The organism is Streptomyces sp. NPDC101227 (assembly GCF_044767545.1).
In the GTDB taxonomy this organism is placed as follows: Bacteria; Actinomycetota; Actinomycetes; order Streptomycetales; family Streptomycetaceae; genus Streptomyces.
The window spans coordinates 1-340,545 of sequence record NZ_JBIWOD010000002.1 but is presented as its reverse complement, the minus strand read 5'-3'; the positions used below and the strand labels follow the sequence as shown (position 1 = coordinate 340,545).

Here is a 340,545-nt window from a genome sequence, read left to right as displayed (position 1 = left end):
TACACCCTGATCCCGTATCTTTTTTTTTTTTTTTTGTGTTTTTTTTTTTTTTTTTTTTTTTTTTGGGGGGGGGGGGGGGGGGGGGGGCGGGGCGGGGGGGGGGGGGGGGGGGGGGGGGGGGGGGCCGGGGGGCCCCCCCCCCCCGCCCCTCCCCCGTTGCCGGCGGGTTGCTCATGCGCTCGCTCTCCTCGGTCACTTGGCGGATCACTCGGGTGGGCGCGTGGCCCGTTGCTCGGTCGCTCATTTCGGCGTCAGGCTGCTCGGGTACGGGACGGGCTCCTGGAGCAGGTACTGCGCGGCGCTGCCGGAGCGGCGCATGCGGTGCCACTTCAGCCGGGTGCCGAGCAGGGCGGTGACCACCGACTGGATGACCACGAGATACAGCAGCTGCCGGTAGAAGAACAGCTGGAGCGGCAGCGCCCACAGCGCCCGGAGCTTTTCGCGGTCCAGCCGCAGCGCGTACCCGGCGGTGACGAGCTGTACGGCGAGGAAGCCGAGCCACACCCCGACGGCTTGCGCCGTGTCGCCGAAGCACACCCCGTACAGGGCGAAGACGTCGACGACCGGTGCGAACAGCGGCATGACGATCTGGAACAGGGCGAGGTAGGTGAGTCCCCGGCGGCCGAAGCGCCCGGCCGGGCCGAATTCCACCACGGCGTGCCGGTGCTTCCACATCGACTGGAGCGTTCCGTAGCACCAGCGGTAGCGCTGGCGCCACAACTGGCCGAAGGTGTCGGGGACTTCGGTCCAGGCTATGGCCGTCTCCTCGTAGACCACGCGGCGGCCGACCCGCCACAGCGCCATGGTGAGATCGGTGTCCTCGGCGAGGGTGTCGTCACTGATCCCGCCGATGGCCGTCAGCGCGTCCCGGCGGAAGGCCCCGATGGCACCGGGGACCGTCGGCATGCACTCGAGCACCTCGAACATCCGCCGGTCCAGGTTGAACCCGAGGACGTACTCCAGGTGTTGCCATCTGCCCAGCAGCCGGCGCCTGTTGCCCACCTTGGTGTTGCCGCTGACCGCGCCGATCGTCGGGTCGGCCAGCGGCTGGATGAGCCGGTGGAGGGCGTCCGGCTCGAAGACCGTATCCGCGTCGATCATGACGATGATCTCGCAACGCGCGTAGCGCAAGCCCGTGCCGAGCGCCCCGGGCTTACCGGAGTTGGGCTGCTGCACCACGGTCACCCGCGGGTCGGCGATTCCGCGGGCGAGCTCCGCGGTCCGGTCCGTGGATCCGTCATCGATGACGATGATCTGCAGCTCCCGGTGCGTGGAAGCCAGGAGTGAGCGCACCGTGGCCTCGATGCCGGCCGCTTCGTTGTACGCGGGAACCAGCACCGTCACCGGCTCGGTCACCTCGCCCAGCCGGGCCGTGCCGGAACGGTGTCTGTGCCGTCGTCGCACATGGACGCGGGCGAGGAAGGCGAGCAGCACCAGCCGGAGAACTCCCAGCCCGCCCGCGATCCCCAGTGCCCAGGTCATCGAGCGCGCGAAGCGGTGCCCGAGGGACTGCGTCCAGATCAGCGCCTCGCCCTGGGCCCGCTCGGGCAAGGACGCGGGCGTGGTGAGCGAGGGCCGCCCGAGTCCGCCGGTGACGGTGGTGAACCGTCCCACGTCCGGGTCGGCCAGCAGCTTGCTCGCTTCCTGGTACCCCAGGGCGGTCTGGCTGTACTGCCGCACCACGCCCTGCGGGGGCTTACGGGAATGGTGGGTGGCGGCGACGAGCAGGTACCCCTGGTCGGAGGCGCGCCGTGCGGCGGTCCATTCGGCACCGCACATCGTGTCGGCGGTGGTGGTGTGCGGCAGTCGCAGCAATCGGCTGTTGATGTCCGCCGCCCCTGCCAGGGCGGTTTGCGTGAGCGAGAGTTCCAGTTGGGAGCGGACGGCGGAGGCGCTGCCCAAATCGCCGCCGGTGTAGGTGTAGGAGCCGATCTCATGGCCCCCGTCGCGGATGCGCCGCACCAGGTCGGGATGGCGGGCCGCCTGGGTTCCGTAGAGGAAGAAGGTCGCCTGCGCATGGTGGTCACGCAGCAGGTCGAGCAGCCGCGGCGTCCACACCGGGTCCGGCCCTCCGTCGAAGGTGAGCGCGGCGGTCCGGTACGGCATCTGTGCGGTCTCGGCGGTGCCGCTGGTGACGCGTAGCACCGGGTCTCCGTTGTCCGCGGACTTCGGTATGGGGCTCGTACACGCACGTCTGGTCCGGGCGCCGTCGACCTCGTGCGTGGTCCAGCCCTCGAAGAGCAACGACGTAGCGACGATGGGGAGGATCAGCAGCAGCAATAACCAGTGCCAGCGTGGGGGGCGGCTGAGCGCGTGCCGCCCCTGCCCTGACAACGCCACAATGGGCCCTTTCTGTCGAGGAGACATGCCACGTGCGAGGCGCGCGCCCGCGCAGGCACGCCATGGCGGCGAGCGCGGGCGAACACGCCTCGGGGCGGTACCGGAAAGGCTTCACACCCAGCGGGTGGAGCCCACCGGTTCGGCATGTCTCACGGGGCAGGGGCGGTGTCGGCGTGGGCCCGGGACCGGTGATGGTCAAGGGGGACGGCCGGTCCGGGGACACCGGAACGCGCCGGCTGGCGGGCGCCGTTCGGGGCGCCGGGCTCATGGTGTGCGGTGTGCTCCGGGAGCGGATCGGCCTTTCCGGGCGCCGGATTTCCGGCCGGTTGCAGGAGGCCGCCGAACACGACGGCCAGGAGCACGAGATATCCGGTGCATATGCACCCTACGGTCAACGCTGCGTGTCCCATGAACCGTCGACGCCTGCCTGAGGCATCGACAAATACGGGACGATTCCGTTGCTTACCGGGGCGACTGCTGTGGGGGGAAGCGGTTCGCATGGAGCGTGAGTGTAACCAGAGACCCGCAAGAGAGAATAGGAAAGATCTTGCCGCTGGCTTCGCCATGCGATGACGAGGACAAAGGGAGCGGAACGAGGGCCGAACTCCTACCCCCGCAATTGCACTCTCACTCGCCAACATATCTATTCACGCGGCTCAGTGGCCTGCGCCGACCCTCCGCCGGCCCCGTCCGGCCCCTCTCCGAGGCCTCTGGAGGCCCTCTTCAGACCCCCCGCAAGACCTTTACGGTCCTCCCGCCGACCGATGCGTACTGTGAAGTAACTCACGTCTGCCGTCGAGGTTCGCAGGACGCACTCCCGGCGCAACTCCCCTCCGTGAGCACGGTGGACGATTCCTCCCCTATGACGCGAGGGCGCCAGGAACGCTCTGCTTTGCTCGACCTTGCTCGGCCTTGTTCGATCTTGGTCGGCATTCATTCCCCCTCGCTTTCCGACCACTTGTACCGCCGCTTTCCCGGTTTCCGACAGCCTTTCCGGATAACTCCGCCTCAGCCAGGCCAACCAGAGAAACCGCCCATACTGACGCAGCGTCAGAGAGAGCTCGGCGGAGTGTGCGTGGAATGATTCCGGTAAGGCGACTCAGGCGTCATCGGCGAGAACGCTCTCGCCCGGAGCGCGCGAAGGGGCGCTGGTCAGAGGCCACCCGGCGCTCGATGACGGGGCTTTCGCGGCTGGTTCGCGGGAAAGGGAGGCCGGCGGCCGGGGCCCCACCCGCTGGGGTTTTTCCGGCCCCTCGGGGAGTTGCACGGCAAAGGGCGGGCGGCCGCCGAGCAACCCCACGACGCGGAATTCCCCACGATTTCTCAGTCCCCCGCCACTCTCCTGCCTCACCACAATCTCGCCGGCAACGGAACGAGTGGCTGAACGGGCCCGCTCGAGCAGCGGTGGCAGCACCGTGACCCGCGCAACCGGGTGCCGCGCCCACCGCATGGACGCGGCACCCACCACGCGCGCTCCCTGGCCGAATGTCAGCCGGCGATGATGCTGCCGAACTGCGGTGCGCCCGCGGTCGAGATGCCGGCCGCGGAGGCCGCGACGAAGCGGGAGCCGGTGGTGGTCAGGCGGGAGCCGTCCGAGGGGAGCGTGACGATCGCGCCGTCGCCGCCGTCCTCGTAATTGGCTCCGACCGTCAGATCGGCCTTCTTGTCGCCGTTGAGGTCCGAGAAGAACACCTCGCCCCCGAACAGGTCCCGCTCCTCGTCGCTGCCCGGGACGCCCGGAGAGTTCTGGTGGAAGTACTGGACGTTGTGCGTGGTGTCGATACCGGACGGCGACCCGCGCAGCACGGTCACCGCGCCCGCCTCGCGCACCCCGTCAATGCTCTCGGACGCGACGCCGATGGCCAGATCCTGCATGCCGTCGCCGTTGATGTCGCCCAGGGAGACCTCGTAGCCGAACTTGTCCCCCTTCTCGGAACTGCCCGGCACCGCGCCGGACTCCTGGGTGATGGTGTCGATGAGGTCCACCCGCGGGCCGCTCGCCGAGCCGTGGATGACGTTGACCTTGCCGCCCTTGGTGGCGCCCGGGACCCGATCGTCGAAGTGCATGCCGGTGACCAGATCGCCGAAACCGTCGCCGTTGACGTCGCCGATGGCCGTGATGTAGCCGCCGGGCAGCCGCATGGCGCGGGCGCCCGACAGGCCGGTATCCGTGCCGGGCAGGTAGTAATTGACGCTGGGGTGCGGGGCGGTCTTGTCGTACGCGCTGACGACGAGGTCGGCGTAACCCTGGTCGGTGACCTCGCCCGACGTCAGCTGGAGGATGCCGTTGCCCTCCCCGAGGACGGGCAGAGCGATGGCCGAGCGCGCCGCCGATTTCCCTGCGCGGCTGAAACCTCCCTTGAAGACGTGCAGCGTCGAGGAGGAAGCGCCGACCGCCAGGTCCGCCGTGCCGTCGCGGTCGAAGTCGCCCGCGGCCAGCGCCGAGCCGAGGAGGTCGTGCTGCGACGGCGCGGGATCGGCGAGCGTGGCGCTGCCCTTCCCGGAGAGGCCACCCGCCGCGCCCCAGAGGATCTGTACCGTTCCGCCATCGACGTCACCGGAGACGTCTTCGTTCGGGGCCGACACGGCGAGATCGGCGAAGCCGTCGGAGTCGAAGTCGCCGACGGCGAGGGCGGCGCCGAAGAGGTCGCCGGCCTCGGCCGCGCCCGGGACCCCCGGGGAGTTCTGGCTCAGCGTGGTCCGTCGTGCGGCGTCCACGCCCCGCGGCGAACCGTAGAGCACGGTGACGGCGCCGGCGCCCTTCTTGCCGTCGACGGTGGCGACGGGCGCGGCGACGACAAGGTCGCGGTATCCATCGCCGTTGAAGTCTCCCTGCCGGCCGTTGCCGGCCGCCGCGGCGCTGTCCGCGGCCGAGGCGAATCCGGTGGCGGCCGTCAGCAGCCCGGCCGCCAGCACGGTGGCTGTCGCGGTGGCCAGGGTCGTACGGAGGTACTTGGGCATGCGTGCTCTCCTGCTGCCTGTGGGATGCGGGCATCCAAGGCCGAATGAGGTGCGGAATACTGCGTCCGGGCAGGCCTTCTCCCTTTGCCCGGACGGTAGTTGGCGAACAGGAGACCCTCAGGAGAGCGCGATGGTTGTAGCGAATTCGTGAAGTCGCGGTGATGGGGAGGTGGCGGCGCCGCGTCCGGCCGGGCGGGATAGGGTCGGCGCATGCTGATCCGGTTACGGCGCCCGTGGCGCGCCAGACTGGCCGTTACCTGCACCGTCCTGCTGCTCGCGACGGCCGGGGCGACGCTGCTGCTGCGGGACATCGCGCCACCCCCGTACAAGCCGCCGCCACGCCTGCCCCGGACTTCCAGCGTGACGCTGCAGGTCGCCTACGGGAGCGAGCTGGATCGCGACGCCCCGCCCGGACCGGCCACCATCACCGGAGCCGTCATGCTGGCGGTCGCCGGGGGACTGGGCGTCGGGGGCTGTCTGATCTGCCGACGGCGCTAGGAGCCGCCGCCACCCGGTCTCGGTTCATCCGACGGCCTCGGCCTTGGCCGTCTGCGGTGCGCTGCGGTAGTGGTCGAGCTGCGTGACACCGTTGTAGCCGTAGCTTTCCGGGTGGAGTTCGTACAGTGCGACTCCGGCGACCGGCGGCAGCACGCCCAGTGTCTCCCGCAGCAGTGCGTAGGCCCCGGAGATGAACCGCGCCCTCTCGTCGGCACTGTTGGTGCCCGCGGTGATGCTCACCTCCACATGCGCGCCGGTGGCGTCCAGGACCGGGCGGCCGGCGATGAAGAAGTGCTCGGCCGGAACCGGGTTCACATGGACCGTCGTGCGGGCGGCGGACTTCCCGAGCGCCGAGACGGCCAGGTCCGTCAGGCCTTCGGCGAGCGCCTGCCGACGGGCGGGAGACAGGTCCGGGTCGGAGACGGTGACGCGGATGAACGGCATGGGGCGACGCCTTTCCAGGAGGGGGAGTGGATGCTCATCACCCTTTCCGATCAGGCAAGATGAGTCCAACACAGATCGTCGATGGGCCCATGAGGGGGCCTCATCGGAGGGCCTCATGAGGAGTCCCATGAGGAGTCTCATCAGCGGGCTCGTCAGCGGTTCATAAGGGGCCTCACCACACTGGGGCGAGGAGGCATCGTGGCGCTGAACCTGCCGCAATTGCGCGCGCTCGTCGCGGTCGTCGACGCGGGCGGCTTCGGTACGGCCGCGACGGAACTGGGCCTGAGCCAGTCGGCGGTCTCGCACGCCGTCGCCTCGCTGGAGCGCACCCTCGCCGCCCCGCTGGTCGTCCGCTCAACTCCCGTACGCACCACCGCACTTGGTGAGGTGATCCTGCCGCACGCCCGCTCGGCCCTCGCCGCGGCGGACGCGATCTTCGACGCGGCGGACCGGCACGGTGCGACGACGGGCGGCACGGTGCGCCTCGCCGCCACGCCCACGGTCTGCCAGGGCCTGCTGCCCTCGCTGCTGCGCGACTGGTCCGAGCGTCTGCCGGCCATCCGTATCCGCGTCTTCGAAGGCAGCAGCGAGGAGACCGCGGCCTGGCTCGCGAGCGCGGCGGCGGACGCGGCCATCGTGGTCGACCCTCCCCCGGCCTCCGACGAGGCGGAACCTCATGCCGGCAGTGGCGCGCTGCTGGTGACCGACCCCTTCCTCGCCCTGCTCCCGCAGGACCACCCCTTGGCGGGCGAGGAAACCGTCCACGTCGCCGACCTGGCGGACGACCCGCTGGTCCTCTCCCCGAACGGCTGCGAGCGGCACATCCGCACCATCCACCGACTGGCGGGGGAGGATTACACCCCCGCTCATCGCGTACGGGACCTCGGAACGCTCATCAGCATGGTCCAGGCCGGCCTCGGTATCTCGATCCTGCCGGAGGTCTCCCGCCCGCTGGTCCCGGACGACCTCGTCCTGGTGCGGATCACCCCGCACCACAGCAGGCGCCTCGTGCTGTGCGGCCCGCGGGAACGCCCTTGGTCACCAGCGGTACGTGCCCTCGTGGATTCCGTGGCGCAGCTGCCGACGGGCGCGATCGGCGCCGTGTGACGCCGGGCCCGCCCGCTCCGCCGCCTCCTGGGTCCCGGACAATGCCGGTATGACGAAGAAGAAGCTGCTGCTCATAGTTGCCGCTTGCGCGGCGGTCTGTGCCGTCGCCGTGCCGGTGCTGAAGAGCCACAACGACAACCTTCCGGACGCGTTCAACGACCACGTCCTCCATGAGCGCATCAAGACCTTCGCGACCGCGAGCAGCGCCCCGAAGTCCGGCGACGGCGAGCTGCTCTTCATCCTCCCCGGCTGGGTCCCCAAGGACGCCACGGACGTGACGGAGAAGGTCCAGACCGACGGCAACGCCAAGCTGATCCGGTTCACCCTCGCCGCCACCCCGCTGAAACTGAACGGGAAGAGCTGCACCGACGGCGCGTTCAACGACGGCCCGGCGCTCGACGCGAGCTGGTGGCCGCAGAACGTGGGCGAGGGCGCCGGGCGGCCGGATTGCTCCGAGGAGTACCAGTTCCGGGTCGCGGTCAACGGCAACCACGTCTACGCCTGGACCAATGGCGATCGGGCGCATGAGTGACGGGGAGCCACGGCAAGCCCGTGCCTCCCCGTCGGTGTGGCCCGGCGGGGTCAGCCCGCCAGCTCCCCCAGGAGGGCCCAGGTGCGGCGCCGGTCGGCGTCCCCGGCGACCTCCGTCCCTGAGAACACGACCTCCGTTGCACCGGCGTCCCGGTAGCGCCGCACCTCTTCGGCGACCGCCCGCTCGTCGCCGATCACGGCCACATCGGCGGCTCGCTTACCGCCGGAGAGTTCGATGACGCGCGCGTAGGACGGTATCTGCTCGTAAAACGCGAGCTGTTCGGTGACCGTCTCGCGCACCGAGTCGACGTCGTCGGTCACCACACCGTGTACGAGAGCGACGATCCGGGGCGCGGGACGTCCGGCCGCCTCCGCCGCCGCGGTGACGGCCGGAACGATGTGTTCGGCCAGGGCGCGGGGCCCGGCGAGGTAGGGCAGAATCCCGTCCGCCAGCTCACCGCTGGCCCGCAGCGCCTGCGGCCCCATCGCGGCGACGAGCAGGGGCACGCCGGCCTCGGCACCCGGGACGCGCGCGGGGATCGGCGTCGTCGCGGTGAGCAGCTCGCCATGGAAGTCGGCCGCGCCGGTCTCGGTCAGCCGGCGGAGCGCCGTCAGGAATTCCCGCAGCCGCGCGATGGGCCGCTCGAACGGTATGCCGAAGCCCGCCTCGGTCAGGAGCTTGGTGCCGAGGGCGAGTCCGAGGTGATAGCGGCCGTGGGTGGCCGCCTGGGCGGTCAGGGCCTGGCTGGAGACGAGCAACGGGTGGCGTCCGAAGACGGGAATCGCGGACGTGCCCACCTGTATGTCCGGTACTTCGCGCCCGACGATCGCCGCGAGCTGAGGCGAGTCGGCACCGAAGGTCTGTCCGAACCACGCGGACCGCAGCCCCGCGGCCGCCGCCTCCGCGGCGAGCCGCACGGAGGCGTCGATCTGATTACCGGCATCGGTCGCGTTGAGCGCTACTCCCACAGTCATGTCAGCTTGAACCGAGGGCGGTTGGCCGTCTATTCCGACAACTCGAGGAACTGGCGAATCGACGGACCTGACGGACCTGACGGGAAGGGTGGCACCGGCGGCGTCCAGGAAAGCCCTATTCCGGATCGCGGGGCGTGACCTCGCCCATCAGCCCCCAGCCGTCCATACCGGGAATCTCGGTGCTGACGATCTTCGGCTGGTCGGCCACCGCGTACGACATGGCCTCCATCGCGGCCTTGAAGTGCTCGGACTCCACATGCTCCTTGCCCGCTTCGCCGTCACGGAACGCCTCGACGAGCACGAACTGGTGCGGGTCGTCGACGCTGCGGGACCACTCGAAGAACAGGTTGCCGGGCTCGCGGCGGGTGGCCTGGGTGAAACCGTCAACGAGGTCGAGCCAGTCGTCGCTGCGCTCGGGGCGGACGGTGAATTTCACGGTGATGAAGATCATGACAGCGGTCTTTCCAAGAATGCGGGGATGGGTGTTGTGCCTGGTCGGCGCGACGGCATGCATGACGGGCCATGCGGCGAGCCGGTACGACCGAGGCTACCCGTCCAGGCCCACCCGGCGGCGCAGCGGATGCGCCACGACCACTCATGGCGGATCCCTCAAATATCGAGCGCCCCCTGAACCGGCCACGGCCGACCTCCGGGCTGGAGTACGGTCAACGCCGGCTTCCTGCTTTCCTGCCTGCCTGAATAGCTGCATAGCTGCCTACGCATTGGCGTAAGACGAAGGAGTTCTCATGGCTTCGGAGAAATTCTCCCCAACAGATGCCCAGGGCGTTCCCACGAACCCCGAAGAGGCATTGGAGTCGGTACGCGGGAAATACAGCCGGCCTCGCTCCTTCGACGGGACCCTCGCGCCCATGCACGTCCAGGAATTCGACCTGGGTTATCTGGTGTACGCGACGTTCGCCCAGCCCGTCGACGAGAACGGCCAACCGGTCCCCGCGCCGCCGGGCGGCAGCAGCTTCGTGGTGGCGAAGGACACCGGCAACATCACGACCGTCCCCAACTTCCCGCCCGACCAGGCCATCGCGCTCTACCGCAAGCAGCGCCGAGAGGCGGAGGCCTCCAGTTAAAGGTTCGAGAACGAGGTCAGGTCGCTCACGCGGACCAGGCTGAGCTCGCTGGGTTCGATCTCGGCGCCGGACAGGACCACTTCAGTGGTCTCGACGCATCCCCGCGCGACCCAGGAACGGTTGCTGCTGTTGCGCCAGAGTTCGAACGTCGCGGGCTTCCCGGCTGTGGTGATGGTGACGGATTCGGAGGCCGGCAGGCCGGCCGGGGGTTCCTCGCCGGGGTGGTGGTAGATCTCGAAAGCCCGCTCCAGGGCCTCGCCGGCCTCTGCATTGCCGGAGGAGCCGCTGAAGACCGTGACGTGCTCGACCTGGGGGTCGAAGTACGGAGAGCCGAACCACAAGTACGCATGGCTGTCGCCGGTGGCTCGGTTGTAGCCATGACCCGTGACCTGCCGTGATTCCGGCCATTCGGCGTCGACAGCGAAGATGCTGAAGCCTTCTGCCCAGCCAGGGGCGCCTTGATCGTTCATGGGGTCTCCCCTTGTGCTCGTCCGTGATCAGGCATCCTGCCACCGCAAGAGAACCGGCGGGAAGTGGGATCGGCATCCACCGAGGGCTCATATTGATGTGTGTGGAAACAACACGGTTTCCCGGCAACAGGCGTACCCACACCGCGAGATGAGCAACAGAGTCCCCTGCTATGGTGCGCCGATGTCATCGATCAAGAAGTTCCAAGTCACCTTTGACTGCGCTGAACCTGAGCGCGTCGCTCGCTTTTGGTGCGAGGTGCTGGGGTACGTCGCACCGCCGCCACCGGAGGGGTTCGCCACTTGGGACGAATTCAACCGCTCCCTGCCTTCTGAGGAGCAGGACTCGTGGTTCGCATGCAGTGATCCCTCAGGTGTGGGCCCGCGACTGTACTTTCAGCGCGTTCCCGAAGGGAAGGTCGCCAAGAATCGGGTGCACCTTGACGTGCGGGCGGGTACCGGGCTCGCGGGTGACGAGCGCCTGGCCGCGCTTGAGGCCGAATGCGCACGACTGGTCGCGCTCGGCGCGGTCCACTTGCAAACACTCGTTGCCGATGAGGAAAACGAGTCGTGCATCAATATGCAGGACATCGAGGGCAACGAGTTCTGTCTCGACTGAGCCTCCTCCGAGACGGCGAGACGACGAGACGGCGAGGCGGCAAGGCGGGGAGCCGTCTCCCTGGGCTTCCCTTCAGACGGGAACGCCCCCGCCCGCCGGCCCCACGCCGCGAAGCGCCCTGGTCATGGCCGGCAGATCCCAGTGCTCATCGCGGGAGTTGGTGACCACGGACGCCAGCAGCTCGGGCGTCAGCCGGTACCGTTCGGCCGCGTCCAGGAGGATCTCGGCGCTGTGGCCGGCGGCCGCGCCGTAGTCGTTGCCGTCCAGCAGGCCCAGGGCCTCACCCTTGTCGACGAAGCGGCTCATGCCGCAGTCGAGGCCGTCGTCGTCCAGGCCGTCGGGGTAGGGGGCGCGGGCCCAGGACCCGTTCTCGTACCAGTAGATGCAGCCCAGTTCGTAGCCTTCGAGCAGGTCGTGCAGCGTCTCGTACGGGAGCCAGTCCGGGGCGCCCGCCAGCATGTCGATCGGCGGCTGGTGCCACTTGACGTCGCTCGACTCGTCCTCGCCGTAGAGCACGAACCGGCCGCCGTCCATCCTCGCCAGCGTCCACCGCGTGCAACCGCAGTCGTCGAGGTGGAGCCCCTCGTCGTCGATCCAGCAGCCCGTGCGGCTCCCCCGGCTCCGCTCCGCCGCGGTGGTCGCTTGCAGTACGGCAACCAGCGCCCACCGCGCCCAGAGCACCTCCGGCCGCGGCAAGTCCCCCGGCAGGCCCGGTCGGTGAATCGTCATGCCGTCCTCCGGCTGGTCGTCACGGTGTCGTTCGCGGAAGGACCCACCTCGCACTGTGCGGAAGTGGGTCGTACGGCAGGCCGTCAGCTCACCGGACAATGCCCATGAACAGCGAGCATGTCGAGTTTCCAGGTCCTGTTTCCGCGGCTGCCGGGAGGCTTCCCGGCGCTGCCCAGGTGGTGCAGCGTAGCGGGTCCTCTGTGATGCGCATGCCACAGCTGCGCGCCCCGCTCCGCGAGGATGGCAAGAACTCCCACGGGTCAGGTTTTCTCCTGCCCGCCGTCGGATGAGCGGAGGGTTGCCAGGCGCCGTCGGTACTCCTCGTCCTCGATCTCACCGCGTGCGTAGCGCTCGGCGAGGATCCGTTCGGGGGTGGGGACGCCGGGCGGGCGCTCGCCGCGCCAGCCGGCGTGTTCGCCGCCGGGCGGTGCCGTACGGGCGAGGGCGCGGTAGAGCAGTACGCCGGCCGTGACGACCAGTGCCCAGAACAGGACCATGCCGACCGACATCGCAAACCAGCTCCAGCCACCTGCGCCGCGGTCGTACCAGAACAGCATCGCGCTTCACTTCCCAGCTCAGGCGAGGTGCGGGCCGGGTGCTCGCAGGTGATCTCCTCTCCATTCTCGCTCCCCGGTCGGCGTCGCGGCGGGTGACGGACGGGGCGCGAGCGGGGGTCGGCGATCCGCCGGGGTCACCTCTGCCGGGTCCCGTTCGCCGGTCTTCACAATGGTCGCGGGTTGTCGCCTGTCATTGCAGGTCGTCGCGGGTCGCCGTACGTCGCCCCAAGCCGGCGTGGGTCGTTTCGGGTCGTGGCGAGCCGGCACGGGTCGCGGCCCGTCGGCAGATGAAACAGGATGAAATATCCGGCCGAAGGAGGTATCCCGTGTCCGCCCCAGACATCCCGTCCCGGGCCCCCGCAGCCGCCGTTCTCCCGGAGCGCGGCCCCGACCCGGTGAAGATCACCCTGTCGGTCAATGGCGCCGAGCGTACGTGTGAGATCGAGCCGCGGGTCAGCCTCCTGGATGCATTGCGTGAGCGCCTGGATCTGACGGGTGCGAAGAAGGGCTGTGACCAGGGCACATGTGGTGCCTGCACGGTGTGGGTCGATGGGCGGCGGGTGCTGGCCTGCCTCACGTTGGCGATCGCCTGTGAGGGGCACGAGGTGACCACCATCGAGGGTCTGGCGGAGGGGGACGAGCTGCACGCGATGCAGAGCGCCTTCATCGAGCAGGACGCCTTCCAGTGCGGCTACTGCACCCCGGGCCAGATCATGTCCGCGGTGGGCCTGCTCAACGAGGGCCATGCCTCGGACGACGCCGAGATCCGGGAGTGGATGAGCGGCAACATCTGCCGCTGCGCCGCCTACCCCCACATCCGGGCCGCCATCCGCGCGGTCCGCGACCAAGCCTGAGGAGGCCTGCCGTGCGGCCCATCAGTTACTCCCGCGCCGGTGCCGTGGCCGACGCGGTCGCCACCGTCGCCGCCGACCCCACCAGCGACTTCCTGGCCGGGGGCACCACCGAGATCGACCTGCTGCGGCAGAACGTCCTGCTGCCGCGCCGGCTCGTGGACATCAACGAGCTGCCCCTGGGCCAGATCGAGGACCGGCCCGACGGCGGCCTGTACATCGGCGCCCTGGCCCGTATGAGCGAGGTGGCCGAGGCACCGGCCGTACGGGAGCGGTACCCCATGGTCGCCCAGGCGCTCGTCCTCGGTGCCTCCGCGCAGCTCCGCCACATGGCCAGCATGGGGGGCAACATGATGCAGCGGGTGCGCTGCGCCTACTTCCGCGATGCGACGTCACCGTGCAACAAGCGCGATCCGGGCAGCGGATGCAGCGCCCTGGAGGGCTTCCACCGCGGCCACGCCGTCCTCGGCGTCAGCGATCACTGCATCGCCACCCATCCGTCGGACGTCGCCGTACCGCTGATGGCGCTGGACGCCCGCATTCATACGGAAGGCCCGCACGGCCGGCAGGTTTACCCGATCGACGACTTCTTTCTGCTGCCCGGCGACACCCCGCATCTGGAGCACCCGCTGGAGCACGGTGAGCTGGTGGTGGGCATCGAGGTCCCGGGCCTGGCCACGGCCCGCACCTCCCTCTATCTGAAGGTCCGCGACCGCGAATCGTACGAGTTCGCCCTGGCTTCCGCGGCCGCCGCGGTGACCGTGGAGGACGGCGTCATCAGCGACGTACGGCTGGCCCTGGGCGGGGTGGCGACCAAGCCCTGGCGAGCGCGCCGCGCGGAGGAGATGCTGCGCGGGGCACCCGCCGACGCCGAGACCTTCCGGTGGGCCGCGCGCGAGGAGCTCGTCCCCGCCCGCACCACGCCGCTCAACGCCTTCAAGGCCGAGCTGGCCCAGCGGACCCTGGTCCGGGCTCTGGAGACCCTCACCCACCGGGAGAGCCAGTCATGACCACGACGACCATCGCGATCGGACAGCCCCTCGACCGGGTCGACGGCCGCCACAAGGTCACCGGCGGCGCGCACTACTCCTCGGACGTCTTCCTCGGCAACGTGTCCTATGCCGTCCTGGTCGGCGCCCGTGTACCCAGCGGCCGGATCACCCACATCGACACGGACGAGGCGTGGGAGGCCGGCGGGGTGCTCGCCGTCCTCACCCACGAGAACCTGCCCAAGGCCGCCGCACAGCCCCCGCTGATTCCCTCGCTCGCGGGGATGCCCGCGCCGGGACAGACCTTCTTCCCCCTCCAGGACGACGTCGTGCACTACACGGGCCAGCCCGTCGCCCTCGTGGTCGCCGACACCCTGGAGCGCGCCCAGCACGCGGCCGCGCTGATCCGTATCGCCTACCAGGAGACGCCCTCGGTCACCACCCTCGACCAGGGGCGCGACGCGGCCTACGAGCCCGAGGCGATCTTTGCGGGGTTCGTCCCCGGCCGGACCGAGCGAGGCGATGTCGAAGCCGGGCTGGCACGCGCCGACGTACGGATCGATGCCACCTATACGTTCGCGGCCAACAACCACAACCCCATCGAGCCCTCGGCCACCACCGCGGCCTGGGACGATGACCAGCTCACCCTCTACGACGCCACGCAGGGGGTGGCGGCCACCCAGCTGACCGTCGCGGCGCTGCTCGGCCTGACCCCCTCGAAGGTGCGCGTCGTCTCCCACTACGTCGGCGGCAGCTTCGGCTGCAAGGCCATGATCTGGGCGCACCCGGCGCTGGCCGCACTCGCCGCCCGCGAGGTCGGACGGCCCGTCAAACTCACCCTCACCCGGGAGCAGATGTTCACCTCCGTCGGCCACCGGGAGGAACAGGAACAGCGCATCGCGCTGGGCGCGGACAAGGAAGGCCGCCTCACCGCGCTGCGGCACCACAAGCTCTCGCCCACCTCGCACTTCGACGACTGGGCCGAGCCGTCCCTCGGTGTCGCCTCCCAGATCTACGCCTGCGCCGACTACGAAGGCGTCTACCGGCTGATCCGCGCCAACACCATGACGCCCACCTTCATGCGGGCGCCCGGCGAGGCGTCCGGCATGTTCGCCCTCGAATGCACGATGGACGACCTGGCCCACCGGCTCGGCATCGATCCGCTGGAGCTCCGCCTGCGCAACCGCACCGACACCGACCCCAGCACCGGCCGTCCCTGGTCCAGCAACGGGATCGAGGAGTGCTACGCGCGCGGCGCCGAGCGTTTCGGCTGGCATCGGCGCAATCCCGAGCCCCGGTCCCACCGCGACGGCAACTGGCTGATCGGCTACGGCATGGCGGCTTCCGGCTATCCCGTCTACGGCCCGAACAATCCGCAACGCGCGCGGGCCCGCCTGTACGCCGACGGCACCGCCGTGGTCCAGGCCGCCACGCCCGACTTCGGCACCGGGGTGGCGACCGTGATGACGCAGGTGGCCGCCGATGCGCTCGGCCTCCCCTTCGCGCGTTGCCGCTTCGAGGGTGGTGACACCACGCTGCCGACCATCGCCGCCGCGGTCGGCTCCTCGGGGTCCGGCATGATCAGCGCGGCCGTGCACACCGCGGCAACCAATCTGCGCGACCAGCTGGTGGCACAGGCCGTCGCGGACAGCCAGTCGCCGCTGCACGGCGCCGATCCCGGGGCCATCACCGTGCGGGACGGCCGCATGATGCTGCGCGACGCCCCCGAAACCGGGGAGAGCTACGGCGATCTGCTCCACCGCAACTTCCTCCCCGACGTCGAGGCGGCCGGCTCCTGGTCCCCTTCGCCGCAGAGCAACCGCTTCGGGATGATGACGTTCGGCGCTCAGTTCGCCGAAGTGGCCGTCGATCCCGACCTCGGTCTCGCCCGGGTCCGCCGTATGGTCGGCGCCTTCGCCCCCGGCCGGGTCCTCAACTCCAAGACGGCCCGCAGCCAGCTGATGGGCGGGATGCTGTGGGGGCTGGGCCAGGCCCTCCTGGAGGCCAACCACATGGATCCGCGGCGCGGTCGTTGGGTGGCTTCGAGCCTGGGCGACTACCTCGTGCCGGTCAATGCCGACGCACCTGAGGTGGCGGTCGAACTCATCGAGGTGGCGGACGACGTGGTGAATCCGCTCGGCGTCAAGGGCGTGGGAGAGGTCGGCCAGGTCGGCGCCGCCGCGGCCATCGCCAACGCCATCCATCACGCCACGGGACGCCGGATCCGTAAGCTGCCCATCGCCATTGAAGATCTGCTCTGAGCGGCTCAGCGCGGTGCGGCGGGGGTGTCGCCGAGGACGGCGTGCAGATAGAGGGCGAGGGTGTCGCGTGTGAAGTACGAGCTGTAGGAGACGTCGGGGAAGTCGCCGCCCGTGTGGTAGCCGCCGATCACTCCGATGAGGGCGTAGCCGGCGAAGTCCCTTATCAGGAAGGGTCCGCCGGAGGTGCCGCCGATGTATCCGGCGCAGGCGATCTCCAGGAAGGTGCCCGGGGCCGCCGGATCGGTGCTGGTGTACCGGTGCGTGGAGGAGGCACAGTCCAGCGGCTTGGGGTGGGTGGTGTCGCTGTTGCCGGGGTAGCCGATGAGCCGCACCTCGCGGTGCCGGTAGCCCGGGTAGGGAAGAAGGTCGAAGCCGCCGGTCGCCTCCTCGGCCTCGGTCCCGTCCTCGCGCGCGGCGAGGCGTACGACCGCGTAGTCCCAGCGGGCGCCCGCGTCCGTGCCGAGGTCGTAGTACCGCTGGTCGATGTAGATGTGGTCGACGGGGAAGATCCCGTACGGCTTGATTCCGTCGTGGTACTGGGGCACGAACGACAGATGGCGCTTCGGGTTCGGGGACCGGAGGCAGTGCGCGGCGGTGACCACGAGGTCGCGGTGTGGGCTGCGGACCACCGTTCCGCCGCAGAACCGGCCGGTGTTGCTGCCGTCCGTCCAGAAGAACGTCCCTACTTGGGGGATGCCGTCGAAGGGGTGGCTCGGCGGAGCGGGGTCGGCGGCCGGGCGCGGGGCCGACAGGCTCCGGCTGACGGAGGCCGGGCGGGCGGCCCGCATCCGCTGCGGGGTCCAGTAGGTGTCGTCCGAGGCGGCCGGGCGCCCGGGGCCGCCCGCGGCGTGCGCGAGCGGTCCGGGCAGGGCGAGGAGCGGCAGGCCGACCAGCGGGGTGGCGAACAGCAGGGCGGCGAGGGCGCGTACGGCAAAGGGTCTGCGCATGGACGGGGTCCTTTCGCGGGCACGGCGTACGGCGGGAACGGGACGGGTGCGAGACGCGTGGACATGGTCGTACGCGCGGGGGGCGTGTGGCGAGGGGGCCGCGCCGGATTGCCTCGGCGGACCGCCCGCCGGGGCCGCCTCCCCGTCAACCCCCGCGGGTGTACGGGCCGTTCGGCGGGGTGCGTCGCGGCGCACAGCGGCGAGCCGGGCTGTCTGCTCGGGCGGCCAGGGTGCGGCGGGCCGCGTGGCGCGCACCCGCGGTCGGGCTCAAGGCGCCTCGGCGCGGCTCGCTGCGGTTGTCATCGGTGCGGACCGGTACGACAGTGGAAGGGGGACGTTCATGAGGAGAACGGAGAACACAGTGATTGTTCTCGGAATCATCCTTCTGGTCATCGGCTTCCTGGCGAGCATTTCCATCTTGTGGACCATCGGAATCGTGCTCGTCGTCGTCGGGGTAATCTTGTGGATCCTCGGCTCGCTGGGGCATGCGGTCGCCGGTCGAAAGCATTACTGGTAGCTGCCTGATGCGCTACTGGCAGGTACGGAACGGCTACGCAATGGCCTCGCGCCCTCGTATCAGGGCTTCTCCCGGAAGTCCCGCGCCTCCCGGGAATTCAGGAACTCCAGCATCAGGCGGTTGAGCGCGGCGGAGTGCTGGAAGGGCATGCCGTGGTGTGAGAGGCCGGGAAGTACGGCGGTCTCGGCATGGGGCAGATACCGGCGCGCGGCCGCCTCGACGCGCCGGCTGTCATGCGCCCGGCTGTCCGCGGCGAGCAGCACCAGGGCGGGTACGGTCGCGCCGCGCAGCTGGTGGGGCCGCGGGCGTTTGCCCACGACGGTTTCGGCGTTCGGGAACTCCGCGGCAAGACCGTACAGTTCCCGCCACGCAGGGTCGGCCGCCGCGTCGCGGGTCTCCCAGGCGAGGAAGGCGTGGGCCCGCCGCGCCGTGGGCCTGAGGAGCATCGGAAGGGCACGCAGCAGGTACCCGGGCCGGTAGCCGGCGAAGCACTGGGTGGGGTCGAGGAGGACGAGGCTGCGGACGCGCTGCGGGGCGCGGAGCGCGTAGGTGAGGGCGATCCAGCCGCCGTACGAGTGTCCGCAGAGGTCAGCGCTCCCCAGGCCCGGGCCCAGTCCGTCGAGTACGCCGTCCAGCCAGTCGTGCAGATCGTCGACGGACCGGATCGGGCGGTCACCGCGCAGGCTCCGTCCCGCCTCGCCGATCCGGTCGATGGCGTACACGCGCCTCGTACGGGCCAGGTCGGCCACGTTGGCGTACCAGACCGTCGAAGTGGCGCCGCCGCCGTGCAGCAGCACCAGCGGCTCTCCGTCCTCGGGGCCGCACGCGGTGACCCGGGTCGTGCCGTACGCCGATGTCAGGTCCATCCGGTCGACGGGCACGGGCCAGCGGGCGAGGACGGCGTCGTACGCCGCGAGGAAACGCGTCAGGTCTTCGGTCACCGGAATCCCCCCAGGGCAGCTGTGTCGCCAAGACGGTATCCCGTTGGGGGAGTTGCTCTTCGTTCCGGTGCGGGCAGCGACGAACACCGGGCTCGTGGCGGCGCCGGAGTGGTCACCTCGGGCGCCGCCACGTTGGGCTGCCGTCGCCCCGGTGCGCGGCGGCGGCGCCGACGTCACGCGGCGTCAGCGTCGTACGGTCAGCGGGGGGGTGCGGTCAGTGCTTGAGGGTGTCCCGGGCCCGTTCCACTGCGTGCTTCACCTTGCCCATGATTTTTTCGGCCTTGCCCTTCATCTCCAGGCTTTCGTTACCGAGGGCCTTCCCGGTGTTTTCCTTGGTTTTTCCCTCGGCGATTTCGCCGATGTTCTTGGACTTCTTCCCGATGCCCATGGCGTGCTCCTTCAGCGGCTCGATCGAGCCGGTGGGATGCATTTCGGTCGGTTTTCCGGGCGCAGCTCCCGGCCCATCCGTCCTCCGTTGAATTATCTCACTTCACGCGAAAACGCTCAGTCCGAGGGCGGCAGCAGCGTCCCCAGAGGGCCGAGATCCAGGTTGAGGTCTTGCAGGGAAAGGTCGTATTGGGCGCAGAGTTCGATCATGCGGTCGTGGAGGATCATGAGCGTTGCGCCCAGGCGTTCCTCCTGCTCTTCGGTGAGGTCTCCGGCGTCGACCCGGTGGAGGGCCTGGCGTTCCATGAGCTGGCGCACGAGCTCGACGAGGGTGAGGACGAGTTTGACGAGGTCCCTCTCCACCGTGTCGGGGGTGGTGTTGATGCGCTGCGCCGTGCTGCGCGCTTCCGCGTATGCCGGGGGCGCGGCCTCCCGCGACAGGGCGGGCAGGCGGCGATAGGCGCGGGCGGCGGCGTCGGCGACGTCGTCGAAGCGGTGGGCGGGGCGGTCGCCGTCAGCGGTCATGGTCCGGGCCGTCCCGTGGCAGGGGTGACGCTGCGGGCGTGACCTGGCCGGACCACGGCGAGGGGGTCTGTTCGCTGATGGAGGCGACGAGCGCACGCAAGGAGATCCGTACGAGGTCGATGTCGGCGATGGACAGGACGACATCGCCGGTGAGGACCACACCCCCGGCGAGCAGTCGGTCCAGCAGGTCGATCAGCGCTATCTGCCGGTCCGGCAGCGCCCGCTCCCCCGCCGGCGGCCGCTCTCCCGCGCTCATGGCGTGGCTCTCTTCGACGGCTCGGCTTGGGTGGTGGCGATGAAGGAGTACGGGGCCCAGGGGCCGGTGACCTCCACGCGTACGCCGGGCAGCCCCTCCGCGGCCCGTATGACGTCGGCGCGGAAGCTCTCCGCGTGCCGCAGCGGTACGAGGTAGGCGTCGTTGACGACGTTTTCGCCGGGCCCGCGGGCGAGTTCGCCCTGCTGCGGCCGGTGCTGTACCCGGTCGACGGCGTGGGCGCGCGCGGCGGCCTCGACGCGCTCGGCGGCCTTTTCGGCGTCCCGGTAGGTGTCGTCGCGCGCATGGCGCTGCGCCCTGCGCGCGCTGAGGTAGGCCCGTCCGGGGCTCAGCGCCGGGTCCGTGGCCGACTCCGTGGCCGCACCCGATTCGGGCCGGCTCTCCGACGGCGGGGGCGCTTCGGCGTAGATCTTGACGCCCCACTCCTCGTGCCCGGCCAGGTCGGACAGGCGCTCGGCGAACGCCTGCCGGCGGGCCTCGAGCATGATCCGTACCCGGTCGTCGTCGAGGTAGACCGTCGCCAGGCGGAGCGGCAGTACGGTGGTGCGGGCGGCCAGCGCCTCGATCACGCGGTGGTGCGCGCGGGCGACCGTCTCCAGCCAGTCCAGGTCCTCCAGGTGCGCTTTCAGCGCGTCCTCCTGGAAGTCCTGCGCGGGCACCGGGCTCACGGCGACCACCACCTCGTCGCCGTCCCCCACGCGAACCAGGTGCACCGGCGCGTCCGCCACTCCCCGCAGTCCGGGCAGCGCCTCCGCCAGCCCGCCGGCGTCCCGCGCCACGCCGTACGCGTAGGTGATGGAGCCGGTCATTCCTCATCCCGCCTCTTGCCGCGGGCCCTCGGCTCCGTCCGTTCGGTACGCGGGGTGCGTGCCTTGCGTGCGGTGCGCCGGGTGTCGGCGGGGCGGCTTTCCTCGTCCTCGGCCGACGGGAGTTCCCCTTCGCCGCGTTCGCGCAGGTCGGCGATCTCGGCGCGGAGCCGTTTGTTCTCCTCCGCGAGCTCGTGGTGGCCGTCGGCGCGCGAGGACAGCGCGGGGTCGCGCTCCCACCAGTCGATTCCCATTTCCTTCGCCTTGTCCACCGAAGCGATCACCAAGCGCAGCTTGATGGTGAGCAGTTCGATGTCGAGGAGGTTGATCTGGATATCGCCGGCGATGACGATGCCCTTGTCGAGGACGCGCTCCAGGATGTCGGCGAGATTCGCCGACGAGCCCTGGCCGTATGGCGGGGCGGCCCTGGACGGGTAGTCGCCCATCCTCCGGGCGACGGGTTCGGTCACGGCCCTTCCACCTCAATTCCCGGCGTGCCGATGCGTGGCGTCGCGGTCAGGGGTCGAAGCCCTGGGCATGGGCCCGGATCTCCTCCAGCCGGTCCAGCAGTTCGTCCTCGCGCCGGTCGAATGTGTCCTCGCTGATCTCCCCGGCCAGCAGCGCCCGCTCGAGTTCGACCAGTTCCCGCTCGATCGGCGCCGGGTCGTAGTACTCCTGCTCCGCGGCCTCGAGCACGCGCTCCACGACCCAGGAAACGCCGCGAACCGGCGCCAGCGGAAAGGTGGCGATGTGTGCGAGCAGGCCCATGACGTACTCCTTGGACTCCTCAGACGAAGCTGTAGGGCGGCAGCGGGCCGCGGAGCCGGAGGTCGAAGTCCTCGCCCAGCTCGTCGGCGAGCCCCTGCTCGGAGGAGAGGAACGGCTTTTCGTTGTCCCGGTCCACCAGGAAGGACACATTCAGGAAGTCGTCGCCGGTGGCCTGCGACAGTCGCTCGTCCCGGGCGAATTCGCGTAGTACGTCGACGACCGCGGCGGCCCGTTGGTCGTGGCGTACCTCGACTTCCTGGGCGACCAGTTCGCCAAGGGCGAGCGGCAGCTCCGGGCTGTTACGGCCGCTCCTGATCTCTTCGTTGAGCCTGCGCGCCTCGTCCGACTCCCGCAGGATCTCGCGCAGCAGCGCCTCCTCCTGCTGGGCCGCCTTGAGGTGGTATTCGGCGCAGCCCTCCAACGCCCGCAATCGCTCGGTGAACAGCTCCGCGCGCTCCCCCAGCACCGCCTTCACGGCATCGTCGTCGGAGGTGACGAAGCCGAACTGAAGCGGCAGGACCGTGCCGTCGGCCATCAGCCTCTCCTGGACGCTCTGGTGCGCGGCGAGGTCCCGTCGTTTGGGCCGCAGGTCCTCCGGTGCGTCGCTGACGACCGCGGACAGCTTCCCGTTGTGCACCGTACGAAGGTCGGCGGGCGGGTCTCCTACCCCGTCGACGCCGTCCAGGCGCTGTGGGTGGCCCGCCGCGACCACCGAGTAGACGTACACGGCCATGGCTCACTCCTTCCGGCGCCGGGCCGGCCGCCTTGCCGGCCGCTCCCGTTTCTCCGCGTGCTCCCTGTGCCGGCCCGCGTGCTCCTCCTCGTCCTCCTCGTTCTCCTCATCCGCTTCGTCCTCGTGTCCGCCCTTGAGGACATCGGACAACGTCTCGGCGGCTCCCTGCAGGGCTCCCTTCGTCTTGCCCTGGGCTCCGCCCTCGGTGACCTCACCGACGATGTCGGGCAACGTGGCGGGCGCCTTGTCACCGGACTCCAGGTCGAGGCGATTGCAGGCCTCGGCGAAGCGCAGGTAGGTGTCGACGCTCGCCACCACGATGCGGGCGTCGATCTTGAGAATCTCGATGCCCACCAACGACACCCGCACAAAGACGTCGATGACCAGGCCGCGGTCCAGAATCAGATCGAGAATGTCGTAGAGATTTCCGGAGCCGGCCCCGCCGCCTCTGGAGATGGTTCCTCCGCCTTGCGGCACCACAGTCACGGTGCCTCCCTTCTCCGGCTCGCCCCCGCCTCTATGGGGCGGCCGTCTCGTTCGCCCAGCGAACGGTGCTTCACTGCTTCGCTGATTTCCTTCCGCTGTTTTCCCTTCGCTGACTTCCCGGAGCCCTCAGGTACGTCGGTCGATCTGCCCTCGGGTGTAGCGGCGGGTGCGCTCGTACGCGACCAGTTCGCCCTCCTCGTCCAGCGTCACCCGATAGCTCGCCATGACGCTGGTGGTCTCGGGGACGCGCGCCAGCTCCAGGACTTCCACGTCCGCCTGCCAGCCGTCAGCCGTGGGCTTCACCGCGGAGACGGACTCGGGCGCTCGCCCCAACAACTCCTGGAGCTGCTCGGCCGCGTACCGCATGGCCCGCGGCGCCGAAACGCGACGGGTCACGCCCTTCGCCCCACTCTCGCTCTGTCTGCCGCCGGATCGAACGGCGCTGGTCTTCTCGGCCGTCGTCCTGGTGGTTTTCTTGGCGGTTTTCTCGCCAGTTTTTTCGGCGGTCTTCTGGGCGGTCTTCTTGACGGACTTCTTGCTGGACGGACGCCGGACTCGCGCTGTCTCGTCCTCTTCACCTGCAGCCATGTTCTCTCTCCGGCATCGGAGACGACATGCTGACCGCGCCACCTTCAAGAGGCGCCATTACATGATATACGGCATGAGAAGTGAACACCTTCGGTCATCTCGGGGATACCCGGTCGAAACGGGTGACCTTCCGGGTTCGGCGCCGCCTGGTCGGACCTGTGTAGCCCCGAGTCGGCACACCTCACCCCCGGTCGCCGTCCGCGCGCGGCCGTTCGCCGCAGCGCGCCACGTCCGGTCAACGGGCGAACACATGGCGTCGCGGATCACCACGCGGCGTCGCCGCCCGGACGCACCCGCTCCGCGGTCAACCGGCGGCGACCGCAGCGCGGACCGGCCGATGCCCGGCACGCCGCACTGCGCGCTCGACGGCGCGCTCTGGCACGGCGGGGCAGTGGTCCGGTCCGCGGTAGCGAGTGGCCAACGCGTTTCCCCCGGGGCCTCGTTGACGAGTTCCGGTAGCCGAGCGAAAGCGTCATTCTTCTTCGTCTTCCTCTTCGCCTTCCTCAACTTCCTCGTCCTCGTCGCCTTCTTCTCCTTCTTCGCCATAGCGCTCGTCGTCGGCCCCCTCCCAGTCACCGTCTTCTTCCTCTCCCTCCTCGTCGTACTCCTCGTCATCCTCGTCGTACTCCTCGCGGCCGCCACGCTCGGATTCTTCGTCCTCGGCCTCTTCTTCTTCGGCCTCTTCCTCCTCGACGGCTTCTTCGTGGGTCTGTACGACCTCGCCGTCACGGATTTCCCCACGCCAGCCTTCCGGCTCTTCGTTGACGAGGGAGACATAGCGCTGGAAGTGTTTGAAATCCAGCCGCAGTCGGCGTCCCTGAGCTCTCCACAGATTCCCGGTCTTCTCGAAGAAGCCGGAGGCGTAGTACTCGACCACCAGGACGATACGCGTGAGACTGGGCGCCAGTTCATGGAAACTCACTGCACCCCGCGTCGTGCCCTTGGCGCCCTCGGACGTCCAGACGATGCGCTCATCGGGCACCTGTTCCTGGACGGTCGCTTTCCAGCTCCTGGTTGAGGGACCGACCTTGGCCTTCCAGTCACTGGTCGAGTCATCGCTTTGCGACACGCTGCGTACGCCTTTGGTGAAGCTGCTGAACTTCTCGTACTGAGTCCAGTGATCGTAGGCGTAACGTAGCGGCACGCCGACATCGATGACCTCGATGATGTTGGTGACCTTTGTGGTTCCCGACTTGCCGCGCTTACCGCCGCCCAGGGCCTCCTTGGCCTTCCCCACGACGTTGTCCTTGACGTCCTTCATCTTCCCGGTGATCGCGGCCTTGATCGGTGAGTCACCTTGGAGAAGGTTGGCACCGATTTTGCCCAACGACCCGCCGCCTTCGACGACGTCGGAAAGCTGGTCCGTCACATCCACCAGCTTGTCGCCGGCCTTTTCGGCCAGATTCCCCACCCAGGCACTGACATAGTTCCCGAGTTCGTCACGCAGGCGGTCGACACCCGAGTCCCCTGCACCGTTTTCCCGTCCCGTCTTGGCCATGACCGGCTACCTCCGGCGCTCGGCGCGCGATGATGTCTTCTTGGCAGCCTTCTTTGCCGAGGCTGTCGTCTTCTTGGTCGACGCCGCTTTCTTCTGTGCGGCCGTCTTCTTGCCTGCGGCCTTCTTGCCCGGGGCCTTCTTGGCTGGAGTCTTCTTGGCCGCCGCCTTCTTGGCAGGGGCCTTCTTGGCAGGCGCCTTCTTCGCCGGAGCCTTCTTGGCGGTGGTCTTCTTCGCCGCGGTCTTCTTCGCCGCGGCCTTCTTCGCCGTGGTTTTCCTGGCAGGGGCCGACTTCTCCGCGGAGGCCTTCTTCGCCGGAGCCTTCTTGGCTGCCGTCTTCTTCGCCGTCTTCTTGGCCGCCGTCTTCTTGGCGGGAGCCCGCCCCTTGGGAGCGGCCCTCTTCGCTGCTGACTTCCTCGCCGGGGCCGACTTCTTCGCTGCCTTCTCGCGGGAAGCGGTCTTCTTTGCCGCTGATTCCCTTCCCGCCCGCTTCGTCGGGGCCGCTTTCGCAGATTCACGCGCGGTACGACGGCGGGGGCGCTCCCTCGGCTCTTCCTCTTCTTCCTCTTCCGGCTCTTCCTCTTCCTCTTCTTCTTCCTCTTCGGGCTCCTCCTCTTCCTCTTCCTCCTCCGGCTCCTCTTCGTATTCCTCTTCTTCCTCTTCTTCCTCCTCTTCCGGCTCCTCGCCCTCCTCGTACGCCTCTTCGCCCTCTTCGCCCTCGCCCTCCTCCGACTCTTCCTCACCGCTCTCGAGCTGGAGGGTGCGGTCACGAAGCGTGTCGGCCAGCGTCGTCAACTGGCGATTGGCGGCGGCCGCGACAGCCTGTCGGCCGACGTCCAGCACTTCTCCACGCAGCTGGTCAGCCAGCTCTGTGACCTGCGGTATCTCAGCGAGTCTGCGGATCCCTTCGGCGGCAAGCTGGCGCGGCTGGAGCCCGAACTGACGCCCTGCGAGGTAGGACACCGCGGAAAGGGCGAACCGGGCCTTTTTAGTGCGGCCCAGAACGTAGCCGCCGGCCAGGGCAGCGGCGAGCAGGACCTTGGTGCCGTCATTCATACGTGCATCACCTCTTCATCGGGATGCGGCCGGTCGGCGCCGGCGCAATGGTCGAGCGGCTGTTGCTGGTCATGCCGTAACGCCGCCGCCGAGTTGTCTGCCGCGAATACTTGGCACGCGAAGCGATCCGGGCGTCTGATCAGGCTCTTTGTCAGTTCGACGACATGCCGTGCCGCCGCCCCGGCGCCATATTCCGCGGTCGTTGAACTCCTTCGGGTGGCGGACAACGAGGCCCGGCTACGCCCTCGGGATTGCTCTCCCATATTTCAAGAGTGATCCGGCTCCTGGCCTTCGCATCCTGAGCGGACCAGGGGTGACGCTGGGGAAGCGGGCGATGCTGCTGCGTGGTGGGTCGAGCCGGGACCGGGATCGGGCGCGAGGACGGGGCTACCATCCACTGATGGTTCGCAACAGCAGGAAGCCCCGGCGTCTCGTCGTCGACGAGGAGACTTTCCTCTGGTCGGTGGGACATCGGCACCACGTCGAACGGGGCCGATATCAGGAATGCCGCGAATTCCTCACCATCCGCCGCCTCGGAGCGCGCGGGCGGCTCCTGATCTTCTTCCAAGAAGGCGACGGCCGGCTGGTCCCCGATGGCTTTCTTCACTCCGGCGCCGTCGGCACCGGCCAGGGAAATTGGCTGAACCTCCACGAACCGGGCACGGTCCGAGCCCTGCTCGACGAGGCCCTGGCCGGTGGGTGGCAGCCGGACAATCCGCCAACTGAGGAGATCGACGGCTGGGGCCTCTTCGAGAGGGTGGCCGCTCTCCGCGCCATGACTCCGCCTGCCTGAGGGCCGATACGCCTCCGTCAGCGAATCGCCGGTAATTTCCCTTCAGATCACAGCCATTGGACATTCCCGGAAGCGATGGAAGCCCTTGTAGGGACTGAATCCGGCCTTCCCGATCACACACCGCTTCCTCGGGCCGACACCAGCACGCACGCTCCCGCGGGCATCACGGACCGGTGCGGATGGTGGTGGCGAGTGGCGTGCTGGAATCATGCGGGATGAGGGCTTTCACCCGTGGACGTCCAAGCACGCCCATGGGCGTCCAATCGCCTTCACCAGTGGGTACTTTCGAGGCTTTGCTTCCGGCCGCGTCACCGTCACCGAAGGAGCCGCCCGCCATGACCGCCCCGCGCGCGCACCGCACCGAAGTTCCTCGTTCGCTTCGAACCGATGGACCGGATCCAGATCATGCGGCATCCCACTACGCATCAGCATTCGCACTACCGGATCCGGACGCGATGTCCCGGACGCCCGAGCAATGGGCACGGGCCGCATTCGAAGGCGCGCCGGTTCTCCTCCGATGGTTTCTGGTCATGGGCTGGACTCTCGTCCTGGGCCTTCGAATGGGCCCGAGGCCGTCGCCGGACCACGTCCTGGGGTGGCCGGTCTCGGATTCCGGTCGCGCCTCGCTCACCCTCGCATCCCGCTCCGGCCTGGTAACCGCGCACAACATTGTGACGGTAGACAATTCGGCCGTTATATGGGTCACTTTCGTGCGCTTCCATCGACGAATCGCTCGCCCGGTGTGGGCCGCGGTGGCGCCGATCCACCACCTGGCGATCCCTTATCTCCTCAGGCGCGCATCTCGCTCTCGTCCCCACCAATAGGGAATGGGGATGAGGGCGGGGCCGGGGAACATCACCGACGTAGCCCCGCCCCCTCCATCCCCTGTCCGGTCAGCGGAGGACCGACGTAACAGACCCGGACCTGAAAGCCGCCGTCCAGTCCACGATCTGCACCGCCGCCCCGGCGGCCTCCCGCCCCCGGCAACGGGCGTGATGACGGCGGGCGATGCCGTCCAGATCGAGGTGGGCACCGAAGGCGGGAAGGGCTGCCAGACGGCGGGCATACGACCACAGCCGCCGGTGACCGGCGATACGGTGCACGGCTGCGGCGTCCAGATGCCAGCGGTGCACGGTGTCGAGTTGTACGAGCGTCACCCACAACTGGACGTCGGCGGCGGTGAGTTCGGTGCCCAGAACGTAATCCCGATCGGACAGCCGGCGTTCCAGGGAGTCCAGCGCTTCGAGCAGGGTGCCCAGCGCGGTCCCGTACTCCGAGCTGTCGGCGCCGAGCCGGCCGGCGCTCTGTGCGGCCTCATTGACCTCGTGTTCGCAGAGCCGTCCGATCGCGTCGATGTCGTTCCGGGCGTGGTCCGGGTACAGGACGGGCCCCGCGCCGCCGAATCGCTCGGCCAGGTCGCGCAGGATCTCGGGGGTGTGCGTGCTGACGATCCGCCCGGTCCATCCGTCGCTGAGCGCCGGCGCCGCGGCCGGTCCGGGGTGCTGGTGCGAACTGGCCTCGTACAGCGGGCGCAGCGAGGAGTACTCACCGCCCGGACCGTCGGGGACGGCGGGCAACAGCGACACCGGGAGCGTGCCACCGAGGTTCAGCAGGCTGTGGGTGATGGCGATTCTCAGACAGAGCGGACAGGAAAGCGAGAGGTGCAGGCGGTAGCGGTGCGGCACCGCGTAGTGGCCGCTGCGCGCATCGCAGCCGATCCTGCCCCGGAGGGACGGCACCGCGGTCCGGGACATGGGCGAGGCGGGAGTCGTGGAAGATGCGCCGGACGTGGGTGATGCGGGAGACATGGAGGTCGCGGCAGGCGTAGCGGTCATGCTGACTCCCTGGGGCTGGGGGCGGTTTCGCGGGCATACGACGGCGGGGGCGGACAAGTGGCGGTACGGGTCCGCGTGCGGTCGATATGCGCCGTGCGGGCTTACACGTGCGGAGCGCGCCGTGGCGGGCGGGGGCGCCGTCGGCGCAAGCCCGGGTACGAGGGGGCTTCGGCGCGGGACGGCGTGCGGCGGGACGGGGGACGAGCCGCCGCGTATCGCCTCAGTACAGGGAACTCGCCGCGCTGCAGACGCGCAGGAGGTCGATGTGCCGGCGTGAGGTCAGAAGGGGAAGCGGCTGGGCCGCGCGGACCGCGCGGTCATTGTCCAGCGCTGTATGCCCCATCGATTCCCACCCGTTCACTAGGGTTCCCGCTCTTGAGTGTCGAGCCACCGGTCAGCCGCGTCAAGGGTGGTGCGGCGTGCTGGTCCCCGGGCCCGGTCACGCCGGAGAGGGACCGCGCCCGGCCCGAAGAGGCCCGACCTCTCCCGCTACGGGATAATGCCCCCATGCGGATTTCAGCCAGAGCGGACTATGCGGTGCGCGCCGCCCTGCAACTCGCTGATGCCCGGGATGCGGGGCCGCTCAAGGCGGAGGCCATCGCCGACGCCCAGGACATTCCACACAAGTTCCTCGAAGGCATCCTCAACGACATGCGCCGGGGCGGACTCGTCCTCAGTCAGCGCGGCGGCAACGGCGGCTATCGGCTGGCCAAGGCGGCGGAGGCCATCAGCATCGCGGATGTCATCCGCGTCGTGGACGGGCCGCTGGTGTCGGTACGCGGCGTGCGTCCGCCGGAGTTGTCGTACACCGGCCCCGCCGAGTCGCTGCTGCCGCTGTGGGTGGCACTGCGGGCCAACGTCCGTCAGATCCTCGACGGCGTGTCACTGGCCGATGTCGCGTCGGCCGAGTTGCCCGGCAGGGTGTCCGCGCTGGCCGAGGATCCCGACTCCTGGACCAACCCCTAAGGGCTACGGACGACACTCAGCAGACGGCTGCCGGCGGGACCCCCAGCGAGCAGCACCGCCCGTCGTCCGCCCCCGCCGGGATGTCCAAATTCGAACGCTCGGCTGTCCACCCCTCGAACACCCCTTGCCCGGCCCGGAGTCCGGAAGCCATTCTTTCCCTACTAATCCAGTGGGAATACTAGGGAAGCGAGAGGTGCCGGCGGTGTGGAGAACGCTGATCCGTACCACCGCCCCGCCGCATCACCTCCCGGCCAACGCTCACCGGCCCACCCCACCCGACAGGACGGCGACCGGCGCCATGCCAAAGAAGTCCGCAACCGGCCCTTCCTCTCCGGCCCCGGAGCCCAACCACGCGACGGAGGAACGGAGATGGCCGCGCGTCACGCGTGAGCTCGCGGACGATCTCGCCTTCGACGCGCTCACCCGCGACCGCGCGGGCAAGCCTCCCGTCGACGAGGCCGCGCGGCTGCGCGAAGCGGGCCTGCCGGCCCTGCTGATGCCGCCCGGCCCGCTGGGCAGGGGCAGTGACTGGCGTACCGCCTGCGCGGTCATCCGGGAGATCGCGGCGGCCGACGGTTCCATCGGCGAACTGCTCGCCCGTCACTACGTCCTGTCGTGGAGCCCTCGGTTCTTCGGCGCTCCGCAGAGCGCAGAGGGTCTCGAGTTGCCGGCGGCCGAGGAACAGTGGCTCTGGGGCGGCAGTACCGATATCCCGGGAACGGAGGCGGAGTCGGCCACGGACCCCGAGCTCACCCTCACACCGGTCCCGGGTGGGTACGTCCTCAACGGGCGCAAGGCCTTCGCCGCGGGCGTGGGCGTCGCCGACCGGCTGGTACTGGGGGCGCTCGGTACCGATACCGGCGAATCGCTGATCGTGCTCGTGGACCCGGCCCACCCTGCCGTGACGAGCACCCCGGAACACGACCGTCTCGGACAGCGCCTGACGGGGGCCGGCAGCATCGGATTCGACGGCGTCCCGGTGCGCCCCGGTGACATTCTCGGCGTCGTTCCGCGCGATGAGCACGACCTCTCGCCCTTCGCCGCGCTCGCGCCCCTGGCGCTCCGGCTCGCCCTCGCCCATGTCGCCCTGGGCATCGCCGAAGGAGCGCTGGCCGAGGCGCGGGACGTCAGCCGTGCCACACCGCGCGGCTGGCCGGCCGCCGACCCGGACGACGGCGCCTACGCGGACCGCCCGGGCAGGGATCCGTATCTCCTTCTCGCTTACGGGGAACTGGTGGCCGCCGCCCACACCGCCGCGGCGGTCGTCGAACCGGCGACGGAAGCCCTGGCGAGAGGGCTCCTGCTGGAGCAGGACCTCGGTGTGGACGAGCGCGCCGATATCGCCGTCCTCGTCGCCGCGGCCGAGGCCGTCACCAGCAGATCCGCCATGCTCATCACCACCCGCATCATGGAACTCACGGATGGCGCCGACTCCCCCGCCGATGGCCCGGGTTTCGACCGGTTCTGGCGCAATGCGCGCGTGCTGACAGCGCAGGGCTCCCCCACTCACAGCCTCCGCGATATCGGCGATCACTATCTGAACGGGACGCATCCGGCCCTGAGTTTGCGCATCTGAGGATGGCGGACCCGGCTCGAAGGTGGGCCGGGTTGCGACCACCGTCAGGGCGCGGACCCATAAAGTTTCCGCCGATCACCCTTGCGCGGAATTCCGTGCACGCACGGCTGACGGCCTCCTTTTCGGCCGCGCCCCATGCGCCCGGTCCGATCACTGGCTGCCCAATACTCCCGAGAATCGGGAGGCGTGGGGCGGCCGAATTTCGCCCGGATTCCCCTTCGGAGGCGTGTCCCAGTGCGCGCAGGAACGCCCCGTCAGGAACGCCCCATCAGACGCACGACAAGACAAGGACAACCGAAATCCCGATAACTCCGACGATCGCAATTTCCCCCAGGGGCTCGGCTGTCCCGATAGGCCCATTCGACAGCCGTCACTGATAGTGCGTCACCGCACGGCCTCTCCGCCCGAACCGGCTTCGCGCTACTGCAACCTGCAACCACCGGGGCGTCGACGCCTCCGTAATGACGCCCCCTGGACACGAGGTACGTCGACCGCACGCTCCCGGACCCGTCCACCACTCAGCGGCAGCGGCTTTCCGGCCTCTGCCGGCGTGACCGTCCGGCCGGGGGCAGGGAAGCCCGGTGAGAAGCTCCGCACACTCAAGCGCCCTATAGCCGTACGCGTAATCGAGCGTAATAGGCCGCACTCCACGCTCCCCACACTTCAAGCCATCGAGAACGCCATATGGCTTTGTAGGATTAATCATCGATCCGGCCATTCCTCCTGCCTTCCTTGACGCCGAATGGCCATCTCCCCCGAAATGGACCCGGGCGCCGTTTCAGGAGATCGGTGAACGGCGCATGTCGGTAGCGACAGTTCGAGAAAGGGGAAGGGGAACCGCCATGATCGAAGAGGAAGAGCTGTTCGAGGAGATGTCGGTTTCGGAGGCGGAGACGGCATTCGCGGGTCACAGCTGTCTCTGCTGGGTCGCCGAGTACGACGCCGAGCAGGCCGAGTAGCGACGTCGAGCGCCTCCTGGCCTGGCCATTTTGGCCGGGAGGCGCTTTCGTCGTTGCGGAATGGCTTTCGTCGACCGCGCTTTTGTGTTGCGTTGCGTGCGCCCATAGCCCCTGCGCATGCCCTTTCGTATTGCGTTCATGCATCACCCCCGCGCAGTGGTTTTGTGAATGACTTTCGTGACCGGCCCCTGCTCTTCGAAGGCGGAATGAATTGGATACGAGCCCGGACCCGTCGGCCGCCGCACGCTCCGCTTCCCTGACTCCCCGGCGTGACGTACGGCTCGTCACCCGCGGCGAGCATCTCTATGTGTGCGCGAGCACGGGCACCCTTCGCGTCCCGGCCCGGTTGCCGGCCACCGGGGAAGGGGCGGATGAGGCCGAGGGCGGCCTTGTCGCGCTCGATGCCGTGCCGGAGCGCGTGGTCAAGGGGCTGCGCGCCCGCGATCTGGCCCATCCCGGGGACGGGCAGCGGCCGCATCCGCTCTACGGTGAGGGCCGCGAGCGGAGCGGGCTCAGGGTCGCCCTGCCCGGGGAAGGGCACCTGAGTTCCGAGGTCGCGGCCCTGCTGACCAGGGCGGGGACCCAGGTGGTGGCCGGCGACCGGGCCGCCGACACGCATGCCGTCGTACTGCCGCTGGGGCTGCCGGAGGATGAACTCCGGCACTGGACCGGCAGGGCGCTCGAGGGCGCCACGCCCCTGGTGACGTATCTGAGCACGCCGACGCGGCTGCTCCATGCCACCCTCACCCCGCCCCGTACGGCATGCCCGGTCTGTCTCGTGCGGCGTTTCCGCGCCAACCACATCTGGCAGCCGGTGGCCGATCTGCCGCTGGACATGCTGCTGGGCGCGGCCGAGAGCGAGGCATGGCCGACCACCGCCATCGCCGCGGGCGTCCTCGCACACGAGGTCCTCACCGCCCTCGCCCCGGGGCGCCGTCCGGAGGCCTCGGCCCTGACCGAGCTCGACCACGCCTCGCTGGAGCGCACCCGCCACAACCTCTTCCACACCCCCCATTGCCCGGCCTGCGCGCACGCCGCCACCGCGCCGAAGCGCGGCGAGGTGAGCAAGGTCGACGCGCGGGCGAGCTGGGAGCTCATGCGCGGCGCGGTCGATCCGCTGACGGGGCTGGTGCCCGAGCTGCGGGTGGACGAGGACGACGGCCGTGCGGGTGGGACCACGTACGCGCGCACCGCGGGGATGACCACGACGACCTGGTTCTCCCCGGTGGCTGCCGAGGCGCGCGGGGGCGCGGTCAAGAGCGATCCCACCGCGGCGCGGGTCTGCGCGGTGGGCGAGACCATGGAGCGGTATGCGGCCGGGGTTTATGACGCGGGCCGGCTGGTGCGCGCCACGCTTGCCGAGCTCGGCGACTCGGCGGTCGATCCGCGTGAACTGCCGCTGGGCTCCGCCAAGGAGTACGCCGAGCAGACCCGCTACTCCCCCTTCGATCCCGGTGTGGAGATCGACTGGGTGGCGGGCCGGTCGCTGACCACCGGCCGGACGCGGTACGTACCGGCTTGTGCGGTCTACCTCCCGTACCGTTTCCCGCGTGGCCACAAGCCGTGGTTCGACCCCATTTCCACCGGGCTCGCCGCCGGCGGCAGCTATCACCACGCCTTGCTGGGCGGGCTGTTGGAGATCGTCGAGCGCGACGCGACGATCGTCTTCTGGGAAAACCGGCTCACGCTGCCCCGCCTCGATCTCGCGTCCCTCCCGGACGGCCGGGCCCGGCGGATCGTCGACCGCATCACCGCCGAGGGGGCGACGGTCACCTGCAAGGATCTGACCACCGACCTGGGCATCCCGGCCGTCGCCGTCCGCTTCGCCGAGGGCACCGCCGAGCGGCCCGTCGTCATCCACGCCGCCCGCGCCGACCTCGATCCGCATGCCGCGCTCCTCGGCGCACTGGAAGAGGCGTGCCTGTGCCGCACCGGCGCCGGCATCTGGCTCGACGAGGAGGAAATCCCGCCGGAGGATGCCGCGTTGAGCAGCCTCAGCGAATTCTGTCTCTATTACTGCGCCCCCGAGCGCCGGCACCACCTCGCTTTCTGGGACGAGGGACCGCTGCGTCCGGTGCCCGGCGCCCGGCCGGCCGCCGCGCTCCAGGACGATGTCGCCGAGGCGGTACGGCGGCTGTCCGCCCGCGGGTACGAGGCCATCACCGTCGACATCACCCCCATTGACGTCGCCGAATGCGGCGTCTCGGTGGTCAGGACGGTGATTCCGGGCCTGTGCCCGCTCACCCTGCGCAGCGACTTCCACCGGCGCGGCGGACCCCGCGTCTTCCGGGCCCCGGTCGACATGGGCGTGCGCGCGGCCCCGCTCGCGGAGGAGGATCTCAACCCCCTTCCGCTGCCCTTTCTTTGACCGCTGCCCCCGGGTCCCGTCGCGCCCCTGCCCTCCACTTTCTCTGCGGCGTCCGGCTTCTCAGGCGTCGTTGGCCGACGTCTCTCATCGGCGTCGGCCGGCGGCGAGCGCCTTTCTCCGACGTCCTTCTTCGATGTCCCTGACGTCTTTCACCGACGTCTTTCTTTGGCCACAGCGATCCGACGAGAGGCGGCGCCAACGGCATGGACGGCCACCAGTACCTCTACCGACGTAACCCCGACGTGCTACTGGAGTGGGGGGAGGGAGGCGGCCCGGTGCTCGTCGACTGCCGCCGGTGGCGGAAGTTCTCCGCCAAGCCCGCGCTCGTAGGGCTCCTCCATCAGCTCGACCGCCCGCAGACGGCCGATGAGCTGCACGGTCGTTGGGGCGGGGCGGATCACGCCGATGAGGTGCACAAGATCCTGGAACGGCTGGCCGCGGCCGGGATCGTCCACCGCAGCGCACCGGACGGCGACGGCCGGGCGGACGGCGGCGGGGAGACGGAGAACGGGCCCGGCGGCGACGGGTGGACACCGTACGAACTCGCCGTGCACGCACAGGCCGGAAGGGGCCCCGTCCCGCACGCCCGGCGCGGCACACCGCCGCCCGCCCGCTTCCACCACCCCGAGGCCGGCGACGCGATCGCGCTCCCCGACGGCGATGACGTCCCCAGCCGCCCGCTGGCCCGGGTCCTGGCGGAGCGCCGCAGCGTCCGGGCCTTCGCCCCGGCACCGGTGCCGCTGCCGCTCATCGGTGCGTTCCTGGACCGCACCGCCCGGGTGCGCGGCCACTTCCCGCCGCGTGCGTACGAGCAGACCCAGCGCCCGGCGCCGTCCGGAGGCGGGCGGCACAGTCTCGAGGTCTATCTGCTGGCCCGCGAGGTGGCGGGGCTGGCGCCGGGGGCCTACCACTACGACCCGTTCCAGCACACGCTGCACCGGCTCTGTCCCTGGACCGATGGCCTCGCGGCCCTCCAGCAGCGAACCGTCACCGATCTCGCGCTCATGGACTCCCCGCCCCCCGCCGGGCTCTATCTCGCCTCCTGCACCGGACGCACCAGCTGGAAGTACGAGGGAATGGCGCTCAGCCTGATCTACCGCGACACCGGATGCCTGATGCAGACGATGAGCCTGGCCGCGACCGATCTCGGGCTGGCGTCCTGCCTGGTCGGCATGATGGAGACACCCCTGACGGCGCCGTTCCTGGCCCCGTACCGGGACCGGCTGATCCATGTGGGCAGCATGGCTCTTGGTCTGCCGACGGATCCGCTCGCGGCCCCCGCCGTCGAACCGCTCGGCGGCTGATCCGGGAGACGGCACGGCACACGGCGGGTGGTGAGCGGAGGGGCGGCGGACGGTGAGCAGTGAGAGGTGAGCGGCGGACGCCGACGCATCGCGCCCCCGTCCGCCGCCCAGGTCGGCCCGGATCGGCCGGGGTCAACCACCATCAGCCCCGACGAGCCACCATCAGCCCCGACCAGCCCCCTCAGCCCGACTTCTTGACGAATTCCGTGGTGTAGGTCTTCTTCAGGTCCACCGAGGCGTTCTTGAGGTTGGGGTTGAAGGCCTTGAGTACGCGCTCGACGGTGGCGGGCCCGTCGGCCGGCATCACGCCGTCCTTGGTGAACATCGGCAGGGTGTCCTTGATCGCCTGGGCGTAGAGCTCCTTGCCGCCCTGGGCGTAGTCGGACGGCATCTTCGCGGCGATCTGCTCCGCGGTGTGGGTGGACATCCACTTGAGGGTCTTCACAAAGGCGTTGGCCAGCTTCTGGACCGTCTCCTTATGGCTGTTCACCCAGTCGGTGTTCATGTAGAGACTGGAGGAGGGGTACGGGCCGCCGAGCGCCCGCTGCGAACCCTCGGGGGTGCGCATGTCGACGAGCACCTTGCCGAGTTTCTTGTTGACGATCTGGGCGACGGTCGGGTCGGTCGTCATTCCGCCCTGGATCGAGCCCTGCTGGAGGGCGGAGATGAAGGTCTGGCCGGCGCCGACGGCCACCGGCGTGAACTCATTGGTGGCCACGCCGTTCTTGACCGCGAGGTATTTGGTCAGGAAGTCGGTGGACGAGCCGAGGCCGGTGACACCGAGCTTCTTACCCTTGAAGTCCTTGGGGGAAGTGAGGCCGCCCGCCGCCTTGTTGGCGACCACCTCGACCTCGCCGGGGGCGTGGGCGAGCTGGACCACCGACTCCACCTGCTTGCCCTTGACCTGGAGATCGAGGGTGTGGTCGTAGAAGCCGACGACGCCCTGCACATCGCCGGAGACGAGGGAGGTGGTGGCCTGTACGCCGGCCGGTTCGGTGAGCAGGGTGACGTCGAGGCCCTCGGCCTTGAAGTAGCCGAGCTGCTGGGTGAGTCTCGCGGGAAGGTAGATGACCTTGTCCAGGCCGCCCACCATGATCTTGATGCTGCCGTCCTTGGCGTCGGAGCCGGCGGCCGCGGAGCCACCGCCTCCGCAGGCAGTGAGGGTGACGAGGGCGAGGGCGGCGGCCGACAGCTTGAGTGGGATGCGCATGATCACGTCCTTGGGATGAAGGGGCTCGGGTGGTTCAGCGGTCGGCGGAGGTGTCGGCCGGCTTCCAGCGGAAGAGCCGCTTTTCGAGGAAGGCCAGCAGTCCCTCGGCGAGCAGGGCGACGACGGCGAGGATCACCATGGCCGCGTAGACGCCGGCGGCGTTGAAGGTGCCCTGCGAGGCGGAGACCAGCAGGCCAAGCCCCTTGGTCGCGCCGATGTACTCGCCGACGATCGCGCCGATGAGGGCGAAGCCGAAGCTGACATGCAGGCTGGTGAAGATCCAGGAGGTGGCGGAGGGGATCACGACCTGGAGGGTGACCTGACGGTTGCTGGCGCCCAGGATGCGGGAGTTGGCGACCAGGTTGCGGTCGACCTCCCGGGCGCCCTGGAAGGCGTTGAAGAAGACCGGGAAGAAGACCAGGACGACGGCGGAGGCCACCTTGGAGGCCGGGCCGAGGCCGAACCAGATGAGGAAGATGGGCGCCAGCACGATCCGCGGCAGGGCGTTGAGCACCTTGATGTACGGGCCGAGCACATCGGCGAGGAAGCGGATCCTGCCGAGCGCGATGCCCAGCACCACGCCGCCGATCACGCCGATGACCCAGCCGAGGAGCGCCTCGTAGAGCGTGTACCAGATCTGCTCCCACAGCGTGCCCTGCGGGGTGCCGTGCAGCGCCCACTGGCTGATCTGGTCCCAGATCTTCGACGGCATCGAGAAGTTGAAGGGGTCGATGACGGCGGCGCGGGCCAGCCCTTCCCAGAGTCCGATCAGGCCGATCAGGAGCAGCACCCGGGTGCCGTGGACGAGGAGTTTGTGGTTGCGGGCGGCGCGCGCCCTGGCCTGCGTACGGTCCGTACGGCCGGCCCCGGTGGCGGACTTGGACAGGGCCACGGTCTCAGGCGGCATCTGCGGCGCCCCTCTCGCGGGTGATGCGTACCTCTTCGCCGAGCGAGGACCATATCTCCCGGTAGATCTCGATGAACCGCGGCTCCAGCCGTACCGATTCGACCCGGCGGGGGCGCGGCAGGTCGATGGCGAAGACCTCCTTGACGGTCGCCGGGCCGGCGGTCATCACCACCACCTTGTCGGCGAGGGCGATGGACTCCTCCAGGTCGTGCGTCACGAAGACGACGGAGGCGCCGGTGCCCGACCACAGGTCGAGGAGTTCGTCCGACATCAGGGCGCGGGTCTGTACGTCCAGGGCGGAGAACGGCTCGTCCATCAGCAGGAGTTCGGGGTCGTTGACGAAGGTCGCGGCGAGGGCGACGCGTTTGCGCTGGCCGCCGGAGAGCTGGTGCGGATAGCGGTCCTCGAAGGCGGCCAGCCCGACCCTGGCGAGCCATTCGCGCGCCCGCTCCTTCGCCTCGGGCTTCGCCATGCCACGGAATCGGGGGCCGGCCATCACGTTCGACAGCACGGTGCGCCAGGGGAAGACCGCGTCCTGCTGGAAGACGAAGCCGATCTTGTCGCCGATGCCGGTGACCGGCTCGCCGGCGACCAGTACGTCACCGACCGTGGGCTCCTCCAGCCCGCTGATCAGCGTCAGCGTGGTGGATTTGCCGCATCCGGTGGGCCCGACCACGGCGACGAATTCGCCGCGTTCGACGACCAGGTCCAGATCCCGGACGGCGGTGTGCAGTGCGCCGGACGGGGTCCGGAAGGTCTTGCTCGTTCCCCGCAGTTCGATCGCGGGGCTGGGATGGCTGCTCATGGCCCGGGAGGCTAGGAGCGGTCGGGGCCGGCGCGGCAGTCTTGTGGGCGCAAGCCGCCTTTCTGCGCGCAATCCCTGTTGTGCTCGTTTTGCTCACGCTAGAACGACGAAAGCGATACCGGGGGGTGGGCAGGCGCTCACCCACGGCTTACGGTGCGGTCATCGCGACGCCATGCGGAAGATTCGCTTCCGCGACGCGGCGGCGGGCCGGGACACGGGAACGACACGGGAGACAAGGGGGTGCACCGGATGCGGATCCACTGGCCCCGGCGGATCTTCGCGCAGGTCCTGACCGCGCAGGTGACCATCACCACGGGCGTCATGGTGCTCGCCACGGGTCTGTTCCTCGCCCCGCTCGGCTCGGAGCTCGACGACCAGGCGATGCGGCGGGCGCTGTCCATCGCCCAGACCACGGCGGCCGATCCGGACCTCGCGCGGGAGCTGGTCGCCACGAGGCCGGATCCGCGCGGCCCGGTCCAGGCGGACGCGGAGCGGATCCGTACGGCGACGGGGGCGCTGTACATCGTGGTGATGGACACCCGCGGGGTGCGCTGGTCGCACACCAATGCCGCCGAGATCGGCCGGCATGTGTCCACGGATCCGAGCCGTCCCCTTGCCGGGCGGGAGGTGCGGGGGATCGACACCGGCACGCTGGGGCGGTCGGCCCGCGCCAAGGTGCCGTTGCGCGACGCCGACGGCCGGATCGTGGGCGCCGTGTCGGTCGGTATCGCCTACGACAGCGTCCGGGGCCGACTGCTCGGCACCATTCCCGGGCTGCTGCGGTACGCGGGCGCGGCGCTGGCCGTCGGCGTGCTGGCCGCGGTCGTCGCCTCGCGCCGGCTGCGGCGCCGTACGCACGGTGTCGCGTTCGCCGATATCTCCGCGCTGCTCGACGAGCGGGAGGCGATGCTGCACGGCATCCGGGAGGGCGTGGTGGCCTGCGACCGGTACGGGCGGATCCGGCTGGTCAACGACGAGGCGGGGCGGCTGCTCGGTCTGGACGCGTCGGCGGCCGGACGGGCGCCGGCCGAGGTGCTGCCGCCGGGCCGGACGACGGATGTGCTGAGCGGGCGGGTGACCGGGGCGGATCTGCTGGCCGTCAGCGGCGGGCGGGTGCTGATCGCCAACCGGGTGGCGACGCGGGACGGCGGGGCGGTGGTGACGCTTCGCGACCGTACCGAACTGGAGCTGCTGGGCCGCGAACTGGACAGCACCCAGGGGCTGTTGGACGCGCTGCGCGCCCAGGACCACGAGCACGCCAACCAGCTGCACACGCTGCGCGGGCTGCTGGAACTCGGGCGGCACGAGAAGGCGGTGGAGTTCGTCACCGAGGTGGCCAGCGCCCACCGGGCGTCGGCGGAACAGATCGCGGAGCGGGTGCACGAGCCGCTGCTGGCCGCTCTGCTCGTCGGCAAGGCGGCCATCGCGGCCGAACGCGGGGTGTCGCTACGGGTGTCGGCCGCGACGCTGCTGCCCGATGCGGTGGTCGATCCGCGCGACCTGGTGACCGTACTGGGCAATCTCCTCGACAACGCGCTGGACGCCACCGCCGAACGCCGCCGGGCCGAACCGTTCGTGGAGGTGGAGCTGCGCGCCGAAGGCACCACGGCGGTGCTGCGGGTCTCGGACACCGGGCCCGGGGTGCCGCCCGCGCTGCGCGGGGAGATCTTCACCGACGGCTGGTCCACCAAGCTCGCCCCCGCGGCGGCCGCCCCTCGCGGCCGGGGCATCGGCCTGGCCCTGGTGCGCCGGCTCGCGGAACGGTACGGCGGGATGGCGCGGGTGACCGCCCGCGCGGGTGGCGGCGCGGTCTTCACCGTCGTACTGCCCGAGGCGCTCGCCCGTGAGGACGGCGCGCCGGTCGCCCCCAGCGCCCCGCTCCCCACCCCGAGCACCCCGAGCACTCCGCTCACGGCCGCCGGAGAGCCGCGATGACCGATGGAGAATCACCATGATCGACGTCCTTGTCGTCGACGACGACTTTCACGTCGCCGAGATCAACGCCGCCTATGTGGCCCAGGTCCCCGGCTTCCGCGTCATCGGTCGCGCCCACACCGCCGCGCAGGCGCTGGCGACCCTGGAGCGCACCCCTGTCGACCTGGTGCTGCTCGACCACTATCTGCCGGACGAGACCGGCCTGTCCCTGGTGCGGCGGCTGCGCCAGCTCGGCCACCGCGCCGACGTGATCATGGTGACGGCGGCCCGTGATGTGGCCACCGTCCAGGACGCGATGCGCTGCGGGGCGCTGCAATACCTCGTCAAGCCGTTCGGCTTCTCCGGCCTGCGCGGCAAGCTGGAGGGCTATGCGGCGCTGCGCCGCACGGTCGCGGGTGTCGGCGGGCGCGGCGAGGCCGGCCAGGAACAGGTGGACCGGATCTTCGGCGCGTTCCGTACCGCCGACTCCCCGCACGCCGAGCTCCCCAAAGGCCACTCGGCGGCGACCGTCGACCTCATCCGGCAGGTACTGGGCACGGCCGGGGACCCGCTCTCCGCCCACGAGGTGGCCGAGCGCGCCGGCGTCAGCCGCTCCACCGCCCAGCGCTACCTCAAGCATCTCGAACGCAGCGGCCACGTCACCCTGACCCTCAAATACGGCGACACCGGGCGGCCGGAACACCGCTACAGATGGGCGAGCGGTCGGTAACCGCGCGGCGGGAGGTTGGGGACCGGCGGCCGGACCCTGCCGGCGTCGCCGTGCCGGTTGGGTGTCCGCCCGCCGTCGCGCACCGGTCCAATTCCCCGTGATTGGACCAGGAGTGCGGGCCGTCACCGGTCTAGCGTCTGGGGAACCGAGACTCGATCACCACCCCTGCGAACGGAGCCCGTATGCACCCGCGCCTCGCCGCCGATCTAGCCGCTCTGCCGGAGCTGTTGGAGGCCACCCGGCGCCATGCCGCGGCTTTTCTCGACGGCCTCGCGGAGGCCCCGGTCGTACCGGCTGTGCCGGCTCGGCAGCCGGTACCGCTGCCCGCGGAGGCCGTCGGACTGTCCGGCGCGCTGCGGGAGTTCGCCGCCCGCTGGGAACCGGGCCTGTCGGCGAGCGCCGGTCCGCGCTACCTCGGGTTCGTCACCGGCGGCGTGACCCCCGCCGCGCTGGCCGGCGACTGGCTGACCGCGACCGTGGACCAGAACGCGATGTCGTCACTGGACGCCACCGGTCAGCTTCTCGAACGGGAGACGGTGGGCTGGCTGCGTGAGCTCTTCGGCCTGTCCGAGTGCCACGAAGGGACCCTGGTCAGCGGCGCCACCATGTCCAACACGGTGGGTCTGGCGACCGCCCGCGAATGGCTCGGTGAACGGCGCGGCGTCTCGCCCGCCGAGGCCGGGGTGGCCGCCCTCGGCGCCGTACGCGTCCTGTCGGGCAGCCCGCATTCCAGCGTGGCCAAGGGCCTGTCGCTGCTCGGCCTGGGCCGTGCCGCCCTGCGGACGGTGGCCACGCTTCCGGGGCGGGAGGCGGTCGACCCGGCGGCGCTGGAAGCGGCGCTGCGGGAGGAGGACGGGCCGTGCATCGTCGTGGCCAATGCCGGCACGGTCAACACCGTCGACTTCGACGATCTGCGCGCCCTCGCCGCGCTGCGCGACCGCTACGGCTGCTGGCTGCACGTCGACGCCGCCTTCGGTGCCTTCGCCGCCCTCTCGGCGGACCACGCCCATCTGGTCGACGGCCTCGACCTGGCCGACTCGCTCTGCGTCGACCTGCACAAATGGCTCAATGTGCCGTACGACAGCGCGGTGCAGTTCACCCGCCGGCAGGATCTGCAGGCCCGGGTGTTCCAGAACGCGGCCGCCTATCTCGGCCCGCTGGGCGCGGACCCCGACCTCGTCCATCTCACTCCGGAGAACTCCCGCCGGCTGCGCGCGCTCGCGGCCTGGTTCACGCTGCGCGCGTACGGGCGCGACGGCCACCGCGAGATCGTCGAACGCTGCGTGACCTGCGCCCGCGTCCTCGGCGCCGCCGTCGAGAACATCCCGGGCCTCCGCCTGCTCGCGCCGGTCCGGCTGAACGTCGTCTGCTTCACCCTGACCGACTCCCCCACCCCCGCGCGGCTCGCCGCACTCGCCGACGCGCTGGCCCCCGAGGCCTTCCTGACCCCGACCGTGTACGCCGGGCAGCCCGCGCTACGGGCCGCGTTCAGCAATTGGCGCACGACGGACGGGGATGTGGAGCGGCTCGCCCGGGCGCTGGAGCGCGTCGTAGCGACCCTCTGAAGGGTGTTCGGCACGACGGAAGCCGAGCATCAAGCCCATTTGCCACGATTTCGGTGCATCTTGACAGGTATGTGGGCACGATTTATGCAGAGGGTGTAGGTGGCTTGCTCTCCGTACCAGCGGGTGAGAGTGCCGCTTCAGCGGACCGTACGGGGCAGTCATCGCTGCCCCGAGTCGGCGACCGCACCGGGAGCGGGCGGGCCGCAAGGTGAGGAGAGGACCATGGCACGCGCAGTCGGTATTGACCTCGGTACGACGAACTCGGTGGTCAGCGTGATGGAGGGCGGTGAGCCCACCGTGATCACCAACGCCGAGGGAGCCCGGACCACACCGTCGGTGGTCGGGTTCGCCAAGGGCGGCGATGTGCTGGTCGGTGAGATCGCCAAGCGGCAGGCCGTGACCAACGTGGAGCGCACCGCGCGGTCGGTCAAGCGGCACATGGGCGATGCCCAGTGGCGTTTCCCGGACAGCGGCGATATCGACGGCAAGCGCTACACCGCGCAGGAGATCTCCGCGCGGGTGCTCCAGAAGCTCAAGCGCGACGCCGAGCAGTACCTGGGCGAGGACGTGACGGATGCCGTCGTGACCGTACCGGCCTATTTCAATGACTCGCAGCGCACCGCGACGAAGGAGGCCGGCGAGATCGCGGGCCTGAAGGTGCTGCGGATCGTCAATGAGCCGACCGCGGCGGCGCTGGCCTACGGCCTGGACAAGGAGAACGACCAGACGATCCTGGTCTTCGACCTCGGCGGCGGCACCTTCGACGTCTCGCTGCTGGAGATCGGCGACGGCGTCGTCGAGGTGAAGGCCACCAACGGTGACACCCACCTCGGTGGCGACGACTGGGACCAGCGGATCGTCGACCATCTGGCCAGTCAGTTCAAGAACGCGTACGGGATCGATCTCAAGCAGGACAAGATGGCCACCCAGCGGCTGCGCGAGGCCGCCGAGAAGGCGAAGATCGAGCTGTCGGCGGCGACCGAGACCACCATCAACCTGCCCTATCTGAGTGCGTCGCCGGACGGTCCGCTGCATATGGACGAAAAGCTGACGCGCGCCCAGTTCGAGCAGCTGACCGCGGACCTTCTGGACCGGTGCAAGGCGCCGTTCCACAACGCGGTCAAGGACGCGGGGATCAAGGTCTCCGACATCAACGATGTGATTCTGGTCGGCGGCTCCACCCGGATGCCGGCGGTGACCGAGCTGGTCAAGGAGCTGACCGGCAAGGACCCGCACAAGGGCGTCAACCCGGACGAGGTCGTCGCCATCGGGGCCACGCTTCAGGCCGGCGTCCTCAAGGGCGAGGTCAAGGACGTCCTGCTGCTCGACGTCACCCCGCTGTCCCTCGGTATCGAGACCAAGGGCGGCATCATGACCAAGCTGATCGAGCGGAACACCACCATTCCGACCAAGCGGTCCGAGATCTTCACGACGGCCGAGGACAACCAGCCGTCGGTGCAGATCCAGGTGTTCCAGGGCGAGCGCGAGATCGCGGCGTACAACAAGAAGCTCGGGATGTTCGAGCTGACCGGTCTGCCGCCGGCCCCGCGGGGGCTGCCGCAGATCGAGGTGTCCTTCGACATCGACGCCAACGGCATCATGCACGTGACCGCCAAGGACCTGGGCACGGGCAAGGAACAGAAGATGACCGTCACCGGCGGCTCCTCGCTGCCGAAGGACGACATCGACCGGATGGTCCGCGAGGCCGAGAAGCACGCCGAGGAGGACCGCCGCCGGCGCGAGTCCGCCGAGACCCGCAACCAGGCCGAGCAGCTCGTCTACCAGACCGAGAAGTTCCTCAAGGACAACGAGGACAAGGTCCCCGCCGAGACGAAGACCGAGGTCGAGACCGCCGTCGGCGAGCTGAAGGAGAAACTCAAGGGCGGGTCCGCCGACGGCGACAACACGGCCGAGATCCGCACCGCCACCGAGAAGGTTGCGGCCGTCTCGCAGAAGCTGGGCCAGGCCATGTACGCCGACGCCCAGGCCGCGCAGGCCGCCGCGGGCGGCGAGGGCGCCCCCGCCGGTGAGCAGGCCGAGGCCGCCGACGACGTCGTGGACGCCGAGATCGTCGACGACGACAAGCAGGAGGGCAGCGCGCGATGAACCGCCCGACCGACGTCCGTGGCCCCCGCCACCCGCCACTGACCGTCGTCCGGGACCACCCGGACGACAGCCCCGCCGTGCTCCCGCCCCGCGCCGTCCAGGGGAGCGGGGCCGCCGATACGGACCGCGGGGCGCCGTCCGGCCGGACCCCCGCCGCCGCGCAGCCCGCGCCACCGGAGACAGCGATCCGCGCCGAACTGCGTGAGCGCACGGCCGATCTGCAACGCCTGAAGGCGGAGTACGACAACTACCGCAAGCGGGTCCGCCGCGACCGCCGGGCGGTCGGCGAGATCGCCGTGGGCAATGTGCTGAACCGTTTGGTCCCGGTGCTCGATGCCATTGCCGAGGCCGCCGAGCAGGGCGAGCTGACCGGCGGCTTCCGGCGCGTCGCCGAGGCGCTGGAAGCCGAGCTGGCGGCGCTGGGCCTGCAGTCCTTCGGCACGCCGGGTGCCCCCTTCGACCCCACCCGCCATGAGGCCGTTACCTACACACCCGCCGACGTCCCTCCCGGCAGCCCTTCCGGCCAGGTCGAACGCGCCGTCTGCGGGGCAATCCTCCGGCCCGGATACCGGGTCGGCGACCGGCTGCTGCGGCCCGCCCAGGTAGCCGTCAGGGGCGTGGCGCCTGCCGGGCGGTGATGCCCCGCTGCGCCTCGCCTCCCCGGCCGCTGTCGTGCCCGGCCGCTGTCGTGTGTGTCGGTACCCGCCATCACCGCCCCGGAGCACCCAGGTCACTCTGCTCGTGTCGCTGTGCTCATGCCACTTGTCGCTGTGCTCGTGTCACTCCGCTCGGCTAACGGGAACTAGCCGTCGGCGTTCACCGTTGGCGTCACCGCTTGTGTTCCATCAACTCCTTGAACTGCTGGAGATCGCTCCGCAGCCCGCGCTCGATCGCGGCGGCCTGGGCAAACCCCTTCGGCCCGCCGAAATCGTCCTTGATGGTGCCCGGGTCGTATTCGAACCGCGCCTGGACGCGGGTGTGCTCGCGGTCGATCGGCAGCAGCGAGACGGTGCCCGCCAGGTCGGGACCGGTCGTGGTCTGCCAGGTCAGCACCTTTTCCTTGCTGCGGTCGCTGATCTCCAGTTCCAGCTCCCGGGACCGGCCTCCCGCCTCGAGATCGAGATGCGTCCGCCGGCCCTCCAGATGGGCCTCGCGGACGCCGTCCACAAACTTTGGATAGCTCTCCACCTGATGCAGGGCATCCCATGCCTTGTCGAGGGGGGCGCCAATGTCGATGTGCTCTTCGAGAGTGCTCATGGGGCACCTCACAGCTCAGTTCACGGCTGACGGGTTACGTCTCCAGGGTGCTCCGGGCGGACAGCGGAAGCGACCCGAGTCGGGCGCCGCGCCCGCGCCGGAGCCGGCCGGTCACTCCCCGGCAGCGGGGCGCGTGGCCTGGGCCCGGGTCTGTGCCTGGGCCTGGGCCTGCCAGGCGTCGCCCCGGCGGGACAGGGCGCCGCGCGCGGCGAGCCGGGGGCCGTCACAGGGGTCCGTCAGGGCCTGGGCGAGCGTGGCTTCATCGGCGGGCCCCGGGCGGCGGCCGAGCGCGATGACGGCCGCCCGGCGCACCCCGGCATCGACGTCGCCGACGGCGGCGGCGCGCAGCGCCGATGCGGCGGCCGGTGGCAGCGTGGGGTAGCGGCCCAATGTCCAGGCGGCCGCGTCCCGTTGGGCCGGGTCCGGTGCCTCGCGCAGGAGCGAGGTCAGTGTGGGTACGTCATACGGGAGGGACACGTCGAAGCCCGACCGGTCCAGTCCGTTGGCGGTCTCGTCCAGCCATCTTTCGTACCAGGCCAGGAAGTCGCTGTCGTGGCAGAAGGCGGGCGGCCCGAGATCGAGGTCGACGTTGACGATGCGCCCCCGGGCGGGGCCGCTGACCACGAGGAGCGTGGCGAGCGAGCAGCCCCGCTGGGCGAGGGTGAGGGCGCCGGGGAAGGGCTCGGGGTCGTCGCCGTCCAGCGCTTCGTACCAGTCCGGGCCCGGTGCGGGGCCGGTCGGCGAGAGGGGGAAGGGGGTGGCCAGATGGCCGGGCCGGGGGATGTCGAGGACGGCGTGGTACCAGTCGTCCAGGGACTCCAGGCCGTAGTGCGGGCCGGTGCCGGTATGGCCGATCGTGGTCAGAAAGCTCCGGTAGCACTGCGGTAGCCGGATGCCGTGCTCGGTCTCGAACGCCGTCACCCGGGACTCCGGCAGGGGCGGGCCGAGACGGAAGCGGTGTTTCTCTTCCCCGAAGGAGTAGGCGCGTCCGGGGAGGCCGCGGACGAGCGCCAGCTTGGCGGCGATTCTTCGCAGGCGTGCGTCCATACCGGATCAACTCCTGGTGGTCCTAGCGGAGTTCCCGCGCCCGCAAGAGGTGAGCGGGCGGGCGCGGGACGGCCGCTCAGCCGACGTGGACGCGGGGCCGGCGGTCGCGGTCGGGTTCGGCCTCGCGCAGCACCTCGCGGGTGACCGGGGCGACTTCGCCCTGGCCGAAGAGGAAGAACCGCAGGAACTGCGCGAAGGGGTTGCCTTCGGTCCACTCGAAGTAGATGTGCGGCCGCTGCCCCGTCATGTCCCGTACGTGCAGCAACAGGGCGGCGAGCGCGTTGGAGATGGTGGAGCTGTCGAGGCAGAGCACGCGGTAGCGGCCGTGCAGCACCTCGCCGCGGACCCGCAGCTCGCTCTCGAATTCGGAGGGGTCGACGACGGTGACCTCGACGAAGATGACGTCGTCCGCGGTCGGGATGTCGTTGTCGGTGCGGATCTGCAGGAGCTTGTCGCGGTACTCGGCCACGTCCCGCTGGTCGGGCTCGTTCGCGATGAAGCGGATGCCGTGCTGGGCGGCGTCGCGGATGAACTTCTCGGCGGTGTCGTCGAAGACCACGCTGGTCACCCGGAGCTCGAAGGCACGGGCGACGCGGGAGAGGAACGACAGCAGGATGATGCCGGCGATGAAGCAGGCGCCGATCTTCACACCGTCGGGCCGCTCGATGACGTTCACCACGGTGGTGTAGAGGAACACCAGGGAGATCACGGCGAAGCCGATGGTCCAGCCCCGCTGGCGGGCGCGCCGTGCCGCGATGGTCACGGCGATCGCGGCGGAGCTGATCAGGACGAGGACACCGGTGGCGTAGGCGCCGCCCTGGGCGTCCACGTCCGCGTCGAAGATCCAGGTCACCAGGAAGGCGACGAGGGTGAAGACCAGCACCATGGGGCGGACCGCGCGGGCCCAGTGGGGCGCCATGCCGTAGCGGGGCAGGTACTGCGGCATGAGGTTGAGCAGACCGGCCATGGCCGAGGCGCCGGCGAACCAGAGGATGGCGATGGTGGAGACGTCGTAGACGGTGCCGAAGGCGGATCCCAGGTACTCGTGGGCCAGGTAGGCGAGGGCACGGCCGTTCGCCTGGCCGCCCGGCTTGAACTCGTTCTCCGGGATGAGCAGGGTCGTGATGAAGCTGGTGAGGATCAGGAAGCAGCTCATGATCACGGCGGAGGTGGTGAGCAGCTTCTTCGCGCCCCGGATCCGTCCTTCGGGCTTCTCTTCGGTGTCGTTGGCGTCCCCTTCGACGTGCGGCATGACCGCGACGCCGGTCTCGAAGCCCGACAGGCCCAGCGCCAGCTTGGGGAAGACCAACAGGGCCACGCCGACCATCGCCAGGACGTTTCCGTGCTCGGTGGTCAGCGCATGGGACCAGTCGGTGACCACATGTCCCGCTGTGGCCACATGCCACAGCCCGACGACGACCACGGCCACGTTGAGCGCGAGGTAGAGGCCCACCAGGGCGACCGCTACCCCGATCGCTTCGAGGAAGCCTTTGAGGAACACCGCGCCCAACAGGGCGACCAGGACCAGGGTGATGACCATCTGCTGGTTGTGCAGGACGCTGTTGACATGGGGGTTTTCCACCAGGTGGGTGGAGGCGTCGGCGGCCGACAGGGTGATCGTGATGAGGAAGTCGGTGGCGGCGAAGCCCAGCAGGGTCAGGACGAACAGCTTGCCCTTCCAGAAGGACAGCAGCCTCTCCAGCATCGCGATCGAGCCCTGCCCGCGCGGGCTCTCCTCGGCCACCCGCCGGTAGACCGGCAGCGCGCCGGCGAGGGTCACTATGACCAGGACGATGGTGGCGATCGGCGACAGCAGGCCCGCGGCGAGGGCCGCGATGCCCGGCTGATATCCGAGGGTGGAGAAGTAGTCCACGCCCGTCAGACACATCACCCGCCACCACCGTTGCCCGCGGTGGGCGGGCTCCGGCTGGGCCTGTCCGCCTTGTTGGTGCTTGGCCATATCGGCCAGGCCTTCCAGCATCCACGCCCGTAGGCGATGGCGTACCGAGGCGCCGGCATCCGGGCCGGCGGGGGCGGGGGCGGTCATGCGGGTACTCCTGTCGTACGACGAAAGCTTTCGGCCATCGACGAGACGGCCAGGTCAGCGTACGCAACCGGCCCGGCGTGCCCGCGTCGGCATGCCGCTTTGCGCAACAGGCGTCTGCGGGGGCCCAGGGCGGGCCGCCCGCGTCGCCCGCCATACTGCTTACGATCTTCGTCCCCGGCTCGAAGGGAAACCCTCGACGTGTCGTCGCCCTCGCCCGCCCGCACCCGCACTTCCGTCGCCATCGTCGGCGCCGGCCCCGCCGGGCTCACCCTGGCGAATCTGCTGCGCGCCGCCGGGGTCGACTGCGTGGTACTGGAGGCGGAGAGCAGGGAATTCATCGAGCGGCGGCCGCGCGCCGGGTTCATGGAGGAGTGGGCGGTGCGCGCACTGGACCGGCACGGGCTCGCCGGCCGGCTGCTGGAACGGGCCGAAACCCAGGCGGAGTTCGAGTTCCGGTTCGACGGGGCGCGGCATGTGCTGCGGACCGCGGAGCTGTCGGGGAGCCGTCATTTCGTCTATCCGCAGCCGCTGCTGGTCACCGATCTCGTCGCGTCCTTCGCGGACGAGCGCGGCGGCGATGTCCGGTTCGGGGTACGGGATGTGCGGCTGCACGACGTGGCGGGCGACCGGCCCGCGGTGACCTACGCCGATCCGGTCACCGGCGTGCGGCACCTGATCGACTGCGACTTCATCGCGGGCTGCGACGGCGCGCGGGGGGTGAGCCGGGCGGCGATACCCGCCGACCGGATGGTCATGACGCGTCACGACCACGGTGTCGCCTGGCTCGCCCTGCTCGCCGAGGCGCCGCCGTCCGCGGACGGGGTGGTCTTCGGCATCCACGAGAGCGGTCTCGGCGCCCATATGGCCCGCAGCCCTGAGGTCACCCGCTACTACCTTCAGGTCGCGCCCGGCGAAATCGCCGAGAACTGGTCGTATGAGCGGATATGGGACGCGCTGCACACCCGCCTCGCCGCGGCGGGGGCCCGGCCGCTGACGGAGGGACCGCTGGCCGAGAAGGTGGTCCTGGACATGCACAACTACGTGGTGGAGCCGATGGCCTACGGCCGCCTCTACCTGGCGGGGGACTCGGCGCACCTCGTCGCGCCGATCGCCGCGAAGGGCATGAACCTCGCGATCAACGATGCGCTGCTGCTCGCCGATGCGCTGATCGCGCACTACCGGGGCGACGACGGCGGCCTCGCCGGCTATTCGGCGGCGTGCCTGCGGCGCGTATGGCAGTACCTGGAGTTTTCGCAGTGGCTGTCGGACGTCCTGCACGGCGCCTCGTCGGGCGACCGGTTCCGCGCGGGCACGGCCTCGGCCAGGCTGCGGCGGCTGCTGGGGTCGCCGTCCGCGGCGCAGTCGTTCGCTGGGCTCTACATCGGCGAGGAAGCGGACCTGTGAGGGCTCGGCACCCCCGCCCGCCCCGTTAGGCGGCGTTTGCCCACTCCCTCGGGTGGCGCCACGCTGGAGGCATGGCATCGCGATCCGGTCGGGGCACCGCGGAGGTGCTGTGCGGCTGGGTGGTCGAACGGCCCGGTCCGGTGGCGTCCGGGCCGTTGGCGGCGGTGCGGCGGGACGTGCCCGAGCCGGGGCCCGGAGAGCTGTTGCTGAGGGTGGAGGCGTGCGGTGTGTGCCGTACGGATCTGCATCTGGCGGAAGGGGACCTGGCGCCGCACCGGCCGTCGACCGTGCCGGGGCACGAGATCGTCGGGCGGGTGGTCGCGGCCGGTGCGGGCGTGAGGCGCTTCGGGGTCGGTGACCGGGCCGGCGGGGCCTGGCTGCGGGGCACCTGCGGAGTCTGCGCGTACTGCCGTACGGGGCGGGAGAATCTCTGTCCGGCGTCCCGGTACACCGGCTGGGACGCGGACGGCGGGTTCGCCGAGGCGGCCCTCGTTCCCGCGGCGTACGCCTATCCGCTCCCGGACGACCGGAGCGCCGCGCAGCTGGCGCCGCTGCTGTGCGCCGGGATCATCGGCTACCGGGCGCTGCGCCGCAGCGCGCTGCCGTCCGGCGGCCGGCTGGGGATCTACGGGTTCGGCGCTTCGGCGCATCTGGCCGCGCAGGTCGCGCTGGCCGAGGGAGCCACCGTCCATGTCCTGACGCGGTCCGCACGGGCGCGCGAACTCGCCCTCGAGCTGGGCGCGTCCTCGGCCGGCGACGCCTACGGCCAGCCGCCCGAACCGCTGGATTCGGCGATCCTCTTCGCGCCGGTCGGCGACCTCGTACCGGTGGCCCTGGAAGCGCTGGACCGGTCGGGGACCCTCGCCGTCGCCGGTATTCACCTCACCGATGTCCCCGCGCTCAACTATCAGCGCCATCTTTTCCACGAGCGGAACCTGCGCAGCGTGACCTCCAATACCCGGCGGGACGGGCGCGAGTTCCTTCAGACGGCGGCGCGGATCGGCATCCGGGTCACGGTCAGCCCCTATCCGCTGAGCCGCGCACCGGAGGCGCTGGCGGATCTGGCGGCCGACCGGGTGCAGGGGGCCGCGGTACTGGTGCCGGACGACTGAGCCGGCGACCGGGTGCCGGCCACCCTCTTCGCATCCGAACTCCCTTACGGAGAAGGGCATTTGGGAGGTTTCCCGCGGACGAGCGGCGGAGCCTCCACCCGTGACGAGTACGTATACGTATACGCGTACCGCCGACGGCCGCGGAGCCGCGGCGGACGGTGGGCGGCGGGCCGCGGGCGGTGGCGGCCCAGGCGTCCCGGGCCCTCCCCCGGGCCCGCGGCCGCCCCGCTCGGGCGGAGCGTCGGCTCGCTTCGCCTCGTTCCCGGTCCGGCCTCGACTAGCTCCCCTCTCCCTGGATGCCGCACCATGGAGGAGAGGCGGTAAATGGCGAAATGTCCGATGAGGTGGGGCCGGGGTGCACGCCCCGGCCCCGAGGGCGGATACGGCGACCGTGGCTTACGACGACGGCTTCCCGCGTACGGAGGCGGTGCAGGCAGTGACCGCGCGGGTCCTTGGGTCTTCCGGCGCTGAGCTGACCGCCGTCTATGTGCCGGCCGAAGGGGACGGCGATCTTCAGCTGGCCGAGGCGGTCGGAGGCTCCGGTGCCCCCTACGGGCTGCCGGAGCGCTGTGCGCTGTCCGGCGACTCCCCGGTCGCCACGGCCTTCCGGACGGGGCTTGCGCAGTGGCTGGGACCCGACGCCTTCGCGGCCCAGGGTTCGGTGGGCGTGCTGCCGCTGGGCGATGACACCAAGCGGCTGGGCTGCCTGGTGATCGTCGACAAGGGCGCGGACGCCTTCGGCGCCGACCGGCGCAGTCTGCTGGAGCTGCATGCCGACCAGGTGGCGGCGGGGCTGGAGGCGGTGGCGGCGCGGGTCATCGGACGGACCGGGAGCCCGGTGGCGCGGCGGCCGGAGGGCCGGGCGCTGCTGGGGCCGGGGCTGGACACGCTCCGGGGCGGCGCGTTCACGCTGGGGCTGAGCACCGGGCAGATGGACACGGACGCCCAGGTGCTGGAGCTGTTCGGCATCGCGCCGCAGGAGTTCGACGGGCGGGTGGAGACGCTGCTGGCGCGTACCGTCCCGGACGATGTGCCCGCGCTGATGGCGATCGTGGAACCGGGCCGGGTGTCCGCAGGGAGCCAGCAGCTGTCGTTCCGTATCCGTCGGCCGAACGGCGAACTGCGCTGGCTGAGCCTGCGCTGCCGGGTGCTGGCCGGCGCCGACGGCGCGCCGGACCGGATGCTGGGCGTGGTCGCCGACGCCGCGTATCTGCGGCCCAGCGCCGACGAAGTCGCCATGGTGCAGCGGCTGTCCGCGGCGCTGGCCGCCGCGACGACCATCCGGGACGTCAGCAAGGTGGTCGCCGCGGCCCTGCGGGCGCCGCTGGGTGCCGCCCGGGTGGCGGTCGCCGAGATCGAGGCGGACCGGTTCGTGGTGACCGTCCTCGATCCCCCGGAGCCCGACGCCTGGCCCTCGGCATGGCGCTCGGAGTGGCGTTCCGAATGGCCCGATGCCTCCTGCCACCAGCTGCCCACCCTGGAGGCCGCGCTGCGCGCCGGTCAGGTGGCCCTGTGGCCCCCGGGGGCCACGCTCGAACCCGCCCTCGAAGGCGTCGCGCCCGGCGGGCTCGCCGTGCTGCCGCTCCCCGCGGAGGGCCGGATGGTCGGGGTGTGCCTGGTCGGCTGGGACGAGGAGCACCGGTTCGGCCCGGAGGAGCGGTCGCTGCTGACCGCGACCGCCGGTCTGGCGGGGCAGGCCCTGGTCCGCGCGCATGCGCTCGATGCCCGGCACGAGCTGACCACGATGCTCCAGCGCAGCCTGTTGCCCCGCAAGCTGCCGAGGCTGGCCGGCGGAGTGGCCGCCGCCCGCTATCTGCCCGCCACCGTGGGGCTCGACGTCGGCGGCGACTGGTTCGACGTCATCCCGCTTTCCGACGGTCATGTCGCGCTCGTCATCGGCGATGTGCAGGGGCACAGCGCCGGAGCCGCGACGATCATGGGCCAGATGCGCACGGCCATCAGGGCCTACGCGGTGGAGGGCCACCCGCCCGACGTGGTGGTCGCCCATACCAACCGCCTGCTCGTCGGCATGGAGACGGACCTGTTCGCCACCTGCTGTTACGTCGATCTGGACATGGAGGAGGGCATCGCCTGGTTCGTACGGGCCGGGCATCTGCCGCCGCTGCTGCGGTACCCCGACGGCAGCACCGAGGAGATGGGCATCGAGGGCGGCCCCCCGCTGGGAGTGATCGCGGACGGCGAGTTCCCGCTGACCGAGGTCGGGCTGGCCCCCGGCACCGTACTGGCCCTGCTCACCGACGGTCTGGCCGAGTCGGCGAGCCTCCCCCTGGAGGACGGGCTGCGCAAGGCGCGCGAGGCGCTCGGCGCGGCGGATCCGGCCGATGTCGGACGGGTGGCCGAGGAGCTGATCGGCAGCGCCGAGCGGCGCGACGACGATGTGGCGGTGCTGGTCCTGCGGTACGACGGGATGCGCAGCCGCCCGACGCGGGCCCGCTGGACGGTATGGCGGCTCCCCGACGCCGTCATGCACGCCCGTCGCTTCACCGCGCGCACGCTGCGCTCGTGGCAGGTGACGCAGGAGATGGATGTGGCCCTGCTGGTGGTGTCCGAGCTGGTCACCAACGCCATTGCGCATACGCAGGGCGAGGTGCGGCTGGATCTGACGCTGGCCGCGGACCGGCTGCGGATCGCGGTGAACGATGCCTCGCCGCGGGCGCCCGTCAAGCCGGTGAGCGTGGACTGGGAGGCGACCGGCGGCCGCGGGCTGCTGCTCGTCGAGGCGATGTCGGTGTCCTGGGGTTCGGTGCCGCTCAGCGGCGGCAAGCAGGTGTGGAGCGAGGTCGCGCTGTCGCCGCGCGAGCGGCTGAGCTGCGGCGACATGGAGGAGGCCGGCTGAGATGACCGCCCGAGCACGGGGGACCGCCCTCCTCCTGGCCGGGCTGTGCCTGGCGGCCGGCGCGTCCGCCTGCGGACCCGCCCGCGAGGTGGCCCGGTCCGGCGCGTCCGCCTCGGCCGGCGGCATGACGATCGGCCTGCTGCTCCCCGACTACACCTCCCGTATGCAGCAGTTCGACAAGCCCCTGATCGAGCGGAGGATCCATCAGCTGTGCCCCGCCTGCCGGGTGGAATTCGCCAGTGCGCAGCACGATGTGGCCACGCAGCAGCAACAGGTGGACGCGATGATCACCAAGCGGGTCAAGGTGCTGATCCTGGATGCCGTCGACTCCAGGTCGATGCGCTCCGCCATCGAGAACGCCCGCCGGGCGGGCATCGCGGTCGTCTCCTACGACCGCCTCGCGGAGGGGCCGGTCTCGGGCTATGTCTCCTTCGACGGCGACCGGGTCGGCAGGCTCCAGGGCCAGGCGCTGCTCAACGCGATGGGCGACAAGGCCCGCGACGGCCAGATCGTCATGATGAACGGCGCCGCGACGGACCCCAATTCCGCCTGGTTCGAGAAGGGCGCACTGGCCGTCCTCCAGGGCAAGGTGAAGATCGGCAAGGCGTACGAGACCGCCGGCTGGCGGCCGGAGAACGCCAATATCAATATGTCCGGCGCGATCTCGGCCCTCGGCGCCGACCACATCGACGGCGTCTACTCCGCCAACGACAGCCTGGCCGCCGGAATCATCGCCGCCATGAAGGCCGCCAAGATGGATCCGCTGCCGCCGGTCACCGGGCAGGACGCCGAACTCTCCGCCCTGCAGCGCATCGTCAAGGGCGAGCAGTACATGACGGTCTACAAGCCGTTCGCCCCCGAAGCCGGCGCCGCCGCCGAAATGGCCGTCGCCCTGACCCGCGGCGAGCCGCTCGACAAGATCACCACGCACACGGTCGACAGCCCCACGACGCGCGACATCCCGACCGTACTGCTCAGGCCGATCGCGGTGACCGCCCACAACATCAAGAGCACCGTCGTCAAGGACGGCATGTACACGGTCCACCAGATCTGCACCCCCCAGCTCGTGGCCGCCTGTGCCAAGGCGGGACTCACCAGGTAAGGCGGGTACCCATGTCCGCACCGCCGCTGCTCTCCCTGCGCGGGATCTTCAAACGGTTCGGCGCCGTGCAGGCACTCGCCGATGTCGAGCTGGACATCCACGCGGGACAGGTCGTCGCGCTGGTGGGCGACAACGGCGCGGGCAAGTCCACACTGGTCAAGGTGATCGCGGGCGTCGACCCCGCCGACGAGGGCGCCATCGCGTGGGACGGCCGTACGGTCCAGATCGCCCGCCCGCACGACGCCCGGAACATGGGCATCGCCACCGTCTACCAGGACCTCGCGCTGTGCGACAACCTCGACGTCGTCGGCAATCTCTTCCTCGGCCGCGAGATCCACCGGGCCGGTGTCCTCGACGAGGTGGAGATGGAGCGGCTCACCCTGGAACTGCTCGACACCCTCGCCATCCGGATGCCCGATGTGCGCCGGCCCGTCGCCTCCCTCTCCGGCGGCCAGCGGCAGACCGTGGCGATCTCCCGCTCGCTGCTGGGCGACCCCCGCATGGTCCTGCTCGACGAGCCCACGGCGGCGCTGGGCATCGAGCAGACGGCACAGGTCCTCGATCTGGTCGAGCAGCTTCGCGAACGCGGTCTCGGGGTGCTCCTGGTCAGCCACAACATGGGCGATGTCAAGGCCGTCGCGGACTGGGTCGCCGTGCTGCGACTCGGCCGGAACAACGGGTTCTTCGACGTGACGAGCACCTCCCACGAACAGATCATCTCCTCCATCACAGGGGCCACGGACAACGCCGTCACCCGCCGTAAGACCCTCGGGTGGGAGGTGGAGCCGTGAGCCGCACCTGGACGCTCAGAAAGCACAAACCGTCCGGTACGCGGGGCCGGGGCGCCGAGGGCCATGTCGCGGGGAGGCCGTCCCCCGCCGCCGAACGGCGCCGGGGCGGGCCGCCCGAACACGGCGAACAGGGGGCCTTCGCCTCGTTCGCCCGCCGCTTCCGCAGCGGCGAACTCGGCTCGGTCCCCGTCGTGCTCGGTCTCGTCGTCGTATGGATCATCTTCGAGACGCTCAACAAGAACTTCCTCTCCCCGCGGAATCTGTCCAACCTCAGCGTGGACATCGTCGGCACCGGCCTGATCGCGATCGGCATCGTCTTCGTGCTGCTGCTCGGCGAAATCGATCTCTCGGTCGGCTCGGTGAGCGGCCTGGCGGCCGCCGCGTTCGCGGTGCTGAACGTCAACCAGGGCATGTCCGAGGGGCTCGCGGTGCTCGTGGCAGTACTGGCGGGTACGGCCATCGGAGCCGTACAGGGATTCTTCTTCGCCAAGGCCGGGGTGCCCGCCTTCGTGGTCACCCTTGCGGGCCTGCTGGGCTGGAACGGTCTGATGCTCTACATCCTGGGCACCAGCGGCACCATCAACCTCGACGACAAGGGCCTGGTCGCCATGCTGACCGGCCACTACTTCACCGATATCGCCGCCGCCTACGGCCTGGCGGCGCTCGGCACCGCCGGGTACTTCCTCGCCTCGTACCGGGACACCAGGCGCCGCAGGGCCGCCGGCGTACCGGCCCGCCCGCTGCGCGAGACCCTGATACGGACGGCCGTCCTCGCCGCGATCACCCTCGGTGCGGCGTACGTCCTCAACCAGTTCCAGGGCCTGCCGCTGGCCCTGCTGATCTTCCTGATTTTCCTGGTGGGCCTCGACTACGTGCTCCGCCGCACACCCTACGGGCGGATGATCTTCGCCCTCGGCGGCAGCGTCGAGGCCGCCCGCCGCACCGGCCTCAATGTCGGCCTGGTGCGGATCTCGGTGTTCATGATCTCCGGGACGATGGCCGCGATCGGCGGCCTGTTCCTGGCCTCCCGGGTCACCTCCGCCAGCCAGTCCTCGGGCTCGGGCAACCTCCTGATGGACGCCATCGCCGCGGCGGTCATCGGCGGCACCAGCATGTTCGGCGGCCGCGGCAGAACCTGGTCCGCCCTGCTCGGTGTCCTGGTCATCCAGTCGATCGCCTCCGGCGTGGCCCTGATGGGCATCCAGACCGCCGTCCAGTTCATGATCACCGGCGGGGTACTGCTCATCGCCGTGGTCATCGACTCGCTGTCCCGCCGCGCCCAGAAGGCCCACGGCCGGGTGTGACCGGGCAGCGCCTGACCGGCGAGTGAGACGGCCTGTACGCCCGCCTCATCGGCGCAGCAGAGCGGCGCGGCACCGACCGCGAACGTCGCCCCGGCACCCGCCTGGTGCATCCCCCGGCGGCTGAATTCCGCTTACCTTGCTCTTCTCCGCATTCCAGCAGGTTAGGGGAATCCCGGCGGCCAGGAGCCTGGGTGCGGTTGCGGATACCGGCCCGGGCGCGAAGCATGGAGGGATATGTGCCGACGGGTGAAGTCCCCGAAGTCTGCGGCAAGAGACCCGTTCCGGCATTGCTGGCCGTATTACTGGCCGCGCCAGTTCCCCCAGCCCTTCTCGAACACCTCTGCTCGAAGGGACGGCAACTTCATGGCCATGGAATACGGACAGCAATGGAGTTTCGCCGCCGAATCCGGTGGCCTCGGCGCGGCGGTCACCGATGCCATGCGAGCCGTGGGCGCCATGAACGACACGGACGAATACGCCGCGGAGGGATATCAGCAGGCGCTCGACGAGCTGAACGGATACCCCGCCGAGGACGTCACCGCGGTGCTGCGACGCGGCTGGGAGACCTTGCCGGAGTTCGCCTATCCCGACCGGTGGGGAATCGTCCAATTGCTCACCGATCTCCGTATGACATCCGCCACGGACGTATTCGAGACCATATTGACCACCCCCATCCCGCCGGAACGCACCCCCGAATTCGGACACCCCTATTCCACCGTCGGGGAAGAAATCACCATCAGGACCACCGCCGTCGAGGGGCTGACGCGACTGGCCGCCGAGGACGATCCCGGCGCCGTCGAGCTGCTCATCCGGCATGTGACGGATGAACACCGCAGCATCCAGGTCGCGTGTGTGATGGCGCTGCGGGATCTCGGCGCGGACGCCGGGGTCGATGTCTCCATCCTGGTCCCGGAAAAGGACCAGGAGTTGCTCCGTATGCGTCGTGACAGCTGGTAGAAGGCCCGCAGAGGCGGGATCCCCCGCTACGCCCTAGCGTGAAGAGGTGGACGAAGTCTTGCTCCCGATGGAGCAAGAAGTCTTGCTGTCTTGCTCCATCGCGAGCAAAGGGGTGATGTGCCATGGCCGACATCAAGGAGCGCGGTCCGGGGACCGCCCAGCGGGCTCTTCCCGCCCGGGAGCGCGGGAAGACGACCATCGCGGACGGTGTGGTCGCGAAGATCGCCTACCTGGCCGCCGAGGACGTACCCGGCGTCCATGCACTGGGCAGCGGAATCTCCCGGTCCGTCGGGGCCCTGCGCAAACGCGTGCCGGGAGGGCCGACCACGACCGTCCACGGCGTCAAGGTCGAGGTCGGCGAGAAACAGGCGGCGGTCGACCTGGACATCATCGTCGAGTACGGCGAAATCATTCCCGAGGTCGCCGGCGCCGTACGGGAAAGCGTGATTTCCGCGGTGGAGCGGATGACCGGCTTCGAGGTCGTGGAAGTGAACACCGCGGTGAGCGATGTGAAGTTGCCCGAAGAGGCGGAAGAGGAAGCGGCGTCCACGGAACGCGTGCTGTAGCAGCGCACCGGCGGCGCGCGCCGGGTCAGCCGGTCACCAGGCCGTGCCGGTCCAACAGCGGTCCGACCTCCGGATCCCGTCCGACCACCGCGCGGAACGCCGCCATGGAATCGACGCCGTTGCCCTGGCCCAGCAGCTCCCGGCGGAAGATCTCACCGCTTTCGCGCACGGTCTTGCCGTTCTCGCGGAACCACCGCACGGTGTCCGCGTCCAGCACCTCGGCCCATCGGTAGCCGTAGTACCCGGCCGCGTAGCTGCCGCCGAAGATGTGCGCGAAATAGCCGGTGCGGTAGCGCGGCGGGACGGCGCTCAGGGCGAGTCCGTAGCGCTCCAGTGCGGCGGCCTCGAACGCCTCGGCGCCGGCCGCGTCCGGCAGGTCCCCGTCGGCGGGGAGGGTGTGCCAGGCCCAGTCGATCACCGCGGCGGCGAGGTGTTCCACCATCCGGAAGCCGACGCCGAAGTCCTCCGCCTCGCGCAGCCGGTCCGGCAGTTCGGGCGGCATGGGCTCGCCGGTGCGGTGGTGCTTGGCGTAATGCGCCAGCACCTCGGGCCAGTCGGCCCACATCTCGTTGACCTGGGAGGGGAACTCCACGAAGTCACGCGGCACTTGAGTGCCGGCCAGCAGCGGATAGCGCACATCGGAGAACAGGCCGTGCAGCGCGTGCCCGAACTCATGGAAGAGCGTGTTGACCTCGCGCCAGGTCAGCAGCACGGGCTCGCCGGGCGGGGGCTTGGCGATGTTCAGGTTGTTGACCACCACCGGGCGGTGGCCCAGCAGGTGCGACTGGGTCACCAGTTCCTTCTCCCAGGCACCGCCGCGCTTGGACGCACGGGCGTGGAAGTCGCCGATGTAGAGGCCGAGCGGGCTGCCGTCGGACTCGTGCACCTCGAAGACGCGGGCGTCCGGATGGTAGGCCACCAGGTCGGGGCGTTCGGTGAAGGTGATCCCGTAGACCAGCCCGGCCGCGTGGAAGACGCCGTCGCGCAGCACGCTCTCCAGCTCCAGGTACGGGCGCAGCGCCGCCGCGTCGAGGCCGCACCGCTCCTTGCGGATCCGCTCCGCGTAGTACTGCCAGTCGGCCGGGCCGATCTCGGCGACGCCCGCCGCCTCGGCCAGCGCCGCGCCCTCGCGCTCGGCGTTGGCGACGGCAGGGGGGATGAGGCGGTGGAAGAGGCTTTCGACCGCGTCCGTGGTGCCGGCGGTCTGATCGGCGACCTGCCAGTCGGCGTGGCTCCGGTGGCCGAGCAGGGCGGCGCGCTCGGCGCGCAGCGTGGCGAGGGTGACGGCGAGCGGGCCGTTGGTGTCGCTGCCCCGGCCGAGCGAGGCGGCGAGCAGGCGCTCGCGCAGCGCCGGGTCGTCGAGCGAACCGAGCTGCGTCTGGTTGCTGAAGTTCTTCATGCCGAGGACGAACTTGCCGTCGTGACCCAGGGCGTTGGCGTGCTCCGCGGCGGCCGCGATCTCGTCCTCGGGCAGGCCCGCCAGCTGCTCGGCGCGGTCCAGTACCAGCGCGGCGTCGGCGGTGGCCGCGCGCAGGTTCCGGCGGAATGCGGCGCAGCGTACGGCGATTTCGGCGTTCAGCTCGCGCAGCCGGCGCTGCTGCTCCGGTCCGAGCCGGGCCCCCGCCCGGACGCGGGCGGTGTGGTGCCGTTCCAGCACCCTCAGCCGGTCGCCTTCCAGGCCGATGCCGTGCCGTTGCCCGTGGAGCGCGTCCAGCCGGGCGAACAGGGCGGGATCGAGCAGCAGCGCGTCCTCGTGGGCGGCCAGCCGGGGCGCGATCTCCGCCTCCAGCGCCTGGAGATCGTCGTCCGTGTCCGAGGCCGTCTTGTTGAAGAACACCCGGCGCACCCGGCCCAGCACGGCACCGCTGCGCTCCAGCGCCTCGACGGTGTTCTCGAAGGTCACGGGCTCGGCGCAGGCGCCGATCGCCGCCACCTCGGCCAGCTGCTCGGTCATACCGCGTTCGAAGGCCGGCAGATAGTGCTCGTGCCGGATCCGCGCGAACGGCGGTAGCTCGTAGGGCAGTTCACTCGGCTGGAAAAAGGGGTTCGCGGTCACGGAATCCGACCCTACGCCCGCCGGCCGCCTCCGGTACGACGGTTGTGCACCGCGGCGGCCGGAGGGTTTCGTTCCGGCCGCCGCGGGCCGTTACGCCCCGTTGTTCCCCGCGCCGTCCTTCTCCCAGCCCCACCGCGGCGTCGGTCCCGGGTCGCCCAGATCGGCGTCGGCCGGCTGCCTGGAGACGTCCTGGGCGATGCGGGTGCCCCAGTCGAAGTAGTCCATGACGCGCCGCCGCAGCGCCGGGTCCGGCGGCAGTTCCTTGTCCACGGCCCGGGACATCAGCTCCAGCCAGCGGGAGCGCTGCGCGTCGGTGATGGTGAGGCCCAAGTGGCCGCGCAGCAGCCCCTGATGGCCGCCGAGTTCGGCGGTGAAGTCCGCCGGTCCGCCGAAGACCTCGGCGAGCCAGACGGCGACGTGGTCGCGGTGCTCGGGGGTGAACCGCGCGAAGACGGGAGCCAGGACGGGGTCGGCGAGGACCGTCTCGTAGAAGGTGTCGCTGAGGCGGCGCAGGGCCGGGGCGCCTCCGACGGCCTCGTACAGCGTCGCGGCCCGTCGCGCGGACGCCACCGGGGTGCGCGCGTAGTGCTTCATCTCCTCGATGTCGTCGATGTACGGCCGTACGGAGGCCAGGAACGGTCCGAAGAGCGGGCCGCCGCGGAAGCCCTGGAGGTGGTCCTCGACCGATGTCCACTCGATGCGGAGGATGTAGCGGTCGGGCTCCTCGACGCCGTGCGCCAGGTCGTAGCCCAGACACTGCGGCGCCGCGTCGAGCTGTTCGGCGGCGGCCGTGTACGCCTTCTCGAAGGCGGCGCGCCGCTCCGGGTCGGCGATGCGGTAGCGGATGTACTCGATGGTCATGCGGGGCGCTCCTGGGAAGTCGTCGGCGTGGCACGCAGCGCCACGGCGTGTTCGGTGAGAAATGCGGTGAGGGAACGGGCCGGGCGGCCGAGCAGGCGGGGAATGCCGTCGGTGACCGCGGCCGCCTCGCCCGCCGCGTACATTCCGTGCAGCTCGACCAGTCCGCTCGCCCGCCATGCGTCCAGGCCGGCGTCGAGCAGGGCGGTGCGGGCCTGGTCGGGGGTGCGGTCGCGGTAGACGACCTCGCGGCCGAGCGTGGCGCCGATGAGTCCGGCGATCTCCTCGTGCGTCAGGGCTTCCGGGCCGGTCAACTCGTGGATCGCGCCCTCGTGTCCCTCGGTGGTGAGCACCTCGGCGGCGGCCTCGCCGACGTCGCGTGCGTCCACGTAGGAGACCGCGGCCGCGCCCGCGGGCAGCGCCAGGGTCCCCGCGCGCAGGGAGGCCGCCGACCCCAGGAAGTTCTGCTGGAAGCCGTTGGGGGCGAGCACCGTCCAGGGCAGTCCCGCGGCCTTGACGTGGTCGAGCGCCGCGGCGTGCGCCGCGAAGAACCGCACCGGGCTCGTCCGCCGCCCCACGCCGATCGCCGCCTGGAGGACGACCCGGGGCCGGCCGGCCTTCGCCGCGGCGTCGATCACATGGCGCGCCTGCCGGGCGGCGTCCGGGTCGACCGGCGTGAGGAGGTAGACGGCGTCGACGCCGTCGGCGGCCGGGACCAACGACCCGGCGTCGTTGAGGTCCGCGACCACCGCCTCCACGCCGTCGTCCCATTCGGCGGGCACGCTGCCCGCGTCCCGTACCAGCGCCCGGACCGTCGCGCCTCGGTCGCGCAGGGCGCGCACCAGCGGCCTTCCGACGGTGCCGGTCGCACCCGTCACCAGAATCATCAGTCCCCCAGGGGCAGTTGAAGTGCCGGAAGGGCGCCCGAGCCGTTGCGGACGCGTCCGGTCTCTCGCGTGATGTACATGCGTTTTCAGCCACTCCCACGCTACGAGCGGCCCCGCTGATCAACAAGCGCAGCTTGTTGTCGATCAACAAGCCGTGCTTGTCGACGGCAGCGTTGGCGGGCCCTACGATGCGGTCGTATGGAACCCGAACTGCGGCAGATGCGGTACTTCGTGGCGGTGGCCGAGCGGCGCAGTTTCACCCGCGCAGCGGAGGACGTCTTCGTCGCCCAGCAGGCGCTCAGCCAGCAGATCAAGGCGCTCGAAGACATCCTGGGCGTACGGCTGTTGGAGCGGACCTCGCGCCGGGTCGAGCTGACGCCGGCGGGTACGGCGTATCTGGCCGACTGCCGGCGGATCCTCGCCGCTTCGGGGCGCGCGGCGCAGCATGCGCGGGCCGTGGCGGCCGGGGAGGTGGGCCGGCTGCGGGTGGCCTATACCGTCAGCGCGGTGTACGAGACGCTCCCGGCGCTGAGCGCGCTGCTCGCGCAGGAGTTTCCGCGGCTGAAGGTGGAGACCCGGGAGATCTTCGCGGCGGACGTCTGCCGGACGCTGCGGGAGGAGCGGTGCGATGTCGCCCTGGCGCCGCGCACCGCGTATCCGAAGGGGATCGCCCAGCGGACCGTCCGGCGCGAGGAGTTGATGCTCGCGGTCGCCGACGGCCATCCGCTCGCCGGTCTGCCGGCCGTGGATCTGGTACGGCTCAGGGACGAGACCTTCCAGCTGTGGCCGCGCGAGATGGCGCCCGGCTATTACGACGCCGTGGTCGGGGCCTGCCGGGGCGCGGGCTTCGAGCCGGCGTTGGACGACACCGCCTCGGGCTCCAATGCCTGGGCGGGTATCGCCGCCGGGCGCGGGGTCAACCTCGTCGTGGCGTCGCTCGCCCACCAGCTCCCGCGCGGCATCACGCTGGTGCCGCTGGCGGAGCCCCGGCCCGGCCTGCGCCTCGACGCCGTCTGGCGGGCGGATCACCCGCATCCGGCCGTCCCCCGTTTCCTCGGCGCATGCGCCGAACTCGCCCGCCGCCGAGCGTGGCCCGCCGACGAGTGACGGGCCGCTCACCAAGGGCGACCCTTCGAAGTGCCGGGAGTCGCGGAGCCTGGTTGGCTGAGGTATGGCGACTTTCCGCCTGCGACGAAGGAGTGATCATGGGCGCCAAGGACGAGGCGCAACAGCGCCTCCAGCAGATGCGTGAGAAGGCCCAGGAGCTGACCGAGGCCGCCGCGCAGGCCAAGGATCCCAAGGAGCGGCAGCGCCTCCAGGAGAAGGCGCGCAAGCTGAAGAGCCAGACCGAGCAGGAGAGCAGCATGGGCGGCGGAGACATCCTGCCTCCCCTGTGACGCGCTCCGCCGCACCGCACCGGCCGGTGTCCCCCAGCCTGCGGACGTCCCCACGGACGGCCCGTACGGCCCGGCGGCCACCGGCCGCTCGATGACCGCACCGGGGGCGAGCGCGTAGCGCACCCCAGGGCCCCGTTCCCCTACCGCCGCACGGCGCGTACGGGAACGGGGCCCGCTGCCGTGCGGCGCGCCGTCGGGGGAACGGGGGCCACAACTCGCCGCGCGCCTCTTGCCAAGCCGAGATAGTACGTGTTCGGATTATCTCCGTCGGGTGCTCCACACCAGGGGCATCACCGCAGATCAGAGTGTGTCCGCAGGCCATTTCACCGGCTCCGCTCCAGCGCCGGGCCGGCCCTTCGTCCCGTCCGCGGCAATCCCCTCTCACCTCACCGAGCCCGCCCACACCTCCTTGGAGGTCACCGTGTTCGATCTTTCCGCCGTCGATCTGCTCGACGCGTTCACCCGTCAGCTCCGCCTCTGCAAGCTGCGCGAGGAAGAGCATGTCGTCGTCCTCGCCGAGCCGGACAGCCGCGGCGACTATGTGGCGGCCGCCTTCGGCGCGGCCAAGGCATGCGGCGCGCATGTCATCGCGGCCACGGTGCCCGGCGGCACCCCGGCGCCGATGCCCAGCACACACACGGGGGCCGGCCCCGGCCTGACCTCCGTACTGCGCGACACCGCCGCCCAGAACCTGCTCAAGTCCGCGGATCTGGTGGTCGATCTGACCCGCGAGGGCTTCATCCACGCCCCGGTCCAGCAGGAGATCCTGCGGGCGGGCACCCGCATCATCTTCGTCTGCGACGCCCCCGAGGTCCTCATCCGCAACCTCCCCGAGGAGTCGGACAAGGACGAGGTGCTGCGCGGCGTCGAGCTGCTCAAGAGGTCGTCGGTGATGCGGGTCGGCTCCGCCGCCGGGACCGATCTGACCGTCCAACTCAGCGGCTCCAAGCCGGAGTTCCAGTGCGGCTTCGCCGACGACCCGGGCCGCTGGGACCACTGGCCGAGCACCATGGTGCTGTGCTGGCCGGAGGTCTCCGACGGGCAGATCGTGCTCGCGCCGGGCGACATCCTGCTGCCGTTCAAGGAGTACGTGCGCGAGCCGGTGACCCTCCAGATCGCGGGCGGTCACATCGAGAAGGTCAGCGGCGGCGCCGAGGCCGATCTGCTGAACACCTTCTTCGACGACTCGCAGGACGCCTGGGCCCGCAGCCTCTCCCACATGGGCTGGGGGCTGATGCGCAGCGCCGACTGGTTCGCCACCGCCATGTACGGCAAGGACGAGCTGATGGGCATGGACGCCCGGGCCTTCGCGGGCAATTTCCTGTGGTCGACCGGGCCGCATCCGGTGCTGGGCCGGGAGTCGTACGCGCACCTCGACATCGCGATGCGCGGCTGTTCGGTGTCGGTCGACGGCACGGACGTGGTCACGGACGGCCTGCCGGCCGACGACCGGTGACAGATGACCGGTGGTCGCCGGTCGGCGCACACCCCGCCGTTGCCTGCCTCTCCCAACCCCTCGCAGCCTCGCACGACATCCTGGAGGAAGAGTGGTGTCCAGCCAGTCGTATGAAGTCACCATCGCCGGCGGCGGCCTGGGCGGTCTGACCGCCGCGCTGGCGCTGCGTCAGCGCGGTCTGCGGGTCACCGTACTGGAGCAGGCGGACCGGCTGGGCGAGGTCGGAGCGGGGATCCAGACCGCGCCGAACGCCAGCCGGGTGCTGCTCGGTCTCGGGCTGCGACGGCAGCTCGAGGCGATCCACACCGAGCCGCTCGACCAGGTCAGGCGGCGCTGGAAGGACGGCAGCGTCATCGGGCTCACCTCGCTCGGCCAGTTCTGCAAGGACCGCTTCAACGCCCCCTACTGGCACTACCACCGCGCCGATCTGCACCGCGTGATCATGGACGCCTGTCTGGATCCGGCGGGCCCCGGCCCGGTGGTCGAGATGCACACCGCGAGCCGGGTGGCCGCGCTGGACCGCACCCGCCCCGAGCGGCCGGTGGCCGTCACCGAGGACGGGCGGCGCTTCGCGTGCGACGCGCTGATCGGGGCGGACGGGGTCCGCTCACAGGTACGCGAGTCGATGGGCGCGCCCGACACCCTGCTGTTCTCCGGCGAGATGGCGTTCCGGGCGCTGATCCCTGGCGATCTGATCGCCGCCGATCCGGCCACGCGCTGGCTGGTCGACCGCTTCCAGAGCACCATCTGGTACGGGCCACAGCGGCATCTGGTGCACTACATGATCCGCGGCGGCGAGTATCTGAACGTCGTGGCGTGCGTGCCCTGCACGGATGAGGTCGCCGAGAAGTGGACCGTGAGCTCGACCGCGCAGGACCTGGTGGACGCGTTCCCCGGCTGGGACGACCGGGTGCCGGCGATGCTGTCGAAGGCCAAGGAGAACGTCAGCTGCTTCGCGCTCCACCACCGGCGGCGCGACCCGGTGTGGATGGACGGGCGCGTCGCGCTGCTCGGCGACGCCTGCCACGCCATGCTCCCCTATCAGGCGCAGGGCGCCTCGCAGGCGATGGAGGACGCGGCGGTGCTGGCCGAGGAGCTGGGCGCGGTCACCGCCTCGGACGTCGAGGGTGCGCTGCGCCGTTATGTCGACCGGCGGGCCAAGCACGCCGGGATGGTGCAGGACGCGTCCTTGCAGAACAAGACCTTCTATCACTTCCCCGACGGCCCCGAGCAGCGGGCCCGGGACGAGAAACTGCGGCGCTTCGACGGCGAGTCCGACCTGTCCTACGACTGGCTGTGGCGCGGCACGCCCCTTCACGACCCCGATCTGGGGGCGTTCTCCTACCAGTTCGCCCGCTGAGCCCTGGAGTTCATGTGGAAACCGGCGACGTGAAAACCGGCGATCGGATCGTTCAGGACCTCCCCTGGAGATGGGGCGTCCAAGGCAGAATTTTCCTCATCGGTGGCCTCGGCTACCTCTTCGACGCGTACGACATCGCCCTCAACGGCTTTCTGATGCCGCTGCTGGGCGAGCACTTCCACCTCTCGCTCGCCGGCCGGGGGCTGGTGGCCACCGCGAACCTGGTGGGGATGGCCGTCGGCGCGGTGGCCTGGGGCGCGGTCGCGGACCGTATCGGCCGGAAGAAGGCGTTCAGCGTCACGCTGCTGATCTTCGCGCTGTTCTCGGTGCTGGGGGCGTGCGCACCGGCGTACCCGGTCTTCCTCGTGCTGCGGTTCCTGGCGGGCGTGGGGCTGGGCGGCTGTATCCCCGTCGACTACGCCCTGGTGGGCGAGTTCTCGCCGCGGAAGTACCGGGGGCGGGTGCTGACCGCGCTGGATGTGTGGTGGCCCGTCGGGGTGACGCTGTGCGGCCTGGTGTCGACGGCCATGGTGACGCTGGACGACGGCTGGCGGTGGATGCTCACGGTGATGAGCCTGCCGGCGGTGCTGTTGTTCTGGGTGCGGCGCGGCGTCCCCGAGTCGCCGGTGTATCTCACGAAGAAGGGCCGGGAGGCGGAGGCGCGGGCGGTCATCGACGATCTGGTGGCCCGTACGGGAGCGGCGCCGGAGCCGTATGTGATTCCGGTACCGGAGGCCGCACCGCGGTCCCGGGGTCCGCGCGCGGTCGCCGAACAGCTGGGCCGGATCTGGTCGTTCAGCCCCCGGATCACCTCGGCCGCCTGGCTGCTGTTCGTCACGGTCATGCTCGTCTATTACGCGGCGCTCAGCTGGATGCCGTCGATCCTCAAGGAGCAGGGCCTGGCCGATACGGCGGCGTTCATGGGCACCACCGTGATGAGCGGCGTCGGGATCGTCGGGGTGCTGGTCTCCACGGCCCTGGTGGATCTGATCGGGCGCAAATGGCTGATCGGCGTCACGGCGCCGCTCGCCTCTCTCGCGCTGGTGGTGTTCGCGCTGGTGATGGAGATGCCCACCGGGTCCGTCGTGGCCATCGGGGCGTTCGGCTTTCTGATGCAGCTGGCCATCCCCGCGCTGTACGCGTACGTGGCGGAGCTGTACCCGACGCGGCTGCGGGCCGGCGGCTTCGGCTGGGCCTCGTCCGTCAGCCGGGCGGTCACCGGGTTCGCGCCGCTGCTGTTCGGCACGGTGATGTGGCCGGTGCTGGGGCTGCCGCTCACGTTCGGGGTGCTGGGACTGGCCGTGGTGCTGGCGGTGGGCTGGATGGCGGTCGCGGCGCCGGAGACGAAGGGGCGGGCGCTGGACGAGGAGGGCGCCGATCCGGGGCACCCGCCGTCGCTGCCGCACCCCGCGCCGCCGGTACGTCCGTCCGCCCGTGCGACGGGAGCGCCATGAAACCCGCCCCCTTCCGCTACCACCGGGCCCGCGATGTCGAGGGCGCCACGGCGCTGCTGGCCGAGCTCGGCCCCGACGCCAAGGTCATCGCCGGCGGCCAGAGCCTGGTCGCGATGATGAACTTCCGGCTGGCCCGGCCCCGGCACCTGGTCGACATCGGCGGGCTGCGCGCCCTCGACCACCTGGGCACCGGTGCCGACGGCGCCCTGCACATCGGGGCGCTCACCACGCATCACACGGTGGAGACGGCGTCGGACGCGCGGCTGGGCACGGGCTTCGCCGTGCTGCGTGCGGCCATGGGCTGGATCGGCCATCTGCCGATCCGCACCCGGGGCACGGTCGGCGGCAGCATCGCGCACGCCGACGCCACCGCCGAATGGTGTCTGCTGGCGGTCGCGCTGGACGCCGAGTTCGTGGCCCACGGCCCGCGCGGTGAGCGCCGCATCCCGGCCGCCGACTTCTTCCTCGGCCCGTACATCAGCGCCCTCGACCACGACGAGGTCCTCGTCGAGATCGTCTTCCCGCGGCCCGCGCCGTATGCCGCGCTCACCGAGTTCGCCGAGCGCCGGGGCGACTTCGCGATCGTGTCGGCCGCGGTCGATCTGGACGTCGAGGGCACGTCGGTCCGGGGCGGCCGGGTGGTGCTGGGCGGGGTGGCGCCGGTGCCGGTCCGGGTCCCGGAAGCGGCGGAGGTGCTGGCCGGGGGCGGGTCCTTCGCCGACTGCGCCGAGGCGGCCGCCGCCGCGGTCGATCCGCCCGACGACGCAAATGGCTCCGCGTCGTATCGACAGCACCTGGTGCGGACCCTGGTCCGGCGTGCCTGCGAGGAGGCGATGGTCCGATGAAGCCCACGGCGCAGGAGAACGGGCCGCTGATCGGACGCTCCGTGACGCGCCGCGAGGATCCCCGGCTGCTGAGCGGGCGCGGCCGGTTCGTCGACGACATCGCGCTGCCGGGCATGCTGCACGCCCAGTTCGTGCGCAGCACCGTCGCGCACGGCGAGCTCACCGCCGTCGATCTCACGGCCGTACGGTCCGTGCCGGGCGTGGTCGCCGCCTTCACAGCCGACGACCTCGGCCTCGGTGACATCACCGCTCAACTGGGCCGCCCGCGCGAGGAGTTCGTCCCCACCGCGATGCCGGTGCTGGCCCGCGACCGGGTCCGCTACGTCGGCGAGCCGGTCGCGATCGTGATCGCCCGCGATGCCTACGCCGCCGAGGACGGCCTGGAGGCGGCGCGGGTCAGCTATGCCGTACGCACGCCGGTGACCAGCGAGGAAGCGGCGCTGGCGGACGGGGCGCCGCTGATCCACGCCGAGGCCCCGCGCAACACCCTGGTCGATGTCTCGCTGTTCGCCACCGACGGCATCGACGAGATCTTCGCGGCCGCCGACTGCGTCGTACGGGTCCGTACCCGCACCGGCCGGCAGAACGCGCTGCCGCTGGAGACGCGGGGCGTGGTGGCCCACTGGGACGACCGCGAGGAACAGCTGGTGATGCAGACCTGCACCCAGGTCCCGCACCAGGTAAGGACGGTGGCGGCGCGCTGTCTGCGGCTGGACGAGCGCGCGGTGCGCGTCCGGGTGCCGGACATGGGCGGCGGGTTCGGCCTGAAGTGCGTGGTGGGCCGGGAGGAGATCGCCGCCGCGGCCGCCGCACGGCGGCTGGGTCGGCCGGTGAAGTGGATCGAGGACCGCAAGGACGCGCTCACCGCGTCCTTCCTCGCCCGCGAGCAGCGCTACGACGTCCGCGCGGCGTTCTCCGCCGACGGCAGGATCCTGGGCCTGGACGCGGAGGTGGTGTGCGATATGGGCGCCTACTCCTGCTATCCGTTCACCGCCGGCATCGAGCCGCTGATGGCGTCCGCCGAGATGCCGGGCGTCTATACGGTCCCCGCCTACCGGGTACGCGGCCGGGCGGTCACCACCAACAAGGCGCCCACCGCGCCGTACCGGGGCGTCAGCCGGCCGCAGTACGTGATGGTCGTGGAGCGGCTCTTCGAGCGCGCGGCCCGGGAGCTGGGCCTGGACCCGGTGGAGATCCGCCGCCGCAATGTCATCACCGAATTCCCCTACACCGGCGTCAACGGCATCACCTACGACCCGGGCTCGTATCTGGAGTCGCTGAATCTGTGCGAGCGCACCTTGCGGGACGAGGGCTGGTACGGGCACCGGAGTGCCGCGGCCGCCGAGGGACGCCATCTCGGCATCGGCTACGCCTGCTTCAGCGAGCGCACGGGCTACGGATCCGCCGCTTTCGCGCAGCGCAAGATGGAGGTGGTGCCGGGCTTCGACATCTCCGAGGTCCGGATGGACACCAGCGGCGCGGTGACCGTCACCACCGGCACCATGAGCCACGGCCAGAGTCATGAGACGACCATGGCGCAGATCGTCGCCGACGAACTCGGACTGGACCTCGCCAAGGTGCGGATCCATCAGGGCGACACGGACCGCATCACCTACGGCTGGGGGACCTTCGCCAGCCGGTCGATCACGGTCGGCGGCAGCGCCGTACGGCTGGCCGCGGGCAAGCTCGGCGAGAAGCTGCGGCGGCTGGCCGCGGCGCGCTGGGACATCCCCTGGGAGGAGACCGAGCTGGGGCGGGGCGAGGTCCGCCGTCGAGGGGCACCGTCGGTGGCGCTCCCGTACACGGAGCTCGCCGACCTCGCCTATCTCCGGGCCCATCTGCTGCCCAAGGACCTGGAACCGGGGCTCACCGCGACCGCCACCTTCGACGTCTTCAACGACGGGACGTTCTCCAACGCCACCCACGGCGTCGTGGTCGAACTCCACGAGGGCACCGGCCGGGTGGAGATCCTGCGCTATGTGTGCGTCGAGGACTGCGGGGTGGCCATCAACCCCCAGGTCGTGGAGGGCCAGTGCCGGGGCGGGATCGCCCAGGGCATCGCGGGCGCGCTCTTCGAGCGGGTGACGTACGACGCGCAGGGCGAGCCGTCGGCCACCAGCTTCATGGACTACAAGGTGCCCACCGCCCAGGAGATCCCGGACGTGGCGATCCACCACCTCGAGACGCCCTGCGCGTTCACCGGGACCGGCGCCAAGGGCGCGGGCGAGGGCGGCACGATCGGCGCCCCCGCGGCCGTACTGAACGCCGTCAACGACGCCCTGCGCCCCACCGGCATCGAGCTCGACGACACCCCCATCACCCCCGAGGCGGTGCTCACCGCACTGCGGCGGACCCCGCCCCCGGCACACACGGAGCGCGACCGATGACCGAACCGGACACCACCGCCGCGGCGGAGCCGGATCTCCAGCTGATGACCCTGGACGTGAACGGCGAGCAGCACGAAGTGATCACCGAGGCGCGCCGCACGCTGGTCGACGTCCTGCGCCACGAGCTGCGGCTCACCGGCACCCACGTCGGCTGCGAACACGGCATCTGCGGCGCCTGCACGGTCCTCGTCGACGACCGTCCGGTACGGGCCTGCCTGATGTTCGCGGCGCAGGCCGAGGGCACCCGGATCCGTACCGTCGAATCGCTGGCCGAGGAAACCGGCGACGACGGCCCGCAGTCGCGCCAACTCAGCGATCTGCAAAGGGCATTCAGCGACCACCACGGCCTTCAGTGCGGCTTTTGCACGCCCGGATTCCTGATGCTCGCCGAGGGTTTTCTCGCCGAGCGGCCGGGGGCGACCAAGGAGGAGATCCGCGAGGTCGTGGCGGCCAACCTGTGCCGGTGTACCGGCTACCAGTCCATCGTCGAGGCGATCGACGGCTGCGCCACGGCCCGGCGCGCCGCTAAGGAGCGATGAGGATGCAACTGACCCACACGGTGCCGGTGAAGGCCGCGCCGGACGAGGTGTTCGCCCTGATGAACGACGTCCGGCGGGTGGCGTCCTGCATGCCGGGCGCGACGCTGGACGGTCAGGACGGCGACTCCTGGCAGGGCAGGGTCACAGTGCGGGTCGGCCCGGTCACCGCCGCCTACGCCGGCCGCGTCCGTTTCCTGGAGGCCGATGCCGGCACGCGGCGGCTGCGGGTACAGGCCCGCGGCGCCGATACCCACGGCAGCGGCGACGCGGAGGCGGAGGTGACGCTGACGGTGGCCGAGGCGCCGGAAGGCGCGCGGCTGGAGCTGTCGACGGACCTGGTCATCCGGGGCAAGCTCGCGCAGTTCGGCAAGGGCGCGATCGCCACGGTGTCGCATCGGATTCTGGAGCAGTTCGCGCAGAACCTGGGCGGGTTGCTGGGTGCGGAGCAGCGGGCCGGGGACGCGGCGGCTCCGGAGGCGGCCACACCCGCCGCTGCCGCCGTCGCCCTCTCCCCCGCCCCGGAACTCAACGGCCTCTCGCTCCTCGCCGGTCCCGCCCTGGCCAAGTACGGCCCGCTCGCCGCCGCCTTCGCCTTCGGCGTGTTCGAGGGCTGGCTGCTCGGCCGGCTCCAGGGACTGAACCGGCAGGTCAAGGAGGCCCGGCGCGCATGAGCACCAGCCAGTACGGCGCGGCCACCGACCGCACCTACGCCCGCGCCGGCTTCGGCGCCCCGGTCCGCCGCGGCCGCCGCCCCGCGCTCGTCGTCGTCGACCTCACCCGCGGCTTCACCGAGGACCGCTTCCCGTCCGGCGCGGACCTCACCGAAGTCGTCGCCGCCACGGCCGAGTTGGCGACGGCAGCCAGGGGCGCCGGCGTCCCGGTCCTCTTCACCGCCATCGCCTACACCCCGGCGGAGGCGTCCGGTGACCGCCTCGCCTGGCTGCGCAAGGCGCCGGGCCTGCGCGCCCTGGTGGAAGGCAGCGAGGCGGTCGCCCTGGACCCGCGGCTGCCGTACCACCCGGCGAGGGACCGGCTGGTGATCAAGAAGGGCGCCTCGGCGTTCTTCGGCACCTCGCTCGCCGCCACCCTGACCGGTCTCGGCTGCGATACGGCGGTGATCTGCGGGGCGACCACCAGCGGCTGCGTACGGGCCACCGCGGTCGACGCCGTACAGTCCGGCTTCCCCGTCCTCGTCCCCCGCGCCTGCGTCGGCGACCGCGCGCGGGGACCGCACGATGCGGCCCTCTTCGACATCCAGGCGAAGTACGGCGACGTCATCGATCAGGCCGACGCCCTCGGCTACCTCGCCGCGTCCACGCCCCACCCCGCCTGACCGGCTCCCCCTCACCCCTTCAGGAGGTTTCCGTGCCGCACGCACCGCGGGCCGTACCGCAGTCCGCCCTCGCCGATCTGGCCGACATCCCGGCCACCGGCCGCTGGGTCCGCTCCGGCACCGCCCGGCTGCACGTCCTGGACTACGGCGGCCCCGGCCCCGCCCTGGTGATCCTGCCGGGCATCACCAGTCCGGCCGTCACCATGGACTTCGTCGCCCGTGAACTCACCGATCTGGTCCGCCCGTTGGTGGTAGACATCCGCGGCCGCGGGCTCTCGGACGGCGGTGGCGCCTACAGCCTGGAGGAGTACGCCGAGGACACCGAGGCCGTCGTGAACGGGCTCGGCCTGCGCCGGCCCCTCCTCTTCGGGCATTCCATGGGCGCGCGGATCGCCGCCGTGGTCGCGGCCCGCGGCAAGGCGGCCATCGGCGGCAGCGTGCTCGCGGACCCGCCGATGAGCGGCCCCGGCCGCGGGCCGTATCCGACCTCCCTGGAGGCCTTCCTCGGCCAGCTCGCGCAGGCGGAGCGCGGTACGGACGCCGATGAGGTGGCGGTTTCCTGGCCGCGATGGCCGCGCCGGGAACAGGAGTTGCGGGCCCGCTGGCTGTCCAGCTGCGAGCGGCGGGCGATCGCCGCCAGCCACCGCGGCTTCGAGACCGAGGACTTCTTCGCCTGGTGGCCGTCGGTCCCCGGCCCTGCGGCCCTGCTGTACGGCGCGGACAGCCCGGTGGTGACGGCGGCCGGCGTGGCGCGGGCGCGTGCCCTGCTGCCCGCCGCCTCGTTCGCCGCCGTTCCGGACGCCGGGCACATGATTTTCTGGGACAACCCACCCGCGGCACTGTCAGCCCTACGAGAGGCGCTGCGCCCGATGCTTGGGTGATCGTCCGGACCGTGGCGAAGCCGTCCGCGCCGCTCCGGCGCACCGTGATTGAGTTGCCCCATGGCTGATGAGAGCGCTTCCCCCGACTTCGCGCCGGCGATTCCGCAGGCCCTGACCGCCGCGCCCGGCTATCAGGTGCGCCGTCTCTATCAGGCGTATCTCGCCATATGGGTGCGCGCGGTGGACGCCACGCTCACCGGGCCGCAGTTCGCGGTGCTGACGGCGGTGGACGCGGCACCGGGGCGCGATCAGCGGTCGATGGCGTCGGCGGTGGCACTGGACACCTCCACGATGGCGGACGTCGCCCGTCGGCTGGAGAACCGCGGCCTGCTGGAACGGCGTGGCGACGCCGCCGACGGCCGCCGCAAGCTGCTGTACCTGACCGACGAGGGCGAGCGGACCCTCCGCGACGCCCACGACCGTGCCCGCCGCCTGGACGAGCGGCTCCTGCAGCCGTACGACGACGACCGGCGCGCGGACCTGATGCATCTGCTCACCTCTCTGGCCGACCACTGGGAGGGCCTGGCCGGGGACCACTGACCGCACCCGTCGTCCGCGCGGGTGCCTCGCTCCCCCTTCCCGAGGAGAACCCGTGACAGACCGCCACAACGACCACCACATCGGCCTGATAGTCCCCAGCTCCAACCTCACGATGGAGACCGAGCTGCCCCGCATGCTGTACGCGCGGGAGCGCGAGTACCCCCAGGACCGCTTCCTCTTCCACAGCAGCCGGATGCGGATGCAGCACGTCACTCCCGAGCAGCTGCGCGGCATGAACGCCCAGACCGAGCGGGCGGCCCTGGAACTGGCCGACGCCCGCCCGGGGGTCGTCGCCTCCGCCTGCCTGGTCGCCATCATGGCGCAGGGCCCCGGCCACCACTGCACCGCCGAGGCCGATATCGCCGCCGCGCTCCGCAGCCAGGGCGCGCAGGCCCCGGTGGTCTCCAGCGCGGGCGCGCTGCTGGAGGGCGTCGCCGCGCTCGGCGCCCGTCGCATCGCCGTCGTCACGCCGTACATGAAGGAGCTGACCGCGCTGGTCGTCGACTACATCGAGGACGCGGGGGTGGAGGTGGTCGACGCGCTGAGCCTGGAGGTCCCGGACAACCTGGCGGTCGCCCGCCTCGACCCCGCGGGCCTCCGCGAGCACTGGCAGCGGCTCGACCTGCGCCGGGCCGATGCGCTGGTCCTCTCGGCCTGCGTCCAGATGCCCTCGCTCGCCGCGATCCAGCCGGTCGAGGACGCCGCGGGGCTGCCGGTGCTGTCTGCGGCCACCGCCACGACCTACCGCATCCTCCAGGAACTCGGCCTGGAGCCCCGCGTTCCGGGGGCGGGGCGGTTGCTGAGCGGCCGGCTTCCGGTCCCGGCCGGCGGGCGCTGATCGCCCGCGGGGTGAAGGAGTTCCGCGGCGGCGGCGCGGTCGTACGCCGGGGCATGGGTGAACTGGCCACCAGCCGGGCCGGGTTGGCTCGCGACGCGCCCGGGGGCGGCAATTCCTCGGAGCCCTGAGTGAGGCTCTGCGGAACGCCGTGCGCGAGAATTCGTCACCCGCTCCTGGCATATTCGTGAGACGGAAACCGTCATACGCGGCGGGCGGGCCACACTCACGCCGAAAGCCGTTGGCGCATTACCGTCCAACACTCCGGGTGGCGGTTTCTCGCCCTCCCTCCGGGGACTTTCCCGGCCATAGCATTTTCTCCGGCTCGGGGACATCGCGCTCCGAGCGGCCGTCGTTGCATTGGCCTAAGGAGGCCTCCCTTGCACGTCCGCACCATCCGCAAGCTCATCGCCACCACCGCTCTGGCCGCGGTCGCGCTCGCCGCACCCGCGCAGGCCGCGGCCGCACCGGCCGTCAAGGCGGTCCCCGTCGGGCAGCCGGTGCTGGCCGTCAGTCAGGTCACCGGCAACTACCTGCTCCCGGACGACACAAAGGGGAATGTGGGCACATACCTTCAGGTTTATCCGAGCGAACAGCCGGCGTGGAACAACGCATGGCAGTTCGATGTGGTCGCCACCTCCGACGGCCGGCCCGTGTATCAGCTCAAGAGTTCTCCCGGCGGGGCCTGCGCGACGGACGAAAAAGGCGCCGACAGCATTTCGTATCTGCGGGCCTGCAACCGGGGAAACAAAGACCAGTGGTGGCTGCTCACGCCCGTCCCGGGAACGGATCCCCAGAACCCGGATTACGGGATCGTGTCCTATGTGCACGAGGATCTGGCCCTGACCGCCCGCAGTGAGGGCGACAACTACGTCGACCTGAAGAAGATGTGGGGCGGACGCCCTTCGGCGCGGCAGGGGTGGCACTTCTACCCCGCGTAGCCGCCCCGGTCCCCTTCCCTTCGCCCCGCCGGCCCGCGCCGACGGGGCGAAGCGCTGTCGGTAACGGCCCGACGGGGCGGCGCCGCAGCGGGGCCTCTCCGCGCGGGCGCGCCCCGGGCGGGAAGTCGTGGTGCCATGGAGAGAAGGCCCGGACCGGAGCCCGGTGAGGAGCCCCCACGAAGGGATGCGTCATCATGAGCGGCGCGCCGTCCCTGGCCGCGAGCCTGCGTGCGCTGCGGGCCGTGGTCTTCGACACCGACGGGGTGATCACCGACTCCGTCCCGGTGCACACGGCGGCCTGGCAGGGCGCCTTCGACGCCTGCCTGACGGCCGTCGGCGGGCAGCGCCCGTTCGACCCGGTGGACGAGTACCTGCGCTACGTCGACGGACGTTCCCGGCAGGACGGGGCGGCCGCGTTCCTCGCGTCCCGGGGAGTGCGGCTGCCGCTCGGGGAGCCGGACGACGCACCGGGTACGGAGACCGTGTGGGCGGTCGCGGCCCGTAAGGACGAGCTGTTCCGGGCGGGTCTGCGGGCGGCGGATGTCGTCGCCTGGCCCGGCACGGTGCGGCTGTTGCGGGTGCTGCGGCGGGAGCGGTTCGCGTGTGCCGCCGTCTCCGCCTCCCGGCATGCGTACGAGGTGTTGTCGGCGGCGGACGTGCTCGGACTCCTGGAGGTGGTGGTGGACGGGAACGAGGCGCAGCGGCTGGGGCTGCCGGGCAAGCCGGACCCGGCGCTGTTCGCGGAGGCGGCCCGGCGGCTGGGCGTCCCGCCGCGGGAGAGCGCCGTGGTGGAGGACGCGCCGGCCGGTGTCGCAGCCGGCCGGCGCGGCGGCTTCGGCCTCGTGGTGGGCGTGGACCGGACGGGCGACCCGTCCCACGCGGCCGGCCTGCGTCGCGGCGGCGCGGATCTGGTCGTGGCCGACCCCGGCGAACTGCTGACCTCCGGGGAGGACTGATGGAATCGGGTTGGACCTGGTCGTATCAGGGCTACGACCCGCAGACGGAGCGGCTGCGCGAAACGCTGTGCGCGCTCGGCAACGGCTACTTCGTCACGCGGGGCGCAGCGGCCGAGGTGTCCGCGGGCCCGCTGCACTATCCGGGCACGTACGCGGCGGGCTGCTACAACCGGCTGACCTCCACGGTGGCGGGGCGACAGGTCGAGAACGAGGACATGGTCAACCTGCCCAACTGGCTTCCGCTGCGCTACCGCATCTGCCCCTCCGACGCGCCCCCGGGGCCATGGCTCTCCCCCGACCATCCGCAGCTGACGGAGCATCGCCAGACGCTGGATCTGCGGCACGGCACGCTGACGCGCTGGTCGACGTACGAGGACGGGGACGGACGGCGGCTGCGGGTGAAACAGACCCGCCTCGTCCACATGGGAGACCCCCATCTGGCCGCGCTGCGCGCGTTGTTCACCGCCGACGGCTGGTCCGGCGAGGTCGAGGTGGCGACGGGCATCGACGGCGACGTACGCAACGGCGGTGTGACCCGCTACCAGGACCTGGCCAGCCGGCATCTCTGCGGATGGGACAGCGGATCCGAGCCCGACGACGGGGTCAGATCCGACGGTGGAACCGCGCCCGGCGGGGGATCCGGGCAGGCGGACACGGTGTGGCTGAGCTGCCGCACCCTCGACTCGGACGTCCGGGTCGCGCTGGCGGCACGGATCCGGGTGGGCCCGGGGCGGGGCGCGCCCCCGCGGGCGACCGAGCGCACGGCGCGGCGGGTCTGCCAGCGGCTGCGGCTGCCCATTCTGGGGACCGGGTCGACCGTGGTCGTCGACAAGACCGTGGCGCTGCACACCTCGCGCGACCCGGCGATCGGCAGCCCGGTGCACGCGGCCGTGGAGGGGGCGCTGACGGCCCCGGACTTCCCCCAACTGCTGGCCTCGCACCGCGCCGCCTGGGAACACCTGTGGCAGCGGGCGGATCTGGAAGTGCCCGGGGAGGCGGGCGAGATCCTGCGGCTGCATCTCTTCCATGTGCTGCAGACGCTCTCCCCGCACACCGCCGAGCTGGACGTCGGCGTACCGGCGCGCGGGCTGCACGGTGAGGCGTACCGCGGTCACGTCTTCTGGGACGAGCTGTTCGTGCTGCCGTTCCTGAACCTGCATCTCCCCGAGGTCTCCCGGGCGCTGCTCGACTACCGTCACCGCCGGCTGCCCGCGGCCTGCCGGGCGGCGCAGGAAGCGGGGCGGGCGGGCGCGATGTACCCGTGGCAGAGCGGCAGCGACGGCCGCGAGGAGACCCAGCAGCTGCATCTCAACCCGCGCTCGGGGCACTGGCTGCCCGATCATTCGCGGCTGCAGCACCATGTCGGCTCGGCGGTCGCGTACAACGTCTGGCAGTACTGCCAGGCCAGCGGCGACACGGAGTTCCTGTACGGCCATGGCGCGGAGATGGTGCTGGGGATCGCCCGGTTCTGGGCGGACAGCGCGGTCTGGGACCCGGGCATCGGCCGGTACCGCATCCGTGGGGTCGTCGGGCCGGACGAGTACCACGACGGCTATCCCGGCGCCGCGGAACCGGGGTTGGACGACAACGCGTACACCAATGTCACCGCCGCGTGGGTGCTGATGCGGGCGCTCGATCTCTGCCGCGCGCTCCCCGAGACGTGCCACTGGGAACTGGGCGACGAGGAGATGGCGCGCTGGGACGACATCGCGCACCGGCTGTATGTGCCGTACCACCAGGGCGTGATCAGCCAGTTCGCGGGGTACCCGGAACTGGCGGAGCTCGACTGGGCGGAGTACCGCAGGCGGTACGGCGACATCCGTCGGCTGGACCGGATCCTGGAGGCGGAGGGCGACACGGTCAACCGCTACCAGGCCTCCAAGCAGGCCGATGTGCTGATGCTCGGCTACCTCTTCTCGCCGAACGAACTCTCCGAGGTCTTCCGGCAGCTCGGCTACGCCCTCGACGACGACATCTGGCGCCGCACCGTCGAGTACTACCTCGCCCGGACGAGCCATGGCTCGACGCTGAGCGCCCTGGTCCACGCCTGGGTGCTGGCGCGGGTCCGGCACGACGACGCCTGGTCGTACTGCGAGGAGGCGCTGACCGGCGATGTCGCGGACCTCCAGGGCGGCACCACCACCGAGGGCATCCATCTCGGGGCGATGGCGGGCACCTTGGACCTCGTCCAGCGCGGCATGACCGGCCTGGAGACCCGCGACGACGCGCTGTGGCTGGCACCGGCGCCGCTCCCGCAGCTCTCGAAGTTCGCGGTACGGATCCGCTACCGGCGGCACTGGGACATCGGCCTGGCGCTGCGGGCGGAGCGGGTGCGGGTCGCCGTACCGGACGGCGGGAACGGGCCGGTACGGGTGCGGCTCGGCGGACGGACGTTCACGGTCGTCCCCGGGGCGACCCGGTGGCTCGGGCTGCCGGCCACCCACCCCGATGACACGGGCCCATGAGACCCCGGCCCCAAGACCCCCCGATCCCCGAAGAAAGGAGCCCCGCCATGAGCGCCGGCACGGACCTCCTCATCGATGCCTTCGGACGCATCCAGGAAACCGTCGACGACGTGCTCGCCGGACTCGGCACCAGCGAACTCAGCGCCCGGCTCGACGAGGACGCCAATTCCATCGGCTGGCTCGTCTGGCACCTCACCCGGATCCAGGACGACCACATCGCGGACGCGGCCGGTACCGACCAGATATGGACCTCACAGGGGTGGTACGAGCGGTTCGCCCTGCCGTTCGCGGACGCCGACACCGGGTTCGGCCACTCCTCCGAGGACGTCGCGGCGGTACGGGACGTGAGCCGCCAGCTGCTGAACGGCTACCACGGGGCCGTGCACGACAACACGGTCCGGTACCTCAAGGACCTGCACGTCAAGGACCTGGAGCACGTGGTCGACGAGGGCTGGGCGCCACCGGTCACCCTGGGCGTGCGGCTGGTGAGCGTGATCGCCGATGACCTCCAGCATGCGGGGCAGGCCGCGTTCATCCGCGGGGTGCTCAGGCGCGGGTAGGCGCCGGGGACCGCGCCCGCGATCAGCGGGCCGCGCCCTGCCGCGGCGTGCTGGAGGCGCGGACCACCAGCTCGGGTGCGAGCCGTACCGCCCGCCGCGATCCGGTTCCGCCGGGCGGGCGGACGAGCAACCGGGTGGCCTCGGCGGCCAGTTCGCCGACGGGCTGGCGGACGGTGGTCAGGGCCGGATCCGCGAGGCCGGCCGGCGGGATGTCGTCGAAGCCGGTGACGGCGACCTGTCCGGGGACGTCCGCGCCGAGCTGGCGCAGCCGTTGCAGCGCGCCGACGGCGATGAGGTCGTTGGCGCAGACGAGGGCGTCGGGGCGGGCGGGCCAGATGCGGTCGACGGCGGCGCGGCCCCACTCGACCGAGAAGTCGCCGAGCTCGACGCGCCCGGGGGCCTGCGGGTCCAGCGCCGCGGCCCCGCTCTCGTACGCCACCCGGCGCTCGACGGCCGCCGATGCGGTCCCGGCCGCGCCCACGAAGCAGGGGCGGCGGCGGCCCGTGGCGGCCAGGTGCTCCAGGACGAGGGCCATGCCGGCGGCGTTGTCGACGGCGACCGAGTCGGCGACGCCGGGGCCGCAGCCGCGGTCCAGCAGCACCAGCGGCACCCGGGTCGCCGCGTCCGCCACCGCGTCCCGGCTGCGGCGCTCGTCGACCGGTATCAGCAGCAGGGCGTCGACCTGCCGGTCCAGGAGGGCGTCGATCCGGGCCGCTTCGGTCAGCGGGTCGTCGTCGCAGTCGGCGAGCAGTACGGCGCGGCCCTCGGCGTGCAGGGCGTGCTCCAACTCCCGTACCAGGGACGGGAAGAAGGGGTTGGTGATCTGCGGCAGGACGAGGCCGACGGTGCCGGTGGAACGGCTGCGCAGGGCGCGGGCGACCTGGTTGGGGCGGTAGCCGAGGCGTTCGGCGGCCTCCCGTACCGTGCGGGCGGTCTCGGCGCCGACCGGGCGGGTGCCGGCCAGGACCCGGGAGACGGTGGCGATGGAGCAGCCCGACGCACGCGCGACGTCTCGCAGGGTGACTTCGGGCACGTGACGCCCTTCCGTTGGGGGGCGCGGGCAGCTGCGTCCCAGAGATTTGGCGGCAAACGTTATCACCGCCCCGCCTCCGCCCCCTTACCAGGGAGTAGGAGGTCACATGCCTCACACTTCGTTGACATCGACACGCGCGATGAGCGACATTCCCGGAGAACGTTTTCCCGAGGTAGCAGCCTCCTGCGGGCGCACCCCAGAGATCGAGTTCATCCGCATCGCGGTGTTCCACCGCGGCCGTTCCGCAGAGCAAAGGGGCTCTTCCGTTGGCCAGAAAGATCATCCTCGACTGCGATCCGGGGCACGACGACGCGGTCGCCATGCTCCTGGCGCACGGCAATCCCGACGTCGAACTGGTCGCGGTGACGACCGTGGTCGGCAACCAGACGCTGGAGAAGGTCACCCGCAACGCCCTGTCCGTGGCGCGGATCGCCGGAATCACCGGTGTGCCGTTCGCGGCCGGCTGCCCGCGGCCGCTGGTTCGGGCCGTCGAGACGGCCCCGGACATCCACGGCGAGACCGGTCTGGACGGGCCCGAACTGCCCGAGCCGGCCATAGAGCTGGACCGCCGGCACGCCGTCGACCTGATCATCGACACCGTGATGGCGCACGAGCCGGGCGAGATCACCATCGTTCCGACCGCCGGGCTGACCAACATCGCGATGGCCGTGCGCAAGGAGCCGCGGATCGCGGAGCGGGTGCGTGAGGTCGTGCTGATGGGCGGCGGCTACCACGAGGGCAACTGGAGCGCGGTCGCCGAGTTCAACATCAAGATCGACCCCGAGGCCGCCCATATCGTCTTCAACGAGAAGTGGCCGGTCACCATGGTCGGCCTGGACCTCACCCACCAGGCGCTGGCCACCCCCGAGGTCGAGGCGAAGATCGCCGCCGTCGGCACCGGGCCCGCCCGTTTCGTCCTGGAGCTGCTGGACTTCTTCCGCGAGGCCTACCGGGAGAACCAGGGCTTCGACCACCCGCCGGTGCACGACCCCTGCGCGGTCGCCTATGTCATCGACCCGGGCGTGATGACCGTCCGCAAGGCTCCGGTCGACATCGAGCTGCGCGGCGAGCTCACCCTCGGCATGACCGTGGCGGACTTCCGCGCGCCCGCCCCCGCGGACTGCACCACCCAGGTTGCGGTCAAGCTCGACCACGAGCGGTTCTGGAACCTCGTGGTGGACGCGCTCGAGCGGATCGGCGACGTAGCGGCATGAGCACCACCAGCACCACAGAGATACGTCCGTCCGCCGCGCCGCAGGGATCCGGTGTCCGCATCGGCGTCCTGGTCACGGCGCTGCTGGTGGCCTGCTTCGCCTTCCAGCTCAATGCGAGCATGCTCAGCCCCGCGCTCAAGAGCATCGAGGACACCCTCGGCGCAAGCTCCGCGGAGATCGGCCTCACCCAGACCGCGTTCTTCACCTCAGCCGCGCTGTTCTCCCTCTTCCTTCCCCGGCTGGGCGATGTCATCGGCCGCCGCAAGGTGCTGGCCGGCATGCTCGGCCTGATGGTCGTCGGCTGTGTGGTCGCGGCGCTCGCGACCAGCGTGCCGATGCTCTTCGTCGGCCGCATCATCCAGGGCGTGTCCGGCCCGGTCGTCCCGCTGTGTCTGATCATGCTGCGGGTCGAGGTGAAGGAGCCGAAGCGGTACGGCACCCTGCTGGGCGTGATCACCGCCGTCAACGGCGGCATCGCCGGTGTCGACTCCCTCGCCGGCGGCTACCTCGCCGACCGGCACGGTTTCCAGTCGGTCTTCTGGGCGATGGCGGTGGTCGCGGCCGTGGCCACGGTCCTGATCGCCACCCTCACCCCCGAGACCAAGGCCCCCGCCGCGACCCGTATGGACTGGCCCGGCGTCGCCTTCCTCGTCGTCTCCATCGGCGCCCTGCTCATCGCGCTGAACGAGGCCGGCAAGCTCGCCGCCGCCGACTGGTCGCTGGTCGCCGTACTCGTCGTGATCGCCGTGGCCGCCTTCGCCGCCTTCTGGCGCACCGAGAACAGCAGCGGCCACCCGCTGGTCGCCACCCGGCACCTCAAGCAGCGCGCCACCTGGGCGACCCTGCTGACCACCGTGCTCACCATGACCGGTGTCTTCGCCGTCATGAACGGCCTGATCCCGGCGTTCGCCCAGGACGCCCAGGCCGGACTGGGCATGAGCGCCGAACAGTCCGCCTGGTGGACGCTGACCCCCTACGCCCTCGCCGGCCTCGCCATGGGCCCGGTCGCCGGGCGCCTCGCCGCGACCTTCGGCTACGGCCGGATCCTGCGGCTCGGCCTCGTCGGCGCGGTGGCGACCGTCGTCCTGATGTTCCTCACCCTCGGCAGCCACTCGCACATCCTGCTGCTGGCGGCTTCGCTCCTGGTGGGCATCACCTACGCGGGCGTCGCGAACATCGTCCTCAACGGGCTCGGCATCGTCCTCTCCCCCAGCGAGAACCCGGGGTTCCTGCCCGGCCTCAACGCGGGCGCCTTCAACCTCGGCGCGGGACTCAGCTTCGCCCTGCTGTACGCGGTCATGACCGCGTGTGCGCCCGCGGACCCCACCTCGCACGCGGGGTACACGGCCGGCATGATCGCCGGCGTCGTCATCCTGGCCCTCGCCATCGCGACGTCGTTCCTGATCCCGAAGCCGGTCGCGGCGGAGGCACAGAACTGAGCCGGGCCGCCGCCGCGCTCCGGCGCGGCGGCGGCCCCTGAAGCTCTCCGGTCAGTCGGTACCGGACTCCATCGCCGCACGGTCGAGGGCCTCGTCCTCGCCGGAGACCTCACCACGGGAGGCGATGGCCTCGGCGCCGCCCTCGGGCAGGGTGCCGATGAGGCCGGTGGCGGCTGCCTGCGCGGCACCGACCGCCGAACCGCCGGAGCCGAGCAGGCCAAGGCCCGCGTACTGCTCCAGCTTGGCGCGGGAGTCGGCGATGTCCAGGTTGCGCATGGTCAGCTGGCCGATCCGGTCGACCGGGCCGAACGCCGAGTCCTCGGTGCGCTCCATGGACAGCTTGTCCGGGTGGTAGCTGAACGCCGGGCCGGTCGTGTCGAGGATCGAGTAGTCCTCGCCGCGCCGCAGCCGCAGGGTGACCTCACCGGTGACGGCGGCGCCGACCCAGCGCTGGAGCGACTCGCGGATCATCAGGGCCTGCGGGTCCAGCCAGCGGCCCTCGTACATCAGACGGCCCAGACGCCGGCCCTCCGCGTGGTACTGGGCGAGGGTGTCCTCGTTGTGGATCGCGTTCACGAGACGCTCGTACGCGGCGTGCAGCAGGGCCATACCGGGGGCTTCGTAAATACCCCGGCTCTTGGCCTCGATGATCCGGTTCTCGATCTGATCGGACATGCCGAGGCCGTGCCGGCCGCCGATGGCATTGACCTCCATCACCAGGTCAACAGCCGAAGCGAACTCCTTGCCGTTGATGGTGACCGGGCGGCCCTGCTCGAAGCCGATGGTGACGTCCTCGGTGGGGATCTCCACCGAGGGGTCCCAGAACTTGACGCCCATGATCGGCTCGACGGTCTCGAGCGACACGTCCAGGTGCTCCAGGGTCTTGGCCTCGTGCGTGGCGCCCCAGATGTTGGCGTCGGTGGAGTAGGCCTTCTCGGTGGAGTCCCGATAGGGCAAGTCATGGGCGAGCAGCCACTCCGACATCTCCTTGCGGCCGCCGAGCTCGGAGACGAAGTCCGCGTCGAGCCACGGCTTGTAGATCCGCAGGTGCGGGTTGGCGAGCAGGCCGTAGCGGTAGAACCGCTCGATGTCATTGCCCTTGAACGTCGAGCCGTCGCCCCAGATCTGCACGTCGTCCTCGAGCATCGCCCGGACCAGCAGGGTCCCGGTGACGGCGCGGCCGAGCGGCGTCGTGTTGAAGTAGGACCGCCCGCCCGAGCGGATGTGGAACGCGCCGCACGTGAGCGCGGCCAGGCCCTCCTCGACCAGCGCCGCACGGCAGTCGACCAGGCGCGCGATCTCGGCGCCGTACGCCGACGCACGGCCGGGCACCGACGCGATGTCGGGCTCGTCGTACTGGCCGATGTCGGCGGTGTAGGTGCACGGGACGGCGCCCTTGTCGCGCATCCACGCGACCGCGACGGAGGTGTCGAGGCCGCCGGAGAAGGCGATGCCGACGCGCTCGCCGGTGGGCAGGGAGGTAAGAACCTTAGACATAGGAAGAGTATGCGCCATAACGCATGATCATGCAACGCCAGACGCGCACGCCCCCCCGACGCCTCCCCTACCGGCCTCACCGGAGCGTCGACCGCCGCGACAGAAGCCGGCGTCCGGTCACACCGGCCAGCAGCAGTCCACCGAGCAGGGCGATCAGGGACAGGCCGGGACCGGACACCCAGTGGACCTCCGGGGCGCGGACGCCCAGCACCACGCCCGCGGCGATCGCGACGCCCGGGAGGGCAAGGAGCGCCGGACGGAGCCGCCCCAGGTCGTCCTCGACCAGCGCACCCAGCACACCCACGCCGAGCGCGACGCCCCACACGCCAAGCGCCTGCGCGTCGGGACGACTGACGCTCCAGGGGACGAAGCCGGCCCAGAAGCCCGGGAGCGCCAGCAGCCCCGCTCCGATGCCCAGCCACGCCGATCCGAGAACGGCCAGGAACGGCTTCGACCAACCCGGCAACGGGGCGCCCAACTCCCCGAGCGGCAGGGCGGGCTTCCGGTACTGCCAGCCGACGCAGACCACCGCACACACGGCGAGCAGGCCGAGAACGGCGACCCAGCCGAGGCTGAACAGGACGAGAACCAGCGAACCCCCCTCAGCCGCCTGAAGCCGCCCGCCGTTGAGCACACTCACAACGAACAACCCAACAAGCACGATGACCAGCGGCAGGACAAGCGTCCGCACCTCTTCCCACACCTGCGCCCGGCCGATCGTGAACAGGCCGGGCGCTACGCCGACCATGGCCGCACCGACCACTCCGGAACTCAGCGGCGTGGGCGAGACCCAAGCACTCAATACATGACCGCTGAGGCTTACCACCGCCAGAAGCCCACCGACCAGAACGCTGACCACCGCCACCGCACCGGCCAACATCGTGACCGCCGGAGCCACCTCACGACCACCCGAGCCCGCGGCAGACGGTCCGGCCCCGGGAACCATGACTTCGCCGCCACCCGCCCCACTCGATTCCCTGATCATCCGCCCTCCGCTTCCACGACGTTCCCTGAGGTAATCCGAAAGCCCGCACAGCGCTGCCGGCCAACAGCCGGCCCGCGCCAAGAGGCGCCAGTCATCGGTACGGCGCAACGGCCGCCCGCACCCTCGGCCGGAGGGGACGCCCCTGCCATATGGCGACCGCCATCGTCATCGGTACGGCGCAACGGCCGCCCGCGTCACCGGCCGGAGGGGATGTCCCGTAACCCGCCCGCAGGGACCGGAGCGAACGCCGGGGTTCCCTTGTCCAGGACCAGAAGCGCCCGGCCCGAGGACGGGTTGCGGGGCGTCCCCTCCGGCCCCACCCACCGAGCAGCGGCAAACCGTCCCACCACAGCTAGGCGACCGGCGACGGATCCCGCCGCAAGCCCCGGGCGGCGGCCGGCCCCTCCCGCTTGACCCGCTCGCGGCCGTGCAGGACGCGCAGGCTGACCACCGTGGTCGCCGCGAACGCCAACACGCCGCAGCCGATGGTCACTCCCGCGGTCAGCGCCGTATGCCGGTCCAGCCCCGCATACCGCTCGAACAGCAGCCCGGCACCGGCCGACAGCACGGGAGCCAGGCACAGGGCGGCCAGGTGCAGCCGCCACTCCTCGCGCGCCCAGCTCCGCCCCTCCCGGCCCGCCCGCCGCTGACGGACGAGCATGACCGCGTAAGCCAGGACGTACGGAATCAGATAGGCCAACAACAGCCGCCGCCCTCCCGCACCCCACCCCAGGTACGACCTGCCGATCCACACCAGGGCAACCGCACCGACGAGATGCGCCACCGCAAGCACCGGCATCGGCACCCACGTCCCCGAAACCCCGGAAACACTCACACGCTTGTCCATCGCCCGCGAGGCGACCAACGCACCGAACGCGACCACCGACCCGAGGTGCATGATGGCAACGCGGTTGATGTCCTCCATGGACAGCCCGGGAAGGATCAACGGGAGCGCGCCCCACTCAAGTCGCAGCAGCGGAGCGGTCATCAGGAACCCGTAGCACAGCAGCATCCACCGCTGATGCAGGTCGGGGAGCCTCCCGACGGCGGCGAAGATCCCGTACGTCACGCTCAGCACGGTGCCGACCAGGATGGTGGCGAGCACGATCCAGAACGCCGCCCCGCTGAACGCATCACCCGGCGCGGTGCGCACCAGATAGACCGCGGCGCCCGCCATCGAGACATACACCGTCACCGCGAACACCACCCCCAGCACACGGTGCAGCCGGATGCGCCGCCGCACCGCCGAGAGCAGCTGGAGCGGCCCGAGCAGCATCAGCGCACCCCCCAGAACCGAATGCACGATCATCGCCGCCAGGCTGCGCCCGTACGGCCCGACACGGGTCGCAAGGGCGTCCGCGACATAGCGCGGCGATACCGCGCGGCCGAGGATCCACTCCCCGAACGCCGGTGCGCCGCGGTGCGCATACGGCCACAGCTCGGTCATCGCGATCGGCGCGTAGCCCACACAGACGACCACCACGGAGATCGCGGCCACGCGGCGCCAGACGACCCTCCTCGGACTCTGACGGTTCATGGCGACTCCCTAGACCGCGGCCCCATGGCCCCCCGGCCCTCGATAGTCCTTTCTGGACTATCGAGAAGGTAAGGGGGAACCGTCGCCTTGGTCAACGGTCACCGCGGCGGCATCACGCGTCGCGCCGCTCCACCCACTGCCAGAAATCGACCATCATCCGCTCATAGCGGATCCCGAACTCCAGCGCCTCGCGCTGCCCCCGCGTCAGCAAGTCGCCGACGCTCTCCGCGAGTTCCTCGTAGCCGGCGAGCGTGCCGTGGTGCTCGGCGAGCTGTACCGGCGCGAGCACCTCCGGCCGGGCCCCGAACCACAGTTTCAGGATGCCCCGCTCGCGCGCCTCGACCGGTACGAAGGCCGGGTCGGACAGCCATTCCTCCAGGGCCGTCCTGCCCTCCGCGGTCAGTGTCATCAACCGCCGGTTCCGCCCGCCCGTCTGCCGGACCTCCGACAACAGGCCCGCCGCCAGGAGGCGGTCGCACTGCGCGTACACCTGCGCGTGCGGCATCGACCAGAACGGCGCCACCGTGCGGGCGGCCTCGACCTTCACGTCGTAGGGACTGGCCTCACCCAGCTTGTCGATGATGCCGAGCACGAGGAACGAGGGGGTGGTCAACCGGGAGTCAGCCATGCCGCGACCGTATCGCGACCACCGGAACGGGTCCCCACCTGCGCCGATCTCAGCCCAGGTGCTCGGTGACCCAGCGGTGGAAGGCCCCGATGTGGTGCTCGCTGGGGACGAGCACGCCGCCGTCCCGGTAGGCACGGGAGTCCATGGCCGGCTGGGTGCGCTCACAGGCGTCGAAGTCCTGGGTGTTGACCCGGTGGAAGAGTTCGACGGAGCGGGAGACATCCGCCCCGGATCCGACGACCTCGGGCAGGTACAGCCAGTCGCATTCGACGACGGTGCGGTCGGCGGCCATCGGGAACATCCGGTGGACGATGACATGGTCCGGAACGAGATTGACGAACACCTGCGGCCGGACGGTGATCGCGTAGTAACGGCGGTCCTGCCCGTCCTCGATGCCGGGCAGCCGGCCGAACCCCGCGCCGCCGTCCACCGTGAACCCCTGCGCCTCCGCCGCGAACTCGGCACCGTGGCCGACGTAGTACTGCGCGGCGAAGCCGTCCGCGAACTCCGGCAGGACATCCGTCAGTTCGGGATGGATGGTCGCGCAGTGGTAGCACTCCATGAAGTTCTCGACGATGAGCTTCCAGTTGGCGCGGACGTCGTACGTCAGGCGCTTGCCCAGGGCGAGCCCTTCGGTGCGGTAGCGGTCGATGGCGGCCGGGTCGCCCAGCCGCTCGACGGCCGCGTCGATCACCGTCTCCTCGAAGGACGGGGGCTCGTCGGCCAGGCACACCCAGGCATAGCCGAGCCATTCGCGGAGCGGGACGGTGACCAGGCCGCGCTCGCCACGGTCGATGTCCGGCATCTTCTGCAGATTGGGGGCGGCCACCAGACGGCCGTCCAGGTCGTAGGTCCAGGCGTGGTAGGGGCATTGCAGGTTGCGGCGGACCTCGCCCGACTCCTCGGTGCACAGCTGCGCACCGCGGTGCCGGCAGATGTTGAGGAAGGCGCGCAGCTCGCCGGCGCGGTTACGGGTGATCAGGACGCTCTCCCGGCCGACGCGTACGGTACGGAACGCCCCGGGCTTGTCCAGGTCGGCGCCGCGCACCGCGCAGAACCACAGCCGCTCGAAGATCTTCTCCTGTTCCTGGCGGAAGATCTCGGGGTCGGTGTAGTAGTGGCCGGCGAGGGTGGCGATCAGGCTCGGGGCGGCGGCAGGGGGGCCGGCCGGGGGCGCGGCCGGGGGCGCGGCCGGGGTGCTCGTGACGGCGGTGGTCGTCGTGGACGGGGTCATCATGGTGCCCTCCTCAAACGGCCGCTGCGGCGGGCCGGCCGGGGGTCTCCCCGGCGAAGCGCGGGGAGGGGGTGAAGTGCTCGATGTCGAACGGGGGCCAGAGGACGACGCCGCTAGGACGTGTCCGGACGCGCCCTAGCGGCGGATACGGGTCATCTTCGGGTCGAAGAGCGGCTCGTCGGCGACGGTCGCCGGGACCTTCCGGCCGAAGTACTCGATGTCCACGCCGGTGCCGGTGCCGAGCGGCGGCAGCCAGGCGTAGGCGATGCACCGGCCCAGGGTGTAGCCGTAGGCGGCGCTGGTCACATAGCCGGCCGGGGCTCCGTCGACATGCACGGGCTCCTTGCCGAGGACGTGCGCGGCGGGGTCGTCGAGGAGGAGCGCGGTGAGCTTGCGGGCGGGGGTTCCGTGTTCTTCCAGCGCGGCCCGGCCGACGAAGTCCTTGTCCCGGCGGACGGCGAAGCCGACCCCCGCCTCGTACGGGTGGTGCTCGGCGGTCATGTCGGTGCCCCAGGCCCGGTAGCCCTTCTCCAGGCGCAGGCTGTTGAAGGCGCTGCGGCCGGCCGCTATCACGCCGTGCGCGCGGCCCGCCTCCCACAGCGTGTCCCAGAGCCGAAGTCCCAGGTCGGCGGTGGTGTACAGCTCCCAGCCCAGCTCACCGACGTAACTCAGCCGCATCGCCGTCACCGGCACATGGCCGAGGTAGGTGTGCTTCGCGCGGAAGTAGCCGAAGCCCTCGTGCGAGAAGTCGTCGCGGGTCAGCGGCTGGACGAGGTCGCGGGCGAGCGGCCCCCAGACGCCGATGCAGCAGGTGCCGGAGGTGATGTCCTTGAGGTGGACTCCTCCCCCGCTCTCGGCTCCTCCCCCGGGCGCGTGCCGCAGCAACCAGTCGAGGTCTGCCGGGGAGTTGGCGCCGACCTGGAAGCGGTCGGGGGCCAGGCGGGCGACGGTGAGATCGGAGCGGATGCCGCCGGTCTCGTCCAGGAGCAGGGTGTAGGTGACCGCGCCGGGCTTCTTGCGCAGGTTGTTGGTGGTCATACGGTCCAGGAAGTCCAGCGCTCCCGGGCCCGTGACCTCCAGCCTGCGCAGCGGGGTCATGTCGTACAGGGCGACCTTTTCGCGGGTGGCCCGGGCCTCGGCCGCGGCGATCGGTGACCAGTAGCGGGCGGACCAGGCGTCCCGCTCGGGCAGTTGGAGCCCCTCGGCGAGCGGGGCGTTGGCCTCGTACCAGTGCGGGCGCTCCCAGCCGCCGGCCTCCAGGAAGTACGCGCCCAGCTCCTGCTGGCGGGCGTAGAAGGGACTGGTGCGCAGCGGCCTGGGCCGCTCCATCGGCTGGAGCGGGTGGATGACGTCGTACACCTCGACGAAGTTCTGTGCGCCGCGCTCGGCGATGTACGCGGGTGAGCGCTGGGCGTCCTCGAAGCGGGCGAGGTCGCACTCGTGGATGTCGGTGGCGGGGCGGCCGTCCGTCATCCATTCGGCGACGGCCTTGGCGACGCCCGCGGAGTGGGTGACCCAGACCGCCTCGGCCAGCCAGAATCCGCGCAGTTCGCGGGATTCGCCGAGGACCGGCATGCCGTCGGGGGTGAAGGAGAAGACGCCGTTGAAGCCCTCGGCCACCCGGGACTCGCCCAGGGCGGGGAGCAGCCCGATGCTGTCCTGCCAGCTCGGGGCGAAGTCGTCCTCGGTGAAGGGCAGGGAGGACGGCATGACGGGCGCGTCGTCGAAGGCGGGCACGGCGCGGGGGTCGACGGGCATCGGGCGGTGGGCGTAGGAGCCGATCCCCAGGCGGCTCCCGGCGGTGTCGGTGTGCTCGCGGAAGTAGAGGTCGCGGTCCTGGAAGCGCAGGATCGGCCTGCCCGCCCGGGCACGGGGATCGTTGGCGTCGGCGAGTGCGGGCAGCGGCTCGGTCTTGGCGTACTGGTGGGCGAGCGGCAGCAGGGGTACGTCGACTCCGGCCAGCGCGCCGATCACCGGGCCCCAGAAGCCGGCGGCCGTCACGACATGGTCGGCGGGGAAGGTGCCCCGGTCGGTGACGACTCCGGTGACGCGGCCGTCCGCCCGCTCGATGCCGGTGACGGTGTGCCGCTCCAGGAAGCGGGCGCCGCGGCCCTCGGCCCGGGCCATTTGCGCGCGGCAGGCGGGCAGGGCGCGGGCCAGGCCGTCGTCCGGGGTGTGGAGGCCGCCGTGGAGCCTGGTCTCGTCCAGCATCGGCCACAGCTGCTTGCACTGCCGCGGGGTGAGCAGTTCGCCGCGTACGCCCCAGGAGGCGGCGAGCCCGGCCTTGCGGTGCAGATCGGCCCAGCGGGCTTCGGTGGTGGCGATTTCCAGGCCGCCGACCTGATCGAAGCAGGACTGTCCGTCCACCTGGAGGGAGCCGAACTTCCGGACGGTGTAGGCGGCGAACTCGGTCATGGTCTTGGACGGGCTGGTCTGGAAGACCAGGCCGGGGGCGTGTGAGGTGGAGCCGCCGGGCGCCGGGAGCGGGCCCTGTTCGAGGACGGTGACATCGGTCCAGCCACGGGCGGTCAGCTCGTCGGCGAGCGAGCAGCCGACGATGCCGGCGCCGATGACCACCACACGGGAACTCTTTGCGGGCGTACGGGACATGGCCCTCCTCCTGCCGGCCCAGTGTTGCGCTGTGCACGACTGGTTGCGCGATGAGAGACATCGTGGGAGTGCCGCCTCGGCAGCGTCAAGAGGTCCGGTCCGACTCTTCGTCATCGGCTGGTCACGGCCGCGGACGCGGATGCGGGGCCGGTTCGTCCGCTCCGGCCCCGCATCCACATCGGCAACCCCCGTCACCCGATCACCACGCGCATCCCAGCCGCCGCGACAGCTCCCGGGCGGCGGCGACGGTGCGTTTGATCACCTCCGCGAGCCGCTCCTCGGCCAGCCGGTACGCGGGCGCCGACACGCTGATCGCCCCGACGACCGCGCCGTCGCGCGCCCGTACCGGCGCGGCCACCGCCCGCAGTCCGCGCTCGAGCTCCTCGATCGCCACCGCGAATCCCCGCTCGGCCACCTCCGCCAGCTCGCGGCGCACCGCGGCCGGCGAGATGATCGTCCGCTCGGTGAACCGGGTCAATTCCCTTGCCAGTACGGCCTGTTGGACCGATTCCGGCTGGTGGGCGAGGAGCGCCTTGCCGCTGGAGGTGGCGTGCAGCGGCGTGCGCCGGCCGAGCCAGTTCTGTGCGGTGACCGAGGCCGGGCCGCGCGCCTGCATGATGTTGACGGCGGCGTTGTTGTCGAGCACCGCGATATTGACCGTCTCGCCCAGCTCGTCGGCGAGGCTCCGGCAGACCGCCGCGCCCTCCCGCGAGATGTCCAGCCGCACGGCCGCCGCGCCGGCCAGCCGCAACACCCCCGCGCCGAGGTAGTACTTGCCGCGCTCCTGCTCCTGCGTCACCAGCCCCCGGTTCTCCAGCACCCCGAGCAGCCGGAACGCGGTCGATTTGTGCACGCCCAGCTCGTCGGCGACCTCGGTCACCCCGGCCTCGCCGTGCCGGGCGAGGATCTCCAGGACGGTGACCGCCCGGTCCACCGACCGTACCGCGCTGACCGGCCCTTTCGGCGGCTTCTCCGTGGCCCGCCGGGCCGTTGCCGCCTCCGCCGCCGGATCCGTGGCACCGTGCACCGTGGATACCCCGGCCGTGCCCGCCGCCGTGCCCACTGCCGCGGCCGCCGTCGTGTCCGCCGTCATGTCCGTCATCCGGCCGGATCCACCGCCCGGCGCCCCGGTCCCTGGGCGGCGTTGGCGGAGAGCCCTTGACGCGCCTCTCCCCCACCGGGATTCTGTTGCGCATAACGCTCCACCGTGCGCACTGCGAAACGCTTCTTCGCCGAACAGGCCGATCGGCCCGAACAGGCCGAACAGCAACTGGGGGGCCGTGTGATTTCCGTCTGCCGCATCGATTTCGCTCCTCCGATCGACGTCTGCCACGCCGACGGAGAGCCGTACGCCATCGACGACACCCGTCCCCACCAGGACGCCGCACGCTCCGGCGGCCGGCTGAAGGGGTGTCTGGTCGGCTGCCCGCTGCGCGCCGCTTCATTCGATCTCCGTGCCGGAGCCCCGGCCCGGCCGCCCGCCCCTCGGGCCGGGCACCGCCCTCCCCCGCCCCTCGCGGACCGCACGGCGCACCCCCGCGTCCCCGTCCCTCGCACCGCCGGGAAAGGAATCGCCGCATGAAGTCGATCGCCGTCATCGGTGCCTCGCTGGCGGGGCTGTACGCGGCGCGGGCGCTGCGCGCCCAGGGCTTCGACGGCCGCCTGGTCATCGTGGGGGACGAGCCCCACCACCCCTACGACCGCCCGCCGCTGTCCAAGGACTTCCTCACCGGCGCCACCGCCAACCACGGCCAACTGGCCCTGGCCGACGCCGAAGAGACCACCGAACTCGACGCCGAGTGGCTGCTCGGCACGCGCGCCACCGGCCTCGACACCGGCGCGCGCACGGTGCTCCTCGACGGCGGCCGGTCCCTGGTCACCGACGGCGTGGTCATCGCCACCGGAGCCACCCCGCGACGCCTCCCCGGCCCGGCCCCCGCCGGAACCCACACCCTGCGCACCCTCGACGACGCCCAGGCGCTGCGCGCGGACCTGACCCGCGGCGCGGCCGACGTCGTGGTGATCGGCGGCGGCTTCATCGGCGCCGAGGTCGCCTCGTCCTGCGCCGCTCTCGGCCACCACGTCACCGTCGTCGAGGCCGCCCCGCTCCCCCTCGTCCCCCAACTCGGCGCCGAAATGGCCCGGTTCTGCGCTTCCCTGCACGCGGACCACGATGTCCGGCTGCTCACCGGCACCGGCGTCGCCCACCTGCGCTGCGACGGGCCCGGCAACCGGGTCACCGGAGTCGAGCTGACCGACGGGCGGCTGCTGCCCGCCTCCGTGGTCGTCGTCGGCATCGGCGTACGCCCCCGCACCGACTGGCTCGCGGGCTCCGGGCTGCCGCTCGACGACGGGGTGCGCTGCGACGCGGGCTGCGTCACCCCGCTTCCCACCGTCGTGGCCGTCGGCGACGTGGCCACAGTGGACGGCACCCGCGCCGAACACTGGACCAGCGCCACCGAACAGGCCACCGTCGCCGTACGCAACCTCCTTGCCGGCCGCACCGTCGCCACCCATCGCGCGGTGCCCTACTTCTGGTCCGACCAATACGGGGTACGCCTCCAGTTCGCCGGCCACCGCCGGGCCGCCGACACGCCCCGCGTCCTCGAGGGCTCCCCCGACGACCGCAGCTTCCTGGCCTGCTACGAACGCGAGGGCCGCACCACGGCCGTCCTCGCCGTCAACCGCCCCCGCCCCTTCCAGCGCCTGCGCCGCGAACTCGCCCGCACGACCCAGCCGACGGGCGCGTAGGCGGCACACCCCCGCTCGCCGCGGGCACCGGCGCCGACCGCCCCGCTCGTCCCGCGCCGGTGCGTTGTCCGGTCGCGGTGTCCACCGGTGCCGCATCGGTCCAATAGACATCGAGCATGGTGCGCAGCGGCGTCGGCTCGCTGTCCGGGCCTATCGGCACCATGATCCGGTCCAGGGCCCGCCACAGCTCATGGTCCGGCCGCTCCGCGATGCGCCCGGCGCGGGCGTGCGCGGCCTGGTGCCGCTGCACCGCGAGGGCCAGCCTGCGCAGACATTCGCGGTGCTCCTGGGCCACGCTGTGGTTCGCGGTGCGGTTGAGGTCGCGCTTGGCGCGGTTGACGTCGGCGAGGGCGTTCTGGACGGTACGGGCGAAATTCGCGGCGCGGTGCCGCCATTCCTCGTAATCGTTCCGCGTATCGAACCAGTCCTTTTTCCCGGCCGGTCCCCGGGCGAAGCACGCGGCCTGGAATGCCTCGCGCTCGGCCTTTCGTTTCCGCAGGGCGGAGACATTGCGCTGCACCAGGCCGGACAGCGTGTCGCGGGTGCGGTCGATCAAGGTGGGGCTGATGAGTAATTCCCAGGTCTCCCCGTCACGTGCCGGAGGGTGGGCATTGTCGAGGACAAGCCGTACATAGGCGTCGTCGGAGAGCTGGGTGAGGGTGGTGACGTCCATCGGGCGGCCTCCGAGCCGGTCGCGGGCGCTGCTGTGCCCATGCTGGCGGCCGGGTCCGGCATATGGACAGGGCGCACGGCTGCACGCGAAAGCGCTCTCGCCGCCCCCACCCGGCGCCCACCGCGGGGCGGTTGCCCCCTGTGCCCCCGCCCCTCGCCGCCCGCCACGCCGTGCGCTCCGCCGAACGAGCACCGGCACACCCCTTGACACCCCGCCCTCAGGCGGCCGACTATCCCGGGGTGAACCTGTCAGACAGCCAGACAGCTGGCGAGATGCCCAGGCGCGTCAGCGCCATGGAAGCCGTGCTGAGCCATCTCCGCGGTGCCATCGAGCGCGGTGATTACGCGGTCGGGGACAAGCTGCCGTCGGAGGCGGAGCTGTGCCGACGGCTGGAGGTGAGCAGACCCGTGCTCCGGGAGGCGCTGCGGGCGCTGCAGACGATGGGCCTCACGGTCTCGCGCACCGGCAAGGGCACCTTCGTCATCTCGGCCGGTGCGGACGAGGATCCGCGGTTCGGTGACTACGCGGCCAGCGACCTGCTCGAGGTGCGGCGGCATGTGGAGATCCCGGTGGCCGGGTACGCGGCCGTGCGCCGGACGCCCGAGGACCTCGATCACCTCATGCGCCTGCTGGAGCGGATGGAGCGGGAAACCGACACCACCGCCTGGGTGGCGATGGACACCCTCTTCCATCTGGCCGTCGCCGAGGCCGCGCGGAATCCGGTCTTCCGGCGGGTCATCGAGGAGATCCGCGATGCGCTGGCCCGGCAGTCGACCTTCCTCAACGAGCTCGGCGGGCGGCGCGAGCAGTCGAACCGCGAGCACCGGGCGATCGTGGAGGCGCTGGTCGACCGCTCCGAGCATGACGCGGTGGAAGCCATGACCCACCACCTCGCCCGCGTCGAGTCGACGCTGAGCACCATCGTGCGGCCGACGCGCCGTACGCCCACCCCCTCCCCCGACGAAGAGGATCAGGCGTGAGCGAGCAATCCCTCCAGCAGGAAGAACGGCAGCGGGACCTGCGGACGCAGGAGCACTCCGGCGGCGGGCATGTCGACGCGGGCGATGCCGGGTACCAGAAGTCCTTGAAATCCCGGCATGTGAACATGATCGCCATCGGTGGGGCCATCGGCACCGGGCTGTTCCTCGGCGCGGGCGGCCGGCTCGCGGCCGCCGGGCCGTCGCTGGCGGTGGCGTACGCGGTCTGCGGAATCTTCGCGTTCCTCGTCGTACGGGCCCTGGGCGAGCTGGTGCTGCACCGGCCGTCGTCGGGGGCCTTCGTCTCGTACGCCCGGGAATTCCTCGGCGAAAAGGGGGCGTTCGTCGCGGGCTGGATGTATTTCCTGAACTGGGCGACGACCGGAATCGCCGATATCACGGCGGTGGCGACCTATACGCACTACTGGGGAATGTTCTCCGACATTCCCCAGTGGGTGATCGCGCTGATCGCGCTCGCGGTCGTGCTGACCGTGAATCTCATCTCCGTGAAGATCTTCGGTGAACTGGAATTCTGGTTCTCGATCGTCAAGGTCGGTGCGCTGGTCGTCTTCATGCTGATCGGCATCTTCCTGCTGGTCACCCAGCATCCGGTCGCCGGCCACACCCCCGGGCCCTCGCTGATCACCGACAACGGCGGCGTCTTCCCGACCGGGACGCTGGCGATGCTGCTGGTGGTCCAGGGCGTCGTCTTCGCCTATGCCTCGGTCGAGCTGGTCGGCGTCACTGCCGGGGAGACCGCGGAGCCGGAGAAGATCATGCCCAGGGCGATCAACTCCATCATGTGGCGGGTGGCGCTGTTCTACGTCGGCTCGGTGGTCCTGCTGGCGATGCTGCTGCCCTGGAACGCGTACTCGGCCGGCGAGTCGCCCTTCGTGACCGTGCTGTCCCGGGTGGGGGTGCCCGCGGCGGGCGGGGTGATGAACCTGGTGGTCCTCACCGCCGCGATGTCCAGCCTCAACTCCGGCCTCTACTCGACCGGCCGCATTCTGCGCTCCATGGCGATGTCCGGATCCGCCCCGCGGTTCACCGGCGTGATGAGCCGCAGCCGGGTCCCGTACGGCGGGATCCTCCTCACCTCCGGGATCTGTGTGCTGGGCGTGGGCCTCAACTACCTGGTGCCGAGCGAGGCGTTCGAGATCGTGCTGAACTTCGCGGCGATCGGCATCCTGAGCACCTGGGCCATGATCATGGTCTGTCATCTGCTCTTCTGGCGAAAGGCCCGCGCCGGGCTGGCCGTCCGCCCCGGCTACCGCCTCCCCGGCTCCCCGTGGACCGAGATCGTGACGCTGGTCTTCCTGGCATCGGTGCTGGTGCTGATGTGGGCGGACGGCGGGCCCGGCCGGACGACCGTGCTGTGCCTGCCGGCGATCGCGGCCGCGCTGGCCGGCGGCTGGTTCCTGGTACGGCGCCGGGTCGGGACCCTGCGGGACGCGGCCGCGCTCGACCGCGCCGACAACACCAAGTAAGCGAAGAACACCGGAAGTTGATGATGACGCACACCACCCTGCCGCCCCGTCGCACACCCGGCGCACCGCCCGACGCCCGGGAGCCGGCGCATGTTCCCGTCGCCCATGTGGTGCGCGGGGGCCTGGTCGAAGGCGTCCACCACGGCTCGGTCGTGGTGCTGGCGGCGGACGGCAGCGTGGAGTTCCAGGCGGGCGACGTCGAGGCCGCGTTCTATCCGCGCTCGGCGCTGAAGCCGGTCCAGGCGGTCGGCCTGCTGCGTGCGGGCCTGCCGCCGCTGGATGCCGCGTCGCTGGCGCTCACCGCGGCCAGCCACTCCGGCGAGGAACGCCATCTGGCCACGGCCCTGCGCATGCTGCACTCGGCCGGGCTGAGCGAGGACGATCTGCGCAATGTCCCGGATCTGCCGTACGGAGCCCCGGAACGCGACGACTGGCTGCGGCGGGGCCTGGGACCTTCCCGGCTCGCGCAGAACTGCTCGGGCAAGCACGCCGCGATGCTGATCACGGCCCGCGCACGGGGCTTTCGCCTGGAGGACTACCTCGACCCCGGGCATCCGCTCCAGTGGGAGATCGCCGCGACGGTCGAGGACCTGACCGGGCAGGGCATCGCCCGGGTCACGTTCGACGGCTGCGGGGCGCCGCTGTTCTCCGTATCGCTGCACGGCCTCACCAGGGCCGTGGCACGGCTGGCGACCGCCGCACCCGAGACGGAAGAGGGGCGGGTCGCCGACGCCATGCGCGCGCATCCGGAGATGGTCGCCGGCGGGGGCCGGGACGTCACCCGGCTGATGCGCGCGATCCCCGGGCTGATCGCCAAGGACGGGTTCGAGGGGGTGGGGATCGCGGCGCTGCCGGACGGCCGGGCGGTCGGCGTCAAGATCGCCGACGGCGCGGACCGCGCGCGGATGCCGGTGACGGCCGCGGCCCTCGAGCGCTGCGGCGTCGATCCCCGGACCCTTGCCGCGTTCGCCACCGCGCCGGTCATCGGGGGCGGCAAGAGCGTCGGCGCGCTGCGGGCGGCGGGCGCGCTGGCGCCCGTCTCCGTCCCGTAACCCCCTCCCCCGTGACCCCGTAACTCCCGTCTCCCCTCACCTCGTTAGTCGCACCCTTCCCTCCCTCACAAAGGACCACCTGCGCCATGACTGCCACCGCCGGCCACCGCCGCGAACACGACCTCCTCGGTGACCGCGACATACCCGCCGACGCCTACTGGGGCGTCCACACCCTGCGCGCCGTGGAGAACTTCCCGATCACCGGCACGGCGATCTCCGCCTACCCGCATCTGATCGACGCCCTCGCCGCCGTCAAGGAGGCCGCCGCGCGGGCCAACGAGGACCTCGGGCTGCTCGCCCCGAAGAAGGCCGACGCCATCGCGGCCGCCTGCCGGGACATCCGCGAAACGGGGCTGCTGCACGACCAGTTCGTCGTCGACGTCATCCAGGGCGGCGCCGGCACGTCGACGAACATGAACGCCAACGAGGTCATCGCGAACCGGGCGCTGGAGATCCTGGGCCACGCCAAGGGCGACTACCGGCATCTGCATCCCAACGAGGACGTCAACCTCGGCCAGTCCACCAACGACGTCTATCCCACCGCGGTGAAGGTGGCCACGATCATCGCCGTCCACGAGCTGCTCGAGACGATGACGGTGCTGCGTGAGGCATTCGCCGCGAAGGCGACGGAGTTCCGCGACGTTCTGAAGATGGGGCGTACCCAGCTGCAGGACGCCGTGCCGATGACGCTGGGGCAGGAGTTCTCCGCGTACGCCGTGATGCTGGAGGAGGACCAGAGCAGGCTGGCCGAGGCCGCCCTGCTCATCCATGAGATCAACCTCGGTGCCACCGCCATCGGCACCGGCCTCAACGCTCCCGAGGGCTACGCGGAGGCGGCCCGCCGCCATCTCGCCGCGATCACCGGGTTGCCGCTGGTCACCGCGGCGAATCTGGTGGAGGCCACCCAGGACTGCGGGGCCTTTGTGCATCTGTCGGGCGTTCTGAAGCGGATCGCCGTGAAGCTCTCCAAGAGCTGCAACGATCTGCGGCTGCTCTCCTCCGGGCCGCGGGCCGGGCTCGCGGAGATCAATCTGCCGTCGGTGCAGGCGGGCTCGAGCATCATGCCCGGGAAGGTCAACCCGGTGATCCCCGAGGTCGTCAATCAGGTGGCCTTCGAGGTGATCGGCAATGACGTCACCATCACCATGGCCGCCGAGGCGGGGCAGCTGCAGCTCAACGCGTTCGAGCCGGTCATCCTGCACTCGCTGTCGGAGAGCATCACCCATCTGCGGGCCGCCTGCCGCACCCTCGCCGAGCGTTGCGTGTCCGGCATCACGGCCAACACCGAGGCGCTGCGCGCGACCGTGGAGAACTCCGTCGGCCTGGTCACGGCGCTCAATCCGCACATCGGCTACACCGCCGCGACCGCCATCGCGAAGGAGGCGCTGGCCTCGGGGCGCGGGGTGGCGGAACTGGTGCTGGAGCGGGGGCTGCTGCCGGCCGACCGGCTCGCGGCGCTGCTGCGGCCGGAGGTGCTGGCGGGGCAGCAGTAGGGACACGAGCGGGCCCGGCACGGGAGGGACAGGGCGGAAAAAACGTGCCCGATTTGGCGAACGTCACATTTCGATGACGCCGACAAATTTGGACATTTCGCCCTGTTCCTTCGAGGTGGTCCCTACCGGCCCCCGTATCGTCACCGTCGCCCATGAACGGAAGTGAGCGCCGCACCCCGCACCGGGCGGCCGGAACGGAATTCCTTATGCACGCATCGCGCATCTCTCGCTGCGCACGCCGCGGGCTGGTCGCGGTGGTGGCCGGCGGATCGCTGCTGGCGGCCCTCAACACTGCGAGCCCGGCCGCGGCGAGCACCGCCAGCGCCCCGGCCGGCGGCTCGAAGGTCGTGTGCACCTCGGAGAAGTCCGGCCTGGCGCCCAAGCTGTCCCAGGACATCGCCGCCGCCCTCGACGGGCGCAAGGGCAGCTCGGCACTGGCCGTCTACGACCGGCCCACCGGGACCGTCTGCCGGTACCAGGCCGGTACGCACTTCGACTCCGCGAGCGTGGTCAAGGTCACCGTGCTCGGGGCGCTGCTCCGCCAGGCCGGGGAGGCGCACCGCCACCTCACGCCGCAGGAGGCCCACTGGGCCACCGCCATGATCACCAAGTCGGACAACGCCTCGACCGACGCCCTCTGGCACCGGATCGGCACGGCCGGCTTCCAGCGGTTCCTGGACCTGGCGAAGATGCACGACACCGTGCCGGGCAAGGGCGGGTCATGGGGGCTCACCCAGATCACCGCGGGCGACGAGCTGACGCTGATGCGGCTGCTCACCTCGGAGAACGCCGTGCTCTCCGCCTCGGACCGGGCCTATGCCCTCGACCTGATGCACCGGGTCGAACGGGACCAGCAGTGGGGCGTGCCCGCCGGAGCGCCCGCCTCGGCCACGGTGCACGTCAAGAACGGCTGGCTGCCGCGGGCGACCCACGGCTGGCGGGTGCACAGCGTCGGCGCCTTCACCGGCAACGGCCACGACTACGGGATGGCCGTCCTCTCCCACGGCAACCGCACCATGAAGGACGGCGTGGCCGCCATCGAGGGTGCCGCGCGGGTCATCCAGCGCGATCTGGCCGAGACGGGGCAGTAGCCGCCGGGGGCGCCGGGCGCGCTACCGGGGCCGGGCGATGAGTACGGCGACGTCGTCGTGGTCGTCCGGATCGCGCAGGGCGTCGAGGAGCCGGTCGCAGGTGTCCTCCAGAGGCCGGTCGGGGCCGTCCAGCAGATGGAGGAGGAGGGCCAGGCGCTCGTCGATGGCGTGGTGGCGGGTCTCGACCAGGCCGTCGGTGTAGAGGACCAGCTGGTCGCCGGGGCGCAGGCCGAAGCTGGTGTCTTCGAAGGCGATGCCGCCGACGCCGAGGGGTACGCCGGTGGGCAGGTCGAGCAGCTCGGGGGGTCGGCCCGCGCGCACCAGCACCGGGGGCAGATGTCCGGCCACGGCGATGTGGCAGCGGGCGTGGTGCGGGTCGTAGACGGCGTAGGCGCAGGTGGCGTACTGGTTCAGACCGCTGGTGATCTTGTCGATGTGCCGCAGCACATCGGCCGGTGGGATGTCCAGGTCGGCCAGGGTGGAGGTGGCGGTGCGCAGGCGTCCCATGGTGGTGGCGGCGTTGATGCCGCTGCCCATCACATCGCCCACGACGAGCGCGGTCTTCTCGCCCACGAGGGGGATGACGTCGAACCAGTCGCCGCCGACCTCGATGGTGGTTCCGGCGGGCTGGTAGCGGGTGGCGATCTCCAGGCCCCTCTGCTGGGGCGGGCGGTCCGGAAGCAGGCTGCGCTGGAGGGTGACGGCGGCGTCGCGCAGGCTCTGGTACAGGCGGGCGTTGTCGATGCACACCGCGGCGCGGTCGGCCAGTTCACCGGCGAGGGTGAGGTCGTCCTCGTCGAAGGGCAGCGGATTGCGGGCGCGGGTGAGGCCGAGCGCGCCGAGCACCCCGCCGCGGGCGATCAGCGGCGTCGTCAGGTAGGTGTGGACGCCGGCACGGGCCAGGAGGGCGGCGGCCTCGGGGTCACGGGCGATGCGGGCGAGGTCCCGCTCCTCGACGTGACGTATCAGGATGGGGCGACCGGTGCGCACGCACTGGGTGACCAGCCGGTCGGCTCCGTAGCTGGCGAGGTGGCCGGGAGGGTCGGCGGCGTCGACGGCCGCGTTGGGGTACGCGGCCTTCACCGCGAGGGCCCGGAAGAGGGCCGGGCGGGCGCCGGGTGCCGTGGGCGGGCGGTCCTCCAGTACGGAATCCAGGATGTCCACCGCCGCCACGTCGGCGACCTCGGGCACGGCGACGTCCGCCAGCTCGCGGGCGGTCCGTTCCACCTCCAAGGTGGTGCCGATACGGGCCGAGCCGTCGGCCAGCAGGGCCAGGCGCCGCCGGGCGCGGGCCGCCTCGGTGGCGGCGCGGTGCCGGTCGGTGACATCCACCAGCAGGCCGGCCACCCCGAGGACCCGCCCGCCGGGATCCTCGAGCCGGTAGTAGGAGACCGACCAGGCGTGATCGTGGTCGGGGTCGGCGGGGGTGCGCCCCACCGTGTACTCGTCGACCAGGGGGCGTCCGGTCTGCAGGACCTGCCGCAGCGCGGCCTCGATCTCCGCCACCTCCAGGAACGGCAGCACCTCGCGGACCGACCGGCCCAGATGCTCCTCGGCGGGGACGCCGTTCATCCGCTCCAGCGCCGGATTGACGGCCAGGTAGCGCAGGTCGGTGTCCAGGACGGCCAGCCCGATCGGGGACTGGGACACCAGCCGTGTGGACAGCGCCACGTCCCGTTCCGCCTGGCGCAGGGTCGCCTCGTCGGTGGCGATGCCCAGCGCGTAGAAGTCACCGCGGTCGTCCAGCAGCCGCATATTGCGGAACTCCACCAGCCGGGTGCTGCCGTCCTTGCGCCGGACGGGAAAGGCTCCCGCCCAGCTCTGGCCCGTCCCCATCACCTCGGTGAACAACTTGACCACCAGGTCCAGGTGCTGCTCGTGCACCAGCAGCCGCCCCGCGAACTGGCCCAGCGCCTCCTGCGCGGTGTAGCCGAAGAGCGACTCGGCCTGCGGGCTCCACAGCGCGATCCGTCCCTCGGCGTCCAGGACCACCGCCGCGACACCGAGCAGATCCAGCAGCCCGCTGCGCTGCGGCGCCCCGGAGTCCGGCCCGTCGGCCGCGGAACCGAAGGGGACCGCTGTACTCATCCCGGGCACTCCCTCCGCCCATGAACGCGACGCGCGGCGCCCCGTCGGCTCCTGGCTCCGGCGGCGTCGCCCGCACCCCGCGGTGCTTCCATGGTCCCCCCGGACCCCGGCGGCCGCTCAGCACGGGACCGGCGGGCCGGTGAAGGCGGGCCGCGGCGCGGTCCGCGCCCGGCGATCCGGGTCCCACTCCCGAAGCCCCGAGACCCCGCACCCCGCGACGAATCAGGCTGACGTGAGGGAGCCCGCCGCCCGGTCCTCGACCGCGGCGCCGCACGGTGGGCCCGCCCCTGCGGAGCGGGGCCATCGCGGCACGGGGGACGCGAGGCCCGGGATCAGGGAACGGGCGGCCCCTGCTCGATGCGCCGCAACACCGGTGGGAGCCGGTCGAGTTGCTCGCTCTCGATGGGCTGCCGTTCGTCCCACCACGTGGCACCGGCATCGGCCAGGGGCCCGATCAGATCGCGGGCCTTGGCGGGCGCCCCCGGGGTCGCGCCGCCGATCACGATGTCGAAGGGTCCGCGCTGATCGGGGTCGCGGTGCCGGTGGACGTACGTGACCAGGTCGCGGACCTGATCGACGGGTGGCAGGTGGCCGTGCGTGGCGGCGGTGAACAACGGAACCGCGCCGTCCCATTGGGCCGCGCGGCGCATGGGACGGCGGTGCGGCCAGAAGCCCGCCACCCAGACCGGCGGGCGCGGGCGCTGCACCGTGGCGGGCAACAGGGTCACCTCGTCGGCCCGGAAGTGCCGGCCGCGGTGGGTCACCGGCTCTCCGGACCAGTAGCGACCGAGGAGGCCCAGCCCCTCGTCCAGTCGCTCGGCGAGTACGACGGGGTCGGTCGGCTCGCCGAAGCTGCCGTACTCGTCGTCGATCGGCCCGCCCAGGCCCGCGCCGAAGATCACCCTGCCGCCGCTGAGGACGTCCAGCGTGGCCACCTGCCGGGCAAGCTGCTGCGGGCGCCGCCGGGCGACCGGCGTGACGAGCGTGCCCAGCTTGATCCTGGAGGTGGCCAGTGCCGCGGCGGTCAGCAGCATCCAGGGGTCCCCGAACATCCGGCGAAGACGCTTGTGGTGCACCACGTGGTCCCAGACGAAGAGCGCGTCCCAGCCCGCCCGTTCCGCCGCGAGGGCCACCGTCGCGACCGTCCTGGGGTCGGCGAAGTCGCCGAAGTTCGGGATGTTGATCGAACAGCGCATCGTTCCATAGTGAGCCGACGCGGCGGGCGGAGCAATCCCCCGAGAACATCGCCAACTGCCCGCTCGCCACTGGGTGTTATCCGGAAACCCCGGGCCGAGTGCCGGCCCGCGAACGGGCGGCGCCGCTCGTAGCGGCGCCGCCCGCGTCCGTGAAGGAACCCCGGTCAGGCCCCGTCCCCCTCCTGGGCCTCGACGATCGCGGCCAGGGCGGCGGCGACGGTGGCCTCGGCCACCTTCTTGTCGATGCCGAGTCCGGCGAGGACACCCGTACCGGCCTCGCGTTCCAGCAGGGCGAGCAGGATGTGCTCGGTGCCGATGTAGTTGTGGCCCAGGCGCAGGGCCTCCCGGTAGGTGAGCTCCAGCGCCTTCTTCGCCTGCGCGTCGAACGGGATGAGTGCCGGCAGCTCGTCGACCGCGGGCGGCAGGGCCGCGGTGAGGGCCTCCCGTGCGGCTTCCACGGACACGCCCTGTGCGACGATCGCCCGCGCGCCGAGTCCCTCCGGCTCGGTCAGGAGTCCCAGTGCCAGGTGCTCGGCGCGGATCTCGTTGTGGGACGCCGCGCGGGCGGCTTCCTGCGAGGCGACGACGACCTTGCGGGCCCGCTGCGTGTACCGGCTGAAGCCCTGCTGGGGGTCGAGGTCCGAGAGCTCGCCGGAGCCCTTCGCCACGAAGCGCTTCTGCGCCGCCTGCTTGGTGACCCCCATGCTCGTGCCGATGTCCGTCCAGGAGGCGCCCGAGCGCCGGGCCTGGTCCACGAAGTGGCCGATCAGGTGGTCGGCCACATCACCGAGGTGCTCCGCGGCGAGGACCGCATCGGAAAGTTGCCCCAGCGCGTCGGAGTGTCCCTTTTTGATGGCCTCGATCAGGTCGTCGAGGCGAACCGTATGCGTGGTGCGAGGTGAATTCTCCATGCGTCAACCATAGGTTGACGATCGACTGACCGTCAACCCTTAGTTGACGATTACGGGGTGCATATCCGGCGAGGAGTGGCAAGACATGCCTGCTTGGCACGGTCTGCCATCGACCGCGTACCGTTGGACCTTCATCCATACGGTTGACCCCGCACCCCATGGGCACGGGCAGCACAGCAGAGGTGGCAACAGCAGTGCGTCGACGGCACTTTCTTTCTCGTACGGCGGGTATGGCGGGTGCGGCGGCGTGGGGCCTCACAGGCTGCGGCTCGGGCGACGCCGCCAAGGACGTGACCTTGACGCTGATGGCGGCGAGTTACGGCAAGAGCGTGGGCTCCTCCCTCGTCGACCGGTGGCACGAGACCATCGCCGCCTTCGAGAAGCAGCACCCGAAGATCAAGATCGACCTGGAACTCGTCCCCATCGGTCAGATCGACAAGACGCTCGCCCGCCGCGTCGCGAGCGGACGGGCTCCCGACATCGCGCAGTCGTACGTCTTCGCCGACTACGCCGAGGCCCAGCAGCTCTACAAGGTCGACGACCTCTTCGACCTCCCCCTCCAGGCCGACTTCATCGCCTCCTTCGCACAGGCCGGGGAGATCGGCTACATCCAGTACGGGATTCCGTTCCTCGCCAGCACACCGCGCCTCTTCTACAACAAGAGCCTCTTCGCTCGCGCAGGCATCAGCGGCCCGCCGTCGTCCTGGGCCGAGCTGCGCGCCGCCGCCCTGGCGCTCAAGACGGCCGGGGTCAAAACTCCGTACGGACTCCAGCTCGGCCCGGAAGCGGCCGAGGACGAGGCGCTGGCGTGGATGCTGGCGGCCGACGGCGGCTACGCGGGCCCGGCCGGCTACGACTTCACGAAGAAGGAGAACGTCGAGGCGCTGACCTGGCTGAAGACCGAGCTGGTGGCGCCGGGGCTGGCCGGCGCCGATCCGGCGCAGTTCAGCCGGACGCCCGCCTACGCCGCCTTCCTCAAGGGCGAGGTCGGCATGATGCTGGCCCACCCGGTGCTGGTCAAGGCGGCCGAGCAGGCCCGGATTCCGTACGGAGACGCGGACTTCCCGACGCGGCACAACGGCGCCGCGGCGCCGGTCGGGCTGAGCGACTGGCTGATGGCGTTCCGGCGCAACGGACACCGCAAGGAGTGCGGCGCCTTCCTCAGCTACCTGTTCGGCGAAAGGTCAGCCGTCCGCTTCGCGGCGGGCCAGGGGACCCTGCCGGTGACGGTTTCCGGTGCGGAGGCGCTGCGTGGGCAGCCGGCCCAGCGGCCCCTGCGGAAGTTCATCGACCAGATGCCGAAGGCCCAGTTCCATCCGGTCAACCGGAGTTCGTGGCCCAAGGTCCGCGACGCGGTACGGGACCGGATCGGCGATGCGGTCATGGCGCGCGGCAATCCGCTCTCCACCCTCGAATCGCTCCAGCTGACGGCGCACATGGCCGAGGACCGGGCCGCCCGCCGCAGCTGACGCCCCATCCGCCGCCACCGGCCCCTCCCGTCGGTCCGGTGAGGGCGGAATGCGACGATAGGGCCGTCATGGATGCGGGGCACGTTCTCAGGGGGCTACGCGCCGCGGTGTTCGCGGCGGTCTGTGTGCTGCTCGCCGCCCTGGGGCATACCGCGATGTCGGATGCCGCGGTGCCCGGCTGGATGCTGCTCGCGGCCGGCGCGGCAACCGCGGCCGGCGCCTGGTGCCTGGCCGGACGCGAACGCGGGCCGCTGCTCGTGGGGTTGCTGACGGTGGGCACACAGGCCGCCCTGCACAGCGCGTTCTCCCTGGGACAGGCGGTCGCCGGCACCGGCGGTGAACGGGCCTCCCTGGCGCGCCAATGGGCGAGCACCTGGCTGTGTGGCGCTCAGGGGATGTCCCTCGCGGACATCGATGCCGCGCGGCGGATGCAGCAGCAGATGCCGCACGGAATGCCCGGGATGCACGGGATGCAGGACGGCATGGCGGGGATGGGCGCCCCGCCGGGGGTGCCCGGCATGACCGGCGCGCACGCCATGGGCGGCGGCGCGGCCGGCATGCTCGCCGTCCACCTGCTCATCGCCCTGTTGAGCGCGTGGTGGCTGTGGGGCGGCGAGCGCGCGGCGTTCCGGCTCGTCCGGACCGTATCGGCGCGGGTGTTCGCGCCGCTGGTGCTCGTCCTTCGCGTCGTACCGCCCGATGCGCCGGCCGCCGTGCGGGCCGCCCGGCAGGAGCCGCGGCGTGCGGTGCAGAAGCTGCTGCTGGCCCATGTCATGTCCTTGCGGGGTCCGCCGCGTGAGCCGGCTGTCCGCTGACAGCACGGTCGAATTCCCGGGCCGCACGGGCCATCCGCCGACGGCGGTCCCGGGCTCCACTTCACCGGTCGCCGCGCGCGGCGACCGGATCACGCCAAGGACTCCAAGGACTCCAGATGATGATTCCTGTCCGGACCGGGCGCTCCCGCGTCCCCTCAGCCGGGGGCGGACCCCGGCCGCAAGCGTGCCAGCAGCGCGTCGACGGACGCCGTGTCGCCCTCGCCGGGCGCCGCGGCGCGGCCGATGCCGGCGGCCAGCGCCCGTGCCCGCGCCTGCCACTCGCGGCAGTCCGCGCAGCCCGAAAGATGCTCCTCGAGCCGGCGGCCGGTGAGGCCGGGCGGCAGTTCCTCGCCGTCGAGGCGGGCGGAGAGTGCCGTACGGATGCGCGCGCAGTGCATGGGCCCATCCTCCCCGACGCGGCGGCGCGCGACGAGGGGCGGTCACGGAATGCGCGATGACGAGGCGGTGACCGGGTGGGCGCTGGCCGCCCGCGGCGGTGACGAACGGGCCGTCGAGCAGTTCGTGCGGGCCACCCAGCTCCATGTCCGGCGCTATGTGACGCATCTCAGCGGCGATCCCCAGGCCGCCGATGACCTGGTGCAGGACACCTATGTACGGGCGCTGCGCAGCCTGCCGGGGTTCGAGGGCCGGTCGTCGGCGCGGACCTGGCTGCTGACCATCGCCCGGCGCGTGGTGGCGGACCGGATCCGTTCGCAGGCGGTACGGCCCCGGCTGGCGGCGACCGACGACTGGCAGTCGGCGGCGGAGCGGATGCAGCCGCGCGGGGTGCCGGGATTCGACGAGGGCGTCGCCCTGGCGGAGCTGCTGTCGGCCCTGGGCCCGGAGCGACGGGAGGCGTTCGTGCTGACGCAGCTGCTGGGCCTGCCGTACGCGGCGGCCGCCGGGGTGATGGGCTGCCCCGTGGGGACGGTCAGATCGCGGGTGGCGCGGGCGCGGGAGACGCTGATCGCGCGGCTGGCGGAGGCGGAGGGGGCCTGGCGGCCCGCCCCGGGACCCGCGTCGCGCGATCTCGCCGGCGCCGTTGCCTGACGATATGTCAGGTTCGCTGACGCGGTAGGTACGGGCCGGCCCCCGCACCGGCATCGGTCCGGTGCGGGGGCCGGCGTGTTCACCCTCCGCCGAGGGTCGCCGTCGCCCGCGCCCGGACCGTGAGCGGCGGGCCGTCGCGGAAGTGGAGGGTGAAGGTGAGCCGGTCTCCCGGGGCGAGCCGGGGCGGCGGGGTGACCATGATGTCCAGGCCGGTCGCCGTCATCCGCAGCGTGCCGCCCGCCGGGACGGTGGCGGCGCGGACCATTTCCATCCGCCGTGCGTTGCGTCCGATGTCGGCGGTGCGGCTGAGCATGGCGCGGTGGCCGGGCGGGCCGGTGACGCCGGTGAGCGTGGCGTCCGCGGTGCCGGTGTTGCGGAGGGTGAAGAACGCCGCGGTGGACTCCGTCCCGTAGGGGATCAGCACGCGCCCCTCGGCGACGGTCAGACGCGCCGGCGTCCCGGCATTGCCGGTGGCGGTCCAGGCGGTGAGGGCGCCCAGCGTCGCCAGGCATACGAGCAGGGGTACGGCGGCCGCCGCGCGCAGTGGCTTCATGAGGTCTCCCAAGGGGCGTGCGTACGGGGGTGTCGGGTCCGCCGGGGCCGCTCGGCCGCCTGCGCCGGCCGCCAGGCCCGCAGGCGCAGGCTGTTGCCGACCACCAGCAGCGAGCTGGCGGACATCGCGGCGGCCGCGAGCATCGGGGTGAGCAGGCCGACGGCGGCGAGCGGCACGGTGAGGAGGTTGTAGCCGAAGGCCCAGATGAGGTTGGCGCGGATGGTGCCAAGGGTGCGGCGGGCCAGCCGTACCGCGTCGGCGATGGCCTGGAGGTCCTCGCGGACCAGGGTGACGTCCGCGGCGCCGATCGCGGCGTCGGTGCCGCTGCCCATGGCGATGCCCAGGTCGGCGAGCGCAAGGGCCGCGGCGTCGTTGACGCCGTCGCCCACGACGGCGACCCGGCCGCCCTGTTCCTTGAGGGTGGTGACGAGGGCGGCCTTGTCCTCCGGGGTGACCCCCGCGTGGATCTCGGTGACGGCCAGATGTCCGGCCACGGCACGGGCGGTGGCCGCGCGGTCCCCGGTGGCCAGCACGGGCCGCAGGCCCAGGCGCCGCAGATGGTCGATGGCCCGGTAGGCGTCGGGGCGGAGCGCGTCGCCGACCGCGAGGACGGCCTCGGGGGTGTCGTCGACGGTGACCAGGACCGCGGTGTGACCGGCGGTTTCGGCGACGCGTACGGCTTCCGGGAGGGGATCCGGCAGGCCGGTGGAGTCGGCGGGCGGCCGGACGACGGTCACCCGGCGGCCGTCCACCGTGCCGCTCACTCCGCATCCGGGCGTGGCCGTGAAGTCGCTTACAGGAGCCCCGAGTTGCTCCTTTCGGGCGGCGTGGGCGGTGACGGCGCGGGCCAGGGGGTGCTCGGAGCCCCGCTCGACGGCGGCGGCCAGCCGGAGCGCCTCGGCCGGGTCGAGGCCGTCGGCGCGCGGCGTCAGGTCCGTCACGCTCATCCTGCCGGTGGTGAGGGTGCCGGTCTTGTCCAGGACGATGGTGTCGATGCGGCGCAGCCGCTCCAGCGCCCGCGGCCCGCTGACGAGGATCCCGAGCTGGGCGCCGCGCCCGGTGGCGGCCAGCAGCGCGGTCGGAGTGGCGAGCCCCAGGGCGCAGGGGCAGGCGACGACCAGGACCGCGACGGCGGCGGTGATCGCGGCCTGGGGGTCGGCTCCGGCGCCGAGCCAGAAGCCCAGGACGGTGACCGAGACGGTCAGTACGGCGGGGACGAAGACGGCCGCCACCGCGTCGGCGAGCCGTTGCGCCGCGGTCTTGCCGGTCTGGGCGTCCTCCACCAGCCGGGTGATCCGGGCGAGTTGGGTGTCCGCACCGACCGCGTCGGCCCGGACCACCAGCAGTCCGCCGGAGTTGACCGCGCCCCCGACCACCGCCGAGCCCGGTCCGGCCTCGACCGGCCGGCTCTCGCCGCTGATCAGCGAGAGGTCCAGCGCTGAACTGCCCTCGGTGACGGTGCCGTCGGTGGCGACCCGCTCCCCCGGCCGTACGAGGAAGAGGTCACCCACGCGCAGCTGGTCCAGCGGGATGCGCCTGCCCCACTCGGCGTCTCCCGCGCTCTCGGCGCCCGTGGTGCCGTCGCGGCGTACGACGACGTCCTTGGCGGCGAGTTCGGCCAGCGAGCGCAGCGCGGAGCCGGTACCGCGCCGGGCTCTGGCCTCCATCAGGCGTCCGGCCAGCACGAACAGCGGTACGCCGACGGCGGCTTCCAGATAGAGGTGCGCGGTGCCGTCGCCGGCCGTGGGCAGCAGGGTGAAGGGCATGGTCATGCCGGGCGCACCGGCGCCGCCGAGGAACAGCGCGTACGCGGACCAGCCGAAGGAGGCGGCGACGCCCAGCGATACCAGGGTGTCCATGGTCGCGGCGCCGTGCCGCAGGCCGCGCAGCGCACGGGTGTGGAAGGGGGCCGCGCCCCAGACGGCCACCGGAGCGGCGAGCGCGAAGCACAGCCACTGCCAGTGCCGGAACTGCCAGGCGGGGACCATGGAGAGGGCCAGGACGGGGACGGAGAGCAGGGCGGTCAGCAGCAGGCGCCGGAGTTCCGCGTGGCCGGTGTCGGTGGCCTCCTGAGGGGCGGGGCGCGCGTCGTGCGGCTCGGCGGCGGGCTCGGGGAGCCGGGCCGTGAATCCGGCGGCCTCCACGGTGGCGATGAGCTCGTCGACCGGCAGCGCCGCGGGGTGGCTGATCCGGGCCCGGCCGGTGGCCAGGTTCACCGAGGCCGATACGCCGTCGAGCCGCCCGAGTTTCTTCTCCACCCGGCCCACACAGGCGGCGCAGGTCATCCCGCCGACCGTGAGGGTGGTGGTGCGGGGCGGGGACGGGAGGGCGGTGGCGTCGCGCGGGGCCGTGGCCGTCATCGCATGCCGCCCATCCCGTGCATGCCGCCCATGTCGCCGTCGCGGGCGGGTCCGGGCTCCGGGGTACGGGCGTCGCCCGCGGGGTGCAGCCCCGGCGCGACCGGTCCGGCGGCGGCGCCGGCCCCGTAGGACAGCGCGAAGAGCACCGCCAGCAGGGCGACGAAGCCGATGACCGGCCGGGCGGGCAGCAGCCGTCGGACCGCCGGGAGGAGAAGGGGCCGCTTGCGGTCGTCCGGCGCGACCGAAGAGGCCGAAGGGCCCGAAGAGGCCGAATTGGCCAAAGGGGCCGAGGGGGCCGACGCGGCCGAGGGGTGGGACATCGCCGCTCCAGTGGTGGCGTTGGGGAGGTTGCGCAGAGGTAGTCGGCGCAACCGGCGCCCGGGTTCCGCCGATTGCCGATCTCCGTCCCCGGACCGACGGTCGCCGTCCCCCGCGCCGCCGAATTCCCCGCCGAGGGAACTCCCCTCCCCCGTCGTCCGACTTCTCACAAGCCGTGCCGCCCCGGCACGCCGTGGAGAAGACCGAGGAGATCACCACCATGTCCGCAGCGCCGGAACCCGTAGAGCTGTACGGGACGGACTACAAGCGCGACCCCTACCCGCTGTACGCCGAGCTGCGTGCCCGCGGGCCGGTCCACCGGGTCCGCTTCCCCAGCGGAGTGTGCGCCTGGCTCGTCACCGGCTACGACGCCGCCCACCAGGCGCTGACCGATCCCCGGCTGGGCAAGCATCATTCGCGGGGGAACGCCGCCTGGCGGGCCCGCGCCTCGATCATGCCGGAGCCCCAGCACTCCCAGCTCCAGGTGCATCTGCTGCACCAGGACCCGCCGAAGCACACCGAGATGCGCCGCCTGATCACCGATGCCTTCGCCCCGCAGCGCGTCGAGGAACTCCGCCCGCGCTTCCAGGAGATGGCCGACGCCCTGCTCGACGCGCTCCCGGGCACCGGCCGCGCCGACCTCGTCGACGCCTTCGCCGCCCGCTTCCCCTTCCAGGTGCTGGCCGAAGTCATCGGCCTGTCACCGGAGTTCGCGGACCGCTTCGACCGCGACTGGGGGAAGGTCGTGGCGCCCGTCGGCCCCGAGGACCCGGGCCGCCCCGCGTACGAGGCACGGCTGCGCGGGCTCCAGCAGTACATCGCCGACCTGGTGGACCACAAGCGGCGCGAGCGTGGCGAGGATCTGCTCTCGCGTCTGGTGGCGGCCCGGGACGCCGGACGGCTCCGGAAGGAGGAGCTCGATTCCATGATCTTCCAGCTGCTGGTCGCCGGACAGGAGCCGGTCACCAACCAGATCACCACCGCCCTGGTCGCCCTGCTGCGGCATCCCGAGCAGCTGGCGGCGCTGGCCGGCCGTCCCGAGCTGCTGCCGCGGGCCGTCGAGGAACTGCTGCGCCATGACAGCGCCTTCGAGCTGACGACCTGGCGCTTCTTCGCCGAGGACGCCGATCTGCACGGGCGGCGGATCCCGGCGGGCGACTCCGTGATCGTCTCACTGTGTGCCGCCAACCGGGACCCGCGCCGGTTCGCCGACGCCGACACCCTCGACCTCGACCGCTCCCCCAACCCGCATCTCGCCTTCGGCCACGGCCTCCACTTCTGCCCCGGCGCGGCGCTGGCCCGCATCGAACTCCAGGTCGCCCTGGGCACGCTGCTGCGTCGGCTGCCGGGCCTGCGGCTTGCCGGACCGGACGCCGAACTGTCGTGGACCGCCGCGGTACTTGCCCGTGGTGTCGACCGGCTGCCGGTGGCGTACGGGCCCGGCCCGGAGGGACCGGCGGCCGCCCGCTGCCCCGTCGGACGGGACGCGGACACCACATGCTGACCCATCCGGCACCCCCGCACCCCGGCACGGCCGCCGGCCATCAGGCGACCGCCGAAGCGGTACTGGCCCTGCTCCTCCCCCACCGCCGCACGCCGGACGGCCCGCACGACGCCGCCCCCGACGCGTTCCGCCCCCAGCTCCGCCAGCTCGTCCCGGCCATCGCGGCCGGCGAACCGATTCGGTTCACCCTGCCCGGCTTCCCCTGCAAATCCCCCAATCCGGCCAAGGTCCTGGGCCACCTCCCCGACGAGGGCGAACGGCTCGCCCTGCGCTTCCTCGACGGCCTGTGCGGCCGGATCGCCGCCGTCCACCCGCCCGGGGCGCGGGTCGTCATCTGCTCCGACGGCCATCTCTTCAGCGACCTCATCCAGGTCCCCGACCCGCATATCGACGCATACGGCGACGCCCTGCGCGCGCTGATCGCGGACGCCGGCCTCACCCGTCTCCGCCTCTTCGACCTGCGCGAGGTCTACGGCGATCTGCCCTACGACGACAAGCGCGCCCGGGTCCACGCACGGTATGCGCCGTCCCTGGAGTCGCTGCGGTCACTGACGCGCGGCGGCGACGAAGAGACGCTACGGCTGTACCAGGGCATCACCCGCTTCCTCTTCGAGGACACCGTGTCCTTCACCGGTACCCGGTCGGCGCTCCAGCGCGCGTGCCGGACCCGCGCCTACGGCGTGATCCAGCGCAGCCGCGCCTGGGGCGAGCTGATCGCCGGGCACCATCCGGGGGCGGTCCGGCTGTCCATTCATCCGCAGCCGCGCGGCTCGGCCAAGTTCGGCATACGGCTGCTCGATGCGCCGGATGTGTGGATGACGCCGTGGCATGCCTGCGTGCTCCAACATCACGACGGCAGACGGGAGTTGATGCGCCGGGCGGATGCCGAGCGGCTCGGCCGCCTGGTGCTGCGCCAGGGGCGGCCGAGCCATTTCGAGGCGCCGTAGCGCGTCCGCCCGGGCTGCCGGGGCTCTCAGAGGAGGGCCCGGTGGTCGCCCTCGTCCTGGGGGTGCGCCGCCTGACGGTGGTCGAAGGCGATCAACGGATCCCCGGTGAGCGGGTGTTCGGTCACCGCGGCGCGCACCCCGAAGACGTCGGCCAGCAGCTGGGGGGTGAGCACCGCGCGCGGCGTACCGGACGCCACCACCCGCCCCTGGTGCAGCACATGCAGCCGGTCGCACAGGGACGCCGCGGCGTTCAGGTCGTGCAGCGAGATCAGCGTGGTGCGGCGCTGCGCGCGCAGCAGGCCGAGCAGCTCCACCTGGTGCCGTACGTCGAGGTGGTTGGTCGGCTCGTCCAGCACCAGCACCTGCGGTTCCTGGGCGAAGGCCCGTGCCAGCAGGACGCGTTGGCGCTCGCCGCCCGACAGCGCGGAGAACCGGCGCGCCGCGTGCCCGGTCATGCCGACGGCGGCCAGCGACCGGGCCACGATCTCCCGGTCGCCGTCGTCGTCCCCGGCGAAGGCCCGCTTGTACGGCGTCCGCCCCATCACCACGACCTCGCGCACGGTCAGCTCGAAGTCGCTGCCGCGTTCCTGCGGGAGCGCGGCGACCTGCCGGGCGGCCTGCCCCGGGCGCAGCGCGCGGACATCGGCTCCGGCCAGGAGCACCCGCCCGGCGGTGGGCCGCAGATGGCGGTAGACGGTGCGCAGCACGGTGGACTTTCCGCTGCCGTTGGGGCCGACCAGCCCGGCGATCTCGCCCTCGGCCGCCACGAGGCGCACCCCCGCGACCACGTCCCGGCCCGCGTAGCCGACGTGCAGATCCTCGATCTCGACCTTCATCGGCCCGCCTCCATCCGCCGGTCCAGGATGAACAGCAGGGCGGGCGCCCCGATCATCGCCGTCACCACGCCCACCGGCAGCTCCTGGGTGTCCATCGCCGTGCGGCACACCACGTCGACGACCACCAGCAGCAGCGCCCCGGTGAGCGCGCAGAGCGGCAGCAGGCGGCGGTGATCGCCGCCGACGACCAGTCGGCAGAGATGGGGGACCATCAGGCCCACGAAGGCGATGGCCCCGGAGACGGAGACCAGCACACCGGTCAGCAGGCTGGTCACCACGAACAGCTCGCGCCGCAGCCGGGTGACGTCCACTCCCACGCCGGCCGCGGTCTCATCGCCCATGAGCAGGGCGTTCATGGCACGGGCGCGGGCCTGGAGGACGAACAGTCCGGCGGCGACGGCGAGCGCCGGCAGCCACAGCACGCTCCATGTCGCCCCGCTCAGGCTTCCCATCAGCCAGAACAGCACGCTGCGGGTCTGCTGTTCGTCCCCGGCCTGGAGCACCAGATAGCTGGTGAACCCGGACAGGAACTGCCCGATCCCCACGCCCGCCAACACCAACCGCAGCGGCGAGAACCCCCCACCGCGCCGGGCCATGCACCACACCAGCGCGAACGAGCCGAGCGCGCCCGCGAAGGCGGCCCCGGACAGCCCCAGGCCCAGCAGACCGCCGGTGCCCGCGCCCAGCACGATGGCGGCGACCGCGCCGAGCGAGGCGCCGTTGGAGATGCCCAGCAGATACGGGTCCGCCAGCGGATTGCGGACCAGCGCCTGGGTCGCCGCGCCCACCAGGCCCAGACCGGCGCCGACCAGCGCCGCCAACAGGGCCCTGGGCAGCCGGAGTTGCCAGACGATCAGGTCGCTGGTGCCGGGCCGCAGGGCCGCGCCGCCCAGCCGGCGGAACACCACGGACCACACCTCGCCGGGGGCGATGTCCGTGGAGCCGAACGCCACGGCGGCGGTCAGCGCCACCGCCAGCGCGATGCCCATCCCCGCGGCGAGCGGCACGGGGCGCACCGTGCGCCGTGCACCGTCGGTGACCGCCGCCACTACCGGGCCGCCGGGAACCGGTCCGGGTGGATCGTGCGCGCGATCCGCTCCACCGTCTCCGCGTTGCCGACCCCGGCGATCGTCGTGTGCTCCGACCCGATCCGCAGGAACTTCCCGTCCTTGACCGCGCGCAGCCCCTTGGTGGCAGGGAAGCTCTTCAGGAACGCCTCGGCCTGGTCGTACGCCTTCGCCGTGGCCGCCGCATCGCCCCGGTTGCGTACCCCGAGCTGGATCCAGTCCGGGTCCTTGGCGACCACGTCCTCCCACGAGACGGGCTTGAAGTCGCCGTCACACCCGGCGAAGACATTGCGGGCCCCGGCCTGGCTGATCACGGCGTTGGCGACCTGTTTGCCGCACACCGCCATCGGCTGCCTGGTCCCCGCGTCGAAGTCGAAGAAGAAATAGCCGGGGCGTTTGCGCTCCGGTACCTCGCCGAGGGCCTTGTGCACCGCGGCGACCTTCGCCCGCATCCCGGCCACGATCTCCCGCGCCCGCTGCGACGTCCCCGTCACCGCGCCCAGCCGGACGATGTCCCCCTCCACGCCGGACAGATCCCGCTGCGGCCCCTTGGCCATCGACGCGCACGCGGTGGACGCGAGATAGACGTGCTTGATTCCCGCCGCGGTGAACTCCTCCGGGGTCGGCGCGCTGCCCGCGCCGCCCATGTTCCCCATCGAGGAGAAGGTGTCGACATAGAGATCGGCGCCCGACCCGAGCAGCTTCTCCTTGGCGATGACGGACTTCCCCAGCACCGGGACCCGGTCCGCCTGCGCGCCGAGCTTGCCGGGCAGGGCGCCCTTGCCGGGCGGGAATCCGGTGCCGATGACCCGGTCGCCCACGCCCAGCCGCAGCAGCATCTCCAGGCTTGCGGCATTGCTCGTCACGATCTTGCGGGGCGCGGAGTCGAACGTGGTGCGGGCGCCCCGGCAGTCGGCCACCTTCACCGGAAACCCGTCGGCCGCGCGCCCCGCGGCGCCCTTGTCCGTCCCCGTACCACCGCTGCCGCCTCCGCACGCGGTCGCGGCCAGCGCGACGACCACCGCCATCCCGCACATCCGCCAAGGACGCATGGACTTCTCCCCTACGACTCACTACGACTCACTCACCGACGGCCGCGGATGCGGCCCGGCACAGGTAGTCGGCGGGGTGGCGGTTACGGTTCCCGCGGGTCGGCGGCGGGCTCGTCGACCGGGCCGGCCGTTCCGGCGGGAGCTCAGGGTTCTTCGAGGCCGCTGCCCTGGGGGCCGTAGAGGTCGAGCAGCCGGGTGCGGGTGCCGTGCAGCCGGTCGGAGAGCGTTTCGGCGACGTAGCGGTACATCGCCCGGCCGAGGACCGGGTCGGACTCGCACAGGGCGCGGACGGTCGCGGCGTCGAACTCCACCGCCTCCACCGGGCCGACGGTCGCCGCGCCCAGGTGCCAGAGGTACGGCGGGAAGAGCCAGGACCAGCCGAGCAGTTCGTCGCGGCCGAGGGTCTCCACGATCGCCGCCTGCCGGCCGGGAACGCGCTGGTCGAGCGCGACCCGTCCGCTGCGGATGATCCAGAACCGGTCGGCCCGGCGGCCCTCCTCGAAGAGGCGGGTGGCGCGGGGCAGCGACACCTCGCGGGCGATCTCGGTCAGCCGCCGGCGCTGGTCGGCCGGCATCGCATCGAACAGGTCCCTCGCTGTGGCCATCTCATCCTCCGTCCGCTGTCCTGCACGATATGCGGTGTTTCACGGGGATGTGGGATGCGGGGATGCCTGGACCGGCCGTCCGGGTCAGGTGCGGCCGGGTCAGGTCAGGTCAGGTCAGGTCAGGTCAGGTCAGCTGGCGGCGTACCAGTTCGTGGAGGTGGCCGCCGGTGTTGGCGAGCAGGTCGGCGGGGGCGCCCTGCTCGACGACGCGGCCGTCCGCCATGACGATGACGCGGTCGGCGTCCATGACGGTGGACAGGCGGTGGGCGATCACGAGGCGGCTGGCGCTGAGTCTGCGGGTGCTTTCGATGACGATGCGCTGGGTCTCGTTGTCCAGGGCGCTGGTGGCCTCGTCGAAGAAGAGGATGCGCGGCCGGCGGATCAGCGCCTGGGCGATCATCAGGCGCTGGCGCTGACCGCCGGAGATCGCGCCGCCGCCGGCGATCATGGTGTGCAGGCCCATCGGCATCCGCTTGATGTCCTCGGCCAGGCCCGCCATCTCGGCCGCCTCCCAGGCCTCTTCCTGGGTGAACGCCTCGGCGCCGCAGATGCAGTCCAGGATGGAGCCGGTGAGCGGCTGGGCGTTCTGGAGCACCACCCCGCACTGGCGTCGCACCGCCGCCTGGTCGAGGGCGCCCAGGTCCTGGCCGTCGTAGAGCACGCTGCCGGAGGTCGGCTTGTCGAAGCCGATGAGAAGCCGCAGCAGCGTCGACTTGCCGCAGCCGCTGGGGCCGACGACGGCCACGAACTCGCCCGGCTTGACCTGGAGGGAGATGTCGTCGAGGACCAGGGGCCCGTCGTCGGTGTAGCGGAAGGAGAGCTTCTTGGCCTCGATGCCGCCGGAGAGGGTGCCGGGCTGCGCGCTGGCGCCGCGGACCTCGGGCGACTCGTCCAGGACCGGCTTGATCTGCTCGAACATCGGCAGCGCGGCGGCCGCGGAGACGAAGGCGCCGGTGATCTGGGTGACCGAGGTCAGCAGCATGGTCATGGCCGTGTTGAAGGTCAGGAACGACCCCGCCGACATGCTGCCGCGGGCCGGCCCGGCCAGCAGAAGGAACATGGTGAGCGAGCAGACCGGCAGATAGACGGCGTTGAGGACGGTGGTCAGATTCTTGATCCGGCCGGCCTTCTGCTGGAGTTCGCGCGAGCGGGCGAACTCGCGGGCCCAGGCGGCGTAGGCGAAGCTCTCGGCCGCGGCGACGCGCAGCTTGGGCAGTCCGCGCAGGGTCTGGAAGGCCTGGTTGTTGAGCTTGTTGCTGAGTTTGATCAGCCGCCGCTGCCAGCGCAGCTCCCACATGCCCATGGCGAGGAACACCGCGCCGATGACGACGAGCATGCCGATCGCCGCCAGCGCCAGCGGCACGCTGTAGAGGAGCAGCAGGACGAGGTTCATCGCGCCGACCGTGACGGACTGGACCGCCACCGGGCCGACGCCGGACAGCACGCGCCGGATGGCGCTGATGCCCATGGCCGCGCTGGCCAGCTCTCCGGTGGAGCGTTCGGTGAAGAATTTCGTCGGCAGTCGCAGCAGCCGGTCCCACACCGCCGGCTGGAGGGCGCTCTCGATCCGGCCCTCCATCCGCAGCACGGTGAGGTTCTGGAGCAGCATGAAGGCGGCGGTGACGATGCTGGTGATGATGACGGCGAGGGAGACCTGGACGATCAGGCTCCGCTCGGCGGCCGGGACGTACACGCCGAGGACCTTGCCGGTGGCGATCGGGACCAGCGCGCCGAGGCCGACCGTCACCAGTCCGCTGACGGCGAGGTGGCGGACGTCCATACGGGTGCCGCGCAGGCTGAAGCGCATCAGCCGCCACATGGTCATGGGCCGCTCGGGCAGCGGGCGGTAGAACATGACGGCGCGCGGCTCGAACTCGTCGGCGTTGTCCTTGCCGATGCGGATACGCAGCCCGGAGGCCGGGTTGACCGCCTCGTAGCGGCCGCGGCGCCACAGCAGCGCGACCGGGGCGCCGGACTTGGCGCGATGGCCCACCAGGGGACCGGTGTCCGTCCGCCACCAGCGGTCGCCGAGCCGGACGGCGCGGGTGCGGATGCGGGAGCTGACGGCGATCCGCTCGACGGGGCTGATGCGGTCGTTGACGGCGCCTCCCTTCGGGGGCTCGGTCAGGGTGATCCCGGCGGCCTCGGCGACCGTGCGGCAGACCGCGAAGGTGGCGTCGTCGGTGGCCCGGTCCGTGCGGGTGCCGCGGCCGCCGCGGTCCTGGCGGCCGATGGAGGCCAGCAGCGCCTGGTCGGCCCGCTCGCGGACCGCCTCGCCCGCCTTGATGCCGGCCGCCGTGCGGTCCTCGTGCGCCCGCTCGAGCTGCTCGATCCAACGGTCCACCGCGGACAGCAACCGGTACTGCTGGTTGACCATCTGCTGCCACATCGCGGGGTCGACCAGCAGATCGCCCGCGGCCTCCGCGCTGTAGGTGGCGCCGTACTGCACGCTGCCGGGCGGCACCGGCATCCACAGGATGTCGTCGTCGGCCACCGCCTCGTCGCCGGGCCGGCCGTCCAGCGGGGCCTCGAACAGCACGCCGAGGCTGCGGGCCGTGCCGAGCGCGAAGGCGTGCTCCAGAGGGGTCGGGCCGCCGTCCTGGCCCGCGTAGGTGTCGCCGTAGCCGTTCTCGTACGTCCCGTACGTCCCGTACTCGCCGCCATATTCGCCGCCGTAATCGGGGCGGGCCAGCTCGCGCAGCGGGATGCGGCGCAGCGCGCAGTCCTGCGAGGGGCGGCCCAGCAGGGTGTGCTGCGGGCCCTGGACCGGGCCCAGCAGCAGGGTTCCGGCCTCCAGCCGGCCGAGGAAGTGCCAGTGGCCCTCCTGGGCGGCGTCGACCGCGAAGAGATCGAGGGAGCCGCCGGTGACCAGCCACAGGACGTGCGGGCCTTCGAGGGGGACGCTGCGCAGTCCGGTGCAGTCGACGGCCGTGCCGAGGCCGCCCATCGCCTGCGTCACCGCGTCGGCCTCGCCCGGCCCCACCACCGCGGAGGGATGCATGGATGACACGTCAGTGCTCCTTGACCAGCTCGGCGTACGCGCCCTGGGCCGCGACCAGGTCCTCGTGCCGGCCGCGTTCGACGACCGCACCATGGTCGAGGACCACGATCTCGTCGCTGTCGCGGACCGTGCTCAGCCGGTGGGCGATGACCACGCAGGCGCAGCCGCGCCGCCGCAGGTTGTCGATGATGGTCTGTTCGGTCTGGGCGTCCAGGGCGCTGGTGACCTCGTCGAGGACGAGGATGCTGGGCCGCCGGACCAGTGCGCGGGCGATCTCCAGGCGCTGGCGCTGGCCGCCGGAGAAGTTACGGCCGTCCTGCTCGACGCGGCTGTGGATGCCGTCGGGGCGCCGGGCGATGACGTCGTCGTAGAGGGCGGCGTCGCGCAGGGCGGCGATGACGGCGTCGTCCGGGATCGAGGGGTCCCAGAGCGCCACGTTGTCCCGCACGGTGCCTTCGAAGAGAAAGATGTCCTGGTCGACGAAGGAGACGGAGGCGGCCAGCGCGCTGCGGGAGATGTCCTCCAGGCGCTGCCCGTCGATGCGGATCGTGCCTTCCCAGGGGGTGTAGAGGCCGGATATCAGCCTCGAGACGGTGGACTTGCCGCTGCCCGAGCCGCCGACGAGGGCCACCTGGCGGCCGGGGCCGACGGCGAGGGAGAAGCCGGTGAGCAGCGGTTTGTCGAGCGGGCTGTAGCCGAAGGTGATGTTCTCCAGCGTCACATGGCCCTTGAGCCGGCGGGTGCCGCCGTCCGCCCCGGGGCGCGAGTAGACGGTGTCGGCGGGGAAGCTCTCGACGTCCTTGAGGCGGGCGACGTCGGCGGCGAAGTCCTGGATCCGGCCGGCCACGCCGTTGAGCCGGGTGATGGGTGCGGTGAAGCGGGTCACCAGCGCCTGGAAGGCGACGAGCAGGCCGATGGAGATATGGCCTTCGACGGCCCGCAGTCCGCCGATCCAAAGGATCAGGGCGCTGTTGAGCGTGGCGAGGGTGGGCGCGACGACGGCCAGCCAGGCGCTGGGGACGCCGAGCCGCTGCTGTTCCTCGAGCGTGGCCGCGTGCTGGCCCGCCCAGCGGCGGAAGTAGCCGTTCTCGCCGCCGGTGGCCTTCATCGTCTCGATGAGCTGGAGGCCGGTGTAGGAGGTGTTGGTCAGCCGGGCGCTGTCCGCGCGCAGTTTCTGGGTGTGGGTGGCGCGGATGCGTACCACGATGCGCATCGCGACGACATTGAGCAGCGCGATGCCCACGCCGATGACGGTCAGCTGGGGGTCGTAGGTCCACAGCAGGAAGGCGTAGAGGATGACGACGATGCCGTCCACCCCGGCCGCGGCGAGGTCGCGGGCCAGGGTTTCGGCGACCGCGTCGTTGGACTGGAGCCGCTGGACGAGGTCGGCGGGGCTGCGCTGGGCGAAGAAGGTGACCGGGAGTCTGAGCAGATGGCGCAGGAAGCGGGCGCTGCTGAGGGTGGAGGAGATGATGCGGCCGCGCAGCAGGTTCGCCTGTTGGAGGCCGGTGAGTACGGCGGTGAGCGCGACCATCGCGGCCATCGACGCGAAGAGCGGCCCCAGCAGCGAGGTCTGGTTGCCGATCAGGAACATGTCGATGTACGTGCGGCTCAGCGCGGGCACCGCGGCGCCGACCGCGACCAGCAGCAGGCTGGCGAGCAGGGCGGCCAGCAGGGTGCCCTTGGTGCCGCGCAGGCGCGCGGGCACGGCGCCCAGGATGCCGGGCTTGCGCCCGCCCTTCTCGAACGACTCGGACGGCTCGAAGACGAGCGCGACACCGGTGAAGCTGGTGTCGAAGTCCTCCGTCGCCACGAAGCGACGGCCCTTGTCGGGGTCGTTGATGTAGACACCCTTGCGGCCGAGCTTGCGGCCCATGCCGTCGTAGACGACGTAGTGGTTGAACTCCCAGAAGAGGATGGCGGGCGCCTGGACCTCGGCGAGCGCGGCCGGTTCCATCTGCATACCCTTGGCCGTCAGGCCGTAACTGCGGGCGGCCTTGAGGAGATTGCTGGCCCGGGAGCCGTCGCGGGAGACGCCGCAGGCGATCCGCAGCTCCTCCAGCGGCACATGCTTGCCGTAGTGCGCGAGGACCATGGCCAGCGAGGCGGCGCCGCATTCCACGGCCTCCATCTGGAGGACGGTGGGGGTGCGCACCGACCGGGCTTTTTTGCTGTTCCCGGTCTTCGGGGGTGCGGCGCGGCGGGCACCCCGGCGGCCGCTGGGCGCGGGTTCCGGGCGGTGCCGGCGGCGGCCCGGTGGCGGCAGCTGCTGCTGGGGGGCACCGGTCTGGGCGGCGTCGTTCGGGGCGGTCACGGAAGCAGCCAATCGATCGGATGCTGCTCGGCCAGGTGGACGGCGCCGCCGGCCATGGTCATCGAGTCGACGGCGAAGGGCGGTCCGTCGGAGGTGGACCAGGCGTAGCCGGACTTGTTACGGGGCGCGCGGTCGAGCTTCACCAGGACGGCGACGGGCTGGCCGTGCTGCGAGAACTGCTCGCCGAGCTGGCTGCTGCCCAGGTAGGCGCCGATCCGCTGGCGGGTCTGGGCGGTCCGGCCGACCGCCTGCACCCGGCCGCGCAGCACGCCGTACTGCTGGGCCGGCACGGACTGGACCGTGAGGTCGACCGAGGCGCCCACAGGGACCGTCGCGGCGCTGTCGGCGGGGACGTACAGCGTCGCGGTCAGGGGATCGGCGGAGCGCGCGACGCGTTCCACGGAAGCGATATCCGCGCCGGTGGTGACGACGGAGCCGATGGTGGCGACCATGGTGGTCAGCCGGCCCGCGGCGATCGCGCGGACGACGGTGGTGCCCTGTGCGGTACGGACCTTGAGCACGGGGGTGTTGGCGGCGACCCGCTTGCCCTCTTCGGCGAGTACGGCGGTCACCTGGCCCGCGACGGGGCTCTGGAGGATGTAGCTGCCCTGGCCGTGGGTGAGGATGCCGGGCGCGTTGAGCGTGGAGGAGACGGTGCCGGTCACGGCCCATATGGAGGCCCCGATCAGCACGGCGACCGTGATGATCAGTACGAGCCAGCCCTGGGGCCGGGCGAAGCGCACCGGGAGATCGATTTCCTCCGGCGACTGCAGCTTGGAAAGGGCCTGTTGGCGAAACTGCACGACACTCTTCCCTCAACTGCAATCGATCTGTCTGGCACGCCTCGGACACGTCGGACAAGGCGGCTCGGCCCGGCCGATGCCGCTGTGGAGCCGAGCGTACGGGGGTGTGTCCGGGGGCGGACGGCCGGGTGCCCCGGAACCCGGCGAAAGCCTGGCGGTTCCGGGGCAGCCGGACCGGCATGTCGGCAAGGAGGGGACGCCGACCTGCCGTTGGGTCTCAGAGACCGGCGACGAGGCCCGTCACGCCAGCGGTGTTGACACCGGCGGTCTGCTCGACCAGACCGGTGGCGGTGTTCACCAGGCCCGAAACCGGGGCGACCGAGTCGGCGGTGTTGGTGACGGTGCCGACCAGGCCACCGACGAGGCCACCGGCCACGTTGTCCAGCTCGCTGTCAGCGATTTCCTGGGTCTGAATCTCGCGCATGATGATTCCTTTCGGATGCATATATCAAATAGCTGCGGCCGAGCCGTCCTGCAGGGCGGTACGGCCGCGGCGGCGGTTGTCGGGTCTCGAAACCGAGAACCCTTGTGCGACTTCCGCGGTGCGAAGGATCAAAGCATGCAGGCGCGTTGGTCTGCTAATCCGACGAGCGCGGATCCGGACTCCAAGCCTCCATCGAATTACCTGACGTGGACACATGTTCATGACTTGGTAGCAGCTTCTTCACATGTCCCGCCGCTTCGATCTTGGCGACTTGGCGCCCCCTTTACCCCGAACTGGACATTCCCGCCGGAAAGCGCTGATGCGCAGGTCAGGACGTAGATGACCGACGAGACGGCGTGTGCCGCCTGCGCATTCGATGTGCAGATTTTCTGAAGGCGGCCAATTTTCGCCGCGCCCGACCACGGCCCATCAGAGGAACCGCCACGGTTGCCTCCGGCATCTACCGAGAGGTGTTGCGCGGGCATTGCCAGAACATGCACCACCCCGCTTTTCCGGGTGATATTGCCCGTAATGCAGACCGTAATTGACGCGCCATCACGACAGAAACGGATCGGCCATCCAGAGATCGGACATAGCCACATAATGACGCTACGCGGGATGCGAGCGGAATGAGCGATTTCCCGTCCGCGCCCCGCTTCGGCGCGGAATGGCCCCGCGCGATGGCTCCCCGTATACCGGGTGATGGCGGCATATACCGGCCGAAGGCGTTTCCCGGCCGCCCCTTCACGAGCCGCCGGTGGCAGCCGTTCCCCCGGTGCGGCACCGTAGAAGGGGGACTGTGCGGCACGCCGGGAAGGAGCCGCAGGTGGAGCCGGTCGAGGCGCTGGAGCGGATCGCCTTCCTGCTGGAGCGGCAAGGGGCGGTGACCTACCGCGTACAGGCGTTCCGCAAGGCGTCGGCGGTGATCGGCGGGCTGTCCCCCGACGAGGTGCGCAAGCGCGCGGCGAACGGTTCGCTGGCCCGGCTCAAGGGGCTGGGCCCCAAGACGGTCCACGTGGTCGAAGAGGCGCTGTCGGGCGAGGTGCCCGGATATCTGGCGCGGCTGACGGAGGAAGCGGGCGGGCCGCTGGTCGAGGGGGAGCAAGGGCAGCGGCTGCGGCGGGCGCTGCGCGGCGACTGCCATCTGCACTCGGACTGGTCCGACGGCGGCAGCCCCGTCGAGGCGATGGCCGCGACCGCCCGCGACCTCGGGCACAACTGGTGCGTGCTGACCGACCACTCCCCCCGTCTCACGGTCGCCCGCGGACTGAGCCCGGAGCGGCTCCGCGCGCAGCTGTCGCTGGTGGCGGAGGTGAACGAACGGCTGGCGCCGTTCCGGCTGCTGACCGGGATCGAGTGCGACATCCTCGACAACGGCGAGCTGGACCAGGAGCCGGAGCTGCTGGCGGAACTCGATGTGGTGGTGGCCTCGGTCCACTCCAAACTACGGATGGAGTCCGCGCCGATGACCCGTCGGCTCCTGGCCGCGGTCGCCAACCCGCTGGTCGACGTGCTGGGCCACTGCACCGGCCGGCAGATCACCGGCAAGCTGCGGCCGGAGTCGCAGTTCGACGCCGCCGAGGTGTTCGCGGCCTGCGCGGCACACCGTACGGCCGTGGAGATCAACTGCCGCCCCGACCGTTTCGATCCCCCGCGCCGGCTGCTCCGTCAGGCGCTGGACGCCGGGACGCTGTTCGCCATCGACACCGATGCGCATGCGCCGGGGCAGCTGGACTGGCAGATATATGGGTGCGCCCGCGCGGAGGAGTGCGGGGTGCCGGCGGAGCGGGTCATCACCACCTGGACGGAGCGGCAGCTGACCACCTGGACGGAGACGGGGCGGACGCCGCGGCGTTAGAACTGCCCGAGGGCCGGCGTACAGCCGCCGCGGGGAACGTCGGTGCGGCCTCCGCTCCGCAACGCCGTGTGGCGTACCTATCATTCGCCGATCGACCGGACAACCTCTCCTTTTCATGGCGTGGCTGGTTATGATCGGCATCCCTCATGCCCCACCGCGGCCGGACCGGCGTCCGCCCGTCCCCCTCCCCAGGCACACGCGCACCCGGCCGCCGGTTCTCCTACTGCTCTCCCCGCCCTCGAGGACTGATGTCTCCCATAGAACCCGAAGGCCCACCGCAGGCATCGCGCATGCGCCGGCGGCGCACCGTGCGCCTGCGGACCCTGCTTATTTGGCTGGCGATCGTCCCCACCGTCGCCATGGGTACCCAAGTCGCCGTGACCGTCAACCGCTTGCTCGAGCAGTCGCAGCACCTGCGCGACGACGTGGCGGACGGCGAGCGGGTCGGCGCATCCGTACACGGTCTGATGGCCGCGATGCAGGCGGAACGGACGATGACGGCCGCGCGGTGGGCGGATTCTCCGGTGTCCGTCATCGATCTGCGCAACCGGCGTGCGGCCACGGACCGGGCGGCGGCGGAGTTCCGCCGGGCGGTCGCCGCCGCTCCTTCGGAAACCGGGGAGGAGGGCCGTCTCCTCCGGGAGTTGACGAACGGTCTCGACGACCTGGACGCCTACCGCGAGCGGGCGGACGCCCGAAGCGGCGACGCCGACACCACGATCGGCTACTACACGTCCGCCATCACCCAAATGATCGGCCTCTACCAGGAGGAGTTCAACCGCATCGAGGACACCGAGCTCGCTCAGGAGAGCCGGCCGGTCGTCGCGATGTTCTCGGCGTCGGAGATGCTGGCGCGCGAGGACACGGTGCTCTCGTTGGCCGGGCCGTCCAGAAAGCTGACCGCCGCCCGGTTCGCCGTGTTCGTCGACGCCGTCGGCGCCCACCGGTACCTGTACGGCACCTGGATCGCGCCGTATCTGCCGGCCAAGGACAAGGAGCTGTACCGGCGGATCGCCGGCTCGCAGGCATGGGCGAGCAAGACCCGTATCGAGAACGCGGTGGTCTCCGGCCACCAGGACATCGTCTCCGGCGTGCGGCTGCCGCGCGACGTCGGCGACTGGCGGTCCGCCCAGCGGAGGTTCGCGGCACAGCTGGACACGCTCAACCTCCAGCGGTCGCGAGAGGTGATCGCGGACGCCAACGCCAAGGCGTCCGGCCTCGAGGCGGACGTCGCCTGGCTGATCGCGGGAAGCGGCGGTGCGCTGCTGGCCGTCGCGGCCATCGTCGTCCTCATCACCCGCTCGGCGCTTCGGCGCCTGCACCGTCTGCACGAGCGCACGGTCACCATCGCCGAGAAGACACTGCCGGACGTCGTGGACCGGCTGCAGCGCGGACAGACCGTCGACGACGGGGCGCTGCCCAGGAACACCGGGGACCAGGACGAGGTCGGACGTATCCGCGACGCGTTCGCCCGGGTCGTCGCCGTATCCGTCGAGGGTCACCGGCAGCTCGCGGAGGAGCGTCAGGGCTTCGGGATGTTCGCCGCGGGCATCGCCTCACGTACCGGAAACCTGGTCAGCCGTCAGCTGAGCCTCACCGAAGACCTTCAGGACACCTTCGGTCACGACGAGGCGCTGCTGGCCCAGCTGATGCGCTCCGACCAGCTGACGGTGGGCATGCGCCGGCAGATCGAGAACCTGCTCATCCTGTCGGGCGGCGAGATCCCCGACCCGCACACCGAACCCATGCGCCTCGCCGACCTGCTGCGCGAGGCCGCCGCGGAGGTCGAGGACTTCCGCCGGATCGAACGGCAGGCGCTGGACGAGCTCAGCGTGGAGCCGCGGGTGATCAGCCAGATCAGCCATCTGCTGGCGGAGCTGCTGGACAACGCCACCCGGTTCTCCCCGCCGAGGTCGAAGGTCGTCATCCGGGCCGAGTCGGTGGCTGACGGGCTGTCGGTCGAGATCGAGGACCGCGGTCCCCGGGTGGCGCCCGCGCGCTACGAGGAGATGAACGGGCGGCTGCACTCGGCCCCGCCGTACGCCGTCCTGGCGAAGAACGCGCACCGGCTGGGTCTCTTCGTGGTCGGCCACCTCGCCGACCAGCTCGGGATCAGGGTCACGCTGCGCCGCTCGGTGTACGGCGGGACGTCGGCCGTGGTCATCGTTCCCCAGGAGCTGCTCGTACCGACCGAGGGGGAACCGGCGCACGCGCCGGCGCCATCCGCCCCCGCGCCCTCCGCCGTCGCACCGTCCGCCCCCGCACGCCCCGTCCCCGCTCCGCGCCGCCCCGAGGAAGGCAAGCCCGAGCTGGTGCTGCATGTGGGGTCCGGGCTGCCCACCCGTCGGACGCAGCCGCAGGAGGGCGCGCTGCCGGTACGGCCGGTGGGCGCGGGGAGCGGCGACGCGCGTCCGGCCCTGCCCGAGCGCGTCCCGCAGACGCATATCGCCGAGCAACTGCGCGAGCCGAGCGCACCGCAAGCAGCCGTCAACCAGGACACGGCGACGCCCGAAGAGGTGGCCGACGCCTGGGCGGACTACGAGGACGGGACCCAGAAAGTGGAAGAAGAGCTCCGACAGGATCAGCCATGACGACAACAGCGAACGACATGATCTACAGCATCCTGGACAACAACCTGAGCAGGATCGCCGGCATCCAGGGAGCCGTGCTCCTGTCCAACGACGGCATCAAGCTCAGCGCCTACCTGCTGGAGCGGCCCCAGGCGGAGCGCATAGCCGCGGCGTCCTCCGGAATCGCGGCCACGATGAAGGCGATATCCAGGGAGGTCGACGGCGGCCGGGTGATCCGTCAGCTGGTCGAGATGGACGACCGGTACCTGTGCATCGTCGGGTGCGGCGAGGGCAGCACCCTCATCGTCGCGACCTCCCGCAAGGCACGCCTCGGGGAGCTGGGCGGCGAGGCGGTGCGCACCGCGCAGGCGCTCGGTGAGTGGCTGGGCACGCCCGAACGCACCCAGGCGCCCACCTCGTAATGGGGGACGATCCGCAGCACGGAGGCCGCCGCCGGACGCGGCTGTACGCCCTGACCGATGGCCGTACCGCCGCTCCGCACACCGTCCTGACCATGGACACCACCATCACGGCGGCGGTCCCCGCGGATGCCCGGGGCGGGCTGCCCACCGAGTGGCAGACCATCCTCGCCATGTGCCCGGCGCCGGACGGGCGAGCGGTCGCCGAGATCGCCGCCCGCATGGGCATGCGTCTGACGCCGATGTCGGTCCTTCTCGGCGAACTCGCGGACCGCGGGCTGATCGACCACCGGCCGCCCCTGGCGGCAGCCGAGACCACCAACGTCCACCTGCTCATGAAAATCAGGGACAGCCTTGCCCGGATATGACTCCCCCGCCCAGGAGGCGGCCCCCGTCAAGATCCTCATCGCCGGGGGATTCGGCGTCGGCAAGACGACGCTGGTCGAGACGGTCTCCGAGATCGAACCGCTGCGTACCGAGGAGCGGCTGACGGCCGCGGGTATCGGCGTCGACGACCTCGACGGCATCGAGTCCAAGACGGTGACCACCGTCGCGATGGACTTCGGCCGGATCACCCTCACCGACGCCGGGATCGTCCTCTACCTGTTCGGTACGCCGGGACAGGAGCGCTTCTGGTTCATGTGGGACGACCTGCTGAACGGGGCTCTCGGGGCGATCGTGCTGGTCGACACCCGCCGCCTGGACCGCAGCTTCCCGGCCGTCGACTTCTTCGAGAGCCGGGGGCTTCCGTTCGTGGTCGGCGCGAACTGCTTCCACGGCGAGCAGCCCTACACCGCCGAGGAGATCCGGGCCGCGCTGCATCTGCGGGACCCCTCGACCCCCGTCCTCATGCTCGACGCCCGCTCCCGTGACGACGTACGCGACACCCTGCTCTCGCTTCTCGACCTGCTCATCGCCAACGCGGGGACGGCGTTGCCCGTGTGACGCGGCCTCGGCACCGGCTCCGGACCGGCTCCTAGGGTCTGTCCGATGGGTCAGACCCTAAGCCGCTGCGCCGGTCCGGGGCGCCGGCGTCAGGCGGGCCGTCACGACGTACGCGACCACCACCGCCACGATCACCAGGGGCATGACGGTGAGCCCGGAGCGGCCCAGCAGCAGGGTCGCCAGCAGTACGGCGGTCATCGGGAGCCGGAACATCGCGACCGTCATCGCACCGATGCCCATGGCGAAGCCTGCGGTGTCCGTCAGGCCGGGGAGATGGGCCAGGGCGATGCCGCCCGCCGCGCCGATGAACATCGCGGGGAAGATCGGACCGCCCCGGAAGCAGCTCAGCGACGCGCAGTACGCCAGGCCCTTGCCGACGACGAGGAGCACCAGTGCCGCCGCCGAATAGCCGGTGGTGGCGCCGAAGAGGGAGCCCAGCGCCGACTGCCCGGAATACAGCAGCTCGGAGGCCGGTTTTCCGGTGGCCTCGGCGAAGCCGATCGCCAGGGCGCCCACCACGAGGGCCAGCGCCACCGTGGCCGGGAGCCGGTGACGGGCGACGCGGTCCTTGAGGAAGCGCGAGAGCCGGTGCACGCCGAACCCGGTGAGGGCGCAGAGCACGCCGATGGCGAGCGCCCAGCCGAATTCCGGGAGGGCCGGGTCGGCGGCCTTGGGGACGTGCTGGACGGTGAGCGAGTACGTACCGAGTCCGGTCCAGTCCCCGAGGCCCGTGAAGATGAGCGCGCCGATCCCGGCCGCGAGCAGTCCGGGCACCAGCATCACTCCCAGCAGCGGGCCGCCCAGCCCCGAGGCCTCCATCAGCAAGAATGCCCCCAGCAGCGGGGAGCCGAGCAGCGCGCTGACCGCGGCGAAGCTGCCGGCGGCGCCCACCACGGCGACGGCCTGGTCCGTCAGATCCCGGTGCAGCAGGCGTACGGCGGCGACGGCCAGCCCGCCGCCGAGCGCGATGAGCGGCGCCTCGGGGCCGAGCACCGCGCCGCAGCCGAGGGTGGCCAGCGCGGCCAGCGCGATGCCCGGGAGCGCGGAGAGGGCGGGAGCGCCGCCGAGCGCGAAGCCGTCGGCCGGTTCATGGCCGCCGTTGCCCGGGAGGTGGCGGATGATCAGCGCGACCAGCACGCCGCCGACCGCGAGCATCGGCAGCGGCCACCACACCGGGGTGCCGGCGAAGCCCAGCGCCTGCGGCAGGTCCTGGTAGACCAGCGGTTGCAGTTCGTGGGCCAGCGCGAGAAAGCCGAACGCCACGGCGCAGACCGGTACGCCGAGCAGCCCGGCCTGCACCAGGAGCTTGAGATAGCCGCTGCTGCGCAGCAGCGCGAACGGGTCCTGCGGCGCCGTGGCCGGTGCTCCGCCGACCGGTCCGGTCCGGCCGACCGACATCGCCTCGCCTCCTCGGAGCCGGTACTGCGTCCGGCGCCACCCTGGCCACCGCGGTGCCGAGCCTGCCACGCGGGCTGCGGGACGGTGCGGAGACGCGGCCGGGCAACGGTGTGCTCGGGCCCGTCCGCGCTCAGCCCTGCGGTTCCGCCGCCTCCTGGAGGGCCGCCAGCACCGGGCGCAGCAGCGGATGTTCCTCGGCCCCGCGGCGTACGGCGGCGAACACCCGCCGGGTGGGCGCCACGCCGTCGACCGGCCGGACCACCACCCCCGCCAGGTCCCCGTCGCCCAGCGCGGAGCGCGGGACGAGCGCCACCCCCGCGGCGGCCGACGCCAGCGCGACCACCGCGCGAAAGTCGTCGGAGGAATGCTCCAGCCGCGGCTCGAATCCGGCGTACTCGCAGGCCAGGACGACCACGTCATGGCAGGGGTTGCCGGGGTAGGGGCCGATCCACGGGTCCTGGGCGAGGTCGGCGACCGAGACGCGCGCCGCGTCGGCGAGGCGATGGCCGACCGGGAGGACCGCGTCGAACGGCTCGGCGTACAGGGGGACGCGGGTCAGCCGCGGGTCGTCCGCGCGCGGCGCGCCCCGGTACTCGACGGCGACGGCCACATCGACCTGCCGGTCGAGGACCATCACCAGGCTGGCGTCGCCCTCGGCGTCCCGGACGCGGACCCGGATGCCGGGCGAGGAGGCGGCGAGCTCGGTGATCGCGGGCGCCACGACCAAGGAGATGCCGGTGGCGAAGGCCGCGACGGTCACCACGCCGGCCTCGCCGGAGCCGTATGCGGCGAGTTCCGATTCGGCGCGCTCGAGCTGGGCCAGTACGGCGTTGGCGTGGAGGAGCAGGATCTCGCCCGCGGCGGTCAGCGTGACGCCGCGGGCGCTGCGTTCCACCAGGCGGTGGCCGGTCTCCGCCTCCAGGGCGGCCAGCTGCTGGGAGACCGCGGAGGGGGTGAGATAGAGCGCGGCGGCCGCGGCGGTGACCGTACGGTGGTCGGCCACCGCGCGCAGGATGTGCAGCCGCCGTGCTTCGATCATGTTTCCAGTTTCGCAGGACGCGGTCGCGGCGGCGGGGTCACTCCCCCGGAGCGGAGCTCGCTTCGGCCGTCATCACGGCCTTCGCCGCCACGAAGGCGTCCACCGCGCGGTGGACGTCGGCGGTCGAGTGCGCGGCCGACAGCTGTACCCGGATCCGCGCCTGGCCCTGCGGGACGACCGGGTAGGAGAAGCCGATGACGTACACGCCGCGCTCCAGCAGCAGCTCCGCCATCCGGGCCGCCTCGGCCGCGTCGCCGATCATGACGGGGGCGATGGCGTGCTCGCCGGGGAGGATGTCGAAGCCCTCCTCGGTCATCCGGGAGCGGAACAGCGCGGTGTTGGCGGCCAGCCGTTCGCGCAGTTCGCCGGCCGATTCCAGCAGGTCGAGCACCTTCAGCGAGGCGGCGGCGATCACCGGGGCGAGCGAGTTGGAGAAGAGGTAGGGGCGCGAGCGCTGACGCAGCAGGGCGACGATCTCGGCGCGGGCGGCGACATAGCCGCCGGAGGCGCCGCCGAGGGCCTTGCCGAGGGTGCCGGTGATGATGTCGACGCGGTCCATGACGCCGTGGAGTTCGGGGGTGCCACGGCCGCCGGGACCGACGAAGCCGACGGCGTGCGAGTCGTCGACCATGACCATGGCGCCGTAGCGGTCGGCCAGGTCGCAGATCTCGCCCAGCGGCGCGAGGTAGCCGTCCATGGAGAACACGCCGTCGGTGACGATCAGCGTGCGGCCGGCGCCTCCTTCGGCGGCCTCCTTCAACTGCCTTTCCAGGTCCGCCATATCGCGGTTGGCGTAGCGCAGGCGGCGGGCCTTGGAGAGCCGGATGCCGTCGATGATGGAGGCGTGGTTGAGGGCGTCGGAGATGACCGCGTCGTCCGGTCCGAGGAGGGTCTCGAAGACGCCGCCGTTGGCGTCGAAGCAGGAGGAGTAGAGGATGGTGTCCTCCTGGCCGAGGAAGCCGGAGATCCGCCGCTCCAGTTCCTTGTGCACCTCCTGCGTGCCGCAGATGAAGCGGACCGAGGCCATGCCGTAGCCCCAGCGGTCGAGGGCTTCGTGGGCGGCGGCGATGACCTCGGGGTGGTCGGCGAGGCCGAGGTAGTTGTTGGCGCAGAAGTTGAGGACCTCGCCGGGGCGGCCTCCGGCGGTGACGCCGACGGCGGCGGACTGCGGGGTGCCGATCACCCGCTCGGGCTTGTGCAGTCCGGCGGCGCGGATCTCGTCGAGGGTGCCGCGGAGTTCGTCGCGTACGGAGTCATACATGAGGGTGCTCCTTGGGGTGCAGTGGGCGAGTGAGCCAAAGGGGCGCGCCGGTGTCGAGAGGACTTGGGGGTACCTCCCTGCTCGAACGCAGTTGAGAGCTTGGGGGAGCGCGGAGGCCCGACGAAGGGGGGTTGAGCACGGTCGGTCTCTCGACACCGGCTTTTGTGCCCCGGAGGCGAACCGAGCCAAAAAATCAGGCAGTCCAGTCGAGGATGACCTTGCCGCCGCGGCCGCCGGCGGCGTCGTCGAAGGCGGCGTCGAATTCCTGGTACGGGTAGCGGCCGGTGATCACGGGCGCGAGGTCGAGGCCGCCTTCGAGGAGGACGGACATCGCGTACCAGGTCTCGAACATCTCCCGGCCGTAGATGCCCTTGATCGTGATCATGGAGGTGACGATCCGGGACCAGTCGACGGGGAACTCCTGGGACGGCAGGCCCAGGATGGCGATCCGCCCGCCGTGCGTCATGTTGTCGATCATGTCGCGCAGCGCCTCCGGCCGGCCGGACATCTCCAGGCCGATGTCGAAGCCCTCGCGCAGGCCCAGCTCGCGCTGGCCGTCGGCGATCGTGGTCTCGGCGACATTGAGCGCGAGGCTCGCGCCGACCTTCCTCGCCAGCTCCAGGCGCGGCCCGCTGACGTCCGTGATCACGACATTGCGGGCGCCCGCGTGCCGGGCGACGGCGGCGGCCATGATGCCGATCGGCCCGGCGCCGGTGATCAGTACGTCCTCGCCGACCAGCGGAAACGATAGAGCGGTGTGCACGGCGTTGCCGAACGGGTCGAAGACCGCGGCGATATCGAGGTCGACCGGGATCCGGTGCACCCACACGTTGCCCGCGGGCAGCGCCACATACTCGGCGAACGCGCCGTCCCGGCCGACGCCGAGGCCGACCGTGGCGCGGCACAGATGGCGGCGGCCGGCCAGACAGTTGCGGCACTTGCCGCAGACGAGATGCCCCTCGCCGCTGACCAGATCGCCGGGCTTGATGTCGGCCACATCGCGCCCGGTCTCCACGACCTCGCCGACGAATTCATGGCCGACGGTCAGCGGCGCGCTGATGGACTGCTGAGCCCAGCCGTCCCAGGACCGGATGTGCAGATCGGTGCCGCAGATGCCGGTGCGCAGCACCTTGATCAGTACGTCCCCCGCGCCGACGGCCGGCTCCGGCACGTCCGTGAGCCACAATCCGGGCTCCGCCTTCTCCTTGACCAGTGCCTTCACCGCAACGGCTCCCGTACGCGCAGATGACCTGCCGGGGGCACATTTCGGCCGCCCGATCTCCGTCAGGAAATCTTCCCTACGACGGCCGCCTGGTCCATCGAGGTTTTCTTAAGCGCGGCCACAGCTGCCCTTTACGCCCCGCGGGGACCGGCCTTCGCGGGCGCCGGGCGGGGGCCGGTCGTGCCCACGGGCACGGTTGCAACGAACCCGGGGGAGAAGACCCAGCAGGGCACGCGAGAGAGCCTCACCCCCGACTGCGCAGGGGGTGAGGCTCTGCCGTGGTACCAAATCGCCCGCGTCGCGCCTAGCCGGCGGTTTCCTGCTTACGGCGGCGCGTCCACCAGGTGAGTGCTGCACCAGCGGCGGCGAGTGCCGCGGCGATGCCTGCGATCAGGCCGACGGGGGTGTGGGATCCGGTGTCCGCGAGGTCGCCGTCCGGGTTCTTGCCGGCCGGCGGCCTACCGTGGTCTCCGCCGCCCGGGGTGGACGGGTCAGGTGCCGGAGTGGTCGGCTGCTCGGTGGGGTCGTCCGTGGGGGGCTGCGTCGGGGTGGGCCCATCCCCATCCCCGCCGCCCTTGTTGACGGAGTTGCCTCCCAGCAGGAGCTTCTTGTCGTTGTCGAGGTCGTTCGTCATCGCCTGCACGCCGGTCTTGGTCGACTTGGGCAGGTTGGGATGCTGAACGTTGAAGCGGGCGCGGGTGATGTTTCGCTTGGGCGCCTTGGAAAAGTCGACCCCACCCATGGACAGAATCCACACCTTGCCGCCGTAGGTCCGCTTGAACTTGTAGTCGCCGTTCTTGAAGGAGTGGACGTACTTGTCGAAGACGGTCTTCTTGTCCCAACCCTTGTTCACTCCGCGCAGCGGCCACCGCTTCACATCATTGCTGTTGATGATCTTGCGGTAGTCGCTGGGCTTGGCGGCGTCCTGGCGGCGGATGTACTCCGCCGCGACACGGGAGGTATAGACGCGGCGCAGGTCGGCGTAGGAGGCGTCCTCGTTCACCCGGCGTTCCAGTTCGGGCAGGATCATCGTCTTGATGAGCCGTTCGGCCTGCTTGGTCTGCGTCTCACTTATCTTGCAGGTATTGGGCGGAACGTCAGGGCCGGTGGGGACCTCCATGTTGACCTTCAGCGGGGCGTCAAGGATGTAGATCCCGCCGTCCTGCTCACGCACCTGCGCGGTCTTGGGGGTGATCCACTGCCGGATGATCGGCAGGCACGGCTGGCCTTCGGCCGTACGTGGCACCGTGCGCCAGAAGGTCTCCCCTCGTTGGTACTTGTCGGGGTTCATGGCATCGGCGTAGTCGTGCTTGAGGGTCAGGTCCGATTCCAGCAGCACGCGGCCGGCGTCGGTCTTGGCGAACTCCTTGTCCATGACCACGTCGGGGCGGACCGGGTTCAGGTTGACCCAGAACTTGTCCGGCGTCAGTGCGAGCCAGGTGAAGAAGGCGTCCGAGATGAGGTTGGCCTTCGCCTCACCGCCGTATCCGGGGTTCTTGACCGGGTCGGCGGCCTTGTCGGCGGAGAAGGCGTAGTCCAGGCCCTTGCCCTTGACCGGGGTGCCGACGTAGCGAAGGTCGAGGGTGGAGAAGTCGATGCCGCCCGGAGTGCGAACGCCGGAGCCGTTCATGTTGCGGCGCATCGCGGCTTCCTGCTGGCGGCGTGCGGTCTCCGGAGTCGGCGCGGAGCGCTGGACCACTTTCGAGCCCGGGTTGTTGTTGGGCTGCGGCGTGGCGTTGAAGAAGGTCGACTTCTGGGAGTAGATGGAGCGGCGCCACTGCTCCTTGGGGGTGGTGCGGTGCTCGATGGTGGAGACACGGCGGGAAGTGTCGGTGCCGCCGACGTCCTTGTTGAGCTTGCTCAGCGCGCGGCGGGTGGCGTCTTCCTGCTCGCCGCCCAAGACGTAGCGCAGGCTGTGTCCCTTGTAGTCCTTGTGGTTGAGGATCTTCTGATCTTTGGGGACCTGTTTGGCTGCGTGCTCGCCGCCGGCCTTGAACTCCAGGAATTGCTTGGTGTCCTTGTTATAGGCGTCGTAGATGCGGCGGATCTTCCGCTTGCCGGTGGGGTCGTCAGGGTCGGGGATCTCCACGGTGACCTGGCACAGCCACTCGGGTCCGACGAGGTTGTAGTCCTTGGCAACCTTGCGTTCGAAGGCGTCTCCACGGGTGCGGCGTTCAGCCATGTCGACGTAGTCGTTGACCAGCCAGTCCCGGAACTCGGTGTTGGATCCCGCGGGGCGGTTTCCCAAGTACCGCTTGTAGGAAGCGAAGACCTTCTTCGGGTCGCCCTCCTCGTACTTCTTCGGATCGTTCCCGACGCCCTTGAGATAGTCGTCGGGGTCCTTGGGCAGGTTCAGGCCGTCCATCGCACGCCGGTCATTTTCGAACGGCATGACGTCCTGCTCGACGTCCGGACGAACCCAGTCATGGGGGAGATCTCCGGGCTTACGGCCTCCGGGCTTGGACGGCAGGCCGTACTTCTTGTCGCACCGCTTGCCGCCCTTGATGTCGGCGTGAGCTTCGCCGACCAGCGGCAGGCCGGGCAGGCCGGTGAAAGTCACCGCGCCCGCGCAGGCCAGCGCGACGGTCAGTCGGGCCCATAAGCGTCCCCGGCGGAGGGATGCGGGTATCGAACGATTCACTGAGATTCCCTCATAGGGGCCCAGAGGGTCAGACCGATCTCTGCGCGGGTGACGCCAGGGGCCCCCGTGGTCGTTGGCGCCACCCAACGCCACACCCTAGGCGTCCAACTCCCTTGTGCCGCAGTAAAGTTACGGCGTGTCGCAGGCCAACTCGCCTGCTGTGTCGATTCGTTGTCTGCTCGTCGCCGTGTACGCCTAGGCTCAAGGCCATGGAATACGAGGTAGAAGGCGGCCGGTTCCTCGACCACGGAGAGGAGGTCCGCCTGTGGTACCAGCAGGTTCAGGCATGCCGCGAGTACTGCACCTTCCCCGAAGAAGGCCCCGAAGGCTTCACCGTCGCATCTCTGGCCGCCGGCGAGACGCAGCTCCTCCAGGGCCTGCGGGGCCGGGAACGCGACTACCCGCGCTATCTGGGCGGCGCGAACGAGGACGTGATCTGGCTCGGCGAAGTACTGCTGTCGATCACCGGCGGCCAGTGGAACTGGCACCAGGGCAAGGAAGGCCGCGGTGAGCCGGTCATCGTCCCCGATCCGGCACTGCGGATCGCGGGAATCTCCCCCCGCGCCCTGATCAACCACGCCGTGCGTACCGCAAGCGGGCAGATGTTCCAGGAAGTCTCCGCGAGGCTGGGTGAGGCCGTCGCCCAGTACCGGGGCCTTCATCCTTCCTGGGAGCCCCGTCTGATCCCTCTACCGGACTGGGCGGACAACCCGCGCTTGCACACCTGGCTCGCCGACCGCAGGGAAGGATTCCCGTCGTGGGCGCAGTCCACCGGCGAGGCGGCATCGTGGGACTTCTCCGCCGCGTCACTGGACCGTCTTCAGGAGATTTTCCTGAACTTGTTCCGCACGCGCGGAGAGGTGGACGAGCAGAAAGGTGATCCGTTCCTGGAAGGCTGCGTGTGGTACTTGGGCGAGGTGCAGTGCAGGAACGACAGCTGGGCGTGGAACATGAGTCCACACCCGCTCGCGGAGGGCGGCGACGACCCGTACGTCACAGAGCCGGACCAGGACGAGGAGGACGAAGAGGAATATGAAGGCGGCCCCCGCGTCCTTGCGCCTCTCGCCGCCCTGCGCACCCTGATCACCAGCGCGCCGGGAACCTCACTCCGCGACCTCCTCTAGGAAGAGTCGTCAAGGTGTCACGCCCACATCCGGAGCGACCCCTGGGCGACAACTGACCCCCAGGACAGCGGCCGTCTCATAGCGGGTGGCGGTGCCTCTCCGTTACTTGAGTCGATTGAAGCACCGTTCCACGGGGTTGCGCCGCTGGTCGATCTGCTTGCCGAAGGCCACTCGTCCGACCGCCCGTCCGACCCTGCCCGCGTTGACACGCTCCACTCTGCACAGCGCTTCCCATGAGGGGGCTACCCCCACCCCCAAGTGGTGGCTCGCCGGATGGGCAGCGGCGGCTGCCTGAGGCGATGGTGTCGTCACGGACTTTCCGTTCGACGGGCGGCGACGGGCACGGGGCATGCGGTGCCGGGGATCGCCCGCCGTGTCGGACGTTCCGGAGGGTCATGTGAAGGATCACGGAGGGGGAAAAGTGAAGCGTCCCATGGAGCATGGTCTCGCGCGCCGCACGCTGCTCGTCGGTGCGGCGGCAGCCGGTGCGGGGATGGTGTGGGGAGTTGCGGGGAAGGCCGCCGCCGACGGGCGGGGCGGGCCGGTGGCGCAAGGGGCGGTGGATGCCGAGGTGGCGCGCCTGGAGCGCGGGCTGATCGCGCTGCGGCGGGACATCCACCGGCACCCCGAGACACCGGGGCAGGAGCGGCGCACCGCCGCGCTGGTGGCGAGGGAGCTGCGGGCGGCCGGGCTGAGCGTCACCACCGGGGTGGGCGGGCACGGCGTCGTCGGGGTTCTGCGGGGCTCGCGTCCAGGCCGGACCGTCGCCTATCGGGCGGACATGGATGCGGTGCCGCCCAAGGACATCGTCGGTGGCGGCGCGGCGCCGGCCCATGTCTGCGGGCACGACCTCCACACCACGGTGGCCCTCGGCGTCGCACGGGTCCTGGCGCGGCTGCGGCGGCAGCTGAGCGGAACCGTGGTGTTCCTCTTCCAGCCCGCCGAGGAGGCCCTGGCCGGGGCCCGCGCGCTGATCGACGCGGGCGTGCTGGAGCGCACCGGCGTCGAGGAGATCCATGCGCTGCACTGCGGGCCGTTCCCGGTGGGGCAGTTCGCCGTGACTCCGGGCTACGGGCTGCCGGGCCAGGACCGCGCGGAGGTGACCCTCTCGGGTCCGGACGCGCCCGATTCCGCGCGGCGACTGGCCGCCGAGATCGGCGCGCTCGCCACGGTGGCTCCCCCGCAGACGCCCGCGGACCTGGAGCGGATGGTCGCCGATGTCCAGACGCCGGGCGGGCCGCTGGCCCGGTTCGTGGCCGTCCGGGCCAGGGCGCAGGAGGCCACGGTGAGCGTGTCCTACCGCTGCTGGCCGCAGGAGCGGTACGTGGAGGTGCGCGAGGACGTCCGCCGGCTGGCCACGTCGTACGCGGGCGCCGGGGTGAGCTTCCCCGCCGAGCCGTTCCCCGCCATGGTCTGCCCGGAACGCGATGCCCGCACGCTCGCCCGCCATCTGCGCCGCGCCCTCGGCCGGAACGCGGTCACCGAGCTCCACGCCGCCTTCCCCTTCAACGGCGAGGACTTCGCCCTCTATTTGGACCGCGTCCCCGGCACCTACACCTTCCTCGGCGTACGTGCTCCGGGCGCCCCCATCACCAGCAGCTACCCGCACTACCCCGACTTCGCCCCGGACGAGCGCGCCATCGGCATGGGCGTACGGGCGATGGGGGGCTGGATCGCGGCGCGCACCCACGCTTCGGGCCCGCCCATGGCGTCGCGGGAGCGGCCCGCTTTCTGAGCGCGGCGGCGCGTACGGCGGCGGTCCGCAACTGCGGGGCGAGGCGGGGCGAGACGGCAGGCCTGTGGCTGTCTGCCGCCCGGCGGCTGCCGGGTACCGACTGCCGGTTGTCGGTACCCAGTTGCCGGCTGCCGCTAGCCGGCTGCCGATCCGCGGTCACGGTCCGGGCGGTGCCCTGCCGCCTGAACCGTGAGCCGCCCTGAGCACCGGACCACGACCGTCGCCGTCGATGGCCACGCCCGCAGCGGACCGCCGAGACGGCGCAGCGGCCCTCGATGCCTTCGCCCGGCGCCTCAGCGCCCGGCCCACGCCTCGGCGAACATCTCATGCAGGGGGCGGGGCGGCAGCAGCCGGATGAGCGGGCCCTCCATTTCGCGCTTCTCGGTGACGGCGGCCAGGTGGGTGTCGAGCTTGGCGGTCTCCAGCGGCAGATGGGGCGCCTTGAGATCGGTCCAGCCGCCGGGGAGGAATGCGGTACGGCCCGCACGGGAGCGCTTTTCGGTCAGCACGGCGCCGGTGGCGGTGAGTTCGGCCGCCGCGGCGCGGTGGCGGGCGGGGGTCCAGCCGTTCCAGCGGCGTATGTTGCGGTCCGTGGGGCGGGCCAGCGTGAGCAGCTGGAGGTAGAGCGCTGCGGCGTCCCGGCCGACGCCCAGCGCCGCGGCGGCCTCATCGACCAGTTCCGGCACGCTCAGCTGCGGATTCGCCTCGTAACCGCCGGGCGGTACGGGGGTGTCGGCGGCCCGGGCGGCGAGCGCCGTGATGCCGTCGCGCAGCACCCGTATCCGTTCGATCTCGGTGACCAGCTCGGTCATGCCCAGGTCCGTGCAGAGCCGCGTCATCGCTTCGTGCTTCCCGCGTCGGCCGAAACCCGCGGGGCGCAGGAACACCGCACTCCAGCCGCCGGCCGACTCGACGAGGAGCAGGCCCTGGTCGTAGTACAGCGGCGGGCGTGCCCGGTCGCTGATGGGTGGCTCGACGGCCGCCACCGGATACAGCTCCGGGCCGAACAGGGCGGCCATCTGCTCCTGGTCGAGCGGAAAGCGGTGGCGCCGCAGCCGGATGAGCAAGTCCGGAGCGTCGAGGCGCTCGGCCAGGCGCGCGCGAAGGGCCGCCACCCCGGCGGTGGCGGGATCGCCGACGGGGCGTTCGGTCAGCGCCCAGGACAGGGCGGACGCGATGTCGCGGTACGGGGTGTCGTAGCTCGGCCGGTCGCCCGGTGAGCCGTCGGCCGTCACCGGGTGGACATGGAGCGAGCCGTATTTGTTGGCGACGATGACCCGCCGCAGGTCCTCGGTCAGCAGGCCGCCGCCCCGGGGATCGCCGAGCGCCGCCGCGGTGAGCTCGCCGAGGCCCAGCTCCTTCTCCAGCTCTTCGGTCAACTCCTCGTCCACCGGTGTCCGTTGGCCGAGGATCGCGGTCCATTCCGCCGCCATCCGTTCGGCGGCCGCCACCAGGCCGGGGGCCGTCCACAGCTCCCCGGGGTCGCCGGGCAGCCCCGCCGCCAGCACGCGCATCCGGCCCGCCGTGCCGAGGCGGTGGGCCAGCGACTCGGCTTCGCTCGCGACCGTCGGCGTGGCCTGGAACGGCTTGGCCCGCAGCATCCGTCCCGTTTCGCCGAAGCCCGGCTTCGTGCGGAGTCCGGCGAGGGCGTGCACGGCCACGGCCCGGCGCACCCCGCTGCGGGCGACGAACGCCGCGATGGCGTCCGGGCCGAGGCGCAACGGGCCGTGCTCGGCGAGCAGTTCCAGCAGACGCGTGAACCGGGTCGCATCGTCTCGGGTGATCGTGACCGTACGGACCTCGATGGCGCCCTCGGGCGCGGGGGCCGACTCGGGCTGGACGAAGCGGTAGGTGCCGGTGGGCTTGAGGGCCTCGGTGGGCTCCGGGGCGACGCCCTGGCTGCCGTCGCCCATCCCGGTGGCCACCGCCCGGCCGTTCTCGCACAGCGGGGCCAGCGCCTCGCCCGAGGCGCGGCCGAGCCGCCAGGTGCCGGGCTCGGCGAACGGGGAAGCGGCCCAGGTGGCCAGCAGGGCGCCCAGCGCGGCCCGGTCCTCCTCCGTCGTGGTCTCGGTGACGCACCGCCAGGCGGCGGCCTCGATTCCGCCGCCGAGCAGCACCGCCCAGTCGCGCGGCCGGGCCGGCGGGCTGATCCGCCGGGCGGCGTCGTCGATCCGGCCGCGCAGGAACTCGCCGTCGGCGGCGATCGCGCTGACGGTGGCGGGCTGAGCGGCGGTCCTGGGGGCGTTGTAGGCGACCGACACCTCTACGAGCCCGCGCAGGGCTGCGACCAGCGCGGTGTCGGTGGTTTCGCCGGCGGGGCGGACCTGAGCGCCGGAGACGATCAGCGCCGCCCGTGCGGAGATGGCGCGGCGCCGGTCCACGATGCGCGCGGCGGTGCGTACGGCACGTACGACGCCGTCCAGGACGCCGGGGTCCGTCAAGCCGGGCAGCACCTCGGCGGCCTCGGTACGGACCGCCGCGTCGCCGCCGTCGGCGCGGGCCGCCGCCAGCAGGGCCTTGGCAGCCGCCTCGTCGGTCGTCCGCAGCGCCTTGGACGACCCGGCATCCCTCGGGGTGAGGAAGTGCCAGAAGGCGGGCGGGGGGAAGAGGGGCGCGCCCTCGTCGGCGGCACGTCGCGCGGCCGACCGCCTGCCGTGCGGGAAGCCGTCCGCCTGCCACAGCAGGGAGTTGTCGTCGGCGGCGTAGCAGCGGATCGGGCCGTGGTCGGTCAGGACGGCATCGGCGCCGCCTTCCGGCAGCCGGATGATGCCCCAGGGGTCTTCCCCGGGATGGGTGACGCGGAATTCGGCGCGTCGTCCGTCGTTGCCCTCCAGCAGATAGCGCACCGGGGCATGGCTGGCGTCGTGGCCCCAGTGCATGACCCGGCAGCCGGAGAGGCCGTCCGCCTGGCCCAGCGGGGAATCGGGGGCGCCGGGCGGCAGCGGGGCGAGGGTCAGCATGTCGTGGGTACGGGACAGGCCCTTGGGCAGGTCGGCGGCGAGGAAGGGCGGCAGGGTGGTGCGGTCGGTGCGCTCCCCCGTCGTCGGGTCGGTCTCCCGCCAGATGCCGTCCTGGCTGCCGTACTTGCTGCCGAACAGTCGGGAACTCCACAGCCGGGAACCGTCGCCGAGCTGTTGCTCGTAGGAGGCGATCCCTTCGCGGCCGCCGGGTCGCAGCACCCGGACGCCGTCATAGCGGCCGCCGCCGTCGGGGCTGGCGAACTGATAGCCGAGCGCGCCGTCCGTGCTGCCTCCGTAGGGGACCAGGCCGAGCACGTCCTCGGGTACGAACGTGTCCTCGGGGCGGTCGGCCCAGAACGCGTGCTCCGCGAGCCGGCTGTGTCGGCCGGCGCCGCTCCAGCCGACCAGGAAGCTGCCGCCGACGAAGAACACCGAGGGGGCCGCGGCATCTTCGGGGAGCGCGAAGGTGCAGGAGCCGCGTTCGCCGGTGTGGTCCACGGCGAGGGCCCGGTCCCGGGTGAAGACGGTCAGCACCGGCCAGGTGCAGGTGACTCCGGCGACCTCCGCGCGGCCGCCCAGGCGCCGTACGGCCTCCTCCAGCGCGGGCCAGGCCAGCTCTTCCGGAAGACCCGCGCGCAGCGTGCGCAGCAGGGGGCCGACGCCGTCGAGGGCCTCCAGCGCGGTGTCGATGCCGTCGAGCGCGGCGATCTTCGGCGGGTCGAGGAGGGTGTCCAGCTTGGCCACGGCCTCTTCCGCCGCGGCCAGTCCGCCGTCCGCGACGGCATCCAGCAGTCCGGTCGCCCGCTCGTGCAGGGCGGCGTCGGCCCCGTCGCCGAGCGGCAGCCGTGGGGCGCCGGCGCGCGGACCGCGGGGTGCGTACGCCGTGCCGGCCAGGCGCACCCCGAGCACCGGGTCGGCGGCCAGGGCCCGGTAGTCGCGCCGGGACTTCTCGCCCAGGAACGCCAGCTTCACCCGCGGTCCGGGGTCCGTCACCGCGATGGCGTTCGCCAGGCACAGGTCGACGAGATCGGCGTCGAAGAGGGTGTGCCGGAAACGTGAGGCATGCAGGCTGACCGGGGTGTTCTCAGCCCTGATCCGCGGTGCGAGCCGCGGCACCAGGGCGTAGAGCTCGTCGGGCATCGGCTGCTGCCGGACGCCGGAGTTGGAGCCTCGGTAGGAGTAGTGGAACGTGAACCGGCCGAGCCACTCGCTCAGCCCGCCGGCCGGGAGGATCCGGCCCTGCGCCATGGCGTCGTCGACTCCGGTGGCCGCCAGCAGCCGCAGCCACGCCCCGCCGTCGGTGACCGAGGTCGGGAACAGCTCCGCCAGCGCCTGGCGCACCGGCGCCGGGGGCGGCACCTGGGCGAAGACCGGTGCCAGGCCCTCCAGGAGGCCGTCGGGCAGCGGCCGGCCCTTCGACGCCACGACGATGTCACCGAGCGCCTGTGCGCTCTGCTCGATACCGAGCCCCGCCGCCTTGGCCGACGCCTGCACCCTGCGGTGCAGATCCTTGGCGGGCGTGCCGCCGCCGGCGGCGAAGGCGAGCAGGAACCGTATGAACTCCTGGTGGGCGGCGGCCGCTTCGAGCGTGCCGTGCAGCCGCCGCTGGTGTACCGCGGTTTCCTTGGCGGGCAGCGCGCCGAGGCGGGCGTAGAGCAGGACGTTCGCGCGGTGGTACGCCTCGTCGACCGGCAGGCCGTGCTGCTCCTCCGCCTGGCGGGCCAGCCCGTAGGCGGTGCCGGCGTGGCGGGGCATCCAGGGGCCCATGCGGTGGCCGACGGTGTCCCAGAACCATGGCAGGTGCGCCGCCGGGAGCTTGGCGGCACGGTACTTCAACTCGTCGAGAAACCGGCCCGGTTTGTTCAGCGCACGCCCCAGCCCGTCCGTCACCGTCGCGATGAGGCCGTGTGCGTCGTCCTCCGCGTCGGGAGCGTGCAGACGCGCCCACTCCAGGTAGACGGTCGAATTCTTCGGATCGGCGGGCGGCATCACGGGCAGTGCAGACATGTAGCGAATCTTGGCATGCGGCACTGACAACCGGCCGGTGAGCGGGCAGTGGCCGGGAGTGTAGGGGGCCCGGAGCCGGACCCGGCGGAATTCATCGCACCTTGAGTGGCGGTGAGACCGCGATGGACCGGCTGCGTAGGACTGGGTGGCAACAGTGCACCCCAGCTGGAGGTCAGTGAATGAGTCCCCGACAAGTCAGCCATCGGCCGGCGGGCCGTCGACAGAACGGCCGTGGGCAGGCGGGCCATCGCCATGTGAACAAGCGGACCGGTGCCATCGCGGGAGCCTCCGTGGCCGCCATCGCGGCGGCGGCGATCCTGCTCCCCAACGCCCATGCCAGTACGGACCGGCCGCCCGCCCTGAAGACCCTCTCCGCGCCGTCGGCCGCCCGGCTCGCGGCGTCCCTGAAGGCAGACCTCGGGGACAAGTCGGCGGGCTGGTATCTGGACGGTAAGACCGGTCATCTGGTGATGAATGTGCTGGCGCAGGAGGATGCCGAGCGCGTCACGTCCCAGGGCGCGGTCGCCAAGGTCGTGGACCACAGCATGGCCGCGCTGAAGGCGGGCACGCAGACGTTGCGCTCCACGGCGTCGGTCCCGGGCACGGCCTGGTCGATCGATCCGAAGACGAACAGAATCGTGGTCCTCGCCGACCGGACGGTGACCGGCCAGAAGATGGCCACCCTGGCCAAGGCCACCGGGGCCATGGGCGGCATGGTGACCGTCAAGCGGTCGGCCGGAGAGTTCAAGCGGTACGACGGCGGGGGCATGGGGGAAGGGCAGCAGGGCGCCGGCGGGATGGGCGGTGACGCCGGGTCGGGCGGGGACGGCGGTGCCGGAGCGGATGGCGGTGCCGGGGCCGACGGCGGCGCCGGGGCCGACGGCGGCGCGGCGGACGGCGGCGCGGCGGCAGCCGGTGGCGCCGGAACGGACGGTGGCGCCGGCGCAGTTGGCGGCGCGGGCGAGGCGGCCGGTGGTGCCGGAGACGACGGGGGCGCGGGCGGCGCGGCCGGTGGCGCGGGAGACGGCGGCGCGGCCGCCGCACCGGTGGGCGGCAGCGCCATCTTCGGCGGCAACGCCCGCTGCTCCCTGGGCTTCAACGTCACCGTGCAGGGCGCCCCGGCCTTTCTCACCGCGGGCCACTGCGGCAACGACTCCAAGACCTGGTCCGCCGATCAGGGCGGCCAGTCGCTGGGGACCGTGAAGGACTCCCAGTTCCCCAAGACCGACTTCGCGCTGGTCACCTACGACGATCCGGGCGCCCAGCCGCAGAGCGCGGTCGACCTCGGCAACGGCAAGACCCAGCCGATCACCAAGGCCGCGGAGGCCGCCGTGGGGATGAAGGTGCAGCGCTCGGGCAGCACCACCGGGGTCCACGACGGGACCGTCACCGGCCTTGACGCCACCGTGAACTACGGCAACGGCGACATCGTCAACGGCCTCATACAGACGGACGTGTGCGCGGAGCCGGGCGACAGCGGCGGCTCGATGTTCTCGGGTGACGCGGCCGTCGGGCTGACCTCGGGCGGCAGCGGTGACTGCACCCAGGGCGGCGAGACCTTCTTCCAGCCGGTCACCGCCGCGCTCCAGGCCACGGGCGCCGAGATCGGGGCCGGTGGGGGCACCGGTGGAAACGCCGGTGGCGATGCCGGTGGAGACGCCGGTGGAGATGCCGGTGCCGCGGGCGGAGGTGATGCCGTGAACTGACCTCACGCCGATCCCGGGTCGAGGGCCCCGCACCGCAGCACGCGCGGTGCGGGGCCCTTCCCGTGGTGCCTCAGTGCGCGATGCCGTCGATCAGCTCGCGCGCGCCCTGCCGCAGCAGGGCGACGGCCACGGACGTGCCGAGCGTCTCGGGATTGAGCGGCCCGGCCCACTCGTGGGCGTTGAGGACGGTCTTGCCGTCCGGGGTGAACACACAGGCGCGCAAGGCGAGTTCGCCGCGCCGGTCGGTCGTCGCATAGCCCGCGATCGGGCTGTTGCAGTGGCCCTGGAGCACGTGCAGCAGCATCCGCTCGGCGGTGGTCTCGCGGAAGGCCGCGGGGTCGCCGAGGCCGCTGACGGCGTCGATGGTGACGGTGTCGTCCTCGCGGCACTGGAGGGCCAGCACACCCGCGCCGATCGGCGGGCACATCTCGTCCACGGAGAGGATCTGGGTGATCACATCCGTACGGCCGATGCGCTCGAGCCCGGAGACCGCCAGCAGCAGCGCATCCGCCTCGCCCGCGGCCAGCTTCTCCATCCGGCGGTTGGCGTTGCCGCGCATCGGAACGCACGTCAGCTGCGGGTGGGAGGCGGCGAGCTGGGCGATGCGCCGTACGGAGGAGGTGCCGATCCGGGTCCCGGCGGGGAGTTCGTCGAGGGTGAGCCCGCCGGGATGGATCAGCGCGTCGCGGACGTCGTCGCGCTTGAGGAACGCCGCGAAGACCGTACCGGCGGGCAGCGGCCGGTCACCGGGAATGTCCTTGACGCAGTGCACCGCGAGGTCCGCCTCGCCCGCGAGCAGGGCGGCGTCGACCTCCTTGGTGAACGCGCCCTTCCCCTCGACCTGGGAGAGGGCGCCCATCCACCGGTCGCCGGTGGTCTTGACCGGGATGACCTCGGTGGCGATGCCGGGGTGCAGCGCGCGCAGTTCGGCGCGGACGCGCTCCACCTGGGCCAGGGCCATGGGCGAGTCACGGGAGACGATACGGATCAGCTCTGGGGCGGACATGCGGCCACGATAGACCGTCCGACGGGGGGATCTTCGGTGGGCCGGCACCCGTGGCGCAGAGCCTTCCGGCGTCCGGTGGTGAGGTGTCAGAATGTCCGCCCTGCTCCAGGCCGTCCCACGGGGGGACCCATGGCGTCGAACGAGCTCGATTCCCATATACCGGTGTTCCGCGGAGCCGGACACCTGCTGCGCCTGATAGCCGATCTGGTCCGCCGGCCGCGGCGTCGCGAGTGTCCCGAACCGGTGCGGCACCGGGGCGTGGCGCAGGGACGGGAAGGCCTGCCCGTGCTGTGTCTGGTCGGCGGCGGCGACCACACCCAACTCGCCAAGGGCATCAGCTACTTCCTCAGCCACGCCGATCCCCGCCGGGTCCCGCACGTACTGCACGATCTCAAGGGCGAGAGCACGCCCGCGGACCCGGAGTCGGTCGAGGCGGTGCGGCACACCCTGGAGCGGCTGGCGCAGGGCTTCGCCCTCAGTGTCAACGGCAACGACGGCCGGGTCCGCTTCCGCCGGTTCGGCCTGGTCAACTGGCTGATGCAGACCGGTGCGGGCGGCGGACCGCACTATCCGGGCGGGCTGGAGGGCAATGACCACTCCCTGTTACAGGGGCTGCGCGAACGGGAGTTCCGGCGCCGGCGGCTGTTCGGGCTGCTGCGGTCCCCGGAGACCGAGCTGACGGTGGACGGCAATGTGCCGTGGTGGGTGTGGCTGTTCGCGGTGCATGTCTTTCCGCTCGCGTGGTTCCGGGTGCGCCGCGGGCTGGGCCGCGAATACCGGTGGCTGCTCAACCAGCCCTATCTCGCGCCGCGCGACCCGGGCACCTTCATCGGGTTCGCCGAGCGGCTGACCGCACCGCACCACCAGGTGGAGGACCCCGAGCAGTTGCGCAAGCTGATGGTCAACGCCTTTCTGGAGGACCTGCGGGGGGCGTTCCGGCGGCGCATCTGGCGGCCGCGGACGGCCCGGCGCACCGCGTACTGCGTGGCGCTGCTCGACGGTACGGCCGCCGGGAACTGCGGCTATGCGCTGATGCAGGCGGTCATCGACGTACGCAACGAGACCGGCGCCTTCGATCCGCTGCTGGTCATCGGCTGCGGCGCCGAGCCGCCCGCGGCCGGCTCGCAGGTCCGCGCGGACTGGGGCCACAGCTCGCTGTGGGAGCTCAACGACCGGCTCTACGGCGGCTGGCGGGACACCTTCCTGCACACCGGCCGGGCCCGCAACCGCGCGCCCTGGTATCTGCCGGTGACCGTCCCTGAGCTGATGCCGCCGTCCCAGGAGGAGTACGAGCTGACGCGGCGGCTGGAGGTCGGCCAGGACGCCCGGCTGCGGATCCCCGAACCTCCGCTGTGGGCGCGCCGGGCGGTGTCCGTGGCGGTGGCGTGCGGTGTGACCGTGGCGCTGCTGGGGGCGGGCGGGCTGGTGCTGCGGGGCGAGGCCGCGTACCGGCAGGCGCACTGCGGGCTGAGCCGGTTCGCGGACGACGCCGGCACCCTGCGGACCGCGGAGACCGGCGAGTGCATCGGAGTCTCCCGGCACGGATTCACGTTCCACTCCCCCGACCCGGCGCTCAACGAGACCCTCGCGAAGATCTCCGAGCAGAACGGCCGCGCCGACGCGGCACACCGGGCGGCGCCGGAGCGCCCCTTCATCACGCTGATCCATCTGTCCGCGCTGCTGAGCAGTACGGGCAAGAGCAGCGCGCAGCTCGCCTATGGGCGCGAGGCGCTGCAGGGCGCGGCGAGCGCCCAGTCCCGGCAGCTGCGCAGCACCGGGAGTTCGGAGCCGATCCTGCGGATCTTTCCCGCGAACGCCGGGTCCGGGATGCGCTTCGGCACCCGGGTGGTGGAGATGCTGGAGGTGCTCAAGCGGCAGGATCCCTCGATCGTCGGGGTCACCGGGCTGGACCAGAGCCGGCAGGCGACCAACCGGACGATACGGAAGCTGACCGAGGTGGGGCTGCCGATGGTGGCCACCACCCTGTCCGCGGATTCCCTGGTGCGGCAGTCCCCGATGTACTTCCAGGTGTCGCCGCAGAACTCCCGCGAGGCGGAGGTGGCGGCCGCGTACGCCGCCCATGTCACCGAGACCACGGGCAAGAACAAGAAGAAGCAGGTGCGGGTGATCGGCTCCGCCGACCCGAGTGACACCTACAGCAAGACGCTCAGCGCCGATGTCGCCACGCGGTTCCGGGCCCGCGGGTTCACGGTCGAGATGGTCTCGTACACACCGCCCCCGGCTCCGGGCGTCGACCCGGTCTCGGACGCGCCCGGCGCGGGGGCGGTGGGCCAGCGGACCTGCTCCTACTCCGGGCTGGTGTTCTTCGCCGGGCGCTCGGAGGACTTCGAGACGCTGCTCAGCGGGATCAACGAATCCTGCAATTCGGCACCGCCGCTGCTCATCGGCGGCGACGACGTGGCCCGGCTCGCCGCCGACGCGGAGCGCCGTACGCACTATCCCGGCATCCCGTACGACTTCCTGGACTTCACCCTCGGTTCGGCGCGCTGCGACGGCACCAGCGAGCTGTACGCGGAGATGAGCCGGCTGTTCCCGGAGGAATGCGCGAAGGTGCCGAGCTCCTCGCTCGACGGTCATGCGGCGCTCGGCTTCGATGCGGTCAAGCTCTACATCAACGCGGTCAAGCAGCTGCGGGAGGAGGCCGCGGGGATGCCGCTGACGCCGCCCGCGGTGTGGCATGCGATCAGCGGGGTGCACGGGGACGAGGCGCTGGACGGGGCGAGCGGGATCATCAGCTTCGGCGGCGATGTGGACCGCCAGGTGCCGCTGGACAAGCTGCTGTCGGTACAGCACATCGACGCGCGGGGCCGGCCCACGCAGGCCGGCTTCTGCGGGCGGGTCGGCGGACGGCAGCAGGCGGCGTGGTGCCCGAAGTGGGAGCCGGAGAAGGGCGGGTGACGGCCGTCGCCCCGGCCCGTGTGCTCATGGTGCCGTGACGGTGAACAGGCCGCCGTCGGGGTCGCGTATGACGGACTGGACGCCCCTGCCGTCGGGGTTCGGGGTGATGGGGGTGACGGTGCCGCCCGCGGCGACCGCGGCCGCCGTCACCGCCTCGATGTCGCGGACCGGGAAGTAGACGTGCCACCGGGGGCGTACCCGCGGATCGGGGGCCGCCTCGACGCCGCCGCCGCGCAGGGCGGCGACCATGTGGGTGCCGTCGCTCACGATCACCTGGTCGTGCTCGTAGGTGACGTCGCAGCCGCCCGGCTCCTTGGAGGCCCAGTCGAAGACCTCCGCGTAGAAGATGGCGGCCTCGAAGGCGTCGCGGGTGCGCAGCTCCAGGCAGGCCGGGGCGCTGCCGTGGCCGACCGACCAGGCCATCGTCTGGCCTTCCCAGAAGCCGAAGGTCGCGCCGTCGCGGTCGGCGGCGTGGGCGGCGCGGCCGGGGCCGAGTTTCAGCGGGCCGACGGCGACCGTCGCGCCGCGTTCGCGGATCCGGGCCGCCGTGTCGTCCGCGTCGGCCACCGCGAAGTACGAGGTCCAGGCGACGGCTACCTGGAAGCTGGGGGCCAGCGCGCCGATGCCGGCCACGGGCTCGCCGTCGGACAGCGCGACGGAGAACTCGTCCCCGAGGCTGGCCGGGCGGAACCGCCAGCCGAGGACCGCCGAGTAGAACTCCTGCGCCGCCTTGAGGTCGCGGGCCATCAGGCTGACCCAGCACGGGGCGCCGCGCACGGGAACGACGGGCTCATGGGGGGACATGAGAATCTGCCTCCTCGTACTCACCGCCCTTCCCCCACTCTGCCAGCGACCCGCCGTACGGGCGACCGCGCGCCCGTTCCCCCACCCGGCGCAACCACCAACGGCTCCCGCCCCACCCCTCACCCGCCGGACCCCAGAGCACACCCCGCAAACACCCCCCACCCAGCGCAACCACCAACGGCCCCCGCCCGGGCCCGCCACGATGCGGGGCGCCAGAGCGGTCCCCCACAAAACACCCCCCACCCAACGCAACCACCAACGGCTCCTCCCCGGGCCCACCACGACGCGGGGCGCCAGAGCCGTCCCCCACAAAACACCCCCCACCCAGCGCAACCACCAACGGCTCCTGCCCGGGCCCACCACGATGCGGGGCGCCAGAGCGGTTGTGCCCATGTTGATCAGGCTCGATCCTGTAGGTACTGAACCGGGCTGGGTTGATGCCATGAACGCATGGAATGCGGTGGAGAGCGCCGACTTCCGTGGTCCCCTCGACGTCACCAGGGCGGCCACAGCGGTGCTCGACGCCCACAACCTGGTCGTCGGGTGGAGCCCGGCGGCCGAGCGGCTCCTCGGGTACCGGGCGGACGAGATCGTCGGGCGGCCCCTGGAGACCCTGCTGCCGTCCGGGCCCGGCTCCGCCGGGCAATCGCCGGCGCAGACGCTGGGCGACGTCTCCCGTACCGCGCGGCACCGCGACGGGCGGCTGCTGTCGGTGGCGACCGCGATCTGTCCGCTGGCCGACACCGGCGGCGGTACCGGCGGCGAGCCCGCCCGCGTCCTGGTGGCGGCCGAGCTGGACGGGCTGCGGGCCTGGGAGTCGCAGCAGGCCATGCTGCACGGTCTGGCCACCCAGTCGCCGGTGGGCCTGGCGATCTACGACACAGAGCTGCGGCTGACCTGGTTCAACGCCACGTACGGGCGGGAGATCGGGCTGCCGCTGCGGGACTTCCTGGGCAAGCGGGCCGATGACCTCTATCCGCGGGGCGTGTTCGTCACGGAGGGGTATCCGAGGAACACCCAGGGGGTGATGGGGCAGGTCCTGGAGTCCGGCGAACCGGTCGTCGATCTGCACTTCGTCGGGCAGCTGCCCACCGACCCGGGGACCGACCATGTGTGGTCGTGCTCCTACTACCGGCTGCAGGACGCCGACGGCCGGGTGCTGGGGGTGTGTGAGGACGCCTTCGACATCACCGACCGCTATCAGGCCCAGCGGCGGCTGAACCTCCTCGTGGACGCGGGCGGCCGGATCGGCACCACGCTCGACATGGCCGTCACCGCCCGGGAGGTCGCCGAGGTGGCGGTGCCGAAGTTCGCCGCCGCCGTCACCGTCGATCTGGTGCAGTCCATCCTGGAGGGCGAGGAGCCGGGGCACGGTGTCGGACTGCCCACCCTCGTACGGGTCGCGGCACGGTCGGGCGTGGAGACGACCGGCGGGGTGCCCGGCAGCGCCCACCAGGTCGTCTATCCGCCGGGCTCGCCGCAGTACCGCAGCCTGTCCTCCGGCGGGATGGTGCTGGTGGAAAGCACCCTGGTCGTGCCGCTGCGGGCCGGCGGCACCCCGCTGGGCCTGGTCACGTTCGTACGCGGCGAGCACCCCTCCGTCTTCGACAGCGGCGAGATCGAGCTGGCCGACGAGCTGGTCACCCGTACGGCGGTCTGGCTCGACAACGCCCGCCGCTTCAACCGCGAGCACTCCGCCGCGCTCACCCTCCAGCGCAATCTGCTGCCGCAGCATCTGGCCCCGCAGTCCGCGGTCGATCTGGCGTACCGCTATCTGCCCAGCGACAACCGTGCCGGGGTGGGCGGCGACTGGTTCGACGTCATCGGGCTGTCCGGCACCCGGGTGGGGCTGGTGGTCGGGGATGTGGTCGGCCACGGCCTGGCCGCGGCGGCCACGATGGGGCGGATGCGGACGACCGTACGGGCGCTGGCCCGGATGGATCTGGCCCCCGACGAGCTGCTGGGGCGGCTGGACGACCTGGTGGGACAGACCGCGGACGACCGGACGAGCACGCCGGGCTCCGACACCGACGACGATATGGCCACCGGCGTGACCTGCCTGTACGCCATCTACGACCCGGTCTCGCGGCGCTGCACCATGGCGCGGGCCGGGCATCTGCCGCCGGCCGTCGTGACCCCTGACGGCAGGCTGTCGTTTCCGGATCTGCCGGCGGGCCCGCCGCTGGGGCTGGGGGGCCTGCCGTTCGAGTCGCTGGAGGTCGAGCTGCCGGAGGGCAGCCTGCTGGCGCTGTTCACCGACGGGCTGGTCGAGGGGCGCGACCGGGACATCGAGGCGGGTCTGGACACTTTGGGCCGGGTGCTGCTGGATCACCGCCGGCCGCTGGACGAGCTGTGCGACCGCGCGGTCGCCGAGCTGCTGCCCACCGGGACGGCCACCGACGACTCGGCGCTGCTGCTGGTGCGGACCCGCGAGCTGGACATGGGGCAGGTGGCCGCCTGGGAGCTGCCCGCCGAGCCGGAGGCCGTGGGCCGGGCCCGCGAGCTGGCCACCAGGCAGCTTGCGGGCTGGGGCCTGGAGGAGCTGTCGTACGCCACCGAGCTCGTGGTCAGCGAACTGGTCACCAATGCCGTACGGCACGCCTCGGGGCCGCTGCATCTGCGGCTGCTGCGCGATCTGACGCTGCTCACCGAGGTCTCGGACACCGGGCACACCTCACCCCACCTGCGGCACAGCGCGAGCGACGACGAAGGCGGCCGGGGGCTGTTCATCGTCGCCCAGCTGGTCCAGCGCTGGGGGACCCGCTACACGCCGTACGGCAAGACGATCTGGACCGAGCAGGCCTTCCCGGCGGACTATCCGGGGGCGCCGCGCCCGGTGGGCTGAGGTCCCGGCCGGTCGTCGCCGGCGGTACGCCGTGCGGGTGCCCGTCGGCGGGCCGATGATGGAGTCAAGCGGCCGCCCAGGGACTCGGCGGGCGCGGAAAAAGGAGGACCTGTGACGAGCAACGGGAGCCAGAACGCGGCCGAGCACCGGCCGACGCAGCTGTACACGGGTGGCGAGCGGCCCTTCGACCCGGAGGACCTGGTGAAAGCGTCCGGACGCGAGCCGACGCCCGCGAGCCTGGAGTGGGCGAAGCGGCTGATCGATGAGGAGGGACCGGCCGCCATCGAGCGGTATCTGCCGTGATGTCCTGATCGTCACGCCGCGGAGGCATGCGCAGACCGTGCGTATGCCTGCGCGGCTCCGCGCGCGTCACGAGGCGGGTGCGCCCCGCCGGGCCGCGAGTGAACCCAGGGCGGCCGGCTCATCCACTTCCGCGGGGACGGCCGGAGCCCGGCCGCCACGCTGCGCGCGAGGGCGAAAGGCGGCCCCGAGCCGATCATGACGCGTTTCGCACCCTGTTCATCTCTCAACTATTGGTAAATGTCGGCCAATTCGACGCGAATTTTCAGCCACGCCGAGTGTTGCGCTAGGTGAGCACCAACAGCGCGGCGACGCCTCGTTCCGGCCACTTCCCCCGCCCGAGCTCGCCACTTTCCCCGCACCCGTGACGCGCTCCTGACGTATCCCTGATGCATCGCCGATACGTTCCCTAGATGTTCACGCAAAAGTCACTGTCCGTACACCAAAAGGACACACCTTGCGGCTATCTGACGGCCCGCCAGATCAGCGTGAAAACGTCCAAAGACCAACTGCGATTAGCGGACGCTACTTTCCGGAAGCGTGTGATCACATGTAGCGTTCGACTGGACCTGAGCCGTGGCTTTGCAACACGTCACGGCTGACCACGGGCCTGGGCGCGCGCATGCTTCCGGCACGGACGGAGCTATGGCCCCGCTGACCACACCCGCATCACAAGTGCCGGTTGGCCAATCCGCATCGGTACCGCATCGCGCTCGCCCTCCAGTGCCCCCGAAAATCGAACGTCGAGCACCGCCATGTCTCTGTCCGTACACGCCTGCTTTGCAAGAGGAATGGGCCCAGATCATGTTTATGAACTCCTCGACGACCCTTGTCTTGCGACCAGAGTCAGAGTTCGGCCTCCCGGCCGACGCCGCCCCCGACGACGGGCCTCCCCTGGCGGTCGACCGGCTTCCCGACGGCAAGTGGCAACTCACCCTGCACGACCTCGAACCCGTTTCGGTTCACCGGCTTCCGGACGAGGTGCACATCATCCTGGCGCCGGCCTGCGAAGAACCGCCGCTGCCCACCTCCGCGCAAGCCCCCGCGCGGCCCACGGCGCCACCACCGGATCCGATCACGATCGATACCGCGGCCCGCACCGTATCCGTTGAAGGCCGCCAACTCAGCCTCCCCCGGCTGGAATTCGACCTGCTTTCCCACCTGGTGCTGCACCCACAGCGCGCCTTCACCCGGCAGCAGCTGATGGACGCCCTCTGGCCCACCTGCCAGTCCAGCGCCCGCACCGTCGATGTCCACATCGCCCGACTGCGACGACGCCTGGGACCGGGCCTCCGCGATTCCATCAGCACCGTGTTCGGCATCGGCTACAAGTACCTGCCCACGCCGTAGACGGCGGATTCTGCGACAGGACGACAGGCACGGCCGCTTTTCGGCCCCGCGCCCTTGCACCGGCGCCCCCTTTTCGCCGGTGCAGGGGCCGCGGCGAGCCCTCACTCGGCCGTGCCCGCCGCCGCAAGATGCGCCGGCGTTCCGGTCCCGGGCTCCTTGCGCACGAAGGCGCGCCGCAGGGCGTGGTACGGCTGGTCGGGCTCGAAGAAGTTGGCGTGCATCCGGGCCAGTTCATGAGACCGGTAGGCGGCGAGCGGCCGATGCGCCTCGTCCCGTTCCCGTTGTGCCTTCTTGGCGGCGATCCGCGGCTGGCAGGCGGGCGCCGAGGCGAGACGGGTGGCGAGATGCGCGGTCTCCGCGGCGAAGTCCTGTGGGGCGCAGTCGATGACGCGGTCCACCAGGCCGAGGCGCTGTCCCGTGGCGGCGGTGACCGGCAGCGCCCGTTCCATGAGCCGCGCGGCCGCCTCGGGACCTGCCCGGCCCGGCAGGGTGTAGGTCCAGTACTCGGATCCGTACAACCCCATCAGCCGGTAGTGGGGGTTGAGCACCACGGCCGAGCGGCACCAGACCTCGTCGGCCGCGAGGGCCAGCATCGCGCCGCCGGCCGCGGCGTTGCCGCCGAGCGCCGCGACCACCAGCCGGTCGGTGGTGGTCAGGACGCCATGGACGAGGTCGTCCATGGCGTTGATGTTGGCCCAGGACTCCTCGGCGGGGTCCGGGGCGGCCTCGATGACGTTGAGGTGGATGCCGTTGGAGAAGAAGTCGCGGCAGCCGCCGAGGACCAGCACGGAGGTCGGCCGGGTGCAGGCGTGCCGGTAGGCGGCGAGCAGCCGGCGGCAGTGGTCGGTGCTCATCGCCCCGCCGGGGAACGAGAAGCGCAGGAATCCGACGGCGCCGTCCTCGCGGTAGCGGATATCGGCCCAGGTGCGGGGGCGGCCGGGTCCCGTACGGGATCCGTCGCCCGGCTCCAGCGGCGCCGGGATCTCCAGGAGGGGCGGCAGCCGGTCGCCCAGGGCGAGGGTCGCGGGCAGCTTGACGGGGGCGGGCCCGTCCGGGGTGCGTGGCAGGCGCAGTTCGGGGATCCAGACCGCGCCGTCGGCCGTCGCCCGGCAGAGCGCCCCGCACCGGGTGGCGAGCAGCTCGCCCGGCTCGCCGGTGAGGACGTCCTCGGGGTGGCCGCCGTGCAGGAACCAGGTGCCGCCGAGCAGTTCGTCCCGTACTCCCGGCTGTGAGTCGGCGGCGCGCAGCTTCCGCACGACGGTCTCGGTCGGGTCGGCGCGCCAGTCGATACGGCGCGTGTCCTGGCGCAGGGGCGGCCGTACGCGGCCCGGTTTTTCGGCGGCGGGCAGCGAGTGCTGCGGGCGCGGCCGGTAGGTGCCGGAGGCGAACCGGTCGACGGCGGTGCGGACCGCCGCCAGGGCCGCGTCCGCGATCTCGTTGCGGTACAGATCGCTCTTGCCGGCCTCGGGAACGGGGCAGTCGGCGGTGGCCCACACATCGCCGGCGTCCATCTCGTCATTGGCCTGGAGCACCGTGACGCCCCAGCGGTCCGCGCCCAGGTGCACCGCCCAGTCCACGGAGGACGGCCCGCGGTCACCGAGGGGACCGGGGTGCACGATCAGGCACGTGTACGCGGACCACACCTCCCGTGGGACGGCCGTCTTGAGCATCGGCGCGATGACCAGGTCCGGGGCGTGCCCGCGCACCATTTCGAGCAGCGGCGTCCGCCGGGTGACGAGTTCCACGCTCACCTGGTGTCCGCCGTCGGTGAGTTCGGCGAAGACCCGCTGCGTCAGGCTGTTGAACGCGCCGGCGATGAGCAGAATGCGCACGGCAGACTCCCCTGGGACTGGAACCGATGACTGATCGTGATCGTTCCGCAGGAGCGGTGGCGGGCCGCCGGACCCGCGCGGCGGGTCATCCGATCGATGGACGCCGGGCGGCGCAGTGACCGGCAGCGCTTACCCTTGATTGACATCGACTTGGTGATTCTTTTACGTTCGGAGACCCGGGAGGCGCGCCCCCGACGGCCGGGCACCCGCGGCGCACGACCAGCGAAACACGACGTCATTTCCCGTTATCACAGCGGAAACCTGATGGGTGCAGTCTGAGTGCACCTGTATCGGGACGGAGGGCGATGATGCGGAAGGGAACCGGCATATCCAGCACCACCGGCATATCCGATGTGCCCGGCATCCGGCTCCGCCGCCTCTGCCGTATCCCGCTCGCCATCGTCGTCGCGGTCCTCGCGTGCGTACTGGCCGCCGCCACGGCCGCACCCGATACCCCGACGCTTGCCCTGCCGGCCACTCTGGCGCTCAAGTCCGCCGGTAGCGCCCCGGTCATCGGCGACGTCGACGACCGCAGCGGGGAATGCGCCGAGTCCGGGGGCGAACGCGGCCGGTCACGCCGCGCCGCGCGCACTTCGGCCGGCATTCCGCAGCACACCGGCCGGCCGCTCCCGCCCTGCCGCACCGACCCGACCTCCGCGCCCGCCGTAGCCTCCGGCCCCCCGCAGGGCCGGGGCCCGACGCCGGCCGCCGCCCACTCCAGACCCCGCCAACTCCCCGTACTGCACTGCATCTCCCGCTGCTGAGCGAGGCCGTGGTGGCCCGCCCACCACTCGCGCACCGCACATTCACGCCACCGCGCGGTGGCACCACTCATCAGCAGGAGACCTCCTCATGGAGACCTTCATCCAGCATGCCCGCGGCCGGACAGCCCGGATCGCCGAACGGAGCGAGGAGCGGGAGGCCTACGGCCGGCTCGCCGAGGGGCAGTCCCCGCTCGCCCTGTTCATCACCTGTTCCGACTCCCGGGTCGTGCCGTCCCTGATCACCGGAGCGCGGCCCGGCGAACTCTTCGAACTCCGCACGGCGGGCAACGCCGTGCCCGTCCACCAGGAGGGCATGGCGGCCAGTTCGGAGGCCGCCACCATCGAGTACGCGATGCGTGTCCTGGCCGTCGCCGACATCGTGGTCTGCGGTCACTCGCACTGCGGAGCGGTCGGCGCGAAGGCCCGCAACGAGGACCTCACGGCGGCGCCCGCCGTACGGGACTGGCTCACGCAGCAGCTGTCCGACGAACTGCCCGGCGACGCGGAGCCGATGGTCACCGCCGCGGTCCAGCACCATGTCCGCGAACAGCTCGAGCGGCTGCGCGGGTACCCCTGCGTACGGGAACGCCTGACGGCCGGCGAGGTCCGGCTGCACGGCTGGTTCTACGAGGTGCACACCGGCCGGGTGTCGGCGCACGACCCGGCCGCCGACGCGTTCCTCCCGCTGTGAAGGCGGGTTGGAACATGAGGCGGCAACTCGGCGAACTCACCGCCTTCCGGGCGGACCTCACGGCGTCCGTCGTCGTCTTCCTGGTGGCCGTGCCGCTGTGTGTCGGGGTCGCGGTCGCCTCCGGCGTCCCGGCCGAACTGGGCCTGGTCACCGGCGTCGTCGGCGGGCTGCTCACCGGGCTGCTGCCCGGCAGCAGCCTCCAGGTCAGCGGGCCGGCCGCCGGGCTGACCGTGCTGGTCTTCGAAGCGGTCAAGGAATACGGCATCGGGGCGCTGGGCGCGCTGGTGCTGGCGGCCGGTGCCCTGCAGCTGGCCATGGGCGCGCTCCGGCTCGGGCGCTGGTTCCGGGCCATCTCGGTCGCCGTGGTCCAGGGCATGCTCGCCGGCATCGGCCTGGTCCTGATCGCCGGGCAGCTCTACGCCCTCACGGACGCCAAGGCACCGGGCAGCGGCCTCGCCAACCTCGGCGCGCTGCCCGGCCTGGTCGCCGCCACCGCGGGGTCCGGCCCCGCGCTGACCGCCCTCGCCATCGGTGCCACCACCATCGCCGTCCTGGTGCTGTGGCCCCGCTGGAAGCGCGCCGCGCGGATCCTGCCCGCGCCGCTGGCCGCCGTGGCACTGGCCACCGCCGCGGTGTGGGCGCTGGATCTGCCCGTGGCGCGCGTCGAGGTCAGCGGTCTGCTGGAGGCGATCCAGCCGCCCGGCCTCGCCGACCTAGGCCGGCTCACCGAGATCGGCGTGATCGGCACGGTCCTGGCCTTCGCGCTGATCGCGTCGGCGGAGTCGCTGTTCAGCGCCGCCGCGGTGGACCGGCTGCACGACGGTCCCCGGACGGACTACGACAAGGAGCTGATGGCGCAGGGCGCGGGCAATGCGGTGTGCGGGCTGCTGGGCGCGCTGCCGATGACCGCGGTGATCGTCCGCAGCGCCGCCAACGTCCAGGCGGGGGCCCGGACCAAGGTCTCCCGCGTGCTGCACGGCGGCTGGCTGCTGCTCTTCGCGGCGGCGTTCCCGGCGGCGCTGGGCGTGGTGCCGGTGGCCGCGCTGGCCGGCGTACTGGTCCACGCGGGCTGGAAGCTGCTCCCGCTGCGCGATCTGCGCCCCCTGTGGCGCGAGCACCGCGGCGAGGCCGTTGTCCTGCTGGTCACCGCGCTCGCCATCGTCACGGTCAATATGTTCGAGGGGGTGCTCATCGGTCTTCTGATGGCCGTCGCCAAGACCGCTTGGGAGACCTCGCACGTCCACCTCGAGATTGACGATCCGCAGGGCGCGGGACCGGTCGTCGTACGGGTCCTGGGCAATGCCACCTTCCTGCGGCTGCCCAGGCTCCTCGACCAGCTGGAGGCGCTCCCCCGGGACCGGGACGTCGATCTCGACCTGAGCGGCCTGCGCCATCTCGACCATGCGTGCGGCGCCGCGCTGTCCAACTGGGCCGAGCAGCACCGTCGCAGCCGCGACCGTTCGGCGGAGCTGGTCCCCTGACCCCTCTTCTGGCTCCCTGAGGGTCCCGGAGAGGGAAACGGACACACCGTCAATCTCCCGGTCCGCCATGGCCGATGATTCCGTTGGCCGTGGGCGGGCCGGGAGGTTGCGTTTCGGGGCCCGGCCCGGACCCGACACGACGGCGCGGACGGGAATGATTGCGCGGCCGCGGTTGTTGGGCCAGGGTCGTGGCTGCCGTGCGCGGCGCGGTCGGCCACGCGGCCGATGTCGCGATTCTTCGAGGATGGGACGGACAGCATGCCTCTTGAGGGTGAGTACGAGCCGAGCCCCGCGCAGTGGGTGCGTGATCAGGTCGAGTTGTATGAGAGCTCGGGCGGCACGGAAGGGACCACGATGCGCGGGATGCCCGTCGTCGTGCTGACGACCCGGGGCGCGAAGAGCGGGAAGATCCGCAAGAGTCCGCTGATGCGGGTGGCGCACGACGGCGTCTATGCGGTGGTGGCCTCCATGGGCGGCGCCCCCAAACACCCGGTCTGGTACCACAACCTGGTCGCCGACCCCCGGGTGGAGCTCCAGGACGGGCCGGTGCGCCAGGACATGACGGCCCGTGAGGTCACCGGGGAGGAGAAGGACGTGTGGTGGGCCCGCGCGGTCGAGGCCTTCCCCGACTACGCCGACTACCAGGAGAAGACGGAGCGCCGGATCCCGGTGTTCGTGCTGGAGCCGGCGACGTCCAAGCACTGACCGCCGGGCGCCGGGCGGGCGGCCGCACTGTCAGTGCGGAGCGGCCGCCTACAGGCCGACGAGCGTGACCTCCGTGGCCTTGACGCTGGTCCAGATGGCGGCGCCGTCGGCCAGGCCGAGCGCGAGGGCAGCCTGCGGGGTCACCTCGGCCACCAGGTCGGGGGCCGCCGGCGAGGTGACCAGGAGGCGCAGCCGGCTGCCCGCGGAGGTGATTTCGGCGACCGTTCCGGGCCAGACGTTGCGGGGGCTGCCCTCGGGTTTGCCGATGTGGACGGCGACCGCCTCGGGGGCGATGATCGCCAGGGCCGGGACGCCGTCGGCGAGGTGGTCGGCGGTGATGAGCTGACCGCCTCCGGCGAGGGCGAGGCCGTCGGCGCTGGCGGTGCCGGGCCAGGCGTTACGGCCCAGCATCCGGGCGACCCAGGGGGAGCGGGGGTGCCGGGTGACCTCGGCGGGCGGGGCGTCCTGGAGGGTGCGGCCCTCGTCCAGTACGAGGACCCGGTCGGCCAGCGAGACCGCTTCGACGGGGTCGTGAGTGACGATCAGACAGACCCCGCCGAAGCCCGCCAGGTGGCGGCGCAGGGTGTGCCGTACGTGCGCGCGGGTGGTCTGGTCGAGGGCGGCGAGCGGCTCGTCCAGCAGCAGCAGTCGCGGCCGGGCGGCCAACGCCCTTGCCAGGGCGATGCGTTGGGCCTGACCGCCGGAGAGCTGGGCGGGTTTGCGGTGGGCGAGATGGCCGACGCCGAGCCGGTCCAGCCACTGCTGGGCGGCGCGTCGGGCCTCGGCGCGCGGGGTGCCATGGGCGCGCAGCCCGTACGCGGTGTTGGTCAGGGCACTCAGATGCGGGAAGAGCGCGCCGTCCTGCGGCACCCAGGCGACGCCGCGGCGGTGCGGGGGCAGCGCGCTGACGTCGGTGTCGCCGAGGCGCAGCGTGGCGTGGGCGCGCGGGGTCAGGCCGAGGAGGGCGCGCAGCAGGGTGGTCTTGCCGGCGCCGTTGGGGCCGACGACGGCGATGGTGGTGCCCGGATCGGCGTCCAGGGTGAGCTGGTTGAAGCCGGTGACGTCGGCGTGCAGCGGCCAGCGCTCCTGGTGGGCCTCGGCCGTGGTGGCGGGCTCCCCGGGTGCGGCGGGCAACGCAGGTGTCGAAGGGGACTCGGTGTCATCGGTGCGTACGGCGCGGGCCGGGCGGTCGGTGCTGCCGGCGGTCCAGCGGCCGCGCAGGGCCACCAGGACGGCCATGGCGATGACGAGCAGCAGCAGGGAGACGGAGGTGGCTGCTTCCGGGGAGTCCTGGAGCAGCAGATAGACCTGGAGCGGGAGGGTCTGGGTGGTGCCGGGGAGGTTGCCGGCGAAGGTGATGGTGGCGCCGAACTCCCCCAGGGCGCGGGCCCAGGTCAGCGCGGCACCGGCGGCGAGGCCGGGGGCGACCATGGGGAGGGTGACGGTGCAGAAGACCCGTACCGGCGAGGCGCCGAGGGAGGCCGCGGTCTCCTCGTAGCGGGGGCGGAGTCCGGCGAGGGTGCCCTCCAGGCTGATGACCAGGAAGGGCATCGCGACGAAGGTGGCCGCGACCACGGCGCCCGAGGTGTGGAACGGCAGGGTGATGCCGAAGGTGTCCTCCAGCCAGGGCCCGAGCAGGCCGCGGCGGCCGAAGCCGAGCAGGAGGGCGACACCGCCGACGGTCGGCGGCAGCACCATCGGCAGCAGGACGAGCGAACGCACCAGCGCCTTGCCGGGAAAGCTGACCCGGGCCAGCAGCCAGGCCAGCGGCACCCCGAGAAGCAGGGAGAGCCCCAGCGCCCAGAAGGAGACCAGCAGCGAGAGGCGGAGCGCTTCGGTGACGCCGGGGCTGGTCAGATGCGTGCCGAGGTCGCTCCAGGTGGTCCTGGCGAGAATGCCGAGCAGCGGCATCAGCAGGAAGGCGACGGCGAGCAGCGCGGGCACGCCCAGCGCGAGGGGGGTACGGGTGCCGGGCGTGCGCGAGGGTCTCATCGGGATTCCAGGAGAGATGGGCGGGCCGGCGGCGTACTGCGCGGGCGCCGCACGGGCCCGTCCGCTCCCCCGAGCCGGACGGACCCATGCGGCGCACGGGGACGGTTACGGCTTCTGGAAGCCCGCGTCCCGGAGGATCTTCTGCGCCTCGGGGCTGCTCAGCCACTTCACGAACGCGGTGGCGGCCTTGCCGTGCTCGGAGTAGTTCAGGGCCGCGGCCGGGTAGGAGGCGACGGCGTTCTGCGCGTCGGGGATGTCGATCGCGTCGACCTTCTTGGGCGCGGTGGCGGCATCCGTCTTGTAGACGAGACCGGCGTCGGCCTCGCCCATCGCCACCTTGCTGAGCACGGCGCGGACGTTGGGCTCCTGCGAAACGGCCTTGACCGTGAGCTTCTGGGCGTCCAGGACCTGCTTGCTGTAGCGGCCGACCGGCACCTCGGGCGCGGCGAGGACGACCTTCAGCTTGCTGTCGGCGAGGTTCTTCAGGCCCGCGATCTTCTTCGGGTTGCCCTCGCCGGTGGCAATGACCAGGCGGTTCTTGGCGATGACGGTCGGCTTGCCGGTGTCGGGCTTGAGGCCGTCCATGGTCTTGGTGTCGGCGGTGACCACGGCGTCAGCCGGTGCGCCCTCCTTGACCTGGGCGGCCAGTTCCTGCGAGCCGGCGAAGGAGAACTTCACCTTGGTGCCCGGGTGCTCCTTCTCGTAGACCGCGCCGGCCTTGGCGAAGACATCGGTCAGCGACGAGGCGGCGAGCACGGTCAGATGCGCCTTCGGGACGTCGGACTTGTCGGCGGCGGCGTCCTTCTTGGCGTCGTCCTTGCCGCAGGCGGCGAGCGGAACGAGCAGGGCGGCGGTGACCAGCGCGGCAGCGGTACGGCGTCGGGTGACGACACGGGACATGGGCGGGACTCCTTGTGACGCGGGCGGCGGGTGCCGTCCGAGCGGATGGGGAAAAGCCGCGCCGGGGACGGCGACGCCGCTGGGGAGGGCAGCCGACCGGTGGGGACGGTGGGTGCGGGTGCGGTTGAGCGGATGGGGATGCCGCGGTGGCTCAGGAGCGGGGTGTCACGCGGCGGTTCAGGTGCGGTCGATGTGCACGCTGGTGGACTTCACACGGGCGGTGGCCTGCATGCCGACCTCCAGTCCCAGTTCCTCCACCGCTTCCCGGGTCAGCAGGGACACAAGGCGGTGCGGTCCCGCCTGGATTTCGACCTGTGCCGCCACATCGCCGAGCTTGATGGCGGTGACGATGCCCGGGAAGGCGTTACGGGCCGAGGTGTAGGAGGCGTCGTCCTCACCGGTGGCGGCCTGTGCGACCTCGATGGAGAACGCAGCCAGGTCCCGGCCGTCGATCAGGCGGCGGCCGCCGTCGTCGCGATGGGTGGCGACCTTGCCGGCGTCCGCCCAGCGACGGGCGGTGTCCGGGCTGACGCCCAGCAGTCGCGCTGCCTGGCCGATTGTGTAGGACTGCATGTGCGACAAGATATGCAGCATTGGCTGGCATTTGCAATTCTTTTGGCGAATGTATATAGCAGCCGCCAGGGGCATTGGAGGAAATGCCAAGGCGACTTCTCGCCACCCCTTGCCTCCCGCCTGCGTTTTGCCAGGTGAATTCCCCCTCACCCTTGCACCTGCAATGTGTGCCCGGACGACTGCGCAGAGTGTAGTTAGAGTGCAAGGGGCGGCGACATTGCGGGAAAAACCCCGGCATTCGACTCCGCTCCCCTTTCCGCATCCGATTCCGTACATGAGGCGCCCACCATGAGCCTGAGCATTCGCAATCACCTCCCCGGCATCGTCACCTCCGTCACCACCGGCGAGGTCATGGCAACCGTCAAGGTCCGCCTGGACGGCGGTCAGGACATCACCGCCGCGATCACCCGGGAGGCGGCCACGGAGCTGGGCCTCGCGGCGGGGTCGGCGGTCCGCACGCTGATCAAGTCCACCGAGGTCGCACTCTCCGTCGGGTCGGTCGACGGCCTGAGCATCCGTAACCAGATCCCCGGCACCGTCGAGGGCGTCGCCACCGGTGGCGCGATGGCCGGGGTGAAGATCAGCGTCGCGGGCGGCGAGCTGACCGCCGCGATCACCAAGGAGGCCGTCAACGACCTGGAGCTGACGCCCGGTTCGCCGGTCACCGCGCTGATCAAATCCACCGAGATCTCCCTCGCCACCGCCTGAGCCCGGCGCACTCACCCTTCCGGTACGGCGCAGGTGCCGACCCAGATCCCGGTGATGGCGCTGATGTACCGCGCCCCGCAGCGGTCCGAGGGCACCACGAGCTGGCTGCCCGCCTCGTCCAGCGCGCGCCCGTCCATGGCCGTGGCCAGCAGGACCGGCGCATCGCCGAAGTCGGCGTCCAGCTCCGCCCAGGAGAGCACCGCGTGGTGGCCGTCCCCGCCGGTGACGGCGAGCAGGAAGCGGGAGCGGTCCTTGCGCCGCCGGGCGTCGAAGGCCGGCCCCGCCGCGTCGAGGACCTCCCTCAGCAGCGGCCCGTCGAAGGTGTGGTGCTGCGGCCCGTTGGTGGCGCAGTCGAAGACCACCTCGGCGCGCCGCTGCGCCCATCGCTCCCGGAGGTCCCCGACAGTCAGCGCGAGCGGACGGTGCAGCTGACCGCGGATCACCAGGCGCCGGGGGCCGGAAGCTGTGCCGTCCGGCGGCGTCGGGTGTACGGCGATGGGGCGGGGCGGCGGGCTGAGTCGGCTCATTCGAGTCCCCCTTGAGGCTGTTCGCGTGGCGACTGCCTCCCTGTGATGCCCGACCGAACCGCATCCGAACCACGGATGCCACCCTGGTATGCATTTTTACCTCGCGTGTGTGAGGTGAAATGGACCATGAGGGCGGCATGTCCGGTGTTGCGATCCGGCCAACCGCGCCGCGCCGGCCTCCGGGTGTCTCACACCGACCCTTCGCGCGACGGGTGCGCCCTGGCCGGCCGCCCCTCCCCCGCGCCCCCGGCCCGGTGCTCCTCGAGCGCCAGCCACACCTTGTCGCGCAGCAGCGGCACCTCCGTGAACCGCACCCCGGTGGCATCCCGCAGCGCATTGGCGAAGGCGGGCGCCACCGGGTTGAACGGGCTCTCGCTCATCGACTTGGCGCCCAGCGGCCCGATCGAGTCCGAGGTCTCCATGAAGTGCACCTCGGTGCGCGGTACGTCGGCGTAGGCGGGCAGCCGGTAGCGGCGGAACGCGGGGGTGACCACCTTGCCGCCCCCGTCGACGAGGACCTGCTCGAAGAGGGTCGCGCCGAGCGCCTGGGCGACGCCGCCCTCGACCTGGCCGCGGCACTGCATGGGATTCATGACCTTGCCCGCGTCGGCGGAGTGCACGCTGCGCAGGATCTTCATCTCCCCGGTTCCGGGGTCGACGGCGATCCGGAACCACTGGGCGTTGAACGCCACCGAGCGGGGCGAGCCGCCCCAGTGCCCGGCCGCCGACAGTTCCACGCTCTTGCTGTGCGCGGCCTCGTGGAGCTCCTTGAGCGACACCAGCCGCCCGTCGCACTCGACCGAGTCCGCCATCAGCCGGCACAGGCTCCGCGGCACCCGGACATGCTCCGCGGCGAACGTCAGGATCCGCTCGGCGAGGCCGTTGGCCGCCTTCATCACGGCCTTGCCCGCGACGACCGTCCCGGCCGAGCCGAATGCGCCGGTGTCATGCCGTACGACGTCGGTGTCGGACTGCCGGATGGCGATCCGGTCCACCGTGGTGCCCAGCGCCCCCGCGGTGATCTGCTTGTGCACGGTGGTGGTTCCGTTGCCGAACTCCGCCGTGCCCACCGCGATGTCGTACGTGCCGTCCTCGAGCAGCGTCACCGTGGCGTCGGCGAAGTGCCCGCCGGGCGGGCCGGTGGCGATCATCGACATGGCCGTGCCCTGCCCGACCAGCCAGCCCTCGGGCGCGTCGGCGGCGCTGGTGTCCTCCGCGATGGCGTCCCGGACGACCTTCAGGCACTGGTCGAGGCCGTAGCTGGCGATATGCAGGTCCTCTTCCTCGCCACCGGGGCTGATCATGTGCTCGCCGGGACCGATGATGTTGCGCTCCCGGAAGACCAGGGGATCGATGCCCAGCCGGCGGGCCATCTCGTCCATCGCCGACTCCACGGCGAAGGTGACCTGCCCCAGCCCGTAGCCGCGGAAGGCCCCGGCGGGGACGCAGTTGGTGTAGACGGAGTACGCATTGACCTTCTTGTGCGGCGCGCGGTAGACGGCCATCGACTCGCCCACGCTGTGGAACATCACGGCCGGGCCGTGGTTGCCGTACGCGCCGGTGTTGGAAACCACCCGGAGCTGGAGCGCGGTCAGCGTGCCGTCCTTCTTCGCCCCGGCCTTGATCCGGATGCGGAAGGGGTGCCGGGTGGTCGCGCCGAAGAACTGCTCGGCCCGGGTGAACTCCAGCTTCACCGGCCGCCTCAGCCGCAGCGCGGCCAGCACGACGATGTCCTCGGTGAGCATCTCCTGCTTGCCGCCGAACCCGCCGCCGACCCGGCCCGCGACCACCCGGACCTTGTCCTCGGGCAGGTCGTAGAGCGCGCAGAGGGCGCGGCGGGTCAGAAACGGGACCTGGGTGCTGGAGCGGACCACGATCCGCTCGCCGCCGTCCGCCCGGCTCCCGCCGGTCTCCCGGGTCTCCCCGGTCTCCTCCTTGTCACCGGCCGCCCCGTGCTCCTCGGCCTCCTCGGCCTCCTCGAAGTAGGCGACACAGCCGTGCGTCTCCAGGCTGGCGTGCTGCACCCGCTGGGTGCGGAAGCTCTCCTCGTAGACGAGGTCGGCCTCGGCGAAGCCCTCCTCGACGCTGCCGATCTCGCCGTGCACCTCGCCGACGACGTTGTTCTCCGCCCGGGCGATCCGGGTCTCGGAGCCCTTGGCGTGGATCACCGGGGCACCGGGCCGCATCGCCTCCTCCGGGTCGATGACATACGGCAGTTCCTCGTATTCCACGACGATCCGGCGGCAGCCCTCCTCGGCGGCCCCTTCGGTGTCGGCGACCACGGCCGCCACCCGCTGCCCCACGAACCGGACCACATCGTCCAGCACCCGGGTGTCGTCGGGATCCTCGGTGGGGTGCTCGTGCCGGGCCGAGGAGTACAGCCGCTCGGGCGCGTCGTGGTGGGTGAGGACGGTGTGCACGCCGGGGACCCGCAGCGCGGCCGAGGTGTCGATGGAGACGATCCGGGCGTGCGGGTGCGGGGAGCGCAGCAGCTTCATATGGAGCAGGCCGGGGACGTCGATGTCGAAGGTGTAGCGGGCCGTGCCGGTGACCACCTGCGGCCCGGCCGGGGCGCCCAGGTTGCGGCCGACCGCCTGCCCCGCGCACGGCTCCTCGACGTTCTTGACCCCGCGTACGGCGTCCTCGATCGCCCGGTAGCCGGTGCAGCGGCACAGGTTGCCCTTGAGGGCGCGCGGCAGATCGGCCAGCTTCCCGTCGTCGTGCGCGCCGCCCTGCTCCGCGACCAGCGCCGACGTCGTCATCAGGAATCCGGCCGTGCAGAAGCCGCACTGGAAACCTTGGGCGTCCAGGAACTTCTGCTGTACGGGGTGGAGTTCGCCGTCGGCCGGGGCGAGTCCCTCGACGGTGGTGACGCGGCGCCCTTCGGCACGCACGGCCGGGTAGATGCAGCTGTGTACGGGCTCACCGTCGACATGGACGGTGCAGGCCCCGCAGTCGCCGGCGTCGCAGCCCTTCTTCACCCCGAACCAGCCGCGGTCGCGGAGGTAGGTGCGCAGGCACTGGCCGGGCCGCGGCTCCGCGTCGAACGGCCGCTCATTGACGTGTATCCCAAAGCTCATCGCCCGGCCTCCCGGCCCAGTTCCCGGCGGATCTCCTCGGAGAGCCGCAGCGCCATGTGCCGGCGCCAGACCGGCAGTCCGTGGATGTCGTCGAACCAGTCGCCCTCGCCGACGGTCCACTCGATCGCCTCGCGCAGCTCCCTGGCGTCCGGCGCCGTCGGGAACCACAGGCGGAACGGCCGCACGGTGGCGGCCGTGAGGCTCACGGCCAGCGAGCCGTCCAGCGGGTCGAGGGCGCCGATGACCAGCGCGCCGGAGCGGCCGAGCCCGTACAGGGAAGCCTGGCGGAACGCCGTACGGGAGAGCAGGGCCCGGGCGGGCAGGGTGACCGAGCGCAGCAGTTCACCCTCGGCGAGGTCCTTGCGGCCGGCGCCGGTGATGAAGTCCGCGACCTTGGTGCGGCGCAGCGTGCCGTCCTGCGCCTGGAGCAGGGCCTCGCCGTCGAGGGCGGCGGTCAGCGAGATCATCGGGCCGGCGGGCAGGCCGTTGCAGAGGTTGCCGCCTACGGTTGCCATGTTCCAGATCTTGAACGAGGCCAGGAAGGCGCGGCAGCACTGCTCGAACAGCGGCGCCGCCGGGGCGTCGTAGGTGCGGGCGAAGCGGGAGAGCTGGGCGATGGTGCAGGTCGCCGCGACCTCCAGCGAGCCGTCCGGGAGCCGGCGTAGGGGCTCCCAGCCCATCCGGCTCAGGTCCACCAGACGCCGGAGGTGCGGCTGCGGTTCGGAGAAGAGGTAGGTGCCGCCGCCCAGCCAGGCGTCGCCGCTGCGCCAGGGGGCGCGCTGCCGGGCGTCTCGCACCTCCAGCACGGTGTTGAGGTCCATACCGCGAGTGAAGCAACGCCGCGGCGCCCGGCACGACTGGTGCGCAGCACGGAAAAACACCGTGGCAGCGGCCCGGAACTGGATGATCAACCAACAGCTATATCGGCGAGAACGGCTTGCATTTACGATGAGGCCACTCGCATTCGCCTCGTGAATGTGAGATGCCGGGCCCCTCTCCGTCCGTCCTACACCCCGGCAGCCGCCCAAGGAGCCAGCACATGCACGTCGAAGAACTCCTCCAGCTCGATTCGCTCGACCTGAACCTGCTGTGGGGCGAGAGCGCCCTGCTCACCCGGGAAGTCAGCGGGGTGACCGCCACGGATCTGGAGGACCCGGCCCGGTTTCTGCAGCCGGGTGAGCTGGTGCTCAGCGGGCTGGTGTGGTGGCGGCCCGGGGAGAGCCGCGCGAAGGTCGACCGCTTTGTCTCCGCACTGCATTCGGCCGGGGCGGCGGCGCTGCTGGCGGGCGAGGAGACCCATGGCTCGGTGCCCGAGGACCTCGTCGAATCCTGCCGCGAACATCGCATCGCGCTTGTCGCCGTCCCTGCGCACACCACCTTCCGGGCCATCACGGAAGCGGTGTACCTGCGCCAGTGGGGCGATCTGAGCCGGCGCCCCACCGACCACTACGCGCTGCCGGAGAACGTCCGCACGGAACTGGCCCGCCTGCTCGCCGAGGACGCCGCGCCGGACGCACTGCTGGACCGGGCGTTCGCCCACCTCGGCGGGCCGGCCTGCTATCTGCTGACGGCGACCGGGCGGGTGATGGCCCGCACCCCGTCGGCGCCGTTCCTGCCCGCGCAGCAGGCCGCCCGCGATCTGGCCGGCGCGGTCGGCACCAGCCTGCGGATCGACGGGGACTTCGGCCCGTACGACAGCTGGCATCTGCATCTGCGCGGCGCGACCGACGCCCCGCCGCGCGTACTGCACGAAATCGCCGATGTCATCGCCCAGTACCGCCATCACCTCGTCCGCAGGCAGGAGGCCGGTCTCCGCGCCGCCGACGAGCTGATGGCGCTGATCGACGCCGCCCCGGCCGACGGCGCCGCGCTGGACTCCGCGGTGCACGCCGCCGGCCTGCCGGCTTCGGGTCCGTACCGCGTGGTGGTGGCCTCTCTGGGGGGCGGCGAGGGCGAGGGGGCCGTCGGCGCGCTGACGGAGGCGCTACGGCACTCCCCCGCCGAGCCGTTCGTCGTCGGCCGGCTCCCGGGCGGCGATGCCGTCGCGGTCGTCCACGCCGCCCCGGACTCCGACGCGGGCTCCGGCGGCGGGGTGCACTCCGCGCTGCGCGATCTGTGGCCGACCCTCCACGCCTGCCACCCCCAGACCCCGCTGCACGCCGGCGTCAGCGGCCTCGCGACCACCCCTGGTGGCCTCAACTCCGCGCTCTCGCAGGCCCGTTACGCCCTGGCCGCGGCCCGCGCCGACGCCCCGAAGGCCGCCCTGGTGACCTCCGTCGAGGACCTCACCACGCTCGGCACCCTCCTCGCCGGGGTCCCCGCCGACGTCCGTACGGCCTTCAGCACCCAGGTGCTCGGTCCCCTGGCGGCCGGCAGCAGCACCTCGCACCGCATGCTCCTGGAGACCCTGGAGGTCTTCCTCGCCCAGCACGGCTCCTGGGCCCGTACGGCCGAAACGCTGCATCTGCACGTCAACACGGTCCACTACCGCATCCAGCGCATAGAGTCGCTCACCGGCCGCGATCTGTCCCGGCTCGATCACAAACTGGACCTGCATGCGGCGCTGTTGTGCCGCTGACCTCGCGGTGGCCGCCGGAGCGCCGGGCCCTGCGAGCGTGCGGCCGTCACTGATTCCCGCGGTCCTCCGGCCGGTCGACGTGCACATTGGTCGACTTGACCCGGGCGGTGGCGGTGACGCCCACCTCGATGCCCAGTTCCTCGACCGCCTCGCGGCTGACCATCGACACCAGCCGATGCGGTCCGGACTGGATCTCCACCTGGGCGACGACATCGTCCAGGGCGACCGCGGTGACGATCCCGGCGAAGGAGTTCCGTACCGAGGTGCGGACCTCGCCGGGCACCGGATGCAGCCCGGCGGCGCGGTCCTTGGCGAACGCCGCGAGGCTCACCCCGTCGATCACGCGGTTCCCCGAACCGTCCCGGTCCATCCGCAGCTGACCCCCGTCGGCCCAGCGGCGGACGGTCTCCGAACTCACTGCCAGCAGCCGGGCTGCCTGGCCAATGCTGTACGACGGCACCCCCGCACTCTAGAGCAGCGGCCGCCCGCGCCGATCACCGCCTCGGCGGCCCGCCCGGGGCGGCTGTCCGGGGGCGGGGCGCTGGGCGCGCTCGGCGAGCTCTTCCAGCGCCGGGAGCGCGTCGCACAGCAGGCGCCGGTGGTCGGCCGCCAGCCCCGCTATCTCGGCGGCGAGGAGGCCGGTGGTCTCGCGCCGTACGGCGCACAGCAGCCGCTGCCCGTCGTCGTTGAGGCTGATCAGACTCGCGCGCTGGTCCTCGGGGTCGGGGCGGCGGGCGAGCCAGCCGCAGCCGTCGAGGAGGTCGACCATCCGGGAGGCGGTGGACAGCGCGATGTTCATCCGCGCGGCGAAGTCGCTGATCCGCAGCGGGCCGTGGGCGGAAAGGACGGCGAGGGCGGTCAGCCGGCTGGGGGTCAGATCGCCGTGCACGCTCTGGCGGCGGAGCAGCGGCAGCAGATGCTGGATCACCGCGCGCAGCCGGCCCGCCAGCTCCGCGTCCTGATCCGGCGCGGGCGGCGCGCCGGGGGCGCTGTCGGGCGTGGTCATCGGGGGCTCCCCGGGGGGCTCGACGGCGGCGGGGCCGGATCCGCTTCGGGGGCGGGCGGCGGGGCCGGATCCGCTTCGGGGGCGGGCGGCGGGGCCGTATCCGCTTCGGGGGCGGGCGCCGGGGCCGGGGCGTCGGAGGGCGGTCCGCCGGGGCCCGTTTCGTGCCGGACGGCTTCCCGGCGGACCCGCTCGCCGGTGCGCCCCCGGCCGCCGCCTTGCTCCCCGTACACATAGCGCCCGCCCCGCAGCAGCGAGGCGACGGCCGCGACGAGGCAGGCCGCGATGGCGAAGTCGAAGGCGACGGCCAGCCCGTCGGCGAACGGCGGGGAGATCAGCCGGGGGAAGAACTCCCGGCCGGTGAGATAGGCGGCGTGGCCGGCGGGGAGCTGGGCGAGGACGTGCGGGCCGAGCAGGGTCTGTACCGGGTTGTAGCCCAGGAGGGAGGCGAAGAGGACGCCCACCGGGGGCAGCGCGGCGACCTTGGCCGCGTCGGCGGCCGGGACCCCCTGCGCGGTCAGTCCGCTGGTGAGGGCGCCGGGCAGCGCTCCGGCCAGGCCCGCGACCATCAGGGAGAAGAAGATGCCGATGGACAGCACCATGGCGGAGTTCTGGAAGGTGGTGCTGATTCCGGCGCCGACGCCGCGGCGGTCGGGCGGCAGGCTGTTCATGACGGCGGCGCGGTTGGGCGAGGCGAACAGGCCCATGCCGATGCCGTTGAGCAGCAGGATCAGCGCGAAGGCGGGGTAGGAGAAGTCGACCGGCAGCGCCTGGAGGGCGACGAACGTCCCGGCCGCGAGCAGCATGCCGCCGGTGGCGAAGGTCCGGGCCCCGAAGCGGTCGGACGCCCATCCGGAGACGGGTCCGGCCACCAGGAACCCCAGGGTCATCGGCAGCATGTAGATGCCGGCCCACAGCGGGGTCCGGTCGAAGCCGTAGCCGTGCCGGGGCAGCCAGATGCCCTGCAGCCAGATGATCAGGATGAACATCAGGCCGCCGCGGCCGAGCGAGGCGAGCAGGCTGGCGAGATTCCCGGCCGTGAACGCCCGGATCCGGAACAGCCGCAGATCGCACATGGGCTCGGCGACCCTCCGCTCGACCAGGCAGAAGGCGGCCAGTACCGCTAGCCCGCCGGTCATTTCGGCGATCACCGCGGGGTTGGTCCAGCCCATGGTGTGGCCGCCGTAGGGCTGGATCCCGTACGTGATTCCGGTCAGCAGCGCGATCAGTCCGGCCGCGAAGGTGAGGTTGCCCCACCAGTCGGGCCGGGCCGGGGTGCGCACTCCGGTGTCCCGGAGCTTGAGGTACGCCCAGATCGTGCCGAAGACCCCGAACGGCACCGACACCAGGAAGACCAGCCGCCAGTTGACGGGGCCGAGCAGCCCGCCGAGGACCAGCCCGATGAACGAGCCGGCGATGCCCGCGACCTGGTTCAGGCCCAGGGCGAGGCCGCGCTGGGCGGCGGGGAAGGCGTCGGTGAGGATCGCGCTGGAGTTGGCCATCAGCATCGCGCCGCCAACGCCCTGCAGGACACGCATCCCGATCATCCAGAGGGCGCCCGCCGTGCCGTGCTGCCAGGTCACCGAGAGCAGTACGGAGGAGACCGTGAAGACGGCGAATCCGAGGTTGTACATCCGGGTGCGGCCGTACATGTCGCCGAGCCTGCCGAAGCTGACCACGAGGACGGCGGTGACCACGAGGTAGCTCATGATCAGCCACAGCAGCAGGCCGGTGTTGCCGGGCCGGAGCGGGTCCACGCCGATGCCGCGGAAGATGTCGGGCAGCGCGATGAGCATGATCGACATATTGATCGAGGCGATCAGCACGCCCAGCGTGGTGTTCGACAGGGCGACCCATTTGTAGCGGGCATCCGGCGTTCGGCGCGCGGCGGCCTTGGGGACAGGCGCATCGGATGGCTCGGCAGTCTTTCCCACGGATCACCACCCCTAGAGATACAGGGCTCCACCGGGACGGTGCGGCGCTCGGCTCCCTTTGCCGGTGGCGCTCACCGCACTTACTTGCTTGACATCAACCAATTTCCAATTTAGACCTCGCGGGAAATCCTGGCCACGGGTACGGCCCGGAGACCGCATCCGGCACGCCCGGAGCCCGGCGCCGGGGCGGGCGCCCGGCCGGGCGCCACCGGTGCGGAACGGCGGCCGCCGCCTCGTACTTGCGGGTAGTACGCCCGAACAGAGCAGTGCGGGCCGACGCCGGGCGAGGCGCTCCGAACGCCTCCGTACACCGTTCAACGGTCATCGGGCCGCCCTCAATCCGCCGCGTTTCAAAGGGAGTTGACCGGCGGACAGGCGGGCCGGACGGGCAACACGCCACGCAGGAAGGGCTCCCGGGCGGACACCAGGAAAGCGCGAAGTCTGATTTGTTCGGTTTGCGGGCGATTTGGGCGGATGCAAGGCTGGATCTCGTCCGCCGCACAAGAGAGGAAAAAACCTATGGTTACGGATCGCACAGCACCGACCGACACGACCACTCTGGCCGCCGAAGTCGAGGGGCTGCTGGACTCCGCCGAACCCCACGGCGTGTTCCGCGACACCCGCGAGTGCGGAGGAGGCCTGCTGCTCCTGGGGCTCCTGCTCATCTCGCCGCCCACTCCCCGTCCGAAGACGGACGCGCGGTAAAAGGGGCATGCGTTGGCTGAACAGGCGCAGGGCGCAGTCCCACTGAGCGCTGTGATCGCCGATGCCGCAACCGGGGTCGCCCTCGCCCTTCGGGGCGAGGGCGACCCTTACGCTTTGTCGCGCATTCTGCGGCAGGGCGACGCGGCGTCGATGGCGGCGCTACGGGTACTGGGCGCCGACGCGCTCGCACCGTATGCACTGGACCACCGGGTAGCCCCCGGCGCCGACGACGAGACCGTGGTGCGCGAGACGCTCGCCGCCTACCCGCCGGGAGCGGATGCCTCGGAGGTGTCGACGTGGAGCTACCGGGGCCTGGTCGAGGCCTCGCACTCGTATCTTCCCGGCGGCGCGGGGCACTGGCCGCCGCCGCCACCGGTGGGAGCCGATTGGGTGACGGCCGACCCCTGGCCCAAGCTCGCCCACCGGGCATCCCAGCTGGCCGCGCTCGCCCTCCCGGGGCTGGCACCGGAGCTCGCCGAGGACCTGACGCACCGCACCGACGATCTGGCGCGCGGCTTCGTGCGCGCGGTCCGCCGCCGCGACTGGCTCCAGGCGGCCGGCGTGGGCCGCTGGCTGGCCCGGATGCCCGACGTACCGACGACCCTCGGCCTGGACGCCGGGCTCGCCTTCGTACGGCAGATGAGCGGCGGCGACGCCCGGGTGGCGCTGCATGTCGTGGCCGCCCACCGGTTCCACGGGCGGGGGTGGTGACCGGCGGCCGGGGCGCCCCGGAGCTGCTGGACCGGATGGTCGAGGGCAGCCTGGAGTGGCTGGACGGCGCGCGGCCGTTCTTCCACCTGCCCGCGAACGCGACCACCGACGCCGATCCGAACCTGACTCTGAAACCGCTCGGCGAACTCGCCGAACTGATGCATGTGATCGCCTCGTTGCACCCGCGCACCGACCTCCGGGAGCAGGCGGACAGGCTCTTCGCGTTCGCCTGGGAGGAGACCTACGACGGGGAGCTGTTCGCCGAGCTGATCCGCGGCGAGCCCTATGCCACCTACCCGGTGGAGATCTACGGGGTCTTCGCCCGGACCGGGCTGCGCAATACGGCCGTCGAGGAGCTGTTGTCGACGACGACGCGGCTGCGGGCCTGGCGGGTGGCGCGCGAGGACCACACCCGTACGCTCGGTGTGCTGAACGCCGAGCGGCGGATCGGATATCCCCAACACGCCGACTTCTCCACGGTGTTGGGGCATACCGCGCTGGGCGGGCTGCCCGAGCCCTGGGCGCTGGACCGCAAGGCGGTCTACGGCCTGACCCACGATGTTTTCCATCTGACCGACTGGGGCCGCGCTCCCGGGCGGCTGCCCGCGGAGCTCGCCGACTATCTGCGACTGTGGCTGCCCTCCTGGCTGGAGAACTGGCTGGAGGAACAACTGTGGGATCTGGCGGGTGAGTTGCTGGCGGTGACCGCCTGCCTGCCCAAGGCCCCGTACGACCCCCTCGCCTGGCAGCGGCTGGCCGCCGCGCAGGCGGCCGACGGCAGCGTGCCCGAGACCGGCGCCGCACCCTGCCCGGACGACCCCGCCGAGGCCTTCACGGCCTGCTATCACTCCACCCTGGTGACCGCGTTCGCCGGCACCCTCGCCCGGATCGCCCCGGAGCCTTCACCGGAAGGAGCCGGGGCGGCGGCGACGGCCCTGCGGACCCCCTGCGAAAGCGAGGCAATCCCGTGACGGTGACGGCCGCACCCGCTCCCCCCGCGCTGCTGCACGGCGTCGGCGACCGGGCCCTGACCTGGCTCGACAAGCACCGCGACTTCTTCCGGCTGACCGACGAGGACCGCGCCACCGGCGGCGCCCTGATCGAACGCCTCAAGCCCATCGGCGAGTTGGCGATCAATATGCAGGTGCTGTTCCGGGAGGGCGTGGCCGGTTCGCGGCAGCACGCGCGCGCCGGGCAGCTGCTGGACTTCGCCTGGCGGGAGCTGCTGGACGGCGGCAATGTGCTGGCCGCGCTCCAGCACGAGGAGCCGCTCTCCCCCGTTCCGCTGGAGATCTACGCGACCTTCCACGAGCTGGGCCACCGCCACCCCGCGCTGGAGACGGCCCTCGAGGTCCCCCGGCGCACCGCCACCTGGAGGGCGCTGGAGATGGTGCCCAACCGGCGGCTGGGGGTCCTCAACGCCGAACGCAAGATGAAGCTCGCGCCCAGTGACGATTTCGACCGGGCCCTGGCGGCCACCTGGCTGGGCCGGACGCCCGAGCCGTGGACGGTGCAGTACCACATCGCCTACGACCTCACGCACACCGTCTTCCACCTCACCAACTGGGGCGAGGCGCCGGACCGCATCCCGCCCGGGCCGGCCGAGTATCTCGCGCGGTATCTGCCGGCCTGGATGGAGGACTGGGCGGACCTCGAACACTGGGACCTGCTCGGCGAACTGCTGGTCGTCGACGCGTGTCTGCCGCGGCCCACCCTGGACGGTGAGATGTGGGAGCGGTACGCCGCCGCACAGTCCGACAGCGGGGCGATGCCCATTCAGCGCGGGATGCCGGCCGGCGACCCGCAGGACGTCTTCGACCTGGTGCACCACCCCACCCTGGTGGCCGCGTTCGCCTCGGCGATGGCCACCTCCCGGTCGCTGTCCGCCGACGCCGCCGGATGAACGGCGTCGGCCCCGGAGGCGCCCTCGGTGACCGCCTCGCGGAGGCGGTCACCCTCATCGACGCCCCGGACATCGTGCTGGCCGTCACCCACCGGCGCCGGCGGACCGTGGTCACCGGTGGCACCGCCCTGGCGCCGCCCACGCCCCGCCATTCGCTGCGCTATGAACTCGGCTCGCTGTCCAAGACGTTCACCGTGCTGCTGCTCGCCGAGCTCGCCCACTCCGGCGTGCTCTCCCTCGACGACCGGCTGGCCGACCACCTGCCCGCGCTGCCCCTCCCGCACGCCGCCTCGCGCCGCATCACGCTGCGGCATCTGGCCACCCACACCTCCGGGCTGCCCCGCATCCCCACCGACCTGGTGGCCGGCGCGCTGGTGCATCCGTACCGCAACGGCTACGCCCGCTACGACACCGGCCGCCTCCTGGACACCTTTGCCCGCACCCGGCTGCGGCACCCGCCCGGCACCCGCTGGCGTTACTCCAACTTCGGGCTGGCGCTGCTCGGTCCGGCGATGGAGGGCGCCGCGGGCGCCGACTACGCGACCCTGCTCACCGAGCGGGTGCTCCGGCCCCTGGCGCTGACCGGCACCTCGCTGGGCGCCGGCACCACCGGCACCGAGGCCATCGGCCACCGCGCCAACGGCAGAACGCCGGTCCCCAGCTCCGACATGGGCGGCTTCCGCGCCGCCGGAGCGGTGCACGCCACCCCCGACGATCTGCTCACCTATCTGGAGGCGCACCTCTTCCCCGAGGACACCCCGCTGTCCGGGGCGCTGCGCGACGTCCAGCTCCCGCTGCTGCGCCGCGGCTGGCGGCACCGGCACACCCACACACTGACCTGGTACCACCACCCCGCCCCGGGCGGGCCGCTGCTCTTCCACGTCGGGGCGACCTTCGGCCAGCAGGCGTTCCTCGGCTATCAGCCGGCCTCCGGCATCGGCCTGCTGGCGATCGCCACCCGCCGCGGGCGCACCTGCCACATGGTCGACACCGCTTACGAGATGTTGTACTCGCTGGCCGGCGAACCGGTGCACTGAGGCCGCCGCCCCGCCCGGGACGGGGCCTCAGAGGTCGCCCGACAAAACCTTGGCGAGGGAGGCCTCGGGGCGGGCCTCGGTGCCCCGGCGGAAGGCGTCCGCGTAGGCCTCGTCGCCGATCGCCGCGCGGGCCCGCTGCTCGCACTCCTCGCGTACGGCGCGCAGTTCCGGCGTGCCGCGCTGCGGGTGTCCGACGGTGCGCCAGTAGGCCTGGCCGGTGCCGTAGACCACCGCGGCGCTCTCGCCGTTGCCCTGCGCCGCCACCGCGGCGGCCAGCAGATCGAGGCCGAGGGCGATGCCGAAGTTGTCGCCGATGCCCTGCTTGGCGACGAGCATGGCGCGGGCGTGGTCCGCGGAGGCCTCGGGGCGGCCCTGGAGGAGGGCGATCAGGGAGAGCTGGTAGTCGGCGTAGGAGCGGGCCCAGTATTCGCCGTGCGCCGCGCAGCCCCGGCGCAGTTCCGTCGCCTCGGCGCGTGCCTCGGCGAGCCTGCCCAGGCCGGTGAGGGCGAAGATCCGGATGATGTGGCAGCGCAGCCGCGCCGCGGAGTCGAACGGGTCGTCCGGCATCGGGCCGAGCACATGGTCGGCGACGGTGTACGCGGCCAGCGGACGGCCCGCCATCAGATGGGTGAGGCCGACGAGATAGCCGGCCGCGCGCATCGCCTCCGCGTCGGCGTCCTCGCGCGCCGCGCGCGAGCACTGGCGTCCCAGTTCGTCGGCGGTCTCCAGGTCGCCCTGGAGCAGCAGGGCGACGCCGAGCATCCACAGCGCCCGGGTACGGGCCGGGCTCGGGACCAGGTGGGCGGCGAGGGCACGCTCCAGATAGCCGCGGGCCTCGTGCAGATGACGGCAGCAGCTCCAGAAGAAGCCGATGCAGGCGCTGAGTTCCTGGGCGCGTTCGGGGTCGGCGACCAGGAGGTGGTCGAGCGCGGTACACAGGTCCACATGGGCCTCGGCGACCCGCTCGTACCATCTGACCTGGTCGCTGCCGAGCCAGCCGGTGTCGGCGCGGCGTCCGAAGCCGAGGAAGTGCTGGGCGTGCCGGTCGGCGAGCGCGGTCGCCTCGCCGAGTTCCTCCAGCCACATCCGGCCGTACTCGCGCAGCGTGTCGAGCATCCGGAAGCGCTGCCCCTCGCGGCAGATCACCGACTGGGCGGCCAGGCCCTCGAGCGCGGTGCGTACGCCCTGCGCGGTGAGCGGGCCGCCGGCGCAGACCGACTGTGCGGACTCCTCGTCGAAGGTGCCCCGGAAGACGGACAGCCGTGCCCACAGCAGCCGCTCCAGCGGTGCGCACAGCTCGTGGCTCCAGCCGATGGCGGTGCGCAAGGTGCGGTGCCAGGGGGGCCGGGCCATGCCGTCGCCGTCACCGACTCCGTCGAGCGCGTCGAAGCGGGAGTTGAGCCGTTCGGCGACCCGCTCGGCGGAGCTGTCGGCCAGCTGGGCGCCGGCCAGCTCCAGGGCCAGCGGAATGCCTTCGAGGCGCCGGCAGATGGCGGCCGCGGCCGCCGCGTTCGCCGGATCGGTGAGCCGGAAACCGGGAGCCGCCGCCGTGGCCCGGTCGCTGAACAGGGCCAGCGCACCCCCGTCCCCCTCGACGGGCAGCGGTTCGACCTCGGTGACCCATTCGCCGACCACGTCCAGCGGCTGCCGGCTGGTGATCAGCACGGTCACCAGCGGGGCGGCCGTCAGCAGATCGCCGATCAGGTCCCGGCAGGCGTCGACGAGGTGTTCACAGGAATCCAGCACCAGCAGCAGCTGCTTGTCGCAGAGCCAGTCGCACAGCGCCGCCACCGGTATCCGCGCCGTGTGGTCGGACAGCCCCACCGCGTCACAAACGGTGGCCGCCAGCAGCCGGTCGCCCCGCAGGGGCCACAGATCGGCCCAGCGCGCCCCACCCGGATAACGCGCCACCGCGGCGCCCGCGGCCCGCATCGCGAGCCGGGTCTTCCCCACGCCGCCGGGACCGGTGAGGGTGATCAGTCGATGCTGCGCCAACTCGATGGTCAGTCGGCGCAGTTCGTCCCTACGCCCGATGAAACTGGTGGATTCTTCGGGAATGTTGCTCGCCACCGGCCCAGTTTGCCCCATGTGGACCCTTCGCTGCGCTTTGCCTGGGCCCCACGTTGTTGTCTGCGGCGCCGTTCGTCGTCTCGCCGTTGCTCCCCCACTGCCTTAAGGGCGTGGGAGGTACCCCCAGCGGCCGGCGTGGTGTTGTCGGGTGCGGTGACGGCCCTACACGGCCCCGCCGCTACGGTCCGTCCCCTCCCGTGAGTGGGGGGAAGGAGGCCGATGGGGGCCAGTGTCGAGTTGTCCGTTTCCCACGGTGGATCCACAAGGTGCGGCTGACCGTCTACGTACGCCCCCACGGTTTTCTCCCAACCCCAACGGGGAGGGGCCGGGCCGCAGGACGGAGTCCGGAGGCCCGGTCCCGCAGCCGAACAGCCCCGCGCAAGCGGCACCAGCCCGCCGCTGGGGGCACCTCCCACGCCCTTAAGGCAGTGGGGGAGCAACGGCGGCAAACCCCCACGGCGGGACAGCCAAAAACAACGGCCCAGGCAAAGCGTCCGGTGCAGCGCCTCGGCGAAGAGCACCGGGTCGAGCGGGCCGTGGATCTCGATGTGGGCGGCGGTGAGCGGGGTGGGGAGGGGACGCGCCATGGCGGGGCCTTTCGCCGGGACGGGAAGCGCGGGGCGCGGTGCGGGCCGCTCAGGCGTACTGGGTCGCGCCGCCGTCGACGTAAAGGTCGTGCATGGTGATGTGGCGGGCGCGGTCGGAGACGAGGAAGGCGACGGCCTCGGCGATGTCGAGCGGTTCGGCGATCCGGCCGAGGGGGGTGTCGCTGTGCGGGGCCTGGAGGTCCCCGTAGGTGCAGCCGGGCGAGACGACGTTGCAGCGCACGCCGCTGCCGGCCAGTTCCAGGCCGAGGGATTTGGTGAAGAGGGTGGCGGCGGCCTTGGACGCGGCGTATGCGGCGAGCCCGGCGCGCGGTACGCCCGCGGCATGGGAGCCCACGGTGATGATGCTGCCGGCCCGGCGGGCGGTCATTCCCCGGGCGACGGCGCGGGAGAGCCGGAAGACGCCGGTGGTGTTGACGGCGAAGGTGTCGTCCCAGTCCTGGTCGGTGAGTTCGACGACGGCCGCGGTCCGCAGCAGGCCGGCGACGTTGACGAGGATGTCCAGCGGGCCGACGGTGCGTTCGGCCTCGTCCACCAGGGCGTCGACGGCCGTGCGGTCGGTGATGTCCACGGCGCGGGCGGTGATCCGCGCCCGACCGTACGCCGCTTCCAGGGCCGTTATGCCGTCGGCGTCGCGGTCCACGGCGATCACCCGCGCGCCCTCTTCGGCCAGCAGCCGTGCCACGGCCTCGCCGATGCCCCGCCCGGCACCGGTGACCAGCGCCGTCCGCCCGGAAAGCTCGGAATCCCACACGCCGTACCCCCTCGCCTCATATCTAGTTAGGCAAGCCTAACCTAAGAACGGGCGTCATTGCGTCGGGTCCCGGCGGGCGGGAAATGTGGTGGATCCACGGCGGAGCGCGCGGACCCACCGCGGCCCCGGTACCGGCCGGTCGCCCTTCCGTCAGGGCGTGACGATCGGGAAGTCGGGGTCCGCGTCACCGAGCAGCCCGAGGAGTTCGCTCAGCGCCCCGCTCTCGCCCTCCTTCGTCACCCCGGCTGCGCCCCGGCCCGCCAGCAGGTCCAGCAGCTGGGGCTTGGTGAGGGTGAGGGTCAGGTCCGGGTGGCGCTCGTCGGAGGTGCTCGGGGGGCCGGGCGAACTGAGGTGGGTGAGCGCCCCGTTGGAGAGCGTCAGGTGCCAGGTGCGGTCCTCGTCCGCGAGGTACCAGTCGAAGGTGAGCGCGGTGGTCCAGGCCCGGGGGCCGTCGATGCGGATGGCGAGCGAGTCGATGATCTGGTCGACGGTCAGCGCCCTGGTCATTTCGGGGTTGGCGGTGTCGACGCGCACCTCGGCCGGGGTGCCGCGCAGCTCCATGGCGCCGGTCAGATAGAAGTTGCGCCAGGTGCCGTTCTCACAGCCGTGGCCCAGCCGCTCGTAGACGGCGGCCAGTTCCTGGCGGGCGGCGGTGTGGCCGGGGTCGGCGAAGACGGCGTGGTTGAGGAGGGTGGCGGCGAAGCGGAGGTCGCCGTCGTCCGCGTAGCGCCTGCCGGCCGCGACCGTGGCGTCCAGGCCGCCCAGGGCCTCGACGTACCGCTTGGCCGCTTCCACCGGCGGGTGTTCCCACAGGTGCGCGGGGTTCCCGTCGAACCAGCCCATGTAGCGCTGATAGATCGCCTTCACGTTGTGGCTGAGCGAGCCGTAGTAGCCGTGTCCGGCCCAGACCCGCTCCAGGCCCGGAGGCAGCCGCAGCTCCTCGGCGATCTCGGCGCCGGTCAGGCCCTCGTTGAGCAGCCGCAGGGTCTGGTCGTGCAGATACGCGTAGAGATCGCGCTGGTTCGCCAGCAGAGTGCGGATCCGCTCGTTTCCCCAGGTCGGCCAGTGGTGCGAGGCGAAGGCGATGGCCGCGTCGGCGCCGAAGAGGGCGAGCGCCTCGTTGAGGTAGCGGGCCCAGTTGCGGGCGTCGCGGACGACCGCGCCGCGCAGGGTCAGGATGTTGTGCATGGTGTGGGTGGCGTTCTCGGCCATGCACAGCGCCTGGTGGGCCGGGAAGTAGAAGTTCATCTCCGCGGGCGCCTCGGTCCCCGGGGTCAGCTGGAAGATGATCCGCACCCCGTCGACGATCTCCTCCTGGCCGGTGCGGGTGATGTCCACGGTCGGCGGGATGAGGGTGAGGGTGCCGGTGGACATGGTGGTGCCGAGGCCGCAGCCGATCTGGCCGGCCGGGCCCCTGGGGAGTTCGGAGCCGTACATGTAGACGGCGCGCCGGGTCATCGCCGTGCCCGCGGCGATGTTCTCGCTGACCGCGTGCTCCAGGAAGCCGGCGGGCGCGAGGACCGGCGCGGTGTCCTGGCCGTGCGGGAGTACGCCGCGCCCGCCGCCGAAGTGATCGGCGTGCGAGTGGGTGTAGATCAGCGCGGTGACCGGCCGGTCCCCTCGGTGCTTGCGGTACAGCTCGAGCGCGGCGGCCGCGGTCTCGGCGGAGATCAGCGGGTCGATGACGAGGACGCCGTGGTCGCCCTCGACCAGCGTCATATTGGACAGGTCCAGACCACGCACCTGATAGATACCCTCCGTGACCTCGTACAGGCCCTGCCGGCTCACCAGCCTGCCCTGGCGCCACAGGCTCTCGTGCGCGGTGTCGGGACAGTTTCCGGCCAGGAAGCTGTAGGCCTCGGCGTCCCAGACCGTGCGCCCGTCCTTCGTGACGACGGGCGGGTAGAGGGCGGCGATGAAGCCACGGTCGGCATCGGCGAAGTCTTCATGGTCGTCGACCGGCTGAACGGTCACCTGGCACTCCCTCTCCGAGCGGGCGGGACGGCGGGACGGGCCGTCCGGCGGGCCAGGACCCACACCTTCGATTTAACCTCAATGTGCGGTCGTGCCGCATATGTGAGCAGGCCCTGCCGCAGAGTCCCGCCCAGGGCCCGGCCACGGCGTCCGCCCAGGCCCGCCGGCCCGTCGACCCGCCCGTCGGGGCCCTACACCGGCTCGGCCTCGATCAGGGAGAAGCGGCTGGGCTTCGCCAGCGGCGTCACGGAGCGCAGCGCGAAGCCCGCGCCTCGGCACAGCCGCTCGAAGTCGTCCCGGGTACGCTCCCGGCCCCCGACGTTGACGAGCATGTTGAGGTCGCTGATGTAGACGACGCCGGCGGTCGAGGGGTCCACGACGGGCGGCAGCACCGGCTCGATGATCAGCAGCCGGCCGTCGTCCGGGACGACCCGGCGGCAGTGGCGGAGGATGTCCGTGCACTGCGCGTCGTTCCAGTCGTGGATCACGCTCTTGAGGACGTACAGGTCGGCGCCTTCGGGGGCGGTGGTGAAGAAGTCCCCGCTGACCAGGGAGCAGCGGCCCACCAGCCCGTCCCGTGCCAGCGTGGCGGGGGCCTGGGCGAGCCCTTCGCGCAGGTCGAAGAGGATGCCGTTCAGCGACGGATAGGCCTTGAGGACCGCGGCGAGGAGCGTGCCGTCGCCGCCGCCGATGTCGGCCACGGTCGCGAAGCGGCCGAAGTCGAAGGCCGTCGGCACCATGGCCGCCGTATCGCGGGTGGCCTGCCCCATCGCCGCGTTGAACACGGCGGAGAATTCCGGGTGTTCGGCGAGGTGGCCGAAGAAGTTCTGGCCGAAGACCGCATCAAAGGCCGGCTCGCCGGTCCGCACGCTGTCGTCCAGATGCTCCCAGGCCCTGAGCAGGGTGGGGTCGGTGAACATCCGGACGAAGGAGTGCAGCGACTGCGGTCCGTCGGCGCGCAGCAGGGCGCCGGCCGGGGTGACGGTGAACCGTCCCGGGGCGTTCTCGGCGAGCAGCCCCAGCCCGGCCAGCGCCCGCAGTAACCGGGCCATGGCCTCGGGCCGGGCCGCGCACTCCGCCGCCAGCTCGTCCGCCGTGCGCTCGCCGTCGCCCATCAGGTCGGCGACCCGGAGGCGGGCGGCGGCGCCCACGGCGTGCGAGGCCATGGCGCCGTACGCAATCCGGGTCAGCACCTCACGGGCCTCGTCCACCGGCCGATTCTCGCGGGTCATACGGGAACCTCTCTGTTCAACGGCGTTACGGGCAGGGCTTTCTGCGCCACGGCGCGGCTCCTGTGTTACGCGCAGGGCGTCCCAGGGCACAACAACGCCTGTGGCGTTGCGGCCGCCGGCTCGCCACCCTCACTCTTGTTAGGCGACCCTAAGTTCTCCGGATCACCGGGGCAATGCCCCTGGGATACGGCCCGTACGACGCGACCGCCGGCTCACTCCGGGAAGGGAGGAACGCCCCGTGGCCCCCGATGACGAGAGCCAACTCGGTGACCGCGCCGGGCAATTACGGCGCGGCGCCACCTGGCTGCTGCTGACCGCCGCGCTCGGCAGCCTGGGCACCGGAATCGCGCTCGGACACGGCTTGCTGATGGCGGGCGGGCTGGTGCTGGCCGGGATCTACGGGCACCTCCTGGCCACGGACGCCCGCGGGCCCGCTCACCCCCGGCGGGGGTGAGCGCGCCCGCGGCCCTCACATGCCCCGTGGCGGGGCATGCCTCATGTCGTGCGGCGGCTCTTTGCTGCCGCCCCGATGCACATCGCCCCCAGCAGGAACGTGAGGGCACCGATGATGACGTTGTTCCAGATCACGCCGGCGTCAGGGCTGCTGCCGACGATCCAGGGCGCCACGATCATCCACACGCCCATGGCGCACATGGCGCCGCTCAGGCCGTACATACGGTCCGGGGTGACCGTGAACCCGATGGCCAGCAGGGCAATGGCGACGCCGAGAATCAGGTTGTGGGTCAACAGAGCGGGCTGCGAGGCCGCGTAGTGGACGATCCACGGCGACGCGGCGCAGTACAGGCCGACCAGGAACACCGGCCCATCCACGAGGATGACGTCACGTCCGCCGAGCACGCGCTCGTAACGCTCCTGCATTTCTGTTACGTCGGGGTGACCGGCGAGATCTCCCCTGTGGTGTGAGACGTCGGCCATGCGACTCGCCTCCTTCGCTCTGCAAGCCTGGCCGTCTCGCGGCATAGGAACCGCGCACTCATTATTCTGCGCTTATGTCGCCTTTATGTGTAGATCAGGGACGGGTCAAGTTTGCGGGCCCGTCGGCCGGCCCTCCGGCAGCGCCCGCCCCAGCCCCAGATTCCAGCGCCCGCCCCGCCCGCTGAGCTCGGTCACGGTGAGCGGCGGCACGTCCAGCCGCCAGAACGTCTCCACCGGGACACCCAGAGCGCACACCACGGCGGCGCGCACCACGTCCACCTCCACGACGGCGAGGACGCGCCCGGAGGTGGTGGCCAGCCGCGTGAGCCAGGCCTCGGTCCGTACGCAGAGCGCGCGCAGCGACTCGCCGCCGTGCCCCGCGAACCCGGGATCCGACAGCCAGGCGGACACCGCCTCCGATTCCGCCCCGGCCACCTCGTCCAGGGTCCTCCCCCGCCAGCGGCCCATCGCGCAGCCCGGCGGTCCCGGCTCGGGCGCGGGATCCACCGGCAGCCCGAGCTCCTCGGCCGTACGACGGCACCGGGCGGAGGGCGATACCACGATCCGCTCGGCGGCCGGCAGGTTTCCGGCCACCGCACGGGCCCGCCGCAGACCGGCCTCGCTCAGCGGTCCGTCGTCATCGAAACGCACCTCGCGCTGCGCGTCGCCGGCGGCCGGTGAGATCAACATCACCCGAGTTGTCATGACCTCTTCTCTCGCTGTCCATCCCCACCGCAACAACTGCCCTGTTCAGGGGAGTTGTCCGGTCGGCGCGCCCCTCGCTGCGCCTCTCCGCCCCCTCCGTGGCCTTGGCCCGCCGGTCGGTTCGCGGTACCTTCCCGATGATATTGACGACGACATGACGGAAGCCGGTGGGATCCCGGCGCGGTCGCGCCACTGTATGTCCGGTTTTGACGCAGCCCCAGGGGGGCGGGACCGGGCGAGCCAGACCCGCCATGTCGTTAGCACTCCCGCAACTAGGGACGCGAGTTCCCCCTAACAGGAGGTCCCCTGCCATGGCTCAGACCATCGCACCCCCGGCCACCGGCACCGCCGCCCCGGCCCCGCTCCCCCTCAAGGCGATCGCCCCCTGGGCGCTGTTCGTCGGCGTCCTGATGCTGGTTCTGCTGTACTTCGTCGGCGCCGAGCAGGGCGCCACCTCGCTGCTCTCCGGTACGGACGTCCACGAGTGGGTCCACGACGGACGCCACCTCCTCGGCTTCCCCTGCCACTGATCGGGCGCCGTTCCATGAACTCCGTCACCGTCAGAAATCTCCTGGTGCGCGGCATGCTCGCCGGGCTGGGCGCCGGCCTCCTCTCCTTGGTCGTCGCCTATCTGCTGGGCGAGCCGAGCGTGAATGCCGCGATCGCCTTCGAGGAAGCACACAGCCACGAGCACGAGATGGAGGTCGTCAGCCGTGCCGTGCAGTCCACGGCGGGGCTGGCGACCGGCGTGCTGATCTACGGCGTGGCGCTGGGCGGAATCGCCGCGCTGGCGTTCTGCTTCGCGCTGGGCCGGATCGGCCGCTTCGGCCCCCGGGCCACCGCCGCGCTGCTCTCCGGCGCGGCGCTGCTCGCCGTCTACCTCGTACCGTTCCTCAAGTACCCGGCCAACCCGCCGTCCGTCGGTGACCCCGACACCATCGGCAAGCGCACGGCCCTGTACTTCCTGATGATGCTGCTCGGCATCCTGCTTGCGGTCGGCGCCACGATCTTCGGCCGGCGGCTGGCTCCGAAGCTGGGCAACTGGTACGCCACGGTGGCGGCCGGCGCGGCGTTCGTCATCGCCATCGGGATCGCGTATGCCTTCCTGCCGTCCATCAACGAGGTGCCGAACGGCTTCTCCGGCACCCTGCTCTGGCAGTTCCGGCTGTCGGCGATCGCCATCCAACTGGTGCTGTGGACCGCCTTCGGGCTGCTCTTCGGCCATCTCGCGGAACGCGTCATCACCCCGGCCCGGGACGCCGCGGCCGCGGAGGCGGCACCCGCGGCGTCCTGACGGCGCAAGGACGGTCGGCTCACCGGGGAAGGGCCCGCGACGTATCCACGTCGCGGGCCCTTCTCAGGTGAGCGTCAGGACAGGCCGGGAATGCCGTCCAGATGCGGCAGGTCATGGTCGAGCCGTTCCCGTTTGGTCCGCAGATAGCGGATGTTCTCCACACCGGGCGGCATCAGCAGCGGGACCTGTTCGGCGACCGCGATACCGTGCCGCAGCAGCGCCGCCCGCTTGTGGGGATTGTTCGACAGCAGCCTTACCGAACGGACCCCGAGGTCCCGCAGTATTCCGGCCGCGACGCCGTATTCGCGGGCATCGACCGGCAGTCCGAGCGCGATATTCGCATCCACCGTGTCGAGGCCGTCCTCCTGAAGTTTCATCGCTCGGAGCTTGGCCAGCAGCCCTATCCCCCGGCCCTCATGGCCCTGCACATAGACGAGAATTCCGCAGCCGGCCGCCACGATCGCGGCCAGCGCCGCGGACAATTGATCGCCGCATTCGCAGTGCGTGGACGCGAAGACATCACCGGTCAGGCACTCCGAATGCACGCGGGCCAGCACGGACTTCCCGGCGACGTCGCCGTGAACCAGGGCCACTTGCTCGGTCCCTTTACGGATGTCGAGATAGCCGACGGCGAGGAATTCACCGTGTGTGGTGGGGAGTCGGACCGCCACCACTCGTTCCACGTGGGCGTCGTCATCCGGAGCGATTTCGGCATCGGGGTCCGTCATGGCGCGATGGTACCGGCGCGGACGGCCGGTTGGCATGGTGTGCGCTCATGCCTATGCTGCGACGGCCCGGCGAATGAGCGCAACGAAAGGCGGCACACCGTCATGACCGCTTCGGCACAACGGATTTCCGGCCGCGGGCTCCTGCCGGCGGACACCACCGGAGAGGTCAGGGACCGGCGGCCGCACTGCGCCCTGCTCCCCGTCGGCAGCTTTGAACAGCACGGCCCCTTCCTGCCGTTGACCACCGACACGGTCATCGCCTGCACCATCGCCGAGCGGATCGCCGCCGCGCACCCCGTCCTTCTGCTGCCGCCGCTGACCATCTCCTGTTCCCACGAACACGCCGCCTGGCCGGGCACGGTCAGCATTTCGGCCAGGACGCTGCACACCGTTGTGACGGACATCACCGATTCCCTGCGGCGGCAGGGCATCCACTCCCTGATTCTCGTCAATGGCCACGGCGGAAATTACGTACTGCGCAACGTGGTTCAGGAATCCGGTGGGACGGGGACACGGATGGCGCTCTTCCCCGGCTCGGCCGACTGGGCGGTGGCGCGCACGCGAGCGGGGGCAAAGACGTCCTCGCACAGCGATATGCACGCGGGAGAAGTGGAGACCTCCCTTCTCCTGCACGCCCATCCCGAATTGGTACGGCCCGGATATGAATCGGCGGAATCTGCGGATTGCGTCGCCGATGAACGGGAGCATCTGCTGACGCTCGGCATGTCGGCCTATACGGACTCCGGAGTCATCGGACGCCCCTCCCTCGCCTCCGCGCGCAAGGGCCGGGAACTGCTGGCCGGACTGGCCGAGGCCTTCGACGCCTATGCGGAGCTGTTCGGCATAAAGGCGGAATCCCATGACTGAACCGCTCGACGCGACGGCTGCCTGGGAGCGGCTGCGGCGCGTCCGTACGGCGGAGGATGCCGAGGCCGCCGGGCTGATGCCGGACGGCAGCGGCGGACTCCGGTGGCGGGCGGATGCCTCGCCCGAGGCGGCACGGCTCGCCGAGCGCTATCTGCCGCTGTGCCTGGCCGGTCCCCGGGTCGCGGTGGCGCAGCTCGGACAGAGTCTGGACGGCTTCATCGCGACCCGCACGGGCGACGCGGACTATGTCACCGGGGAGGAGGACCGCCGCCATCTGCACCGGCTGCGTGCGCTGACGGATGCGGTCGTCGTGGGGGCCGGCACCGCCGTGGCGGACGATCCCCAACTGACGGTGCGCGCCTGCCCGGGCGACAATCCGGTGCGGGTGGTGCTCGATCCGCGCGGCCGGGTGCCGTGGCGGCGCCGGGTGTTCCGGGACGGGGCCGCGCCGACGCTGTGGGTGGTCGGGCCGGAAGGGGCCGCACGGGCGTCCGGAGCCGTCGGCTCCGGCGGCTCCGGCGGCTCCGGCGGCTCCGGCGGCTCCGGCGTCCACGTAGTGCCGCTGCCCGACGCCGCCGCCTTCGCCCCGCACCGCCTGCTGGCGGCCCTGGCGCGGCGCGGCCTGGGCCGGGTGCTGGTCGAGGGCGGCGGCGTCACCGTGTCGGGATTCCTGCGGGCGCGGGCGCTGCACCGGCTGTATCTGACCGTCGCCCCCGTGCTGCTGGGCGACGGCGTGCCGGGCCTGCGGTTTCCCGGTACGCCGGTGATGCGCGACGCGCTACGTCCGCCGCTGCGGCGCGGCCTGCTCGGCGAGGACACCCTCTTCGAGCTCGATCTGCGGGCGCCCGCCGCGCAGTCCGGCGGCCCAGCGCACGACGAGCACCCCGGCGCCCGGCAGGCTCGCGGCGAAGGCGAGGACCCCGTAGACGACGGCGGTGGCGAGCCCCTGCGCCGCGCCTAGTCCGGCCGCGCCGAACGCCCATGCCGCGACGCCCTCCCGCGGGCCCCAGCCGCCGACGTTCAGCGGCAGCGCCATCGCCAGCAGCGCCAGCACGGCCAGTGGCACCAGCTCGGACGGCGGCGCGCCGACTCCCGCGACCCGGGCGGCGAGGAGAAACATCCCGAGGTATCCCGCCAGGACCACCACGGACGAGAGCGCCACACCCGGCCAGCTGCCGCGCGCGAACAGGGCCCGGCGGGCCTCGGTCAGCGCGGTGCGGACGGCCCGCGCGCCGCGCGAGGCGCCCCGGCTCCAGCAGGCGACGCCGACCACGAGGCCGCCCGCCACGGCCACCGCGATCAGCGCGCCAAGCCCACCGAGGAAGCGGCCGGCCGGCGCGAGGACCGGGGACGGGCGCACGAGCAGCACCGCCGCGCCGGCCATGCCCAGGACGAGCTGGCCCGCGGTCCGTTCCAGGACGACGGCGCGGACGCCCCGGCCCAGGTCGCGGGCGCTCCGGCCGTGCCGTACCGCGCGGTGCACATCGCCGAGCACGCCGCCGGGCAGCGCGGCGTTGAGGAACAGGGCGCGGTAGTAGTCCGCGACGGCCCGGCCGAGCGGCAGCCGCAGTCCCAGTGCGCGGGCCACCAGGCACCAGCGCCAGGCGCTGAACACGGTGGTCAGCAGGCCGATGCCGAGGGCGGCCGACAGCGTTCCGGCGTCGATCCGGCGCAGGCCGTCCAGGAAGGCCCGGGACCCCAGGTGCCACACCAGCACCGCGAGGATGGCCAGTCCCCCGAGGATCCTCAGCCATGCCCAGAGGGACCGTTTCATCGTGCGGCCCGCGCATCCGAGGTGCCGGAACCCGGGCGTGGCCGGGGCAGTGCCAGCAGATCCGTGTGGTGCACGGTGACCGTCAACTCCCCGGCGGCGCAGGCCGCCAGCCGCCGTCGCAGATACCCGTCCGGCCCGTCCAGGCGGGGCCCCAGCGCCGGCCGCCGGTCCAGGGCGGCGTCCACCCAGCCGCGCAGCCAGGCGGCGGTGAGCGCGGCCTGCGGGGCGGCCAGCCGCCAGGGGCTGGGCCGCGTGAGGACCGTCGCGCCCCGCCGCTCGAACGCCTCCGTGGCCGCCGCCACCGCATCCGGCCCGAGCAGCCGCCGACCGCCGGCCGTGCGGCGCTGATGGTCGTTGAAGGCGGCGCCGATCTCGTCGTCCAGCGGCTCGTACGGGGTGAGTTCGACGCGTCCGGCGACGGAGAGCGCCAGCAGGGCGGGGCAGCCGGCGGCGGCGCAGGCCTCGGCGAGCCCCGCCACCTCGTCGCGGGTGAGCAGATCCAGCAGCGCGGACGCGGTGACCAGCGTCGTCCCGGCGAGCGCGGCGGCGGTCAGCCGGGCGAGGTCGCCGCGTTCGGTGGTGGCGGTGACGGGCGTGCCGTCGGCGGCCGCCACGGGCGTCGTCTCCCGGGCGCGGGCGAGCAGTGCCGGGTCGTGGTCGTGCAGGATCCAGTGCTGCGGACCGGGCAGCCGGGCCGCGAGCCAGCGCGCCATGGAGCCGGTGCCGCAGCCCAGATCGCGGATCACCGTCCCGCGCGGGGTCCCGGCGCGGGCGGAGAGCGCGGCACTGAGCGGGGGCAGCAGTCCGGGCGCGCGGGCGGCGGCATCGGCGGGCTCCCGCAACTCCAGCCATTCCGGGGCGAATCGGGGTTGCCCGGCCGCGCTCACCCCGCCGTCCAGGGCTCGCGCCGAAGCCGTTCCAGCACCCCCGCCAGACTGTGCGACGTTGTCTCCCACCCCTCCAGCATGGCACGCCGCCCGCGCGCCGAGATCTTCAGCCGCCGCCGCACCGCCGGATCCCCGAGCCAGTCGCGCAGCGCCCCGGCGAGCGCAGCAGGGTCGCCGGACGGTACGAGGAGACCGGGCACGCTGCCGTCCGGGGCCCGCCCGACGGCCTCCGGAACGCCGTCCACCGCCGTCGCCAGAACGGGAATCCCCCGCGCCAGGGCCTCGGTGACGACCATCCCGTAGGTCTCGGCATACGACGCGAGCACCAGGAGATCGGCGGCCGCGTAACTCGCCGCCAGCTCCGCACCCGCCCGCGGCCCGACCAGACGCACCCGGTCGGCAAGCCCCAACTCTGCTGCCTTTGACCGCAGTTGACCGACGTAGCCGGGATCCGTTCGCACCCCGCCCACGCAGTGGCAGCTCCAGGGCAGGTCGGTGACGTCGGCGAGGGCGTCCATCAGACGGCCGTGGCCCTTGCGCGGGGTGACCGCGGCGACGCAGAGCAGCCGGGTCGCGCCGTCCGTTCCGGGTGCGAGGGGCGCGGGGTCGACTCCCGGGGCGGCGACATGGACCCGGTCCGGCGAGAGCCCGTGCCGCGCCGCCAGTTGCCGGGCGGCCCACCGGCTCGTGGCCACCACCGCCCGTACGGCATGCAGGGTGCGGCGCTCCCGGGCGTCCAGTTCCCCGGCCACGTCGGGGGCGAGCCCGGTCTCGTCGGCCAGCGGCAGATGCACCAGCACCGCCATCCGCAGCCGTGCGGCCTCCGGGGCGATGACCTCCGGGACGCCGCAGGCAACGAGACCGTCCAGGAGGACGAGGGCGCCGTCCGGCAACGCGGCGAGGCGGCGCGCCAGTTCGCCACGGGCGGCCGGTTCCGGCCGCGGCCACCTCCCGGGCACGGCATACGGGCACACCCGCCAGCCGGCCGCCGGGAGGCCTTGGCGCACCCGGCGGCCGTAGGTGTTCCCGCCGCTGGGGGCGGCGGGGTCGTCGACATCACCGGGCAGGACGAAGTGCACCACGCGCCCCGGCTCCGGCCCGGTGTCGGTCACAGGTCGCGCTCGTAGGTCGCCCAGGCGATGTGCGACTCGTGCAAGGTGACCGATATCCCGGCCAGCTCGCGGGCGCTCTCGCCGAGGTTGCCGGCGTGCACGCGGTCGGCGAGCCGGTCGGCGATCACCTTGGCCAGGGCCTCCGTCGAGGTGTTGATGCCGGCGAAGGCGGCCTCGTTGTCGAGGTTGCGGTAGTTCAACTCCCCGATCACCCCGCCGAGTTCCTGGGTGGCGAGCCCGATGTCGACGACGATGTTGTCGGCATCGAGGTCGGCGCGCCGGAAGGTGGCGTCCACGACGTATGTCGCGCCGTGCAGGCGCTGTGCGGGCCCGAAGACCGCGCCGCGGAAGCTGTGGGCGACCATCAGGTGATCGCGGACGGTGATGCTGAACAAGGTGGTCCTCCGGTGGTGTCGGACGGGGGCGGCAGTTGGGGGGTGGCGGTTGGGGGGTGGCGGTTGGGGGCGGTGGGGGACGCGCGTACGCGGCCGGGGACGGCGCTGCGGCCACCCGCGCCAAGGGCTAGTCGCGGGCCGCCGGGGCCGCGTCCGCCGCCCCGTACCGAATGCGGTGGCACAGCGCCGGCAGCTCACCCGTAGCGAGCGCGGGCAGCACCCGAGGCAGGTCCGCAAAGGCGGATTCGCCGGTGATCAGCGCGTCGAAGGCGGGGTCGGCGAGCAGATCGAGGGCGAGGGTGAGCCGGTCGGCGAAGGTACGGCGGGAGCGCCGCGCAGGGGGGACCGCGCCCACTTGGCTGCTGCGGACGGTCAGGCGGCGGGAGTGGAAGGCCTCACCCAGCGGCAGGCTGACCCGTCGGTCGCCGTACCAGCTCAGCTCGATGACCGTGCCCTCCGGGGCCAGCAGTTCGAGCGAGCGAGCCAGCCCGGCCTCGGTGGCGCTGGCGTGGACGACGAGGTCGCAGTCGCCCAGCGCGTCCTCGGGCGGCGCGAAGGCTACGCCCAGCGCCGCGGCCGTCCCGGCCCGTGCGGGGTCCGCGTCGACCAGCTGTACCCGGACGCCGGGAAAACGGGCGAGCAGGGCGGCGACGCTGCACCCGACCATCCCCCCGCCGACCACCGCGATCCGGTCCCCCACCAGCGGCGCCGCGTCCCACAGGGCGTTCACCGCGGTCTCCACCGTCCCCGCCAGCACGGCCCGCGACGCGGGGACGCCGTCGGGCACGGGGACGACGGCGCTCGCCGGGACGACATAGCGCGTCTGATGCGGATAGAGGCAGAAGACCGTACGGCCGAGGAGCGCTGCGGGCCCCTCCTCGACGACCCCGACGCTGAGGTAGCCGTAGGCGACGGGCCCCGGGAACTCCCCGTCCTGGAACGGCGCGCGCATCGCGGCGTACTGGCTCTCGGGCACCCCGCCGCGGAAGACCAGGCTCTCGGTCCCCCGGCTCACACCGGAGAACAGCGCACGCACCAGCACCTCGTCATCGCCGGGTGCGGGAAGCGCAACCTCGCGGATCTCGCCCCGGCCGGGAGCTGCGACCCAGAAGGACCGGGCGACGCGCGACATCGGAATCCTCCTGGACGCTGCGGCGGTGGTTCATGACTGCAAGGGGCCGCATACCGGCGAACGGCATGCGGGAGGTGCTGCATGCGGCAGGTGCCGCATGCCGTGGATCATGAGGACGCCGTTACCATACGCGGCAGTCATCGACTCCGCCACACATCCCGGGAGGTCCGGTGGCCGTACTGGATCCGTACGACACAAGGCCGTTCGGCAAGGACACCACGGCAGGCATGGGCGTACAGCTGCTGGTGCTGGAAATCCTGTGCCGGGCGTTCGGGCTGGGCACCGCAGGCTGGCTGACGGGCTCCACGTTCGCGGTGGTCACCTGGGCCGTGCTCACCCTCGCGCTACGCCGGTCATGGACCGGTTCGTTCGGCCCCGCCAACCGCGTCACGCTGGCCCGCGCGATCCTCGTCGGCGGTGTGACGGCCCTGGTCGCCGACTCCTTCGGGCACCGGCCGCCGGTGGCGGTGCTGGTCGCGCTGGCCACCGTGGCACTGATCCTGGACGCCGTCGACGGACAGGTGGCGCGGCGCACGGGAACGGCGACGGCGCTGGGCGCGCGCTTCGACATGGAAGTGGACGCCTTCCTCATTCTGGTGCTGTCCATTTACGTCGCGATGCCGCTGGGCGCGTGGGTGCTGTTCATCGGGCTCATGCGGTACGCCTTCGTCGCGGCGTCCTGGGTACTGCCGTGGCTGCGCGGCGACTTGCCGCACAGCATGGCCCGCAAGACGGTGGCCGCTCTGCAGGGGATCGTCCTGGTGGTGGCCGGTGCCGGGGTCGTGCCGACGGGGTGGGCGATCCTCGCCGTGGGGGCGGCGCTGGCGCTGCTGGTGTGGTCGTTCGGGCGGGATGTCGCCTGGCTGTGGCGGACCCGGGAGGCCGCGTGACGCCGGCGCGCGCCGCGGCGCGGCGCGGCCGTCACGTGCCCGCGTGCCGCCCCAGGTAGACGACCAGCGCCAGGAAGACGAGCAGGAGCTGGCCGACGAGGATGGAGAGCAACACCCGTCGCCAGGCGCTGTGCCGGACGGGGCGGTGCGGCACATGGACCGCGCCGGGCAGCCGCGCCAGCTGGCGGCCGGGGCGGACGGCGGCGGTGGTGCCGCGCCGGCCGCCGCAGCGCGGTGCGGTGCGGCGGCGGGCGGCGAATTCCGGGCAGCCGCGGCCGTGTCCGGGTGCGGTTCTCAGCGGGCCCCGTCCGTGGTGGCGGCCGCGGCAGGGGCGGGCGGAGCCCGGCCCGGTGGCGGACGGTATGCAGGTGCGGGAGCGGACCGCCCGCCACGGCGGCGGGCCCTTACGCCTCGCTGCGGCCATCTGCGATCACCCCTCGGGGCGGCGCGCGTACGTCACGACACCGCCCCCACGCTGTCGGCCTTCGCCGCCCCTCCGGCCGTCCGAACGGCGCCGGCCTCGGCCTTCCGCAGCTCGGCGAGGAGCGCATGGCGGCCGGTGAGCACATCGGTGAGCACCCGGCGGGCGGCGCGCAGCAGTTCCGCGACGTCGCCGCCGGCGAGCTCGTAGACGACGGTGGAGCCGCTGCGGGTGGCCGTCACGATGCCCGAGCGGCGCAGGATCGCCAGCTGCTGGGAGAGCGCGGACGGCTCCACCTCGATCGCGGACAGCAGGCTGCGGACCGGCAGCGGACCGTCCTGGAGCAGTTCCAGGACCCGGATGCGGACCGGGTGGCCCAGCATCCGGAAGAATTCGGCCTTGGCCTGGTAGAGCGGAACCCCCGCGCCGTTCACTCCGGCGCCCCGCTCCCCTGCCGGGCCGCCCCGGGCCCGGCGTCCGGATCGATGCCCACATTGCGGGCCATCCGCAGCGCGTCGTCCAGCTCGTCCTCCGCCACGGCCAGCGCGTAGGCGTCGCTCGCCGCCCGCGCCGCGTCGACGGCGGCGCGCGCGATCCGCACCCGTTCCCGTACCGCCTCGGCGAAACCGCCCACGCTTGCCCTCCGCGTCCAGGCCGACCGGCCGTCGCGTCATCTGTTGAATTGCGGAATTCTGCAACTGTAGACGACAGGGGCGCGCCGCCCCTATGGGTGGGGCGGCCCAATGCTTCCGATGGCGGAAAACGACACCGGCGCTCGGGCCGTCGGGCCGCGGGCGGGCGGGAGCGCGCCGCGGCCCGCCACCGTGCGAGGCGATCGCGCCTCGCGCCCGGCCCACGCGCCCGGACTTGAATCTCCCGCTGCAGGAGCTTTTACGGTGCCGGCAGGCGCGGCCCGGCCGGTGTCGACGGGCCGTGGGGACCAGACCTGGAGGAGAGACCATGACCGCATTCGTCCTGGTGTCCGGCGGCTACACCGGCGGCTGGATCTGGCGGGACGTCGCCGCCCGGCTTCACGAACGGGGCCATCAGGCGCACCCGGTGACGCTCACCGGGATGGGCGACCGCCGGCATCTGGCGGGGCCCGGCACCGACCTCGAGACGCATATCGAGGACGTGGTGCAGCTGCTGGACCACGAGGAACTGCGGGACACCGTGGTCGTCGGCCACTGCTACGGGCTGCATCCCGCGCTGGGGGCCGTCGACCGCCGCGCGGACCGGATCCGCCGGCTCGTCTATCTGGACGCGGGGATGCCCGGCGACGGCGACGCGGCGGTCGATGTGATGCCCGACCCGGCCGTACGGGAGCGGCTGCTGCGGCGGGCCGAGGATCGGGGCAACGGGTATGTCCTGCCGCCCCCGCCGCTGGAGGACGAGCAGCTGTGGGGCAGCCTCGCGCTGCTCCCGGACGCCGCCCGGCGGCGCCTGGAGAAGCTCGCCGCACCGCAGCCGTTGGGCGTGCTGACCCAGCCGCTCCACCTGACCGGCAAGGCGGCACAGGTGCCGGCCACCGGCATCTTCTGTACGGCGAACGGGGCGAGCATCGCCGTCGTCGAGTCGCTGGTGGCGTCGGGCGATCCCCGCTTCCGGGCACTCGCCGACCCCCGGGTCGGCTTCTTCGACCTGGATACCGGGCACTATCCGATGCTGTCGCACCCGGACGAGCTGACCGACCTGCTGATCCGCGCCGCCGCCGGCGAGGGCCGCCGGCTCGGGGGACCCGTTGGACACCCCCGGCCGTCAACCGCATAGTGACGCGCATGACTTCACTGGTACGTCACATCACGATCGACTGCGCCGACGCCTATCGGCTGGCGCAATTCTGGGCGGCGGTGCTGGGCGGCTCGCTCGCCGAGGACGACCTGCCGGGCGACCCGGAGGCCCTGGTGACCTCCGCGGGCAGCGCGCTGCTGTTCATTACGGTGCCCGAGAAGAAGGCCGCCAAGAACCGGCTGCACCTGGATCTGCAGCCGCAGGACCGCAGCCGGGACGAGGAGGTCGAGCGGCTGCTCACCCTGGGCGCGGAACTGGTCGCCGATCACCGCCGGCCCGACGGCACCGGGTGGGCGACGCTGGCCGACCCCGAGGGCAATGAGTTCTGCGTGGAGCGGAGTGCGGCCGAGCGGGCCGACGGGGAGATGACGTACCGGCAGGTCGTCTGAGCGCCCCTCCGGCCCGGCCGGGCCGCGCCAGGGTCTGTCCGATGGGTCAGGGTCGGAAAGGCCGCGGCGTCTGGTGCACTGCACTCGCTGCGCTCGCTCCGTCTCGGCTCTTCATCCGGCCTCGGAAGCCGAGCTGCATCGCAAGGCGCCGGAGCGTCTCGACAGCGGAGCTGTTGGGACGCTCCGGCAACGCCGCGTGGGGGTGTCCCAGCGTTAGCTGGGGGAGCGTCGCGGGCCCGGCCATGACCCATCGGACAGCCCCTAGTCGCCGGCTCGCGCCTGGGCCTCGGCTATCTTCTCCTGCGCCTCGGCCAGGTCCTCCGCCGTGGGGGCGTCGTCCTGGGTGAGCTTGCGGCGCCAGTAGCCGGTGAAGTCGATCTGAGAGGTGGACAGGCCGCGCTCGTCGACGAGGTGGCGACGGAGTGCGCGGACGGTGCCGGCCTCACCGGCGAGCCAGGCGAAGACCGTGCCGGAAGCGGGGAACGCGGCGTCGCGTACCGCGCTCAGCAGGGCGTCGTTGCGGCCGGCCGCGACGCCGTTGCGGTGCGCCCAGTGGACGGTGAGGTCGGCCGGGGTTGTGAAGGGCTGTTCCTCCGCGGCGTCGGCCACCTCGATGTACGCCGTCGCGCGGGCGCCCGCGGGAAGCGCTTCCACGAGCGAACCGATCGCCGGCAGCGCCGTCTCGTCACCGGCCAGCAACAGCCAGTCGGCCCTGTCGAGGGGCAGCGGCCTGGCATAGGCCGCCGCCGGCCCGTAGCGGGCGAGGGTGTCGCCCCTTTGGGCGGCGGCCGCCCAGCGGGTGGCCGGGCCGGCTGCCGCGTCGGTCTCCGGGGCGTCCGCCGCCGCGTGCAGGACGAAGTCGACCGTGATGTGGTGGCGTTCGGCGTCGTAGGACCGCACCGTATAGCTGCGCATCCACGGCCGTTCGTCCTCGGGTATGGCGAGGAACGCCTCGTACCAGCGCATCACATCGCCGTCCGCGCCCTTGTCCGGGAGGCGGGGTGCGGTCTGGCCCGGCCTGGGGAAGAGCAGCTTGAGCTGCTGATCGGGCCAGGTGGGGAAGTCGTCGAGGCCGTCTCCGGCGAAGGTGACGCGGACCATGCGCGGGGTGATCCGCCGGACGTCGGTGACCTGGATGAGCGCGACGGGCAGGGCCGTCATCGGATCCTCCATGAGGGTGTGCGGGGTGGTGGCGAGAGGTCGAGTGCCGGGAGCCGGGAGCGGCTCGGCGTCCCGTGAGCCTTACGGCCCTACTGCCCTGCTGCCCTACGGCCTTTGTGCCGGGCGCGGTGCGAGATAGGCGCGAAGGTGACGGGCCGTCAGCGAGTCGCCGTGGGCGACGAGGCCGGCCGGGGTTCCGGTGGCCCGCGCCGGGGCCGAGGTCTATCAGCCAGTCGGCGTGGGCCATCACCGCCTGGTGGTGTTCGATGACGATGACGGTGTTGCCGGCGTCCACCAGCCGGTCCAGCAGGCCCAGGAGCTGGTCCACATCGGCGAGATGGAGGCCGGTGGTCGGCTCGTCCAGGACATGGACGGCGGCCTTCTCCGCCATATGGAGGGCGAGTTTGAGGCGCTGGCGTTCGCCGCCGGAGAGGGTGGTGAGCGGCTGACCGAGGCCGAGATAGCCCAGGCCGACGTCGCTCAGCCGGTCGAGGATGGTGCGGGCCTGCCCGGTGGGGAAGAACGCGCGGGCCTCGGCCACCGGCATGGCCAGCACCTCGCTGATGTTCTTGCCGCGCAGGGTGTAGGTGAGCACCTTCGGGGTGAATCGCCTGCCCTCGCACTCCTCGCAGACCGAGGCGACGCCCGCCATCATCGCGAGATCGGTGTAGACCAGCCCGATGCCCTTGCAGCCTTGGCAGGCCCCCTCGGAATTGGCGCTGAACAGCGCGGCCTTGACGCCGTTGGCCTTGGCGAAGGCCGTACGGATGGGGGCGAGCAGTCCCGTGTAGGTGGCCGGATTGCTGCGGCGGGAGCCGCGGATCGCGGACTGGTCGGCGACGATCACGCCGTCCCGCCGGGGCAGCGAGCCATGGATCAGGGAGCTCTTGCCCGAGCCCGCGACGCCGGTGACGACGGTGAGGACGCCGAGCGGGATGTCGACGCTGACGTTCTTGAGGTTGTGCCGCGTCGCACCGGTGATGGGCAGATGACCGCTGGGCCGGCGGACCGTCTCGCGCAGCCGGGCGCGGTGGTCGAGATGACGCCCCGTCAACGTACCGGAGTGGCGCAGCCCTGCGACATCGCCGGTGAAGCAGATCCGGCCGCCGGCGGATCCGGCGCCGGGGCCGAGGTCGACCACATGGTCGGCGACCTCGATGGTCTCCGGCTTGTGCTCCACGACCAGGACGGTGTTGCCCTTGTCGCGCAGCCGCAGCAGGAGGCCGTTCATCCGCTGGATGTCGTGCGGATGCAGTCCGACGGTCGGTTCGTCGAAGACATAGGTGACATCGGTCAGGCTGGACCCGAGGTGGCGGACCATCTTGACCCGCTGGGCCTCCCCGCCGGACAGGGTGCCCGATTCGCGGTCCAGACTCAGATAGCCCAGTCCGATCTCGACCAGGGAATCCAGGGTGTGGGAGAGGGCGGTGAGGAGCGGGGCCACGGAGGGGTCGTCGAGGGTCCGTACGAAAGCTGCCAGGTCGCTGATCTGGAGGGCTGAGCATTCGGCGATATTGCGGCCGGCGATACGGGAGGCGAGGTCGGCGGGATTGAGCCGTGCGCCACCGCAGGCGCCGCAGGAGGTGAACGTCACCGCGCGGTCGACGAAGGCCCGGATGTGCAGCTGCATGGACTCGCGGTCCTTGGCGAGATGGACCCGCTGCACCTTCACCAGCAGGCCCTCGCAGGTGATGTTGAAGGTGCCCTGTCTGGTCTTGGTGGCGGGCTTGTGCAGAAAGGCGTCCCACTGCTCGGGGGTGTAGTCCTTCAGCTTGACGTCGGGGTCGAAGAAACCGGAGTGGGCGAGGGTCTGCCAGTGGAACGAGCCGACGGTGAAGCCCGGTGCCGTGATCGCGCCTTCGTTGAGGGAGAGTTCGGTGTCCACCAGCTCGTCGACGTCGATCGCCGAGACCCGCCCCAGCCCCTCGCATGCCGGGCACATTCCCTCGGCGCTGTTGAAGCTGAAGGCGGTCGAGGTGCCGATGGCCGGCGAGCCCAGGCGGCTGAAGATGATCCGCAGCATGGTGTGGGCGTCGGTCGCCGTGCCGACCGTGGAGCGGGAGTTGGCGCCCATCCTCTCCTGGTCGACGATGATCGCCGCGCTGAGGTTGCGCAGCGCGTCGACATCGGGCCGCCCCTGGCTCGGCATGAACGACTGGACGAACGCGGTATAGGTCTCGTTGATCAGCCGCTGCGACTCCGCGGCGATGGAGCCGAAGACCAGGGAGGACTTCCCCGATCCGGAGACCCCGGTGAAGACCGTGAGGCGGCGCTTGGGGATGTCGAGGGACACCTCCGCGAGGTTGTTCTCCCGCGCGCCCCGGACCTCGATGACGTCGTGGTTGTCGGCGTCGGGCCGCACGGACCGCCCGCCGGACTCCTGGTCCCCCATCCCGCCCCCTGATATCTTTACGCAGTAAAGAGTTACCTCGACGAGGTTACTTTATGCTGTAAGGAGTTCGCAAGTGGTCCTCTTCGCCGGCCAGGGCGACGCCCGCCGTTCGATGTCCCTGCTGTGGCGCGCCAAGGACAAGGACCCGGCCGGAAAACGCTCCGCGCCCGGCCCCAAACCGGCGCTGAGCGTGGACGCGATCGTGGACGCGGGAATCGCCGTCGCGGACGCCGAGGGCCTGGCCGCGCTGTCGATGCGCGCGGTGGGCGAGCGCCTCGGCCGGACGGCGATGGCGCTGTACACCTACGTCCCGGGCAAGAACGAGCTGGTGGACCTGATGTACGACCGGGCGCTGGCCGAGCTGCCCACCGACTACGACCTCACTCCGGGCTGGCGGCCCGCCGTGACGTCCTGGGCCGAGGACACCTGGGAGTTCTATCTGCGCCACCCGTGGGTGCTCCAGGTCTCCCAGGCCCGGCCGGTGCTCGGGCCGAACGAATACGTCGCCCTGGAGACGCTGGTGCGGCTGCTGTACGCCACCGAGCTGGACTCCGCCGTGCTGCGCCGCATCGTCGGGGCGCTCTTCCACTTCGTCCGCGGCGCCGCGGCGACCGTCACGGAATCCCGGCTGGCCGCGGCGGCGACGGGCATGTCCGACGAGGAGTGGTGGCAGTCCCGCTCCAGCGTGCTCGGCGAGGTCGTGCCCGACTTCCAGGACCGCTTCCCGCTGCTGGTCCGCCTCGAGACCGAGGGCGCGGCGGCCCACACGGGCGGTTCGGAGCCGTACCTGGAGCGCGAGGCGAGGACCACCTTCGAGGTCGGCCTGGCCGTCATCCTGGACGGCATCGCGGCGACGATGGACAAGGCCGCGCCCTGACCCCGTGGTGATGCCGGTCCCAGGCCGTGCCGGCCCCGTCCCGTTCGCCCCCACCAGCCACTCGGGCTCCGCCAGAAGGGCGAGAACGGCGTGTACGACGCCGACCGGGCCGACGGCAATGGGACCGTCCGTGGACCATTACCGAGCGCCGCTGACGAGGACCGACGACGGGAGGCACCCGTGCGAGGACGCCCCTTGCCCCGCAGATCCCTGCTGGCCGGTGCGTCGTCGCTGGGCCTCCTGGCGGCTGCCGCGCCACCGGCGGCGGCCACGGCCGAGGCGCCGGCGGCCGCGGCCGGGACCCGCCACTGGGTGGGCGGCTGGGCCGCCGCCGTCACCCCGCCCGCCCGCAGGGGCCGGTCCGTCACCGGGTTCGCCCACCGCACCCTCCGCCTGGTGGTGCACCTCTCGGTCGGCGGCGACCGCGTCCGCCTGCGACTGTCCAACCTGTACGGCACCCGGCCGCTGGACCTGGGCGCGGTGACGGTCGCCCGGCGGGCCGGAGGAGCCGCCACCGAGCCGGGCACCCGGCGCACGGTGACGTTCGCCGGCCACCGCTCGGCCACCGTCCCCGCCGGCGCAGAGATCGTCAGCGATCCCGTACGGCTGAGCGTCCACGCCGACCGCGACCTGGTGGTGAGCATCCATCTGCCGCGCCCGACCGGGCCCACCACCTGGCACGGCGGGGCGAAGCAGACCAGCTACGTCTCCACCCGGGGCGATCACACCGCCGACGAGCGGGGCTCGGCCTTCCACGAGCGGATCCTGTCGTGGTTCTTCCTGGCGGGCGTGGACGTCGCCACGACGGCCGCGGACCGTACGGTCGTGGCCTTCGGCGACTCCATCACCGAAGGCGGCGCCATCCCGGACAACGTCAATCTGCGCTGGCCGGACGTGCTGGCGCGGCGGCTGGCCGACGCCGGGCGGCGCGGCCGCGGGCTCTCCGTCGTCAACGCGGGCATCGGCGGCAACCGGCTGCTGAGCGACGTCGGTACCGGCGCCGACGGACGGATCCACCTCGGGGTCAACGGCGAGGCCCGGTTCGCCCGCGATGTGCTCGGCCAGACCGCCGTGTCCGATGCGATCGTGCTGCTCGGCACCAACGACCTGGGGGCCGGCACCGGGGTGCACCGGGGCACCAGGGTGACGGCCGGCCAAGTGATCGCCGGACTGGCCGCGCTGGCCGGCCGGGCGCAGGCCGCCGGGATCGCGCTGCACGCCGGCACGATCACCCCCAACGCCTTTCTGGGCCCGGCGGGGGAACGGATGCGGGCCCAGGTCAACCACTGGATCCGTACCGGGCGGGCCTTCGACGGGGTCGTCGACTTCGATGCGGCGCTGCGCGATCCGGCCGTGCCCCGGCGGCTGCGGCACAGCTACAACAGCGGCGACGGTGTGCATCCGAACACCGCCGGAATGTACGCCATGGCGCAGGCGGTGGACCTGTCGGCACTGGGCCGAGCGGGAACGTATCTTCTGCCCGTCACCGGCTCAGGCACATCTCGCGGCCGTCCCACGTGCGCACCGCAACCCGTGCAGCATTCTCCAGGTTGAGTCCGGACATGGACGTCAAAAAGACCACGGGTCACGTTTTCCATCGCCTCTCGCTCTCGCCCCCGTACGCACGACGGTCCACCGAGGAGGCGACCCCGATCTTCGATCAGTTGCTCAGGGAGTGGCGCGCGGGCGCACTCCGGCCGGTGGTCTCGTGGCCCGTCGACGATTCCGGGAAGATCAGGCCGGGCGCCGCTGTTGCCACGGATGACGTCCGTCCCTATTCCCGGAACCGCATTGAGGAGCATGACCGTGAGCCTGTACGACATTCCCCTGCGCACCCTGACCGGTGAGCCCGCCTCGCTCGCCGACTACCGCGGCCGCGCGCTGCTGGTGGTCAATGTGGCGTCCAAGTGCGGACTGACCCCGCAGTACTCGGGCCTGGAGCGGCTCCAGGAGCGCTATGCCGACCGCGGCTTCAGCGTGCTGGGCTTCCCCAGCAACCAGTTCGCGGGCCAGGAGCCGGGCACCGCCGAGGAGATCGCCACGTTCTGCTCCGCGCAGTACGGCGTCAGCTTCCCGCTGTTCGAGAAGACCGATGTCAATGGCGAGGAGCGGCACCCGCTGTATGCGGAGCTGACCGGCACCCAGGACGCGGAGGGCGCGGCGGGGGACGTCCAGTGGAACTTCGAGAAGTTTCTGATCGACCATCAGGGCCAGGTCGTGGGCCGGTTCCGGCCGCGCACGGAGCCGGACGCCGACGAGCTCGTCGCGGCCATCGAGGCGGCCCTGCCGGCCTGATCCACGGCCGCCGCGCCGCCCGCTCCACGGCCGCCCGCCCCGGTCGCCGCCTTGCGGCCCGGGCCGGTGGCGCGTGGCGGGCCGCTCCACCAGCTCATACCGCCACGCAGTCGGCCAGGCAGGTGGCGCCGGCGATCGCTTCGGCCACGATCTCGAACTCGCCGGTCAGCGAGGCCATCCGCAGCAGCCGCGCGACCCACCCGCCGTCCGTGACCCCGGTCAGCCGCAGCCGCCCGCCCCGGTCGCGCGCCCGGTGCCGGGCGCGGCACAGCAGGCCCAGCCCGACGCAGTCCATGAAGGTCACCGCGCTCACGTCGAGGACGAGATCGGGGTGCGGCGCGCCGGTCAGCGCGTCCAGCCGGTCGGCGACCACCGAGGCGGCGAGGATGTCCCATTCCCCGCGGAGCTCGAGCACGATCGTGCTGCCCGCCTCGCGGATGTGGCCGACGAATTCCTGGTAGTTGTGGCCCTCGGCCATCAGCCCGACCCACTTTCGTGCCAGAGAGCGAGACAGCGCCACGCAGGTGGCGAAGGCATACGGGGATAGAGAGATGAGGGGGAGCGCCCGTCGCGATCCGGGCGGATGCATCCGTATCCGGTCGTCGGCTGTGCCCTGATATCGCTGCTGTGCGTTACGTTCTACGGCTTACCCGCCCATCGTGGCGTCAAGTCCTGGCGAGAACCACGTAAAGAGGTTGGCTCAATTGCGGCGGGCCAGCTCAGAGGGGGTGCGCCTGCGGGCCGCGGTCATACCTTGCGCGCGTGGCCGAGGTAGGTGACCAACGGACTTGTACCCGGGGCGAGTTGGAAGCCGGCCAGGGAGGCGATCTCGTCGTCTGTCATCCGGCCGCGGCGGCGCCCCAGGACCGCCGAAATCAGACTCCGTGCGCTGCGTGGCTTGAAATGGCAGGTTTCGGCTTGGCGCAGACCGTGCCGCGCCACGAGCGCGGCGACCTCGGCGGGCTTGCGGAGACGGCGGGCGGCATAGCGGCCGGCCGGTACGACCCGGGTCATCGGCAGTCGCTGAAAGGCCACCAGATAGACCAGGCGGGACAGCACGGTGCGGTTGACGGTGTCGTAGACGAGGACGCCGTCGGGCTTGAGGGTGTGGGCGGCCCGCTCGATCACCCGGTCGGGGTCGGAGGTGATCTCCAGCGTGTCGGCGAGGTAGACGAGGTCGAACGCGGCGGCGGGGAGGCCGGGGTCCTCGGCGAGCGCGGTGCGGTGCTCGATGGCGAGGCCGGCGCGTTCGGCGGCGGTGCGCGCCATCGCGGTCGCGGCGCGGGACGGGTCCACGGCGGTGACCTCGAAGCCGAGCCGCGCCAGACCGCGCGCGAGGAGACCGCGGCCGCCGCCCATGACGAGGGCCCGCCCGGAGGCGGCGCGGCCCAGGTCTTCGAGGACGGCGAACGTGTAGGCGAGCCGCACGTCCTGGAAGGCGGCCGCCCGGATCTGACGCCCGTCGACGGCCTCCGGGTCGGGTGAGTCCAGTGCGATCAGTGGAGCGCTGCGCATGGCGTTCTCCTTCGTCGACCGTGCCGCGCCGGCGTCCCCGGCGCAGACGAGTTCCCTCAGGGAACCTACCAACCCCGGGTCTCCCGAGGGAACTTGGGTAGCCTCGAAGCGTGACCCGCACTCCCCTCTCCGATGTGGCCTGCTCGATCGCCCGCGCCACCGATCTGTTCGGCGACGCCTGGACGGCGCTGATCATGCGCGACGTACTGACCGGGATCAGCCGGTTCGACGACCTCGCCGAGGACCTCGGCATCTCGCGCAAGGTGCTCACCGCCCGGCTGTCGCGGCTGGTCGAGGAGGGCGTGCTGACCCGCGAGCGCTATCAGGAACGGCCGCCGCGCGAGCACTATGTCGCGACGGCGAAGGGCGAGGAGCTCTATCCGGTGCTGCTGGCGCTGGCGACCTGGGGCGACCGCTGGTACGCGGGCGAGGCCGGGCCCCCGGCCCGGGTCCACCATCTGACCTGCGACCGGGACACCACGATGGTGGCCGCCTGCGCGCACTGCGCCGAACCGCTCACCGTGGACAACACCCTCGCGCTCCCCGGCCCCGGCGGCCGGGTCGGACCCGGCACCCGGCTCCTCGGCCCCCTGATCGCGTCCCGGCACACGCCCTGAGGAGCCCGTACGCCCCGGCAGGTCGTACGCCGCCACACCCCCGCGCCCGCACCCCGTCAGGTGCCGATGGTGCGCAGCGCCACCCACAGCCCCACCGTCGACAGGACCAGCGTCGCCGGGACCGTCAGCAGGCCGAGGCCGGTGAAGACGGACAGCGCCGGCGCGGTTTGGTGGTCGTGCAGGATGCGCCGCCACAGCAGGGTGGCCAGGGAGCCGACGTAGGTCAGGTTCGGGCCGACATTCACGCCGATCAGTACGGCAAGGACGGGACCCGCGCCGGATGCGGCCGCGACGGGAAGCAGCGCGAGGACGGCCGGCAGATTGTTGATCAGGTTCGCGAGCAGGGCGGCGAACGCGGTGAGCCCGAGCAGCGCGGGCAGCGACGACCCGGCCGGCAGCAGTCGGTCCACGGCGTCGCCCAGCCCGTTGTCGACGACGGCCTTGACCACGATGCCCAGGGCGAGCACGAAGAGACAGAACAACGGGTTCGCCGCCGCCACCAGCCGCGGCACGGTGGTCTCCCGGCGGCGCAGCGCGCGGACCGCAAGGACCAGGGCACCGGCCGTCGCCGCCCACGCCGGGTTGACTCCGGCGAAGGAGGTCACCACGAACCCGGCGAGGGTGAGCGCGAGGACGACGAGGGCGGGGACCGGCGGCGGCGGATCCTCCCGCTCCGTTTCCGCCTCCGTTTCCGCCTGCGCTTCCGCCCTCCCCGTTCGCTCGGGCCGGCCAACGGTCACCGCCAGGTCACGCGCGAAGAAGCGCCGGAAGACGACGTACTCGACGGCGACGGCGATGGCCCAGGGCAGCGCCATCAGCGCCGCGAACCGGGTGAAGGACAGCCCGGCGGCGTCGAGGGCCAGGAGATTGGTGAGGTTGGAGACCGGGAGCAGCAGCGAGGCGGAGTTGGCCAGGTGGGCGCAGGCGTACAGGTGGGGCCGTGCGTGGGCACGGGCACGGGCCGCGGTGGCCAGAACGACCGGCGTCAGCAGCACCACCGTCGCATCCAGGCTGAGCACCGCGGTCACCGCCGCGGCCAGCGCGAACACCCCGGCCAGCAGGCGGCGCGGGAGGCCGGCGCACAGCCGGGCCAGCGCGGCGCCCGCCGCCTCGAACACCCCCTCGCGCGCGCAGAGGTACGCCAGTGCCAGCACCGCGGCGAGGAATCCGACGACCGGCAGCAGGCTGTGCACCTGGGCCCATGCCTCGGACGGTGACACGGCGCCGATCAGCACGACGATCGCCGCCGCCGGCACGGCCGCCACCGCCTCGGAAGCGCCCGCCGGCCTGCGTACGGCGAAGCCCAGAACGCCCAGCAACAGCAGCAGGGAAATGGTCTCCGACCAGGCGGTAGTCACCAGGGAACGCTACCGGCCCGGTTGTCCCACCCCGTCGCCGGTCCGTCTCCGGCCGATCGTCCCGCCGGTTACCGGCCGCTCACCGCGCCGCCGCCCTGATGAACGGCCGGTCGCGCGCCGCCACCCGCGCCACCGGGCCCGCCGCCCGCAGCACGGCGTCCAGGGCCCGCTCCGGGTCGCTGGTGTAGCGCCCGCTCGCCCAGGCCGCGTTGGCCTCGATGACCGCCCAGTGGCCGTCGAGGCGGCCGACGTCGACGACGATCGCGGACGGCAGGCCGGCGCCGCAGCGCACGAGGAGTTCGGCGCCGAAGGCGGCCGCGTCCGGGGTGAGCGGGCCGAGGCTCAGGCGCCCGTCCTCCGCGTAGCGGCTGCCGGTGTGCACCTCGCCGTCCAGGAGGTAGAGGCGGTATTCGGCGGCGAAGGAGGCGACGTCGGAGACCAGCACGAGGGTGTCGGGGTCAACGGCGTCGGCCCCGGGCAGTCGGGAGCCGTCCGCGTAGACCATGGCCCGGATGCTCTTGTCGTTGGGTGACTTGACGAAGACCGGCCGGCGCAGGCCGTACGCCTCGCGGACCGGCAGCGCGCGGATCTCGCGCCGTACGAGGTCGCGGGGCAGATCGGCGAGCCAGCGCGCCGGGGCCTCGAGCGGGGCGATGCCGAGCGGTCCCGCCACCGCGTCGGCGAAGGACGGCCCGGCGTGCAGATGCCCGGCGCGCAGCCCGTCCGGGAGGTCGAAGGTGGGCAGCTGGACGGTGCGCAGTCCGCGCCGCCGGGCGGTGTCGCGCAGCCCGGTGGCCGATGCCGTCAGGCGCGGCGGCAGGAGCAGGGTCGCCGTGGGTGAGTCGTCCGCCGCACTGTGGATGCCGTGGACGTCTCCCCCGTTTCGCATGGCGATCATGGTAGCTGCGGGTCACGGGAGGCTTCGGGGCGGTCCGTACGGCGACCCGAGGGATGACCGGCGGTCCGTACGGCAGTCCGGGAGGGTGATCGGCGGAGCGGATGCGTGTCCCGGAGGGTGACCTGCGAGGAATCCCTTGACCTCAACATTGGTTTAGGTCCTAGGTTCCTTTCATGTCGCCGGTCAGCCACGGCGATCCCGTGCCGACCCCGACACCCTGGAGGCCGCGATGGACATGGAAGTCACCGCCTGGCATTCGCTGCACAGCACGATGACCGCACAGCAGGGCAGCCGCCGCTTCTCCCGCGGCACCCTGCGCCGGATCGGCGGCTTCGCCCGCCCGCACCGGCGCCGTCTGCTGTGGTTCCTGCTGCTCAGCACCGTGACCGCGATGCTCGCGGTGGCCACCCCGCTGCTCGCGGGCCGGGTCGTCGATGCCATCTGGCACCGCGATTCCGCCACCGTCGTCCTCGGACTGTCCGGTCTGATCGCCGTCATCGCCGTCGCCGAGGCGGGCCTGGGCCTGGTGACCCGGTGGCTGTCTGCGAGCCTCGGCGAGGGGTTGATCCTGGATCTGCGGACGACCGTGTACGACCACGTCCAGCGGATGCCGGTCGCGTTCTTCACCCGTACCCGCACCGGAGCGCTGGTCAGCCGCCTCAACAACGATGTGATCGGCGCCCAGCGGGCGTTCAGCGACACCCTCTCCGGGGTCGTCAGCAATATCGCGACGCTGCTGCTGACCCTCGTGGTGATGCTGAGCCTGTCCTGGCAGATCACCCTGATCGCGCTGGTCCTGCTGCCGGTGTTCGTGCTGCCCGCCCGGCGGGTCGGCCGGCGGCTGGCGGCGCTGCGGCGGGAGGGCGCCGACCACAATGCCGCGATGGGTACGCAGATGACCGAGCGTTTCTCGGCACCGGGCGCCACCCTCGTCAAGCTGATGGGCCGGCCGGCCCGCGAATCCGCCGAATTCGCGGCCCGGGCCCGCCGGGTGCGCGACATCGGGGTCCGTTCGGCGATGGTGCAGACGTACTTCGTCACCGCGCTCACCCTGGTCTCCGCGCTGGCGCTGGCGGTGGTCTACGGGCTCGGCGGCTACCTCGCGCTCCGCGGCCACCTCCAGCCCGGCGCGATCGTCTCGCTCGCGCTGCTGCTCACCCGCCTCTACGCCCCGCTGACCGCCCTGTCCGGCGCGCATATCGAGGTGATGAGCGCACTGGTCAGCTTTGAGCGGGTCTTCGAGGTGCTGGACCTCAAGCCGCTGATCGCCGAGAAGCCGGACGCCCGCGCGGTGCCCGAGGGCCCGGTGTCGGTGGAGTTCGACGCCGTACGCTTCGGCTACCCGTCCGCCGAAAAGGTCTCCCTCGCCTCCCTCGAAGAGGTCGCCACCCTCGACACCCGCGGCGGCGAACAGGTCCTGCACGATATTTCCTTCCGCGCCGAGCCCGGCCAGATGGTCGCCCTGGTGGGCTCCTCGGGCGCCGGCAAGTCGACCATCGCGCAGCTGCTGCCGCGGCTGTACGACGCCGAGGGCGGAGCGGTCCGGCTGGCCGGGGTGGACGTCCGCGACCTGACCGCCGCCTCGCTGCGCGAAGCGCTCGGCATGGTCACCCAGGACGGGCATCTCTTCCACGACTCCATCCGCGAAAACCTGCTGCTGGCCAAGCCCGAGGCCCCCGAGGACGAGCTGTGGGACGCGCTGCGCCGCGCCCGCCTGGAGGCGCTGATCCGCAGCCTGCCCGACGGCCTGGACACCGTCGTCGGCGAGCGCGGCTACCGGCTCTCCGGCGGCGAACGGCAGCGGCTGACCATCGCCCGGCTGCTGCTCGCCCACCCCCGGGTGGTGATCCTCGACGAGGCCACCGCCCACCTGGACAACACCTCCGAGGCCGCCGTCCAGGAGGCGCTCACCGAGGCCCTGGAGGGCCGGACCGCGCTGGTGATCGCCCACCGGCTGTCGACCGTACGGGCCGCCGATCTGATCCTCGTCGTCGAGGGCGGCCGGATCGTCGAGCGCGGCACCCACGCGACGCTGCTGGCGGCCGACGGGCGGTATGCGGAGCTGTACCGGACGCAGTTCGCCTCGGAGACGGACAGGACGGACGGGGCAGGATCCGCCGCTGCCGGTGCACGCGACGCGGTGACCGCGGCGGATTCCGGCCAGGAACCGGGCGAGGGCCTCGCCGAGGACACCGTGCTGGTGGGGTGATACCGCGCCGGATACCGCGCCGCTTGGCCCCCGCTCTCTTGGCGGGGGCCGCCGTATGCCGAAAACTGAGGCAATGACGCAGCGCGCGGAACACTCGACCGTAATGGACCGCCTCTCGATCGACGATCTGGTCACCGGCTACGCCATAGCCCTCGACGACGGGGACTGGGACGGATACCGGGCCCTGTTCACCAACGACGGCCGGGCCGACTACCGCTCCGCGGGCGGCATCGAGGGCAACACGGCGGAGATCGCGGACTGGCTCACCGAGGTGCTGCGTCACTTCTCGGTACGCCAGCACCTGATCGTCAATCGCCGGATCACCCTCGCCCGGCGGGACGGCGCACCGGGCGATACGGCCACCGTCCAGGCCGACTACCTCAACCCGATGCGGCTCGACGGCGCCGCGGCGGACGCCGATGCCGGCCCCACCGCCCCCAACTACACCTGCGCCGGCCGCTACGCGTTCACCGCCCGCCGTACGCCCGAAGGCTGGCGGCTGGCCGAGGTCGTGGTGCACGAGAAATGGCGCGAGGTGGTGCCCGCCGGGGAATGATCCCCCAGGTCTTACGGTCGGCCCGGTCCCGCGCGACGAGAAGGAGACGGTATGCACACCCCGCTCGGCGATCGGGTGCCTTGGCTCCGCTCCCCCTGGTGGCGGGGTCTGGCCGCGGCGTTGGCCGGGGCGCTGCCGGCGCTCACCTTTCCGGCGCCGTCCTGGTGGTGGCTGGCGTATGCCGCCCTCGTCCCCTGGCTGCTGCTGGTGCGCTCGGCGCCGACGGTGCGGCGGGCGGCGCTGGACGGCTGGCTGGGGGGCGCGGGGTTCATGCTGGCGGTCCATCACTGGTTGCTGCCGAATCTGCACGTCTTCCTTCTCGTACTGGCCCTGCTCCTCGGTGCGCTGTGGGCGCCGTGGGGGATCCTGGTGCATGCGCTGCTGTCGGACGGGCGGGGGCGGGCGACGGGCGGGCGGTACGCCGCCGCGCTGGTGCTGGTGCCGGCCGGCTGGCTGATGGTGGAACTGGTCCGTTCCTGGCAGTACTTGGGCGGGCCCTGGGGGCTGCTCGGCGCCAGTCAGTGGCAGGTGCCGCCCGCGCTCCGCCTGGCGTCCCTCAGCGGGGTGTGGCTGCTGAGCCTGCTGCTCGTGGCGGTGAACACCGCCCTGGCCGAGCTGATCGCCCGCCCCGCGGCCTGGCGGGCGGCCGTCGCCGGGCTGCTGGTCCCCGCCCTGGCGGGCGCCGCCGCCTGGCTCTGGGCGCCCCTCCCCCGCCCCGCGGGCACGGTACGGATCGCCGTCGTCCAGCCCGGCATCGGCGGCACTCCCACCGAACGGCTGGCCCGCAGCGAGTCGCTGACCCGGGCGCTGGCGCACCGCGGCGTAGGCCTCGTCGTCTGGGGCGAGAGCAGCCTCTACCAGGATCCGGCCGACCATCCCGCGCTCGCCGCCCGGCTCGCCTCGCTGACCCGGCAGACCGGCGCGGACCTGCTGGTCAACGCGGACGCCCGGCGCGCCGGCCGTGCGGGCATCGAGAAGAGCGCGGTGCTGATCGGGCCGCAGGGGCCGACCGGCGACCGCTACGCCAAGATGCGTCTGGTGCCCTTCGGCGAATACATACCGGCCAGGTCCCTCCTGGGCTGGGCGACCCATGTGGGCAGGGCCGCGACCACCGACCGGATCCGCGGCACCCACCAGGTCGTGATGCGGATCCCCACCGCGGACGGGCTGCGCATCGGCCCCCTGGTGTGCTTCGAGACGGCCTTCCCCGACATGAGCCGTCACCTGGTGCGCGACGGCGCGCAGGTACTGGTCGCCCAGTCCTCCACCTCGACGTTCCAGGGCAGCTGGGCACCGGCCCAGCACGCCTCGCTGGCCGCGCTGCGCGCAGCGGAGAACTGGCGGCCCATGGTGCACGCCACGCTCACCGGCATCAGCGCGGTCTACGGCCCCCGGGGCGAACCGGTCGGCGAACGGCTGGGGACCGACCGCAGCGCGGCCGCCGTCTACGATCTGCCGCTGGCCGCGGGCACCAGTCCCTACAGCCGGTTCGGCGACTGGGCGCTGTACGGGGCGGCGGGCGCGCTGGTCCTCGCCGGCGCGTACACGGGCGTACGGGCGCTCAGGAGGCGGCCCGCGCAAGCGCCTCCCTCCGACTCCCTGTGATCGGCGGTCTTACGCGCTCCTGCGCGGTCTCCGACCTGCTGCGGAAGGGTGCGCCGAGGGCGGTCCTCAGCCCTCCTGCGTCACCTCATGCACGATGCGCTCGCACAGCTCGTGGGTCTTCAGGGCGTCCAGCGCGCTGAGCACCTCGCCGGCGCGTACCGAGTCGAGAAATGCGAGCACCGCTTGCTCGATGCCCCGCTGCCTCGCGACCGGCACCCAGTCGCCGCGGCGACGGATGGTCGGCTGTCCCTTGTGGTCGATCACCTCCGCGAGGTTCACCACCTCGCGCTTCGTGTCCAGCCCGGACACTTCGAGGCGCTCTTCGGCCGAGCCGCTCAGCCGGTTCATGATCCCGATCGCCGTGAAGCCGTCGCCTGCCGTGGCGCCACTGCTGCCGGAGAGCTGGAGCACCACATGCTCCAGCAGCCCGTCGCGCATCCGCGCCCTGACATCGACGTGATCGATCTCGCCGGGGGCGAGGAACCGCAGGGTGTCGACGACATGGATGAAATCGTCGAGCACCAGGGTGCGCGGATCCTCCGGCAGGCCGACGCGGTTCTTCTGCATCAGGATCAGATCGCGGGCATGATCGCGGCACTGCGCGTACGCGGGCGCGAACCGGCGGTTGAAGCCGACGGCCAGCCCCACTCCCCGGTCCTCGGCGAGCCGCACGATGCGTTCCGATGCGGCGAGTTCATAGGAAAGCGGCTTGTCGACATAGGTCGGCACGCCCGCCTCGAGGAGCCGCGTCACGATCTCGGGGTGTACGGAGGTGGGCGCATGCACAAAAGCCGCGTCCAGGCCGGCGGAGAGCAGCGAGTCCAGGTCCGTGTGCAGCTGCCGGCCGGTCAGCCGGTGGCTGTCGCCGACCCGTTGGAGGGTGGCCGGAGTGCGGGTCTGCAGATGCAGCTCGATGCCGGGCTGCGTGCCCAGTACGGGGAGATACGCCTTCTGGGCGATGTCTCCGAGTCCGATGCAGCCGACCTTCACTCGTACTCCTCCTCCTTGGGCGGCGCCGCGGGTGGTGCGGCGACGGCGCCGCTGATGGCGCCGGGGTCCGGATGACCCGTTTGCCGGAAGCTTACGTGGCGGCCGGGGGACGCCAGTCGGCGATGCCGTCCAGGCCGCGCAGCGCGAGATCCGGCGCGAGCCGGGCGGTGGCGGCCATCCCGGCGGCGCGCAGCGCGCGGGCCGGCCGGGACCGCCAGAGGGTGAGGCGGCCGATCCGCTCCGACCGGCGCACCACGTCCATCGTGCGGGGCAGCCGCTGCCGGGTGTACGCGGCGAGCGCGGCGCCGAGATCGCCGTCCGCCGCGGTCGCGTGGGCAAGCACGACGGCGTCCTCGATGGCCTGGCAGCCGCCCTGGCCGAGGTGCGGGGTCATGGGGTGGACGGCGTCGCCGAGCAGGGCGACCCGTCCCCGGTGGAAGGCGGGCGGCGCGGCGGCCGCGGTCCGGACGTCGTTGCGCAGGACGGCGGCCGGGTCGACGGCGGCGAGCAGCGCGGGGACGGGGTGGTGCCAGTCGCCGAAGCGGCGCAGCAGTTCGGCCCGTTCGTCGCCGTCGGCGGCCCGTCCGCCGGGCGGCAGGGCCGCGGTGGCGTAGGCGTAAACGCGCCCGTCGCGCAGCGGAATCGAGCCCCACAGGCTTCCGGCGCCCCAGGTCTCGTGTGGTGCGAACGGGCGCTCGGGGGCGGGCGCCACGAAGCGCCAGGCGGTGAATCCGGCGTAGCGGGGCTCGGGATGGCCGGGGAAGACGGCGCGGCGGACCGCGGAGTGGATGCCGTCGGCACCCACGACGAGGTCGGCACTCAGCTCTTCGCCGTCGCCTCCGTCGTCGATCACCGCCCGCGCCGGGCGGCCGCCGGGCGCCGGGTCACCCTCGTCGACGAGCGTGGCGGCGGCGCCGGTGCGCAGGGCGCCTTGGGGCAGCCGGGCGCCGAGGAGGGCGATGAGCTCGGCGCGATGGGCGACGACGACCGGGCCGCCGAAGCGCCGGACGGCCGCGGCGGCATCCATCCGGGCCAGCCGTCGGCCACTGGGGAGGCACAGCGCGCCGGTGATCTGCGGGGCGGCCATGGCGCGGACCGCGTCGCCGGCGCCGAGGGCCTCCAGGGCGCGCTGGGCGTTGGCGGCCAGCCCGATACCCGCCCCGCCCCGCTGCGCGCCGCCCGGGCTCGTCGCCAGGTGTCCGGATGCCGAGCCCGGGTCCGGGGCGGCGGTGCGCTCGAGGACGGTGACGGCCCAGCCGCGGCGGTCCAGCGCCACCGCGGCGGTCAGTCCGCCGATTCCGCCACCGATCACCAGAGCGGTGCGTTGGTTCATGATCCCTCCCACTGGCCTACGTGCCTACTCGCGTGACTACAGCTGTAGTTCCGCAGGCTACTACAGCTGTAGTCTGCTCGCTACTACAGCTGTAGTTCAGTGACGCCACCACGGATGCGGTCCAGTCACTACATCTGTAGTCATCGCGATAGGCTCACCTGCCATGAACGCCCGCAGTACACCGCGCCATGAGCTGATCGCCGACACCGCCCTGACGCTGCTCGCCGAGCGCGGCATGCGGGGGCTGACCCACCGGGCCGTCGACGAGGCGGCGGGACTGCCGCAGGGCTCCACCTCGAATCTCGCGCGCACCCGCGCGGCGCTGCTGGAGACGGCGGTGCGGCGGCTGGCCGAGCGGGAGGCGGCCGTCCTCGTGGCGGGCGAGACCCCGCCCGCCACGGGCGACACCCCGGCGGCGGTCGCCGATGCGCTCGCCCTGGCCCTGCACCGCTATCTCTCGGGCCACCGGCAGCTGGTCGTCGCCCGGTACGAGCTGGCCCTGGAGGCCTCTCGGCGGCCCGAGCTGCGGGCTCTGTACGACCGGGCCGGGCGGGCCTTCCGGGAACCGATGATCGCGATGCTGACGGCGGCCGGCTCCACGGACCCCGAGCGGCATGCGCTCAGCGCGATCGCCTGGTGCGACGGGGTGCTGTTCTCCTGTACGGCGGGGCAGTTCCACGGCGCCGTGCCGAGCCGGGCGGCGCTGCGCGCCTCGTGCGCCGAGGTCCTGAACGGGATGCTGCGGGGGTGATGCCCGAGGCGGAGCCACGGGCGGCGCCTGGGCGCGGCCCCTATGCCTCCGCTCCGCCACCCGCCTCGAGCCGCACCGCCAGCCGGTCGATGGCCTCCCTCAGCCCCTGGCGGTATTCGCCGTCGGCCACGCCGTTGGTGGAGGCGCGGGCCCTCAGCAGCTGGGCGCGGGCGTCGGCCGGGCGGTCGAGGGCTACGTAGTCGGCGGCGAGGTTGAGGTGGAGCGAGGGGAAGAAGGCACACAGGGCGCCGGTGTCCGTGCCTGCGGTGCGCTCGGTGACGAAGCCCTCGGCCGCCTCGAGGGCGCGCAGGTCCCAGTCGAGTTCGTCCCTGGGGTCGTCCTGGGTGTCCGCCATGTAGTGGGCGAGCGTGCAGCGATGGAAGGCGTCCCCCTGGGGCCCGATCTCGTGCCACAGCTCCAGGAGGCGGTTGCGGGCCTCCTCCCGGTCCCCGGCGCGGTGCAGCATGATCGCCTGGCCGATCCGGATGAGCACGCCGTCCAGGGGCGTCTCTTCCCGCTCCTCCGTCACCGCATTCACCCCGCGCTCGCTCGCCGGCCCTCCCCCCGACGCTAACCGCCGGGGGAAGCCGCCGCGCGCCGTGCGCGACGCGCCGGACGGTGCGGCTCGGCGCGCGTGACGGTCCGGCTCAGCCGGCGTTCAGGTCCGGGATGCGCCAGTCGATCGGGGTGTGGCCCTGTGCGGCGATCGCCTCGTTGATCTGGGTGAAGGGGCGGGAGCCGAAGAACTTCTTCGCCGACAACGGGGAGGGATGCGCGCCCTGGACCACGGCATGCCGCTCCTCGTCGATCAGCGGCAGCTTCTTCTTGGCGTAATTCCCCCACAGCACGAAGACCGCCGGGTCGGGCCGGGCGGCCACCGCGCGGATCACCGCGTCGGTGATCTTCTCCCAGCCCTTGCCCTTGTGGGAGTTGGCCTCGCCCTCGCGGACCGTCAGGACGGCGTTCAGCAACAGCACGCCCTGCTGGGCCCACGGCATCAGATAGCCGTTGTCCGGAACCGGGTGGCCCAGCTCCTCCTTCATCTCCTTGTAGATGTTGCGCAGCGACGGCGGCGTCTTGACGCCGGGCTGCACGGAAAAGCACAGACCGTGGCCCTGCCCCGCGCCGTGGTAGGGATCCTGCCCGAGGACCAGCACCTTCACCTGGTCGTACGGCGTGGCGTCCAGCGCCGCGAAGACCTCCTCACGGGGCGGGTACACCGGGCCCTTGGCCCGCTCCTCCTCGACGAAATCGGTCAGCTCCTTGAAATAGGGCTTCTCCAACTCCTCGCCGAGGACCCCGCGCCAGGATTCGGGCAGCATGTCGGTCACCACGTCAACAACCTCCGTTGTGCGTTCCGTTCTCATCGTCAGAACTTACCGGCGACCACTGACAACGTGATCCGCGGGCGCCTGCCCCGGGCACCTGCGCGGACCACAGACCCGGGCGCCGGCCTCGGACGGCGCCCCGGACGGCGCCCTCAGGCGGTGTCGAGCCGCGCGCGCTGGTACGGATCCAGCTCGAGGTCCAGCGCCGCCAGGCACTCGTCCAGCTGCCCCACCGTACTGACCCCGAGCACCGGCACCACCGGCACCGCCCCACCCATCAGCCACGCCAGCACCACCTGATTCCGGGTGGCCCCGCACTCCGCCGCGACCTCCGCCAGCACCCGCAGCCGCACCACCGAGCCCGGATGGTCGTAGCGCTCCGGCAGCGGTTTGTCCGCGCGGGTGTAGGCGCCCTCCATGAGCGGCGAGTAACCGAGGAGGGTGACATCGGGGTGCGCGGCCGCGTAGTCGAGGAGTTCCTCATCGGTCTCCCGCTGGAGGCCGGGCGGCAGGTCCCGGCGCGGGTGCAGATAGGTGTGCCGCTGCTGTACGGCCCGGAAACCGGGCAGGCCGCGCCCGGCGGCGGCCCGCCGGGCCTCGGCCAGCCGCCATGTCGGGTGGTTGCTGACACCGAGGGCGCCCGCCCTGCCGTCCAGGACGAGCCCGGCCAGCGCCTCGACGGTCTCCGCCAGAGGGACGCGACGGTCGTCGACGGCCGCGTAATAGAGATCGACCCGGTCGGTTCCCAGGCGGCGCAGGCTGCCTTCGAGCGCGGCGCGGAGGGCGGGCCCGGCCAGCCCCTCGGCGTTGGCGGGCCACCGGTCGCCGCGGGCCGGATCGGGCCGGGCGCCGCCCTTGGTGGCCAGGACCGTACGGCCGGCCGCGCCGCGGCTGCGCAGCCAGCGGCCGAGCAGCAGCTCGCTCTCGTCACCGGTCGCGCCGGGCACCCAGCAGGCGTAGTTGTTCGCGGTGTCGACGAAGGTCCCGCCGGCCTCGGCGAAGCGGTCCAGGATGGCGTACGAGGTCCGCTCGTCGACCGTGGTCCCGAACGGCAGCGCCCCCAGGCACACGGCGCTGATCCGGGGACCTTGATCACCGCCGAGGGTGCGGTAGTGCATGGTGCCTCTTCCTCACAGAGTCCGCTGACGCACGTGGTGCCGGCCCCGTAGGGACCGGCACCACGCACTCTGCCTCTTGGAGCGCACACGAACGCAAGGCCCGGTGCCCCACGGGCGGACTCCCCTCGACGGGAGCGCTCAGACCCCCGCGTTGAGGAACAGCCCGCCGTCGACGACCAGCGTCTGCCCGGTGATCCACCCCGAGGCGTCGGACAGCAGGAAGGCCGCGGCCCCGCCGATGTCCTCCGGGACGCCGAGCCGCGCCATCGGGTAGCCGGCCGCCGCCTCCTCCTCGCGGTTCTCGTACAGCGCGGCGGCGAACTTGGTCTTGATCACCGCGGGCGCGATGGAGTTGACCCTGGCCACCGGCGCGAACTCGTGCGCGAGCTGCTGCGTCAGGTTCACCATGGCGGCCTTGCTCATGCCGTACGCCCCGATGAAGGGCGAGGCGCTGAGGCCGGCGATGGAGGCGATGTTGACGATCGCGCCGCCGTTGTCCTTCTGCCAGGCGTGCCAGGTGCGCTGCGCGAAGCCCAGCGCCGAGATGACGTTGGTCTCGAACACCTTGCGCGCCACGCCGAGATCGAGGTCGGCGATGGGGCCGAACACCGGGTTCGTACCGGCGTTGTTGACGAGGTAGTCGACGCGGCCGAAGGCCTCCATCGCGCGCTCCACGGCGACGCCCTGGTGGGCCTCGTCGTGCGCCTTGCCGGCGACGCCGATCACCCGGTCCGCGCCCAGCTTCTCGACGGCCTCCTTGAGGGCGTCCTCGTTGCGGCCGGTGATCACGACCCGGTCGCCGCGGGCCACCAGGGCCTCGGCGATGCCGTAGCCGATGCCCCGGCTGCCGCCGGTGACCAGCGCCACCTTGCCGCTGAGCTCGGGGAGTACGTTGTTCTGCTCGGTCATGTCCTGAACTCCCGTGGTCAGTTGAGCGGTCCGCCGGCGACGTACATGACCTGGCCGGAGACGAACCCGGCCGCCTCGCCCGTGAAGAAGGCGATGGCGTTGGCGATGTCCTCGGGCCTGCCGACGCGCTGCACCGGGATCTGGGTGGCGGCGGCGGCCTGGAAGTCCTCGAAGCCCATGCCGACGCGCTCGGCGGTGGACGCGGTCATGTCGGTGACGATGAAGCCGGGGGCGACGGCGTTGGCGGTGACGCCGAACTTGCCGAGCTCGATGGCGAGGGTCTTGGTGAAGCCCTGCAGACCGGCCTTGGCGGCGGAGTAGTTGACCTGGCCGCGGTTGCCGAGCGCCGAGCTGGAGGAGAGGTTGACGATGCGGCCGAACTTGGCGTCGACCATGTGCTTCTGACAGGCCCGCGACATGAGGAACGCACCCCGCAGATGCACGTTCATGACCGTGTCCCAGTCCATGTCGCTCATCTTGAACAGCAGGTTGTCGCGGAGCACGCCCGCATTGTTGACGAGCACGGTCGGCGCGCCGAGCTCGGCCGCGACCCGGGCGACGGCCGCCTCCACCTGCGCCGAGTCCGAGACGTCGCAGCCGACGGCGATGGCCTTGCCGCCCGCCGCGGTGATCTTCTCGACGGTGTCCTTGCACGCCGCCTCGTCGAGGTCGAGTACGGCGACGGCGCGGCCCTCAGCGGCCAGGCGGACGGCGGTGGCCGCGCCGATGCCGCGGGCCGCGCCCGTCACGATGGCGACGCGCTGCTCGGTGGTGGACATGCGGGTTCTCCTCACCCTCGAAACCTCGAAAGCGGCTTGCCGCACCGGCCGAACAGGTGAGCAACCGCTTAGTAGGGCTGACGCTAGAAGCCCGGCCACCCGCTGTCAACGCCCCGCCGCCGTGCCGTACCCCACCTCACCCGACGTCGAAGCGCCGGGCCCGTCCCAAGGACAGTCCCGGCGCCCGGCGCGGAGATCAGCGGTGTTCCGGCGGCTCAGCGCACCAGCAGCTCCAGCAGCCGCTTCGCCTCGGCGGCGGGGTCGGCGGTCAGGCCGGTGTGTACGGGACCCGGCTGGACGATCGTGCTGCGCGGCGCGATCAGCCAGCGGAACCGGCGCCCCGCGTCGTCCCCCGCGGCCTGTCCGGCCTGCGCGCCGCCGTGGCAGATGCCCTCCACGGCGGCGAGCGCGGCCCGTACGCCCTCGACGTCGCACGCGGGATCCAGCGCCCGCAGCCGAGCCTCGTCCAGATGGACGCGGGCCTCGACAAAGCTCCGCGCCCGGCAGTACACGATGACGCCGGCGTTGATCATCTCGCCCCGCTCGACCCGCGGCACGACCTTCAGGAGGGCGTACTCGAAAACATCGCGCCCATTGTGCAGACCGCTCACTTCACTGCCCTCCGCGGCAGCTTGTCCGCCAGCCATTCCGGTGCCTTGGAAGGGGCGTCCTTGGTGGGGTCCCCGATGGTGATGTGGTCGCTGATCATCTCGGCGCGAGCCAGCAGCGCCCTGACATAGGCCCGGCGCACCTCGTCCGGCGCCTCGAATCCCGGCTCGTCGGTCAGCCATTCGTCGGGGACCTCGGCCGCGATCCCGGTCAGCAGTTCCTCGGTGATACGCGGCGCGAACTCGGCGGCGGCCGCGGCGACGTCCGGGGCGAAACCGGCCAGCACATGGTCGGAGGCGTCGAAGGGCTTGACCGCGGCCTTCTCCGCGCTGGGCCAGTTGTGGTGCCAGATCATCGTGGCACCGTGGTCGATCAGCCACAGCTCGCCGTGCCAGACCAGCATGTTCGGATTGCGCCACGACCGGTCGACGTTATTGATCAGCGCGTCGAACCACACCACGCGCCCCGCCTCGCGCGAACTCACCTCGAACGCGAGCGGGTCGAAACCCAGCGACCCGGGGAGATAGTCCATCCCGAGGTTCAGCCCGCCGCTGGCCTTGAGCAGCTCCTGCACCTCCTGGTCGGGCTCGCTCAGCCCGATCACGGGGTCGAGCTGCATCTGGACCAGATCCGGCACCCGCAGACCGAGCCGGCGCCCCAGCAGCCCGCAGATGATCTCGGCCACCAGGGTCTTACGCCCCTGACCGGCACCGGTGAACTTCATGATGTACGTACCGAGATCGTCGGCCTCGACGATCCCCGGGAGCGATCCACCCTCACGCAAGGGCGTGACATAGCGAGTCGCTGTGACTTCTGTCAGCATTTTCCCAGGCTATCCGACCCCGCGACCTTAGGATCCACAATTAATCCGGACCCACACAAGCCGGGGTATCCGCCGCGAAAAGCTCTGGGGAGAATCCGGGGAGTTTCCACTGGCACGTTGGATCCCCCTTCCTCTCGCGCAGTCCGTCAATAACGGTGCGCCACTTGCTTCCGGCCTCCGGCATGACGCGAGCAGAGTAACCGAGCGTGACAGCCGGCGAGGAGTGCCCGCGCCACCGCCACCACGGACTCCCCGCCTCCAGCATCATCGAGGCATAGGCGTGCCCGGTCTCCGCAGTCGCCGTGTGCGGCTGGTTCGTGTTGTGTTCGAAGTGGTCGACTCCCGGTGCGGCGTTCGTGGTGCTGGTTGCCGCTCGTGTGGCATTCGCGTTCCGGGGAGCGAGTGCGCGGATTCGGAGGATCTCGTCGTGATCCGCGCCTCGCCCTCGACGGACACCCAGGTAGTGCGCCCTACTTCGGTGCCTGGAAGCCGCCGATCTTCGGCTCAAGCAATTCGGCCAGCCGCAGCGGGGTGCGGTCCTCGAACATCGGACCGATGAGCTGCACCCCCACCGGCAGACCCTCGGGCGACCGGCCCGCTGGTACAGCGGTGGCGGGTAGACCGGGCATAGTGGCCAGACCGGCCCAGACGAGCTGGTCGAAGTACGGATACTCGACGCCGTCGATGTCGATCCGGCGTTCCCTCGGATCGGGGTTGTGGTCGTGCGGGAACGCGGGAGTGGGCGTGATGGGACACACCACCGCATCGAACTCGGCGAAGAGCTGCCGCCAGCCGTGGCGGTGGAGCTCGCGACGGCTGTTCGCCTCGATCCAGTCGCGATGGCTGAACACCATGCCGCGCAGCATTGCCGCTTCGAGACTCTGGTCGTCGGCGCTCAGTTGGGCGGCACTGGTCCGCAGCTGCTCGTACGCGTCGACGGGGAAACGTGCGACGGAGCCCGAAAAAAGCAACTGCCTGTAGAGCATCGCGGCTTCGGTCAGATCGGGCAGCAGCGGACTGTCCCGCTCGACGCGAGCACCGCCGTCGACAAGCGCGTCGGCCACCCGGCCCACGCCCGCCCGCACGGCGGACCCGGTCGGAATGAACGGATGCTCGTCGAGGACCAGGACCCGGAAGTCGCGGAGCCGTTCGTGGCGCGCGGGCGGCAGCGTCAGGTGGTACGCCCTACCGAGCGTCAACGGGTCCGGTCCTGCCATGACGTCGAGCAGGAGCGTGAGGTCGCGAGCGGTGCGCGCCATCGGACCGACGACGGCGAGGTCGTGCTCGACCGGCAGGGCCGGCCCGGGCGGCGGGACCATGCCGCGGATCGCCGCCAGCCCGAGTGTCGGCTTGTGCGCGTAAATGCCGCAGAAATGCGCGGGGGTGCGCAACGACCCGGCGAGGTCGGAGCCGATGGACAGCGCGCCGAATCCGGACGCCAGGGCCGCCGCCGAGCCGCCGGAGGATCCGCCCGACGTACGACGGTGGTCCCACGGGTTGTTGGTGGTGCCGTAGATCTCGTTGAAGCTCTGTATGTCCTGCAGCCCCAAGGGCACATTGGTCTTCCCGAGCACCACCGCGCCCGCGGCCTTGAGCCGCGACACCTGCACCGCGTCCTCGGCAGGCATGTAGTCCCGGTGCGGCGGCATACCCCAGGTCGTGGGCAGCCCCGCCACGTCGTACGACTCCTTGACCGTCACCGGAATGCCCAGCAGCGGCCGGTCCTCACCGCGGGCGCGCGCCTGGTCGGCATCGCGCGCGGCGGCCCGTGCACGGTCGAAGTCCGGCACACAGATCGCGTTGATCGCATCGTCGTCCCGTTCAATACGGGCGATCGCCTCGTCGGTCAGTTCCGCCGAGGTCACTTCACCGGCACGCAAGGCAGCCGCGAGTTGTTCGGCCGTCGAAAAATTCCACTCCATGATCCGACCGTACGGGCCTGTGGAAGAGGGCACGAAATGCCGCTTTGCACAACGGGGTGGATGTGTCAATACTCATCTGCCTGGCGGTCCTCGACCCGATGATCGTGGTGCTGGTGGGACTCGTTCGGTCCGCGGGTGTCCGTCCGGCCGGCGGTGTGATGGCGCCGGACGTCATCGCGAACCGGCTCGTCAACTGGCCGCAGCTGCAGGAGCATCCGGCGTGGCTGCTGCGTCCCGTCGGACTGCCGCCCGCCACGCTCTTCGGCAGGACGAGGTCCAACTTCCCGTTGATTCCCAGGACTTGACGACGAACGCGCAGCACGCCTCTCGCAGCGACTGCTGACCCCCGCCCGGTGAACCGACGGCCCGCTCCCGCTCCGATGGAGGAGGACCGGGGCCGACGTCATGCGGGGCCTTTCCTAGAGGGCGTCCCGTCTCATCAAGGCGTTACTGGTCGTGCCCCTGCCGCACTTCCAGGCACAGCGCCCAGACGTCGGAGTCGCTGCCCGGGGAGGGCGAACCCCCGCTGTGGGTGGCGGCCGTCCAGTGCGCCGGGCCGGAGGTCCCGTCACCGGCCGGGGTGCCGGTGGCGTCGCTGGGGTAGCTGCCGTTGAGGTGGGGGCCGCCCGAAGTCGCCTTCGAGAAGTCGGTCGTGGTCACGTTGCCTCCGCTGATGGCGGCGCCCCCACTGACCAGCTGACCGTCCTCGCGGGAGCAGCCTGTCGTCACCTTCTGTCCGGTCGAGGCCGTGTTCGGGCCGTCCACCTCACTGAAGTGAACCGTCGTGGCCACGTGTTTGAGGTTGATGTCGTCGCCACTGCAGATCGCGTAGGCGTACGTCATGTTGTTCTCGCCGCGTCCGCCGCCGATCCCGCCGACCGCCGTCCAGGAGTCGGGGTTCCTCTGGCCGTCGCCCGCGGCGATCTGGCCGTAGTGGTGCTCGGCGTCATTGAAGGTGGGAAAGCTGGCGATCGGCTTGAGGCTGCCGACGCTGGCCGGGGTGGTCCGGGCGCCACCGCCGATCAGGACCGTGTTGGCCGGGCAGGTCGCCGTCACGAGGCGGTGCGACAGCCCGGCGGAGGGCCCGGCGATCTTGTTCATGACCACCTGGGTGTGCCTGATCAGGTTGCTGTGGAGGCATATCGCGTACGGGGTGGTGGAGAAGGAGTCGCTGCTGCGGCTCCCGCTGCCGCCGAACGCCAGCCAGTGCGTGACGTCGGTGCCGACGGTCCCGGGCGCGTCGATGTACTCGGTGCTGCCGTCGGCGCTGGGCGCCATGCCCATCACGTGATTGCCGTTGGACATGTCGTCGTCGCCGATGGCCTGGTCGGCCCCGCCGCCGGAGATGAGGCCGTCGGCGCAGTCCGCGTGCGAGGAGACCCCGGTGAAGGGGGTCGCGGGGCCCATGGTGGCCCCGGGGGTGCTGACGGTGACGTCGACGGTCTTGGCGTACGCGGTTCCCGGCACCGCCACGGTCAGCAGGCCGGCCAGGATCAGTGCCTTGGCCGTGGCGGAGCTCCGCCGGAGTTTCGTACTCATCAGATTCTGTCCCTTGATTCCGTGTGCGTGGCTGGTTGTCCGCAACCGATGGTTCAGACGCCGTCGTTGGCGCACAGCGCCCAGGCGTCGGTGTAGGTGCCGGACGATGCCTGTCCCCCGGTGTGGGCGGCGGCCGTCCAGTACGCCGCCGTGGTGGTCCCGTCGCTGACCGCGGCGCCGCCGGAGGTGCTGGGGAAGCTTCCGTTGAGGTGGTCACCGCCCGAACCCGGGCCGGTGAAGTCGGTGGTCGTCACGCTGCCTCCGCTGACCGCGGCGCCCCCGCTGACGAGCTTTCCGTCATTGCCGCCGCAGCCCACGGTCGCCGTCTGGCCGGTGCTCCCGGTGGTCGGGCCGCTCACCTCGCTGTGGCGGACCGTCACCGTGGCGCCGCTGACGTTGATGCCGCTTCCGCTGCAGATCGCGTAGGCGTAGGTGGTGTTGCTGCTGTTGATGCTGTTGTCCCAGCCGACGGCGGCCCAGGAGTCGGGGTTGGTCTCTCCGTCGGCCGCGGCCTTCTGGCCGAAGTCGTGCGCGGCGTTGTTGAAGGTGGGGAAGCCGGCGATGGTCTTGAAGGTGCCCGTGTTGCCCGGGGTGGTCCGGGCGCCGCCGCCGAGCAGGCGCGTGCCCGCCGGGCAGGTCGCCACGACGAGGCCCGGAGTGGCCCCGGTGGTGGGGGTGTTGGCCTTGTTCATGACCACCTGGGTGTGGTTGATCAGGTTGCTGGTGAGGCAGACCGCGTAGGGGGTCGTGGAGAACGAGGCGTTGACCTGGCCCCCGCTGCCGCCGATGCCCAGCCAGTGCGTCACGTCGGTGCCGACGACCCCGGTGGATCCGGTGTATTCGGAGGTGCCGTCGGGGCTGGGCGCGGTGCCGTTGACGTGGTTGCCGTTCACCCCCGCGCCGGTGCCGATGGCCTGGTTGATCCCGCCGCCGGAGACGAGGCCCGCGGCACAGTCCGCGTGGGTCGATATCTCGGAGTTGGCACCGGCGGGTCCGCTGGTGGCCCCGGGGGTCTTCACGGTCACGCTCACGGTGTTGGCGTAGGCGGCTCCCGGCACTGCCAGGGCGAGTACGGCACCCAGGAGCAGCGCCCTGCCCGCGGCGAAGCGGCGCAGAAGTCCTGTGTTCATGTGGATCTCCCCATCCAATGGGCGATAAGCGGCAGGCGATGAGCGATGAGCGATGGACAGCGAAGGCTGCATGGCGCGGTACGAAGCGGTATCCGGAAGGGGGGACGGGCGTCGTCGGTGCGGAATTGCCACGGCATCACAACGGCTGCCTGCCTCGCGGATGTACGCGCTCAGGGGCAGACCAGGGGCTCGGACCAGCCATTTCGCCACCCTGTCCCGAGCAGCGCATGCGGACTTTAACAGCCCTTCACCTGCACATCTACAAGGAATTTTGGAATCCTGGGTAGCAGATGACAAATCGCAAGAGGTGACTTACCAGTAGCCCGAGCGCGCCCGCGGGTCACACCCCGGACGCGAAGACGCCCCCCGTTCGGGGGGCGGGAACTCCGTGCCGTCGGGCTTCCCGACTGCCTCGCCCGCCCCACCCACACAGGCGCCTGGCTTGTGGCTCCCGTCGCCGCGGAGATCGGCTTCGTCTGCGCCTGCGGGTCGTCACCACGAGAGCAAGTGGTCGTGCCTGGCCATCGCCGGCCAGGTACTCCTTGGTGCTCAGTCCGCCGCGGGAGCGTACGGGTCCGTGAGCGGTGGGTTCGGACCGGCCGGCCGGCTCCTTTCCCCGGTTCGGGCGGCGTGCTGGTGGGCGCGGCAGACGGCGGAGTCCACCGACACGGTCCAGCCGACGTCGTCGTCGGCGTCCGCCGCGGCCAGGACGGCGGCGAGGATCCGTTGCCACGTGCCGTCGACGGCCCACCGCAGCAGGCGTTTGTGGGCGGTCTGGAACGAACCGAGCTCACCGGGCAGATCCCTCCAGGGCGAGCAGGTGCGGTACTTCCACGCGATGGCCTCCAGCGTGCGGCGATGGTCGGCCCACCGCCGTCCGCGGACAGGATCGGCCGGCATCAACGGCTCGAGGCGGTTCCACATCGCATCAGTGATTACCAATCGGACAGACACGTCCGATCAACTGACCAAACCATCAAAGAGACACGCTCTGCGTCCCCCGCGTTGCGGCGACCGAACCCGAAGACGAGCCAAGAACAGGCAAGAGCAGACAAGAACAGGCAAGAGCAGACAAGGGCTGCGCACCGGTGTGCGTCGTAACCTCCCCCTCCCTCCGACCCATATCCCACTCCTGACCAGCGCTTCCGGACGAGTCACCGACCAGAACCCCGACTCACCCGGCAGGCTCGGTCGAACGGCCCGGATACACGAAGGCCGTTGTGCGTCCGCGCCGCGTCGGACGCCGAGTGGTACACAACATGGCACTAAGGGACATTTAATTCCGCACTTGTTGTCGCGAGAGCGAACGCCTCAACATCGGTGTGTGCCTACAAACTCTCCTGTTCTCCGACGTCGACGCCGGCGGCGGGCCGACCCGGATCAAGGTCGGTTCGCACCTGGACGTCCCGCACTTCCTCGCCCCGGAGGGTGAGCGCGGCATGGACTTCATGGAGCTCTGCAAGACCATGGACGCAGCGGGCAGGCTCGACGCCCCCGACGACCGCCCGCTGGCGCACGCAACCGGGCAGGCCGGTGACGTCTATCTGTGCCACCGGGCCCGCGTTGGCGGCGGCCACGACGGCGAAGTCGCGCTCCGGCACCAGGAGCAGCGCAACACACTGGCCGAAGCCCGAGCCGCCGTGCCCGACGGTGCGCACCCCGTCCACGTCGCGGAGGAACCAGCCCAGCCCGACGGCGTCGCCGAACGAGCCGTCCGGCAGTGCGACGGTCGGCTCCTTCATCTGCGCCGGCGACGCGCTCCGACGTCGGCCGGTCGTACCACCGTGCCACCCACTGTCATTCTCATCCTCCATGTTCTTCGGCCCAGTTGAGCCGCGCCTCGGGACGCACCGGGGCACCCGGCTGGGCGTAACACCAGGAACGAGGAAGGTGAGCGGACCTGACCTTTCCGGGGCCGGTCCGGTCGGGCGCACGCGCCGGGTGCTGACGTACAGCGTCGGGCCGGAGCAGGCCCGGACCGCCGCAGATCCAACCGGCCGCCCCTCGGTCGCCTAGCTCCCGGCGGCCGGCTCGCGCAGGAACTCCAGGATGGTGTCGGTCTGCCCGAAGAGGGCGTGCCCGGCCTCGGGCAGGAGGCGCACCGTCGCCTGCGGCACGCACGTACGCACCCGCCGGGCGGTCTCCGCGGAGTCGAACAGGACATCGCGCTCCCCGGCGATCACCAACATCGGCATGGCGAGTTGGCGCAGTGCCTCGTCCGGGACGACCGGCAGTCGCTCGGTACGCGGTTTGAAGTGCGTGAAGGTGAGGACCACGGTGTCGAGGACCGGCTGGAATTTCGGGTCTTCCAGGCCGGTCGCCGTGCGTACCGAGCGGGCAACGCCCTTGCGTCCGAGGGTGCGCAGCAACAGTGTCTTGAACAGCAGACCCAGCTTCTGCCGACCCAGGCCGCCCGGGCACAGCAGCGCCAGACGCGTCACCCGCTCCGGCCGGCGGCGGGCGTAGTCCAGCGCCAGCCAGCCGCCGAGGGAGGTCGCAACGATGGCCGTCCGGGAGATACCGAGGCCGTCCAACGCGTCGTCCAGCCACTGCGCGGAGGCGTCCGAGGCCAGCGGCGGCCGGGCGGGCGCGCTGAAGCCCGGCTCTCCGATGACGTCCACGGCGTAGGTGCGGAAGTGCCTGGACCAGGTGGCGACGTCGTCCAGCCACATCGTCGCGTTCGCGCCCGAACCGTGCAGCAGTATCAGGGGCGGTGCGTCCTTCGGTCCGGAGGCGACGACGAACGTCTCCCCCTGACGGGTCGGCAGCCGCAGGTGCTCGGCCGGCACCGGCCAGGCGTCCAGCGCTCCCTGATAGCGCCGCAGGATCTCCTCCGCCCCGGCCTGGGACTTGTAGAGCACGTTCGTGCCTGCACCCTTGCCCGTCCCTGCCCTCATGCCTGTCTTCGTCCCCATGCCCTCGTTCGTGCTCACGATGCGAGCACCCCCTCCACGTATTCCAACAGTCGTGCCGTGTCGGCCAGTCCACCGAGGACGATGACCTTCATCCGGGCCCGGTCCTTGTCGTGCACCGTCTCGATCCGCAGCGGGCGCTCACCCGGGCCGCGGCCTGCGGCGGCGGTCATCAGGAGCGTGGTCAGACGGTCAGCCGTCCTGGGGTCGATGTCCTCGACCTCCACGATGCTCGATACCTCGGTGTGGCGCTGTCGCCCGGCCGTTCCGTCATCGGGCGCGGGCGCCGGGCGGCCGGTGAAGGCCTCCAGGTCCTCGTGCGCGATGCGGTACTGCTTGCCGATCCGGGCGGCGGGCAGCCGCCCGTCGCGCACGTAGTTGCGGACGGTGCGCGCGTGCAGCCCCAGGTGGTTGGCCACCTGCTCCACGGAGTAGAAGCGGTCACTCATGAAAGTACCTTAACCTTCCCCATCTGCCGCCATCCATAGGGAAGGTTGCGGAAAATAGGGAGGGTTAGGGCCACTACCCAGGTCCGCTTCGCGACCTGACGTGGGTGTGGGGTGTAGCGCCTGGTGGGGAACCGGGGGCATCTCGGTGGCCCGGAAGAGCTGCGTCATGAAGTCGGTCGGGCCGCAGGAGGCAACGGGCCGGCGTTCCCCGCCCCGCGGCTGCGGTGGCACGCGAACTCGGCGGTTCTCGGCACGTAGGAATATCGGTCCAGTAGGGCGTTCGGTGCGTGCGGATACGGCAATCAATGTTGCTCGGGAAGATCAAGAGCACTCACATGAGTGAAACCGGCCGAGGCGATTTGGTCTCGATGGACATAGCTCGACTACGGTGATGGAAGAGCGGGTGATGGACCCCATCGGCGAGGAATTCTTCCCGGCAGGGAAATCGCGAATTCTGCAAATGGGTGCTTCCGTCCGCCCAGTTGTGCTGCTCCGGTGTTCGCAGTGCCGGGGGTCCCCGTCATACGTATGCGTAGAGAGGCTGGAACACCATGCCGCCCGTAGTACCGCCCTTCCTGATCGGCCTCATCGCCGCGCCGCTGGCCAAGCGCTTCCTCAAGCCGCTGATGCGCGGCGTCGTCAAGACGTCCGTCGGTCTCGCCCTCGAGGTGAAGAAGGCGACCCATGAGGCCGGCGAGAACATCCACGACCTTGCAGCTGAGGTGGCCGCCGAGATGGTGGCGGCGCAGATGGCCACCGGTGACGTCGAAGCCCGTCCGGGTGACGCTCAGCAGGCCGCCGAGAGTGACACCCCGAAGGGCGAGAAGGACGAGGCCGCCGCCCGGGCGGAGGGCGAGGCGAGGGCTCCGAAGATCCGCGCGACTGCCGGCGCGGGCAAGGCGCGCTGACGGTTCGTCCAGCGGCCTCGGCCGCCGCACGGGCTCGGATAAATGCGCCCGAGTGGCGGTCGGCCGCGGATCCGCCGGCCGCATCGTTTTCCCCGGACTTTCCACTCTGTCGCATTAATTCGTCGTGCTCGTCACGGTTTTAGCGACCTCCACAAACAGGTGATCGTACACATGCCATCTCTGCTGGGTGCCGCAGCCGGATATCGCTCCGTGGATTTGGACGTGCGGCCTCGTTCGGTTATTCCGGGCCGCCAGCGCTGGGAAATCAAGCCGGTTCTCGGACGGCCTCAGGCGGCCGAACTCCTCGCCGCAACGCTTCGACGTCTTCCCGGGATCACCGAGGCGCAGGCCAGCCCGATCACCGGCGGGGTCCTCGTCCGGCACGACGCGCGGGTGAAAGCCGCGGACGTCGGCCGGCTCGTCCGCAAAGCCGTCACCCTGGTTGTGGAGCGCTCGGCCGGAGCTGGGCGTCCGGCCCCGGCACGGCCCGCCGCCCAACCTGCCCCGCGTCCGGATCACGGCGTCGCGCGCCCCGTGCTCGCCGTCGGGGGTGGCGTGGCGGCCGGCATCGCCCTGATCCGCGGGTCGGCGCTGAGCAAGCAGCTCGTGGCGCTGGGCGGAGTGGCGGTGGCGACCGGGGCCGTTGTCCGGAAGGCCTGGCGCAGCACGGTCGACGCGACCCAGGACCTGCCCGGAACCGGAGCCGAACGACACCCGCTGCTGGAGATCGTCGGACCGCACCGCCGTCGTCTCTACCGCGCCTCCGCGCTGTCGGTCGCCTGCCAGGTCTCGGAGATGGCGCTCGGCACCTTCCTCGGCTGGACCGCGCTGGTGCTCATCAAGGGTGAGGCCGCGCCTCTGGTCAGCCTCGGCCTGACCACCGCGTCCGCTCAACTCTGGGGCCTGGCCGGGCTGGTGGCCGCCGCCTGTGCCGCCGTGGCGGGCCTCTCGTACTCCTCGAACCTCCAGTGGCGCCGGCTCGGCCAGAACATCGAGCACGACTGGCGCAACCGCACGTACGCCCATGTGCAGCACCTCGAACTGCGGCATCTTGAAGGCGAGCGGACCACCCGGATCGCCGGTGCGCTCACCGACGACGTCCGCCAGCTGGGCGCCTTCTTCGCCACCTCGGCCAACGACCTGCTGCAACTGGGCACCAGCCTGGCCCTCCTGGTGCCGCTGTTCCTGCTGCTGGCGCCGGGGATCGCCTGGATCGCGTTCCTGCCCATCCCGGTCATCGCCTGGCTGTCGTTCCACTACCAGGACAAGGTCGCGGCCGACTACGCCGTCTCCGGCGAGCACCGCGCCAGGCTGCACAGCCAACTGGTGAACACGCTGGAGGCAGGCGCCACCGTCAAGAGCTTCTGCACCGAGGACTACGAGGCCGAGCGCATCGACCGGCTGAGCGGGGAGGCGCAGGAGAGCAGCCAAGGGACCGACCGGAGCACGATCCGTCACGCCGAGATCGTCCGGGTCTGCACGACCAGCTCGATGGCCGGAACCCTGCTGATCGGCGGCCGGTCGGTGCTCAACGGCAGCCTGCCGTTCGAGGTGTTCAGCCCACTGATCGGGCTGCCCCAGATGGTGCTGCTGCGGATGAACCGGCTCGGCGGCATCGTCGACCAGTACCAGCGCACGATCACCGCCTACGACCGGGTCCAGCGGCTGCGCGCCCTGCCCGCCGAGACCGACGGCACCGGCGGACCGCTCGCCGTCGAGGAGGTACGCGGGGAGATCGTCCTCGACAACGTGACCTTCGCCTACCCCGGTCGGCCGCCGGCGCTCGAGGACCTCTCGCTGACCGTCCCCGCCGGTCAGGTCACCGCCCTCGTCGGCGCCACCGGCTCCGGCAAGACGACGATCGCCAAGCTGCTGATGCGATTCCAGGACGCGGAGTTCGGCAGCGTGCTGCTCGACGGACGGGACGTGCGCGACGTGCCGCGGCACGCACTGCGCCACGCGATCGGGTTCGTCGCCCAGGACCCCTTCCTCTTCGACGGCACCATCGCCGACAACATCCGCTACGGCAGCTTCGGCGCCTCGGACGAGGCCGTGGTCGAGGCGGCCATGATGGCCGAGGCACACACCTTCATCGCGACGCTGCCGAACGGCTACGACACGGTGATCGGCGAGCGCGGCGCCGCCCTCTCGGGCGGCCAGCGGCAGCGGATCGCGCTGGCGCGCGCGATCCTCAAGGACGCGCCGGTCGTGATCCTCGACGAAGCCACCTCCGCCGTGGACAACGAGACCGAGGCGGCCATCCAGCGCACGCTCCGCGTCTTCGCGGCCGACCGGACGATGGTGATCATCGCCCACCGGCTCTCCACGGTCCGCCACGCCGACCGGATCTACGTCATGGACAAGGGCGGAGTCGTCGCCGAGCAGGGCACGCACGACGAACTCCTCGCCCAGCACGGACTCTACGCATCCCTCTGGCAACTCCAGGCCGGCGAACTCGCTGCCTGACCGGAGCTGCCGCGGGGGGCGGCCCCCCCCCCCCCCGGCGGCCCCCCCGGGGGGGGGGGGGGGGGGGGGCGGCCGCCCCCCCCCCCCCCCCCCCCGGGGGGGGGCCCCGGGGGGGGGGGGGGGGGCGCCGCGCCCGGCGACCACGCTGCTCACCCTTCTGGAGGTACCCCATGTCCCGTCGCGACGGCGACGTCCTTCCCCTGACGGCGGCCCAGCGTGAGATCTGGCTCGCCGAGCAACGCTCCCGGACGGCGATCCCGGGCTATCGCGTCGGCGAGTTCCTGGAGATCCACGGGCCGGTGGATCCGGAGCTGTTCGAAACCGCGCTGCGCCGGGTGATCGACGAGGTCGACGCCCTGCACGTGAGCTTCGTCGACGAGGGCGAGGGCCCACGGCAGGTCCTCCGGGAGACCTGGGACTGGGCGCCGGCACACCTCGATCTCAGCGGGGAGCCCACACCCCGTGCGGCGGCCATGGAGTGGATGGAGCGGGACCTGATGCGCCCGCTGGACCTCGCCCGTGATCCGCTGTTCGGCCACGCGCTGATCCGGCTGTCACCGACGGACTTCCTCTGGTACCTGAACTACCACCACGTCGTGCTGGACGCGCTGAGCAGCTCCCTGGTCAGGCAGCGGGTCGGCGAGGTGTACTCGGCGCTGGCCGAGGGCGGCGCCGTGCCGCCGTGCCCGTTCGGCTCGCTACGGGACCTGGTCGACAGCGACGCCGCCTACCGCTCGTCCGTGGACTTCACCGAGGACCGCTCCTACTGGACGGAGCGCTTCGCGGACCGACCGGCTCCGACGCGGCTCACCGACAGGTCCGCGACCGACCCGAACCGTGCCCTGTGCCTGGCAGGGGAGCGGGAGCTGCGGCGCCCCGACGCGTTGCGGGCGGCGGCGGTGCGGGCCGGTGTCCGGTGGTCCCGGGTGCTGATCGCGGCGACGGCGCTCTACGCCCACCGGCTGACCGGAACGCAGGACGTGGTGCTCGCCCTTCCCGTCACCGCCCGCCGGTCCGCCGACCGAGACCTGATGTCGGTGCCGGGCACGATGTCCAACGTGGTGCCCCTGCGGCTGACCGTACGGCCGGACATGCGGTGGCACGAACTCGTCGCCCAGGTGGCGGGGGAGGTCGACGCGGCCGTCGCGCACGAGCGCTACCGGAGCGAGGACCTGCTGCGCGAGCTCGGGGGGCCTGGAAGCATCGGGACGGCGTTCCCGCTGATCGTCAACATCATGGCCTTCAACTCCAGGCCGAGCTTCGCCGGGTATCCCGCCTCCGTGCACCACTTCGTGTCGGGGTCGACCACCGACCTCGCCGTATGGGTGTTCGACTACAGGGACGGTAATCCTCCGCTCCTTCGGCTCCACGGCTCACCGGAGGCGTACGGCGACGACGACCTCGCCGCCCACCAGCAGCGGCTGCTCGCGCTGATCGACACCGTCGCGGACTGCGACCCGGACGAGGCGGTGGGCCGGATCGCACTGCTCACGGCCGAGGAGCGGCTCGAGTTGGCGACCGTCGGCACCGGGCCGGCGGCGGAGGTCCCGGCCGCGAGCCTGCCGGAGCTGTTCCGGGAGCACCTGCGGGCGACCCCGGACCTCGTGGCGCTGGTGTGCGGAGACGCCTCGCTGACGTACGCGGAGCTGGAGGCGCGGGCGAACCGGCTGGCACACGCCATGATCTCCCGGGGGGTGGGGCCGGAGCGGCTGGTGGCGGTGTCCCTGCCGCGCTCGGCCGAACTGGTGGTGGCGATCCTCGCGGTGCTGAAGACCGGCGCGGCGTACGTCCCGGTCGATCCGGAGTACCCGGTCGCCCGGATCACCTACATGCTCGACGATGCGCGGCCGGCATTGCTGGTGACCGATTCCCGTACCCGGGACCGGCTGTCCGGGACCGGTCCCGCCGGGTGGTTGGTGATCGACGCCCCGGAGAGCGCGGCGCTGGTGGCGGGTTGCCCGGCGGTGGATCCGGAGGCGGCCGTCGATCCGGGGCATCCGGCGTACGTCATCTACACCTCCGGTTCCACCGGGCGCCCCAAGGGTGTGGTGACGACCCACGGTGGCCTGCGCAACCTGTTCGAGAACCAGCGCACGGTGCTGTTCCCGCCGTCGGGCGAGCGGCGGGCGCGGGTGGCGCTGACCACGTCGGTGTCGTTCGACGCGGCCTGGGACCAGCTCTTCGGCCTGTTCGCCGGCCACGAACTGCACGTCCTCGACCAGGCGACCTGGACCGACCCCGACGCCTTCGTGGACCACGCCCGACGACACCGGCTCGACTACGTCGGCGCGACCCCTTCCTACCTTCAAGTCCTCGTCTCGCACGGCCTGTTGAGTGATCCCGATCGGCGTCCGGCGGTGGTCGGGGTCGGCGGCGAGGCCGTTCCGGAGCAACTGTGGGCGGATCTGCGGGCGGCCGACGGGGTCACCTGCCTCAACCTCTACGGTCCGGCCGAGTGCACCGTCGACTCGGCGATCGCCCCTGTGGGACCGAGCCCGCGCCCCGTGATCGGCCGCCCGGTCGGCAACACCCGGCTGTACGTGCTGGACGGCGCGCTGCGGCCGATGCCCACGGGGGTGACGGGTGAGCTGTACATCGCCGGCGCGGGTCTGGCGCGGGGCTATCTGAACCGGCCGGGTATGACTGCCGAGCGGTTCGTGGCGGACCCGTTCGGGCCGACGGGGTCGCGGATGTACCGCACCGGTGACCTGGTGCGGTGGGGGTCGGACGGGAACGTGGAGTTCTGCGGCCGTACCGACGACCAGGTCAAGGTCCGGGGGTTCCGGATCGAACTCGGCGAGATCGAGGCCGTGCTCGTCGAGCACCCGCAGGTCGCGCGGGGCGCCGTGGTGGTGCGTCCCGAAGAGGGTGACCGCCTGGTCGCGTACTTCGTGCCGGTACCCGGTGCCTCCGTGGCCGAGTCCGCGCTGCGCGAGCACCTGCGCGAGCACCTGCGCGAGCGGCTGCCCGGGTACATGGTGCCGGCCGCGTTCGTGCTGCTGGACGCACTGCCGCTGACGCCGAACGGGAAGCTCGACCGACGGGCTCTGCCGGCTCCCGAGCAGGCCGCGGCCGCCCCGGGCCGCGCTCTGCGCACCGCGACCGAACACCTACTGGCCGGGCTGTTCGCCGAGGTGCTCGGGGTGGCCGAGGCCGGGCCGGACGACAGCTTCTTCGACCTCGGCGGGCATTCGCTGCTGGCCACCCGGCTGGTCGCCAGGGCACGGTCGGTGCTGGGCGTGGAGCTGAGGCTGAGCGATCTGTTCGACGCGCCGACGGTGGCGGAACTGGCGGCGGCGGTGGACGTCGCGGGCCGGGCGCGGCCGGCGCTGGGGCGGCGCGAGCGGCCCGAGGTGGTCCCGCTGTCCTTCGCACAGCGCCGGTTGTGGTTCCTGCACCGCATGGACGGCCCGAGCGCCACGTACAACATCCCGCTGGCGCTGCGGCTGTCCGGAAACCTCGACCAGCGGGCCATGGAAGCCGCTCTGGCGGACGTGGTCGAGCGGCACGAGAGCCTGCGCACCGTCGTCCCCGTGGTCGACGGCGTGCCGTGCCAGCGGGTGCTGGACCTCGACGGGGCACGGCCGCGACTGCGGATGACCGAGGTCGGCGAGGGCGACCTGCCGGATCGGCTGACGGAGGCGGCCCGGCACGGCTTCGAGCTCTCCGAGGAGCCGCCGCTGCACGCCGAACTGTTCCGGCTGGGAGCCGACGAGCACGTGCTGCTGCTGGTGGCGCATCACATCGCCGGTGACGGCTGGTCGATGGGGCCGCTCTCGCGGGACCTGGCGACCGCGTACGCGGCCCGTTCCGAAGGGGCGAAGCCGGAGTGGTCTCCGCTGCCGGTCCAGTACGCCGACTACACCCTCTGGCAGCAGGAGCTGCTCGGTGAAGGCTCCGACCCGGACAGCCTGCTGAGCGCTCAACTTGCCTACTGGAGTGAGCAATTGGCGGACCTGCCCGAGCGGGTCGAGCTGCCGTTCGACCGGACCAGGCCGGCGGTGATGTCCCACCGGGGCGCCCACCTGCCGGTGCGGATCGACGCCGAACTGCACCAGGGCCTGCGCGCGCTCGCCCGTGACGGCGGGGCCAGCCTCTTCATGGTGCTCCAGGCCGGGCTGGCCGCCCTGCTGGGCAAGCTCGGCGCGGGCACCGACGTCCCGATCGGCACGCCGATCGCCGGACGCACCGACGAGGCCGTGGACGACCTGGTCGGCTTCTTCGTCAACACCCTGGTGCTGCGTACCGACCTCTCCGGCGACCCGTCGTTCACCGAACTGCTGGGCCGGGTGCGCGCCGACGCGCTGGCCGCGTACGCGCATCAGGACGTGCCGTTCGAGCACCTGGTAGAGGCGCTGAACCCGACCCGGTCGCTGGCACACCACCCCCTGTTCCAGACCATGCTCGCGTTGCAGAACGCGCCGCTCGGGACGTTCGACCTGCCGCGGCTGCGCGTGGCGGCCGACCTGGTCCACACCGGGACGGCCAAGTGCGACCTGACCTTCCTGCTGACCGAACAGCCCGGCACGCACGGGCTGTCGGGCGTGGTGGAGTACAGCACCGACCTGTTCGACGCGGCCACCGTGGAGGGGATCGTCGACCGGTGGCTGCGGCTGCTCCGCGCCGTGGTCGCCGACCCCGGCCGGCGGATCGGCCAGGTGGACGTGCTGTCCGCCGACGAGCTCCATGCGCTGCTGTCGGCCGGCGCCGGCCGGAGCGGGGAGTTGCCGGAGAGCGGCATCACCGCGCTCTTCGAACGGCAGGTACGGGCGAACCCGGCGGCGGTCGCGGTGGTGAGCGGCGAAGTCATGCTCACCTACAGCGAGTTGAACGCCCGGGCCAACCGGCTTGCGCACCATCTGATCACCCGGGGTGTGGGGCCGGAGCAGCTGGTGGCGCTGGCCCTGCCGCGCTCGGCCGAGCTGGTGGTGGCGATCCTCGCGGTCCTCAAGGCGGGAGCCGCCTACGTTCCGGTGGACCCGGAGTACCCCGCCGCCCGGATCGCCTACCTGCTTCAGGACGCCCGGCCATCGCTGCTCGTGACGACGGGCCGGACCGGCGAACTGCCGGATGCGGACCCGGTGGACCGGCTCCTGCTGGACGTCGTCGACCTGGGCGGACTGCCGGACACCGACCCGGAGGTCCACCTCGATCCAGGCCATCCCGCCTATGTCATCTACACCTCCGGATCCACCGGCAACCCCAAGGGCGTCGTGGTCCCGCACCGGAACGTGGTGCGGCTGTTCGGCACCACCCAGGAGCTGTTCGGCTTCTCCCCCGAGGACGTCTGGCCCCTGTTCCACTCCTACGCGTTCGACTTCTCGGTCTGGGAGCTGTGGGGCCCGCTGCTGCACGGCGGCCGCCTGGTCGTCGTGGACCACGAGACCAGCCGCTCGCCCCACCGGTTCCTGGAGCTCCTCGCCCGTGAGCGGGTGACGGTGCTCAACCAGACGCCGTCCGCCTTCTACCAGCTGATGCGGGCGGACGAGGAGGCACCGGAGACCGGCCGTTCACTCGCCCTGCGCACCGTTGTGTTCGGCGGCGAGGCACTGGACCACGCGCGGCTGAAGAGCTGGTACGAACGGCATCCGGACGACGCGCCGCTGCTGGTCAACATGTACGGCATCACCGAGACCACCGTGCACGTGACCTACGCCGCGCTCGACCGGTCCGGCGCCGCCGCAGGACACGTCGGCGCGGCCATCCCGGACCTGCGCACGTACGTGCTGGACGCCCACCTGCGGCCGGTGCCCCCGGGCGTGCCCGGCGAGCTGTACGTCGCGGGGGCCGGGCTGGCACGCGGTTACCTGAACCGGCCGGGTCTGACCGCCGGGCGCTTCGTGGCCGACCCGTTCGGGCCGGCCGGTGCGCGGATGTACCGCAGCGGCGACGTCGTGCGACGGTGCCCGGACGGCAGCCTGCGGTTCGTGGGCCGGGCCGACGACCAGGTGAAGGTCCGCGGCTTCCGGATCGAACTCGGCGAGATCGAGGCGGCGCTCGCCGCGCACCCCGGCGTCGCCCAGGTCGCCGTCCTGGCGCGGCAGGACCGGGCCGACGACACCCGGCTGGTCGCCTACCTGGTGCCCGCCCCGGAGGCCGCACCGCGCTCGGCCGGACTGCGCGAGCATCTGCGGGAGCGGCTGCCGGAGTACATGGTGCCGGCCGCTTTCGTCACCCTGGAAAGCCTGCCGCTGACCGCCAACGGCAAGCTGGACCGGCGTGCGCTGCCCGCACCCGATCTCGCTCCGACGCACACCGGCCGCGCGCCGCGCACGCCGCAGGAGCAGATCCTTTGTGAGCTGTTCGCCGAGGTCCTCGGGGTGGCCGAGGCAGGCGTCGAGGACAGCTTCTTCGACCTGGGCGGGCATTCGCTGCTGGCGACCCGCCTGGTGGCCCGGGTCCGGGCGACCCTGGGGGTGGAGCTGGAGCTGCGCACCCTGTTCGAGACCCCGACCCCGGCCGGAGTGGCCTCCGTCCTGGCGGGCGCCCGCCAGGCGCAGCGGGCACTGGTGCCCCAGCCGCGGCCCGGCAGGGTCCCGCTGTCGTTCGCGCAGCGGCGGCTCTGGTTCCTGCACCAGTTGGAGGATGCCGGCGAGAACTACCACATCTCCCTGGCCTGGCGGCTGTCCGGTCGCGTGGACCGGCGGGCCCTGGCGGCCGCGCTGGCGGACGTGGTGGCCCGGCACGAGACGCTGCGCACCGTCTTCCCGGTGGTGGACGGCGTGCCGTACCAGCAGGTCCTGGACGTCGTGGCGGCCCGTCCGCGGCTGGACGTGAGCCGGACCACCGAGGCCGGGCTGCCGGGCGCGCTGGCGACCGCGAAGGCTCGTCCGTTCGACCTGGCGGTCGATCCCCCGTTGCGCGTCGGGCTGTTCGGGCTGGCGCCGGACGAGCACGTGCTCCAGGTGGTGCTCCATCACATCGCGGGTGACGGCTGGTCGCTGGGCCCGCTCGCGCAGGACCTGACCGCCGCCTACGCGGCGCGCTGCCGCGGCGGGGAACCGCGGTGGGCGGAGCTGCCGGTCCAGTACACCGACTACACCCTGTGGCAGCACGAGCTGCTCGGCGAGGCCACCGACCGGGACAGTCCGTTCGCCCGCCAGGCGGCCTACTGGACCCGGCAGTTGGCCGACCTGCCGGAGCAGATCCGGCTGCCCGTTGACCGGCCCCGCCCGGCGGTCGCCTCGCACCGGGGCGGCGTCGTGCGCGCCGGCCTGGACGCGGAGCTGCACCGCGGTCTGCGCGAGCTGGCCCGCGCGCACGGGACCAGTCTGTTCATGGTGCTGCAGGCCGGGCTGGCGGCGCTGCTGAGCAAGCTCGGTGCGGGCGACGACATCCCGGTCGGCAGCCCGGTCGCCGGCCGGACCGACCAGACGCTCGACGAGCTGGTCGGTTACTTCGTCAACACCCTGGTGTTCCGTACGGACACCTCGGGCGATCCGACGTTCGCCGAGCTGCTGGGCCGGGTGCGGGACACGTCGCTGGCCGGGTACGCCCATCAGGACCTGCCGTTCGAGTACCTGGTCGAAGCCCTCAACCCGGTGCGGTCGCTGGCGCACCACCCGCTGTTCCAGGTCATGCTGGTGCTGCAGAACGCGCCCCGGGCCGACTTCGCCCCGCCGGGGCTGCGCGTCGGCGAGGTGGCACTGACCACGACCACGTCCAAGTTCGACCTGGTCTTCTCGCTGTCCGAGCGGCACGCCGGAGACGGTTCCCCGGCCGGGATCGATGCGTTCGTCCAGTTCGCGAGCGATCTGTACGACCCGGCAACCGTCGACACGATGGTCGCGCGGTGGGTGCGGCTGCTGAGGGCCGCCGTCGCCGAACCGCAGCGGCGGCTCGGCCAGGTCGATCTGCTGTCCGCCGAGGAGCGCCGCGAGCTGCTGCCCGCCGTCGAGGGCGGGGCCGTCGCCGAGAGCGAGAGCGTGCTGGAGGCCTTCGCGGCGCAGGTGGCGGCCACCCCGGACGCCGTTGCGCTGGCCGCCGAAAACGTAACGCTGACGTACCGTCAGGTGAATGCCTGGGCCAACCGGTTCGCGCATGCGCTGATCGCCCGCGGGGTGGCGGCCGAGCAGGTCGTGGCGGTGGCGCTGCCGCGGTCGGTGGAGTTCGTGGTGGCCGTACTGGGCGTCCTGAAGACGGGAGCCGCCTATCTGCCGGTGGATCCGGCGTACCCGGAGTCGCGGATCGCGTTCATGCTGGAGGACGCGCGGCCGAGCGTGGTGGTCGACGACCCGGCGATGGTGGCCGAGGCGTCAAAGTGGCCGGAGACCGAGCCGGTCGTGGCCGTGGACGCCCGGCACGCGGCGTATGTGATCTACACGTCGGGTTCGACGGGCCGGCCCAAGGGCGTGGTGGTGAGCCACGCGGGGATGCGGGCGATGGCGGCGGCGCAGACCGAGCGGCTCGTCATCGACGCCGGCAGCCGGGTGCTCCAGTGTTCCTCGCCGAGCTTCGACGTCTCGCTGTGGGACATCCTCGGCGCTCTGCTCACCGGTGCGGCCCTGGTGCCGGCACCCGCGACCGAGCCGGTCGCCGCGCTGACCGACCCGAGCCTCATGCTCACCCATGCGACGGTGCCGCCGTCCGTGCTGGCGGCACTGTCGCCGGATGCGGTGGCCGTGCCGACGCTGACGGTGGCGGGTGAGGCGTGCCCGCCGGAGCTGGTGGCGCGCTGGGCGCCGGGCCGCCGGATGATCAATGCGTACGGTCCGACGGAGACGACGGTGTGCGCGACGATGAGCGAGCCGCTGTCGCCGGGGTCGGGCGTGCCGCCGATCGGCCGTGCCGTCGCCGGTCTCCGGGCGTACGTGCTGGACCAGCGGCTGGGCCTGGTGCCGCCGGGCGTGACCGGGGAGCTGTACCTCGCCGGCCCGGGCGTGGCACGCGGCTACCTGAACCGGCCGGGGCTGACCGCGGGGCGGTTCGTCGCCTGCCCGTTCGGCGCGGCGGGCGAGCGCATGTACCGCACCGGGGACCTGGTGCGCCGACGTGCTGACGGCCAGTTGGAGTTCCTCGGCCGTGCCGACGACCAGGTCAAGGTGCGCGGCTTCCGGATCGAACTGGGCGAGATCGAGACGGCGCTGGCCGAACACCCGCAGGTGGGTCAGGTCGCGGTGATCGCCCGGAAGGACCAGGCCGAGGACACCCGCCTGGTCGCCTACCTGGTGCCCGCCACCGGCGCCGAGCCCGTGCCGGAGGAGCTGCGCGCCCACCTCCGCGAGTGGCTGCCGGACTACATGGTGCCCGCCGCGTACGTCGTCCTCGACGCCCTGCCGTTGACCGCCAACGGCAAGCTCGACCGACGCGCCCTGCCCGAGCCCGAGTTCACCGGGTCCCCCGTGGGCAGGGCGCCGCGCACTCCGCAGGAGCAGGTGCTGGCCGGGCTGTTCGCCGAGGTACTGGGCCTGACGCAGGTCGGCGTCGACGACAACTTCTTCGACCTGGGCGGACATTCCCTGCTGGCCACCCGGCTGGTGGCCCGGGTCCGGGCGGCCCTGGGCGTCGAGCTGGCGCTGCACACCCTGTTCCGGACCCCGACGGTGGCCGGGCTGGCCGCCGTTCTGGGGGGCGCCGACCGAGCCAGGCTCGCCCTGGGGCGGACGGAGCGACCCGAGCGGGTACCGCTGTCGTCCGCGCAGCGGCGGCTGTGGTTCCTGCACCAGCTGGAGGGCGCCGGACCGATCTACAACGTGCCGCTGGCGTGGCGGCTCTCCGGACCGCTGGACCGGGTGGCCCTGGAGAAGGCGCTCGCCGACGTCGTCGACCGGCACGAGAGCCTGCGCACGGTCTTCCCGGCGGTGGACGGCGCCCCGTTCCAGCAGGTGCTGGCCCCAGGGGCGGTGCGGCCGAAGCTGCGGGCCGTCCCGGCGGACGAGACGGACCTGCCGGAGCTGCTGGCGGCGGCCGCGGGGCGCGGATTCGACATCGAATCCGAACCGCCGTTGCGCGCCGAGCTGTTCGAGGCGGCACCGGACGAGCACGTGCTGCTGGTGGTGGTCCACCACATCGCCGGTGACGGCTGGTCACTGGGCCCGCTGTCGACCGACCTGGCCACCGCGTACGCGGCGCGCTGCCGGGGCGAGGAACCGCGGTGGGCGCCGCTGCCCGTTCAGTACGCCGACTACACCCTGTGGCAGCAGCAGCTGCTCGGCGACGCGGCCGACCAGGACAGTCTGTTCGCCCGCCAGACGGCCTACTGGACACGGACGTTGGCCGACCTGCCGGAGCAGATCCGGCTTCCTGCCGACCGCCACCGCCCCTCCGTTCCCTCCCATTCCGGCGGCCACCTCGCGGTCGAGCTGGACGCCGAGCTGCACGCCGGGCTCATCCGCCTGGGCCGGGAGCACGGGGCCAGCGCCTACATGGTGTTGCAGGCCGCGCTGGCGGCGCTGCTGGACAAGCTCGGCGCGGGAGCGGACATCCCCGTCGGCAGCCTGATCGCCGGCCGGACCGACCAGGCGCTGGACGACCTCGTCGGGTTCTTCGTCAACACCCTGGTGCTGCGCACCGACACCTCGGGCGATCCGACGTTCGCCGAGCTGCTGGGCCGGGTGCGGGAGAACGCGCTGGCGGCGTACGCGCACCAGGACCTGCCGTTCGAGCACGTCGTCGAGGCCCTCAACCCGGCCCGGTCGCTCGCGCGCCAGCCCCTGTTCCAGGTGCTGCTCGCGCTGCAGAACGTGCCCCGCACCGAGTTCGCCCTGCCCGGCCTGAGCTCCGAGATCGTACTGGTGCGGACGCCCGCGGCGATGTTCGACCTCGCCATCCACCTGCTGGAGCGCGGCGGCACCGGCGGGCCGGCCGAGGGCATCATCGGGCGGGTCGAGTACAGCACCGACCTGTTCGACCACGCCACGGTGGAGGCGCTGGTCGCCCGGTGGCTGCGTCTGCTGGCGTCGGTGGTCGCCGAGCCGGACCGGCCGCTGAGCCGGATCGACGTCCTCGCCGCCGACGAGCGGCACGAGCTGCTGGTCGTACGCAACGACACCGCGTGCCCGGCTTCCGTCACCGGCCTGCCGTCCCTGTTCGAGGCCCAGGTCCGGGCGACCCCGGACGCCCCGGCGGTGGTGTTCGAGGACACCGCACTGACCTACCACGAGCTGAACCGCAGGGCCAACCGCCTGGCGCACGCGCTGATCGCACGCGGGGTGGGGCCGGAGCGGGTCGTCGCCCTGCGGCTGCCGCGCTCCACCGAGCTGGTGGTCGCCGTCCTCGCGGTCCTCAAGACGGGTGCGGCGTACCTGCCGGTCGACCCGGACTACCCGGCCGCCCGCATCGCATACATGCTGCAGGACGCGCGACCCGCGGTGGTGCTCGACGACCTCGCGGCCGTCACACCGGTCGACGAGCAGCCGGAGCACGATCCGGCCGTCGCCATGGACACCCGGCACCCCGCCTACGTCATCTACACCTCGGGCTCCACCGGCCGGCCCAAGGCCGTGGTGATGCCCGCCGCCGGGCTGCTGAACCTGCTGGCGTGGCATCACAGGGCCGTCGGTGGCGAACCCGGCACCCGCACCGCGCAGTTCACCGCGATCAGCTTCGACGTCTCGGTGCAGGAGATGCTCTCCGCGCTGCTGTACGGCAAGACCCTCGTGGTGCCGACCGAGGAACAGCGCCGCAGCGCCGAACTGTTCGCCCGGTGGCTGGACCGGCACGGGGTCGAGGAGCTGTTCGCACCCAATCTCGTCGTCGAGGCGCTGGCCGAGGCCGCCGAGGAGGCCGGACTGGAGCTGCCGAAGCTGCGGCTGATCGCGCAGGCCGGCGAGGCGATGCGGCTGGGCGGTGCGGTACGCCGCTTCCAGGCCCGGCGGCCGGGCCGGGTGCTGCACAACCACTACGGCCCCGCCGAGACCCACGTGATCACCGCCTACCCGCTGCCCGCCGACTCCGCCGACTGCCCACTGCCGGTGCCGATCGGCCGGCCGATCGCCAACTGTCAGGTGTACGTGCTGGATTCGGCCCTGCGGCCGGTCGCCCCCGGCGTGACGGGCGAGCTGTACCTCTCCGGGGCGGGACTCGCCCGCGGCTACCTGAACCGCTCCGGGCTCACCGCCTCGCGGTTCGTCGCCAACCCGTACGGTCCGGCCGGCGCGCGGATGTACCGCACCGGGGACCTGGTCCGCTGGCGCGCCGACGGCGAGCTGGAGTTCGGGGGCCGGACGGACCACCAGGTGAAGGTCCGCGGCTTCCGGGTCGAGCCGGGCGAGATCGAGGCCGAGTTGGCCGCGCACCCGGGCGTCGCCCAGGTTGCGGTGCTCGCGCGGGTGGACCGGCCGGGCGAGACCCGGCTCGTCGCGTACGTGGTGCCCACGGCCGAGGCGGGGGCGACGGCTGCGGCGCTGGCGACGCACCTGAGCGACCGCGTGCCGGACTACCTGGTGCCATCGGCGTTCGTGCTGCTGGACGCGCTGCCGCTGACGGCGAACGGGAAGCTGGACCGTGCGGCACTGCCCGCGCCCGAGCCGGAATCCGCCGGGAGCGGCCGCGCGCCGCGGACGCCGCAGGAGCAGATCCTGTGCGAGTTGTTCGCCGAGGTGCTGGGCCTGCCCCGGGCCGCGGTCGACGACGACTTCTTCGACCTGGGCGGGCACTCCCTGCTCGCGACCCGGCTGGTCTCGCGGGTCCGGGCGACCCTCGGCGTCGAGCTGGAACTGCGCAGCCTGTTCCGGACGCCGACGCCCGCCGGGCTCGCGGCCGGGCTGAACGACGCCGGCACGGCGCGGCAGGCCCTGGTTCGCCGGCCCCGCCGCGATCCCATGCCGCTGTCGTTCGCGCAGCGCCGGCTCTGGTTCCTCCAGCAGTTCGGAACGCCGAGCGCCACCTACCACATGCCTCTCGCCCTGCGGCTGTCCGGCGATCTCGACCGGTCCGCGCTGAGTGCCGCGCTCGCCGACGTGGTGGCCCGGCACGAGACCCTGCGCACGGTCTTCCCGCACACCGACGGCGTTCCGCACCAGCGGGTGCTGGACGCCGCCGAGGCCGCCGTACCGCTGGCCGTGCGTGCGGTCGGCGAGGCGGAGGTCCCGGGCCTGCTGCGCGAGGCGGCGGCACGGGCATTCGACCTGTCGTCGGAACTGCCGCTGCGGGCGGAGCTTTTCGAGGTCGCGCCGCGGGAGCACGTACTGCTGCTGGTGATGCACCACATCGCCGGTGACGGCTGGTCCATGGGCCCGCTGGCCCGCGACCTCACCGCGGCCTACGCCACCCGGCGGGGCGGTGGGGCGCCCGAATGGCCGCCGCTTCCGGTGACGTACGGCGACTACACCCTGTGGCAGCACGAGATCCTCGGCGACGAGGACGACGCGGACAGTGCGTTCGCGCGGCAGGTCGCCTACTGGACCGATGCGCTGGCCGGACTGCCCGACCAGCTGCACCTGCCGGCCGACCGGCCGCGTCCGGCCGCCGTCTCGTACCGCGGCGACCTGCTGGACGTCCGGATCGACGCCGAACTGCACGCGGCTCTGGTGGAGTTGGCGCGGCGCACCGGTAGCAGTCTGTTCATGGTGCTGCAGGCGGGCCTGGCCGCGCTGTACACACGGTTGGGCGCGGGAGTGGACATCCCGATCGGGAGCCCGATCGCGGGACGTACGGACGAGGCACTGGACGATCTGGTCGGGTTCTTCGTGAACACCCTGGTACTGCGCACCGACACGAGCGGCGACCCGACATTCGCCGAACTGCTGGGACGCGTACGGGAGACGGCACTGTCGGCCTTCGCGCACCAGGACGTGCCGTTCGAGCACCTGGTGGAGGTCCTCAACCCGTCCCGGTCGCTGTCCCACCACCCGCTGTTCCAGACCGGGCTGGTCGTACAGAACGCGCCGGGCGGCGACTTCGAGCTGCCCGGCCTGACGGCGACCGGGATGGCCGTGCCCACCGGGACCTCCCGGCTCGACCTGACCTTCGGCCTGGCGGAGCAGCACGGTTCCGATGGCGCGCCGGCCGGTCTGAGCGGTGCGGTCGAGTACAGCGCCGACCTGTTCGACCGCTCGACGGTCGAGACCCTCTTCGCCCGGTGGACCCGGCTGCTGGCCGCGGTCACGGCCGCTCCGGACCGGCCGATCGGCGGGCTCGATCTGCTGTCCGACGAGGAGCGCCGCGAGCTGCTGCCTGCCGCCGACAGCGGGGCCGCCACCTCGAGCCTGCCGGAGCTGCTCGCGGCGCAGGTGGCGGCGACGCCGGATGCGGTCGCGCTGGTCTGCGGCGATGTCGAGCTGACGTACAGCCAGTTGAATGCGCGGGCGAACCGGTTCGCGCATGCGCTGATCGCCCGCGGCGTCGGACCGGAGCAGATCGTGGCGGTGGCCCTGCCACGGTCACTGGAGTCGGTCGTGGCAGTCCTGGGCGTGCTCAAGGCCGGGGCCGCATACCTTCCGGTGGACCCGTCGTACCCCGAGTCACGGATCGCGTTCATGCTGGACGACGCCCGCCCGACCGCGGTGATCGACGACCCCGCGACGGTCGACGACGGCAACTGGCCCGAGACCGATCCGGAAATCACGCTCGACGTCCGGCATCCCGCCTACGTGATCTACACATCGGGCTCCACCGGCCACCCCAAGGGCGTCACGGTGAGCCACACCGGCGTGCAGGGCCTCGTGGCGACGCAGGTCGAGCGGCTCGGCGTGCTGCCGGGCAGCCGGGTGCTCCAGTTCGCCTCGCCCAGCTTCGACGCGTCGTTCTGGGACCTGTGCAGCGCCCTGCTCACCGGTGCCGCCCTCGTCCTGGCCCCGTCGGAGGCCCCGCTGGAGGCCCTGACGGACCGCCGGCTCGACGTCACCCATGTGACGCTGCCGCCCTCGGCCCTGACGGCACTCGACGGCGCCGACGTCACGGCGGCCACTCTGGTGGTGGCGGGTGAAGCGTGTGCGCCGGAGCTGGTGGCCCGGTGGGCGCCCGGACGCCGGATGATCAACGCGTACGGTCCGACGGAGACGACGGTGTGCGCGACGATGAGCGACCCGCTCTCACCGGGGTCGGGCGTGCCGCCGATCGGCCGACCGGTCGCGGGCTTCCGGGCATACGTGCTGGACGAGCGCTTGCGCATCGTGCCGCCGGGTGTGGTGGGAGAGCTGTACGTCGCGGGCCCGGGCCTGGCGCGCGGGTACCTGAACCGGCCGGGCCTGACAGCCGGGCGGTTCGTCGCCTGCCCCTTCGGCACGGACGGCGAACGCATGTACCGCACCGGCGACCTGGTACGCCGACGCACCGACAACGAGCTGGAGTACGTCGGCCGCACCGACGACCAGGTCAAGGTCCGCGGCTTCCGCATCGAACTCGGCGAGATCGAAGCGGCCCTGGCCGAGCACCCCACCGTCGCCCGAGCCGCCGTCCTCGCACACGACGACCGGCTCGTCGGCTACGTGGCGGCGCGTCCCGAAGCGGTCGTAGATCCGGCGGAGCTGACGGCGTATCTGCGCGACCGCCTGCCCGACTACCTGGTGCCGTCGGCGTTCGTGCTGCTGGACGCGCTGCCGCTGACGCCGAACGGGAAGCTGGACCGGGCGGCGCTGCCCTCGCCCGGGTCGGTGACCACGGCGTCGGGCCGGGCACCGCGTACGCCGCAGGAGCAGATCCTGTGTGAGTTGTTCGCCGAGGTGCTGGGCGCGTCGCGGGTCGGGGTCGACGACGACTTCTTCGACCTGGGCGGGCACTCCCTGCTCGCCACCCGGCTGGTCGCACGGATCCGCTCGGTGCTCGGCGTGGAGCTGGGGCTGCGCGCGCTCTTCCAGGCGCCCACCGTGGCGGGACTGGCCGAGGCGTTGGCCGAGGCCGGCCGCGCCCGCCCGGCACTGACGGCGCAGGTGCGTCCGGAAGCGGTACCGCTCTCCTTCGCCCAGCGCCGGCTCTGGTTCCTGCACCGCATGGACGGCGCCGCCGCGACGTACCACATCCCGCTGGCGCTCCGGCTGACCGGGACGCTCGACGCGGCGGCGCTGGACGAGGCGCTCTCCGATGTGGTGGAGCGGCACGAGAGCCTGCGGACGGTGTTCCCTGAGGTCGACGGCGTACCGTGCCAGCGCGTCCTGGACCCTGCTGCGGCCCGGCCCCGGGTGCGGTTGACCGGGGTGTCGGAGGCCGAACTGCCGGAGCGCCTCGCCGAGTTCGCCCAGAAGCCCTTCGATCTGGCCTCGGAACCGCCGCTACGGGCGGAGCTGTTCGAGGTCGCGCCGCGGGAGCACGTACTGCTGCTGGTGATGCACCACATCGCCGGTGACGGCTGGTCCACCGGTCCGCTGGCCCGCGACCTGGCCGAGGCGTACGCCGCGCGGTGCGAGGACCGGGCGCCGAGCCGGCCGGTCCTGCCGGTGCAATACGCCGACTACACGCTGTGGCAGCGCGATCTGCTCGGCGACGCCGCCGACCCGGAGAGCCGGTTCGCTGGCCAACTCGACTACTGGAAGCGGCAGTTGTCCGATCTGCCGGAGCTGCTCCAGCTGCCGGCCGACCGGTCGCGGCCGCCCGTCGCCCGCTGGCACGGAGGCCATGTCGGCCTGGAGCTGAACCCCGAACTGCATGCGGCTCTGGTGGAGTTGGCGCGGCGCACCGGTAGCAGTCTGTTCATGGTGCTGCAGGCGGGCCTGGCCGCGCTGTACACACGGTTGGGCGCGGGAGTGGACATCCCGATCGGGAGCCCGATCGCGGGGCGTACGGACGAGGCGCTGGACGATCTGGTCGGGTTCTTCGTGAACACCCTGGTACTGCGAACCGACACGAGCGGCGACCCGACGTTCGCCGAACTGCTGGGACGCGTACGGGAGACGGCACTGTCGGCCTTCGCGCACCAGGACGTGCCGTTCGAGCACCTGGTGGAGGTCCTCAACCCGTCCCGGTCGCTGTCCCACCACCCGCTGTTCCAGACCGTCCTGGCCGTGCAGAACGCGCCGATGGGCCGTTTCTCGCTGCCCGGCCTGGAGGTCGCCACCTACGCGGTGGCCACCGGAACCGCCAAGTTCGACCTCGGTGTGAACCTCGCCGAACAGTTCGGGCCGGACGGAAGTCCGGCCGGGATCGTCGGCGCGGTGGAGTACGCCACCGACCTGTTCGACGAGGACACGGTCGCCGCCCTGACCCGGCGCTGGACGCTCCTGCTGGAGGCGGTCACCGCCGACCCGGAGCAGCCGATCGGACTGATCGACCTCCTCGACGCCGACGAGCGGCACCGGCTGCTGGAGTGTGGCAACGCGACCGCCCGTGAGGTGGGCGCCGTACCGGTGCCGGCGGCGTTCGCGGCGCAGGTGGCGGCGACGCCGGATGCGATCGCGCTGGTCTGCGGCGATGTCGAGCTGACGTACAGCCAGTTGAATGCGCGGGCGAACCGGTTCGCGCATGCGCTGATCGCCCGCGGCGTGGGACCGGAGCAGATCGTGGCGGTGGCCCTGCCACGGTCACTGGAGTCGGTCGTGGCAGTCCTGGGCGTGCTGAAAGCCGGGGCCGCATACCTTCCGGTGGATCCGTCGTACCCCGAGTCACGGATCGCGTTCATGCTGGACGACGCCCGCCCGACCGCGGTGATCGACGACCCCGCGACGGTCGACGACGGCGACTGGCCCGAGACCGATCCGGAAATCACGCTCGACGTCCGGCATCCCGCCTACGTGATCTACACATCGGGCTCCACCGGCCGCCCCAAGGGCGTCGTGGTCGGCCACGGCGGCGTGGCGAGTCTGGTCGCCGCCCAGATCGAGCGGTTCGCGATCGAACCCGACAGCAGGGTGCTCCAGTTCGCCTCACCCAGCTTCGATGCCTCGGTGTCGGAGGTCTACACCGCCCTGCTGCGCGGCGCTGCCCTGGTGCTGCCCCCTGCGGCGGATCCGGTCGCCGCGCTGACCGACCCGGACCTCGCGGTCACCCACGTCACCGTGCCCCCGTCCGTCCTGGCCGCCCTGCCGCAGGACGCGCTGACCGTGTCGACGCTGGTGGTGGCGGGTGAAGCCTGCCCACCGGAGCTGGTGGAACGCTGGGCACCGGGCCGTCGGATGATCAACGCATACGGTCCGACGGAGACGACGGTGTGCGCGACGATGAGCGACCCGCTCTCACCGGGGTCGGGCGTGCCGCCGATCGGCCGACCGATCACCAACGCCCGGGTGTACGTCCTGGACGAGCGGATGCGGCCGGTGCCGCCGGGTGTGGTGGGAGAGCTGTACGTCGCGGGCCCGGGCCTGGCGCGCGGGTACCTGAACCGGCCAGGACTGACGGCCGGGCGGTTCCTCGCCTGCCCCTTCGGCACGGACGGCGAACGCATGTACCGCACCGGCGACCTGGTGCGCCGCCGCACCGACAGCGAGCTGGAGTACGTCGGCCGCACCGACGACCAGGTCAAGGTCCGCGGCTTCCGCATCGAACTCGGCGAGATCGAAGCAGCCCTGGCCGAGCACCCCACCGTCGCCCGAGCCGCCGTCCTCGCACAGGAAGGCCGGCTCGTCGGCTACGTCGTCCCGCGCCGGGAGGCGGCCCGGGACGGCGGCCTCGAAGCCGACCACGTGGGCGAGTGGCGGGACATCTACGACGCCCTGCCCATCGTTCCCGAGGAAGCCGCCTTCGGCCAGAACTTCGTCGGCTGGAACAGCAGTTACGACGCGAGCCCGATCCCCGTCGAGCAGATGCGGGAGTGGCGGGACGCCACCGTGGCGCGCATCCTGGCCCTGCGCCCCCGCCGGGTGCTGGAGGTCGGCGTCGGCACCGGTCTGCTCCTCTCGGGGATCGCACCGCACTGCGAGGCCTACTGGGCGACCGACTTCTCCGCCACCGCGATCGACGCGCTGGCCGCCCAAGTGGCGCGGGAGGAGCGGCTGGCCGGGCGTGTGGTGCTGGAGACCCGCCCGGCGCACGACACCGACGGGCTGCCGGTCGGGTGGTTCGACACCATCGTGCTGAACTCGGTGGTGCAGTACTTCCCGTCCGCCGACTACCTCGCGGACGTGATCGACCGGCTGATGCGGCTGCTCGCCCCCGGCGGCGCGCTCTTCGTCGGCGACGTCCGCAATCTGCGGCTGCTGCGCCCGCTGGCGACGGCCGTCCAGCTCCACCGGGCCGACGACGGCGCCGACCTGCCCGCCGTGCGCCGTGCCGTGGAGCAGGCCCTTCTGGTGGAGAAGGAACTCCTGGTCGACCCGGACTTCTTCACCGTCCTGCGCGACCGCGGCACCGTCGGGGCCGTGTCCGTGGAGGTCAAGCGCGGCCGGCACCACAACGAGCTCACCCGCTACCGCTACGACGTCACGCTGCACGAGCAGTCGGCCGCACCGACGGCACCGGCCGCGCCGCAGGAACTGACGTGGGGCCGAGAGGTCGCCGACCTCACGGAGGTGCGCGAGCTGTTCGCCCGGCCCGGCGCGGACCCGGTGCGCATCACCGGGGTGCCGAACCGGCGCGTCGCCCGCGAGGCGGCGCTGGCCCGGGCGGTGCAGAACGGGGACGGCACGCTCGCCGAACTGCTGGACCGGCTGCACGGCCCGGACAACGGCGGCCTGCCCGACCCGGAGGACCTCCGTGAGCTCGGCGACGCACTCGGCCGCCGGGTGGAGGTCACCTGGTCGGCCGGCGCGCCCGACGCCCTGGACGTCGTCATCTCCGGCGTACCGGGAGACGCCCCCGTCGAGGCCTACCGGCCGCTGCGGCCGTCCGGCACCCCGCTGTCCTCGCTCACCAACCGCCCCACCGGAAGCCGCGCCACGGGCGCCCTCGTCGGCGCACTCCGCGACCGGTTGCGCGAGCGGCTGCCGGACTACCTGGTGCCGTCGGCCATCGTCGTCCTGGACGCACTGCCGCTGACCGCCGGCGGCAAGGTCGACCGCCGTGCGCTGCCCGCCCCCGACCTGGGGGGGGCCGCGACCGGGCGGGCGCCGCACACCCCGCAGGAACAACTGCTCGCCGAGCTCTTCGCCGATGTGCTCGGGCTGCCCAAGGTCGGCATCGAGGACAGCTTCTTCGACCTCGGCGGGCATTCCCTGCTGGCGACCCGCCTGGCCGCCCGGGTCCGGGCGGCCTTCGGCGCGGAGCTGGAGGTCCGCACGCTCTTCGAGCACCCGACCGTGGCCGCCCTGGCGGCCCGCCTCGACGGCTCGGTCACGCAGCGGCCCGCGCTGACCGCCCGTCCGCGCCCCGAGAGGATCCCGCTGTCCTTCGCCCAGCAACGCCTGTGGTTCCTGCACCGCATGGACGGGCCGAGCGCCACCTACAACATGCCGCTCGCGCTGCGCCTGGACGGCGCGCTGGACCGTGCGGCGCTGCATGCCGCGCTCGCCGACGTGATTGCCCGGCACGAGAGCCTGCGGACGGTCCTGCGCGAGGCGGACGGCGTGCCGTACCAGCTCGTGCTGAGCGAGGACGAGGCCCGCCCCGAGCTGCCGGTCATCGAGCTCGATGACGTACGACTGGCCGACGGGCTGGCGGCGGGGGCCCAGCGCGGCTTCGACCTGGCCGCCGAGCCGCCGATCCGCGCCGAGCTGTACGCGCTTGCCGCCGACCGGCATGTGCTGCTGCTCGTCGTGCACCACATCGCGGCCGACGGCTGGTCGATGAGCCCGCTCTCCCGCGACCTGGCGACGGCCTACGCGTCCCGCTGCCGGGGCGAGGAACCGCAGTGGTCCCCGCTGCCGGTGCAGTACGCCGACTACACCCGGTGGCAACGCGATCTGCTCGGCGACGCCGCCGACCCGGACAGCCTGTTCGCCAGGCAACTCGCCTATTGGAGCGAGGAGTTGACCGCACTGCCGCAGCGGCTGCAGCTGCCCGCGGACCGGCCCCGGCCGGCGGTGGCCTCCCAAAAGGGCGGCAAGATCGCCGTTCGGCTGGACGCCGAGCTGCACCAGGCGCTGCGGGACCTGGCCACCGCGCGCGGCGCCAGCATGTTCATGGTGCTCCAGGCCGGCCTCGCCGCGCTGCTCACCCGGCTCGGCGCCGGCAGCGACATCCCGATCGGCAGCCCCATCGCCGGGCGCACGGACCAGGCCCTGGACGACCTCGTCGGGTTCATGGTCAACACCCTGGTGCTGCGCACCGACACGAGCGGCGACCCCGGCTTCGCCGAACTGCTCGGCCGGGTACGGCAGAAGGCGCTGTCCGCGTACGCCCACCAGGACGTGCCGTTCGAGTACCTGGTCGAGGTCGTCAACCCGGCCCGATCGCTGTCGCACCACCCGCTGTTCCAGATCATGCTGGCCCTGCAGAACGCGCCATTGAGCGAGTTCACGCTGCCGGGGCTGGCGACCGGCTACCTGGACGCGCCGACCGGCACCGCGCGGGTCGACCTGACGTTCAGTCTGGCCGAGCAGTACCGGCCGGACGGCACCCTCGACGGCATGGCCGGTGCGGTGGAGTACGCCACCGATCTGTTCGACCCGGCCACCGTGGAGCTGCTGTTCGCCCGCTGGGTGCGGTTGCTGCGCGCGGTGGTTGCCGACCCCGAGCGGCCGATCGGCCGGATCGACATCATGTCGGGCGAGGAGCGCCACCGGCTGCTGGCCGAGTTCAACGACACCGCCGCCGAGCTGCCGGAGGCCGCGCTGCCGGAGCTGTTCGCCCGTCAGGTGCGCGCCACCCCGGATGCGGTGGCCGTCGTGGCGAACGGCACCGAGCTGACGTATCGGGAACTCGACCTGCGGGCCAACCGCCTCGCGCGGGCGCTGATCCGCCAGGGCGTGGTGCCGGAGGCGCCGGTCGCGGTACTGCTGGAGCGCTCGGCGGATCTGGTCGTGGCGATCCTGGCGATCATCAAGGCGGGCGGCGCCTACGTGCCCCTCGACTCGCGGTTCCCGCAGTCCCGCATCGACCTGATCCTCCAGGAGGCCGGGGCCGCGCTGGTCCTCACCGATGACGTGCTGACCGCTCTGATCCAGGCCGAGTCCGACTCCTCCGACCCCGAAGTCGGCTGTGAGCCAGGGCAGTTGGCGTACGTGATGTACACCTCCGGCTCAACCGGTCGGCCGAAGGGCGTGGCCGTCACTCACCGCGATGTGGTGGCCCTCGCCCTGGCCGCCTGCTGGCGCGGCGGTGGACACGAGCGGGTACTGCTGCACTCCCCCACCGCATTCGACCTCTCGACGTACGAGCACTGGGTGCCGCTGCTCGGCGGCGGCCGGGTCGTGGTCGCACCGCCCGGCCGGCTCGACCTCGACCTGCTGCACCAGGCGGTCACCGAGCATCAGGTGACCGGGCTGTGGCTGACGGCCGGCCTGTTCCGCCTGGTCGCCGAGGAGCGGCCGGCCCTGCTCTCGGGGGTCCGCGAGGTGTGGACCGGCGGTGACGTGGTCTCTCCGGCCGCCGTCGCGCGGGTGCTGGGGGCCTGCCCCGGCATCACGGTGGTCAACGGCTACGGGCCCACCGAGGCCACGACGTTGTCCACCTGCCACCCGGTGCACACCCCCTCCGAGCACGCCGCGACCGTGCCGATCGGCCGGCCGATGGCGAACGTCCGCGCCTACGTGCTCGACGCCCGGCTGCGGCCGGTGCCGCCGGGCGTGGTCGGCGAGCTGTACCTCGCGGGGGTGGGCGTGGCCCGGGGCTACGTCGGCCGGCCCGGCCTGACGGTACAGCGGTTCACCGCCGATCCGTACGGGCCGGCCGGGGACCGGATGTACCGCACGGGCGACCTGGCGTGGTGGCTGGCCGACGGCACGCTGGAGTTCGCCGGACGGGCCGACCACCAGGTCAAACTGCGCGGCTTCCGGATCGAGCCCGGCGAGATCGAGGCGGTGCTCGCGAGTTGCCCGGGCGTCGCCCAGGTGGCCGTCGTCGTCCGCGAGGACCAGCCGGACGACAAGCGGCTCGTCGCCTACCTGGTGCCCGCTCCCGAGGGTGGGCCCGAGGCGGGCGAGCTGTCGGAGCGGCTGCGCCGCGAACTGCCCGAGTACATGGTGCCGTCGGCGTTCGTCACCCTGGACGTGCTGCCGTTGACCGCGAACGGCAAGCTGGACCGGGCCGCCCTGCCGGCACCCGACTACGGTGCGCCGGGCGCCGGGCGCGGCCCCCGGACGCCGCAGGAGCAGTTGCTGTGCGACCTCTTCGCCCAGGTCCTGGGCCGGGAGCAGGTGGGCATCGACGACAGCTTCTTCGACCTGGGCGGGCACTCCCTGCTTGCCGCCCGCCTGGTCTCCCGCGTCCGCGAGACCCTCGGCGTCGAGGTGGGCCTGCGCACGCTGTTCGAAGCGCCGACCGTGGCCGGGCTCACGGAACGCCTGGTCATGAACGATCCCGACGACGCGTTGGATGTGCTGCTGCCGCTGCGTACGACCGGGAGCCGGACACCGCTGTTCTGCATCCACCCCGGCGGCGGCATCAGCTGGTCGTACAGCGGGCTCCTGAACCACATCGGTTCCGAGTACCCGGTCTACGCGATCCAGGCGCGCGGCCTCGGCCGTCCCGAACCCCGGCCGACGTCCTTCGAGGAGATGGCGGCCGACTACGCCGAGCAGATCCGCAAGATCCAGCCCGAGGGCCCGTACCTGCTGCTCGGCTGGTCCGCCGGCGGGCTGATCGCCCACGCGGTCGCCTGCGAGCTGCAGGCTCACGGCGAGCGGACCGCGCTGCTGGCGGTCCTCGACGCCTACCCGGTGAAGGACGTGGCGTTCGAGGAGGTGCCCGTGCCCACCGAGCGGGACGTGCTCGTCGGCGTGCTCGACTGCAACCTCGACGACCTGGGCGACCGGCCGCTGACCTATGGCGAGGTCGCCGAGATCCTGCGCGAGCGGGGCAGCGCGCTGGCCGGTCTGACGGGGCAGCAGATCGAGGTCGTGGTCCAAATCATGATCAACAACGCGAAGCTGGCGGTCGACTTCGTCCCCGGCACGTTCGACGGGGACCTGCTGCTGTTCAACTCCACGATCGACCGGAGCGGGGACAACGCCGGGCCCGGGACCTGGCGCCCGTACATCACCGGCCGGATCGCCTCGCACGAGATCACCACCCGGCACGACCGGATGACCCAAGCCGGCTCGCTGGCCCAGATCGGACCGGTGCTGGCCGCCAAGCTCGCCGAGGCCACCGGTGACACCCCAACCCGCAACCAGGAGGACTGATTCCCATGACCAACCCGTTCGAGGACCAGGACGGCACCTTCCTCGTGCTCGTCAACGACGAGAACCAGCACTCGCTGTGGCCGCAGTTCGCGGACGTCCCGGCCGGCTGGACCGTCGCGCACGGCCCCGACACCCACGCCGCCTGCCTGGAGTACGTCGAGCGGACCTGGACCGACATGCGGCCCAAGAGCCTCGTCGACGCCATGGACGCCCAGCGGTAGCGCGGCCGACATGACCTCCACCGACACCCTGGACGGGGCCCGCGGCACCGCGGGCCCCGTCCGGCCCGGCGACTTCGCCGCGGCGCTGCACACGCCCGAGGCCCGCCGGGACCCGTACCCGTTCTACGCCCGCATGCGGCGCGAGAGCCCGGTCCACCGCAGCACCCAGGGCATCTGGTACCTCACCCGGTACGCCGACGTCGAGGCGGCCCTGGGAGACCTGCGGCTGTCCAACGACCGGGGCCGGATGACCCGCGCCTACAGCGCGCTCGGCGGCGACCTGAAGGCCTTCAGCAGGCTCACCGACCGGCTCGGCCGGGTGATGAGCAACACCGACCCGCCGGACCACGCCCGGCTGCGCAAGCTGGCCAACCGTGCCTTCACCGCCCGGCGGGTCGAAGCCCTGCGCGACGGCATCCAGCGGATCGTCGACCGGCTCGTCGACGAGGCGGTCGCGGCGGGGTCGGCCATGGACCTGATCGAGGCGGTCGCCTCCCCGCTGCCGCTGTCCGTCGTCTGCGAGCTCTTCGGCATCCCGCCCGAGGACCGCCCGCAGGTCAAGAGCTGGTTCCGCCGCTTCGGCCGGCTCACCGAGGACATCGACAAGTCCGAGGCGGCGATCGAGCAGTACGAGGAGTACCTCGCCCGGCTCGTCCGCCGACGCCGGGCCGACCCGGGCGACGACCTGATCAGCGCCCTGGTCGCGACGCAGGCGCAGGACGACCGGCTCACCGACTCCGAACTGCTGTCCACCTGCTTCGTCCTGATCACCGCGGGAGACGAGACCACCACCCACTTGGTCGGCAACGGCACGCTCGCCCTGCTGCGCCACCGCGACCAGCTGGCCCGGTTGCGCGAGGACCCGGCGCTGATCCGCACGGCGGTCGACGAACTCGCCCGCTACGACACGCCGACCCAGGCGATCGTCCGGGTCATGGCCGAGGACGTCGAGATCGGCGGGCAGACGCTGCGCGAGGGCGAGCTGGTGTACCTGGTGCTCGCCGCGACCAACCGTGACCCCGAACGCTTCGAGGAGCCCGACCGGCTCGACCTGTCGCGCCCCGGCAACCGGCACCTGAGCTTCGGCAACGGCCCGCACTTCTGCCTCGGCGGTCCGCTGGCCAAGCTCCAGGCAGAGGTGGCCATCGGCACGCTCGTCCGCCGCCTCCCGCAGCTGCGCCTCGCCGAGGGGGCGGCCCTCGAATGGCGGCCCAACCCGTTGCAACGGCGGCTGAGCGCCCTCCCGCTCACGTACTGACACCTGAACGATGACGAAGGAGAACTGACCATGGCCCGAGAGTTCAAGGCCGGCTACGAGCAGGACCTGCCCGCCACGCCCGAGCAGGTCTGGAACGCGGTCGCCACCGGCGCCGGCAACCTCGGCTGGCTGTACCCCATGGAGGTCGAGCCGCGCGTCGGCGGAAAGGTCACCCGGTCCGACGGCACCGTCGTGGCGTGGGAGCCGCCGCACCACTTCGCCGTGCGCGTGTCCATGGACGACGGATTCTCCAACACCCTCACTTACCGGATCGAGCCGCGCGACGACGGAACCAGCCACCTGCGGATGGGAATCCACTGGGTGCACACGGGAGTCGTCGACGAGCACTGGGACACCAAGGCGGACGCGGCAGAGAAGCACGTCGGCTTCTACCAGGACGGCCTCGCCACGTACCTGAGGCACTTCGCCGGCCGCCCCGCCGTCTACGTCAAGGCCGACCGCGGGGAGCGCACCGACGACCCCGCCGACTTCGCCGCTCTGCGCCGACGCCTCGGCCTCGCCGACGACACGGCCGTCGGAGACCGGCTGTCGCTCGACCTCCCGGGTGCGGACGGCGGCTCGGAAGAAGTGGTCGTGGACTGGCTCAGCCCCGACTTCGTCGGCCTGCGCGGCCCGGACGCGGTGTACCGGTTCTTCAACGGCAGCTCCTGGAACTGGCCGATCTGGCTGGGCCACCACCTGTTCGCCGAGGACGCGGACGAACAGCAGGCCACCAAGGCGTGGAACGCCTGGCTCAACGGCGCCTGACGCGTCGCCCGACACGACCGAAGGACCTCTGGTGGAAACCTTGCTCTACGCCGCCGAACTCGTCCAGGAAGGCGGTACCTACAAGCTCGTCGTGCAGGACGTGGTGCGGGACACGGTCCAGGTCACCCCTGTCCCCAAATCCGCGGTGGACAAGCTGCCGACCTTCCTGTCGGTGCTGAGTTCCAAGCTCAGCACCGCACCGGCACGCGGCCGCCGGTAGACGTCTTCCGACGTCGCGAGGCCGGTGCCGTCCGGAGCTGCTGCGCCGGACGGCACCGGCCTCGTCCATGGGCGCCCGTGTCCGGGAACGCCCCCGTATGGAGGTCACTCGGTGATGGTCACACAGGGGAGGCCGACGCTCTCGCCGCCGCGGAAGCCTTCCGCGCACAGCCGGGTGCCCGCCGGGAAGTGGCGCTGAGGGTACGCCTGATCGCGGTAGGTGCGGAACGCGTCGACGTCCTCGACCTTGGTGTCGGCGCCCCACCCGTTGGTGGTCCACACGCGCGCGGAAATCCTGTGGGGCCGGTTCGTGTTGACGACCGAGACCTCCACCCTGCCCAGATAGGTCCCTGAGTCGTAGGTCTCAATACAGACGGCGTTGTTGCACCACTTGCCGGCAGCCGTCGCCGGCGGCCCCGCGGCGAAGACGATGCCGACGGCTGCGGCCGTCGCCCCGATACCTGTGACGATCTTCCGAAGGGCAGTCATACCCAGGCCAACGAAGGCTCCGCTTCCTTGTTACGCCCAGCCGGCGGCGCGCGTGTCCGTGGCCGAGAAGGGCACCGGCCCCGGCGACTGAACACTCGTCACATTCAGGTGAGGCTAACCTTACTTAAGTCGATAAGGGGAACTCCGCGGACCACGATCAAGGAGTGAACATGGGAAACCTCAGCGGAAAGGTCGCACTGGTCACCGGCAGCAGCCGGGGCATCGGGCGAGGCATCGCCGAACGCCTGGCCCGGGAGGGCGCGCTGGTAGCCGTGCACTACGGCAGCAACGAGGCGGCGGCCGAGGAGACCGCCGCGACCATCGCCGAGACCGGTGGCCGGGCGTTCACCGTGGGCGCCGAACTGGGCGTTCCCGACGACGTGGACACGCTCATGGCCGGACTGGAGTCCGGACTGCGCGCACACGGGGAATCGACGATCGACATCCTGGTCCACAACGCGGGGCTCAACCTCATGGGGCGGCCGATCGAGGTTCTCACCCCTGAGGAGTTCGACCAGATGGTCGCGGTCAACATCAAGGCACCGTTCTTCCTCACCCAGCGGCTGCTGCCACGGCTGCGCGACGGTGGCCGGATCATCAACATCTCATCCGTCTCCACCCGTATCGCCTCCTTGCACGGCATCGGTTATCCGCTCACCAAGGGCGCACTCGAAGTGTTCAGCCACACCCTGGCCAAGCACCTCGGCCCCCGCGGGATCACCGTGAATTCCGTCGTCGTCGGATTCACCCGCACCGACATGACCGCCGGCGTGCTGGCCGACCCGGCGAACCTGGAGCGCAACATCGGCCTGACCGCCCTCGGCCGGATCGGCCAGGTCCCGGACATCGCCGACGCGGTCGCCTTCCTGGCCTCCGACGACGCGCGCTGGATCACCGGCGCCAAGATCGACGTCACCGGCGGCGTCAGCCTGTAGCAACCTCAACCACGGCGCCGCAGCGGGCGGGGCGCACCGGAACCGTTCTGATCCCGCTCCGCAGTCACGGGCCGCTCCGGCGTGCCTCCGGCCGAACGAATGAAAGCCGTCGGCGTCCCCGGGCGTAGCGGCCGAGGGCCGACTACGGTGTTTTTCGGTGGGGGTGAAATATCTACCCAGCTGTGCACACAAGAGAGGGTTCACACATGCCCCCTGTAGTTCCTCCCTTCCTCATCGGCCTGGTCACGGCTCCTCTGATCAAGAGAGTGGCGAAACCGCTGGTGCGGGGCATCATCAAGACGTCGGTCGGCTTGACCCTCGAAGTAAGGCGTGCGGCCATCGAGGCGGGCGAGGAGATCCAGGACATCACCCAGGAAGTGGCTGCCGAGAAGCTGGCGAGTTCGGCTCGCACGCGTCGCGTGAAAGTCGACGGTGAGGTAGCGGCGCAGGGTGCCCCAGCCGGCTGAAGACCGGCGGTCAGCGGGAAACGGGGTGCACGGCGCTTGCCCTGTCCCACGACGTCCACCGTGCGAGGGTGACGATCGACGGCTGCCCGTAGTCTGCGCCCCCGGCGCCACGGCGGCGCGGGAAGCGGTGGAGCGGTGCCGCGCCGTCGACTGAATCGGAGCACCGCATGTGGTGGGACATAGTGATCGCGATCGGCGCGGGCCTGCTCGCCGCGTGGCTGGCTCTGCTGATCGCGTTGCTGCTGATCCGCCCCAAGGGCGCCCTGCTCGCCGAGGCCGTACGGCTGCTCCCGGATCTGGTGCGGCTGCTGCGCCGCCTGGCCGCCGACAAGACGCTGCCCCGGGGCGTACGGGTCCGGCTCGGCCTGCTGATGGTCTATCTGGCCTCGCCCATCGACCTGATCCCCGACTTCCTACCGGTCATCGGCTATGCCGACGACGCCATCATCGTTGCGTTCGTCCTGCGGAGCGTCGTACGGCGGGCCGGGATCGAGGCGGTACGCGCTCACTGGCCCGGCACCGACGACGGCTTCGCCGCGCTGTCCCGCCTGGCCGGACTCCCACGCGCCGCCGACGGGACCTGAGCGACCACCGACCGGGAACGGCGGCGGACACTCGCCCGTTCGGGCGGCGGAGCCGTCGCCGCTCCCCCGGCCCCGACCGGGAACTGGGCCAGGTGCACATGGACGAGATGGTGGAAGTCGCTGCTGAAGCGCCGGCGTTCCACACTGCCCAGCCGCGGCGTGGCCGGCACCGCGTCGGTGCCGAACGGCCGCCCGTTGATCGTCCACATCCACCGCTCGTCCTCGCCGTCCGTGCCGTGCGTGCGGCGGAAGTCGAAGACGCGCACCGGGAGCGTGCCGCTCGGGGAGAGGGGGCGAAGGAGGCCAGGCGGGCGGCACCCTGACACCGCCCCCAGAGTGTCCCTGCCCCGCCCGTTCCCCGCCGGCTGAGCGCGCCGGAGGTTAGCCCCACCACGACCTGACCGGGTAGCACGATCGTCCCGCGGGGTCGCCTCCCGAGATGCTGGGTCCGGCACAGGCAGCCGGTCGGCAGCCGGTTTCCGCGGATTCCGTAGGAGTTGACTCGTGCGTGAGCAGGCATGGCAGAGGTTTCGTTCGTCCGGGCGGCGGAGTGGTCGGCGCAGAGTCGTGCCGGCCGCGGTGGCCCTCGGCGTCATGACGATGGGCGCCCTGGCGCCACCCTCGGCGTTTGCCGCCGCCGGGCCGGACTCCGTCCGGAAGGGCCTGAACACGCTGGTGCACACCGACGGTGTGCCCGCCGCGCTGGCGAGCGTCCAGGGCCTTGGCGGCCGCACCCGTACCTTCACCGCGGGGGTCGGTGACCTGGCCACCGGCGCGGAGGTGCCCCGGGACGGTCAGGTCCGCATCGGCAGCAACACCAAGACGTTCACCGCAGTGGTCGTGCTGCAACTGGTCGGTGAAGGGAAGATCGGCCTCGACGCCCCGGTTCACACCTATCTGCCCGGCCTCGTCCGCGGGGACGGGATCGACGGACGCCGCATCACCGTTCGCCAGCTCCTCCAACAGAACAGCGGACTTCCGAACTACAGCAAGTACCTCAGCGACGACATCCGCTCCTACGACCCCCGTGAGCTCCTCGACCTCGCTCTCCAGCACAGGGCCGACTTCACCCCCGGCGCGAAATGGTCCTACAGCAACACGAACTACCTGGTGGCCGGCCTGATCGTCCAGAAGGTCACCGGCCGCCCGCTCGCCGAGGAGATCGACCGGCGCGTCATCGAACGCATCGGACTGCGCCACACCTACTTCCCCGCCCCCGGCGAGCTGACGATCCGGGAGCGCCATCCCAGGGGCTACTACCAGGATTCGGCAGGCGGGCCGCTGGTCGACGCCACGGAATGGGACCCCTCCTGGGCCTGGGCCGCGGGTCAGATGGTGTCCACCGACTCCGACCTGAACCGGTTCTTCACCGAGCTGCTGGCCGGTCGCCTCCTCCCGAAGGCTCAGCTCGACCTGATGCGCACCACCGTCCCCGCCGGTTACCCCTTTCCCGCCGGTGCCCGGTACGGGCTGGGAATCGTGCGTACGCCGCTGTCGTGCGGCGGGGTGTACTGGGGCCACGGCGGCAGCATGACGGGATACGAGACCCGAGGCGGCGCCACCGAGGACGGCCGCGCCGCCCATGTCGCGGTGACCCTCCAGCCGAGCCAGGCAACCAAGGAGCGCATGGACGGTGCGGTGGACACGGCCCTGTGCCGCTGAACCACCCGCCCGAACGTTCCGTCACGCCGCAGGTGGTCTTGGCGCGGCAGGTGCCGCAGATGCCTTCGCGGCAGGAGTGGGGGAGGTGCAGGTACGCCTCGTCGATGCCGTCGAGGCCGTGGGCGGCGGCCAGTTGGCGGATGCGGTCCTCGGTCCGGCGGCCGCGGAGTTCGGGGGCGGCGGCTTCGGAGCGGCTGAGGACGTGGACGAGGCGGAGCCGGTCGCCGTGGGTGGCGGCGAGGTGGTCGAGTTCCTCGCGGAAGATGGTGGATCCGGGATCGCGGTTGCCGTAGAGGAGGGTGCAGCGGTTCCAGAACGGCGCGCAGCCCTTCGGGCCGGTGGCTCATCGGAGTCGCAATCCGACGTACGCAGCGCCTCTACGGCAGGAAGAGCGATCACGGCCAGGGTGACCACCCCCCACAGGAGGCACCCTGGCCGAGATCGCATACGGGGGGACGGTCACGGCCACCCGTATGCAGTACTGCGTCGCAGGGTGCTGCCGCGTTACCGGCCAAGCGATACGTCCGGATTGCGCGGCGGCGGGAGCCGGCGGCACGGCGAACTCCCGGGCAGGCGAGGTGAACGCCGTGCCGGCGCCGGTGTCACCAGCTGATGGCGTCGTCCATCGACTGCTGCCAGTACGTGACCTTGAGGGAGTCGTCGATGTGGACGCCCTTGGCGGGCAGTGCGGGGTGGGCAGCCGTGCCGACGCTCTCGTTGCCGGAGGGGCCCTGGAAGTAGACGGCCAGGGACTTCTCCGTACGGCCGTGGGCGCCGCTGCCGTCGGCCGCGGACAGGGTCACGGAGGCGTAGCCGGACTCGCCCGGCTTGAGGGTGACGACGGCCTGCGGGTGGGAGTCCTCGATGGCCGGCGGCACGGACTGGGCCTCGCCGAAGCGGACGGCCGGGTAGCCGTAGAGATAGCAGGTGCTGCCGCCGGTGTTGGTGACCGTGAGCAGCATGTGGTTCACGGGGCGGTTCAGGGGGGCCGCGACCGTCTTGGTGTTGGAGCCCTGGCATGTGACGGCCTTGCCGCGGCTGCCGTTCTTCCCGTTCCCGGACGCCGCGGAGGTCTTCGCCGCGGGCGCGTTCGCGGCCGGCTTCGAACCGGCGGGCGCGGGATTCGGGCCGTTGTGGGAGGAGGAGCCGGAGCCGGGCGACGCGGTGGCGGCGGCGTTCGCGGACGAGCCCTCGTCGCGGACGCCCGAGGCGTCGTTGCACGCCGTCAGGGTGAGGGCGGCGAGCGCGCCGGCCGCGGCGGCGGTCAGGAGGCGAGTGCGGGAGTTGCGGAGGCTGGACATGTGGCTGAGCCCTTTCGGTGGTGCGGTGGCTGTGGTGCTTGGATGACCGAAGCTTGTGTGGTGATCCGTCCCAGCCGCCACGCATGCCGGGCAGTTGGGGACGCCGGAACGCGAAAACGGGCTTTGACCAGGGGAAATGTAAGCGGCCTGGAACGCGGGAATGGGACGCGCCGGGCCGCAGGGGAAGGGGAACAACGGTGTCAGGGGCGACAGGGGCCACGGGAGCGACGGGGACCGCCGGGGATGCGGACGCGTTCGCGGAGTTGCTGCGGGGGCTCAAGGAACGCTCGGGGCTGAGCTACGGGGCGCTGGCCAAGCGGCTGCACATGAGCACGTCGACGCTGCACCGTTACTGCAACGGCAGCGCGGTGCCGGCCGACTACGCGCCGGTCGAGCGGCTCGCCCGGGTGTGCCGGGCCACCCCCGGGGAACTGATCGAGCTGCACCGGCGGTGGATTCTGGCCGATGCGGCGCGGGGACGTAAGGGGCCGGGGCCGGGGCCGGACGGGGTGGTGCGCGGCGCCGGGTCGGGGAAGCCCAAGGCGGCGAAGGACACCGCCGGTTCGGGTGAGGGGCTGCCCGAGGTGGCGGGTGGGATGGAGCAGGCGCCCGTGGGCGCTGAAGGCCGCGAGCCCGTCGGAAGTGCTGCACCGGTTGTCGGCGGCGCGGAACCGCCCGCTCCCGGTCGGCCCCGTCGGCGCCGCACCGCGCTCATCGCCTCGGTCGCCGCGGCCGCCGTTCTGGGAGCCGTCGTGCTCGCCGTGAACCTGCCGTCCTCCGGGGGCGACGGCGGTGGCCGGAAGGCCGCCGTGGCCACCGGCACCGGTACCGACGCCGGCACCGGCCGAGCGACCGACAAGCGGCCATCCTCATCGGCTTCTCCTTCCCCGTCCCGGAGCGCGAAGTCCGGCAAACCCTCCGCCTCGGCGTCGGAGTCCGCCGCCCCCAACAGCGGGGGCGCCGCCGAGCAGTCACGCGGCGTACCGGTCAACGTCGCCACCCGCCCCTACATCTACGACACCCCGTGCAGCCAGCACTTCCTCGTCGACAGCGAGCCCGCGCAGGTCGGCCCGCCCGCCCCCGAGCAGGATGCCCCCCGCTGGGCGGCCGCGTACGGCGCGGTCTCCTCGGGGGAACAGCGCGTCGCCCTCACCGTGCAGGGCACCGGGAAGGACACCGTCGTCCTGGAGGCGCTGCACGTACGCGTGATCGCGAAGGGCGCCCCGGTCGCCTGGAACGACTACGCGATGGGTGTCGGCTGCGGCGGCCGCGTCGAGACCAAGTCGTTCGACATCGACCTCGACAACGGCAGCCCCACCGTCGGCGTCAAGAACGGCCAGCGCGACTTCCCGTACAAGATCAGCGAATCCGACCCTGAGGTCTTCTACGTCACCGCCCACACCAAGGCGCACGACGTCCGCTGGGAGCTCGCCCTGGACTGGTCCAGCGGCGACCGCCACGGCACCGTGCGCATCGACAGCAACGGCACCCCCTTCCGCACCAGCGGCGACGCCGGCCGCCCCGGCTACGACTACCCGTTGGGCGGCAGCGAGTGGATCAAGCGGGAGAACTAGCCACGAACGCGCCGCAGAACGGGCACCGCGCCGAGCGGTCGTGGCCGTGCGTGGGGCCGGCAGACGGGAACTCCCCGGCCCCTTCGCGCGTTGCGGAGAACGACCTGATCGTTTGATGTGTGACACGACGGCGGGGCCGTCGTCGGGAGATGAGAGCACCCCATGGCCATGGTGGGCCTGTTCTGGATCGCCGAGGGCGACGTGTACGTGGGCGCGAAGCCGTCCGGTCTGGCTCCCGGGGTGCGCCTGACCCCCGAGGGCGTGGTGTCCCTCGGTGACGGGCAGTCCGGCTTTCATCTGTGGGAGGACGTGCATGCCCTGACGGTGGCGGACGTCCCCGTGAAATCCCTGAAGCGGCAGGTCGGCGCGGTCAAGGACCTGGCTGTGGGCACGGTGCTGGAACTGGCTCTGTCGGCGGGCCCGGGCCGGGTGGGCGATGCCCCGCCGTTGATGACGGTGCGCGTGGAATCACCCGACGGTGACCACGAGTTGGCGGCCTACGTCGCCGCGGCCGTCGGCTACTCCCAGGCGGAGGTCGACCTCTCCCGCGCCCTCCTGTCCCGCCTCACGGAGGGCGCCGCGACGATGGCGACGACGCTGGCGGCGATGTCGCAGTGGGGCCGCGGGTGGGAAGGCGGGTCGCCCCGGCGGGCGGAGCGGGAGGGGTTGTTGCGGGAGTGGGTGGGCTAGTTCCGGGTGCGCGTGCGCTCGGCCACCGCTCCATGGCGTACGCCCTCGCTTCGCTCCGGGCATCCCGCCTACGGCCTTGGCCGCTCCGGTACCGCGGCGGCGTCGGGTCGTAGGAAACGGTGGAGGATCAGGCGCAGCATGGGCAGTTGACCGGCCGGGCTGAACGACGGATCGGTGGCGGCGCTGGTGTAGAGAGCGGCGATGAGTGCCATGACCCAGGCCGCGGTGTCGTCCGGGTCCAGGGCGGGGTCGATCCGGCCGCTCGCGGCCGCGCTCCGCAGCAGGGCGGTGACGGTGGACCGCTCCTCGTCGTTGTCGCGGCTCAGCAGCGCTTCGAGCTCGTGGTCGCGGTGGGCCTGGATCATCGCCTCCATGACGAGGGCGGGGACCAGTGGCTGCGTAGCGGGGGCCGCGAGAAGGTCGACGGTGTCGAGAAGGGCGGTCCACGGGTCGTCGGCGGCACGCGCGGCGGCGAGGCGCTCGGACTTGCCGGCGCCGTCGTGCTCGTCGTCCTCGAAGACGGCGTGAAAGATCGCGCGCTTGTTGGGGAAGTAGTGGAACAGGTTGCCCGCGCTCATGCCGGCGGCCTTACAGATTTCGGCCGTGGTGGTGCGCTCGAAGCCCTTGGTGGCGAAGAGCTCGGTTGCGGCGTTGATGATGTGCCGGCGCCGCGCTCGGCGCTTGGCCGGGTCGACCGTTCTCATCGCGGGCTCCTTCTGGTCGGCTCTTCTCTTCGCTTCCCCTAATAGTAGATCGAGCGCTCGGTTTATGATGCCGGCCAGGGTGGAAACGAAGGGGGAAACATGGACATGAGCAAGAGGCTTGGACAGGAACCGCAGGTGGATCCGCCCACCGTGCTCGGTCGTTCGGCGTGGGGCACCGCGTGCGTCTACGTCGTGTTCGTGCTGGTGGGAACGGGTGTCGGCCAGCTCGCCGGCCTCCTGGCCGACTGGCTCGTGACGCTGCCCTGGGCGCCTCTGCAGGGGCCCGCCCGGCTCCTCGCGTCGATCCCAGGACCTTGGTGGCTGCCCGCTGCGGGTGCGGTGGCGGGGCTGGTGCTCGGACTCGTCGCGCAGCACGAGGAGTTGGTCGTTCGCCTGACGGACGAGCGTGTGGTGCTCCGCCGCAAGGGCCGGGACCGGGAGTTCCCGCACGAGGCCATCGCCACGGTGTGCCGGGACGGCAAGCAGCTCGTCCTGCTCGGCCACGACGGCGGGGAGCTCACGCGGGAGGAGTGCGACCTGGATGCCGGCCGCGCCGCCGACGCCTTCACCGGGCACGGCTATACGTGGGCGGACGCCGATCCGCACCAGGGCGAGTTCCGCCGCTGGGTCCCGGACGCTCCCGAACTGCCGGAAGCCGCAAACGCCTTCCTCAAGGCCCGCCAAGGTGCCCTGGAGAAGAAAGGGCCGTCCGACGACGACGTACGAGAGCTCCGCGACGAACTGGCCCGCCTCGGCGTCGTCGTGCGGGACGAGAAGCGACGTCAGTACTGGCGGACGTTCCGGCAGGCGGGCCCGCCCGGGGAATGAAGGGCTCGGGTGGGGGGCTCGGGCACCGGGCTCGGACGCCGGGCTCAGATGGCGGGGAACGCGGCCGGTACGCCGAGCGTGCCCGCGACGGCGCGCCAGATGGCGGCCTGGGCGGCGGGGAGGTCGATCCGCGGGTCGTCCAGCATCAGCCGGATACCGAAGCCGTCGCTCAGCGCCAGCAGCAGCGTGCTGGTTTCCTCGACATCGCAGTCGGTGAACTCGCCGGAGTCGATGCCCCGGCGGATGGCCTGGCTGATCCATGCGTGCAGCTGGTCGTAGAGGTCGACGGCGAGGTGCTGGGCGGACTCGTCGCGCAGGGCCCTGACCCACAGCTCCTGCCACAGGCGCCAGTCCTGTCGCAGTTCCGGGTCCGTGGGGAGCATGTTGTGCAGGATGCGGGCGAGGACCACGGAGGCGGGCACGGTGTCCGCATCGCGTTCGAGCTCCGTGCCGGTCTGGGCGAAGGAATGGGTCATCGCCTCGGCGAAGAGCCGCTCGCGGTTCTCGAAGTGGTAGTGCAGCAGGGCCGTGGACACTCCGGCGTGTTCCGCGACCATGCGCATGCGGATCTTCTCGAAGCCGACCTCGGCGATCACTTCGCACGCGGCGGAGAGGATCCGTTCCCGCGTTTCGAGAGTGCGTTCAGCCTTGGCCACGTGAGTGCTCCCCGGGTCGGTGTCGGTGTTCGGCGGGCTCCTGGGGCCCGTCTCCTTCCATCTTCCCGCATCGTCTTCCGCGGACGTTCTCGCGCATCGCCTCCACCGGTCGTCGTGGCACGCTCAGCCCGTCGTGGCAGGTCAGTCATCGGTAGTGGTGGAAGCCGCGGCCCGACTTGCGGCCGAGCAGTCCGGCGTCGACCATCCGGGCCAGCAGCGGCGGAGGCGCGTAGCGCGGCTCGCGGAACTCCGCGTAGAGCTGCTCGGCGATGGCCCGCGTCGTGTCGAGGCCGATCAGGTCGGCCAGCGCGAGCGGGCCCAGCGGATGGGCGCAGCCCAGGCGCATCCCCCGGTCGATGTCGGCCGCCGGCGCCACGCCGGACTCCACCATCCGCACCGCGTCCAGCAGGTAGGGGACGAGCAGCGCATTGACGACGAAGCCGGCCCGGTCCGCGGCCTGTACGACCTGCTTGCCCAGGACGTCGGCGGCGAAGGCCCGCGTCCGGCTGACGGTGTCCTGGCCGGTCAGCAGGGAGGGCACCAGCTCGACGAGGGGCAGCACCGGAACGGGGTTGAAGAAGTGCAGGCCGATGACCTGCTGCGGGCGCCTTGTCGCGCCGGCCAGGCGGATGACCGGCAGGGACGAGGTGTTGGTGGCCAGGATCGCGTCCGGACGCCGTACCGTCGCGTCCAGCCGCGCGAAGACGGCCAGCTTCGCGGCCTCGTCCTCGGCGACGGCCTCGACGACCAGATCGCGGTCGGCCAGCGCATCCTGGTCGGTGGTGACGGTGACCCTGGCGAGCGCGGCGTCCCGTTGCCCGGCGGAGAGCTTGCCGGCCGTGGCGGCGCGTTCGAGCGAGCGGGCGATCCGGTCCCGTCCGGCGTCCGCCGCGCGCGGGCCGGTCTCGACGACGAGCACCTCGCGGCCCGCGCGGGCGCACACCTCGGCGATTCCGGATCCCATCAGGCCGCAGCCCACGACCCCGATCCGTTCAACAGGATTCTCGGACAACGGTCCTCCTCGGAAAGTGTGCTGACGGCCTGGCGGTAGAGCGTGCGGCGGGTGCCGCGGGACGGTCCGGCGTGCCCCGGGGGGCCGGGGCACGCCGGAGCCGTCAGGGGGCGGTGGGCAGCTGCAGTACGCCCGTGCCGCGCTTGATCAGTTCGCCGGCGATGATCAGGCGCTGGATCTCGGAGGTGCCCTCCCAGATCCGGTCCACCCGCAGTTCGCGGTAGAGCCGCTCGACGGGGTACGAACGGTCATAGCCCCGGCCGCCGAAGATCTGGACGCAGCGGTCGATCACCCGCCCCGCCGCCTCGCTCGCCGCGAGCTTGGCGATGGCGGCCTTCGCGTGCAGCGTCTTGCGGTCGGCGGAGCCCTCGTCCACCTCCCAGGCGACCTGGTGGGCGTAGGCGCGGTTGACCGCGATGTCGACCGCGCAGTCCGCGAGCATCCCCTGCACCAGCTGGAAGTCCGCGATCGGCGAACCGAACTGCCGGCGCTCCACCGCCCAGTCCCGGGCCAGCCGCAGGGCCCGCTCCGCGGCGCCCGTCGTACGGGCCGCGATCATCAGCCGCTCCTCGGTGAACCAGGAGCGGGTGATGTCGTAGCCCTTGCCGATGCCGCCGAGCACGGCGTCCTCGGGAACCCGGACGTCGGTGAAGGTGAACTCGGGGTGCTCGTAGACGAAGGTGTGCATGAAGCGCGGCACCCGGGTCATCTCGATGCCGGGGGTGTCCTTGTCGACGAGGAACAGCGTCGGTTCGCGGTCCGGGCCGGCCGCGGCCAGGACGATCATGAAGTCCGCGTGGTCGCCGACGGTGACGAACCACTTCTCGCCGTTGAGCGTCCAGCCGCCGTCGGTGCGCGTCGCGGTGGTGGCGAGGTTCTGCGGGTCGGACCCGGCGCCGGGCTCGGTCACCGCGTAGCAGTCGCGGCGCTCGCCGCGGATGACCGGCTCCAGGAAGCGCGCGCGCTGTTCGGGCGTGCAGAAGCGCAGGGCGTTGGCGGGACGCCATACGGTGTCCCACAGCGCGCCCGTGAGCTGGCCCAACTCCTCCTGGACGATGGCCTGTTCCAGGATGGTGAGGCCTGCGCCGCCCCACTCCTCCGGCATGTTGACGGCCTGCAGGCCGCTGGCGAGGACGGCGTCGCGGATCGCCGCGTGGTCCTGGGGCGTGAGGCCGTTGTTCTCCTCGCAGTCGGTTTCGTAGGCGGTGAGGGTCTCGGTGAGCTCGCGGGCGGTGCGCTTGAGGTCCGCCTGGCGCGGGGTGAGACGGAAGTCCATGTCAGTCCTCGGAGGTCGTGGTGGGCCGGGCCGGGATCGGGCGGCGGTTCAGGGCTGGGGGAGGTTGAGGGCGCGGGTGCCGCGCTTGATGAGCTCGTTGGCGATGATCAGGCGCTGGATCTCGGAGGTGCCCTCCCAGATCCGGTCCACCCGCAACTCGCGGTAGAGCCGCTCGACGGGGTACGAACGGTCATAGCCCCGGCCGCCGAAGATCTGGACGCAGCGGTCGATCACCCGCCCCGCCGCCTCGCTCGCCGCGAGCTTCGCCGTGGAGGCCTTCGCGTGCAGCGTCTTGCGGTCGGTGCCGGGCTGATCGGCCTCCCAGGCGACCTGGTGGGTGTAGGCGCGGTTGACCGCGATGTCGACCGCGCAGTCCGCGAGCATCCCCTGCACCAGCTGGAAGTCCGCGATCGGCGAACCGAACTGCCGGCGCTCCACCGCCCAGTCGCGCGCCAGTTGCAGGGCCCGTTCCGCGGCGCCCGTCGTACGGGCGGCGATCATCAGCCGCTCGTCGGTGAACCATTCCTTGGTCAGCTCGTAGCCGTTGCCGACGCCGCCGAGGACGTCGTCGTCGGGGACGAAGACATCGGTGAAGGTGAACTCCGGGTGCCCGTTCACGGCGGAGTGCATGAAACGGGGCACCCGGGTCATCTCCACACCCGGTGCCTGCTTGTCGACGAAGAAGAGGGTGGCGGCCCGCTCGGGGCCCGCGTCCGCCTGCACCAGCAGGAAGTCGGCGATGTCGCCGCAGGTCACGAACCACTTCTCGCCGTTGAGCAGCCAGCCGCCGTCGGTGCGGGTGGCGGTGCTGGTACCCGATCCCGGGTCCGATCCGGCGCCGGGCTCGGTCACCGCGAAGGCGTCGAAGCGCTCGCCGCGGATGACGGGGAGCAGATACTTCTCCCGCTGGGCCTCGGTGCCGTACGCCAGGACGTTGGCCGGCCGCCAGGGGATGTCCCACAGGCAGTTGGTGACCTTGCCGAATTCCTCCTCGACGATGACCTGGTCGAGGAGGGACAGTCCCGGCCCGCCCCACTTCTCCGGCATGTTGATGGCGTAGACGCCGGCGTCGATCGCGGCCCGGGTCAGTTCGCGGACGGTTTCGGCGGGCAGCGGTCCGCCGGCCTCCTCGGACTGGTTCTCGTACGGATACAGCAGCTCGGTGTACGCGGCGGCGCGGGCCTTGAGATCGGCCTGTCGGGGGGTGTAGCGGAAGTCCATGTCTCCTCCGGAGCGGCGGGCGTGCGTGGGCGGGTCAGGGGATGCGGGGGCGGGGTCAGGCCAGTACGGCGCGGGCGTCGAGGGCGAGGGCGCCGTCGGGGCGGACGAGCAGCGGATTGACCTCGAGCTCGGCGATCTCGGGGTGGGCCGCGGCGAGCGTGGTGATGCGTTCGATGACGGCGGCCGCGGCGGCCACATCGACGGCGGGCCTGCCGCGCACGCCCCGGAGGAGCGGGGCGGTCCGCAGCCCGGCCAGCAGCCGTTCGGCGCGGGCCGCCGGGACGGGCGCCAGCGCGAACGCGACGTCGTGCAGCGCCTCGGTGAGCACGCCGCCGAGGCCGACCATGGCGACCGGGCCGAACCGGGGATCGCGGTTGACGCCGACGATCAGCTCGACGCCGTCCGAGAGGTCGGCCATCGCCTCGACCGAGTAGGAGGCGGCGCCGAGCCGGGCGTGCATGTCCCGGAAGGCGGCCAGGAGGGAGCTGCGGTCCGGCAGCCCCAAGGCGACCCCGCCGGCGTCGGACTTGTGCAGGAGGTGGAGCGCCTTGAGCACGTACGGGCCGGGGAACGCGTCGGCGGCGGCGAGCAGTCCGGCCTCGTCGGTGATCTCCCGCGCCTCGGGGAACGGCACTCCGGCGGCGCCGAGCAGCGTGCGTACGCCGTGGTAGCCGGATGCGCGCAGCGGCGGTTCCGGCGGGGGCAGCGGGCGCACGCCGGGAGCGCCGCCGGGCCCGGGGGCGGTCAGCGCCTTCAGTGCGCGGGCTGCGTCCTCGGTGGCGGCGAAGACCGGGACGCCGGCCGCGGCCAGCGTCCGGCAGCTGGGCGAGTCCGGGAACATCGACTGCACCACGAGGGGTTTGGCCGTGGTCGTCGCCCGGTCCGCCATCCGGCGCGCGGTCTCCTGCTCGCCCGCGGCCAGCGCGCCGCCGCCGCCCGCGGTGCCGGTCTCGGCCGCCGGGCCGCCGCCCAGGCCGCCGGTGGCCGCCGAGTAGCCGCCGAAGTACCCCGTGAGCAGGACGGAGTCGATCTCGTCGAGCGCGAGCAGGGCGTTGACGGTGTCGCCGTAGGAGTGCGGGTCCTGCTCCCCCATTCCGGCCAGGTCGACCGGGTTGCCGACCGCGGACTGCTCCCACAGCTGCGTGCGGAGCTGCCGCTGGGCGTCCGCGGTGAGTTCGGGGACGGCCAGCCCCGCGGTCTCGGCGGCGTCGGCGGCGATGGCTCCGTGGCCGCCGCCGTCGGTGCAGACGGCGGTGCGGCGGCCGGCGGCGCGCCGACGGCCGTTCAGCGCGGCGAGGACGACGGCCATCTCCCGTGGGGTGCCGACCAGTTCGACCCCGGCGTCGCGGCAGGCGGCGGTCACGACGTCGGCGGAGGTGGTCAGGGCGCCGGTGTGGGACTGCGCGCTGCGGGCGGAGGCGGTGCCCCGTCCGGCGGTGAGCAGCACCACGGGCTTGCCGGCAGCGGCGGCGGCCTCGGCGAAGGCGCGGCCGTCACCGAAGTCCTCGGCGTATACGGCGATGGCCCGGGTGGCGTCGTGCCGGGCGGCGTCCTCGACGAGGTCGACCAGGGTGACATCGGCCTGGTTGCCGAGGGAGACGAAGCGTGCGAAGCCCAGGCCGTGGGGCGCGCAGCGGAGTTGGAGTTCGAGTGCGAGATTGCCGCTCTGGCTGAGGAGGGTGATGTCACCCGGCGCGAAGCGGTCCGAGGCGAGGTAGAGCTCGGTGGTGTTGTCGGCGATGCCGAGGCAGTTGGGGCCGACGAGGACGGCGCCGGCGGCGCGGACCCGGGCGGCGACGGCCTGCTGGCGGGCGAGGCCGGCGGGGCCGGTCTCGGCGAAGCCGGCGGTGATGCCGACGAGGGCGCGGGCCCCGCAGGCCAGTGCGTCGTCGACGGCCGCCTCGAACCCGGGGCCGGGTACGGAGATCACCACCAGGTCGACGGGTTCCCCGATGGCGGCGAGCGAGGTGGCGGCGGTGCGCCCCAGGACCGTGCCGCCGCGGCGGTTGACGAGATGGACCGGGCGGCGGCCGGGTGCCCGCAGCGCCTGGGCGGCGACCGCGTGCCCGTACTTCGCCGGGTCGTCGCTGGCTCCGACCACCGCGACCGACTTGGGGTCGAACAGGGCCGACAGATCACGTTCCATGGTCACCTCGCCAGTCGGAGCGCGGAGTTGGGGCAGGCTGCGACGGCGTCGCGGGCGGCGTCCTCGGCGGGGCCGGGTGCGGGCTCGGTGACGACGGAGGCGTAGCCCCATTCGTCGAGGTCGATGAGCTCCGGTGCGGGTTCGTGGCACAGGCCGTAGCCCTGGCAGCGGGTGGAGTCGAGCTGGAGTTTCACGGACGCTTCCTTTCAGCGGGAGCGGGGAGCGGTTCGCTGGTGCGGCACGGCGGGGCCGGCAACGAGGGGGACGGCGACGGTGAGCCCGCCGGCCGACGCCGCGCAGGCGGGGCAGGGGGCGTCGAGGTGGGAGCGGACGAGGTGCGGGAAGGCGCGCAGCAGGCTGCCCGCGGTGCCCGCCGCGGCGTCGAGCAGGCCGCAGGCGCCGCGGCCGGGCAGCGAGGTGGACCAGCGGTTCAGCCGGTCGGCGAGGTCGGGGGCGGCGGTGCCGGTGGTCAGCGCGCCGACGGCTTCGCGGATGGCTCCGGTGCCCGCGACGCAGACGCCGCACTGGCGGGCGCTTTCGGCGGCGAGATGGGTGAGGGCCGCGGAGGCGAGGGCCACCGGGCACTCGTCCGGGGCGAGGAAGCGGAGCGCGCCGCAGCCCAGTGCGGTGCCCGCCGCCGCGAGGGCGTCGGGGTCCAGGGCGAGGCCGAGGCGGCCGGGGCCGATCAGCCCGCCGAACAGCCCGCCCATCAGGGCACCGGACGGCTCGGCGTCGCCCTGCGCCGCGGCGAGGCTGCGCAGGGTCTGTCCGTAGGGGACCTCGGCGAGCAGCGGTTCGGCGGCGCCGCCGGCGAGCGTGACCAGGGTGGTGCGGGCCGTTCGGTGCCGCTGGTCCGGCCGGGCGGCGATGAGCGCGATGCGGGCCAGCGTCTCAACGTTGGCGACGAGGGTCGGTGCGTCGCCGACGCCCCGTTCGTGGGGCCGGGGCGGCTTGGCGGTGGGGAGGGCCGGACCGCCGTTGATCCGCCGGACCACGGCGGTTTCCTCTCCGGCGACATAGGTGTGCGGGGTTTCGACGACCTCCACGGGCAGCCCCGGTGCCCGTTCGGCGAGCGCGCGGCGGACGCGGTCGCCGGCCGTGGGGTCGGAGAGGTAGACGTAGCCGCGGTCCGCGCCGGTGATCTGCGCGGCGCGCGCCAGTCCGTCCAGGACCAGGTGCGGGCGGGCCCGCAGCAGCCAGCGGTCCTTGACCGAGCCGGGCTCGCCTTCCTCGCCGTTGGCGACGACGACAGGGCGGGCGCCGGCCTGGTGGCCGGCGTCGCGGACGGCACGCAGTTTCGCCGCGGTGGGGTAGCCGGCGCCGCCGCGGCCGCGCAGCCCGGCGGTGGCGATCAGTTCCAGGAGTTCGGCCGCCCCGGTCGCCGTGCCGTAGCCGCCGGTGGCCGTGTACGTCCCGGCGTCCTCGGTCGTTCCCGGTGCCGGGCCGAGCACGGTGGGGGTTCCCGGCCGGGTCAGGGAGTGGGTCCGGGTCATCCTCGGTCTCCGTCCGGTGCGGCGGCGCGCAGGGTGCGCACCGCGCCTTCCAGGGCTGTGCGGTCGGCCGTCGTCCGGCCGTAGCCGGGGCCGGGGAGGCCGATCAGCATGCGGTGGTGGTCGAGCACGACTTCGGCCGCGAGGAGCGCGGCGTGCCGGTCGCCGGGGCGGGAGCCGTCGGCGACCTCCGTGACCAGGCGCGTCACCTCGGCGAGGTAGCGCAGCCAGCCGCGCTGGGTGCCGTGCAGCACCAGGCGCTCGACGCGGCTGCGTTCGGCCCGCGTCGCCTGTGCGGGTACGTCCGCCGTGTGCGCGGCGGCGCGCAGCGCGGCGACGGTGGTGGGCAGTTCCCGTTCCGGCTCGGGGGTGAGCCCGAGCCAGACCAGGCTCCGACGACCGCTCATGCGTGCCTCCGGGGAGAGGGTGGGGTGCCGGCACGGTGCGGGCCCGGGCGCCGGGTGACGGCGGGGGCTCGGTGCCGGGGTGAGGTGCCGTTGTGGGGTGCGGCGGAAGGATCGGGGCGCGGGGCGCCCGCTCGCTTCGGTCCGTGCTGCGAGGCACCGGAGCGGCGTCTGCACTAAACTAACTAATCAATTAGTCAGGACACAAGTCTTGACTTCACCGAACCCCACCACCACTCTGACTGACTAATTAGTCAGCACGGGATCCGGTATCCGCCGGCACCTGGCGCCCAGCGCGCGCCCCGCCGCCTCCGCCCCCCTACGCCCGTGCGGCACAGAGGAGCTATCCGATGCACCCCGAAGCCACGACGGAACCCCCGCAGCAGGACTCCCCCGGACACGCACTGTCCGCCCGCCACTACACCGATCCGGCCGTCGCCACCGCCGAGACACGGAGCATCTTCGCCCGGTCCTGGCAGCTCGTATGCCACGAGTCCGACCTCCCGGCCCCCGGCGCCCGGCTCGCCGCCACCGTCGCCGACCGTGAGGTGCTGGTCGTGCGCACCGAGGACGGTTCCCTGGCCGGCCACCTCAATGTGTGCCGGCACCGCGGCACCCGCCTGGTCTCCGCCCCCGAACCGGGCGGCAAGGCCATCCGCTGCCCGTACCACGGCTGGACGTACAAACTCGACGGGCGCCTGGTCGGCGCGCCCGAAGCGCGGCAGATCCCCTGCCTGGACAAACCGGCTCTCGGCCTCTTCCCGGTCCGGATCGAGTCGTTCCTCGGTTTCGTCTTCGCCAATCTCGATCCGGACGCCGTGCCCCTCGCCGAGCAGTGCGCCGGGCTGGCCGAGGCCGTCGGCCACTACGCGGACGCCGACCTGGTCCCGGTGGGCCGCAGCCGCATCCACGACCTGGCCGGCGCCGAGGTGCAGGAGGCCAACTGGAAGGTCGCGGTCGACAACTACCTGGAGGGCTATCACGTACCGGTCGCCCATCCCGGGCTGATGCGGCTGCTCGACTACCAGGGCTACACCTGCGAGATCGACGCCTCCTACGCGCTGTTCGCCTCGCCGCTGCGCGACAAACCGTCCGCCAACTGGGCCGAGCGGCTCTACCAGCGCCTGGCCTCCCCCATGCCCGGCCTGGCCGAGGCCGACCGGCGGGTCTGGCGGTACGCGGTGATCTACCCCAACACACTCATCGACTTCTACCCCGACCATGTGCTTGCCTGGACCGCCATCCCGACGGCCGTCGACCGGGTGGCCGTCCCCGGTGCCTTCTACACGCGCCGCGGGGCCGGTCCGCGCACCCGGCTCGCCCGCCGGCTCAACATCCACATCGGCTGGATCACGAATGACGAAGACGCCGAATTGGTGGCCCGGGTCCAAAAGGGCCTGGGCACGCCGGGCTTCGAGCCGGGCCCCTTGTCCCGCCGGGAGGCCGCGGTCGGCTGGTTCGCCGACCGGGTACGCACCGACCTCGGTGACGCGATGAGCTGACCCACGCCATCGAGGCAGCCGTACGAGCCGTCCCCCTCGGCGCGCCGCCCCACGCGCCACGGCCGACCGGTCTGCACGGAGGGCAGGGCCTTCGTGCATCCGTGACCGCGCCCTGAAGCAGCGCTCATCCCCTACGGAGAGGACACCGATGTCCCCCGAGGAATCCCCACCCCCCTCCCGGCGCGCGTTCGTGCGCTCGGGCGCCGCCGCGGCCCTCGGCCTCGGCCTCGCCGGCTGCGGCTTCATGCCGGAGGGCCGCAACGCCTTCGGCGACCCGGACCGGCCGATCGACGTCAAGGTCGACGGCGACCTGGTGTATTTCAACTGGGCGGACTTCGTCGCGCCCGCCGTCTTCGACGGTTTCGAGAAGGAGTACGGCGTCAAGGTCATCCAGTCGAACTTCGACTCGATGGAGGGCATGGTCGCCAAGCTGAACGCCGGAAACCGCTACGACATCATCTTCCCCACCGCGAAATGGGCCCAGCGGCTGACCGCCGGCCGCCGGCTGCGCCGCATCCACCACGACCGGCTCACGCACGCCGACGCGGTGTTCGGCCACTACCGCTACTTCGCGGACCCCTGGTACGACCGCCACTCCGCCCACACCGTCCCGTTCACCATGTACAAAACGGGCATCGGCTGGCGCAAGGACCGGATCGGGGACGATCTGAGCGACTCGTGGGACGACCTGTGGAACCCCCGGGCCAAGGGCAAGGTCTTCGTCCTCGACGACCGCGACGAGGTGCTCGGGATGGCCGCGCTGAAGCTCGGCCTGGACCTCGGCACCTCCGACGCACACGACCTCGCGAGGATCACCAGGACGCTGCAAAGCCTGCGCCCCCGGCTGCGCGGCTTCTCCAGTGACAGCTACAACAACCTGCTCAACGGCAACGCGGTGATGACCCAGGCCTGGAGCGGGGACATGGCCGCGATGCTCGGGCAGGCCAAGGACCCGTCCGTCCTCGGCTTCGAGGTCGCCCGGGAGGGCGCGCCGATCAACTCGGACTGCTACGCCATCCCCGCCAACGCCCGGCACCCCGGTACGGCGATGCTCTTCATCGACTACATGCTCCGGCCGGAGAACGTCCGGCGGAACATCCGCTACATCGGCTACCCCATGCCGGTCCGCGGCAGCGAGGACGTCTACGCCGCGATCGTGAAGCCGTTCCCCCAGTGCCTGGTCGCCCCCGGCGACCTCAAGGCCGAACTGTTCTTCCGCAACGCCTCCTCGAAGGGCGAGCGGGCCCGCGACACCGCCTGGACCCACGTGAAAGCCGGCTGACATGGCACAACGCACCCCCTCTCCCTCCGGGGCACTCCGAGCGCCGCACCGGCGCGCCGCGTCCGGCACCCGGCTGTGGACCTGGCTCATGCTCCCGGGCACCCTCTGGATGACCGGATTCCTCATCGCCTCGCTGGTCCTGGTGGCCACCCTGGCGCTGGGCACCACCGACCCCCTCGGCAACCCGCGGTTCGGGTTCGACCTCGACAACATCCGGGCACTGGCCGACCCCGCGTACCGCATCGTGCTGCTGCGCTCGCTGGGATTCGCCCTGATCGCCTGCGTGGTGTGCCTGGTCGTGGCGTACCCGGTCGCCTACTTCATCGCCCTGCACGGCGGGCGGTTCAAGAATCTCCTGATCGCCGCGATCGTCGTGCCGTTCTTCGCCAACTACCTGGTGCGGATGTACGGCTGGTCGGTGGTCCTCTCGGACGGCGGCCCAGTACTGAAAGTGCTGCGCGCGGCCGGGCTGGCCGACGGCCACACCAAGATCCTGCAAAGCGGCGTCGGCGTCATCGCGGGACTCGTCTACGGCTTCATCGTCTTCATGATCATCCCGCTCTATGCGGCGCTGGAACGCATGGATCTCTCGCTGATCGAAGCGGGCCGCGATCTCTACGGAGGGCCGCTGCGCACCTTCGTCTTCGTCACCCTCCCGGCCACCCGGCAGGGCGCGGCCGCGGGCGCGGTGCTGGTCTTCCTGCCCGCCATGGGTGACTTCGTGAGTGCACAACTGATGGGAGGCCCGGACCAGATCATGATCGGCAACCTGATCCAGGACAAGTTCTTCCAAGGCCAGAACTGGCCGCTGGGCTCCGCCCTGACCATGCTGATGATGGCGGTCCTCTTCATCGGGATGCTCGGCTATCTGCGCCGGACCCGCAAGGACGAAGCGGAGGCCACTCGATGAGGCTCCGCCCGCCGCACCGGCGGCGCCGCCGCGGCACCGACCGCAGGCCCCGCGCCGCCCTGGCCGTCACCGCCGTCTTCTTCCTCCTCCTCTACCTGCCCATCGGCGTCGTCGTTCTCTTCTCCTTCAACGCCCAGAAGTCCCTCACCGTCCTCAAGGGCTTCAGCTTCCGCTGGTACTCGGCCTTCTTCCACGACAACGTCCTGATCGACTCGCTCGGCATGAGCCTGCGGGTCTCCCTGGTGGCCATGGCGGGGTCGGTGGTGCTCGGGGTGGCGCTGGCCCTGGGCCTGGTGCGCTGCCGCACCCGGCTCGGGTCGCTGGCCGGCCTGATCATGCTCGTACCGCTGATCACCCCGGAGATCGTCACCGGTGTCGCCGCGATGCTGCTCTTCAAGGGCCTGGGCATCACCCTCTCCTCCGGCACGGTGATGCTCGCCGAGATCACCTTCTCCATCTCCTATGTGACGGTGATCCTGCGTTCGCGGATCGCCGCCCTCAACCCGGAGGTCGAGGAGGCCGCGATGGACTTGGGCGCCACCCGCTGGCAGGCGCTGCGGCTGGTCACCCTGCCCGCGCTGCTCCCCAGCATCCTGGCCGCCGCGATCCTCGTCTTCGCCCTGGTCTTCGACGACTTCGTCCTCGCCTACTTCACCACCGGCGTGGACCCCCAGCCGCTGTCCGTCCGTATCTACTCGGCGATCCGGTTCGGTGTGCAGCCCACCATCAACGCGGTCGGAACGCTGATGCTGGCCGGCTCCATCGGCCTCGTCGGCCTCGCCCTGGCCATACCGCGGCTGTTCGGCCGCCGCGGTGGCCTCGATCTGCTCTCCGGGAAGTGACCCATGGCCTCTTCGAACTCCCCCTCCCTCGCCCCCTCCCCCGGCGCGGCCCCCGCCGACGCCCGGCCCGCCGTCCGGCTCGACCACATCAGCAAGAGCTACGGCGCCTCCTGCGCGGTGCAGGACCTCTCCCTGGACATCGCACCCGGTGAGTTCTTCTCCCTGCTGGGACCGTCCGGCTGCGGCAAGACCACCTCGCTGCGGATGATCGGCGGATTCACCGACCCCACCTCCGGGTCCGTGCTGCTCAACGGTGCGGATGTGACCGCGCTGCCGCCGGACAAGCGCAACGTCAATACGGTCTTCCAGAGTTACGCCCTCTTCGACCACCTCTCGGTGGCCGACAACGTGGCCTTCGGTCTCAAGCGCAAGGGCGTGGGCCGGACCGAGATCCGGGAGCGGGTCGCCGCCATGCTGGAGCGGGTGCAGCTCGGCGGCCTGGGTGACCGCAGGCCGCGCACCCTCTCCGGGGGCCAGCGCCAGCGGGTGGCGCTGGCGCGCGCCCTGGTCAACCGCCCTCAGGTCTTGTTGCTCGACGAGCCGCTGGCCGCGCTCGACCTCAAGCTGCGGCGGCGGATGCAGGTCGAGCTCAAGCAGATCCAGCGCGAGGTCGGCATCACCTTCGTCTTCGTCACCCACGACCAGGACGAGGCGCTGACCATGTCGGACCGGGTAGCGGTGATGAACGAGGGCCGGGTCGAGCAGTGCGGGACGCCGGAGGACGTCTACGAGCGGCCCGCGAGCCGCTTCGTCGCCTCCTTCATGGGCACCTCGAACCTCGTCCCGGGCACCTACCGCGCCGGCGAGGTCGTCCTGGACTGCGGGCCCGCGCTGCCGGTCGGGAAGCGGAGCGGGATCGCCGACGGCAGCGGCGTCAGCCTGTCGATCCGGCCCGAGAAGATCTGGCTCTCCGACTTCGAACCGGACATGGCCCTGGTACGCGGCGTGGTCCGGGAGACCGTCTACTCCGGCCCCACCACCACTTACCTGATCGAACTCGCCCCCGGCGTCACGGTGTCCGTGCTGGAGCAGAACACCGACCGCTCGCGCATGGAGGACCGCTGGAGCGGTGGCGAGAGCGTGGAGATCGGCTGGCGGCCCGAGCACTGCCTGGTCCTGGACTGACGTCCGCCCGCCCGCAGCCGCCCACCGACAGCAAAGGAACGCTCCCCCATGAACCACGACGTCATCGTGCTCGGCGCCGGCCTCGCCGGTCTCGCCGCGGCGCGGGACCTGCGCGCGGCCGGCGCCGACGTCCTCGTCCTCGAAGCCCGTGACCGGGTCGGCGGACGCGTCGAGCAGGCCGTGCTGCCCGGCGGCCGGCTGGTCCAGCTCGGCGGAGAGGTGGTCGGCCGGGCCCATCACGCCTATCTCGCGCTGGTCGCCGAGCTCGGGCTGAGCCTCGTCCCCAGCTATGTGGCCGAGCCCGGCCGGATGGTACGGGCCACCGCGGAGGGCATCTCGGCCGGCGACCCTCCGCACTGGTTCGGCCCCGGCGACGACGCAGGACACCGGCGGGTGACCGACGCGTTCGTCGCGCTGGCTAGGACCGTCGATCCCCAGGATCCCTGGTCGCACCCGCACGCCGAGACCCTCGACCGGACGTCGGTCGGCGACTGGCTGCGCTCCGAAGGGGCGAGCCCGGCCGTCGTACGGCTGTGGGAAATCGGCCAACTCGCCCTCGCCGACGGCTCGTGCGAACGCACCTCGCTGCTCGCCGCGCTGCGCAAACACGCCGCCGTACCCGGTGACGACGCCTACGCCTACGAGGACTGGGAGGGCCTGCGGGTGGCCGAGGGCTCGGCGACCGTGGCCCTGCGCATGGCCGCCGAGCTGGGCCGACGGATCCGGCTCGGGGCGCCGGCCGAGCAGGTCGCGGTGGCTCCGGAAGGCTGCCGGGTGCGGCTGCGGGACGGGGAGACGGTGACGGCCGGCGCCGTGGTCAGCGCCCTGCCGGTCGGCCCGCTGCGTTCGGTCGCCGTCACTGGGGTCTCCGCCGCGCGGCTCGCCTCGTTGCACCGTCAGCGCCAGGCCGTCGCGGCGAAGTTCGCGGCCGCCTACGACAAGCCCTTCTGGCGCGGCCTGGGCCTCAACGGCCTCTCCGAGTGCGAGGGCGTGCTCGGCAGCACCTGGCCGCAGAGCGAGGGCGTCCTGTCCGCGCTGATACCGCCCGAACGCTACGGCGTGCTCCTGGGCATGCCCGAGGCGGTCCGCGACCGCGAGCTGCTGCGCGACGTGGCCCGGCTCTACGGTGACGAGGCCCTCGAGCCGTTCACGTCGTATCTGCGGCTGTGGGGCACCGATCCCTGGACCCAGGGCTATGTCACCCAGTGGAACCCCGGGGACGTGATGGCGGTCGGCCCGCTGCACGGCACCCATGAACCGCCCTTCTACGTCTGCGGATCCGACCAGTGGGTCGCCGGCTACATGGAGGGCGCGGTACGCACCGGCCGGGCGGCGGCGCAGGAGGTGCTGCGCCATGGCTGAGACCGACGCACCCGCTCCCTTGCTCAACCACATCGCGGGGAAGGACCGCCCGGCGGCCTCCGGCGCGACGATGGAACTGATCGACCCCGCCACCGGTGAGGTGCACGGCAGCGCCCCGCGCTCCGGCGCATCCGACACCGACGCCGCCTGCACCGCGGCGGAGACGGCCTTCGCCCGCTGGTCGCTGACCACTCCCGCGCAGCGGCAGCGGGCGCTCCTGCGGGTCGCCGATGCGCTGGAGGAACACGCCGATGCCCTGGTGGCCGCCGAGGTCGCCGACACCGGCAAGCCCCCGGAGCGGTTCCGGGAGGACGAACTGCCCGCGATCGCCGACACCTTCCGCTACTTCGCGGGGGCGGCGCGCAATCTGCCGGGAGCGGCCGCCGCGGAGTACACGGAGGGCCGCACGTCGCTGCTGCGGCGCGAACCGGTCGGCGTCTGCGCGGGCATCACCCCCTGGAACTATCCGCTGATGATGGCCTCGTGGAAGGTCGCTCCCGCCCTCGCGGCGGGCAACACCAGCGTCCTCAAACCGGCCGACACCACCCCCTCGTCCGCCGTACTGCTGGCCCGGATCGCGGCGGAGCACTTGCCGCCCGGCGTGCTGAACGTGGTCTGCGGGGACCGCGACACCGGGCGTTCCCTGACGGCGCACCCGGTGCCCCGGCTCATCGCCGTCACCGGCAGCGTCCGGGCCGGCCGGGAGATCGCCGCCGCGGCGGCCGGTGACCTCAAACGCGTGCATCTGGAACTGGGCGGCAACGCCCCGGTGATCATCCATGACGACGTGGATGTGGCGGCCACCGCGGCCGAACTCGCCGCCGTCGCGTACTACAACGCCGGCCAGGACTGCACCGCGCCCACCCGGCTGCTGGTGCACCACCGCGTGCACGACGCCTTCGTGGCCGCCTTCGCCTCCTGCGCCCGTTCGCTCCGGACCGGGCCGCCCGGCGGCCCGCCGGCGGACTACGGCCCGCTCAACAGCCGCGCCCAACTCGCCTCCGTGGCAGGCCTGTTGAGTCGCCTGCCAGCCCATGCGGAGGTGGTGACGGGCGGTACAACGACGGGGCGGCGGGGATGGTTCCACTCCCCCACCGTGGTCGCGGGGGTACGGCAGGACGACGAGATCGTGCAGGAGGAGATCTTCGGACCGGTCGTCACGGTGCAGCGCTTCACCGACGAGGCGGAGGCCCTGCGGCTGGCCAACGGGGTGCGCTTCGGTCTCGCGGCAAGCGTGTGGACCGGCACCCATGACCGCGCCCTGCGGGCCACCCGGGCCCTGCACACCGGGATCGTCTGGGTGAACACCCACGGCACCACCGTGTCGGAGATGCCGCACGGCGGGGTCAAGCACTCGGGTTACGGCAGCGATCTGTCGCTGGCGGGCCTGCTGGACTACACGCAGGTCAAGCACGTCATGCTTTGACTCCTCCCCCTCCTGCAGGAGGGGGATTCCTGGCTCACGTCGCCTGCGGCCCGGCGGGCTCACAGGTCTTGCACGATCAGCACCAGCCGGGTTGAAGACCGGCCCGGATCAGCATCACGCGGGCGGAGTTCTTGTCCCTGGGCGAGACGGCTCCGCACGCGGTGCAGGCATACGCCCTTTCGGAAAGAGGTAGTGCGTGCTTGGTTTTCGCTCCGCACTGCGCACAGTCCATCGTGGTGTGCGCGGGGTTCACCAGGTGCACGATGCGCCCGTGCTTGCGGGCCATATCGACCAGGGCCTTCTTGGTGGCGCCGATCGCGGCGTCCGCCGCCTTGCGGGCCATCGTGGACTTCGCCAGGAACTTCGGGCGGAAGCCCTCCACCGCCAGGACGTCGTGGTCGCGCACGACCTTCTTGGCCCATTTGCGGCCGGTGTCCTGCCGCTGCCGGGCCACCTTCCGATGCAGCTTGGCGGTCTGCCGCTTCGCCTCGCGGTATCCCTTCGATCCGGCCTGCCCCTTGGCCGGTCGGCGCCGGGCCATCATGCGCTGGTAGCGGGCGAGTTTCTGCGCGGCCGTGCGGCCGTGTTGCAGGTGGGGAAGGTCGTGGGTATCGCTCGTGGTGGTGGCGGTCTCCTTGACGCCCCAGTCGATGCCGATCACCCGGCCGGTTTCGGGCAGGTGCTCGGTGGTCGTCGCGACGACGAAGGACGCCCACCAGTGACCGACCGCATCCCGGTACACGCGCACACTGGACGGAGCCTGCGGCAGCTCACGCGACCACACCGGCCGTGCCACGATCCCGCTCGCCAGGTGCAGGCGGCCGTCCCTGAGGCGGAACCCGCGCTGGGTGTAGTTCAAGCTCGGCAGCGCCTCGCGCTTCTTCTTGTACCTCGGCATCCCAGCACGCTGCCGCATCGGCAACCGGGCCTTGATGTCCTTCAAAGCCTTGCTCCGGGACTTGGCGAAGTCACGTACGACCTGCTGCTGCGGGACCGAGGACCCCACGCGCAGCCACGGCGTCACGCGCCGCGCCTGGGTCAGCATCTTGTCGAGCTGGGCCGGGCCACAGGTCACCTTCTCGCCCGTCGCCCGGTTGTGCGCATGCACCGCCCTCGACTTCGCGACGGACTCATTCCAGATCCAGCGGCACCGGTCCCACTCCGCTTCGAGCGCGGCCCGCGCACCGGCGGACACGCGAAGACGGTACGTGTACCGGGCATGCCGGGCATCCCCGTCCCTCGTCGCGTCCGTCGTCATGAACCCGAACCTATCGGGGAGGACTGACAGTTGAGACGTCTTAATCCAAGCGGGCTTGCTCACCCCGTCCCGTGGTGGACGACCAATCGCCCTGGTATCGATTGACCTTCCCCTGCCCTGCTCCGCACGAGTCCGATTCGCCCCCGCAAGCGGGAGGCACCCCCACCCCCGGCTTGACGGCCGGGGCACCCTCGGAGGGAACCCTGTGAGCCGCGGCGGAGCCCGGGGGCCGGAGGCACGGGCCGACATGGGCATGCCGCCGGCCGCATCCCTTTCAGCCCCGCTCGCGGACCGGCAGGGTGCATGCCCCAGAGATAGAATTGCATTCCGGATCGACCCACGCGGTGTGCGAGGAATACTCGACCCGGCGAACGGCGCAGGCCTTTTCGCGGCCGCGGAATTTTCAGGAATGCTGCCTTCTTTGGAATTATTCTTTGGAATGCAGCAGATTTCTCCGGAATATGGCCGGCGCCGTGGAGCCGGGTGGAGCGATTCGCGGAATGGGTGCCACGCATGCACGATGCCAGGTTCGACACCCTCGGCGATCTCCCTGAGCCGGGCGGCGAGGCGTACGCCACTGTCGACCAACGGGGTGTGCTGGCGAGCTGGAGCGCCGGCGCCCAGCGCCTGCTCGGCTATCTCGCGGACGAAATCCGGGGGCGACACATACGCGAGCTGCTGTACGAACGCGCCGACGGCGCCCGTCTGGTCGCGCGATGCCGGGCGACGGAGACCCCCTTCATCGGGCAGGCGGCCCTGCGTCACCGGGACGGCAGCCGGGTCGACGTGGGCATGTGGGCCCATCTGCTCGAGCCCGCCGGCGGCGAGCCCTGCTGGCTGATCCGGGCGGAGCACGCCGCCGACGTGCGCCGGCAGAGCCTCGGCCGCGCGCTCCTGCGGGGCCTGTTCACCGAATCACCTTTCCACATCGACGTATTCGACACCCAATTGCACTTCATCGCGCAGAACGCCCGCCGATTGAAGAATTTCGCGGACCATGATTTCGTCGGCCGTACCATGCGCGATGTGGCACCGGCCGGAATCATGGACATGGAAACGTTCGATGCCCGCCAACGCCAGGTCCTGGATACCGGAGAGGCGCTGGTGGCCACCGAAGTGCGCACCCATCCTCTCGGCGCCCCGGAGCGGTACCAGGCCTTCTCCGAGACGATCGTTCCGCTGCGCAGCGGCGCCGGAGAGACGATCGGACTGGCGCACATCGTGTTCGAGATCACCGACCGGGTCCGGGCCCGGGAGCGGCTGACGCTGCTCAACGACGCGAGCGCGAAGATCGGCAGCACCCTCGATGTCCTGCACACGGCGCAGGAACTCACCGATACGGTCGTGCCGCCGTTCGCCGACCATGCCTACGTCGACCTGCTGGAACCCGTGTTGGGAGGCGAGGAACCCGTCTCCGGACCGATCCCCGTGGAGCTGCCACTGCGGCGTGCGGCAACGTCACGCATCCCCGAGGACCCGGTGAAGACGGTCGGCACGGGCGAGACCGACCCCTTCGCTTGCGGTCCGGCTTCCCTGTTCCACCAGGCCTTGGCCGGCGGTGAACCCCTGCTGCTGACAGGTGAGGAGGTGCTTGCCGAACTCTCCGCGGTCGATCCCCGCCGGGCCGCGGCGACGCGCGAGTACGGGGTCCATTCGTGGCTGCTGGTGCCGATGTTCGCGCGGGGTGCCGCGCTGGGTGCGGCGGTCTTCATGCGCTCCCGGGGCGAGCACGCCTTCGAGCTGGACGATGTGCTCCTCGCCGAGGATCTCGTGGCACGTGCCGCCGTGTGCATCGACAACGCCAGGCGGTACACGCGGGAACGGACGACGGCGCTGGCCCTGCAACGCAGTCTGCTGCCACAGCGGATGCCCCTGCTCGGCGCCGTGGAGGCGGCGTCGCGCTATCTGCCGGCGAGTGGCAGTACGGTGCTCGGAGGCGCCTGGTTCGACGTGATCCCGCTGTCGGGCGCGCGGGTGGCGCTGGTGGTGGGTGACGTGCCGGGGCACGGTCTGCATTCGGCGGTGACCATGGGGCGGTTGCGCACGGCGGTACGCACCCTCTCGGATCTCGATCTCTCGCCCGAGGAATTGCTCATCCACCTCGATGACCAGGTCAACCGGTTCCAGGCCGAGCATGGTGAAGGCCGCGCGGGCGGGGCGGCCGGCTCGACGTGCCTGTACGCGGTCTTCGACCCCCTCACCCGGCGATGCGCCATGGCCCGCGCGGGCCATCCGCCCCCCGCGCGGGCCGCGGCGGACGGGTCGGTCCGGTTCCTCGATCTGCCCGGCGGTCCCCCTCTCGGTCGCGGCGGAGCGACCTTCGAGTGCGGCGAGGCGACCGTGACCGACGGGGATCTGCTCATCCTCTACGCCGACGGCCTGGCGAGCCCGCAGGACCGGAGCGCCGAGCCCGCCCCCGCCTGGCTCCGCGAGGCCCTGTCCGATCCCCGGCTCACTGCCTCGCCCCGGCTCGACGGCGTCTGCGACGCGGTGATCCGCCACCTTCCGTCGCCCCGACCGCAGGACGACGTGGCCCTGCTCGTGGCGCGGGTACGCGGCCTGGATCCGGACCGGCACATCACCTGGGAGCTCGCGGCGGAGCCCGAGACGGTGAGCGCGGCACGGCGGCTCACCACGCAGAAGCTCGCCGAATGGGGCCTGGGGGACCTGGAGTTCACCACGGAACTCATGGTCAGCGAGCTGGTCACCAACGCCATTCGCTACGGCGCCCCGCCGATCCGGCTACGGCTGATCCGCGACCGCAGCCTGATCTGCGAGGTCACCGACGGCAGCAGCACCTCGCCCCATATCCGCCGCGCCCAGGACACCGACGAGGGAGGTCGCGGGCTGTTCATGGTCGCGCAGTTCGCGCAGCTCTGGGGCACCCGTTACCACACCCGCGGCAAGACCATCTGGGCCGAGCAGCCCCTGCCCGAGGGAGACCCGGTGCTTCACCCGCGGTGATCTCACCACCGGGGCCCACACCGGCCCTGACCTGCTCGGACTCGGAACGGCCTCGTCGCGCCGCCGCCTGGCGAGCCCCCGCGGGCCAGCAGACAATGGAGACCGGAGCCAGATGGCGGCCATCAGGCGACGGCTACGCCGGTCATCGTCCGGGAGGTAGTGATGCGTCAAACCCATCTCACCGGGGAGTCGGCCGACTACCTCGGCGCCCGCGAGGAGCTGCGGCAGGCCGAGATCGAGCTGATGCGCCACCGTGAACGCGTCGCCGACCTGCGCCGCCGGCTGCCGCTGGGCCCCGTGATCGACGACTACGAGTTCGCGGAAGGCCCCGCTGACCTGGAGGCCGGCGACGCGCCGGTGACGACCGTCCGGCTGAGCGAACTGTTCACCCGGCCCGGACGCGACCTGGTCATCTACCACTTCATGTACGGCAAGCGGCAGACCCAGCCGTGCCCCATGTGCACGATGTGGATCGACGGGTTCGACGGCATCGCTCAGCACGTGACGCAGAACGTCGATTTCGCGATCGTCGCCGCGGCCGATCTGCCCGTGCTCCGCGCGTACGCCCGCAGCCGGAACTGGACGCATCTGCGCCTGCTCAGCGCCGGGTCCAGCAGCTTCAAATACGACCTCGGCAGCGAGGACGCCGAGGGCAACCAGGACTCGACGGTCTCGGTGTTCACCCGCGACGGCAACGGGTCGGCGCGCCACCTCTACTCGGGGCACCCGCGGCTGTCCGACGACATCGAGCAGCGAGGCATCGATCTGCTCAGCCCGGTGTGGCACATCCTCGATCTCACCCGCCGAGGCCGCGACGACTGGTTCCCCTCGGTCGGCTATCCGTCCTGACGCGGCCCCTGGTGCCACCCCCGCGCTCACCCGCCGGTGTGCCGCGCCGAGCCCACTCCGGCGTCCAGGTCTCCTCCTCTTCGCTGCGGCCGGAGTAGGCGGAAGTGAGGTGCTCGCGCAGCGCGGTGAGGGCCGGGTGCGGGTTGTCGGTGCGCCAGATCAGTGAGTGCGGGTAGACCGGGATCGGGTCACGCAGGGGGATGCGGCGGAGGTCGTGGCCATCGGGCCAGACGAGGGGGGTCTGTTCGCTGACGAAGGTGGCCAGCGTCGAGGAGTCCGCGATCGTGTCGAGGAGCGGCTCGATGCCGAAGTTGGGGCCGACCGAGTCGATGGTCAGCCCGAACGCGGCGGCCAGGTCGTCGTAGTACGCGGCCCACTCGGTTCCGGGGACGTTGCCGGGCATCCAGATACGGCGCCCGGCGAGCTGGGCGAGGGCGACCGAGCGGGCGGCCGCGAACTCATGGGCCGGTCCCGTGAACAGCTGAAGGGGCTCGTCGAAGACCGGAGTGGCCTCGATGCCGTCGGGGAGCTGCCGTCCGGGCACGATGACGGCGCGGAAGGTGGCGTCGATCGTCCCGGACCGGACGGCGGCGATGGCCGTGTCGGCATCGAAGAGGGTCACCACATCGAGATCGGTCTCCGGGTGCGCGCGATGGAAGTCGCGCAGCAGACCTGCCACCGAGACCCGTCGGCCGATCACATCGACGCGCAACGCCCTGCGGCCGGGACGCACGGAAGCGGCCGCCCGCTCCTCGGCCTGGAGGAGAGCCCGGGCGTAAGGCAGGAACGCCTGCCCGTCGATCGTGAGCCGGGCGCCACGCGCCGCGCGGGTGAAGAGCTTCACTCCCAGGTCCTTCTCCAGCACGGCGATGCGCTTGGAGACGGCCTGCTGGGTGATCGACAGCTCGGCCGCGGCCTCCTGGAACTGGCCGGTATCCGCAGCAGCGATGAAGGTGCGCACGGCGTTGAGATCCATGCCGGCGATTCTATGCACACAGCCATGGGTTGTGGGTTTGTTTGTTGCTGTTGGGCGAGAGGTAGCTGCTTGTTCCCGGTACATGCCCGGTACGTGCCCGGTACGTGCCCGGTACGTGCCCGATACTGAATGCTCGCGTACCGTCTCCACACAACGATAAGTTGATTCTGCTGCTCGGACGCGCCGGATATGCCGAGCGTGGCGGCCAGGCGGCCGCAGAGCCATTACTTGATGACGACTCCGCCCGTGATCCATCCACCAGCGCCTAAGCTTCCGCCGTGAACGACACCACGCATGGCATACGGATCAGATCGGGCAGCCTGGCCGACGCACCGGCCATTCTGAACATGCTCGACTCCGCGGTGGCCTGGATGAACGCACGCGGCAACACCGAGCAGTGGGGCACGACACCGTATTCACAGAAGCCCGGCGGGGTGGCGCGGGTCGAGCGGTACACGACCGAAAACGCCCCGTACATCGCGGAGTTGGACGGAAGCGCCGTCGGAGCGCTGGTGCTGGACCGCGGGCCCAGCCCGCAGATGCCGATCGCGCCGGCCGAGGAACCCGAGCGGTACGTCCGGCTGCTGGTCTCCGACCGACGGTACGCCGGTCGCGGCATCGGGGCGGCGCTGCTGGCCCATGCCGCCGAAGAGACCCGGCGGGCCGGCGCGGAACTGCTGCGGGTCGACTGCTGGGCGGGCGGCGGGGGCGAACTGGTCGCGTTCTACGAGCGCAACGGTTTCCTTCCCACCGACCGTTTCCTGGCCCAGGACTGGCCGGGACAGGTGCTGGCCCGGCGGGTCGGCTGACGCGGCCCGTGGAACTGCGTCAGGTGCGTTATTTCGTGAGCGTGGCCGAGGAACTGCACTTCGGGCGCGCCGCCGAGCGGCTCCACATCGTCCAGCCGACCGTCAGCCAGCAGATCCGGCGGCTGGAGCGCGAGTTCGGGCTGGAGCTCTTCGACCGCACCACGCGTACCGTGGCGCTGACCGCGGCGGGCCGGGCCTTTCTGCCGCACGCCCGCGCCATCCTGGAGGCCGAGCGCGCGGCGGCCGAGTCGATGTCCGTTCTGCGGACCGACCGGGAATCGGCCCTGCGGCTGGGCACCGCCGTCGGGCTGGGCACCCGCCTGGACGCCGTGTTGGCGGCGCTGGCCGAACGGGCTCCCCGGCTCATGGTCGAACTGATCAGCGCGCCCGCGGCGAGCCGGCTGCGGCAGGTCCGCGACGGAGAACTGGACGCCGCCTTCCTACGCGGCGTCGCCCACAGCCCGGGTCTGGAGCTGCTCCCGTTGTGGCGCGACGTCCTGGTCGCCGCCCTGCCCGCGCGGCACCCCCTGGCCGCGCAGCGGGAAGTCGCCCTCGCCGACCTGGCCGAGATGCCCCTGCGCATCGCGTCCCGGGAAGCCAATCCGCACCTGTTCGATGCCGTCGTGGGCGCCTGCCGGGCGGCCGGATTCGAGCCCGTCATGGGCCCCTCGTTCACCACCGACCAGGACACCCTCGCCGCCATCGCCTCCGGCAGACCGAGCTGGGCGGTCTACTACGCGGTCCAGGCATGGATTCAGCCGGCACCCCGCATCGCCTTCCGGCCGTTCACCGAACCCGCTCCCGCCGTACGGACCTTCCTGGCCGTGCGCCCGGATCCGCCGTCCCGCCGGCTGACCGCGCTCCTGGACGCCTGCGGTGACGGCGACGGAGCGGACTGACCGCCTCCGCCCCCGCCTCCGAAAACCCGGCGGATCGGCAGCCCGGCGGCCCGGCTCAGGACTGTGCCAGATAGCCGGCGAGGGTGCTGCGGGTGCGTTGGAGATCGTCGATGCGCTTGTCCGTGGCCGCCAGCTCCCGGTCCAGGAGGGCCCGCAGCTCCGCGCACCAGTCGAACTCCGGCCGGTCGCCCCGGGCGCACGGCAGCACGGAACGGATCACCTCGGTGGACAGGCCCGCGGCCAGCAGGGCGCGGATCTTGCGCACGGTGACCACCGAGTCCTCGTCGTATGCGCGGTAGCCGTTCGGTCCACGCATGGCGTCAAGCAGCCCCTGCTCCTCGTAGTAGCGCAGCAACCGCGGGCTGACCCCGGTACGCCGGGACAACTCCCCGATCAGCATGTGACCCGTCCCCTCCGATGTTGACCTTCTCATTGATGTGAAGGCTTAACGTCGCGCCATGAGCAGGCATTCCGCGCCGGGCCGCTCGGATGGTTGCCCGGAGGACCGCTCGGAGTGCTACTCGGAGGACCGCTCGGGGATCCACCCGAATTCGTACTGCTGGAGTGACACATGACCTCGTTTGTTGTCCCACGTGACGGCCGGGCGGCGACCGACCGCTCGTTCCTCTTCGTCCTGGGCAGCTCCCGCCCCGACGGCAACACCGAGATCCTCGCGCGGGCCGCCGCCGAGCAGTTGCCCGCGGAGATACCGCAGCGCTGGGTGGACCTGTCCGCGCTGCCGTTGCCGGACTTCCAGGACGGACGGCACGAGACCGACGCCTTGCCGGGCGGGGAGAGCGAGGAGACGCTGCGCCGGGCCACTGTGGAAGCCACCGACATCGTGCTCGCCTCGCCCTTGTACTGGTACACCCTCTCCGCGGGGACCAAGCGCTACCTCGACTACTGGTCGGGCTGGCTGACCGCCCCCGGCTCGGACTTCAAGGAGCGGATGGCGGGGCGGACCCTGTGGGGCGTGACCGTCATGGCGGACCGTGACGAGGCAGTCGGTGACGGGCTGGTGACCACCCTGAACAACTCGGCGGCGTATCTGCGGATGCGATTCGGCGGGGTGCTGTTCGGCAACGGTTCCCGGCCGGGCCAGGTGCGGGCCGACGAGCGGGCGGCGATCCGCGCCAAGACCTTCTTCCAGCGTGCGGCCCCGCTCGCCCGGTTCCCCTACGAGGAAGGAGCCGGGGAGCGGTAGCCGACGCGACTCGGCGGGGTCGGGGAGCGGCGGGCCACGCTGCGCATCGCCCCTGTGCCACGGCCTGGGCGTCACGAGGACCTCACGTCATTGCCGTTCTCCGCGGAGGATGCCCTTTCGCGCTGCGTCGACTTGTGCCTATACAGCCTTGGAGGATCACGAACTCCACACGACGGCACTCTGGAGGACAGCGCCTTGGACGAGGCATCGCACGACGCATCGCATGGCACATCGCACGACGCATTGCATGGCACGGCGGACGACACTTGGGACGACACGCCGGATGGTAAGAGGTCGAACTCGGCGGACTTTCCCGGGCAGTTCGCGCGCACCCGCCGCTTCTCGCTCGGGGTGCCGCGGCAGTTCACCGTCTCCCCCGACGGACGGCGGGTGCTCTTCGTACGGACGGGGTCGGGCACCGACCCGGTCGGTCGGCTGTGGCAGTACGAGGACGGCACGGAGCGGGTGCTGGCCGACCCGGCGCTCCTGGTGGGGACCGGGTCGGAGGTGGTGCCCGAGGAGGAACGGCTGCGGCGGGAGCGGGCGCGGGAGCGTTCCGTGGGGGTGGTGGCGTATGCCGCCGACGGCGCCGCGCAGCTGGTGGCGTTCGCGCTGTCCGGGGCGCTGTGGGCGGTGCGTACGGACGGCGGCGCGCCGTTTTCCGTACCCGCGGCCGGTCCGGTGGTCGACCCCCGCCCCTCCCCCGACGGGCGGGTCATCGCCTACGTCAGCCGTCGGTCCCTGCATGTCGTCGGCCTGGACGGCGCCGACCGGCAACTGGCCCGCAGCGAGGGGGCGGAAGTCGGCTACGGGCTCGCCGAATACACGGCCGCCGAGTCGATGGGCCGGTCGCGCGGCTACTGGTGGGCGCCGGACAGCCGCCGCCTCCTGGTGGCCCGGGTCGACACCTCCCCCATGGAGCGGCGTTACCTCAGCGATCCGGCGAACCCGGCGAAGCCCCCGCAGGTCATCCGCTACCCGGCGGCGGGCACCGCGAATGCGGAAGTGACCTTGCAGCTGGTGTCGCTGGACGGGGAGCGGGTGGACGTGACCTGGGACCGGAAGGCGTACGAGTACCTCGTCGACGCGGGCTGGGACGCGCACGGTCCCTTCATCGCCGTACAGAGCCGTGACCAGCGCACCCTGCGCACCCTCGCGGTCGATCCGGCGACCGGCGCCACCGCGGTGCTCCACGAGCGGACCGATCCCGCATGGGTGGAGCTCGTGGCCGGCACGCCGGCGCGTACCGCCTCGGGCGCCCTGGTGCTGCCGGAGGACACGGACGACACCCGGTATCTGACCGTCGGCGGCCACCGCGTCACGCCCGCCGGGCTGCAACTGCGCGCCGTCCTTGGCGTCGAGGGCGAGCGGGTGCTGTTCACGGCGAGCGAGGACCCGACCGAGACCCATGTGTGGCGCTACGAGCCCGGCCACGGCGTCCACCGGCTGAGCCGGGACCCCGGCAGGTACGGGGGCGCGGGGCGGGCCGGCACGGTCGTCCTGGCGGGGGCCGGGCCGTGGGGCGCCGAGGTGACGGTCGTACGCGGCGAGGCCGGCGGGTACGCGCCCGTGGCCGCCCTCGCCTCGCTCGCGGAGGAACCGCTGGTCACCCCGCGGCCGCTCCCGCTCTCGCTCGGCGAACGCAAGCTGCGCGGCGCCCTCTACCTCCCGTCATGGCACACGGAGGGCACCGGGCGGCTGCCGGTTCTGCTCGACCCGTACGGGGGCCCGGGCATGCAGATGGTGGGGCGCGACCGCGGCTGGCCCGCGTGTGTGTCGCAGTGGTTCGCGGAGCAGGGGTTCGCGGTCCTGGTGATCGACGGCCGCGGGACGCCGGGACGGGGCCCCGCCTGGGAGAAGGCCGTGCACGGCGACCAGCTCACGCCGGCCCTCGAGGACCAGGTGGACGGGCTGCTGGCCGCCGGGGAGCGGTTCGGCGACCTGGATCTGGCGCGGGTGGCGATCCGCGGGTGGTCGTTCGGCGGGTTCCTGGCGGCGGCGGCCGTGCTGCACCGGCCCGACGTCTTCCACGCGGCGGTGGCCGGCGCCCCACCCACCGACATGCGGCTGTACGACACCCACTGGAAGGAACGGTTCCTGGGCCACCCGGACACGCACCCGGAAAACTACGCGCGCTCCTCCCTGACCGGCCACGGCCACCGGCTGTGCCGCCCGCTGCTGCTCGTCCACGGGCTCGCCGACGACAACGTCGCGGCCGCGCACACGCTGCGCTTCTCGGCGGAGCTGCTCGCTGCGGGCAAGCCGCACACGGTGCTGCCGCTGCCCGGGGCCACCCACTCGCCCACCGACGACGCGGTCAACGAGAACCTGCTCCGCTTCCAGCGCGATTTCCTGCTCGAGGCGCTGCGAACGGGCCGGGGATCGGGCGGGGGCGAGGGTTTGAGCGCGGGATAAGGGTTTGAGCGGGGATTGAACGGGGGCGGCGGCCCGCCCGTATGCCCGTGTGGAACGCAGAAACCCAAACCCCTGGCGAACCCACCGGACATCGGAGGCGGACATGGCTCGAGAGGCATCGGCGGACCCGGCGATATCGGAGCGGGCGGCATCGACCCACACGGCATCGGGGCGAGCGGGCGGGCCCTCGCGGCGGACCGTCGTCGCGGCGGCCGGCGCGGCCGGGCTGACCGCGGCCCTGGCGGCGTGCGGCACCGGCAACTCGTCCGAAGCGGGGGCCACCCTTGCGAAGGCGTCAGAGATCCCCAAAGGCGGCGGCAAGATCTTCAAGGCCGAGCAAGTGGTGGTGACCCAGCCGAAGGACGGCGAGTTCAAGGCGTTCTCCGCGGTCTGCCCGCACGCCGGCTGCCTCGTCGGCGAGATCACCGGCGGCACCATCAACTGCCTGTGCCACGGCAGCAAGTTCGACATCGCCGACGGCAGCGTCAAGCACGGTCCCGCCACCACGGGCCTGTCGACGGCCAAGGCGAAGGTCGAGGGCGGCTCGGTGACCCTCGGCTGACGGCACGGCCACCCGGACGCCCGCCGGGGCCGCATCGGCCCGCAGCGGACCGTTCCGCCGTCACCCCTCCAACGGCAATCCGAAGCGCACGGCCGCTGCCGGGGCGCCGAAGTACGCCGAGCCCGTGCCGGTCAGGCCGGCCGGGCCGCCCGGCAGCCGCCAGACCATCCCCGTGCCGTTCTCGCCGTCGGCGGTGGCCGCCAGGTCCGCCCGGCCGTCCCTGTCGGTGTCGCTCAGGAGCAGCGCCGCACCGAAGCGGTCACCGCTCTCGGCGGCGCCCGGCACTCCCGGACTGTCCTGCGTGAACATCTGCGCGCCGGCCGTCGTCACACCGTCCGATGAGCCGTGCAGGACGGTCACCGCGCCCGCCGACCGCACGGCCGTGGTTCCGGAACCGAGCGTCTCGCCCGGAGCGCCCACCACGAGATCGCCGAAGTGGTCGCCGTCCACGTCGCCGATGGCTAGCGCCGCGCCGAAGGCGTCCTCGGGCTCGGCCGTCCCGGGTACGCCTTCGGTGTCCTGGTCCAGGCCGACGGCCGGCCGCCCGGTGCCGGGCCCGGCCGGCGCGCCGTAAACGACCGTGATCCCGCCGCCGCTACCGACGGCCAGGTCCGCCCTGCCGTCGCCGTCGAGGTCCCCCGACGTGAGTCCCTTGCGTCCGGCGGAGTGCGCGCTCTGCGGCAGCCCCTCGACCCGCGCTCCCCCGGCGAGTCCGCCCGGTGCGCCGGCGAACCACCAGATGCCGCTGGAGATGTCCGCGTCGTCCTCGGGCCGCGGGTTGGCCTCGGCGAGCAGATCGGCTCGCCCGTCCCCGTTCACATCGGCGGCCCGTACGGCGTCGATCCACTCGCTCCCCTCGGGGAGTCGGTGCACCGTCACGCCGCCGTTCGCCCCGGCACGGGTGAACGGGCCCTTGAGCACCCGCACCCCGCCCTCGTGGCCGATGGCCAGATCCGGGTGCCCGTCGCCGGTGAAGTCGGCGGCGGCAAGCGTCGCGCCGACCGCGCTGTACGGTCCCTCGGGGTCCGGCGCACCGGTCGGCAGCGGGCTGCCGGCGGCGAGCCCGGACGACCCGCCCCACAGGACGGTCACCGAACCGGCCGCCCATGGGGCCGTCCCCACGGTCTCGGACGGAATCCCCACCGCGAGGTCGCCGAAGCCGTCCCCGTCGAAGTCCGCCGCGGCCAGCGCCCGGCCGAAGCCGTCGCCGTCCTCATCGTGCCCCGGTACGCCCGGCGACTCCTGGCCGATGACGGCGCGCGTGCCACCGAGGCCGCCGGCCGCACCGTACAGCACCGTGATCCGCCCGGCTCCGCCGTCCGAAGCGGCGACCACGTCTCCGTACCCGTCGCCGTTGAAATCCGCACGCAGCCCCGGGGGCGAGGCCGCCGCATCACCGGTCTGCCACCCCACCAGCCCCACGGCGAGCAGCCCTGAACAGGCCATCGACATGATCGTGCGCGCCGTGCCCATGTGTAAGTCCCCCGTACCGGGAGCGGCCGAGGGGACGGACTCCCGAGTCCGACCGCTGATCCGACCGCTCATCTGCCTGTTGATCCCACTGCTCCGTTGGCTCTCGTACAGGGAGACCTACGAGGCCTCGTAGGGGTTGTACGCCGGGCTCGGCCGACGCCACGGACGGTGCCCGGACGGGACCCGAACCTGCTGGCGCGCCGGGTGGCAGGCCTCCCCTCCAGGCGTCTTCCCCAACTCCTCGCGAATTTCCGCGATATGACCACGGTTTCCTCACATGCCTGCCATCATCTGTTCACCATTGAACTAAGGGGGCCGGTATGTCTGCACCACAGGGACCAACGGGGGGTCAGCCTTGGCAGCCGCCACCTCCCTGGCAGCAACCCCAGCCACCCGAGCGTCGCGGGCGGGGCAAACGTGTGGCCGCGTATACGGGGACCGCGTTGCTCGCGCTGTTCATCGGTGTGGGGATCGGCGGATCAGGAGCCTCTGCCGGAAAGGCCACGGCAGCCGGTTCTCCCCATCCGGCGCCCACCGTGACCGTTACGGTCACAGCGACAGCAACGGCGACGGCGACGGCAGCACCCCGGCCTACGGTGACGGTCACCGGTAAGCCCCGGCCAAAGGTGACGGTGACCGTCACGGCATCGCCCAGGGCGAAGGCCGAGGCGGACCGGCCGACTTCGCCGTCCGGTACGTCCGGCGGCTCGTCGGGCGATTCGGGCTCCACCGGCGGCGGCTCGTCCAGCGGCGCGACGGCCCGGTGCCGGGACGGCTCGTTGTCGTATTCGGCACACCACCAGGGCACCTGCTCGCATCACGGCGGTGTGGCGGTCTGGTACCGGTGAGCCTCGAAGCGCCTTCGTCGCCGGCGCTCCGGCCAGGGCAGCGATCATGGCGAACTCCGCCTGGAGCACGCCGAGTTCGCTCGTGGGTGATCACCTCAGGGCGTTGATCGCGGACGTCTGGGCGCCGCGCTCCCGGTCGGGGCGGTCTACGCCGGGACGGGGCGGCCGCAGCCGGTGTTCACGGCCGTAATGGCCGGTGCCTCCTGGCTGGTGCCTCCTGACTGGTGGTGACCGCGGCAAGAAATCGATACTCCAGGGGTGAACTGGGGGGCGAGGGCGCGGCGTTGCCGGTCTTGCGGGACCGGCTGACCATGCTGGGCGTGCCGGCCGTCACCTGCGTCGCGGTGCGCGTCGAGGTGGTCATCGCGCCGTGTGCGCTCGCGCTGGTGCCCTGTCTGACGCCGGTGCCCTGTCCGGCGTCGGCCGTGGCCCGGCGCGCCCCGTCGCGCCCTGGTTCAGCGGGCGCGGCGTGGCCTTTTCCAGCAGGTCAGGACGTCGTCGGTGGTGGCGATGGTGGCCACCAGGGCGAGCGTGTGGCGGACCATCGCAGGGGTGTATTCGGCGGGCACTCCGGCGATGGCGTCCGCCGGTACGACGGTCGTGTAGCCGAGGTTGACGGCGTCGAACACGGCGTTGGGGATCGCCACATTCGCCGAGACCCCCGTGACGACCAGCGTCCGGCACCCGAAATTGCGCAGCAGGGCGTCCACGTCGGTGCCGGCGATCGGGGAGAGGCCGTGCAGCCTGCGCACCACCAGGTCATCGTCCGAGACCGGGATCGGATCGGCGACGCGCACCGCGCCGGACCCGATGGTCTGCCGGACGGGCAATCGCTCGGCCGCCCTGAACAGGCGGGCGTTGCGGCTGGCGCCGCGCCCGTCGGGACGGCGCTCGGCGATCGCGTGCAGCACCTGCACCCCGGCCTCGTGGGCGGCCGCCACCAGGCGGGCGACATTCGCCAGCGCCCCCGACTTGCGTGCCGCAGCGGCGAGTTCGGGCAGCGCGCTGTCCGTACCGACCACCCCGCGCTGGCACTCGACGGTGAGCAGCACCGTGGTGGCCGGGTCCAGTTGCTCGATGAGTCGCGCGTTCGTCGGCATGGGCGATCCCCTCCTGTGCGAGGCGCGCGAGGCTAGCCGCCATTGCTTCCGTTAGGAAGAGCCCCCATGATTCCTCCGTGGTTTCTGACGCAGGGTCAGGGGCGGACGGCCACGGCACGGGACAGCACGGACCGGTCAGGCATATCGCAGTCAGGAACGGCCCAGTCAGGTAGGGCCCAGTCGAGTACGCGACGGACGGCAACGGAGGCGATGACGGATGGCGGACACCCAGCGGCGCGGGCGCCGGATCATGATGACGCGGGACGAGCTCGACGCGTTCCTTGCGGCGCAACGGACCTGCCGGGTCGCGACGGTCGGCGGGGACGGCGCGCCGCACGTCGGGGCGCTGTGGTTCACCTGGGACGGTGCGGCGCTGTGGCTGTACTCCATCACCCGCAGCAAGCGGTGGGCGCAACTGCGCAAGGACCCGCGGATCGCCGTGGTCGTCGACGACGGGCACGAGTACGGGGAGCTGCGCGGCGTCGAGCTGGCGGGCGAGGCGGTGTTCATCGGCGAGGCGCCCCGTACGGGCGAGCCCTGCCCCGAACTGGCCGGCCCGGAGCGGATGTTCGCGGCGAAGTACTTCGGCATGGACACCATGCCGCACGACGGACGGCACGCGTGGCTGCGGCTGACACCGGATTCCCTCGCCTCGTGGGACTTCCGCAAGATCCCGGGGTGATCCCCGGCAACGGATGTGGGGCCCGGCCCGGCATCGAACCGGTCATGGGCCGGCCCCGGAGCCCCGCTTCCGGGGAGCCGGCCTCACGTCACACCGGGATCACGTCACACCGGGATCGCACCGTCCGGGATCGCACCGTCCGGGATCGCGCATCCGGACCTCGCACGGTCCGAGATCACATCCTCGGTCGCGCCGTCAGAGATCACATTGTCAGTGGTCTCTGCCAGAGTGGAGTGGTCAGCCCATTCTCCGCCGTCACAGGTGCGGGAGCGGGGTGGTTCGGCCGCCACGGGCCGGGCACCGACGATGCGAAGGAGATCCGATCCGGTGAACGTCCTCTTCCCCGCGCTGCACGACGCTTCGCCCGCCCCCGCGCTGCGCTTCGGCGAGCGCGCGCTCAGCTACCGCCAACTGGCCACGGTGGCGGTGCCGCTCGCCGGGATGATCGGCGGCGAGACGCGCGTGGCGATCTGGGCGACACCGACGCTGGAGACCGCGGTCGCCACGGTCGCCGCGCTGCTCGCCGGGGTGGCCGCGGTGCCGGTGAATCCCAAGATCGGCGAGAGCGAGCTGGCGCACATCGTGGCCGACAGCGCGCCCTCGCTCGTCCTGGCCGCATCGGGCGACGATCTGCCGGCGACGCTCGCCGCGCTCCCCCGTATAGACGTGGCGGCCGCCGAGCCCGAGGACGGACCCGAGCCGCTTCCGGTCCCGTACGAACCGGTCGACGAGGCACCGGCCCTGATCGTCTACACCTCCGGCACGACGGGACCGCCCAAGGGCGTCGTCCTCCCCCGGCGCGCCATCGCCCACACCCTCGACGCGCTGGAGGACGCCTGGCAGTGGACCGCCGACGACGTCCTCGTCCATGCCCTGCCGCTGTTCCACGTCCATGGCCTGATCCTCGGCATCCTGGGTCCGCTGCGCCGCGGTGGCAGCGTCCATCACCTGGGGCGCTTCAGCACGGACGCGGTCGCCCGGGAGCTGTCCGCAGGCGGCACGATGCTGTTCGGCGTGCCGACGATGTACCACCGCCTCGCCGTCGAGGCCGGGCAGAACCCCGCGCTCGCCAAGGCGCTGTCCGGGGCGCGGCTGCTGGTCTCCGGTTCGGCCGCGCTGCCGCTGACCGATCACGAACTGCTCGCGGCGGCCTGTGGGCGGCGGGTGATCGAGCGTTACGGCATGACGGAGACGCTCATGAACACCAGCGTGCGTGCGGACGGCCCGGATGCCACCGGGACGGTCGGGGTGCCGCTGCCGGGGGTGTATGCCCGGCTGGTGGACGACGCGGGGCAGGCCATCGAGGCGAGCGACGGCGAGACGGTGGGCGAGGTGCAGGTCCGCGGCCCAAATCTGTTCGTCGAGTACCTCAACCGCCCCGATGCCACGGCCGCGGCGTTCGACGGCGGCTGGTTCCGTACGGGCGATATGGCGGTCCGTGACCCTTCGGGGAATTACCGCATCGTCGGCCGCAAGGCCACCGACCTGATCAAGAGCGGCGGCTACAAAATCGGCGCGGGCGAGATCGAGAACTCCCTCCTGGCGCACCCCGGTGTCGCGGAGGCTGCGGTCACCGGTGAGCCGGACGAGGACCTCGGCGAGCGGATCGTCGCCTGGATCGTGGCGGAGACCGGCCCGGACGCCGGGCCACCGCCTTCCGCCCAGGAGCTCGCCGACCACGTCGCCCGCCAGCTGGCGCCGCACAAGCGGCCCCGCGTGGTGCACTTCCTGGACGCGCTGCCGCGGAACGACATGGGCAAGATCCTGAAACGAGAGCTCCATGCATGAGTCCGGCGCCGCTGCCCCGATGCCGAGCATGCGACTGACGGCCCGTCAGGCCATGGCGGCGGTGTCGGATTCGTATGTCGAGCTGAGGGCGCCCGAGGGCGCGGAGCCCGGCCGGCCGGACGGCCCGCTGGGCTGGCCCGGCTACGACGCCTCCCGGGACCGGGCGCGCGCCCGGACCGGCGAGGACGAGTCGGTGGTCGCCGCCCTCGCCACCATAGGCGGCACCGAAGTCGTCCTGCTGGCCTTCGAGTTCGGCTATCTGGGCGGCTCGCTGGGCGAGCGTACCGGCGACCGCCTGGAGGCCGCGTACACCGAGGCCCGGGAGCGCCGCCTGCCACTGGTGTCGCTGATCGCCACGGGCGGCAGCCGGATGCAGGAAGGGATGCGGGCGCTGGCCCAGCTCCAGCGGGTGGCCGGGCAGTCCGCGCTGCACCGCGCGGAGGGGCTGCCGGAGATCGCCGTGCTGCGGGATCCGACGACCGGCGGCGGCTGGGCGACGCTGGGCGCGGGCGCCGATGTGATCCTCGCCCTGCCCGGCGCGCAGATCGGCTTCGCCGGCTCCCGGGTGCGCCCGGCGGACGCCGACCCGCACGCCTACTCCGCCGAGGGCCAGCTGGCGGCCGGGCAGATCGACGCCGTCGTCCCGCCCGACCGGCTGCGTGGCGCGCTGCAACGGTGGCTCCATCTGCTGGGTGGAACGGGACGGTCGGCGGCCGGGAGCGCGCGCGAACCGGTACCACCGCCGTCCGCGCTCGGCCTGCCTGAGCTGCCGGAGACGGGCCGGAGCGCGGTGGCCCGCGCCCGCGACGCCCGGCGGCCGCGTGCCGAGGCATATCTGCGGGCGTACTTCGACGATCGGGAGGAGATCAGCGGCGACCGGTGCGGCGGCGTCGACAGCGGCATACGCTGCGGCTTCGGCCGTCGCGGCGGCCGGACCATCGCGTTCGCCGCGCAGTGCGGTACGGCCACCCGCCCGGCCGGATTCCGTACGGCGGCCCGGCTGGTCCGGCTCGCGGACCGGCTCGGCATCCCGGTGCTCACCCTGGTGGACACCCCGGGTGCCGCGAATGACGCGGAGGCCGAGCGGGCCGGCGCCGGCGCGGCCATCGCCGATGCCTTCGCCGCGCTGGCCGCGGCCCGTGTGCCGATCACGTCGCTGCTCATCGGCGAGGGCGGGTCGGGAGGCGCGCTGGCCCTCGCCGCACCGGGCAGTCTCTGGGCGACCCCGGACAGCTACTTCTCGGTGATCGCCCCGGAGCTGGCCGCCGCCATCCTCAAGCGCGACCCCCAGGAGGTGCACCACACCGCCGACCAACTCCACATCCGCCCGCAGGACTTGCTCGACCTGGACATCATCCGCGGCATCGTCCCACCGGCCTGACCGGAGCCCCGGCCACCCGCCTGCGTCGTCGTCTCAGGAACCCGAGACGGCCTTCCCCGCCACCTGGAGCGCTGCGACGGCGGCGCGGATCGAGGGTCTGCGGTCGGCGTCCGCGCGCCAGATGGCGTAGACGTGGCGGCGCATCGTATGCCGTACGGGCACCACGCTCACCCCCTCCGGCACGGGTCCGCGGCCGAGGCGCGGGGCGACCGCGACACCCAACCCCGCCGCGATCAGGGCGAGTTGGGTGTGATGCTCCTCGGCCAGATGGGCGATGCGGGGCTCCACGCCGTTGCTGCGCAGGGTGAACATCAGCCAGTCATGGCAGAACTCGGCCTGCGGCCAGGAGATCCACTCGTCATCGGCGAATTCCTCCAGGTCGACGGAGCTCCGGCGAGCCAGCCGGTGGTCCGACGGCATCGCCACATCCGCCGGATCGTCGAGCAGCGGAGCCTTGGCCAGCCCCTCGGGCAACGGCAGCGGCCGGTTGTACCAGTCCAGGACGACCGCCAGATCGAGGTCGCCGCGCACCACGCCGCGCACCGAATCGTCGGGCTCCAATTCCCTCAGCCGCGCGCGGAGTTGGGGGTACTCGGTGCGCAGGGCGGCGAGCGCGGCCGGGAACAGCCCGCGGGCCGCGGTGGGGAAGGCGGCGAGCCGGAGATCGCCCACGGCCTGGCCGCGGTGCGCCTCCAGCTCGGCCTGCGCCAGCTCGACCTGCGAGAGGATGCGCCCCGCATGTTCGGCGAGCAGCCGTCCCGCGTCCGTCAGCCGCACCCCGCGGCCGTTCTTCGCCAGCAGCTGCTGCCCGGTCTCCCGCTCCAGTTTGGCGATCTGCTGCGAGACCGCCGAGGTGGTGACATGCAGTCCCTCGGCTGCCGCACTCACCGAACCATGGCGGGCGATCGCGCTCAGGGTCCGTAGACGATCCAGGTTCAACACATAAGCAATGCTACGCGATACCCGCCACAAATTCTCGCTTGTGCTAAGAAGTGGAGGTCAGCATCGTAGAGGGCATGAGCACCGCCACGGGCCCTGACACCGCCGCCGCCCGCACCACGCCGCCTTCCCCCGCGACCACCGACGCCCCGGTCACCGGCAAGGCTCCGGTTCGCCCCGCCCGTCACCGGACCCTCGGCTGGCCGGTCCGCTTCGCCCTGCTCTGCCTGGTCTGGGGCTTCAGCTTTCTGTTCATCAAGGTGGGTACTCAGGGCTTCACGCCGGTTCAGTTCACGCTGGGCCGCCTGGCCTGCGGTGCGCTCGTCCTACTGGTGATCCTCGCGATCAGGCGCGAGCGGCTGCCGCGTTCCCCCCGGATCTGGGGTCATCTGACGGTCTCCGCATTCATCCTCAACGTCCTCCCCTTCACCCTCTTCGCCTACGCCGAGACGACCATCCCCTCCACCCTCGCCGGCATCTGCAACGCCACGTCCCCCCTGTGGGGCATGGTGCTCTCCCTCGTCGCGCTCTCCGAGGACCGCCCCACCCGGCGCCGCGTCGCGGGACTCGGCCTCGGATTCCTGGGTGTGCTCACCGTTCTCGGCGCCTGGCAGGGCTTCTCCGGTACGGACATGGCGGGCACCGCAATGGCACTGGGCGCCTCGCTCTGCTACGCAATTGGCTGGATCTACGTCCGCCGCACGCTGGCCGGCGTCGACCACTCCCCCGCCGCCATGACCGGCACCCAGCTTCTGCTGGCCACCCTTGAACTGGCCGTCGTGGCGCCCCTGTTCACCTCCCTTCCGACGTCGTTCCCGATCGCTCCGCTGCTCTGCGTCTTCGCGCTCGGCGCCCTGGGCACCGGCTTCGCCTTCGTCCTCCAGTACCGGCTGGTCGCGGAGATCGGCCCCACCACGGCCCAGATGTGCACGTACTTCATCCCCGTGATCGCCACCGCCGCCGGCGTGGCCCTCCTGGACGAGCAGCTGAGCTGGAACACCCCGGTCGGCGCCCTGATCATCCTCGCCGGCGCCGCCCTCACCCAGAGCAAGCCACGACGCAAGGGCTAGCCCCCGGGCCTTGGCCCCGGCTCCGGCCCTGGCCCTGGCCCAGACCTCAACCCTCGATCACCGATGCCACTTCCGCGGAAGGCCCCCGAACCCCGACTCGGGGGCTCTTCGCTGCCCGCCCTCACCCGGGCCCCACGCCCTCAGAGCCGCCACTCGCCCTCCTCGTCCGCCCGCATCAGGAGCTATCGAGCTGTCGCAGGGAAGGATCCGGCCGCACACCGCACGCCTCTCGGCGCATCGGGCCTCGCTGCCTCGCTGCCTCACTCATACCGCCGCGCCTCCCCCACGCCCGTGGCCGCGGCGACGGCGTCCGCCACCGGCTCGATGTCGTCGTCGGTCAAGCCGGACACGGTGATCCGGATACCGGGCGGCGACTGCATCCGAAAGCGCGCGCCGGGCGCCACCGCCCAGCCGGAGTGCAGGAGCCGCGCGACGGCGCCCGTTTCGTCGGGGACCGGCACCCAGACATTCATTCCGCTGCGCCCCCGCGACCGGACTCCACGCTCGGCCAGGGAGCGTATGAGGGCATCCCGCCGGCGGTCGTACGCCCCGGCGACGCGCTTCGGATCGATGACGGCCGTGCGCCAGAGGTGGGCGACCGTGTTCTGGAGCAGATGGCTGACCCAGCCCGGCCCCAGGCGCTGTCTCCCGCGCACCCGGTCCAGGGTCACCGCGTCGCCGGTGAGCACCGCGAGGCGCAGGTCCGGGCCATAGGCCTTGGCCGTGGAGCGGACCAGCACCCAGTGGTCGGTGACGCCGGAGAGCGGATGGAGCGGGACGTCGACGATTCCGTGGCCGTGGTCGTCCTCGACGAGAAGGACGTCGGGATGGTCGGCCAGGAGGCCGCGGAGTTCGGTGGCACGGGCGCGGCCCACCGCCGCTCCGGTGGGGTTCTGCGCCCGGTCGGTGATCACGACGGCACGGGCGCCCTCCTGGAGCACACGCGCCAACCGCTCGGGGACCGGGCCTTCGTCGTCCACCGCGACCGGCGCCGGGCGCAGCCCGAGCGCCGGGATCAGATCCAGCAGACTGCCCCACCCCGGGTCCTCGACCGCCACCGTGTCACCGGGCCGCAGATGGACGGCGAGCACCCTTTCGATGGCGTCGAGCGAGCCGCTGGTGACGGCGATCGGGGCTTCGGGCACGCCGTCCCGGACGAAGGCGGCACGGGCCAGCGCCTCGAGATCGTCATCGACCGCGGGCGCGCCGTAGAGCGTGGGCCGCCGGGCGCTGCGCGCCGCCGCCTCGGCCAGCGCATCCTCCAGGGAGGGCAGCAGCGCCGGATCGGGATTGCCGTCCGAGACCTCCCGTACGCCCGGCGGCGCCTCCACCCGCAGCGCTTCCCGGGAGGTGCTCGCGGGTCTGGGGCGCACCCGGCTGCCCCGGCGGCCCGCGGTTTCGATCACACCCCGGTCCCGCAGCGTCCGGTACGCGGACGCGACCGTATTGGGATTGACCTCGAGATAGACCGCCAACTCCCTCAGCGGAGGCAGCACTTCGCCTGGTTGGAGCTCACCCGCACCGACGGCTCGCTCGACGCTGGCGGCAATCTCCGATGCGCGCCGCCCTTCGATCCGATACTCTCCTAGCACAAACTTGATTATGCACTAGTGCAATGGAGAAGGCAATGGCACACGAGGAATCGGCACGGGACACGTCGTATGCGCCGACCGGGCGCACTGTCCCCACCCGCGCCCGCGAGCGCGCCGCCTATGACCACGAGACGGTGCACGCCATCCTCGATGCGGGCTATCTCTGCCACCTCGGCTTTGTGCGCGACGGAGCCCCGGTCGTGCTGCCCACGCTCTACGGCCGCGTCGGCGACCGCCTCTATCTGCATGGTTCGACGGGCTCGCGCCCGCTGCGCGGGGCCGGCGAAACGGCAGGTGAGGCCGTCGACCCGGGCCTGCCGGTCTGCGTCACGGTCACCCACGTCGACGGCCTCGTGCTGGCCAGGTCCGCATTCCACCACTCCATCAACTACCGCAGCGTCGTGGTCCACGGCACCGCCCATCAGGTCGTCGACCCGGACGAGAAGACGGCCGCCCTGGACGCACTCGTCGACCATGTGCTCCCGGGCCGCGCGGCCGACTCCCGGCCGGGCAACGCCAAGGAACTGGCCGCCACCGCGGTGATCCGCCTCGACCTGCGGGAGGTCTCCGCCAAGATCCGCACCGGCGGCCCCAACGACGAGCCGGAGGATCTCGGGCTGCCGTACTGGAGCGGCGTCCTGCCCGTGGCCCCGGTGTACGGCGCCCCCATACCGTCCGACGATCTGGCGCCCGGCACGCCCCAGCCCTCATACCTCACCGCCCGCTGAGGAGTCGCGATGCTGATCCATCCCTGGGACGCCCCCACCGATGACGCCGAGTGGCAGGACTGGCTAGCCGCGCACGACTTCGGGCAGCTGGCCGTCAACGGCGCACCCGGCGATCCGCCGATGGTGCAGCCGACGCACTTCGCCTACGACCCGGCCCGCCGGGAGGTGATCACCCACCTGGCCCGCCCCAACCCCATCTGGCGCGCGCTGGAGGGGCGGCCCGCGGTCCTGCTGAGCGTGGTGGACGACTACGCCTTCATCCCCGGCCCCTGGCAGGCGGAGGAGGGCGAGCCGCCCGAGCACGGCGTCCCGACCAGCTTCTACGCCGCGGTCCAGCTGACCTGCACCGCCCATGTCGTGGACGACCCGGAGGCCAAGGCCGCGCTGCTGCAGCGCCAGATGGGCCACTTCCAGCCGGAGGGCGGCTCGGCTCCGGTCGCCGCGGGCCAGGCGCCGTACGGCCGGCAGCTCTCCGGCCTTCGGGGGCTACGGCTCGAAGTGCTCGAGGTGAGGGCCAAGTTCAAGTACGCGGGCAAGCGGAGCGAGGCCGTCCAGCGGCGCATCGGGGAGCGCCTCGCCGAGCGGAACGGCCCCGGCGACGCGGCGGCCCGCGGCCACCAGGAGCGCCGCCGGGCCGCCCGGTCCGCTACCGCGCCCTGAGCCGGCGCGCTGCCCGGCCGGCGCCGAACGCCGGCCGGGCACGCCGGTCAGCCCGCCACCGGCAGGACGGCCGGTTCCACGCCCGCCGAAGCCCGCCGCACCTCGGCCACCGCCAGCGCGGCAACGGCCGTCAGCAGCACCCCGGTTCCGATCGCCGTGGTCATCGTCAGCCGCTCCCCGAGGAAGAGCACGGCGATGGCCGCCGCCGACACCGGCTCGAGCAGCAGGATCACGGACGCGGTCGCGGCCCGCACCACTGCCAGCGCCGCGAAATACAGCACATACGCCAGCGCCGTCGGCACCGCGGCGACATAGCCCAGCAGCAGGAGGCTGCGGCCCAGCCCCTGCGCCTGGGGCCACAGTCCCTCCGCCGCCGCGAGCGGCAGCAGGCAGAGCGCGCCGACCGCGAAGGTGCTGATCGTCGACGCGTAGGGATCACCGCTGCCGCCCTTGCCCAGCCGCCGCGTGATCAGCGTCACCGCGGCACACCCGGCGGCGGACAGCAGGGCACAGCCGATGCCGGCGGGCCGGACCGTCGCGCCGCCCCCGCCGAGTACCAGGACCAGCAGCCCGGCCACCGCACCGGTGACCGCCAGGACCCCGCCCGCGCCGAGCCGTTCGCCCATCATCACGCGCGCACCGACGGCTATCAGAACGGGCGCCGCCCCCATCGTGACGACGGTGCCCACGGCCAGGCCGGTGTCTTCGACGGCGGCGAAGTAGGCGGTCTGGAAGACGGCGAAGCCGATGCCGGTGGCGGCGATCCGCGTGATGCGGCGGCGCACCGGCTCATAGGGGGCGGCGCCTGCGGCCGTGGCCCGCTGGCGGCGCAGCAGCGCCCGCACGGTGAGCAGCAGTACCAGGCCGCCGAAGGTGCGCCAGAAGCTGATGGCGAGGGGGCCGAGCCCGCTGCCCCGGTAGAGGAGGGCGGCGGTGGCACCGGCCGTGCCCCAGACGATGCCGGTGAAGGTGACGTACAGCAGCCCCCGGCCCACGGGCAGGGCGGAGGAAGGTGTGGCATGCATGAGAGAGGTGCTCCGGGAAATCCAGGACGGCGCGATGCGCCGCGGAATGGTCGCGTGGTCCCGTGTGCAGGCAGCGACGATCGGCTCGGGAACTCGCCCGAGCCAGGGTTTCCTCGGAGGCCGCCGCCCGCCTTACGCGGCGGGAGGGGGCAGCACAGTCAAACGCATGATCGACAGCTTACGGGGCGCATGAGCCGACCGACAAGCCGTCCCCCGCAAGGGCCGGATCGGAGGCACCCGACGACGGGTCCTTCGGCTTGGCCGACTGCGCGATGAAGGCGCCGACCAGCACCACCACCCCGCCCGCGATCTGCGGCGCGGACAGATGCTCGCCGAGCAGCACCCAGGCCAGTACGGTCGCGATCACCGCCTCCAGACAGGCCACCACCCCGGCGACCTGGGGCGAGAGCAGCCGGATGGAGACGACCCCGGTCAGGTAGGCGGCCACCGTGGCGATCAGCACGATCCAGCCGAGGAGCAGCACCGCGGGCACCTGGGTGCCGTTCATGCCGGCGCTGCCGCCGAGCACCTGCCAGTGCATGTTCCAGGGGCGGGCGATCACGGTGAGCACCGCGGCGCCGATCAGCAGGCCGTAGGCGATCACGCCGATCGGGTCGGCCGTGTCGTCGCCGTCACCGCCATGGTCGGACAGCACGAAATAGCCGACCTGGCAGCAGGCCGCGCCGAGCGCGAGGGCCAGGCCGATGACGTCGAAGCTCAGCCCGGACCACACCTCGACGACGCAGGCCAGGCCGCCGACGGCCAGGATGACGCCGAGGGCCGCGGCGCGGGTGACGGGCCGTTTCTGGACGAAGCGCACCCAGCCCAGGACGAGGGCGGGCGCAAGGTATTCGATGAGCAGCGCGACGCCGACGGGTATGCGGGATATCGAGGCGAAGTAGCAGGCCTGGACGCCGGCCACGGCGAGCAGCCCGAAGCCGACGAGCAGGGCGGGCCGGCGGCGCGGCAGCTCGCGGTGGCGCCAGGCGAGCGGCAGCATGACCAGCGCGGCGCCGGCCACCCGCAGCCAGGTGACGTGCAGGGGCTCGAGACCGGCCTCGATCAGGGGCTTGGCGGCGACGCCGGACCCGCCGAACGCGAGGGCGGAGAGCAGCGCGATACCGAGGCCGGCGCCGCGCCCCCGGGGCGCGCTCCCGCCACGGGCCGAAGTTGCCTGGGGGGTCCCGGTGGACCCTGGTGCTGCTGGGCCGATACCGGTGGCTGGACCGGCGGGGCTCCCCGAAGACGCGTGCATCCGCTCATCATGACAGCCGCCGTCAGCAGCACCACCCCCGAGACCCCTGTCGCCGCCGCGTCACTCCTGGCCGGAGCCGTCCCCGTCCAGGCGGGCGGCGAGCAGGGCGGTGTCCACGGAGGCCCGGTGCAGGACCTCGACGGCCCGGGATTCGGGGTCGTCCACCAAGGCGGCGAGCAGATCGAGGCAGCCGGCGCGGTTGGCGTAGCGGGCGTGCGCACGGTCGAGCGCGCCGTCGAGGGCTGCGGCCGCGGCGGGCGACCACCCGGGGACGCCGCCCTCGGTGACCGTGGGGACGGCGCCGGAGTCCTCGACCGTGCCGTGCCATTGGAGTCCGTAGCCGATGCTGCGCTGGACGAGGTAGCCGAGCAGCCGGGCGATCTGGGGGCCGCCGTCGAAGGCACCGCGGACCGCGGGGTCCGATTCCAGGAGGCCGTGCAGCAGATGCGCGGTGTCCACCTGGCGGTCGCCGTCTCGGGTGGCCCTCCTGCGGGCGGCGGACACGACGGATGCCAGCTCCACGGTGAGCTGGGTGTCGAGGTCCACCTGGGCGGGGCCGTCGCCGCCGCTGTACGCAGTACGGTTTTGCACAGTCCCACCCCACCAGCCGCTGCGGCTCGGAGCATCCCCGGCGGGAAGCATTTGCGCATCCCACCCTGGTTGGGGATGACCTCCCGGCATCTCATCCTTACGGAGGAGATAGCCGGAAATCGTGGAAGCCGGGCATTTGGGTGCCGGGCGCCGTCTTGTGCGCCTGGCAGGCAACCGGAAAGCGCCCCGCGCACGTCCTTCCCCGACAGGCTCGGCGACGCCCCCACCGGACACCGTCCGCCCACCCGCTCCCTGTCCACCCCGAACTCCTCCGTGGCGAAGGATTCCGATGGCCACCCGCCCGCTGCTCTTCCTCGATATCGACGGTGTGCTGAACCCGGTGCTGCCGTCCCCCGGTTTCACCGCGCACGATCTGCTCGATCACACCGTGCTGCTCTCCGCGGACCACGCCGACTGGCTGCGCGAGCTGTCCGCGGGATACGAACTCGTCTGGGCCACCACCTGGGAGCACCACGCGAACACCCATATCGCTCCGCTGCTGGAGCTGCCCGAGCTGCCGGTCGTCGCCTTCACCGGCTATCTGAGCCGTCCTGATGACCCGCAGTTCGAGGGCCCTGACACCCTGCTGGCCCGCAAGTGGGCGCCGATACTGCGCTTTGCGGACGGGCGCCCGTTCGCCTGGATCGACGATGTGATGCCCGAGAGCCTGGTACGGCGCAGTCGCTGGCGGCCGGACCGGCTGCTGATCCCGGTGGATCCCGCGCGCGGGCTGCGCCGCCATCATGTCGACCGGCTGCTCGCGGCCCCGCCTCGGCCGCGGCTCTGCATGAATCTGACGGCACATCAGGAATGAAGGCCGTCGGTATTGAACCTTCGCCGCCTTGGGGCTACGTTCCGCGGCACCAGCCAGGGACAGTCACCGAAGGGGTGGTCGCATGGCCGAAGTCACCGCTCAGGCCCGCATCGAGGCGCCGGCCGAGCAGGTCTGGGACCGGCTGACCGACTTCGACTCGTACGGACAGTGGAACGCCACCCACACCGCCTTCCCCAAGGGCGGCCCCGAAACGCTCGAAGTGGGCGCGGGGTACGAGGAGAACATGAAGCTGATGGGCTTCCCCGCCGAGGTGGCCTGGACCGTACGGGAACTGGAGCCGGGCCGCCTCCTGGACATCAAGGGCAAGGGCCCGATGGGCGTCAACCTGGGGATGCGCTACGAGCTGACGCCGGACGGCGGGGCGACGACGCTGCGGATCGAGGGGGCGTTCACCGGGGCCGCGGTGTCCCTGATGGCGGGCAAGCTGAAGGACTCGGCGAGCGCGGCCCTGAACGAATCGCTGCGCAAGCTCGCGGGCCTGGTGGGCTGAAACGGGGCGCGCACCACACCCGGCGCGCGCCCCGCTCCCGCTCAGTCCTCCTCGGCAAGGATCAGATACAGCTCCTTGCGCGCCTTGTTGACCACCGCCATGGCCTTCTCCCGCTGCTCGGCGCTGCCGGTGGCCCACACCTGACGGAAGGCCTCGACCAGACCACCGCCCGCCTTGCGGATTTCGTTCATGGCCTCCCAGTCGACGCCGCGCCCGGCGTCCTCCCAGGGGGCGTCCGAGCCGCCCTCGGCCTCGGCGCGGCCGGCCTCCGTCAGCGAGAAGAGCTTCTTGCCGCCCTCACTGGCGTTGGTGATCAGCCCCTCGTCCTCCAGGAGCTGGAGCGTGGGATAGACCGAACCGGGGCTGGGCTTCCATGCCCCGCCGCTGCGCTCGGCGATCTCCTGAATCATTTCGTAGCCGTGCATCGGACGGTCCTTGAGCAGCGCCAGGATCGAGGCGCGCACATCGCCGCGCCGCGCCCGGCCGCGCGGCCCGCCGCGGCCCCGGCCGCCGCCGAAGGGCGGCCCCCCGAAAGGCGGCCCGAAGCCGCCGAACGCGGCCCTCCGCCGCTCGAAGCCGCCGGTGAATTCGGCCCAGCCGCCCGGGCGGCCGGGTCCGCAGCGCTCGTGACGGTGCTCGTGTCCGTGCTCATGGTTGCTGTCGTGGTGATGTCCCTGGGAACGCATGGCGAACGTCCTTCCTGCCGATTCCGGCAGTCGCTTTTGCAGCCACGCTTGCTCGCGCAGCCGTTACTGAACCGCCATCGTTGACCGATCGCGATGCTTCAACGATATATCGGAATAGTTCGTCGAACAAGCCCTTGAGTGAACGCCCGGATGTCCGTGACAGCGGAGGAAGCCTTCGGCGGCGTTCCAGGGGACGAGAGGGCAGCCGCCTGGAGGCCGGGGCGCCTCGCTACTGTCAGGTCGCATGACAGACGCCGGCACCACTCCCAAGCAGCGCTTCCTCGTCCAGCACGACTACGGCATGGGCGGATGTTGGTGGTGGGTTCTGGCAAGGTCGCCTCGGGAGATCCTCGAAACGTTTGCGGAGGTCGAGGTCGTCGATGACGCGGCGTGGGTCCGGCAGGCCGAGTCCTGGGAATTGGACGAGGCCGACGTCGACGGGCCGAGCACGCCCGTCGGCCTGGACGGCCTGCGGGAGAAGCGCGAGGCGCAGCGGGGCCGCCCGGGGTTCGGTGCTCTGGCGGACCGGAGCATCGTCCACTTGCGCCGCCGCTGGGACGGCGAGGACGACGAAGACCCGACCGTCTACCTGCTGGAGGTGGGACGGGACGGGCGCCGGCTGCGGCAGGTGCGACTGCCCGAGGACGGCACCGCCTTCAAGAGCGGCCCGGACGACTGGGCCCTGAACCCGCCCATCGTTGACCTCTTCGAGCCCGGACTCGTCGATCTGGAGATCAGCCGCGACGAGTTCGAGGCGCAGTGGGGCCGTGCTCGCCACGACGAGTTCGAGTAGTCCGTGCGCGGGGACCGGGAGCGCTCACGCCCCGCCCGCCCGGTCGGCCTCCGGTGGCGGTCGCTGCCACGTCAACGCCCCCGGACCCCGGGCGTCCCGTTCCGGTCCAACATCCCGGAATTGGCCTTGGCCTGCGCTTCGGTGGCCCCTCTACGCTCGCGGTCATGAGGATTCGCATCGTCGACGCCTTCAGTGAGCGTCCCTTCGCCGGCAACCCCGCAGGAGTCGTGCTCCTCGACTCCGAGGCCTTCCCCGACGACGCCTGGCTCCAGCAGGTCGCCGCCGAGGTCAACCTTTCCGAGACCGCGTTCGCACACCCGCTGCCCGCGGGCGGCGACGCCGACTGGGCGCTGCGCTGGCTCACCCCGGCCGTCGAGGTGAACATGTGCGGGCACGCCACATTGGCCACCGCCCACGTCCTGCACACCACCGGGGCCGCGACCGGCACGGTCCGCTTCCGCACCCGCAGCGGAGTGCTGATCACGACCACCGGGGACGACGGGTCAATCACCATGGACTTCCCGACGGCACCGCTGACCCCGGTGGAGGTGCCGCCCACGGTCGCCGGGGCACTGGGTGCCGAGATCCGGTCCGCGCACGACACCGGCCCCGACGTCGGCGATCTGCTGCTCGAGCTGGCGGACGAGAAGTCCGTACGGGCGCTGTCGCCGGACCTCAGGGCGCTGGCCGGGCACGGCGGCCGGGGCGTGATCGCCACCGCGCGCGCCGAAGACCCCGACAGCGGCTACGACTTCATCACGCGCTGCTTCTTCCCCTACGTGGGCATCGACGAGGACCCCGTGACGGGCAGCGCGCACACCGCGCTCGCCCCGTTCTGGTCGGCGCGCCTGGGCCGCGACGCGCTGGTCGGACTCCAGGGCGGCGCCCGCACCGGTTTCGTCCGGACGGAGCTGCGCGGCGACCGTACGCTGCTGACCGGCAGCGCGGTGACCGTCATCGACGGCGAGCTGCTCACCACCGGCTGAGCCCGTCCCCGGGCGCGGGGGGGGGGGGGGGGGGGCCGCCCCCCCCCCCCGCGGGGCCCCCCCCCCCGGGGGGGGGGGGGGGGGGGGGGCCCCCCGCCCCCGGCCCCTCTCACGCCGTCGGCAGCCACCCCACCCGGCCGGCCAGCAGCGCGTAGCCGAGGAACGCCACGATGTCGATGAGGGCGTGCGCGGCGACCAGCGGACCGACGCGGCCCCACCGCCGGTAGAGCAGGACGAAGATCACGCCCATCACCATGTTGCCGAGGAACCCGCCGACGCCCTGATAGAGGTGGTACGAGCCGCGCAGCACCGCGCTGGCCGCCAGCGCCGCCATCGGGGCCCAGCCCAACTGGCCGAGCCTGCGCAGCAGATAGCCGACGACGATGACCTCCTCCACGACGGCGTTCTGCACCGCGGAGGCGATCAGCACCGGGATCTTCCACCACACCTCGGGCAGCGCCTCGGGAACCACCGTCAGATTGAATCCGGCCGCCCGCGCGCCCAGATAGAGCAGCAGTCCGCTGCCGCCGATGAGCGCGGCCACCCCCACGCCGCGGCTCAGATCGAAGCCGGGCCGCCGCCGGTCGAAGCCGAGGGCGCGCAGGCCGCCGGCCCGCTCCCGTAGCAGGAAGTGCGCCACCAGGGCGACGGGCACCAGTGCGGTCGCGATACCGAACAGCTGCCAGGCCAGATCCAGCCATGGCCGGCCGGGCGCATGGGACGCATTGAGCGTGGCCGCCTGGTGTTTGAGGGCGCCGGATCTGGTCACCGAGCCGATGAAACTGATGAGCGCCGACACCGCGCTGGCCCCGAGCGAGAGGGCCAGCACGAGCAGCGTCTCATTCCTCAGGATGCTCCGGCACGGCTCCTCCGCGACCCCCGCACCCCGCCCCGCACCAGGCCCCTGACCTGGAACGTCCGCATCAGCCAGGGGACTTGTCTCCGACTCCACGCTTCCTCCACTTCCGCAATACCGCCTCTTCACCACCACCGCCCCGCTAGGGTCTCGAAAGCAGGTACGAAGATCGCGCGCGACAGGCCGGGGACGGGCGCCATCCACGTGGCGCGTTTTCTCTCCCCATCGAATCCCGATCGAGTCCGGGACATCGGGCTCCGAGCATCAGGAGAGGCGCTACCGCAATGGGACGACACAGCTTGCCCGATCCGTCCGCGCCGGAGAGCACGGGGGCCCACCCCGGCGCCTTTCCTCGATCCTTCGGCTCCGAGCCGGCACGGGGGTCCCGCACCCGCACCGTCGTCATCGCCACCGCCGTCGTCCTGGCCATCGCCGCCGGTTCCGCCGTGGCGCTGCGCAGCGATCTGCTGCCGTTCGGCAAACCGTGCGACGGCGAGTCGGTGCGGCTCCGGGTGTTCGCCTCCCCCGATATCGCCCCGGCGATCGACAAGGTGGCCACCCGGGCCCGGCGGAACGAGACACGGACCGACGGCAAATGCCTGGACGTCAGGGTCACCTCGCGGGCCTCGTACGAGGTGGCCGATTCTCTCGGACAGCGGCCGGCGAAACCCGGATTCCAGGTCTGGATACCCGACTCCAGCCTGTGGGTGGACCGCGTCGGCACCGAGAGCGGCACCCGGCTGACCGCCGTCGGCGCCATCGCCTCCTCGCCGATCGCGCTGGGCGCCGTCCCCTCCGCCGCCAAGTCACTGGGCTGGCCGCACAAGACCTACAGCTGGTCCGAGCTGACCCGTGCCACCTCCACGGACGACCGGCTGCGCCTGGGCGTCGCCGACCCGGCCCGCAGCGCCACCGGACTGCTCGCGCTGGCCCGTATCAACGCCTCCAACGCCAAGGCCGCCAAAGACGCCAACGACTCCACGGACCCCGACGGCGACTCCGACACCCGTACCGCTGCCGCGGCCAAGCTCCTCTACGAGCGGGTCGCGGACGGCGACAACCAGGTGCTGGCCACCCTGCCACGCGACGGCTCCGGTGCCGAACAGGGCAATCCGCGCCGCAACCAGGCGCTGCTGCTCTCCGAACAGGCCGCCCACGCCCACAACACCGGCCCGGACAACGGCCCCGACCTCGATCTGTTCTATCCCAAGGACGGCACCGCCCGGCTCGACTACCCGTACACCCTGGTGGACGGCGACGCCCTGAACGTCGACCAGACCCGCGCCGCCAACCGCTTCATGACGCTCCTGGGCGGCGCCGCGGGCCAACGCGAGCTGCGCGAACAGGGCTTCCGCGGCGGCAACGGCAAGGCGGGCGCCGAGCTGACCCGCGCGGCCGGCGGCCGGGACCCGCAGCCGTACACCGCGGACCCCGCCGATCCCCCGTCGGCCAAGGAACTCCAGGCGCTGCTGGGCATGTGGACGATCACGGTGCAGAGCGCCCGGATCGCGACGGTCGTGGACGCCTCGGCATCCATGGGCAGCGCCGTCCCCGGCAGCGGCGGCCAGTCCCGGATGGAGCTCGCCAAGAATTCGCTGCTCCAGGCGCTCGCGACGTTCACGCCCGAGGACGAGATCGGGCTGTGGAAATTCGCCACCGCCCTGGACGGCGGCAAGGACTATGTGGAGCTGTCCCCCACCAGCCGCCTCGGCGACCCCGGCGAGCACGGCGGCACCCACCGCGAGGACCTCGCCGCCGCCTTCAGCTCGCTCGCCCCCGTGCCCAATGGCGCCACCGGGCTGTACGACACCACGCTGGCCGCATACGAGAAGGCCTGCGAGACCTACGCGAGCGGCAAGTTCAACTCCCTGGTCATCGTCACCGACGGCGCCAACGACGACTCCAGCAGCATCGAACTGGAGGCGCTCGTCCGCAAGCTCGAGAAGCTGTCCGACCCGAAGCGGCCGGTACCACTGATCGCCATCGCGATCGGCCCGGAGGCCGACAAGTCGGCCCTGGACCGCATCGTGGCCCCGACCGGCGGATCGGCGCACCGCGTCAACGACCCCTCACAGATCCACCAGGTGATCCTCAAAGCCATCATGACGGCGGGCATGAAGGGCCCGCACTAGGCGGCATCGACGAAGACGCCCCACAGCACCCCAGCCCCCACCCTCAGCCCCCGGGCGCCCCTGGACCGTGCCTAGGCACTCTCGACCCTGTGCCGCGCCCCCGGTACGGCCGGCCCCGTCCCCGCCGCCCAGGCCACCGGCCAGGTGTGCACCGGTTGCCCGGAGTGCATCAGCTCGCTGTAGCGCCGGGTCATCGCGCCCAGCGCGGCGTCCCGGTCCAGGCCCTGCCGCAGCGCATGGTGAAAGGCCGCGGCCTGCCAGGACGCGCCGTTCACCCGTCGGGCGCAGCGGTCCTCGATGATTCCCAGATACAGGTCCCGGTCGGCCGGCTCCACGCCCCAGGCGTCCAGTCCGGCCGCCGCCAGGGGCAGCAGTTCCTCGCGTACCAGCCGTACGGCCGGAATCTCGGCGAGGGCGCCGGAGCGGCCGGAGCGTGGCCAGTGGAGGCAGGCGTCGATGCCGTAACGGCAGGAGGTGTCGAAGTTGTCGGCCGCCGTGGCGAACGGCAGGCGTTTCCAGATGGGGCGGGGCTCGTCGGCCAGCGCCCGCACCAGGCCGTAGTAGAAGGCCGTGTTGGCCATGACGTCGGCGACGGTGGGGCCGGCCGGCAGGACCCGGTTTTCGACCCGCAGGTGGGCGACGCCGTCGGCGACCCCGTAGACGGGGCGGTTCCAGCGGTAGACCGTGCCGTTGTGCAGCACCAGTTCCGCCAGGTCCGGTACGCCGCCCTCGTCGAGGATCCGCAGCGGGTCCTGCGCCCCGGGGATCGGCAGCAGCGGCGGGAAATACCGCAGATTCTCCTCGAAGAGGTCGTACGCGGAGTCGATCCAGCGCTCCCCGAACCAGGTGCGCGGGCGGACCCCCTGGGCCTGGAGTTCGGGCGCGCGGGTGTCGGTGGACTGCTGGAAGACCGGCGGCCGGGACTCGCGCCACAGTTCGCGGCCGAAGAGGAACGGCGAGTTGGCCCCGATGGCGACCTGTACGGCGGCGATCGCCTGCGCGGCGTTCCAGACGGCGGGGAACCGACCCGGAGTGACCTGAAGGTGCAGCTGTACGGACGTACAGGCGGCCTCCGGCGCTATCGAGGCCGAGCGGGAGACCAGATGCTCGACGCCCTGTATGTCGATCGCGAAGTCCTCGCCGCGGGCCGCCCGCATCTGGTCGTTCAGCAGCACATAGCGGTCGATGGCGGAGAGGTTGGCGGCCGTGAGATCGGTGGCGGCCATGGTGGGCAGAATACCGATCATCACTATCCGGGCGGCTACCTCGCGGGCTTTTCTGTCGGCGTAGGCGAGGCTCGTACGGAGTTCCTCGGCGAGCTGATCGAGGACGCGGCCGGCCAATCGGTGCGGCGTGATGTTGACCTCGAGACTGCACTGGGCGAGTTCCGTCTGGAAATCCCGGCTCGCGATGCGTTCCAGAACTTGAGAGTTCAGCATTCGGGGCAGTCCGTCCGCGCCCGCGAGATTGAGTTCGATCTCCAGGCCGATGAGATTCTTTGGCCGGTCGAACCTCTTCTCCGTCAGCATCCTCCGCAATCCCGCAAGACACTCGTGAAGCTTTCTTCGATAACGCTCCCGGTCAGCCAGGTCCATCCCGTGCGCGGCGACCTTCTCCCCCATCGAAGGGTCCTTCCTCGATCGAGCGAACGGCCCGCGATCACGGGCTGGTTGGGGCCGTCCCCGACACCACCGGGGCACGGGCTACGGTCGATGATGCCCCAGCAATCTGATCGATAACGCCTCGCAGGCACCCCGGTACCGATAGGCTCGAAGTGACGGAGAGTCCGGACCCGGCAGGGCATACCCACGGCATGCGCCAAGGGCATATCTCGGCGGCCATCGCCATACGCATTTCTCTTGTGAGAAACACCGACGAGATCCGGCCTACCGCTCCCGCGGACAAATACGAGGTGGCGTAGACAAAGGCCCGCGCAAAGGGGTGAAAATCGCCCCGAAGAAGGGTCTGGATTCCGCCTTGCCGGAAATCCGCAAGACCAGTAGCCGAAACATTTTCAGAACATACGTCGTATAAACTCCGCACACGAGGCAGAGAGTTGGCGCCCAGTGCTGCGGTGTTCTCACCGGCACTGGGGCACTGCGGCTGACCCACCGGGGCTGCCGCTCCGGTCGGCCATGCTCTGGCCCCGCATGCTGACAGCGCCGTCCGCACCTGCCCGGCTTCACCGTGTCTCCGAAGTGAGAGGCGACCCACCATGCCGCTGCACCTCCCCCCTGCCCCTGCGCCCGCCCTGCGCAGCGTTCTCGCCGCCCTCGGCTCGCCCACAGCCGTCCGCGAAGCCCCGAGCTCAGCCCTGCGCGCCCATCACGGCCCGCTCAGCCCCGACCGTCCGCTGCCCGTCCACGTCTGGGACGACGTCAGCCGCGCGGGCGGCTCGCCGCGCACCCGGCTGGCCGGCTGGCGCTTCCTCATCCGCAGCGGGGAGCGCGCCGTGGCGGCCGCCGAGGCGATGCTCACCGCCGACGGCTGGACGTTCTCGCACTTCTGCGGCGGCCCCTACGTAGGCGCAACCGAGCAGGCGCTCCAGCAGGCGGAGTCGCTCGCCGCGCCGTACCAGCCACGGCTGCTGTCCGTACCGGAGCTGTACATGCTCACGCTGTGGCTGCATCACGACACCGCCTCGGACGGCGCCGCCGGCCTGCCCGACCCCGGTGATCTGCTGGTACCGCTGGCGCCCGCCCCGCCCGGAATCGCCCCGCACCTCCCGCAGCGCGTCGCCGATCTGCTCCCCCGGCTCACCCTCCGCCTCGCCCCCGGCCCGCTGCTGGACTCCCCGGCCGCCTGACCGCGCACGCCGTCGCCCAGCGCTGCGCCCCGCGCCCCTTTCCGGCCGCGGGGCGCAGCGCTGTGCTCACCCGGGCGGGCCAGTAAGACGAAACACTCCCAACCCCCTTGGGCAAGAATGCAATTGAACCGCCCGCACGGGTGATGCGTCCTTATCCGGTGAGTACCACTGCGGCCAAATCCCTGCGGAAACCCTTCCGTGGGGCAACACTGGGACCAACCGATGGAAACGGGGGAGCGGCCATGACCATCTCATCGAGCCGCACGACGACGTTCACACCGCAGCGAAAGACAACTTCCATGTGTCAGCACCAACCTCCTTGCCCGTCCGCCGACTCCAGCGACCGGGAAGCCGCCCATCCCGTGGCGCACCACCCCGAACAGGGCTGGAGCCTGCTGTGCAACGGCGTCCTGCTCTTCGAGGACACCGGTGAGCTGCTGCCGGACGGGCAGGTCATCGCCCCGCACCGACCGCAGGAACGGGTCGCCAGCGTGGCCTGACCGTCAGCGCCTGGCAGTACAACAGGGCCCCCGGCAGATCTGCCGAGGGCCCTTGATGTGTACGGACGAGCCGTGCGACCGGCGTACGGATACCCCGTACGGCTGAATCAGCTGTGGTACTCGTCCAGCGGCGGGCAGGAGCAGACGAGGTTACGGTCACCGAAGGCACCGTCGATACGACGCACCGGCGGCCAGTACTTCTCCGCGGCCACGACACCGGCCGGGAAGGCGGCCTCCTCGCGGCTGTAGGGGTGCGACCAGTCGCCGGCCAGCGCGCCCGCGGTGTGCGGGGCGTTGCGCAGCGGGTTGTCGTCCTTGTCCCACTCCCCCGTGCCGACCTTCTCGATCTCCGCGCGAATGGCGATCATCGCGTCGCAGAACCGGTCCAGCTCGTCCAGGTCCTCGCTCTCGGTCGGCTCGATCATCAGCGTGCCGGCCACCGGGAACGACATCGTCGGCGCGTGGAAGCCGTAGTCGATGAGCCGCTTGGCGACATCGTCGATGCTCACGCCGGTCGCCTTGGTCAGCGGCCGGACGTCGATGATGCACTCGTGCGCCACCAGGCCGCCGGGGCCGGTGTAGAGCACCGGGTAGTGCGGCTCCAGGCGCTTGGCGATGTAGTTCGCGCTCAGGACCGCGACCTGGGTGGCGCGCTTGAGGCCCTCGCCGCCCATCAGGCGGACGTACGCCCAGGAGATCGGCAGGATCCCGGCGGAGCCCCAGGGAGCCGCGGAGATCGGTCCGACGCCCGTCTCGGGGCCCGCGGCGGGCTGCAGCGGGTGGTTGGGCAGGTACGGCGCCAGGTGGGCGCGGACGCCGACCGGGCCGACACCGGGGCCACCGCCGCCGTGCGGGATGCAGAAGGTCTTGTGCAGGTTGAGGTGCGAGACGTCGCCGCCGAACTTGCCGGGCTCGGCGAGGCCGACCAGCGCGTTGAGGTTGGCGCCGTCGACGTAGACCTGACCGCCGGCGTCGTGCACCGCCGCGCAGATCTGGGTGATGTGCTCCTCGAACACGCCGTGGGTCGAGGGGTAGGTAACCATCAGGACCGCGAGCTCGTCCCGGTGCTTGTCGATCTTGGCGTGCAGATCGTCGGCGTCGACCTCACCGTCCTCGCCGGTCTTGACGACGACGACCTTCATCCCGGCCATGACGGCGCTGGCGGCGTTGGTGCCGTGCGCCGAGGAGGGAATCAGGCAGACGGTGCGCTGCTCGTCACCGTTGGCGCGGTGGTAGGCGCGGACGGCCAGCAGACCGGCCAGCTCGCCCTGGGATCCGGCGTTCGGCTGGATGGAGACCTTGTCGTAGCCGGTGACCGTGGCGAGCCGCTCCTCCAGCTCCTGGATGAGCGTCAGGTAGCCCTGCGCCTGGTCGGCGGGTGCGAACGGGTGCAGCTGACCGAACGCGGGCCAGGTGACCGGCTCCATCTCGGTGGTGGCGTTCAGCTTCATGGTGCAGGAGCCGAGCGGGATCATTCCGCGGTCCAGCGCGTAGTCCTTGTCCGCGAGCGTGCGCAGGTAGCGCAGCATCGCGGTCTCGGAGCGGTACTGGTGGAAGACCGGGTGCGTGAGGTAGTCGTCGCCGCGCAGCAGCTGCTGCGGCAGCGCTTCGGCGGCGACGGCGTCCAGCTGCTCGACATCGCCCTGGACCCCGAAGGCGCCCCAGACGCCGGCCAGCTGCGCGCGCCCGGTGGTCTCGTCGCAGGCGATGCCGACCAGGTCGGCGTCGACCAGCCAGAGGTTGACGCCCGCCTCGCGGGCCGCGGCGACGACCTCGGCGGCCCGGCCCGGCACCCGTGCCGTGAGCGTGTCGAAGTACGCGTCGTGGACGATCTCCACGCCGCCCGCGCGCAGGCCCTCGGCCAGGACGGCGGCGTAGCGGTGGGTACGCCGGGCGATGGTCCGCAGGCCCTCGGGGCCGTGGTAGACCGCATACATTCCGGCCATCACGGCGAGCAGCACCTGCGCGGTGCAGATGTTGCTGGTGGCCTTCTCGCGACGGATGTGCTGCTCACGGGTCTGCAGCGCGAGGCGGTAGGCCTTGTCGCCGTCCGCGTCGACGGAGACGCCCACCAGGCGGCCGGGCAGGCTGCGGGCGAACTTCTCCCGTACGGCCATGAAGCCGGCGTGCGGCCCGCCGAAGCCCATCGGGACGCCGAAGCGCTGGGTGGTGCCCACCGCGATGTCCGCGCCGAGCTCGCCGGGCGAGGTCAGCAGCGTAAGGGCCAGCAGGTCGGCGGCGACGGTGACGACCGCGCCCAGCTCCTGAGCCTGCGCTATGACGGCGCGCGGGTCACGCACCGCGCCGGAGGCGCCCGGGTACTGCAGCAGCACGCCGAAGACGCCGCGTTCGGCGATCTCCGCGGGAATGCCGTCGGACAGGTCCGCGACGACGACCTCGACGCCGGTCGGCTCGGCACGGGTCTGGATCACCGCGATGGTCTGCGGCAGACAGTCCGCGTCGATCAGGAAGACACCCTCCTTGACCTTGCCGACGCGGCGGGAGAGCGCCATCGCCTCGGCGGCGGCGGTGCCCTCGTCCAGCAGGGAGGCACCGGAGGTGGGCAGCCCGGTCAGGTCGGCGACCATGGTCTGGAAGTTGAGCAGCGCCTCCAGACGGCCCTGCGAGATCTCCGGCTGGTAGGGCGTGTACGCCGTGTACCAGGCCGGGTTCTCCATGACGTTGCGCAGGATCACCGGCGGGGTGAACGTGCCGTAGTAGCCGAGGCCGATCATGGAGGACAGGACCTGGTTACGGTCCGCGAGGCCGTGCAGTTCCTTGAGGACCTCGGCCTCGGTACGGGCCTGCGGCAGGCCGAGCGCCTCGGCGCTCTTGATCACGTCGGGGACGGCGGTGGCGGTGAGATCGTCCAGCGATCCGAAGCCGACCTGCGCGAGCATCTTCGCCTGCGCCTCGTGGTCGGGACCGACGTGCCGGCGCTCGAAGGGCGTACCGCGCTCCAGCTCGGTCAAGGAGATGCGATTGGTGGTCATCTGCGGGGGCCTCCTGGTCACTGCGACCTACGAGGGGCACCACGGCGCGGGTGCCCGGACGGCCTCCCCCTCTGTCATCTCAACCTGAGAGCTTCACCGGTCCGCAGGCTGCGGCCCGGCTTTCACCGTCGGTGAGGACGGGTCCCGGCATTGAGTTCGCCGCGGCCCGCCCTGCTTTCCAGAGTGACCTCGTCCATGCGGTACGGATGCCTGAGAGATTCCGGGGAGGATTTGCTCCTTCGGCGCCCCCGCCGCGAACGGCAAGGGACTCTCCCGCATGGGGTCAGCGGCCATTCGAAAGCCTACCAGCGCACCTGTCGGGGGAACTTTCGAGTGGCCGGGGCATGAAATGTGCCGTTTGGTAGTTGTCACATGACAGTTGCGACCACAAGGAGGGGCAGTGCACACCGATATCGATCCCCGGAGCCTGATCGGCCGCAAAGCGTTCGACCGGAACGGCACCAAGATCGGGACCATTGACGAGGTATATCTCGACGACGCGACCGGCGAGCCCGAATGGGCGGCCGTACGCACCGGCCTCTTCAGCCGGGACGCCTTCGTCCCCCTTGAGCCGAGCGAGCTGGTGGACGAGGGGCTGCGCATTCCCTACGACCGCAAGCTGATCAAGGACGCCCCGGACTTCGGGGTGGGCCGCCATCTCTCACCCGAGCAGGAGCTCCAGCTCTACCACCACTACCGGCTGGATATCTCCTCCCCGGACTCCGACCCCGTTGCGTCCCCGGGCGACAAGGACTTCGGCAAGATCGCCGGCTCGGAGGACTGACCGGCCCCCGGCTCCCCGCCCACCAGCGGCAACGGCTCCCCCGGCCGCAGCGCCGGGTCATCGACGGCAAAGGTCCGCACCCGTCCCGGTGCGGACCACGGCTGTTCAAAACGTACGGTCACTCTGCCCACCCCACTGCCCTGCACCCAGCCGGCACCGAATTCGTCGTGCACCACATCGAGCCCCGGATGCCAGCGGCGCGGCCGGTCCTCCTCCGGCTCCGGCTCGCCCTCCCCGCCCGCCACCGGCGCCGCCGCCCTGGCCGCCATCTCCTCGGCCTCCTGCTCCGTCGCCAGCTGGGCGAACAGATCCTCCTGCGTGAAGTCGGCCAGCCCGCTCACCCCCACCCCCAGCAGCCGCACCCCGCCCGTGGTGTCCACCGTCTCCAGGAGCCGCGCCACCGCCTCCCGTACGACCGCGGGGTCGTCCGTCGGCCCGCGCAGCGTCTCCGACCTGGTAAGCGTCGAGAAGTCGTAGTTACGGACCTTGATCACCACCGTACGACCGGACCGTCCGGCCTCCCGCAGCCGGTGCACACAGCGCTCGGCCAGCCGCACCAGCTCGGCCCGCACCCGCGTCCGGTCGGTGAGATCGACCTCGAAGGTGTCCTCGACCGAGATGGATTTCGCGTCCCGCTCGGCCACCACCGGGCGGTCGTCCCGGCCCAGCGCCATCGCATACAGCCCGGCGCCGTGCGATTTGCCCAGCAGCCGCACCAGCTCGTCCTCACCGGCCTCCGCGGTCTCGGCGACCGTATGGATCCCGGCCCGGCGCAGCGCCTCGGCCGTCGCCGGCCCCACCCCGGGCAGCGTCCGCACCGGCATCGGCCCCAGCAGCTCCCGCTCCGTACCGGGCTCGATCACCACCAGACCGTCCGGCTTCGCCGCCTCGGACGCGATCTTCGCCAGCAACTTGGCGCCCGCGAGCCCCACCGAGCCGGTCAGGCCCGTGGCCTCCCGGATGTCCCGCCGCAGCCGCTCCCCCACGGCCCGCACCGCGGCCGCCTCGGGCGCGACCCCGCCCGCCTCCAGGTCCACGAACGCCTCGTCCAGGCTCAGCGGCTCCACCAGCGGCGACAGCGCATGCAGCAGCTCCATCACCGTCTCACTCACCTGGCGGTACAGCTGGAAGCGCGGACTGAGGTAGGCGGCATTGGGACACAGCCGCCGCGCCTGAGCCGTCGGCATCGCCGAGCGGATACCGAAGACCCGCGCTTCGTACGACGCCGTGGCGACCACCCCGCGCGGCCCGATCCCGCCGACGATCACGGGCTTTCCGCGCAGGCTCGGCTTGGCCGCCTGCTCGGCGGAGGCATAGAACGCATCCATGTCCAGATGCAGAATCGTCGGCGCGGATCTCACATGACCGATCCTCCCGCACACCACTGACAATCGGCCCGCTGCCGGGCCGGGGGCCGCGTGCGGGGCTCAGCCGGCCCGGTTGCGCCGTCGCGCCAGCTCGTCGCGCGGGTTCTTCCCCACCAGCGTCTCGCCGGTGTCCAGCCGCTCCCCGTGCAGCTCGGAGAGCGCGCCCTCCACGTCCCGCAGCACCACGCCCACCGCGATGCCGAAGACGCCCTGACCGCCCTGGAGCAGATCCACGACCTGGTCGGGCGAGGTGCACTCGTAGACCGTGGCGCCGTCGCTCATCAGCGTCATCCGCGTCAGATCGTCCAGCCCGCGCGAACGGAGGTGCTGGACGGCGGTGCGGATGCTCTGCAGCGAAACGCCGGTGTCCAGCAGCCGCTTGACGATCTTGAGGACGACGACGTCCCGGAAGTTGTACAGCCGCTGGGTGCCGGATCCATAGGCGGGGCGGACACTCGGTTCCACCAGGCCGGTGCGCGCCCAGTAGTCGAGCTGCCGGTAAGTGATCCCCGCCGCCGCACAAGCCGTCGGACCGCGGTAGCCGATGGCCCCTGCCGCGCAGTCCCCCGACACCGCGGCGGGCTGTGCCGGTGTGCGGTTCACTGCTGCATTCGGGTGGAGCGGCAACGCCCCTTCCGCCGCCGTACCGTCACCGGTGATTGCCACGCCGCCCTCCGTCCTCCACGTCCCGGACGGGACCTGCCTTATCGACGGTATGCAGTCACTCGGGGTGCGTCAACGATCGCCGCGCTCGCCACGCCGAGTGATAATCACCCTACGAGTGGTTTCTCGTGACCTCGCGCGGGGAACGGCTAAATAGTTTGGCCGGAATCAGACGTATCTGCCGACCGGGTTCACTGGCTGCTGCTGCCGAAGTCCTCGGGCGAGATCTGATCGAGGAACTCGCGGAACTTCTCCACCTCGTCCTCCTGCTCGTCCGGAATGGCGATGCCCGCGTCGTCCAGCACACCGTCGGTGCCGAAAATCGGCGTCCCGGTGCGCAGTGCCAGCGCTATGGCGTCGGACGGACGCGCGCTGACCTCGACGCCGCTGGCAAAGACCAGTTCGGCGTAGAACACTCCCTCGCGCAGATCCGTGATGCGGACCTGCGTCAGCTCCTGGCCCACCGCTTCCAGCACATCCTTGAAAAGGTCATGCGTCAGCGGCCTGGCAGGGACCATGCCCTGCTGGGCAAAGGCGATGGCGGTGGCCTCCCCTGGCCCGATCCAAATGGGCAAGTAGCGATCGCCTCCCACCTCCCGCAGGAGCACGATCGGTTGGCTGGAAGGCATTTCCACCCGGACACCCACGACGTCGAGCTCGTTCACACAGCAACCCTAGGACGTGCCCGGCAGGTTTGGGTAGTCGGGCAGTCATTTGCTCATGTGAGGCGGACCTTCAGCGCGGCCTCGACCAGTGCCGCATGGAGCCGCACCGACAGCGTTGCCAGCTCCTTGGCCGTGGCCTCCGCATGGGCCCTGGTCTGCGGATTTCGGTGCCGCCGGAGGGGCGCCACGACCTGCTCCACCAGGCCCGCCTCCCGCTCGGCGGCCGCCTTGACGGCCCGCAGATGCCGCGGCTCGAGACCAAAACTCCCCAGCTCGGCGACCAGTTTCGCCACCGTGACAGCTTCGCTGTCGTAAGCGCCGTCCGCGCCCGGTACGACGAGCCCGTACGACTCCCAGTCGGCGAGCGCCGCCTCGTCCACCTCGGCGGCCTCCAGCAGCTCGGCCCGGCTGACCCGGGCGGCCGCCGGACGGTCCTCACCGGGCTCCCGCATGCCCGGAACCAGCTCCCGTGAGGAAGTGGCCTGGGCCGGCAGTTGCACCTGCTCACCGCGCTCCAGGGCGTCCAGATGCTCCCGGATGACCTTCAGCGGCAGATAGTGGTCCCGCTGCATCCGCAGGACGCCCGCCAGCCGCTCGACGTCGGCCGCGGTGAATTTGCGGTACCCGGAAGGCGTGCGCGTCGGCTCGACCAGCCCCTCGGCCTCCAGGAAGCGAATCTTGGAGATGGTGACCTCGGGAAATTCCTCGCGCAGCAAAGTGAGCACCGTACCGATGCTCACCGGCTTGCCGTCCGAGGAGGCGGCGCCGGAGGACCCGGCACCGCCCGTCGGTGATTGGCGCATATGCCTTCCCTGGCCGGTCAGATTCCGGCGCCTCGCTGGCTCGCGTAAAAGACCAGCCGGAACTTGCCGATCTGGACCTCGTCGCCATTGGAGAGCGCGACCGAATCGATCCGCTCACGGTTGACGTACGTGCCGTTCAGGCTGCCGACGTCGGAGACCGTAAAGCGCCCGTCCGGGCCTCGGCGGAACTCCACATGGCGGCGCGAGACCGTCACGTCGTCGAGGAAGATGTCGCCCTGCGGGTGGCGGCCGGCCGTCGTCAGCTCACTGTCCAGAAGGAAGCGGCTGCCGGAGTTCGGCCCCCGGCGGACGACCAGCAGCGCCGAACCCATCGGAAGGGCGTCGACGGCAGCCTGAGCCTCGGGCGACAGGGACGGCATCTGGGTCTGGCCCGTCGCCTCCGCGTCATAGGCCTCGATCCCCGAGATGGAGATGGTCGAGGTCGTCTCGGACGCGCGCTCAGGCTGTGCGCCCGGGCGCAGCGGCGCACCACAGTTGGAGCAGAACCGGCTCGCCTCGGCGTTCCGGTGCCCACACCTCGTACAAACCGGCAAAGCCAACCCTCCACCCGTGGATGAGGCTGATGGTCCCTGGGAACCTATGCGGCCGGACCCGGAGGGGTCAACAGAACCCGCGCCGGACCCCCCGGACGGACCGCTGACCTCGTCACGGAAGAGCGGACGGTCCTCGCCCGCACCGCTCTCATCGGGCCGGCCCGCGGCACGATGCCGCGCCGAGCCGCTGCCGCCCTCCTGGCGGGCGCTCTTGCCGAACAGCTTTCCAAACAACTTCACGGGCGATTCCCCTTGAACGAAACAGACCCGCCCGTGGGGCAGGACGAACCCTCGATGCATACTCCGGCCGATCCGGACATCCTGTGAACGTCCGTGGCCTGCAGACAGTTTCCACCACACACCACAATCACGGTGCGCCGACCCCCCGCTACCTCATGCCCTCCCCGGGCCATGGACATATCTGGACACCTCACTGCGAAGACGACCGAGCGTAGTCAGGCCGCTTCGCCTCCCGCAAGGCATCCACAATGATCTTCTTCTGCCGGGTCACAGACACCTTGGCCTGCTCCTTCTCCAGCGTCTGAACCACCCCACCGGGGATGTTCAGCGCCGGCTCGAGGTCCTCCGGTTTGCCGATGACCTTGAAGCGGTAAGGCTGTGTGACCCGTTTGCCGTCGATCTCCACGCCGCCGCTGACATCCGAGAGATAGGTGTTGGCGACGACTCGTACGTTATTGACCTGGATGGCCTCGGCGCCGGCCGCTCGCAGCTCCTGGATGGTGTCCAGCAGCTTGTCCGCCTCGACCGAGTGCGTCGGGTCGTCGATGGTCAGGTAGATGCCGGGCCCTTGCGCCGCGACGGTCCCGGCCAGCACGCCCAGCTGCTGTTCCTTCTCCACGGTCTGCTTACGGGCCTCCTCGGCCTGGTCCGAGCTGTTCTCCAGCTCCGTCTTCTGCCCTTCCAGGCGCCGCTGCTCGTCCGTCAACCGCTGGGAGCGATTGTCCAGTTCATCCAGAATGCGCACAAGGTCCTCCTGGCGCGCACCCCGCAGCGCACTGCTGTCACTCGTGGAACGTACCTGAATCGCCAGGCCGAGGCCGAGAATGAACAGGAGCAACGCAACGATCAGTTGAGCCCGGGTCAGCCGCGGCGGCCACAGGCTCGCGGCGAGCCGCTGCCGGCCGTTCTGCGGCTTTCCCGCGCCCCCATCTTCCCCTTCCGGGGCAGGGGCGGCGGCGTCTGCCGGTTTGTCGCCGTTCTGCTGCGCGTCGTCCGCTTTACGCCCTTGCGTCCCCTCCTCGGCCGCCTTGGGGGCGGGCCGGCTTTCGGGAGGCATCGGCCGCCGGTCGGCAGGGCTGCGGTCCTGCCGGGACTCCGGCTTCTTCTCCGGCTCCGGGGTCTCGTCCGTTGCCATCCGCCTCACGCCCTGAAGACGTGCCGGCGAATCGCGGCAGCGTTGGAGAAGATCCGGATGCCCAGCACCACGACAACACCGGTGGAGAGCTGGGCGCCGACACCCAACTTGTCACCGAGGAAGACGATCAGCGCCGCGACGACGACGTTGGAGAGAAAGGAGACGACGAAGACCTTGTCGTCGAAGATGCCGTCCAGCATCGCGCGCAGACCGCCGAAGACGGCATCCAGCGCCGCGACGACAGCGATCGGCAAGTAGGGCTCGACCACCGTCGGCACCACGGGTCGGACCACAAGCCCGACCACGACTCCCACGATGAGGCCCAGTACGGCGATCACGATGTGCCCTTCCCTGTGTCGGCGCCGTCCGCCTTGGCGGCACCGGCCTGCGGCTTTGCGGTACGTACGGTCAAACTGGGCGCGGGCGGCAGCGTGACCTCGCTCTCTGCGGAAAACCTGGTGCGCACGCCGTAGTTCTCATGCAGCACGTGCAGATACTGACCGTCGACGCTGTCCTGGAACGCGGTGCTGAGCCGCTGCCCGTCCCCCACCGCCAGTACCGTATAAGGAGGTACCAGTGGCTTGTTGTCGACCAGTATGGCGTCTCCCGCGGCTCTGATCGCCGAGAGTGACGTAAGCCGCTGCCCATTGACGGAGATGGCCTCCGCGCCGGACTCCCACAGGCCGTTGACGACGCGTTGCATGTCCCTGTCGCGTACCCGCCCGGTGTCGGAGAAACCGCTGCTCTCCCGCGGCCCGCCGCCACTGGACGCCGCGTCCTTTGCGTCGTCCACCACAAGTTTCACGCCAGGTCCGGTCACTTGGGTCGAACCGGACAACAGGGCCAGCAGTTCGGCCTTGTCGCCGCCATGGGTCTTCAGCGCCTCGCGCTGCATCCTGCTGACCTCGTCCCGGGTCGCGTCCACCCGCTTCTGCTGCTTGTCCGCCTCGCCGGTGCCCTTCTGGATGCGATGGATGAGCTCTTCGCGTTCCTTGGCGAGCGTCGGTGCCGATATCCGCGCCTGCGCGGCGCCGACCGTGACGACCACCGCTGCCAGCACCAGGCCGGCCGCCAGGCCCAACTTCGCCCGCAGGGTGCGCGGCAGACCGCGCACGCCCGCGGCGGACTTCCGCGCGGCTGCCTCTGCGTACCCGTCGTCGAGGCTGTGATCCATCACATTGGTCAGCAGCGACATGGACGCGTCGGGACGCACAGCCGGCTTGCTGGGAGTGCTCCGATCGGGGCGCTGCTGCGACATGCCGCACATCGTCGCACGTCGGCCGCGCAGTCTCCCAATGGCCCCACCGGCGTGCCCGATCGCGGGCACGCCGGTGGGCCTGAGCTCAGCGCCCTGCGCTGTCCACCACGGCCGCCCACTCGTCCAACAGCTGCTGCGCGGAGGCGTCGTCCGGCCCCTCAGCCCACAGATGCGTGACCGCCTCTGCCGGGTCGGGGAGCACCAGCACCCAGCGGCCGTCCGCCTCCACGACGCGTACGCCGTCGGTGGTATCCACGTCCCGGTCGCCGGCCGCCTCGACCACATGCCGCATGACCAGGCCCTTGACCGCCCACGGCGTGGCAAGGTCACGGCGCAGCACATGCGCCCGCGGGATCCGCGCGTCGATCTGGCTGAGCGTGATCTGGGTACGGGCCACCAGGCCGATCAGCGTGACGAATGCGGCCGCGCCGTCGAAGACGGCGCTGAACTCCGGAATGATGAAGCCGCCGAGGCCGTCCCCGCCGAAGACCGTGCCTTCCATCCGGGCCACCCGGGCCAGATCGTCGGGCGACGTGGTCGTCCACTCCACCTGCGTCCCGTGGTACGCCGCCACCTGCTCGGCGATACGGGTCGTGGTCACCGGCAGCGCCACCCGCCCGCTGCGCCGCTCGGCCGCCACCAAGTCCAGCAGCACCAGCAGCGCCCGGTCGTCCTCGATGATCCGGCCGCGCTCGTCCACCAGGGACAGCCGCTCGCCCACGGGGTCGAAGCGCACACCGAAGGCGGCCCGTGCCGACGCCACGATCTCGCCGAGCCGGACGAGCCCGGCGCGTCTGGCATCGGCGGTCTCGGTCGGCCGGGACTCGTCAAGACCGGGATTGATCGTCAGCGAGTCGACGCCGAGCCGGCCCAGCAGACTGGGCAGGACCAGTCCGGCGCTGCCGTTCGAGGCGTCCACGACGACCTTCAGCCCGGAGTCGGCGACGCCCGTGGTGTCCACCGCGCGCAGGACGGAGCCGGTGTAGGAGTCGAAGACGCTCGCCGGGAACCGCAGATCGCCGATCTCGCCGGGGAAGGCGCGGCGGTATTCCTGACGGGCGTAGACCCGGTCGAGCTTGCGCTGGCCGGCCTGCGAGAGGTCGGCGCCGCGCTCGTCGAAGAACATGATGTCAACGGAATCCGGCACTCCGGGCGTCGTACGGACCATGATGCCGCCCGCGCTGCCCCGGGCGGTCTGCTGCCGGGCGACCGGCAGCGGGACGTTCTCGAGGTCTCGCACGTCGATGGCGCTCGCCTGCAGCGCGGAGATCACCGCGCGCTTGAGCGCCCGCGCGCCACGCGAGTGGTCGCGCGCGGTCGTGACCGTGGAGCCCTTCTTCAGCGTGGTGGCGTACGCGCCGGCGAGCCGTACGGCCAGCTCCGGGGTGATCTCGACGTTGAGGATCCCGGAAACCCCACGCGCGCCGAACAGATGCGCCTGGCCGCGGGATTCCCAGATCACCGAGGTATTGACGAACGCGCCGGCCTCGATCGTCTTGAACGGATAGACCCGCACATTCCCCTGGACGATCGACTCCTCACCGATGAGGCATTCATCGCCGATGACCGCGCCGTCCTCGATCCGCGCGGCCCGCATGATGTCGGTGTTCTTGCCGATCACACAGCCACGCAGATTGCTGTGCTGCCCGATGTAGACGTTGTCGTGCACCACCGCCCGGTGCAGGAACGCCCCGCTCTTGACCACCACGTTGGATCCGACAACGGTGTGCTCACGGAGCTCCACACCGGCCTCGATCTTGGCGTAATCGCCGATATACAGCGGCCCGCGCAGCACCGCATCCGGATGCACTTCGGCGCCCTCGGCGACCCACACCCCCGGCGAGATCTCGAAGCCGTCGATTTCGACGTCGACCTTGCCCTCGAGCACATCGGCCTGGGCCTTCACATAGCTCTCGTGAGTGCCGACGTCCTCCCAGTACCCTTCGGCGACATAGCCGTAAATCGGCTTGCCTTCCTTCATGAGCTGCGGGAAGACATCGCCGGACCAGTCCACCGAAACGTCGGGCTCGAAGTAGTCGAATACCTCCGGCTCCATGACGTAGATGCCGGTGTTGACGGTGTCCGAGAAGACCTGACCCCAGGTGGGCTTTTCCAGGAAGCGCTCGACCTTGCCGGCCTCGTCGACGATGGTGATACCGAACTCCAGCGGGTTCGGCACCCTCGTGAGGCAGACCGTGACCAGGGCGCCTTTTTCCTTGTGGAAGCGGATCAGGTCGGAGAGATCGAAGTCGGTGAGGGCGTCACCCGAGATGACGAGGAATGCGTCGTCCTTGAGGGCTTCCTCCGCGTTCTTCACGCTGCCCGCGGTGCCCAGCGGCTTTTCCTCGTTGGCGTATGTGAGCTCCATTCCGAGCTCTTCCCCGTCGCCGAAATAGTTTTTGACGAGCGAGGCAAGGAATTGAACGGTTACGACGGTCTCACTGAGACCATGCCGTTTCAGCAGCCTCAGCACATGCTCCATGATCGGCCTATTGGCCACGGGCAGCAGCGGCTTGGGCATGCTTGACGTCATGGGGCGAAGGCGTGTGCCCTCACCGCCCGCCATCACAACGGCCTTCATGTCGGAAGCGTCCTCCTCTAAGAGACGACGGTCTTGCCGACTTCACTTGTCCAGATCGCCCACTGTTCTTGTACTCACGTACGGGCGCCGGGCCTTGGCACAATCTGCCGGTTCGGCGAGCTCAGTCGGCCGTGGCGTCCGCCCTGATGAGCCGACGGACCTGTACCACGTAGAGGATCCCTGCCCACCAATAGAGCGCCGTACCCCAACCCGCGAACGCCCATCCGAAAATGGCAGCGAGTGTGTGAAGCCAGCCGTTCCCGACGCTCAGCAAGAGCAGCGGGAAGGCATACATCAAGTTGAACGTAGCCGCTTTGCCCAGGAAGTTCACCTGGGGAGGGCCATACCCGTGACGGCCGAGGAATCCAACCGCGATCAGCAGCATCAGTTCGCGTGCCAGCAGAGCCGCGGTGAGCCAGATCGGCAGGATCTCGCGCCAGGTCAGTCCGACGAGGGTGGAGAGGATGTAGAGGCGGTCGGCCGCGGGGTCAAGGATCCGGCCAAGGCTGCTGATCTGGTTCCAGCGCCGGGCGAGCTTGCCGTCCAGATAATCGCTGACGCCGCTCAGGGCAAGGACCAGCAATGCCCAGGCATCGGCAGACCTCGGGCCACCAAATTCCGGCCACAGGATCAACCACAGGAACACCGGGACGCCGACCAGACGCCCCATGCTCAGAATATTCGGGATGGTGAGGACGCGATCCGTCTGAACCTGCGTCTCCTGGACCTCCACCGCGGAAGCCTCCTGTGAAAAATGTGCCGACGATACCCTCGACCTTACCTGCCCCGCCGGCCGCGCCGCGCCGCGGGTCCCGGGTCCGGGAAAACGCGAGAAAGCCCTGCCGGGAACCAGGTTCCCAACGGGGCTTTCTCTTAACATTTGTTCGGCGGCGTCCTACTCTCCCACAGGGTCCCCCCTGCAGTACCATCGGCGCTGAAAGGCTTAGCTTCCGGGTTCGGAATGTAACCGGGCGTTTCCCTAACGCAATGACCACCGAAACACTATGAAGTTAACCAACCGGAGCATGACTCAACAGTCGTTACTTCAGAACCTACACAGTGGACGCGAGCAACTGAGGACAAGCCCTCGGCCTATTAGTACCAGTCAACTCCACCCGTTACCAGGCTTCCATATCTGGCCTATCAACC

At 71.8% G+C, this 340,545-nt stretch carries 284 protein-coding genes, 1 rRNA gene, 5 pseudogenes and 2 riboswitches; of the genes and pseudogenes, 142 read left to right on the top strand and 148 right to left on the bottom strand.

Annotation, left to right across the window (positions count from 1 at the left end):
* Window positions 1-240: 240 nt before the first annotated feature.
* Together ACIRPT_RS05355 and ACIRPT_RS05350 are read right to left on the bottom strand one after the other, a co-directional pair.
* Complete coding sequence (locus tag ACIRPT_RS05355) at window positions 241-2,367, bottom strand: bifunctional polysaccharide deacetylase/glycosyltransferase family 2 protein (protein ID WP_403822518.1); 2,127 nt, start codon at window positions 2,365-2,367, stop codon at window positions 241-243.
* A gap of 1,461 nt (window positions 2,368-3,828) precedes the next feature.
* Entirely contained in the window at window positions 3,829-5,301 is a 1,473-nt protein-coding gene (locus ACIRPT_RS05350; RefSeq protein ID WP_403822515.1) for an FG-GAP repeat protein, read from the bottom strand.
* A gap of 210 nt (window positions 5,302-5,511) precedes the next feature.
* On the opposite strand from ACIRPT_RS05350, the gene ACIRPT_RS05345 reads away from it, so the two are divergent.
* Window positions 5,512-5,799, top strand: a complete 288-nt coding sequence (locus ACIRPT_RS05345; protein ID WP_403822512.1) for a hypothetical protein — start codon at window positions 5,512-5,514, stop codon at window positions 5,797-5,799.
* 24 nt (window positions 5,800-5,823) lie between these two features.
* Here the strand turns inward: ACIRPT_RS05345 and ACIRPT_RS05340 are convergent, their stop codons facing one another.
* A complete protein-coding gene (locus ACIRPT_RS05340; protein WP_403822508.1) occupies window positions 5,824-6,243 on the bottom strand; it encodes a 4-oxalocrotonate tautomerase family protein in 420 nt (139 codons plus the stop codon).
* Between the two features lie 198 nt (window positions 6,244-6,441).
* Here ACIRPT_RS05340 and ACIRPT_RS05335 point away from each other — a divergent pair, with 198 nt between their 5' ends.
* A complete protein-coding gene (locus ACIRPT_RS05335) occupies window positions 6,442-7,350 on the top strand; it encodes a LysR family transcriptional regulator (protein ID WP_403822505.1) in 909 nt (302 codons plus the stop codon).
* 49 nt (window positions 7,351-7,399) lie between these two features.
* The gene (locus ACIRPT_RS05330) at window positions 7,400-7,882 is read left to right on the top strand and encodes a hypothetical protein (RefSeq protein WP_403822502.1); all 483 of its coding nucleotides are present in this window, start codon (window positions 7,400-7,402) and stop codon (window positions 7,880-7,882) included.
* Window positions 7,883-7,932: 50 nt separating this feature from the next.
* Here the strand turns inward: ACIRPT_RS05330 and ACIRPT_RS05325 are convergent, their stop codons facing one another.
* Entirely contained in the window at window positions 7,933-8,856 is a 924-nt protein-coding gene (locus tag ACIRPT_RS05325; protein WP_403822498.1) for an LLM class F420-dependent oxidoreductase, read from the bottom strand.
* 115 nt (window positions 8,857-8,971) lie between these two features.
* Entirely contained in the window at window positions 8,972-9,307 is a 336-nt protein-coding gene (locus ACIRPT_RS05320) for a putative quinol monooxygenase (protein WP_403822495.1), read from the bottom strand.
* 295 nt (window positions 9,308-9,602) lie between these two features.
* Between ACIRPT_RS05320 and ACIRPT_RS05315 the strand changes: the two genes are divergently transcribed.
* Window positions 9,603-9,941 carry a hypothetical protein gene (locus tag ACIRPT_RS05315; RefSeq protein ID WP_403822492.1) on the top strand — a complete coding sequence of 113 codons (339 nt, stop codon included), beginning with the start codon at window positions 9,603-9,605 and terminating at the stop codon, window positions 9,939-9,941.
* On the opposite strand, the gene ACIRPT_RS05310 is transcribed toward ACIRPT_RS05315, so the two are convergent.
* On the bottom strand, window positions 9,938-10,411 hold the full coding sequence (locus tag ACIRPT_RS05310; RefSeq protein ID WP_403822489.1) for a hypothetical protein: 474 nt from the start codon (window positions 10,409-10,411) through the stop codon (window positions 9,938-9,940). The genes ACIRPT_RS05315 and ACIRPT_RS05310 overlap by 4 nt on opposite strands.
* A 181-nt stretch (window positions 10,412-10,592) precedes the next feature.
* Here ACIRPT_RS05310 and ACIRPT_RS05305 point away from each other — a divergent pair, with 181 nt between their 5' ends.
* On the top strand, window positions 10,593-11,027 hold the full coding sequence (locus ACIRPT_RS05305; protein WP_403822486.1) for a VOC family protein: 435 nt from the start codon (window positions 10,593-10,595) through the stop codon (window positions 11,025-11,027).
* Window positions 11,028-11,099: 72 nt separating this feature from the next.
* On the opposite strand, the gene ACIRPT_RS05300 is transcribed toward ACIRPT_RS05305, so the two are convergent.
* Entirely contained in the window at window positions 11,100-11,756 is a 657-nt protein-coding gene (locus ACIRPT_RS05300; protein WP_403822484.1) for a hypothetical protein, read from the bottom strand.
* A gap of 260 nt (window positions 11,757-12,016) precedes the next feature.
* Window positions 12,017-12,313 carry an SHOCT domain-containing protein gene (locus ACIRPT_RS05295; RefSeq protein WP_403822481.1) on the bottom strand — a complete coding sequence of 99 codons (297 nt, stop codon included), beginning with the start codon at window positions 12,311-12,313 and terminating at the stop codon, window positions 12,017-12,019.
* Between the two features lie 326 nt (window positions 12,314-12,639).
* On the opposite strand from ACIRPT_RS05295, the gene ACIRPT_RS05290 reads away from it, so the two are divergent.
* Genes ACIRPT_RS05290 through ACIRPT_RS05280 form a run of 3 tightly spaced genes read left to right on the top strand, consistent with a single transcriptional unit; the run spans window position 12,640 to window position 16,414 of the window.
* On the top strand, window positions 12,640-13,167 hold the full coding sequence (locus ACIRPT_RS05290; protein WP_403822479.1) for a (2Fe-2S)-binding protein: 528 nt from the start codon (window positions 12,640-12,642) through the stop codon (window positions 13,165-13,167).
* 11 nt (window positions 13,168-13,178) lie between these two features.
* Complete coding sequence (locus ACIRPT_RS05285) at window positions 13,179-14,174, top strand: FAD binding domain-containing protein (RefSeq protein WP_403503515.1); 996 nt, start codon at window positions 13,179-13,181, stop codon at window positions 14,172-14,174.
* On the top strand, window positions 14,171-16,414 hold the full coding sequence (locus ACIRPT_RS05280; RefSeq protein ID WP_403822477.1) for a xanthine dehydrogenase family protein molybdopterin-binding subunit: 2,244 nt from the start codon (window positions 14,171-14,173) through the stop codon (window positions 16,412-16,414). Before ACIRPT_RS05285 ends, ACIRPT_RS05280 begins: the two co-directional genes overlap by 4 nt.
* A gap of 5 nt (window positions 16,415-16,419) precedes the next feature.
* On the opposite strand, the gene ACIRPT_RS05275 is transcribed toward ACIRPT_RS05280, so the two are convergent.
* Window positions 16,420-17,361 carry a trypsin-like serine peptidase gene (locus ACIRPT_RS05275; RefSeq protein WP_403822474.1) on the bottom strand — a complete coding sequence of 314 codons (942 nt, stop codon included), beginning with the start codon at window positions 17,359-17,361 and terminating at the stop codon, window positions 16,420-16,422.
* A gap of 361 nt (window positions 17,362-17,722) precedes the next feature.
* Here ACIRPT_RS05275 and ACIRPT_RS05270 point away from each other — a divergent pair, with 361 nt between their 5' ends.
* Window positions 17,723-17,878, top strand: coding sequence for a DUF6131 family protein (locus ACIRPT_RS05270; RefSeq protein WP_403503524.1), 156 nt, complete (start codon window positions 17,723-17,725; stop codon window positions 17,876-17,878).
* A gap of 59 nt (window positions 17,879-17,937) precedes the next feature.
* Here ACIRPT_RS05270 and ACIRPT_RS05265 read toward each other — a convergent pair whose 3' ends face one another.
* The 13 genes from ACIRPT_RS05265 to ACIRPT_RS05205 form a co-directional block, all read right to left on the bottom strand.
* The gene (locus ACIRPT_RS05265) at window positions 17,938-18,819 is read right to left on the bottom strand and encodes an alpha/beta fold hydrolase (protein WP_403822471.1); all 882 of its coding nucleotides are present in this window, start codon (window positions 18,817-18,819) and stop codon (window positions 17,938-17,940) included.
* A 214-nt stretch (window positions 18,820-19,033) separates the two neighbouring features.
* A complete protein-coding gene (locus tag ACIRPT_RS05260; RefSeq protein WP_403822468.1) occupies window positions 19,034-19,249 on the bottom strand; it encodes a CsbD family protein in 216 nt (71 codons plus the stop codon).
* A 74-nt stretch (window positions 19,250-19,323) separates the two neighbouring features.
* The gene (locus tag ACIRPT_RS05255) at window positions 19,324-19,731 is read right to left on the bottom strand and encodes a gas vesicle protein K (protein ID WP_403822466.1); all 408 of its coding nucleotides are present in this window, start codon (window positions 19,729-19,731) and stop codon (window positions 19,324-19,326) included.
* On the bottom strand, window positions 19,721-19,987 hold the full coding sequence (locus ACIRPT_RS05250) for a gas vesicle protein (protein WP_403822463.1): 267 nt from the start codon (window positions 19,985-19,987) through the stop codon (window positions 19,721-19,723). Before ACIRPT_RS05250 ends, ACIRPT_RS05255 begins: the two co-directional genes overlap by 11 nt.
* The gene (locus tag ACIRPT_RS05245) at window positions 19,984-20,814 is read right to left on the bottom strand and encodes a GvpL/GvpF family gas vesicle protein (RefSeq protein WP_403822461.1); all 831 of its coding nucleotides are present in this window, start codon (window positions 20,812-20,814) and stop codon (window positions 19,984-19,986) included. The genes ACIRPT_RS05250 and ACIRPT_RS05245 overlap by 4 nt, the downstream gene beginning before the upstream one ends.
* The gene (locus tag ACIRPT_RS05240) at window positions 20,811-21,257 is read right to left on the bottom strand and encodes a gas vesicle protein (protein WP_403503772.1); all 447 of its coding nucleotides are present in this window, start codon (window positions 21,255-21,257) and stop codon (window positions 20,811-20,813) included. Before ACIRPT_RS05240 ends, ACIRPT_RS05245 begins: the two co-directional genes overlap by 4 nt.
* Window positions 21,258-21,327: 70 nt before the next feature.
* Window positions 21,328-21,579, bottom strand: a complete 252-nt coding sequence (locus ACIRPT_RS05235) for a gas vesicle protein GvpG (protein ID WP_403822458.1) — start codon at window positions 21,577-21,579, stop codon at window positions 21,328-21,330.
* Window positions 21,580-21,598: 19 nt separating this feature from the next.
* Entirely contained in the window at window positions 21,599-22,312 is a 714-nt protein-coding gene (locus tag ACIRPT_RS05230; protein WP_403822455.1) for a GvpL/GvpF family gas vesicle protein, read from the bottom strand.
* Window positions 22,313-22,315: 3 nt separating this feature from the next.
* Entirely contained in the window at window positions 22,316-22,798 is a 483-nt protein-coding gene (locus ACIRPT_RS05225; RefSeq protein ID WP_403822452.1) for a gas vesicle structural protein GvpA, read from the bottom strand.
* Window positions 22,799-22,924: 126 nt separating this feature from the next.
* The gene (locus ACIRPT_RS05220) at window positions 22,925-23,386 is read right to left on the bottom strand and encodes a gas vesicle protein (protein ID WP_403822449.1); all 462 of its coding nucleotides are present in this window, start codon (window positions 23,384-23,386) and stop codon (window positions 22,925-22,927) included.
* A gap of 472 nt (window positions 23,387-23,858) precedes the next feature.
* Window positions 23,859-24,884, bottom strand: coding sequence for an SRPBCC family protein (locus ACIRPT_RS05215; RefSeq protein ID WP_403822446.1), 1,026 nt, complete (start codon window positions 24,882-24,884; stop codon window positions 23,859-23,861).
* Between the two features lie 6 nt (window positions 24,885-24,890).
* Entirely contained in the window at window positions 24,891-25,937 is a 1,047-nt protein-coding gene (locus ACIRPT_RS05210) for a histone H1-like repetitive region-containing protein (protein ID WP_403822443.1), read from the bottom strand.
* Complete coding sequence (locus tag ACIRPT_RS05205) at window positions 25,934-26,164, bottom strand: hypothetical protein (protein WP_403822440.1); 231 nt, start codon at window positions 26,162-26,164, stop codon at window positions 25,934-25,936. Before ACIRPT_RS05205 ends, ACIRPT_RS05210 begins: the two co-directional genes overlap by 4 nt.
* Before the next feature lie 173 nt (window positions 26,165-26,337).
* Here ACIRPT_RS05205 and ACIRPT_RS05200 point away from each other — a divergent pair, with 173 nt between their 5' ends.
* Complete coding sequence (locus ACIRPT_RS05200) at window positions 26,338-26,730, top strand: hypothetical protein (protein ID WP_403822437.1); 393 nt, start codon at window positions 26,338-26,340, stop codon at window positions 26,728-26,730.
* Between the two features lie 893 nt (window positions 26,731-27,623).
* On the opposite strand, the gene ACIRPT_RS05195 is transcribed toward ACIRPT_RS05200, so the two are convergent.
* Window positions 27,624-28,484 carry a glutathione S-transferase C-terminal domain-containing protein gene (locus ACIRPT_RS05195; RefSeq protein WP_403823368.1) on the bottom strand — a complete coding sequence of 287 codons (861 nt, stop codon included), beginning with the start codon at window positions 28,482-28,484 and terminating at the stop codon, window positions 27,624-27,626.
* A gap of 588 nt (window positions 28,485-29,072) precedes the next feature.
* Between ACIRPT_RS05195 and ACIRPT_RS05190 the strand changes: the two genes are divergently transcribed.
* The 5 genes from ACIRPT_RS05190 (at window position 29,073) to ACIRPT_RS05170 (ending at window position 35,738) form a co-directional block, all read left to right on the top strand.
* Complete coding sequence (locus ACIRPT_RS05190) at window positions 29,073-29,531, top strand: RrF2 family transcriptional regulator (RefSeq protein ID WP_403503565.1); 459 nt, start codon at window positions 29,073-29,075, stop codon at window positions 29,529-29,531.
* Between the two features lie 298 nt (window positions 29,532-29,829).
* Entirely contained in the window at window positions 29,830-31,107 is a 1,278-nt protein-coding gene (locus ACIRPT_RS05185; protein ID WP_403822434.1) for an acyl-CoA dehydrogenase, read from the top strand.
* Window positions 31,108-31,949: 842 nt separating this feature from the next.
* Window positions 31,950-32,066 carry an azolemycin family RiPP peptide gene (locus tag ACIRPT_RS05180; RefSeq protein WP_403503570.1) on the top strand — a complete coding sequence of 39 codons (117 nt, stop codon included), beginning with the start codon at window positions 31,950-31,952 and terminating at the stop codon, window positions 32,064-32,066.
* 211 nt (window positions 32,067-32,277) lie between these two features.
* A complete protein-coding gene (locus ACIRPT_RS05175) occupies window positions 32,278-34,434 on the top strand; it encodes a YcaO-like family protein (protein WP_403822431.1) in 2,157 nt (718 codons plus the stop codon).
* 203 nt (window positions 34,435-34,637) lie between these two features.
* On the top strand, window positions 34,638-35,738 hold the full coding sequence (locus ACIRPT_RS05170; protein WP_403822428.1) for a SagB family peptide dehydrogenase: 1,101 nt from the start codon (window positions 34,638-34,640) through the stop codon (window positions 35,736-35,738).
* A gap of 181 nt (window positions 35,739-35,919) precedes the next feature.
* Here ACIRPT_RS05170 and ACIRPT_RS05165 read toward each other — a convergent pair whose 3' ends face one another.
* Genes ACIRPT_RS05165 through ACIRPT_RS05155 form a run of 3 tightly spaced genes read right to left on the bottom strand, consistent with a single transcriptional unit; the run spans window position 35,920 to window position 38,660 of the window.
* Window positions 35,920-36,948, bottom strand: coding sequence for an ABC transporter substrate-binding protein (locus ACIRPT_RS05165; protein ID WP_403822425.1), 1,029 nt, complete (start codon window positions 36,946-36,948; stop codon window positions 35,920-35,922).
* A 34-nt stretch (window positions 36,949-36,982) separates the two neighbouring features.
* Window positions 36,983-37,855: an ABC transporter permease gene (locus tag ACIRPT_RS05160; RefSeq protein WP_403822422.1), complete on the bottom strand. Its 873-nt coding sequence runs from the start codon at window positions 37,853-37,855 to the stop codon at window positions 36,983-36,985.
* A complete protein-coding gene (locus ACIRPT_RS05155) occupies window positions 37,845-38,660 on the bottom strand; it encodes an ABC transporter ATP-binding protein (protein WP_403822419.1) in 816 nt (271 codons plus the stop codon). The genes ACIRPT_RS05160 and ACIRPT_RS05155 overlap by 11 nt, the downstream gene beginning before the upstream one ends.
* A 249-nt stretch (window positions 38,661-38,909) precedes the next feature.
* Here ACIRPT_RS05155 and ACIRPT_RS05150 point away from each other — a divergent pair, with 249 nt between their 5' ends.
* The 5 genes from ACIRPT_RS05150 to grpE all read left to right on the top strand — a co-directional run bounded on the left by ACIRPT_RS05150 (window position 38,910) and on the right by grpE (window position 45,613).
* Window positions 38,910-40,595 (top strand): ATP-binding protein, encoded by a 1,686-nt coding sequence (locus ACIRPT_RS05150; protein WP_403822416.1) that lies wholly within the window; start codon window positions 38,910-38,912, stop codon window positions 40,593-40,595.
* Between the two features lie 16 nt (window positions 40,596-40,611).
* The gene (locus tag ACIRPT_RS05145) at window positions 40,612-41,304 is read left to right on the top strand and encodes a response regulator (protein ID WP_403822413.1); all 693 of its coding nucleotides are present in this window, start codon (window positions 40,612-40,614) and stop codon (window positions 41,302-41,304) included.
* A 182-nt stretch (window positions 41,305-41,486) separates the two neighbouring features.
* A complete protein-coding gene (locus ACIRPT_RS05140; protein WP_403822410.1) occupies window positions 41,487-42,869 on the top strand; it encodes a pyridoxal phosphate-dependent decarboxylase family protein in 1,383 nt (460 codons plus the stop codon).
* Between the two features lie 222 nt (window positions 42,870-43,091).
* Entirely contained in the window at window positions 43,092-44,975 is a 1,884-nt protein-coding gene (gene dnaK, locus ACIRPT_RS05135) for a molecular chaperone DnaK (RefSeq protein WP_403822407.1), read from the top strand.
* The gene (gene grpE / locus ACIRPT_RS05130) at window positions 44,972-45,613 is read left to right on the top strand and encodes a nucleotide exchange factor GrpE (RefSeq protein ID WP_403822405.1); all 642 of its coding nucleotides are present in this window, start codon (window positions 44,972-44,974) and stop codon (window positions 45,611-45,613) included. Before dnaK ends, grpE begins: the two co-directional genes overlap by 4 nt.
* 190 nt (window positions 45,614-45,803) lie before the next feature.
* Here grpE and ACIRPT_RS05125 read toward each other — a convergent pair whose 3' ends face one another.
* From ACIRPT_RS05125 to ACIRPT_RS05115, 3 genes are all read right to left on the bottom strand, one after another.
* The gene (locus ACIRPT_RS05125) at window positions 45,804-46,232 is read right to left on the bottom strand and encodes an SRPBCC family protein (protein ID WP_403822402.1); all 429 of its coding nucleotides are present in this window, start codon (window positions 46,230-46,232) and stop codon (window positions 45,804-45,806) included.
* A gap of 111 nt (window positions 46,233-46,343) precedes the next feature.
* Window positions 46,344-47,279 carry a HEAT repeat domain-containing protein gene (locus ACIRPT_RS05120; protein ID WP_403822399.1) on the bottom strand — a complete coding sequence of 312 codons (936 nt, stop codon included), beginning with the start codon at window positions 47,277-47,279 and terminating at the stop codon, window positions 46,344-46,346.
* Between the two features lie 76 nt (window positions 47,280-47,355).
* Window positions 47,356-49,326, bottom strand: a complete 1,971-nt coding sequence (locus ACIRPT_RS05115; RefSeq protein ID WP_403822397.1) for an amino acid transporter — start codon at window positions 49,324-49,326, stop codon at window positions 47,356-47,358.
* A 198-nt stretch (window positions 49,327-49,524) separates the two neighbouring features.
* Here ACIRPT_RS05115 and ACIRPT_RS05110 point away from each other — a divergent pair, with 198 nt between their 5' ends.
* The 8 genes from ACIRPT_RS05110 (at window position 49,525) to ACIRPT_RS05075 (ending at window position 59,419) form a co-directional block, all read left to right on the top strand.
* On the top strand, window positions 49,525-50,730 hold the full coding sequence (locus ACIRPT_RS05110) for a 4-hydroxybenzoate 3-monooxygenase (protein WP_403822394.1): 1,206 nt from the start codon (window positions 49,525-49,527) through the stop codon (window positions 50,728-50,730).
* 71 nt (window positions 50,731-50,801) lie between these two features.
* Window positions 50,802-51,842: a zinc-dependent alcohol dehydrogenase family protein gene (locus ACIRPT_RS05105; protein WP_403822392.1), complete on the top strand. Its 1,041-nt coding sequence runs from the start codon at window positions 50,802-50,804 to the stop codon at window positions 51,840-51,842.
* Window positions 51,843-52,278: 436 nt separating this feature from the next.
* Window positions 52,279-54,699: a SpoIIE family protein phosphatase gene (locus ACIRPT_RS05100; RefSeq protein WP_403823365.1), complete on the top strand. Its 2,421-nt coding sequence runs from the start codon at window positions 52,279-52,281 to the stop codon at window positions 54,697-54,699.
* 1 nt (window position 54,700) lies between these two features.
* Window positions 54,701-55,801 carry a substrate-binding domain-containing protein gene (locus ACIRPT_RS05095; RefSeq protein WP_403822389.1) on the top strand — a complete coding sequence of 367 codons (1,101 nt, stop codon included), beginning with the start codon at window positions 54,701-54,703 and terminating at the stop codon, window positions 55,799-55,801.
* 11 nt (window positions 55,802-55,812) lie between these two features.
* On the top strand, window positions 55,813-56,592 hold the full coding sequence (locus tag ACIRPT_RS05090; RefSeq protein WP_403822386.1) for an ATP-binding cassette domain-containing protein: 780 nt from the start codon (window positions 55,813-55,815) through the stop codon (window positions 56,590-56,592).
* Window positions 56,589-57,896 (top strand): sugar ABC transporter permease, encoded by a 1,308-nt coding sequence (locus ACIRPT_RS05085; protein WP_403822383.1) that lies wholly within the window; start codon window positions 56,589-56,591, stop codon window positions 57,894-57,896. The genes ACIRPT_RS05090 and ACIRPT_RS05085 overlap by 4 nt, the downstream gene beginning before the upstream one ends.
* A gap of 363 nt (window positions 57,897-58,259) precedes the next feature.
* On the top strand, window positions 58,260-58,853 hold the full coding sequence (locus tag ACIRPT_RS05080; protein WP_403822380.1) for a hypothetical protein: 594 nt from the start codon (window positions 58,260-58,262) through the stop codon (window positions 58,851-58,853).
* A gap of 122 nt (window positions 58,854-58,975) precedes the next feature.
* The gene (locus ACIRPT_RS05075; protein ID WP_403822377.1) at window positions 58,976-59,419 is read left to right on the top strand and encodes an Asp23/Gls24 family envelope stress response protein; all 444 of its coding nucleotides are present in this window, start codon (window positions 58,976-58,978) and stop codon (window positions 59,417-59,419) included.
* Between the two features lie 25 nt (window positions 59,420-59,444).
* Here the strand turns inward: ACIRPT_RS05075 and ACIRPT_RS05070 are convergent, their stop codons facing one another.
* The 3 genes from ACIRPT_RS05070 to ACIRPT_RS05060 form a co-directional block, all read right to left on the bottom strand.
* Complete coding sequence (locus ACIRPT_RS05070) at window positions 59,445-61,475, bottom strand: M3 family metallopeptidase (RefSeq protein WP_403822374.1); 2,031 nt, start codon at window positions 61,473-61,475, stop codon at window positions 59,445-59,447.
* A gap of 90 nt (window positions 61,476-61,565) precedes the next feature.
* Window positions 61,566-62,336: a group II truncated hemoglobin gene (locus ACIRPT_RS05065; protein ID WP_403822371.1), complete on the bottom strand. Its 771-nt coding sequence runs from the start codon at window positions 62,334-62,336 to the stop codon at window positions 61,566-61,568.
* On the bottom strand, window positions 62,333-63,220 hold the full coding sequence (locus ACIRPT_RS05060) for an SDR family oxidoreductase (RefSeq protein ID WP_403822368.1): 888 nt from the start codon (window positions 63,218-63,220) through the stop codon (window positions 62,333-62,335). Before ACIRPT_RS05060 ends, ACIRPT_RS05065 begins: the two co-directional genes overlap by 4 nt.
* Before the next feature lie 198 nt (window positions 63,221-63,418).
* Between ACIRPT_RS05060 and ACIRPT_RS05055 the strand changes: the two genes are divergently transcribed.
* The 17 genes from ACIRPT_RS05055 to ACIRPT_RS04975 all read left to right on the top strand — a co-directional run bounded on the left by ACIRPT_RS05055 (window position 63,419) and on the right by ACIRPT_RS04975 (window position 81,169).
* Window positions 63,419-64,327 (top strand): LysR family transcriptional regulator, encoded by a 909-nt coding sequence (locus ACIRPT_RS05055; protein WP_403822365.1) that lies wholly within the window; start codon window positions 63,419-63,421, stop codon window positions 64,325-64,327.
* Window positions 64,328-64,425: 98 nt separating this feature from the next.
* Window positions 64,426-64,617 carry a DUF6381 family protein gene (locus ACIRPT_RS05050; RefSeq protein ID WP_403503640.1) on the top strand — a complete coding sequence of 64 codons (192 nt, stop codon included), beginning with the start codon at window positions 64,426-64,428 and terminating at the stop codon, window positions 64,615-64,617.
* 421 nt (window positions 64,618-65,038) lie between these two features.
* On the top strand, window positions 65,039-66,073 hold the full coding sequence (locus tag ACIRPT_RS05045; RefSeq protein ID WP_403822362.1) for a hypothetical protein: 1,035 nt from the start codon (window positions 65,039-65,041) through the stop codon (window positions 66,071-66,073).
* A 91-nt stretch (window positions 66,074-66,164) separates the two neighbouring features.
* The gene (locus ACIRPT_RS05040) at window positions 66,165-67,433 is read left to right on the top strand and encodes an FAD-dependent monooxygenase (protein WP_403822359.1); all 1,269 of its coding nucleotides are present in this window, start codon (window positions 66,165-66,167) and stop codon (window positions 67,431-67,433) included.
* Window positions 67,434-67,462: 29 nt separating this feature from the next.
* Window positions 67,463-68,887 carry an MFS transporter gene (locus ACIRPT_RS05035; protein ID WP_403822356.1) on the top strand — a complete coding sequence of 475 codons (1,425 nt, stop codon included), beginning with the start codon at window positions 67,463-67,465 and terminating at the stop codon, window positions 68,885-68,887.
* A complete protein-coding gene (locus ACIRPT_RS05030) occupies window positions 68,884-69,732 on the top strand; it encodes an FAD binding domain-containing protein (protein ID WP_403822353.1) in 849 nt (282 codons plus the stop codon). Before ACIRPT_RS05035 ends, ACIRPT_RS05030 begins: the two co-directional genes overlap by 4 nt.
* Window positions 69,729-72,119: a xanthine dehydrogenase family protein molybdopterin-binding subunit gene (locus tag ACIRPT_RS05025; RefSeq protein ID WP_403822350.1), complete on the top strand. Its 2,391-nt coding sequence runs from the start codon at window positions 69,729-69,731 to the stop codon at window positions 72,117-72,119. Before ACIRPT_RS05030 ends, ACIRPT_RS05025 begins: the two co-directional genes overlap by 4 nt.
* Complete coding sequence (locus ACIRPT_RS05020) at window positions 72,116-72,658, top strand: (2Fe-2S)-binding protein (RefSeq protein WP_403822348.1); 543 nt, start codon at window positions 72,116-72,118, stop codon at window positions 72,656-72,658. Before ACIRPT_RS05025 ends, ACIRPT_RS05020 begins: the two co-directional genes overlap by 4 nt.
* Window positions 72,659-72,660: 2 nt before the next feature.
* Entirely contained in the window at window positions 72,661-73,329 is a 669-nt protein-coding gene (locus ACIRPT_RS05015) for an SRPBCC family protein (protein ID WP_403822346.1), read from the top strand.
* Window positions 73,326-73,991: an isochorismatase family protein gene (locus ACIRPT_RS05010; protein ID WP_403822343.1), complete on the top strand. Its 666-nt coding sequence runs from the start codon at window positions 73,326-73,328 to the stop codon at window positions 73,989-73,991. Before ACIRPT_RS05015 ends, ACIRPT_RS05010 begins: the two co-directional genes overlap by 4 nt.
* 32 nt (window positions 73,992-74,023) lie before the next feature.
* Window positions 74,024-74,872 carry an alpha/beta fold hydrolase gene (locus ACIRPT_RS05005; RefSeq protein WP_403822341.1) on the top strand — a complete coding sequence of 283 codons (849 nt, stop codon included), beginning with the start codon at window positions 74,024-74,026 and terminating at the stop codon, window positions 74,870-74,872.
* Between the two features lie 60 nt (window positions 74,873-74,932).
* On the top strand, window positions 74,933-75,412 hold the full coding sequence (locus ACIRPT_RS05000) for a MarR family winged helix-turn-helix transcriptional regulator (RefSeq protein ID WP_403822338.1): 480 nt from the start codon (window positions 74,933-74,935) through the stop codon (window positions 75,410-75,412).
* A 52-nt stretch (window positions 75,413-75,464) separates the two neighbouring features.
* Entirely contained in the window at window positions 75,465-76,250 is a 786-nt protein-coding gene (locus ACIRPT_RS04995) for an Asp/Glu racemase (protein ID WP_403822335.1), read from the top strand.
* Window positions 76,251-76,627: 377 nt separating this feature from the next.
* Window positions 76,628-77,188, top strand: a complete 561-nt coding sequence (locus ACIRPT_RS04990; RefSeq protein ID WP_403822332.1) for a hypothetical protein — start codon at window positions 76,628-76,630, stop codon at window positions 77,186-77,188.
* Window positions 77,189-77,382: 194 nt separating this feature from the next.
* Entirely contained in the window at window positions 77,383-78,144 is a 762-nt protein-coding gene (locus ACIRPT_RS04985; protein WP_403503672.1) for an HAD family hydrolase, read from the top strand.
* Window positions 78,144-80,609 carry a glycoside hydrolase family 65 protein gene (locus ACIRPT_RS04980; RefSeq protein ID WP_403822328.1) on the top strand — a complete coding sequence of 822 codons (2,466 nt, stop codon included), beginning with the start codon at window positions 78,144-78,146 and terminating at the stop codon, window positions 80,607-80,609. The genes ACIRPT_RS04985 and ACIRPT_RS04980 overlap by 1 nt, the downstream gene beginning before the upstream one ends.
* 47 nt (window positions 80,610-80,656) lie before the next feature.
* Window positions 80,657-81,169, top strand: coding sequence for a DUF664 domain-containing protein (locus tag ACIRPT_RS04975; protein ID WP_403822325.1), 513 nt, complete (start codon window positions 80,657-80,659; stop codon window positions 81,167-81,169).
* Window positions 81,170-81,191: 22 nt separating this feature from the next.
* Here ACIRPT_RS04975 and ACIRPT_RS04970 read toward each other — a convergent pair whose 3' ends face one another.
* Complete coding sequence (locus ACIRPT_RS04970; protein WP_403822322.1) at window positions 81,192-82,202, bottom strand: LacI family DNA-binding transcriptional regulator; 1,011 nt, start codon at window positions 82,200-82,202, stop codon at window positions 81,192-81,194.
* 266 nt (window positions 82,203-82,468) lie between these two features.
* On the opposite strand from ACIRPT_RS04970, the gene ACIRPT_RS04965 reads away from it, so the two are divergent.
* A complete protein-coding gene (locus ACIRPT_RS04965) occupies window positions 82,469-83,416 on the top strand; it encodes a nucleoside hydrolase (protein ID WP_403822319.1) in 948 nt (315 codons plus the stop codon).
* Entirely contained in the window at window positions 83,413-84,855 is a 1,443-nt protein-coding gene (locus ACIRPT_RS04960) for an MFS transporter (protein WP_403822316.1), read from the top strand. Before ACIRPT_RS04965 ends, ACIRPT_RS04960 begins: the two co-directional genes overlap by 4 nt.
* A gap of 51 nt (window positions 84,856-84,906) precedes the next feature.
* Here the strand turns inward: ACIRPT_RS04960 and argG are convergent, their stop codons facing one another.
* From argG to ACIRPT_RS04925, 7 genes are all read right to left on the bottom strand, one after another.
* Window positions 84,907-86,352: an argininosuccinate synthase gene (gene argG / locus ACIRPT_RS04955; RefSeq protein ID WP_403822313.1), complete on the bottom strand. Its 1,446-nt coding sequence runs from the start codon at window positions 86,350-86,352 to the stop codon at window positions 84,907-84,909.
* 76 nt (window positions 86,353-86,428) lie between these two features.
* Complete coding sequence (locus ACIRPT_RS04950) at window positions 86,429-87,337, bottom strand: hypothetical protein (RefSeq protein ID WP_403822310.1); 909 nt, start codon at window positions 87,335-87,337, stop codon at window positions 86,429-86,431.
* Window positions 87,338-87,689: 352 nt separating this feature from the next.
* Window positions 87,690-88,874, bottom strand: coding sequence for a DUF2306 domain-containing protein (locus ACIRPT_RS04945; protein WP_403822307.1), 1,185 nt, complete (start codon window positions 88,872-88,874; stop codon window positions 87,690-87,692).
* 112 nt (window positions 88,875-88,986) lie between these two features.
* Window positions 88,987-89,502: a helix-turn-helix transcriptional regulator gene (locus tag ACIRPT_RS04940; protein ID WP_403822304.1), complete on the bottom strand. Its 516-nt coding sequence runs from the start codon at window positions 89,500-89,502 to the stop codon at window positions 88,987-88,989.
* A gap of 49 nt (window positions 89,503-89,551) precedes the next feature.
* A complete protein-coding gene (locus ACIRPT_RS04935) occupies window positions 89,552-90,739 on the bottom strand; it encodes an aromatic ring-hydroxylating dioxygenase subunit alpha (protein WP_403822302.1) in 1,188 nt (395 codons plus the stop codon).
* A 132-nt stretch (window positions 90,740-90,871) separates the two neighbouring features.
* A complete protein-coding gene (locus tag ACIRPT_RS04930) occupies window positions 90,872-93,346 on the bottom strand; it encodes an FAD-dependent oxidoreductase (protein ID WP_403822300.1) in 2,475 nt (824 codons plus the stop codon).
* A 199-nt stretch (window positions 93,347-93,545) separates the two neighbouring features.
* The gene (locus ACIRPT_RS04925) at window positions 93,546-94,448 is read right to left on the bottom strand and encodes an IclR family transcriptional regulator (protein WP_403822297.1); all 903 of its coding nucleotides are present in this window, start codon (window positions 94,446-94,448) and stop codon (window positions 93,546-93,548) included.
* Between the two features lie 168 nt (window positions 94,449-94,616).
* Here ACIRPT_RS04925 and ACIRPT_RS04920 point away from each other — a divergent pair, with 168 nt between their 5' ends.
* Window positions 94,617-94,928 carry a Rieske 2Fe-2S domain-containing protein gene (locus tag ACIRPT_RS04920; protein ID WP_403823362.1) on the top strand — a complete coding sequence of 104 codons (312 nt, stop codon included), beginning with the start codon at window positions 94,617-94,619 and terminating at the stop codon, window positions 94,926-94,928.
* Complete coding sequence (locus tag ACIRPT_RS04915; protein WP_403822294.1) at window positions 94,925-96,097, top strand: NAD(P)/FAD-dependent oxidoreductase; 1,173 nt, start codon at window positions 94,925-94,927, stop codon at window positions 96,095-96,097. Before ACIRPT_RS04920 ends, ACIRPT_RS04915 begins: the two co-directional genes overlap by 4 nt.
* On the opposite strand, the gene ACIRPT_RS04910 is transcribed toward ACIRPT_RS04915, so the two are convergent.
* Window positions 96,027-96,770, bottom strand: a complete 744-nt coding sequence (locus ACIRPT_RS04910) for a hypothetical protein (protein ID WP_403822291.1) — start codon at window positions 96,768-96,770, stop codon at window positions 96,027-96,029. The genes ACIRPT_RS04915 and ACIRPT_RS04910 overlap by 71 nt on opposite strands.
* Window positions 96,771-97,009: 239 nt before the next feature.
* Here ACIRPT_RS04910 and ACIRPT_RS04905 point away from each other — a divergent pair, with 239 nt between their 5' ends.
* The 5 genes from ACIRPT_RS04905 (at window position 97,010) to ACIRPT_RS04885 (ending at window position 102,870) form a co-directional block, all read left to right on the top strand.
* A complete protein-coding gene (locus tag ACIRPT_RS04905; protein WP_403822289.1) occupies window positions 97,010-97,750 on the top strand; it encodes a FadR/GntR family transcriptional regulator in 741 nt (246 codons plus the stop codon).
* On the top strand, window positions 97,747-99,234 hold the full coding sequence (locus ACIRPT_RS04900) for an amino acid permease (RefSeq protein ID WP_403822287.1): 1,488 nt from the start codon (window positions 97,747-97,749) through the stop codon (window positions 99,232-99,234). The genes ACIRPT_RS04905 and ACIRPT_RS04900 overlap by 4 nt, the downstream gene beginning before the upstream one ends.
* 20 nt (window positions 99,235-99,254) lie before the next feature.
* Window positions 99,255-100,286 (top strand): asparaginase, encoded by a 1,032-nt coding sequence (locus tag ACIRPT_RS04895; RefSeq protein WP_403822284.1) that lies wholly within the window; start codon window positions 99,255-99,257, stop codon window positions 100,284-100,286.
* Window positions 100,287-100,372: 86 nt separating this feature from the next.
* The gene (gene aspA, locus ACIRPT_RS04890) at window positions 100,373-101,779 is read left to right on the top strand and encodes an aspartate ammonia-lyase (RefSeq protein ID WP_403822281.1); all 1,407 of its coding nucleotides are present in this window, start codon (window positions 100,373-100,375) and stop codon (window positions 101,777-101,779) included.
* A 206-nt stretch (window positions 101,780-101,985) separates the two neighbouring features.
* On the top strand, window positions 101,986-102,870 hold the full coding sequence (locus tag ACIRPT_RS04885) for a serine hydrolase (RefSeq protein ID WP_403823360.1): 885 nt from the start codon (window positions 101,986-101,988) through the stop codon (window positions 102,868-102,870).
* A gap of 21 nt (window positions 102,871-102,891) precedes the next feature.
* Here the strand turns inward: ACIRPT_RS04885 and ACIRPT_RS04880 are convergent, their stop codons facing one another.
* From ACIRPT_RS04880 to ACIRPT_RS04870, 3 genes are all read right to left on the bottom strand, one after another.
* On the bottom strand, window positions 102,892-104,958 hold the full coding sequence (locus ACIRPT_RS04880) for a SpoIIE family protein phosphatase (RefSeq protein WP_403822278.1): 2,067 nt from the start codon (window positions 104,956-104,958) through the stop codon (window positions 102,892-102,894).
* 332 nt (window positions 104,959-105,290) lie between these two features.
* Window positions 105,291-106,154, bottom strand: coding sequence for an LLM class flavin-dependent oxidoreductase (locus ACIRPT_RS04875; protein WP_403822275.1), 864 nt, complete (start codon window positions 106,152-106,154; stop codon window positions 105,291-105,293).
* 164 nt (window positions 106,155-106,318) lie between these two features.
* The gene (locus tag ACIRPT_RS04870; protein WP_403822272.1) at window positions 106,319-107,065 is read right to left on the bottom strand and encodes a Clp protease N-terminal domain-containing protein; all 747 of its coding nucleotides are present in this window, start codon (window positions 107,063-107,065) and stop codon (window positions 106,319-106,321) included.
* Window positions 107,066-107,370: 305 nt separating this feature from the next.
* Between ACIRPT_RS04870 and ACIRPT_RS04865 the strand changes: the two genes are divergently transcribed.
* Window positions 107,371-108,534 carry an extracellular solute-binding protein gene (locus ACIRPT_RS04865; RefSeq protein ID WP_403823357.1) on the top strand — a complete coding sequence of 388 codons (1,164 nt, stop codon included), beginning with the start codon at window positions 107,371-107,373 and terminating at the stop codon, window positions 108,532-108,534.
* A 68-nt stretch (window positions 108,535-108,602) separates the two neighbouring features.
* On the top strand, window positions 108,603-109,349 hold the full coding sequence (locus ACIRPT_RS04860; RefSeq protein WP_403822270.1) for a PE-PGRS family protein: 747 nt from the start codon (window positions 108,603-108,605) through the stop codon (window positions 109,347-109,349).
* Window positions 109,350-109,504: 155 nt separating this feature from the next.
* Here the strand turns inward: ACIRPT_RS04860 and ACIRPT_RS04855 are convergent, their stop codons facing one another.
* Window positions 109,505-109,747 carry a zf-HC2 domain-containing protein gene (locus ACIRPT_RS04855; RefSeq protein WP_403822267.1) on the bottom strand — a complete coding sequence of 81 codons (243 nt, stop codon included), beginning with the start codon at window positions 109,745-109,747 and terminating at the stop codon, window positions 109,505-109,507.
* A 49-nt stretch (window positions 109,748-109,796) separates the two neighbouring features.
* Between ACIRPT_RS04855 and ACIRPT_RS04850 the strand changes: the two genes are divergently transcribed.
* Complete coding sequence (locus ACIRPT_RS04850) at window positions 109,797-110,399, top strand: sigma-70 family RNA polymerase sigma factor (RefSeq protein WP_403822264.1); 603 nt, start codon at window positions 109,797-109,799, stop codon at window positions 110,397-110,399.
* Between the two features lie 79 nt (window positions 110,400-110,478).
* Here ACIRPT_RS04850 and ACIRPT_RS04845 read toward each other — a convergent pair whose 3' ends face one another.
* From ACIRPT_RS04845 to ACIRPT_RS04835, 3 genes are read right to left on the bottom strand one after another with little or no spacing between them, the layout of a single operon-like run.
* Window positions 110,479-110,952 (bottom strand): copper chaperone PCu(A)C, encoded by a 474-nt coding sequence (locus ACIRPT_RS04845; protein ID WP_403822261.1) that lies wholly within the window; start codon window positions 110,950-110,952, stop codon window positions 110,479-110,481.
* On the bottom strand, window positions 110,949-113,312 hold the full coding sequence (locus tag ACIRPT_RS04840) for a heavy metal translocating P-type ATPase (RefSeq protein WP_403822258.1): 2,364 nt from the start codon (window positions 113,310-113,312) through the stop codon (window positions 110,949-110,951). The genes ACIRPT_RS04845 and ACIRPT_RS04840 overlap by 4 nt, the downstream gene beginning before the upstream one ends.
* Entirely contained in the window at window positions 113,309-113,632 is a 324-nt protein-coding gene (locus tag ACIRPT_RS04835) for a hypothetical protein (RefSeq protein WP_403822256.1), read from the bottom strand. Before ACIRPT_RS04835 ends, ACIRPT_RS04840 begins: the two co-directional genes overlap by 4 nt.
* Before the next feature lie 218 nt (window positions 113,633-113,850).
* Between ACIRPT_RS04835 and ACIRPT_RS04830 the strand changes: the two genes are divergently transcribed.
* Together ACIRPT_RS04830 and ACIRPT_RS04825 are read left to right on the top strand one after the other, a co-directional pair.
* A complete protein-coding gene (locus ACIRPT_RS04830) occupies window positions 113,851-115,134 on the top strand; it encodes a cytochrome P450 (RefSeq protein WP_403822253.1) in 1,284 nt (427 codons plus the stop codon).
* Entirely contained in the window at window positions 115,128-116,081 is a 954-nt protein-coding gene (locus ACIRPT_RS04825; protein ID WP_403822250.1) for an L-tyrosine/L-tryptophan isonitrile synthase family protein, read from the top strand. Before ACIRPT_RS04830 ends, ACIRPT_RS04825 begins: the two co-directional genes overlap by 7 nt.
* Before the next feature lie 26 nt (window positions 116,082-116,107).
* Here the strand turns inward: ACIRPT_RS04825 and ACIRPT_RS04820 are convergent, their stop codons facing one another.
* From ACIRPT_RS04820 to ACIRPT_RS04785, 8 genes are all read right to left on the bottom strand, one after another.
* Window positions 116,108-116,917: an ABC transporter ATP-binding protein gene (locus ACIRPT_RS04820; protein ID WP_403822247.1), complete on the bottom strand. Its 810-nt coding sequence runs from the start codon at window positions 116,915-116,917 to the stop codon at window positions 116,108-116,110.
* Window positions 116,914-117,906 carry a FecCD family ABC transporter permease gene (locus ACIRPT_RS04815; protein ID WP_403823354.1) on the bottom strand — a complete coding sequence of 331 codons (993 nt, stop codon included), beginning with the start codon at window positions 117,904-117,906 and terminating at the stop codon, window positions 116,914-116,916. The genes ACIRPT_RS04820 and ACIRPT_RS04815 overlap by 4 nt, the downstream gene beginning before the upstream one ends.
* A 59-nt stretch (window positions 117,907-117,965) precedes the next feature.
* On the bottom strand, window positions 117,966-119,036 hold the full coding sequence (locus ACIRPT_RS04810; protein ID WP_403822244.1) for an ABC transporter substrate-binding protein: 1,071 nt from the start codon (window positions 119,034-119,036) through the stop codon (window positions 117,966-117,968).
* A gap of 143 nt (window positions 119,037-119,179) precedes the next feature.
* Window positions 119,180-119,641 carry a cyclic nucleotide-binding domain-containing protein gene (locus tag ACIRPT_RS04805; RefSeq protein WP_403822241.1) on the bottom strand — a complete coding sequence of 154 codons (462 nt, stop codon included), beginning with the start codon at window positions 119,639-119,641 and terminating at the stop codon, window positions 119,180-119,182.
* A 124-nt stretch (window positions 119,642-119,765) separates the two neighbouring features.
* Entirely contained in the window at window positions 119,766-122,642 is a 2,877-nt protein-coding gene (locus tag ACIRPT_RS04800; protein WP_403823351.1) for an NHLP bacteriocin export ABC transporter permease/ATPase subunit, read from the bottom strand.
* A gap of 10 nt (window positions 122,643-122,652) precedes the next feature.
* On the bottom strand, window positions 122,653-124,956 hold the full coding sequence (locus tag ACIRPT_RS04795) for an NHLP family bacteriocin export ABC transporter peptidase/permease/ATPase subunit (protein ID WP_403822239.1): 2,304 nt from the start codon (window positions 124,954-124,956) through the stop codon (window positions 122,653-122,655).
* Window positions 124,953-125,759 (bottom strand): HlyD family efflux transporter periplasmic adaptor subunit, encoded by an 807-nt coding sequence (locus ACIRPT_RS04790; protein ID WP_403822238.1) that lies wholly within the window; start codon window positions 125,757-125,759, stop codon window positions 124,953-124,955. The genes ACIRPT_RS04795 and ACIRPT_RS04790 overlap by 4 nt, the downstream gene beginning before the upstream one ends.
* A 217-nt stretch (window positions 125,760-125,976) precedes the next feature.
* Window positions 125,977-126,183, bottom strand: coding sequence for a type A2 lanthipeptide (locus ACIRPT_RS04785; protein WP_403507566.1), 207 nt, complete (start codon window positions 126,181-126,183; stop codon window positions 125,977-125,979).
* 826 nt (window positions 126,184-127,009) lie between these two features.
* Here ACIRPT_RS04785 and ACIRPT_RS04780 point away from each other — a divergent pair.
* The 5 genes from ACIRPT_RS04780 (at window position 127,010) to ACIRPT_RS04760 (ending at window position 131,975) form a co-directional block, all read left to right on the top strand.
* Window positions 127,010-128,041, top strand: coding sequence for a PHP domain-containing protein (locus ACIRPT_RS04780; protein WP_403822236.1), 1,032 nt, complete (start codon window positions 127,010-127,012; stop codon window positions 128,039-128,041).
* Window positions 128,042-128,418: 377 nt separating this feature from the next.
* Window positions 128,419-130,632 (top strand): nitrate- and nitrite sensing domain-containing protein, encoded by a 2,214-nt coding sequence (locus ACIRPT_RS04775; RefSeq protein ID WP_403822234.1) that lies wholly within the window; start codon window positions 128,419-128,421, stop codon window positions 130,630-130,632.
* Complete coding sequence (locus ACIRPT_RS04770) at window positions 130,629-131,033, top strand: roadblock/LC7 domain-containing protein (RefSeq protein WP_403822232.1); 405 nt, start codon at window positions 130,629-130,631, stop codon at window positions 131,031-131,033. Before ACIRPT_RS04775 ends, ACIRPT_RS04770 begins: the two co-directional genes overlap by 4 nt.
* A complete protein-coding gene (locus tag ACIRPT_RS04765; protein ID WP_403822230.1) occupies window positions 131,033-131,398 on the top strand; it encodes a DUF742 domain-containing protein in 366 nt (121 codons plus the stop codon). Before ACIRPT_RS04770 ends, ACIRPT_RS04765 begins: the two co-directional genes overlap by 1 nt.
* On the top strand, window positions 131,385-131,975 hold the full coding sequence (locus tag ACIRPT_RS04760; RefSeq protein ID WP_403822228.1) for a GTP-binding protein: 591 nt from the start codon (window positions 131,385-131,387) through the stop codon (window positions 131,973-131,975). The genes ACIRPT_RS04765 and ACIRPT_RS04760 overlap by 14 nt, the downstream gene beginning before the upstream one ends.
* A 57-nt stretch (window positions 131,976-132,032) precedes the next feature.
* On the opposite strand, the gene ACIRPT_RS04755 is transcribed toward ACIRPT_RS04760, so the two are convergent.
* The 5 genes from ACIRPT_RS04755 to ACIRPT_RS04735 form a co-directional block, all read right to left on the bottom strand.
* A complete protein-coding gene (locus tag ACIRPT_RS04755; RefSeq protein WP_403822226.1) occupies window positions 132,033-133,373 on the bottom strand; it encodes a chloride channel protein in 1,341 nt (446 codons plus the stop codon).
* 130 nt (window positions 133,374-133,503) lie between these two features.
* Complete coding sequence (locus tag ACIRPT_RS04750) at window positions 133,504-134,412, bottom strand: LysR family transcriptional regulator (protein ID WP_403822224.1); 909 nt, start codon at window positions 134,410-134,412, stop codon at window positions 133,504-133,506.
* 37 nt (window positions 134,413-134,449) lie between these two features.
* Window positions 134,450-135,673 (bottom strand): glycine C-acetyltransferase, encoded by a 1,224-nt coding sequence (locus ACIRPT_RS04745; protein ID WP_403822222.1) that lies wholly within the window; start codon window positions 135,671-135,673, stop codon window positions 134,450-134,452.
* Between the two features lie 193 nt (window positions 135,674-135,866).
* Window positions 135,867-136,895 carry an L-threonine 3-dehydrogenase gene (tdh, locus tag ACIRPT_RS04740; RefSeq protein WP_403822220.1) on the bottom strand — a complete coding sequence of 343 codons (1,029 nt, stop codon included), beginning with the start codon at window positions 136,893-136,895 and terminating at the stop codon, window positions 135,867-135,869.
* 304 nt (window positions 136,896-137,199) lie between these two features.
* The gene (locus ACIRPT_RS04735; RefSeq protein ID WP_403822218.1) at window positions 137,200-139,536 is read right to left on the bottom strand and encodes a hypothetical protein; all 2,337 of its coding nucleotides are present in this window, start codon (window positions 139,534-139,536) and stop codon (window positions 137,200-137,202) included.
* Window positions 139,537-139,745: 209 nt separating this feature from the next.
* Between ACIRPT_RS04735 and ACIRPT_RS04730 the strand changes: the two genes are divergently transcribed.
* Complete coding sequence (locus tag ACIRPT_RS04730; RefSeq protein WP_403822215.1) at window positions 139,746-140,660, top strand: hypothetical protein; 915 nt, start codon at window positions 139,746-139,748, stop codon at window positions 140,658-140,660.
* Window positions 140,661-141,093: 433 nt separating this feature from the next.
* Window positions 141,094-142,395: a M20 family metallopeptidase gene (locus ACIRPT_RS04725; protein ID WP_403822212.1), complete on the top strand. Its 1,302-nt coding sequence runs from the start codon at window positions 141,094-141,096 to the stop codon at window positions 142,393-142,395.
* A gap of 293 nt (window positions 142,396-142,688) precedes the next feature.
* Here the strand turns inward: ACIRPT_RS04725 and ACIRPT_RS04720 are convergent, their stop codons facing one another.
* Window positions 142,689-147,362, bottom strand: a complete 4,674-nt coding sequence (locus ACIRPT_RS04720; protein ID WP_403822209.1) for a hypothetical protein — start codon at window positions 147,360-147,362, stop codon at window positions 142,689-142,691.
* 254 nt (window positions 147,363-147,616) lie between these two features.
* On the opposite strand from ACIRPT_RS04720, the gene ACIRPT_RS04715 reads away from it, so the two are divergent.
* Window positions 147,617-149,068 (top strand): S1 family peptidase, encoded by a 1,452-nt coding sequence (locus ACIRPT_RS04715; protein WP_403822207.1) that lies wholly within the window; start codon window positions 147,617-147,619, stop codon window positions 149,066-149,068.
* A gap of 70 nt (window positions 149,069-149,138) precedes the next feature.
* Here ACIRPT_RS04715 and hemC read toward each other — a convergent pair whose 3' ends face one another.
* Window positions 149,139-150,074, bottom strand: a complete 936-nt coding sequence (gene hemC / locus ACIRPT_RS04710) for a hydroxymethylbilane synthase (RefSeq protein ID WP_403822204.1) — start codon at window positions 150,072-150,074, stop codon at window positions 149,139-149,141.
* Window positions 150,075-150,203: 129 nt separating this feature from the next.
* On the opposite strand from hemC, the gene ACIRPT_RS04705 reads away from it, so the two are divergent.
* Window positions 150,204-152,993: an ABC transporter substrate-binding protein gene (locus ACIRPT_RS04705; protein WP_403822202.1), complete on the top strand. Its 2,790-nt coding sequence runs from the start codon at window positions 150,204-150,206 to the stop codon at window positions 152,991-152,993.
* Window positions 152,994-153,017: 24 nt separating this feature from the next.
* Here ACIRPT_RS04705 and ACIRPT_RS04700 read toward each other — a convergent pair whose 3' ends face one another.
* On the bottom strand, window positions 153,018-153,797 hold the full coding sequence (locus ACIRPT_RS04700) for a VOC family protein (RefSeq protein ID WP_403822200.1): 780 nt from the start codon (window positions 153,795-153,797) through the stop codon (window positions 153,018-153,020).
* A gap of 442 nt (window positions 153,798-154,239) precedes the next feature.
* On the opposite strand from ACIRPT_RS04700, the gene ACIRPT_RS04695 reads away from it, so the two are divergent.
* From ACIRPT_RS04695 to ACIRPT_RS04685, 3 genes are all read left to right on the top strand, one after another.
* Entirely contained in the window at window positions 154,240-156,642 is a 2,403-nt protein-coding gene (locus ACIRPT_RS04695; RefSeq protein WP_403822197.1) for a SpoIIE family protein phosphatase, read from the top strand.
* Window positions 156,643-156,753: 111 nt separating this feature from the next.
* Entirely contained in the window at window positions 156,754-156,945 is a 192-nt protein-coding gene (locus tag ACIRPT_RS04690) for a hypothetical protein (protein WP_403507600.1), read from the top strand.
* 831 nt (window positions 156,946-157,776) lie between these two features.
* Window positions 157,777-158,292: a winged helix-turn-helix domain-containing protein gene (locus tag ACIRPT_RS04685; RefSeq protein ID WP_403822195.1), complete on the top strand. Its 516-nt coding sequence runs from the start codon at window positions 157,777-157,779 to the stop codon at window positions 158,290-158,292.
* Between the two features lie 101 nt (window positions 158,293-158,393).
* Here ACIRPT_RS04685 and ACIRPT_RS04680 read toward each other — a convergent pair whose 3' ends face one another.
* Window positions 158,394-160,124, bottom strand: coding sequence for an enoyl-CoA hydratase-related protein (locus ACIRPT_RS04680; protein WP_403822193.1), 1,731 nt, complete (start codon window positions 160,122-160,124; stop codon window positions 158,394-158,396).
* A 305-nt stretch (window positions 160,125-160,429) separates the two neighbouring features.
* On the opposite strand from ACIRPT_RS04680, the gene ACIRPT_RS04675 reads away from it, so the two are divergent.
* From ACIRPT_RS04675 to ACIRPT_RS04660, 4 genes are all read left to right on the top strand, one after another.
* Window positions 160,430-160,888 (top strand): hypothetical protein, encoded by a 459-nt coding sequence (locus ACIRPT_RS04675; protein WP_403822190.1) that lies wholly within the window; start codon window positions 160,430-160,432, stop codon window positions 160,886-160,888.
* A gap of 88 nt (window positions 160,889-160,976) precedes the next feature.
* Window positions 160,977-161,579 carry a carbonic anhydrase gene (locus ACIRPT_RS04670; RefSeq protein WP_403507606.1) on the top strand — a complete coding sequence of 201 codons (603 nt, stop codon included), beginning with the start codon at window positions 160,977-160,979 and terminating at the stop codon, window positions 161,577-161,579.
* A gap of 14 nt (window positions 161,580-161,593) precedes the next feature.
* The gene (locus ACIRPT_RS04665; protein WP_403822186.1) at window positions 161,594-163,060 is read left to right on the top strand and encodes a SulP family inorganic anion transporter; all 1,467 of its coding nucleotides are present in this window, start codon (window positions 161,594-161,596) and stop codon (window positions 163,058-163,060) included.
* 258 nt (window positions 163,061-163,318) lie between these two features.
* Entirely contained in the window at window positions 163,319-163,765 is a 447-nt protein-coding gene (locus ACIRPT_RS04660) for a nitroreductase family deazaflavin-dependent oxidoreductase (protein WP_403822183.1), read from the top strand.
* Between the two features lie 48 nt (window positions 163,766-163,813).
* On the opposite strand, the gene ACIRPT_RS04655 is transcribed toward ACIRPT_RS04660, so the two are convergent.
* From ACIRPT_RS04655 to ACIRPT_RS04645, 3 genes are all read right to left on the bottom strand, one after another.
* Window positions 163,814-165,757 carry an ABC transporter permease gene (locus ACIRPT_RS04655; protein WP_403822180.1) on the bottom strand — a complete coding sequence of 648 codons (1,944 nt, stop codon included), beginning with the start codon at window positions 165,755-165,757 and terminating at the stop codon, window positions 163,814-163,816.
* A gap of 105 nt (window positions 165,758-165,862) precedes the next feature.
* Window positions 165,863-166,657: a molybdate ABC transporter substrate-binding protein gene (gene modA / locus ACIRPT_RS04650; RefSeq protein ID WP_403822178.1), complete on the bottom strand. Its 795-nt coding sequence runs from the start codon at window positions 166,655-166,657 to the stop codon at window positions 165,863-165,865.
* 177 nt (window positions 166,658-166,834) lie between these two features.
* Window positions 166,835-167,230, bottom strand: coding sequence for a molybdopterin-binding protein (locus ACIRPT_RS04645; protein WP_403822175.1), 396 nt, complete (start codon window positions 167,228-167,230; stop codon window positions 166,835-166,837).
* A 288-nt stretch (window positions 167,231-167,518) separates the two neighbouring features.
* Between ACIRPT_RS04645 and ACIRPT_RS04640 the strand changes: the two genes are divergently transcribed.
* Entirely contained in the window at window positions 167,519-167,938 is a 420-nt protein-coding gene (locus ACIRPT_RS04640) for a molybdopterin-binding protein (protein ID WP_403822172.1), read from the top strand.
* Between the two features lie 11 nt (window positions 167,939-167,949).
* Here ACIRPT_RS04640 and ACIRPT_RS04635 read toward each other — a convergent pair whose 3' ends face one another.
* The 3 genes from ACIRPT_RS04635 to ACIRPT_RS04625 form a co-directional block, all read right to left on the bottom strand.
* Window positions 167,950-168,465: a molybdopterin-dependent oxidoreductase gene (locus ACIRPT_RS04635; protein ID WP_403822169.1), complete on the bottom strand. Its 516-nt coding sequence runs from the start codon at window positions 168,463-168,465 to the stop codon at window positions 167,950-167,952.
* Window positions 168,466-168,653: 188 nt separating this feature from the next.
* Window positions 168,654-171,545 carry a molybdopterin-dependent oxidoreductase gene (locus ACIRPT_RS04630; protein ID WP_403822166.1) on the bottom strand — a complete coding sequence of 964 codons (2,892 nt, stop codon included), beginning with the start codon at window positions 171,543-171,545 and terminating at the stop codon, window positions 168,654-168,656.
* A complete protein-coding gene (locus tag ACIRPT_RS04625) occupies window positions 171,542-172,366 on the bottom strand; it encodes an FAD binding domain-containing protein (RefSeq protein WP_403822164.1) in 825 nt (274 codons plus the stop codon). Before ACIRPT_RS04625 ends, ACIRPT_RS04630 begins: the two co-directional genes overlap by 4 nt.
* A gap of 218 nt (window positions 172,367-172,584) precedes the next feature.
* On the opposite strand from ACIRPT_RS04625, the gene ACIRPT_RS04620 reads away from it, so the two are divergent.
* Window positions 172,585-174,123: a PucR family transcriptional regulator ligand-binding domain-containing protein gene (locus ACIRPT_RS04620; RefSeq protein WP_403822161.1), complete on the top strand. Its 1,539-nt coding sequence runs from the start codon at window positions 172,585-172,587 to the stop codon at window positions 174,121-174,123.
* 46 nt (window positions 174,124-174,169) lie between these two features.
* Here the strand turns inward: ACIRPT_RS04620 and ACIRPT_RS04615 are convergent, their stop codons facing one another.
* The 3 genes from ACIRPT_RS04615 to ACIRPT_RS04605 are packed head-to-tail and all read right to left on the bottom strand — an operon-like array spanning window position 174,170 to window position 176,973.
* Window positions 174,170-174,583: a molybdopterin-binding protein gene (locus ACIRPT_RS04615; RefSeq protein ID WP_403822158.1), complete on the bottom strand. Its 414-nt coding sequence runs from the start codon at window positions 174,581-174,583 to the stop codon at window positions 174,170-174,172.
* Window positions 174,584-174,592: 9 nt separating this feature from the next.
* Window positions 174,593-175,129 (bottom strand): MarR family winged helix-turn-helix transcriptional regulator, encoded by a 537-nt coding sequence (locus ACIRPT_RS04610; protein ID WP_403822155.1) that lies wholly within the window; start codon window positions 175,127-175,129, stop codon window positions 174,593-174,595.
* Entirely contained in the window at window positions 175,126-176,973 is a 1,848-nt protein-coding gene (locus tag ACIRPT_RS04605) for an MFS transporter (protein WP_403823348.1), read from the bottom strand. Before ACIRPT_RS04605 ends, ACIRPT_RS04610 begins: the two co-directional genes overlap by 4 nt.
* A gap of 606 nt (window positions 176,974-177,579) precedes the next feature.
* Between ACIRPT_RS04605 and ACIRPT_RS04600 the strand changes: the two genes are divergently transcribed.
* The 5 genes from ACIRPT_RS04600 to ACIRPT_RS04580 all read left to right on the top strand — a co-directional run bounded on the left by ACIRPT_RS04600 (window position 177,580) and on the right by ACIRPT_RS04580 (window position 181,416).
* On the top strand, window positions 177,580-177,765 hold the full coding sequence (locus ACIRPT_RS04600; protein ID WP_400065376.1) for a hypothetical protein: 186 nt from the start codon (window positions 177,580-177,582) through the stop codon (window positions 177,763-177,765).
* 114 nt (window positions 177,766-177,879) lie between these two features.
* The gene (locus tag ACIRPT_RS04595) at window positions 177,880-178,476 is read left to right on the top strand and encodes a hypothetical protein (protein WP_403822152.1); all 597 of its coding nucleotides are present in this window, start codon (window positions 177,880-177,882) and stop codon (window positions 178,474-178,476) included.
* On the top strand, window positions 178,473-179,447 hold the full coding sequence (locus ACIRPT_RS04590) for a DUF6895 family protein (protein ID WP_403822149.1): 975 nt from the start codon (window positions 178,473-178,475) through the stop codon (window positions 179,445-179,447). Before ACIRPT_RS04595 ends, ACIRPT_RS04590 begins: the two co-directional genes overlap by 4 nt.
* The gene (locus ACIRPT_RS04585; protein ID WP_403507637.1) at window positions 179,444-180,379 is read left to right on the top strand and encodes a DUF6895 family protein; all 936 of its coding nucleotides are present in this window, start codon (window positions 179,444-179,446) and stop codon (window positions 180,377-180,379) included. The genes ACIRPT_RS04590 and ACIRPT_RS04585 overlap by 4 nt, the downstream gene beginning before the upstream one ends.
* Window positions 180,376-181,416, top strand: a complete 1,041-nt coding sequence (locus ACIRPT_RS04580; protein ID WP_403822146.1) for a serine hydrolase domain-containing protein — start codon at window positions 180,376-180,378, stop codon at window positions 181,414-181,416. Before ACIRPT_RS04585 ends, ACIRPT_RS04580 begins: the two co-directional genes overlap by 4 nt.
* Before the next feature lie 27 nt (window positions 181,417-181,443).
* On the opposite strand, the gene ACIRPT_RS04575 is transcribed toward ACIRPT_RS04580, so the two are convergent.
* From ACIRPT_RS04575 to ACIRPT_RS04560, 4 genes are all read right to left on the bottom strand, one after another.
* Window positions 181,444-183,486, bottom strand: coding sequence for an ATP-binding protein (locus tag ACIRPT_RS04575; RefSeq protein ID WP_403822143.1), 2,043 nt, complete (start codon window positions 183,484-183,486; stop codon window positions 181,444-181,446).
* Between the two features lie 636 nt (window positions 183,487-184,122).
* Entirely contained in the window at window positions 184,123-184,845 is a 723-nt protein-coding gene (locus tag ACIRPT_RS04570) for an SDR family NAD(P)-dependent oxidoreductase (RefSeq protein ID WP_403822140.1), read from the bottom strand.
* A gap of 150 nt (window positions 184,846-184,995) precedes the next feature.
* A complete protein-coding gene (locus ACIRPT_RS04565) occupies window positions 184,996-186,819 on the bottom strand; it encodes an alkyl/aryl-sulfatase (protein WP_403822137.1) in 1,824 nt (607 codons plus the stop codon).
* A 191-nt stretch (window positions 186,820-187,010) separates the two neighbouring features.
* Complete coding sequence (locus ACIRPT_RS04560) at window positions 187,011-188,051, bottom strand: methyltransferase (RefSeq protein ID WP_403822133.1); 1,041 nt, start codon at window positions 188,049-188,051, stop codon at window positions 187,011-187,013.
* A gap of 238 nt (window positions 188,052-188,289) precedes the next feature.
* Here ACIRPT_RS04560 and ACIRPT_RS04555 point away from each other — a divergent pair, with 238 nt between their 5' ends.
* On the top strand, window positions 188,290-188,505 hold the full coding sequence (locus ACIRPT_RS04555; RefSeq protein WP_403822130.1) for a hypothetical protein: 216 nt from the start codon (window positions 188,290-188,292) through the stop codon (window positions 188,503-188,505).
* Between the two features lie 41 nt (window positions 188,506-188,546).
* Here the strand turns inward: ACIRPT_RS04555 and ACIRPT_RS04550 are convergent, their stop codons facing one another.
* Both ACIRPT_RS04550 and ACIRPT_RS04545 read right to left on the bottom strand, forming a co-directional pair.
* Window positions 188,547-188,987 (bottom strand): SPW repeat protein, encoded by a 441-nt coding sequence (locus ACIRPT_RS04550; protein ID WP_403507653.1) that lies wholly within the window; start codon window positions 188,985-188,987, stop codon window positions 188,547-188,549.
* A 105-nt stretch (window positions 188,988-189,092) separates the two neighbouring features.
* Window positions 189,093-189,692, bottom strand: a complete 600-nt coding sequence (locus ACIRPT_RS04545; protein ID WP_403822127.1) for a histidine phosphatase family protein — start codon at window positions 189,690-189,692, stop codon at window positions 189,093-189,095.
* Window positions 189,693-189,799: 107 nt separating this feature from the next.
* Window positions 189,800-189,961, top strand: a riboswitch (cobalamin riboswitch).
* Between the two features lie 42 nt (window positions 189,962-190,003).
* Here ACIRPT_RS04545 and ACIRPT_RS04540 point away from each other — a divergent pair.
* Window positions 190,004-190,222 (top strand): CbtB-domain containing protein, encoded by a 219-nt coding sequence (locus ACIRPT_RS04540; RefSeq protein WP_403507657.1) that lies wholly within the window; start codon window positions 190,004-190,006, stop codon window positions 190,220-190,222.
* A 14-nt stretch (window positions 190,223-190,236) separates the two neighbouring features.
* Window positions 190,237-190,986, top strand: a complete 750-nt coding sequence (locus ACIRPT_RS04535; protein WP_403822123.1) for a CbtA family protein — start codon at window positions 190,237-190,239, stop codon at window positions 190,984-190,986.
* Window positions 190,987-191,060: 74 nt separating this feature from the next.
* On the opposite strand, the gene ribA is transcribed toward ACIRPT_RS04535, so the two are convergent.
* Window positions 191,061-191,714, bottom strand: coding sequence for a GTP cyclohydrolase II RibA (ribA, locus tag ACIRPT_RS04530; RefSeq protein ID WP_403822120.1), 654 nt, complete (start codon window positions 191,712-191,714; stop codon window positions 191,061-191,063).
* A 102-nt stretch (window positions 191,715-191,816) separates the two neighbouring features.
* Here ribA and ACIRPT_RS04525 point away from each other — a divergent pair, with 102 nt between their 5' ends.
* Both ACIRPT_RS04525 and ACIRPT_RS04520 read left to right on the top strand, forming a co-directional pair.
* Window positions 191,817-192,581, top strand: a complete 765-nt coding sequence (locus ACIRPT_RS04525) for a creatininase family protein (protein WP_403822117.1) — start codon at window positions 191,817-191,819, stop codon at window positions 192,579-192,581.
* A pseudogene (locus ACIRPT_RS04520) lies at window positions 192,574-193,257 on the top strand (RibD family protein); the annotation flags it as partial. The gene ACIRPT_RS04525 and the pseudogene ACIRPT_RS04520, both read left to right, overlap by 8 nt.
* A 102-nt stretch (window positions 193,258-193,359) precedes the next feature.
* On the opposite strand, the gene ACIRPT_RS04515 reads toward ACIRPT_RS04520, so the two are convergent.
* The 5 genes from ACIRPT_RS04515 to ACIRPT_RS04495 all read right to left on the bottom strand — a co-directional run bounded on the left by ACIRPT_RS04515 (window position 193,360) and on the right by ACIRPT_RS04495 (window position 197,881).
* The gene (locus ACIRPT_RS04515) at window positions 193,360-194,355 is read right to left on the bottom strand and encodes a lysylphosphatidylglycerol synthase transmembrane domain-containing protein (RefSeq protein ID WP_403822114.1); all 996 of its coding nucleotides are present in this window, start codon (window positions 194,353-194,355) and stop codon (window positions 193,360-193,362) included.
* A complete protein-coding gene (locus ACIRPT_RS04510) occupies window positions 194,352-195,242 on the bottom strand; it encodes a methyltransferase domain-containing protein (RefSeq protein ID WP_403822111.1) in 891 nt (296 codons plus the stop codon). Before ACIRPT_RS04510 ends, ACIRPT_RS04515 begins: the two co-directional genes overlap by 4 nt.
* Window positions 195,239-196,354, bottom strand: a complete 1,116-nt coding sequence (locus tag ACIRPT_RS04505) for a glycosyltransferase family 4 protein (protein ID WP_403822108.1) — start codon at window positions 196,352-196,354, stop codon at window positions 195,239-195,241. Before ACIRPT_RS04505 ends, ACIRPT_RS04510 begins: the two co-directional genes overlap by 4 nt.
* A complete protein-coding gene (locus ACIRPT_RS04500) occupies window positions 196,351-196,749 on the bottom strand; it encodes a 6-pyruvoyl trahydropterin synthase family protein (protein WP_403507671.1) in 399 nt (132 codons plus the stop codon). The genes ACIRPT_RS04505 and ACIRPT_RS04500 overlap by 4 nt, the downstream gene beginning before the upstream one ends.
* Window positions 196,750-196,876: 127 nt before the next feature.
* On the bottom strand, window positions 196,877-197,881 hold the full coding sequence (locus ACIRPT_RS04495; RefSeq protein ID WP_403822105.1) for a zinc-binding alcohol dehydrogenase: 1,005 nt from the start codon (window positions 197,879-197,881) through the stop codon (window positions 196,877-196,879).
* Window positions 197,882-198,051: 170 nt separating this feature from the next.
* On the opposite strand from ACIRPT_RS04495, the gene ACIRPT_RS04490 reads away from it, so the two are divergent.
* The gene (locus ACIRPT_RS04490; RefSeq protein ID WP_403822102.1) at window positions 198,052-198,771 is read left to right on the top strand and encodes a CDP-alcohol phosphatidyltransferase family protein; all 720 of its coding nucleotides are present in this window, start codon (window positions 198,052-198,054) and stop codon (window positions 198,769-198,771) included.
* 31 nt (window positions 198,772-198,802) lie between these two features.
* On the opposite strand, the gene ACIRPT_RS04485 is transcribed toward ACIRPT_RS04490, so the two are convergent.
* The 3 genes from ACIRPT_RS04485 to ACIRPT_RS04475 are packed head-to-tail and all read right to left on the bottom strand — an operon-like array spanning window position 198,803 to window position 199,826.
* Window positions 198,803-199,195, bottom strand: coding sequence for a hypothetical protein (locus tag ACIRPT_RS04485; RefSeq protein WP_403822099.1), 393 nt, complete (start codon window positions 199,193-199,195; stop codon window positions 198,803-198,805).
* Between the two features lie 32 nt (window positions 199,196-199,227).
* A complete protein-coding gene (locus tag ACIRPT_RS04480; protein WP_403822096.1) occupies window positions 199,228-199,626 on the bottom strand; it encodes an ArsR/SmtB family transcription factor in 399 nt (132 codons plus the stop codon).
* Window positions 199,623-199,826, bottom strand: coding sequence for a hypothetical protein (locus ACIRPT_RS04475; protein ID WP_403822093.1), 204 nt, complete (start codon window positions 199,824-199,826; stop codon window positions 199,623-199,625). The genes ACIRPT_RS04480 and ACIRPT_RS04475 overlap by 4 nt, the downstream gene beginning before the upstream one ends.
* 326 nt (window positions 199,827-200,152) lie before the next feature.
* Between ACIRPT_RS04475 and ACIRPT_RS04470 the strand changes: the two genes are divergently transcribed.
* Both ACIRPT_RS04470 and ACIRPT_RS04465 read left to right on the top strand, forming a co-directional pair.
* Window positions 200,153-200,962, top strand: a complete 810-nt coding sequence (locus ACIRPT_RS04470; protein ID WP_403822090.1) for an alpha/beta fold hydrolase — start codon at window positions 200,153-200,155, stop codon at window positions 200,960-200,962.
* 8 nt (window positions 200,963-200,970) lie between these two features.
* Window positions 200,971-201,372 carry a VOC family protein gene (locus tag ACIRPT_RS04465; RefSeq protein WP_403822087.1) on the top strand — a complete coding sequence of 134 codons (402 nt, stop codon included), beginning with the start codon at window positions 200,971-200,973 and terminating at the stop codon, window positions 201,370-201,372.
* Between the two features lie 261 nt (window positions 201,373-201,633).
* Here ACIRPT_RS04465 and ACIRPT_RS04460 read toward each other — a convergent pair whose 3' ends face one another.
* Entirely contained in the window at window positions 201,634-202,533 is a 900-nt protein-coding gene (locus ACIRPT_RS04460; protein WP_403822084.1) for a siderophore-interacting protein, read from the bottom strand.
* 105 nt (window positions 202,534-202,638) lie between these two features.
* Window positions 202,639-204,925, bottom strand: a pseudogene (locus ACIRPT_RS04455) (ATP-binding cassette domain-containing protein).
* 73 nt (window positions 204,926-204,998) lie between these two features.
* Here ACIRPT_RS04455 and ACIRPT_RS04450 point away from each other — a divergent pair.
* From ACIRPT_RS04450 to ACIRPT_RS04440, 3 genes are all read left to right on the top strand, one after another.
* A complete protein-coding gene (locus ACIRPT_RS04450; RefSeq protein WP_403822081.1) occupies window positions 204,999-205,802 on the top strand; it encodes a TetR/AcrR family transcriptional regulator in 804 nt (267 codons plus the stop codon).
* Between the two features lie 195 nt (window positions 205,803-205,997).
* On the top strand, window positions 205,998-207,356 hold the full coding sequence (locus ACIRPT_RS04445; protein WP_403822078.1) for an SGNH/GDSL hydrolase family protein: 1,359 nt from the start codon (window positions 205,998-206,000) through the stop codon (window positions 207,354-207,356).
* Window positions 207,357-207,608: 252 nt separating this feature from the next.
* The gene (locus ACIRPT_RS04440) at window positions 207,609-208,097 is read left to right on the top strand and encodes a glutathione peroxidase (protein WP_403822075.1); all 489 of its coding nucleotides are present in this window, start codon (window positions 207,609-207,611) and stop codon (window positions 208,095-208,097) included.
* A 94-nt stretch (window positions 208,098-208,191) separates the two neighbouring features.
* Here the strand turns inward: ACIRPT_RS04440 and ACIRPT_RS04435 are convergent, their stop codons facing one another.
* Both ACIRPT_RS04435 and ACIRPT_RS04430 read right to left on the bottom strand, forming a co-directional pair.
* Window positions 208,192-208,575 (bottom strand): STAS domain-containing protein, encoded by a 384-nt coding sequence (locus ACIRPT_RS04435; protein ID WP_403822072.1) that lies wholly within the window; start codon window positions 208,573-208,575, stop codon window positions 208,192-208,194.
* Window positions 208,576-208,844: 269 nt separating this feature from the next.
* Window positions 208,845-209,612 (bottom strand): class I SAM-dependent methyltransferase, encoded by a 768-nt coding sequence (locus ACIRPT_RS04430; protein WP_403822069.1) that lies wholly within the window; start codon window positions 209,610-209,612, stop codon window positions 208,845-208,847.
* Window positions 209,613-209,722: 110 nt separating this feature from the next.
* Here ACIRPT_RS04430 and ACIRPT_RS04425 point away from each other — a divergent pair, with 110 nt between their 5' ends.
* A complete protein-coding gene (locus ACIRPT_RS04425; protein ID WP_403822066.1) occupies window positions 209,723-210,229 on the top strand; it encodes a winged helix-turn-helix transcriptional regulator in 507 nt (168 codons plus the stop codon).
* Window positions 210,230-210,285: 56 nt separating this feature from the next.
* On the opposite strand, the gene ACIRPT_RS04420 is transcribed toward ACIRPT_RS04425, so the two are convergent.
* Both ACIRPT_RS04420 and ACIRPT_RS04415 read right to left on the bottom strand, forming a co-directional pair.
* Complete coding sequence (locus ACIRPT_RS04420) at window positions 210,286-211,587, bottom strand: SLC13 family permease (protein ID WP_403822063.1); 1,302 nt, start codon at window positions 211,585-211,587, stop codon at window positions 210,286-210,288.
* Window positions 211,588-211,666: 79 nt separating this feature from the next.
* Window positions 211,667-212,476: an ATP-grasp domain-containing protein gene (locus ACIRPT_RS04415; protein ID WP_403822060.1), complete on the bottom strand. Its 810-nt coding sequence runs from the start codon at window positions 212,474-212,476 to the stop codon at window positions 211,667-211,669.
* Between the two features lie 238 nt (window positions 212,477-212,714).
* Between ACIRPT_RS04415 and ACIRPT_RS04410 the strand changes: the two genes are divergently transcribed.
* From ACIRPT_RS04410 to lnt, 3 genes are all read left to right on the top strand, one after another.
* Complete coding sequence (locus ACIRPT_RS04410) at window positions 212,715-214,694, top strand: ABC transporter ATP-binding protein (RefSeq protein WP_403822057.1); 1,980 nt, start codon at window positions 212,715-212,717, stop codon at window positions 214,692-214,694.
* Between the two features lie 73 nt (window positions 214,695-214,767).
* Window positions 214,768-215,250, top strand: a complete 483-nt coding sequence (locus tag ACIRPT_RS04405; protein ID WP_403822054.1) for a nuclear transport factor 2 family protein — start codon at window positions 214,768-214,770, stop codon at window positions 215,248-215,250.
* Between the two features lie 51 nt (window positions 215,251-215,301).
* On the top strand, window positions 215,302-216,855 hold the full coding sequence (lnt, locus tag ACIRPT_RS04400; protein ID WP_403822051.1) for an apolipoprotein N-acyltransferase: 1,554 nt from the start codon (window positions 215,302-215,304) through the stop codon (window positions 216,853-216,855).
* Window positions 216,856-216,921: 66 nt separating this feature from the next.
* Here the strand turns inward: lnt and ACIRPT_RS04395 are convergent, their stop codons facing one another.
* Window positions 216,922-217,845 carry a Gfo/Idh/MocA family protein gene (locus ACIRPT_RS04395; protein ID WP_403822048.1) on the bottom strand — a complete coding sequence of 308 codons (924 nt, stop codon included), beginning with the start codon at window positions 217,843-217,845 and terminating at the stop codon, window positions 216,922-216,924.
* Between the two features lie 91 nt (window positions 217,846-217,936).
* Window positions 217,937-219,178, bottom strand: coding sequence for an FAD-dependent monooxygenase (locus ACIRPT_RS04390; protein WP_403822045.1), 1,242 nt, complete (start codon window positions 219,176-219,178; stop codon window positions 217,937-217,939).
* Window positions 219,179-219,341: 163 nt separating this feature from the next.
* Here ACIRPT_RS04390 and ACIRPT_RS04385 point away from each other — a divergent pair, with 163 nt between their 5' ends.
* The gene (locus ACIRPT_RS04385; RefSeq protein WP_403822042.1) at window positions 219,342-219,929 is read left to right on the top strand and encodes a TetR/AcrR family transcriptional regulator; all 588 of its coding nucleotides are present in this window, start codon (window positions 219,342-219,344) and stop codon (window positions 219,927-219,929) included.
* A gap of 40 nt (window positions 219,930-219,969) precedes the next feature.
* Here the strand turns inward: ACIRPT_RS04385 and ACIRPT_RS04380 are convergent, their stop codons facing one another.
* The 8 genes from ACIRPT_RS04380 to ACIRPT_RS04345 all read right to left on the bottom strand — a co-directional run bounded on the left by ACIRPT_RS04380 (window position 219,970) and on the right by ACIRPT_RS04345 (window position 227,417).
* Window positions 219,970-220,458, bottom strand: coding sequence for a hypothetical protein (locus tag ACIRPT_RS04380; protein ID WP_403822040.1), 489 nt, complete (start codon window positions 220,456-220,458; stop codon window positions 219,970-219,972).
* 118 nt (window positions 220,459-220,576) lie between these two features.
* The gene (locus tag ACIRPT_RS04375; RefSeq protein WP_403507889.1) at window positions 220,577-221,251 is read right to left on the bottom strand and encodes a uracil-DNA glycosylase; all 675 of its coding nucleotides are present in this window, start codon (window positions 221,249-221,251) and stop codon (window positions 220,577-220,579) included.
* A gap of 158 nt (window positions 221,252-221,409) precedes the next feature.
* Window positions 221,410-222,375 (bottom strand): aldo/keto reductase, encoded by a 966-nt coding sequence (locus ACIRPT_RS04370; protein WP_403822037.1) that lies wholly within the window; start codon window positions 222,373-222,375, stop codon window positions 221,410-221,412.
* 138 nt (window positions 222,376-222,513) lie between these two features.
* On the bottom strand, window positions 222,514-223,284 hold the full coding sequence (locus tag ACIRPT_RS04365; RefSeq protein ID WP_403822034.1) for an SDR family oxidoreductase: 771 nt from the start codon (window positions 223,282-223,284) through the stop codon (window positions 222,514-222,516).
* Window positions 223,285-223,301: 17 nt separating this feature from the next.
* Window positions 223,302-224,063 carry a 3-oxoacyl-ACP reductase FabG gene (gene fabG, locus ACIRPT_RS04360; RefSeq protein WP_403507722.1) on the bottom strand — a complete coding sequence of 254 codons (762 nt, stop codon included), beginning with the start codon at window positions 224,061-224,063 and terminating at the stop codon, window positions 223,302-223,304.
* Between the two features lie 215 nt (window positions 224,064-224,278).
* Window positions 224,279-224,674: a DUF3037 domain-containing protein gene (locus ACIRPT_RS04355; RefSeq protein ID WP_403507724.1), complete on the bottom strand. Its 396-nt coding sequence runs from the start codon at window positions 224,672-224,674 to the stop codon at window positions 224,279-224,281.
* The gene (locus ACIRPT_RS04350) at window positions 224,671-225,495 is read right to left on the bottom strand and encodes a HipA family kinase (protein ID WP_403822029.1); all 825 of its coding nucleotides are present in this window, start codon (window positions 225,493-225,495) and stop codon (window positions 224,671-224,673) included. The genes ACIRPT_RS04355 and ACIRPT_RS04350 overlap by 4 nt, the downstream gene beginning before the upstream one ends.
* Window positions 225,496-225,965: 470 nt before the next feature.
* Entirely contained in the window at window positions 225,966-227,417 is a 1,452-nt protein-coding gene (locus tag ACIRPT_RS04345) for an amidase (RefSeq protein WP_403822027.1), read from the bottom strand.
* A gap of 62 nt (window positions 227,418-227,479) precedes the next feature.
* Between ACIRPT_RS04345 and ACIRPT_RS04340 the strand changes: the two genes are divergently transcribed.
* The gene (locus ACIRPT_RS04340; RefSeq protein WP_403822024.1) at window positions 227,480-227,722 is read left to right on the top strand and encodes a hypothetical protein; all 243 of its coding nucleotides are present in this window, start codon (window positions 227,480-227,482) and stop codon (window positions 227,720-227,722) included.
* A 142-nt stretch (window positions 227,723-227,864) separates the two neighbouring features.
* Here ACIRPT_RS04340 and ACIRPT_RS04335 read toward each other — a convergent pair whose 3' ends face one another.
* The 6 genes and pseudogenes from ACIRPT_RS04335 to ACIRPT_RS04310 form a co-directional block, all read right to left on the bottom strand.
* The gene (locus ACIRPT_RS04335; RefSeq protein ID WP_403822021.1) at window positions 227,865-228,956 is read right to left on the bottom strand and encodes a hypothetical protein; all 1,092 of its coding nucleotides are present in this window, start codon (window positions 228,954-228,956) and stop codon (window positions 227,865-227,867) included.
* Between the two features lie 53 nt (window positions 228,957-229,009).
* The gene (locus ACIRPT_RS04330) at window positions 229,010-230,086 is read right to left on the bottom strand and encodes a hypothetical protein (protein WP_403822018.1); all 1,077 of its coding nucleotides are present in this window, start codon (window positions 230,084-230,086) and stop codon (window positions 229,010-229,012) included.
* A 490-nt stretch (window positions 230,087-230,576) separates the two neighbouring features.
* Window positions 230,577-231,040, bottom strand: a pseudogene (locus ACIRPT_RS04325) (IS5 family transposase); the annotation flags it as partial.
* Window positions 231,041-231,414: 374 nt separating this feature from the next.
* The gene (locus ACIRPT_RS04320) at window positions 231,415-231,828 is read right to left on the bottom strand and encodes a hypothetical protein (RefSeq protein ID WP_403822015.1); all 414 of its coding nucleotides are present in this window, start codon (window positions 231,826-231,828) and stop codon (window positions 231,415-231,417) included.
* Window positions 231,829-232,098: 270 nt separating this feature from the next.
* Window positions 232,099-233,019, bottom strand: a complete 921-nt coding sequence (locus ACIRPT_RS04315) for an alpha/beta fold hydrolase (RefSeq protein ID WP_403822012.1) — start codon at window positions 233,017-233,019, stop codon at window positions 232,099-232,101.
* The gene (locus ACIRPT_RS04310) at window positions 233,016-233,447 is read right to left on the bottom strand and encodes a helix-turn-helix domain-containing protein (protein ID WP_403822009.1); all 432 of its coding nucleotides are present in this window, start codon (window positions 233,445-233,447) and stop codon (window positions 233,016-233,018) included. The genes ACIRPT_RS04315 and ACIRPT_RS04310 overlap by 4 nt, the downstream gene beginning before the upstream one ends.
* Window positions 233,448-233,998: 551 nt before the next feature.
* On the opposite strand from ACIRPT_RS04310, the gene ACIRPT_RS04305 reads away from it, so the two are divergent.
* From ACIRPT_RS04305 to ACIRPT_RS04275, 7 genes are all read left to right on the top strand, one after another.
* Entirely contained in the window at window positions 233,999-234,355 is a 357-nt protein-coding gene (locus ACIRPT_RS04305) for a DUF5132 domain-containing protein (protein WP_403822006.1), read from the top strand.
* Window positions 234,356-234,526: 171 nt separating this feature from the next.
* On the top strand, window positions 234,527-236,821 hold the full coding sequence (locus ACIRPT_RS04300; protein WP_403822003.1) for an ATP-binding cassette domain-containing protein: 2,295 nt from the start codon (window positions 234,527-234,529) through the stop codon (window positions 236,819-236,821).
* Between the two features lie 170 nt (window positions 236,822-236,991).
* Entirely contained in the window at window positions 236,992-260,847 is a 23,856-nt protein-coding gene (locus ACIRPT_RS04295) for a non-ribosomal peptide synthase/polyketide synthase (RefSeq protein ID WP_403822001.1), read from the top strand.
* 5 nt (window positions 260,848-260,852) lie between these two features.
* Complete coding sequence (locus ACIRPT_RS04290) at window positions 260,853-261,068, top strand: MbtH family protein (protein ID WP_403821998.1); 216 nt, start codon at window positions 260,853-260,855, stop codon at window positions 261,066-261,068.
* A gap of 10 nt (window positions 261,069-261,078) precedes the next feature.
* Entirely contained in the window at window positions 261,079-262,326 is a 1,248-nt protein-coding gene (locus ACIRPT_RS04285) for a cytochrome P450 (protein WP_403821995.1), read from the top strand.
* A 30-nt stretch (window positions 262,327-262,356) separates the two neighbouring features.
* Window positions 262,357-263,094, top strand: a complete 738-nt coding sequence (locus tag ACIRPT_RS04280) for an SRPBCC domain-containing protein (RefSeq protein WP_403821992.1) — start codon at window positions 262,357-262,359, stop codon at window positions 263,092-263,094.
* Between the two features lie 31 nt (window positions 263,095-263,125).
* Window positions 263,126-263,314: a hypothetical protein gene (locus ACIRPT_RS04275; protein ID WP_403821989.1), complete on the top strand. Its 189-nt coding sequence runs from the start codon at window positions 263,126-263,128 to the stop codon at window positions 263,312-263,314.
* 104 nt (window positions 263,315-263,418) lie between these two features.
* On the opposite strand, the gene ACIRPT_RS04270 is transcribed toward ACIRPT_RS04275, so the two are convergent.
* On the bottom strand, window positions 263,419-263,802 hold the full coding sequence (locus tag ACIRPT_RS04270; RefSeq protein ID WP_403821987.1) for a hypothetical protein: 384 nt from the start codon (window positions 263,800-263,802) through the stop codon (window positions 263,419-263,421).
* Between the two features lie 170 nt (window positions 263,803-263,972).
* Here ACIRPT_RS04270 and ACIRPT_RS04265 point away from each other — a divergent pair, with 170 nt between their 5' ends.
* The 4 genes from ACIRPT_RS04265 to ACIRPT_RS04250 all read left to right on the top strand — a co-directional run bounded on the left by ACIRPT_RS04265 (window position 263,973) and on the right by ACIRPT_RS04250 (window position 267,450).
* Window positions 263,973-264,737 (top strand): SDR family NAD(P)-dependent oxidoreductase, encoded by a 765-nt coding sequence (locus ACIRPT_RS04265; protein ID WP_403821984.1) that lies wholly within the window; start codon window positions 263,973-263,975, stop codon window positions 264,735-264,737.
* Between the two features lie 266 nt (window positions 264,738-265,003).
* Window positions 265,004-265,204, top strand: a complete 201-nt coding sequence (locus ACIRPT_RS04260) for a DUF5132 domain-containing protein (RefSeq protein WP_403821981.1) — start codon at window positions 265,004-265,006, stop codon at window positions 265,202-265,204.
* Window positions 265,205-265,371: 167 nt separating this feature from the next.
* Window positions 265,372-265,788 carry a YkvA family protein gene (locus tag ACIRPT_RS04255; protein WP_403821978.1) on the top strand — a complete coding sequence of 139 codons (417 nt, stop codon included), beginning with the start codon at window positions 265,372-265,374 and terminating at the stop codon, window positions 265,786-265,788.
* A gap of 594 nt (window positions 265,789-266,382) precedes the next feature.
* Window positions 266,383-267,450, top strand: a complete 1,068-nt coding sequence (locus ACIRPT_RS04250) for a serine hydrolase domain-containing protein (RefSeq protein WP_403821975.1) — start codon at window positions 266,383-266,385, stop codon at window positions 267,448-267,450.
* Window positions 267,451-267,487: 37 nt separating this feature from the next.
* Here ACIRPT_RS04250 and ACIRPT_RS04245 read toward each other — a convergent pair.
* Both ACIRPT_RS04245 and ACIRPT_RS04240 read right to left on the bottom strand, forming a co-directional pair.
* Window positions 267,488-267,748: pseudogene (locus ACIRPT_RS04245) on the bottom strand (flavin reductase family protein); the annotation flags it as partial.
* A gap of 304 nt (window positions 267,749-268,052) precedes the next feature.
* Entirely contained in the window at window positions 268,053-268,751 is a 699-nt protein-coding gene (locus tag ACIRPT_RS04240; RefSeq protein ID WP_403821972.1) for a DUF4232 domain-containing protein, read from the bottom strand.
* Window positions 268,752-268,948: 197 nt separating this feature from the next.
* Here ACIRPT_RS04240 and ACIRPT_RS04235 point away from each other — a divergent pair, with 197 nt between their 5' ends.
* Both ACIRPT_RS04235 and ACIRPT_RS04230 read left to right on the top strand, forming a co-directional pair.
* Window positions 268,949-270,325 (top strand): helix-turn-helix domain-containing protein, encoded by a 1,377-nt coding sequence (locus ACIRPT_RS04235; RefSeq protein ID WP_403821969.1) that lies wholly within the window; start codon window positions 268,949-268,951, stop codon window positions 270,323-270,325.
* A gap of 162 nt (window positions 270,326-270,487) precedes the next feature.
* Window positions 270,488-271,015: a hypothetical protein gene (locus ACIRPT_RS04230; RefSeq protein WP_403821966.1), complete on the top strand. Its 528-nt coding sequence runs from the start codon at window positions 270,488-270,490 to the stop codon at window positions 271,013-271,015.
* 68 nt (window positions 271,016-271,083) lie between these two features.
* On the opposite strand, the gene ACIRPT_RS04225 is transcribed toward ACIRPT_RS04230, so the two are convergent.
* Window positions 271,084-271,719, bottom strand: coding sequence for a TetR/AcrR family transcriptional regulator (locus ACIRPT_RS04225; protein ID WP_403821963.1), 636 nt, complete (start codon window positions 271,717-271,719; stop codon window positions 271,084-271,086).
* Between the two features lie 105 nt (window positions 271,720-271,824).
* Between ACIRPT_RS04225 and ACIRPT_RS04220 the strand changes: the two genes are divergently transcribed.
* Window positions 271,825-272,547 carry a hypothetical protein gene (locus tag ACIRPT_RS04220; protein WP_403821960.1) on the top strand — a complete coding sequence of 241 codons (723 nt, stop codon included), beginning with the start codon at window positions 271,825-271,827 and terminating at the stop codon, window positions 272,545-272,547.
* A gap of 44 nt (window positions 272,548-272,591) precedes the next feature.
* On the opposite strand, the gene ACIRPT_RS04215 is transcribed toward ACIRPT_RS04220, so the two are convergent.
* The 8 genes from ACIRPT_RS04215 to ACIRPT_RS04180 form a co-directional block, all read right to left on the bottom strand.
* Window positions 272,592-273,203: a TetR/AcrR family transcriptional regulator gene (locus ACIRPT_RS04215; protein ID WP_403507772.1), complete on the bottom strand. Its 612-nt coding sequence runs from the start codon at window positions 273,201-273,203 to the stop codon at window positions 272,592-272,594.
* 145 nt (window positions 273,204-273,348) lie between these two features.
* Window positions 273,349-274,215, bottom strand: a complete 867-nt coding sequence (locus tag ACIRPT_RS04210) for a 3-hydroxybutyryl-CoA dehydrogenase (RefSeq protein WP_403821956.1) — start codon at window positions 274,213-274,215, stop codon at window positions 273,349-273,351.
* 103 nt (window positions 274,216-274,318) lie between these two features.
* Window positions 274,319-275,491 (bottom strand): acyl-CoA dehydrogenase family protein, encoded by a 1,173-nt coding sequence (locus ACIRPT_RS04205; protein WP_403821953.1) that lies wholly within the window; start codon window positions 275,489-275,491, stop codon window positions 274,319-274,321.
* Between the two features lie 48 nt (window positions 275,492-275,539).
* Window positions 275,540-276,712: an acyl-CoA dehydrogenase family protein gene (locus ACIRPT_RS04200; RefSeq protein WP_403821950.1), complete on the bottom strand. Its 1,173-nt coding sequence runs from the start codon at window positions 276,710-276,712 to the stop codon at window positions 275,540-275,542.
* A gap of 55 nt (window positions 276,713-276,767) precedes the next feature.
* Window positions 276,768-278,858, bottom strand: coding sequence for an acetate--CoA ligase family protein (locus tag ACIRPT_RS04195; protein ID WP_403821947.1), 2,091 nt, complete (start codon window positions 278,856-278,858; stop codon window positions 276,768-276,770).
* A 2-nt stretch (window positions 278,859-278,860) separates the two neighbouring features.
* Window positions 278,861-279,052: a ferredoxin gene (locus tag ACIRPT_RS04190; RefSeq protein WP_403507782.1), complete on the bottom strand. Its 192-nt coding sequence runs from the start codon at window positions 279,050-279,052 to the stop codon at window positions 278,861-278,863.
* A 12-nt stretch (window positions 279,053-279,064) separates the two neighbouring features.
* Complete coding sequence (locus ACIRPT_RS04185; protein WP_403821944.1) at window positions 279,065-280,351, bottom strand: NADH-ubiquinone oxidoreductase-F iron-sulfur binding region domain-containing protein; 1,287 nt, start codon at window positions 280,349-280,351, stop codon at window positions 279,065-279,067.
* A complete protein-coding gene (locus ACIRPT_RS04180) occupies window positions 280,348-280,755 on the bottom strand; it encodes a hypothetical protein (RefSeq protein WP_403507786.1) in 408 nt (135 codons plus the stop codon). The genes ACIRPT_RS04185 and ACIRPT_RS04180 overlap by 4 nt, the downstream gene beginning before the upstream one ends.
* A 347-nt stretch (window positions 280,756-281,102) precedes the next feature.
* Between ACIRPT_RS04180 and ACIRPT_RS04175 the strand changes: the two genes are divergently transcribed.
* The 7 genes from ACIRPT_RS04175 to ACIRPT_RS04145 all read left to right on the top strand — a co-directional run bounded on the left by ACIRPT_RS04175 (window position 281,103) and on the right by ACIRPT_RS04145 (window position 289,201).
* On the top strand, window positions 281,103-282,254 hold the full coding sequence (locus ACIRPT_RS04175) for an aromatic ring-hydroxylating dioxygenase subunit alpha (RefSeq protein WP_403821941.1): 1,152 nt from the start codon (window positions 281,103-281,105) through the stop codon (window positions 282,252-282,254).
* Between the two features lie 148 nt (window positions 282,255-282,402).
* A complete protein-coding gene (locus ACIRPT_RS04170) occupies window positions 282,403-283,536 on the top strand; it encodes a spermidine/putrescine ABC transporter substrate-binding protein (protein WP_403821938.1) in 1,134 nt (377 codons plus the stop codon).
* 1 nt (window position 283,537) lies between these two features.
* The gene (locus tag ACIRPT_RS04165; RefSeq protein ID WP_403821935.1) at window positions 283,538-284,446 is read left to right on the top strand and encodes an ABC transporter permease; all 909 of its coding nucleotides are present in this window, start codon (window positions 283,538-283,540) and stop codon (window positions 284,444-284,446) included.
* Window positions 284,443-285,288 (top strand): ABC transporter permease, encoded by an 846-nt coding sequence (locus ACIRPT_RS04160; protein WP_403821931.1) that lies wholly within the window; start codon window positions 284,443-284,445, stop codon window positions 285,286-285,288. The genes ACIRPT_RS04165 and ACIRPT_RS04160 overlap by 4 nt, the downstream gene beginning before the upstream one ends.
* A 3-nt stretch (window positions 285,289-285,291) precedes the next feature.
* Window positions 285,292-286,413 carry an ABC transporter ATP-binding protein gene (locus tag ACIRPT_RS04155; protein ID WP_403821928.1) on the top strand — a complete coding sequence of 374 codons (1,122 nt, stop codon included), beginning with the start codon at window positions 285,292-285,294 and terminating at the stop codon, window positions 286,411-286,413.
* A gap of 48 nt (window positions 286,414-286,461) precedes the next feature.
* Window positions 286,462-287,775 carry a flavin monoamine oxidase family protein gene (locus tag ACIRPT_RS04150; protein WP_403821925.1) on the top strand — a complete coding sequence of 438 codons (1,314 nt, stop codon included), beginning with the start codon at window positions 286,462-286,464 and terminating at the stop codon, window positions 287,773-287,775.
* On the top strand, window positions 287,768-289,201 hold the full coding sequence (locus ACIRPT_RS04145) for an aminobutyraldehyde dehydrogenase (protein WP_403821922.1): 1,434 nt from the start codon (window positions 287,768-287,770) through the stop codon (window positions 289,199-289,201). The genes ACIRPT_RS04150 and ACIRPT_RS04145 overlap by 8 nt, the downstream gene beginning before the upstream one ends.
* Before the next feature lie 63 nt (window positions 289,202-289,264).
* Here the strand turns inward: ACIRPT_RS04145 and ACIRPT_RS04140 are convergent.
* Window positions 289,265-290,459, bottom strand: a pseudogene (locus ACIRPT_RS04140) (RNA-guided endonuclease InsQ/TnpB family protein); the annotation flags it as partial.
* A gap of 513 nt (window positions 290,460-290,972) precedes the next feature.
* On the opposite strand from ACIRPT_RS04140, the gene ACIRPT_RS04135 reads away from it, so the two are divergent.
* Both ACIRPT_RS04135 and ACIRPT_RS04130 read left to right on the top strand, forming a co-directional pair.
* Window positions 290,973-293,423: a SpoIIE family protein phosphatase gene (locus ACIRPT_RS04135; protein ID WP_403821919.1), complete on the top strand. Its 2,451-nt coding sequence runs from the start codon at window positions 290,973-290,975 to the stop codon at window positions 293,421-293,423.
* 162 nt (window positions 293,424-293,585) lie between these two features.
* On the top strand, window positions 293,586-294,272 hold the full coding sequence (locus ACIRPT_RS04130; protein ID WP_403821916.1) for a DUF899 family protein: 687 nt from the start codon (window positions 293,586-293,588) through the stop codon (window positions 294,270-294,272).
* Here ACIRPT_RS04130 and ACIRPT_RS04125 read toward each other — a convergent pair.
* Window positions 294,220-295,248, bottom strand: coding sequence for a LysR family transcriptional regulator (locus tag ACIRPT_RS04125; RefSeq protein ID WP_403821913.1), 1,029 nt, complete (start codon window positions 295,246-295,248; stop codon window positions 294,220-294,222). The two genes, ACIRPT_RS04130 and ACIRPT_RS04125, sit on opposite strands and share 53 nt — an antisense overlap.
* 278 nt (window positions 295,249-295,526) lie before the next feature.
* Between ACIRPT_RS04125 and ACIRPT_RS04120 the strand changes: the two genes are divergently transcribed.
* Both ACIRPT_RS04120 and ACIRPT_RS04115 read left to right on the top strand, forming a co-directional pair.
* Entirely contained in the window at window positions 295,527-296,057 is a 531-nt protein-coding gene (locus ACIRPT_RS04120; protein WP_403821910.1) for a GNAT family N-acetyltransferase, read from the top strand.
* A gap of 8 nt (window positions 296,058-296,065) precedes the next feature.
* Entirely contained in the window at window positions 296,066-296,956 is an 891-nt protein-coding gene (locus tag ACIRPT_RS04115; protein ID WP_403821907.1) for a LysR substrate-binding domain-containing protein, read from the top strand.
* A 55-nt stretch (window positions 296,957-297,011) separates the two neighbouring features.
* Here the strand turns inward: ACIRPT_RS04115 and ACIRPT_RS04110 are convergent, their stop codons facing one another.
* Complete coding sequence (locus ACIRPT_RS04110) at window positions 297,012-297,356, bottom strand: MerR family transcriptional regulator (RefSeq protein ID WP_403821904.1); 345 nt, start codon at window positions 297,354-297,356, stop codon at window positions 297,012-297,014.
* A 171-nt stretch (window positions 297,357-297,527) separates the two neighbouring features.
* Between ACIRPT_RS04110 and ACIRPT_RS04105 the strand changes: the two genes are divergently transcribed.
* The 3 genes from ACIRPT_RS04105 to ACIRPT_RS04095 all read left to right on the top strand — a co-directional run bounded on the left by ACIRPT_RS04105 (window position 297,528) and on the right by ACIRPT_RS04095 (window position 301,137).
* Window positions 297,528-298,160, top strand: a complete 633-nt coding sequence (locus tag ACIRPT_RS04105; RefSeq protein ID WP_403821901.1) for a flavodoxin family protein — start codon at window positions 297,528-297,530, stop codon at window positions 298,158-298,160.
* Between the two features lie 351 nt (window positions 298,161-298,511).
* On the top strand, window positions 298,512-300,575 hold the full coding sequence (locus ACIRPT_RS04100; RefSeq protein ID WP_403823345.1) for a prolyl oligopeptidase family serine peptidase: 2,064 nt from the start codon (window positions 298,512-298,514) through the stop codon (window positions 300,573-300,575).
* 103 nt (window positions 300,576-300,678) lie between these two features.
* Window positions 300,679-301,137, top strand: a complete 459-nt coding sequence (locus ACIRPT_RS04095) for a Rieske (2Fe-2S) protein (protein WP_403821898.1) — start codon at window positions 300,679-300,681, stop codon at window positions 301,135-301,137.
* Window positions 301,138-301,197: 60 nt separating this feature from the next.
* Here the strand turns inward: ACIRPT_RS04095 and ACIRPT_RS04090 are convergent, their stop codons facing one another.
* Window positions 301,198-302,610 carry an FG-GAP-like repeat-containing protein gene (locus ACIRPT_RS04090; RefSeq protein WP_403821895.1) on the bottom strand — a complete coding sequence of 471 codons (1,413 nt, stop codon included), beginning with the start codon at window positions 302,608-302,610 and terminating at the stop codon, window positions 301,198-301,200.
* A gap of 632 nt (window positions 302,611-303,242) precedes the next feature.
* Here ACIRPT_RS04090 and ACIRPT_RS04085 point away from each other — a divergent pair.
* Window positions 303,243-303,458, top strand: coding sequence for a DUF3761 domain-containing protein (locus ACIRPT_RS04085; protein WP_403821892.1), 216 nt, complete (start codon window positions 303,243-303,245; stop codon window positions 303,456-303,458).
* 455 nt (window positions 303,459-303,913) lie between these two features.
* Here ACIRPT_RS04085 and ACIRPT_RS04080 read toward each other — a convergent pair whose 3' ends face one another.
* Entirely contained in the window at window positions 303,914-304,558 is a 645-nt protein-coding gene (locus ACIRPT_RS04080) for a cysteine hydrolase (RefSeq protein WP_403821889.1), read from the bottom strand.
* Window positions 304,559-304,775: 217 nt separating this feature from the next.
* On the opposite strand from ACIRPT_RS04080, the gene ACIRPT_RS04075 reads away from it, so the two are divergent.
* The 3 genes from ACIRPT_RS04075 to ACIRPT_RS04065 all read left to right on the top strand — a co-directional run bounded on the left by ACIRPT_RS04075 (window position 304,776) and on the right by ACIRPT_RS04065 (window position 308,409).
* A complete protein-coding gene (locus ACIRPT_RS04075; RefSeq protein ID WP_403821886.1) occupies window positions 304,776-305,240 on the top strand; it encodes a pyridoxamine 5'-phosphate oxidase family protein in 465 nt (154 codons plus the stop codon).
* Between the two features lie 327 nt (window positions 305,241-305,567).
* On the top strand, window positions 305,568-307,028 hold the full coding sequence (locus tag ACIRPT_RS04070; protein WP_403821883.1) for an acyl-CoA synthetase: 1,461 nt from the start codon (window positions 305,568-305,570) through the stop codon (window positions 307,026-307,028).
* A complete protein-coding gene (locus ACIRPT_RS04065) occupies window positions 307,021-308,409 on the top strand; it encodes a carboxyl transferase domain-containing protein (RefSeq protein ID WP_403821881.1) in 1,389 nt (462 codons plus the stop codon). The genes ACIRPT_RS04070 and ACIRPT_RS04065 overlap by 8 nt, the downstream gene beginning before the upstream one ends.
* A gap of 33 nt (window positions 308,410-308,442) precedes the next feature.
* Here ACIRPT_RS04065 and ACIRPT_RS04060 read toward each other — a convergent pair whose 3' ends face one another.
* Window positions 308,443-309,351, bottom strand: coding sequence for a LysR family transcriptional regulator (locus tag ACIRPT_RS04060; RefSeq protein ID WP_403821878.1), 909 nt, complete (start codon window positions 309,349-309,351; stop codon window positions 308,443-308,445).
* Window positions 309,352-309,425: 74 nt separating this feature from the next.
* Between ACIRPT_RS04060 and ACIRPT_RS04055 the strand changes: the two genes are divergently transcribed.
* Window positions 309,426-310,418, top strand: a complete 993-nt coding sequence (locus ACIRPT_RS04055; protein ID WP_403821875.1) for a DMT family transporter — start codon at window positions 309,426-309,428, stop codon at window positions 310,416-310,418.
* Window positions 310,419-310,678: 260 nt separating this feature from the next.
* Here the strand turns inward: ACIRPT_RS04055 and ACIRPT_RS04050 are convergent, their stop codons facing one another.
* A complete protein-coding gene (locus tag ACIRPT_RS04050) occupies window positions 310,679-312,010 on the bottom strand; it encodes an aminotransferase class I/II-fold pyridoxal phosphate-dependent enzyme (RefSeq protein ID WP_403821872.1) in 1,332 nt (443 codons plus the stop codon).
* Window positions 312,011-312,045: 35 nt separating this feature from the next.
* Here ACIRPT_RS04050 and ACIRPT_RS04045 point away from each other — a divergent pair, with 35 nt between their 5' ends.
* Complete coding sequence (locus ACIRPT_RS04045) at window positions 312,046-312,738, top strand: pyridoxamine 5'-phosphate oxidase family protein (RefSeq protein ID WP_403821869.1); 693 nt, start codon at window positions 312,046-312,048, stop codon at window positions 312,736-312,738.
* A 9-nt stretch (window positions 312,739-312,747) separates the two neighbouring features.
* Complete coding sequence (locus tag ACIRPT_RS04040; protein WP_403821866.1) at window positions 312,748-313,398, top strand: FMN-binding negative transcriptional regulator; 651 nt, start codon at window positions 312,748-312,750, stop codon at window positions 313,396-313,398.
* A gap of 47 nt (window positions 313,399-313,445) precedes the next feature.
* Here the strand turns inward: ACIRPT_RS04040 and ACIRPT_RS04035 are convergent, their stop codons facing one another.
* The 3 genes from ACIRPT_RS04035 to ACIRPT_RS04025 form a co-directional block, all read right to left on the bottom strand.
* Window positions 313,446-314,423, bottom strand: a complete 978-nt coding sequence (locus tag ACIRPT_RS04035; RefSeq protein WP_403821863.1) for a DMT family transporter — start codon at window positions 314,421-314,423, stop codon at window positions 313,446-313,448.
* Window positions 314,424-314,601: 178 nt separating this feature from the next.
* Window positions 314,602-315,678 (bottom strand): EamA family transporter, encoded by a 1,077-nt coding sequence (locus tag ACIRPT_RS04030; RefSeq protein WP_403821860.1) that lies wholly within the window; start codon window positions 315,676-315,678, stop codon window positions 314,602-314,604.
* Window positions 315,679-315,738: 60 nt separating this feature from the next.
* A complete protein-coding gene (locus ACIRPT_RS04025) occupies window positions 315,739-316,269 on the bottom strand; it encodes a Clp protease N-terminal domain-containing protein (RefSeq protein ID WP_403821857.1) in 531 nt (176 codons plus the stop codon).
* A 289-nt stretch (window positions 316,270-316,558) separates the two neighbouring features.
* On the opposite strand from ACIRPT_RS04025, the gene ACIRPT_RS04020 reads away from it, so the two are divergent.
* Together ACIRPT_RS04020 and ACIRPT_RS04015 are read left to right on the top strand one after the other, a co-directional pair.
* Window positions 316,559-317,083 carry an HAD domain-containing protein gene (locus ACIRPT_RS04020; RefSeq protein WP_403507846.1) on the top strand — a complete coding sequence of 175 codons (525 nt, stop codon included), beginning with the start codon at window positions 316,559-316,561 and terminating at the stop codon, window positions 317,081-317,083.
* 82 nt (window positions 317,084-317,165) lie between these two features.
* Window positions 317,166-317,594: an SRPBCC family protein gene (locus tag ACIRPT_RS04015; protein WP_403821854.1), complete on the top strand. Its 429-nt coding sequence runs from the start codon at window positions 317,166-317,168 to the stop codon at window positions 317,592-317,594.
* A gap of 41 nt (window positions 317,595-317,635) precedes the next feature.
* Here ACIRPT_RS04015 and ACIRPT_RS04010 read toward each other — a convergent pair whose 3' ends face one another.
* Entirely contained in the window at window positions 317,636-318,280 is a 645-nt protein-coding gene (locus ACIRPT_RS04010) for a PadR family transcriptional regulator (RefSeq protein WP_403821851.1), read from the bottom strand.
* Between the two features lie 244 nt (window positions 318,281-318,524).
* Between ACIRPT_RS04010 and ACIRPT_RS04005 the strand changes: the two genes are divergently transcribed.
* The gene (locus tag ACIRPT_RS04005) at window positions 318,525-319,073 is read left to right on the top strand and encodes a hypothetical protein (protein ID WP_403821848.1); all 549 of its coding nucleotides are present in this window, start codon (window positions 318,525-318,527) and stop codon (window positions 319,071-319,073) included.
* A gap of 164 nt (window positions 319,074-319,237) precedes the next feature.
* A complete protein-coding gene (locus tag ACIRPT_RS04000) occupies window positions 319,238-320,059 on the top strand; it encodes a PhzF family phenazine biosynthesis protein (RefSeq protein ID WP_403821845.1) in 822 nt (273 codons plus the stop codon).
* Between the two features lie 109 nt (window positions 320,060-320,168).
* On the opposite strand, the gene ACIRPT_RS03995 is transcribed toward ACIRPT_RS04000, so the two are convergent.
* Entirely contained in the window at window positions 320,169-320,990 is an 822-nt protein-coding gene (locus ACIRPT_RS03995) for a CPBP family intramembrane glutamic endopeptidase (protein WP_403823342.1), read from the bottom strand.
* Window positions 320,991-321,199: 209 nt separating this feature from the next.
* Between ACIRPT_RS03995 and ACIRPT_RS03990 the strand changes: the two genes are divergently transcribed.
* Window positions 321,200-323,047: a substrate-binding and VWA domain-containing protein gene (locus ACIRPT_RS03990; protein ID WP_403821842.1), complete on the top strand. Its 1,848-nt coding sequence runs from the start codon at window positions 321,200-321,202 to the stop codon at window positions 323,045-323,047.
* Between the two features lie 71 nt (window positions 323,048-323,118).
* Here the strand turns inward: ACIRPT_RS03990 and ACIRPT_RS03985 are convergent, their stop codons facing one another.
* Window positions 323,119-324,669, bottom strand: a complete 1,551-nt coding sequence (locus tag ACIRPT_RS03985; protein WP_403821839.1) for a glutamate--cysteine ligase — start codon at window positions 324,667-324,669, stop codon at window positions 323,119-323,121.
* Between the two features lie 593 nt (window positions 324,670-325,262).
* Between ACIRPT_RS03985 and ACIRPT_RS03980 the strand changes: the two genes are divergently transcribed.
* Complete coding sequence (locus tag ACIRPT_RS03980) at window positions 325,263-325,853, top strand: hypothetical protein (protein WP_403821836.1); 591 nt, start codon at window positions 325,263-325,265, stop codon at window positions 325,851-325,853.
* A gap of 299 nt (window positions 325,854-326,152) precedes the next feature.
* Window positions 326,153-326,353: a DUF5999 family protein gene (locus tag ACIRPT_RS03975; protein ID WP_403507862.1), complete on the top strand. Its 201-nt coding sequence runs from the start codon at window positions 326,153-326,155 to the stop codon at window positions 326,351-326,353.
* Window positions 326,354-326,460: 107 nt separating this feature from the next.
* Here the strand turns inward: ACIRPT_RS03975 and gcvP are convergent, their stop codons facing one another.
* On the bottom strand, window positions 326,461-329,346 hold the full coding sequence (gene gcvP / locus ACIRPT_RS03970; RefSeq protein ID WP_403821833.1) for an aminomethyl-transferring glycine dehydrogenase: 2,886 nt from the start codon (window positions 329,344-329,346) through the stop codon (window positions 326,461-326,463).
* 188 nt (window positions 329,347-329,534) lie between these two features.
* A riboswitch (glycine riboswitch) is annotated at window positions 329,535-329,632 on the bottom strand.
* A 114-nt stretch (window positions 329,633-329,746) separates the two neighbouring features.
* On the opposite strand from gcvP, the gene ACIRPT_RS03965 reads away from it, so the two are divergent.
* Window positions 329,747-330,130, top strand: coding sequence for a PRC-barrel domain-containing protein (locus tag ACIRPT_RS03965; protein ID WP_403821830.1), 384 nt, complete (start codon window positions 329,747-329,749; stop codon window positions 330,128-330,130).
* Here the strand turns inward: ACIRPT_RS03965 and ACIRPT_RS03960 are convergent.
* The 11 genes from ACIRPT_RS03960 to rrf all read right to left on the bottom strand — a co-directional run bounded on the left by ACIRPT_RS03960 (window position 330,040) and on the right by rrf (window position 340,395).
* Window positions 330,040-331,491, bottom strand: coding sequence for a DNA polymerase IV (locus ACIRPT_RS03960; RefSeq protein ID WP_403821827.1), 1,452 nt, complete (start codon window positions 331,489-331,491; stop codon window positions 330,040-330,042). The two genes, ACIRPT_RS03965 and ACIRPT_RS03960, sit on opposite strands and share 91 nt — an antisense overlap.
* A gap of 66 nt (window positions 331,492-331,557) precedes the next feature.
* Window positions 331,558-332,124: a MerR family transcriptional regulator gene (locus ACIRPT_RS03955; RefSeq protein WP_403823339.1), complete on the bottom strand. Its 567-nt coding sequence runs from the start codon at window positions 332,122-332,124 to the stop codon at window positions 331,558-331,560.
* A 227-nt stretch (window positions 332,125-332,351) separates the two neighbouring features.
* Window positions 332,352-332,825 carry a bifunctional nuclease family protein gene (locus ACIRPT_RS03950; RefSeq protein WP_362711539.1) on the bottom strand — a complete coding sequence of 158 codons (474 nt, stop codon included), beginning with the start codon at window positions 332,823-332,825 and terminating at the stop codon, window positions 332,352-332,354.
* A 53-nt stretch (window positions 332,826-332,878) separates the two neighbouring features.
* Window positions 332,879-333,628 carry a MerR family transcriptional regulator gene (locus ACIRPT_RS03945; RefSeq protein WP_403821823.1) on the bottom strand — a complete coding sequence of 250 codons (750 nt, stop codon included), beginning with the start codon at window positions 333,626-333,628 and terminating at the stop codon, window positions 332,879-332,881.
* A gap of 17 nt (window positions 333,629-333,645) precedes the next feature.
* Complete coding sequence (locus ACIRPT_RS03940) at window positions 333,646-334,482, bottom strand: FHA domain-containing protein (protein WP_403507903.1); 837 nt, start codon at window positions 334,480-334,482, stop codon at window positions 333,646-333,648.
* A 130-nt stretch (window positions 334,483-334,612) separates the two neighbouring features.
* Complete coding sequence (locus ACIRPT_RS03935) at window positions 334,613-335,557, bottom strand: DUF881 domain-containing protein (RefSeq protein ID WP_403821820.1); 945 nt, start codon at window positions 335,555-335,557, stop codon at window positions 334,613-334,615.
* 5 nt (window positions 335,558-335,562) lie between these two features.
* Entirely contained in the window at window positions 335,563-335,895 is a 333-nt protein-coding gene (locus ACIRPT_RS03930; protein WP_003984969.1) for a small basic family protein, read from the bottom strand.
* A complete protein-coding gene (locus ACIRPT_RS03925; protein WP_403823336.1) occupies window positions 335,892-336,824 on the bottom strand; it encodes a DUF881 domain-containing protein in 933 nt (310 codons plus the stop codon). The genes ACIRPT_RS03930 and ACIRPT_RS03925 overlap by 4 nt, the downstream gene beginning before the upstream one ends.
* 76 nt (window positions 336,825-336,900) lie before the next feature.
* Window positions 336,901-339,396 (bottom strand): sugar phosphate nucleotidyltransferase, encoded by a 2,496-nt coding sequence (locus ACIRPT_RS03920; RefSeq protein ID WP_403821816.1) that lies wholly within the window; start codon window positions 339,394-339,396, stop codon window positions 336,901-336,903.
* A 121-nt stretch (window positions 339,397-339,517) separates the two neighbouring features.
* Window positions 339,518-340,129 (bottom strand): CDP-alcohol phosphatidyltransferase family protein, encoded by a 612-nt coding sequence (locus ACIRPT_RS03915; protein ID WP_403821813.1) that lies wholly within the window; start codon window positions 340,127-340,129, stop codon window positions 339,518-339,520.
* A gap of 149 nt (window positions 340,130-340,278) precedes the next feature.
* Window positions 340,279-340,395: ribosomal RNA gene (gene rrf, locus ACIRPT_RS03910) — 5S ribosomal RNA — on the bottom strand.
* Window positions 340,396-340,545: the final 150 nt, after the last annotated feature.

Bases quoted from the DNA above. Each gene is read 5' to 3' on its own strand.
- ACIRPT_RS05355 (WP_403822518.1), bottom strand. From the start codon at position 2,367: ATGTCTCCTCGACAGAAAGGGCCCATTGTGGCGTTGTCAGGGCAGGGG.
- ACIRPT_RS05350 (WP_403822515.1), bottom strand. From the start codon at position 5,301: ATGCCCAAGTACCTCCGTACGACCCTGGCCACCGCGACAGCCACCGTG.
- ACIRPT_RS05345 (WP_403822512.1), top strand. From the start codon at position 5,512: ATGCTGATCCGGTTACGGCGCCCGTGGCGCGCCAGACTGGCCGTTACC.
- ACIRPT_RS05340 (WP_403822508.1), bottom strand. From the start codon at position 6,243: ATGCCGTTCATCCGCGTCACCGTCTCCGACCCGGACCTGTCTCCCGCC.
- ACIRPT_RS05330 (WP_403822502.1), top strand. From the start codon at position 7,400: ATGACGAAGAAGAAGCTGCTGCTCATAGTTGCCGCTTGCGCGGCGGTC.
- ACIRPT_RS05325 (WP_403822498.1), bottom strand. From the start codon at position 8,856: ATGACTGTGGGAGTAGCGCTCAACGCGACCGATGCCGGTAATCAGATC.
- ACIRPT_RS05320 (WP_403822495.1), bottom strand. From the start codon at position 9,307: ATGATCTTCATCACCGTGAAATTCACCGTCCGCCCCGAGCGCAGCGAC.
- ACIRPT_RS05315 (WP_403822492.1), top strand. From the start codon at position 9,603: ATGGCTTCGGAGAAATTCTCCCCAACAGATGCCCAGGGCGTTCCCACG.
- ACIRPT_RS05310 (WP_403822489.1), bottom strand. From the start codon at position 10,411: ATGAACGATCAAGGCGCCCCTGGCTGGGCAGAAGGCTTCAGCATCTTC.
- ACIRPT_RS05305 (WP_403822486.1), top strand. From the start codon at position 10,593: ATGTCATCGATCAAGAAGTTCCAAGTCACCTTTGACTGCGCTGAACCT.
- ACIRPT_RS05300 (WP_403822484.1), bottom strand. From the start codon at position 11,756: ATGACGATTCACCGACCGGGCCTGCCGGGGGACTTGCCGCGGCCGGAG.
- ACIRPT_RS05295 (WP_403822481.1), bottom strand. From the start codon at position 12,313: ATGCTGTTCTGGTACGACCGCGGCGCAGGTGGCTGGAGCTGGTTTGCG.
- ACIRPT_RS05280 (WP_403822477.1), top strand. From the start codon at position 14,171: ATGACCACGACGACCATCGCGATCGGACAGCCCCTCGACCGGGTCGAC.
- ACIRPT_RS05275 (WP_403822474.1), bottom strand. From the start codon at position 17,361: ATGCGCAGACCCTTTGCCGTACGCGCCCTCGCCGCCCTGCTGTTCGCC.
- ACIRPT_RS05260 (WP_403822468.1), bottom strand. From the start codon at position 19,249: ATGCATCCCACCGGCTCGATCGAGCCGCTGAAGGAGCACGCCATGGGC.
- ACIRPT_RS05255 (WP_403822466.1), bottom strand. From the start codon at position 19,731: ATGACCGCTGACGGCGACCGCCCCGCCCACCGCTTCGACGACGTCGCC.
- ACIRPT_RS05250 (WP_403822463.1), bottom strand. From the start codon at position 19,987: ATGAGCGCGGGAGAGCGGCCGCCGGCGGGGGAGCGGGCGCTGCCGGAC.
- ACIRPT_RS05245 (WP_403822461.1), bottom strand. From the start codon at position 20,814: ATGACCGGCTCCATCACCTACGCGTACGGCGTGGCGCGGGACGCCGGC.
- ACIRPT_RS05240 (WP_403503772.1), bottom strand. From the start codon at position 21,257: ATGGGCGACTACCCGTCCAGGGCCGCCCCGCCATACGGCCAGGGCTCG.
- ACIRPT_RS05235 (WP_403822458.1), bottom strand. From the start codon at position 21,579: ATGGGCCTGCTCGCACACATCGCCACCTTTCCGCTGGCGCCGGTTCGC.
- ACIRPT_RS05230 (WP_403822455.1), bottom strand. From the start codon at position 22,312: ATGGCCGTGTACGTCTACTCGGTGGTCGCGGCGGGCCACCCACAGCGC.
- ACIRPT_RS05220 (WP_403822449.1), bottom strand. From the start codon at position 23,386: ATGGCTGCAGGTGAAGAGGACGAGACAGCGCGAGTCCGGCGTCCGTCC.
- ACIRPT_RS05215 (WP_403822446.1), bottom strand. From the start codon at position 24,884: ATGGCCAAGACGGGACGGGAAAACGGTGCAGGGGACTCGGGTGTCGAC.
- ACIRPT_RS05210 (WP_403822443.1), bottom strand. From the start codon at position 25,937: ATGAATGACGGCACCAAGGTCCTGCTCGCCGCTGCCCTGGCCGGCGGC.
- ACIRPT_RS05200 (WP_403822437.1), top strand. From the start codon at position 26,338: ATGGTTCGCAACAGCAGGAAGCCCCGGCGTCTCGTCGTCGACGAGGAG.
- ACIRPT_RS05195 (WP_403823368.1), bottom strand. From the start codon at position 28,484: ATGTCCCGGACCGCGGTGCCGTCCCTCCGGGGCAGGATCGGCTGCGAT.
- ACIRPT_RS05190 (WP_403503565.1), top strand. From the start codon at position 29,073: ATGCGGATTTCAGCCAGAGCGGACTATGCGGTGCGCGCCGCCCTGCAA.
- ACIRPT_RS05185 (WP_403822434.1), top strand. From the start codon at position 29,830: ATGCCAAAGAAGTCCGCAACCGGCCCTTCCTCTCCGGCCCCGGAGCCC.
- ACIRPT_RS05180 (WP_403503570.1), top strand. From the start codon at position 31,950: ATGATCGAAGAGGAAGAGCTGTTCGAGGAGATGTCGGTTTCGGAGGCG.
- ACIRPT_RS05170 (WP_403822428.1), top strand. From the start codon at position 34,638: ATGGACGGCCACCAGTACCTCTACCGACGTAACCCCGACGTGCTACTG.
- ACIRPT_RS05165 (WP_403822425.1), bottom strand. From the start codon at position 36,948: ATGCGCATCCCACTCAAGCTGTCGGCCGCCGCCCTCGCCCTCGTCACC.
- ACIRPT_RS05160 (WP_403822422.1), bottom strand. From the start codon at position 37,855: ATGCCGCCTGAGACCGTGGCCCTGTCCAAGTCCGCCACCGGGGCCGGC.
- ACIRPT_RS05155 (WP_403822419.1), bottom strand. From the start codon at position 38,660: ATGAGCAGCCATCCCAGCCCCGCGATCGAACTGCGGGGAACGAGCAAG.
- ACIRPT_RS05150 (WP_403822416.1), top strand. From the start codon at position 38,910: ATGCGGATCCACTGGCCCCGGCGGATCTTCGCGCAGGTCCTGACCGCG.
- ACIRPT_RS05145 (WP_403822413.1), top strand. From the start codon at position 40,612: ATGATCGACGTCCTTGTCGTCGACGACGACTTTCACGTCGCCGAGATC.
- ACIRPT_RS05140 (WP_403822410.1), top strand. From the start codon at position 41,487: ATGCACCCGCGCCTCGCCGCCGATCTAGCCGCTCTGCCGGAGCTGTTG.
- dnaK (WP_403822407.1), top strand. From the start codon at position 43,092: ATGGCACGCGCAGTCGGTATTGACCTCGGTACGACGAACTCGGTGGTC.
- grpE (WP_403822405.1), top strand. From the start codon at position 44,972: ATGAACCGCCCGACCGACGTCCGTGGCCCCCGCCACCCGCCACTGACC.
- ACIRPT_RS05125 (WP_403822402.1), bottom strand. From the start codon at position 46,232: ATGAGCACTCTCGAAGAGCACATCGACATTGGCGCCCCCCTCGACAAG.
- ACIRPT_RS05120 (WP_403822399.1), bottom strand. From the start codon at position 47,279: ATGGACGCACGCCTGCGAAGAATCGCCGCCAAGCTGGCGCTCGTCCGC.
- ACIRPT_RS05115 (WP_403822397.1), bottom strand. From the start codon at position 49,326: ATGACCGCCCCCGCCCCCGCCGGCCCGGATGCCGGCGCCTCGGTACGC.
- ACIRPT_RS05105 (WP_403822392.1), top strand. From the start codon at position 50,802: ATGGCATCGCGATCCGGTCGGGGCACCGCGGAGGTGCTGTGCGGCTGG.
- ACIRPT_RS05095 (WP_403822389.1), top strand. From the start codon at position 54,701: ATGACCGCCCGAGCACGGGGGACCGCCCTCCTCCTGGCCGGGCTGTGC.
- ACIRPT_RS05090 (WP_403822386.1), top strand. From the start codon at position 55,813: ATGTCCGCACCGCCGCTGCTCTCCCTGCGCGGGATCTTCAAACGGTTC.
- ACIRPT_RS05080 (WP_403822380.1), top strand. From the start codon at position 58,260: ATGGCCATGGAATACGGACAGCAATGGAGTTTCGCCGCCGAATCCGGT.
- ACIRPT_RS05075 (WP_403822377.1), top strand. From the start codon at position 58,976: ATGGCCGACATCAAGGAGCGCGGTCCGGGGACCGCCCAGCGGGCTCTT.
- ACIRPT_RS05065 (WP_403822371.1), bottom strand. From the start codon at position 62,336: ATGACCATCGAGTACATCCGCTACCGCATCGCCGACCCGGAGCGGCGC.
- ACIRPT_RS05060 (WP_403822368.1), bottom strand. From the start codon at position 63,220: ATGATTCTGGTGACGGGTGCGACCGGCACCGTCGGAAGGCCGCTGGTG.
- ACIRPT_RS05055 (WP_403822365.1), top strand. From the start codon at position 63,419: ATGGAACCCGAACTGCGGCAGATGCGGTACTTCGTGGCGGTGGCCGAG.
- ACIRPT_RS05050 (WP_403503640.1), top strand. From the start codon at position 64,426: ATGGGCGCCAAGGACGAGGCGCAACAGCGCCTCCAGCAGATGCGTGAG.
- ACIRPT_RS05030 (WP_403822353.1), top strand. From the start codon at position 68,884: ATGAAACCCGCCCCCTTCCGCTACCACCGGGCCCGCGATGTCGAGGGC.
- ACIRPT_RS05025 (WP_403822350.1), top strand. From the start codon at position 69,729: ATGAAGCCCACGGCGCAGGAGAACGGGCCGCTGATCGGACGCTCCGTG.
- ACIRPT_RS05020 (WP_403822348.1), top strand. From the start codon at position 72,116: ATGACCGAACCGGACACCACCGCCGCGGCGGAGCCGGATCTCCAGCTG.
- ACIRPT_RS05015 (WP_403822346.1), top strand. From the start codon at position 72,661: ATGCAACTGACCCACACGGTGCCGGTGAAGGCCGCGCCGGACGAGGTG.
- ACIRPT_RS05010 (WP_403822343.1), top strand. From the start codon at position 73,326: ATGAGCACCAGCCAGTACGGCGCGGCCACCGACCGCACCTACGCCCGC.
- ACIRPT_RS05000 (WP_403822338.1), top strand. From the start codon at position 74,933: ATGGCTGATGAGAGCGCTTCCCCCGACTTCGCGCCGGCGATTCCGCAG.
- ACIRPT_RS04985 (WP_403503672.1), top strand. From the start codon at position 77,383: ATGAGCGGCGCGCCGTCCCTGGCCGCGAGCCTGCGTGCGCTGCGGGCC.
- ACIRPT_RS04980 (WP_403822328.1), top strand. From the start codon at position 78,144: ATGGAATCGGGTTGGACCTGGTCGTATCAGGGCTACGACCCGCAGACG.
- ACIRPT_RS04975 (WP_403822325.1), top strand. From the start codon at position 80,657: ATGAGCGCCGGCACGGACCTCCTCATCGATGCCTTCGGACGCATCCAG.
- ACIRPT_RS04960 (WP_403822316.1), top strand. From the start codon at position 83,413: ATGAGCACCACCAGCACCACAGAGATACGTCCGTCCGCCGCGCCGCAG.
- argG (WP_403822313.1), bottom strand. From the start codon at position 86,352: ATGTCTAAGGTTCTTACCTCCCTGCCCACCGGCGAGCGCGTCGGCATC.
- ACIRPT_RS04950 (WP_403822310.1), bottom strand. From the start codon at position 87,337: ATGATCAGGGAATCGAGTGGGGCGGGTGGCGGCGAAGTCATGGTTCCC.
- ACIRPT_RS04945 (WP_403822307.1), bottom strand. From the start codon at position 88,874: ATGAACCGTCAGAGTCCGAGGAGGGTCGTCTGGCGCCGCGTGGCCGCG.
- ACIRPT_RS04940 (WP_403822304.1), bottom strand. From the start codon at position 89,502: ATGGCTGACTCCCGGTTGACCACCCCCTCGTTCCTCGTGCTCGGCATC.
- ACIRPT_RS04935 (WP_403822302.1), bottom strand. From the start codon at position 90,739: ATGATGACCCCGTCCACGACGACCACCGCCGTCACGAGCACCCCGGCC.
- ACIRPT_RS04930 (WP_403822300.1), bottom strand. From the start codon at position 93,346: ATGTCCCGTACGCCCGCAAAGAGTTCCCGTGTGGTGGTCATCGGCGCC.
- ACIRPT_RS04925 (WP_403822297.1), bottom strand. From the start codon at position 94,448: ATGACGGACATGACGGCGGACACGACGGCGGCCGCGGCAGTGGGCACG.
- ACIRPT_RS04915 (WP_403822294.1), top strand. From the start codon at position 94,925: ATGAAGTCGATCGCCGTCATCGGTGCCTCGCTGGCGGGGCTGTACGCG.
- ACIRPT_RS04910 (WP_403822291.1), bottom strand. From the start codon at position 96,770: ATGGACGTCACCACCCTCACCCAGCTCTCCGACGACGCCTATGTACGG.
- ACIRPT_RS04895 (WP_403822284.1), top strand. From the start codon at position 99,255: ATGATGACGCACACCACCCTGCCGCCCCGTCGCACACCCGGCGCACCG.
- aspA (WP_403822281.1), top strand. From the start codon at position 100,373: ATGACTGCCACCGCCGGCCACCGCCGCGAACACGACCTCCTCGGTGAC.
- ACIRPT_RS04885 (WP_403823360.1), top strand. From the start codon at position 101,986: ATGCACGCATCGCGCATCTCTCGCTGCGCACGCCGCGGGCTGGTCGCG.
- ACIRPT_RS04880 (WP_403822278.1), bottom strand. From the start codon at position 104,958: ATGAGTACAGCGGTCCCCTTCGGTTCCGCGGCCGACGGGCCGGACTCC.
- ACIRPT_RS04875 (WP_403822275.1), bottom strand. From the start codon at position 106,154: ATGCGCTGTTCGATCAACATCCCGAACTTCGGCGACTTCGCCGACCCC.
- ACIRPT_RS04870 (WP_403822272.1), bottom strand. From the start codon at position 107,065: ATGGAGAATTCACCTCGCACCACGCATACGGTTCGCCTCGACGACCTG.
- ACIRPT_RS04865 (WP_403823357.1), top strand. From the start codon at position 107,371: ATGGCGGCGAGTTACGGCAAGAGCGTGGGCTCCTCCCTCGTCGACCGG.
- ACIRPT_RS04860 (WP_403822270.1), top strand. From the start codon at position 108,603: ATGGATGCGGGGCACGTTCTCAGGGGGCTACGCGCCGCGGTGTTCGCG.
- ACIRPT_RS04855 (WP_403822267.1), bottom strand. From the start codon at position 109,747: ATGCACTGCGCGCGCATCCGTACGGCACTCTCCGCCCGCCTCGACGGC.
- ACIRPT_RS04850 (WP_403822264.1), top strand. From the start codon at position 109,797: ATGCGCGATGACGAGGCGGTGACCGGGTGGGCGCTGGCCGCCCGCGGC.
- ACIRPT_RS04845 (WP_403822261.1), bottom strand. From the start codon at position 110,952: ATGAAGCCACTGCGCGCGGCGGCCGCCGTACCCCTGCTCGTATGCCTG.
- ACIRPT_RS04840 (WP_403822258.1), bottom strand. From the start codon at position 113,312: ATGACGGCCACGGCCCCGCGCGACGCCACCGCCCTCCCGTCCCCGCCC.
- ACIRPT_RS04835 (WP_403822256.1), bottom strand. From the start codon at position 113,632: ATGTCCCACCCCTCGGCCGCGTCGGCCCCCTCGGCCCCTTTGGCCAAT.
- ACIRPT_RS04830 (WP_403822253.1), top strand. From the start codon at position 113,851: ATGTCCGCAGCGCCGGAACCCGTAGAGCTGTACGGGACGGACTACAAG.
- ACIRPT_RS04825 (WP_403822250.1), top strand. From the start codon at position 115,128: ATGCTGACCCATCCGGCACCCCCGCACCCCGGCACGGCCGCCGGCCAT.
- ACIRPT_RS04820 (WP_403822247.1), bottom strand. From the start codon at position 116,917: ATGAAGGTCGAGATCGAGGATCTGCACGTCGGCTACGCGGGCCGGGAC.
- ACIRPT_RS04815 (WP_403823354.1), bottom strand. From the start codon at position 117,906: ATGGGCATCGCGCTGGCGGTGGCGCTGACCGCCGCCGTGGCGTTCGGC.
- ACIRPT_RS04810 (WP_403822244.1), bottom strand. From the start codon at position 119,036: ATGCGTCCTTGGCGGATGTGCGGGATGGCGGTGGTCGTCGCGCTGGCC.
- ACIRPT_RS04805 (WP_403822241.1), bottom strand. From the start codon at position 119,641: ATGGCCACAGCGAGGGACCTGTTCGATGCGATGCCGGCCGACCAGCGC.
- ACIRPT_RS04800 (WP_403823351.1), bottom strand. From the start codon at position 122,642: ATGCATCCCTCCGCGGTGGTGGGGCCGGGCGAGGCCGACGCGGTGACG.
- ACIRPT_RS04785 (WP_403507566.1), bottom strand. From the start codon at position 126,183: ATGCGCGAGATTCAGACCCAGGAAATCGCTGACAGCGAGCTGGACAAC.
- ACIRPT_RS04770 (WP_403822232.1), top strand. From the start codon at position 130,629: ATGACGACAACAGCGAACGACATGATCTACAGCATCCTGGACAACAAC.
- ACIRPT_RS04765 (WP_403822230.1), top strand. From the start codon at position 131,033: ATGGGGGACGATCCGCAGCACGGAGGCCGCCGCCGGACGCGGCTGTAC.
- ACIRPT_RS04755 (WP_403822226.1), bottom strand. From the start codon at position 133,373: ATGTCGGTCGGCCGGACCGGACCGGTCGGCGGAGCACCGGCCACGGCG.
- ACIRPT_RS04750 (WP_403822224.1), bottom strand. From the start codon at position 134,412: ATGATCGAAGCACGGCGGCTGCACATCCTGCGCGCGGTGGCCGACCAC.
- ACIRPT_RS04745 (WP_403822222.1), bottom strand. From the start codon at position 135,673: ATGTATGACTCCGTACGCGACGAACTCCGCGGCACCCTCGACGAGATC.
- ACIRPT_RS04730 (WP_403822215.1), top strand. From the start codon at position 139,746: ATGGAATACGAGGTAGAAGGCGGCCGGTTCCTCGACCACGGAGAGGAG.
- ACIRPT_RS04725 (WP_403822212.1), top strand. From the start codon at position 141,094: ATGGAGCATGGTCTCGCGCGCCGCACGCTGCTCGTCGGTGCGGCGGCA.
- ACIRPT_RS04720 (WP_403822209.1), bottom strand. From the start codon at position 147,362: ATGTCTGCACTGCCCGTGATGCCGCCCGCCGATCCGAAGAATTCGACC.
- hemC (WP_403822204.1), bottom strand. From the start codon at position 150,074: ATGTCCGCCCCAGAGCTGATCCGTATCGTCTCCCGTGACTCGCCCATG.
- ACIRPT_RS04705 (WP_403822202.1), top strand. From the start codon at position 150,204: ATGGCGTCGAACGAGCTCGATTCCCATATACCGGTGTTCCGCGGAGCC.
- ACIRPT_RS04700 (WP_403822200.1), bottom strand. From the start codon at position 153,797: ATGTCCCCCCATGAGCCCGTCGTTCCCGTGCGCGGCGCCCCGTGCTGG.
- ACIRPT_RS04695 (WP_403822197.1), top strand. From the start codon at position 154,240: ATGAACGCATGGAATGCGGTGGAGAGCGCCGACTTCCGTGGTCCCCTC.
- ACIRPT_RS04675 (WP_403822190.1), top strand. From the start codon at position 160,430: ATGATGCGGAAGGGAACCGGCATATCCAGCACCACCGGCATATCCGAT.
- ACIRPT_RS04670 (WP_403507606.1), top strand. From the start codon at position 160,977: ATGGAGACCTTCATCCAGCATGCCCGCGGCCGGACAGCCCGGATCGCC.
- ACIRPT_RS04665 (WP_403822186.1), top strand. From the start codon at position 161,594: ATGAGGCGGCAACTCGGCGAACTCACCGCCTTCCGGGCGGACCTCACG.
- ACIRPT_RS04660 (WP_403822183.1), top strand. From the start codon at position 163,319: ATGCCTCTTGAGGGTGAGTACGAGCCGAGCCCCGCGCAGTGGGTGCGT.
- ACIRPT_RS04655 (WP_403822180.1), bottom strand. From the start codon at position 165,757: ATGAGACCCTCGCGCACGCCCGGCACCCGTACCCCCCTCGCGCTGGGC.
- modA (WP_403822178.1), bottom strand. From the start codon at position 166,657: ATGTCCCGTGTCGTCACCCGACGCCGTACCGCTGCCGCGCTGGTCACC.
- ACIRPT_RS04645 (WP_403822175.1), bottom strand. From the start codon at position 167,230: ATGCAGTCCTACACAATCGGCCAGGCAGCGCGACTGCTGGGCGTCAGC.
- ACIRPT_RS04640 (WP_403822172.1), top strand. From the start codon at position 167,519: ATGAGCCTGAGCATTCGCAATCACCTCCCCGGCATCGTCACCTCCGTC.
- ACIRPT_RS04635 (WP_403822169.1), bottom strand. From the start codon at position 168,465: ATGAGCCGACTCAGCCCGCCGCCCCGCCCCATCGCCGTACACCCGACG.
- ACIRPT_RS04630 (WP_403822166.1), bottom strand. From the start codon at position 171,545: ATGAGCTTTGGGATACACGTCAATGAGCGGCCGTTCGACGCGGAGCCG.
- ACIRPT_RS04625 (WP_403822164.1), bottom strand. From the start codon at position 172,366: ATGGACCTCAACACCGTGCTGGAGGTGCGAGACGCCCGGCAGCGCGCC.
- ACIRPT_RS04620 (WP_403822161.1), top strand. From the start codon at position 172,585: ATGCACGTCGAAGAACTCCTCCAGCTCGATTCGCTCGACCTGAACCTG.
- ACIRPT_RS04610 (WP_403822155.1), bottom strand. From the start codon at position 175,129: ATGACCACGCCCGACAGCGCCCCCGGCGCGCCGCCCGCGCCGGATCAG.
- ACIRPT_RS04600 (WP_400065376.1), top strand. From the start codon at position 177,580: ATGGTTACGGATCGCACAGCACCGACCGACACGACCACTCTGGCCGCC.
- ACIRPT_RS04580 (WP_403822146.1), top strand. From the start codon at position 180,376: ATGAACGGCGTCGGCCCCGGAGGCGCCCTCGGTGACCGCCTCGCGGAG.
- ACIRPT_RS04560 (WP_403822133.1), bottom strand. From the start codon at position 188,051: ATGACCCGCGAGAATCGGCCGGTGGACGAGGCCCGTGAGGTGCTGACC.
- ACIRPT_RS04550 (WP_403507653.1), bottom strand. From the start codon at position 188,987: ATGGCCGACGTCTCACACCACAGGGGAGATCTCGCCGGTCACCCCGAC.
- ACIRPT_RS04545 (WP_403822127.1), bottom strand. From the start codon at position 189,692: ATGACAACTCGGGTGATGTTGATCTCACCGGCCGCCGGCGACGCGCAG.
- ACIRPT_RS04540 (WP_403507657.1), top strand. From the start codon at position 190,004: ATGGCTCAGACCATCGCACCCCCGGCCACCGGCACCGCCGCCCCGGCC.
- ACIRPT_RS04535 (WP_403822123.1), top strand. From the start codon at position 190,237: ATGAACTCCGTCACCGTCAGAAATCTCCTGGTGCGCGGCATGCTCGCC.
- ribA (WP_403822120.1), bottom strand. From the start codon at position 191,714: ATGACGGACCCCGATGCCGAAATCGCTCCGGATGACGACGCCCACGTG.
- ACIRPT_RS04525 (WP_403822117.1), top strand. From the start codon at position 191,817: ATGACCGCTTCGGCACAACGGATTTCCGGCCGCGGGCTCCTGCCGGCG.
- ACIRPT_RS04515 (WP_403822114.1), bottom strand. From the start codon at position 194,355: ATGAAACGGTCCCTCTGGGCATGGCTGAGGATCCTCGGGGGACTGGCC.
- ACIRPT_RS04495 (WP_403822105.1), bottom strand. From the start codon at position 197,881: ATGTCGCGCGTCGCCCGGTCCTTCTGGGTCGCAGCTCCCGGCCGGGGC.
- ACIRPT_RS04485 (WP_403822099.1), bottom strand. From the start codon at position 199,195: ATGGCCGCAGCGAGGCGTAAGGGCCCGCCGCCGTGGCGGGCGGTCCGC.
- ACIRPT_RS04470 (WP_403822090.1), top strand. From the start codon at position 200,153: ATGACCGCATTCGTCCTGGTGTCCGGCGGCTACACCGGCGGCTGGATC.
- ACIRPT_RS04465 (WP_403822087.1), top strand. From the start codon at position 200,971: ATGACTTCACTGGTACGTCACATCACGATCGACTGCGCCGACGCCTAT.
- ACIRPT_RS04460 (WP_403822084.1), bottom strand. From the start codon at position 202,533: ATGACGGCCCTGCCCGTCGCGCTCATCCAGGTCACCGACGTCCGGCGG.
- ACIRPT_RS04435 (WP_403822072.1), bottom strand. From the start codon at position 208,575: ATGGCCGAGGGCCACAACTACCAGGAATTCGTCGGCCACATCCGCGAG.
- ACIRPT_RS04430 (WP_403822069.1), bottom strand. From the start codon at position 209,612: ATGCGCAGCGCTCCACTGATCGCACTGGACTCACCCGACCCGGAGGCC.
- ACIRPT_RS04415 (WP_403822060.1), bottom strand. From the start codon at position 212,476: ATGCGAAACGGGGGAGACGTCCACGGCATCCACAGTGCGGCGGACGAC.
- ACIRPT_RS04410 (WP_403822057.1), top strand. From the start codon at position 212,715: ATGGACATGGAAGTCACCGCCTGGCATTCGCTGCACAGCACGATGACC.
- ACIRPT_RS04405 (WP_403822054.1), top strand. From the start codon at position 214,768: ATGACGCAGCGCGCGGAACACTCGACCGTAATGGACCGCCTCTCGATC.
- lnt (WP_403822051.1), top strand. From the start codon at position 215,302: ATGCACACCCCGCTCGGCGATCGGGTGCCTTGGCTCCGCTCCCCCTGG.
- ACIRPT_RS04390 (WP_403822045.1), bottom strand. From the start codon at position 219,178: ATGAACCAACGCACCGCTCTGGTGATCGGTGGCGGAATCGGCGGACTG.
- ACIRPT_RS04385 (WP_403822042.1), top strand. From the start codon at position 219,342: ATGAACGCCCGCAGTACACCGCGCCATGAGCTGATCGCCGACACCGCC.
- ACIRPT_RS04375 (WP_403507889.1), bottom strand. From the start codon at position 221,251: ATGCTGCCCGAATCCTGGCGCGGGGTCCTCGGCGAGGAGTTGGAGAAG.
- ACIRPT_RS04370 (WP_403822037.1), bottom strand. From the start codon at position 222,375: ATGCACTACCGCACCCTCGGCGGTGATCAAGGTCCCCGGATCAGCGCC.
- ACIRPT_RS04365 (WP_403822034.1), bottom strand. From the start codon at position 223,284: ATGACCGAGCAGAACAACGTACTCCCCGAGCTCAGCGGCAAGGTGGCG.
- fabG (WP_403507722.1), bottom strand. From the start codon at position 224,063: ATGTCCACCACCGAGCAGCGCGTCGCCATCGTGACGGGCGCGGCCCGC.
- ACIRPT_RS04350 (WP_403822029.1), bottom strand. From the start codon at position 225,495: ATGCTGACAGAAGTCACAGCGACTCGCTATGTCACGCCCTTGCGTGAG.
- ACIRPT_RS04345 (WP_403822027.1), bottom strand. From the start codon at position 227,417: ATGGAGTGGAATTTTTCGACGGCCGAACAACTCGCGGCTGCCTTGCGT.
- ACIRPT_RS04335 (WP_403822021.1), bottom strand. From the start codon at position 228,956: ATGAGTACGAAACTCCGGCGGAGCTCCGCCACGGCCAAGGCACTGATC.
- ACIRPT_RS04330 (WP_403822018.1), bottom strand. From the start codon at position 230,086: ATGAACACAGGACTTCTGCGCCGCTTCGCCGCGGGCAGGGCGCTGCTC.
- ACIRPT_RS04320 (WP_403822015.1), bottom strand. From the start codon at position 231,828: ATGAAGGAGCCGACCGTCGCACTGCCGGACGGCTCGTTCGGCGACGCC.
- ACIRPT_RS04310 (WP_403822009.1), bottom strand. From the start codon at position 233,447: ATGAGTGACCGCTTCTACTCCGTGGAGCAGGTGGCCAACCACCTGGGG.
- ACIRPT_RS04305 (WP_403822006.1), top strand. From the start codon at position 233,999: ATGCCGCCCGTAGTACCGCCCTTCCTGATCGGCCTCATCGCCGCGCCG.
- ACIRPT_RS04300 (WP_403822003.1), top strand. From the start codon at position 234,527: ATGCCATCTCTGCTGGGTGCCGCAGCCGGATATCGCTCCGTGGATTTG.
- ACIRPT_RS04295 (WP_403822001.1), top strand. From the start codon at position 236,992: ATGTCCCGTCGCGACGGCGACGTCCTTCCCCTGACGGCGGCCCAGCGT.
- ACIRPT_RS04290 (WP_403821998.1), top strand. From the start codon at position 260,853: ATGACCAACCCGTTCGAGGACCAGGACGGCACCTTCCTCGTGCTCGTC.
- ACIRPT_RS04285 (WP_403821995.1), top strand. From the start codon at position 261,079: ATGACCTCCACCGACACCCTGGACGGGGCCCGCGGCACCGCGGGCCCC.
- ACIRPT_RS04280 (WP_403821992.1), top strand. From the start codon at position 262,357: ATGGCCCGAGAGTTCAAGGCCGGCTACGAGCAGGACCTGCCCGCCACG.
- ACIRPT_RS04270 (WP_403821987.1), bottom strand. From the start codon at position 263,802: ATGACTGCCCTTCGGAAGATCGTCACAGGTATCGGGGCGACGGCCGCA.
- ACIRPT_RS04265 (WP_403821984.1), top strand. From the start codon at position 263,973: ATGGGAAACCTCAGCGGAAAGGTCGCACTGGTCACCGGCAGCAGCCGG.
- ACIRPT_RS04255 (WP_403821978.1), top strand. From the start codon at position 265,372: ATGTGGTGGGACATAGTGATCGCGATCGGCGCGGGCCTGCTCGCCGCG.
- ACIRPT_RS04250 (WP_403821975.1), top strand. From the start codon at position 266,383: ATGACGATGGGCGCCCTGGCGCCACCCTCGGCGTTTGCCGCCGCCGGG.
- ACIRPT_RS04240 (WP_403821972.1), bottom strand. From the start codon at position 268,751: ATGTCCAGCCTCCGCAACTCCCGCACTCGCCTCCTGACCGCCGCCGCG.
- ACIRPT_RS04230 (WP_403821966.1), top strand. From the start codon at position 270,488: ATGGCCATGGTGGGCCTGTTCTGGATCGCCGAGGGCGACGTGTACGTG.
- ACIRPT_RS04225 (WP_403821963.1), bottom strand. From the start codon at position 271,719: ATGAGAACGGTCGACCCGGCCAAGCGCCGAGCGCGGCGCCGGCACATC.
- ACIRPT_RS04220 (WP_403821960.1), top strand. From the start codon at position 271,825: ATGAGCAAGAGGCTTGGACAGGAACCGCAGGTGGATCCGCCCACCGTG.
- ACIRPT_RS04205 (WP_403821953.1), bottom strand. From the start codon at position 275,491: ATGGACTTCCGTCTCACCCCGCGCCAGGCGGACCTCAAGCGCACCGCC.
- ACIRPT_RS04200 (WP_403821950.1), bottom strand. From the start codon at position 276,712: ATGGACTTCCGCTACACCCCCCGACAGGCCGATCTCAAGGCCCGCGCC.
- ACIRPT_RS04195 (WP_403821947.1), bottom strand. From the start codon at position 278,858: ATGGAACGTGATCTGTCGGCCCTGTTCGACCCCAAGTCGGTCGCGGTG.
- ACIRPT_RS04185 (WP_403821944.1), bottom strand. From the start codon at position 280,351: ATGACCCGGACCCACTCCCTGACCCGGCCGGGAACCCCCACCGTGCTC.
- ACIRPT_RS04180 (WP_403507786.1), bottom strand. From the start codon at position 280,755: ATGAGCGGTCGTCGGAGCCTGGTCTGGCTCGGGCTCACCCCCGAGCCG.
- ACIRPT_RS04175 (WP_403821941.1), top strand. From the start codon at position 281,103: ATGCACCCCGAAGCCACGACGGAACCCCCGCAGCAGGACTCCCCCGGA.
- ACIRPT_RS04170 (WP_403821938.1), top strand. From the start codon at position 282,403: ATGTCCCCCGAGGAATCCCCACCCCCCTCCCGGCGCGCGTTCGTGCGC.
- ACIRPT_RS04165 (WP_403821935.1), top strand. From the start codon at position 283,538: ATGGCACAACGCACCCCCTCTCCCTCCGGGGCACTCCGAGCGCCGCAC.
- ACIRPT_RS04160 (WP_403821931.1), top strand. From the start codon at position 284,443: ATGAGGCTCCGCCCGCCGCACCGGCGGCGCCGCCGCGGCACCGACCGC.
- ACIRPT_RS04155 (WP_403821928.1), top strand. From the start codon at position 285,292: ATGGCCTCTTCGAACTCCCCCTCCCTCGCCCCCTCCCCCGGCGCGGCC.
- ACIRPT_RS04150 (WP_403821925.1), top strand. From the start codon at position 286,462: ATGAACCACGACGTCATCGTGCTCGGCGCCGGCCTCGCCGGTCTCGCC.
- ACIRPT_RS04145 (WP_403821922.1), top strand. From the start codon at position 287,768: ATGGCTGAGACCGACGCACCCGCTCCCTTGCTCAACCACATCGCGGGG.
- ACIRPT_RS04135 (WP_403821919.1), top strand. From the start codon at position 290,973: ATGCACGATGCCAGGTTCGACACCCTCGGCGATCTCCCTGAGCCGGGC.
- ACIRPT_RS04130 (WP_403821916.1), top strand. From the start codon at position 293,586: ATGCGTCAAACCCATCTCACCGGGGAGTCGGCCGACTACCTCGGCGCC.
- ACIRPT_RS04125 (WP_403821913.1), bottom strand. From the start codon at position 295,248: ATGGATCTCAACGCCGTGCGCACCTTCATCGCTGCTGCGGATACCGGC.
- ACIRPT_RS04110 (WP_403821904.1), bottom strand. From the start codon at position 297,356: ATGCTGATCGGGGAGTTGTCCCGGCGTACCGGGGTCAGCCCGCGGTTG.
- ACIRPT_RS04105 (WP_403821901.1), top strand. From the start codon at position 297,528: ATGACCTCGTTTGTTGTCCCACGTGACGGCCGGGCGGCGACCGACCGC.
- ACIRPT_RS04095 (WP_403821898.1), top strand. From the start codon at position 300,679: ATGGCTCGAGAGGCATCGGCGGACCCGGCGATATCGGAGCGGGCGGCA.
- ACIRPT_RS04090 (WP_403821895.1), bottom strand. From the start codon at position 302,610: ATGGGCACGGCGCGCACGATCATGTCGATGGCCTGTTCAGGGCTGCTC.
- ACIRPT_RS04080 (WP_403821889.1), bottom strand. From the start codon at position 304,558: ATGCCGACGAACGCGCGACTCATCGAGCAACTGGACCCGGCCACCACG.
- ACIRPT_RS04075 (WP_403821886.1), top strand. From the start codon at position 304,776: ATGGCGGACACCCAGCGGCGCGGGCGCCGGATCATGATGACGCGGGAC.
- ACIRPT_RS04065 (WP_403821881.1), top strand. From the start codon at position 307,021: ATGCATGAGTCCGGCGCCGCTGCCCCGATGCCGAGCATGCGACTGACG.
- ACIRPT_RS04055 (WP_403821875.1), top strand. From the start codon at position 309,426: ATGAGCACCGCCACGGGCCCTGACACCGCCGCCGCCCGCACCACGCCG.
- ACIRPT_RS04045 (WP_403821869.1), top strand. From the start codon at position 312,046: ATGGCACACGAGGAATCGGCACGGGACACGTCGTATGCGCCGACCGGG.
- ACIRPT_RS04040 (WP_403821866.1), top strand. From the start codon at position 312,748: ATGCTGATCCATCCCTGGGACGCCCCCACCGATGACGCCGAGTGGCAG.
- ACIRPT_RS04035 (WP_403821863.1), bottom strand. From the start codon at position 314,423: ATGCATGCCACACCTTCCTCCGCCCTGCCCGTGGGCCGGGGGCTGCTG.
- ACIRPT_RS04030 (WP_403821860.1), bottom strand. From the start codon at position 315,678: ATGCACGCGTCTTCGGGGAGCCCCGCCGGTCCAGCCACCGGTATCGGC.
- ACIRPT_RS04020 (WP_403507846.1), top strand. From the start codon at position 316,559: ATGGCCACCCGCCCGCTGCTCTTCCTCGATATCGACGGTGTGCTGAAC.
- ACIRPT_RS04015 (WP_403821854.1), top strand. From the start codon at position 317,166: ATGGCCGAAGTCACCGCTCAGGCCCGCATCGAGGCGCCGGCCGAGCAG.
- ACIRPT_RS04010 (WP_403821851.1), bottom strand. From the start codon at position 318,280: ATGCGTTCCCAGGGACATCACCACGACAGCAACCATGAGCACGGACAC.
- ACIRPT_RS04005 (WP_403821848.1), top strand. From the start codon at position 318,525: ATGACAGACGCCGGCACCACTCCCAAGCAGCGCTTCCTCGTCCAGCAC.
- ACIRPT_RS04000 (WP_403821845.1), top strand. From the start codon at position 319,238: ATGAGGATTCGCATCGTCGACGCCTTCAGTGAGCGTCCCTTCGCCGGC.
- ACIRPT_RS03990 (WP_403821842.1), top strand. From the start codon at position 321,200: ATGGGACGACACAGCTTGCCCGATCCGTCCGCGCCGGAGAGCACGGGG.
- ACIRPT_RS03985 (WP_403821839.1), bottom strand. From the start codon at position 324,669: ATGGGGGAGAAGGTCGCCGCGCACGGGATGGACCTGGCTGACCGGGAG.
- ACIRPT_RS03980 (WP_403821836.1), top strand. From the start codon at position 325,263: ATGCCGCTGCACCTCCCCCCTGCCCCTGCGCCCGCCCTGCGCAGCGTT.
- ACIRPT_RS03975 (WP_403507862.1), top strand. From the start codon at position 326,153: ATGTGTCAGCACCAACCTCCTTGCCCGTCCGCCGACTCCAGCGACCGG.
- gcvP (WP_403821833.1), bottom strand. From the start codon at position 329,346: ATGACCACCAATCGCATCTCCTTGACCGAGCTGGAGCGCGGTACGCCC.
- ACIRPT_RS03945 (WP_403821823.1), bottom strand. From the start codon at position 333,628: ATGCGCCAATCACCGACGGGCGGTGCCGGGTCCTCCGGCGCCGCCTCC.
- ACIRPT_RS03940 (WP_403507903.1), bottom strand. From the start codon at position 334,482: ATGCATCGAGGGTTCGTCCTGCCCCACGGGCGGGTCTGTTTCGTTCAA.
- ACIRPT_RS03935 (WP_403821820.1), bottom strand. From the start codon at position 335,557: ATGGCAACGGACGAGACCCCGGAGCCGGAGAAGAAGCCGGAGTCCCGG.
- ACIRPT_RS03925 (WP_403823336.1), bottom strand. From the start codon at position 336,824: ATGTGCGGCATGTCGCAGCAGCGCCCCGATCGGAGCACTCCCAGCAAG.
- ACIRPT_RS03920 (WP_403821816.1), bottom strand. From the start codon at position 339,396: ATGAAGGCCGTTGTGATGGCGGGCGGTGAGGGCACACGCCTTCGCCCC.